At 63.4% G+C, this 457,539-nt stretch carries 437 protein-coding genes, 6 tRNA genes, 6 pseudogenes and 1 riboswitch (2 of these 450 only partly in view); of the genes and pseudogenes, 315 read left to right on the forward strand and 134 right to left on the reverse strand.

Annotated elements, in window-relative coordinates; translation table 11 throughout:
- On the reverse strand, positions 1-730 hold the 5' portion of the coding sequence (locus tag H2O75_RS01590) for a trimeric intracellular cation channel family protein (RefSeq protein ID WP_182172736.1). 92 nt of this gene lie to the left of the window's left edge; only the first 730 of its 822 coding nucleotides appear in the window; it begins with the start codon at positions 728-730; its stop codon lies beyond the left edge, outside the window.
- Positions 731-1,137: 407 nt separating this feature from the next.
- On the opposite strand from H2O75_RS01590, the gene H2O75_RS01595 reads away from it, so the two are divergent.
- The 8 genes from H2O75_RS01595 (at position 1,138) to H2O75_RS01630 (ending at position 9,272) form a co-directional block, all read left to right on the forward strand.
- Positions 1,138-2,202, forward strand: a complete 1,065-nt coding sequence (locus H2O75_RS01595) for a YeeE/YedE family protein (RefSeq protein ID WP_182172739.1) — start codon at positions 1,138-1,140, stop codon at positions 2,200-2,202.
- A 32-nt stretch (positions 2,203-2,234) separates the two neighbouring features.
- Positions 2,235-2,534, forward strand: a complete 300-nt coding sequence (locus H2O75_RS01600) for a sulfurtransferase TusA family protein (RefSeq protein ID WP_182172742.1) — start codon at positions 2,235-2,237, stop codon at positions 2,532-2,534.
- A 265-nt stretch (positions 2,535-2,799) separates the two neighbouring features.
- A complete protein-coding gene (gene mvk, locus H2O75_RS01605) occupies positions 2,800-3,879 on the forward strand; it encodes a mevalonate kinase (RefSeq protein WP_182172745.1) in 1,080 nt (359 codons plus the stop codon).
- The gene (gene mvaD, locus H2O75_RS01610) at positions 3,876-4,862 is read left to right on the forward strand and encodes a diphosphomevalonate decarboxylase (protein ID WP_182172748.1); all 987 of its coding nucleotides are present in this window, start codon (positions 3,876-3,878) and stop codon (positions 4,860-4,862) included. Before mvk ends, mvaD begins: the two co-directional genes overlap by 4 nt.
- Positions 4,859-5,941, forward strand: coding sequence for a phosphomevalonate kinase (locus tag H2O75_RS01615; RefSeq protein WP_259365278.1), 1,083 nt, complete (start codon positions 4,859-4,861; stop codon positions 5,939-5,941). The genes mvaD and H2O75_RS01615 overlap by 4 nt, the downstream gene beginning before the upstream one ends.
- On the forward strand, positions 5,938-7,035 hold the full coding sequence (gene fni / locus H2O75_RS01620; RefSeq protein WP_182172751.1) for a type 2 isopentenyl-diphosphate Delta-isomerase: 1,098 nt from the start codon (positions 5,938-5,940) through the stop codon (positions 7,033-7,035). The genes H2O75_RS01615 and fni overlap by 4 nt, the downstream gene beginning before the upstream one ends.
- Positions 7,032-8,087, forward strand: a complete 1,056-nt coding sequence (locus H2O75_RS01625) for a hydroxymethylglutaryl-coenzyme A reductase family protein (RefSeq protein ID WP_182172754.1) — start codon at positions 7,032-7,034, stop codon at positions 8,085-8,087. Before fni ends, H2O75_RS01625 begins: the two co-directional genes overlap by 4 nt.
- 36 nt (positions 8,088-8,123) lie before the next feature.
- Entirely contained in the window at positions 8,124-9,272 is a 1,149-nt protein-coding gene (locus tag H2O75_RS01630; RefSeq protein ID WP_182172757.1) for a hydroxymethylglutaryl-CoA synthase, read from the forward strand.
- A 63-nt stretch (positions 9,273-9,335) separates the two neighbouring features.
- On the opposite strand, the gene H2O75_RS01635 is transcribed toward H2O75_RS01630, so the two are convergent.
- Positions 9,336-10,298, reverse strand: coding sequence for an NAD-dependent epimerase/dehydratase family protein (locus tag H2O75_RS01635; protein WP_182172760.1), 963 nt, complete (start codon positions 10,296-10,298; stop codon positions 9,336-9,338).
- A gap of 364 nt (positions 10,299-10,662) precedes the next feature.
- Between H2O75_RS01635 and H2O75_RS01640 the strand changes: the two genes are divergently transcribed.
- Positions 10,663-11,544, forward strand: a complete 882-nt coding sequence (locus tag H2O75_RS01640) for an SDR family oxidoreductase (RefSeq protein ID WP_182172763.1) — start codon at positions 10,663-10,665, stop codon at positions 11,542-11,544.
- An 82-nt stretch (positions 11,545-11,626) separates the two neighbouring features.
- On the opposite strand, the gene H2O75_RS01645 is transcribed toward H2O75_RS01640, so the two are convergent.
- The 3 genes from H2O75_RS01645 to H2O75_RS01655 form a co-directional block, all read right to left on the reverse strand.
- On the reverse strand, positions 11,627-12,826 hold the full coding sequence (locus H2O75_RS01645) for an AI-2E family transporter (RefSeq protein ID WP_182172766.1): 1,200 nt from the start codon (positions 12,824-12,826) through the stop codon (positions 11,627-11,629).
- Between the two features lie 119 nt (positions 12,827-12,945).
- Positions 12,946-14,427, reverse strand: a complete 1,482-nt coding sequence (locus H2O75_RS01650; RefSeq protein WP_220462756.1) for a catalase — start codon at positions 14,425-14,427, stop codon at positions 12,946-12,948.
- 26 nt (positions 14,428-14,453) lie between these two features.
- Complete coding sequence (locus H2O75_RS01655; RefSeq protein WP_182172769.1) at positions 14,454-14,882, reverse strand: Fur family transcriptional regulator; 429 nt, start codon at positions 14,880-14,882, stop codon at positions 14,454-14,456.
- A gap of 231 nt (positions 14,883-15,113) precedes the next feature.
- Between H2O75_RS01655 and H2O75_RS01660 the strand changes: the two genes are divergently transcribed.
- From H2O75_RS01660 to H2O75_RS01690, 7 genes are all read left to right on the forward strand, one after another.
- On the forward strand, positions 15,114-16,034 hold the full coding sequence (locus H2O75_RS01660) for a VOC family protein (protein WP_182172772.1): 921 nt from the start codon (positions 15,114-15,116) through the stop codon (positions 16,032-16,034).
- Between the two features lie 315 nt (positions 16,035-16,349).
- Positions 16,350-17,573 carry an arginine deiminase gene (locus H2O75_RS01665; RefSeq protein ID WP_182172775.1) on the forward strand — a complete coding sequence of 408 codons (1,224 nt, stop codon included), beginning with the start codon at positions 16,350-16,352 and terminating at the stop codon, positions 17,571-17,573.
- Positions 17,574-17,605: 32 nt separating this feature from the next.
- On the forward strand, positions 17,606-18,607 hold the full coding sequence (gene argF / locus H2O75_RS01670) for an ornithine carbamoyltransferase (RefSeq protein ID WP_182172778.1): 1,002 nt from the start codon (positions 17,606-17,608) through the stop codon (positions 18,605-18,607).
- A gap of 2 nt (positions 18,608-18,609) precedes the next feature.
- Positions 18,610-19,578, forward strand: coding sequence for a carbamate kinase (gene arcC / locus H2O75_RS01675; RefSeq protein WP_182172781.1), 969 nt, complete (start codon positions 18,610-18,612; stop codon positions 19,576-19,578).
- A 96-nt stretch (positions 19,579-19,674) separates the two neighbouring features.
- Positions 19,675-20,802, forward strand: a complete 1,128-nt coding sequence (locus H2O75_RS01680; protein WP_182172784.1) for a serine/threonine protein kinase — start codon at positions 19,675-19,677, stop codon at positions 20,800-20,802.
- A gap of 137 nt (positions 20,803-20,939) precedes the next feature.
- Positions 20,940-21,986: a DMT family transporter gene (locus tag H2O75_RS01685; RefSeq protein WP_182172787.1), complete on the forward strand. Its 1,047-nt coding sequence runs from the start codon at positions 20,940-20,942 to the stop codon at positions 21,984-21,986.
- 33 nt (positions 21,987-22,019) lie between these two features.
- On the forward strand, positions 22,020-23,339 hold the full coding sequence (locus H2O75_RS01690) for an MFS transporter (protein WP_182172791.1): 1,320 nt from the start codon (positions 22,020-22,022) through the stop codon (positions 23,337-23,339).
- A 190-nt stretch (positions 23,340-23,529) separates the two neighbouring features.
- Here H2O75_RS01690 and H2O75_RS01695 read toward each other — a convergent pair whose 3' ends face one another.
- Genes H2O75_RS01695 through arc form a run of 4 tightly spaced genes read right to left on the reverse strand, consistent with a single transcriptional unit; the run spans position 23,530 to position 28,257 of the window.
- On the reverse strand, positions 23,530-24,930 hold the full coding sequence (locus tag H2O75_RS01695) for a proteasome accessory factor PafA2 family protein (RefSeq protein WP_182172794.1): 1,401 nt from the start codon (positions 24,928-24,930) through the stop codon (positions 23,530-23,532).
- On the reverse strand, positions 24,927-25,109 hold the full coding sequence (locus tag H2O75_RS01700; RefSeq protein ID WP_240161569.1) for a ubiquitin-like protein Pup: 183 nt from the start codon (positions 25,107-25,109) through the stop codon (positions 24,927-24,929). The genes H2O75_RS01695 and H2O75_RS01700 overlap by 4 nt, the downstream gene beginning before the upstream one ends.
- Entirely contained in the window at positions 25,109-26,668 is a 1,560-nt protein-coding gene (dop, locus tag H2O75_RS01705) for a depupylase/deamidase Dop (protein WP_220462757.1), read from the reverse strand. The genes H2O75_RS01700 and dop overlap by 1 nt, the downstream gene beginning before the upstream one ends.
- Positions 26,665-28,257, reverse strand: a complete 1,593-nt coding sequence (gene arc, locus H2O75_RS01710) for a proteasome ATPase (RefSeq protein ID WP_182172803.1) — start codon at positions 28,255-28,257, stop codon at positions 26,665-26,667. The genes dop and arc overlap by 4 nt, the downstream gene beginning before the upstream one ends.
- A 184-nt stretch (positions 28,258-28,441) precedes the next feature.
- Here arc and H2O75_RS01715 point away from each other — a divergent pair, with 184 nt between their 5' ends.
- Complete coding sequence (locus H2O75_RS01715) at positions 28,442-29,029, forward strand: TetR/AcrR family transcriptional regulator (protein WP_182172806.1); 588 nt, start codon at positions 28,442-28,444, stop codon at positions 29,027-29,029.
- 189 nt (positions 29,030-29,218) lie between these two features.
- On the opposite strand, the gene H2O75_RS01720 is transcribed toward H2O75_RS01715, so the two are convergent.
- On the reverse strand, positions 29,219-29,866 hold the full coding sequence (locus tag H2O75_RS01720) for an SDR family oxidoreductase (RefSeq protein ID WP_182172809.1): 648 nt from the start codon (positions 29,864-29,866) through the stop codon (positions 29,219-29,221).
- A 154-nt stretch (positions 29,867-30,020) separates the two neighbouring features.
- On the opposite strand from H2O75_RS01720, the gene H2O75_RS01725 reads away from it, so the two are divergent.
- Both H2O75_RS01725 and H2O75_RS01730 read left to right on the forward strand, forming a co-directional pair.
- Positions 30,021-31,256 (forward strand): glycosyltransferase, encoded by a 1,236-nt coding sequence (locus H2O75_RS01725; protein WP_182172812.1) that lies wholly within the window; start codon positions 30,021-30,023, stop codon positions 31,254-31,256.
- Positions 31,253-32,002, forward strand: a complete 750-nt coding sequence (locus H2O75_RS01730) for a PIG-L deacetylase family protein (protein ID WP_182172815.1) — start codon at positions 31,253-31,255, stop codon at positions 32,000-32,002. The genes H2O75_RS01725 and H2O75_RS01730 overlap by 4 nt, the downstream gene beginning before the upstream one ends.
- A 76-nt stretch (positions 32,003-32,078) precedes the next feature.
- Here the strand turns inward: H2O75_RS01730 and brnQ are convergent, their stop codons facing one another.
- From brnQ to H2O75_RS01745, 3 genes are all read right to left on the reverse strand, one after another.
- Positions 32,079-33,437 (reverse strand): branched-chain amino acid transport system II carrier protein, encoded by a 1,359-nt coding sequence (gene brnQ / locus H2O75_RS01735; RefSeq protein ID WP_182172818.1) that lies wholly within the window; start codon positions 33,435-33,437, stop codon positions 32,079-32,081.
- A gap of 69 nt (positions 33,438-33,506) precedes the next feature.
- Positions 33,507-34,625 carry a cytochrome P450 gene (locus tag H2O75_RS01740; RefSeq protein ID WP_182172821.1) on the reverse strand — a complete coding sequence of 373 codons (1,119 nt, stop codon included), beginning with the start codon at positions 34,623-34,625 and terminating at the stop codon, positions 33,507-33,509.
- Entirely contained in the window at positions 34,625-34,879 is a 255-nt protein-coding gene (locus H2O75_RS01745) for a DUF2249 domain-containing protein (protein ID WP_182172824.1), read from the reverse strand. The genes H2O75_RS01740 and H2O75_RS01745 overlap by 1 nt, the downstream gene beginning before the upstream one ends.
- A 141-nt stretch (positions 34,880-35,020) precedes the next feature.
- Here H2O75_RS01745 and H2O75_RS01750 point away from each other — a divergent pair, with 141 nt between their 5' ends.
- The 3 genes from H2O75_RS01750 to H2O75_RS01760 are packed head-to-tail and all read left to right on the forward strand — an operon-like array spanning position 35,021 to position 37,852.
- On the forward strand, positions 35,021-35,449 hold the full coding sequence (locus H2O75_RS01750; RefSeq protein ID WP_182172827.1) for a VOC family protein: 429 nt from the start codon (positions 35,021-35,023) through the stop codon (positions 35,447-35,449).
- A 31-nt stretch (positions 35,450-35,480) separates the two neighbouring features.
- Positions 35,481-37,019, forward strand: coding sequence for a succinic semialdehyde dehydrogenase (locus tag H2O75_RS01755; protein ID WP_182172830.1), 1,539 nt, complete (start codon positions 35,481-35,483; stop codon positions 37,017-37,019).
- The gene (locus H2O75_RS01760) at positions 37,019-37,852 is read left to right on the forward strand and encodes an SDR family oxidoreductase (RefSeq protein ID WP_182172833.1); all 834 of its coding nucleotides are present in this window, start codon (positions 37,019-37,021) and stop codon (positions 37,850-37,852) included. The genes H2O75_RS01755 and H2O75_RS01760 overlap by 1 nt, the downstream gene beginning before the upstream one ends.
- Here the strand turns inward: H2O75_RS01760 and H2O75_RS01765 are convergent.
- Positions 37,849-39,741 (reverse strand): dolichyl-phosphate-mannose--protein mannosyltransferase, encoded by a 1,893-nt coding sequence (locus H2O75_RS01765; protein WP_182172836.1) that lies wholly within the window; start codon positions 39,739-39,741, stop codon positions 37,849-37,851. The two genes, H2O75_RS01760 and H2O75_RS01765, sit on opposite strands and share 4 nt — an antisense overlap.
- A gap of 67 nt (positions 39,742-39,808) precedes the next feature.
- Here H2O75_RS01765 and rsmI point away from each other — a divergent pair, with 67 nt between their 5' ends.
- Positions 39,809-40,645 carry a 16S rRNA (cytidine(1402)-2'-O)-methyltransferase gene (rsmI, locus tag H2O75_RS01770; RefSeq protein ID WP_310650321.1) on the forward strand — a complete coding sequence of 279 codons (837 nt, stop codon included), beginning with the start codon at positions 39,809-39,811 and terminating at the stop codon, positions 40,643-40,645.
- Positions 40,646-40,868: 223 nt separating this feature from the next.
- Here the strand turns inward: rsmI and H2O75_RS01775 are convergent, their stop codons facing one another.
- A complete protein-coding gene (locus tag H2O75_RS01775) occupies positions 40,869-41,498 on the reverse strand; it encodes an isochorismatase family protein (RefSeq protein ID WP_182174819.1) in 630 nt (209 codons plus the stop codon).
- A 90-nt stretch (positions 41,499-41,588) separates the two neighbouring features.
- On the opposite strand from H2O75_RS01775, the gene metG reads away from it, so the two are divergent.
- The 8 genes from metG (at position 41,589) to H2O75_RS01815 (ending at position 50,588) form a co-directional block, all read left to right on the forward strand.
- Positions 41,589-43,379: a methionine--tRNA ligase gene (metG, locus tag H2O75_RS01780; RefSeq protein WP_182172842.1), complete on the forward strand. Its 1,791-nt coding sequence runs from the start codon at positions 41,589-41,591 to the stop codon at positions 43,377-43,379.
- The gene (locus tag H2O75_RS01785; protein WP_182172845.1) at positions 43,376-44,299 is read left to right on the forward strand and encodes a TatD family hydrolase; all 924 of its coding nucleotides are present in this window, start codon (positions 43,376-43,378) and stop codon (positions 44,297-44,299) included. Before metG ends, H2O75_RS01785 begins: the two co-directional genes overlap by 4 nt.
- 149 nt (positions 44,300-44,448) lie before the next feature.
- Positions 44,449-45,510 (forward strand): resuscitation-promoting factor, encoded by a 1,062-nt coding sequence (locus H2O75_RS01790; RefSeq protein ID WP_182172848.1) that lies wholly within the window; start codon positions 44,449-44,451, stop codon positions 45,508-45,510.
- On the forward strand, positions 45,497-46,357 hold the full coding sequence (gene rsmA / locus H2O75_RS01795) for a 16S rRNA (adenine(1518)-N(6)/adenine(1519)-N(6))-dimethyltransferase RsmA (protein ID WP_259365279.1): 861 nt from the start codon (positions 45,497-45,499) through the stop codon (positions 46,355-46,357). Before H2O75_RS01790 ends, rsmA begins: the two co-directional genes overlap by 14 nt.
- A gap of 60 nt (positions 46,358-46,417) precedes the next feature.
- Positions 46,418-47,302 carry a 4-(cytidine 5'-diphospho)-2-C-methyl-D-erythritol kinase gene (locus H2O75_RS01800; RefSeq protein ID WP_220462758.1) on the forward strand — a complete coding sequence of 295 codons (885 nt, stop codon included), beginning with the start codon at positions 46,418-46,420 and terminating at the stop codon, positions 47,300-47,302.
- Complete coding sequence (locus tag H2O75_RS01805; RefSeq protein WP_182172851.1) at positions 47,302-49,104, forward strand: ABC-F family ATP-binding cassette domain-containing protein; 1,803 nt, start codon at positions 47,302-47,304, stop codon at positions 49,102-49,104. Before H2O75_RS01800 ends, H2O75_RS01805 begins: the two co-directional genes overlap by 1 nt.
- 46 nt (positions 49,105-49,150) lie before the next feature.
- Positions 49,151-50,026 carry a GDSL-type esterase/lipase family protein gene (locus H2O75_RS01810; protein WP_182172854.1) on the forward strand — a complete coding sequence of 292 codons (876 nt, stop codon included), beginning with the start codon at positions 49,151-49,153 and terminating at the stop codon, positions 50,024-50,026.
- Positions 50,027-50,072: 46 nt separating this feature from the next.
- Positions 50,073-50,588 carry a MarR family winged helix-turn-helix transcriptional regulator gene (locus H2O75_RS01815; protein ID WP_182172857.1) on the forward strand — a complete coding sequence of 172 codons (516 nt, stop codon included), beginning with the start codon at positions 50,073-50,075 and terminating at the stop codon, positions 50,586-50,588.
- A 73-nt stretch (positions 50,589-50,661) separates the two neighbouring features.
- On the opposite strand, the gene H2O75_RS01820 is transcribed toward H2O75_RS01815, so the two are convergent.
- The 4 genes and pseudogenes from H2O75_RS01820 to H2O75_RS01835 form a co-directional block, all read right to left on the reverse strand.
- A complete protein-coding gene (locus H2O75_RS01820; RefSeq protein ID WP_182172860.1) occupies positions 50,662-51,828 on the reverse strand; it encodes an ABC transporter permease in 1,167 nt (388 codons plus the stop codon).
- On the reverse strand, positions 51,828-52,742 hold the full coding sequence (locus H2O75_RS01825) for an ABC transporter ATP-binding protein (protein ID WP_182172863.1): 915 nt from the start codon (positions 52,740-52,742) through the stop codon (positions 51,828-51,830). Before H2O75_RS01825 ends, H2O75_RS01820 begins: the two co-directional genes overlap by 1 nt.
- 91 nt (positions 52,743-52,833) lie before the next feature.
- Positions 52,834-53,049: pseudogene (locus H2O75_RS01830) on the reverse strand (integrase core domain-containing protein); the annotation flags it as partial.
- 148 nt (positions 53,050-53,197) lie between these two features.
- Complete coding sequence (locus H2O75_RS01835; protein ID WP_220462759.1) at positions 53,198-53,887, reverse strand: TetR/AcrR family transcriptional regulator; 690 nt, start codon at positions 53,885-53,887, stop codon at positions 53,198-53,200.
- Between the two features lie 78 nt (positions 53,888-53,965).
- On the opposite strand from H2O75_RS01835, the gene H2O75_RS01840 reads away from it, so the two are divergent.
- From H2O75_RS01840 to H2O75_RS01890, 11 genes are all read left to right on the forward strand, one after another.
- Positions 53,966-54,039, forward strand: a tRNA-Gln gene (locus H2O75_RS01840).
- Between the two features lie 57 nt (positions 54,040-54,096).
- Positions 54,097-55,119 carry an NTP transferase domain-containing protein gene (locus H2O75_RS01845; protein WP_182174827.1) on the forward strand — a complete coding sequence of 341 codons (1,023 nt, stop codon included), beginning with the start codon at positions 54,097-54,099 and terminating at the stop codon, positions 55,117-55,119.
- Positions 55,116-56,099 carry a ribose-phosphate diphosphokinase gene (locus H2O75_RS01850; protein ID WP_182172866.1) on the forward strand — a complete coding sequence of 328 codons (984 nt, stop codon included), beginning with the start codon at positions 55,116-55,118 and terminating at the stop codon, positions 56,097-56,099. Before H2O75_RS01845 ends, H2O75_RS01850 begins: the two co-directional genes overlap by 4 nt.
- Before the next feature lie 193 nt (positions 56,100-56,292).
- Positions 56,293-56,925, forward strand: coding sequence for a 50S ribosomal protein L25/general stress protein Ctc (locus H2O75_RS01855; RefSeq protein WP_182172870.1), 633 nt, complete (start codon positions 56,293-56,295; stop codon positions 56,923-56,925).
- Positions 56,926-56,976: 51 nt separating this feature from the next.
- Positions 56,977-57,555, forward strand: coding sequence for an aminoacyl-tRNA hydrolase (pth, locus tag H2O75_RS01860; protein ID WP_182172873.1), 579 nt, complete (start codon positions 56,977-56,979; stop codon positions 57,553-57,555).
- Positions 57,555-61,124 carry a transcription-repair coupling factor gene (gene mfd, locus H2O75_RS01865; RefSeq protein ID WP_182172876.1) on the forward strand — a complete coding sequence of 1,190 codons (3,570 nt, stop codon included), beginning with the start codon at positions 57,555-57,557 and terminating at the stop codon, positions 61,122-61,124. Before pth ends, mfd begins: the two co-directional genes overlap by 1 nt.
- Positions 61,125-61,164: 40 nt before the next feature.
- A complete protein-coding gene (locus tag H2O75_RS01870) occupies positions 61,165-61,668 on the forward strand; it encodes a hypothetical protein (RefSeq protein WP_182172879.1) in 504 nt (167 codons plus the stop codon).
- A gap of 161 nt (positions 61,669-61,829) precedes the next feature.
- Entirely contained in the window at positions 61,830-63,110 is a 1,281-nt protein-coding gene (eno, locus tag H2O75_RS01875) for a phosphopyruvate hydratase (RefSeq protein WP_182172882.1), read from the forward strand.
- 88 nt (positions 63,111-63,198) lie between these two features.
- On the forward strand, positions 63,199-63,798 hold the full coding sequence (locus H2O75_RS01880; protein ID WP_240161571.1) for an FtsB family cell division protein: 600 nt from the start codon (positions 63,199-63,201) through the stop codon (positions 63,796-63,798).
- Positions 63,795-64,286 carry a DUF501 domain-containing protein gene (locus H2O75_RS01885; RefSeq protein ID WP_182172885.1) on the forward strand — a complete coding sequence of 164 codons (492 nt, stop codon included), beginning with the start codon at positions 63,795-63,797 and terminating at the stop codon, positions 64,284-64,286. Before H2O75_RS01880 ends, H2O75_RS01885 begins: the two co-directional genes overlap by 4 nt.
- A 62-nt stretch (positions 64,287-64,348) precedes the next feature.
- A complete protein-coding gene (locus H2O75_RS01890; protein ID WP_310650322.1) occupies positions 64,349-65,290 on the forward strand; it encodes a Ppx/GppA phosphatase family protein in 942 nt (313 codons plus the stop codon).
- A 31-nt stretch (positions 65,291-65,321) separates the two neighbouring features.
- Here the strand turns inward: H2O75_RS01890 and nhaA are convergent, their stop codons facing one another.
- Positions 65,322-66,602 carry a Na+/H+ antiporter NhaA gene (gene nhaA / locus H2O75_RS01895; protein ID WP_259365280.1) on the reverse strand — a complete coding sequence of 427 codons (1,281 nt, stop codon included), beginning with the start codon at positions 66,600-66,602 and terminating at the stop codon, positions 65,322-65,324.
- Between the two features lie 120 nt (positions 66,603-66,722).
- On the opposite strand from nhaA, the gene H2O75_RS01900 reads away from it, so the two are divergent.
- From H2O75_RS01900 to H2O75_RS01930, 7 genes are all read left to right on the forward strand, one after another.
- Positions 66,723-66,799 (forward strand) — tRNA-Leu (locus H2O75_RS01900).
- Between the two features lie 197 nt (positions 66,800-66,996).
- The gene (mbhE, locus tag H2O75_RS01905; RefSeq protein ID WP_182172891.1) at positions 66,997-69,750 is read left to right on the forward strand and encodes a hydrogen gas-evolving membrane-bound hydrogenase subunit E; all 2,754 of its coding nucleotides are present in this window, start codon (positions 66,997-66,999) and stop codon (positions 69,748-69,750) included.
- Positions 69,747-70,100: a sodium:proton antiporter gene (locus H2O75_RS01910; RefSeq protein ID WP_182172894.1), complete on the forward strand. Its 354-nt coding sequence runs from the start codon at positions 69,747-69,749 to the stop codon at positions 70,098-70,100. Before mbhE ends, H2O75_RS01910 begins: the two co-directional genes overlap by 4 nt.
- The gene (locus H2O75_RS01915; RefSeq protein ID WP_182172897.1) at positions 70,097-71,608 is read left to right on the forward strand and encodes a monovalent cation/H+ antiporter subunit D family protein; all 1,512 of its coding nucleotides are present in this window, start codon (positions 70,097-70,099) and stop codon (positions 71,606-71,608) included. Before H2O75_RS01910 ends, H2O75_RS01915 begins: the two co-directional genes overlap by 4 nt.
- Positions 71,605-71,964 carry a Na+/H+ antiporter subunit E gene (locus H2O75_RS01920; RefSeq protein ID WP_259365281.1) on the forward strand — a complete coding sequence of 120 codons (360 nt, stop codon included), beginning with the start codon at positions 71,605-71,607 and terminating at the stop codon, positions 71,962-71,964. The genes H2O75_RS01915 and H2O75_RS01920 overlap by 4 nt, the downstream gene beginning before the upstream one ends.
- Positions 71,954-72,208, forward strand: a complete 255-nt coding sequence (locus H2O75_RS01925) for an MrpF/PhaF family protein (RefSeq protein WP_182172903.1) — start codon at positions 71,954-71,956, stop codon at positions 72,206-72,208. Before H2O75_RS01920 ends, H2O75_RS01925 begins: the two co-directional genes overlap by 11 nt.
- Positions 72,208-72,531 carry a cation:proton antiporter gene (locus H2O75_RS01930; RefSeq protein WP_182172906.1) on the forward strand — a complete coding sequence of 108 codons (324 nt, stop codon included), beginning with the start codon at positions 72,208-72,210 and terminating at the stop codon, positions 72,529-72,531. The genes H2O75_RS01925 and H2O75_RS01930 overlap by 1 nt, the downstream gene beginning before the upstream one ends.
- Here H2O75_RS01930 and H2O75_RS01935 read toward each other — a convergent pair.
- Positions 72,528-73,727, reverse strand: coding sequence for a Dyp-type peroxidase (locus tag H2O75_RS01935; protein ID WP_182172909.1), 1,200 nt, complete (start codon positions 73,725-73,727; stop codon positions 72,528-72,530). The genes H2O75_RS01930 and H2O75_RS01935 overlap by 4 nt on opposite strands.
- Positions 73,724-74,191: a copper chaperone PCu(A)C gene (locus H2O75_RS01940; RefSeq protein WP_182172912.1), complete on the reverse strand. Its 468-nt coding sequence runs from the start codon at positions 74,189-74,191 to the stop codon at positions 73,724-73,726. The genes H2O75_RS01935 and H2O75_RS01940 overlap by 4 nt, the downstream gene beginning before the upstream one ends.
- Before the next feature lie 290 nt (positions 74,192-74,481).
- On the opposite strand from H2O75_RS01940, the gene H2O75_RS01945 reads away from it, so the two are divergent.
- On the forward strand, positions 74,482-75,438 hold the full coding sequence (locus H2O75_RS01945; RefSeq protein ID WP_182172915.1) for a Bax inhibitor-1/YccA family protein: 957 nt from the start codon (positions 74,482-74,484) through the stop codon (positions 75,436-75,438).
- Positions 75,439-75,523: 85 nt separating this feature from the next.
- Here the strand turns inward: H2O75_RS01945 and H2O75_RS01950 are convergent, their stop codons facing one another.
- Complete coding sequence (locus H2O75_RS01950) at positions 75,524-75,928, reverse strand: FKBP-type peptidyl-prolyl cis-trans isomerase (RefSeq protein WP_182172918.1); 405 nt, start codon at positions 75,926-75,928, stop codon at positions 75,524-75,526.
- A 57-nt stretch (positions 75,929-75,985) separates the two neighbouring features.
- Positions 75,986-76,630 (reverse strand): peptide-methionine (S)-S-oxide reductase MsrA, encoded by a 645-nt coding sequence (gene msrA, locus H2O75_RS01955; RefSeq protein WP_182172921.1) that lies wholly within the window; start codon positions 76,628-76,630, stop codon positions 75,986-75,988.
- Positions 76,631-76,763: 133 nt separating this feature from the next.
- Here msrA and H2O75_RS01960 point away from each other — a divergent pair, with 133 nt between their 5' ends.
- Together H2O75_RS01960 and H2O75_RS01965 are read left to right on the forward strand one after the other, a co-directional pair.
- Positions 76,764-78,128, forward strand: a complete 1,365-nt coding sequence (locus tag H2O75_RS01960) for an AI-2E family transporter (protein WP_182172924.1) — start codon at positions 76,764-76,766, stop codon at positions 78,126-78,128.
- A gap of 6 nt (positions 78,129-78,134) precedes the next feature.
- Positions 78,135-79,067, forward strand: a complete 933-nt coding sequence (locus tag H2O75_RS01965) for a hypothetical protein (RefSeq protein ID WP_182172927.1) — start codon at positions 78,135-78,137, stop codon at positions 79,065-79,067.
- Here H2O75_RS01965 and H2O75_RS01970 read toward each other — a convergent pair.
- The 3 genes from H2O75_RS01970 to H2O75_RS01980 form a co-directional block, all read right to left on the reverse strand.
- Positions 79,048-79,362, reverse strand: coding sequence for a YqfO family protein (locus tag H2O75_RS01970; RefSeq protein ID WP_182172930.1), 315 nt, complete (start codon positions 79,360-79,362; stop codon positions 79,048-79,050). The genes H2O75_RS01965 and H2O75_RS01970 overlap by 20 nt on opposite strands.
- A 77-nt stretch (positions 79,363-79,439) precedes the next feature.
- A complete protein-coding gene (greA, locus tag H2O75_RS01975; protein WP_182172933.1) occupies positions 79,440-79,922 on the reverse strand; it encodes a transcription elongation factor GreA in 483 nt (160 codons plus the stop codon).
- Between the two features lie 84 nt (positions 79,923-80,006).
- A complete protein-coding gene (locus H2O75_RS01980; RefSeq protein WP_240161631.1) occupies positions 80,007-80,399 on the reverse strand; it encodes a DUF4307 domain-containing protein in 393 nt (130 codons plus the stop codon).
- A 96-nt stretch (positions 80,400-80,495) separates the two neighbouring features.
- Here H2O75_RS01980 and mca point away from each other — a divergent pair, with 96 nt between their 5' ends.
- Together mca and H2O75_RS01990 are read left to right on the forward strand one after the other, a co-directional pair.
- Positions 80,496-81,359 (forward strand): mycothiol conjugate amidase Mca, encoded by an 864-nt coding sequence (gene mca, locus H2O75_RS01985; RefSeq protein ID WP_259365282.1) that lies wholly within the window; start codon positions 80,496-80,498, stop codon positions 81,357-81,359.
- Entirely contained in the window at positions 81,359-81,646 is a 288-nt protein-coding gene (locus tag H2O75_RS01990; protein ID WP_182172939.1) for a hypothetical protein, read from the forward strand. Before mca ends, H2O75_RS01990 begins: the two co-directional genes overlap by 1 nt.
- A gap of 30 nt (positions 81,647-81,676) precedes the next feature.
- Here the strand turns inward: H2O75_RS01990 and H2O75_RS01995 are convergent, their stop codons facing one another.
- Both H2O75_RS01995 and trhA read right to left on the reverse strand, forming a co-directional pair.
- Positions 81,677-82,534 carry a PPK2 family polyphosphate kinase gene (locus H2O75_RS01995; protein WP_374971576.1) on the reverse strand — a complete coding sequence of 286 codons (858 nt, stop codon included), beginning with the start codon at positions 82,532-82,534 and terminating at the stop codon, positions 81,677-81,679.
- 267 nt (positions 82,535-82,801) lie between these two features.
- Entirely contained in the window at positions 82,802-83,512 is a 711-nt protein-coding gene (gene trhA, locus H2O75_RS02000) for a PAQR family membrane homeostasis protein TrhA (RefSeq protein WP_182172942.1), read from the reverse strand.
- Positions 83,513-83,578: 66 nt separating this feature from the next.
- On the opposite strand from trhA, the gene H2O75_RS02005 reads away from it, so the two are divergent.
- Complete coding sequence (locus H2O75_RS02005) at positions 83,579-84,340, forward strand: isoprenyl transferase (RefSeq protein WP_182172945.1); 762 nt, start codon at positions 83,579-83,581, stop codon at positions 84,338-84,340.
- A gap of 28 nt (positions 84,341-84,368) precedes the next feature.
- On the opposite strand, the gene H2O75_RS02010 is transcribed toward H2O75_RS02005, so the two are convergent.
- Genes H2O75_RS02010 through xseA form a run of 3 tightly spaced genes read right to left on the reverse strand, consistent with a single transcriptional unit; the run spans position 84,369 to position 86,795 of the window.
- The gene (locus H2O75_RS02010; RefSeq protein WP_182172948.1) at positions 84,369-85,325 is read right to left on the reverse strand and encodes a PfkB family carbohydrate kinase; all 957 of its coding nucleotides are present in this window, start codon (positions 85,323-85,325) and stop codon (positions 84,369-84,371) included.
- Positions 85,322-85,561 carry an exodeoxyribonuclease VII small subunit gene (locus tag H2O75_RS02015; RefSeq protein WP_182172951.1) on the reverse strand — a complete coding sequence of 80 codons (240 nt, stop codon included), beginning with the start codon at positions 85,559-85,561 and terminating at the stop codon, positions 85,322-85,324. Before H2O75_RS02015 ends, H2O75_RS02010 begins: the two co-directional genes overlap by 4 nt.
- On the reverse strand, positions 85,554-86,795 hold the full coding sequence (xseA, locus tag H2O75_RS02020; protein ID WP_259365283.1) for an exodeoxyribonuclease VII large subunit: 1,242 nt from the start codon (positions 86,793-86,795) through the stop codon (positions 85,554-85,556). Before xseA ends, H2O75_RS02015 begins: the two co-directional genes overlap by 8 nt.
- Before the next feature lie 178 nt (positions 86,796-86,973).
- Between xseA and H2O75_RS02025 the strand changes: the two genes are divergently transcribed.
- The gene (locus H2O75_RS02025) at positions 86,974-88,011 is read left to right on the forward strand and encodes a 4-hydroxy-3-methylbut-2-enyl diphosphate reductase (RefSeq protein WP_182174835.1); all 1,038 of its coding nucleotides are present in this window, start codon (positions 86,974-86,976) and stop codon (positions 88,009-88,011) included.
- On the opposite strand, the gene H2O75_RS02030 is transcribed toward H2O75_RS02025, so the two are convergent.
- The gene (locus H2O75_RS02030) at positions 88,008-89,165 is read right to left on the reverse strand and encodes a DNA recombination protein RmuC (protein ID WP_182172957.1); all 1,158 of its coding nucleotides are present in this window, start codon (positions 89,163-89,165) and stop codon (positions 88,008-88,010) included. The two genes, H2O75_RS02025 and H2O75_RS02030, sit on opposite strands and share 4 nt — an antisense overlap.
- A gap of 152 nt (positions 89,166-89,317) precedes the next feature.
- On the opposite strand from H2O75_RS02030, the gene ychF reads away from it, so the two are divergent.
- From ychF to H2O75_RS02085, 11 genes are all read left to right on the forward strand, one after another.
- A complete protein-coding gene (gene ychF / locus H2O75_RS02035; protein ID WP_182172960.1) occupies positions 89,318-90,397 on the forward strand; it encodes a redox-regulated ATPase YchF in 1,080 nt (359 codons plus the stop codon).
- 33 nt (positions 90,398-90,430) lie between these two features.
- Positions 90,431-90,715, forward strand: coding sequence for a type II toxin-antitoxin system RelE/ParE family toxin (locus H2O75_RS02040; protein WP_182172963.1), 285 nt, complete (start codon positions 90,431-90,433; stop codon positions 90,713-90,715).
- A 7-nt stretch (positions 90,716-90,722) separates the two neighbouring features.
- On the forward strand, positions 90,723-91,010 hold the full coding sequence (locus H2O75_RS02045) for a HigA family addiction module antitoxin (protein WP_204736250.1): 288 nt from the start codon (positions 90,723-90,725) through the stop codon (positions 91,008-91,010).
- Between the two features lie 34 nt (positions 91,011-91,044).
- Positions 91,045-91,179 (forward strand): hypothetical protein, encoded by a 135-nt coding sequence (locus tag H2O75_RS10880; protein WP_259365284.1) that lies wholly within the window; start codon positions 91,045-91,047, stop codon positions 91,177-91,179.
- A gap of 1,028 nt (positions 91,180-92,207) precedes the next feature.
- Positions 92,208-92,441, forward strand: a complete 234-nt coding sequence (locus tag H2O75_RS02055) for a FitA-like ribbon-helix-helix domain-containing protein (RefSeq protein WP_182172966.1) — start codon at positions 92,208-92,210, stop codon at positions 92,439-92,441.
- Positions 92,438-92,857 carry a type II toxin-antitoxin system VapC family toxin gene (locus tag H2O75_RS02060; RefSeq protein ID WP_182172969.1) on the forward strand — a complete coding sequence of 140 codons (420 nt, stop codon included), beginning with the start codon at positions 92,438-92,440 and terminating at the stop codon, positions 92,855-92,857. The genes H2O75_RS02055 and H2O75_RS02060 overlap by 4 nt, the downstream gene beginning before the upstream one ends.
- Before the next feature lie 469 nt (positions 92,858-93,326).
- Entirely contained in the window at positions 93,327-93,686 is a 360-nt protein-coding gene (locus H2O75_RS02065) for a VOC family protein (protein ID WP_182172972.1), read from the forward strand.
- Between the two features lie 63 nt (positions 93,687-93,749).
- Positions 93,750-94,229, forward strand: coding sequence for a DUF2975 domain-containing protein (locus tag H2O75_RS02070; RefSeq protein WP_182172975.1), 480 nt, complete (start codon positions 93,750-93,752; stop codon positions 94,227-94,229).
- Complete coding sequence (locus tag H2O75_RS02075; RefSeq protein ID WP_182172978.1) at positions 94,229-94,447, forward strand: helix-turn-helix domain-containing protein; 219 nt, start codon at positions 94,229-94,231, stop codon at positions 94,445-94,447. Before H2O75_RS02070 ends, H2O75_RS02075 begins: the two co-directional genes overlap by 1 nt.
- 161 nt (positions 94,448-94,608) lie before the next feature.
- A complete protein-coding gene (gene heR / locus H2O75_RS02080; protein ID WP_204736224.1) occupies positions 94,609-95,376 on the forward strand; it encodes a heliorhodopsin HeR in 768 nt (255 codons plus the stop codon).
- 85 nt (positions 95,377-95,461) lie between these two features.
- The gene (locus tag H2O75_RS02085; RefSeq protein ID WP_182172981.1) at positions 95,462-95,902 is read left to right on the forward strand and encodes a hypothetical protein; all 441 of its coding nucleotides are present in this window, start codon (positions 95,462-95,464) and stop codon (positions 95,900-95,902) included.
- 49 nt (positions 95,903-95,951) lie between these two features.
- Here the strand turns inward: H2O75_RS02085 and H2O75_RS02090 are convergent, their stop codons facing one another.
- The 3 genes from H2O75_RS02090 to H2O75_RS02100 all read right to left on the reverse strand — a co-directional run bounded on the left by H2O75_RS02090 (position 95,952) and on the right by H2O75_RS02100 (position 99,085).
- Positions 95,952-96,533 carry a PIG-L deacetylase family protein gene (locus tag H2O75_RS02090; protein ID WP_220462760.1) on the reverse strand — a complete coding sequence of 194 codons (582 nt, stop codon included), beginning with the start codon at positions 96,531-96,533 and terminating at the stop codon, positions 95,952-95,954.
- A gap of 46 nt (positions 96,534-96,579) precedes the next feature.
- Complete coding sequence (locus H2O75_RS02095) at positions 96,580-97,800, reverse strand: exonuclease domain-containing protein (protein WP_182172985.1); 1,221 nt, start codon at positions 97,798-97,800, stop codon at positions 96,580-96,582.
- Positions 97,801-97,861: 61 nt separating this feature from the next.
- Positions 97,862-99,085, reverse strand: coding sequence for an NAD(P)/FAD-dependent oxidoreductase (locus H2O75_RS02100; RefSeq protein ID WP_182172988.1), 1,224 nt, complete (start codon positions 99,083-99,085; stop codon positions 97,862-97,864).
- A gap of 129 nt (positions 99,086-99,214) precedes the next feature.
- Here H2O75_RS02100 and H2O75_RS02105 point away from each other — a divergent pair, with 129 nt between their 5' ends.
- The 4 genes from H2O75_RS02105 to H2O75_RS02120 are packed head-to-tail and all read left to right on the forward strand — an operon-like array spanning position 99,215 to position 102,659.
- Positions 99,215-99,961 (forward strand): CPBP family intramembrane glutamic endopeptidase, encoded by a 747-nt coding sequence (locus H2O75_RS02105; RefSeq protein WP_204736226.1) that lies wholly within the window; start codon positions 99,215-99,217, stop codon positions 99,959-99,961.
- A complete protein-coding gene (locus H2O75_RS02110; protein WP_220462761.1) occupies positions 99,958-101,373 on the forward strand; it encodes a tryptophan-rich sensory protein in 1,416 nt (471 codons plus the stop codon). The genes H2O75_RS02105 and H2O75_RS02110 overlap by 4 nt, the downstream gene beginning before the upstream one ends.
- Positions 101,370-101,687, forward strand: a complete 318-nt coding sequence (locus H2O75_RS02115; protein ID WP_259365285.1) for a YchJ family protein — start codon at positions 101,370-101,372, stop codon at positions 101,685-101,687. Before H2O75_RS02110 ends, H2O75_RS02115 begins: the two co-directional genes overlap by 4 nt.
- Before the next feature lie 48 nt (positions 101,688-101,735).
- Positions 101,736-102,659, forward strand: a complete 924-nt coding sequence (locus H2O75_RS02120; RefSeq protein WP_182172997.1) for a serine hydrolase domain-containing protein — start codon at positions 101,736-101,738, stop codon at positions 102,657-102,659.
- 59 nt (positions 102,660-102,718) lie between these two features.
- Here H2O75_RS02120 and H2O75_RS02125 read toward each other — a convergent pair whose 3' ends face one another.
- From H2O75_RS02125 to H2O75_RS02145, 4 genes and pseudogenes are all read right to left on the reverse strand, one after another.
- Positions 102,719-104,458 carry a BCCT family transporter gene (locus H2O75_RS02125; RefSeq protein WP_204736232.1) on the reverse strand — a complete coding sequence of 580 codons (1,740 nt, stop codon included), beginning with the start codon at positions 104,456-104,458 and terminating at the stop codon, positions 102,719-102,721.
- Positions 104,459-104,682: 224 nt separating this feature from the next.
- Positions 104,683-106,161, reverse strand: coding sequence for a Na+/H+ antiporter family protein (locus H2O75_RS02130; protein WP_182173004.1), 1,479 nt, complete (start codon positions 106,159-106,161; stop codon positions 104,683-104,685).
- Positions 106,162-106,272: 111 nt separating this feature from the next.
- Positions 106,273-106,865: pseudogene (locus H2O75_RS02140) on the reverse strand (NAD(P)-dependent oxidoreductase).
- A 46-nt stretch (positions 106,866-106,911) separates the two neighbouring features.
- Entirely contained in the window at positions 106,912-107,964 is a 1,053-nt protein-coding gene (locus tag H2O75_RS02145) for a tocopherol cyclase family protein (protein ID WP_182173013.1), read from the reverse strand.
- Positions 107,965-108,093: 129 nt separating this feature from the next.
- Here H2O75_RS02145 and H2O75_RS02150 point away from each other — a divergent pair, with 129 nt between their 5' ends.
- Positions 108,094-108,534, forward strand: coding sequence for an RpiB/LacA/LacB family sugar-phosphate isomerase (locus tag H2O75_RS02150; RefSeq protein WP_182173016.1), 441 nt, complete (start codon positions 108,094-108,096; stop codon positions 108,532-108,534).
- Positions 108,535-108,549: 15 nt separating this feature from the next.
- The gene (gene focA / locus H2O75_RS02155; protein WP_220462762.1) at positions 108,550-109,416 is read left to right on the forward strand and encodes a formate transporter FocA; all 867 of its coding nucleotides are present in this window, start codon (positions 108,550-108,552) and stop codon (positions 109,414-109,416) included.
- A 66-nt stretch (positions 109,417-109,482) separates the two neighbouring features.
- Here focA and H2O75_RS02160 read toward each other — a convergent pair whose 3' ends face one another.
- Positions 109,483-110,130, reverse strand: coding sequence for an NADPH-dependent F420 reductase (locus tag H2O75_RS02160; RefSeq protein WP_182173019.1), 648 nt, complete (start codon positions 110,128-110,130; stop codon positions 109,483-109,485).
- Positions 110,131-110,214: 84 nt separating this feature from the next.
- On the opposite strand from H2O75_RS02160, the gene H2O75_RS02165 reads away from it, so the two are divergent.
- The 6 genes from H2O75_RS02165 to H2O75_RS02190 all read left to right on the forward strand — a co-directional run bounded on the left by H2O75_RS02165 (position 110,215) and on the right by H2O75_RS02190 (position 116,341).
- On the forward strand, positions 110,215-110,676 hold the full coding sequence (locus tag H2O75_RS02165; RefSeq protein WP_182173022.1) for a MarR family winged helix-turn-helix transcriptional regulator: 462 nt from the start codon (positions 110,215-110,217) through the stop codon (positions 110,674-110,676).
- A 189-nt stretch (positions 110,677-110,865) separates the two neighbouring features.
- Entirely contained in the window at positions 110,866-112,218 is a 1,353-nt protein-coding gene (locus H2O75_RS02170) for a hemolysin family protein (RefSeq protein WP_182173025.1), read from the forward strand.
- Positions 112,215-113,249 carry a CNNM domain-containing protein gene (locus H2O75_RS02175; RefSeq protein WP_182173028.1) on the forward strand — a complete coding sequence of 345 codons (1,035 nt, stop codon included), beginning with the start codon at positions 112,215-112,217 and terminating at the stop codon, positions 113,247-113,249. The genes H2O75_RS02170 and H2O75_RS02175 overlap by 4 nt, the downstream gene beginning before the upstream one ends.
- A gap of 81 nt (positions 113,250-113,330) precedes the next feature.
- Complete coding sequence (locus H2O75_RS02180) at positions 113,331-114,731, forward strand: NAD-dependent malic enzyme (protein WP_182173031.1); 1,401 nt, start codon at positions 113,331-113,333, stop codon at positions 114,729-114,731.
- Positions 114,732-114,773: 42 nt separating this feature from the next.
- A complete protein-coding gene (locus H2O75_RS02185; RefSeq protein WP_182173034.1) occupies positions 114,774-115,760 on the forward strand; it encodes a serine hydrolase domain-containing protein in 987 nt (328 codons plus the stop codon).
- Positions 115,761-115,828: 68 nt separating this feature from the next.
- The gene (locus H2O75_RS02190) at positions 115,829-116,341 is read left to right on the forward strand and encodes a DinB family protein (RefSeq protein WP_182173037.1); all 513 of its coding nucleotides are present in this window, start codon (positions 115,829-115,831) and stop codon (positions 116,339-116,341) included.
- Positions 116,342-116,383: 42 nt separating this feature from the next.
- Here H2O75_RS02190 and H2O75_RS02195 read toward each other — a convergent pair whose 3' ends face one another.
- Positions 116,384-117,244 carry an aldo/keto reductase gene (locus H2O75_RS02195; protein WP_182173040.1) on the reverse strand — a complete coding sequence of 287 codons (861 nt, stop codon included), beginning with the start codon at positions 117,242-117,244 and terminating at the stop codon, positions 116,384-116,386.
- Between the two features lie 293 nt (positions 117,245-117,537).
- Here H2O75_RS02195 and nrdD point away from each other — a divergent pair, with 293 nt between their 5' ends.
- From nrdD to H2O75_RS02210, 3 genes are all read left to right on the forward strand, one after another.
- The gene (gene nrdD, locus H2O75_RS02200) at positions 117,538-119,688 is read left to right on the forward strand and encodes an anaerobic ribonucleoside-triphosphate reductase (protein WP_182173043.1); all 2,151 of its coding nucleotides are present in this window, start codon (positions 117,538-117,540) and stop codon (positions 119,686-119,688) included.
- Positions 119,689-119,690: 2 nt separating this feature from the next.
- Positions 119,691-120,323 (forward strand): anaerobic ribonucleoside-triphosphate reductase activating protein, encoded by a 633-nt coding sequence (nrdG, locus tag H2O75_RS02205; RefSeq protein ID WP_220462763.1) that lies wholly within the window; start codon positions 119,691-119,693, stop codon positions 120,321-120,323.
- Positions 120,324-120,406: 83 nt separating this feature from the next.
- Positions 120,407-121,105 carry a lysoplasmalogenase gene (locus tag H2O75_RS02210; protein WP_182173046.1) on the forward strand — a complete coding sequence of 233 codons (699 nt, stop codon included), beginning with the start codon at positions 120,407-120,409 and terminating at the stop codon, positions 121,103-121,105.
- Here the strand turns inward: H2O75_RS02210 and H2O75_RS02215 are convergent, their stop codons facing one another.
- The 3 genes from H2O75_RS02215 to H2O75_RS02225 all read right to left on the reverse strand — a co-directional run bounded on the left by H2O75_RS02215 (position 121,106) and on the right by H2O75_RS02225 (position 124,846).
- Complete coding sequence (locus H2O75_RS02215) at positions 121,106-123,016, reverse strand: heavy metal translocating P-type ATPase (protein ID WP_182173049.1); 1,911 nt, start codon at positions 123,014-123,016, stop codon at positions 121,106-121,108.
- Positions 123,017-123,295: 279 nt separating this feature from the next.
- On the reverse strand, positions 123,296-123,796 hold the full coding sequence (locus H2O75_RS02220; protein WP_182173052.1) for a phosphoribosyltransferase: 501 nt from the start codon (positions 123,794-123,796) through the stop codon (positions 123,296-123,298).
- A 90-nt stretch (positions 123,797-123,886) separates the two neighbouring features.
- On the reverse strand, positions 123,887-124,846 hold the full coding sequence (locus H2O75_RS02225; RefSeq protein ID WP_182173055.1) for a diaminopimelate dehydrogenase: 960 nt from the start codon (positions 124,844-124,846) through the stop codon (positions 123,887-123,889).
- A gap of 167 nt (positions 124,847-125,013) precedes the next feature.
- Between H2O75_RS02225 and H2O75_RS02230 the strand changes: the two genes are divergently transcribed.
- The 3 genes from H2O75_RS02230 to H2O75_RS02240 all read left to right on the forward strand — a co-directional run bounded on the left by H2O75_RS02230 (position 125,014) and on the right by H2O75_RS02240 (position 127,003).
- Positions 125,014-126,051 carry an LLM class flavin-dependent oxidoreductase gene (locus tag H2O75_RS02230; RefSeq protein WP_182173058.1) on the forward strand — a complete coding sequence of 346 codons (1,038 nt, stop codon included), beginning with the start codon at positions 125,014-125,016 and terminating at the stop codon, positions 126,049-126,051.
- Positions 126,052-126,128: 77 nt separating this feature from the next.
- Positions 126,129-126,728: a PepSY domain-containing protein gene (locus H2O75_RS02235; protein WP_182173061.1), complete on the forward strand. Its 600-nt coding sequence runs from the start codon at positions 126,129-126,131 to the stop codon at positions 126,726-126,728.
- Positions 126,728-127,003 (forward strand): GNAT family N-acetyltransferase, encoded by a 276-nt coding sequence (locus H2O75_RS02240; RefSeq protein ID WP_182173064.1) that lies wholly within the window; start codon positions 126,728-126,730, stop codon positions 127,001-127,003. Before H2O75_RS02235 ends, H2O75_RS02240 begins: the two co-directional genes overlap by 1 nt.
- A 4-nt stretch (positions 127,004-127,007) precedes the next feature.
- Here the strand turns inward: H2O75_RS02240 and H2O75_RS02245 are convergent, their stop codons facing one another.
- Both H2O75_RS02245 and gnd read right to left on the reverse strand, forming a co-directional pair.
- On the reverse strand, positions 127,008-127,625 hold the full coding sequence (locus H2O75_RS02245; protein WP_182173067.1) for a DNA-3-methyladenine glycosylase I: 618 nt from the start codon (positions 127,623-127,625) through the stop codon (positions 127,008-127,010).
- Positions 127,626-127,701: 76 nt separating this feature from the next.
- Positions 127,702-129,156 carry an NADP-dependent phosphogluconate dehydrogenase gene (gene gnd / locus H2O75_RS02250; RefSeq protein ID WP_220462764.1) on the reverse strand — a complete coding sequence of 485 codons (1,455 nt, stop codon included), beginning with the start codon at positions 129,154-129,156 and terminating at the stop codon, positions 127,702-127,704.
- 155 nt (positions 129,157-129,311) lie between these two features.
- On the opposite strand from gnd, the gene H2O75_RS02255 reads away from it, so the two are divergent.
- A complete protein-coding gene (locus H2O75_RS02255) occupies positions 129,312-129,983 on the forward strand; it encodes a hypothetical protein (protein WP_182173073.1) in 672 nt (223 codons plus the stop codon).
- Positions 129,984-130,030: 47 nt separating this feature from the next.
- Here the strand turns inward: H2O75_RS02255 and H2O75_RS02260 are convergent, their stop codons facing one another.
- From H2O75_RS02260 to H2O75_RS02285, 6 genes are all read right to left on the reverse strand, one after another.
- On the reverse strand, positions 130,031-132,247 hold the full coding sequence (locus H2O75_RS02260; RefSeq protein WP_182173076.1) for an NADP-dependent isocitrate dehydrogenase: 2,217 nt from the start codon (positions 132,245-132,247) through the stop codon (positions 130,031-130,033).
- A 95-nt stretch (positions 132,248-132,342) separates the two neighbouring features.
- Positions 132,343-133,362 (reverse strand): DUF808 domain-containing protein, encoded by a 1,020-nt coding sequence (locus H2O75_RS02265; protein ID WP_182173079.1) that lies wholly within the window; start codon positions 133,360-133,362, stop codon positions 132,343-132,345.
- Between the two features lie 99 nt (positions 133,363-133,461).
- Positions 133,462-134,346 carry a patatin-like phospholipase family protein gene (locus H2O75_RS02270; RefSeq protein WP_182173082.1) on the reverse strand — a complete coding sequence of 295 codons (885 nt, stop codon included), beginning with the start codon at positions 134,344-134,346 and terminating at the stop codon, positions 133,462-133,464.
- Between the two features lie 51 nt (positions 134,347-134,397).
- Entirely contained in the window at positions 134,398-135,222 is an 825-nt protein-coding gene (locus H2O75_RS02275; protein ID WP_182173085.1) for a pseudouridine synthase, read from the reverse strand.
- Entirely contained in the window at positions 135,209-137,794 is a 2,586-nt protein-coding gene (locus tag H2O75_RS02280) for an ATP-binding protein (protein WP_182173088.1), read from the reverse strand. Before H2O75_RS02280 ends, H2O75_RS02275 begins: the two co-directional genes overlap by 14 nt.
- On the reverse strand, positions 137,791-138,912 hold the full coding sequence (locus tag H2O75_RS02285) for a metallophosphoesterase family protein (RefSeq protein ID WP_182173091.1): 1,122 nt from the start codon (positions 138,910-138,912) through the stop codon (positions 137,791-137,793). The genes H2O75_RS02280 and H2O75_RS02285 overlap by 4 nt, the downstream gene beginning before the upstream one ends.
- A gap of 123 nt (positions 138,913-139,035) precedes the next feature.
- Here H2O75_RS02285 and H2O75_RS02290 point away from each other — a divergent pair, with 123 nt between their 5' ends.
- Positions 139,036-140,004, forward strand: a complete 969-nt coding sequence (locus H2O75_RS02290) for a patatin-like phospholipase family protein (RefSeq protein WP_204736235.1) — start codon at positions 139,036-139,038, stop codon at positions 140,002-140,004.
- Here H2O75_RS02290 and zupT read toward each other — a convergent pair.
- A complete protein-coding gene (zupT, locus tag H2O75_RS02295) occupies positions 140,001-140,804 on the reverse strand; it encodes a zinc transporter ZupT (RefSeq protein WP_182173094.1) in 804 nt (267 codons plus the stop codon). The two genes, H2O75_RS02290 and zupT, sit on opposite strands and share 4 nt — an antisense overlap.
- 203 nt (positions 140,805-141,007) lie before the next feature.
- On the opposite strand from zupT, the gene H2O75_RS02300 reads away from it, so the two are divergent.
- Positions 141,008-141,601 carry a GNAT family N-acetyltransferase gene (locus tag H2O75_RS02300; protein ID WP_182173097.1) on the forward strand — a complete coding sequence of 198 codons (594 nt, stop codon included), beginning with the start codon at positions 141,008-141,010 and terminating at the stop codon, positions 141,599-141,601.
- 59 nt (positions 141,602-141,660) lie between these two features.
- On the opposite strand, the gene H2O75_RS02305 is transcribed toward H2O75_RS02300, so the two are convergent.
- Entirely contained in the window at positions 141,661-142,203 is a 543-nt protein-coding gene (locus H2O75_RS02305) for a YceI family protein (protein ID WP_182173100.1), read from the reverse strand.
- 171 nt (positions 142,204-142,374) lie between these two features.
- Here H2O75_RS02305 and H2O75_RS02310 point away from each other — a divergent pair, with 171 nt between their 5' ends.
- The 5 genes from H2O75_RS02310 to H2O75_RS02330 all read left to right on the forward strand — a co-directional run bounded on the left by H2O75_RS02310 (position 142,375) and on the right by H2O75_RS02330 (position 150,416).
- Entirely contained in the window at positions 142,375-143,625 is a 1,251-nt protein-coding gene (locus H2O75_RS02310) for a M18 family aminopeptidase (protein WP_182173103.1), read from the forward strand.
- A 357-nt stretch (positions 143,626-143,982) separates the two neighbouring features.
- Positions 143,983-145,779: an ABC transporter substrate-binding protein gene (locus tag H2O75_RS02315; RefSeq protein WP_182173106.1), complete on the forward strand. Its 1,797-nt coding sequence runs from the start codon at positions 143,983-143,985 to the stop codon at positions 145,777-145,779.
- A 305-nt stretch (positions 145,780-146,084) separates the two neighbouring features.
- Positions 146,085-147,572, forward strand: coding sequence for an ABC transporter permease (locus H2O75_RS02320; RefSeq protein ID WP_259365286.1), 1,488 nt, complete (start codon positions 146,085-146,087; stop codon positions 147,570-147,572).
- Between the two features lie 43 nt (positions 147,573-147,615).
- The gene (locus H2O75_RS02325) at positions 147,616-148,641 is read left to right on the forward strand and encodes an ABC transporter permease (RefSeq protein ID WP_182173112.1); all 1,026 of its coding nucleotides are present in this window, start codon (positions 147,616-147,618) and stop codon (positions 148,639-148,641) included.
- On the forward strand, positions 148,638-150,416 hold the full coding sequence (locus tag H2O75_RS02330; protein WP_182173115.1) for an ABC transporter ATP-binding protein: 1,779 nt from the start codon (positions 148,638-148,640) through the stop codon (positions 150,414-150,416). Before H2O75_RS02325 ends, H2O75_RS02330 begins: the two co-directional genes overlap by 4 nt.
- 61 nt (positions 150,417-150,477) lie before the next feature.
- Here H2O75_RS02330 and H2O75_RS02335 read toward each other — a convergent pair whose 3' ends face one another.
- Positions 150,478-151,086 (reverse strand): hypothetical protein, encoded by a 609-nt coding sequence (locus H2O75_RS02335; protein WP_182173118.1) that lies wholly within the window; start codon positions 151,084-151,086, stop codon positions 150,478-150,480.
- A gap of 182 nt (positions 151,087-151,268) precedes the next feature.
- On the opposite strand from H2O75_RS02335, the gene typA reads away from it, so the two are divergent.
- The 5 genes from typA to dapC all read left to right on the forward strand — a co-directional run bounded on the left by typA (position 151,269) and on the right by dapC (position 156,903).
- On the forward strand, positions 151,269-153,197 hold the full coding sequence (gene typA, locus H2O75_RS02340) for a translational GTPase TypA (RefSeq protein ID WP_182173121.1): 1,929 nt from the start codon (positions 151,269-151,271) through the stop codon (positions 153,195-153,197).
- Positions 153,197-153,595 (forward strand): hypothetical protein, encoded by a 399-nt coding sequence (locus tag H2O75_RS02345; protein WP_182173124.1) that lies wholly within the window; start codon positions 153,197-153,199, stop codon positions 153,593-153,595. Before typA ends, H2O75_RS02345 begins: the two co-directional genes overlap by 1 nt.
- A 67-nt stretch (positions 153,596-153,662) precedes the next feature.
- A complete protein-coding gene (locus H2O75_RS02350) occupies positions 153,663-155,393 on the forward strand; it encodes a VanW family protein (RefSeq protein WP_182173127.1) in 1,731 nt (576 codons plus the stop codon).
- Between the two features lie 53 nt (positions 155,394-155,446).
- Positions 155,447-155,770, forward strand: a complete 324-nt coding sequence (gene fdxA, locus H2O75_RS02355; RefSeq protein WP_182173130.1) for a ferredoxin — start codon at positions 155,447-155,449, stop codon at positions 155,768-155,770.
- On the forward strand, positions 155,770-156,903 hold the full coding sequence (gene dapC / locus H2O75_RS02360) for a succinyldiaminopimelate transaminase (RefSeq protein ID WP_182173133.1): 1,134 nt from the start codon (positions 155,770-155,772) through the stop codon (positions 156,901-156,903). The genes fdxA and dapC overlap by 1 nt, the downstream gene beginning before the upstream one ends.
- Here dapC and H2O75_RS02365 read toward each other — a convergent pair.
- Genes H2O75_RS02365 through H2O75_RS02375 form a run of 3 tightly spaced genes read right to left on the reverse strand, consistent with a single transcriptional unit; the run spans position 156,900 to position 159,847 of the window.
- Positions 156,900-157,724: an NUDIX domain-containing protein gene (locus tag H2O75_RS02365; protein ID WP_182173136.1), complete on the reverse strand. Its 825-nt coding sequence runs from the start codon at positions 157,722-157,724 to the stop codon at positions 156,900-156,902. The two genes, dapC and H2O75_RS02365, sit on opposite strands and share 4 nt — an antisense overlap.
- The gene (locus H2O75_RS02370; protein ID WP_182173139.1) at positions 157,714-158,310 is read right to left on the reverse strand and encodes a Maf family protein; all 597 of its coding nucleotides are present in this window, start codon (positions 158,308-158,310) and stop codon (positions 157,714-157,716) included. Before H2O75_RS02370 ends, H2O75_RS02365 begins: the two co-directional genes overlap by 11 nt.
- Positions 158,291-159,847, reverse strand: coding sequence for a DUF885 domain-containing protein (locus H2O75_RS02375; protein WP_182173143.1), 1,557 nt, complete (start codon positions 159,845-159,847; stop codon positions 158,291-158,293). The genes H2O75_RS02370 and H2O75_RS02375 overlap by 20 nt, the downstream gene beginning before the upstream one ends.
- A gap of 73 nt (positions 159,848-159,920) precedes the next feature.
- On the opposite strand from H2O75_RS02375, the gene H2O75_RS02380 reads away from it, so the two are divergent.
- From H2O75_RS02380 to H2O75_RS02390, 3 genes are all read left to right on the forward strand, one after another.
- Complete coding sequence (locus tag H2O75_RS02380) at positions 159,921-160,952, forward strand: adenylate/guanylate cyclase domain-containing protein (RefSeq protein ID WP_259365287.1); 1,032 nt, start codon at positions 159,921-159,923, stop codon at positions 160,950-160,952.
- A gap of 104 nt (positions 160,953-161,056) precedes the next feature.
- On the forward strand, positions 161,057-161,734 hold the full coding sequence (locus H2O75_RS02385; protein WP_182173146.1) for a response regulator transcription factor: 678 nt from the start codon (positions 161,057-161,059) through the stop codon (positions 161,732-161,734).
- Positions 161,735-161,737: 3 nt separating this feature from the next.
- Positions 161,738-163,057, forward strand: a complete 1,320-nt coding sequence (locus tag H2O75_RS02390; RefSeq protein ID WP_182173149.1) for an ATP-binding protein — start codon at positions 161,738-161,740, stop codon at positions 163,055-163,057.
- Here H2O75_RS02390 and H2O75_RS02395 read toward each other — a convergent pair.
- On the reverse strand, positions 163,007-163,510 hold the full coding sequence (locus H2O75_RS02395) for a GtrA family protein (protein WP_182173152.1): 504 nt from the start codon (positions 163,508-163,510) through the stop codon (positions 163,007-163,009). The genes H2O75_RS02390 and H2O75_RS02395 overlap by 51 nt on opposite strands.
- Before the next feature lie 18 nt (positions 163,511-163,528).
- Between H2O75_RS02395 and H2O75_RS02400 the strand changes: the two genes are divergently transcribed.
- Positions 163,529-164,653: a 5-(carboxyamino)imidazole ribonucleotide synthase gene (locus tag H2O75_RS02400; protein ID WP_182173155.1), complete on the forward strand. Its 1,125-nt coding sequence runs from the start codon at positions 163,529-163,531 to the stop codon at positions 164,651-164,653.
- A gap of 1 nt (position 164,654) precedes the next feature.
- Positions 164,655-165,143, forward strand: coding sequence for a 5-(carboxyamino)imidazole ribonucleotide mutase (purE, locus tag H2O75_RS02405; RefSeq protein WP_182173159.1), 489 nt, complete (start codon positions 164,655-164,657; stop codon positions 165,141-165,143).
- Here purE and H2O75_RS02410 read toward each other — a convergent pair.
- Positions 165,109-166,026 (reverse strand): LCP family protein, encoded by a 918-nt coding sequence (locus H2O75_RS02410; RefSeq protein ID WP_182173162.1) that lies wholly within the window; start codon positions 166,024-166,026, stop codon positions 165,109-165,111. The genes purE and H2O75_RS02410 overlap by 35 nt on opposite strands.
- On the opposite strand from H2O75_RS02410, the gene H2O75_RS02415 reads away from it, so the two are divergent.
- Positions 166,025-166,327, forward strand: coding sequence for a hypothetical protein (locus tag H2O75_RS02415; RefSeq protein ID WP_182173165.1), 303 nt, complete (start codon positions 166,025-166,027; stop codon positions 166,325-166,327). The two genes, H2O75_RS02410 and H2O75_RS02415, sit on opposite strands and share 2 nt — an antisense overlap.
- Positions 166,328-166,340: 13 nt before the next feature.
- Here the strand turns inward: H2O75_RS02415 and H2O75_RS02420 are convergent, their stop codons facing one another.
- The gene (locus tag H2O75_RS02420; protein WP_220462766.1) at positions 166,341-167,414 is read right to left on the reverse strand and encodes an LCP family protein; all 1,074 of its coding nucleotides are present in this window, start codon (positions 167,412-167,414) and stop codon (positions 166,341-166,343) included.
- Between the two features lie 159 nt (positions 167,415-167,573).
- Between H2O75_RS02420 and H2O75_RS02425 the strand changes: the two genes are divergently transcribed.
- Positions 167,574-168,407: a glycosyltransferase family 2 protein gene (locus tag H2O75_RS02425; protein ID WP_259365288.1), complete on the forward strand. Its 834-nt coding sequence runs from the start codon at positions 167,574-167,576 to the stop codon at positions 168,405-168,407.
- A gap of 170 nt (positions 168,408-168,577) precedes the next feature.
- Here H2O75_RS02425 and H2O75_RS02430 read toward each other — a convergent pair whose 3' ends face one another.
- Positions 168,578-169,969: an IS1380 family transposase gene (locus H2O75_RS02430; RefSeq protein ID WP_182173174.1), complete on the reverse strand. Its 1,392-nt coding sequence runs from the start codon at positions 169,967-169,969 to the stop codon at positions 168,578-168,580.
- Positions 169,970-170,162: 193 nt separating this feature from the next.
- Positions 170,163-170,513: a hypothetical protein gene (locus H2O75_RS10970; RefSeq protein ID WP_182173177.1), complete on the reverse strand. Its 351-nt coding sequence runs from the start codon at positions 170,511-170,513 to the stop codon at positions 170,163-170,165.
- A 157-nt stretch (positions 170,514-170,670) separates the two neighbouring features.
- Here H2O75_RS10970 and H2O75_RS02440 point away from each other — a divergent pair, with 157 nt between their 5' ends.
- From H2O75_RS02440 to H2O75_RS02460, 5 genes are all read left to right on the forward strand, one after another.
- Positions 170,671-171,756 carry a peptidoglycan-binding domain-containing protein gene (locus H2O75_RS02440; RefSeq protein ID WP_182173180.1) on the forward strand — a complete coding sequence of 362 codons (1,086 nt, stop codon included), beginning with the start codon at positions 170,671-170,673 and terminating at the stop codon, positions 171,754-171,756.
- Between the two features lie 3 nt (positions 171,757-171,759).
- Positions 171,760-172,395: an ABC transporter ATP-binding protein gene (locus tag H2O75_RS02445; RefSeq protein WP_028705592.1), complete on the forward strand. Its 636-nt coding sequence runs from the start codon at positions 171,760-171,762 to the stop codon at positions 172,393-172,395.
- On the forward strand, positions 172,392-173,489 hold the full coding sequence (locus tag H2O75_RS02450) for an FtsX-like permease family protein (protein ID WP_051542976.1): 1,098 nt from the start codon (positions 172,392-172,394) through the stop codon (positions 173,487-173,489). Before H2O75_RS02445 ends, H2O75_RS02450 begins: the two co-directional genes overlap by 4 nt.
- A gap of 108 nt (positions 173,490-173,597) precedes the next feature.
- Positions 173,598-173,933 carry a hypothetical protein gene (locus H2O75_RS02455; RefSeq protein ID WP_155950459.1) on the forward strand — a complete coding sequence of 112 codons (336 nt, stop codon included), beginning with the start codon at positions 173,598-173,600 and terminating at the stop codon, positions 173,931-173,933.
- Between the two features lie 208 nt (positions 173,934-174,141).
- Positions 174,142-174,870, forward strand: a complete 729-nt coding sequence (locus H2O75_RS02460) for a hypothetical protein (RefSeq protein WP_155950458.1) — start codon at positions 174,142-174,144, stop codon at positions 174,868-174,870.
- 238 nt (positions 174,871-175,108) lie between these two features.
- Here H2O75_RS02460 and H2O75_RS02465 read toward each other — a convergent pair.
- From H2O75_RS02465 to H2O75_RS02485, 5 genes and pseudogenes are all read right to left on the reverse strand, one after another.
- Positions 175,109-176,496: pseudogene (locus H2O75_RS02465) on the reverse strand (IS1380 family transposase).
- Positions 176,497-176,626: 130 nt separating this feature from the next.
- The gene (rfbB, locus tag H2O75_RS02470) at positions 176,627-177,616 is read right to left on the reverse strand and encodes a dTDP-glucose 4,6-dehydratase (protein ID WP_182173183.1); all 990 of its coding nucleotides are present in this window, start codon (positions 177,614-177,616) and stop codon (positions 176,627-176,629) included.
- 10 nt (positions 177,617-177,626) lie between these two features.
- A complete protein-coding gene (locus H2O75_RS02475) occupies positions 177,627-178,937 on the reverse strand; it encodes a UDP-glucose dehydrogenase family protein (RefSeq protein WP_182173186.1) in 1,311 nt (436 codons plus the stop codon).
- Positions 178,938-179,017: 80 nt separating this feature from the next.
- On the reverse strand, positions 179,018-179,377 hold the full coding sequence (locus H2O75_RS02480; RefSeq protein ID WP_182173189.1) for a DUF2304 domain-containing protein: 360 nt from the start codon (positions 179,375-179,377) through the stop codon (positions 179,018-179,020).
- Positions 179,378-179,448: 71 nt separating this feature from the next.
- Positions 179,449-180,147 (reverse strand): glycosyltransferase family 2 protein, encoded by a 699-nt coding sequence (locus H2O75_RS02485; protein WP_182173192.1) that lies wholly within the window; start codon positions 180,145-180,147, stop codon positions 179,449-179,451.
- Between the two features lie 59 nt (positions 180,148-180,206).
- Here H2O75_RS02485 and H2O75_RS02490 point away from each other — a divergent pair, with 59 nt between their 5' ends.
- The 3 genes from H2O75_RS02490 to H2O75_RS02500 are packed head-to-tail and all read left to right on the forward strand — an operon-like array spanning position 180,207 to position 182,892.
- Positions 180,207-180,803 (forward strand): acyltransferase, encoded by a 597-nt coding sequence (locus H2O75_RS02490; RefSeq protein WP_182173195.1) that lies wholly within the window; start codon positions 180,207-180,209, stop codon positions 180,801-180,803.
- Positions 180,803-181,903: a DegT/DnrJ/EryC1/StrS family aminotransferase gene (locus tag H2O75_RS02495; protein WP_182173198.1), complete on the forward strand. Its 1,101-nt coding sequence runs from the start codon at positions 180,803-180,805 to the stop codon at positions 181,901-181,903. The genes H2O75_RS02490 and H2O75_RS02495 overlap by 1 nt, the downstream gene beginning before the upstream one ends.
- Positions 181,903-182,892 carry a Gfo/Idh/MocA family protein gene (locus H2O75_RS02500; protein WP_182174849.1) on the forward strand — a complete coding sequence of 330 codons (990 nt, stop codon included), beginning with the start codon at positions 181,903-181,905 and terminating at the stop codon, positions 182,890-182,892. Before H2O75_RS02495 ends, H2O75_RS02500 begins: the two co-directional genes overlap by 1 nt.
- Here the strand turns inward: H2O75_RS02500 and H2O75_RS02505 are convergent.
- Both H2O75_RS02505 and H2O75_RS02510 read right to left on the reverse strand, forming a co-directional pair.
- Positions 182,879-184,297 (reverse strand): LapA family protein, encoded by a 1,419-nt coding sequence (locus H2O75_RS02505; protein WP_182173201.1) that lies wholly within the window; start codon positions 184,295-184,297, stop codon positions 182,879-182,881. The two genes, H2O75_RS02500 and H2O75_RS02505, sit on opposite strands and share 14 nt — an antisense overlap.
- A gap of 41 nt (positions 184,298-184,338) precedes the next feature.
- Positions 184,339-185,481 carry a glycosyltransferase family 4 protein gene (locus H2O75_RS02510; protein WP_182173204.1) on the reverse strand — a complete coding sequence of 381 codons (1,143 nt, stop codon included), beginning with the start codon at positions 185,479-185,481 and terminating at the stop codon, positions 184,339-184,341.
- 149 nt (positions 185,482-185,630) lie between these two features.
- Here H2O75_RS02510 and H2O75_RS02515 point away from each other — a divergent pair, with 149 nt between their 5' ends.
- Both H2O75_RS02515 and H2O75_RS02520 read left to right on the forward strand, forming a co-directional pair.
- Entirely contained in the window at positions 185,631-187,460 is a 1,830-nt protein-coding gene (locus H2O75_RS02515) for an ABC transporter ATP-binding protein (protein WP_182173207.1), read from the forward strand.
- Positions 187,457-188,533: a glycosyltransferase family 2 protein gene (locus H2O75_RS02520; protein ID WP_182173210.1), complete on the forward strand. Its 1,077-nt coding sequence runs from the start codon at positions 187,457-187,459 to the stop codon at positions 188,531-188,533. The genes H2O75_RS02515 and H2O75_RS02520 overlap by 4 nt, the downstream gene beginning before the upstream one ends.
- Here the strand turns inward: H2O75_RS02520 and H2O75_RS02525 are convergent.
- The 3 genes from H2O75_RS02525 to H2O75_RS02535 are packed head-to-tail and all read right to left on the reverse strand — an operon-like array spanning position 188,530 to position 191,653.
- The gene (locus H2O75_RS02525) at positions 188,530-189,522 is read right to left on the reverse strand and encodes a glycosyltransferase family protein (RefSeq protein ID WP_182173214.1); all 993 of its coding nucleotides are present in this window, start codon (positions 189,520-189,522) and stop codon (positions 188,530-188,532) included. The two genes, H2O75_RS02520 and H2O75_RS02525, sit on opposite strands and share 4 nt — an antisense overlap.
- A 2-nt stretch (positions 189,523-189,524) precedes the next feature.
- Positions 189,525-190,577 carry a glycosyltransferase family 2 protein gene (locus H2O75_RS02530; protein ID WP_182173217.1) on the reverse strand — a complete coding sequence of 351 codons (1,053 nt, stop codon included), beginning with the start codon at positions 190,575-190,577 and terminating at the stop codon, positions 189,525-189,527.
- Complete coding sequence (locus H2O75_RS02535) at positions 190,574-191,653, reverse strand: glycosyltransferase family 4 protein (protein WP_182173220.1); 1,080 nt, start codon at positions 191,651-191,653, stop codon at positions 190,574-190,576. The genes H2O75_RS02530 and H2O75_RS02535 overlap by 4 nt, the downstream gene beginning before the upstream one ends.
- Before the next feature lie 168 nt (positions 191,654-191,821).
- Here H2O75_RS02535 and H2O75_RS02540 point away from each other — a divergent pair, with 168 nt between their 5' ends.
- From H2O75_RS02540 to H2O75_RS02570, 7 genes are all read left to right on the forward strand, one after another.
- Entirely contained in the window at positions 191,822-193,123 is a 1,302-nt protein-coding gene (locus H2O75_RS02540) for a nucleotide sugar dehydrogenase (protein WP_182173223.1), read from the forward strand.
- A gap of 3 nt (positions 193,124-193,126) precedes the next feature.
- Complete coding sequence (locus tag H2O75_RS02545) at positions 193,127-195,079, forward strand: DUF6541 family protein (protein ID WP_182173226.1); 1,953 nt, start codon at positions 193,127-193,129, stop codon at positions 195,077-195,079.
- A 24-nt stretch (positions 195,080-195,103) separates the two neighbouring features.
- Positions 195,104-196,138 carry a UDP-glucose 4-epimerase GalE gene (gene galE, locus H2O75_RS02550; protein WP_182173229.1) on the forward strand — a complete coding sequence of 345 codons (1,035 nt, stop codon included), beginning with the start codon at positions 195,104-195,106 and terminating at the stop codon, positions 196,136-196,138.
- 163 nt (positions 196,139-196,301) lie between these two features.
- Positions 196,302-198,215, forward strand: coding sequence for an N-acetylmuramoyl-L-alanine amidase (locus H2O75_RS02555; RefSeq protein ID WP_182173232.1), 1,914 nt, complete (start codon positions 196,302-196,304; stop codon positions 198,213-198,215).
- A 138-nt stretch (positions 198,216-198,353) separates the two neighbouring features.
- On the forward strand, positions 198,354-199,187 hold the full coding sequence (locus H2O75_RS02560) for an ABC transporter permease (protein ID WP_240161836.1): 834 nt from the start codon (positions 198,354-198,356) through the stop codon (positions 199,185-199,187).
- Positions 199,187-200,392 (forward strand): ABC transporter ATP-binding protein, encoded by a 1,206-nt coding sequence (locus tag H2O75_RS02565; protein WP_182173238.1) that lies wholly within the window; start codon positions 199,187-199,189, stop codon positions 200,390-200,392. The genes H2O75_RS02560 and H2O75_RS02565 overlap by 1 nt, the downstream gene beginning before the upstream one ends.
- Positions 200,389-201,717 (forward strand): glycosyltransferase family 4 protein, encoded by a 1,329-nt coding sequence (locus H2O75_RS02570; RefSeq protein ID WP_182173241.1) that lies wholly within the window; start codon positions 200,389-200,391, stop codon positions 201,715-201,717. Before H2O75_RS02565 ends, H2O75_RS02570 begins: the two co-directional genes overlap by 4 nt.
- On the opposite strand, the gene H2O75_RS02575 is transcribed toward H2O75_RS02570, so the two are convergent.
- Together H2O75_RS02575 and H2O75_RS02580 are read right to left on the reverse strand one after the other, a co-directional pair.
- On the reverse strand, positions 201,718-203,163 hold the full coding sequence (locus H2O75_RS02575) for a glycosyltransferase (protein ID WP_182173244.1): 1,446 nt from the start codon (positions 203,161-203,163) through the stop codon (positions 201,718-201,720).
- The gene (locus H2O75_RS02580) at positions 203,160-203,516 is read right to left on the reverse strand and encodes a hypothetical protein (RefSeq protein ID WP_182173247.1); all 357 of its coding nucleotides are present in this window, start codon (positions 203,514-203,516) and stop codon (positions 203,160-203,162) included. The genes H2O75_RS02575 and H2O75_RS02580 overlap by 4 nt, the downstream gene beginning before the upstream one ends.
- A gap of 53 nt (positions 203,517-203,569) precedes the next feature.
- Between H2O75_RS02580 and H2O75_RS02585 the strand changes: the two genes are divergently transcribed.
- Positions 203,570-206,068, forward strand: a complete 2,499-nt coding sequence (locus tag H2O75_RS02585; RefSeq protein ID WP_182173250.1) for a glycosyltransferase — start codon at positions 203,570-203,572, stop codon at positions 206,066-206,068.
- Positions 206,069-206,147: 79 nt separating this feature from the next.
- Here H2O75_RS02585 and H2O75_RS02590 read toward each other — a convergent pair whose 3' ends face one another.
- Positions 206,148-207,527 (reverse strand): hypothetical protein, encoded by a 1,380-nt coding sequence (locus H2O75_RS02590; RefSeq protein ID WP_182173253.1) that lies wholly within the window; start codon positions 207,525-207,527, stop codon positions 206,148-206,150.
- Positions 207,524-208,894 (reverse strand): glycosyltransferase family protein, encoded by a 1,371-nt coding sequence (locus H2O75_RS02595; RefSeq protein WP_182173256.1) that lies wholly within the window; start codon positions 208,892-208,894, stop codon positions 207,524-207,526. The genes H2O75_RS02590 and H2O75_RS02595 overlap by 4 nt, the downstream gene beginning before the upstream one ends.
- A 160-nt stretch (positions 208,895-209,054) precedes the next feature.
- Between H2O75_RS02595 and H2O75_RS02600 the strand changes: the two genes are divergently transcribed.
- The 10 genes from H2O75_RS02600 to H2O75_RS02645 all read left to right on the forward strand — a co-directional run bounded on the left by H2O75_RS02600 (position 209,055) and on the right by H2O75_RS02645 (position 222,065).
- Complete coding sequence (locus H2O75_RS02600; RefSeq protein ID WP_182173259.1) at positions 209,055-211,031, forward strand: alpha/beta hydrolase family protein; 1,977 nt, start codon at positions 209,055-209,057, stop codon at positions 211,029-211,031.
- A gap of 70 nt (positions 211,032-211,101) precedes the next feature.
- A complete protein-coding gene (locus H2O75_RS02605; protein WP_182173262.1) occupies positions 211,102-212,712 on the forward strand; it encodes a DUF2142 domain-containing protein in 1,611 nt (536 codons plus the stop codon).
- 234 nt (positions 212,713-212,946) lie between these two features.
- Positions 212,947-213,957 carry a glycosyltransferase family 2 protein gene (locus H2O75_RS02610; RefSeq protein WP_182173265.1) on the forward strand — a complete coding sequence of 337 codons (1,011 nt, stop codon included), beginning with the start codon at positions 212,947-212,949 and terminating at the stop codon, positions 213,955-213,957.
- Positions 213,954-215,123 (forward strand): glycosyltransferase family 4 protein, encoded by a 1,170-nt coding sequence (locus H2O75_RS02615; RefSeq protein WP_182173268.1) that lies wholly within the window; start codon positions 213,954-213,956, stop codon positions 215,121-215,123. The genes H2O75_RS02610 and H2O75_RS02615 overlap by 4 nt, the downstream gene beginning before the upstream one ends.
- Positions 215,120-215,959 (forward strand): NAD-dependent epimerase/dehydratase family protein, encoded by an 840-nt coding sequence (locus H2O75_RS02620; RefSeq protein ID WP_182173271.1) that lies wholly within the window; start codon positions 215,120-215,122, stop codon positions 215,957-215,959. Before H2O75_RS02615 ends, H2O75_RS02620 begins: the two co-directional genes overlap by 4 nt.
- Positions 215,956-217,038, forward strand: coding sequence for a glycosyltransferase (locus H2O75_RS02625; protein WP_182173274.1), 1,083 nt, complete (start codon positions 215,956-215,958; stop codon positions 217,036-217,038). Before H2O75_RS02620 ends, H2O75_RS02625 begins: the two co-directional genes overlap by 4 nt.
- Entirely contained in the window at positions 217,035-217,961 is a 927-nt protein-coding gene (locus tag H2O75_RS02630) for a lysylphosphatidylglycerol synthase transmembrane domain-containing protein (protein WP_259365289.1), read from the forward strand. The genes H2O75_RS02625 and H2O75_RS02630 overlap by 4 nt, the downstream gene beginning before the upstream one ends.
- Entirely contained in the window at positions 217,958-219,565 is a 1,608-nt protein-coding gene (locus tag H2O75_RS02635; protein ID WP_182173277.1) for a DUF2142 domain-containing protein, read from the forward strand. Before H2O75_RS02630 ends, H2O75_RS02635 begins: the two co-directional genes overlap by 4 nt.
- The gene (locus H2O75_RS02640) at positions 219,562-220,428 is read left to right on the forward strand and encodes a glycosyltransferase family 2 protein (RefSeq protein WP_182173280.1); all 867 of its coding nucleotides are present in this window, start codon (positions 219,562-219,564) and stop codon (positions 220,426-220,428) included. Before H2O75_RS02635 ends, H2O75_RS02640 begins: the two co-directional genes overlap by 4 nt.
- Positions 220,429-220,448: 20 nt before the next feature.
- Complete coding sequence (locus tag H2O75_RS02645; RefSeq protein ID WP_182173283.1) at positions 220,449-222,065, forward strand: DUF2142 domain-containing protein; 1,617 nt, start codon at positions 220,449-220,451, stop codon at positions 222,063-222,065.
- A 55-nt stretch (positions 222,066-222,120) separates the two neighbouring features.
- Here the strand turns inward: H2O75_RS02645 and H2O75_RS02650 are convergent, their stop codons facing one another.
- On the reverse strand, positions 222,121-222,735 hold the full coding sequence (locus H2O75_RS02650) for a dTDP-4-dehydrorhamnose 3,5-epimerase family protein (protein ID WP_182173286.1): 615 nt from the start codon (positions 222,733-222,735) through the stop codon (positions 222,121-222,123).
- A gap of 111 nt (positions 222,736-222,846) precedes the next feature.
- On the opposite strand from H2O75_RS02650, the gene rfbD reads away from it, so the two are divergent.
- The gene (gene rfbD, locus H2O75_RS02655; RefSeq protein ID WP_182173289.1) at positions 222,847-223,698 is read left to right on the forward strand and encodes a dTDP-4-dehydrorhamnose reductase; all 852 of its coding nucleotides are present in this window, start codon (positions 222,847-222,849) and stop codon (positions 223,696-223,698) included.
- A 49-nt stretch (positions 223,699-223,747) separates the two neighbouring features.
- Here the strand turns inward: rfbD and rfbA are convergent, their stop codons facing one another.
- The 3 genes from rfbA to H2O75_RS02670 all read right to left on the reverse strand — a co-directional run bounded on the left by rfbA (position 223,748) and on the right by H2O75_RS02670 (position 226,163).
- A complete protein-coding gene (gene rfbA, locus H2O75_RS02660; protein ID WP_182173293.1) occupies positions 223,748-224,617 on the reverse strand; it encodes a glucose-1-phosphate thymidylyltransferase RfbA in 870 nt (289 codons plus the stop codon).
- Positions 224,618-224,712: 95 nt separating this feature from the next.
- Positions 224,713-225,327: a TIGR03089 family protein gene (locus H2O75_RS02665; protein WP_182173296.1), complete on the reverse strand. Its 615-nt coding sequence runs from the start codon at positions 225,325-225,327 to the stop codon at positions 224,713-224,715.
- A complete protein-coding gene (locus H2O75_RS02670; RefSeq protein WP_182173299.1) occupies positions 225,324-226,163 on the reverse strand; it encodes an inositol monophosphatase family protein in 840 nt (279 codons plus the stop codon). Before H2O75_RS02670 ends, H2O75_RS02665 begins: the two co-directional genes overlap by 4 nt.
- A gap of 197 nt (positions 226,164-226,360) precedes the next feature.
- On the opposite strand from H2O75_RS02670, the gene H2O75_RS02675 reads away from it, so the two are divergent.
- The 3 genes from H2O75_RS02675 to H2O75_RS02685 are packed head-to-tail and all read left to right on the forward strand — an operon-like array spanning position 226,361 to position 231,009.
- Positions 226,361-226,726, forward strand: a complete 366-nt coding sequence (locus tag H2O75_RS02675; RefSeq protein WP_182173302.1) for a WhiB family transcriptional regulator — start codon at positions 226,361-226,363, stop codon at positions 226,724-226,726.
- A 6-nt stretch (positions 226,727-226,732) separates the two neighbouring features.
- The gene (locus H2O75_RS02680) at positions 226,733-229,636 is read left to right on the forward strand and encodes a glycosyltransferase family 2 protein (RefSeq protein WP_182173305.1); all 2,904 of its coding nucleotides are present in this window, start codon (positions 226,733-226,735) and stop codon (positions 229,634-229,636) included.
- Positions 229,633-231,009, forward strand: coding sequence for a DUF5719 family protein (locus H2O75_RS02685; protein ID WP_182173308.1), 1,377 nt, complete (start codon positions 229,633-229,635; stop codon positions 231,007-231,009). The genes H2O75_RS02680 and H2O75_RS02685 overlap by 4 nt, the downstream gene beginning before the upstream one ends.
- 67 nt (positions 231,010-231,076) lie before the next feature.
- Here H2O75_RS02685 and H2O75_RS02690 read toward each other — a convergent pair whose 3' ends face one another.
- Positions 231,077-231,526: a metallopeptidase family protein gene (locus H2O75_RS02690; RefSeq protein ID WP_259365290.1), complete on the reverse strand. Its 450-nt coding sequence runs from the start codon at positions 231,524-231,526 to the stop codon at positions 231,077-231,079.
- A 36-nt stretch (positions 231,527-231,562) separates the two neighbouring features.
- Between H2O75_RS02690 and H2O75_RS02695 the strand changes: the two genes are divergently transcribed.
- Both H2O75_RS02695 and H2O75_RS02700 read left to right on the forward strand, forming a co-directional pair.
- Positions 231,563-231,943 (forward strand): DUF3499 domain-containing protein, encoded by a 381-nt coding sequence (locus H2O75_RS02695; protein ID WP_259365291.1) that lies wholly within the window; start codon positions 231,563-231,565, stop codon positions 231,941-231,943.
- Complete coding sequence (locus H2O75_RS02700; RefSeq protein WP_182173315.1) at positions 231,936-232,103, forward strand: Trm112 family protein; 168 nt, start codon at positions 231,936-231,938, stop codon at positions 232,101-232,103. The genes H2O75_RS02695 and H2O75_RS02700 overlap by 8 nt, the downstream gene beginning before the upstream one ends.
- Here H2O75_RS02700 and H2O75_RS02705 read toward each other — a convergent pair.
- Positions 232,100-232,963: an RDD family protein gene (locus H2O75_RS02705; RefSeq protein ID WP_182173317.1), complete on the reverse strand. Its 864-nt coding sequence runs from the start codon at positions 232,961-232,963 to the stop codon at positions 232,100-232,102. The genes H2O75_RS02700 and H2O75_RS02705 overlap by 4 nt on opposite strands.
- A gap of 53 nt (positions 232,964-233,016) precedes the next feature.
- On the opposite strand from H2O75_RS02705, the gene H2O75_RS02710 reads away from it, so the two are divergent.
- Positions 233,017-234,003 (forward strand): stage II sporulation protein M, encoded by a 987-nt coding sequence (locus H2O75_RS02710; RefSeq protein WP_182173320.1) that lies wholly within the window; start codon positions 233,017-233,019, stop codon positions 234,001-234,003.
- Positions 234,004-234,067: 64 nt separating this feature from the next.
- Here the strand turns inward: H2O75_RS02710 and H2O75_RS02715 are convergent, their stop codons facing one another.
- The 5 genes from H2O75_RS02715 to H2O75_RS02735 are packed head-to-tail and all read right to left on the reverse strand — an operon-like array spanning position 234,068 to position 239,124.
- Complete coding sequence (locus tag H2O75_RS02715; RefSeq protein WP_182173323.1) at positions 234,068-235,339, reverse strand: DUF58 domain-containing protein; 1,272 nt, start codon at positions 235,337-235,339, stop codon at positions 234,068-234,070.
- Entirely contained in the window at positions 235,339-236,337 is a 999-nt protein-coding gene (locus H2O75_RS02720; protein WP_182173326.1) for an AAA family ATPase, read from the reverse strand. Before H2O75_RS02720 ends, H2O75_RS02715 begins: the two co-directional genes overlap by 1 nt.
- Positions 236,330-237,430 carry a DUF4350 domain-containing protein gene (locus H2O75_RS02725; protein WP_182173329.1) on the reverse strand — a complete coding sequence of 367 codons (1,101 nt, stop codon included), beginning with the start codon at positions 237,428-237,430 and terminating at the stop codon, positions 236,330-236,332. The genes H2O75_RS02720 and H2O75_RS02725 overlap by 8 nt, the downstream gene beginning before the upstream one ends.
- A complete protein-coding gene (locus H2O75_RS02730; protein WP_182173331.1) occupies positions 237,427-238,026 on the reverse strand; it encodes a DUF4129 domain-containing protein in 600 nt (199 codons plus the stop codon). The genes H2O75_RS02725 and H2O75_RS02730 overlap by 4 nt, the downstream gene beginning before the upstream one ends.
- 3 nt (positions 238,027-238,029) lie before the next feature.
- Positions 238,030-239,124: a glycerophosphoryl diester phosphodiesterase membrane domain-containing protein gene (locus H2O75_RS02735; RefSeq protein ID WP_182173334.1), complete on the reverse strand. Its 1,095-nt coding sequence runs from the start codon at positions 239,122-239,124 to the stop codon at positions 238,030-238,032.
- Positions 239,125-239,301: 177 nt separating this feature from the next.
- On the opposite strand from H2O75_RS02735, the gene mtrA reads away from it, so the two are divergent.
- The 8 genes from mtrA to htpX all read left to right on the forward strand — a co-directional run bounded on the left by mtrA (position 239,302) and on the right by htpX (position 248,203).
- Positions 239,302-239,982 carry an MtrAB system response regulator MtrA gene (gene mtrA, locus H2O75_RS02740; RefSeq protein ID WP_182173337.1) on the forward strand — a complete coding sequence of 227 codons (681 nt, stop codon included), beginning with the start codon at positions 239,302-239,304 and terminating at the stop codon, positions 239,980-239,982.
- Entirely contained in the window at positions 239,979-241,610 is a 1,632-nt protein-coding gene (mtrB, locus tag H2O75_RS02745; protein ID WP_182173340.1) for an MtrAB system histidine kinase MtrB, read from the forward strand. Before mtrA ends, mtrB begins: the two co-directional genes overlap by 4 nt.
- Positions 241,607-243,262: an LpqB family beta-propeller domain-containing protein gene (locus tag H2O75_RS02750; RefSeq protein ID WP_182173343.1), complete on the forward strand. Its 1,656-nt coding sequence runs from the start codon at positions 241,607-241,609 to the stop codon at positions 243,260-243,262. Before mtrB ends, H2O75_RS02750 begins: the two co-directional genes overlap by 4 nt.
- A gap of 54 nt (positions 243,263-243,316) precedes the next feature.
- Positions 243,317-244,024: a ComF family protein gene (locus H2O75_RS02755; protein ID WP_182173346.1), complete on the forward strand. Its 708-nt coding sequence runs from the start codon at positions 243,317-243,319 to the stop codon at positions 244,022-244,024.
- A 118-nt stretch (positions 244,025-244,142) separates the two neighbouring features.
- Positions 244,143-244,781 (forward strand): ribosome hibernation-promoting factor, HPF/YfiA family, encoded by a 639-nt coding sequence (gene hpf, locus H2O75_RS02760; protein ID WP_182173349.1) that lies wholly within the window; start codon positions 244,143-244,145, stop codon positions 244,779-244,781.
- A 78-nt stretch (positions 244,782-244,859) separates the two neighbouring features.
- Complete coding sequence (locus H2O75_RS02765) at positions 244,860-246,260, forward strand: FAD-dependent oxidoreductase (protein ID WP_259365292.1); 1,401 nt, start codon at positions 244,860-244,862, stop codon at positions 246,258-246,260.
- Entirely contained in the window at positions 246,260-247,309 is a 1,050-nt protein-coding gene (lplAB, locus tag H2O75_RS02770; protein WP_182173352.1) for a lipoate-protein ligase LplAB, read from the forward strand. Before H2O75_RS02765 ends, lplAB begins: the two co-directional genes overlap by 1 nt.
- Positions 247,310-247,330: 21 nt before the next feature.
- Positions 247,331-248,203: a zinc metalloprotease HtpX gene (gene htpX / locus H2O75_RS02775; protein ID WP_182173355.1), complete on the forward strand. Its 873-nt coding sequence runs from the start codon at positions 247,331-247,333 to the stop codon at positions 248,201-248,203.
- A gap of 52 nt (positions 248,204-248,255) precedes the next feature.
- Here the strand turns inward: htpX and H2O75_RS02780 are convergent, their stop codons facing one another.
- Complete coding sequence (locus tag H2O75_RS02780) at positions 248,256-248,750, reverse strand: YajQ family cyclic di-GMP-binding protein (RefSeq protein ID WP_182173360.1); 495 nt, start codon at positions 248,748-248,750, stop codon at positions 248,256-248,258.
- 119 nt (positions 248,751-248,869) lie between these two features.
- Between H2O75_RS02780 and H2O75_RS02785 the strand changes: the two genes are divergently transcribed.
- The 6 genes from H2O75_RS02785 (at position 248,870) to H2O75_RS02810 (ending at position 250,808) form a co-directional block, all read left to right on the forward strand.
- Positions 248,870-248,953 (forward strand) — tRNA-Tyr (locus H2O75_RS02785).
- Positions 248,954-249,050: 97 nt separating this feature from the next.
- A tRNA-Thr gene (locus H2O75_RS02790) sits at positions 249,051-249,126 on the forward strand.
- Positions 249,127-249,155: 29 nt separating this feature from the next.
- Positions 249,156-249,229, forward strand: a tRNA-Met gene (locus H2O75_RS02795).
- Positions 249,230-249,283: 54 nt separating this feature from the next.
- Entirely contained in the window at positions 249,284-249,454 is a 171-nt protein-coding gene (gene rpmG, locus H2O75_RS02800; RefSeq protein WP_054953237.1) for a 50S ribosomal protein L33, read from the forward strand.
- Positions 249,455-249,512: 58 nt separating this feature from the next.
- Positions 249,513-250,361 carry a phosphotransferase family protein gene (locus tag H2O75_RS02805; RefSeq protein ID WP_182173363.1) on the forward strand — a complete coding sequence of 283 codons (849 nt, stop codon included), beginning with the start codon at positions 249,513-249,515 and terminating at the stop codon, positions 250,359-250,361.
- Positions 250,362-250,601: 240 nt separating this feature from the next.
- Positions 250,602-250,808, forward strand: coding sequence for a cold-shock protein (locus H2O75_RS02810; protein ID WP_182173366.1), 207 nt, complete (start codon positions 250,602-250,604; stop codon positions 250,806-250,808).
- Positions 250,809-250,875: 67 nt separating this feature from the next.
- Here the strand turns inward: H2O75_RS02810 and H2O75_RS02815 are convergent, their stop codons facing one another.
- Positions 250,876-251,616, reverse strand: a complete 741-nt coding sequence (locus tag H2O75_RS02815; protein ID WP_182173369.1) for an META domain-containing protein — start codon at positions 251,614-251,616, stop codon at positions 250,876-250,878.
- A 118-nt stretch (positions 251,617-251,734) separates the two neighbouring features.
- Between H2O75_RS02815 and H2O75_RS02820 the strand changes: the two genes are divergently transcribed.
- Entirely contained in the window at positions 251,735-252,871 is a 1,137-nt protein-coding gene (locus H2O75_RS02820) for a UDP-N-acetylmuramate dehydrogenase (protein WP_182173372.1), read from the forward strand.
- 16 nt (positions 252,872-252,887) lie between these two features.
- Here the strand turns inward: H2O75_RS02820 and H2O75_RS02825 are convergent, their stop codons facing one another.
- Positions 252,888-254,822, reverse strand: a complete 1,935-nt coding sequence (locus H2O75_RS02825; protein WP_182173375.1) for an oxidoreductase — start codon at positions 254,820-254,822, stop codon at positions 252,888-252,890.
- Positions 254,823-254,897: 75 nt separating this feature from the next.
- Positions 254,898-255,914, reverse strand: a complete 1,017-nt coding sequence (locus tag H2O75_RS02830) for an adenosine deaminase (RefSeq protein WP_182173378.1) — start codon at positions 255,912-255,914, stop codon at positions 254,898-254,900.
- A gap of 80 nt (positions 255,915-255,994) precedes the next feature.
- Here H2O75_RS02830 and H2O75_RS02835 point away from each other — a divergent pair, with 80 nt between their 5' ends.
- A complete protein-coding gene (locus tag H2O75_RS02835) occupies positions 255,995-257,254 on the forward strand; it encodes a phosphotransferase family protein (protein ID WP_182173382.1) in 1,260 nt (419 codons plus the stop codon).
- An 8-nt stretch (positions 257,255-257,262) separates the two neighbouring features.
- Here the strand turns inward: H2O75_RS02835 and H2O75_RS02840 are convergent, their stop codons facing one another.
- From H2O75_RS02840 to H2O75_RS02860, 5 genes are all read right to left on the reverse strand, one after another.
- Entirely contained in the window at positions 257,263-259,080 is a 1,818-nt protein-coding gene (locus tag H2O75_RS02840) for an acyltransferase family protein (RefSeq protein ID WP_374971579.1), read from the reverse strand.
- Positions 259,049-259,363: a hypothetical protein gene (locus tag H2O75_RS02845; protein WP_182173387.1), complete on the reverse strand. Its 315-nt coding sequence runs from the start codon at positions 259,361-259,363 to the stop codon at positions 259,049-259,051. The genes H2O75_RS02840 and H2O75_RS02845 overlap by 32 nt, the downstream gene beginning before the upstream one ends.
- A gap of 29 nt (positions 259,364-259,392) precedes the next feature.
- Positions 259,393-260,082 carry a response regulator transcription factor gene (locus tag H2O75_RS02850; RefSeq protein WP_182173390.1) on the reverse strand — a complete coding sequence of 230 codons (690 nt, stop codon included), beginning with the start codon at positions 260,080-260,082 and terminating at the stop codon, positions 259,393-259,395.
- Complete coding sequence (locus H2O75_RS02855) at positions 260,067-261,485, reverse strand: sensor histidine kinase (protein WP_182173393.1); 1,419 nt, start codon at positions 261,483-261,485, stop codon at positions 260,067-260,069. Before H2O75_RS02855 ends, H2O75_RS02850 begins: the two co-directional genes overlap by 16 nt.
- 129 nt (positions 261,486-261,614) lie before the next feature.
- Positions 261,615-262,829, reverse strand: a complete 1,215-nt coding sequence (locus H2O75_RS02860) for a pyridoxal phosphate-dependent aminotransferase (RefSeq protein WP_220462818.1) — start codon at positions 262,827-262,829, stop codon at positions 261,615-261,617.
- A gap of 222 nt (positions 262,830-263,051) precedes the next feature.
- Here H2O75_RS02860 and H2O75_RS02865 point away from each other — a divergent pair.
- The 6 genes from H2O75_RS02865 (at position 263,052) to H2O75_RS02890 (ending at position 266,879) form a co-directional block, all read left to right on the forward strand.
- Positions 263,052-263,127: transfer RNA gene (locus tag H2O75_RS02865), tRNA-Trp, on the forward strand.
- Between the two features lie 54 nt (positions 263,128-263,181).
- Positions 263,182-263,433: a preprotein translocase subunit SecE gene (gene secE / locus H2O75_RS02870; RefSeq protein ID WP_259365294.1), complete on the forward strand. Its 252-nt coding sequence runs from the start codon at positions 263,182-263,184 to the stop codon at positions 263,431-263,433.
- A 14-nt stretch (positions 263,434-263,447) separates the two neighbouring features.
- Complete coding sequence (gene nusG, locus H2O75_RS02875) at positions 263,448-264,212, forward strand: transcription termination/antitermination protein NusG (protein WP_259365295.1); 765 nt, start codon at positions 263,448-263,450, stop codon at positions 264,210-264,212.
- 63 nt (positions 264,213-264,275) lie between these two features.
- Entirely contained in the window at positions 264,276-264,704 is a 429-nt protein-coding gene (gene rplK, locus H2O75_RS02880) for a 50S ribosomal protein L11 (RefSeq protein WP_182173399.1), read from the forward strand.
- A 91-nt stretch (positions 264,705-264,795) separates the two neighbouring features.
- Positions 264,796-265,503 carry a 50S ribosomal protein L1 gene (rplA, locus tag H2O75_RS02885; RefSeq protein ID WP_182173402.1) on the forward strand — a complete coding sequence of 236 codons (708 nt, stop codon included), beginning with the start codon at positions 264,796-264,798 and terminating at the stop codon, positions 265,501-265,503.
- Positions 265,504-265,556: 53 nt separating this feature from the next.
- A complete protein-coding gene (locus tag H2O75_RS02890) occupies positions 265,557-266,879 on the forward strand; it encodes a hypothetical protein (RefSeq protein WP_182173405.1) in 1,323 nt (440 codons plus the stop codon).
- Between the two features lie 28 nt (positions 266,880-266,907).
- Here the strand turns inward: H2O75_RS02890 and H2O75_RS02895 are convergent, their stop codons facing one another.
- The 5 genes from H2O75_RS02895 to H2O75_RS02915 are packed head-to-tail and all read right to left on the reverse strand — an operon-like array spanning position 266,908 to position 269,922.
- A complete protein-coding gene (locus H2O75_RS02895; RefSeq protein ID WP_182173408.1) occupies positions 266,908-267,657 on the reverse strand; it encodes an ABC transporter permease in 750 nt (249 codons plus the stop codon).
- Positions 267,654-268,556 carry an ABC transporter ATP-binding protein gene (locus H2O75_RS02900; protein WP_182173411.1) on the reverse strand — a complete coding sequence of 301 codons (903 nt, stop codon included), beginning with the start codon at positions 268,554-268,556 and terminating at the stop codon, positions 267,654-267,656. The genes H2O75_RS02895 and H2O75_RS02900 overlap by 4 nt, the downstream gene beginning before the upstream one ends.
- Positions 268,549-268,836: a hypothetical protein gene (locus H2O75_RS02905; protein ID WP_182173414.1), complete on the reverse strand. Its 288-nt coding sequence runs from the start codon at positions 268,834-268,836 to the stop codon at positions 268,549-268,551. Before H2O75_RS02905 ends, H2O75_RS02900 begins: the two co-directional genes overlap by 8 nt.
- Complete coding sequence (locus H2O75_RS02910) at positions 268,829-269,596, reverse strand: hypothetical protein (RefSeq protein WP_182173417.1); 768 nt, start codon at positions 269,594-269,596, stop codon at positions 268,829-268,831. Before H2O75_RS02910 ends, H2O75_RS02905 begins: the two co-directional genes overlap by 8 nt.
- Positions 269,593-269,922, reverse strand: coding sequence for a PadR family transcriptional regulator (locus tag H2O75_RS02915; protein WP_182173420.1), 330 nt, complete (start codon positions 269,920-269,922; stop codon positions 269,593-269,595). Before H2O75_RS02915 ends, H2O75_RS02910 begins: the two co-directional genes overlap by 4 nt.
- A gap of 339 nt (positions 269,923-270,261) precedes the next feature.
- Here H2O75_RS02915 and rplJ point away from each other — a divergent pair, with 339 nt between their 5' ends.
- Both rplJ and rplL read left to right on the forward strand, forming a co-directional pair.
- On the forward strand, positions 270,262-270,783 hold the full coding sequence (rplJ, locus tag H2O75_RS02920) for a 50S ribosomal protein L10 (protein ID WP_182173423.1): 522 nt from the start codon (positions 270,262-270,264) through the stop codon (positions 270,781-270,783).
- A gap of 51 nt (positions 270,784-270,834) precedes the next feature.
- On the forward strand, positions 270,835-271,221 hold the full coding sequence (gene rplL, locus H2O75_RS02925) for a 50S ribosomal protein L7/L12 (protein WP_182173426.1): 387 nt from the start codon (positions 270,835-270,837) through the stop codon (positions 271,219-271,221).
- Between the two features lie 265 nt (positions 271,222-271,486).
- Here rplL and H2O75_RS02930 read toward each other — a convergent pair.
- Positions 271,487-272,234: pseudogene (locus H2O75_RS02930) on the reverse strand (IS256 family transposase); the annotation flags it as partial.
- Between the two features lie 27 nt (positions 272,235-272,261).
- On the opposite strand from H2O75_RS02930, the gene H2O75_RS10975 reads away from it, so the two are divergent.
- The gene (locus H2O75_RS10975; RefSeq protein WP_259365327.1) at positions 272,262-272,525 is read left to right on the forward strand and encodes an acetylxylan esterase; all 264 of its coding nucleotides are present in this window, start codon (positions 272,262-272,264) and stop codon (positions 272,523-272,525) included.
- 267 nt (positions 272,526-272,792) lie between these two features.
- On the opposite strand, the pseudogene H2O75_RS10980 reads toward H2O75_RS10975, so the two are convergent.
- The 4 genes and pseudogenes from H2O75_RS10980 to H2O75_RS02955 all read right to left on the reverse strand — a co-directional run.
- Positions 272,793-273,753, reverse strand: a pseudogene (locus tag H2O75_RS10980) (IS481 family transposase); the annotation flags it as partial.
- A gap of 38 nt (positions 273,754-273,791) precedes the next feature.
- Entirely contained in the window at positions 273,792-274,280 is a 489-nt protein-coding gene (locus H2O75_RS02945; RefSeq protein WP_182173432.1) for a response regulator, read from the reverse strand.
- The gene (locus H2O75_RS02950) at positions 274,277-276,157 is read right to left on the reverse strand and encodes an ATP-binding protein (protein WP_182173435.1); all 1,881 of its coding nucleotides are present in this window, start codon (positions 276,155-276,157) and stop codon (positions 274,277-274,279) included. The genes H2O75_RS02945 and H2O75_RS02950 overlap by 4 nt, the downstream gene beginning before the upstream one ends.
- Entirely contained in the window at positions 276,154-277,584 is a 1,431-nt protein-coding gene (locus H2O75_RS02955; RefSeq protein WP_182173438.1) for an SLC13 family permease, read from the reverse strand. Before H2O75_RS02955 ends, H2O75_RS02950 begins: the two co-directional genes overlap by 4 nt.
- Before the next feature lie 565 nt (positions 277,585-278,149).
- On the opposite strand from H2O75_RS02955, the gene rpoB reads away from it, so the two are divergent.
- From rpoB to tuf, 6 genes are all read left to right on the forward strand, one after another.
- On the forward strand, positions 278,150-281,584 hold the full coding sequence (gene rpoB / locus H2O75_RS02960) for a DNA-directed RNA polymerase subunit beta (RefSeq protein WP_182174859.1): 3,435 nt from the start codon (positions 278,150-278,152) through the stop codon (positions 281,582-281,584).
- A 74-nt stretch (positions 281,585-281,658) separates the two neighbouring features.
- A complete protein-coding gene (locus H2O75_RS02965) occupies positions 281,659-285,552 on the forward strand; it encodes a DNA-directed RNA polymerase subunit beta' (protein WP_182173441.1) in 3,894 nt (1,297 codons plus the stop codon).
- Positions 285,553-285,802: 250 nt separating this feature from the next.
- On the forward strand, positions 285,803-286,177 hold the full coding sequence (rpsL, locus tag H2O75_RS02970) for a 30S ribosomal protein S12 (protein WP_182173444.1): 375 nt from the start codon (positions 285,803-285,805) through the stop codon (positions 286,175-286,177).
- Positions 286,177-286,647: a 30S ribosomal protein S7 gene (gene rpsG, locus H2O75_RS02975; RefSeq protein WP_182173446.1), complete on the forward strand. Its 471-nt coding sequence runs from the start codon at positions 286,177-286,179 to the stop codon at positions 286,645-286,647. The genes rpsL and rpsG overlap by 1 nt, the downstream gene beginning before the upstream one ends.
- 39 nt (positions 286,648-286,686) lie before the next feature.
- Complete coding sequence (gene fusA / locus H2O75_RS02980; RefSeq protein WP_182173450.1) at positions 286,687-288,807, forward strand: elongation factor G; 2,121 nt, start codon at positions 286,687-286,689, stop codon at positions 288,805-288,807.
- Positions 288,808-288,915: 108 nt separating this feature from the next.
- On the forward strand, positions 288,916-290,109 hold the full coding sequence (gene tuf, locus H2O75_RS02985; protein ID WP_182173453.1) for an elongation factor Tu: 1,194 nt from the start codon (positions 288,916-288,918) through the stop codon (positions 290,107-290,109).
- A 78-nt stretch (positions 290,110-290,187) separates the two neighbouring features.
- On the opposite strand, the gene H2O75_RS02990 is transcribed toward tuf, so the two are convergent.
- Positions 290,188-291,009 (reverse strand): MFS transporter, encoded by an 822-nt coding sequence (locus H2O75_RS02990; RefSeq protein ID WP_182173456.1) that lies wholly within the window; start codon positions 291,007-291,009, stop codon positions 290,188-290,190.
- A 258-nt stretch (positions 291,010-291,267) separates the two neighbouring features.
- Here H2O75_RS02990 and H2O75_RS02995 point away from each other — a divergent pair, with 258 nt between their 5' ends.
- From H2O75_RS02995 to H2O75_RS03020, 6 genes are all read left to right on the forward strand, one after another.
- The gene (locus tag H2O75_RS02995) at positions 291,268-291,753 is read left to right on the forward strand and encodes an ATP-binding cassette domain-containing protein (RefSeq protein ID WP_204736341.1); all 486 of its coding nucleotides are present in this window, start codon (positions 291,268-291,270) and stop codon (positions 291,751-291,753) included.
- Positions 291,754-292,073: 320 nt separating this feature from the next.
- Positions 292,074-292,715: an HAD family hydrolase gene (locus tag H2O75_RS03000; protein ID WP_182173459.1), complete on the forward strand. Its 642-nt coding sequence runs from the start codon at positions 292,074-292,076 to the stop codon at positions 292,713-292,715.
- A 117-nt stretch (positions 292,716-292,832) separates the two neighbouring features.
- On the forward strand, positions 292,833-293,642 hold the full coding sequence (locus tag H2O75_RS03005) for an aldo/keto reductase (protein WP_182173462.1): 810 nt from the start codon (positions 292,833-292,835) through the stop codon (positions 293,640-293,642).
- Between the two features lie 203 nt (positions 293,643-293,845).
- Positions 293,846-293,933: riboswitch (SAM riboswitch) on the forward strand.
- 5 nt (positions 293,934-293,938) lie between these two features.
- Positions 293,939-294,913, forward strand: coding sequence for a methionine ABC transporter ATP-binding protein (locus H2O75_RS03010; RefSeq protein WP_182173466.1), 975 nt, complete (start codon positions 293,939-293,941; stop codon positions 294,911-294,913).
- A complete protein-coding gene (locus tag H2O75_RS03015) occupies positions 294,910-295,596 on the forward strand; it encodes a methionine ABC transporter permease (RefSeq protein ID WP_182173469.1) in 687 nt (228 codons plus the stop codon). The genes H2O75_RS03010 and H2O75_RS03015 overlap by 4 nt, the downstream gene beginning before the upstream one ends.
- Before the next feature lie 60 nt (positions 295,597-295,656).
- Positions 295,657-296,490 (forward strand): MetQ/NlpA family ABC transporter substrate-binding protein, encoded by an 834-nt coding sequence (locus H2O75_RS03020; protein ID WP_182173472.1) that lies wholly within the window; start codon positions 295,657-295,659, stop codon positions 296,488-296,490.
- Positions 296,491-296,682: 192 nt separating this feature from the next.
- On the opposite strand, the gene H2O75_RS03025 is transcribed toward H2O75_RS03020, so the two are convergent.
- Positions 296,683-298,017, reverse strand: a complete 1,335-nt coding sequence (locus H2O75_RS03025; RefSeq protein ID WP_182173475.1) for a family 4 glycosyl hydrolase — start codon at positions 298,015-298,017, stop codon at positions 296,683-296,685.
- The gene (locus H2O75_RS03030; protein WP_182173478.1) at positions 298,014-298,754 is read right to left on the reverse strand and encodes a DeoR/GlpR family DNA-binding transcription regulator; all 741 of its coding nucleotides are present in this window, start codon (positions 298,752-298,754) and stop codon (positions 298,014-298,016) included. Before H2O75_RS03030 ends, H2O75_RS03025 begins: the two co-directional genes overlap by 4 nt.
- Before the next feature lie 89 nt (positions 298,755-298,843).
- Between H2O75_RS03030 and H2O75_RS03035 the strand changes: the two genes are divergently transcribed.
- The 11 genes from H2O75_RS03035 (at position 298,844) to H2O75_RS03085 (ending at position 314,748) form a co-directional block, all read left to right on the forward strand.
- Positions 298,844-299,836, forward strand: coding sequence for a carbohydrate kinase family protein (locus H2O75_RS03035; protein WP_182173480.1), 993 nt, complete (start codon positions 298,844-298,846; stop codon positions 299,834-299,836).
- A gap of 23 nt (positions 299,837-299,859) precedes the next feature.
- Positions 299,860-301,197, forward strand: coding sequence for an ABC transporter substrate-binding protein (locus tag H2O75_RS03040; RefSeq protein ID WP_182173483.1), 1,338 nt, complete (start codon positions 299,860-299,862; stop codon positions 301,195-301,197).
- Between the two features lie 2 nt (positions 301,198-301,199).
- On the forward strand, positions 301,200-302,129 hold the full coding sequence (locus H2O75_RS03045) for a carbohydrate ABC transporter permease (RefSeq protein ID WP_182173484.1): 930 nt from the start codon (positions 301,200-301,202) through the stop codon (positions 302,127-302,129).
- Positions 302,129-302,932 (forward strand): carbohydrate ABC transporter permease, encoded by an 804-nt coding sequence (locus H2O75_RS03050; protein WP_182173489.1) that lies wholly within the window; start codon positions 302,129-302,131, stop codon positions 302,930-302,932. The genes H2O75_RS03045 and H2O75_RS03050 overlap by 1 nt, the downstream gene beginning before the upstream one ends.
- Positions 302,933-303,107: 175 nt before the next feature.
- Positions 303,108-306,800: an NEW3 domain-containing protein gene (locus H2O75_RS03055; protein WP_182173494.1), complete on the forward strand. Its 3,693-nt coding sequence runs from the start codon at positions 303,108-303,110 to the stop codon at positions 306,798-306,800.
- Positions 306,801-306,988: 188 nt separating this feature from the next.
- Positions 306,989-308,023 carry a Gfo/Idh/MocA family oxidoreductase gene (locus tag H2O75_RS03060; RefSeq protein ID WP_182173497.1) on the forward strand — a complete coding sequence of 345 codons (1,035 nt, stop codon included), beginning with the start codon at positions 306,989-306,991 and terminating at the stop codon, positions 308,021-308,023.
- On the forward strand, positions 308,020-308,985 hold the full coding sequence (locus H2O75_RS03065; RefSeq protein ID WP_182173500.1) for a sugar phosphate isomerase/epimerase family protein: 966 nt from the start codon (positions 308,020-308,022) through the stop codon (positions 308,983-308,985). The genes H2O75_RS03060 and H2O75_RS03065 overlap by 4 nt, the downstream gene beginning before the upstream one ends.
- Before the next feature lie 335 nt (positions 308,986-309,320).
- Complete coding sequence (locus tag H2O75_RS03070) at positions 309,321-310,292, forward strand: sugar ABC transporter substrate-binding protein (RefSeq protein ID WP_182173503.1); 972 nt, start codon at positions 309,321-309,323, stop codon at positions 310,290-310,292.
- 82 nt (positions 310,293-310,374) lie between these two features.
- Entirely contained in the window at positions 310,375-311,883 is a 1,509-nt protein-coding gene (locus H2O75_RS03075; protein ID WP_220462767.1) for a sugar ABC transporter ATP-binding protein, read from the forward strand.
- Positions 311,880-312,881 carry an ABC transporter permease gene (locus tag H2O75_RS03080; protein ID WP_220462768.1) on the forward strand — a complete coding sequence of 334 codons (1,002 nt, stop codon included), beginning with the start codon at positions 311,880-311,882 and terminating at the stop codon, positions 312,879-312,881. The genes H2O75_RS03075 and H2O75_RS03080 overlap by 4 nt, the downstream gene beginning before the upstream one ends.
- 301 nt (positions 312,882-313,182) lie before the next feature.
- Positions 313,183-314,748, forward strand: coding sequence for a SulP family inorganic anion transporter (locus H2O75_RS03085; RefSeq protein WP_182173509.1), 1,566 nt, complete (start codon positions 313,183-313,185; stop codon positions 314,746-314,748).
- Between the two features lie 52 nt (positions 314,749-314,800).
- Here H2O75_RS03085 and H2O75_RS03090 read toward each other — a convergent pair whose 3' ends face one another.
- Positions 314,801-316,162: a uracil-xanthine permease family protein gene (locus H2O75_RS03090; RefSeq protein ID WP_182173512.1), complete on the reverse strand. Its 1,362-nt coding sequence runs from the start codon at positions 316,160-316,162 to the stop codon at positions 314,801-314,803.
- Positions 316,163-316,848: 686 nt separating this feature from the next.
- Here H2O75_RS03090 and rpsJ point away from each other — a divergent pair.
- The 31 genes from rpsJ (at position 316,849) to H2O75_RS03245 (ending at position 334,409) form a co-directional block, all read left to right on the forward strand.
- Positions 316,849-317,157: a 30S ribosomal protein S10 gene (gene rpsJ / locus H2O75_RS03095; RefSeq protein WP_126042150.1), complete on the forward strand. Its 309-nt coding sequence runs from the start codon at positions 316,849-316,851 to the stop codon at positions 317,155-317,157.
- An 8-nt stretch (positions 317,158-317,165) separates the two neighbouring features.
- Entirely contained in the window at positions 317,166-317,831 is a 666-nt protein-coding gene (gene rplC, locus H2O75_RS03100) for a 50S ribosomal protein L3 (protein WP_182173515.1), read from the forward strand.
- A 2-nt stretch (positions 317,832-317,833) separates the two neighbouring features.
- Complete coding sequence (gene rplD / locus H2O75_RS03105) at positions 317,834-318,478, forward strand: 50S ribosomal protein L4 (RefSeq protein WP_182173518.1); 645 nt, start codon at positions 317,834-317,836, stop codon at positions 318,476-318,478.
- Positions 318,475-318,774 (forward strand): 50S ribosomal protein L23, encoded by a 300-nt coding sequence (gene rplW / locus H2O75_RS03110; RefSeq protein ID WP_182173521.1) that lies wholly within the window; start codon positions 318,475-318,477, stop codon positions 318,772-318,774. Before rplD ends, rplW begins: the two co-directional genes overlap by 4 nt.
- A gap of 29 nt (positions 318,775-318,803) precedes the next feature.
- Positions 318,804-319,640, forward strand: a complete 837-nt coding sequence (gene rplB, locus H2O75_RS03115) for a 50S ribosomal protein L2 (protein ID WP_182173524.1) — start codon at positions 318,804-318,806, stop codon at positions 319,638-319,640.
- Positions 319,641-319,655: 15 nt separating this feature from the next.
- Positions 319,656-319,937, forward strand: coding sequence for a 30S ribosomal protein S19 (gene rpsS / locus H2O75_RS03120; RefSeq protein WP_182173528.1), 282 nt, complete (start codon positions 319,656-319,658; stop codon positions 319,935-319,937).
- A 34-nt stretch (positions 319,938-319,971) separates the two neighbouring features.
- Complete coding sequence (gene rplV, locus H2O75_RS03125; RefSeq protein WP_182173532.1) at positions 319,972-320,349, forward strand: 50S ribosomal protein L22; 378 nt, start codon at positions 319,972-319,974, stop codon at positions 320,347-320,349.
- The gene (gene rpsC / locus H2O75_RS03130; protein WP_182173535.1) at positions 320,349-321,131 is read left to right on the forward strand and encodes a 30S ribosomal protein S3; all 783 of its coding nucleotides are present in this window, start codon (positions 320,349-320,351) and stop codon (positions 321,129-321,131) included. Before rplV ends, rpsC begins: the two co-directional genes overlap by 1 nt.
- Positions 321,131-321,550, forward strand: a complete 420-nt coding sequence (gene rplP, locus H2O75_RS03135) for a 50S ribosomal protein L16 (RefSeq protein WP_182173538.1) — start codon at positions 321,131-321,133, stop codon at positions 321,548-321,550. Before rpsC ends, rplP begins: the two co-directional genes overlap by 1 nt.
- Entirely contained in the window at positions 321,550-321,789 is a 240-nt protein-coding gene (rpmC, locus tag H2O75_RS03140; RefSeq protein ID WP_182173541.1) for a 50S ribosomal protein L29, read from the forward strand. Before rplP ends, rpmC begins: the two co-directional genes overlap by 1 nt.
- 8 nt (positions 321,790-321,797) lie before the next feature.
- Complete coding sequence (rpsQ, locus tag H2O75_RS03145) at positions 321,798-322,079, forward strand: 30S ribosomal protein S17 (protein ID WP_316932749.1); 282 nt, start codon at positions 321,798-321,800, stop codon at positions 322,077-322,079.
- A 70-nt stretch (positions 322,080-322,149) separates the two neighbouring features.
- A complete protein-coding gene (gene rplN / locus H2O75_RS03150) occupies positions 322,150-322,521 on the forward strand; it encodes a 50S ribosomal protein L14 (protein WP_182173547.1) in 372 nt (123 codons plus the stop codon).
- The gene (gene rplX, locus H2O75_RS03155) at positions 322,522-322,863 is read left to right on the forward strand and encodes a 50S ribosomal protein L24 (protein WP_182173550.1); all 342 of its coding nucleotides are present in this window, start codon (positions 322,522-322,524) and stop codon (positions 322,861-322,863) included.
- On the forward strand, positions 322,860-323,429 hold the full coding sequence (gene rplE, locus H2O75_RS03160) for a 50S ribosomal protein L5 (RefSeq protein ID WP_182173553.1): 570 nt from the start codon (positions 322,860-322,862) through the stop codon (positions 323,427-323,429). The genes rplX and rplE overlap by 4 nt, the downstream gene beginning before the upstream one ends.
- A gap of 87 nt (positions 323,430-323,516) precedes the next feature.
- Positions 323,517-323,915, forward strand: a complete 399-nt coding sequence (gene rpsH / locus H2O75_RS03165; RefSeq protein ID WP_182173556.1) for a 30S ribosomal protein S8 — start codon at positions 323,517-323,519, stop codon at positions 323,913-323,915.
- A 16-nt stretch (positions 323,916-323,931) separates the two neighbouring features.
- Positions 323,932-324,468 (forward strand): 50S ribosomal protein L6, encoded by a 537-nt coding sequence (gene rplF, locus H2O75_RS03170; protein ID WP_182173559.1) that lies wholly within the window; start codon positions 323,932-323,934, stop codon positions 324,466-324,468.
- Positions 324,468-324,839 (forward strand): 50S ribosomal protein L18, encoded by a 372-nt coding sequence (gene rplR / locus H2O75_RS03175; protein WP_182174863.1) that lies wholly within the window; start codon positions 324,468-324,470, stop codon positions 324,837-324,839. The genes rplF and rplR overlap by 1 nt, the downstream gene beginning before the upstream one ends.
- 27 nt (positions 324,840-324,866) lie before the next feature.
- Positions 324,867-325,571 carry a 30S ribosomal protein S5 gene (gene rpsE, locus H2O75_RS03180; RefSeq protein ID WP_182173562.1) on the forward strand — a complete coding sequence of 235 codons (705 nt, stop codon included), beginning with the start codon at positions 324,867-324,869 and terminating at the stop codon, positions 325,569-325,571.
- Positions 325,571-325,744 (forward strand): 50S ribosomal protein L30, encoded by a 174-nt coding sequence (gene rpmD / locus H2O75_RS03185; protein ID WP_182173565.1) that lies wholly within the window; start codon positions 325,571-325,573, stop codon positions 325,742-325,744. Before rpsE ends, rpmD begins: the two co-directional genes overlap by 1 nt.
- Positions 325,744-326,202: a 50S ribosomal protein L15 gene (gene rplO / locus H2O75_RS03190; protein WP_182174865.1), complete on the forward strand. Its 459-nt coding sequence runs from the start codon at positions 325,744-325,746 to the stop codon at positions 326,200-326,202. The genes rpmD and rplO overlap by 1 nt, the downstream gene beginning before the upstream one ends.
- A 139-nt stretch (positions 326,203-326,341) precedes the next feature.
- Positions 326,342-327,628 carry a preprotein translocase subunit SecY gene (secY, locus tag H2O75_RS03195; RefSeq protein ID WP_182173568.1) on the forward strand — a complete coding sequence of 429 codons (1,287 nt, stop codon included), beginning with the start codon at positions 326,342-326,344 and terminating at the stop codon, positions 327,626-327,628.
- Positions 327,625-328,194 carry an adenylate kinase gene (locus H2O75_RS03200; RefSeq protein WP_182173571.1) on the forward strand — a complete coding sequence of 190 codons (570 nt, stop codon included), beginning with the start codon at positions 327,625-327,627 and terminating at the stop codon, positions 328,192-328,194. The genes secY and H2O75_RS03200 overlap by 4 nt, the downstream gene beginning before the upstream one ends.
- Complete coding sequence (gene map / locus H2O75_RS03205) at positions 328,194-329,021, forward strand: type I methionyl aminopeptidase (protein ID WP_220462769.1); 828 nt, start codon at positions 328,194-328,196, stop codon at positions 329,019-329,021. The genes H2O75_RS03200 and map overlap by 1 nt, the downstream gene beginning before the upstream one ends.
- 214 nt (positions 329,022-329,235) lie before the next feature.
- Positions 329,236-329,457 carry a translation initiation factor IF-1 gene (gene infA / locus H2O75_RS03210; protein ID WP_182173577.1) on the forward strand — a complete coding sequence of 74 codons (222 nt, stop codon included), beginning with the start codon at positions 329,236-329,238 and terminating at the stop codon, positions 329,455-329,457.
- Between the two features lie 48 nt (positions 329,458-329,505).
- Entirely contained in the window at positions 329,506-329,619 is a 114-nt protein-coding gene (rpmJ, locus tag H2O75_RS03215; protein WP_126042189.1) for a 50S ribosomal protein L36, read from the forward strand.
- A 121-nt stretch (positions 329,620-329,740) separates the two neighbouring features.
- Positions 329,741-330,109, forward strand: a complete 369-nt coding sequence (gene rpsM, locus H2O75_RS03220) for a 30S ribosomal protein S13 (RefSeq protein ID WP_182173580.1) — start codon at positions 329,741-329,743, stop codon at positions 330,107-330,109.
- A gap of 41 nt (positions 330,110-330,150) precedes the next feature.
- On the forward strand, positions 330,151-330,549 hold the full coding sequence (rpsK, locus tag H2O75_RS03225) for a 30S ribosomal protein S11 (protein ID WP_182173583.1): 399 nt from the start codon (positions 330,151-330,153) through the stop codon (positions 330,547-330,549).
- 77 nt (positions 330,550-330,626) lie between these two features.
- Positions 330,627-331,628, forward strand: coding sequence for a DNA-directed RNA polymerase subunit alpha (locus H2O75_RS03230; RefSeq protein ID WP_182173586.1), 1,002 nt, complete (start codon positions 330,627-330,629; stop codon positions 331,626-331,628).
- A 21-nt stretch (positions 331,629-331,649) separates the two neighbouring features.
- A complete protein-coding gene (gene rplQ / locus H2O75_RS03235; RefSeq protein ID WP_182173589.1) occupies positions 331,650-332,210 on the forward strand; it encodes a 50S ribosomal protein L17 in 561 nt (186 codons plus the stop codon).
- 100 nt (positions 332,211-332,310) lie between these two features.
- Positions 332,311-332,625 carry a cupin domain-containing protein gene (locus H2O75_RS03240; RefSeq protein WP_220462770.1) on the forward strand — a complete coding sequence of 105 codons (315 nt, stop codon included), beginning with the start codon at positions 332,311-332,313 and terminating at the stop codon, positions 332,623-332,625.
- 116 nt (positions 332,626-332,741) lie between these two features.
- Positions 332,742-334,409, forward strand: a complete 1,668-nt coding sequence (locus H2O75_RS03245; protein WP_182173593.1) for a hypothetical protein — start codon at positions 332,742-332,744, stop codon at positions 334,407-334,409.
- 47 nt (positions 334,410-334,456) lie between these two features.
- Here H2O75_RS03245 and H2O75_RS03250 read toward each other — a convergent pair whose 3' ends face one another.
- Positions 334,457-335,227 carry an ROK family protein gene (locus H2O75_RS03250; protein WP_182173596.1) on the reverse strand — a complete coding sequence of 257 codons (771 nt, stop codon included), beginning with the start codon at positions 335,225-335,227 and terminating at the stop codon, positions 334,457-334,459.
- 58 nt (positions 335,228-335,285) lie between these two features.
- On the opposite strand from H2O75_RS03250, the gene truA reads away from it, so the two are divergent.
- The 5 genes from truA (at position 335,286) to H2O75_RS03275 (ending at position 339,467) form a co-directional block, all read left to right on the forward strand.
- Positions 335,286-336,182: a tRNA pseudouridine(38-40) synthase TruA gene (gene truA, locus H2O75_RS03255; RefSeq protein WP_182173599.1), complete on the forward strand. Its 897-nt coding sequence runs from the start codon at positions 335,286-335,288 to the stop codon at positions 336,180-336,182.
- Between the two features lie 152 nt (positions 336,183-336,334).
- Positions 336,335-336,778 carry a 50S ribosomal protein L13 gene (gene rplM / locus H2O75_RS03260; protein WP_182173602.1) on the forward strand — a complete coding sequence of 148 codons (444 nt, stop codon included), beginning with the start codon at positions 336,335-336,337 and terminating at the stop codon, positions 336,776-336,778.
- 36 nt (positions 336,779-336,814) lie between these two features.
- Positions 336,815-337,303, forward strand: a complete 489-nt coding sequence (gene rpsI / locus H2O75_RS03265; RefSeq protein ID WP_182173605.1) for a 30S ribosomal protein S9 — start codon at positions 336,815-336,817, stop codon at positions 337,301-337,303.
- 124 nt (positions 337,304-337,427) lie between these two features.
- Positions 337,428-338,774, forward strand: coding sequence for a phosphoglucosamine mutase (gene glmM, locus H2O75_RS03270; protein ID WP_182173608.1), 1,347 nt, complete (start codon positions 337,428-337,430; stop codon positions 338,772-338,774).
- A gap of 9 nt (positions 338,775-338,783) precedes the next feature.
- A complete protein-coding gene (locus H2O75_RS03275) occupies positions 338,784-339,467 on the forward strand; it encodes a DedA family protein (protein ID WP_182173611.1) in 684 nt (227 codons plus the stop codon).
- Positions 339,468-339,496: 29 nt separating this feature from the next.
- Here the strand turns inward: H2O75_RS03275 and H2O75_RS03280 are convergent, their stop codons facing one another.
- Both H2O75_RS03280 and coaA read right to left on the reverse strand, forming a co-directional pair.
- The gene (locus tag H2O75_RS03280) at positions 339,497-340,375 is read right to left on the reverse strand and encodes an alpha/beta hydrolase fold domain-containing protein (protein WP_182173614.1); all 879 of its coding nucleotides are present in this window, start codon (positions 340,373-340,375) and stop codon (positions 339,497-339,499) included.
- 11 nt (positions 340,376-340,386) lie between these two features.
- Positions 340,387-341,340 (reverse strand): type I pantothenate kinase, encoded by a 954-nt coding sequence (coaA, locus tag H2O75_RS03285; RefSeq protein WP_182173617.1) that lies wholly within the window; start codon positions 341,338-341,340, stop codon positions 340,387-340,389.
- A 51-nt stretch (positions 341,341-341,391) separates the two neighbouring features.
- Here coaA and glmS point away from each other — a divergent pair, with 51 nt between their 5' ends.
- The 11 genes from glmS to tsaD all read left to right on the forward strand — a co-directional run bounded on the left by glmS (position 341,392) and on the right by tsaD (position 352,856).
- Positions 341,392-343,242 carry a glutamine--fructose-6-phosphate transaminase (isomerizing) gene (gene glmS, locus H2O75_RS03290; RefSeq protein WP_182173620.1) on the forward strand — a complete coding sequence of 617 codons (1,851 nt, stop codon included), beginning with the start codon at positions 341,392-341,394 and terminating at the stop codon, positions 343,240-343,242.
- A 2-nt stretch (positions 343,243-343,244) separates the two neighbouring features.
- Complete coding sequence (locus H2O75_RS03295; protein ID WP_182173623.1) at positions 343,245-344,732, forward strand: bifunctional ADP-dependent NAD(P)H-hydrate dehydratase/NAD(P)H-hydrate epimerase; 1,488 nt, start codon at positions 343,245-343,247, stop codon at positions 344,730-344,732.
- Positions 344,725-345,849 carry an alanine racemase gene (gene alr / locus H2O75_RS03300; protein ID WP_182173625.1) on the forward strand — a complete coding sequence of 375 codons (1,125 nt, stop codon included), beginning with the start codon at positions 344,725-344,727 and terminating at the stop codon, positions 345,847-345,849. Before H2O75_RS03295 ends, alr begins: the two co-directional genes overlap by 8 nt.
- Before the next feature lie 10 nt (positions 345,850-345,859).
- Positions 345,860-346,348 (forward strand): tRNA (adenosine(37)-N6)-threonylcarbamoyltransferase complex ATPase subunit type 1 TsaE, encoded by a 489-nt coding sequence (tsaE, locus tag H2O75_RS03305; protein ID WP_182173628.1) that lies wholly within the window; start codon positions 345,860-345,862, stop codon positions 346,346-346,348.
- Positions 346,345-347,085: a hypothetical protein gene (locus H2O75_RS03310; protein WP_182173631.1), complete on the forward strand. Its 741-nt coding sequence runs from the start codon at positions 346,345-346,347 to the stop codon at positions 347,083-347,085. Before tsaE ends, H2O75_RS03310 begins: the two co-directional genes overlap by 4 nt.
- Entirely contained in the window at positions 347,066-347,698 is a 633-nt protein-coding gene (tsaB, locus tag H2O75_RS03315) for a tRNA (adenosine(37)-N6)-threonylcarbamoyltransferase complex dimerization subunit type 1 TsaB (RefSeq protein WP_182173633.1), read from the forward strand. The genes H2O75_RS03310 and tsaB overlap by 20 nt, the downstream gene beginning before the upstream one ends.
- A complete protein-coding gene (locus tag H2O75_RS03320; RefSeq protein WP_182173636.1) occupies positions 347,695-348,129 on the forward strand; it encodes a GNAT family N-acetyltransferase in 435 nt (144 codons plus the stop codon). The genes tsaB and H2O75_RS03320 overlap by 4 nt, the downstream gene beginning before the upstream one ends.
- Before the next feature lie 185 nt (positions 348,130-348,314).
- A complete protein-coding gene (locus H2O75_RS03325; protein WP_182173639.1) occupies positions 348,315-349,037 on the forward strand; it encodes a succinate dehydrogenase cytochrome b subunit in 723 nt (240 codons plus the stop codon).
- Positions 349,038-349,048: 11 nt separating this feature from the next.
- Positions 349,049-351,013, forward strand: coding sequence for a fumarate reductase/succinate dehydrogenase flavoprotein subunit (locus H2O75_RS03330; RefSeq protein WP_182173642.1), 1,965 nt, complete (start codon positions 349,049-349,051; stop codon positions 351,011-351,013).
- Positions 351,010-351,744 (forward strand): succinate dehydrogenase/fumarate reductase iron-sulfur subunit, encoded by a 735-nt coding sequence (locus tag H2O75_RS03335; protein ID WP_259365296.1) that lies wholly within the window; start codon positions 351,010-351,012, stop codon positions 351,742-351,744. Before H2O75_RS03330 ends, H2O75_RS03335 begins: the two co-directional genes overlap by 4 nt.
- A 68-nt stretch (positions 351,745-351,812) precedes the next feature.
- A complete protein-coding gene (gene tsaD / locus H2O75_RS03340) occupies positions 351,813-352,856 on the forward strand; it encodes a tRNA (adenosine(37)-N6)-threonylcarbamoyltransferase complex transferase subunit TsaD (protein ID WP_182173648.1) in 1,044 nt (347 codons plus the stop codon).
- 251 nt (positions 352,857-353,107) lie between these two features.
- Here tsaD and H2O75_RS03345 read toward each other — a convergent pair whose 3' ends face one another.
- Entirely contained in the window at positions 353,108-354,256 is a 1,149-nt protein-coding gene (locus H2O75_RS03345) for a class I SAM-dependent methyltransferase (protein WP_182173651.1), read from the reverse strand.
- Positions 354,257-354,651: 395 nt separating this feature from the next.
- Between H2O75_RS03345 and groES the strand changes: the two genes are divergently transcribed.
- A complete protein-coding gene (groES, locus tag H2O75_RS03350; RefSeq protein WP_182173654.1) occupies positions 354,652-354,948 on the forward strand; it encodes a co-chaperone GroES in 297 nt (98 codons plus the stop codon).
- 62 nt (positions 354,949-355,010) lie between these two features.
- Here the strand turns inward: groES and H2O75_RS10790 are convergent, their stop codons facing one another.
- Positions 355,011-355,304 carry a WhiB family transcriptional regulator gene (locus H2O75_RS10790; RefSeq protein WP_187996898.1) on the reverse strand — a complete coding sequence of 98 codons (294 nt, stop codon included), beginning with the start codon at positions 355,302-355,304 and terminating at the stop codon, positions 355,011-355,013.
- A gap of 207 nt (positions 355,305-355,511) precedes the next feature.
- On the opposite strand from H2O75_RS10790, the gene guaB reads away from it, so the two are divergent.
- From guaB to H2O75_RS03370, 3 genes are all read left to right on the forward strand, one after another.
- Entirely contained in the window at positions 355,512-357,017 is a 1,506-nt protein-coding gene (guaB, locus tag H2O75_RS03360; protein ID WP_182173660.1) for an IMP dehydrogenase, read from the forward strand.
- 165 nt (positions 357,018-357,182) lie between these two features.
- The gene (dapF, locus tag H2O75_RS03365; RefSeq protein WP_259365329.1) at positions 357,183-358,049 is read left to right on the forward strand and encodes a diaminopimelate epimerase; all 867 of its coding nucleotides are present in this window, start codon (positions 357,183-357,185) and stop codon (positions 358,047-358,049) included.
- 4 nt (positions 358,050-358,053) lie between these two features.
- Positions 358,054-359,214: an LL-diaminopimelate aminotransferase gene (locus tag H2O75_RS03370; protein WP_182173663.1), complete on the forward strand. Its 1,161-nt coding sequence runs from the start codon at positions 358,054-358,056 to the stop codon at positions 359,212-359,214.
- On the opposite strand, the gene H2O75_RS03375 is transcribed toward H2O75_RS03370, so the two are convergent.
- Complete coding sequence (locus H2O75_RS03375; protein WP_182173666.1) at positions 359,211-359,957, reverse strand: exonuclease domain-containing protein; 747 nt, start codon at positions 359,955-359,957, stop codon at positions 359,211-359,213. The genes H2O75_RS03370 and H2O75_RS03375 overlap by 4 nt on opposite strands.
- Positions 359,958-360,016: 59 nt before the next feature.
- On the opposite strand from H2O75_RS03375, the gene H2O75_RS03380 reads away from it, so the two are divergent.
- The 4 genes from H2O75_RS03380 (at position 360,017) to H2O75_RS03395 (ending at position 363,818) form a co-directional block, all read left to right on the forward strand.
- Complete coding sequence (locus H2O75_RS03380; RefSeq protein ID WP_182173669.1) at positions 360,017-361,132, forward strand: GuaB3 family IMP dehydrogenase-related protein; 1,116 nt, start codon at positions 360,017-360,019, stop codon at positions 361,130-361,132.
- Positions 361,133-361,213: 81 nt separating this feature from the next.
- The gene (locus H2O75_RS03385) at positions 361,214-362,605 is read left to right on the forward strand and encodes a class II fumarate hydratase (protein ID WP_182173672.1); all 1,392 of its coding nucleotides are present in this window, start codon (positions 361,214-361,216) and stop codon (positions 362,603-362,605) included.
- Positions 362,606-362,762: 157 nt separating this feature from the next.
- The gene (locus tag H2O75_RS03390) at positions 362,763-363,263 is read left to right on the forward strand and encodes a hypothetical protein (RefSeq protein WP_182173675.1); all 501 of its coding nucleotides are present in this window, start codon (positions 362,763-362,765) and stop codon (positions 363,261-363,263) included.
- Between the two features lie 69 nt (positions 363,264-363,332).
- On the forward strand, positions 363,333-363,818 hold the full coding sequence (locus tag H2O75_RS03395) for a DUF456 domain-containing protein (RefSeq protein WP_182173678.1): 486 nt from the start codon (positions 363,333-363,335) through the stop codon (positions 363,816-363,818).
- 64 nt (positions 363,819-363,882) lie between these two features.
- Here the strand turns inward: H2O75_RS03395 and H2O75_RS03400 are convergent, their stop codons facing one another.
- On the reverse strand, positions 363,883-364,335 hold the full coding sequence (locus H2O75_RS03400) for a GNAT family N-acetyltransferase (RefSeq protein WP_182173681.1): 453 nt from the start codon (positions 364,333-364,335) through the stop codon (positions 363,883-363,885).
- A 246-nt stretch (positions 364,336-364,581) separates the two neighbouring features.
- Here H2O75_RS03400 and pyrH point away from each other — a divergent pair, with 246 nt between their 5' ends.
- The 11 genes from pyrH to H2O75_RS03455 all read left to right on the forward strand — a co-directional run bounded on the left by pyrH (position 364,582) and on the right by H2O75_RS03455 (position 375,430).
- Complete coding sequence (gene pyrH / locus H2O75_RS03405) at positions 364,582-365,361, forward strand: UMP kinase (protein ID WP_182173684.1); 780 nt, start codon at positions 364,582-364,584, stop codon at positions 365,359-365,361.
- Positions 365,358-365,915, forward strand: a complete 558-nt coding sequence (gene frr, locus H2O75_RS03410; protein ID WP_182173687.1) for a ribosome recycling factor — start codon at positions 365,358-365,360, stop codon at positions 365,913-365,915. The genes pyrH and frr overlap by 4 nt, the downstream gene beginning before the upstream one ends.
- The gene (locus H2O75_RS03415) at positions 365,915-366,790 is read left to right on the forward strand and encodes a phosphatidate cytidylyltransferase (RefSeq protein ID WP_240161827.1); all 876 of its coding nucleotides are present in this window, start codon (positions 365,915-365,917) and stop codon (positions 366,788-366,790) included. The genes frr and H2O75_RS03415 overlap by 1 nt, the downstream gene beginning before the upstream one ends.
- 83 nt (positions 366,791-366,873) lie before the next feature.
- Positions 366,874-368,016 (forward strand): dual-specificity RNA methyltransferase RlmN, encoded by a 1,143-nt coding sequence (rlmN, locus tag H2O75_RS03420; protein WP_182174874.1) that lies wholly within the window; start codon positions 366,874-366,876, stop codon positions 368,014-368,016.
- Entirely contained in the window at positions 368,016-368,564 is a 549-nt protein-coding gene (locus H2O75_RS03425) for a DivIVA domain-containing protein (RefSeq protein WP_182173690.1), read from the forward strand. The genes rlmN and H2O75_RS03425 overlap by 1 nt, the downstream gene beginning before the upstream one ends.
- Positions 368,561-369,745: a 1-deoxy-D-xylulose-5-phosphate reductoisomerase gene (dxr, locus tag H2O75_RS03430; protein ID WP_182173693.1), complete on the forward strand. Its 1,185-nt coding sequence runs from the start codon at positions 368,561-368,563 to the stop codon at positions 369,743-369,745. The genes H2O75_RS03425 and dxr overlap by 4 nt, the downstream gene beginning before the upstream one ends.
- Positions 369,742-371,037: a M50 family metallopeptidase gene (locus H2O75_RS03435; RefSeq protein ID WP_182173696.1), complete on the forward strand. Its 1,296-nt coding sequence runs from the start codon at positions 369,742-369,744 to the stop codon at positions 371,035-371,037. The genes dxr and H2O75_RS03435 overlap by 4 nt, the downstream gene beginning before the upstream one ends.
- Positions 371,038-371,101: 64 nt before the next feature.
- A complete protein-coding gene (locus H2O75_RS03440; RefSeq protein WP_182173699.1) occupies positions 371,102-371,452 on the forward strand; it encodes a YciI family protein in 351 nt (116 codons plus the stop codon).
- A gap of 155 nt (positions 371,453-371,607) precedes the next feature.
- Positions 371,608-372,744, forward strand: coding sequence for a flavodoxin-dependent (E)-4-hydroxy-3-methylbut-2-enyl-diphosphate synthase (gene ispG, locus H2O75_RS03445; protein ID WP_182174875.1), 1,137 nt, complete (start codon positions 371,608-371,610; stop codon positions 372,742-372,744).
- The gene (locus H2O75_RS03450; protein ID WP_182173702.1) at positions 372,744-373,586 is read left to right on the forward strand and encodes a GNAT family N-acetyltransferase; all 843 of its coding nucleotides are present in this window, start codon (positions 372,744-372,746) and stop codon (positions 373,584-373,586) included. Before ispG ends, H2O75_RS03450 begins: the two co-directional genes overlap by 1 nt.
- Before the next feature lie 47 nt (positions 373,587-373,633).
- Positions 373,634-375,430: a proline--tRNA ligase gene (locus tag H2O75_RS03455; protein ID WP_182174876.1), complete on the forward strand. Its 1,797-nt coding sequence runs from the start codon at positions 373,634-373,636 to the stop codon at positions 375,428-375,430.
- Between the two features lie 58 nt (positions 375,431-375,488).
- On the opposite strand, the gene H2O75_RS03460 is transcribed toward H2O75_RS03455, so the two are convergent.
- Positions 375,489-376,160 carry a GntR family transcriptional regulator gene (locus H2O75_RS03460; protein WP_182173705.1) on the reverse strand — a complete coding sequence of 224 codons (672 nt, stop codon included), beginning with the start codon at positions 376,158-376,160 and terminating at the stop codon, positions 375,489-375,491.
- A gap of 105 nt (positions 376,161-376,265) precedes the next feature.
- Between H2O75_RS03460 and H2O75_RS03465 the strand changes: the two genes are divergently transcribed.
- The 7 genes from H2O75_RS03465 (at position 376,266) to H2O75_RS03495 (ending at position 383,284) form a co-directional block, all read left to right on the forward strand.
- Positions 376,266-377,012, forward strand: a complete 747-nt coding sequence (locus tag H2O75_RS03465; protein ID WP_182173708.1) for an HpcH/HpaI aldolase family protein — start codon at positions 376,266-376,268, stop codon at positions 377,010-377,012.
- Positions 377,009-377,806, forward strand: a complete 798-nt coding sequence (locus tag H2O75_RS03470) for a carbon-nitrogen hydrolase family protein (RefSeq protein ID WP_182173711.1) — start codon at positions 377,009-377,011, stop codon at positions 377,804-377,806. The genes H2O75_RS03465 and H2O75_RS03470 overlap by 4 nt, the downstream gene beginning before the upstream one ends.
- Positions 377,799-378,872 (forward strand): TRAP transporter substrate-binding protein DctP, encoded by a 1,074-nt coding sequence (dctP, locus tag H2O75_RS03475; RefSeq protein WP_182173714.1) that lies wholly within the window; start codon positions 377,799-377,801, stop codon positions 378,870-378,872. The genes H2O75_RS03470 and dctP overlap by 8 nt, the downstream gene beginning before the upstream one ends.
- A complete protein-coding gene (locus H2O75_RS03480; RefSeq protein WP_220462771.1) occupies positions 378,869-379,453 on the forward strand; it encodes a TRAP transporter small permease subunit in 585 nt (194 codons plus the stop codon). The genes dctP and H2O75_RS03480 overlap by 4 nt, the downstream gene beginning before the upstream one ends.
- Positions 379,450-380,799 carry a TRAP transporter large permease gene (locus H2O75_RS03485; protein WP_182173720.1) on the forward strand — a complete coding sequence of 450 codons (1,350 nt, stop codon included), beginning with the start codon at positions 379,450-379,452 and terminating at the stop codon, positions 380,797-380,799. The genes H2O75_RS03480 and H2O75_RS03485 overlap by 4 nt, the downstream gene beginning before the upstream one ends.
- 10 nt (positions 380,800-380,809) lie before the next feature.
- Positions 380,810-381,472, forward strand: a complete 663-nt coding sequence (locus tag H2O75_RS03490) for an RraA family protein (protein WP_182173723.1) — start codon at positions 380,810-380,812, stop codon at positions 381,470-381,472.
- Positions 381,473-381,625: 153 nt separating this feature from the next.
- The gene (locus H2O75_RS03495; RefSeq protein ID WP_182173726.1) at positions 381,626-383,284 is read left to right on the forward strand and encodes an alpha/beta hydrolase; all 1,659 of its coding nucleotides are present in this window, start codon (positions 381,626-381,628) and stop codon (positions 383,282-383,284) included.
- A 42-nt stretch (positions 383,285-383,326) separates the two neighbouring features.
- Here the strand turns inward: H2O75_RS03495 and H2O75_RS03500 are convergent, their stop codons facing one another.
- Both H2O75_RS03500 and H2O75_RS03505 read right to left on the reverse strand, forming a co-directional pair.
- Positions 383,327-384,253, reverse strand: coding sequence for a nucleoside hydrolase (locus H2O75_RS03500; RefSeq protein ID WP_182173728.1), 927 nt, complete (start codon positions 384,251-384,253; stop codon positions 383,327-383,329).
- Positions 384,250-385,125, reverse strand: coding sequence for a hypothetical protein (locus H2O75_RS03505; protein WP_182173731.1), 876 nt, complete (start codon positions 385,123-385,125; stop codon positions 384,250-384,252). The genes H2O75_RS03500 and H2O75_RS03505 overlap by 4 nt, the downstream gene beginning before the upstream one ends.
- A 93-nt stretch (positions 385,126-385,218) precedes the next feature.
- On the opposite strand from H2O75_RS03505, the gene rimP reads away from it, so the two are divergent.
- From rimP to truB, 6 genes are all read left to right on the forward strand, one after another.
- Positions 385,219-385,668 (forward strand): ribosome maturation factor RimP, encoded by a 450-nt coding sequence (rimP, locus tag H2O75_RS03510; protein ID WP_182173734.1) that lies wholly within the window; start codon positions 385,219-385,221, stop codon positions 385,666-385,668.
- Positions 385,669-385,676: 8 nt separating this feature from the next.
- Positions 385,677-386,732: a transcription termination factor NusA gene (nusA, locus tag H2O75_RS03515; RefSeq protein WP_182173737.1), complete on the forward strand. Its 1,056-nt coding sequence runs from the start codon at positions 385,677-385,679 to the stop codon at positions 386,730-386,732.
- Positions 386,733-386,815: 83 nt separating this feature from the next.
- Positions 386,816-387,142 carry a YlxR family protein gene (locus H2O75_RS03520; protein ID WP_182173740.1) on the forward strand — a complete coding sequence of 109 codons (327 nt, stop codon included), beginning with the start codon at positions 386,816-386,818 and terminating at the stop codon, positions 387,140-387,142.
- Positions 387,143-387,212: 70 nt separating this feature from the next.
- Complete coding sequence (gene infB, locus H2O75_RS03525) at positions 387,213-390,107, forward strand: translation initiation factor IF-2 (protein WP_182173743.1); 2,895 nt, start codon at positions 387,213-387,215, stop codon at positions 390,105-390,107.
- 52 nt (positions 390,108-390,159) lie between these two features.
- Positions 390,160-390,591 carry a 30S ribosome-binding factor RbfA gene (rbfA, locus tag H2O75_RS03530; protein ID WP_182173747.1) on the forward strand — a complete coding sequence of 144 codons (432 nt, stop codon included), beginning with the start codon at positions 390,160-390,162 and terminating at the stop codon, positions 390,589-390,591.
- Complete coding sequence (gene truB, locus H2O75_RS03535; RefSeq protein ID WP_182173750.1) at positions 390,588-391,487, forward strand: tRNA pseudouridine(55) synthase TruB; 900 nt, start codon at positions 390,588-390,590, stop codon at positions 391,485-391,487. The genes rbfA and truB overlap by 4 nt, the downstream gene beginning before the upstream one ends.
- Here truB and H2O75_RS03540 read toward each other — a convergent pair.
- A complete protein-coding gene (locus H2O75_RS03540; RefSeq protein WP_182173753.1) occupies positions 391,484-392,596 on the reverse strand; it encodes a CdaR family transcriptional regulator in 1,113 nt (370 codons plus the stop codon). The two genes, truB and H2O75_RS03540, sit on opposite strands and share 4 nt — an antisense overlap.
- 139 nt (positions 392,597-392,735) lie before the next feature.
- Between H2O75_RS03540 and H2O75_RS03545 the strand changes: the two genes are divergently transcribed.
- From H2O75_RS03545 to dapB, 6 genes are all read left to right on the forward strand, one after another.
- Positions 392,736-394,136 (forward strand): GntP family permease, encoded by a 1,401-nt coding sequence (locus H2O75_RS03545; protein ID WP_182173756.1) that lies wholly within the window; start codon positions 392,736-392,738, stop codon positions 394,134-394,136.
- Positions 394,137-394,150: 14 nt separating this feature from the next.
- Positions 394,151-395,302 carry a glycerate kinase family protein gene (locus H2O75_RS03550; protein WP_182173759.1) on the forward strand — a complete coding sequence of 384 codons (1,152 nt, stop codon included), beginning with the start codon at positions 394,151-394,153 and terminating at the stop codon, positions 395,300-395,302.
- Between the two features lie 304 nt (positions 395,303-395,606).
- Complete coding sequence (locus H2O75_RS03555; protein WP_182173762.1) at positions 395,607-396,635, forward strand: bifunctional riboflavin kinase/FAD synthetase; 1,029 nt, start codon at positions 395,607-395,609, stop codon at positions 396,633-396,635.
- Between the two features lie 137 nt (positions 396,636-396,772).
- Positions 396,773-397,042: a 30S ribosomal protein S15 gene (gene rpsO / locus H2O75_RS03560; protein WP_182173765.1), complete on the forward strand. Its 270-nt coding sequence runs from the start codon at positions 396,773-396,775 to the stop codon at positions 397,040-397,042.
- Between the two features lie 185 nt (positions 397,043-397,227).
- The gene (locus H2O75_RS03565) at positions 397,228-399,549 is read left to right on the forward strand and encodes a polyribonucleotide nucleotidyltransferase (RefSeq protein WP_182173768.1); all 2,322 of its coding nucleotides are present in this window, start codon (positions 397,228-397,230) and stop codon (positions 399,547-399,549) included.
- A gap of 136 nt (positions 399,550-399,685) precedes the next feature.
- Positions 399,686-400,426: a 4-hydroxy-tetrahydrodipicolinate reductase gene (gene dapB, locus H2O75_RS03570; protein ID WP_182173770.1), complete on the forward strand. Its 741-nt coding sequence runs from the start codon at positions 399,686-399,688 to the stop codon at positions 400,424-400,426.
- A 221-nt stretch (positions 400,427-400,647) separates the two neighbouring features.
- Here the strand turns inward: dapB and H2O75_RS11030 are convergent, their stop codons facing one another.
- Together H2O75_RS11030 and H2O75_RS03580 are read right to left on the reverse strand one after the other, a co-directional pair.
- On the reverse strand, positions 400,648-403,980 hold the full coding sequence (locus tag H2O75_RS11030; RefSeq protein ID WP_182173773.1) for an exo-alpha-sialidase: 3,333 nt from the start codon (positions 403,978-403,980) through the stop codon (positions 400,648-400,650).
- Positions 403,981-404,252: 272 nt separating this feature from the next.
- Positions 404,253-404,837, reverse strand: coding sequence for a GNAT family N-acetyltransferase (locus H2O75_RS03580; RefSeq protein WP_182173775.1), 585 nt, complete (start codon positions 404,835-404,837; stop codon positions 404,253-404,255).
- 96 nt (positions 404,838-404,933) lie between these two features.
- Here H2O75_RS03580 and dapA point away from each other — a divergent pair, with 96 nt between their 5' ends.
- From dapA to H2O75_RS03605, 5 genes are all read left to right on the forward strand, one after another.
- Positions 404,934-405,833, forward strand: coding sequence for a 4-hydroxy-tetrahydrodipicolinate synthase (gene dapA, locus H2O75_RS03585; protein WP_182173778.1), 900 nt, complete (start codon positions 404,934-404,936; stop codon positions 405,831-405,833).
- A 122-nt stretch (positions 405,834-405,955) separates the two neighbouring features.
- On the forward strand, positions 405,956-407,641 hold the full coding sequence (locus H2O75_RS03590; protein ID WP_182173781.1) for a ribonuclease J: 1,686 nt from the start codon (positions 405,956-405,958) through the stop codon (positions 407,639-407,641).
- Between the two features lie 136 nt (positions 407,642-407,777).
- Positions 407,778-408,788 carry an ornithine cyclodeaminase gene (gene ocd, locus H2O75_RS03595; RefSeq protein ID WP_182173784.1) on the forward strand — a complete coding sequence of 337 codons (1,011 nt, stop codon included), beginning with the start codon at positions 407,778-407,780 and terminating at the stop codon, positions 408,786-408,788.
- A gap of 106 nt (positions 408,789-408,894) precedes the next feature.
- Positions 408,895-411,399: an FtsK/SpoIIIE family DNA translocase gene (locus H2O75_RS03600; protein WP_182173788.1), complete on the forward strand. Its 2,505-nt coding sequence runs from the start codon at positions 408,895-408,897 to the stop codon at positions 411,397-411,399.
- Between the two features lie 872 nt (positions 411,400-412,271).
- Positions 412,272-412,862, forward strand: a complete 591-nt coding sequence (locus H2O75_RS03605; RefSeq protein ID WP_182173791.1) for a hypothetical protein — start codon at positions 412,272-412,274, stop codon at positions 412,860-412,862.
- 112 nt (positions 412,863-412,974) lie between these two features.
- Here the strand turns inward: H2O75_RS03605 and H2O75_RS03610 are convergent, their stop codons facing one another.
- A complete protein-coding gene (locus tag H2O75_RS03610) occupies positions 412,975-414,279 on the reverse strand; it encodes a CapA family protein (RefSeq protein WP_182173794.1) in 1,305 nt (434 codons plus the stop codon).
- A gap of 46 nt (positions 414,280-414,325) precedes the next feature.
- Here H2O75_RS03610 and pgsA point away from each other — a divergent pair, with 46 nt between their 5' ends.
- The 11 genes from pgsA to H2O75_RS03665 all read left to right on the forward strand — a co-directional run bounded on the left by pgsA (position 414,326) and on the right by H2O75_RS03665 (position 422,292).
- On the forward strand, positions 414,326-414,904 hold the full coding sequence (gene pgsA / locus H2O75_RS03615) for a CDP-diacylglycerol--glycerol-3-phosphate 3-phosphatidyltransferase (protein ID WP_259365297.1): 579 nt from the start codon (positions 414,326-414,328) through the stop codon (positions 414,902-414,904).
- On the forward strand, positions 414,891-415,379 hold the full coding sequence (locus H2O75_RS03620) for a CinA family protein (RefSeq protein ID WP_182173797.1): 489 nt from the start codon (positions 414,891-414,893) through the stop codon (positions 415,377-415,379). Before pgsA ends, H2O75_RS03620 begins: the two co-directional genes overlap by 14 nt.
- A 68-nt stretch (positions 415,380-415,447) precedes the next feature.
- Positions 415,448-415,840, forward strand: coding sequence for a helix-turn-helix domain-containing protein (locus H2O75_RS03625; RefSeq protein ID WP_182173800.1), 393 nt, complete (start codon positions 415,448-415,450; stop codon positions 415,838-415,840).
- Positions 415,841-415,895: 55 nt separating this feature from the next.
- A complete protein-coding gene (locus H2O75_RS03630; RefSeq protein WP_182173803.1) occupies positions 415,896-416,120 on the forward strand; it encodes a DUF3046 domain-containing protein in 225 nt (74 codons plus the stop codon).
- Positions 416,121-416,317: 197 nt separating this feature from the next.
- The gene (recA, locus tag H2O75_RS03635) at positions 416,318-417,382 is read left to right on the forward strand and encodes a recombinase RecA (protein ID WP_182174878.1); all 1,065 of its coding nucleotides are present in this window, start codon (positions 416,318-416,320) and stop codon (positions 417,380-417,382) included.
- Positions 417,382-417,891 (forward strand): regulatory protein RecX, encoded by a 510-nt coding sequence (locus H2O75_RS03640; protein WP_182173806.1) that lies wholly within the window; start codon positions 417,382-417,384, stop codon positions 417,889-417,891. Before recA ends, H2O75_RS03640 begins: the two co-directional genes overlap by 1 nt.
- Before the next feature lie 38 nt (positions 417,892-417,929).
- Positions 417,930-418,511: a hypothetical protein gene (locus H2O75_RS03645; protein ID WP_182173809.1), complete on the forward strand. Its 582-nt coding sequence runs from the start codon at positions 417,930-417,932 to the stop codon at positions 418,509-418,511.
- 2 nt (positions 418,512-418,513) lie between these two features.
- Positions 418,514-418,900 (forward strand): hypothetical protein, encoded by a 387-nt coding sequence (locus H2O75_RS03650; protein WP_204736281.1) that lies wholly within the window; start codon positions 418,514-418,516, stop codon positions 418,898-418,900.
- A 34-nt stretch (positions 418,901-418,934) separates the two neighbouring features.
- Complete coding sequence (gene miaB / locus H2O75_RS03655; RefSeq protein WP_182173815.1) at positions 418,935-420,506, forward strand: tRNA (N6-isopentenyl adenosine(37)-C2)-methylthiotransferase MiaB; 1,572 nt, start codon at positions 418,935-418,937, stop codon at positions 420,504-420,506.
- Between the two features lie 2 nt (positions 420,507-420,508).
- Positions 420,509-421,426: a tRNA (adenosine(37)-N6)-dimethylallyltransferase MiaA gene (gene miaA, locus H2O75_RS03660; RefSeq protein WP_259365298.1), complete on the forward strand. Its 918-nt coding sequence runs from the start codon at positions 420,509-420,511 to the stop codon at positions 421,424-421,426.
- Entirely contained in the window at positions 421,423-422,292 is an 870-nt protein-coding gene (locus tag H2O75_RS03665) for a diaminopimelate epimerase (protein ID WP_182173818.1), read from the forward strand. The genes miaA and H2O75_RS03665 overlap by 4 nt, the downstream gene beginning before the upstream one ends.
- On the opposite strand, the gene H2O75_RS03670 is transcribed toward H2O75_RS03665, so the two are convergent.
- The gene (locus tag H2O75_RS03670) at positions 422,258-422,878 is read right to left on the reverse strand and encodes a class I SAM-dependent methyltransferase (RefSeq protein ID WP_182173821.1); all 621 of its coding nucleotides are present in this window, start codon (positions 422,876-422,878) and stop codon (positions 422,258-422,260) included. The genes H2O75_RS03665 and H2O75_RS03670 overlap by 35 nt on opposite strands.
- Before the next feature lie 29 nt (positions 422,879-422,907).
- On the opposite strand from H2O75_RS03670, the gene hflX reads away from it, so the two are divergent.
- Together hflX and H2O75_RS03680 are read left to right on the forward strand one after the other, a co-directional pair.
- On the forward strand, positions 422,908-424,383 hold the full coding sequence (hflX, locus tag H2O75_RS03675; protein ID WP_182173824.1) for a GTPase HflX: 1,476 nt from the start codon (positions 422,908-422,910) through the stop codon (positions 424,381-424,383).
- Positions 424,370-426,214: an ATP-dependent DNA helicase gene (locus tag H2O75_RS03680; protein WP_259365299.1), complete on the forward strand. Its 1,845-nt coding sequence runs from the start codon at positions 424,370-424,372 to the stop codon at positions 426,212-426,214. Before hflX ends, H2O75_RS03680 begins: the two co-directional genes overlap by 14 nt.
- Here H2O75_RS03680 and lexA read toward each other — a convergent pair.
- On the reverse strand, positions 426,198-426,836 hold the full coding sequence (gene lexA, locus H2O75_RS03685; protein WP_182173827.1) for a transcriptional repressor LexA: 639 nt from the start codon (positions 426,834-426,836) through the stop codon (positions 426,198-426,200). The genes H2O75_RS03680 and lexA overlap by 17 nt on opposite strands.
- A 177-nt stretch (positions 426,837-427,013) precedes the next feature.
- Between lexA and H2O75_RS03690 the strand changes: the two genes are divergently transcribed.
- Both H2O75_RS03690 and nrdR read left to right on the forward strand, forming a co-directional pair.
- A complete protein-coding gene (locus H2O75_RS03690) occupies positions 427,014-427,283 on the forward strand; it encodes a hypothetical protein (protein WP_182173830.1) in 270 nt (89 codons plus the stop codon).
- Between the two features lie 23 nt (positions 427,284-427,306).
- On the forward strand, positions 427,307-427,813 hold the full coding sequence (gene nrdR / locus H2O75_RS03695) for a transcriptional regulator NrdR (protein ID WP_182173832.1): 507 nt from the start codon (positions 427,307-427,309) through the stop codon (positions 427,811-427,813).
- A 252-nt stretch (positions 427,814-428,065) separates the two neighbouring features.
- On the opposite strand, the gene H2O75_RS03700 is transcribed toward nrdR, so the two are convergent.
- The 5 genes from H2O75_RS03700 to H2O75_RS03720 all read right to left on the reverse strand — a co-directional run bounded on the left by H2O75_RS03700 (position 428,066) and on the right by H2O75_RS03720 (position 435,132).
- Complete coding sequence (locus H2O75_RS03700; protein WP_182173834.1) at positions 428,066-428,968, reverse strand: cation diffusion facilitator family transporter; 903 nt, start codon at positions 428,966-428,968, stop codon at positions 428,066-428,068.
- A gap of 551 nt (positions 428,969-429,519) precedes the next feature.
- Positions 429,520-431,337 (reverse strand): AMP-binding protein, encoded by a 1,818-nt coding sequence (locus tag H2O75_RS03705; RefSeq protein ID WP_223147078.1) that lies wholly within the window; start codon positions 431,335-431,337, stop codon positions 429,520-429,522.
- 57 nt (positions 431,338-431,394) lie between these two features.
- A complete protein-coding gene (gene serA / locus H2O75_RS03710) occupies positions 431,395-432,603 on the reverse strand; it encodes a phosphoglycerate dehydrogenase (protein WP_182173837.1) in 1,209 nt (402 codons plus the stop codon).
- A gap of 58 nt (positions 432,604-432,661) precedes the next feature.
- Positions 432,662-433,063, reverse strand: coding sequence for a DUF3151 domain-containing protein (locus H2O75_RS03715; RefSeq protein ID WP_220462773.1), 402 nt, complete (start codon positions 433,061-433,063; stop codon positions 432,662-432,664).
- Positions 433,063-435,132, reverse strand: coding sequence for a HelD family protein (locus H2O75_RS03720; protein WP_259365300.1), 2,070 nt, complete (start codon positions 435,130-435,132; stop codon positions 433,063-433,065). The genes H2O75_RS03715 and H2O75_RS03720 overlap by 1 nt, the downstream gene beginning before the upstream one ends.
- A gap of 77 nt (positions 435,133-435,209) precedes the next feature.
- Between H2O75_RS03720 and H2O75_RS03725 the strand changes: the two genes are divergently transcribed.
- Both H2O75_RS03725 and H2O75_RS03730 read left to right on the forward strand, forming a co-directional pair.
- The gene (locus H2O75_RS03725) at positions 435,210-436,130 is read left to right on the forward strand and encodes a PAC2 family protein (RefSeq protein ID WP_182173843.1); all 921 of its coding nucleotides are present in this window, start codon (positions 435,210-435,212) and stop codon (positions 436,128-436,130) included.
- A gap of 3 nt (positions 436,131-436,133) precedes the next feature.
- Positions 436,134-437,495, forward strand: coding sequence for an MFS transporter (locus tag H2O75_RS03730; protein WP_182173846.1), 1,362 nt, complete (start codon positions 436,134-436,136; stop codon positions 437,493-437,495).
- A 67-nt stretch (positions 437,496-437,562) separates the two neighbouring features.
- Here H2O75_RS03730 and H2O75_RS10905 read toward each other — a convergent pair.
- Positions 437,563-438,216: pseudogene (locus H2O75_RS10905) on the reverse strand (spermidine synthase); the annotation flags it as partial.
- Between H2O75_RS10905 and dinB the strand changes: the two are divergent.
- The 20 genes from dinB to lspA all read left to right on the forward strand — a co-directional run.
- Positions 438,142-439,347, forward strand: coding sequence for a DNA polymerase IV (gene dinB, locus H2O75_RS03735; protein WP_182173849.1), 1,206 nt, complete (start codon positions 438,142-438,144; stop codon positions 439,345-439,347). The pseudogene H2O75_RS10905 and the gene dinB overlap by 75 nt on opposite strands.
- A 29-nt stretch (positions 439,348-439,376) precedes the next feature.
- Positions 439,377-439,748 (forward strand): SCO2097 family morphological protein, encoded by a 372-nt coding sequence (locus H2O75_RS03740; protein WP_182173852.1) that lies wholly within the window; start codon positions 439,377-439,379, stop codon positions 439,746-439,748.
- 194 nt (positions 439,749-439,942) lie between these two features.
- Entirely contained in the window at positions 439,943-440,374 is a 432-nt protein-coding gene (mraZ, locus tag H2O75_RS03745; RefSeq protein WP_182173855.1) for a division/cell wall cluster transcriptional repressor MraZ, read from the forward strand.
- Between the two features lie 104 nt (positions 440,375-440,478).
- Positions 440,479-441,423: a 16S rRNA (cytosine(1402)-N(4))-methyltransferase RsmH gene (rsmH, locus tag H2O75_RS03750; RefSeq protein WP_182173858.1), complete on the forward strand. Its 945-nt coding sequence runs from the start codon at positions 440,479-440,481 to the stop codon at positions 441,421-441,423.
- Positions 441,420-441,815: a cell division protein FtsL gene (gene ftsL / locus H2O75_RS03755; protein WP_182173861.1), complete on the forward strand. Its 396-nt coding sequence runs from the start codon at positions 441,420-441,422 to the stop codon at positions 441,813-441,815. The genes rsmH and ftsL overlap by 4 nt, the downstream gene beginning before the upstream one ends.
- Before the next feature lie 71 nt (positions 441,816-441,886).
- Positions 441,887-443,725: a peptidoglycan D,D-transpeptidase FtsI family protein gene (locus H2O75_RS03760; RefSeq protein ID WP_259365302.1), complete on the forward strand. Its 1,839-nt coding sequence runs from the start codon at positions 441,887-441,889 to the stop codon at positions 443,723-443,725.
- Positions 443,722-445,146, forward strand: a complete 1,425-nt coding sequence (locus tag H2O75_RS03765) for a UDP-N-acetylmuramoyl-L-alanyl-D-glutamate--2,6-diaminopimelate ligase (RefSeq protein ID WP_182173867.1) — start codon at positions 443,722-443,724, stop codon at positions 445,144-445,146. Before H2O75_RS03760 ends, H2O75_RS03765 begins: the two co-directional genes overlap by 4 nt.
- Positions 445,143-446,534, forward strand: a complete 1,392-nt coding sequence (locus tag H2O75_RS03770) for a UDP-N-acetylmuramoyl-tripeptide--D-alanyl-D-alanine ligase (RefSeq protein ID WP_182173869.1) — start codon at positions 445,143-445,145, stop codon at positions 446,532-446,534. The genes H2O75_RS03765 and H2O75_RS03770 overlap by 4 nt, the downstream gene beginning before the upstream one ends.
- On the forward strand, positions 446,528-447,613 hold the full coding sequence (gene mraY / locus H2O75_RS03775; RefSeq protein ID WP_182173872.1) for a phospho-N-acetylmuramoyl-pentapeptide-transferase: 1,086 nt from the start codon (positions 446,528-446,530) through the stop codon (positions 447,611-447,613). Before H2O75_RS03770 ends, mraY begins: the two co-directional genes overlap by 7 nt.
- Before the next feature lie 14 nt (positions 447,614-447,627).
- Entirely contained in the window at positions 447,628-449,022 is a 1,395-nt protein-coding gene (gene murD, locus H2O75_RS03780; protein ID WP_259365303.1) for a UDP-N-acetylmuramoyl-L-alanine--D-glutamate ligase, read from the forward strand.
- Positions 449,023-449,025: 3 nt separating this feature from the next.
- Entirely contained in the window at positions 449,026-450,249 is a 1,224-nt protein-coding gene (locus tag H2O75_RS03785; protein WP_182173875.1) for an FtsW/RodA/SpoVE family cell cycle protein, read from the forward strand.
- On the forward strand, positions 450,246-451,340 hold the full coding sequence (locus H2O75_RS03790; protein WP_182173878.1) for a UDP-N-acetylglucosamine--N-acetylmuramyl-(pentapeptide) pyrophosphoryl-undecaprenol N-acetylglucosamine transferase: 1,095 nt from the start codon (positions 450,246-450,248) through the stop codon (positions 451,338-451,340). Before H2O75_RS03785 ends, H2O75_RS03790 begins: the two co-directional genes overlap by 4 nt.
- Positions 451,337-452,686 carry a UDP-N-acetylmuramate--L-alanine ligase gene (gene murC, locus H2O75_RS03795; RefSeq protein WP_182173882.1) on the forward strand — a complete coding sequence of 450 codons (1,350 nt, stop codon included), beginning with the start codon at positions 451,337-451,339 and terminating at the stop codon, positions 452,684-452,686. The genes H2O75_RS03790 and murC overlap by 4 nt, the downstream gene beginning before the upstream one ends.
- Positions 452,683-453,729, forward strand: a complete 1,047-nt coding sequence (locus H2O75_RS03800; protein ID WP_182173885.1) for a cell division protein FtsQ/DivIB — start codon at positions 452,683-452,685, stop codon at positions 453,727-453,729. The genes murC and H2O75_RS03800 overlap by 4 nt, the downstream gene beginning before the upstream one ends.
- Positions 453,730-453,842: 113 nt before the next feature.
- Complete coding sequence (gene ftsZ, locus H2O75_RS03805) at positions 453,843-455,003, forward strand: cell division protein FtsZ (protein WP_182173888.1); 1,161 nt, start codon at positions 453,843-453,845, stop codon at positions 455,001-455,003.
- On the forward strand, positions 455,003-455,725 hold the full coding sequence (locus tag H2O75_RS03810; RefSeq protein ID WP_182173891.1) for a purine nucleoside phosphorylase YfiH/LACC1 family protein: 723 nt from the start codon (positions 455,003-455,005) through the stop codon (positions 455,723-455,725). Before ftsZ ends, H2O75_RS03810 begins: the two co-directional genes overlap by 1 nt.
- Positions 455,726-455,772: 47 nt before the next feature.
- Positions 455,773-456,186, forward strand: a complete 414-nt coding sequence (locus tag H2O75_RS03815) for a cell division protein SepF (RefSeq protein WP_182173894.1) — start codon at positions 455,773-455,775, stop codon at positions 456,184-456,186.
- Positions 456,186-456,482, forward strand: coding sequence for a YggT family protein (locus tag H2O75_RS03820; protein ID WP_182173897.1), 297 nt, complete (start codon positions 456,186-456,188; stop codon positions 456,480-456,482). The genes H2O75_RS03815 and H2O75_RS03820 overlap by 1 nt, the downstream gene beginning before the upstream one ends.
- 75 nt (positions 456,483-456,557) lie before the next feature.
- Positions 456,558-457,130, forward strand: coding sequence for a DivIVA domain-containing protein (locus H2O75_RS03825; protein WP_182173900.1), 573 nt, complete (start codon positions 456,558-456,560; stop codon positions 457,128-457,130).
- A 44-nt stretch (positions 457,131-457,174) separates the two neighbouring features.
- Positions 457,175-457,539, forward strand: the 5' portion of a protein-coding gene (gene lspA, locus H2O75_RS03830) for a signal peptidase II (RefSeq protein WP_220462774.1). It continues 127 nt past the right edge of the window; only the first 365 of its 492 coding nucleotides appear in the window; it begins with the start codon at positions 457,175-457,177; the stop codon falls past the right edge of the window.

The raw sequence follows: 457,539 nt of genomic DNA on the forward strand, positions 1-457,539 counted from the left end.
CACCCGACGGTGCTGAGCGTGAGAGCCGGCCGTACTTCTTCCAGTGGAAGCCGTAGGAGTGGCGGGTCGAGGTGCGCCGAGGGAAGTGCCACAGCTTGTTCCTCTCGAGGCGCGGGGCCTGCTTCTCCTGATAGTCGAAGACGGGAAGGCTGAGCTTGAAATAGATGGCGATGATGCGGAGGGTGAAGACGATGAGGAGGGAGGAGAGGACGGTGATGTCCTCGGAGACTCCGAGCTCGGTGAGGCCGTAGTAGACGATCACGCCGACGGGGACGATAGAGGCGTAGAGCTCCTTGTGGAAGACGAGCGGTATGCGGTTGCAGAGGATATCGCGGAGGATCCCGCCCATGACGCCCGTGATGAGGCCGGACACGAGGGCGATGATGAAGCCGTAGTCCATCTCCAGCGCAATCCGCACGCCGAAGATCGTGAACACGGCCAGGCCGACAGAATCCAGCACGAGAAAGAGGATGCGGAAGTACGTCATGAGGGATGACGTGAGGACAGTGATGATCGCGGCAACGGCGACGATGACCAGATAGTAGGGATGCTCAACCCAGGAGAGCGGGTAATGGCCCAGGAGCATGTCGCGGACAGAGCCGCCGCCGAGGGCGGTCACGCACGCCACCATCGTCACCCCGAACAGGTCCATCTTTTGCCGGCCCGCCGCCAGAGCGCCAGTCATGGCCTCAGCGGTGATACCGATGAGGAAAAGAACGGTGAGGAGCATGCACGATCCTTGCTAGCGCGGAAGAGACCGCTGCCGGTCCCTCTCGATTGTAGGAACGAAACCGCGGCCTTGCCAGAGACGCTAAGCACCCTCCGTCCGATATGAGACGTCCACCTTTGCTCTTGCGCGGTGACGGAAGTTGTTGATAGTTTCACGACATCGCATTTTCGCGATACATCGAACATGAGGACTGATCATGGTGTCTCACCTCCACACGCGCGCAGCTGCTGACGTTACGTCCGCGCGCATGTGTTGTTCGATGATGTGCCGAATGATCTGATCGACCGTTCGCGCTCCCACGGAGCGCTGTCCAGATCATCGGCCCACGCCCCGTGGGCTTACCGTACCCTCGTGGGCTAGCCGCGTCCTGGCAGCGCTCTCCTCTACCCACAACCAGAGAGAGAACTATGCTAATTTCCGGCCTTATCCTCGGCGTCGTCCTAGGATTCATCTTCCAACGGGGACGCTTCTGCGTCACCGGCGCGTTCCGCGACGTGTGGCTGAGCGGATCCACCCGCTGGCTCACGGCCTTCTTCATCGCCATCGCCATCCAGGCCGTTCTCGTGAACGCCATGATCGCGGGCGGACTCATCAACCCCGGTATCCCCACTCTCGCCCTCGGCGCTGTCGTCGGCGGATCCTTCCTCTTCGGCATCGGCATCGTCCTTGCCGGAGGCTGCGCCACCGGAACCTACTACCGGTCCGGGGAGGGCCTCATCGGATCGTGGGTCGCTCTCGCCTTCTACGCCTTCACCGCATCCGCCATGAAGTACGGCATCGGGGCTGATGTCACTGCCAGCCAGCGCAACGAGACGCAGGACGCGACGACGATCCAGGACACTCTCGGCATCTCCGTGTGGGTGCTTGTCGTCGGCTTCGCCCTCATTGTCGCCTCCCTGCTCGTCCGCCAGGCGCGCCGTATCAGCGCACCGCTTGCGACTCTCCCCGCCCAGAAGATCGGGATCGCCCATCTCCTGTTCGAGAAGAAGTGGACCCCGAATGTGACAGCGATCCTCCTCGGCCTGCTCGCGGCCCTGGCCTATCCACTGTCGCAGGCAACGGGACGCAATGCTGGCCTCGGAATCACGACGCCCTCAGCCAACATCGTCCAGTTCTTCACCACCGGCGACACGTCCTACATCGACTGGGGAGTCCTGTTCGTCCTCGGCCTGATTCCCGGTTCCTACATTGCCGCGAAGGCTTCGGGGGAGTTCCGGCTGCGGGCTCCCGATGCTGAGACGACGACGCGTGCGATCGCGGGCGGCACGCTCATGGGTGTCGGCGCTTCTATCGCAGGAGGCTGCACCATCGGCAACGCACTCGTCCAGACGGCGCTCTTCTCCTGGCAGGGCTGGATCGCCCTGCTCTTCACCTTCCTCGGTGTGGGGGCAGGCGTGCGACTGTTCGTCACCTCCCGCCGCCGTCCCGGAGCGGCACCCGTCGAGATCCCGTCCCTCACCGTCGGCTCCTAGCCGTTCGTCTACCGAAAGAAAAGAGAAGAACCATGGGTTTCCTCAACCTCATCACACCCCAGAAGAAGAACGTCGAACCGATTTCCGCACAGCAGCCGGGCCCGTCGAAGAAGTATCTCCTCGACACCCTCGGAGAAGTGTGCCCCTTCCCGCTCATCGAGGCGAAAAGAGCGATCGCACCGCTCAACAGCGGTGACGAGCTGCAGATCGACTTCGACTGCACGCAGGCCACGGACTCGATCCCGGCATGGGCGGCGCAGAACGGACATACCGTGACAGACTTCCGCCAGGTCGATGCCGCGTCATGGACCGTGACAGTGAAGAAGGCGTAGTCATGGCCCAGTCCATCGGGATGCGATAGTGGCGGCCTGTACGAAGCGGGGAGTTCAACTCCCCGCTTCTCGCTGTCACTTCTCCAGGGCGACGGAACGCTGTGAGGTCTCTCTCCTGCGTAGCGCATTACACCCGAGGATGGTGATGCTTCTGGTTGGACTAGGCTAAAGCGTGTAACTTTGAGTAGTTCCACGAAGCTTTAGTTCCGCGATAAAGAAGAGTGAGTCGGTGGGCCCAGGGCCGGCCGGATCACGTGAAGTGAGCATGCACCTATCTGATTCGAACGACACCAACGTCCAGACCCCACCGGAGGCGGAGCCCGCTGCCGGTATTCAGCCGACTCTCGGTCAGCCGCTTCGCGTGCACGGCGGCCTCGGCAGCGCCCACGGCAAGGCAATCCTCATGGGGGAGCATTCTGTCGTCTACGGTGCGCCCGCTGTTGCGCTGCCGCTCCTCGACCTTCAGACGGCAGCCTCTGTCCGGAAGGCCGACCACGGTTCGATCAGCTCCGACCTGTACACGGGCCCCCTTCATGCTGCCCCGCGCGAACTCAAGCCCGTGGTCACAGCGCTGCGGGCCACGGCGGAGCGGGTGGGACTGAACTCGGACAGCTTCGAGATCGTCATCTCCTCGACCGTGCCCCTCGAGCGGGGCTTGGGATCCTCCGCGGCCGTCGCCGCGGCCATGGTTCGCGCCGTCAGCAATGCCGTCGGAGTGGCGCTGACGCCCGAGGAAACGTTCGAGCTCGTCCAGATCGCCGAGAACGTCGCACACGGCACGTCCTCCGGACTCGATGCTCATGCCGTCCGTTCCCTGTCTCCGGTCCGCTTCCAATCCGGCCAACCCACACCCGTCACCGTCGCACGCTCCCTGACATTCGTCATCGCCGACACTGGCACGTCCGGCTCCACGTCCGCCGCCGTCAACGGCGTCCGCATGCTCCGCAAGGTCAACCCCTCCTTCGTCAACGGCATCATCGACACGCTGGCCGGACTGGCGGAGGACACGATCACGGCCCTCGGGGCGGGGGATGCCGCCGCTCTCGGGCAGCACATGAGTGCAGGCCACGAACAGCTCGCGAGGCTGGGTGTGTCCGCTCCGTCCCTCGATGCTCTCGTCACGGCCGCCCGCATGAGCGGAGCGCACGGAGCGAAGCTCACGGGTTCCGGGCTCGGCGGATGCGTTCTCGCGCTCGTCGATGGCGCGGACTCCGCTGATGGCGTTATCGACGCCATGAAGGCCGCGGGGGCAACCCAGGCATGGAAGACTTCTCTTGTCTCATCCCAGATCGCCGATGGTGTCGGCGCGAACGAGCGCGATGCGCTCCCGAAGGAGAATGCGTGACATCGGCAACCGCTCGTGCCTACCCCAACATTGCTCTCGTCAAGTATTGGGGGAAGGCGGATGAGAAGCTGATCGTGCCCGTCGCGGGCTCACTGTCGATGACTCTCGACGACTTCCCGACGACGACAACAGTCACACTCACCGACGGTGGGGACACGTTCAGGCTCAACGAAGTCGACCACGACGGTACGTCAGCGGACCGGGTCACGGTCTTCCTCGACCTCGTCCGGTCCCTGGCGGTCGATGCTGGGCTCGATACCGCCCACCTGTCGGCCCGGGTGGTATCGACCAACGAGGGCCCCACCGCGGCCGGCATGGCCTCATCCGCGTCCGGTTTCGCAGCCCTTGCCGTTGCGGCAGCCTCAGCCTACGGGCTGGATCTCGACACGAGGGAGCTCAGCAGGCTCGCTCGGCGCGGTTCGGGCTCCGCCAGCCGCTCCCTTATCGACCGCTTCGCCGTCTGGCACGCCGGTGATGACGAGAGCTCCTATGCGGAAGCGGTCTCCGCGCCTGACATGGCGATGGTGGCTGTGCCGGTTGCGACCGGCGAGAAGGCCGTATCCTCCCGGCAGGGCATGATCGCCACCGCCGAGACGTCACCCTTCTATCCGGCCTGGATCACGTCCACGCAGGAGACGCTGACCGAGATGATCGCGGCCTGTGAGCGCGGCGATGTCACGACCATCGGTGAGCTGACAGAGAACCATGCGATCCGCATGCATGCCCTCATCGCCTCCTGCCGCCCCTCGATCCGCTACCTCAACCCCACGTCGATCGCCGTGTTCGACGAGATCGCGGCCATGAGGCAGGAGGGTGTCGAGGCCTATGCGACGGCGGATGCTGGCCCGAACGTGTTCGCCCTGACCCGCCCCGAACTCGCACATATCGTGGCGGACCGTCTCGTGGGATTCACGAAGGACAACGAGGCGAAGATCCTCATGCCGGGCCAGGGGGCGCACCTGATCGACGGAGCATCAGCGTGACGATCACGACCCGTGCCCCGGGGAAGCTGTTCATCGCCGGCGAGTACGCGGTCGTTGACCCCGATCATCCGGCCCTCCTCGTCGCGGTCGACAAGTTCATGACAGTCTCCGTGACCGAGTCGGTCGATGTGGGACGAGTGCATTCCTCCGAGTACGGCAATCTCCCCATCGAGTGGCGCCGGGATCCTGAGACGGGGGACGTCGTCGTCGACCATCACCCCTACGACTATGTCACGCGCGCGATCGATGTCATGGAACGCCTGCGGGACGAGCGGGGGATAGCTCCGCGATACTTCAACCTCCACATCGAGTCGGAGCTTGATGATTCCCACGGCCAGAAGTTCGGGCTCGGATCCTCCGCCGCCGTTGTCGTGGCGACCATTGCCGCCATCGACACGTTCTATGATCTCGGGCTGTCTGCCATGGAGCGGTTCAAGATCGCACTGCTGGCCACGATCTCCGTGTCGCCTCGAGCCTCAGGCGGTGATATTGCGGCCTCGACGTTCGGCGGCTGGCTGTCCTACAGCGCCCCGGATCGGGCCGCCCTCCTCACGGCTCTCAGCACGGACACGATCGGTGATGTGATGGTGGGCAGCGGATGGGAGACGCTCCGGATTCGCTCCCTGCCGGCACCGGCGCTGTCCCTGTTGGTGGGATGGACGGGGTCACCGTCCTCGACGGAGGCCCTCGTCGGCTCCGTGACGAAGGCCAGCCCGAGCGACAGCCCCGACTACACGGCTTTCGTCGCCGCCTCGGATCGGATCGTCACGGCGTTGATAGAGGCTCTCGAAGCAGGGGATCCGGCCCTCGTCCAGGACCTGGTGCGGCAAGCCCGCCACAACCTGCTTCTCCTCCAGGCCAGCTCCGGGATCACCATCGAAACCGAGAAGCTCACGTTCCTGTGCGACAGTGCGGAACATTACGGGGGTGCCGCGAAACCGTCAGGTGCGGGCGGAGGCGACTGCGGGATCGTTCTCGCCGACCCGGAGATGGATACGGCGGCGCTGCTCGAGCAGTGGCGTGCCGCAGGGATACGCCCACTCGATCTTCACGTGTACGGGAAAGAGGTGGCCGCATGATTGTCAGCAGCCGTAAAGAAGACCACATTCGTCTCGCAGCCGAGCAGCAGGATCAGCCCGCCTCCTATCGAGGCTTCGACGATATCGAGATCCTGCACCATGCTCTTGCGGGAATAGACCGCGCCCAGGTGGACACGTCCGTGACCGTGGGGCCGTGGACGTGGCGGGCGCCCTTCTACGTGACGGGCATGACCGGCGGCACGGAGACGGCGATGACGATCAACCGGGCGCTGGCGAGAGCCACGGCAGCGACGGGGATACCCATGGCTTCTGGCTCCATCGGAATCGCTCTCGACTACCCGGAGACGAGCCCCAGCTTCACCGTGATCCGGGAGGAGAACCCGGACGGGATCGTGCTGGCCAATATCGGTGCCGGGCGCAGCCTGGACGACGCGAAGCGCGCCGTCGACCTGCTGTCGGCCGATGGTCTCCAGCTTCACCTCAACTCCGTCCAGGAGACGGTCATGCCGGAAGGCTCGCGTGACTTCTCCGCATGGCTTGGCCTCGTCGAACAGATCGCGAGCGGTCTCGACGTTCCCATCATCGTCAAGGAGGTCGGCTTCGGGCTGTCCGCGAAGACGTTGACCGAGCTCAAGAACGCCGGCGTCACGATTGCCGACGTGGCAGGTTCCGGAGGGACGGACTTCGCGAAGATCGAGAACGATCGCCGCTCTGGCGGACACGACGACTACTCCTATCTCAACGGTTTCGGCAGCTCTGCCGTGCAGTGTCTGCTCGATGCTCGACTCGGCCACCATGTCGGCCCGAATGCCGACCCGAACTTCACCGTTCTCGCCTCCGGGGGTGTTCGCCATCCCCTCGACGTGGTCAAGAGCGTGGCGATGGGGGCGCGCGCCGTCGGCGTGGCAGGCACCTTCCTCAAGGTGGCGTTGAGCGAGGGCGCTGATGCGATGACGGAGGTTTTGGAGATCTGGATGGAGAGGGTGGGCCAGCTGCAGGCGATGATGGGTGCCGCCACCCCGGGCGCTTTGGAATACACTGACATTCTTGTTCGAGGCCGTTCCCGGGAGTTCGCCGATCTGCGCGGACTCGACGTGAGGGCCCTTGCGAGGCGGAGCCAGGAGGCATCATGAGCAAGTCGACCTATTCGGAGACGACCTATACGGCGATCCCGACCCGCTGGGTCGGGCCGATCCGGTTCTCCGGCAATGCCGTCACCGGGGAGATCGATGTCCCTCTCGCAACCTACGAGACACCCCTGTGGCCCTCGGTCGGCCGCGGGGCCAAAGTGTCTCGCCTGGTCGAGGGCGGGATCGTGGCCACGGTTGTGGGCGAACGGATGACGCGGTCCGTGCTGTTCACGGCCACCGGTGCCTCCGCCGCTCATCGTGCCAGCACGATCATCTCCTCCCGGTTCGATGACCTCCAGGCCGTCGTATCCCGCGGCTCCCGGTTCGCCACGCTCGTCGAGATCCATCCCGAGATCGTCGGATCGCTCCTGTTCGTCCGCTTCGCGTTCACCACGGGGGACGCGTCCGGACACAACATGGTGACAGCGGCGTCGGATGCTCTCATGGCAGAGATCCTCTCCTGGGATCTGGGGCTCGGCTACGGCTCGATCTCCGGAAACTTCTGCACCGACAAGAAAGCCACCGGCATCAACGGCGCCCTCGGCCGGGGAAAGAACGTCCAGGCGGACATTCTCATCCCCCACGACATCGTCCACGGCACGCTCAAGACGTCAGCTGAGAAGGTGGCCGAGCTTGTTGTCCGCAAGAACTATGTGGGGTCGACGATCGCGGGCGCCCTCCGGTCGGCGAATGCTCACTTCGCGAACATGCTCCTCGCGTTCTACCTGGCCACGGGCCAGGACGCCGCGAATATCGTCGAAGGTTCCCAGGGCTTCACCTACGCAGAGAACCGTCCCGAGGGACTGTACTTCGCCTGCTCCCTGCCCCACCTGATCGTGGGGACTGTCGGCAACGGCAAACACCTCGATCACGTCGAGGAGGCCATGGTGCGCCTCGGCCTGCGTGAGGACCGTGCGCCGGGTGAGAACAGCCGCCGCCTCGCGGCACTGATCGCAGGCACGGTGCTCTGCGGCGAACTGTCCCTGCTGGCAGCACAGACAAACCCTGGCGAGCTCATGGCCGCCCACGTGTCCCTTGAGCGGGGCACCGACTAAACCAGCTCCACGAGGAGCCCGATCGAAGGAGACGTCGTGAACATTGGAATCCACGACCTGGATGTAGCCACCACGCATTTCGTGCTCGACCTGGACGAGATGGCGGAAGCTCTCGGCATCGACCCCGCGAAGTACGAGAAGGGCCTGGGCCAGGACGAGTTCTCGGTCCCTGCCCCCGACGAGGACATCGTGACCATGGCCGCGACAGCCGCGTCGCGCCTGCTCTCCCGGCACGACGCGTCGAAGATCCGCATGGTCCTGTTCGCGACCGAGTCGAGCATCGACCAGTCGAAGGCCGCGGGCGTGTTCGTGCACGGACTCCTCGGCCTGCCCCAGGCTGTGCGCACGGTCGAGTTCAAGCAGGCCTGCTACTCGGGCACGGCCGCCCTCCAGACCGCTGTCAACCACGTGGCCCGCTACCCGGAGGACCAGGTCCTCGTCATCGCGTCCGACGTGGCGCGATATGCGGTCGATTCCGGGGGTGAACCGACCCAGGGCGCCGGTGCGGTCGCGATGCTCATCTCCGCCGACCCCAACCTTGTCGTCATCGAGCCGGGCTCGGGCGTGTTCACGGCGGACGTCAACGACTTCTGGCGCCCCAACGATTCCTCGACCCCGTACGTGGAAGGAAAGCTGTCCCTCGACGCGTACATGAATGCGGCAACAGGCTCGTGGGATGATCTCGTGGCCCGCCGCGGCCTCGACATCACCGACATCGATCGATTCCTCCACCATCAGCCCTTCACGAAGATGGCACGGAAGGCGCATGCTCGTCTCGGCGAACACGTCGGTGCCGATCTCGGCCCCGAGCTGATCGAGGAATCGATGACGTACAACCGCCGCATCGGCAACTCGTACACGGCGTCCCTGTTCTTCGGTCTCGCCGCCCAGCTTCACGGCAACCCGGATCTTGCGGGCAAGCGCCTCGGACTGTTCTCGTACGGCTCAGGCTCTGTCGCCGAGTTCTTCACCGGCATCGTCCAAGACGGCTACACGGACCACATCCATCCGGAGACCGTGCGGGAGGCTCTCGACAGCAGGGTTCCCCTCACCTTCGCCCAGTACCGGGAGCTGCACGCCTCCTACATCGGTGCCTCCGACAATGTCGAGGTGCCGGCCGTGACGGCAGCACCGTTCCGCTTCACCGGCATCACCGACCACGTCCGCCACTACGAGGCGCGCTGACCGGTTCGAGGTGAGGATCGTGGCCGAGACTGAGTGTCGCGGCGGTCGAGGCTGTGGAGAAGGTCAGGGCTGAGAACCCGGAGTGATATGGCCCAGCTCGGCCAGGACGGCGAGTTCCTCAGCCCGGGTCAGTCCGCCCGCGGGCCCGCCCGCATGATGCCAGGGGAGAGTATCGCGTGCGGTCACGGCCAGCGGGCGGGTGCGCAATCCTGCACTCTCGGACGGTCGATGATCGCGCGCCATAAGCCCCGCCATCTCCGCCACCGGTATCCACAGCGGGATGGCGCGGTCTCCGGCCCAGAACGAGACCTCGTGGCGGGAGAGCTCTGCCGCGCTGAGCCAGACGGGGGTGGGATGAGCGATGGTCGAGAGCTCGATGAGGAACTCGTCACGCGTCACGGCGGGACCGACCGCATCGAATGTCCCGGTGATCGTGCTCCCCGCGAGAACAACACACCAGTCGGCCAGATCCCGAACATCGATCCACTGCACCCATTCATCCGGTTCCCCCGGCGCGATATAGGGCATACCATCGGCTGATGCCTGGTCGATCCGGGCGGGCCAATACGTGAAACGGCCGGTCGGATCACCCGGGCCGATGATGAGTCCGGGACGCACGATGACGTGGTTCGATGCCCTGACGAGGTTCTCGCAGGCAACCTTGAGCCTGCCGTAGTCACCGCTCGTCGCGGGCTCGCAGACTGGAGTCGTCTCGGGAGTGCCCGCGGGTTCCGTCACGACGGGGTATACGCTGATCGTCGAGATGTAGATCCACCGTGCGTCAGGGAACTGGCCGAGGGCACGGGCGACATGGTCAGGATTCGTCGCCACGTCGATCACCACATCGGGTGTGGGAATCTCGAGCGTGGTTCCCTCGTCTCGATCCCAGCGCACGAAGACCGCGCCCTCCGGCGGGGTACCGCTGACGCCGCGCGCAGCGCACGTGACATCGTGTCCTGTCCGCAGGAAGGATCGTGCCGTCTCGCGGGAGAGGAAGCCCGTCCCGCCAAGGATGAGTACCTTCATGTCGATATGGGTGTGTCCCGGACGTATGTGCCCGGGACACCCATTAGTTCTTTAGTCCTCGCGGTCTGCTTCAGCCTCGGAGGTGGTCTCGCCCTCTTCGGGCTCCTCCTGGGACGCTACCTTCTCGAGGTCGACGTCCTCTTGCTTGGCGTGCTTTCCACCCATGTGTCCTCCTTCTTCGACGGCGGTGCCGTCATGCTGTATCGGACAACGGTAAGCCCATCGCGGCCCGGTCACAAGTGCAGGCGGGCTGCGTCGCGTTCTTTCACGGACAGCGTAGTCGCGCGGAAAATGGACATGACAGGTTTCGTGCCAGACGTGACCTCTATAGGGTGGGTCACACAACCGACGAAAGAAGGTAGCCATGGCATTGAACGATCCGAGAACATATTTTCCAAAAGTTGATCCGCCGAAACAGATCCAGGAACACCCCGGCCTCGATCGGGACCTCGAACCGCAGGCCGATATCGGTCTCGAGACCTATGTGGGCCACGGCCGTCTCGAAGGCCGCAAGGCCCTCATCACCGGCGGTGATTCCGGCATCGGGGCAGCCGTCGCGATCGCCTACGCACGTGAGGGCGCTGACGTGGCGATCTCCTATCTCCCCGAGGAACAGGTTGACGCCGATCGTGTGATCGCCGCGATTGAAGCGGCCGGCAGGAAGGCGCTTGCACTGCCCGGCGACCTCATGGAACTCGAGCAGTGCCAGCATATCGTCGACGAGACGGTCGCGGCGTTCGGCGGGCTCGATATCCTTGTCAACAATGCGAGCCGGCAGATCTGGCACGACGGCATCGAAGAGATCTCCGACGAAGATTTCGACCTGACGATGAAGTCGAATATCTACAGCTCGTACCGCGTGACGAAGGCGGCCCTCAAGCACATGGTGGCCGGCTCCTCGATCATCTTCACCTCCTCCATCCAGGCCTATCAGCCCTCCGACGTCCTCCTCGACTACGCGATGACGAAGGCGGCGATGAACAACCTGTCGAAGGGTCTCGCGGAGCAGCTCGCCCCGAAGGGCATCCGGGTCAACTCCGTGATCCCGGGGCCGATATGGACGCCGCTGCAGCCGAGCCACGGGCAGCCGCAGGAGAAGGTCACAACCTTCGGACAGGACACGCCGCTCGGACGCGCGGGCCATCCTGTCGAACTCGCAGGGGCCTACGTCTTCCTCGCCTCCGACGAGGCCTCCTACATCGCTGGGGAATCTCTCGGCGTGACAGGCGGGCGAATCACGCCCTAGACGGGAACGGGCGAATCACGCCCTAGACGGGAAACAATCCAGCATCGAGTGGCGGCAATGCGCCGCCACTCGCATGTTCCTCTCACGACTCGAGGAGTTCCTCCCTGTCCACCGCTGGCAGCTCTGTGCGCGGCGGATCCTGGCGGCGCAGCACCTTGTAGACGGCCCAGATGACGGAGAGGATGGGGATGGAGATGATTGCCCCGAGAAGGCCGGCGAGATAGGTTCCGGCCGCGACCCCGAGAGCAATGACAAGGGGATGGAGGGACACCTGCTTGCCCATGATCAGCGGCTGGAAGAGGTCTCCTTCGAGCTGGCCGATGAGGGCGATGCCGAGGAGGACGACGAGGGCGATGATGGGGCCGTTCGCCGCGAAGGCGACGATCGTTGCGACAATCATGGCGGCTGGGGCTCCGAAGAGCGGGATAAACGTGCCGATGACGACGAGGACGGCCAGGGGAGCGGCGAGCGGGACGCCGAGGACGAGCAGGAGCAGGAATGCGAGGACTCCGTTGATGAGGGCGATGATGATCGTTCCCCTCGCATACCCCGAGAACGCGATCCAGCCCGCCATGGCGGCGCGATGAGTGATGTCGCGGCGGCGTTCGGGAAGTTCGTTGAGGAACCACAGCCACATCTGGGCCCCGGACATGAGGAAGAAGATCGTGGCGAGAAAAGCGATCGACAGGATCATGATGAGGACGCCGATCGTGCCGGCACTCGACATGATGGTGGACGAGATCTGGCCCGTGTTCTCCTGCAGCCATTCGATCCCGCTGTCGACAGTGTCCGATACCCACTGGTTGGCCTCCTCCGCAGTGACGCTCCACGGCAGGGAGTTGTTCTCGAGCAGGTCAAGGATCGAATCGAGACCTGTTGAGAACTCGGATGCGAGATTGTCCCATTCGCCGCGAACCGAGACGACGACGAAGGTGAGAAGGCCCCCGACGATGCCGAAGAGAAGAAGGAGAGAGGCGATCATCGCGACCACGCGCGGCACCCACCGGTCGAGGAAGTCCGTCATGGGGCGCAGGACGGAGGTCGCGACGAGGGCGAGGAAGATCGTGACAAAGATGAAGGAAACTGTCGCGGTCGCGAAGACGATCACCCAGACGATGATGAGGATCCCGATGAGATACCAGGAACCCATCCCCATCTTGGCGAGGAGGGGCGGGACCCCGCTATCCGCACCGGGAAGAGTGCTCCTGGGGGGCGGCTGGCTGGGCTCGGCAGGGCTGGCGGGGTTCGGTCGGTTCTCGGGTCGTCTCGAGAAGAGTGGCATGAATGGCCTCCTTCCCGCCATCATAACCAGTTGGCAGGCCACCCGCCTCGGGGAATGTCCCGAGGGCGGTGGGCCAGCCCGGACTGGCCCACCGCGCCTAGCGGTGCGTCTCGGTGGGTTTAGCCGCCGATCGGATCCCCGCCGGGTACCTGATCGCCGATGCTCCGGCGGTAGGCTTCCTCGATACGGTCACCGACTTCCTGGTCGATGTTCCTCCAGTACTGGAAGACGCGCGAGAGCACGGGCTCTCGAACATCGGGGAGGAGCGAACCGGTGACGGTCTCGATGAGTCGCTCACGCTCCTCTTCCGAATAGACGTCGCGAACGAGCGTATGCGCCTGGCTGAAGTCATCATCCTCGGCATGGAGGGAATAGGCCGCCCGGACGAGCGTCCCATCCGCCTCCCAGCCGTTCTCGACAGGACCCTGGGCGTCCTGGTAGCCGCGACCGTACGAGTTCGGCGCATACACCGGGGCGCTACCCGTGTGGTGGTACTGCATGTGCCCCTCCTTGGCGTAGGAGTTCACGGGCGTGACGGGGGCGTTGACCGGCAGCTGGTTGTAGTTGGTGCCGATACGGGCACGCTGCGCGTCAGGATAGGAGAAGACGCGGCCGAGCAGCATCTTGTCCGGTGACAGGCCGGTACCGGGAACGGTGTTGGCCGGGGAGAACGCCGCCTGCTCGATCTGCGCGAAATGGTTCGTCGGGTTCTCATTCAGCGTGAAGCGGCCGACCCGGTGCAACGGGTAGTCCTTCTTCGAGATCGTCTTCGTCAGATCGAACGGATTGAAGCGGTACGTTTTCGCATCCTCGTAGGGCATGATCTGAACCGACAGCGTCCACGACGGGAAGTCGCCGCGTTCGATGGCATCGAACAGGTCGCGGCGATGAACGTCGGCATCCGTGCCCGCCAGCTTCCCAGCCTCCTCATTCGACATGTTCTCCACACCCTGGTCGGAATGGAAATGGTAGACGACCCAGAACTTCTCACCGGCCTCGTTGACCCACATGTAGGTGTGAGAGGAGTAGCCGTTCATGTGACGCCACGTGCGGGGCAGGCCGCGGTCCCCCATAAGATAGGCAACCTGGTGGGCGGACTCGGGTGACTTCGTCCAGAAATCCCACTGCATGTTGCCCGAGCGTAAGCCCGAGTCGGGCAGTCGCTTCTGGGAATGGATGAAGTCGGGGAACTTCATCGGATCACGCACGAAGAACACCGGGGTATTGTTGCCCACCATGTCGAAGTTGCCCTCCTCGGTGTAGAACTTCAGCGAGAAGCCGCGAACATCGCGCCACGAATCCGGCGAACCAAGCTCGCCGGCAACCGTCGAGAAACGGGCAAGCACTCGGGTTGTCGTGCCCTTCTGGAGGAAATGAGCCTTCGTGTAGGCCGAGACATCCTCGAGCACCTCGAAGACGCCGAAAGCGCCGGAGCCTTTCGCGTGCGGATTGCGCTCGGGGACGCGCTCGCGGTTGAAGTGGGCAAGCTTCTCCACGAGGGCAACATCGTGCAGGAGGAGCGGCCCGTCTGCTCCAACGCTGAGCGAATGGGAATCAGATTCCCGGGGCGCGCCAGATTCTGTGGTGGATGGGTGGTTCACGTTCAGTCATCTCTTTCGGGTATGCGTTAGCTATCACTGGCATCCCGACAGGCCGGGCAGAGACCCATGAACAGAACCTCTGCAACCCCGATATCGAAACCGAGATGCTCCTCGGGTTCGAGGCACGGGGCCTCTCCCTTCACGCACGGCACGTTCTCGATCCGACCGCAGTTCGTGCACACCATGTGATGATGGTTGTCGTGCGTGTGGATCTCGAAACGAGCCTTGCGGCTGTCGATGGCGATTCTGCGGACGAGCCCCTTCTCGGTCAGCGCATGCAGCACGTCGTAGACGGCCTGCGTTGACACCGATCCGAGACGGCCTCGTACTTCCTGGGCGATGAATTCAGCATCGGAATGCTGGTGATCATCGACCACGGCGAGCGTTGCTAGCCGAGGAGCCGTGACGCGCAGGCCCGCCGAACGGAGGGCGCTGACGTATCTGTCGGAAGCCATAGCTTCACACTACCTTCTAAACTGGAATAGTTCTAATAAACGACAAACTGTAGATACTTGAGTGTTGAACGTGTCTCGAGTTCAGTGTAATGACGGGCGGGGTTCCGTGGGGAGGCGGTCCGGAACTCTCCATGGTCGGCACCACTCCCGCAGTGGTTGCGCTTTCAACTACTAGCCCATAGAATCTAGTTGAAACCGAAATCAACTATTGTGTGTTCCTGGGGGACGATCATGGCAGCGAATGAAACGATCGACGAGCGCGTCATCAGCGCGAAAGCGGGCATGGATGCCGTCACCCTCCGGGTCGGCGACCTCGAGCTCATGTCGTCCTACTACGAGAATGCACTTGCGCTGACGCCGATCGAGGAGAAGGCGCGCGGCACGGAAGTTCATCGCGTGCTCGGCCGCGCGAGCGTCCCCCTCGTCAAACTCGTATCGACTCCCGGCCTGCCCGGCGTTGACCCTCGCCAGGCCGGCCTGTTCCACACCGCCTTCCTCTTCGATACGCGAAGCGCACTTGCCGCGACTGTTTATCGGGCTGCTCAGGATGGTCGGGGCCAGTATGTCGGCTCCGGCGATCACCTCGTGTCTGAGGCCTTCTACTTCACCGATCCCGAAGGCAATGGAATCGAGCTCTACGTCGACCGGCCCCGCAGCGAGTGGACGTGGAGGAGCGGCCAGGTCGAGATGGCGACCCTGTACCTCGACCCGAATCGGTTCCTCCAGACCCACCTCGATCAGGATGCCCTCGACTCCGCGCCGACCACCTCCGGCATCGTCGGACACGTCCACCTCCAGGTCGGCGACATCGCCACGGCCCGCGACTTCTACGTCGATGCGATCGGCTTCGAGGCCACGTCCGCCCTCGGAGGGCAGGCGCTCTTCGCCTCTGCCGGGGGATATCACCATCACGTCGCGATGAATACGTGGAACAGTCTCGGCGCCGGGCCGCGGGCTGCGAGCCTTGGCCTCGGCAACGTGGCGATCACCGTGCCGGGCCGAGACGATCTCGATGCTCTCGTTGCTCGTCTCAAGCGCAAGAGCCTCTCGTTCTCGGACGGTGGAACCTCTGTCGTGACGCGCGACCCCTGGAATACTCAGGTGAGCGTCTCCCTCCCCGGTGTCACCGCCGACGAACTTCTTCTCGGATAGGCCGGCACCTTGACACGCCCCGCTGTATTTAATCTGGCGGGGCTCTGCTGTCCCGTCTCCTCGGTGGATAGAGCGTCTGCGTCTTCTGAGAAAAGGTGCGGGGATGCTTGGGTGATGGTGCGATCGCGTGTAGGTCGAGCTGGTGACTGCCGTGAAACCGTGATGTGACGGGCTTCTCTCTGGAGGATCTCCCGGGGCGTGAATGATGACAGCGCTCACATCTAGTACGCTGGTACTAAGGTCCCAGGTACGCGCGTACTACTTCTGTCAGACTCTTCTCATCGCAACTGAATCTCAACGATGAGAGGATCCCTGATGGCATTCCGTGTCGCATCAGAAGTAGGGAAATTGCGGCAGGTCATTGTTCACCGCCCCGGTCGGGAGATGGACCGCCTGACGCCCAGTAATAAAGACGAGCTGTTGTTCGACGACGTGCTCTGGACGCAGCAGGCTCAGGTCGAGCATGACGCATTCTCGTCGTCGATGCGCAACGAAGGCGTCGACGTCCTGTACGTGCAAGATCTGCTCGCCGAAACGCTAGAAATCTCGGAAGCCCGCCACTACGTCAGTGACGAAACATTCGAAGAGCGCTGGTATGGCGTCACCGGCACGCAGATCATGCGGGAATACGCCAACAGCCTGACCCCCGCCGAGCTGGCCGAACTGCTCATCGCCGGCATCTCCAAGACCGAGCTCGTCGCACTGACCGGCAAGGAGGACTCTGCCTACCTCGCGCGGGCAGAGAACGACTTCATGGTGCTCCGGTGCCTGCCCAACCATCTGTTCACCCGCGACACCTCATGCTGGGTGTTCGACGGCGTCTCGATCAACTCGATGCAGAAGGTCGCCCGCCAGCGGGAGACCATCAACTTCGAGGCGATCTACCGCTGGCATCCCCGCTTCCGCAACGAAGAGTTCAAGAAGTGGTCCGGCGGCATGTCCGACCGGGCGGCCACGATCGAGGGCGGTGACGTGGAGGTGATCGGCAACGGTGCCGTTCTCGTCGGCATCTCCGAACGCACCACCTCCGCCGGCTTCGAGCGCCTCGCCCGCAGCCTCCTGTGGAACGGAGAGGCAACCCGAGTGATCGGCCTGCTCATGAAGCAGGAGCGGGCCCAGATGCACCTGGATACGGTCATGACGATGGTCAACGAATCGACCTTCCTCAAGTACAAGCACCTCGGCATGCTGCCCTCGGTCACCGTCACCCGCGGAGACCGTCCCGGTGACATCGTCGTCGAAACAGCGCCGGGGGAGAAGATGCGCGACGTGCTCGCACATGCCCTCGGAATCCCCGAGGTCCGCATCCTCACCACGCCCGAGGACGACTTCGCCGCAGAGCGCGGCCAGTGGAACGATGCATGCAACGTTCTCGCCCTCGAACCCAACGTTGTCGTCGCCTACGACCGCAACGTCGAAGCCAACGAATATCTCGAGTCAGAGGGAGTGCGCGTCATCGCCGTTCCCGGTGCGGAGCTCGGTCGGGGTCGAGGTGGCCCCCGATGCATGAGCTGCCCCACCGTTCGCGACGAAATCTGACACATCAACCATCCATGAAAGGAACCCCCGTCATGACCGTCAACCTTCACGGCAGATCATTCCTCAAAGAAATCGACTTCACTCCAGAAGAGTGGCTCTATCTGCTCGATCTCGCGGCCGAACTCAAGGCGGCGAAGAAGAATGGCACGGAGAAGCAGTACCTCAAGGGCAAGAACATCGCCCTGATCTTCGAAAAGACCTCGACCCGGACACGGTGCTCGTTCGAGGTCGGAGCCTACGACCAGGGCGCCAACATCACCTACCTCGATCCGAGCGGTTCGCAGATGGGACACAAGGAGTCCGTCGAGGACACGGCCCGCGTTCTCGGCCGCATGTTCGACGGCATCGAATTCCGCGGACACAAGCAGGAGCACGTCGAGACACTGGCGAAACTGGCCGGCGTCCCGGTGTGGAACGGCCTGACCGACGACTGGCATCCCACCCAGGTTCTCGCCGACCAGCTGACCATGCATGAGGCATCGGGCAAGCCCTACAACGAGATCACCTTCGCGTTCGTCGGAGATACTCGCAACAACGTCGCCAACTCCCTCCTCGTCGGCGCCGCCCTCATCGGCATGAACGTCAAGATGGTGGGCCCGAAGGAACTCGAGACGATCCCCGAGGTGAAGGAGATGGCGGCGAAGCTTGCCGAGAAGTCCGGATCCACCATCACCTACTCGAACGATCCCAAGGAAGGTGTCAAGGACTGCGACTTCATCTACACCGATATCTGGGTCTCCATGGGTGAACCCGATGAGGTGTGGGATGCTCGCATCAAGCAGCTCAAGCCCTACCAGGTCAACGCCGAACTCATGGCCGCAACGGGCAAGGACGCGAAGTTCCTGCACTGCCTGCCTGCCTTCCATGACCGCAAGACGAAGGTCGGCGAAGACATCTTCCACAAGTCCGGCCTCGACGGCCTCGAAGTCACCAACGACGTGTTCGAATCGGATGCATCTCTCGTCTTCGACGAGGCGGAAAACCGCATGCACACGATCAAGGCCGTCATGGTGGCAACGCTCGGCGAGGAGTGACGATGAGAATCGTCGCGGCTCTCGGCGGCAACGCCCTTCTCGAACGCGGTCAGAAGCCAGACGCTGCCCCGCAGATCGAGAACGTCAAGAATGCGGTGGACTCCCTCGGCCTGCTGGCGGAGGACCACGACCTCGTGCTCACGCACGGCAACGGCCCCCAGGTGGGCGTTCTCGCCCTCCAATCCGCTAACGATCCGACCCTGTCCGAGCCCTACCCGTTCGACACGCTGGGTGCGATGACGCAGGGAATGATCGGGTATTGGATGCTGCAGGCACTCCAGAACAGGCTGCCCGATCGTCCCGTCGCCGCCATCGTCAACCAGACCCTCGTCCTTGCAGGCGATCCCGCCTTCAAGAACCCCACGAAGTTCGTGGGTGCCGTCTACACGGAGGACGAGGCGAAGAGGTTCGAGGTCGAACGGGGATGGGTCATGAAGGAGGACGGCAAGTACTGGCGTCGCGTCGTCCCCTCGCCCCAGCCCCAGCGCATCGTCGAGACCCGCGTCATTCGCACCCTCGTCGATTCGGGAGCTGTTGTCGTCTGCTCGGGCGGAGGCGGCATCCCCGTCGTCCGCGACGAGTTCGGCAACCGTACAGGTATCGAAGCCGTGATCGACAAGGACCTCACAGGTGCTGTCCTTGCCGAGGCGCTCGATGCAGACATGTTCATGATTCTTACGGATGTGCCGGCAGTCCTCGACGGCTACGGCACGCCGGATGAGGCAGAGATTCGCTTCGCGACTCCAGCGATGATGCGGGAGAAGGGATTCGCTGCCGGATCGATGGGCCCCAAGGTTGAGGCCGCATGCCGGTTCGTTGAACTGACCGGCAACGTGGCGGCAATCGGACGGCTCGAAGATTCAACAAAGATTATCGAAGGCAAAGCCGGGACCATCATCACGCCCGGCGGCTACTACGGCGGGATCGTGAACGGCCGACCCAACACGTTCGATTCCGCGCAGACTATTTAGTTGGCGTCAACTGGCCCGGGGGAACGTCTTCTAGGCCAGGCGGGGGCTCGTCCCTCGCAACCACTATCACCAATGGTGTTGAAGGAGAGAGAAACCATGACGAAGATCGTCAACTCTTGGAACGACTTTGATCCGCTCAAGCGGGTTATCGTCGGAAAGGCCGACTTCTCGGTCATCCCCGATGAGGAGCCGGCAACCTCGGAAAAGGTGCCCGTCGACTCAGAGATGCGCGGCATGTGGGGCCCGCGCCCCACCGAAACGGTTGAGAAGGCCAACGCCGCCCTCGACCGCCTCGCGAAAGAACTCGAGAGCCGCGGGGTCATCGTCGACCGCCCGACTCCGATCCAGTGGAACCAGGCCATGGGCACGCCCGACTTCCGGGTACCCTCGGGCATGACGCAGATGCCGCCGCGCGACATCCTCCTCACGATGGGCAACGAGATCATGGCATCCGCCAACTCGTTCCGCTGCCGCTACTTCGAATACCTCGCATACTGGCCCCTCATGAACCAGTACTTCGAGGAGGATCCCGAGTTCAAGTGGACGCAGGCTCCCCGCCCCCGTCTCACCGACAAGTCGTACAAGCACAACTACTACGATGAGCAGATCTCCCTCGAGGAGCGCCTCGAGCGCACCGCGAACCTCGACTTCGTGACGACGGAAGCGGAGCCCATGTGGGATGCTGCGGACGTCCTCCGTCTCGGCAAGGACCTCTTCATCCAGCATGGCCTCACGACCAACCGCAAGGCCATGGAATGGTTCAAGCGCTACTACCCCGAGCATCGCATCCACGCCGTCAACTTCCCCGGCGACCCCTACCCGATCCACATCGACGCGACCTTCGTGCCGCTGCGGCCGGGCCTCATCATCAACAACCCGGAGCGTCGTCTGCCCGAAGAGCAGCGCAAGATCTTCGAAGCGAACGATTGGCAGATCGTTGACGCGGCCCAGCCGTCGCACAGCGAGCCGCCGCCGCTCTGCTACTCCTCGGTCTGGCTCTCGATGAACTGCCTCGTCCTCGACCACAAGAACGTGATCATCGAGGCCTCGGAAGTTCACCAGGCCGAACAGATGGAGAAGCTCGGTATGAACCCGATTCCGGTTGACTTCCGCGACGCCTACGCATTCGGCGGTGGACTGCACTGCGCCACGGCAGACGTCTACCGCGAGGGCGACTGTGAAGACTACTTCCCGAACCAGGTTGAGGATCCGACTCTCATCTGACCGGTGTCTCGGTTGTCCGTGACATCCTGACGGTACGCCGGGACCGCATGCCTCTGATCGTGGGGCACGGTCCCGGCTCCCGTTCTCACCTCTACTAGCCGCCCGCAACGAAGCCGCGGCGTCCAAGGAAGTTGACTATGGAAACCCAAATACCAACGAAACAGACGGCTGCCGCGCCGAACAAGAAAGTCGGCTTTACCGCGATCCTTATCTCTGCGTCCGGCATGGGCCTGGTCGGCACGTTCAGCCGCCTTGCCACCCCCACAGATCCTGACACCGGCGCCAGCTATATCACGGGTGACTTCCTCGCCCTGGGCCGCATGGTCATCGGCGCACTCGGAATGCTCGCCATCATCGCCCTCGTCAAGAAGATGCCGGAGCTGCGCACCGCGAAACTGTCCTTCACGGTTGTCGCCGGCGGGCTCTGCATCGGGGCAAGCCTCGCGTTCTACGTGTCCGCCACCCTCATGACCACCATCTCGAACGCGGTGTTCCTCATCTACACGGGGCCGCTGTTCTCTGCCATCCTTGCCGCGATCTTCCTCAAAGAGAAGATCAACCTCAGCCACGCACTCTTCTTGACCCTGGTCTTCCTCGGCATGCTCATGACGGTCGGCCTCGTCCAATACACTCCTGACGCGGGACTCTCCTTCGGCATCGACCTGTCCGTCAACCCCGATCTGCCCAACAAGACGATGGGTGATCTCTTCGGCCTCGCATCCGGACTGTTCTATGGCCTCGCGCTCTTCTTCTACCGCTACCGACCCGACATCTCCTCCGAAGTCCGTTCCTTCTGGAACTTCACGTTCGGAATCATCGGCGCCGCCGCGGTCATGATCTACCGGATGGCAGCGATTGATCCGACCAACCCGATTGAGGTGATGGACGGTCGGAACTGGGCGTGGGCCTTCGTCCTGTTCTTCGTCTCCGGGCTTCTCGCGATCGGGCTTCTGCCCGCGGCGGGCAAGAACCTCCTCGCGGTCGAGCTCTCGACGGTAGCCTATTGGGAGTGCGTTGTTGCGCTCGTTCTCGGAGTCGTCGTCTGGAACGAGACGATGTCGCTCGTCGGCGGCCTCGGCGGCCTCCTCATCATCATCGGCGGTATCGGCCCGATCATTATCGAGCTCATGCGGAAGAAGGGAAAGGTTCCCGAAGAAGACTCGAGTTTGGCTATCGAACGGTAAATATCGGCGCAGCGTTGCGCCTGAGGAGAGACAATGTCACACGGCACTCGAGGTTCACAAGACCACCCCATCGAGAACGCACATCTTGCAGTCCGCAAGGCTGCCAAGGCGAGCTTTGTTGGCAACTTCGTCGAATGGTTCGACTACGCAACCTACGGTTATCTCGCCGCTGTCATCGCCAAAGTATTCTTCCCACCGGGAGATGACGTCGCGGCACTGCTGTACACGTTCGGAGTCTTCGCACTCTCCTTCCTCGTCCGTCCCATCGGCGGCCTCTTCTGGGGCAACTGGGGTGACAAGTATGGTCGCCGATGGGCACTGTCCTGGTCGATACTCATCATGTCCGGATCGACCTTCCTCATCGCCTTCCTGCCAGGCTACGGCGCGATCGGGCTGTGGGCCCCCGGCCTGCTCCTCGTCCTGCGCCTCATCCAAGGCTTCTCCGCCTCGGGGGAATATGCCGGCGCGTCCGCCTTCATGACCGAATACGCCCCGAAAGGGAAGCGGGGCCTGTATACGTCCGTCGTGCCCGCCAGCACCGCCACCGGTCTGCTGGCGGGCGCCGTCTTCATCTTCTTCCTCAACGCCATCCTCTCCGATGCTCAACTCGAATCGTGGGGCTGGCGCATCCCCTTCCTGCTCGCAGGCCCGCTCGGATGGATCGGCCGCTACATCCGCCTCCACCTCGAGGACTCTCCCGTCTACCGTGAACTCGCCGAAGGCGCCGACCACGAGCCCGTCGAGGCCCCGGTCCGCTACATCCTCCACCATCACAAGAAACAGATCATGGTGGGCCTCGGCGTCACCTGCCTCAATGCAGTCGCCTTCTATCTCCTCCTGTCCTACATGCCGACCTACCTGTCCCAGGAGATCGGCCTGGAGGCGGACATGGCGCTCCTGAGCTCGAGCATCGCACTCGCGGCCTATATCCTCATGATCTTCATGATGGGTCACATCTCCGACACGTTCGGGCGCAAGCGGATGCTCATCACCGCCTGCCTCCTCTTCATCGTCTTCGCCGTGCCCTCCTACTGGCTGTTGAGCACCGGAACCTTCTGGACGGCTCTCTTCGTTCAGCTCTTCCTCTGCGCCCTGCTCACCATGAACGACGGTACGCTGCCCACCTTCCTCTCCGAACTGTTCCCCACCCGAGTCCGCTACACCGGGTTCGCGTTGAGCTTCAACACGGCCAACGCTCTTTTCGGCGGCACCGCACCCTTTGTCGCGACCTGGCTCATCTCAACCTCCGGATCCCCGATCGCCCCCGGCTGGTATCTAGCATTCGTCGCGGTCCTCGCACTCGGTGCGATGCTGACGATCCACGAGACAGCCTTCGAACCCCTCGAGGACTGAGACCGCCACTCGGACCCTCAATCCCCCTCGAGGATCGCAGGGCAGTCAAACCTCCTCGAGGATCGCAGGGCAGTTCGCGATGATCGGCACCATCGTGCATGCGACGACGGAAAGGGGAAACGGCGATTCGATGATGAACCCTCGGGTCACGTGGCAGGGGCCGGGCGTGTGTCGATGGCGTCGCCGTTCGTCACGGCCGATTGGCAGGAGGCCCCTCGCCGGCGTGATGAAGGGGGCCGATGCCTGCCCGCAGGCGGGCCAGGCGAGACATGGGAGGGGCGGGCGTCGTGGCCATGACATCGATCAGGTCGGCAACGCGCGAATCGCTGCATTGCGAGGCATTGAGAAGGTCGATCTGCGGATGGGGTGGGCTGTCGAGCCGAATATGGGTCCACGATACCGAATAGGCACGTTCGAGCCGTGTTGCCTCCGCGATGAACCTGCCGCGAAGAGCGGCCCGAGTATCTGACGGCGGCGTCGACACCGCTCGCTCGACATCCTCGAGCGGGAGCGCTGACATCGCCCCGCTGGCGCGGAGCCGATCGGCCAAGCCCCGGCGGGGATCAAGGTCATGAAAGGCCAGATTGAGACGGGGTATGCGGGGATCGGACGAACCATACCGGTCGGCCGCTTCTGCGAGCAGCAGCTTCTTGCAGATCCAGTCGACGGACGGCGACAGCGTATCCTGTTCCCCGCCCTGAATCCGGTCGATCATGTCTCGAATGTCGAGGAGACTGTCGATGCCTGCCGCTTCGCACCGGCCGACGACAGTGTCGAGCAGGTCAATCGCACTGACGGCCCCGCCGGAACGCAGGGCAAGGATCGCAGCCGGACCGTGCCGGGAGCAGTCATGAAGCGACGCGATCGGGTCGGCGAGTGCGAGGTCGCAGAGCGAAACTCCGCCCTCGATCAAGTCGAGCACGGTGGAGGTGAGACGGAGCCTGATCTCCGTCGCCCTATCAGACATCGTGGAATCTCCGAACGTGACCTGCAGGCGGGCGAAGGCAGCCGGATCGGCGTGTGGTTCATCCCGGGTGCTGATCATGGGGCGAAGGCGGGTCGGATCCGCTGACTGGACGCGGTGAATGTGGAAGGCTCTCGGGGAGAGCACGTAGGCCCCGGACTTATCGAGCCCGCCACCAGCAGACAGAACCGTGCGGGCCACGAGAAACGCAACGAAACCCGGGTCGAGCGGGTCCAGCGTCTCCCGCTTCACCTGATAGTTCTCGTGGCATCCGAACGTCGCGTCCCCAGAATCCGTGTTGGTCTTCAGCAGGTGCAGGCGGTGGGAGTCGAGGCGCTCATTCGCAGCCTCCAGCATCTTCTGGAGCATGAGCTCCCCGGCCCTATCCTGCAGGGCAGCATCTCGAGCATTCGAGCATTCCGCCGTCGCATACTCCGGGTGCGAGCCGATATCGACATAGAGCCTGCCGCCATTGGGCAGGAACCTATTGTGGGACCTGTGCTGTGTCGCGGTGCCGCGGAAAAGCTCGGTGATGGCCTCGGCGGGTGCCATGGCGGGCGCGGCGGGGCCGTGGGGGAGCGCCATCAGCGCATACTCCGTTTCGAGGCCCACGATGCGAGGGGTCACTGACCGCCCTCTTGAATGAATCCCTGCACGAACGTGAGTGCGTTCTCTTCCAGAATGTCATCGATATCGTCGAGGATTGCCGTGAAATCCTGTGCCGCGGCGGAGGACACAATGGGCGGAGGATCGGGTTCGGGGCGGTCCGGGTCCCGTTTGCTGTAGGAGCTTTGACTGGTCATCATCAACCTTTCGCGAACATGTCAGATTCTGTCAGAGCGCTCTCGCCCAGCATCGCGATTACGTCGGCGATCGTCTCGCACCGGTCGAGCCCCTCCCTCATTCGGACCTCCGAACCGTCCTCAGGGCTCGTCATGGGAACCCGGACGAAACCGTCGGCGTCCTCGAGAACAACCGAATGCCAGGAGGCGGAATAGACCGATTCGGGGAAGCGGCGGATGAGTTCCCCGCGCAGCCACGCCCTCGTGCTTGCCGGGGGAACGAACTCGGCACGGTCGAGCCATTCATCGGGGGCGAGCGTTTCGAGGATGCCGCGCTGCATGAGCTGATGGGGGAGGGACTTGGTGGTGCGAATATCTGCCCACTGCACGTCCATCGCCGCGATCTCCGGAGCGTCCCAGCCGAGACCGTCGCGTGTCATGCGCGCCTCGAGGAGGGCTCGCTTCGTCGCCCACTCGACATCCCCGATGGTCAGCCGCCAGTCTGTCGTGAGCAGTCCGATCGTGTCCCGCCAACGGTCGAGGATATCCACCGTCTCCACGTCGGCCCTGCTCCCGATCATGGCGTAATGATGGTGGATGGTTCTGCTCGCGGTCGCCTGATAGGCCTGCTGGATCTCCAGGGCCGTCATCGTCCTCCCGTCAGCCAGCTCGAGGGTCGTGGAGAGGGTGAGATCGCGGGAAACCTCCCGGACGGCGTGGATCGGATCAGCCAAGGCAAGGTTCTCCCACTCGCTCGGCACACCGTCGCGCTCCAGGACCCACAGGACAAGGGCTGTCATCCCAAGCTTGAGCAGCGTATTCGACGGCACGCAGTTCGCATCGCCGTTGATGACGTGGAGGCGTCGGAACCGGTTCGGGTCTGCATGGGGCTCGTCCCGCGTGTTGACGATCGGCCGATCGTAGGTCGTATTGGGCCCCACGAGTTCATGGATGTAGTCCGCCCGCTGTGACAGCTGGAACCCCGGTGTGTCCGAGGCGGGGCCGAGGCCGACCCTCCCTGCCCCCACGAGAACCGGCCGGGTCACGAGGAAGGGGATGAGAGCAGTGACAAGATCATCGAACGGGACCTGCCGTTCAACGAGATAGTTCTCGTGGCATCCGTAGGCGGCACCCTTACCGTCGACATTGTTCTTGTACAGTGCGGGGCTCGATCCAGTCTCGGTCTCGAGCTGCGCCATGGCGCGTCGCAGGATGATCTCCCCGGCACGATCGTAGTGAACGGCTTGGCGGGGGCCGAGACACTCCGGCGTCGCATACTCCGGGTGGGCGTGATCGACATAGAATCGGGCCCCGTTGCGGAGCATCTTCGTCGTGCCGCGCTGCCATGCTCGCTCCTGAGCCGTCAACGAGGCGGGGCGATGGAGGAGGTGCGCCACGTCGGAGCCGAAGGTGAGCGGCACTTCCCCCGCCATGTCCCACGCCACGTCGTCGCAATAGCCCATGTTTTCAAGGGCTCGGCCGTAGGCGGCGATCATGGCCCGAGATTGTTCCTCTGACGTGAGCGTCGAGGCGTGGCAGATGCCATACTCGGTTTCGATCCCCATCACCCGGCGGACTGTCACGATGCTCCCAACCGTCGCACGCGGGTGATGCGCTGGCCGCGGCGACCATAGAGACGATCCCACTCCTCGAGCGAACCCGAATGGAGCCCGGCGTTCTCTCGGATCTCGGCGGATACCGCACTGGTGACGTGCAGACGGGACAGGCCCCCCGGCATTCCCGCCAGCTGGTCTTTGATGGAGAGCTTCTTCGCGCGGTCCACAATGTTGGCCAGCATCGCTCCGGACGCGAAGTCGTGAGCATGCAGCACCTCGATCTCGCCCGATTCGTGCGTCACCTCCACCTGTGCCGTGCTGTCGTCCCCCGCATAGAGCCTGTCGACGATCGTGTCGATGAGATCGGCTGCGGCAGCCTCGCGCGAGCCTGCCCTCTCCACCGCCATCGAGTCCAGCGGCAGATCGGGCGTCAGATATTTCGCGAGGATCTCGATCGCACTCTCCCTCGAAGGGCGGGACACTTTGATCTTCACATCGAGCCGGCCTGGCCGCACGAGAGCTGAATCGATCATGTCTTCACGGTTGGTGGCACCGATGATGATGACGTTGTCGAGAGACTCGACCCCATCGATCTCGGCCAGCAGCTGGGGAACGATTGTCGTCTCGACATCGGAGGATCGTCCCGTGCCCCGGGTGCGGAACAGGGAGTCCATTTCGTCGAAGAAGATGATGACCGGCATGCCGCCCTTGGCGCGCTGGCGTGCACGAGAGAAGATCTTGCGAATCTGGCGTTCTGTCTCGCCCACGAACTTCGTCAACAGTTCCGGGCCCTTGACGGAGATGAAGAAGGCTCGTGCCTCGACATCCCCACTCTTCTCGGCCGCGGACCGCGCGAGTGATGTGGCGACAGCCTTCGCGATCAGGGTCTTCCCACATCCCGGCGGGCCGTAGAGAAGGATGCCCTGGGGTGCGCGGAGCCGATGTGCGCGATAGTGATGGGGGAAGAGGAACGGCGTCTCGACAGCGTCCCTCATCGCCGCGATCTCCCGATCGAGGCCGCCGATATCTCCATAGTCGACGTCGGGGACTTCCTCCAGCATGAGCTCTTCCGTGTCATCCCGGTCGATCCGCTCGTAGGCGAAGCCCGTGCGCATGTCGGCGCGGACGATGTCGCCGGGACGCACCTTCGGCTTGCCGCTCGCACTGATGAGGATCTCCGCCAATCGGAGCACACGCTCCTCGTCGTCGCGTACGCGGACGGAGATGCGGTTGCTGGGGAGGAAGTCGGTCACCATGACGATATCGCCGACGTCATCGAATGATTCGCTCGACACGATGCAGAGCTGGTCGTTGACGAGGACGTCCCGCCCGGGATTGAGGCATGCGAGGGGCACCGTCTTCGCAACCGCGCACCGATGCTTTCGACCTCCGATGAGGACGTCGGCGACGCGCTTGTCGCGGTGCACCTCGGTGATGACACCGAAGGTCTGAGGAGAAGACGTGAGTTGGCGGATCTGCTCGTGTGACGCGGCGAGTTCCTGCTGTGCCGCGCGCAGAGCCGAGGCCAGCCGCTCGTTGTTCCGCACGAGCGTCTCGTAGTCGCTCGCGACGCGGGTGCCCGTTCCAACGTCGCCTTGTGAGGTCGTCGAATCCATATCAGATATCCCTTGACTCCATCGTCATGTCTAGCACTAGCGTACTATTAATTGTGTCGGTGGTTTAGGACTTTGGATATATGGGGCGATCTACGTGGTCAAAATCCCGGTATCCCAACGTCATTGCCCCGTGCGCTGTACTATCGGGCCGGGCGGAGCAGCCTGCATATCGTGAGGGGGAGAGATGGAAGACGTGACGGTCAAGCTGTCGAAAGGGGAGCAGCGCCGCCAGGCGATCGTCCAGGCCGCTGCAGAGATCCTTCGCGAGGAAGGCCCATCGGGCGTGACCCACCGCAAGGCCGCCACGCGCGCTTCCGCCTCACTATCGGCAACAACCTATTACTTCACGGGCCTCGATGATCTCCTCGGCCAGGCCGCCGCCCTCAACTTCGAGCTGTGGGTAGGGCGCGCCAGGGGCGTCGCGGCAGACATCGACCATACCCGGCAGCCGGAATCCCTCGATGATGCGATCAACGTGATCCTGCGCGCCTGCCTGCCTGACGATGCGAACCTGGAGAACCACTATGTCCAGCTCGTCGCCGCCACATCTTTCCCCACCGTGAACAGCGAATATCGCGACAGTCGGGGCCTGCTCAACGATGCGATCGGTGAGGTGCTTGCGTGGGCGCGCTGTCCCGTCTCGGCAGAGCTTGTCATGTCCGTCGTCGATGGTGGGGCGGTCCAGGCGATCTCCGAAGGTCGAGACGTGCGGGAGACTGCGCGCTCACGCGTGCGAGAACTCTTCCTCAGCCTAGGAGTCACGTTCGACTGACAGCGGCGGTCGAAGAGCAATTGAAGGTGATCGACATTCCCGCCGGGCATGGTGAGGGACTGATGGTGGGGCGGTACCCGCGAGCGGACCCGCTCCCCGCCATTGCGAAACGGGTCCTGCCTCTATGGTGCACAACACACTGAAGGATGTCCACTTGGTCCGCGAGAGCGCGGCGATTCTTCCCCTGTCTCAGATGATGGCGTCGATCGGAGTCTCGCCATCGGAGAAGCCGATGGTGGAGCCGCTCGTCGACGGCTGCCCGAGGACTGCCCGAATGACGAGCGCGACGTTTCCGCGCGATGTCTCTGCCGGCCCTGGAGTCTTCTCCTCGTGCACGGCGATCTTTCCCGATGCCTCATCGTTTGTCAGGCTTCCCGGCCCGAGGATCGTGTACTCAAGGCCGGAGGAGCGGAGATGGTCGTCTGCCATGGCCTTCGCCTGCGCGTAGGCGAAGAACGGTTCTGTCTCCGGAATGCCGTGATCGAGGCTGGCGTGCAGATAGGACACCATGACGTAGCGAGACACCCCTGCCAGGGTTGCCGCGTCCATGGAGCGTACCGCGGCAGAGTAATCGACTGCCATAGTCCGTGCCGGATTGCCCCCGCCCGCACCGGCGGACCAGACGATCGCGTCGTGGCCGCGGACAGCATGCGTGAGATCGTCGATCGTTGCGTCTTCAACGTCGAGGACGAGGGCTGTTGCGCCAGTATCCTCGACATCCCGCACATGATCGGGATTGCGGATGATGGAGGTGACGGAGTGTCCGTCTGTGACGAGCAGCCGTGACGCGAGCAGCGCGATCTTTCCGTGGCCGCCGATGATGAGATAGTTCGACATTGTTTCCCCTTTCGTGTGTGCTTCACCCTAGGGAAGAATGGTGCGTTTGCCGAGATATTCGCCGGGTAGTGAACGTGTCCGCTCCGCACCGGTCGGCGTGGAGCGCTGACGTTATAGTGGTGATGGTCGACGGCTCGCCGTTAGGCTGGTCTGCGTGAGCGAGCAAGGGGTCGGGATGCTGGATGAGACGAATGTTGTGGATACGGTCGATTCGCGTGCGCTCAGCATCGCACTCACCGTCCTCCACACGTCTCCTGTGCTCCAGCCCGGGATGGGAGAGGCCGGCGGCCTCAACGTCTACCTCCTGAACTCTGCCCATCGTCTCGCGGAATCCGGGCATGACATCACCCTCATCACCCGCCGGGATCGGCCCGGCCTGCCGGACGTCGATGAGCTCGGCCCCCGCCTCCGCATCGTCTATCTCGATGCCGGCCCCGATCATCCGATCGCGAAAGCGGATTCGGAGCAGCTGATCGCCCCGTTCCGGGATGCTCTTGATGACTGGTGGCCGGGCGGCATCGACCTCGTCCATTCCCACCACTGGTTCGCCGGTGTCGCCTCGATCCCCGTCGCGGCCAGGCATGGGGTGCCGCACCTGCAGAGCTATCATTCGGTGGCGGCCCCGGTCGGCTCCGACTGGGGTGCCGGCGAACAGCCGGAATCGCCGGGACGTCCCGCCGGGGAGCGTTTCATCGCTCACGAGTCCGACAGGATCGTCGCCGTCTCGGGGTTCGAACGGGACACGATCATCGCCCGCTATGGTGCAGACCCTGACCGTTTCTCCATCGTTCATCCCGGAGTCGATACGGAGACCTTCCGCCCGGGTGAACAGGGCACGGACCCGTATGTTGTGTTCGCGGCGCGGCTCCAGCCCCTCAAGGGCGTGGATCTGGCAATCAGGGCCCTGGCCGCCATCCCGCCAGCGCGCCGGCCCAAGCTTGTCATCGCGGGGGAGCCCGCCTCGGACTTCGCCGAATACACGGCTGAGGTGCATCGGCTCGTCGCCGATCTCGGTTTGGATGACTGCGTCGACTATCGCGGGTCCATGTCCCGCACCGACCTTGCTGAACTGCTGGCGGGAGCCCAGATGCTCCTCAATCCGAGTCATTCGGAAACGTTCGGGATCATCAACCTCGAGGCCGCTGCGTGTGCGATTCCCGTCATTGCCTCTCGGGTGGGCGGTATGGTTGATTCCGTGCACGATGGTGAGACTGGTTTCCTTCTGCCGTCGCGTGATCCACTCGTGTGGGCGGAAACGATCGAACGTGTTCTCGCCGATCCAGGCCTGCGCGAGCGGCTCGGCCGTTCGGCTCGCACGTTCGCCCTCGGGCGGGGATGGCGGGAAGTGGCCCGGGAACTGACAGACGTCTATCAAGGAGAAGTTGGATGAACCTGAGGGAGCTCCTGGGGGAACGAGTCCTGTTCGCCCACGCACATCCGGACGACGAAACCCTCCAGACCGGTGCCCTCATCGCGGCGTGCGTCAACCACGGCATCGAGACCCATGTCGTCACGTGCACGCGCGGCGAGCAGGGGGAGAGCGTCGCGGGAGTCGTCCCCTCGGGTTTCACAGCCGACGAGCTGTCGGCATTCCGCGAGCAGGAGCTGGCGCGAGCTGTCGAAGTGCTCGGAGTGACGGGACACTACTGGCTCGGTCAGGGCCCAGCACGGGCGGGCAATCGTCCCGAACGCCGCTACACGGACTCGGGCATGGTGTGGATCGAGGAGGGCGTGGCGGGGCCGGCCGAGACGTCCGATGAGTCGACGTTGACGTCGGCGAGTATCGATGAGGCGTCGGCCGATCTCGTCGAGCTGATACGAGCCATCAGGCCGTCCGCGCTGATCTCCTATGACGGGGCCGGCACCTACGGACATCCGGACCATGTGCGCACGCACGAGATCTCGAAACCTGCCGCCCGCGCAACCGATATTCCGTTCTTCGAGGTTGCCTCCGATCTCGACGATCCTGCCTTCGACCTGCTCGATCTTGGAGAATATCTTGACGTCGTCGTCGATGCTCTGAGCAAATACCGGAGCCAGCTCACCGTCTACCCCGATCACCTCGAGCACGTGGGCGGCCAGCGAGCAGAGTTCCAGACCGCCGTTCGGCTGAGGCGCTCACCCCTCGCAGGCTAGCGCGAGAACGCTCACGCTTCCAGCTTGAACGAGCCCTGTTCGACAGTCCTCATCCCAGGCGACTGGGGCTCAAACGTTAGCCGGTGACAGTCTCGAGAGTGTCACCGTCGCGGCGAAACAGTGACCCGCGAGAGACATCGAGGGTGAATCCGATGATCGCGGCCACGAGTGCGGGCACAACCCACCCCATGTTGACCGAGCCTGCGGGCAGGAGATCGAGCCAGTCGCGCAAACCCTCGAAAGCGGGCAGCTTCGTCGCCCACAGCGCCTCGGGAATAGCGACAACGCCCGCGGTCCATGCCGGCAGCCTGTACGTCCATCGCATATCCCCCGGCACGACGATGTCGAGCAGAGCAATCGCGATGACGCAGATCGCGACGGGGTAGAGGAGCTGGTTGACGGGAGTGACGATCTCGAGGATTGCCGCCAGTCCCAGATTGGCCAGCCCGAGAGCGACAAGGGTGTGGACGAGGACGAGAGTCCGATGGGAGAGTGACGGGATCAGCTTCCGGAAGTACTGTGACGAGGCTCCGATGAGGCCGATCGCAGTGGTCAAGCAGGCGAGAATGGCGACAGCGGAGAACACGGTCTGACCCACTGGGCCGAGGGCGACGGAGGCGGCATGGGCGAGCCCTGCCGCACCATCGGTGAAGCCCTGTCCCGCCACTCGAGTGCCTACGGCCGTGAGGCCGAGGTAGACGATGCAGAGGCCGATACCGGCAACGCAGGCGGCAAGAGTCGAACCCATGATGAGTTTCCCGCGCGTGTTGAAGCCATGATGGGCGAGGGCCGAGAGGATGACGCCGGAGAAGACGAGGGAAGCGATCGCGTCCATCGTGTAATAGCCCTGGAGGAGGCCCGCCGGGAGCGGGTTCTCCGCATATTCCGCAGCAGGCTCCACGCTCACCGGATCCATGGTGAGTACGACGGTGATGATGAGGACCGCGAGAACCGTCAGGAGGGCGGGGGTGAGGTAGGTGCCGAGACGGTCGATGAGACGGCCCGGATTGAGGGAAATAACCCCCACAACGGTGAAGAAGACAACCGTGTAGAGGAACAGATGAAGGGGATCGCTGCCGCCCGTCGCGGACAGGGGTGCCACCGCCATCTCATAGCTCACGGTCGCGACCCGGGGAATGGCATAGAGCATGCCGGTGGAGAGGAAGATGGCGACGGTGAAGACAAGGCCCGGATAGGTGCCGATGCGGGAGGCGATGCCATCCTGCTCGTCCTCGCGCTGCGTGGACGCCGCGATCATGCCGAGAACCGGAAGGGCCACTCCCGTGAGCAGGAAGCCGACGATGACGGGCACGAAGTTGTCGCCCCCTGTCATGCCGATCATGGCGGGGAAAATAAGGTTCCCGGCACCGAAATACATGGCGAAGAGTGCGAGTCCGGTGATGAGGATGGTGACTGGCTTCGATTGGTGTGGCATCGTGTCCTGCTCTAGACGGCTAACGAAGAGATGCTATCGTCCCATTGTCCGCAGGCGGCGTGCCGATGGCTAGAGTGAGACAGGACGAGGGGTCCTTCTCACTGGGACCTTCGCCCATCCTCCCACCGGAATCCTCTCCCGTTCGCACGCCCCCGTGAGTGCAAGGTCACCGCCTCGGAGCATGGCGACCAGCGCGCCCCTGAGCTCCAACGTCGACAGGGTGCGGCCCGGGCATGCGTGCGGGCCTGCCCCGTAGACGAGGTTTCGCGACTGATGTCCGCATGGGTCGTACCCATCCGGATATCCGAAGGCGCGAGGGTCGCGGTTGGCGCTCGTCCAATGAATGGTCACCCGGCTCCGGGCCGGGATCTCGCATCCGCCCAGTGAGGCGGAACGCGTCGTGATGCGGCGATTGGAGACGAACGGATCGTCGATGCGGAGCATCTCGTCGAGCGCCAGGTCGAGAGCCCGCGGGTTGTCGATCTGGTCCCGCAGCTCATCGGCAATCGACTGATGCGTGGCGAGGAAATGGGCGACGACGCCGATCGCGGAGGCGATCGAGCCCAGGTCGCCCGATGTCCAGTTGCGGAGGATTGACACGATCTCCTCCTCTGTCAGGGCGCGTTCGAACCCCGAGATTGTCACGGTGTCAGCCATGAGGGAAGAGGTGGGATCGTCTCTCCTATGGAGGCGATGATCAATGAGGATACGCCGAATGATGGCAGTGAAATCGGCGGCGACAGCTGCGGTGCGCCGCCTGTCCCCGGACCGAGTCGCGTCCCTGTTGGCCGTGATCCAGGCAAGGAGCTCCTCCTCGTACGACGGATCCCAGCCGAGCCAGGCGCTCTGGCAGCGTACGGCGACGATCCGCCCAAACTCATTGCCGTCGAACTCGTCCCCGAGCGAAGCGTAGGCGGTCTCCGCAATCCTCTCGAAGCTCGGATAGAGCGGAAGGATCACAGCGTCCGAGAGGTAGCGATCCACCACCTCCCGGAACTGTCCGTGCAGCTCCCCATCCATCCCATTCGGCACCGAGAGGTGTGCGGATACTCTGCTCGAGTAGGTCTCGGGATCTTCGGCGACCCTGCGTGCCTCCTCGTTGCCCCACACCGTCCACGACCCCTGATCGTGGGATACCGGGCAGTGGGAGAGAGCGCGATCGCCGATCTCCCGAGCATCTGCCGCCATCAGCCTTCTCTGCTGATGCGGACGAGCCACTCGCTCGGACCGTCCTGGACGACCTCGTGTGTGAAGGAGCCTTCGAGTGCCGCCACCTCGGCCAGCAGCGGGCTGGGCATATGGGGAGCTTTGAGGAGGATGCTGCCCAAGACTGGCAGGGCAGAGATCGCACCGAGGATCGCCGGGTGGCGGACCGAGTGGGGGATCGTCGTGACGTCCAGGGTTTCTTCGAGAAGATTGTTGTGATTGCACTGACAAGCCATTGGGGCTCCTATGTGAGAGATGCTGACACCCACTAATTTACACGATAAAAACAGTTTTAATTAATTGGTGGGTGACTCCGCGTCTGCAGTCAATGTTGTGTTTCTCTACCGATTTGCTCAGCTTGCCGATAGCGTGAAGCCATGAATATCCAGCTCTCTTTCGACGCTGTCGATCCTCGGCGTCTCGCCGACTTCTGGGCCTATGCCCTCCACTACCGCAGGGATGACCCGCCCGATGGATTCGCGTCGTGGCAGGACTACCTGGCGGCCGAGGGCATCCCCGAGGACGAGTGGAACAGCGGGGACGCGATCGTTCCGATCGGGGAGGAGGGCCCGAGGATCTACTTCCAGAGAGTTCCGGAGGAGAAGACGGCGAAGAACCGGCTCCACCTCGATATCGTCGCTGCTCCCGGTTTGCGCGGAGAGAAGCACATGGCGGTGTTGGAGGCCAGGGCTGACGAGCTGGAGTCCCGCGGCGCGATCCGCATCAAGCGCTTCGAGCCGAATGAATCCGGTCAGGGCTGGATTGTCATGGAAGACCCCGAAGGGAACGAATTCTGTGTCATCTGAGAATCGGTCGTCTAGAGACAAGAAGACGGGAATGGGCAGAGCCCAGCGCGCCATCGATCAGCTGATCGGTGATCCCGCGCAGTGGATCGCCGCCCCTGAGGAACGTCCCCACGAGGACGTGGTCTCGCCCCTCGACGGTGCGACCATCGCCTCCTATCCGATCTGTCGACCGGAGGACGTGGCGGCCGCGATCGGACGCGCACGCGCCGCGCAGGCCTCTTGGTCGCGAATCCCGGCCGGTGAGCGGGCCACAGTTCTCACACACCTGACCGCCCTCGTGTGGCGGAACGAGTCCGCCCTCCTCGACCTCATCCAGGCAGAGAACGGCAAAGCACGGTCCCATGCTTTCGAAGAGGTGAGCGATGTTGCGATGACGGCGGCACACTACGCCACGACAGGACCCCGGGCACTGCGGTCGCGTCGAGTGCCGGGTGCGCTCCCGCTCCTGTCGCACACGGAGGTCAACTATCACCCGGTTGGGGTCGTCGGAGTGATCTCGCCCTGGAACTATCCGTTCACCCTCGCGATCTCCGATGCTCTGGCGGCACTCATGGCAGGCAACGCCGTCGTCATCAAACCGGACTCGTCCACCGTGCTGTGTGCGCTCGCGGCGAAGGCGCTCCTTGTCGAAGCGGGATTGCCGAGCGACCTTGTCCAGGTCGTTGCGGGCCCCGGCGGGGTTCTCGGGAAGCCGCTTGTCGATGGATCGGACTATCTCATGTTCACGGGATCGACGAAGACCGGACGGATCCTCGGACAGCAGGCGGGGGAGCGCCTCATCGGCTACTCGGCCGAACTGGGAGGAAAGAATCCCCTGATCGTGCTCGATGATGCTCCGATGGGTCGTGCCGTTCGCGCCGCCGTCAAGGCTGTCACCTCGAACTCCGGCCAGCTCTGCATCTCCATCGAACGCATCTATGTGGAGGATTCCGCCTGGGATCGTTTCGTGCCGGCATTCGTCTCGGCCATGGCTGCGGTGAAGGTGCGGGGAGACTACTCGTGGTCGGCGGGCATGGGCCCCCTCATCTCAGCCCGCCAGCTCGAGACGGTCTCCGCGCACGTGGAGGATGCTCGGGGGAAGGGCGCGACAGTGCTGGCAGGCGGCCACGCCCTCCCGGAGATCGCCCCATATGCTTATGCGCCGACCGTCCTCACGGACGTCACGGAGGCCATGATGGTGTGCCGGGAGGAGACGTTCGGTCCCGTCGTCTCCCTCTACCGGGTTGCCGATGCTGGGGAAGCGATTGCCCGAGCAAACGACTCGGACTACGGGCTCAACGCCTCCATCTGGACCACACCGTCTCGCGGGCGCACTCTCGGCTCCGCCATCCAGGCCGGCACCGTCAACGTCAACGACGGCTATATCGCCGCCTGGGCGTCGATGCATGCGCCGATGGGAGGGATGAAGGGCTCGGGCCTGGGCCGCCGGCATGGTGAGAATGGGCTGCTGAAATATACGGAGCCGCAGACCGTGGCAACGTCCCGCATCCTTCCACTCCAGGCGCCCCCGTTCCTCAGCGAAAAGCTGTGGGCTCGGGTCATGAAAACGTATCTACGGTTAGGACGATAATGCGTGCACCTCTCGCTGGGGCGAAAGTTCTCATCACCGGAGGAGCCTCCGGCATCGGCAAAGCGCTGGCACTCGGGGCCGCGAACCGCGGAGCGGCCCGCATCATCCTGTGGGACATCGACGAGGAGGCAGGGGGCGCTGTCGTCGACGAGATCCGTTCATTCGGAGGCAGGGCGGAGTGCTGCCGTGTCGATCTGACAGATCCCGAGAGCGTCATCGAGGCCGGAGCGCAGACCCTGTCCGCGGGCCGCATCGACATCGTCATCAACAATGCTGGCATCGTCACCGGGAAGCGCTTCCTCGAGCTGAGCGAGGACGACATCGCCAGGACGTTCGATCTCAATGTCCTGTCTCTCTATCGCGTCGTCCGACAGTTCCTTCCCGGCATGATCGAACGGAAGAAGGGTTCGATCGTCACCGTCGCATCAGCCGCCGGTCTCGTCGGCGTGTCACGGCAGACCGACTATTCGGCCTCGAAGTTCGCCGCGATCGGATTCATGGAGTCCCTGCGTGCCGAACTGCGCCACGATGGGACACCGCTGCACACGCTGATCGTCCAGCCCTACTACGTCAACACAGGCATGTTCGACGGGGTGCGGACACGCTTCCCGCGCCTCCTCCCGATCCTCGATGTCGACGACGTGGCCGACAGCATTTTGGACAGCATGGAGGCGGGCCGCCAGTCTCTCGTCATGCCAGCCTTTGCTGCCGCGATCAAGCTCATGAAGGTTCTTCCAGTGCCCGTCCTCGACACGATCACCGACCTGTTCGGGGTCAACGGGACGATGGACGGGTTCGTGGGACGCGAAGGTGAGCGAAGGCAGGAATCCTAGGACCAGCCGGGCAGCCAGATATGGATCCGCCAGAAGTCGTAGGGGACGGTGAGACCGGTCCACAGCGGCCACCAGAAGACGCTGAGCAGGAGAACGATCCCAGCGGTCACTCCCAGCACCCAGGCGCCGCGTGAATCCGGTGCCAGGCGATAGGCGAGCGGGTCAGGATCATCGAAACGGGCAAGAGCCTCCTCGAGAGGATCGACCGGTTCCTGCACGGCGATCATCGCCGGCTCCGCAGCATCCGAACGGAGCCAACTGGATTCCGAGGATTCCGCGCTGGCGTGGGACGGGGCGACGTTCTCGCGTCTGCTCGTGTGGGGCTCCAGATCGAGAGTCCAATCATCCTCTCGCTTGACCGTCCGACGGTGGAGGGTGGGCTCGGGCAGCATGTCCGTCACCCAGCCGAGGGCGAAGACGAGCGCCAGGACAACATAGGGGAGGAAGGCGACCGAGTAGAACTGGTAGATGGTGCGGCCGATGTAGTTGAACCACGGCAGGTACATCGCCCCATAGCCGGCGAGTATCGCCCACGCCCTCCAATCGCCCCGGCGCAGAGCGAACCAGATGACGACGAGGAGTGAGGCCGCCGCCAGCCACCAGATGGCAGGGTTCCCGATCGACGAAATGGCCTGGACGCAGCGCTCCGCCCCGCAATCCTGGACGAGCTTCTCCCCGGGAGGCCAATAGAAGTTGACGGGACGGAGCTGTAGGATCCAATCCCACGGCTGGGACATGTACGTGTGTTCCGAGCTCAAACCGGTGTGGAAGTCCCACATCTGCCGATGGTAGGCAATGAACTCGGCAATCGAGTCGCCGAACTGGCTGAAGGGAACATCCTCTCCCAGGCTTCTCTGCTGCTCGGCCCAGCCCCTCTTGAAGCCCCGCGGGTCCAGGAACCAGGAGAGCCACGCGAACAGATAGGTGGGGATGGCGATGGGAATGAAGTTGACGAAGGCTGGCATGCCGCCCGTCAGGATCCCCGACGTGAACCAGCGGCGCACACCGAGCGTGCGCTTCGCGGACGTATCCCAGACGAAGACGAGTATTCCGAACACGGCGAGTGCGTAGACCGCGGACCATTTCACCCCGCAGCCGAGTCCGATGAAGATGCCGGCCGCGATCAGCCAGGGACGGAACAAGATGAGAGGACCGACAGCAGAACGCGGTGCCCCCGCCTCGTCGACGCTCCCGGACGCGACGCGCCGTGCCAGGCGGGCCCGCGTCCACTCTCGGTCCCGCAGGACAGCCCAGAATCCTGCCAAGACGAAGGCTGCCAGGAGGGAGTCGAGGATTCCCGTTCGGGATAACACAATGCCGACGCCGTCGAGCGCCATGAAGAACCCGGCGGCTGCCGCGAGAGGGACGGACCGGAAGAGCCGCAGAGCGATCCGGGTGACGAGAATGACGGAGAGGACCCCGGCAAGAGCTGTCGCGAACCGCCACCCAAACCCGTTGTCCGTGCCGAAAAGAGCCTGCCCGAAGCCGATGAGCCACTTTCCGAGCGGGGGATGGACGACGTAGTCGCCGACGATATCCGCCGCAGCATCGGAACCCTGGACGAACATTTCGTCCGCATTCTCGCCGACCCAATCCTTCTCATACCCGTAGGTGATGAGGGAATAGCCGGCTTTCACATAGTAGGTTTCGTCGAACACCATCTGGTGAGGGTGATTCAGGCCAGTGAAGCGAGTCAATGCGGCCAGGAGGCCTGCAAGGCCCGTCACGACCCAGCCCCAGATCCGGATCTGGGTGGGGAGGGTCGACCAGCCCAGGCCCAGACGGCCGCGCAGTTCCCTCTCCCAGGCACGCGATTCCAGGTCCGTCAGGACGCGGGCCGATGGGTGCCGGCCGGCCTCTCGGTGCACGTAAGGAGCCTCTTCAGTCACATGACGAGTGTACGGGGACTTTGCTCGCGGGGTGACGCGGAGGCGACCCATGAGGGATAGTTGTCGAGTGAGCGACGGAAAAATCTACCTGGCGGCAACACCCATCGGCGATGCTGGTGATGCGACGCCGAGACTGCGGGCACTCCTCGAATCGGCCGATCTCATCGCCGCCGAGGACACGCGGAGGCTCCTCAACCTGGCGGGACGGATGGAAGTGCCGCTATCGGGAAGGATTCTCGCCTTCCATGATCACAACGAGGCCGACAGATCAGGCGAACTCCTCGATGCTGCGAGGGCAGGGCAGACCGTCCTTGTCGTCTCGGACGCGGGAATGCCGACCGTCTCCGATCCCGGCTATCGGCTCGTGCGCAGAGCGCACGACGAAGGGGTCGCGGTCACCGTCGTCCCCGGGGCGTCCGCGGTCCTCACTGCCCTCGCAATCTCCGGACTCGCCACAGACAGGTTCAGCTTCGAAGGCTTCGCGCCCCGCAAGGACGGCGACAGGTCGCGTCTCTTCCATGCGCTCGCGGGGGAGCAGCGGACGATGGTGTTCTTCGATTCCCCACATCGCACGGGCGACACGCTCGCGGCCATGGCCGAACACTTCGGGGCGGATCGGGAGGCGGCCGTCTGCCGCGAGTTGACGAAGACCTACGAGGAAGTGAAGCGGGGGAGCCTGCTCGACCTTGCCCAGTGGGCGCAGCCGGGGCTGAAGGGAGAGGTGACGATTGTCGTCAGCGGAGCTCCGGATGCTGAGCTTCAGCCCGAGGATGTTGTCGCGGAGGTTCTGTTCCTCACGGATGCTGGCATGAGGTTGAAGGCGGCCGCGGCCTACATCGCCGAACGCACCGGAGTGCGGAAGAAGGATCTGTACGATGCCGCCCTGCGGGAGAGTCGTATCTAAAACCGGATAATCGAGACAAAATGCCGTTTCTGTGTTGAACCTTATACATCTATCGACGTGAAACGTAGCAGAAAGATCAGAGGTCAAAGGTTATCAAGCTATGCTTATGATTGCTTGATACGTCAAGTAGTTCCCTGGCCGGTGTGGCCCCTGTGCCAGGGAGCGCAGTGGGGAGCGCATATGCGCTCCCCACTGTCCTTCTCCCGAAGCAGCCTCTCAGGCCTCAGAGCCAGGCGTTCTTCGATTCGAGCTGGATGATTCCAGCGCCCTCCATGATCGTCCGGGCCTTGACGCCCAGCTCCTCTGTGACGGGGGCCGTCAGGTCGGAGAACACACGCACCTCCTCGACGAAGGACCGAGCATCCAATGCCGTGTCTTTGACGCAGTGGGACTCGGCGAGGCCGACGATGTCGACAGACGTGATCTCGGCATGTTTGAGAATGTCGGCCAGCGTTCGACCGTCATCCGTCTTCCCCTCGAAGCCCGAATAGGCGGCCGCGTACTGGCCCTTCTTGACCGACACATCCGGCAGGTGGGCAATGGCGGGATGAAGGTCCGCCTCCTCTGTTCCCGCCACGCCGTGCGGAGGCCACGTATCGACGAAGTCGGGTTGATCGGAGAAATGGTCACCCGGCTCGATATGCCAGTCCTGGGTGGACACGATCACCCCATAGTTATCCCGGTTCGTGTCGGTGAACTCCGCAATCCTCCGGGCGACAGCGTTGCCGCCCTCGACGGCCAGAGCACCGCCCTCGCAGAACGTCGGTTGGACATCGACAAGAATGAGAGCCCGGTGCGGCTTCACAAGGAGCTCAGCCAGGGTCTCCTCGTCGCTCGGCTCGGTGCCTTCCATGAATGTGTCGCTCATGCCCGCCATCCTAACCGAGCGTGATGTTCGCGGCTGGGATTCCGACTGCCGGGCGATAGGCATTAACCTAGAGGTATGTCTCGAGTACTCTCCGCAGTCGCATGGCCGTACGCAAACGGCCCCCGTCATATCGGCCATGTCGCCGGATTCGGGGTTCCCTCCGATGTCTTCTCCCGCTATATGCGGATGGTGGGCCACGATGTCCTCATGGTCTCGGGCACGGACGAGCACGGTACCCCGATCCTCGTCGCAGCGGAGCAGGAGGGGATCGACCCGAAGCATCTCGCGGATCGTAACAACAGGATCATCGTCGAGGACCTCGTCGCCCTCGGACTGTCCTACGACCTCTTCACCCGCACGACGACCCGCAACCACTATGCGGTCGTCCAATCCATGTTCGAGACGGTGCGCGACAACGGGTACATGCTTGTCGAGACCACGTCGGGCGCGGTGTCTCCCAGCACGGGACGCACCCTCCCGGACCGGTACATCGAGGGCACCTGCCCGCATTGCAACTACGACGGCGCGCGCGGCGATCAGTGCGACAACTGCGGCGTCCAGCTCGATCCCGTCGAGCTCATCAACCCGCGCTCCAAGGTCAACGGCGAGACCCCGGAATTCATCGAGACCGAGCACTACTTCCTCGACCTGCCCGCGCTCGCGGATGAGCTGGCACGCTGGCTCGATCAGCGCGAGGAGTCGGGCCTGTGGCGTCCCAACGTCATCAAGTTCTCGCAGCACCTCCTCGAGGAGATCAGACCCCGCGCCATGTCCCGCGACATCGACTGGGGCATCCCCGTCCCGGGATGGGAAGACAAGCCGAACAAGCGCCTGTACGTGTGGTTCGATGCGGTTGTCGGCTACCTCTCGGCATCGATCGAGTGGGCGCGCCGAGTCGGCGAGCCCGAGCGGTGGCGCGACTGGTGGACAGACCCGGAGGCGCTCTCCTACTACTTCATGGGCAAGGACAATATCGTCTTCCACAGCCAGATCTGGCCGGCCGAGATTCTCGGCTACAACGGTCGCGGCGACAAGGGCGGGAAGCCCGGCTCATTCGGCGAACTGAACCTGCCCACCCAGGTCGTCGCATCCGAGTTCTTGACGATGGAGGGGAAGAAGTTCTCCTCATCGAAGAAGATCGTCATCTACGTCCGGGACGTTCTCGCCCGCTACCAGCCGGATGCTCTGCGATACTTCATCTCGATCGCAGGCCCCGAAACCTCCGACTCGGACTTCACGTGGGCTGAGTTCGTCCGACGCAACAACTCCGAACTCGTCGCCGGTTGGGGGAACCTCGTCAACCGCACGGCAGCGATGATCGCGAAGAATTTCGGCGAGATCCCCACGTGCGGTGACCTGGAAGACGTCGACCGTGAGCTTCTCGCCGAGACCGGCGCAGGCTTCGAGAAGATCGGTTCCCTCATCGAGAACCATCAGCAGCGGTCCGCATTGGCCGAGCTCATGCGCATCGTCGGCGTCGCCAACTCGTACGTCTCCCGCACGGAGCCCTTCAAGCTCAAGGCCCCCGAGCAGCGTGAACGTCTCGGCACGATCCTGCACGTCCTCATCCAGGCCGTCTCCGATCTCAACACGATGATGTCCGTGTTCCTCCCGCACTCGTCGAACGCGATCGACCTCATCATCGGCGGCGACGGGGCCCTTGCCCCCATGCCCCACATCGTCGACGTCGACGACCTCGACGGTGGCGATCCGTATCCGATCATCACGGGCGACTACACGGATCTGAGGCCCTGGGCCTCCGTGCCGGTCGTGCCCGGCACTCCGATCGCCAAGCCGAGCCCCGTGTTCGTCAAGCTCGATCCCGAGGTGATCGACGAGGAGCTTGCGCGCCTGGGAGAGAAGTGAGCAAAAAAGGCCGGTCCCTCTTCCCTCCCATCCCCGAGCCGCTGCCGATACCGATCATCGATAACCACACGCACGTGGGTCAGGATCGGGAAGGCCAGGTCCAGGGCGTCGACGAGGATGGGAATCTCCGATATCCGCTCCTGGTCGAGGGGCAGATCGCGGCGATGATAAAGGCTGGGGTGTCTCATGCGATCACGGTCGGATGCGAGATCCCCGATCTCGTGGACGTTATCGAGCTCGCTCATGCATACCCCGAGTTCTCTGCCGCGATAGCGATCCACCCCAACGAGGCCGCCATGCACGCAGGGGTGCGCGAGATCGCCCCCGATGGTCTCGAGCCGAACGTAGCCGACCATCATCGTGAATACGATCTCGCGGATGCGATCAACCGTGTCGCGGAGCTGGCCCGGGACGTGGTGGCGATCGGGGAGACCGGCCTGGACTATTTCAGGACGGGAGAAGAAGGGAAGGGTGCTCAGCAGGAATCGTTCCGGGCGCACATCCGCCTCGCGAAAGAGCTCGGCCTGCCCCTTCAGATCCATGATCGCGACGCCCACGAAGACACCGTGCGCATCCTCCTCGACGAGGGAGCCCCCGAGAGAACCGTCTTCCACTGCTTCTCCGGCGACCGTCATCTCGCCGAGATCCTTGCCGTGCACGGCTGGTATGCATCATTCTCGGGGACGGTGACCTTCCCGAAGAATATCGAGCTGCGCGAGGCGCTGGAGATCCTGCCCAGCGAGCTCATCCTCGTCGAAACCGATGCCCCCTATCTCACTGCGCACCCCTATCGGGGACGCCCCAACGCTCCTTACCTCGCGACGCTGACGGCGAGAGCGATCTCAGAGATTCGGAATGTGCCTCTCGTCACTGTTTGCGAGCAGATTGTCGAGACGACGAATCGCGTCTATTTCAGTTAAATCCCAGGATGTTCGGCATGTCGTCCCGGTTTCCTGGCATCGCTGGCAGGTAAAATCCCCGAAGCCTAGATCACGTTTTGGTTACAATCGAGCAATTTTTGATTACACTCGGTGAAGTATTCAGAACATTACGACTGACGAGGTTTCTCATGGGACGACACTCCCTCCGACTGGACCAGGCTCCTGCCGTACCGCAGGCACCCGTCCACGACATGCTTCCCCAGGCGGCAGCATGGTCGCAGAGCGTCAAGCCTGCCGATCGCGTAAGCTCGCGCCGCTACGGAGCGGTTGCCGCACTTGCGGCCGCCACAGCTCTCTCCGCTGTCGCGGTGACAACTGATACGAACCCGGCGCCGGCCTATGCCGCCGCCAACGTTGCCGACCTCCCGCTGCAGATCGTCACGGAAGCCCCGGACCTCTCGAAGACCATCACGGTCGAGGTTGACGGTTCGGTCCAGGAGATCACGACACTCGAGACGACGTGGGGCAAGGCACTTGCCGCCGCCGGCATCGTCATCGGCCGAGACGACATCGTCAACGTCGATCTGGCCGCCGAGGTGGACGAGGAGACGCAGGTCGTCATCGATCGCGTCACCTACGAGTATGTCGTCGACGAACAGGTCGAAGAGTTCGAGACGATTCGCCAGGATGATCCCACCCTCGAGAAGGGCACCGAGAAGGTCACGACCGCGGGCCAGAACGGCGTCACCCGCATCACGCACCGTGTCACCCTCGTCGACGGCGAAGAGCAGTCCCGCGAGCAGACCATCGTCGTCCGCAAATCCGAACTCGTCAACGAAGTCATCTCCGTCGGCGCGAAGGAGCCGGTCGTCGAGGCTCCGCAGGCGGCTCCCGCCGTCGAGACCGAAGCGGCTGCCCCCGCGCCCGCCCAGCCCGTCATCGTCAATGCTGGCGGCTCGAAGGGCATCGCCCAGCAGATGGTTGCCAACAAGGGCTGGTCCTCATCCGAGTTCCAGTGCCTCGAAACCCTGTGGCAGCGCGAGTCGGGATGGAACCACCTTGCGGCGAACCCCTCTTCCGGCGCGTACGGCATCCCCCAGTCGCTGCCGGGTTCGAAGATGGCGTCCCACGGTGCGGACTGGCGCACCAACCCGGCCACCCAGATCGCCTGGGGCCTCGACTACATCCAGGGCCGCTACGGCACTCCCTGCGGCGCACTGAACCATTCGTATTCACGTGGCTGGTACTGAGCTACTCACGCCGGGTGATATCCGTGTTCTGAGCGCGAAGCTTGGTATCACACCGACGAAGACACTCGGCCAGAACTTTGTCGGCGATGGTGGGACGGTCCGGAAGATCGTCTCTCACGCCGGCGTCTCCGAGGACGATCACGTCCTCGAGATCGGCCCGGGGCTGGGTTCCCTCACCCTTGCCCTGCTCGAGACCGGCGCCTACGTGTCTGCGATCGAGATCGACAGGAAGCTCGCGGCCGCCCTTCCCGAGACAGTCGGGGAGAGGCATGATCGTCCCGAACGTTTCGCGGTAGCCGAGTTCGATGCTCTGAAGATCGCCGACCATGAACTAGCTGTGCCGCCCGCCCTTGAATCCTTCACACCGACGTATCTCGTCGCGAACCTGCCCTACAACGTGGCAGTCCCCGCCATCCTCACAGCCCTCGAGGCGCTCCCCACCCTCCGGGTGGTCGACGTCATGGTGCAGCTTGAGGTCGCCGAACGTCTCGCCGCCCCGCCAGGATCACGCACGTACGGAGTGCCATCCGTCAAGACGGCCTGGTATGCGGAGGCTACTCGCGGCCCCCTGATCTCCCGCTCCGTCTTCTGGCCCGTGCCGAACGTCGACTCGGCACTCGTCCGCTTCGAACGGCGCGACCAGCCCGACGCGGATAGGGCTGAGGTCTTCGCCGTCATCGATGCCGCGTTCTCCCAGCGCAGGAAGACCCTGCGCCAGGCACTCGCCGGGTGGGCTGGCAGTCCTGCGCGTGCGGAAGAGAAGCTGCGCGCCGCCGGAATCGACCCCTCCCAGCGGGGTGAGAAGCTGACGATCGAGGACTTCGTCGCGATAGCGAACGTCCGATAAAGCCTTTGTCGAACGTGAGGGGATAGGGCGCTGACGCGCCCAACCGCGTATCCTGACAGGGTGTTGAGTTCTGTCACCGTCCATGCCCCCGCCAAGATCAATATGGCTCTCCGCGTGGGCGGAGCCCGTCCCGATGGCTACCATCCGCTCACGACCGTGTTCTGTGCCCTGGATCTGGCCGATGAGATCGTCGTGGCACCCGCGGAGGGCCTCTCCTTGACGATCACGGGCAACGACCTCGTCGTCGATGACAACAATCTTGCCCTGCGTGCGGCACGGGCCCTTCATGACCACACCGGCATGGACTACGGGGCTACCATCACGATCGACAAGAAGATCCCCGTGGCTGGGGGGATGGCAGGCGGAAGCGCGGACGCCGCCGGCACCCTCGTGGCCCTCAACGAACTGTGGGAGCTCGGGCTGTCCCACGCCGACCTGCACGGCCTGGCTGCAGGGCTCGGCTCCGATGTGCCGTTCGGATTGGTGGGAGGCCTGGCGCTGGGAACGTGCCGCGGAGAAAACCTCCTCCCCATCTCCCCCCGAGCCTTCCAATCCTGGGTTCTTGTCACGGACAGTGACGGTCTTTCAACCCCAGACGTGTTCCGACACTACGACCTCCTTCATCCCGAGCCGCACGAACCGGCCGATGTCGACGATCTCACTGAAGCACTCGGCTCCGACAGCGTTGCCGAGGTGGCAGGCCTGCTCATCAACGATCTGGCAGAACCAGCATTCACGATCAGACCCGACCTGAGGGAGCTGTTCGAGCGGCTCGAGGGAGCAGGAATAGCGACCGTCCTGTCAGGTTCGGGGCCGACCATTGGGATTCTCTGCGAGAGCGACACGGCGGCTGACGCTCTCGCCGGAGTACTTCGACAGGAGGGTCTGTCGACGCTTCGCGCCGACGGCCCGGCCGCCGGTGCACACGTGGTGAGGAGCAGCTGATGGCGCATCTGTTGTCGATGGAGGGGGTTGGAGTCACCCTCGGTTCCCGGCCCATCCTCGGTGATCTCACGCTTGGCTTGGACGACGGGGCACGGATCGGTGTCGTGGGGCCCAACGGGGGCGGGAAATCCACTCTGCTGCGTCTCCTCACCGGTGACCTGGAGGCCCAGACGGGCCGCGTGACGAAGACTGGGGGCCTGAGGTTCGCAGTGCTGTCGCAGATGGACAGGCTGGCCGACACGACTGTGCGGGAAGCGATCCACGGGACAGCCTCCGAACACGAGTGGGCCTCGGAGAAAGCAGTGCGCGACCTTCACACCGGCCTGATCCCCGACGTGGACCTTGACCGGGGCGTCAATGAACTCTCGGGAGGCCAGCGCCGCAGGGTGGCACTCTGCTCGGTGCTGACCACCGACGCGGATGTGGTCATCCTCGATGAGCCGACCAACCACCTCGACGTCGACGGAGTCGACTATCTCCACCGCTACCTCAACGATCGTTTCTCCCGCGGCAAGGGCGCACTCGTGACCGTCACCCACGATCGCTGGTTCCTCGATGCCGTCTGCGATCGCATGTGGGAAGTTGTTCCCGGGCACGACGGTGCGGGAGGCAGGAACCCCCAACCGGGCCGGGTCGAACAGTACGAGGGCGGGTACGCGGCCTATATTCTCGCCAGAGCGGAGCGTGAGCGTCAGCGCAGCCAGACCGAGGCGAAGCGGAACAATCTTCTGCGCAAGGAGCTTGCCTGGCTGCGGCGGGGTGCCCCCGCCCGCACCTCGAAACCGAAGTTCCGCATCGATGCCGCGAACGACCTCATCGCGGACGAGCCGGCGCCCCGCGACCGTGTCGAACTCACGAAGATGGCGACGGCACGGCTCGGCAAGGATGTCATCGACCTTGAGGACGTTTCGTTCTCGTACGGGGATACGCACGTTCTCGAGACGACCACGCTCCGTCTCGCTCCAGGAGAACGCCTCGGCATCGTCGGCGCCAACGGGTCGGGCAAGTCCACCCTGCTCGGCCTGATCTCGGGCAGGCTCCAGCCCACGACAGGCAGAGTCAAGCGGGGAAAGACCGTCAAGCTTGCCGTGCTGTCCCAGCACACAACCGAACTCGACGACGTGGCACACATGAGGGTTGTCGAGTCCGTCTCCTCGATCGCGACAACGGTTGAGGTTGACGGGAAGGACATGACCGCCAGCCAGCTTGTTGAGCGTCTCGGCTTCACGAGGGAGCGAGCATGGACCGAGGTCGGCAGGCTCTCCGGAGGAGAGCGGCGCAGGCTCCAGCTCATCCGACTCCTCATGTCGAGCCCGAACGTGCTGCTCATGGACGAACCGACAAACGACCTCGACACGGACACCCTCTCCGCGATCGAAGATCTCCTCGACGGCTGGCCGGGCACCCTCATCGTCATCTCCCATGACCGGTACCTGCTCGAACGCGTGACCGACCGTCAGGTGGCGATCATGGACGGACGCGTCCGGGACCTCCCGGGCGGCGTCGATGAATATCTTGCCCTCCGAGGCGCGCAAGCGGCGGTCGAAGAGATCGTCGAGGACAATCCCGCCGCAACAGTCTCCGATGCTGCGATAGCACGCACGGCACGGAAGACGATGGCGCGAGTCGAACGTCAGCTCGCGAAAGAGCGAGAGAATCTTGCACGAGTCCAAGCCGAGCAGGTGGTGGCCGCACTCGACTTCGAGAAGCTCGCGAAGCTCAGCGAAGACGCCTCCCGCATCCAGACCCGCATCGACGAACTCGAAGAGGAATGGCTGTGGGCCGCGGAGCAGGCGGAATGAGGCGCGGACGGCCCACCCCGCCATCGCTCATCCTTAAAGGACGAAAATGAGTGTTGTGGCCGGTCTGCTCGCGGCGGGACTGCTCCTCGTCCAGGGGATCAATCTCAACCCGGTCATGCTCGGGGACTCGTATGCGTCGGGCGCTGGCGCGGGGGACTATAGCGATGACCCTTGCGGGCGCTCTTTCCAAGCTGCGATCGAAGATGTCGGGCGCTTCTTCGGAGTGGACGTCACCAACGCGGCATGCAGTGGTGCACTGGTCGAGGACCTCGAGGGAACACGGATCATCGACGAACGGCGTCTGGGCTCTGACTGTTCGACAGACATGGTCGGCGCTACGGCGGCAGTGACAGGTAACGCTTGCGTCATCACACTCCCGCCCCAGGTTGAATCCGTCTCTGGTGCGACCGATGTCTTCGTCACGATCGGCGGAAACAACGTCGGCTTCGTCCAGATCGCCGGCATCTGCCTCATCCAGAACAGCGAAACGCGGTGCGCCAACGCCCTCGAGGAAGCGGCCGAGACGGTCGGCGATGTCATCGACCAGCAGCGCGATGCTCTCCTCGAGATCCGCACCATCGCACCCGATGCTCGGATCCACATCGTGCCCTACCCGAGAATCTTGGATGTGGGGATCGACCGCACCATCGGCAGTCTCGACGTCACGGCAGAAGTCAACGATCTCCAGGAGGATTGGGAGAACGATCTCCGTCAGCTCGCGGATGAGCTGGACGACGAGATCGGCGGCGTCTTCTACGTCGAGACTCTCACCCCCATATGGGAGGGCCACGGACTGGGGAGCGATGACAGCTGGATCCTCACGAGCGGAAGGATCTCCGGCCTCCTCCATCCGAGCGAGGAGGGATGGCGGGCCACCGGCACCGCCTATATCGCCCACCTCGGACTCACGGCATCGAACTGACCGCGGCCGCTATCAAAGAAATCTCGATATCGAGTATTCTGTTGTGATGAATACCAGTGGTGGCCATAGCGATGAGGTTGATGAGATCGTTGCCGCGTGGAAGCGTGAACGCCAAGATCTCGACTCATCACCGCTCGAGATCTTTTCTCGCCTTCTGCGCCTCAACCGTCATCTCGACAAGTTCCGCCGACAGGCGTTCGCTGCTCACGGTTTGGACGTGTGGGAGTTCGAGATGCTGTCCCTCCTGCGCAGGCAGGGGGAGCCCTATCAGGCGCAGCCCTCCCAGTTCATGTCCGAGCTCCTTGTCGCCTCAGGCACCCTCACCCACCGGATCAATACGATGGTGGAGCGCGGCCATGCCATCCGCCACCAGGATTCTCGCGATCGCCGCATCAAGTACGTGCGGGCAACCCCCCTCGGCATCACCAAGTCCGACCGTGCGATGGAGGACCTGCTCCGCAGCGAAGCGGCGATGGTGCAGCACATCTCCGCCGAGGACCAGCACACCATGAGCCGTATTCTCCGCGACATGCTCGTGCCGTTCAGCGGCGAAACAGCATAGTCGACGCCCCTCGAGACATGGAGATGGGGACCGACCGTGACCGGTCGATCCCCAAGACAGCGCGGTGCGAGGCCTAGGCTGAGCGGAGCGCCTCCATGATCTTCATCCGGGTACCCGTGTGCAGGATCGATCGTTCGTAGATCTTCCCCGCCAGGGCCGCGAGGAGCGGAATGGTGACGAGGCACAGGCCGATGGCGATGATGAGATCGGTTGCGGGAAGGTCCGTGAATGCCGCTCTCACCGGCATGACGAACGGGCTGAAGAACGGAACGAAGCCGACGATCTGGGTGAGAGTCGAGTCAGGATTGTCCGGCACGTAGAACATCGCGAAATAGAACGGGACGATCGAGAGGAACACCATCGGCCCCGTGATCGCACCGATGTCCTCCTGGCGTGAGACGGTGGCCGCCAGGCCGCCCGTGATCGACGCGTAGATGATGTATCCGAGGAGAACCCACACGAGAAGCATGGGGATGTAGGTCGCAATGTTCACGTCCGGCAGGAGCCCGGCGATCGTGGCTGCGATGACGATCGCGGCGACGTAGACCGCCACCATCGACAGGATCGCGAGGCCGATGCCGAGGAACTTCCCCATGAGGAGAGTGCGGGGCCGGATTGTTGCCAACAGGATCTCGACCACCCGTGACGTCTTCTCCTCGACCACGCCCGTGGCCAGGATCGAGATGCCGAACACGATCATGCCGTAGACGAGGGAGACCGTCAGGAGGGCGACGAAGAACTGGACGGGATCGAAGTCGGAACTCCCGATGATCGTGGCCGCCAGGTTCTGCGCCTGGGATATGGCCTCGAGAGCCTCAGACGTTGCCTCATCGCCGAACTGCTCCGTGATGACATAGTCTGTCGCGGCAGTCTGGGTGATTGTCGTGATGAGATCGAGGTTCTCCGCGCCATCCAGCGCGAAGATGATGGGGTTGCCAGGCTCCGCGGTGATGAGAGCATCGAGACTCTCATCGCCCGCCAGGATGTCCTCCGGCGTGCCGGTGGCCTCGACCACGACGAGGCCCGATTCTTCTAGAGTGTCGGCGAGTGGCATGGCAGAGTCGGTCACGCCCACGGTTGCCGCGACGACCTCCGTCTCCGCATCGCGTTCGAGGAGGACCTTGCCGAGAACACCGGCGGCAATGATGAGGATCGCCATGACGATCGTGGAAACGATGAGGGATTTGGATCGGAGCTGCGCCTGGAACTCGCGGCGCGCGACGAGGTATACGGACTGCATCAGTTCTCCTTCTCGGTGCCGGGACCGGTCGAGACGACGTGGCGGAAGAGCTCTTCGAGGTGGGGACGGCGGCGGGAGAACTCATAGACAGGGCCGGCTGCCATGGCCGTGCGCAGGATCTGCTGCTCGTCATAGCCCGGGGGAGTGACGAACGTGCGGATCAGTGTCTCGCCGCGAGTCTCCTCGGCGCTGATCGTCACACCCTCGAACGTAGCCTGCGAGTCCGCGCGCGTGACGAGAACATACTCTGGGGTTTCGGTCTGGCGCAGGTCGTCGATCGCGCCGACGGTGACCATCGAGCCGGCGGAGACGATACCCACCCGGTCGCATAGCCTCTCGACAAGATCCAGCTGGTGGGAGGAGAAGATGACGGGAACGCCCTGGCGGGTCTTCTCCCGGAGCACCTCGGACATGACATCGACGGCGACGGGGTCAAGGCCGGAGAACGGCTCGTCGAGAACCATGATCTGGGGGTCCGAGACGAGGGCGGCGGCGAGCTGGACGCGCTGCTGGTTGCCGAGGGAGAGGGTCTGGACGAGATCGTTCCTGCGATGCTCGATACCGAGCTTCTCCGTCCACAGCTCCATGTCTGTGACAGCCTGGGCAGGGGAGACCCCGTGCAGCTGAGCGAGATAGACCAATTGGTCCCCGACTTTCATGCGGGGATAGAGTCCGCGCTCTTCCGGCATGTAGCCGATCTCGCGGCGGGTGCGATGGTCGAGCGGCTGGCCCTTCCACGTGACACGGCCGGAATCGGATGAGAGGACGCCGAGGATGATGCGCATGGCGGTTGTCTTGCCGGCACCATTCGAGCCCACGAATCCAAACATTTCTCCCGGATTGACGTGGAAAGATAGTCCATCCAGTGCTGTCACGGGGCCGTACGATTTGTACAGGTCCTCTATGGCAAGCATGAGGAGCTCCTTACGATGTGATGAGTTCTGTGCAGTCTCGAATCTACACGAGCCCGCCACGGACCTCTCGTCAGGAGCTAGTTGTACCCGGTCAGGACGTTGGTGGCAGTCGGCTAATGGGTGGCTTGCCTCCGAGTGCTGAGTGGCGTCGTTCATTGTTGTCGTACTCGAGCCAGGGTGCAAGTGCTGCGGTGCGGTGCTCGCTGCAGGTGAAGACGTGCCGGTATGCCCACTCGGTCTGCAGGGTCCGGTTGAAGCCTTCGACCTTTCCGTTCTGCCATGGGCAGTGCGGCTTGATGAACTTCTGACGGATGCTGTGCCCGGCGCAGAGCCGGGCATGACGATGGGACACGAGAACCTCCGTGGTTGTGAAGACGTCAGATATCTCCACTAAGCACGGAGGTTCCCCCTTTACGCAAACCGACCAACGCCACCAACCTCATGGCCGGGTACAGCTAGTCGGCGGCGCCTGGAGTCTCCCTGCCGTCGTTGCGCGTGACGGGCTGCGGATGGAGCTCGAGACGGTGCAGACCATTCCACAGCAGGTTGACCGTGTGATCGGCAATGTCCTGCTTCGATCGCGACTGGACCGGCTCACCCGCCGCCTCGGCCTCACGCTCCGCAATCCACCACATGCCGACCTGCGCGACAGCGCCCCCGAGGAGCTGCCCGTAGAGGGGGAGGATCGCCGGATCGAAGCCCTGCCGCTCGAACATGGCGGCCATGAGGCCCGTCAGGTGCTCCGTGACCTCACCGATCACCGGGGAGAACACCCCCGTCGACACGCCTGCGGGGGATTGGTGGGCGAGAAGACGATACCCATCCGGGTTCGATTCGAGGTAGTCGAGGAGCGCGAGGATCGTGTCCCCGAGAGCCTTGCGCGGGGTCGCGTCCTCCGGGAGGGACACGGCAAGGGTCGACATGAGAACGTTGATCTCCCTGTCCACGATGACCTGGTAGAGGCCTTCTTTGCCCCCGAAGTGTTCGTAGAGGACAGGTTTGGAGACACCGGCTGCGAGCGTGATCTCCTCGATCGACGTGGCATCGTAGCCGCGCTGCGAGAAGCTGGCGCGAGCGATCTCGATGAGCTGGAGACGGCGTTCGGACCGTGACATGCGAACTTTTCGTGCGGGAGCATCGTTCATGTGACCAGTATTCCAGAACATTCCGCGCCGATGCTTTGTCTCACCCCCGCACAACCTGGCAGACTGGAGCCTGTGCAATCCGCCCTGGTGTAATGGCAGCACAGAGGCCTTTGAAGCCTTTAGTTCAGGTTCGAACCCTGAGGGCGGAGCCACAAAGTCGAGGGAATAGGCGCACCAACGCCACTTTCCGTCGTAGGGTTGAGATCGTGATGAGAGAGTTGACCGTGACGAGCGAGCATCGCCCCACAGTAATCGTTCTGGCCGCTGGTGCCGGGACTCGAATGAAATCTTCGACCCCGAAAGTGCTCCACGACGTGTGCGGACGCTCCCTCGTGGGTCACGTCCTCCACGCCGCATCAGCAGTCGAACCTGAAAGGCTCGTCGTTGTCGTGCGCCACCAGAGAGACCTGGTAGCCGCCCACATCGCCGACATCGCCCCCGAGGCGATCATTGCCGACCAGGACGAGATTCCGGGCACCGGGCGGGCCGTCTGGTGCGGCCTCCAGGCACTCCCTGACGATCTCGAGGGGCCCGTCCTCGTGACGGCCGCGGATACTCCTCTGCTCGACGGGGACACCCTGGTGGGCCTCATGGCGGCACACGAGGGCAATGACATCACCGTCTTGACGACCCGGGTGCCGGACGCGACGGGCTACGGGCGTATCGTCCGCGACGAGGCCGGCATCATCTCCTCCATCGTCGAGCATCGGGACGCCACCCCCGAACAGCTTGAGATCGACGAGATCAACTCCTCCATGTACGTTTTCGATGCTGGGCTTCTCCGCACCATGCTCAACGGCCTGGGGACGGACAATGCGCAGGGCGAGATGTACCTGACCGACGTGATCTCCAACGCCTACAAGCAGGGCATCCCGATCGGCTCCTACCTGGGTGATCCGCTCTGCGTCGAGGGCGTCAACGACAGGGTTCAGCTTGCCGCGCTCCGTTCGATCATGAACCGCCGTCTCCTCGAGAAGGCCATGAGGGCGGGCGTCACGGTCGAAGATCCCTCCTCCACCTGGGTCGAGGTCGGGGTGACATTCGAGGAGGACACGCTCGTCCGCCCCGGAAGCTACCTGACTGGGTCAACCTCGATCTCCACGGGTGCCGCAGTCGGCCCCCACGTCTACCTCGACTCCGTCCATGTCGGACCCGGCGTCGATGTTTCGTTCGCACACCACTCCCACACCTCACTCAAGAACGACAGCTCGATTAAGGACGGACAGTCATGACCGGTATCCACTCCACCGGAGCTAAACACCTCGTGATCGCCAGCGGGCGGTCGCACCCGGGGCTGGCAGCCGAAGTTGCCGAATACCTTGACATCGATCTTCTCCCGAACACGATCTACGACTTCGCGAACGGCGAGATCTACGTCCGTTTCGATGAGTCCGTCCGCGGAGCAGACGCCTTCATCATCCAAACCCACACCCCTCCGGTCAACAAGTGGCTCATGGAGTCCCTCATCATGGTGGACGCCCTCAAGCGAGCATCCGCCAAGCGCATCACCGTCGTCGCACCCTTCTACCCCTACGCACGCCAGGACAAGAAGCATCGCGGCCGCGAGCCGATCTCCGCTCGTCTCATCTCCGACCTGTACAAGCAGGCCGGTGCGGACAGGATCATGAGCGTCGACCTGCACGCCGCCCAGGCGCAGGGCTTCTTCGACGGCCCCGTCGACCACCTGTGGGCCATGCCCACACTCGTGGAATACGTGCGCACCCGCATCGATCCCCAGAACACGGCAGTCGTCTCGCCGGATGCTGGCCGCATCCGCGTCGCCGAACAGTGGGCGGACCGCCTTGGCGGCACCCCGCTTGCCTTCGTCCACAAGACGCGTGACATCTCCCGCCCCAACCAGGCGGTTGCCAACCGTGTCGTCGGCGACGTCCAGGGCCGCACCTGTGTGCTCGTCGACGATCTCATCGACACTGGCGGCACGATCTGTGAGGCGGTGCGCGTCCTCCTCGAGGCAGGCGCCGCCGATGTCATCGTGGCGGCCACGCACGGCGTGCTGTCCGAGCCCGCAGTCAAGCGACTGTCCGAGTCCGGCGCTCGGGAAGTGATCGTGACAGACACTGTCCCGATCGAACGGGACAAGCGCTTCAAGGAGCTGACAGTCCTCCCCATCGCACCCGTTCTCGGCCGTGCGATCCACGAGGTCTTCGACGACGGTTCGGTCACGAGCCTCTTCGACGGAGCTCATTCCTAAGCCAGCCGCGAGACGTGAGGGGAGCCATAACGGCTCCCCTTCGCTCGTCAACCCCGGGTGCGTTACCATGTATGGGTTGCCTCGGCGAGGGAGGCGGATACGTCCGCACTCCGTTATCGACGCGGTCCCAGTGTCACCCGGCACATGGCCTACGAGGCTCATGCACACACGTGCCGAACTATAAGGAGACACCATGGTTGATTCCGTCAAGCTGACCAACACCACACGCGAAGACTTCGGCAAGGGCGCTGCTCGTCGCCTCCGCCGCGCAGGCCTCGTTCCCGCCGTCGTCTACGGCCACGGCGCCGAGACGATCCACATTGCTCTTGACGCCCACGAGACGTTCCTCGCCGTGCGCCACAACCAGAACGCCCTCGTCACCGTCCAGGTGGACGGCAAGGACCAGCTCGCACTCGTCCGTGACATCCAGCGTCACCCCATGACGTGGGACATCGAGCACGTCGACCTCATCGCGATTCGCGCTGGCGAGCAGGTTGAGGTCACCGTCCCCGTCACGATCGTCGGCGAGTCCGCTCCGGGCACCGCAGTCACGACCGATCTTCTCACCGTCACGATCATGGCGAACGCCACGGCAATCCCCGAGTCGATCGAGGTCAACGTCGAAGGCAAGCCTGCAGGCACGCAGTTCCGCATCGCCGATCTCGAGCTCGGCGAAGGCGCATCGACAGAGATGGATCCCGAGGATCTCGTCGTCTCCGTCATCGTCCCCCAGGGAGACGCCGCCCTCGAAGAGGCCGATGCTGCCGCTGCGTCCGCAGCGTCCGACGAGGCCGGCGCTGCTGCTGCGAATGCAGATTCTGAGTAATTGAACGATGAGCGCCCGGGCATGTCCCGGGCGCTCGTCATGGGAGCTGGTATGAAGGCAATAGTTGGTCTCGGCAATCCGGGACCGAAGTATGCGAATACGAGGCACAATGTCGGTCACATGGTGATCGACGAGCTGGTGCGTCGCACGGGCGGTAAGCTCTCGGCGCACCGCTCCCGCACATACATCATGACGGGCAGAGTGAACTCCGCCCCCTTGGGCGAAGGCAGCTTCGTCCTCGGCATCTGCGACAGCTACATGAACGTGTCCGGCGGGCCGGTGTCGGCGCTGCTCAAGTATTTCAAGATCGAACCGTCCGAGTTGCTTGTCATCCACGACGATCTGGACCTGCCAGCACACCAGCTGCGGTTGAAGGACGGCGGCGGGGAGGGCGGCCACAACGGCCTCAAGTCGATCTCGACCTCCATCGGTTCGAAGAACTATCAGCGGCTCCGGATCGGTGTCGGCAGGCCTCCCGGTTCACAGGACGCTGCCGATTTCGTGCTCAGCCCCCTCGTGGGCAAGGCACGGACGGAATATGACGTGACGGTGGCAAAGGCGGCGGATGCTGTTGAGGACGTCCTCAACATTGGTTTCGTCGCGGCCCAGGCCCGCCTGCATTCGCTCTGATGGATTTCACCGCACTCCTGCAGCGGCTGCGCCACGAGCCGACCCTGTCGTCACTGCCCGTCAGCCGCGACCCGCTCCTCAACGTGGGAATGCCGCTCGGCCTTATCCCCGGAGCGCTCTCACTGCTTGCGACCGATGGGGATCGCCCCACGATCGCTATCACACCGACAGGTCGCGACGGCGAAGAGCTCGTCGGTGCCCTCGCGGCCTACCTGCCGCGTGAGCAGGTCGATTTCCTGCCCTCGTGGGAGACGCTTCCCCATGAGCGCCTCTCGCCACGGGCTGACACTGTCGCGAAGCGACTGTCCGTCCTGCGCCGTCTCGCACATCCGGAGGAATTCGATAAGCTCTCCGTCCTCGTCGTCCCCATCAGGGCGCTCCTTCAGCCCGTCGTTGCGGGCCTGGGGGAGATGGCACCGGTTCGGGTGGCCACGGGAGACACGATCGAGCTGGAGTCCCTCGCGACAGCTCTCGTCAACGCCGCCTATGTTCGGGTCGACATGGTCGATTCGCGCGGACAGTTCGCGATCCGCGGCGGCATCCTCGACGTCTTCCCGCCGACCGAGCCGCATCCGCTCCGTATCGAGTTCTTCGGTGACGAGGTGGACGAGATCCGTTCCTTCGCGGTTGCCGACCAGAGGTCGCTCGACGTAGTCGAGAGCCTGTACGCACCGCCGTGCCGCGAGATCCTCATCGATGGAGACGTTCGTGAACGGGCCCGTCGTGCAGCGGATGATCTTCCCGGCGCACGCGACATGCTCGAGAAGATCGCCCAGGGTATCGCCGTCGAGGGCATGGAGTCCCTCGCCCCCATCCTTGCTGGCGGGATGCAGCCCGTCCATGAGCTGTTCGATCCGATGTCACGAGTCGTCGTCGTCCAGCCAGAGCGCGTGTTCTCCCGCAGCCAGGATCTTGTCGCGACGACAGAAGAGTTCCTTGCGGCCGCCTGGTCCTCCGCCGCCGCGGGCGGCGACGTTCCCATCACCGTCTCGGATGCGTCGTTCCTGACCATCGAGAACGTGCGCCGCGGTGTGCGTGAGCGCGGCATGGCATGGTGGACGTTCGGTGGTTTCACGGGCGATCCCGATGCGACGGTCGTCGATGCTCAGGAGCCCAAGACATTCCACGGGAACATGGACGGCGCCCTGAAAGACATGGGGCTGCTGGCCCAGCAGGGCTGGTGGCCCGTCATCGTGGTCGAGGGCGGAGGTCTCGGACGCCGTATCGCCTCCGAACTCAACGCGCACGACATCTCGGCAGAGTTCGTTCCCGAGCTCGTCGAGGAGATTCCTGGCGTCGTCACGGTCACCGCCGCACCCATCTCCACCGGTTTCCTCATCCCCAGCATCAAGCTTGCCGTCCTCGCCGCCTCTGACATGACGGGACGCGGGGGCTCCTCGACGAAGGATATGAGGAAGATGCCGTCGCGCAGGCGCGCGGGTGTCGACCCTCTCCAGTTGAGCCCAGGCGACTACATCGTCCACGACCATCACGGCGTCGGCAAGTTCCTGCGGATGGATGCTCGCGCGATCGACGGTACCGATGGTGCCAAGCGCGAATACCTCGTCGTCGAATATGCTCCGTCGAAGCGGGGCATGCCTGGCGACCAGCTGTGGATCCCCACGGATTCCCTCGATCTCGTCTCCCGATACTCCGGGTCCGAATCCCCCCAGGTGTCGAAGATGGGAGGGGCGGACTGGTCGAAGACGAAGGCGAAAGCCCGTAAGGCGACCGAGGCGATCGCAGGTGAGCTCGTCCGTCTCTACGCGACGCGCAAGGCCACGAAGGGCTACCAGTTCTCTCCCGATACGCCGTGGCAGCGGGAGCTCGAGGACGCGTTCGCCTACGTGGAGACTCCGGACCAGCTGGCGACGATTGAGGAAGTGAAGCGGGACATGGAGTCGCCGACTCCCATGGATCGTCTCATCTCCGGCGATGTCGGGTACGGCAAGACGGAGATCGCGATCCGCGCCGCCTTCAAAGCAGTCCAGGATTCGAAACAGGTGGCGGTCCTCGTCCCCACCACGCTTCTCGTCTCGCAACATTTGGAGACCTTCGAGGAGCGCTACGCGGGCTTCCCCGTCACCGTGGCCGGACTGTCGCGTTTCCAGTCGGAAGAGGAATCGGAGCGCGTCAAGCGCGGCATCGCCGATGGCACGATCGACGTCGTCGTCGGCACGCACCGCCTCCTCACCGGCTCCATCTCCTTCAAGGATCTCGGCCTCGTCATCATCGATGAGGAGCAGCGCTTCGGCGTCGAGCACAAGGAGACCCTGACTCAGCTGCGCGCCAATGTCGATGTGCTCTCCATGTCCGCGACACCGATCCCGCGAACGCTGGAGATGGCAGTCACCGGCATCCGCGAGATGTCGACACTCGCGACGCCACCAGAAGAGCGCCACCCCATCCTCACGTATGTCGGACCTGCCGAGGAGAAGCAGGTGACGGCCGCGATCCGCCGCGAACTCCTCCGCGACGGGCAGGTGTTCTACGTCCACAATCGGGTGCAGAGCATCCGGGCGCGAGCGAAGGCCATCGAAGAGCTCGTCCCCGAGGCTCGTGTCGGCGTCGCTCACGGGAAGATGAGCGAGAAACAGCTCGAGACCATCATCCAACAGTTCTGGGATCGCGAGATCGACGTCCTCGTCTGCACAACGATTATCGAGACAGGCCTCGACATCTCGAACGCCAACACCCTCATCGTCGATAACGCGGAGCGTCTGGGTCTGTCCCAACTCCATCAGCTGCGCGGGCGCGTCGGCCGCGGGCGCGAACGCGCCTACGCCTACTTCCTGTACCCGGTGGACAAGGCCATGACGGAGACCGCGGTCGCGAGACTCCGCACCATCGCCTCCCACACCCACCTCGGCTCCGGCATCCAGGTCGCGATGAAAGACCTCGAGATCCGCGGAGCGGGGAACCTGCTCGGCGGTGAACAGTCCGGGCACATCGCCGGAGTCGGATTCGACCTCTACGTGCGGATGATCTCCGAACAGGTCGAGGCCATGCAGGCCATGCTGTCAGGCGGGCGTCGAGACGAACCCGAACCTGCACCCATCAGACTCGATCTGCCGATCGAGGCGGCCGTGCCGACGACCTACGTGCCGCAGGAGAGCCTCCGCCTCGATATCTACTCGAAGGTGGCGAACGCGACAAGTGAGGCCGCCCGCGACGAGATCCGTGCCGAACTCCTCGACCGCTACGGGCCGATCCCGCCCGCGGTGGAGCGCATGTTCCTCGTGTCCCAGATCAGGGAGACGATGAGGGAAGCGAAGCTCGAGGACGCTGTCGTGCAGGGCGAGTACCTGAGAATGTACCCGGTAGCCCTCCCGGATTCGCGCCAGGCCAGGCTCAAGCGCCTCCATCCGCGCACCGTTCTCAAGCCTGCCGTACGATCGGTCCTTATTCCGCTCCCCGTCAAGGGGGCGGCCCGCCTCGGCTCAGCCCCGGAGCTCGTCATGAACGAGGAGTTCGGAGAATGGTTCACGGCACTCCTGCAATCGGTTTTCCTGCCGGATGCTGAGGGACGCGGCGGCAACAATCCCGATCAGACAGGGCAACGCCCGTGAAAAGGCATATCATGACAGCAGTCGATCCCTTGGAGGAACAGTGAAGAAGCTTGTTGCGCTTGTCGGCGCAGGCCTGCTCATGGCCGCATGCTCGGCCAACCCGTCGTCCGCGGCCCAGGTCAACGGTGAGACGATCACCATTGCTGAGCTTGCCCAGGTGCAGGCCGACTTCCAGGACAACGGCGTCAACTCGCTGGCGGACGGTGTCCTCAACATGATGATCAACGCTGAAGTGGCGAACGAGATCATCGCCGACGCGGGACTGTCCGTGCCGGAGGAGATGCGCCAGACGGTGTTCAGCCAGCTCGGCCTCAACCCGGACGGCGAATACTCCGCCGCCACCGACGAGATGATCGATTTCCTCGCGTTCACGCTCGTTGTCCAGCAGGGCCTGTACACGGTCGACGAGATCAACCCGGTCCTTACCGCTCTCGGGGAGGCCGATGTCGAGGTCAACCCGCGCTTCGGGACGTGGGATAGCGAGAATTTCGCGATCGCGCCCCTGGTCCGTGACTACGTGACGAGCGAACAGCCGAGTATCTGACCGCTCCCGAGATGTGAACCTTCGTCCGTGTTGGTGAACAATCGTTCACCAACCGGTGAATATCACAGGCCGGTCGCAAAGTCCCAGATACAAACGTCCCTTTCCAGACTAGACTGAGTGGTGGTTATACGACCGCATGTCTATCTTGTGAAGGAGTCCCAGTGGCCATTATTGAGGCACTGAACGCCCGTGAAATTCTTGATTCCCGTGGCAACCCGACCGTTGAAGTTGAGGTGCAGCTGGACGATGGTGCCTACGCCATCGCACAGGTTCCCTCGGGAGCTTCGACAGGCGCCTTCGAAGCCGTTGAACTCCGTGACGGTGACAAGGGTCGCTACCTGGGCAAGGGTGTCGAGCAGGCCGTCGACGCCGTCATCGAAATCATCGAGCCCGAGGTTGTCGGCCTGGAGGCCGACGAGCAGCGCGTCCTCGACCAGGTCCTCATCGACCTCGACGGCACGCCCAACAAGGCGAAGCTCGGCGCCAACGCCATTCTCGGCGTGTCTCTCGCCGTGGCGAAGGCAGCAGCAGAGTCCGCTGGCCTGCCCCTCTACCGCTACCTCGGCGGCCCGAACGCCCACGTTCTGCCCGTCCCGATGATGAACATCCTCAACGGCGGATCCCATGCGGACTCCAACGTTGACATCCAGGAGTTCATGATCGCTCCCGTCGGCGCTCCCACGTTCAAGGAGTCGGTCCGCTGGGGTGCAGAGGTCTACCACTCCCTCAAGTCGGTCCTCAAGGAGCGCGGCCTCAACACGGGTCTGGGCGATGAGGGCGGCTTCGCACCGAACCTCGACTCCAACGCGGCAGCGCTCGACCTCATCGTCGACGCCATCGTCAAGGCCGGCCTCGAGCCGGGCAAGGACATCGCCCTTGCTCTTGACGTCGCCTCGACCGAGTTCTTCAAGGACGGCGCGTACACGTTCGAAGGCGGCCAGAAGACCGCCGACGAGATGATCGCCTACTACGAGAAGCTCGTTGCCGACTACCCGCTCGTCTCCATCGAGGACCCGCTGTCCGAGGACGAGTGGGAGGACTGGGCATCCCTCACCGCACAGATCGGTGACCGCGTCCAGATCGTCGGCGACGACCTGTTCGTCACCAACCCCGAGCGTCTCGCCCGTGGTATCAAGGGCCGCTCCGCGAACGCCCTCCTCGTCAAGGTCAACCAGATCGGCACCCTCACGGAGACCCTCGACGCCGTCGAGGCAGCACACCGTGCAGGCTTCAAGTCGATGACGTCGCACCGCTCCGGCGAGACCGAGGACACGACGATCGCCGATCTCGCTGTGGCCACCAACTCCGGCCAGATCAAGACCGGTGCACCGGCCCGCGGCGAGCGCGTCAACAAGTACAACCAGCTGCTCCGCATCGAGTACGGTCTCGGTGACGCGGCGTCCTACGCGGGTCGCAACGCCTTCCCGCGTGCGTCCTTCTGAGCTGGTTCAGCGACACAGTCTGAGTTAGTTCAGCGACACAGAGTCGGCCCTGCGGGACATCCCGTGGGGCCGGCCCTAGTATGGGGACATGAATTCTCGTCGCCCAGGCTCCTCCCGCGGTCCCACCAGGCCGGGTGCACGGACGAAGACCGCCAGGGCGAGCGAAGCGAAGCAGACCGGCATGTCCGGTGAGCCGCGGCTCAAGGCCGGTTCGACCCGCCGGTCGCTCGTGTTCGGCGGGGCCTCCGGGAAACCGAAAACCCTCTCCCTGCGCGCCCTTGCGATCGCCCTCTCGATCATGGGCGCGATCATCCTCGTCGCTCCCACACTGTCGAGCTATCTCGATCAGCAGCAGCAGCTGCGCGACGTGAATGCGTCCGTCGACGAAGCCCAGGCCCGTATCCGAGCACTCGAATCAGAGGCGCTCCTGTGGAGCGATGACGAGTACGTGACAGCCCAGGCCAGGGAGCGTCTCGGGTACGTCAAGCCAGGACAGATCCTTTACATGGTCAACGATCCGGAGGCGGGCACCGCTGAGGATGAGAGGGAGGCTCTCGAGGTCGAACTCGAATACAATCGCAGGGCCGCAACACCATGGTTCACGACCATGTGGGATTCGGTGACGGTGGCAGGCTACAGCTCGGGCGAGGCAGACACGCCCGCGGATGAGAAAGAAGACAGCAAGTGACAGTTTCGTCAAAGGACCTGGCCTCCCTCGAACGGCAGCTCGAAAGGGTTCCGCGCGGTGTCAAGGCGATTGCCGCTCGCTGCCGGTGCGGGGAGCCGACCGTGGTCGAGACCGCACCGCGGCTCGAGGACGGAAGCCCATTCCCGACCCTGTTCTATCTCACCCACCCCCAGGTCGTGCTCGAAGTGTCACGGCTCGAAGGCAGCCACATCATGGCCGAGCTGACCGAGCGCCTGGCAACGGACGAGGAGCTCGCCGCACAGTACGCCGCCGCGCACGAGGACTATCTGGCACGCCGCCGCGAGCATGCCGTCGTGCCCGAGATCGACGGCGTCTCCGCGGGCGGCATGCCCACGCGCGTCAAATGCCTCCATGCACTCGTCGGCCACAGCCTCGCGGTCGGCCCCGGCATCAACCCCATCGGCGACCTCGCGCTCGACATGATCGACTGGTCGGTCGACACGTGCACGTGCATGGCGTCTGACTAGGCGACGAGAAGAATCACGATTTCCGGCTCGAAACGTTCCGTCGATCGTGGCACTCTTGAGTGGTGAAAGTTGCCGGTATTGATTGCGGAACAAACTCCATCCGCCTCCTCATCGCCACGGTAGAACCGGGCCAGCCGCTGCGCGACCTCGAACGGACGATGACAGTCGTCCGGCTCGGGCAGGGCGTCGACAAGACGGGCATGTTCGCCCACGATGCTCTCGAGCGCACGTTCGACGCCGCCGAACGGTACGCGGACCTGTGCCGCCAGCACGAAGTCGAAACCATCAAGTTCGTCGCGACATCGGCGACACGCGATGCTGGGAACCGTGCTCTGTTCGTGTCCGGCATCGAGGAGCGCCTCGGAGTCACCCCGGAAGTGATCTCGGGACAGCGCGAAGCCCAACTGTCCTTCTACGGGGCCGCCTCCGTCATCGACAGCCCCGAGCCCGTCGCCGTCGTCGACCTGGGCGGGGGATCGACCGAGATCGTCCTCGGGTCCGTCACGGATGGTGTGATCGGCTCTCATTCGATGAATGTGGGTTGTGTTCGCATGCACGAACGCCACCTCGTCTCGGACCCGCCCACCGAGGACGAGATCGCGGCTGCCCGGAGCGATGTTCGTGCGGCTCTCGATGAGGCCGCCTCCGTCGTGGACCTGTCGAGGGCTACGCGACTGGTGGGACTGGCAGGGACGGTGACGACAGTGACGGCACGCGCCCTTGGGCTGACGCACTACGATCCGGCACGGATCGATGGCGCGACACTCAGCGTCGATCGAGTCCTGGCCGCCTGCGAGTGGCTCATGACGGCGACACGCGAAGAACGTTCCGCCGAAGGATACATGCATCCGGGACGGGTCGATGTCATTCCCGCGGGCGCTCTCGTCTGGTCCGAGGTGATCCGCCGATGTGCTGCCGAGATGGTATCCCTCGACAGCGTGACAACGTCAGAGCACGACATCCTTGACGGCATCGCCCTCTGGGCGGCCGGCAGGCTTGCCTGATCGGAAATCAATCACGGGCGATCACACGTCGCTAGGCTCGATCGTCCGCGCCCTGTTCGTCGATATTGGGACGACCATCGAGACGAACATCGTCCGCCGTCGCATCGCCCTCCCCGGCCTCCGCGTGCCTCGTGCGGGCCCTCAGGCGCAGGGCGATCGCACCGAGGACGGATGCGAGGACGGAGCCGAGGATCACGGCCACCCGGGCGTAGCCCGAGTAGGGATCGTCGGGTGCGAACGACAGGGATGCGATCAGGAGGGAGACGGTGAATCCGACTCCCGCGACGAGAGACACTGCCGCAATATCGGCAAGGTGCAGGCCTTTGCCGAGGCGGAGCCTGAACACTGATGTCAGCAGGGCAGTGCCGCCCCAGATTCCGAGGAACTTTCCGAACGGCAGGGCGAGATAGATGGCGATCGCGACAGGGTTCGTCAGCATCGCACCGAAACCACCGCTGTCGATGACGTTCACCCCTGCCGCGAAGAACGCGAAGATGGGGAGGACGATTCCGGCTGACCAGAACTCGAACCGGCCGCCGAGAACCTCGGTCAGGGGCTTCTTCTCGACGCCCCGGGTGAGAGCAGGGACGGACAGTCCCATGAGAACGCCCGCGATCGTGGCGTGGACACCCGCCTCGTGCATAGCCGTCCAGGCGATCAGCGCGATCGGCCACAGGATCCACCAGTGGGTGATTCGCTTGTTGACGAGAACCGCGAAGACGGCGATCAGTGCGAAGGATGCTCCGAGCCAGAGGAACGAGATCTCGTCCGTGAAGAAGATGGCGATGACGGTGATGCCGAGCAGATCATCGACGACGGCGAGGGTGAGGAGGAAGGTGCGTGCCGCGAGCGGCAGGCCCTTCCCGAACAGGCCGAGGACGGCGAGCGCGAAGGCGATATCTGTCGCGACGGGGATCGCCCAACCGTCGTAGACTCCGGTACCGGAGGCTGCGACGACCGCGACGTAGACGAGGATGGGGCCTACCATGCCGCACACCGCGGCAAGCATGGGGACCAGGGCCTGCTTGATGTCGCGCAGGCTGCCCGTGACGAACTCGGTCTTCAGTTCGAGGCCGACGACGAAGAAGAAGATCGCGAGGAGCCCGTCCGCAGCCCACGTCCCGATCGTCAGATCGAGGTGCAGGGCTTCGGGGCCGATCACCGTATTCGACAGTGACGCGTACGCGTCCCGCCATGGAGAGTTCGCCCAGAAGAGTGCGATAGCGGCACCGAGGAGGAGCATGCCTCCCGCGAAGGTTTCCGAATGCAGTTTCTCTTTGTACCACGCAACCGGATTTTTGACGTTGTTCAATGGATGTCCATTTCAGAAAGCGAATGAAGACGAGATACGAGTGCCTTTAGTCTAGATCTCTTTGCCTGAAGCAGAGACTCGATTCAGGAAACGGGAGGGGAGTGGGCATAATAGTCCTGGGCCCCCGTAGCCCAATCGGCAGAGGCAGTCGACTTAAAATCGATGCAGTGTGGGTTCGAGTCCCACCGGGGGTACCACGGCGGCCACGATCACAATATCTCTGTTCGCCGACGGCGTGAGGCTCCATCCGCCGAAAAAAACCTGCTAAGTTTGCACCCAGTAATGGTGAGTCGGGAAGCCTGGTCGACATAGGTCCACTTTGAGGAGTACCCGAATGTCAATCTCGCCGCCCTGCCTTCCTGCCCTGCCTCTCGCTCATCTCGGGACGTAGAGCATGCCTCTCGTCGCAGCCGTCACGCTTGCCTGGGCCCTCGTTCTTCTGACCCCGCTCCTCGTCCGGCTGGCCGGCAGGTATGTCGGATGGTCTCTCGGCCTCGGACTGCTCGCCTCCTACGCCATCCTTGTGGGAGCGCGCGATGGAGGTGTGGTCTTCGAGGAGCTGCCGTGGGTGCCCGCACTCGATATTGCCCTGCGGCTGCGAATGGACGGGCTGTCGTTCCTGTTCGCCACCGTGGTCCTCGTCGTCGGCGCCATCGTCCTCATCTACTCCACGAGCTATCTCCGGGCTCGAGCATCGACCGGTTTCTACATGATGATGTCGGCCTTCGCGGCCGCCATGCTGACGCTCGTCCTCGCGGACGACATTGTCGTGCTCTTCATCGCCTGGGAGCTGACCACGATCTGTTCCTTCCTTCTCATCCTCCGGTCGGGACAGAACGCGAGAAAACCAGCGACCCGCACGCTCTTCATCACCGCGGGCGGCGGGCAGGCGCTTCTCGGTGCCGTCGTCCTCATGATCGCCACGACGGGCACAACCCAGCTCAGCGCGATCCTGGCGGATGATGTGTGGCGAGACGACCCCGTCATCACCAGTGTCGTGACCGTTCTCGTCGCGGTTGCCGCCATGACGAAATCGGCCCAGTTCCCGTTCCACTCGTGGCTGCCGGACGCGATGGTCGCTCCCGCCCCGGTCAGCGCCTACCTGCACGCCGCCGCGATGGTCAAGGCCGGCATCTTCCTCCTCATGCTCTTCGCCCCTGTCCTGGCCGAGACGACCCTCTGGCATGTCATCCTGATCCCCGTCGGTCTCGTCACGAACATCATGGGGGCTGTCTTCGCGATCCGAAGCAAAGACATCAAGCAGATCTTCGCGTACTCGACCGTCAGCCAGCTGGGCCTGCTCGTCGCAGTCATCGGCATCGGCACGCCGCTTGCGATGATGGCAGCCAGCGCCCACGTCATCGCCCACGCCCTGTTCAAAGCCTCGGGGTTCATGGCCGTCGGCGTCATCGAACGCCGCACCGGTACTCGGGATGTGCGAGAGCTTCGCGGACTGTGGCGGGGGATGCCGTGGCTGTCGCCAGCTATCGTCCTGGCGGTGGCATCGATGGCGGGAGTGCCGCCCCTCCTCGGCTTCGTGACGAAAGAACTCGTCATCGACACCTTCGCGTCCTCAGGGTCAAGCCTCGCGATCGGCTTGACCGTCACCATCGTCGGCGGTGCCGCCCTCACAGTCGCCTACAGTGTGCGCCTGCTCGTCCCGATCATGGTCGGCCCGCGCGCAGAGGTCGCACCCTGGCGCGACAGCGCCGTCATGTCAGGCTCCGTTGCTGTCACCGGGATTGCCGGGCTGGTTCTCGGAGTCGGCGTCGCGGGACTCACCGGTCTCGTGAGGCCAGCGGCGGCCGTGTCCTCCGGTAGTCCCGTGGCGGATCTGCCGACGCTCTACCTGTGGCACGGGTTCACCATCCCCCTGCTCGGATCCGTTGCCGCACTCGTCGCTGGCACAGCCCTTGCGCTCTTCTATCTGAAGAGCTCCCATGCAGTCGAAGACAACGTGCCGGGGACTCTCACCGCGACAGGGATCGTGCAGGCAACCCTTGACGGCATCATCTCCTCGGGGCATCGGGTGGGGAACCTGACGCGGCACGATTCCCCGGCCGCGAATCTCGCGGTGCCCATCGGCCTTGTCGCAGCGGCGGCGTTCGCACTGCCATCTTTGTGGCGGGGCATGCCGGAGCACGTCATGGGCTTCGACTATGTCGATGCTCTGCTGCTGGCCATGGTCGTCATCGGCACTGTCGTTGTCGTACGGGCACGGTCTCGTCTCACGGCCCTCATCATGCTCGCCGTCGTCGGCTTCGCCGCCGTCCTATGGTTCTTCGTGCTCGGTGCGTCCGATGTTGCTCTCACCCAGCTTCTCGTCGAGGTGCTGACCGTCGTCGTCCTGGTTCTCGTCCTCAACCGCATGCCCCGCATGTTCGACAAGGGAACCCGAGTGCGGAAATCTGTGACGGTACCCATCGCACTCCTCGCGGGCGTGACTGCCACGCTGGCCACGCTCACGTTCTCGGGCCACAGGGATCTGTCGGATGCCGGTGCCTTCTTCCTCTCCGAGGCGGAGGAGCTCACGGGTGGAACGAACGTCGTCAATACGATTCTCGTCGACTTCCGAGCCCTCGACACTCTCGGTGAGCTCGTGGTCCTCTCGATCACTGCCGTCTCTCTCACGGCACTGCTCGATGCTCGCAGGCTCTCCCGGACACGGCACGTCCCGGTGGCCCCCACAATCCTCCAGGACCCGGTCCGCAACGTCATCATTCTGAGAGACTCGGGCAGGTTCCTCATCCCGGTCATGATCGTCATCTCGCTCTATGCGCTCGTGCGCGGCCACGGAGCACCCGGAGGTGGCTTCATCGCCGCCCTCATCGGGGCGGCAGGCTTGGCCACCGTCTACCACGCCGCACCGACGAACCGTGTCGCGTCCCTCGACCGCTCCTACCTCGGCATCGCAGGCATCGGCATCATCGTCGCCGTGGTGACAGGCTTCCTCGGTTTCGCTGAGGGATCGTTCCTCCGCCCGCTGCACCTCGACATCGCAGGAATCCATGTCACGACAGCACTCATCTTTGACCTCGGCGTCTACTTCGCCGTTCTCGGCGTGATCCTCGCAGCGATCAACAGACTCGGCATGCCGCAGCCCATCCCGGCAGACGCCCCCACCCCGACTGAAGCGAGGACATCATGATCGTGGCCCTGACCGTCGGAGTCCTCATCGCGGGCGCGACCTACCTTCTGCTGCAGCGTGACCGGTTCAAGGTCATCATCGGTTTCATGTTCCTCTCCCACGGCGTCCATCTCGCCATCTTCACCTCGGGAGGGACGGACAGGCGCGATGAGCCGCTCGTCAGCAACCCGAATCTTGCGACAACGGCAGACCCGCTTCCGCAGGCCTTCGTCCTCACCGCCATCGTCATCTCCTTCGCCGTCACCATGTACATGGTTGTCCTCGCGGTCACGGGAGACGATGAAGAGTCTGACAGTGCCATCGAGACAGAGGCCGTGCCCTACGGCGCGATCGACGGGGAGGTCCGATGATCGAGTCCGCCCTGACACTCTTCCCAGCCGTTCCCCTTCTCGGCGCCGGCATCGCCGCGCTCGCGGCATCTCAAGTGACGCTCATGAGGCGTCTGCTCCTGATCGTCCTCACCGTGAACACTGCCGCCGCGGCATATCTCGTTGCCGCGACCGCTGACGGCTCCGTCTTCGCCCACCAGGTGGGGGATTGGCCCGCCGGGATATCGATCCCGTTCGTCCTCGACGCTTTCTCGGCTCTCATGATGCTGGTTGCCGGGGGACTGATCCTCGTCAGCGTCGTCTTCGCTCTCATCGCGGGCACCGGCCGCCATCGCCTATTCCCCGCCCTCATCCTCACGCTCCTGGCGGGCGTGAACGGCGCCCTCCTGACCGGAGACCTTTTCAATCTCTTCGTCTTCATCGAAGTCATGCTCATCCCCTCCTACGGGCTCCTCGTCCTGTCCTCACGGGGGGAGGGCACCGCACGGTCTGTGACGGGCTCGCGCATCTACATCACGTTCAACCTCTTCGTGTCCACCCTGTTTCTCGTCGGCGTCGGCTTCGTCTACGGCACGGCGGGTACGGTCAACATGGGAGAGTTGGCGGGCAGCGCCGCAGAGTCACCCCAGGTCGCCGCAGCTGTCGCGATCTGTCTCGCCGCGCTGGGGATGAAGGCGGCGGTCGTCCCCGTCCACGGATGGCTGGCACGGTCCTATCCCTCGACATCACCCGCGATCACGGCGCTCTTCTCCGCTCTCCACACGAAGGTCGCCATCTACGCCATCTACCGGATCTATGCCGTGGTCTTCGAGGGGGATCAACGCTACCTGTGGATCGGCGTGGTCCTCTTCAGTGCAACGATGCTCGTCGGCGTTCTCGGCGCCGTCGGCGAGGAGCGCATGCGCTCCATCCTCGCGTTCCACATGGTCAGCCAGATCGGATACATCCTTCTCGGGGTTGCACTCTTCACCCCGCTCGGCCTGGCAGCCGGAATCTTCTACCTCCTTCACCACATGATCGTCAAAGCCTCCCTCTTCCTCTCCGTCGGTGCCCTCGAGGAAAGGTTCGGTACTGATCGGCTCAGCGAGCTCAAGGGCAGGATCGGCGCGGATCCCCTCATCGCGTCAGCGTTCTGCTTCGCGGCGCTCTCCCTCGCGGGACTGCCGCCCTTCTCCGGGTTCTTCGCGAAGCTCACCCTCCTCACGGCCGCGGCCGACAAGGGAGAGTACGGCGCGATCATCGTCGCGCTGATCGTCTCCCTCATCACGCTCCTGTCGATGCTGAAGATCTTCAACGTCGTCGTCGCACCCTCGTTCACTCGGGAGGAGCCCGCCGAACCCGTCGGCGATGGTGGAGTCGCGGTGGATCAATACAAGCGGACAAGCCTGCGTCTCGCCGCTCCCGCACTCGTTCTCGCCGGTGTCACGCTCATGCTGGGTCTCGGCTCCCAGGTGTTGATGGAGCTTGCGATCACAGCGGCCGGCGGCCTGGTCGACACGACTGCCTACGTGGAGGTGTTGACCCGATGATTGCGACATTGCCTTTTCGGATGATTGCCTTCGCCGCGTGGTTCATTGCCGTGTTCGTCAAGAGCTCCGGCACTGTCCTTCTCGACATCCTCGTTCCCGGCTATCAGGCCACGCCGAGAATCGTCCGACTGCCGCTCGGCGACGTCAGCAGCTACCACGCGACAACCCTCTCAATCCTCATCACCCTGACCCCCGGGACCGTGGCCCTCGGGGTCACGGGAGATGACACTGAAGGGACGACGCTTCTCGTCCATTCCCTCCATCACGCGAGCTCGGACGAGGCCCGCGACTCTCTCCTCGACATGAACCGGCGCCTCGCGAGGGCCTATCGGATCGGAGGCCGGAATGATTCTTAACATTGCGCTCACGGCGTGCGTACTCAGCGCCGTCCTCTCCGTCATCCGCATCAAGACCGGCCCGACCCCCGCAGACCGTGTCGTCGCGGCCGACCTCCTCACCTTCAGCGTCGTCGGCATGCTTGCCATCATCGGCACCCGCATCGCACGGATCGGCACCTTTGACCTCATCGTCGTCGCGACGCTTGTCGCATTCCTCTCCGCGGTCGCACTCGCCCGCGTTCTCACCGGAGGTGACAGGTAGTGGACCTCGTCGGACAGCTCATCGCCCTCCTCGGAGCTCTCGTCTTCCTCACGGCCGGCATCGGCATCTTCCGCTACCGCGACGTGTACGGCCGCATGTCAGCCGTTGCCACAGCCTCCGGGGTTGGTATCGTCCTCGTCACCATCGGAGTTCTCCTCGTCAACTTCGAACCCGGCAACATTGTGAAAGGAATCGTGGCCATCATCCTGCAGCTCATGACGGCCTCGATCGCCTCCATCATCATCGCCAGATCCGCCATCAACTCCGACCATCCGTTCAGCGACGACACCGATACGGAGGAGATGAAGCCTACCCAGGGCTAGGCCAGGAGAGTATCTCCGATGAATCCACCCTCTGAGCAGCCGGGCGGGATCGCGAACACGGCGGAACCGATCGGCACAGTCCATTCGTTCAACAGATCGAGTTCGTCGAGGCGCTTCTGAAGCGGAATGTACTGGCGGTCAACCCTGGCCTGGAACGAGGCGAAGATCTGACCCGCATTCGACACCGTGCTGCTCGGCGGGGCGTCATCATAGTTGTAGGGCCTGCGGAAGATCTTCTCCTCCGGATTGTCGGACCGGGCCCGGCGAATATGGGCATAGTCGGCGATGATGGGGAAGCCGACCGCGTTGACAGCCTCGAAGTCGGGTTCGTCGTGCTCTTCCCCGCCCGTCAAAGGTGCGCCCGTGTCCTGCGTGCGGCCGATCGACTGCTCCCGGCCCGGACGATCGAGCTGATCCCACGTCTCAAGGTCCATGCGGATGCGGCGAAGAACGAGAGATGTGCCGCCCCTCAACCAGCCCTCATCAGACCACACAACCGAATCGAACTCGGCCGTGCCCGGTTCCGGGTTGACAGTGCCATCGAGCTGGCCGAACAGGTTCCTCATCGTCGCATTCGCAGGCTTTGATCCCGCCGCCCTGCGAAAACCCGTCTGCAGCCACCGAAGCGTTGCGAAGCTTCTCGTGTCCTTGAGGAGCATGCGGGCGGCATGCGAGACGGTGACAGGATCATCGGCGGCAACCTGGATGAGAAGATCGCCGTCGTTCCATGCCGGATCGAGATCATCGATCGTGAACGCGGGAAGGGGCGCCAGCCAGGCCGGGACAGCATCAGCGTCAGCCCGGCGGACGAAACCCGGCCCGAAGCCGAACGTGATCGTCAACCTGGCCGGAATAAGGGCAAGCTCCGGCTCAGAATCAGCGAGGGCGGGACGCCCCTGCGTGAGCCTGGCCGCGTCATCCGTCAAGATCACCATGAGCTTGCGCAGCCCGTCACGGTCGACGTCCGGGAGCAGGTCGAAGGAGTAGAACGAGGCGAAAGCCTGCGGCCGCGTCGCAATCCCGGACTGGTGCGTTCCGTAGAACGGTTCCACTGCCGAACCGTGCTCAGCCTCCCCAGCGGGGGGCGACAGTGCACGATCGATTCCGACCGCTGCAGCGGCCCCGAGGCCTGCCGCGCCGCCGAGAAAGAGCCCTCGCCGAGTCAGGCCCGCCGGTTCCGGCCGCTGCGGTGTCATTCGTCTGAGTCGTGGTAGCTTTCGTTCGCGCCATCGTAGTCCTTCGCGATGGCAGAGAACTCGAACGTGTCCCCGTCGTCGAGGGTGGCCGTGAACTCGATCTCGTCGCCCGCCTCGATCGGCTCGGTCACGCCCATGAGCATGAGGTGATTGCCGCCCGGCTCGAGCACGAGATCGCCCCCGGCCTCGATCGTGAAGCCGCCCGAGATCTCCTGCATCGACATCTCGCCGTCCGTACCCATGACGGTCTCGTGAAGCTCGACCCTTTCGGCCGCGGGAGACGTGACGGAGACGATGACGACCGGTTCGTCGCCATCGTAGGAGAGGGTGCCGAAAGCGCTCGTCATATGCTCATCGGATGCTTTCACCCACGTGTCGACGACGGATATCGTGGGGTCGCTCTCGCTTGAGCAGGCTCCGAGGATCAGCAGGCAGGCCGTCGCCGCAGACAGGCGTTTCAGCATCACGTTTCTTTCTGTTCACGGCCGTCGAGTCCCGGCCATCGCGAGTGGAGAGCACGGCACGTCCGTGCCGCCGCGAGACAGTATATCGGCTCGCAGTGGGGCGATGGCGGGGTTTGACCGAGAAGAGCAGGCATTTCCCCGCCTGCTGTGCCCCCGGTCACTCCCAAGCTTGACGTTGCCTGAGTTCGTGGGTTCGTCCCAGCGGGAAATGCGACGACTGATCTGGGCAGGGCCAAGCCCGTTGTATAGACTGCAGTTAGTGTCAAACGAGATCTTGGAGGAATTGCACAATGAGCAATCCGATTATGTCGCGCAACCCGTATTTCACGGAGCAGCGCACGCCCGCGGGATACCCGGCCATGCCGGGCTACCAGCCGGGCGAAGGACAGCAGCCCCCGCAGGGCTACACGCAGCAGGCCCCGCAAGGTTACCCACAGCAGGGGTACGCGCAGCAGGGCTACGCACAGCCTAACCAGCCGCGGTACAGCTACGATCAGGAGCCGACAGTCTTCGGCGGGCAGGATCGCGCGGCGAACGGCGAACCGGCACTGACGTATGAAGACATCATGATGAAGACCGGGATCCTTCTCGGTGTCACCATCATCACGGCCATCCTCTCCTGGATGCTCTTCGTTCCGGAGAACGGCGACTCGGCCGCCATGTCGACCGCGCTCGGCGTGGCTGTCATCAGCTCCCTCGCAGCGTTCGGCGTCGGCATGGTCATGGCGTTCAAGCGTCAGCTCGGCCCCGGCCTCACCATCGGCTACTCGGCACTGCAGGGCATCTCCCTCGGTACCCTGACCGGCGTTCTCGAAATCATGTACGAGGGCATCGCCATCCAGGCCGTTCTCGCAACAGCTTCCGTTGTGGCCGTGTGCTGGTTCCTGCACACGTCAGGCCTGGTCCGCACCACCCCGAAGGGCATGAAGGTCGTCTTGACCATCATGATCGCCGGAATCGTCTTCTCCCTCGCAAACCTCCTCCTGTCCTGGACCGGAGTCATCGACGCACCGTGGGGAATGCGCTCCGCTGAAGTCATGGGCATCCCCCTCGGCGTCATCCTCGGCGTCGTCATGATCGTCGTCGCCTCCTACATGCTGATCAACGACTTCGAGGTCGCCAAGATCGCTGTCGCAAACCGCGCCCCGCGCTCGTTCGCATGGACTGCGGCGGTCGGCATCGTCATGACGATCCTCTGGATCTACCTCGAGGTGCTGCGCCTGATCGCGATCCTCAACCAGGACTAACCGCACCACCGTCGACGACGGTGCGCAGAGAGGGGGCCCGGTTCATTCGAACCGGGCCCCCTCCGCGTCGTGATTATTCCACTCGCTACTTCACGCCGACGATATCGACGACGAAGACGAGGGTGTCGGTGCCGCCGATGCCGGCCTGGGGAACGCCGCGCGAGCCGTAGCCCTTCTCGGGCGGGATCGACACGAGAACGCGGGAACCGACCGTCTTGCCGACGAGGGATTCATCCCATCCGGCGATCACGGTGCCGACACCGATCGGGAAGCTTGTCGTGCTGCCGCGCTTGTAGGACGAGTCGAAGAGCCCGCCGTTCCAGATCTGGCCGTGGTAGTTCACCTCGATCTCACGACCGGCGTTGACGATCGGGCCCGTGCCCTCTTCGAGGACGACGACGTGAAGACCGGCCGGGGCCTGCTCGGTGGGGAACTCGAGGACGGGCTCGTCACCGAAAGAACCGGATGCTGAAGGTAGTTCGACTGCCATGGAGGCACCTTTCATGAAGAAGAAATTACTCGACTAGTGTCCCACACGGGGAGATCGTCACCGGGCGATGGGGCAGGGGAGTCCCGTCCGGGAATGACAGTTGTAGCCGGACGGATTCTTGTCCAGGTACTGCTGGTGATCATCTTCCGCAAAGTAGAAGACGCTGCCAGGTTCGTGGATCTCAGTGACGATCGTGCCCTTGCCTGCCGTGTCGAGGACATCCTGATAGAGGTCACGGACCCGTTTCGCCGTCTCAAACTGTTCCGCCGTCGTCGCGAAGATCGCGGACCGATACTGGGTGCCCCGATCGTTGCCCTGACGGTTGAGCGTCGTCGGATCGTGGGATTCGAAGAACGCCTGGAGGATCTCGGCATAGCTCACAGTGGCCGGATCGAAGACAACGCGCACGGTTTCGGTATGTCCGGTGAGTCCGGTGCACACCTCCATGTATGTCGGGTTCTTCGTGTAGCCGCCCATGAAGCCGACGGCCGTGGTCTCGGCCCCGAGCTCCCAGAAGATCTTCTCTGCACCCCAATAGCAGCCGAGCGCGAGATAAGTCTCCTCGTGGCCCTCCGCAGGCTGTGCATCAATCCTCGTCCCGAGCACAGTGTGCGGACGCGGGTTGGGAAGAACGGGAGTGTCGCGACCGGAGAGAGCGGTTTCGGCCGTCACGGACGGTGTAGTGAAATGAAGAAAACCCATGCCTGAATTGTCCACCTCGCCACCGGCATACTCAAGGCTTCTCGCTAGGAAAGGAATTTCCCGTCCTTCGGCTCGCCGTGTAGATTCGAGCATCGCGCTTTACACTGAAGGGCAGGACGATCGAGAGGACAACATGCCACTGTCAATGGATGATGAGAGGCGCACCATCAAGCAGCGCGCTCTCGACCGTCGCAAGCGGTTAGCACAGGGCCCGGTGCAGAGGACCGACAGCGCCTACCAGGCGCGCCAGCGCGAACGAGAGCAGAGCGGCGAACACACGGACTCGGCCGTGCCGTGGGCGCTCCGCACCGCTGCGAGCTGGTCGTGGCGCATACTCCTCATCGGCATCGCCGCCTTCTTCATCATGCGGTTCATGACGTTCTTCAGCACCATCCTGCTCGCGATCCTCATCGCCATGCTCCTGACCGTCCTGACTGAGCCGATCCTGCGTTTCTTCCGCTCGAAGGTGCGCATGCCGAGAACGCTGGCCGCCGCGGTTACCCTCGTGTCCTTCCTCCTTCTCGTCGGCGGACTCGTCGGTGGCGCGGGAGCATCGATCTTCAGCGGCTTCTCCGACCTTTCCGTCAAGGCGGCGGATGGCTTCGACCAGCTCCTCGAATGGTTGTCGGACAGCCCGCTCGGCATCGGCACCGACCAGCTTGAGGTCTACCTCAACGAGCTGCAGGGCCAGCTGTCCTCCAACGCGGGAAGTATCGCGGGCGGTGTCCTCAGCGCGACGGGCTCCCTCGTGTCCTTCTTCACCGGCCTGATCCTTGCCCTCTTCACCATGTTCTTCTTCCTCAAAGACGGGAGGAAGATGTGGTTCTTCATCGTCCGCATGTTCCCGGCAGCGGCCCGTGACGACGTCAACGAAGCCGGTATCCGAGCCTGGTACACGCTCGGTGCCTACACCCGCACCCAGATCCAGGTCGCGGCCATCGACGCCGTCGGCATTGCGGGAGTCGCCGCGGTTCTCGGCGTCTCCCTCTGGTTCCCGATCGGTGTCCTCGTCTTCGTCGGTTCTTTCGTTCCGATCGTCGGTGCCTTCGTCACCGGCGCGATCGCGACGCTTGTCGCCCTCGTCGATCAGGGTGTCGCGGACGCCATCTTCATGCTCATCGGCGTTCTCGCTGTCCAGCAGATCGAGGGCAACGTCCTCCAGCCCTACCTCCAGGGCAACAAGCTGTCCCTCCATCCCGTCGTCGTGGTCGTCGCCGTCGCGGCAGGCAGCATCGTCGCCGGCATCTTCGGTGCCCTGTTCGCGGTGCCCCTCGTCGCGGCCGTCAATGTCGTCGTCAACTATCTCGTGGGACGCGACATGTACCCCGAATTGAACTTCGATCCGAACCGTCCCGGCGGACCGCCCGAGGCGCTCGACGAGTACGTGCGGTCAAGCGACGAGAAGTTCGCGATCAGAGCGGAACGGGCACAGGCCAACAGCCGCTCGAAGGACCCCGGCATCGACGAGAGCGAGAACGACGCCCAGGACCATGCTTAGGGAATCGTGACCGGCAAAACCCGGCGGGCCCTGTGCGGGGCAAGCTTCCTCATCCTGCCATCCGCCCTCCTCATCGGCTGGCTGGTGTGGCAGGACACCCTGCCCCCGGTCCTGCCCACGCACTGGGAGGGAAGCGGAACCCCTGACGGGTTCACAACGACCACGTCGTACACGACCATCATCGGTGCTCTCCTCATCGGTGCCATGCTTGTCGGACAGGCTGCGTGCCTTCGCGGCGGGGAAGGTGCGCGCTGGTGGGCTGCGGGGGCTGGCATGGTGCAGGGGCTGATGACGTCCCTCTGGTTCGTGCCGGTACTCCTGACCCGTGCCTCGGGGGATCCGGCCACCGCGCGGCTCGATGCATGGATCGTCGTTCTTATCGCAAGTATCGGGTGGGGTTTCATCCCAGCAGTCCTCTACCCTGTTTCCCGTCTGACCGTCCAGACCACGCGGATAACGCCAATGTCGTCAGCCGCTCCCGAACCGTGGCAGCGGTCCGTGACGTCGCGTCTTTTCCTTGCCGTGTGGGCGATGATGATCGTCGTCGCGCTCGGCCTCGTCATCCTGAGCCTCAGCGAGGGAGTGGTGCCTGCGATCGTTGGAGGCCTCATCGTCCTCCTCAGCGTCCCAGTCGCCCTCATCTCCACCTATCGGGTCAGCATTGACGAGCGCGGGGTACGGGTCACGTCACGCGGAGTTCCGCTCGCCCGTCTCCCACTCGAGGACATTGCCGATTCCCGAGTGGAAGAGCTCGTGCCGATCGAATGGGGCGGCTGGGGTTGGCGGCTGCGGCCTGGCGGCTCCGCGATCATTACCCGGCGCGGGCCGGGACTCGCCATCATCCGCCTCTCCGGACGAATGTTCGCTGTCTCCGTGCCGGACGCTGAGTCAGGGCAGGCAGTGCTCGAGGCCTATATCGTCAAGCATCGTTGCGAATGATGTGGAAGCCTGGCTCCTCATAGGGGTGGGCGGCTTTCAAGGCGCGGATGACGTCAGCTTTGATCTCGCGCGGGAACGTGATCTCGACCCGGTTCTCCTCAACCTTCTCGAGTTCGCCCACGGATCCGATCGTCGGATCGGCACCGGAGAGGGGACGAAACTGGCCGATGCCGGGGGACACGAAGGCGCACTCGTCATAGTCGCCGATCTTTCCCGCCCCTGCCGCGCAGACAGCCTCGATCACGTCCTCGGTGTCATCAGCGGGAACGAAGAACACCAGAATATCGGTTGCCATGCGGCTCCTCTCGTTGCTCGTGCCGAAACGAGAAGGTGGGGCACACCTGACGGCACGCCCCACCCATTCACTGCTCTTTAGCGGAGCGCTTCCAGCTCCAGGATCTTGATCGTGATGTCCTTGCCGTTGGGAGCCTTGTACGAGCGCTCATCCCCGACCGTTGCACCCATGATCGCGGCGCCGAGAGGCGCAGCCTCCGGGTACACGTTGATGCTGAGATCCGCCGCCGCCTGGCGGGAGCCGAGAAGGAACTTCTGCTCCTGGCCGTTGATCTCGGCGGTCACGACGACGCCCGGGCCGACCTTCGACGTGTCGACATCGCCTTCGCCAACCTCTGCGTTGCGCAGGAGAAGGGTGAGCTCGACAATGCGCCCCTCCATCTTCGACTGCTCTTCGCGGGCCGCCTGATATCCGCCGTTCTCGCGGAGGTCGCCTTCAGAACGTGCCGCTTCGATACGTTCAGCAACTTCTTCGCGACCGCGCGTCTCGAGGTCGTGCAACTCCGCGGAGAGGCGGTCGAAGCTTTCCTGCGACAGCCACGTGGTCTGCGGTTCAGTCATAGTGGTCTCCTTGTGGATAAAAAAGATGCCGCTATGACGCGGCATGCCTAAGAGACGATGGTAACAGAGCGTGCGCGAGAATGACTAGGACACAGGCACGCAGTACTCGATCGAGCCGGAGGCGGCCCGTTCAGAGGTCGAGAGGGTCAGCTCGCGGCTCACCGAATCCTCCTCCATCACCCACGTCCACCGTTTCGCTCCGACTTCCGCGAAGTTGTCGTTGACGGCGGTCGCCGAGCACTCCAGCTCGACGCCGGCCTTCCCATGCACGGTGTAGGTGATGAGAACCTCCGAGTTCGACAGCGGCTTGTGCCCGGTGTTGATGAGCTGGATCGTGGGATCGCGGCCGATCAGCTGCGAGGCGAGGATCAGGGCTGCGATCAGGGCGGCCGCGACGGTGAGGAGATAGCCGATCTTCTTCGCGGGGTTGCGATCGAGACCGTAGCGGTCATGCAACTCGGGTGGGAGGTCTGCCATACTCACGGCTTACGCCTTTCGAGGAGAAGGTACAGGTGATATTGATTGTCTCAGTATTATCGTCGGAGAACATAATTTCTGAAGGGACGAGACGCAGTGCCTAGTGAACCCCGCCTCATGGCCATCCACGCACACCCTGACGACGAGTCGTCGAAGGGTGCGGCGACCATGGCGTATTACGCCACGATCGGCAGGGTCAAGGTCGTGACGTGCACCGGTGGAGAACGCGGCTCTATCCTCAACCCCCGCCTCGTCGGACGCTCCGACATCGAAGAGAACATGCACGAGGTGCGGCGGGGTGAAATGGCGGAAGCCGCGAAAGCGCTCGGGATCGAGCACTCGTGGCTCGGCTTCATCGACTCGGGCCTGCCCGAGGGCGACCCGCTGCCGCCCCTGCCTGAAGGTTCCTTCGCGGACGTGCCGCTCGAGGAGCCCGTCGCCAAGCTCGTGGCCGAGATCCGAGCATTCAAACCGCAGGTTCTCACCTGCTACAACGAGCATGGCGGGTACCCACATCCTGACCATATTCGTGTCCACGACGCAGCCATGGCGGCAGTGAAGGCCGCGGCGGACCCGAGCCAGTATGTCGATGCTGGTGAACCGTGGACCGTGTCGAAAGTCTACTACGATGTGTCGTTCACGCCCGCACGGGTCACGACAATCCATGAGGCACTGCTCGCCGAGGGGCTCGAGTCCCCCTTCGTCGAATGGATCGAGCACCGCGGGAAGGCTCCCGCACGCCGGGTCGATGCTCGTATCGAGGTCAGTGACTTCTTCCCGAACCGGGATCGGGCGCTCCTCGCCCACGCCACCCAGATCGACCCCGACGGATTCTTCATGGCAGTGCCGCGCGACATCGAGGCACGTGTGTGGCCGTGGGAAGAGTTCGAGCTCGCCCACTCGGAGGTCGGTTACCCTGACGATATTGAGACTGACCTTTTTGCACGGATCGAGGACTGATGTTTTTCACGACAACGCCAGGAGACATTCCAACGGAACCGTGGGAGGCAACCCCCGGCATCGAAGGCTTCCTTCTGGGTTTCTTCGCGATCGGGATCGCGCTCGCGTTCCTCATGTGGTCAATGAACCGCCACCTGAGAAAGATCAAGCACGCCGTCACGATCGAGCAGCAGAAGGCGGACGCCGCGAGGGCGGCGAAGACGACAGCAGCCTCGAAGGCCCCAAAGACCGTGACATCGGAGCTCTCAACATCGGAGTCCACGGTCGGGGCTGAGTCTTCCGACTGACCTGGTGGCGGCGGGCTTCCCGCCACCCACTCACGTCTTCTCGCGCTTTTTCTTCCCGCTCTTCTTCTTGCCGCTCTTCTTCGACTTCGCGGACTTCTTCTTTGTCTTCTTCTTTTTCTTTCCGGGTGAGGTGACACCGGCGAGCGACGCGTCCGCGCTCTCCTTGCGGGCCAGGAAGTCCCCGAGTTCCGCTTGCGCATCCTCCAGCTGTTTGCTGACGGCCGCGAGGAGTTCTTCCGCATGGTCCGGGTCGACGGTTGCGAGGAGCTTGCGGCGTTGCACGTCGACATGCCAGCGCGGTGTGGGCCATTGGGGGTCGATGTCGATCAGGGCTTGGGTGAGGAGCTCTGTCACCGCGAGCCTGGCAAACCATTTCTTGTCCGCGGGAATCACAAACCAGGGGGCGTGATCCGTTGACGTCAGCCGGAACACATCCTGGTAGGCCGCCTGGAAAGCATCCCACTTCGATCGTGTCTCCAGATCTCCGGGGCTGTGCTTCCACCTCTTGTCTGGGCGTTCGATGCGCTCGAGAATCCGGCCAGCCTGCTCCTCTTTCGAACACATGAGAGCAACCTTGATGATCGTGGTGCCGGAGTCGACAATGTCCCGCTCGAACCGGTTGATCTCGTCATAGCGTCCTCGCCAGACCTCTTCCTCCACAAGCTCATCCACGCGGGCAACGAGCACGTCCTCATAGTGGGAACGATCGAAGACACCAATCTTGCCGGGCTGGGGCAGCTTCTTCTCCACTCGCCACAGATAGTGGTGCGAGAGCTCCTCCTCGGTGGGAACGCCGAAATAGGCGAGGGAGACGCCCTGTGGATCGACCATTCCCATGACATGGCGGACGATCCCGCCCTTGCCGGCCGTATCGAGGCCCTGGATCACAAGCAGGACGGATCGGTTGCTGCCGTGCTTGGCGGACGCGAAGAGGCGAGAGGCGCTCCTGCAGATCGCTGAGAAGCTCGCCGCGTTCCTTCATGAGGCTGACGCCTTCGGCCTTCGCACCGGTGAAACCCGGGGTGCTTGAACGATCAAGGGCAGAGAGATCGAAGTCTGAACCTGCCCGCAGGGCGCTATGAGGCGGTGTCGTCCATGTCACGGTGCTCTCCCATCATCGGTTGGGGAGAGCATACGCGAAGGGCCCGATGTGGGCTACTGGGAGCTGTAGGCGAGGGCGATCGCCACAGCGTGGCAGGCATAAGCCAACACTGTGCACAGGTGGAAGAACTCGTGGAAACCGAAGTGCTTCGGCCACGGATTCGGCCACTTCGTGGCGTAGAAGACCGCCCCGATCGTATAGATCACGCCGCCCGCGATGATGAGCAGCACGATCGCGGGCGTGCCCGCGCGCCAAATATCGGGCAGATACCAGATGGCGACCCAGCCGACGGCGACGTAGAGCGATACGTAGAGCCACCGCGGGAAGTCCACCCACGACATGTGCATGGCGGAGCCGACGATCGCACCGCCCCAGACGATGCTCAAGCAGATCACGAGGGATCGCCCCTCGAGGAGGGACAGCGTGATCGGTGTATAGGTTCCCGCGATCAGCACAAAAATGTTCGCATGGTCGATCTTCCGCATAATCGACAGCACCCTGGGGGACCAGTTCCCCAAATGGTAGAGAGCGGAGAAACCGAACAGCAGGAGGGAGGCCGCGAGGAAGACGACAGCGCCGACAATCTCAGCCGTTGTCTCCGACTCGATGATGAGATAGATGCAGAAAGCAACCGCGAGCGGTGTGGCGACGAGATGAAGCACCCCGCGTCCAGCGGGCTTGCCCGACCGTTTCCGTTGCTCCTTGTATCCAATCCTGTTGGCTTTTTCGCGCAATTGCGCGCCCTGATCGTGAACCGGCGTCATAGTTGAAGCCTACTCGCAAATTTGAGCGGTAATCTATTGAGTAGTTTCCGAAGGGAGCACCCCGTCTTGTCAATCAGGAACGTTGTCTACCAGCTCTACGAGAACCGCGTCTCGAGATCCTTGGAGCGGAGCCGTCTGCCCCGGCATGTGGGTGTCATTCTGGACGGCAACCGCCGGTGGGCGAAGACGATCGGAGCATCGCCGGCCCACGGACACCGCAAGGGTGCGGACAAGATCAGCGAGTTCCTCACGTGGTGCGACGAGGCCGGTATCGAGCTCGTGACCCTCTGGCTGCTGTCGACAGAAAACATGTCTCGCGATGAGGCAGAGATCAAAGACCTCGTGGACATCATCGTCTCCACCGTCGAACAGCTGGCCCACGTCGGACATTGGCGCCTCCATCACGTCGGAGACCTCAAGGTCCTTGACGACGAACACCGCGACCGGCTCGTCAGGGCGATCGAGTTCACGCAGGACTGCGACGGGCCCCTCGTCAACGTTGCCGTGGGGTACAGCGGCAGATCCGAAATCACCGAAGCCGTGCGCGAGTTCATTCGCCACAAGGCCGCCGAAGGGCTCGATCCGATCGAGATCGCGCAATGCGTCTCAGACGAGGAGATCGAAGCACATCTCTACACGAGGGGACAACCAGACCCGGACCTTGTCATCCGGACGTCCGGTGAGCAGCGACTGTCCGGCTTCATGCCGTGGCAGACAGTCCACTCCGAGTACTACTTCTGTGAAGCGTACTGGCCCGACTTCCGCCGAACAGACTTCCTGCGTGCACTGCGCGCCTACGAGATCAGGGACCGCCGCCACGGCAAGTAACGGACCTCGAAGGCGCACAGCGCCACGATCATGACTCGACGACCGAGAACGACGAGACGAAGTTGAGCAGCTCATCGCGGGTGGGCGGAACCGCTCCACGGCGGGAGACTGCAACCGCGCCGCCAGCATTCGCATAGCCCGCGATCGAACGCAGCTGGCGTTCAGACAGCATCCGGCGCGACTCCTTCGAGTCGTCGCCGAGTGCGCTCGTCCGGCCGAGGGCGTCGATCAGGGCTGACATGAACGAATCTCCGGCACCCACCGTGTCGACCACGGTCACTTTCGGTGTGCGGGACCGGACGACGACGTTCTCTGTCGCGAGGATCGCCCCATCCTGACCCCCGGTCAGGGCGACAAGCTGAGGGCCCATGCGCAGCCAAGCCGCGATGACCTCATCTTCGGGAACACCCGGATACATGGCATCGATGTCGTCCCGTGACGCCTTGACAACGTCAGATAGGGAGATGAACTCTTCCGTCCGTGCGACGATCTCGTCGTGAGGGCCGATCCCTTCCCTGAAATTCGGGTCGTACGTGATCGTTGCAGTATCCGAGAGCGCGTCGATCCAGGCGCGGATCGCGGCGGGGGCGAGATGAACGGCGAGGGATCCCGTATGAAGGGCCTGGGGCGCCAAGGCGGCCAGGGCAGCCGCCTCAGGGGAGCCGGGTGCGGGCGGCAGGGGAGGGTTGAAGTGGAGTTCGAACTCGTACGTGGCTGAACCGTCGGGACCGATCGTGGCCTGCGCGGTCGATGTCGGCGACTGGCTCGTCGACCCCGGCCATAGCTTCGCACCGGATCCGCACAGGGTAGTCTCCAAAAGATCCGCCCGGCTGCCGCTGCCGAGGTCGGAGACGAAATGAACCCGGCGGCCGAGAAGGCCGAGACCGCGGGCCACATTGAACGTTGACCCGCCGGGTAGCTCGACCGGGCCATTGTCGGTATCGAAAATATCGACGAGAGCTTCGCCGATAACGAGACAAGTCATTGTTCCGTGTCCTCTTCTGTCACAGGCTTGAGCTGGGCAGCCTGCAACCTAATCCGCGCACCATCCAGCCACTGCTGGCATCGCTTCGCGAGAGCCTCACCGCGTTCCCATGCGGAAATGGATTCCTCAAGAGAGCCCGTTCCCTGCTCGAGACGTGCAACGATCTCGATGAGCTGTTGGCGTGCTTCCTCGTAGCTGAGTTCGACCACATCGTCGTTGATATTCTTCTTACTCATCGCCGCTCCTTGCTGCTATCACGTGAAGTTCGAGTCGGCCTGAAGCGAGTAGCGCCTCAATGGAGTCACCGACCGTGACGTCGTCTGGTGAGCGCACCACCGTACCGGGGGTGCGCAGGACCGCATAACCGCGATCAAGAATTGATTGGGGAGAAAGGGATCGGAGCTGCCGGCGCAGAGCATCGAGAGCGTTCTCAGCATCGACCACTCCTCGTTCGACGAGCTCGGACAGGCGTGCAGCCATGCGACCAAGGTCGTCCTCACGGGCAGTCACCAATGTATCGGGGTTCGCGATCACCGGTCGCGTGCGAATCGTGTCCAGATCGCTTTGGGCGAGCGTGAGGCGACGGTCGACTGCGAGACGCCCGCGCTTGAGACCCTCCTGAAGGATTCGCTTCTCCTCGGACACATCGGGAACGATCCGCTTTGCCGCGTCGGTCGGGGTCGAGGCACGATAGTCCGCTGCATCGTCCACGATCGGACGATCACCCTCGTGGCCGATCGCCGTGACAACCGGAGTCGTCGCGGCGACCACTGCGCGCACCAGAGCCTCGTCCGAGAACGGAAGAAGGTCCTCGACGGATCCGCCGCCGCGGGCGATGACAATGACATCGACCTCCGCCATCGCGTCAAGCTCAGCGAGAGCATCCATGACCTGCCCAGGACTCAACGGTCCCTGCACTTTCACTTCCCGGATCTCGAAGTCGACCTCGGGCCATCGTGCCCGCGCATTGACGATCACATCGTCCTTCGCCTTCGCATTCGAGCCGCAGATGAGACCGATCCTGCGGGGCAGGAACGGAAGTGGAAGTTTACGGCTCGGCGAGAACAGCCCCTCATCGGCCAGCTTCTTCCGCAGAAGCTCGAGACGTGCCAGGAGGTCACCGACGCCAGCGAATCTCACCTCCGCAACCTGAAGGGACAGGGAGCCGTTCCCGGTCCAATAGTCCGGCTTCACCCGCAGGACAACCCGCGATCCCTCGGCCAGCTCCTGCGGGACAACGTTCGTCCACGCCTTGCAGTTGATCGATACCTGTTCGTCGAGGTCTCGAAGGGTGAAGAACTGGACACGAGACGACGCGCGCGGAGTGTATTGCAGGACCTCCCCCTCAACCCAGAGGGGCGACATGCGATTGACGTACTCGGAGATCTTCTTCGAAAGCAGGCTCAACGGCCACGGCCTGTCCGCAGTCGTCTCAGCGGCAAGCTGTGGCAGATCCGGAGGAATGGTCACCTGCGAGCTCATGGACTGTAGTTTCCCACGCAAAAATGTACAAAATTCAAAATAGGTCCTATACCACGGGGCCAGCGCTGTTCATCGTCGCATTTGGGGCGGGTCATAGCCCAATGGTGAAGGCTCGCGTACCCTTGTGGGTGTGGACACGCCAACGACACCGATCTCTCTCGCCGGCATCTCAGCCTTCCCCGGCGACGTTCCGTCGACACCGACCGCGGACGGCAAGAAGGTTCTCCTGGCGGCACCCCGCGGCTATTGCGCCGGCGTGGATCGTGCCGTCGATGCTGTCGAGAAGGCCCTCGACCTGTACGGCGCGCCGGTCTACGTCCGGAAAGAGATCGTCCACAACAAGTTCGTCGTCGAGACGCTCAGCGCTCGCGGCGCGGTCTTCGTCAACGAAACAGACGAGGTTCCCGAAGGCGCTCGAGTCGTGTTCTCCGCACACGGAGTATCACCCGCCGTCCATGCCCAGGCGGCCGCGAGAAATCTGGCGACGATCGATGCGACATGTCCGCTCGTGACAAAAGTCCACAAAGAGGCGGTGCGTTTCGCGGCCGCCGACTACGACATCCTCCTCATCGGGCATGAGGGCCACGAAGAGGTTGAGGGCACGCAGGGTGAAGCTCCGAACCACATCCAGGTCGTCAACGGCCCCGAGGATGTGGCCAAACTCGAGGTTCGTGACCCTGACCGTCTCATCTGGCTCTCTCAGACCACGCTATCCGTCGACGAGACGATGGAGACCGTCCATCTGCTCCGTGAACGCTTCCCCAATCTTCAAGACCCCCCATCCGATGACATCTGCTACGCGACCCAGAATCGGCAGGCCGCGGTCAAGACGCTCGGGCCCCGATGCGATGTCGTCATCGTCGTCGGCTCAGGAAACTCGTCGAACTCGGTCAGGCTCGTCGAAGTGGCTCTCGAATACGGTGCGGGAGCCGCCTATCGTGTCGACAAGGCGGACGAAATCGATCCCGCGTGGATTGAAGACGCCCAGACCATCGGACTCACCTCCGGCGCCTCGGTCCCGGAGATCCTCGTCAGGGACGTTCTCCGGGTCCTTGCCGAACGCGGCTACACCGACGTCGAAACCATCCGGACCGCAACGGAGAACATCGCGTTCTCCCTCCCGAAGAATCTGCGAGGTGACCTCAAATCCGCCGGCCACATCGTCGACGTGCCCCGCACGCCCCGCCCGAGGCGTGACCGCTAATCGGTCAGCTCGCTGCGAGAGATCACGCGGACCTGTGTGGATTCACTGGGCAGCTCCGCAACCTCTAAATTGTCTCCTGAGAGGGACTCGAAGCCCCGGGCAGTGACGAGAAGTCGATTCTCGAGCGTGCCGATCGCCTTGTTGTAGGCCGTCACCGACCCCGACAGCCGCGAACCCAGAGTTGCCAGATGCTTGCTGAGATCGCCAAGCCGCTGAACCAGATCCTTGCCCAGCGCAAGCACTTCGCTTGCCTCCTCCGTCACCCGCGAGGACGACCAGGTGGCCGAGACGGCACGCAGCAGGGCGAGAAGAGATGACGGGGACGTGATGGCGATGCCGAGACGCGCCGCCTCGTCCAACAGGCCAGGGTTCGACCTCACGGCTTCGGACAACAGGGACTCGGTCGGCATGAACATGATCGTCAGGTTGGGGGAGTGGGCGAACTGTGCCGGGTAGTTGCGCTTCGCCAGCGCGAGCACGTGAGAACGGACGGCCTTCGCGTGCTCGTTCAGCAACTGGTCGCGGCGTGCACGCAGAGACGGATCGTCCGGTGATATCTCAACTGCCGCCATATACGCCGACAGGGGGACCTTCGAATCGACCGCGATCGTCCCATCACCCGGCAGGTAGACGAGCATGTCGGGGCGCTGGTGACCGCCATCGGCCGACCTCACCGTCGCCTGGGTGTCGAAGTGGACGTGGGGGAGCATTCCCGCCGCGGTGACAAGACGCTCCAGCTCGGCCTCGCCCCACGAGCCCCGAGCGCTCGTCGACGTGAGGGCGCTGCGCAGCGAGTTCGTGACCTCGAACAGGTCCCGCGATGCTTCGTGGCTGACCGTCAACTGCTGGGCGAGTTGGGCTGAAGCGGCGGCCTGGGACTTCTCCAGTTGGCTGACCTTCGACGTCATCGCAGTCAGATTCGCGGTGATCGGCGACAGCGCCTGCAGCAGATTCTGATCGCGAGAGGCGCGCTCGATCAGGCCGTTGTTCTCCTCCTCGAGCCTGTCCGTGCGGGCCTGCTGACGTGCCAATTCAAGCCGAATCTCGGACGAACGAGACTGCGTCCGAGACACGCCGACCACATAACCGAGGCCGATGCCGATGGCGAGAAACAGCAGAACGATGAGCAGAGCGAAAGGCAGTGAAATCTCCATGGAATCACTCTGTCAAAAGGCGCTGACAGAACAGGAGAGGAACTCGCTCTGGGAGGAAGAGTGGTGACACAGCACAATCGGGGCATCTGCGAACGCGACTGTGACTAGGGACGTGCGGTGCGGGGAGTGCGGATCAACTAGAATGATCAACCGTGGCCTTAACAATTGGAATCGCTGGACTCCCGAACGTCGGCAAGTCGACCCTGTTCAACGCGCTGACGCGCGCGACCGTCCTCGCGGCTAACTATCCCTTCGCAACGATCGAACCGAACGTGGGTGTCGTGCCGCTGCCGGACGAACGCCTCACCGTTCTCTCGGAGATCTTCAACGCACGCAAGATCATTCCCGCGACCGTGTCGTTCGTCGACATCGCCGGCATCGTCCGCGGCGCCTCCGAAGGCGAAGGTCTCGGCAACCAGTTCCTTGCCAACATCCGCGAAGCGGATGCGATCTGCCAGGTCACCCGAGCATTCTCCGACCCTGACGTCACCCACGTCGATGGTCGTGTCGACCCAGCATCCGACATCGAGACCATCACGACCGAGCTGCTCCTGGCTGACATGCAGACCCTTGAGAAGCAGATCCCCCGCCTAGAAAAAGAGGTCAAGGGGAAGAAAGCGCCGAAGGAACACCTCGACACGGCACGCGAGGCCCTCGCAGTCCTCGAAGAGGGCAAGACCATCAACTCCGTGATCGATCAGTTCGATCCCGAGATCATCAGAACGTTCCAGCTCATGACGGCCAAGCCCTTCATCTACGTGTTCAACACGGATGACGAGGGCCTTGCCGATGAGGGGATGCAAGAAGAGCTCCGTGCGCTTGTCGCCCCTGCCGAAGCGATCTTCCTCGATGCGAAGTTCGAATCCGAACTCGTCGAACTATCCGACGAAGAGGCGGCCGAAATGCTCGAATCAACCGGGCAGGAAGAATCGGGACTCGGAAAGCTGGCGCGCGTCGGCTTCGATACGCTCGGACTTCAGACCTACCTGACGGCAGGCGAGAAAGAAACACGCGCCTGGACCATCAAGAAGGGCTGGACCGCCCCCCAGGCGGCAGGCGTCATCCACACCGACTTCGAACGCGGCTTCATCAAGGCAGAAATCGTCTCCTTCGACGACCTCGTCGAATATGAGGGCATGCAGGGCGCGAAAGCCGCCGGCAAGGTCCGCATGGAGGGGAAGGACTATGTCATGCAGGACGGGGACGTCGTGGAGTTCCGGTTTAACGTCTAGCGTTATTGACGGAGTCCGTTATGCCATGGTCGCGTGACCAGATCGTTCGGCGACAAGGAGACCGAGCGCATCCGGTTTGAGAAGTACGTCAAGCACGTCGACCGAACGGTGCAACGAGCGACTCTGCGGAAGCTCGAGCTGATCCATGCGGCGAACGACGTCGAGAACCTGAGAATCCCGCCGGGGAACCGGCTGGAGCGGCTCGTCGGCGACCGTCGTGGACAGCACAGCATTCGCGTCAATACGCAGTGGTGTCTCTGCTTCATCTGGAGAGAAGGAGGCCCGGATAAAGTCGAACTCGTCGTCGACTACCACTGAGAGCGACCTGATTGAGCCGATCCATCCAGGGGAGATTCTGATGGAGGACTTCATCGAGGGCTTCGGGACTACGCAGAACAAGCTGGCGGTGTCGATCGGTGTGCCGCCGCGCCGGATCAACGAGATCGTGCACGGCAAGCGCGGGATCACAGCTGATACGGCGATCCGCCTGGCACGGTACTTCGGGACGTCCGAGGAGTTCTGGATGAACCTGCAGTCGAACTATGAGCTGCGGCTCGGACGCAGGGTGCTACGGGACAAGGTTGCCGCGCTCACGCCTCTGGCGGGCGCGTAAGTTGCGATACGTGGTCGCTGAGTCTGACCGGTAGGTGCCTGATGACGTCGTGCGGCTGCTCGCTACGGTTCCCGAGTGGTTCGGGCAGTGGGAATTCAACGCCGACTACGTCGAGGCTGCACGCTCCAAAGAGGCATGGACGGTTCGCGCCGCCAGGGTCAGGTCGTAGGCGTCGCGCTGATCGACCGCCACTTCCCGCAAGTTACTGAAGTGCACCTTGGCGTTGTTGATCGGGCGGTTCATGGTCCCGGGTTCGGCACGGCAATGCTCAGGGCCGTTGAGAACGGCTGTCCATCGCGGCTTCCATTTGCTGGAAGTGAAAACCCTTGGGAGCTCCCATCCGGATGTCGGATATGCGCGCACTCGTCACTTCGATGAGCGGTGGGGTTTTCTGCCGCTGGAGGAGACCGCGCTCTGGGGTGAAGGCTCCCCTGCTTTATCTTGGTGAAGGCGTTGCCTGCCCTTCCTGTAGCAGACAAGCCCTGACCATCTTTGCGAGGTCGAGGTTCAGCGGGACATCCGGGCACGGATGGGTGGACGCGTCATCCAAAGGTTGGTCTGTGCCGGAACGTGGTCGAATTCAGATTTGATGTCCGATCCGGTGGTTTACGAGCGATCACGGAATTTCAGAGTGGTGTAGTGAGCACCTCGGAAATGTCGAACCGGACCCGCCGGTAAGAAATCACTGACCTCCGCAGGAGGTTGAGAGTTTTCCAAGGTGTCATCGGCGTCACTGAGTTTGCGGACTACCCTCACAAGCAGGTCTAGGCATGGTGGCGGCCGGATGAGCGAGACCTTCGCGAGTGTGGCTCGTCATTGCTTGCTCGAGAGAACTACCTGGCGTTCGTCGGCAGCCACGAGGTGGGGTTCCGATATGAATCATGGTGAATCGACATGATGTTTGTGGAGCCGAGGTTCGTGCGAGAGGGGCTGGCGTGCGAGCTAGGGCGTCGCGACGCAGCTTTCCTCAAACGTGAGCACCACGGTCCGGCCGTCTTTCGAAGCATGTGGTTCACGGATCGAGACCGAGCAACATCCCGTGATAGGAGACATCGTCCTGACCAACGTTCAAATGACTAAGTAGCTTCGTTGAGGAGTATTGGGTCGTCGCGATGCGTTGGAGCTGGCAAACTGCGACTGGATGCCTCCCAACCCTAGTGATATCGTCGTTGATATCAAACGGAGGAGTTGGTTTTGATGGCCTCGATTGTTGTCCGCGGACTCGATGAGTCCGTGAAGAACCGTCTTGCCGCGCAGGCAAAAGAGCATGGTCGATCGATGGAAGCAGAGGTGCGCGAAATCCTGACGCGTGCTTCGTCCCCGCCGCATATCGGCATCGCGCTCATGGGCTTCGCCCGGGACGTGGGTGAGGTTGAAGAGCTGCAGATTCCTGCTCGGTCTGACACCGCGCGAGCGGTGGACTTCGAATGATCGTTCTCGACACAAGCGTCATTTCAGAAGTGTTCCGGCCCACTCCTGATCCTGGTGTGCTCGCGTGGCTTGAGTCCCTCACTGGTGATGTTGCGATCACAACGATCACGCTCGCCGAATTGCTCGCGGGTGTTCGGCGGTTGCCAGCCGGTCGGCGCAAGAGTGACTTGGAGTTGGCGCTCGATGCCGCACTCGAGCCATATCGGAACACGCGTTCGCTGCTCGCATTCGATGATGCGTCTGCTGCGGAGTACGCAGAGGTTCTGCTTGCTCGCGAACAGGCCGAGTTGCCGATCAGTACTCCTGACGCGCAGATCGCGGCGATCTGTCGAGCAAACGGCGCGATCTGCGCCACGCGTAACGAGAGAGATTTTGCCGAGACGGGTGTCCAGGTTCTGAGCCCTTGGACGAGATGAGGCCGTGACCAGGAAGGACGTGCCTGATGTTCCGCAAGCGACGGAGCATGATGAGTTTCTTTTTGCGCTTTAACTCCTGGCCGCGGCCGCTCCAAGACTGACGTCCGTTGCCTCACGTCTAGTTGATCCGCGTGATCGTATGGCCGTCTGACGTGCGATGTGACCGTCGTCGAAGGGCATGTTGTTGGCGAAGTTCAGACGTCCATCGACGACCTAGAGCCCGCGGACCTCATAGATTCCGAGGTGTGCCCTATGGGATGCCTAGCGTTAGCCACTTCAATGAACAGGCTGCGGATCGGGGTTTCTCGGGAGTCTGATGAGCGCGCGATATAGCGTGGGCCGAGGTGTAGTTTGAACAGGGGAGTCGCGCGATGCATGACGACCATGGATAGCAGCGGAATCCCTAGTCATAGTTCCGTAGCGTCGAGAGACGACGGGAATAAGAAGGTTCGATCACGGGAGATCTGCTATGCGACAGCCAGTGCACCATTCAATCAGCTACATCGAGATCCGCGTGACAGATCTTGCGGCGGCGCGATCCTTCTACGAGTCCGCTTTCGGATGGGAGTTCAACGATTACGGACCCACCTACTGCGGGATCAAGTCGGCCGACGGGGAGAGTGAGGTCGGTGGGCTCGATGCTGGCACTGCGCCTAGCGAGTACGGCCCCCTCGTCCTCCTCTGTTCGCACGATCTCGATGCGACAGTCGAGGCTGTCAAGGAGGCCGGCGGCACGATCGTGGGAACGCCCTACGACTATCCGGGCGGACGCCGGTTCGAGTTCCTCGACACAAGCGGAAACAGGCTCGGCGTCTTCACCGAGCAGTAGCAAGTTTGACTTTCGACGCCTCGTCCTATTGATTATCGATAGATAATAGGCGATGATCGATGCATGAATCATCGTGTCATTATTGACGGGCTTCGCATACTCCTGGTCGCTGCAGTCCTCGTCATCGCCTCGATCCAGCTGATCTTCCTGCCATGGCTCTCCGGAGAGGTGGCGCGAGACCTCCCCGCGGAGGCCTTTATGCGATGGCCGATATTGGGCCTGTCGATTGCAGGTCTCGCCTGCGTCCAAGTGGGCCTTGTGAGCATGTTCCGTCTGCTTGGTCTCACGAAAGCCGGTGATGTGTTCTCCAGCCGTGCTCTGCGCTGGGTTGATGCCATCATCGGAGCCGCCCTGGCGGCAAGCCTCGTCTGCGCGGCGACAATCGTCTACCAGTCCTTCACGGTCGGCGGCCCGCCGGTGTGGATGCTCCTCCTGTGGTGTGGTGTTCTCGCCGGTATCGGAATTGCTCTGCTCATGGTGGTGATGAGGGGGCTGCTGGTGCAGGCAACGACCTTGAGGTATGACATGGAGGCGGTGATCTAGTGCCGATCGTCATTCGTCTCGATGTGGAGCTGGCTAAGCGCAAGATGTCGGTCGGAGAATTCGCCGAACGAGTCGGGATCAGCCCCGCCAATGTTGCCGTACTCAAGAACGGGCGAGCGAAGGCTGTCCGGTTCAGCACCCTCGAAGCGATGTGCAGGGTGCTCGACTGTCAGCCCGGCGATCTGCTCGAGTGGGAACCCGATGCATCCGATGATTGATCCGAAAAGGTTCGGGTCCTTCTGGACGCTCCGCTGCTGCCCACGCGACAGCGAAGATCACGTGAATTGCTTTGATGGCAATGAAATGACGCATTTGTGCCAACGGGGGGGTTCACTGGCCATTATGCTGACAGAAAGGCCGACCCGCTGAATGGAGCATTGTGACTGAGACAGAGGTGGGGCGCTATAGCGGCCTACGGAAATACAACCTCATTGCCGCCGTCGTCCATGCGGCGCAGGCCGTTGCGGTGGTTCTCCTTGCAACGGACTTCACCCTCCCGATCACGGCAAGCTATCTGGCCGGGCCTCCAGGTTCTCCGCCTGGGGAGGCAGTCACCCTGTGGGACGTGTCGACACCGCTCGCCATTGCCGCCTTCCTTGTACTCTCGTCGATCTTCCACATCATCGTGGCCTCGCCCCCGTTCTTCGGGCGCTACCGGGCTGGACTGGCGAAGGGTCACAACTACTTCCGGTGGGTCGAGTACTCGCTGTCCAGCTCCCTCATGATCGTCATCATCGCCCAGCTCGTCGGCATCTCCGATGTCGTCGCTCTCGTTGCACTCTTCGGCGTCAACGCATCCATGATCCTGTTCGGATGGCTGCAGGAGCGCTACCACCAGCCGGGCGATGGGGGATGGCTGCCGTTTATCTTCGGCTGTTTCGCAGGAGTCGTGCCCTGGATCGGCATCGTGCTCTACACGGTCGCTCCGGGTTCGACGTCAGGCGCTGAGCCGCCCGGCTTCGTCTACGGGATCATTGTGTCCCTCTTCCTGTTCTTTAACGTCTTCGCTATCGTCCAGTGGCTTCAATACCGGCCGGTGGGCAGATTCCGTGACTATCTGGTCGGGGAACGCCTCTACATCACCCTGAGCCTGACCGCGAAGTCAGCCCTTGCGTGGCAGATCTTCGCGGGAACTCTCGCCGGCTAGATCACCTCAGCCTCGTTTCCTCGACGTAGATGCTGAGGATCTCTGTAGCCCAGCGGCTTTCGCCGCTGGGCTACACTCACCTCTCATGGAGAAGCCGGACGTTGATAGGGCGGACGATGGTCGATACATCATCGTCAGAGGACGCAGGTGGCGCGCCACGGACCCGAATATTCCGCCAGGTCTCAAAGATGAACTCGTCCGCGAGCTCATGAGTGCGCGCAGGGCGATCAAGGCCGGAGATTCGTCTGCCCGAGCCCGCGTCCATGCCGCGAAGACGGCACTGGGGGAGCGCGGTGAACCCTGGTGGGAGCGGACGGACGATGGGCAGGCAGCTCGCGCAGTCGCTGCGGCAACGACGCTGCTTCGGGCGCGTGATGGCGGTCCGATATCAGTCGACGACGTCTCGCAGATCGTGGGCGGCGAGGCGTGGCGGGAAGCGGTGCCTCTGGTCGAGAAGACTCTCCGTGCAGGGCATGATGATCACGCGTGGGTTTTCGATGGTGTCAACGTTCGCAGGATGCCGTGACCTGGCCTAGCGGCGGAGCCAGATGAGATGCTCCTCGTCTCCTTGGAGCTCAAGTCGTCGCCAGAGGACACTCCCCGGGACCGCCTGGCTGACGTGACCTGTCGACTGTCAGCACAATGTCGCTGCTGCTCCCGGCGAAGGGTGCGCCTGTCTCGGCCCGCAGGGTGCTGGCGATGTCCTCCGACAGCGTCCATGCGAGAACGGGAAGACCGCGTTCCTCGGCCACGTCGACGGCGACGCCTGTTGCGGTGACGTGATCGGGATGTCCGGTGATGCCGGTCCGGTCGAAGACGAGGAAGCCGTCGATCCCTCGGGCTTCGGATGCGACACGGGCGGCAAGCTCGTCCTGCGACGAGTCGGCCAGGCCGCCGTCAGGGAAGTTCAGGAGGACCGTGGATGCTGCGCCCAGTTCTCGAGCGGCAGCATCGAGCTCACGTGCCCTCGTCTCGGCCAGGTCCGGAGAGGCGCCAAGGGTTGAGGCCTCTCCTTTCGTCAGGCATAGCACCGTGACGGTCGAGCCTTGGCGCGTGAATGCATCGATGACCCCGCCCAAACCGAAAGACTCGTCATCTGGGTGTGCGATGACGGCAAGGACGTTCTTCCATGGCGGTAACTGCGTTGATGGGCTCATGACACCACAATACCCCCGGGGGTACTTGGTGGGGAAGGTTTCGGGGCTAGTCGAAGCTGAGGACGGACTCGACCGAACTCTCGCCGATGATGGGAATGCCGTACTGACGAGCCTTCCTCGCTTTCCCGGATTGAGAATCCGGATCGCCGGCGATGAGAACCTTCGTCGCCTTGGCTATTCCGGCCACCTGGACGTCGCGTGCGGAGAAGTAGCTGGCCCACGAGTCCTGTGCTCGTAGCACGGGGCCGGTGATGCTGACGCGATCGCCCGGCTTGAGCGAGATCGTCATGGACCGGGGGCGTACCGGTTCTCGCGCGGCGTCCACGGCTTTCGGGATCTGCCGAAGATCTACCCCGAGATAGGTTGAGACTGCACGCAGCATGGCATGCTCAGCGTCGGTGACGATACCGTCCGCCTCGGCCCCGCGGACGACAAGCTGAACGTACTCCGCGTGGAGGCGGGACAGAGCTGCCGGCGAAAGTCCATTGTCGTAAGCAAAAGCCAGAAGCTGCGTCTGTTCCGTCGTCGAAAGATAGCTGTCCAGGAGCGCGGCGTCCAACATGGCGAAGTACTGCGCTGTCATCCAATTGTCTGGGATATCGCGTCGCCCGATCGCACGGTCGATCCACCCACCGTTCGACAGCGTCTCCTGCGTAACCGCCACATCGCGCCGTGATCGCAGGTGATCGCGCGAGTGCTGTGTGTCGTGGACGGTGTAGCCGTCGAAATTCCGACTGGCGGCGGCAATGTCGTGCCAGTCCATGGCGGATCGGCGGATAAATGTTTGGAGTACCAGCGCTGTCGCCCGAGCATCGGACAGGGCGCTGTGAGCATTCTCGTTGCGGATGCCGAGGGCGGAGCAGACGTCCGCGAGCTTCCGTGACCGGAGGCTGAGAGTTCGTCTCGCGATCGCCATCGTATCGAGGACGGGGATGGGGCTGCCGTTGAGGCGCTGGCATGCTGTCAGCTCCCCGCGGGCAAAGGCTTCATCGAAAGCCGCGTTGTGCGCGACGAAGATGTTGCCGGTCAGGTCGGCTGCGAAAAGATCGGCGACCTCGGAGAATGTCGGTGCGCCCACCACATCTTTGGCGCAGATTCCATGAATATGGGTGGCGCCGACGTGCCTCATGGGGTTGACGAGAGTCTCCCACTCGTCAAGGATGTTCCCCTCAGTGTCGAGAGTGACGACTCCTATCTCCACCACACGGTCGCCCCGTGCGTGAGAGAAACCGGTTGTCTCGAAGTCGACGACTGTATAACCATTCACGCGATCACCAGATACTTCGAATACGACATGTCAACGATAGGCATTCGGATGCCGGCGTTCCTTAGCGCACCGACAGAACGTCGGATGCTGCTCGCGCCCCGGCGGACAGGGCGCCCTCGATCGAGGGTGTTGCGCGGTGATCGCCAGCCGCAAAGACTCGCTCCGACAGCCGTGTCGCTCTCACCGTTCCGGGGCGCTGCTCCGGCAACGAGTGGCGGATATCGTCTCGTGCGAGAAGAGTGAGATCCGCAGAGCTTATTCCCCAGATCGAGGCCGTATGGTCTGCGGCCTCTTGATCTGTGACGTGCCCGGTCGAGAGCAATGCTGAGGCTTGGATCAATGCCGTGCCGTCCGGGGAGTAGCTCGGAGCAACATTCGAGACAACAGCAGTATTGAGCACCGGGCCCGACCTGTCGCCGTCAAGGGCGATGAAACGCGAGCGGGACGGCGCCTCATCGCTTCGGAACCACCAGGTCGTCAAACCCAATGTCGGTACAGCTTCGCTACCCGTCAGCGGAGCGAGTGCCTCTGGCCCCACCGCGACAATGACATGATCGGCAGAGATCGTCTCCCCGGAAATCCTCACACCCTCGTCCGAGCATGAATCAACCGTGATGTTCGTGCGAATCTCTGCCCCGTGGCGGCGCGCCGTCGCTGCCATCTGATTGGGCAGCGCCTGGATGCCTCGAGAGGGCAGGCTGGGTTGCCCGAGGGCGAACATGCGGAAAAGGAACTGGACGTAGCTAGAGGACGTCGACAGGTCGTCGGTGGCAACGACTCCCGCGAGGAAGGGCTCGAGGACGCGGGCCCGCAGAGGTCCTGTCAGTCCGGCGCGATCCCACGCCTCCCCGATGGATACGGACTCGTCACGACCACGCACGGCGCTTGCCGTGGCCTTGCCGAACCAGGATGAGAAAGCCTTGATATCGGCGGCGGTCACAAGATCGTTCGACAGGGTCGACACCACATGGTGGGGGTGCCTGGCGGGGTGTGCGAGAAGGTGGAGTTCCCCCTTGTCCCGCACAAGCGCCCCGGAACCGAACGGATGCAGATCGAGGGCCGCAATGTCGACGAAGCGCTTCACGCTCGGATAGGACGGGTTGAGGAGCTGGAACCCGCGATCGATGAGGTAGCCGTCCACGTCTCTGGTCCGCTGGCGTCCGCCGACAGCGTCTTCCTTCTCGAGGACAAGGACGCTGCGACCAGCCTCGGCGAGCTGGCGGGCCGCGACAAGGCCCGAAATTCCTGCACCAACGATGATGACGTCATAGTCGCGACTGGCCATGGTACCTCCCGGTTACTAGCTGTCCTCGTATCTTACGTGTGCAACACCCTCGCACTGTGCTGTTTCTACGCCGATGGCGTGGAAGCCCTCCAATCGTCGAATCCGCTCTCGATAATGACAGCCGAATGAGTGAAGATTGACAATGTGCAACTAGCCAACGAACTCAGGGCGTTCTTCCGAGCATCACTCGTCGATCGAGTGAAGGAACGTCCCGTGGAGAGCCCGAGCCAGCGCCGCCGGCGCCGCATCGTCGTCTCCATCAGCTTCGTGCTCGGTGCGACTGCACTCGGGGCGGCGCTCAATGTCGAGCCGGGCCAGTCGCTCTTCTACATCGCCACCCTCGGGGTGGCGGTGATCTGGGCCGTCGGTGCCTTCGCCTCAGGTCCGCTGTCCCGGGGCCGGTCGCGGACACGGCAGGGCAAACGCAACGGTCTTGCCATGCTCCAAGGTTTCATCCTCGGAGGCAGCCTCCTTGCTGTCTTCCTTCTGGGGGCAATGGTCGTCGGTCAGGTCAGCGCCCTGCGCGGGCCCGTCGATGACCTGTTCGAGCACGTCCTGTTCGGCAATATCGCCATCGTGGCTGCGATCACCGCGATCAATGGTGTCTGCGAGGAACTGTTCTTTCGCGGAGCCGTCTACGCCGCCATGCCGCGCCGGTGGGAAATCGTCGGCTCTGCCCTGATCTACACCCTCTCGACAGCCCTCACCGGGGTGCCCCTCCTCAGTTTCGCCGCGCTCTGCCTCGGACTCCTGACGGGGGCTCAACGACGTGTCACCGGCGGGGTACTCGGCCCCATTGTGTCGCACTTAACATGGTCTCTCGGTATGCTGTTCCTTCTACCGCACGCCCTATCGATAGGAGATGTCCTGTGGTGAACGACAAGATTGGGGCGCGCCGCGCCCTCGTGACAGGTGCAAGCGGCTTCATCGGCGCCAGGCTCGTACCTGCCCTCATGGCAGAGGGATGGTCCGTACGAGTGTTGGCCCGGACGCCATCGAAGCTTGACCCGCGCTGGCGAGACGACGTCGAGATCTGTCAGGGCGACGCGACGAACGACAACGACCTTCACAGGGCACTCGCGGATGTCGATGTCGCCTACTATCTCCTCCATTCCATGGATGGCAAGGGCGATTTCATCGAAAGAGACAAGAAGCTGGCGCACGGTTTCGCGGCGGTCGCGAAAGAACTCGATGTCCCACGGATCATCTACATGGGTGGACTCCACGACGATGAGGCGGATCTCGCGCCCCACATGGCGTCACGAGCCGAGGTGGGACAGATCCTTGCCGAGAGCGGCGTGCCGACGACGATCCTGCAGGCAGGTGTCGTCCTTGGGGAGGGATCAGCCTCCTTCCAGATGCTGCGCCACCTCACGGAACGCCTGCCGGCGGCGATCGCGCCCAAGTGGGTCGCTAACCGGGTCCAGCCGATCGATATCGAGGATGTCGTCTACTACCTGGTCGAAGCCGCCAAGCTTCCGCCCGACGAGTCCGGGGCCCTCGACATCGGCATGGAGGAGATCTACACGTATCGAGACATGATGAAGCGGTATGCGGACGTGACGGGCCTGTCGAGCAGGTCGTTGACCACGGTTCCCGTCCTCACACCTGACCTGGCCAGCCACTGGGTCGGCCTTGTCACCCCGGTCGATGCAGGAGTGGCACGCCCGCTCGTCGGCAGCCTCATCGACGACGCGGTGAAAGGCATGGGACGTGCCAGAGACGTGCGCGATGTGATCCCAGACCCGCCTGGTGGGCTGACGGGCTTCGATGACTCCGTCCGAGCCAATACGACAGGCATCGACCCCGAGCGCTTCGGCCGCATCGCACGCCGTGTCGTCGGAGCCGTTGCGCTCACGAGCGTGATCGGAAGCATCCTGACGAAGCCCGACGGGACTTGGTATCGGAAGCTTGCAAAGCCGCCGTGGCAGCCACCGGCCGCCGCCTTCCCGGTCGTGTGGACCGGGCTGTACGCCACCATCGCAGGAGCCTCCACGATGGCTCTAGCTGAACGGATCGAGAACGGAGACCGGGATGGTGCACGGGACTACGCGATCGCACTCGGAGCGAACCTCACGCTCAACGCCAGCTGGTCGGGAGTGTTCTTCCGCAGCAAGTCGCTCGGACTGAGCGCGGCCACAGCGGGACTCCTCGCTGCCAGCAGCGCCGACTTGGCACGTCGAGGCTGGCAGACACGCCCGCAGATCGGCACCGTCCTCGTTCCCTACGCAGCATGGTGCGGATTCGCTGCCGCACTCAGCACGTCGATCGCGCGGAGGAACTCGTGACGCAGCCGCCCACCACGGCGGAGGCTCTCATGCGTTCGCGGTTCGACGCGTTCCGGAGCGGAGATGCTGAGTGGCTGCTGGCAACCTGGCATGAATCCACCCGGCCTGACGATCTCGACCTGTCTGATAATCCCCGGTGGCGGGGGCTACAGATCATCGACACGGTCGATGGTGGGGAAGACGATCTGACCGGTATTGTCGAGTTTCGTGCCACGTATATCGAGGGCTCAGGTATCGGTGTCCTCCACGAGCGCTCGCGCTTCCTCAAGGAGAATGACACGTGGTTCTATGTCGACGGTGATGTGAGCGGCTGAACGGGCCGGCAGGGGTCGTTCGCATCTGCGCGGCAGGTAAGGAGAAGCATGGAGTTCGATGGTCTCGTTGACCTGTTCGAGTCCGCAAGAGACCGCAACGGTGACCGTTTGGCGATGCACTACCTGGCCGTCAAACAGGGTGAGCGGGAGTTCTGCCATGCGTTCGGGGATCGCACCGAGCCCTCTGATATCCGCTCCATTTCCAAGACGGTCATGGCAATCCTTCTCGGCACGGTGAACGATTCCACCTTCACGGAAGACACTCCTCTATGGCCGATCCTCGAACCGCTCTGCGTCCTCTCAAACGAAGAGAATCGGGAGAGACTCTCCCGAGTGAAGGTCAAGCACCTGCTGAACCACACCATCGGCTTCGACAGGGCACTGATGATGAGAGACGACATCATCGACCTGGATCCGGCTGACTACATCAGCCACATCGTCAACACCCCGATCGTCCACGAACCCGGCACGCACTACCTCTATTCGAATGCTGGCTTCTATCTCTTGTCCGTGGTTCTCCAGGAGGTGCTCGGGGAAGACCTGAAGGAGTACGCGGACAGGGTGCTATTCCGTCCGCTCGGCATCGAGCAACCCGAGTGGGAGCGCTACGGCGACTACCTGGCGGGAGCGACACGGCTCTGGCTCTATCCGCGCGACCTCATCGCGATCGGAGAGGTTCTGCTGCACGGCGGGCGTGGGATCGTCTCTGCGGACTGGATCGAGCGGATGAAACAGTTCACGGCTTTCACGCCTTCCGCGGATACGCCGACGAACCCGTACTTTCGACGATGGGCGTACGGATCGAGCCTGTGGCTCGGAAAGAGAGACGGCATCTACTTCGGCCACGGTACGGACGGCCAGTCCCTCGTGATCGTTCCGCAGCGCCAGGCAATCATCGTCACTCTCGCACACCAGCGCGATGTGAGGCGCCTCGAAGAACTCGTCGATAAGGCGATCACGCTCCTCGACTAGCGCACCGTCACACGAGCGGGGACGAGAGGCGGGCAGGTCATTCCCTGCCCGCCACGTTTTTACTGCTTCGTGTCGTCCCCGTTTCCTTCCCAGGAATCATCGATATCCCCAGAGACGACGAGGTCGCCATCGACGCGGATATCGCCCTCGAGCGTCCACGTTCCGTCTTCGTGCTGCCACGTGGGCGGAGGAACGGGATTGCCATCCTCGTCGAAGCCGGGGGCCGGACGGTTCTCTGCTTCCTCGAGAGCCTCAGCATCGAACGTCCGTTCCCAGGCACGGGTGCGAACCGGAAGCTCCGCAGCACGGTCCTCATTCATGGCCTTCAGCAGAGCCCATGCCATGAAGAACTCGATGAGGAAGAAGGGGAGCGCGATGATGATGACGATCTCTTGGATGGCGGCGATGCCGGAGTCGGGGGCGAGGAGGAGCAGCGCCGCGGTGACGGCGCCGATGCCGACAGCCCACCCGATCCGGTAGATCGTCGGGGAGACGTTCTCCTCACCGGTGGCGAACATGTCCATGACGAGCGCCGACGAGTCGATCGATGTCACGAAGAAGACGACGATGATGATGAGGGCGATCGGGCCGACGATCGCATAGAACGGGTACTGCTCGAGGAGGCTGAAGAGAGCCACCTCTGTCCTCCCGTCCTCGACGACAGGGCCGGTCAGGACGCCGGGATTGCTCGTCTCCATCTCCATGGCGGCCCGGCCGAAGATGGAGAACCAGATGAGGACGAAAGAGGAGATGAGTCCGAGGACGCCGCCGATGAATCCTCGCACGGTGCGCCCACGGGAGATGCGGGCGATGAACATGCCGACGAAAGGTCCCCAACAGATAGTCCACGCCCAATAGAATGCCGTCCACGTCGAGAGGAAGCCGGGATTCTCGTTGAAGCTGTCGACCCAGAACATCATCTCGGGCAGAGCCGAGGTGTAGATGCCGAAAGACTCGACTGACTGTCGGATCAGTGTGAGAGTGGGGCCCGAGATGAGAACGAACAGCATGAGAGCGACGGCGAGCCCGATGTTGATGTTGGAGAGGAGCTTGATGCCCTTGTCGAGCCCGGTCGCGACGGAGATGCAGGCGGCGACGGTGATGAACAGGATGATCCCGAGATGGATCGATGAGGCGATCGGAACGCCCCACAGAATGTTCATCCCCGCATTGATCTGCAGGGTGCCCAGACCGACCGAGACGGCGATGCCGAAGGTGGTTCCGATGATGGCGAGAGAATCGATGAGCTTGCCCGGCCACTCATAGATCTTCGCACCGAGGAGCGGAGCGAACACGGAGGACAGCCGCTCCGGCATCTTCCTTTTGTAGATGAAGTATCCGAGGGCGAGCCCGGGCAGTGCGAATACGACCCACATGTGCGCAGCGAAGTGATAGTAGGTGAACTCGAAAGCCTGCGTGATGGCATCCTGGGACATCGGTTCCATGTCCCCGCGCGGAGGATTGTAGGCGTGGTGGAGAGGTTCAGCCGCTCCCCAGAACATGAGAGTCGCACCCAGGCCGGCCGCGAACAGCATCGCAAACCAGACGGGAGTGGAATACTCCGGCTCATCGTCGTCATCACCGATCTTCAGATTCCCGTAGCGGGAGACGAAGATGCCGATGAGGAAGACGAAGATGAAGGAGACGCCGCCGATATAGAGCCAGCTGAAATGGCCCATGAGGGTGCCCGAGACGTTGGCGTAAAGATTCCGGGCACCTTCGCCGAACGCGAGCGTCCCGGCGACAAAGATGAGAATGAATCCGGCTGCTGTGAAGAAAATGAGCGGATCAGTTTGCAACTTGAAGCGTCTTTCGCGCTTGCCTGTCGGTTGTCGGGGGCTGTCTGATTGGATGGGGCTGGAGGCCATATCTTCCTCAAGTCGGCAATATCAACCTCTCAACGGTAGATAAAACGTGTCCGAATTTCACCTATGTCACCAGATTGTGATGTGCGTGCAGGTGAGAACCGCCCCGGAGCAGACCGAGGTCTGTCGGGGCGGATACCGACGCATAGAGGGCGTTCTTACAGGAGGAGCGAGGCAACCCAGGCGAAAAGCAGCATGCCGACATTGCAGTGCAGGAACGTGGGAATGACGGTGTCTCTGATGTGGTTGTGCCGACCATCCGCATTGAGACCCGATGTGACGCCGAGAGAAATGGTCGAGGCCGGGGACCCTGCGTCGCCGAGCGCCGCGGAGGCGCCAAGCAGGCACATGGTTGCCAGGGGGCTGAAGCCGAGCTCAAGGGCAAGCGGGATGTAGATCGGTGCGAGGATCGGAACGGACGCGAACGAATCGCCGAACCCGATGGTGATGAAGAGCCCGATGAAGAGCATGAGGAACGCACCGAAAGCCATGTTGCCGCCGACGAAGTCGGCAGTAGCGGCGATGAGGGGCTCGATCTGGCCGGTTTGGGAGAGGAGGCCGGCAAAGCCGGAGGCGACGGTGATGATGATCGCGATCTGCGCCATCATCAACATGCCCTGCGTGAAGACATCGTCCTGATCGTTCCACCGGAAGATGCCGCCGATGCTGAGCAGGATGAAGCCGATCATCGCGCCGACGAGGAGCGAATCGAACGCGATCTGGAAGAAGAGCGCCGCCGCGAGGGCAAGCACAGTCATGATGAGAGGGAACGGGCGAATCGCTACGGCCTTGGATGGTGGTGCGGTTGCGAGAGTCGATGTCGGCGCGGGCTCCGGGTAGTCGCGCGGTGCGCGATAGGTGACGGTGACCGCGACGATCATGCCGGCGACGAGGCCCATGACTGGCCAGAACATGGCCTTCGGCGCCATATCTGCAGTTGCCGTCAGGTCGTAGGCCGCACCGAATTCGTTGACGTTCGCGAGCAGGATCTCGTTGAGATAGATCGCACCGAAACCGGTGGGAAGCAGGAGATAGGCCGCGCTCATCGAGCATGCGAGGACACAGGCCACAGCCCTGCGGTCCACATGGAGCCGGTTGAGGACGCTGAGGAGCGGGGGGATGAGGATGGGAATGAAGGCGATGTGGACGGGGATGAGGTTCTGGGACAGCAGCGATGCGACGACGAAGAGGCCGTACAGCGCCCACTTCACGCCCTTGTTCGTTGCCGTCTCGTCCGTTCCGACCCTGCGCGTCACCCACTGGGCGAAGACCTCGATGAGTCCCGATCGGGAGAGGGCGACAGCGAGTGCGCCCACCATGACGTAGGTGAGGCCGACCTGGGCTCCGACGAGCAGGTTGTCGTTGAAGGCCGCGAGGGATCCCTCCATGCCGAGGCCTGCTTGGAGGCCGCCGAGGAGGGCTGCGACGAGGAGGGCGATCGTGACCGGCACCTTGATGAGGCACAGGGCGACCATGGCGACGATGGCGAGGACGACCGCGTTGACTGAATGGCCCGTCAGCTCGACGATCCCGTACACGGCCGCGAGTGCGGCGACCGTGCCGACAGCATGTCGCGGGAAGACCTCTGCCCAGGTGATGGGATCGGACTGTGGTGTGGCTTCTGGCTGTGCGCTCATCGCTAGCCCCCTTTCGCACAGCAATCCTAAGCCCGACAAGCCGGGACTTTCGTGCGCGGCCACGTGCTGGATGTATCGGGGTGGTCACATCCGGTGCAAGCCTCCGCCGGTCTAGCCTCCGGCGATGCTGATTGCCCTCCCGAACGTGGACTCGTCTGTCAGGATCGACAGCATGTAGGCTGCAACATCCTGGCGGGGGATCGAGGCGCCCAACGATGCTGGTTGGAACTCCTCTGCCGTCTGCCAGGTTCCGTGCGCCCCCTTCGAGCTCAATCCGGACGGGCGGATGATTGTCCACTCGAGCTCTGAGCGTCGGACGATTCCCTCTTGGTCGTTGTGATCGGCCAGGGCGCGTGCGAGAACGGCTTGGGTGAACAGGGCAATGGCCTTGGGGAGGTGCTTGCGGGAGTCTCCTGCTCCGAGGGAGGACTGGACGATGAGCGCACTCCCTGCTCTGTCATGGCCTGCACGACGGCCTTGGTGACCTGTGCGCGATTGCGGGAGACGCCTTTCGCTCCGCCGACCGTGATGACGACAGCGTCCGCGCCGGAGATGATCGGCGCGATACTAGGCGGGTCCTTCGCATCAGCCTGAACCGTCCCGCCGCTGCGGGAGATCGTGGTCACCTCATGGCCGGCGTTCTGGGCAAGAGTCGCCAGCTCAGCTCCCGTTCCCCGGGAACCGCCGATAACCATCAGTTCCATTATTCTCCTGTTTCGCGGAGTCGAGGGAAGCTCACGTACGTGAAGACTAGCGGCGCTGAGGCGGGCCGTCGAACATCGGCCCCGCGTCCGTCATGTCCGGGTCGAGGCCGCGCCGGGCAAGCTCTGTACGGGCCCTCTCCAGGCCGCCGTGCTCGAGTGCGGCAAGGCGCGTGCTGCCGGTCCAGACGTGGCGTCCGAATCGTCGGACCGTCACAGTCAAGTCACCTGCGAGATGTTCGAGATCGCCGGGGGTGTTGCGGTGTTCGCTCGGCAGTGGGACGGGCAAGACGAAGGCGTGGTCGAGGGGAGCGGTTGCCGAGAGGTCGATCGTCCAACCGTATCCGCGGCCGTGCAGATCCCATCTCTCATCGCTCGTGCGGGTACGAACCGGGCTGACGGCGGGGTTGCCGAGACGGACGACGGTGCCGTCGGGGAGCCGGACGACGAGGGCGGTCACTTCAACGCGGAGCGGCCCGCTGGTGACGATGCCACCGGCGAATGCCACGCAGGCGCCCGGTTCGTCGAAACCCTGGGCCTGTCCCCACCACCACGCTTCGGGAAATCCCTCCTTGCCCCAGTTCTTCTCGCCATACACCTGAGCATTCGTGAACTCCCAGGTTTCCCCGCCGAGTGTCGCCGTGCCGGAAGCTCTGCCTCCGAGCATCCACGGATGCCAGTACTGGTTGAGCCCGGGCACCATCTGGAACACGCTCGAGCCACCGAGAGAACGGCGCGGCCACCTCTCGGCCTCGATCCGGAAGTCGAGGCGGTCCTGCCCGAGATTGACGCGGAGGGAGTGAGCATCACCCTCGAAGGCCGGCTCGAGCCCGCCCCGCACGCCGAGTCCGCGTGGGTCGGTGTGCGATCCCTCGAGGGCCTCTGTTCGGACGTACCCGCTCGGCCATGCGGCCACGCCCACTGTCGCCCATGGTCCGCGGGGTCCCCGGTTCGCGCCGCAGAGGGCGATGATGACGCGGCCCGTGTCTGGATCCGTGATCCGCCAGAAGTATCCTTCCATGGCGACGGTCGGATGAGAGCGGGTGGGATCTCCGAAGGGCAGATCGGCGCCTGTCGATCGGTAGCGCTGTACAAACTCCATATGCCAGTAGACCACGAGCTGATCGTCCGTGACCAGGGTCGGCAGGTCGAGAATCGATCAACCCTCCACGCTATTTAATACTAGATATTCCTGTATTATTGCGGTGGATTGGGAAAGAGGTGGTTGGGTATGCGTATCGTTATCGGTGCACCCGCGAATGGCGTGGTGCTCAAGGATGCCATCAGGACCTATGTGGAGGCCAGTGAACGCGTGTCGACGGTCGTGGATGTGTCGGATGCTGAGCTGTCCTACCCGGCGCTCTCGATTCGAGCGGCGCAGATGATCGTCGATGGAGAGGCTGATCGTGCAATCCTCGTCTGCGGGACGGGGCTCGGCACTGCCATCGCAGCCAACAAGGTCCGCGGTATCCGTGCCGTGACCGCCCACGATCTGGTCACGGCGCGGGGCGCGGTCGAGAACTATGATGCTCAGGTTCTCTGCATGGGGCAGAACGTGATCGCGCCTGCCTATGCGCTCCTCCTCGTCGATGCGTGGCTGGATGCTCGGCACGACCCTGCCGGTTCCTACGGCCCGAAGATTGACGAGATTCGAGACTATGAGGCGAGATAGCCGCAAGGAGAAAACGTGAGCGAGAAGAATGTGATCCTGACACCGGCGGAGATGGCGAGGGCCGCGGAGGATGCGGCGTTCGGGAAGGCGACCAGCAATCAGGCGAAGTCTTTCCTTCTCGCACTGACGGCCGGCGGCTACATCGCCCTCGGCTTCGTCTTCTATGTGACGAGCCAGGTCGGTGCCGGCGACATGCCCTACGGAGTTGCGAAAGTCTTGGGCGGGCTCGTGTTCTCGACAGGTCTCACCCTTGTCGTGTTGACCGGTGCGGAGCTCTTCACCTCATCGACGCTGACGCTCACGGCACGAGCCTCCGGCCGCATCACCACCTGGCAGCTCCTGCGCAACTGGATCATCGTCTACATCGGCAACCTCATCGGGGCGCTGACAATTGTCGGCCTCATCTACGGCGCGAAGACGTGGGAGCAGGCGAGCGGCGGCTGGGGAGCGGTCGTCCTCGACGTCTCCCTGAAGAAGGTCGGCCATGACTTCGGCACGGCCTTCGCTCTCGGAATCCTCTGCAATCTCATGGTCTGCCTGGCGATATGGGCGGCCTACGGAGGGCGCACCACCGTCGATAAAGTGGCGGCCGTGACGCTTCCGATCGCCCTCTTCGTCGCCTCCGGATTCGAGCACTCGGTTGCCAACATGTTCATGATCCCCCTCGGCATGCTCATCGTCACCTTCGCGGGGGATAGCTTCTGGTCGGCCTCGGGCCTCGACCCGGCCGCCTACGGGGACCTGACGTGGTCGAATTTCCTGACCGGCAACCTGCTTCCCGTCACTCTCGGCAACATTGTCGGAGGCGGCGTCATGATCGGCGTCCTCTACTGGACGATCTTCCACTTCCTCGACAAGCCCGCGGACACATCCACGGACTGAGGTCTCGCTCGGGCCGCTGCCAGGGGGGAGTCTCGGCGGGCGGGAGGTCTGGATCGGGGCGGCGTGTCAGCCGATGGTCGCGCACGCGGCTGAGAGGAGCCCTGTCATCTCGTCCGCGGTGTGAGAGCCCTTGAAGATCACGGTGCCGGGCTGGAAGGCGCGTCCGGCTGCCAGCCGATCTGCCACGACAGGGTCGTAGCCGAGACGGTCGATAAAGGATGCGACCGCGCGGGCCGCCTCCGCATCGTCGCTCGCAATCGCCAGCGCCCGGCGAGCAGGGTCGCCGGCGGGCCGCCCGTGGACCTCCATGTCCCGATAGCCGATGTGATTGAGGGACTTGACGAGACGCGCCCCGACAAGATGATCCTGGACGATCTCGCTGCTCGTACGCGGATCATTCTCGAAGTCGTCCAGTTCCCCGTCGATCGGGGCCCAATAGTTCATGACGTCGATGACGATCCGGCCCTCGAACAGGGAGGGATCGAGGCTGCGGTAGCGATGGAGGGGGATGGCGATGATGACGATGTCGGCCCGGGCCGCCTCGGCGGCCGTCGCGGGAGTCGCGCCAGGCACGATGATCTCGGTCATGAGCCGGATGCTCTCGACTGGCTTCGCCGTGGCGATCGTGACGGAGTAGCCGGCTGTGATGGCCTGGCGGGCTACGGCCGTTCCGACTCGGCCAGCGCCGAGAATGCCGATGGAAGCTGGTATCACGTCTCGTCCTCACACTCGATATATGCTGTCATGCAGACTATATTGAGAACAGAATAACGCGGATGAGACGGTTTGAGGAGCGACATGTCAGAGCACACACATGCCCCCGGTGATTTCGGATGGGCGGTCGCGACCATTCTCCGGGAGTATCAGCTGCGATTCGAGGAAGCAGTGGACTGTCTCGGGATCAGGCCCTTCCAGGTGCTGTCGACAGTCGCTCACCGGGATCCCGCCAACCAGCAGGCGCTCGGGATCCACCTCGGCATCGATCGAACCGTGTTGACGTATCTCCTTGATCGCCTCGCCGCCGACGGACTCGTCGAACGAGTCCCGATACCGACAGACCGGCGCGCGCGGAGGATCATCCTGACCGACGCTGGTCGAGACGCCCTCACTCGTGCCGAGAGCCGCGTCGCCGCCTTCGAAGCAGACATGTTGGCCAGCCTTGGAGCTGACGCGGCACAGGCGGCTGCCCTTGTCCAGGAGCTTGCCGCGGCGGTTCGCCGCCCGGGCCTGCGGGCGTGCGAGGCGATGGAGGAGCTATAGCGTCGATCCTGGGAACTGGCTGAGTTTCGAGAGCCGCTGGCTTTCGGGCGATAAGCGCTCCTTGTTACGATGTCGCATATTCGTGAAAGGGATCGATGTGACATCATCGGCTGGCTCGACACAATCGGAGCCTCCTAGTATCTGGCCGTCAACCGGCCTCCCCCTGTCAGCGCCTGAAGGACGGCGCTCATGACACCACTTCTCACACTCCTTATCGGCGTCATCGTCATCGCCCTCATCATTGCCGTCAACGGCTATTTCGTGGCGCAGGAGTTCGCCTACATGTCAGTCGACCGGGCACGCCTGGCCTCCCGGGCGGAGGCTGGCGATGCGAAGGCTGCGAAGGCGCTTCGTGTCACGTCGCGAACGTCATTCATGCTGTCCGGAGCCCAGCTCGGAATCACCGTGACGGGACTGCTCGTCGGCTATGTTGCCGAACCTCTCGTCGGCCAGTCCCTCGGCGCCCTCATGGGAGGGATCGGTGTCGAACCTGCCGTCAGCATCGCGGTCGGGACCGTGCTCGCTCTCGCCGTCTCGACCATTGTCCAGATGATCTTCGGCGAGCTCTACCCGAAAAACCTTGCGATCGCGAATCCCGAGCCCCTGGCGAAAGCCATGGCGCCCTCCACCCTTCTCTACCTCACCCTGTTCGGGTGTCTCATCTCCTTCTTCGACCATGCAGCCAACGCCCTGCTGCGGCTCTTCCGCATCGAACCGCTGGAGGACGTCGATCAGAGCGCGACGAGCAGGGATCTCGAACGCATCGTCGACGAGTCGCGGGCCACGGGTGACCTGTCACCCGACCTGTCTCTCATCCTCGATCGCATCCTCGACTTTCCTGGCCGCAATGTCGAGCACGCGATGGTGCCGCGAAACACTGTCGATGTCGTCGGCCCGTCGACGACGGCTGCTGAGGTGCGGAGGATGATGGCGGGCGCACACACCCGCTACCCGGTCGTCGACCGTGAACGTCCCATCGGCGTTGTCCACCTCATCGATATTCTTCCGCTCCCGCTGGACTCTGCCGTGACGGCAGGCGACATCATGCGCGACGCCACAGTCCTTCCCGCCCTCATGTCCCTGCCCTCGGCCCTGGAGAAACTGAGGGAATCGGGGGAGGAGTTGGCGTGCGTCGTCGATGAGCACGGCTCCTTCGACGGCATCGTCACGCTCGAGGATCTCGCGGAAGAGATCGCTGGTGAATTGACGGACGAGCATGATGACGAACTATCAGAGTCTATTGAACATGCCGGTTCGGGCTGGGAGATTTCTGGCGATGCTCATCTTGACGAGGTGGAGCGGGCGATCGGATATCGGTTGCCGCGAGGCGATTACGAAACCGTGTCCGGGCTCCTCATCGCAACCCTTGATGACCTTCCCGACGTCGGTCAGGTCGTGAGGATTGACCTCGACCCGTCTGGGCAGGACTTCCTCGAACCAGATCCGCCGACCCGCTGTCTCGAGTTCACCGTCAACTCACTCGAATGGCATGTGCCGTCGGCGACAACCGTTGTCCTGCGCGAAGGGGGAGATGCTCGATGAGCCCATGGATCACGGTGGCAGTCACGACTGCCCTGATCGTCCTCAGCGCTTTCTTCGTCGTCATCGAGTTCGCGCTCCTCGGAGCGCGGCGGCACAGGCTCGAAGAGGAGGCGCCTGCGAGTAGGCCAGCACGCGCTGCGCTGAGGGGAATGAACCAGCTGACTCTCATGCTCGCGGCAGCTCAGTTCGGCATCACTGCCTGCACGTTTGCTCTCGGTGCTGTGACAAAGCCGGCGATGGACGGGGCTCTCACACCGATCCTTGAAACGTGGGGTCTCCCCGCCAGCATCGCCGACGTCAGCTCCTTCCTCGTCTCCCTCTTCTTCGTCACCTTCCTTCACCTCGTGGTGGGTGAGATGGCACCGAAGTCATGGGCAATCGCCCACCCGGAGAAGGCTGCGAAGCTTATCGGGATCCCCGCCAACGCTCTCATCAACGTCCTTCGTCCCCTCCTCGTGTGGGGCAACTCCATCGCGAACAAACTGGTCAAGGCGAGTGGGGTCGAGCCCGTCGACCGGGCTGCGATCGGCGGTCGAGATGCTGACACGATCCACCAGCTCGTCGAACTGTCCGCCCGATCTGGAACCCTCGACAAGTCGTTCGCGGCTCCTATGACGGGAGCGCTCTCGTTCGAGTCGCGCACCCTCGGGGATATCATCGCGGGCAGGCCCGCACCGACAGGGGTGGCTGCGGATGCTCGAGTTCGAACCGTGCATGAAACCGTAATCGCCTCTGGCCACCTTCGCGTGCTGATCTCCCACGAGGACGGCGTTCATGTCATTCACGTTCGGGACACGCTCCTCGCGGACCCGGATGCTGCTGCCGCGCCGTTCGCGCAGGAGGCTCTCACGTTGGCATCATCGACGAAGCTGCACGATGCTCTTCTTGTGATGAAGAGACGCGGGCGGCAGATCTCTCTCGTCGCCGACGGCTCCGATATCGCGGGCGTCGTCACGATCGATGACCTCCTCGAACATATTCTGCCGACCGAGAGACTCACGGGGGAGAGTGATCGGGGCGTCACACTCTGAGAAGTGAGCCGTGTGGTGCATGGAGTGCCGCAAGCGGGCGTACGGTTGATGTGATCGATCCGTACTCAACGAGGAGTTAACGTGGCGCTACCCAGCCCAGGCCATTCAGTCACCTTTCGTGTGCACACACCGCCCTCCTTCAGTGCCACCTCGGACCTGGCGAGTGCTATCGCCAGCACCGGGGCCGCTATCACCGCCCTCGACATCGTCGAGTCGACCGGCGATCACATGTGCATCGACATTTCGGCCAACACGCGGGGACAGGATCATGTCGATGCGATCGAGGCAGTCATCAACCAACGTCCAGGCGCTCAGGTGCGCCGCATCTCCGACCGGACGTTTCTCATGCACATGGGCGGGAAGATCGAGACAACATCGAAAGTGCCGCTACGGAGCCGAGACGACCTCTCGAGGGCCTACACTCCCGGCGTTGCCAGGGTCTGTCTCGCGATAGCAAAGGATCCGGCGGAGGCGCGACGCTTCACGATCAAAGGAAACACGGTCGCGGTCGTCACGGATGGGACGGCCGTCCTCGGATTGGGCGACATCGGCCCCGAGGCCGCCATGCCCGTCATGGAAGGGAAGGCGATCCTCTTCAAACAGTTCGCCGATGTCAACGCCTGGCCGGTCGCTCTCGACACGAAAGACACCGAGGAGATCATCGCGATCTGCAAGGCTCTGGCACCTGCCTACGGCGGGATTAACCTGGAAGATATCTCGGCTCCCCGGTGTTTCGAGATCGAGGAGCGGCTCCGCGATGAGCTTGACATCCCCGTGTTCCACGACGATCAGCACGGCACCGCTATTGTCACGCAGGCGGCGCTCGTCAATGCTCTCAAGGTTGTCGGGAAGAGCATCGAGGATGTGAAGATCGTGATCTCGGGCGTCGGGGCCGCCGGCTTCGCCATCATCCGCCTGCTCATGGCGTCCGGTGCCCGCCACATCCGCGCCGCAGGGCGCGACGGCGTCATCGAACGCGGCACGGTCTATGCGGAAGAGCATCGGAACTGGATCGCTCATCACACGAACGAGGAAGCGTTCTCGGGCTCGTTGAAGCAAGCGCTAGCCGGGGCGGACGTCTTCATCGGAGTGTCAGCGCCCAATCTTCTCAGCGGGGACGACATTGCGACGATGAACGAGGACGCGATCGTGTTCGCCATGGCCAACCCGGATCCGGAGGTCGACCCTGACGAAGCCTCCGACCATGCTGCCATTGTGGCGACGGGACGGTCCGACTACCCGAACCAGATCAACAACGTGCTCGTCTTCCCCGGTTTCTTCCGCGGCCTGCTCGACTCGGCCGCGACGGGAGTGACCGACGGAATGATGCTGGCGGCAGCGGAAGCCATCGCCTCCTGCATCGACGACCATGAGCTACATCCGGGATATCTCATCCCCTCCGTCTTCGACCCTAAGGTCGCGGCCCGGGTCGCGGACGCCGTCTCCCGCGCCGCGCGTCAAGGCGGAGTCACACGCTCATAATCAGCTTTCGCTAGACTCTCACAAACAACGCAGGGGAGAGTCATGGACGAGATCGTCAACGCAGCGGCGGAGCAGTTCTCGGGAGTGGTCGCGGTCGATCGCGGGGGTGAACGCGTCTATCGCCTGGTGCGCGGCGACGCGCACCGCGCCCACCGCGTCCCGAACACGATCGAGACGGCATTCGGACTAGCGAGCGGGAGCAAAGGCTGGACGGCACTCGCGGTCCTCGCGCTCGTCGAGCAGGGGAAGGTGGCACTCGACGAACCGGTGCGGGGGATCGTCGGAGACGATCTTCCGAATCTTGACTCCCGCGTCACGCTCCGACACCTCCTCACCCACAGTGCGGGGATCGAGGACTACCTCGACGAGTCGGAGGACTGGGACGTCTCGGACTATGTGCTGCCCGTCCCAGTCCATACCCTCATCTCTGCGGAGGCCTTCGTGCCGCTCCTCGCGCCGCTCGCCCAACGCGACGAGCTGGGGGCGAGATTCGAGTACTCGAATGCTGGGTATGTCATCCTTGCCCTCATCATCGAACGGCTGACGGGCCAGCTCTTCCATGACGTCGTCGCGGACCTCGTGCTGGCGCCTGCCGGGATGACCCACTCCTCCTACATGAGGCTCGATGAGCTTCCCGCAGGGGCCGCTCTCGGATATCTCGCCGACGAGGGGGACCGCGTCAATACGCTGCATCTGCCCGTCCGGGGGAACGGGGATGGTGGCGCCTTCTCCACGGCCGGCGATCTTCGGAGCTTCTGGCGCGCCTTCGTCTCGGGAGACATCGTCTCGAGGGAGATGGTGGCCCAGATCGTGACGCCGCACTGGGATGTTCCCGAGGAGGGCATGCAGTACGGGATGGGGTTCTGGCTGGCAGGGACACGGATCGTCCTCGAGGGATACGACCCGGGGGTGTCTTTCCGCTCCAGCCACGACCCGCAGACAGACACAACCGTGACAGTGATCGCCAATACGTCGGATGGTGCATGGCCCATGATCGCCGCCGTGGAGGAGTCTCTCGGCTGGATTTAGTCCGTCCACGTCTCTCACCTGGGGTTTTGGGGGCTGACTCTGGATGCAGTGTTTGACAGGATGGGACAATGACTGAGACGCCACGAGACAGCAAGGATTGGACCGTCGTCATTGAGGACGGCTGTGACGAATGCGGCTACGTGCCGCACGACCCGGCATGGACGAGCGAGCGCCTGCTCGCCCTGCCGGAGCGATGGGAACGCGTTCTGCGCACGGACGACGTTCGCGAGCGCCCTGCAGACGGGGTGTGGTCGCCGCTGGAATATGCATGCCATTCCCGCGATATTGTTCGGCTGCTCCGTGACCGAGTTGCTCTGATCCTCAACGACCAGAAGACATTCGATGACTTCGACGGCGAACGCGAGGCCGTCGAGGGCCGCTACGCCGAGGCAGACCCTGAGATTGTCGTCGAGGAGCTCGCGGAACTCATCGAAAGCACTGTCGCGGTCTACGGTCGTGTCGGGGAAACTGACTGGGGCCGGGCGGGCTACCGTACGGATGGGAGAGCCTTGACGATCGCGGACCTCAGCCGATACCTGCTGCACGACCTCGAGCATCACCTCGCCGACGTCGAGGGATGAGGAAGCCGGGCCCGTCGGGCCCGGCCTCGTCTCGTCAAGGCTCTAGTTCACGGCATTCGGGTTCGGGCCGATCCTGCCGGATTCGCCCTGATCGAGGCCGTCGATCCGTGCAATCTGGTCTGCGCTGAGACGCAGCTCTGCAGAGGCGAAGTTCTCGGCGATACGAGCGGGGCTCGAGGCCTTTGGGATGATGATGCAGTCATGGGAGAGATGCCAGGAGAGGACAACCTGGGCGGGGGTTGCGCCGGTCTCTGACGCGATCTCGGCAATGACGGGGTTGTCGAGGACGGCTCCGCGGCCGAGCGGGGACCAGTTCTCGATCGCGATCCCGCGCTCCTGGCACCAGGCGCGCACCTCGACGTTGCCGAAGTGCGGATGTGCTTCGATCTGGTTGACGGCAGGAAGGACGCCCGTCTCTGCCTCGAGGCGTTCAAGGTGGTCGATCTGGAAGTTCGACACGCCCACGGCATGGGCCTTCCCGGAGTCGCGGAACTCGAGCATCGTCTTCCACGTCTCGACGTAGTCGTCGTGCTCTGGCATGGGCCAGTGGATGAGGAACAGATCGATGTAGTCCAGCTGGAGCTTCTCGAGGGTCACCTCGAACTCGCGCCGGGCGTCGTCGGGTGCATGGAACGTGTTGTTGAGCTTGCTCGTGATGAAGAGCTCGCTGCGATCCATGCCGGTCTCTGCAAGGAAGTCGGCAATCGCCTGCCCCACACCCTCCTCATTCTTGTACATCTGTGCGGTGTCGATGTGTCGGTAGCCTGCGCGGAGCGCCTCGCCGACGCGGGCCGCGGCGTCTTCCGGAGCGATGAGGAAGGTGCCGAATCCGAGGGTCGGGATGGTGGGCGAATCCACGTCCGCGATGGAGTTGGTCAATGTCAGTTCGTGCTTGTATGCCATGACTCAAACCCTAGCGCCACCACCCGCCCCACCCGCAAAGCGCGGGCAACACGCCGATAGCGGAACCTTAGACTCGGTCGGTCATTGGAAGGAATCCAGGCAGGGCGGGAGGCGCGCGGTCTCGACGGTTGTCAAAAGTGGACACCCGCCGCTGCCCGCATGATGTGAGGGGGAAGACAGTGTCGGATTCAGCGCCCCTGCCACCGGATTTGAGGAAATCAGCCCTGCCTTCCCAAGATTCTGCCCGGCGCCGAACTACAATATGTAGTGTTCATATTCAAAAGGAGCACAAGATGTCGTTATTGTCGGGAGTTTCCACGCTCGTGGTGAAGCGTGATGGTCGCACCGCTAAGTTCGATCCGGCAAAGATCTATCGCGCCATCAGCGCCGCCCTGCTCAGCCGCGGCATCGAGGATCATGACTTCACCGCGGCCGCGACAGCGGACGTCGTCGCATCCCTGAGCGGCGGTGAGCTGGACATCCCCACCATTCAGAAAGCGGTCGAGGATCGGCTCATGAAGTCCGAATATCCCGAAGTGGCTCGGGCCTACATCGAATACCGGCATGATCGGGATGTCGAACGTGAACGCGCCATGGACGTGCAGTACTCGGTGGGGCGGCTCCTGCGGCGGGACAAGACTGTCGTGAACGAGAACGCGAACAAGGACGCAACGGTTTTCAACACGCAGCGCGACCTGACGGCCGGCTCCGTCGCCAAAGCGTACGCATTGAAGGAACTCCTGCCCCCGCATGTCGCCAACGCCCACATCAAGGGTGACATCCACTTCCACGACCTCGATTACAACCCGTTCCAGCCGATGACGAACTGCTGCCTCATCGATATTCCCTCGATGCTGAGCGAAGGATTCCAGATCGGCAATGCTCGCGTGGAGTCTCCTCGATCGATCAACACTGCCACTGCACAGATCGCCCAGATCATCGCCAATGTTGCCTCCAGCCAGTATGGCGGGTGCTCCGTCGATCGCACGGATGAGGTGCTCGCGCCGTTCGCTCGCATCAACTACGACAAGCACATGGCGGATGCTGAAGTGTGGGTCGCCGAAGACAAGCGGGAAGAATACGCGATGGCGAAGACCCGCAAAGACATCTACGACGCCATGCAGTCACTCGAATACGAGATCAACACCCTCTACTCATCGAACGGGCAGACTCCGTTCGTCACGCTCGGATTCGGCCTCGGCGAAGGCGTGTTCGAGAGGGAGATCCAGAAGGCTATTCTCGCCGTCCGCATCGGCGGCATCGGCAAAGACCGCCACACCGCGATCTTCCCGAAGCTCGTCTTCGGTCTGCGCCGGGGAGTCAACCTCGAACCATCCGACCCGAATTACGACATCAAGCAGCTCGCTCTCGAATGTTCGACGAAGCGCATGTACCCCGACGTCATCTCCTATGACAAGCTGACCGAGATCGAGGGCGACTACAAGGTTCCCATGGGCTGCCGCTCCTTCCTTCCCAAGTGGATCGACCCGACAACGGGGGAGGCCGTCAACGCTGGCCGCAACAATCTCGGAGTCGTCACCCTCAACATCCCTCGCATCGCCATCGAAGCACGCGGAGACAAGGCCAAGTTCTGGAAGCTCGTGGGGGAGAGGATGGAGATCCTCAAGGATGCGCTCCTGTTCCGCATCCGCCGCTGCGAAGAGGCCGTCCCGGAGAATGCACCGATCCTCTACAAGCACGGCGCTCTCGGCCTCCGAGCAGAAGAAGGCGCCGACTCGGTCAAAGAGTTCTTCCGCGCGCACCGCGCCACCGCCTCAATCGGGTACATCGGGCTCTATGAGGCCGCAACCTGCTTCTATGGGCCGGAGTGGGAAACGGATCGCGAGGCCAAAGAGTTCACTCTCGACATCGTCCGCACGCTCAACCACTACGCGGAAGAATGGCGCGCAGAATACCCATACTGGTTCTCCGTCTACGCCACGCCCTCCGAGTCCCTCACCGACCGGTTCTGCCGACTCGATCGCGAGAAGTTCGGGGACGTCCCCGACGTGACCGACAAGGACTACTACACGAACTCCTATCATTACGACGTCCGCAAGAAGATCACCCCGTTCGAGAAGATCGACTTCGAATCCGAATACCCCCAGTATTCCAAGGGCGGCTTCATCCACTACTGCGAATACCCCAAGCTCACCCACAATACGAAGGCGCTCGAGACGGTGTGGGACTACGCCTACGACAGGGTGGCCTATCTCGGCACCAACACGCCGATCGACCGCTGCTACGAGTGCGGCTTCGAGGGAGAGTTCTCGCCGACAGCGGAAGGCTTCGCCTGCCCCGATTGCGGGAACGATGATCCCAAGACCTGCGACGTGGTCAAACGGACGTGCGGATACCTCGGCAACCCGCAGCGTCGCCCGATGGTGCACGGACGGCACACCGAGATCGCGAGCCGCGTCAAGCACATGGACGAGCAGGAGTAGACGTGCCGAGAGTAGACGCGGACGGCATCACGCAGCCGGGCAGTGGCGAGTGGGACGGTCTCGTCCTCTCGTCGCGCCGCGTCGCCGACTACAAGCCGTACACATTCGTCGACGGGGAGGGCGTCCGCTGCTCTCTCTACGTTGCGGGATGCCCATTCACGTGCCCGGGTTGCTACAACGAAGCAGCCCAATCCTTCCGCTACGGCACCCCTTACAGTCAAGAGCTGGAAGATCGCATCCTCACCGATCTCGCCAAGCCCTATGTGGCGGGACTATCCCTCCTCGGCGGCGAACCGATGCTGGCCACGCCGATCCTGCTCCCACTCGCGCAGAGGGTCTCGGCGGAGTTCGCGGGTGAAAAGACCATCTGGATCTGGTCCGGATATACGTACGAGCAGATCATGGCGGACACGGAGGACAAGATCGCCCTCCTCGACCTGTGCGACGTCCTGGTCGACGGCCCGTTTATCCAACGGCTCTACCACCACGATCTGGCTTTCCGCGGGTCGGCGAACCAGCGCATCATCGATCTTGCGGCTTCCCGCGCGCGCGGAACCGCTGTGCCGTGGCACAGCTCAGGGCCGGACAGAGAGGATTCCGTCCCCTTTCTCGCACCCGCCCCACCACCATCCTAAGAACCGGGCCGTTTCAGGGGCTTATTCCTGTACGCTTTCGGTTAATCCCACTCCCGAGATGCGGGAGGGGCGAGGAGAAGGCCATGGATCCTGAGACACGGACCGGGGTCCCAGCCCATATCGCGGCAACATCGGCACTCCTTGTTGTCGTCCTCGTGCACCTCATCGGACAGCTCTTCGTCCCCTCATCATTCGCCACGCAGGCGAGCCAGGTCCTCCTCATGCCCGCACTCGCGGGAGTGCTCTATGCCGCGACGAGCCGCCCGCGTCCCCTCCTCGTCAAACTGGGGTTGCTCGCGCTGTTCTTCTCCTGGCTGGGAGACACGGTGCCGCGCTTCCTGTCGGGTGATGCCGGGTTCTTGGCCATGGTGGGCGGCTTTCTCCTCGCCCAGGCTGTCTACGTGATTGCGCTGTGGCCCTACCGGTCCCGCTCGATCGCGGCGAAACCTCTCCTTGTCGCACCCTATGTCGCGGTCGCGATCGCTCTCCTCTCCCTGTGCGTGGGCAGTGCGGGAGCACTTGCGGTTCCTATCATCATCTATGCGGGCGTGATTGTGGCGATGGCGGTACTTGCCACGGGGCTGAGCTTCACGGCAGCGTGCGGCGGAGCGGTCTTTCTCCTGTCAGACTCACTGATCGCGCTCAACGCCTTCGCCGATATCACTCTCCCCGGCCACGGCTTCTGGGTCATGGTCACCTATGTCCTCGGCCAGAGTCTTCTCGTCCAGGCCATCATCCGGCAGAGCGAACAGGCGCAGGGCCTGCCTCTCGGCAGGCCCTGATCAGCGTCGGACAGTCTCGAGACGAGACTCCTCTGGCAGACGTTTCGTCACCCGGGGCGGCCTCTTTCTCAAGAGCCGCATTGCGTTGAGGATGACGATGAGGACGGAGAGTTCGTGGACGAGCATCCCGATCGTCATCGTCACACCTCCGGCAAAAACCCCTGCCAGGAGCGCCACGACTGTCACGAGCGCAATCACGATGTTCTGTTTCATGACAGCGACGGTCCGCTTCGCAAGATCGAGGGCCCTGGGGAGCTTCATGAGATCATCGGCGATGAGTGCGATGTCGGCGGTCTCGATCGCAACATCGGTTCCTCCCGCTCCCATCGCCACACCGATGTCGGCCACGGCAAGCGCCGGAGCGTCGTTCACACCATCTCCCACCATGGCAACGCGGTAGCCCTGGGCTTGGAGATCCTGGATCGCCTCGAGCTTGTCGTCTGGAAGGAGACCCGCACGGACGTCATCGATTCCCGTCTGAGCGGCGATAGCTCGTGCGACGAGTGCCGAGTCACCGGTGAGCATGACGACACGCGTGACACCTGCTCGATGCAGATCGGCCACCATCTGTCGCGCTTCGCTCCGAATCGTGTCGGCGACGGCGATCACACCGATGGTCTCACCGTCCACAGCGACGAGCATGGCGGTCTTCCCTGCGGCTGCTAGGCGCTCCGCATGACGATTCGCGTCGTCTATGAGAATGCCTTCGCGTTCGAGGAGTGCCGTGTTGCCGACAAGGATGCGGCGGCCACCCTCGGTGGCGATGATTCCCATACCTGTCACATTCTCGGTCGTGTCCGGGAATCCGGGCCCCAACAGTCCCTTCTCGGCGGCAGCGGAGACGATGGGTGCCGAGAGCGGATGCTCGGATCCGGACTCCGCAATCCCCGCCCATCCCACCACCTCATCAGCCGTGTGATCTCCGAGAGCGACAATATCCGTCAACGTGGGTCTTCCCTCAGTGAGGGTGCCCGTCTTATCGAGCGCGACAGCGGTGATCTTGGCGGCGTTCTCGACGTATTCCCCGCCCTTGATAAGAATCCCTTCGGTTGCGGCACGGCCGATCCCTGCGACGATGGCGACGGGAATGGAGATGACGAGCGCCCCCGGACATCCGATGACAAGCAGTGTCAGAGCGAGCGTGACGTTGCCGGTGATGAGCCCTCCCGCTATCGCGAGGATGATGATGCCGGGGGTGTACCACTGGGAGAAACGATCGATGAAGGCCTGCGTCTTCGCCTTCGCCTCGGCGGCCTCCTCGACGCGGGTGATGATCTTCGCCAGCGTCGTGTCGGCACCGACGCCTGTCGCCTTGACGGTGATGAGGCCCCCCGTCGACATCGTCCCCGCGAACACCAGATCGCCCTCCGTCTTCTCGGCGGGAATCGATTCGCCCGTGATGCTCGACTGGTCAAGGGTTCCCCGGCCGGTGACGACCATGCCATCGACGGGAGCCTTCGCGCCGTTCTTGATGACGACAGTCTCACCGATTCTCACGGTGTGCGCAGGTACCTCGACCTGCTCGCCGCCGCGCAGAACAATCGCTGTATCAGGAGCCACCTCGATGAGCTCGGAGAGAGCGGACCGAGTCTTGTTCATGGTCCGTGCCTCAAGGGCGTGACCGAAGGCGAAGAGGAAGGTGACCGCCGCTGCTTCCCAATAGTTTCCGATGACGATCGCGCCGATCGCGGCGATCGTGACGAGCAGATCGATCGCTATGGAACCGCGGCTCAAGGCTCGCACCGCCTGACGTGCGATGGGGAAGCCTGCCGCCACTGCGGCAGCGACCATGAGGATGCTTCCCCACAGGGTTGAGTCGAGGACGAATTCTGCCGTCCACGAGGAAAGGATGAAGAGGCCGGCGATCGCGGGAGTGGCCCACGGGCCGTTGAACCATAGTCGAAGTGTCATGAGTGTCCGTTCGTAGTGCTGACACTCATGAATCTAGGAGGGGCGGACGATTGACTCCATGACGGCGATCAATGAACGGCATGATGGCTGATGATCGCCGGACTGCGACGATCGCACCGCATTGGTGGCCTGGCAGGTGGGATGCGGCAGGCGCTCGGCCGCGACTCGAGGCTCAGGCCAACAGGACGGGCGCGCTCGATTCTGCGGTCTGCCGGCGCGAACCGGATAGGCGGGGCGCGAGCGGACCCTCTCGAGCCGGGGATACACCCCGGGCCCCGTTTAGCGCGCCGTGACGGGCGGTTCAGCGGACCACGGGAACACGATCCACTGGTCGGTGTGGCGCCACACGTAGTCCGGCTTCACGACAGATCGCGGCTTGCCATAGATGACGGCAGAGCGGACGTCCGCACCGTCCTTCGTCAGGAGGTCGATCACGAGGGCGAGAGTGCGTCCCGAATCCGCCACGTCATCGACAACGAGCAGGTTCTTGCCTGCGATGTTCTCCGTGTCGAGGAGAGGAGCGAGGAGGACGGGGTCCGGAAGAGTCTCTTCAACGTCCGTGTAGAACTCGACGTTGATCGCGTCGGAAAGCTTGACGCCGAGAGAGTAGGAGAGCGCTCCTGCCGGGAGCAGGCCGCCGCGTGCGACGGCGATGATGATCTCGGGCACGAAGCCTGAGTCTGCGATGGTCTGGGCGAGTTCCCGCGAAGCAGTTCCGAACCCTTCCCAGGTCAGAACCTCTTTAGAGTCCAGGTCGGTTGAATCCGCGTGGTAGGCCATCCTTCTCCTTCTCGTCGTGAGACAGATGCTACCCCGCCGCATATGCAACGGGGTAGCCGACTGGGTCCGATAGGCCTGTGACGTGCGCTCTTAGACGTCTCGCGTGAGCAACTCCTCAAGAGATTCCGGTGCGAGGAGGTAGGGCGGGACCTCGAGGACGCTGAAAGCCCCGGTCAGTCCAGCATCTTTCAGTCGGTAGGCGGCGCGACCATAGGCGACCTGCACGGCCGCGGTGAAGTCAGGATTCGATTCGAGGGCAAGGGAGAATTCGACGGCATTCGTCGTTCCGCCCAGCGTTCCCGAGGTGATGACGTGCCCGCCGTGGGGAAGCCCCTGATGATCGCGGGCGAAGTCCTCCTCGGAGATGAAATGGACTTCGACCTCGTAGCCGACGAAATAGTCGGGCATGGTGACGATCTCCTCGCGGATGCGATCCTGGTCCGACTCATCGGCCACCACCCAGCATTGGCGCAGGTGTGCGCCGTGCCCGGTGACGTCTGCGCCGTGGCCGCCCCGTGCCGCCTCGATCGCGTCTTCGCGCGGAATCGTGTACTGGACGGCCTTCTTCACGCCGTCGATTCTCCGCAGAGCATCCGAGTGTCCCTGCGACACTCCCTTGCCCCAGAACGTGTTCTGCTGCGAGGTGGGGAAGATTGACGAGGCGATCGTGCGGTTGAGCGAGAACAGGCCCGGATCCCAGCCGGTCGACACGATGGCGACGTTGCCGCTGTCTGCGGCAGCTTCATCCATGGCCTCGTAGTGGGCGGGGATCTTCTTATGGTTGTCGTAGGTGTCGACCGTGGAGAAGGAGGCGGCGAAAGCGGTGGCCTGCTCGGGGATATCGGTCGCGCTGCCCAGGCACAGGAACAACACATCGACGCTGTCGCGATACGAGTCGATGTCGGCCACGGGGTAGACCGGGGTGTCGGTGTCGAGTTCGGCCCTGCGTGAGAAGATGCCGACGAGCTCCATGTCCGGCTGGTTGCGGATATTCTCCTCAACGCTCCGCCCAAGATTCCCGTATCCCACGATCGCAGTTCTGATAGTCATGCTGGAGTCCTCCCCGAAATAGTCGTACGCCTAAGGCTAAGGCGCGGGGCGCCTGTCAGTCGACAGTAGCCGCGCGGCGGCCACGAGAGAAAAAACGCACACAACACCGGGAATATAGTTGCGATTTCAACTGTTGTAGGTGGTGGAATCTATAGGAAGAAGGACACATGGGTATGGTCGAGTTCGGCATCAACACATTCGGGGATATGACGACCGGTTCGGACGGCACACCCAAGAGTGCCGCGCAGGTAATACGTGACGTCATCGAGGAAGCCGTCCTTGCGGACTCCCTCGGCATCGATGCCATCGGGCTCGGCGAACACCACCGCGACGACTATGCGATCTCCGCGCCCGACATGATCCTCGGCGCCATCGCCTCCCGCACCGAACACATCAAGCTGGGAACGGCCGTCACCGTGCTCTCCTCCGATGACCCGCTGCGCGTCTTCGAACGCTTTGCCACGCTCGATGCGATCAGCCGGGGTCGCGCCGAAGTTGTCCTCGGGCGCGGCTCGTTCACCGAGTCCTTCCCACTGTTCGGCTACAAGCTGTCCGACTACAACGTGCTCTTCGATGAGAAGTTCGAGATCTTCAGCCAGGCATTGACAGAGAAGCCTATCCGCTGGTCGGGAACCCATCGTCTGCCGATCGAGGGTGCACTCCTCATGCCGCCGACAGAGAACGGCTTGTCGGCCTGGGTCGGTGTCGGCGGGTCCCCCGAATCCGTCATCCGCTCAGTCCAGCGCGGGATCCCGATGATGCTCGCCATTATCGGCGGAGCGCCCGGGAGGTTCCGCCCCTTCGTCGATCTCTACGAGCGGGCCCAGAAAGAGTTCGGCGTGACGAACCCGATGCCGCTCGGCATGCACTCCCCGGGGCATGTCGCAGAAACCGACGAGCAGGCCCGCGCAGAACTATGGGAACCTTTCCGGGAGAACAGGACCAGGATCGGACGCGAGCGGGGATGGGGCGACCCCACGTATGAGGACTTCATCGACGAGATCGAACACGGTGCGCTCTTCGTCGGATCACCCGCGACTGTCGCTCAGAAAATCTACGACACGATCCGCATTCTCGACGTCGACCGCTTCGACTTCAAATATGCGAACGGTCCCATGCCGCACGAACAGCTCATGACCTCTCTCGATCTGTACGGCGGCACCGTCGTCCCGCGCGTCAAGGAGATGCTGTCACGGGCCTCCTAACCTCCTTCTCATCTGACTCTCAGACTGCGCCGCTAGTATCGACGCAGTCATGGACATCCCGACGGAGGAAAACACACATGCGGACAACAACGATTGGCCTAGCGGCCGCCCTGGCCCTGACCCTTACGGCATGCTCCGACACGAGCGACGATGCCGACCTGCCTCAGGAGACCACCGTTCCAGCGGAGTCTGACGAACCCACATCGGAAGCCCCCGAGACTGACGCTGGCGCGTCACCCGACCGTTCGATCGACATTCGCGGCCACGAGTTCGCGGTGACCCTCGAGGAGGCTCTCGAGAAGAGCCGCGCCGAGACCGGCGAAGGAATCATCCACTCGGTCGGCATGGATTGGTGGCTGGACGGAACGGCGGGTGCGTGGGTGTGGGAAGTGGATACCATCGCGAACGGTGAGGAGTGGGAGCTCGACATCGATGCCACGTCCGGCGAGATTCGCCAAACCGAACGCTCCGCGACCGATGATGAGGAGAAGGCACTCGATTTCGAGGCGATCATCGACTACGAGGTTGCCATGGCGAGTGCGCAGGCGAGCGGACGAGTGACCGGATGGGACCTCGAATGGGATGACGGTCGTATGGTCTACTCCATCGAGTTCGAGGACGACATCGACGTCACGGTCGACGCCACGACTGGCGATGTGATCGAGGTCGATGAGTGATGGAGATCAGGAGACACCCGGACCGCTACGAGCTTGAGGTCGACGGAGACGTGATCGGTCACCTCGAGATCGTCATCGACGGCTCCACCCTGACGGCGACGAGCACCGTTGTCGATCCTGCCCATGGCGGGCAGGGATACGCGGGGATGTTGGTGAAGAGAATGCTGGACGATGCTCGGGAAGAGGGCCTGTCCGTCATCCCAGCCTGCTCGTACGTGGCCGCCTATATCGCTAAGCACGAGGAATACTCGGACCTGCTCGCGTCCTCGGACTAGCGTCTCACGTGGCGGCGCGGACAACATCCGCGACAGCGAGTGCCACCGGTTCGCGCCGCCACGAACCGGCCGGATGATCGTTGACGATGCCGATCGCCTGCATCATCGCATAGACGGTGACCGGCCCGAGGTGGCGGAAGCCTCTCGACTTGAGCTCCCGTGCGAGCGCCTGCGACTGTGGTGACTCGGCAGGCATGTCACGCTCCTCGTACAGCGGATGCTCTGCGGGGCGATACGACCAGACGAGAGCGGGAAGGCCCGACTCGATCGGTCCCCGCCCCCGGAGCTCGGGATCGCGGCGTAATTCCCGCACGGCTCGAGCATTCTCAATCGTCGCGACGATCTTTCGACGATTGCGGATGATCGTCTCATCTGCCACGAGCCCCGCCTCGTCATCCTCGGTGAACTCGCTGACCGCATCGGGATCGAAGCCGGCAAAGGCCACGCGGAAGGCCTCCCGGCGTGCAAGGATCGTCGTCCATGACAGCCCCGACTGAAACACCTCGAGGGACAGACGCTCGAAGACGCCCCGCTCCGACGTGACCGGCATGCCCCACTCGGTGTCGTAGTAGTCACGTTCGAGATCGCTTCGTTCCGCCCAAGCCGGCCGTTGATGTGTCATGGCTCAAGCCTAGGGCCCCCGAAAGAGCGCACGCCCGCTATCCACCTGTGGACGCGGGCGTGCGGATGGTTGCTGTCTAGCTCCAGCGGGACTCGCTGCGATCTGCCGACCATTCGGTGTGGTAGACGCCCTCACGGTCAACGCGCAGGTAGGTGTGGGCTCCGAAGAAGTCGCGCTGCCCCTGGATCAGGGCCGCGGGAAGACGATCAGCGCGAACACCGTCGAAGTAGGACAGGGACGAGGAGAAGGCCGGGAGGGGGATGCCGGCCAGGGCGCCCTGCGCCACGATCTGGCGAAGGGCAGGGATGCACTCGTTGATCTTGGGGGCGAACTTCTCGTCAGCCATGAGGAGCGGAAGATCGGGATTATCTGCGTACGCCTCGGTGATATCGCCGAGGAAGACAGCGCGGATAATGCAGCCAGCCCGCCAGATCTTCGCGAGATCGCCCTTGTTGATCTCCCAGCCGTACTCATCGGCACCGGCTTGGATGAGGTCAAAGCCCTGTGAATAGGCAACGATCTTCGACGCATACAGTGCTTGACGCACCTGTTCGATGAAAACCTCACGGTCAGCGACAGCGATCGGCGTGGCATGGCCTTCGAGCGGGCCGGAGGCCGAGCGCTGGGTCGGAGAGGAGGATAGTCCGCGGGCGAAGGTGGCCTCCCCGATTCCCGTCACCGGAACGCCGAGTTCGAGAGCGGTCTGGACCGTCCACGCTCCCGTGCCCTTCTGGCTCGCAGCGTCGACGATGACATCGACGAGAGCCTTGCCCGTCTCTGCATCATTCTGGCGCAGCACCTCGGACGTGATCTCGATGAGATAAGAGTTGAGCTCCGTACCCATCCAGCTCTCGAAGATATCCGCGATCTGAGCGGGCGAGTCACCCAACCCCTGCCTCAGCAGGTCATAGGCTTCTGCGATCAGCTGCATGTCAGCATATTCGATGCCGTTGTGCACCATTTTGACGAAGTGCCCGGCACCGTCGGTCGAAATATAGGCGCAGCACGGCTCCCCATCAACGTGGGCGGAGATCTGCTCGAGCATCGGGCCCAGACGAGCATAGGATTCGGCGGTGCCACCCGGCATGATCGACGGACCCTCAAGAGCGCCCTCTTCGCCGCCGGAAATACCGGCCCCGACGAAGTGCAGCCCGCGCGCCTGGCAGGCCTGCTCGCGGCGGATCGTGTCCTTGAAGTAGGCATTGCCGCAGTCGACGATGATGTCGCCCTCGTCCATGTGCTCCGCGAGCTGGTCGATGATGGCGTCGGTCGCTGAACCCGCCTGGACGAGGATGATGGCCACGCGAGGGCGGGAAAGCGAGGCGACGAAGTCGGCGATATCGGCGGACGGAACGAAGGTCCCCTCGTGGCCGTGCTCAGCGATCAGAGTCTCGGTACGACCGTAGCTTCGGTTGTAGACCGCCACCGAATACTTGTTGCGTGCCAGGTTGCGGGCAAGGTTTGCGCCCATGACCGCGAGCCCGACAACACCAATGTCGGCAGTTCCAGCGCGATTCTCGCTCATATCCATCTCCTTCTCCCCGCGGGGTGTCAGGTTCGATCTTCCCACTTCTGGGAGCGACCGTGAAATAGGGTCCCGTTCTGTTCACCATCCGAAAAACGGTGAGGCGGATAGAAATCACCAACACCGCGCGGCGGGGAGCAAGCCAGCCTAGGATGATGGGTGTGGAAGTCATCTGCGTACGAACACCGGGCTCCGTGCTGGCCGCACTGGAGATCAGGGAAGACTTCTCGATGATCGAACGGCGCGCCCAATCTCCGGGGCGCGGGCTCAGTCTCGCCGTCGCGTCAGCAGGATCCGACGTGCTTCTGTCCAACCGGATATCCGACGAAGCCGAAGCCACGATCCTCCTCGACGATGACTCGCGGATCCTCCACCTCGTCGGTGTGCCCTTCGCGGTAGGAACAGCCAGACTCACCGGATTGGAGATCGACGAGTTCGGACTCTGGGCCCGCCCCATCCAGCACGGCATCATCCAAACAGGAGATGTCGTCCGTGCAATCCCCCACGAGGCAGGAAACAAGAAGGGTCCCTTCCCTCGCATGCCAGACGGACTGCCCGATGCTCCCCACAACGGGGAAGAACGATTCAGCGCCCCCTACGAGAAGCGTGCCGAGCACCTCTGGGAGGCGATGATCGCCGCCGGCTGTCAGCCCTCGTTCGAATGGGCGGGGACTGAAGACGGCGAAGCCCTCGTCGGTCGTGACGGCAGCGACAGTGTTCTCCTCGTCATCGACCTCGAGGACCCGACACAGCAGAATGCCATCGACACTCTCATCGCCACGGGAGACCTCGCGTCGTGGATCACGGAAGAACTCCAAGGCAGAACGCACTAGGCGCCCACCAATCCTGGCGGGCGCCTAGTGCGTGCTCAGCGACGGAGCTACCCGCGCAGCGGGTCGATGATCGCGTTGAACGTGGCTGACGGTCGCATGACAGCCGCCGCCTTCGCGGGGTCGGGACGGTAGTAGCCGCCGAGATCCGCGGGGCTTCCCTGAATGCTTACCAGCTCTTCCGCAATAGCATCCGCATTCGCCTCAAGCGCCTCAGCCACCGGCGCGAACACGGCGGCCAGCGCCTCGTCCTCCGTCTGGTCGGCCAACGCCCGAGCCCAGTAGACAGCAAGGTAGAAGTGGCTGCCGCGATTGTCGATCTCACCGGTGCGGCGAGACGGAGACCGTCCCTCGTTGAGAAGCTTCTCCGTCGCCTCATCGAGGCCGTCGGCGAGAATCCGGGGGCGGTCAGAGCCGTCAACCCGGGCCTGATGCCGGAGCGATTCGGCCAGCGCGAGGAACTCGCCGAGAGAATCCCACCGAAGATGGTTCTCATCCGTCAGCTGCTGCACGTGCTTCGGTGCGGAGCCTCCCGCGCCGGTCTCGAACAGTCCGCCCCCGTTCATCAGCGGCACGACCGACAGCATCTTCGCCGACGTGCCGAGCTCGAGAATCGGGAAGAGATCCGTGAGATAGTCGCGAAGCACGTTGCCGGTGACAGAGATCGTGTCCTCCCCGCGGCGCAGCCGGTCAACGCTGAACCGGGTCGCCTCCACGGGGGAGAGGATCCTCAGGTCCAGACCATCCGTATCCTCGTCCTGAAGGTACGTGCGGACCTTCTCGATGAGGGCACGATCGTGCGAACGCTCCGGATCGAGCCAGAAGACCGCTGGCATGCCAGACAGGCGGGCGCGCCGAACAGCAAGAGACACCCAGTCCCTGATCGGAGCATCCTTCGCCTGGCAGGCGCGCACAATGTCGCCGGCCGCCACCGTGTGGCTCATCAGCACAGCCCCGTCCGCGCTTCGCACCTCGACGGTGCCGGCGGACGCGACCTCGAACGTCTTATCGTGCGACCCGTACTCTTCTGCCTTCTGCGCCATGAGGCCGACGTTCGGGACGGTACCCATCGTCGTCGGATCGAAAGCGCCGTTCTTCTTGCAATCCTCGATGACGGCGGCGTAAACCCCGGCATATGACGAGTCGGGGATAACGGCGAGAGTGTCGGCTTCGGCGCCGTCAGGGCCCCACATGTGACCGGAGGAGCGGATCATGGCCGGCATGGAGGCATCGACGATGACATCGGAAGGCACGTGAAGGTTCGTGATCCCGCGATCGGAGTTCACCATGGCAAGGGCAGGGCCCTCCGCCATCTCCTTCTCGAAGGAAGCCGCAATCGCTTCCCCGTTCTCAACCCGTGATAGTCCGTCGAGGATGCCGCCGAGGCCGTTCTCGGCCGTCAGGCCAGCCGCCTTCAGCTCTGCCCCGTAATCGGCAAAGGTGCGGGGGAAGAATGCTCGAACAACATGACCGAAGATGATCGGGTCAGAGACCTTCATCATCGTGGCCTTGAGGTGGACAGAGAACAGCACCCCCGCATGTTTCGCCGCATTGATCTGCTCGACGAGGAAACGATCGAGTGCGGCAGCAGACATGACCGTCGAATCGACGACCTCGCCCTCAAGAACCGGGATCGATTCGCGAAGAACAGTCTCAGTCCCATTGTCATCCACGTGGACGATAGAGAGGGTATCCGCCGCCGGCATGACAACCGTCTGCTCGTTCGCACGGAAATCATCACCTGACATCGTTGCGACGCGAGTCTTCGAGTCGGGCGACCAGGCGCCCATCGAATGAGGATGTCGGCGGGTGTAGTTCTTGATGACCTGGGGTGCCCTCCGATCGGAGTTGCCCTCACGCAGGACAGGGTTCACGGCCGAGCCCTTCACTCCGTCATAGCGGGACTTGATGTCCCTCTCCGTGTCATCAGCAGGCTGATCCGGATAGTCCGGTACAGGGATCCCCTGGGACTGGAGTTCGGCGATCGCGGCCTTCAGCTGAGGCATCGAGGCGGAGATGTTCGGGAGCTTGATGATATTCGCGTCCGGCGTCTTTGCCAGATCCCCCAGCTCAGACAGCGCATCCGGTTGGCGCTGATCCTCCGGGAGATAGTCGGATAGTGCGGCGATGATGCGGCCGGCCAGAGAGATATCCCTGGTCTCGACGTCGACATCCGCCTGTGAAGCGAACGCTTGGAGCACGGGCAGGAAAGACTCCGTGGCCAGCATCGGTGCTTCGTCGGTGTGCGTATATATAATGGGCGACATGCGCAGGCCCTCCTCGTTGAGAATGGTTCATCTCAACAATATCCAAGTCCGCGCCAATACTCGTAACCTGCACCACAGGGCGTGGGCTTGCAGCGCTACAGCCCTGTCGCGTTATCGTCCTTTGTCGTCGCAGTCGAACCCGGAGCGTCGGACGTGTTCTGCTTCGCTGTCTCCGTCTTCCCGTGGTGTCCGCGCTTGGCGAGGATCGGGTGGACGACGGCGAGGACGAGGAGGCCCCACGCGAGACCGATCACGAGAGAGATCGTCGTATCCACCAGCCAGGCGAGAAGGCCGCCGATAACGGCGACGTTCTCAACCGCCCCGGCGAGGGAGTGGATCAGGTCATGGATGGGGTCGAAGCCGAGTTCGTGAATGCCGTTGAGAATAATGTGCCCACCGACCCACAGCATCGCGAAGGTTCCGATGATCGTGATCGCATTCATGACCTTCGGCATCGCGCTGACGAGCCCAAGGCCAATCCTCTTCGAGGTCGGTGAAGGACGCTGCGCGAGACGAAGCCCCACGTCGTCCATCTTCACCAGCAGCGCGACCGCCCCGTACACGACGCCCGTGATCACCACGGCAACGACGACAAGGATCGCAGCGCGCACCCAGAACGTTTCATCGATGACCTGATCGAGTGAGATGACCATGATCTCGGCAGACAGCACGAAGTCGGTCGTGATCGCACTGCGGACGACCTTGTCCTCCGCCTCCGCGCCCTGCTGCACGGCAGGGACGGCCCTCTCGGCGTGCTTCCCGCGAAGCTTCTCATACACCTTCTCCGCGCCCTCGTAGCAGAGATAGGTGCCGCCGATCATGAGGATCGGCGTGAGCAGGCCCGGCAGGAACTCCGATAGGAGCAGCACCACCGGCAAGATGAAGAGCAGCTTGTTCCGTATCGAACCGATCGCGATCTTCTTAATGATCGGCAGCTCTCGATTCGGGTGTGCGCCATCGACATACTGGGGGGTGACCGCAGCATCGTCAATGACGACGCCGGCCGCCTTCGCACTCGCTTTCATGGCACCCGCAGCGACATCGTCGACAGACGCTGCTGCCATGCGAGCAAGGGCCGCTACATCGTCAAACAGGGCAACCAGTCCACCGGCCATCGAAAACCTCCTCCAGTCTCCCGGCAGTATTCCGGCAGATAGGGGATACTATCTCACGGCCACCGGTCCGACGCAGTGCCGACAACCTGTGTCGTGATGTCAGAGCCCGACGAATTCGCGCCAGTGCGGAAGCTCGCGCTGCGCCTGCTCGAGACCGGCAATGTACGAGGCCCTCAGTTTGGATATGTTCCGCTCCGTCGAGGAGACAGTCATATTCTCGGGAAAGAAGAGAACGGCTCGACCTTCCTCCTCCAACGCCAAGAGCCGCTCCTTCGTCTCGTTGTAGCGCTCCGCCCGCGTCAGGAGAGCCTCCGCAACCGCCGGATACTTCCGGAACGCGCGGTCGATGAAACGGGGGTTCCGCGGCGGCAGCTTCCAATAGTCGCGAGGGCGCGTGAGGATGACGAGGAAACGAGAATAGCCGTCGGCCTCGGCGGCCTCAAGAGCAACGCCTCCGGAGGAGCCGACCGCTCCATCCACCCACTGCTCACCGTCGATCGTGACGATCGGCATGAGGCCGGGCATCGTCGATGATGCCTGGACGCGGATCGTGATCTCGGGAGTCGTCCCCAGGTCGTCTCGACCCCAGTAAACAGTCTCTCCTGTCACGGCATTGAAACCGCCGATGCGGACCTGGGCAGGATTCGCGAGAAAGGTCTCCATGTCGAACGGCAGGGCCTGACCTGGTCCAGCCGTCTGCTGGTAGATGTACTCGGCGTTGAACAGTCCCTTGCCACGAATGAAGGTCCGCATACTGCCGAAATTCGGGTCAGCCGCGAAGTCCGTAAAGGACAGACGAGAGCGCCGCACATCGCGCGACACATAGTTCAGGGTGTTCGATGAGCCGGCAGAAATCCCGCCAACCCAATCCAGGTATATGTCATTGCGCAGGAGCGTGCTGACAACCGCTGACGTGTAGGACGCTCTCATTCCACCCCCTTCGAAGATCAGGGCGGTGTCGGTGACATTGTTGTGCAGGGTCATATCTCTCCTTCGGTCCTCAGCGTACTCGCCGACGTCAACGCTCGAGCTGTGTCAGGGGAATGACAATGTTTGGACTGTCGACACGGTGACGGCACTGCCGTCAACCGGATCGAGAAAGGATAAGTTTCGTGCCAGGAGTGCGATGCGATCCGGATAACCGGCGCCGGGACCGTAGAGGCAATCGCCGAGGATGGGGATCCCGAGGGCACTCGCATGCGCTCGGATCTGATGCCTCTGGCCGGTTAAAGGGCAGGCTTCGTAGCGAGACAGCTCCCCGCGTGTTTCGAGCAGCCTGAACCGCGTCGTCGCATTCGCTTCCCCTTCGACTTCTCGCGTCCTCCCGCGCTGTCCGGAAAGCCGAGATGAGTAGCTGGAGGGAATCGTCTCCCTTGTCTTCGCAATGAACTCATAGGTCTTGTGCACGAGTCGATGCTCGAATAGCGACTGATAGGCTCCCCGATAGTGGGGAGCAGTGATGAGGAGGAGCACACCTGTGGTGGCTCGATCAAGGCGATGTGCGCACACAACGTCATCCCCGAACTGTCTCCTCGCCTGGACAAGCACTGACCGGGCCACGTAGGAGCCCTTCGGGGTGGTGGCAATACCTGCAGGCTTGTCGATCACCACGTAACGGTCGGTCCGTGCAAGAACAGGCAGATCAATGTCGACCTCGTCGGGCACAGGACGGTGAATGGCCACTCGATCGGCGTCGACGAACCCAATATCGCCTCGAGAGACAGCATCCTCCACATCTGCACGCGTGACTGAGGCTCCCTTCTGTTCGAGTGCCGCAGCCACACGGTCGACGAGATTCGCGCCCGACCCCACCTGGAGGATGGTGGGGGAGACGCCGCGTCTGGGATCAGAGACTGACACGTCTCGCTCGCGACAGTCCCGCGAACCGGTCCTCATTCGCAGTGAAGATGATGATCTGGCTCGCGGTTTTCAGCGATCCAATGGCGTCGATGACGCGATGGAGCTTCAACCGATCGGAGTAGCCGAGAGTGTCATCGAGGAGGACAGGCACAGCATCGTCGGGGGACACGAGCGACGCGGTTGCGAGTCGGATAAGGATCGACATCTGTTCCCGGGCTCCCGTCGACAGGTCGTCGAATGGGATGAGGTCACCATCGAGAAATCGTCCCGAGACGCTGAGGTCGTCCGCGATCTCAACATCGAAGGTTGGATTCTGATAGGTGAGGCGGCCCAGCTTCTGCAGAGCCCCGCGGAACGGCTCGATGTACTTCCGTTGTGTCTCCGACTTGTGCTTCTTCAGAACATCCTCGAGGAGTTTCGCTGCCAATGCCCGCGATTGAAGCGAGTCACGTTCAGCAGTCGCGTATTCGACCTCGCTGAGTGCCCGGTCGAAGGCGAGCTGGATCGCGTCCCGCTGCAGGGTCTCGAGGACGTGCCTCTTCACGCGAACATCCGATGTCTTCTCGGAGAGGAGCGAGCGCAGGCCCTCGACGTGTTTCTTATGGAGTTCGTAGTCTGTGATCAGAGCGTGTCCGCCAGAACTCACCAGCTCAGCCTCAAGGCTTTCGACCTTGTCCTTGGCTTCCGTCAGCCTCATCGTGGCCGCCTTGAGGCTTTCGCCCAGGGCTTCGTCCGTTGCCGCCGCGCGCTCCGTCTCAAGGTCCGCCTGGGCCCTCGTGACAGCCAGGCGCTGATTCATCACTTGTCCTGTCGTGGCGGCCAGCTCGGTGCGCAATGACGAGATCCGGTTCTGCTGGTCGGACAGGATCTCTTCGACAGTCGCAATCTCCGCTTCGAGGCTCTTGTGTCGCTCGGTCAGTGCGTCGATATCACCCTCAACCGCTTCCTCTGGCTTGCTGAGGACGGCTTTCAACCGTACGAGATTGTCGCGGAGCTGCTCCGCAGACGACCCCTGCAGTTTATCGATTCTGCGCTCGCGCAGTCTCGACAGTTTCGCTGTTCCCTCCTCATACGCTGTGACCGCTGTCTTCAAGTCGGCCACGGAGGACGCACCTTCGGCGGCCAATGCTTGAGAGAGTTCGGCCCTCATGCGCTCCAGCTCGCGGCTGTTCGAGTCCGCATCCTGGTCTGGTACGACCGTCATGGACACCGTCCCCGGTATCTCGACAGTGAGTTCCTCGAGAACGGCACGATCAAGGCCATCGTCTCCGAGTGCCGTCTCCTCACCGTCTAGCACGATCGTGGGAGCGCCGAGGGACGTGATGCGGATCCTTGCCGCACCGGCAGAGGCGGCCGCCTCAGCGAGCGCGATGTCTCGTTCAAGGTCGACAACCCGTTCGAGGGATTCACTGCTGGCAGGGACGAGGGCGCCCTCAAGCTCGGCGATGTCGGTCGACAAGGTGTCGTAGTCGGAGAGGAGCGTTGTCACCCGGTCCAATTCGAGGCGCGCCGTGCTGCGCCGCTCGAACTCGCGCGCGGACTCGAGCGCCTTCTTGACCGCTGCAAGGTCGGACTTGAGGCCCGCTATCTTGTCCTGCGTGTCCGTCAGCGATGCCACGAGTGGAGCGAGCGCCTCACTTTGTGTCTTTTCCGTGCCGGATAGTTCTGTCAGCGCTTCTTCGGCTGTTGTGACCGCCTCCGCAAGATGTTCCCGTCGGGCCACCTTTTCCGAGGCGTCCGCGACGTCGCGCTCAATGGACTCGACCAGTTTCTGCGCATCCTCGCGGGCGGACTGCAAGGCCTGTGCCTTCTCCGCCTGCTCCGCAAGTTCCGCCAGGGTCGCTTCCTGATCTTCGAGGTTGGCTTTTCGATCGGCCGCATCGGCTTCCAGGCTAGCAAGCTCATCGATGAGAGCGGTGAGCTTGTCCTTCTCCGCTTGAGCGTTGGCCAGCTTCTCTTCCGCTGCCGTGACCCTCTTCCCCGCATCGACAAGGATCTTTCCGTCGTTTCGAGTCGGCGTATAGTACCGGTTGGCTTCGGCCGTCACTCGTTCCATGAGAGGACCGCTTGTCCCGTCCTCTGACGTGCCGCCCGCCTGCTCATCCAAAGCCCGCTGCAGGGCGGTCGATGCGCTGAGCGGGGATCGAGAAAGGGCGCTCCCCTGCATGAGCCGGGAGGCTTCCCACAGGTGGGTGTCGAGATTGCTCCAGAGCTCCTCGGCGGCCTCGTGTGCCTGGCCCGCCTTGAGCGTCGTCCCTCGACGCGGCCCCTCGACGAAGCTCAAGACGGTTTCGCGTGCGGAAATCCAGCGCTTGCGATAGGTGACGACCTCGGGCCCGATGCGAAAGGTTGCCTCGACTTCCGGGCCGACGTCCCTCCCCACGGGCTGGCAGTTGCGGATGATCTGCGAATTCGAGTTGTCCTTGAACTTCAGGAGATAGTCGAAAGCATCGATGAGGGATGACTTACCGATCTCATTGTGGCCGGACACGATCGTGACGCCGTCATCGAATGTCACCTCCTGCTTTGTGATACCGCGGAAGTTCTTGACGCGTAAGGACAGCAGTTTCATGAGGTCGCTCCCAACCGGTAGAGAAGAAGGAGTGCGTCGCTCGCGGTTTTGTCACCCTGTTGAGCGAGTTCGCGCAGTTCTGCCATGGCCTCTGCCGCGAACCCGGAAAGCCCGAGGAGGCTCTCATCAGCATCATCGGGGACCACGACCAGATCCGTGTGTCGTTCCCATTTGTACACTGACGCAAAAACGTGAGTCTGCGCCTCGAGGAGACGCTCGAGAGCCGCCGCCGCCGCCATCGAGAGAGTGCCCGTGAGAACTGTGCGGACGATCGCGCAATCCTTGTGGGTGATCGACGCAAAGTCAGACTCGAGCAGGGCGATGTCCTCCATCGACGACACGTGCCTATGGATATCGACGTGCAGCCAGCGCCCGATTTCATGCCGCGTTGTCGTGACAGTGGACCCGTCAAGGGTGACGGCGAGTGCCGTTCCTCGGGACTTCTCCCGAGGACCTGTCGACTCGTGTGTTCCGGAATAGTTGATGGCCCCAGTTTCGGGATCGGTCCAGCAGATATGGCGGTCACCGAGCGCGACATAGTCGACGAGACCATCCCGAACTGCGCCACGGAGCGCCGCCGTATCGACGAGGGTCTCGGATTGCTTGTCCGGGTCGAGGACGTCGAGCATGCCGTGCGCGACGAGAATCCGGGTCTTGTCCGTCGGCTTGAGGCTGGCCAGGATGCCGGTGACGGGATCGTGGCCGGGATGCTTCGTATACCAAGGGCATGCGACGATCTCGACGGATGGTGAAACATCGAAGGGGCCCTCGTGATCAAGGATCGTGACATTGTCGGGCCGCGACGAGTGGGCTTCTCCGGACCATATCGAGCCGGGGCCAAGTGGGTCATGGTTGCCCGGGAGGAGATAGATGGGAAGGCGCGTCTCCGCCATTGCCTCGTATGCTCGTACGACGTCGCGCGTGGATAGGTTGGCGTGCTCAAAGACATCGCCTGCGACGACGATGAACTGGGCGCCTTCACTGTGCGCGAGTTCCCCGATCGTGCGAATAGTGTCGACTCGGGCGCCCGTGTACCTGGCCTGAGCTTCGTCGCTCAGGTACTTCCTGGTCATGCCGAGCTGCCAGTCGGCGCTGTGAATGAAGGTTACTGAGGTCATGAAACCACTCTACGATGCGATTAGGGCGCTTCTGGCTTCGAAAGACGACAACAGTGGTCTGCGCGGTGTCGCGGGATATTCCGGCTCAGGGTAACGTTCGCAGGAGGGAGCGATGGGAGACTCATGAAGGTTGCATTGGTGCTCGGTTCCGGCGGCGCGAGAGGCTATGCGCACATCGGCGTTATCGAGGAGATCAAGAGACGCGGGCACGACATCGTGACGATCTCCGGAACGTCGATGGGCTCGATCATCGGCGGGATGGAGGCGGCAGGGCGACTGGAGGAGTTCACCGACTGGGCGACTGGACTGACCCAGCTCGACGTCCTCAGGCTTTACGACCTTGCACTCTCGCAGCCGGGAATCATCAAGGCCGATAAGATCTTCCAGGCGATCGGGACGATGATCGATCACGTCAATATCGAGGACCTGTCAATCCCCTTCACCGCGGTGGCGACAGATATCGTCAACTATCGCGAGGTCTGGTTCCAACGCGGATCACTGGAGATGGCGATGCGAGCATCGTGCGCGATCCCGACCTTCATCACCCCCGTCATGATCAATGGCAAGATCCTTGCCGACGGCGGGCTCATGAACCCGGTTCCCGTCGAACCGACAGCCGCTATTCCCTCTGACCTGACGATTGCGGTGTCACTCGCGGGGCGCCCGAACACCGTCCTCTCGGCCTCCGCTGTCAATGCCGGCCACGCTGACGATGTGGATGAGAACCGCCAGACACTCTCCGACCGGCTACGCAAGGGCGTTGCCGGTCTCATCGACGTCGGCCTGTTCCGCCGCGAGGACGACAGAGCGGTTGATGATGAGGGGACTGACGCGAGCCCTCAGGTCAAGACTGCCCCGCTCTATGAGGTCGGCAAACTTCCCTCGGATCTCAATACGATGGGCGTGGTCAACATGTCTCTCGAGACGATGCAGTCCCTGATCGCGCGCTATCGGGCCGCGGCGAACCCAGTAAATGTTCACATCGATGTCCCGGCGGCTGTCAGCGGCACGCTCGACTTCCATAAAGCCTCAGAAGTGATCGAGGTTGGGCGCCAGATGGCGATGACGGCCTTCGACGAGGCAGGAATCTAGTTGAGAAGCAGAAGCGAGAGCGCCATGACACCCATGCCCGCCACCATCGAATAGATGGCGACGTGATGTTTGCCGAACTCCTCTGCGGACGGAAGGAGCTCATCGACCGATATGAAGATCATGATCCCGGCGACCGCGGCGAGCGACATGCCCATGAGAGTGTCGGACACAAAGGTTGACAGGACGAGGAAGCCGACCAGAGCGCCGAGGGGTTCGGCAAGCCCGGATGCTGCGGACAGCCAGAAGGCCTTCGCGCGGCTACCTGTCGCATAGTAGATAGGCGCAGATACCGCGATTCCCTCGGGAATGTTGTGCAGGCCGATAGCGACGGCGATGGGGATGGCAACCTCGGGGTCATTGATCGCGGACAGGAACGTCGCGAACCCCTCGGGGAAGTTGTGGATGCCGATGGCGAATGCCGTCACCATGCCCATTCTCATGAGGCGGGCACGCTGCGCTGAGTCAATCCCGGAGATCGCGTTCGTGATCTCGTGCGGGTTCATCTCAGACGGCACCACTTTGTCGATGACGGCGATGAGGCCCATGCCCCCGAAGAATCCCAGAACGGTGGCCCACGGCCCCCACTGTTCCCCGAGATCGTTGGTCAGAGCGACTTCGGCCTTGGGGAAGATCTCGATCATCGACACATAGATCATGACGCCCGCCGAGAAGCCGAGCATCGACGACAAGAAGGCGGGCGATTGCTTCTTTGAGAGGAAAGCGATGAGGGAACCGATTGCGGTCGCTAGGCCGGCCGCCAGGGTGATGCCGAACGCGAAGAGCAGGTTACCTGACTCCATGACCACCCCCTATGTCTGCGGACAACCCCACCATAAAGTTTCGGTCCACCGAAATTATAGGACTAAAGGGGGCGCGGTGCGTGTCGAGGCGTCATTCCCGAACGTGGGAATGTCCTCGACTGATAACGCGTGATCGTGGGAAGTGAGATGCTAAAGAGGAACGATAGCTGCCGCCATGCGGCACACGAGAAATGAGGTGACCAGTGATCGTTGTACCCGCGACGAAGAACGACGTCGATGAGGTGGTCCGTAATCTGGGCCGGACATTCGCAGCAGACCCATCGCTGGGCTGGGTGCTGCGTAAGGCGTCGGATCCGGTCGGCATTTTCACCGCCTACTACGACATTATCGTGCGAGAAGCGCTAGAAATCGGCAATGTCGACGTGGCGAAAGAGGGGGATGATTTCCTCGGTACCGCCGTGTGGCTCCCGCCGGGCGTTCACTTCTCCACGCGATCATCGTTGAAAGCTCTGCCGCTCTTGAGACATACCGGCACGGCCGCCCCGACACTCCTGCGGTATCTGCGTGCCACAACGACAGTGAAGCTCCCGTTCCCCGCCTGGTACCTTGCGGTCATCTCCGTCGACGAGAAAGCCCGAGGAAAGGGCGTCGGCTCCGCGCTGCTCGATGCCGGCGTGGAGCGTTTCGGCGATGACGCGGCCATGCTCGAAGCCACCTCGGCCCGCGCGGCAGAGCTCTACGAATCTCGCGGGTTCTTCCCACTCGGTGAGCTCAAGACGCCCGCGCCAACCCCCGAGATCATCATGTGGCGCCCCGCGCGGTCAACCGCCTCATAGAAGCAGGGCCCCATACAGGTAGCCCCCGGCACATGCCGGGGACTACCTGTGTAAAAGACTTAGGCCGTCTTGATCGCGGAGATCTCGAACTCAAGCGTGATCTTCTCGGAGACGAGGAGGCCGCCGGTTGCGAGGGGGACGTCGAAGTCGATGTTCCAGTCCTTGCGGTTCACGACGACGGAGCCTTCGAGGCCCACGCGCTCGTTGCCGAACGGATCCTCGGCCACGCCCATGAAGTCGAAGTCGATGGTGACGGGCTTGGTGATGCCCTTGATGGTGAGATCGCCAGCGACAGACAGCGTATCGCCCGATGCGGTGATGTCGGTGGAGGCGAAAGTGATCTCGGGGTAGTTCTCGGAATCGAAGAACTCGGCGCTGCGGACGTGGTTGTCACGGTCCTCGTTGCGAGTATCGATCGAAGCTGACTTGATGACGATGTTGATCGACGCATCCTGCAGGTTCTCGCCGGTCGTGGCGGTGCCCTCGAAATCGGAGAAGCGGCCGCGGACCTTCGTGACCATGGCGTGACGTGCCACGAAGCCGAGCTGGGTATGCGAGGTGTCGAGGGTGTAGGTGCCGGAGAGTTCGTTGAGGTTGGCCATGTTGAGTCCTTCGTGTTGATGATCGTGGGCGGCTTCCACCGCGTCGTCAAACAGTCTGACAGAATATGATTGAAAGATCAACTGTTCAGAATTGAAAGAGTGAGTGACGCTCGACACGGGGTGCTCGTGCCTGGTCAGTCCGAGCAAACGGCGGTCCGGTACGGTTGACGCATGAATGCTCGTACGCACAGCGAAGATTTCGCTTCCTTCATCTCTGCCAGCCCATCTTCCTTCCATGCGGCCCACGAGGTCGCGCGGCGACTCGAACGGAACGGGTACACCCTCCACAGCGAGGTTGAAGCCTGGGATGCATCACCCGGCGGCCACGTTCTCGTCCGCGACGGCGCCGTCATGGCCTGGTGGGTTCCCGAGACATTGACTGACCTGTCGTTCTCGATCGTCGGCGTGCACACGGACTCGCCAACCTTCAAGGTCAAGCCCCACGCGCAGTCGAACGTCGAAGGGTATGGACAGGTCAACGTCGAAACATACGGCGGTCTCCTCTCGAACTCGTGGCTTAACCGCGACCTCGCGCTCGCGGGCCGCGTCTTCACGGCCGACGGACAGCACCTCGTGCGCACAGGGCCGCTCATGGTCATTCCCCAACTCGCCATCCACCTAGACAGGTCGGCCCGCGACGGGGTGACACTGAACAGCCAGCAGCACCTCCATCCCATCTTCACCGTGGGGGAGCGGAATCTCCTCGACCATGTGGCCGCGCTCGCGGGCGTCGGCGATATTCTCGGCTTCGACCTTGTCGCGTCCGATACGCAGGAGCCGCAGTGGCTCGGTGCTGACGGTGAGTTCTTTGCGGCGGGCAGGCAGGACAACCTGCTCTCCGTCCACGCCGCCGTCACTGCGATGGAACGTTTGGCGTCGACGAGCGGGTCGGTTGCCGTCATGGCGGCCTTCGATCATGAGGAGATCGGCTCGCGCACCGCCACGGGAGCCGCCGGCCCCATTCTCGAGACAGTCCTGCGGCGCACGGCCTTTGCTCTCGGTGCAGTGACCGAAGAGGACGTCCAGAGAGCCTTTGCCCGCTCCTCTTGCCTGAGCGCGGATTGCGGCCATGCCGTCCATCCGAACTACGGAGAGAAGCACGACCCCGCGCATCGTCCCATTCTCGGTGGAGGGCCGCTCCTCAAGCACAATGCGAATCAGGCATATACGACTGATGGATGGGGCACGGCGCTCTGGCGTTCCGTGTGTGATCGTGCCGGAATAGAGGCCCAGGACTTCGTGTCCCGCAACGATGTCCCGTGCGGTTCCACTATCGGGCCGTTGACTGCCGCCCGCCTCGGCATCCGGACCATCGACGTCGGCGCCCCGCTGCTGTCGATGCACTCGGTCCGAGAACTGAGCCACGTAGACGACGCTGAGGCGATGTCCCGCGCGATCGAATCCTACTGGTCCATGTCGTAGGGGCCTGCGAGGCGCGATGACGCCGAGCAAGGATTGCCCATAGCGTCCACATCGTGGGACGACGTGACCATGGGCAATCCTCGGTCGAGGAGGCTCGCACGGTCAGCGGTGACAAATAGTGTGGTTTTGTACGATTTGACCACCGTTTGGCGCACTCTCATCATTTGTAACAAACTGATAAAAGAATGGCGCGACTCGGACAATAGGTTCGACAGCCAGGGGCGCCTATGTATACTGCAGTGACTTAACACGACAGGGTCTCGGCCTTGTCGAATAAGCCAATCCGCATCACGCGGTTCCTCTCGGGGGCTCGGGTGCGGCGGAGTTAATCACTTAATCAAGATTAAAGGTGACACAGTGAAGCGTAGAAATTCATACTCGCTTGTCGCTGCGACAGCCGCTGTAGCATTGGTGCTCAGCGCTTGTTCCACGAGCAGCGATGAAGAAGAGACCACAGGCGCAACCGGCGGCGAAACGACCACCGGCGCGGACGAATCTGAAGGCTCGGACGGCCCCGACGGCGTCGTTTCCTTCACGACCGGTGCAGACGAGTACAACGGTTACAACGGTGTCCTCTCGAGCACCTACTCGACCGGCAACTCCGTCATCAACGACCGTATGGGCGTGGGCTTCGGCTACTTCAACGCGAACGGCGAATGGCAGAACGGCACGGATCTCGGCTCCTACGAGATGATTTCCGAGGATCCGCTGACGGTCGAATACACCATCAACGAAGAGGCCGTCTATCAGGGTGGCACCCCGATCACCTGTGAGGACTACTACTTCGACTGGATCTCCCAGAACCCGCAGTGGATCCAGGACGCGAACGGCGGCGAAATCCTCTTCGACCACGTGTCCGATCCCGGCTCCTACGCCCTCGGCGTGCCGGCTGGCCCCGAGTGTGAGGCTGGCGCGAAGTCCTTCACCATCGAATACAGCGCACCGAACCCCGACTGGGAACTCGTCGTTGCCGGCGCCCTCCCGTCGCACGTCATGGCTGAGAAGGTCGGCATGACGAAGGAAGAGCTCTTCGAAGCTCTCAAGAACGAAGACTTCGAGGTTGTCCAGGAAGTTGCTGACAACTGGAACAACTGGTACTCCCCGAACCCGGGCGAGCTCCAGCCGATCGAAGAGGTTCCCTCTTACGGTCCCTTCACCTACCTTGAAGGTGGCTGGGAGCCCGGCCAGTACATCACTCTCGTCCCGAACCCGGACTGGTGGGGCGAAGCCCCCGGCGTTGAGGAACTCGTGTTCCGTTTCATCGCCCCCGAAGGCCAGCTCCAGGCACTCGACAACCAGGACGTCAACGTCATCGAGCCACAGGGCACCCAGGACGCACTCGACACCCTCGAGGCCATGTCCGGCGTGACCGTCCTGACCGGCCCCACGCTGATCTGGGAGCACCTCGACTTCAACTTCGCTGAAGGCTCCGTCTTCTCCGACGCAAACGGCGGCCTCGAGCTCCGTGAAGCATTCGCGTACTGCGCACCCCGTGAAGAAATCGTTGAGAAGCTCGTTCGTCCCCTCGACGAGACCACTGAGGTCATGAACCTCCGCGAGTTCTTCCCGACCGATGCAGATTACGACACCGTTCTCGCCGAGGCCTACGACGGCCGCTACGACGAGGTCGACATCGAGAAGGCGACCGAGCTCGTCGCCGCTTCCGGCGTCGAGAACCCGACTGTCCGCATCGGCTACTCCGCACCGAACCAGCGTCGCGCTGACACGGTCGCCCTCATCCAGTCCTCCTGTGCACAGGCCGGCATCACCGTTGAAGACATCGGCTCCGCCGACTTCTTCGCACCGGGTGGCGCGCTTGACACCGGTAACTACGACGTTGCCCTCTTCGCATGGTCCGGCTCCGGCCAGGTCGTCTCGGGCCGCAACATCTACCACTCGGAAGGTCAGCAGAACTACCACGGCTGGTCGAACGAGACCGTCGACGCCGAATGGGACAAGATCCTCGGCTCCCTCGACCCCGAGGTCTGGCTTGAGTCCAAGACCATCATCGAGACCGAGATCTGGAACGACCTCTTCGGTCTGCCCATCTACGCCCACCCCGGCATTGTTGCCCACACCGAAGGACTCCAGAACGTTGAGCGCAACGTGACCCAGTCCGGTGTTGTGTGGAACGCCGAAAAGTGGACCTGGTAGGAACTCCGATTTCTGCTGAATCCAAGTAGGAGCCGCGTAGCGGCGGGAACGGTTTAACGCCGGACCCCCGCCGCTACGCGGTTTTCCATTGGACATCATCACCCGAGGCGGTGAGCGGTGCAGCGGCCGATAATTTCATGATTCGGGAAAACTGCACCTAGAATGCCTAATGTGTGCTCTGAGGCCACCCATCTCAACGTACTTGGCGCGGGCGGGCTAGCTGCCGAAAAGCTATAGGACACACCTTCCAGAAAGAAGTACGCGACGTGTTCAAATTTGTATTAAAAAGAATCGGCATATCCCTGATGATTCTTTTTTTCGCATCGTTCCTGGTCTACGGACTTACCGTCCACTCCGGCGACCCCCTGCAAGATCTGCGCGAACAGAATGATCAGAACCGCCAGAACCGCATCGACCAGCGCATCGCGCAGATGCGACTCAACGACCCGTGGATAGTCCGCTACTGGGACTGGCTCCGAGGCATCTTGGGATGTGCGCGCCTGCAGTGCGACTTCGGCTCGAACCGCTCCGGCCAGGACGTCAATAATCTTCTTGCGAATGCTGCCGAGTCCACGATTCGTCTCGTCCTTCTCGCAACGATTCTCGGCATTATCGTCGGCGTCTTCTTCGGCGTCATGGCAGCGATCCGCCAGTACTCCGGCTTCGACTACGCCGTGACGGCCATCGCCTTCGTCTTCTACTCGCTGCCCGCCTTCGTCTTCGCCGTTCTCCTCAAGGAGTTCGGTGCGATCCGATTCAACAACTGGTTAGCGGCTCCAACCTTTAACCTCATATTTATCGCCATAGTCGCAGGACTCTTCGCGCTCTTCTGTCAGGCGATCATCGCCGGAGAGGCACGCAAGCGGCTCATCGTTGCCGCCGCAGCGTTCCTCGGCTCCGCGGGACTTCTCCAGATCATCGACGTGACCGACTGGGCGCGCAACCCGATTGCCGGCCTGTGGATGGAAATCGTCATGGGCATCGCCGCCGCAGTGCTCTTCACTGCCCTCCTCGCGAGCCTGTCGAACAAGCGCGCAATCCTCAGCACCCTCGGTTCCGCTGCGGCCATGATCCTCCTCATCGTCGTCTTCTCGTCGCAGCTCGAGGATCCGACGTGGACCTTCCTCGGCCTGATGCTTCTCGCTGGCATCGTCCTCGCCGTTGCGATCAGCCTGACGTTTGGCGGCTACGCCAAGCGGTCGATCATGTGGGCAAGCGTGTGGACGGTCATATCGATCAACTTCGCCGTTCTCGTCGACTACCTTGCCCGTCACTGGGCGGATTACTACGAGCTGGTTCGCGGCCGTCCCATTTCGACGATCGGTTCGGTGTCACCGAACTTCCGCGGTGCCGATGACTTCTGGCTTTCGCTCATGGACACGACGACGCACCTCATACTGCCGACCCTGTCCCTGACGCTCATGTCGGTGGCCTCCTACACGCGGTACACCAGGTCGTCGATGCTCGAGGTTCTCGGTCAGGACTACGTTCGCACCGCTCGCGCCAAAGGCCTGCCCGAGCACACCGTGATGACACGTCACGCCTTCCGCAACGCGCTCCTCCCCATCACCACGATTGTTGCCTTCGACTTCGCCTCCCTCATCGGCGGCGCCGTGATCACCGAGAAGGTGTTCGGCTGGAAGGGCATGGGTGAGCTGTTCGAAACGGCTCTGAAGAACGTCGACCCAGACCCTGTCATGGCCTTCTTCATGGTGACGGGTGGTATTGCGGTGCTCATGAATATGCTTGCCGACATCATGTACGCGTACATCGACCCCAGGATCAGACGGTGAGTCGCACGATGCTATTTTTTGGATTTCAGAGGAGTGACTCGTAATGGATAACACTGATCCGAAGGCCCATATCGCGGCAGTGGGCGACTTCAACGTCGCTGAACTCGACGACGAGGTTTTGGACTCGACGACGAACAAGTCGTACTCGCAGGGTCAGCTCGTCCTGCGCCGCTTCCTCCGTCATCGCGCCGCGATGATCTCCCTCTTCGTCTTCTCCTTCATCATTCTCCTTGCCTTCACCTCGATCGGTGTCGGCCCCATCCCCGGATGGTGGAAGTACGGCTACGAGTCGACGCACCCGATCGTCAACGGCGGCGCACCCACCCTGGGCTGGTTCACTCTCGGTGAGCACCCCATGGGACAGGACACCGCAGGCAAGGACTACTTCGCGTTGATCATGCGGGGTACTCAGCGCTCGATCATCATCGCCTTTATCGTCGGCATCGTCTCGACTCTTCTGGGCACCATCATCGGTGCGCTCTCGGGCTACCTGCGCGGCTGGGTCGAGACGATCCTCATGCGTCTCACCGACCTCTTCATCGTCATCCCGCTGCTCCTCCTCGCCGCCGTTGTCGGCCAGCTCGCGAACGAGAGGCTCGGCGGCGGCATCATCATCCTCGCCCTCCTCCTCGGTCTGCTCTCCTGGACCGGTCTTGCCAGGCTCGTCCGCGGCGAAGTGCTGTCCCTGCGCGAACGCGAGTTCGTCTACTCGGCGCAGGCTCTCGGAGCGTCGACGCCCCGCATCATCATCAAGCACATTCTCCCGAACTGCCTCGGTACGATTATCGTCTCCGCGACACTCGCCATCGCCTCGGCGATCCTCCTCGAGACCTCGCTGTCGTTCCTCGGCTTCGGCGTGAAGTCCCCCGACACGTCTCTTGGTCTGCTGATCTCGCAGTACCAGCAGAAGTTCTCCAGCCAGCCGTGGCTGTTCTACTGGCCCGCAGGTTTCATCCTTGCGATCGCTCTCTCCGTCAACTTCATCGGCGACGGCCTCCGCGACGCCTTCGACCCCCGCCAGAAGGGCATGGGCAAGAAGATTAAGAAAGCTAAGAAGGTTCAGGCATGATCTTCGGTAAGAAGAAGTCCGACACGGACGTAACATCAACGAAGCCCACGGGTCGCAAGGACATTGTCAAGGTCCACGAGAAGACCGACGCCCCTGTGCTGTCCTTCAACGACCTCGACGTGCAGTTCCGCACGGAGTTCGGACGCGTCCACGCCGTTCGTGGCGTCGACATCGACATCCACCCCGGTGAAGTCGTCGCCCTCGTCGGCGAGTCAGGCTCGGGCAAGTCCGTCACCTCCATGTCAGCTCTCGGCCTGCTCCCCAACAACTCGAACGTTGAAGGCGAGATCACGGTCGCGGGCCACGCAGTCCGCTCGATGTCGGCCCGCGGTTGGCGTCGCCTGCGCGGCGGAGACATCGCCATGGTGTTCCAGGAGCCGATGACGGCGCTCAACCCGGTGCTGACGATCGGTATGCAGATCACGGAGGCGCTCGAGCTTCACGAGATCGCCTACGGCAGCGCCGCTGAGGCCCGTGCCGTGGAGCTGCTCCGCATGGTCGGCATCGACAACCCCGAGGAGCGCATCCACCAGTACCCGCACGAGCTGTCCGGTGGCCAGCGCCAGCGCGTCGTCATCGCGATCGCGATCTCCTGCAACCCTGCGGTGATCGTGGCCGACGAGCCCACGACGGCTCTCGATGTGACCGTCCAGGCCGATATCCTCGACCTGCTGCGGTCTCTCAAGGACAAGCTCAACACTGGCATCCTCCTCATCACTCACTCGATGGGCGTCGTGGCTGACATGGCGGACCGCGTCCATGTCATGTTCCGCGGCAACATCGTCGAGTCCGGCACTGTCTCCGAGGTCCTCAACGAGGCGAAGCATCCCTACACGCAGCGCCTGCTGAAGGCTGTTCCCCACCTCGGCCAGGGGCGTGCACAGTTCGGACTGAAGGAACTCTCCGGCAGCACCCTCGATATCTCCAAGACTGTCCTCGATGTCAAGGATCTCATCGTCGAGTACGAGGTGTGGGGCAAGGAACCGTTCCGGGCTGTCGACGTCGTCTCCTTCGATGTTGCCGAGCGTGAGATCGTCGGGCTTGTGGGCGAATCCGGCTCGGGCAAGTCGACGATCGGCAAGTGCATCCTCGGCCTCCAGCCCGCTGCGGGTGGCGAGGTGAAGCTGTTCGGCGAGAACATGATCGGCCGGAACAAGGAAGAGCAGAAGGCTGTCCGCAAGGATATCGGCGTGATCTTCCAGGACCCTGCCGCGTCATTGAACCCGCGCTTCCCCGTCGGCGACTGCATTGCCGAACCGCTCGTCGTCCACAAGGTCGGCTCCAAGAAGGAACAGCGGGACCGCGTCTACGAACTCCTCGACGCCGTCCAGCTGCCGCGATCGACCTATAACCGGTTCCCGCACGAGCTCTCGGGCGGCCAGCGTCAACGCGTGTGTATTGCACGCGCACTGGCACTCAACCCGTCGCTTCTCATCGCCGATGAGCCGACGTCGGCCCTCGACGTGTCCGTCCAGGCCACGGTGCTGCGCATGCTGGCCGAGCTTCAGGACGAGTTCGGGTTCGCCTGCCTCTTCATCTCCCACGATCTCGCTGTCGTCGACCTCATGGCGAACCGTGTGGTCGTGCTCCAGAACGGCAAGGTTGTGGAACAGGGCCTGTGTGCCGATGTGCTCCACGATCCGAAGGAAGAGTACACGAAGCGTCTCATCGCGGCCGCGCCGGTTCCCGAACCGGGCGAGCAGAAGCGTCGTCGCGAAGAGCGCCACGCGCTGCTGCGCGAGTTCGGCGAAGAGATCTCCGAGCTGAAGATCTGACAGCGTCACGATAGAGGGGGCATGGACCAACGGTCCATGCCCCCTCTATCGTTGTCTCGATCTAGATGATGGCCTGAATGCCGATGATGATGAGGGCGATGCCGATCAATGCGATGGCGACCCTCATCGGGTTCACGGTCTTCGTGCGGGGCCGGTGAGGAGAGGTTCGGGAGAACTCTTTCGCCATGCGGGTGATGAGAGAGCTTGCCTCGTTGAGTGATGGCTGAAGGTTGTACTGGCCGGACTCGTGGACGGGGATATAGGTCTGTTTCGGCTCGCTCCTGGCGAGCGGGGACGAGGTTGTGAGCATTTTGCGCCCCTGCGTCAGCCCACCGGTTCCCGGATAGCAGGTGACGGGATCGGATGCGTTCGCAGAGATGATGTTCATGCCGAACCTGGTGTCGAGCTTCTCGAAGTCTCGCCACGACAGCACACGGTCCATGAACCAGTTGTGGATGTGAAGACCATCGCGGTCCAGGTAGAGCGTGGGCAGGTAGAAGAAGACGTAGGCGACGAGACCGGCACCGAGGGCGATGATGATCGGCGGGAAGAAGCCGTCCGTGTTCGGATCGAGATAGAGCGAAAGCACGAAGAGCGCGATGAAGATGAGTGCGATCACAAACTTCACGTATTGGCCTGTGGATCGGAGTCGGTAGATCGGTTCAGTCATGGTCACCATTGTGTCAGGTTCACACCGCAGGGAAGAGCTGCGCCGTCTCACGGCTGGGAGTTTCCTTGGTGACCTGTCTCGCTCAACCCTGCCATCATTCGGTTTGGCGCGTACGATGTACCGGGACCTGTTTTCGGTCCTGCCCTCGCGCTTCGCGCCCAGAAAGGAACCGAGCAACGCCGGTGAAAGTAACTCGCTCAGATATTCGTAACGTAGCAATTGTGGCCCACGTCGACCACGGTAAGACCACACTCGTTGATGCCATGCTGTGGCAGTCCGACGTCTTCGACTCCCACGCCTCAGTTGAATCGACCGGTGAGCGTGTCATGGACTCAGGCGACCTGGAACGCGAGAAGGGCATCACCATTCTCGCGAAGAACACCGCCATCACCTACAAGGGTCCCGCAGCCGCCAAGCACGGCGAGCCCGACGGCATCATCATCAACGTCGTCGATACACCCGGCCACGCCGACTTCGGCGGCGAAGTCGAACGCGCACTCTCGATGGTCGATGGTGTCGTTCTTCTCGTCGACGCGTCAGAGGGCCCGCTTCCGCAGACACGTTTCGTGCTACGCAAGGCTCTCGCTGGCAGGCTCCCCGTCATCGTTGTCGTCAACAAGGTTGACCGTCCCGATTCCCGCATCGAGGCCGTCGTGTCCGAGACGACGGATCTGCTTCTCAATCTCGCCTCCGACTTGGAGGGCGATATCGATGAGACGGTTGACATCGACGCCATTCTCGACGTGCCGGTCATCTATGCCTCCGGCAAGGCCGGACTGGCCTCCGTCGAGCAGCCCGAGGACGGCACACTTCCGGATTCGAGCGACCTCGAACCGCTCTTCGACGCGATCCTCACGAACATCCCCGCCCCCACGTATGACGACGAGGCACCGGTTGCCGCCCAGGTGACGAACCTCGACGCATCCCCGTTCCTCGGCAGGCTTGCCCTCATCCGCGTCCATTCCGGCGTGATCCGCAAGGGCCAGACGCTGGGATGGCGGAAGATGGACGGGACGATGAAGTCGGCGAAGATCTCGGAGCTTCTCCGCACCGTCGGCCTTGAGCGCGTCCCTGACACTGAGGCGGGCCCGGGCGACATCGTCGCCATCGCCGGTATTCCCGACATCACGATCGGCGACTCGCTCGTCGACATGGAGAACCCGATCGACCTTCCCGAGATCCACGTCGATGAGCCCGCCATCTCCCTCACCATCGGTATCAACACGTCCCCTCTCGCAGGCAAGGTGAAGGGCCACAAGCTCACAGCCCGCCAGGTCAAGGACCGTCTCGATCGCGAGCTCGTCGGAAACGTGTCCCTCCGCATCCTCCCCACCGATCGTCCCGACGCGTGGGAGGTTCAGGGCAGGGGCGAGCTCGCGCTCGCCATCCTCGTCGAGCAGATGAGGCGCGAAGGATTCGAACTGACGGTCGGCAAGCCGCAGGTTGTGACGAAGCTGGACGAGAACGGCAAGGTTCTCGAGCCCTACGAGCACATGACGATCGACGTCCCCGAGGAGCATCTCGGCGCCGTCACGCAGCTCATGGCTGGTCGCAAGGGCCGCATGACGACGATGACGAACCACGGCACGGGCTGGGTGCGCATGGAGTACACGATCCCGTCCCGCGGCCTCATCGGCTTCCGCACGCACTTCCTCACGGAGACTCGCGGCACCGGCATCGGCTCCTCCCTGTTCGCAGGCTACGACGCGTGGGCAGGTGAGATCGAGTCCCGGATCACCGGTTCCCTCATCGCCGACCGTCAGGGCGCCGTCACCCCGTTCTCGCTCCTTCGCCTCGAGGACCGAGGCACCTTCTTCGTCGAGCCGACCCAGGAGGTCTATGAGGGCATGGTCGTGGGCGAGAACCCGCGCGCCGAAGACATGGAGGTGAACGTTGTCAGGGAGAAGGAGCTGACGAACATGCGTGCCGCATCGGCCGATACGTTCGAGACTCTCGTTCCGCCCCGCAAGCTCACCCTCGAGGAGTCTCTCGAGTTCATCGAAGATGACGAATGCGTCGAGGTCACTCCCGAGACCATCCGCATCCGCAAAGTCGTCCTCAACGCGCATGATCGTGTTCGCGCCAACCGCAAGCGGGCGCAGGGCAAGTAATGTCGCTGGCAAGATTCGTGCACGGTCCCGAGCAGTCACGCCGCTCGACCACCCTGATCGCCCTCGCGGGCCTGATCCTCGGTGGTCTGGCGGCGCTTCTCGGGACTGTGACACACTCGGGAGGCATCGACGGCGGACTCACCGGGATCATCGTTGCCCTCATGACGGTCGGTCTTGGCGCGGCAGCATTCGCCCTACTGGCCGGAATGATGGGATGGGTGGGGTTCAGCATCGGCTTCCTCGCGACTCTCGGACTGTCCTCCGCCTACTCGGAGGGTGATGCCATCGGCGCACTGTCCGAGAACCTCAGCATGTGGTGGTTCAACGGAACCCCGGCCGCGCTCATCATCGGCGGCTTCATCGCCTGGGTGGGATGCACACTGGTTGACCGCGAATAGCGCGCCCCGACACCTCGCGGTCAGCCCGACGGCTAGACTGGCTGAGTGTCAGTGAGAAGGATGTTTCATGTTTGATGATGATCGTACGAGTGAATGGGTTCCCTCGCGGGCCGTTGACGATGCTGAGTCGCCTCGAGCGCTCTGGCCCTTCGTCGCCGCCGCAATCGCCCTCGTCCTCGTCGTTGTCTATATCGGCATGGCATTCTTCTTCGCAGATCGCATCCCGACGAACACGACCATTGCGGGGGTCGATGTGGGCGGCATGTCCGAGGAAGCCGCCGCCGAGAAGCTTGAAGCTGACCTTGCCGGTGCCGTGAGCGATCCGGTACCGGTGACGGTTGCCGGCACCGATATCACGGCCGAAATCGATCCGACCGCCGCGTCTGTCGCGATCGATGGTGCGGCCACGGTCGAGGGACTGACGGGACTCTCCTTCAATCCGGCTCATCTCCTGCGCCATCTTTCCGGGAGCGATGATGTGGATCCCGTCGTCAGCTTCGACGAGGCTGCGCTCAGCGAGACGATCCGTTCGTTGAACGAGCAGCTCGGGACACGGCCTGTCGATGCGACGATCTCTTTTGCCGGATCGACGATCCAGACCACACACCAGGTCAATGGCACCGGCATCGATGCCGAGACTGCTGTCCGCATTCTTGGGCAGGGCTGGGTCTCCCAGACCAGGCCGATCGAGCTTGAACCCGTTGACCTTGAACCAGACGTGACAGATAAGGATGTCGAGAGGGTGCGCGCCGAGCAGGCGGAGCCGCTCGTCGCGTCCCCCCTGACTGTCTCAGTCGGGGAGCGCGACGTGGTCCTCGAGCCGCAGCGTCTCGCCGAGGCCGCATCGTTCACCGCCGACAACGGCGAACTCACGATGATCGTCGACACGGCCGCTCTCGTCGACCAGGTGATCGAGGGGGCGGGAGACGAGCTCGAGGATCCGAAGAACGCCGAGATCCTCATCGAAGACCATGCTGTCGGCCCGATCATCCGTCCCGGCCGAAGCGGAATGGTGATCAACACGGAGGCCACCGGAGAGGCCATCGGCGCCGTTGTCACCACATCCACGCGCACCGTCGAGGCGGTTGTCACCGAGGAGGAGCCGGAGTTCTCCACTGCCGATGCTGAAGCCCTCGGCATCGTCGAAGTCGTCTCTGAGATCTCCACGCCTCTGACGAACGATCCTGTGCGCACCCAGAACCTGATCGTCGGAACGAGCAAGACGAACAACACGCTCGTCCTGCCGGGGGAGGAGTTCTCTCTCCTGACGACCCTCGGTCCGATCACGGAAGAGAACGGTTTCGTGTCCTCCGGTGTTGTCGTGGACGGCTTCAACGCCGTCGCTCTGGGCGGGGGATTGTCGCAGCTGTCGACCAACACGTTCAACCTCGGCTATCGCGCCGGCATGGAAGACATCCAGCACCAGCCGCACTCCAAGTACTTCGATCGTTACCCCATGGGCGTCGAGGCGACACTGTGGGTGCCCTCGGTCGATATGCGGTGGCGGAACTCGAGCCCCTTCGGTGTGCTCGTCGAAACGTGGGTCGAGGGTGGACAGGTTCGCTCTCGACTCTGGTCGACAGCGTACTACGACGTCGATATCACGGTGTCGGATCCCTACAAATATGTTCAGCCGACGACAGAGGTCAACACGTCTCCCGATTGTGTCCCCTATGCTGCGGGAGGCCCCGGCTTCACGGTCGACGTCACTCGCATCGTCCGCCGCGAGGGAGAAATGATCTACAATAATTCGTACTCGTGGACATATCAGCCGGTCCACGCCGCGGTCTGCGGATGATCCCGATTTCTGCGGGATCGAAGCCGGACCGCATGATGAGAGGATTGTGAGTCGTGACGTACGTAATTGCACTTCCCTGTGTCGATATCAAGGACCGCGCGTGCGTGGACGAGTGTCCTGTCGACTGCATCTACGAGGGCGAACGCATGCTGTACATCCACCCCGATGAGTGCGTCGACTGCGGTGCCTGCGAGCCGGTGTGCCCTGTCGAGGCCATCTACTACGAAGACGACACTCCCGAGGAGTGGAGCGAGTACTACAAGGCGAACGTCGAGTTCTTCGACAAGATCGGGTCCCCGGGCGGTGCGGCGAAGATGGGAGTCATCGCCTATGATCACCCGATCGTCGCGGCTCTCCCGGCCGGAATCAACGACTGATGCCGCTCCTGGGGGAAGGTCTTCCGGACTTCCCGTGGGACACTCTGACGCCCTATAAGACAGTTGCCTATGCCTACCCGGGCGTGACTGCCGATCTCTCGATCGGAACGCCAGTCGATCCCACCCCTCGCATCGCCATCGAGGCATTGCGAGCCTCCGAGCAGTCGCCCGGGTACCCTCCCGCGTTGGGAACCCCCGAGTTGCGCTCTGCGATGGTGACCTGGTGGGCTCGCACGCGTGGAGCCACCGTCGGACTCGATGGGGTGCTGCCGACTATCGGCAGCAAAGAGATGGTTGCGCTCCTTCCATCCCTCCTCGGGATAACCGGAAATGTTCTCATCCCAGCCTGCTCATACCCGACGTACGATGTCGGCACGCGCCTGAGCGGAGCCACCCCCGTCCCCATCGATCCTGCCTCCGACCCGGAGACGTGGCCGTCAGCGGACCTCGTGTGGCTGAACTCCCCGGGCAACCCCCACGGCCACGTCCTGGATCGTGACCAGCTCCGGGCCATTGTCGCGTGGGGCCGCCGCACAGGAACAATCATCGCCTCTGACGAATGCTATGCGGCCCTGCCGTGGGCTGAGCCCTTCATCTCCGACGGCATCCCCTCCGTTCTCGGCGACGACATTTCTGGGCCGGACAAGGCAGGCCTCCTTGCGCTGTACTCAGCGTCCAAGCAATCGAATCTTGCCGGATACCGGGCCGCGATGATCGCAGGCGATCCCGCACTTCTCGCCCCCCTCATCGAAGTCCGCAAGCACATGGGATTCCTGATGCCGGGGCCCGTGCAGGCCGCGATGACAGCCGTGCTCGATGACGACGACCACGTGGCACAGCAGCGTTCTGTCTATGAGCGCAGGCGTGCGGTCCTCATGGAAGCGACCGGCAGGGCCGGTCTCGTCGCCGACCCTCTCACGCGTGCCGGACTGTATCTGTGGCTCGAAGATGGCAGCGGCAGGTTGGATGGGTGGGGGATCGTCAAAGCGCTCTCCGAGCGCGGCATCCTCGTCGCCCCCGGCACGTTCTACGGGGAGTCAAGCCGCATGAAGGTCCGGATGTCGCTGACAGCGACTGATGATGCGATCGACGCGGCAGCGGAACGCCTCTCCTCCGCACCCCTGGGCGCCTAGTCCGTCTGCGCGCGCTGCGGCTGCGAGATAATACCTCTGATGATCGAGGGGGCAATGGTGAGTCCATCCGCAGAGCCCCCGACCGTCACGACGCGGTCGTACGCGCCCATGTCGACAGCCTCCGCACCTTCTGTCCATCCCATAGTCGGTGCAATCGTCCCGGGGTAGGAAGCCGCCGTGAGGGGCCTCCCCGAGCCGCGGAGAGCGATGTCGGGGAAGAGCGTGACAGTACGATCGGGCCCCACGCGGTGATTGATCGCGTCCCGATACTCGGCGGGCAGAACGTCGGCCCCGATCCCTCGCATGCCGAGGAGGGGGAGTGCCTCCTCCCAGCCGGACTCGAGCTGTGACGGGTCGACGACAAGAAGCGTCCGCCCCAGGAGGGTGGACATGAGAGGGACGCTCTGCTCAAAGGCCGGCATGAGGACTCTGCCATCGAGGGCGTGCCAGGGAACCCACTCCATCGCATCCGATTCGTGGTCAGTCACGAGTGCCGCCTGATGTGGGGCGGCTTCCGCCACCACGGTCGTATAGGACCAGTCGGGATGGGTGAGAGTGGTGGCAGCCCACACGCGTGCAGGCTCAAGGCCCGCCTCTTCGTGTGCCTCGCGGATAGCGCCCTCAAGGGGAGTCTCATCGAATCCGATGGCGCCTCCGGGGATACCCCACGTCCCGCCAGACATCGACCATTCCGCCCGGAGCTGCAGGATAACCTCGGTCTCCCCACGGTCTCGCCACGCAAGTACGCCTGCGGCCCCAGCGCGGCCCCAATGCTTGCTGCCACAGGCGCAGTAGACGATGCCGTCGGCGCTAGATCCCATCCCACAGCTCCGTGATCGAACGCCCCGTGCGTGCGAGCAGTTCCCGCAGCAGCGGCAGCGACAGGCCGGTGACACCGTGAGGATCGCCCTCCAGGCGGTCGATGAAAGGCCCGCCGAAGCCGTCGATCGTGAAGGAACCGGCAACATGAAGCGGCTCTCCGGTGGCAATATAGGCGTCGATCTCGCGGGCAGACATGGGGGCGACATGGACGGTTGCTTCCGATACTCCACCGACGCCAGTCTCGGGTGCGATGAGCCAGTGCCCGGTGTAGAGAACCCCTGAGCGCCCCGCCATGGCAGTCAGGCGCTCACGGGCCACCTCGGGCGTGTGTGGCTTGCCGAGAATCTCTCCTCCCATCTCGAACATCGAGTCGCAGCCGATGATGAGGGAATGATCCGTCTGCTGGGCAACCGCCTCTGCCTTTGCCCGTGCCAATGCGAGAACGATGTCCCGTGCAGGCGCGCCGACCATGCCGGCCATGATGGCGTCCTCGTCCACCTCGGAGACGACAACCTCGGGGACTATTCCCGCCCCCGTCAGAACCTTGTAGCGGCCGGGAGAGGCGCTAGCGAGACAGAGCTTCATGGAGAACGTCCAATCCGACGGTGCCGAGAGACAGCGCGCGCGTATGGAAGTCCTTGAGCGACTCTCCGCGGGCTAGCGCCGCGTCCCGTTCGGACTCCCATAGACGCTGCCCAATCTTGTAGGACGGCGCCTGCCCCGGCCAACCCAGGTATCGGTCGAGTTCGAACGCCAGGAAGGAATGATCCATGGCAACGTTCGCCGTGAGGAAATCCCAGGCCTGCTCCGCGGTCCAGCCCTTGACGTGGACACCGATATCGACGCGGACGCGCGCCGCGCGCAGACGCTGGGAATCCAGCATTCCGAAATAGTCACCCGGGTCATCCAGGAAGCCGAGATCCGCCATGAGGCGCTCCGCATACAGCGCCCATCCCTCTCCGTGACCCGACACCCACGACGCGAGGCGGCGCCAGCTGTTGAGGTGGGGCGATGCGACAGTCGTGCCGATCTGGAGGTGATGTCCGGGGACACCCTCGTGGTAGACCGTGGTCTTCTCCAACCACGTATTGAACGTCTCCACGCCCTCGGGAACGGACCACCACATGGCGCCGGGCCGAGACAGATCATCGGACGGCTGCGTGTAGTAGATGCCGCCGGTACCGGGATAGAGGACCTTGGCGTCGATTCGACGGAGAGATTCGGGAATATCGAATTCGGAGAGCGTTCCCGCAACCGCATCATCAGCGGTCTTCTGCATCCATTCCCTCAAGTTCTCGCGCCCATGGATCTGACGGGCAGGATCGCTGTTGAGACGCTCGATCGTTTCGGCAATCGTCGTCCCCGGACCGTAGAGAACCGCTGCGGTCTTCTCCTGCTCGGAGATGATGCTGGCAAGCTCATGCTCCGCCCATTCGAACGTCTCATCGACATCAACGTCCGAGCCGAGGAAGTATTTGAGGTGCGCGGGGTAGCGGTCGCGTCCGATGCCATCGACGGACGTCTGCGGGAGAGACGAGAGGAACGCGGCCAGATCGGCGAACGATGCACGCGCCTCATCCGTGTCCATCCCGCGCTCCGTCAACTCGTCGAGGATGCCGCCGGTAGCGATCTGCTGAGCCTGCTGAACTCCCGCCGCGATTTGGCGGGCAGGGAAGGGAGCGCCCTTGTCGTGGCGCCAGGACAGTGCTTCACGGTACTGGCGCAGGGCGGTGGGGATGGCCTCGAGGCGCTCGCGGATCAGGTCCCAATCCTCGTCCGTCTCCCGATCCATGAGGTCGAAAGAGTCGCGGATGTCTTGGATGGGGGAGGCGATGACGTTGAGCGCGCCGATCTCGTCGGTGGCAATCGCGAGAGAGGACTCGAGGCGTTCGATCATCGCCGCCTTCGTCACCCAGTCGTTGTCCGATGTGGGCTCGGAGTTCCGAAGCTCTCGAAGGGTGGCCTGATCGAGGTCGATCCGCTCCTGAATCCCCTCGGGAGAGAAATCATCGAGGAGGCCCGTCTTGGCCATGCCGGTCGCCGACGCGAACAGGGGAGAGATCTTGCAGAGGGATGTGACATAGGAGTCTGCGATCTCGTCGATACGTGTACGTTCACTCATACCACTAGCCTACGGCACGACAGAATTCTCACGGTGTTGGGAGCAAGGCCGGACAACTGATAAACTTGTGCATGTGACGCGTGACACAGATCCTAGGAAAGCTCGCCTGACCGTCGAGACCAGGGCGAACTCTCTCCTCAATGGACAGCCGCAGTTCACTCTGATGGAGGTGGCCGACAGGCTCGAAGTCGAGCCGCGGACCATTCGACGCATGTGGACAGCCATGGGCTTCCCCGGAATCGAAGACGAAGAGAACGACCAGATCTTCACCGGTTACGACATCGAGATGATGAGACGACACCTCGACAAGCTGTCGGCCGGTCAGCTCGACGCCAATACGCTGAACTCACTTGTCCTCGCGCAGGGGCACATGGCGGACAGGCTGGTGCTCTGGCAGCACGAAGCTCTCGTCGAGTTCGCCGAGTCGACGTTCGAGATCGACGATATCGCCGCCCGGTATTGGGTGATCGACCATGTCGACGACTATCTCTCCCTCCTCGAGGACCAGATGAGGTACGTGTGGCGCCGGCACATGGCGGCCTTCCTCAGGCGCTCCGACCTTGAGCTGCGCAGGCGCGGCCCAGACCTCGACACGCCCGATATCATGCCGCTGCAGCGAGCCGTGGGTTTCATCGACCTCGTCGCCTTCACAAGCAAGTCGCGCGAATTGGGTTCGGCGCAGCTCGTAACATTTATCCGCGACTTCGAGTTCACGTGCCGAGAGATCATCACCCAGAACGGTGCCCGCCTCGTCAAGACGGTCGGCGATGCCGTGATCTTCATCGCCGATGATCTGACCATCGGCGCGAAGGTCGCAACCGAACTCGTCTACCAGCTCGGCAAGATCGAGGGCATGCTCCCCGTCAAGGCGTCACTCCTGTGGGGGCGGGTCGTGTCGTCCTTCGGCGATATCTTCGGCCCCACCGTCAATCTCGCGAGCAGGCTCGTCGACATTGCCGACGAGGGCTCGATCCTGATCGACCGCGCCACCTATACGGCCCTCGGGGATGCTGGCCGCGGCTCCTACATGGTTCTGCCCTACGGCCAACAGGATCTGGGCGGCACGGGTACGGTTGAGATCTTCGAACTGAAGAAGTTCCGCTGAATCTGATCGCCGCAAGCGGGCCGATTGGGTAAGTTTTCGGTAACGAAATCGATTTTACTCCCTGTTCATGTCCACTATTTCGGTTCTCCACCTATACTCATAGTGTGACTAAGGTATTACTTGTTGAAGACGATCTCGCGATCTCCGATCCCCTCGTTCGCGCACTCGGCCGTGAAGGCTACGAGGTGAGCCCCCACGGTACGGGGCGCAGCGCGCTCGAAGAGCTTGACGGCGCCACGGACCTCATCATCCTCGACCTCGGATTGCCGGATATGGATGGGCTCGATGTGGCCCGTTCGATCAGGTCCCAGGGTCTGACCGTCCCCATTCTCATCCTGACGGCGCGTGCCGACGAGGTGGACATGGTTGTCGGCTTGGATGCTGGTGCCGATGACTACGTGACGAAACCGTTCCGTCTCGCCGAGCTCATGGCCCGCGTGCGCGCCCTGCTCAGGCGGGGTTCCGGCGAAGAGAGCGAGCAGGACATTCTGTCTGCTCAGGACGTGAAAGTGGATGTCTCCGCTCATCGTGCGTGGGTGAATGGGAAGGAACTCCACCTGACCGGCAAGGAGTTCGATCTCCTCACCGTTCTCATCCGCGACGCAGGCTCGGTCGTGTCCCGTGAGGACCTCATGGAGCAGGTGTGGGGTTCCGACACTGCCTCATCCACGAAGAAGCTGGACATGCACGTGTCGTGGCTCCGCCGCAAGCTCGGCGATGACGCTGCGGAACCGAAGTACGTCTCCACTGTTCGTGGCATGGGATTCCGGTTCGAGAACTAGGCCATGCGTCGCCGTGCGCTGAGGATGACTCTGCTGGCGGTGCTGCTTGCAGTCCTTCTCCTCGGGTTGCCCATGTCGATCTTTGGTTCCACCATGCTGTGGAATCAAGAGATCTCCAACCTGCGAGTCCAGGCGTCCTCCCTTTCCTCGATCGTCGAACGGCGCATCGACCGAGGTGACGCTGTCACCCCAGAGCTGTTGAGCGGCTGGGGCGGGGATGCTGACCACCCCACCCACGTGACCGTCTTCCTCCCCAACGGGGAACGGATATCGGGTGGGGATGAGCTGCCGTCCTCCGTCATCACCGTTGTCGAAAGGACAGTGTCCGGGGCGGTGATACAGATCCAGACGGATCGCGGACACATCTACCGCTCGATAGCAGGATTCGTCTTCCTCGTCGTCGTCGCATCCACATGCGCTCTTATCGCGGGGGCGCTCATGGCGGCGCGTCAGTCGCGCAAGCTCTCCGCACCGCTCATCTACCTCGCAGCATCGGCGGAGCAGATCGGCACCGGCACCGTCCGCCCGCACCTTCGCAAGTCCGGCATCGAAGAGATCGACCTCGTCAACGAGGAACTGGTCCGCACAGCGGACCGCATGGCAGGGCGTCTTGCCGCCGAGAGGCAGTTCGCCGCAGATGCCTCCCACCAGCTCAGAACGCCCCTCACGGCGCTGTCGATGCGACTCGACGAGATCGAGATGATCACAGAGGACGAGGAGGTTCTCAACGAGGTGCACGCCTGCCAGGACCAGGTCGAGCGCCTCACGGGAGTCGTGACAGAACTCCTCAAGACCTCACGGTCCGATTCGGGCGGCACGACCGAAGCTGTCAGGCTCGACAAGATTATGGACCAGCAGCGCGACGAGTGGCGGAAAGTGTTCTCGAAGGCGAAACGAGACCTGGTCTTCGCGGTGGATGACGACATCACTGTTCTGGCGACGCCGGGCTCACTCGCCCAGATCATCGCCACTCTTATCGAGAACGCAGTCAAGTACGGTGCCGGGACGACAGTCGTTGCAGCCCGGTATACGGCCAACCGCAAGGGCGTTGTCATCTCGGTGTCCGATGAGGGAGAGGGCGTGCCCGAGGAGATCGGGGACAGTGTCTTCACCCCCGGAATATCGACGGGCGGTTCTACCGGTCTCGGCCTCCCGCTCGCGCTGAACCTTGCCAAGGCGGATGGTGGGAAGCTCGAGCTCGCGCAGAACAGACCTCCTGTCTTCACCTTGACGCTCAACGCCGTCCCGACATCCCTCGACCCCGAGAAGGTTCTACCGCAGGGCGCTCTCATCTCGATGGGATCCCGTCGCAGGCGCCGGTGACGCAAACACGAGATAGCGATAGCAGACATATCTGAAGGCCGTCCCGAGGACGAGCCCCACACCGTTCGCGGCAACATTGTCCGCGAACTGGGAGTCATAGTCGAGGATGAAGCGCGACACGCCGAGGCACCCGAGGGCGATCGCCATGCCGCCGAGGTTGACGAGGACGAACATCGTGAACTCTCGACGCCTATTGTTCTGGGCCTTCTCGCGGAAGGTCCACAGCCGGTTGCCGACCCAGGCGAAGACGATGGAGACAGACACCGAGATCGTTTTCGCGGTCATCGACTGATCGAAGGGCAGAGCAACGGGCCAGTGATAGGCCAACAGGTTGAATAGGCCGATGTCGACAACGTATGCACCGAGACCAATGGTGCAGAATCGGAGAAACTCGACCAGCCATTCCTTTAGGGTCTGTCCGCGGAGCAGCCGCCTAACGAAACGCGAGAACACTCGATTAGCATATAGGACATGGGACAGAAAGTAGTCGGTACAGGCGCACGTGCGGGCGCTCCAGTGGTGTGTGTCATCGGCGGGGGCCAACTGGCGCGGATGATGCAGGAGGCTGCGATAGCTCTCGGAGTGGAGCTCCGTGCGCTCGTCGAAGCCGACGATGGGTCAGCCGGCCAAGCGATCCGCTACTCGCAGGTCGGTGCGGCCGACGACAGGGCCACGATCGAGGAGTTCGTGGACGGTGAGATCGTCACGGTCGAGCATGAGCATATTCCCGATGACATTCTGCGTGCGATCGACTCCAGGCCATCGGCCGATGCCCTCGTTTTCGCCCAAGACAAGCTCGTCATGAGGGCTTCTCTCGATGCGCCACACCCCACCTGGTACGAGGCGGCAACAGCGGACGATATCGATGCCGCTGTTGAACGCCTCGGCGGCGTCGCCATCGCCAAGGCGCCTCGCGGCGGTTACGACGGCAAGGGCGTGGCAGTCATCCGCTCCCACACAGACATTCCGTGGACGTGGGAGGGGGACAGTATCCTCCTCGAAGAGAAGGTCCCGTTCGACATGGAGGTGTCCCAACTTGTGGCGCGACGGCCCTCGGGAGAGATGGTGGCGTGGCCGCTCGTCCAGTCGGTGCAGCGCGATGGGATCTGTTTCGAGGTCACGGCTCCAGCCCCCGTCCCGGATGATCTGCGCGAGCAGGCCGCCGCAATCGCCGCTCGTATCGCCGAACAGACGGGCGTTGTCGGTGTTCTCGCCGTCGAGATGTTCGTTGTGCGGGGTGCTCTCATTGTCAACGAACTGGCCATGCGGCCCCACAACACGGGGCATTGGACGATCGAGGGAGCGGTGACGAGCCAGTTCGAACAGCACCTGCGCGCCGTTCTCGACCTGCCGCTGGGAGACACGCGTGCCGTCGCACCCTGGTCGGTCATGGTCAACCTCCTCGATTCCGCCCTCAGCGACCCTCGTGAGGCTCTGAGAGACGTCTGGGAGGCAGACCCCGGGGTCAAGATCCACATGTATGGCAAGGAAGTGCGGCCAGGCCGGAAGATCGGCCACGTCACCGTGACAGGAACAGACCTTGATGACGTGCGTGCGAGAGCCCACGCCGCCATCGCAACCCTGGAAGGACGTTGATATGCGCGTCGGTGTCGTCATGGGATCAGACTCGGACTGGCCCGTCATGGAAGCCGCAACCATAGCTCTCGATGAGTTCGGGATCGAATGGGAAGCCGATGTGGTGTCAGCACATCGCATGGCGGACGAGATGATCGCCTACGGGACAACAGCCAAAGAGCGCGGCCTCAGTGTCATCATCGCCGGGGCAGGCGGGGCGGCCCACCTCCCCGGCATGCTGGCCTCAGTCACAACATTGCCCGTCATCGGCGTCCCCGTGCCGCTCGCACACCTCGACGGCATGGATTCCCTGCTGTCGATCGTCCAGATGCCGGCCGGGGTGCCGGTGGCAACCGTGTCGATCGGTGGGGCCCGGAATGCCGGGCTGCTCGCTGCCCGCATCCTCTCCGTCACCGATCCGGCGATCGCGGATGCGATGAAAGAATTCCAGGAGAGCCTGGCCGAGGCGGCTCGGGCTAAAGGAGATTCGCTGCGACGTCGGCTTGGGTGATCGATCCGTCTGCGACCTTCCCGAAGAACTCGTCGACCGTCTCCGGATTGAGCAGCACGGTCGATCCCACGCCTCCGGGCTGGTAGTTCAGATCGATGATCGGCGGTGTGCCGACGATGCCGTTCGGGCCCATGATGGTCCGCATGGGGAGGGCGATCCGCGCAAGGTCGAGCAGGTCCGTCTCCGTGTCCACGGTGAGAACCGTCGTGGCTGAACGAACCAGCTCTCTCTGTCTGAAGGGATTGAAGAGCGTTGCTGGGCTGATCGCCTTGTCCATGACTTGGCCGATGACCTGCCGTTGGCGGGCAGTGCGGCCAATATCCCCGAGGGGATCCGAGTACCGCATGCGGGTGAAGGCCAGAGCCTGGACACCATCCGAGTCGTGGCATCCGGCCTCCCACACGAGGCCGGACATCGGGTCGTTGACGTCGTAGTCGAGACAGAGCTCGACACCTCCGACAGAGTCGACAAGGGACGAGATTCCATCCATGCCGACTTCCACGTAGTGATCAACTGTCAAACCTGACAGGCCCTCCACCGTTGCGACGAGCAGCTCGGGCCCGCCGACAGAATAGGCGGTGTTGAGCTTGGCGTTCCCATACCCCGGGATCGACACATACGTGTCGCGGGGCAGGGAGATGAGTGAGGGGTTCCCGGATTCGGGGACGTGGACGAGCATGATCGAGTCGGACCGCTGTCCCTCCACCCCATCGTTGATGCCATCCTCGGACCGCTGATCGGTCCCCGCGAAGAGAACAGTCTTCCCAGGAGTGGCGGCCGCCCCGGAGAGAGCGCTGACATGCCGCAGATTCGAGTTCCCGTACGTGAAGAGATAGAGGGGCCACGCGACCATGGCAAAGATCAGGAGGAGGATCAGCGGCATGATGATCCTGCGTTTCTTCCGGCGCCTGCGAGGCGCCGCGGGCGCCGACAGAGGTGCCTGCACAGGAGACTGGGGCCCGGGCCGGTCGATGGGAAGCCCGAGGGGTTCTCTCTGCGCGGGGGAGGCAGCGCGTGTTCGCGGCGTGAACGATGGCGGTGCGATAGTCGGCGCAGCGGCGCGCTGTGCAGGCCGGGGTTTCGGCGCTTCGTCCGGACGCGGGGTCGACATCCGCTGGGTCCTGCCAGGGACCACTGTCGCTCCGAGCGCGCTCGGTCTCGTGCCAGGATTCTTCGGTCGATAGGAGGGTATGTCGCTCACGGGGTCACAGTCCCTGCTTGTGTGGTCGGATCGGCTGTCGGCTCCACCGGGAGGAGGCCGCCGTCTTCATCGAAGACTGTCGTTAGCGGGACGTCGGCAAGGAGGGACTCCCACAGGATGGCGGCGTCCGCGGACGGCAGGACGCGTGCACCGGCAGGATCCCACGGCATGGTCATGAGGAAGAAGTCCTCTGTCGAGACGGAACGAATCGAGTTCGCCAGCGAGGCGATCTTGTCGATGTTGCCCAGTTCGGAATCCGTCACGATCGACTGGGACACCGCGTCGACGAGCCGGTAGAGAGACGGCAGGTCGGTGAGCAGGTTGCGGCTGAGGGCCTCATCCGCGATCGCCATGACGAGGTCCTGCTGGCGCTGCATACGGCCGATATCTGACCCGTCACCGATACCCTTGCGGGCGCGTGCAAAAGCCAGAGCGGATTCGCCATCGAGAGTCTGGCATCCCGCGACAATGTCGAGACCCGCCGTGCTATCGGCCAGTGCCTCATCGAAGCACATCTCGACGCCGCCGAGAGCGTCGACGAACTGCTGGAAGGAAGCGAAGTCGACGACCACGAAACCGTCGATGTAGAGATCAGTCAGATCTTCGACGGTGCGGATCGTGCAGGCGGCGGCCGCGCCGACATCGCCGGTCTGCCCGCCGATGGAGAATGCCGAGTTGAAGATGGCAGACGTCCGCGCCTCCGTCCACGTGCCGTCGGGAAGCCGGCAGGAGGGAATGTCGACGAGGGTGTCCCGTGGAATCGACACGATCTCGACCCTGGACCGATCCGCGGAGATATGGGCCAACATGGTCGTATCTGACCGCATGCCGACCACCTGGCCTGCTTGGCCGGCGCCATCGATATCGGCCTCGCCCTCACGGACGTCCGAACCGAGGATGAGAATGTTGATATCATCACCGGGCTTGTAGGGCTCGATCTCGTCAGCCTCTTCACCGCGGTCGAGGTAGACGTTGATGTCCTGGGTCTGAATATTGCCGTCGAGCCGTGTGTATGCGAAGTAGATCGTGGACGCGAGGAATAGAATGATAGCCAGCAGTGCGCTCACCACGGGTATCACCCAGGGATACTGGCGCCCGGCAACTTCATGTCCGGGTGCCCTGGAAGCGCTGGAAGAGAACTGACTCACGCCTTAGATACTAGTGCCACTGATGCGTCACTAGCGACTGTTGGCCTAGTCTGTCTGTGTAAATCACACGGAGGAGAAGAAGTGGCCGGACCGAGCATTCACGTCGTGACCGTCGCATTCAACCCGGGAGAGGAGCTCGAGCGCATGCTCGCATCCCTCCGGGATGCGGCACCGGGTGCGGCATTGACGGTCGATATCGTCGACAACGGCACCGAGACCGAAGTCGTCGACAGGGCCGCCCGCAACGGCGGGGCCCGGATCATTCGTCCCGGGAAGAACCTCGGCTACGGCGCGGCCGCAGATCGAGCCCTGCGCGAATCGCAGGCCGACTGGTTCATGGTCGTCAACCCGGACACCGTGTTCACCCCCGACTCCATGTCAGAACTCGTTGCGGCATCGGAGCGGTGGCCTGCGGGCGGGGTGTTCGGGCCCCGGCTCGCCAACGTCGACGGAACGATCTACCCCTCTGCCCGGGAGCTCCCATCGCTCTCGATCGGTATCGGACATGCACTTCTCGTCTCGGTCTGGCCCGGGAACCCGTGGACGGCGCGCTACCACGGGATCACTGATCGGGAGCATGTGTGCGGATGGCTGTCAGGGGCGTGCCTGCTTCTCCGGCCTGAGGCATACCGCCAGATCGGCGGCTTCGACCCGAACTATTTCATGTTCTTCGAAGATGTCGACTTGGGCTTGAGGATGAGGGAGGCGGAATGGGAGTCAGTCTACGTTCCGTCCGCGACTGTCATCCACGACCAGGGAACATCCTGGAGAGACCGGCCCGCCCCCATGATCCGCGCACATCACGAATCCGCCATGAGGTACATTTCCCGTGCCTATCCGGGCAAGAGAAACGCCCCGCTGCGCGGGGCGATTCTTGCAGGACTGAAGCTCCGATCGCGCTGGATGACGCGCTAGCCTCGATCTTTCATGACGGCCCCGATCGGGGGTTGTCGGCGCCGGTGGTGTCGATGTTGGTCTGATTCTTGCAGGAGGGTGCGACAAGACGCCGCGTGACGTTCGCGGTGGGCGGGGTTCCAGGCCGAAGGGGTATTCCAGGATCGAGGCGGATGGTCGGGGCCGCGGGGTCAGGTCGCTGGGGCCGGGAGCCCTTGGAGCTTGGTGATGCCGGCGTGGATCAGCCCGGCCCATGGGGATCGGTCGCTGAGGTGGAGGTGGATGCGTCTGGCTCTTCGGGCGATGGTGGCGGGGATGCTGAACAGCCGGTAGCGGAGCCGTTTCGGTTCCCACCGGCGTGCTTCGTGTCCGGCCAGCGCGAGCAGCCCGGTCCAGGCCTGCAGCTCGGACGCGAGCGCGATGATCTGGCACCAGATCCTGTTCTGGTCGAACCCGTGGAGGGGGAGGTTCGCCAGCCCGGTGGTCTTCGCCTGCCTGATGCGGTCCTCGCAGCGGGCGCGGCGGCGGTGCCGGAGCTCGAGCTGTTGAAGGGTGGCGCCTCTGGTGTTGGTCGCGAACGCGGTCAGCCGGTAGCCGTCGACGTCGTCGAACCGTAGCTGCGCTCCGGGGTGGGGCCGTTCCCGGCGGACGATCACCCGCATCCCGTCGGGCCAGCCTGTCAGGTCGAGTAGTCCGGTGAGCTCGGCGAGATCGGCCCCGTCGCGGGCTTCACCATCCGCGTTGAGGGCCGGGAGCCACACCCATTCAGGGATCTGGTGGTAGAGCTCGGCGGTGTCCATGGGGAGGGTGAACCCGACCGAGTACGCGACCCGCCGCCCGGTCAGCCACTTCGTGAACTCCTTCGTGCCGCCGGCCCCGTCCGCGCGGACCAGCACCCTCCGCCCTGGGCGCGGGTTGCGGTCGGGGAGCTGCGCCAACGCGGCCTTGGTGACAGCGATGTGATCGCTGGCCTTGTTGGAGCCGGCGTTGCCCGGCCGCAGCAGGATCTCGAGTGCTTCGCCGGTTCCGTCCGCGCCGTGGTCGGCGAACGCCAACAGGGGGTGGAACCCGTACCCGCGTTTGAACGTCGGAGCAGCCTGCTGCTTCTCCGAATGCGCGGTGACCAGCGACGCATCCAAGTCGATAATCAGCGGCTGCTCAGCGGTAGCGCCGTGGTCGGGGGCATGGACACCGGCCACACCCCACACGGTGGCGCGGGCCTGCTGCCGCGCCGACGAGATCGCCTTGATCGCCTTGTCCGCATCGTCGGCCAGGGCCTTGATCAGCCGGGACACCGTCGGATCCGACGCCACCGACCCGTAGACCCCTGGTTCGGCGCGCAGGGTGGCGAGGTCGCTCAACGCATCACCGCCCAGCACCAGCGACACCGCTAGGTCGAGCAGGATCTTGCCTGGGTCATGGACCGCCAACGGCTTCCGCCACCCCGCCAACGCCTCCGACAGGCCCCGATCCAGGCCTGCGGCCCGGATCGTTTCGGTCAGCAGGACCCCGCCGGCCTGGGCGACCGCGGTCACCTTCGCGGTATCAACGTGAACCCTGGGATACAAGCCGGTAGTCTTCACCTCGAAGGTGCTCCTCATCTTGGTTGACGTGGTCTCTAGGCAAGTCACATCATCCCAAGTCAGGGGCACTTTCGCTATCTCAACCCGCTACCGTCCACCCACCGGCGTGAAAGCGCGAGGCTAGCCGACCCCCTCGTCCTTGAATGAAGAGTGACGCCTGTGATGACCTGGGATATGGTGGCTGCGGTCCCGTTCAGCCACTCCCCCCGCAAGCGTGCACCAAGGATGTCCATCTGTCTCCACCCAAAGCCGCATTCCCCACCTCCTCGACCCGGGGGGTCTGTCCATAGCCTAGGTGCTCGTTGAGTTGTTCGTCGAGGGCTGCTTCGACGACCTGAGCCGTCAATGCTCTCAGCAACCCGTCGGGGCCGGTCAGGGCGATACCCGCATCGCGGGCCTGGCGCACCATCTGCGCGATCGCTTCACGCTGGGCCTTGTCGAGCTCGGTCGGCTCCTCCGGGGATAGTGATAAATGGGTCACAGCTTCCAGTCTGGCCGACTCTACGGCCGACGAGCTGCTGCTGGTGGTTGTCTCGGTCATCATGACTCCTCCTGCCCTGACGGGCGATGGAGCCACTTACACCGTTTCTCTGACAGACCCTGGGGGAACGAGCCTGGAACAAACACCACACTGGGGGTAGGGTTGTGCGGATGGGTGGCGAATGCCGTGGTCAAAGTTGATTGCTATGGAGGTGTGTCGGGTGAAGCGGTTGTTGACGGGTGTTGTGGCGCTGCTGGTGGTCGGTTTCGCGGTGGCCGCTGGGTGGTGGGCGGCTCGGGCGACGTTGTCGTCATCGGCGCCGGTGGAGGTTGCCTCGGCTGAGCCGGTGTGGGGTGAGGCTGCCGAGGCCACTGTTGGACGCTCGCTGGGGTATGCGACGACGTTGCGGCAGCCAGCGGTAGTGGCCGCGTCGAACGCTTTGGCGGGGGTGGTCACGTCGGTTCATCCGGGCGAGGTCAATGTTGGCGATGTGCTGTACACGGTGGGCAACACGCCGGTGCGGGCGGTGCAGTCGGAGCGGCCGATGTGGCGTGACTTGGCGCGCCGCCAGTCTGGCGAAGATGTCGCGGCGCTGCAGCAGATGTTGGCTGGGTTGGGGCATTTCTCCGGCGAGGCCAACGGCACGTTCGGGCGGGACACGCAGCGCGCGGTGATTGCGTGGCAGAAGGCCGAGGGGCGTTCGCAGACCGGCACGGTCGCTCGCGGGGAACTCGTTGCGCTGCCGCGCTTTCCGATCACGGTCTCGTTGGGTGAGGACATCGCACTGGGGAAGGTGCTTGCCGGGGGCGAGGATGCAGTGTTGGCACCGACCGGGGCCAGAGAGTTCGTGCTGGTGTTGACCGATGATCAGGCACGGCTCGTGCCGGCCGAGGCGACGATCGAGGTGACGTTCGAGGACAAGGTGTGGCCGGCGGTGATCGCGGGATCGACACCGGATCAGGGCGGCACGGTGTCGTTCGAGTTGGTCGCGCCTGATGGGGGCGAGGTGTGCGGTGGCGATTGCGGCTCGTTGCCGCTCGATCCGCAGGTGACGCTGCGTTCGCAGGTGGTCGTGGTGCCCAGGGTCAGCGGTGTTGGGGTGCCGGCAGCAGCCGTGCGCTCCACCCCTGACGGTGCGACGTTCGTCATCACCGAATCCGGCCAATCGCCCGTGACCGTGCTCGGCTCTGGTCAAGGAATGGTGATCGTCGAGGGCATCGAGGTGGGCACCAAGGTCCAGATCTCCGACGGTTCCGCCGCCCCAGCGGCCGGGGAACCGTCAGCTGAACCGACCGAGGAGGGCTAGCCCGTGTTGGCGGTGGAGGGATTGTCGTTTGCCTACCGGCGCGGCGCCGAGGAGCTGTTCGACGGGCTCACCCACTCGTTCACCCCCGGCGTGATGACCGCGGTGACCGGTCCGTCGGGGCGTGGCAAGTCGACCCTGCTCTACGTGCTCGGCCTGATGTTGACCCCCACGAAGGGCCAAGTGCTGCTCGGCGGGGAACCGGTGTCAACCTGGTCGGATTGGCGCCGCTCTCAGGTTCGCGCCACGAAGATCGGGTTCGTGTTCCAGGATGCAGCCCTCGACCCGGCCCGCAAGGTGGTCGATTCAGTCATCGAGCCCGCCCTCTACGGCGGCGCCACCCCGCGCCAAGCCCGAGGCACAGCGCTGCAGCTGATGGAGCGGATGGGAGTGGCAGCCCGCGCCGATCACCGCCCCGGAGAAGTTTCTGGCGGCCAAGCCCAACGCCTCGCGGTCTGCCGCGCCTTGGTCACCGACCCCGCCGTCGTGCTCGCCGACGAACCCACCGGCAACCTCGACCGCGCCAACGCCGCCGAAGTCCTCGCCGCGCTCTCGGCAGCCGCCGACGGGAAGCGCACCGTCGTCATCGCCACGCACGACCCCTTCGTGCTCGACCACGCCGACGAGGTACTGGCGCTATGAAAACCTGGGTCACGCTCCGCGAAGGGCTCGCCACCACCTGGGCCAACAAGGTGCCCACCGCCCTGGTCGCGTTCCTCGTGGCCGTCATGGTTGCCGGCACGCTGGCCACCGTCGGCCGTACCGCCGCCGCTGAGGGGCAACTCGAGCAACGCATCGACGCAGCCGGCTCCCGCCAACTCGTCGTCATCGACGCCCGCAACCGTAGCCACCTCAACTCCACTATCGTCACGCAAACCGCCGGTCTCAGCACCGTTGAACGTGCCGTCGGGCTCCTGTCTGCCATCGACACCGTCTCCGGCCCCGTGGGCCAAGGCGGTGACCGGGTCGCCACCTGGGGCGTCATCGGCGACATCCAAGCCCTCGCCACCCTCACCGAAGGCCGCTGGCCCGCACCCGGCGAAGCCCTCGTCTCCGAGGCCGCCATGACCACCCTCGGCTTCACCCATCCCTTCGGTTGGGTCACCGAAGCCGCCACGCCCTCGACTCGCGAGTTCAGCGTCGTCGGATCCTTCACCCCGCGCGAGCCCTTCGGCGACTACGGCTCCGGCATCATCTACAACGCTGGCGACGCGACCGCCTCCAGCCTGTCTGTGATCCTCAACCACGCCAGCCACGCCGCCCACACCCAACAAGCAGTCCTCGGCCTCATCGCCGCCACCGACCCCAGCGATCTCAATGTCCAATCGCCCATCGGACTGGCAGAACTCCGCGATCAGGTGCTTGGCGACTTCACCGCCTTCGGCCGCACTCTCCTCCTCGGCGTGCTGGCAGCGGGATCGGTGCTGATCGCGATCGTGGTCTTGGCCGACGTCCTCGTCCGACGCGCCGACCTCGGCCGCCGTCGAGCCCTCGGCGCCACCAGAGGCACCATCATCGCGATCGTCACCACCCGCACCATCGCCCCCGCGATCATCGGCGCAGCCCTCGGCATCGCCGCAGGTCTCCTCATCGCCGAACGCAGCGGCGCCACCCCGCCCGCAGCCTTCACCGCGGGCGTGACCATCCTCGCCATCCTCGCCGCGGCCGCCAGCGCCATCCCCCCAGCACTCTTCGCAGCCACCAGAGACCCCGTCTCCGTCCTCCGCACACCGTAAGCACTCCCCGACACGCACTTTCACGGTTCCCCACACTCCCCGCAAAGGATCATCTAGGCTGCGCACAGGGGTTCGGCACCCCATTGTATGTATTCGAAGGAGAGTCCCATGAAGAAGCGAAATAGGTCAGTACTGTCGGTAGTGATGTTGGCAGCAGTGGCGACCGCTGTGACAGCGCCAGAGGCATCGGCCGACGCATGGGCGCGACAGCTCTCCTGCCCCCTTGGGGGTACAGCCACTATCAGCAGCAACTCCTCCGTCAACAAGCGTGTCGAACACTACTACGACGGCGTCCTCCGTGGAAGCAAGAACACGGGCGGTTCGTTCACCACGTCCAAGCCGAACGTGTCCGGCTACGTGATGGCTTCGATCACGGCATATGACAAGTTGTTTTCACAATCAGCCAACTGCTACTGCCCTCCCGGGGCCAACTGCGGAGGTTGACTCGGGCCTGCCTTCAAGAGGTCCCTAGTTCAAACGTCTTCCCCCGGCGTATGTTTGGGCGTTCCGGCATGCCTAGGCCCCAAACAGGGTTGTCTTCGACCGCTTGAACAACCAGCATCACCAAGGCCAGCTAGCACATGCGGTTGAAGACCTGACTGAGGGCTCCTGCGAACTCCATCCTCGATCTACTTCCACGGAGGCTCCAACAATGAACTCTCCCCGTCCAACGCTGTCGCTGGTCATCTCGGCACTGGTCACCTCACTGGGACTGGTGGGGTGTGCCGGACAGCCCCCGGCCAGCAGCGAGTCAGCGAGCAGCATCCCCGCTTCGCAGCCACCTGCAGCCCAAGCGCTGCCCGACACGTGGGACCAGGCTCTCCAAGGCAGGTCCATAGACCAGCTCATTGAGGAGACCCGTCAGCATGAAATGACCCTGGCCCGCGAAGGGGGCAGGATTTCTCCAGACCGTAAGTTGGACGTACCTCTGGTGAGAATCGTGGAGCCTCACGAGCATCCGTCTGTCATGGTTGATTGCATGAATGAGCAGGGATTCCACGCTGAGGCTCTAGCGGATGGCTCCCTTCAATTTGGGGATGTTCCTGCTCAGCAGGGAGAATCACTGAACTACGCCTTCTACACGTGTGTGATGTCCTACCCGATCAACCCATACTTTGGGTTGCCGTACCCGAAACAGGCAGCCGAAGAACTGTGGACCTACTGGACCGGTGAAGCGAGCGAATGCGTGAGAGAACATGGATTCGACCCCGGCCAGCCCCCGAGCAAAGAGGCTTGGATGGAGGGCATGGCTCAACAACGCGAACTATGGTCGCCATTTACCAACGCTGACACCGACATCGCGAACCCCGCCCGCGATGCACTGTTTACCAACTGCCCGAGACACCCTGCCAATTTCTTCCCGCACATCCCACAGCGATGACGCTGACGCAACATCCTGACTCTATAACTCTCTATACCCCTATATGTCCATATGTGGCATATATGGGTATAGCCTCGATATTTCATGACGGCCCTGTGTGGGGCTGGTCGGCGCCGGTGGCGTCGAAGTTGAGCTGATTCTTGCAGGTGGGTGCGACAAGACCCCGCGTGACGTCTGCGGTGCGGGTTTCCAGGCCGGGAGCTGCCAGATTCAGAGGGACATGTGGAGGAACGTAGGGTCAGGTGGCTGGTGCCGGGAGGTTTCGGAGTCGGCTGATGCTGTCGATGATCAGCTCGGCCCAGCGGGATCGGTCGCTGAAGTGGACGACGGTGCGGCGGGCTCTTCTGGCGAGGGTCGCGGGGATGGTGTAGAGCCGGTAGCGGAGCCGTTTCGGTTCCCAGCGGCGGGCTTCATGACCGGCCAGCGCCAGCATCGCGCTCCAGGCCTGCAACTCGGAGGCCAGGGCGACGATCTGGCACCAGATCCGATTCTGGTCGAACCCGTGCAACGGGAGGTTGGCCAGGCCTGTGTCTTTCGCGATCCGGATCCGGTCTTCGCAGCGGGCGCGGCGACGATGCCTGAGCTCCAGCTGCTGGAGGGTGCCGAGGGTGGTGTTGGTGGCGAAGGCGGTGAGTCGGTAGCCGTCGACGTCGTCGAACCGCAGCTGAGCGCCGGGGTGAGGGCGTTCGCGGCGGACGATCACCCGCATCCCGGCAGGCCAACCGTCGAGGTTCAGCAGTCCGGTGAAGTCAGCAAGATCGGCCCCCTCGCGAGCCTCGCCATCGCTGTTGAGGGCCGGCACCCAAACCGGCTCAGGGACCAGGTGGTAGAGGTCGGGGGTGTCCATGGGGAGGGTGAAACCGACCGAGTACGCCACCCTGCGCCCGGTCAGCCACTTGGTGAACTCCTTCGTGCCGCCGGCCCCGTCCGCGCGGATCAGCACGCGGCGTCCGGGCCGCGGGTTCCGGTCGGGGAGCTGCGCGAGAGCTTGTTTGGTGACGGTGATGTGATCGGCGGCGGTGTTCGAACCGGCGTTCCCGGGGCGTAGGTGGACCTCCAGGGCTTCGCCGGTTCCCTCGGGCCCGTGGTCGGCGAACGCCATCAACGGGCGGAACCCGAAGCCTCGTTTGCGTCGCAGCCGCGCTGCTTCTCCGAGTGGGCGGTGATCAGCGACGCGTCGAGATCGATCACCACCGGATCCTCGGCAGTCGACTCGTGGTCGGGGGCATGCTCACCGGCCAGCGACCAGACCCTGGCGCGGGCCTGCTGCCTGGCTCCGGCGATCGCCTTGATGGCCTTGTCTGCGTCCTCGGCCAGGGCCGCGATCAGGCGCGACACAGTCGGATCCGACGCCACCGGGCCATAGACCCCTGGTTCAGCGCGCAGGGTAGCGAGGTCACTCAACGCTTCACCGCCGAGCACCAGCGACACCGCCAGATCACAGATGATCTTGCCTGGGTCGTGGACCGCCAACGGTTTCCGCCACCGGGACAGCGCCTCCGACAGGGCCCGGTCCAGGCCGGCCGCGCGGATGGTTTCGGTCAGCAGGATCCCGCCAGCCTGCCCGACCGCGGTCACCTTCGCGGTATCGACATGAACCCTGGGATACGAGCCGGTACTCTTCACCTCGAAGGTGCTCCTCGCTTGTTGAATGATTGTGCTTCGCAAAACACATCATCCTAAGTCAGGGGCACTTTCGCCATCTCAGGCCACTACAGTCCACCCACCGTCATGAAAGCACGAGGCTAGCGAGCCATCACTGGCCGGTCTGGGCGTACTTCGCTTCGACGGCAGCCTTCTGGGCGCGCCACCAGTCCTCGTTGTCGCGATACCACTGGACGGTATCGGCGAGCCCGGAAGCGAAATCCTTGAACTCAGGCTCCCAGCCGAGCTCGAGCAGAGTCGTGTTGTCGATCGCATACCTCAGGTCGTGGCCCGGACGGTCGTTGACGTGCACGAAGTCGGACTTGTCGTAACCGAACTCCTCGAGGATCATCTGCACCACCTCGAGATTGTTCTTCTCACCATCCGCTCCGATGAGGTATGTCTCGCCGATCGTGCCACGATCGATGATCGCCCACACGGCAGTATTGTGATCGCGCACATGGATCCAGTCGCGGACGTTGAGCCCCGCACCGTAGAGACGGGGCTTCACCCCGTCGATCAGATTCGTCACGGTCCGGGGAATGAACTTCTCGATGTGCTGGTAGGGCCCATAGTTGTTGGAGCAGTTCGAGATCGTTGCCGCCACGCCGAACGAGCGGACCCAGGCGCGCACGAGATGGTCCGAGCCGGCCTTCGACGCCGAGTAGGGCGAGGATGGGTGGTAGGGAGTCGTGGGCGTGAACTTCGCCGGATCATCGAGCTCGAGGTCGCCATACACTTCGTCGGTCGAGATGTGATGGAAACGTACTCCATGTCGGCGCACTGCCTCAAGCAGAGTGAAAGTGCCGACAATGTTGGTGGTGATAAAAGGAGAGGGATCGTTGAGCGAGTTGTCGTTGTGTGACTCGGCCGCGAAGTGGACGACGAGGTCGGCGTCTTTGACGAGCGGATCAACGGTGTCCATGTCAGCGATATCGCCCTCGACGAGCGTGACCCGGTCGAGGCCCGCCAAAGATGCTGGATTGCCCGCATAGGTCAGCTTGTCCAGGACGACGACCTCGACATCTGGCTTCTCTTCGATGGTCGTGTGAACAAAGTTGGCGCCAATGAAGCCAGCGCCGCCGGTAACGAGAATCTTCATAGTGTTCTTTCTAGGAGCGGCCCATGCCGTGGTATGTCCATCCGGCATTTTTCCAGGTGGTGGGGTCGAGGGCGTTTCTGCCGTCGATCACGATGGGGCGGGCTGGTTCGAGTGTGGTGGGGTCGAGGTCGATGAAGTCTTTCCACTCGGTCAGGAGCAGGGTGATGTGGGAGTCCTTGACCGCCTCGTGGGCGGTGGCGACAACGGGGGCGTGGGGGTCACGTGCTGCCAGCACCGGGCCTGCGGCCGGGTCCGTGATGATGATGTCGGCTCCCAGGGCCTTCAGGCGGTAGGCGATATCGAGGGCGGGTGATTGCCGGATATCGTCCGTGTTGGGTTTGAACGCGGCACCGAGGATGGCGATTCGCTTGCCTGTCACGTCGCCGAGCTCAGCAACAGCTAGATCGACGGGGCGCTGGCGGCGACGTTCGTTGATGGCATTGATATCGGTGAGGAAATCGAGAGAGGACAGGCCCAGCTCTTCGGCGCGTGCTTGGAAGGCGAGAGTGTCCTTGGGCAGGCAGCCCCCGCCGTACCCGATTCCGGCGCGCAAGAACTTGTGCCCGATCCGGTCATCCTTGCCAATCGCCTGGGCAAGCTTTGTCACGTCGGCCCCTGTGGCGTCGCAGATCTCTGCCATGGCGTTGATGAAGGAGATCTTCATCGCGAGGAACGAGTTCGCTGAGACTTTCACGAGTTCAGCGGTGGGGAAGTCCATGGTCAGGCGCGGCGTGCCGGCTGCGATGATGTCGTGGTAGACCTCGTCGAGGACAGCGAGGGAGACCTCGGCGCGCTGCGGGTCCGAGGACAGGCCGTAGACGAGGCGGTCGGGGCGCAGGGTGTCTTGGACGGCGAAAGACTCTCGCAGGAATTCTGGGTTCCAGATGAGGATCGCGCCCGCATCGGTGACCCGGGGTTCGAGAGCATCCGCGGTGCCTACCGGGACAGTGGATTTGCCGACCACGACCGATGGCCCATCGGGATGGTGTCCCACGTGGGGGAGGAGGGCATCGACAGCGGCATTGACGTAGGTCATGTCCGCGCACTTGCCATCGCCTCGTTGGGGTGTTCCCACGCCGATGAAGTGGACCTGAGCATCGGCGGCCGCACGCATGTCGGTGGTGAAGGTCAAGCGCCCCCGGGCCACCTCGCGCTCAAGCATCTCAGCGAAGTCGGGCTCGTGGAATGGCGCGATGCCCTTGCTGAGCTGGTCGATCTTTGCCGGGTCCACATCAATGCCCACCACGTCATGGCCGAGCTCGGCCATCGACGCGGCGTGGACAGCACCAAGATAACCACAACCAATGACAGAAATTTTCATAGTAGACACGCTAGTCGACAATCGGGGTTTAGGTGAGAAATCGCTACGCCGCTCACATGTCACGAGCCGGCAGCGCTGCCCTACGCCTCGGTACCGGGGTCGTGCTGCTTCCTGGCAGGATCTGAGGTGGCAAGGGCAACCTCACGGGCAAGATCTGTGATTCGATTCTCCATTGCCGTCATCTTCCTGAACGACACGACGGAGTACGACAGGAAGGAGATGATGAGCATATAGAGAAGGAGGTCGGTGCCGCGGCCGACGCCGACGAACTGCGCCACCGTCGTCGTGATCTGGGGGAAGATAATCGAGACGATCCCGACAACGACGAAGAGGGCGAGCAGGAGCCGCCGCAGGGCAACGTTCTTATCCCGCGCCGTCGACCTGACGAGATAGTAGGCGCACACAAGCACAGTCGCGATGAGAACGACCTGAATCAGCATGGGACTCCCTTCCAGGGTCATGATAGTTGGGCACGTGGTCTGGTGTGCATCTGTGGGCCGCCCCCACGCTGCTAGACGCGTCCGAAGAAGCGATCGGTGAGGATATTGATCCCGTTGAGCAGGGACTGGCCCTTCGAGCGAGAATAGTCCGTGTAGTCGATGGTGACGGGATGCTCCGCCCAGCGCAATCCCGAGGCCGCGAGCTGGTCGATGATCTGTGAGGCGTGAGCCATGCGGTTCTGGGTGAGGTTGATCGCCTCGGCCGCGTCCCGGCGGAGAACGCGCAGCCCGTTGTGAGCATCGGTGAGCCTCATGCCCGTCTTGATCGATGAAACCTTCGCCACCGATGTGAGGACGATGCGTTTCATCAGGCCAGCCTGGACGTTACCGGCGAGAAAACGGGAACCGAGGACGAACGACAGGTCTTCCGCTTCGGCCCGTTCGATCATGGCGAGAGCGTCCGAGACTCGATGCTGGCCATCCGCGTCGAACGTGACGAGATAGCGGGCGTCCGTGTAGCGCAGCACCCAGTCGATCCCGGTCTGCAGTGCGGCTCCCTGTCCGAGATTGATCGGATGGCGGACAACGGTGGCGCCTGCCGCTTCAGCCAAGTCAGCCGAATGGTCCGAGGAGCCGTCGTCCACGCAGACAATGTTGGGGAAGCGCCTCAGTGTCGATCCGATGACGCCGGCGATCACTGTCGCCTCGTTGTACAGAGGGACGACAAGCCACGTTTCCGCTGTCACACCTAGACCTTTCGTACCGTCCATAGGGGGATTGTCTCATGTATTGTGGTTGGTAATGTCCTATCCATTCTGAAGAAGGTTGCATGGCGACGAGAATTGTTGACTCTGCGGACGTCTCCCCAGAGGCACAGATCGGCGATGGATCCTCGATCTGGCACTTGGCCCAGGTACGAGAGCACGCAGTGGTAGGCCGCAACTGCATCGTCGGACGCGGCGCCTACATCGGCGAAGGCGTGGAGATGGGCGACAACTGCAAAGTGCAGAACTACGCACTCGTCTACGAACCGGCGAAGCTTGCCGATGGTGTCTTCATCGGGCCCGCCGTCGTCCTCACCAACGACCACTACCCTCGCGCCATCAACGATGACGGTTCGATCAAGTCGGCTTCAGACTGGGAGCCAGTCGGCGTGACGATCGAGAAGGGTGCCGCGATCGGCGCCCGTTCCGTCTGCGTCGCGCCCGTGACAATCGGCGCATGGTCGATGGTGGCGGCCGGGGCCGTCGTCACGAAGGACGTCCCTCCGCACGCACTTGTCGCGGGGGTCCCTGCCCGACAGATCGGCTGGGTCGGCCATTCCGGCGCGAAGCTTGCGGACGAGGGGAACGGCCGCTGGGCGTGCCCTGTCACAGGAACAATCTACGAAGAAACCGAATCAACATTACGAGAGGTTGGGGCCTGATGGACCTTCCCATGATCCCCGCTGCTAAGCCGATTGTCGGCGAAGAAGAAGCGAATGCCGTCCACAGCGTCATCATGAGCGGCATGCTCGCCCAGGGCGCTGAAGTGAAGTCTTTCGAGGACGAGTTCGCCGCTCAGCTCACCCCCGGCACGGAGGCCATCGCCGTCAACTCCGGCACATCCGCCCTTCACCTGGGCCTGCTGGCCGCTGGAATCGGTGCCGGCGACGAGGTCATCGTCCCATCCTTCACGTTTGCCGCAACCGGCAACTCGGTTGCGCTCACGGGAGCGACCCCGGTGTTCGCCGACATCGAGCCGGATTACTTCTGCCTCGACCCGGAGTCGATCCGCGCATCGATCACGCCCAACACCAAGGGCATCATGCCCGTCCACCTCTACGGGCACCCGGCCAACATGGACGAGATCATGGCGATCGCCGAGGAGCACGGTCTCATGGTCTTCGAGGATACCGCCCAGGCTCACGGAGCAGCGCTCCACGGGAAGAACGTCGGTACGTTCGGCACATTCGCAGGATTCTCCCTCTACCCGACGAAGAACATGACGTCCGGCGAGGGCGGCATGGTGACGACCTCCGATGCCGAAGTGGCACGCCGCGTGCGCCTCCTGCGCAACCAGGGTATGGAGATCCAGTACCAGAATGAGCTCGTGGGACTCAACAACCGCATGACGAACATCCACGCTGCGATTGGGCGCGTGCAGCTGACAAAGGTCGGCGGCTGGACGACAACCCGCCAGGAGAATGCCGCGTTCCTCGACGCGAACCTCGAAGGTGTCGTCGTTCCTCCGGTTGCCGATGGTGCTGTTCACGTCTACCACCAGTACACGATCCGTGTCGCGGAGGATCGCGATGGTTTCGCCGATGCTCTGCGCAACGAATACAAAGTCGGCTGCGGAGTCTACTATCCGATTCCCAACCACCGCCTGCCCTCCCTTGAGCATTACGCCCCGGGCCTCGAGCTCCCCAAGACTGAGGAGGCCGCCCAGCAGGTTATCTCGCTCCCGGTACACCCCTCGCTCACCCAGTCAGATCTCGACCGCATCGTCGAGGCTGTCAACGCTGTCGCAAAGGCTGGTGCGTGATGTCAGTCCTGCGAGCAGGCCTTATCGGACTCGGAGCGATGGGACGCCACCACGCACGTGTTATCCGTGAGACCCCCGGCATGGATCTCGTGGCAGTAGCCGATCCGATGGGCGACAAGTTCGGTGTTGCGAAGGATCTCGAGGTTCTTCCCGATGTGGACGCGCTGATCGCCGCCGGTATCGATACGGCGCTTGTTGCCGTGCCGACCGTCTACCACGAGAAGATTGCGCTCAAACTCGCCGAGGCGGGCGTCCACACAATGGTGGAGAAGCCGATCGCCGCCACCGTCGAAGAGGGCAAGCGGGTGGCCGAGGCCTTCCAGGCAGCCGGTCTGACGGGAGCCGTCGGCTATGTCGAGCGGTGCAACCCAGCGATCATCGCGCTGCGCCAGCGGCTCGAGGCGGGCGATCTCGGTCAGGTCTACCAGATCCTGACGCGCAGGCAGGGACCCTTCCCTGCCAGGATCTCAGATGTGGGCGTCGTCAAGGATCTCGCGACCCACGATATCGACCTCACCTCGTATGTCGCCGGTTCGACCTACTCGTCGATCGCCGCGCACACGACCCACCGGTCCGGCCGAGAGTTCGAGGACATGGTTGTGGCCACGGGCCAGCTTGCCAACGGCATCATTGTCAACCATGTCGTCAACTGGCTCTCGCCCTTCAAGGAACGTCTCACTCTCGTGACGGGCGAACGTGGAGCATTCCTGGCGGACACGATGAACAACGATCTGACATTCTACGAGAACGGCACGATGCCGACCCAGTGGGATGCTGTCGCCGCGTTCCGGGGAGTGTCCGAAGGGGAAGTCACCCGCTACGCGATCGAGAAGCGAGAGCCGCTCCGCGTCGAACAGGAACGCTTCCGGGATGCTGTCAACGGCACCGGCACGGAGATCGTCACGATGACAGAAGGTGTGAAGACACTCGAGGTCATCGAAGCGATCCTCGAGTCCGCAGGCACACTCAAGACAGTTACTCTCTCCTGAAAACCTGTTGACTTGTCTGGGTCAGGATCCCTGACCCAGACAGACTATTGGGCGCACCTACCGTATCGAAACGGCCACGCGGCATATTCAGATGGTCTCTCATCCGGAAGTACCCGAATTCGTATAGGCAAGCGAACCACAAGACGGCGTGTGCGTGATTCGAGGCGAGTTTGAGATCGGGATGCTCGTGACACAGGAGCGTAATAAGCTCAGCATTCTCCGGATCGAAGCGAATGAACAAGAGCTTCTCGACTTCCCACGAATCCTGCGCAGCGCCGAGGCCTGCTTGAAGCTGGCTTCGGTCGACATCGAGGTGCGAGATGTACGAAAAACAGGGCTGGTAGCGCAGCTGGTCGAAGAAGAACCCGGTAGCTGCGAGATGCTTGACTTCTCCGATAGCTCTAGATTCTGTGGAGATGCCCAGTTCTTCGCGCAGAGCTCGGCGCGCCGACTTATCAGGGTTGATGCGACCTGTGATCCCTCGGTCCTCGGGGATCATCCCTTCTGCGACGATATGAACGGCCCTCCGGGGTTCCTCCGCCCCGAATTGGCCAGCTATTGCAGTTCTTCCCCGAACTCCTAAGACCAGATAGTTGTCAGACGTAATCGCTGCGGTGCCCACCCCGATCTTGGCCATATACGGTATCTCTCCCACTGACTCAATATCGACGGGTTCTTGCTCGAGTTCAGAACGGAGAGTGACCTGCTTGCCCTCTTTCTCGAATGGTCGGTCTAGATTGGCGGTCGAGCAGAGGAAATCGAAGTAGTACTCGACGGCGGGGGTGATCGTATATTTCGGGACGCGACGTCCGGAGGAGTTCTGGATGTATGAGATCGTTACGTCTCTCATATCGACGCATTCTCCGTTGGTCAACGATATCTTCTTCGACCGAGCATCCAGGAGGATACTGTCCAGCCACTGACTCTTTGTGAGCTCGACTAGCTCAGAGCCGGGAATGCCAGCACGAGACCCGCCCTGAAGTGTAGGTTGCCACTCCATCACTGCGCTCTCTGTCCACGGAGAGTGTTGACGGCACGAGATCACCACGACAATGTCGTCGATGGTCATCCCTCCGACTTTCAGGCTGCGTTTCGTCCACGAATCTCGGTCGACACGTTGAATCTTTTTGGCTTCCCGTCGTGAACGAAGCTGCTTTTGGAAGGCGACTAAAGCGACGGCAATCGCCCCAAGGATCGTGAGGAGCGACCCGATTGCGGCGACCACGATCTCTCGGAGGTACGTCCCCTCCTCGGTCTTGGGATAGAAGTAGATAGTCAGTGCGGACACGAGCACGAGAAACCAGAAGAGAAGCATCGGCTGCAGAAGCGGAGATAAACGTAGCCAGGAAGCGAATCTCTCCAGGCGCGTTCGATGAGAAGACACTGTGCGAAGGGTTTTGCTCATGTACATCATGCTACGTGCGGGCTGACGCGCAAGAGTGGTTTTTAACGACTGATGATCTCCGCGACCCGCGACGCGACCTCATCGATGGAGAGCCGGGTTCTCGCCCATGAAGATATTGCTTCGCGGCTAGCGTCCGACCGTGGATGGTCAAGGCAGGCCACCATGGCAGAGGCAACCTCGTCAGCAACCATGTCGACACCGATGCCAATCGGTTCCCCTTCCACCTCCTGCGTGACGAATGCTCGTCCGGGCCCGATGCCGGAGTAGATGAGGGGTGTCCCGCAGACGGCCGCACTATACATTTTTGTCGGGAATGCGAAGTCATAGCCGGCGTGCGGCTTCACGCTCGCAAGCGAGGCGGCCGCGGACATGATCGAGGGCGCTAGCCGGTTCGGTGGGACGACGGGCTCGAAGGTGACGGCGTGCTCGACCCCAAGGTTTCGCGCGAGCGTGCGGAGGTCTTGGATCTCTGACCCGCCGCCGATGAAGCGGATCGTGGCTTCGGGGTGGGATAGGTGGACGGACGGCAGCGCTTCGAGGAAGATGCCTGCACCGTGCCATTCAGATGCTGTTCCCGCATAGATGAACTCGCTGCCCGAGCATGGTCGCGACGCGGCCGTGAATGGCGTGATGTCGATACCGTTGCCGATGGTTGTGACCGGGGTCGTGATTCCCAGCTGGCGAACGCGTTCTGTCACACCCTCCGATACGGAGAGGAGGTGGCGGGCACCCCGCCATGCGAAGCTCTCCATCGCACGGACAGCTCTGACGACGATTGCAGGGCTGCCGGTCTGACCCGCCGCATCAGCCCACACGTCGGCGCAATAGTAGTAATAGGGCGTGGATCGCAGGGTTGTCGCCAGCCGAGTGACGAATCCGGTTGTCGGGGGCGGTTCGACGATGACGGCATCGTAGCTGCGACCGAAGGAGAGCAGCGCCCAGGCGGGAATGTCGAAACTCATGTAGGGGATGTATCCGCGAACGTATCCGCTGGAGTCGCGCAGGACGGGAACTCGGCGAATGCGGTAGGGGACGTCGATCTCGGCCGTGCCTGGAGGGAGTGACGCGGTGATGACATCTACGGAGTGTCCGTCCGAATGCAGGCGGGAAGCCAATGCCTGAAGGCGAAACGTTGCCGCGGAGGGCTCCGGTGCAAAGATTCTGCTCACGATGGCAATCCGCATGTGCCGCACCTTCTCCAAATCTCGCTCCTGTCCACCATGATACTCGGTCGTCCAACGTCACTCGGCCAGGTCGATGTCGGCTACGCGCCGTGGGCTACCATGGGCATGGTAGTGAGCGGATGCCTCGGAGACCCAAAAGAGAGTGAAGCATGAAAGACGGCTACAAGAATCTGATGCGTGCGATGCCATTCCTGCCGGATGGCGCATCCCGTTACATGGTCGTCTACATCATCGTCGCCTCTCTCCTGTCGATCATGGATATCGCAGCACTCATGGCGCTCGCCTTCTCGATGACGTCGATTCTCAGCAGCCAGGACATTGTCATCCCGGTGGTCGGATGGCGGTTCGGCCAGGATCAGTACGTGTGGGTCATTCTCGCGATCTCGGCTGTCATCCTCCTCAAGGCCGTCCTCTCCCTCGTCCAGCAGTGGTTCGCGACCCGGAGGTTCGCCGACTTCGAGATGGACTTGGGAAGGACCCTTTTCGACGCATATCTCGGTGCTCCCTGGGTCGACCGTCTCGGCAGGTCGACGTCGGAGCTGGTCCGCATGGCAGATGTGGGTGTCGCCGCCATCAACGCGGGCCTTATCCTCCCGCTCATGGGATTGCCCGCGATGCTTATCTCGTCCCTGACTGTCATCGCGATCCTCCTGGTCGCGCAGCCGGTCACGGCGATCGTCACGCTCTTCTATCTCGGCCTCATCGCCATGCTGATCTACTGGCTGCTGTCGCGCCGAACCCTCGAAGCGGGTCGCGTCAATCGCCGATACTCGTTCAAGGCCGCCGGCCTCATGACCGACATGGTGGGCGCGCTCAAGGAAGTGACGCTGCGCGACAAGTTCACCGAAGTGTCGAGTGTGGTCCAGGATGCTCGATTCCACGCGACGCGGGCTCGAGCCAACATCCAGTTCCTCGGTTCTGTCCCGAAGTTCGTCATGGACTTCGCACTCATCGGCGGGCTCATCATCATCGGTGCCGCATCGTTCCTCATCTCCGGCACGATGGATGCCGCGATCAACGCGGTAGTCCTCTTCACCGTCTCAGCCATTCGCCTCATCCCCGCACTCACCGGATTCCAGGGAACAGTGAACGTGCTGAACTCGAATGCGTCCCAGGTCCGTGCCATTCTCCGTGACATCGAGGAGGCGCAGACCTATATCGAGCGGCGCAAGGTGGCTGGGCGCCAACCGCTTGCACATGATCCGCGCGAGCTTGTCCTCGACAATGTGTCGTTCACGTATCCGAACAGGGTCGACCCCGCTATCCGGGATATTTCGATGACGATCAGGATGGGCACGTCTGTCGCCTTCGTCGGAGAGTCCGGCTCGGGCAAGTCGACCCTCGTCGATGTCATCCTCGGCCTTCTCGAACCGCAGCAGGGCACCATCCGAATCGATGGGCAGGATCTCGATGATGTTCTCGCCAACTGGCGGTCCCTCATCGGCTATGTGCCCCAGGACGTCTCGCTCTTCGATGGCACGATCGAACAGAACGTGGCATTGACATGGAAGGGTGAGATCGACCGCGAGAAGGTGATCGAATGCCTGAAGAAGGCCCAGATGTGGGAGACCACGCTGGAGCGGCCCGGCGGGCTCCAGGCCACCATCGGGGAGCGCGGCATCGGACTGTCGGGAGGCCAGCGCCAGCGCCTCGGCATCGCCCGCGCACTCTATGCCGATCCGCTGATCCTCATCCTCGACGAGGCGACATCCGCGCTTGACAGCGAGACCGAGGCCGAGGTGTCCAAAGCCATCCACAATCTGCGCGGAGAGGTCACGATGATCTCCATCGCCCACCGCCTGTCCACGGTGAAGGACTCCGATGTTCTCTTCTTCATGAAGGACGGCAGAGTGGTGACGAGCGGAACCTTCGCCGGGGTGATAGCCGCCGCACCCGATTTCGCCCGCCAGGCCGCGCTGTCCGGACTCGGTTCGAACGTGGAGGTTTCAGGCTCTGCGAGCAGCGAGGGCGAACGATGACAGTCATCGACACGGAGATCGTCATCCCGGTGCACGATGAGTCGCGCCCGGTTCGCAGGGCCGCCGAATCCGTGCTCAAAGACCCCCGCGCGCGCGTTCTCATCGTGGCGCACAACATCAGCCCGGATCTTCTCGATCTGCCGACCTCTGACAGGCTATCGATCCTGCCGCTCAATGAAGACCCTGGGATGCCGGGGGCGACGTTCGATGCGGGGATCAAGGCCGCGACAGCCCCCTGGGTGGGGATCATGGGCTCCGACGACTGGTATGCGGATGGCGCCATCGAGGCCATGCGCAGGAGAGCATCCCGAGATGATGCTGATGGAGTGATCGCGCCGCTGACTCACCAGCTCTCCCAGGTCAACAACATCAAACCGCTGACAGGCAGGTCGAAGAGGCTCGATGCAGTGCGGGATCGGATGTTCTTCCGCACCGCACCCCTCGGCATCTTCAAGCGGACGCTCCTCGACTCGGAAGAATACCGTTTCGGGAATGTCTTCCCGGCGGGCTCCGACATGCGAGTCACAGCACTCCTGTGGACCTCGGGAGCATCATTCTCCTACTACTGGGATGATCCGGCGTACGTCGTCGGGAAAGACGCGGTCCGCAGGGTGACCTTCACGCCGCGCCCGCTGGAGCGCACCGGGGCACCGTGGCTCTCGCTGCTCGACGAACCTCGGGTCCAAGCCTTTACTCGGAAACAGAAACACGCCCTGGGCTACAAGATGGCCCGCGTCCACGTCGCAGACGCGGCGCACCTGCGGCCCACCGCGGAAGCCTGGCTCGAGGGTGACTTCGACTGGCTCTCCAGCTTCACGAAGACGTTGAGAGAGTTCGATCCGACATTCGATGCGCCGCTGTCACGCCGTGACGGCAGGCTCGTGAGGGCTGTCGAGACAGGCGACTTCGAGGAGACTCTGCTGGCGGCCTCCGAATGGAAGCAGGCCGCGCTGACGGACCGAGCCCTCGCGAGTTCGCTTGTCACATCCCTGACCGATCGGGACGCCCCCATCGGCCTGGCGGCCTCCGGGGTGAGCGCACGCCTCGCATCGAGAATCCGGGGCCTGCGCTAGCGCGATAGCGCGCTGCGATATTCGGCCTGCAGCTTCTCCACATACGGTCCCGGGAGATGATGGTCGAGGACCCAGTCTTTCGCGTTGAGCGCGGCGGCATAGCCGGCCGGGTCATCGAGGCAGAGGACGATCTGCTCGACAACCTCGCTCAGCGTCCCCTCGAGGGCGGGTGGAACGCTGCCGTCGTCGGGGCGGGGGATGCGCGATCCGAGGACGGCTACGGGAAGGCCCGTCGCCATAGCCTCGAACTCTGAGACGCCGAGCATCGGATTGGCCTGTCCGATCCCGATAGTCCCGCTTGCCACCCACCTCGCGTAGTCGCCGTGGCTCATGCGAGGGAGGAGACGGACACCGGCGGCGCGAGCCTGCGGAGCATATCGGCCCCAGTCGAGTCCCTCGAGGGTGACATGGGGGAGAAGCCGAGTGAGCTCGGCCGCGAGCTCGATGTTTGCGGACGCGCCCTTGTTGTCTTCCCAGCGCGAGAGAAAGATGATGCGATTGCTTTGCTGCGACCAGGGTGCGAGTCGGGACGGATCGACAAAGGCAGGCATGTACTCAGCGTCAGCACGAGCGGTCTCGGCGTTCTCTCGCGTATCGAGGTTCGTGTAATACACCTTGATCGCGTCATCGATACAGGCCTGGACGGTGGGCCTCATGGCCGGATTTGCCCAGTGGGTGCGGATATCCGTGCCGTGCAGGGTGAGGAAATATGGTCTCTTGGGCATGTAGATGCTTCGGAGGATCGGAACCACCATGGCATAGTGCGCGTGGACGATCTCAGCGGCGGCAACGCGCCGATTGTTGCGCACAAGCGTTCTCGCTGTCAGCAGCTTCGAGGCGAGGGGATTGGCAGGGCGGATGGGGATGACATCCTGCGCGCTGAGATAATCCCAATCGAAGCCCTGGCGGCGAGACTCCGTGACGAGGGCAAGTCCCACGTCCGCGCAGTCGTGGTAATGGAGAACCCTGGGGTCGGTGGAATGTGGCATGTTTACCTCATGAGAGCGGACGCGACGGTGTAGCGGAAGGAGCCGATGGGGCTTGCCCAGGACAGTGGGTGTGTCCCCCCGATTGCGGCGGGGGAACGATACTTCTTGGCTGCGGCGACCCCTGCCGAGAAGTCCTCGACCCTCGAGTTCATCACTGCAGCGAGAAGGCGCGACTCGGCCAGCGACAGGAAGGGCGAGATGCCGATCCGGTGGAGGGCTGCCGCGATCTGGGCGAGAGTGCTGAGATCTTCAGCCGACCAGTCTTCGACACGGGGCCGCTTGATGATCGTGTCGACCACGGTGCGCCGGTACGCCTTGACGGCGAGTGCTCGGCGGGTGCGCTTCGTCTGCTCGGAGAACCAGGCTGACGAGAGGAGGCCTGTCAGGGGGGCCAGCTCTTCGGCGACAGGCTTGGCGACGTGGGTGACCCGATCATCTGCGTCCGCCATCTCCACATAGCCCGGGCCGCTCTTCTGGTATACGACGCGGCCACCCGACCATAGTCTGGATACGAATTCGAGATCGCCGCCGTTGCGCGCTCCCGGCGTCAGTTCAAGCTGGAGTGCTTCGAGGGCCGTCCTGCGGATCAATCCGAGCGGGGCAGACCGATAGGGGAGTCGATCCCTATACACGTCGAGAATGCCGCGCGCCCACGGGCGGGCCGCTGGGGAGCGGACCAGCGTCCGGGATTCCCCGCGTGTCAGGCGGGTGATGACGCTGTCAGCTGTGTAACGATCGGCGAGCTCGAGCCAGGCCGCCACCGCGCCCGGTTCGAGCTGGTCATCGGATCCCATGATCGAGACGTACTCCGCCTTCGACTGCCTCATGCCGAACATGAACGGCCCCGAGGGCGAGGGGATGCTGTCGTTCAGCTCGAGGAACGTGGTGCCCTCAACAAGGACGGGGTCGAGCTCGGCCGTGATCGACGAGATCGAGGTGTTATGGCACACCACGACGGCGCGCGCCTCCGGGTTGCCGTTGACAATGGACGAAACCGCGCGGTCGATACGACGCTGCGGGTTGTGGGCGGCGATCACGATATCGACGCGTTTCATAGGATCTCCCCATAGACGGCATTCCAGCGGGTTCTGAATGCCTGATGCCCGAGAAGTTCGGCCAGGCCCCCGGCATATGACTCGAACCCGTCGCTGCGGCGGTTCGAATAGGCCTGTTCGACGGCATGGGCGAAAGCGGCGGGCGTCCGATCCGTCGGAAAGGTGCAGTAGGGCTCCGAGACGAAGTCTCGGTGTCCGCCCGTGTCCTGGATGACGAGCGGTCTGCCAGCGCACAGCGCCTCGGCCGCGACGATGCAGAATGTCTCGTCGGACGACGTGTGGAGGACCACGTCCGCCTCCGCGTATCGCGCTGCAAGAAGAGCCGGCGGAACATGCCCCAGGAGTTCGATGCGGTCAGAGATCTGCAGCTTCCGCGCGTGGTCTCTCACCTCGTCCGCGAGGGGCCCCTGCCCTGCCCACCAGAGCGAGACGTCGAATCCTCGATCTGCGAGTTCGGCGACGGTGTCCACCGCGAGCAGCGGGTGCTTCCCGGCGACGAGGTTGCCCACCGATAGGAGCCGGAGGGTTCCGTCGCTCTCTCGGGGAGGTGAATAGGGGGGAGGGGTGACGATATTGGGAATGACGGTCACTGCTCGGCCCGTCACGACCTCCAGCGCGCTCCCCAAGTAGCTCGAGACAGCGCACACGGCTCGCGGACGGCGGAAGAGGGCCTTGAGCAGTGGAATCTTCAGCCCTGCCATGCGGGACGAGGGCGTTCGGAGGATTCCTGACCAGTGCTCCGTGTGGACGACAGGGGTGCGGCTGCGGCTGAGGGCGAACTTGATGAGGGATGGACATGCCATCGTGTGGACGATGTCGGCGCCGTCGAAGACCGGACGCAGCCCTCTCATCGTCGCAGCGGCCGCACATGGTCGGCCCCATGGCATGGGCCTGCGGAGGACTCGAACGTCTCCCAGCCGGAAGTCGCGCCATCCGTCGTCCAGTTTCGGGTCGACGAGATGGACGACGATCACCTCGTGATCCTCGCTCAACGCCGCGGCGTCGTTGGCCACGAAGTTCCCAGCGCCCGGATGAATGTCGGAGGGAAACCAGGCCGTGACGACGCAGATCTTCATGCCGTCATCTTAACAGCCGGGCTTTCGGCGTTCGGCTGACCGCCTCCGGAGGACGCACTGTCTGCGGCGTCGCCGCCGGGGTGTGACACCGGTCCCGGGTCTTGCCTTTCGTCGGTGCAACATTTCATATCTACCGTATGATTTAGGCGAGATCACCGAAGGAGAACCATGCGTATTGCAGTCGTTGCTATGGGTAAGATTGGTCTGCCGCTGGCCGTCCAGTTTGCTGATGCTGGCCACGAGGTCATCGGCGTCGATGTAAACGACGAGACCGTCCGCCTCATCAACGAAGGGATCGAGCCGTTCCCCGGGGAGGCATTCCTCCAGGAGAAGCTCACTGCCCTCGTTCCGGCCGGCCGCCTGCGCGCGACCACGGACTATGCGGATGCGATCCCCGGCGCCGATGCTGTTGTCCTTGTCGTCCCGCTTTTCGTCAACGACGAGACGTGGGAGCCCGACTTCGGCTGGATGGATGCCGCGACTCGTTCTCTCGCTGAGCACCTCACGCCGGGCACGCTCGTCTCGTACGAGACGACCCTGCCGGTCGGCACGACGCGTGGCCGCTGGAAGCCGATGATCGAGGAGATCTCCGGGCTGACGGAAGGCGCCGATTTCCATCTCGTCTTCTCTCCCGAGCGCGTCCTCACAGGTCGCGTCTTCGAGGACCTGCGCCGCTACCCGAAGCTTGTCGGCGGGTTGAGCGAGGCAGGGACCGCGAAGGCGATCGAGTTCTACTCGGCCGTGCTGTCGTTCGATGAGCGGCCGGATCTTGACCAGCCGAACGGCGTGTGGGATATGGGCAACGCTGAGGCGGCAGAAATGGCGAAGCTTGCCGAAACCACCTACCGCGATGTCAACATCGGTCTCGCCAACCAGTTCGCGGTCTACGCGGACAAGGTGGGGATCGACGTGCAGCGTGTCATCGATGCCTGCAACTCCCAGCCCTACTCGCACATCCACCGCCCAGGTATCGCCGTCGGTGGTCACTGCATTCCCGTCTACCCGAGGCTCTACCTGTCAACAGATCCTCATGCCTCGATCGTGCGCACCGCACGGTCCTTCAATGCGCAGATGCCGGGCTATGTCGTCGGCCGTGTCGAAGAGCTCATGGGCAGCCTCGAAGGGCTGACGGTCGTCGTTCTCGGCGCGTCCTACCGCGGAAAGGTCAAGGAGACAGCCTTCTCCGGAGTCTTCTCGACAGTTGACGAGCTGACGAGACGCGGCGCGACAGTCCTGGTCCACGATCCCATGTACTCGACCGAGGAGCTCGCGGCGTTCGGTTGGGCGGCTTACTCCCTCGGAGATCCGGCCGATGTGGCGATCGTCCAGGCCGATCATCCCGAGTATGCGTCGCTGGCAGCCTCCGACATTCCCGGTATCCGGCTTCTCGCTGACGGCCGCCGCATCACCGATCCGGCGCTGTGGACTGGTGTGGCCAGGGTCGTCATTGGTGATTCCATCGGTCGCTGAACCGTGGTTCTTCCCGCGATGCTGCTCGTCCTCGCGACACTGGCCGGCCTCTCCCTTCCCGGCTACCTGATCCTCAGGGGACTGCGCATCCCGCCCGTCGTCGCACTGTCCGCCGCCCCCGCCATCCTTGCAGGAGTCCTCGCGGCCCTGTCAGTCATCCTGCCGGGCTCTCTCACGACGGGACAGGACTGGGCGACGACAGCGTGGATCGCGGCCGGCGTGCTGTCCGCTGTCGGCGTTCTCCTCTGGTTGCTGTCGCCGCGTCTGGCGCCGGACAGGAGGGAGCCTTCTCGGCTCTTCATCGGCATCGCCCTTGGCGCGGCGGCTCTCGCCTGCATCATTACCGTCCACCAGGTCCTTGAGGGCATGGGCGCGCTGGACGTGCCCCTTCAGCGGCGGGATTCGGTCTTCCACTACAACGCGATCGCAGGCATCCTCAACGGCTGGGGCAACGCCAACCCACTGGAACTCCAGGGATGGATGCTCGGATCTGCCGGAACGTCGTCCTTCTACCCGTCGACGTTCCACGCAGTCGCCGCGACCATCCCCGTCGCCCACGGAGTCGTCGCCGGCAACCTGCTGGCGGTCGTGTGCTGTCTCGTGTGGGTGATTGGGCTTACTGGCCTGGCACGTGTTGCCTTCCCGTCCTTTCCGGGGGCGTGGGCAGCCGCCCCTCTGCTATCCCTGGTCGCCATATCCTTCCCCTTGATCCCGTTGTTCCGCCAGGGGCAATGGCCGTTCGGCCTGTCCCTCGCGCTCACCCCGGGCCTGCTCGCACTTCTCATGTTCAGTGCCCGGACGCGGTCGATTCCGGGACTGCTTGCGTTCTGCGTGGGGCTGGCCGGGTCTGTCGGAGCTCATCCGAGCGGCATCGCGGTCTTCGCGCTCGTGGCCCTCGGTGCGGCGATGCTCGAGATCGGAGAACGAGCGCTGGCGGCTGTTCGCCGGGAAGACCGCGCGGAGGCGCGGATGCCGCTTCCGTTGGCCATCGTTCTCGCTTTCGGTGCGGCCGGGGCTTACGTTGTGCTGGACAGGTCCGAGACGATCCTGCGGATGGGGACGTTCGCCCGCCCCCAGACCCCCGCGCCCGAGCTTGTCCAATCCCTGCTCACGTTCTCGCACGTCAGCGTCAACGAACCTTTCGGGATAGCGCCGGCGATCGGCATGATTCCGCTCCTCATCGCGGGAACAGCACTCATGGTCATCTACCGGCCCTCCCGCCCCCTCTTCGTGGCAGCCTCCATGCTTCTTGCCACGCTTCTGCTGACGCCGACCAACCTGCGTGTGGCGCACGTGACGGGCGCTCTCTGGTACGGCGATCCGGAGCGGATACTCGGCGTTCTCACGCTCTTCACCCTTCTGGCGGCGGCCCTGGGCGTCGGATGGTTGGCGGAGAAGATCGCCCCGCGAGTCCGCGGCGACCGGGACACTGTTCGCATGGGAGTCAGTCTTCTCATCGTCGCGCTGGCACTCTCGATCACGTGGATCGATCGATCCCAGGTCCGGAGCGACATCATCGTGGCCGGAAACTATCATCCGAGCGAGACCTCTCCCCACTTTGTCGGCGGTCCGGCGTGGACCGCGGATGACAGCCGCTTCTGGGAGAGTGCGGCCGAGCTCGTCGGCACCGACGGCGTCATGACAGACTCCGCCTCTGGGGGTGTCTTCCTTCCGGCAATGGTGAATGTCCGGGCAGTCCCCGCCATCACCACGCTCGATTCGCTGCCGGGGCCGGGGAGGGAGGCCGCGTGGGGCCTGCGGGATACTCAACCGCTCGGGGAGACCGCGTGCCTGTTCCTCGAAGACAACACGATTCGGTGGGTCTATCTTGAGAAGGCCACCAATACACGGTTCGCCGGCTCGCATTTCCGTTCAGACCTCATGGCGCCGCACGGGGAGCTTGTGGTGAAGGATGGTCCGCGGGAGCTCTGGCGGATCGATGACTGCCGAAACTAGCCCATAGCTGAGAGAGAAGTGACAATGCGCGTGCTTATTACCGGCGGTGCCGGATATATCGGCTCGCACACCGCTGTCCAGCTGGTGCGCGCGGGCCACGATCCCATCATCGTCGACAGCTACGTGAACTCGACACCCGCGGTCCTGCCGCGGATCGAGCGGGTGACGGGCCGTCGAATCACTGCTTACCAGCTCGATCTCGTCGATGAGGCGGCAACCCGTGCGCTCTTCGACGAGGCCCGGCCGGATGCTGTCATCCACTTCGCCGCACTCAAGGCAGTCAGCGAATCGGTCGACGATCCATTCTCGTACTACAGGAACAACCTGCAATCGGCTCTATCAGTCGTCGGTGCCATGCTCGATGTCGGCTGCCGCACGATGATCTTCTCCTCCTCCGCCACGGTCTATGGTGACGGCGCCGCACCGTCGACGGAGGAGCAGGACCACCTCTCGTCGGGCACCCCGTATGGGCGTACGAAGGTGATGATCGAGCAGATCCTCACCGATGTCGCTCGAGCATCCGATCTGCGGGTCGCTGTTCTGCGGTATTTCAATCCTGTCGGTGCTCACCCCTCGGGACTCCTGGGCGAGTCGCCCGCTGGGGAGCCGAGCAACCTCATGCCCTATATCGCGCAGGTCGCCGCCGGAAAGCGGGAGAGGCTGACCGTGTTCGGGGGCGACTATCCCACGCCGGACGGTACGTGCCTGCGCGACTACCTCCACGTTCTCGACCTTGCCGATGGTCATGTCGCAGCCCTCGAGAAGATCGCCGAGGGAAGTATCGACGTACGGGCTTGGAATTTGGGTCGGGGAACTCCCGTCTCCGTCCTCGAGCTCATCCACGCGTTCGAGCAGGCATCGGGACGGCCGGTGCCCTACGTGGTCGGTCCCCGCAGAGCGGGTGACCTGCCGGCCGTGTGGGCGGATACGGCTCGGGCGCGCAGCGAGCTCGGATGGTCGGCAGAGCGCAGCGTCGAGGAGATGTGCGCAGACACGTGGCGGTGGCAGTGCGCCAACCCTGACGGCTACGATTCCGGCATCGCCACTGCTCACGGGTGAGCACTGTTAACTTGAACACAGATTTCTGTGTCTTTGGTCGACGTGAATGATCGTAGGTCGACTTCTGTTTCGCGCTGTCGAATAGCTCGATCTTCACACCGTCCCCACCTGTCACAGTGAGATACATTCGTTATGTAGTGGCAGGCTCATACGGGAGAATCACATGAAAATCCGCGCAGCGGTTCTTGGCGCCCTCATCACGTTGTCACCGACGGTCGCGATCGCCGATTCGCCGGACGGCTCCGTCTTGATCAACCTTCTTGACGTCGCGGAACCCCGAGCCGATGCCTCGCTCCTCGCGCCGCAATCCCAGCGAAGCACAGGGGGCTACAGCCTCCTCACCGCACCTCTGGAGACGGATGAGTTCTTCGTCGCCGGGGTGACATGGGAGGGTCCTGCGCCGACAGCGGTCGACATCCGGGTCCTCGAGCATGGTCAATGGGGCGCGTGGTACGCGCTCGAGATCGAGACGGGAGAGGGCGGCAGAGACGGCACGGAGCCGTTCATCGCCGGCGGAGCCGAAGGCATCCAGGTCCGCATCTCGGGCGATGCCATCCCGGAGGATCTCGATCTTGCCCTCCTCGATGGTCACGGGGCGGACAATGTCCGTGAAGAAGCGCCGAGCGAAGCCTCAACGGTGCCGATGCCGGGAACCGAATCCGCACGTGCGATCAACGCTGACGAGCCAGCATCAGAGCCGCTCCTGGAGACAGGCGGCGCAGGTGCGGCAGAGCCGCTCACCCAGGCTGATGTCCAGGCGCTCGCCGCCGTGGACGCCCCGCGCGTCATCGCCCGTGCAGGATGGGGGGAAACACGTGTCCCCCCGGCATGGAAGCCCTCCTATGCGAATCTCGGCAGCGCCGTGATCCACCACACTGCCGGGAGCAACACCTATACGGCGAGCCAGGCGCCATCCGTGGTGCGAAGCATCCACGACTATCACACGTACAGCTGGGGACGCGGCTGGGACGATATCGGCTACAACTTCCTCGTCGACAGGTTCGGCACGATCTATGAAGGCCGCTACGGCACGCTGGCGTCCGCGAAGGGGAAGATGGTCGTCGGCGGCCACGCCGCGCCTGCCAACACCGGTTCCGTCGGCATCTCCGTCATGGGAACATACACGGGTTCGGTCCAGCCCTCCGCCTCCTCCATCACCGCCATCGAAGACATCATCGCGTGGCAGTTCTCTGCGGCAGGCCTCGACCCGGAGGGAACGTGGACGTTCTACAACTCCAATCTCGGCAGATACTCGACGGTGCCCGCCGTCCTGGGACATCGTGATGTCTCCTCGACCGTGTGTCCCGGCAACATCTATCCGCTCCTGCCATCGCTGCGCCGCTCTGTCGCCGCGAAGATCGACAGCGCCGGCGAGCCTGTTCGCGGGGACAATGACCTCGCGATCTACAAGACGAACGATTTCGGCCCCGTCGCCAACAGCATCCAGTATTTCGGCAAGACGGGCGACGAACTCTATGTCGGCAACATTCTCGGCAACGGCGACCTGCCCTTCATTCGCCGCGGAAACACCTTCATCCTGGCGGAGGGGCCGGGCTCGCCGACGTCGACCCGCACCTACACGTTAGGGACGGCCGGCCAGGAGGTCTACACCGGTGATATTCGCGGGTCCGGGAAGGAGGCGATCATCCTCCGCTCGGGCAACCGCTTCGACATCTATGAAGATCCGTCGACCAACCGCCCCACCTCGTCGATCAACTTCGGGCGCGCCGGCGATGAAGTGTTCGTCTTCGACTGGGACGGGGACGGCATGGACGAGATCGCGGTCCGGCGCGGAAACACCTTCTATCTGAAGTGGATGGTGACCTCCGGAAACGCCGATCGGGAGATCAACTACGGGCGCCGCGGCGACGAGGTCTATGTGGGGTCCTGGTCATCCAATGCCGTCGAGACCATCACGGTGCGTCGAGGAAACACGTATTACATGAACTACACGAACTCGTCAGGCGTGGCCGATAAGCAGTTCAACTATGGGAAGGTCTCTGACAGGGTTGTCGTCGGGGACTGGGACCGCGATGGCCGAGACGGCCTGGGAGTCGTCCGAGACCTCTCGAAGTAGTCCCGCTCCCGCTATCGCATCAGCCCGAGTGACGGGAATTACGCCATGCCGGGCCGGGGTGGAGGCGCCCGGGTGCCCCGGATCGCTAGACTAGGCGAAGTCCGGGCACCCGGGCGAATGGACGATAGGGGAGACACCTTGTCAGTATTCTCCGACCTCAAGGGGTCGCGCGAGCTCCTCCACAATCTGACGATGAGGGAGATCAAGGGCAAGTACAAGAGGACTGCTCTCGGCCAGCTGTGGTCGTTGGCGAATCCGCTGGCCCTCATGGTCGTCTACTCTTTCGTCTTCGCGATTGTCATTCGCGTGCAGCCCGCCCCCGGCGACCCGTCGGGCCTCGACCTCTTCGTGCTGTGGCTCATGTGCGCACTCCTGCCCTGGACGTTCTTCTCCGGCATCGTCAACGGCTCGATGGGGACGATCGTCGGGAACGAGAACCTCATCAAGAAGGTGTATTTCCCCCGTTCCACCCTGATCTTCGCCAACACGCTCTCCGCGCTCTATCAGCATCTCTGGGAGATGCTCATCCTCGTCGTCGCGGTCCTGGTGCTCGGCAGCAACGTCCTCATCTACATCCCTCTCGTCGCCGTGACCATGGTTCTCCTTGCCCTCTTCGCGACGGGGCTCGGGATGATCTTCGCCGTCGCCAACGTCTACTTCCGGGACGTCCAGCATTTCTCCGGGATCCTCTTCCAGCTCTGGTTCTATGCCAGCCCGATCGTCTACCCTGCCGAGCTGGTGAAGGAGCAGTCGGAGAGCTTCGGGCCGATCGCCTTCGGCATCACGATCGACAACCTCTACCAGCTCAACCCGTTCATCCACTTCGCCGAGATCTTCAGGAATCTGCTCTATGACGCACGCTGGCCAGACTGGTCGACCTTCGGTCTCGTGGCCGCCGGCTCCATCGCCGTCTTCTTCATCGGGTGGAAGATCTTCGACCGCCACCAGGACCACCTTGCGGAGGTGCTGTGATGACTGAGACAGCAGTGACAGTCGACCATGTCTCGAAGAGCTTCAAAATATACAAGGAGCTCAACAGGACCCTCAAGTCCGCACTCCTGCGCAGGCGGCGCTCCGTCTCGGAGGACTTCCCCGCTCTGAACGACGTGAGTTTCGAGATCCCCCAGGGATCGACCTTCGCCCTGGTCGGGGATAACGGATCGGGCAAGTCGACCCTCCTCAAGTGCATGGCGAAGATCCTCGTGCCCAACACCGGTTCGATCACGACGCATGGTCGCATGGCGGCGATGCTGGAGGTCGGCTCCGGCTTCCACCCCGAACTCTCCGGCCGCGAGAACATCTACCTCAACGGCTCGATCCTCGGCATGACGCATCAGGAGCTGGATAGTCGCTTCGACGAGATCGTCGCCTTCTCCGGCGTGGAGGAGTTCATCGACCAGCCCGTCAAGAACTATTCGTCCGGCATGTACGTCCGTCTCGGCTTCTCGGTCGCAATCCACACGGAGCCCGATATCCTCCTCGTCGACGAGATCCTCGCGGTAGGCGACGCGTCCTTCCAGGACAAGTGTTCGAAGAAGTTCGCGGACCTGCGCAACGACGGGAAGACAGTCGTCGTCGTGTCCCATTCCGTGCCCCAGCTGCGGGCGATGGCGGACCAGGCCGCGTGGCTCGAGAACGGCAGGCTCGTCGAGGTGGGACCTGCCCGGACCGTCATCGAGCGCTACGGCGACTCGACCAAGACCGGCGTCCGGATCGACAGCGACGGGAAGGTCCGGTGGGGATCGGGCGAAGCCACGGTCGAACGCGTCGAGGTGCTCGATGCCGAGGGGCAGCCTGCCGACTATCTCGTCGCAACGGGAGACCGGATCACGCTGAGGCTCCACTACTCGGCCAAGAACCGAATCGAGAAGCCCGTGTTCGGGTTCAGCATGGAATCGATCGACGGCACCTACCTGTGGGGCAACAACACCCGAGACCTCGAATACCACGTCGACCACATCGAGGGCACCGGCGCGATCGACCTGACGATCCCGCGGCTCAACCTGCAGCCCGGCCAATTCATCTTCCACGGCTCGATCGTGAATACGACAACCGAACACGTCTACGACTATGTTCGCGAAGCGGCCGGGATCGGGGTCAAGAGGGGCACTCCGTTCGAATCGGGCGGTTACGTCATCCTCGACGGACGCTGGTCGACACCGGGAGGCGCACGATGAAGATCTCCATCGTCACGCTCGATACGTTCTCGGCGAAGATGGCAGGACCGGCGATCCGCGTGTGGGAGATGGCGGGGCTGCTTGCGCGCGAGCACGAGGTCACCGTCCTCACCTTCGCATCCGCCGACAGACCATCGGACGCATTCACGCTGAAAGCGACCCGAGTGGCCGACTTCGAGCGGGATCTCGCACAGCCCGACGTCGTCATCATCCAGGGATATCTCGCCCAGACCTTCCCCTGGCTGGGGGAGCGGGACTTCCGCCTCGTCATCGACCTCTACGACCCCTTCCATCTCGAGTCCCTCGGCGTGGAGAAGCATCGCCCGATGCCGGACAGGGACTATGCGCTCCACCATTCAGTGACGGAGCTGTCCGCGCAGATCCGCATGGGCGACTTCTTCCTCTGCGCGAGCGAGGCGCAGCGCAATCTGTGGATCGGGCACCTCGCCGCCCTCGGGCGGGTCAACCCGCGAACCTACGATTCCGATGGGTCTCTCCGCAACCTCATCGATGTCGCGCCCTTCGGCATCGCGGGCCCCCGGCCCAGCCAGGACAGGCACGGCATCAAGGGCAACATTCCCGGGATCGCCCCCGACGACAAGGTCATCATCTGGGGCGGCGGCATCTACAACTGGTTCGACCCTCTCACTGTCATCGGCGCCGTCGGCCGAGCATCCCAGACCGATCCCTCGATCCGGCTCGTCTTCCTCGGCGCGAAGCATCCCAACCCGGACGTGCCGCAGATGGCGATGGCGGTAGAGGCGCGCAGGAGGGCCGCCGAGCTCGGGCTTGCCGACCGGCATGTGTTCTTCCTCGAAGACTGGGTCGAATACTCGGATCGGCACAACTATCTCCTCGATGCCGACCTGGGCATAACCGCACATTTCGCCGATATCGAGACCCATTTCAGCTTCCGCACCCGCGTCCTCGACTATCTCTGGACGGGACTGCCGATCGTCACCTCCGAGGGTGACTTCTTCGGTGGCCTCGTGGAGGAACGAGACCTCGGCCGAGTCGTTCCCGTCGAGGACGAAGAAGCGATGGCTCACGCCATCCTCGACGTCCTGGCGGACCCTGCACCGTTCAGCGACAGGGTCCTCGACGCGGCCGAGCACTTCTCCTGGGACAAGACGCTGGCGCCCCTCGTCGAATACTGTCGGGAGCCGTCTTTCGCAGCGGATCGTCTCGACCGCAGCCCGGCGCCCGAAGCCGTCGCCGCACCGAGGAGAACGCTCCGCTCACTCCTCTCCAAGACGAAGGAATCAGTGCGCTCCTCCGGCATCCGGCACACGGTCCGGCGTGTCCTGCGATATCGGGGACGCTGATCAGGACCAGGCGTACCAGTAGGGATCGTCCTGGACCACGCCCCGCCACATCTCCATGGCCCGCTGCTCCTCGGGGGCGATGGTCGGTATTCGGCTCGTCGACTCGCGGTGGATGAGAGTCACGGGATTGCAGGACACCGAGGACTTGCCAGCAGCCTTCAGCTTGAGGCACAGGTCGACGTCGTTATAGTTGACGGGCAGGCCAAGCGAGAAGCCGCCCACAGACTCGAAGTCGGCGCGCGAGACGAGGAGGCATGCCCCCGTCACCGCGAGGAACTCGGAGCATTCCCGGGCAGACGGGTCGCTGACGTCCCGCGGAGCGAGACCATAGTAGAGATGGTTGGGTTCGCACGTATCCGGCCGGACGGTGATACCGCAATGCTGCAGCCTTCCGTCAGGGAAGAGAAGCCGCGCACCGACCGCACCGACACCCGGGCGTACTGCGAGCCCGGCCATCGCCTCGAGCCAACCGTCCGTTACAGCCTCAACGTCGTCGTTGAGGAAGAGCAGATGCGAGGCGGTGGACTGGGCCGCGCCGAGATTGCACGACGCGGAGAAGTTGAATACGCCCTCGATGTGGACGACGGTCAGGAGGGGCCCGGCGAGCTGACGGGCCGCTTCGACAACGGCTGGCGGCATGCGCTCCCCAGCGACGATGACGATCTGCTCGATCAGCGACGTGCCCCGGGCAAGGATCGATTCCAGGCAGGCGACAAGCGCGGGCTGCTCAACACCCTCGAAGTCTGCCGGGGAGCCGATGGACGGGATGATGATGCTGATCGACTCATCGGTCAGCGTCTCGCGCGGGATGACATGCCGACCATCGGCCGACAGCATCCCGCCAGGATGGGTGGGGTTGATGAGGGCCGCCAGCGCCCGCGCAGTCAGGGGCGGGTGGGCCCGGCCTGCGTCGAGGACAACCGGGATGTGTTCGACAGCAGTGGCGGCATCGACCGCGGCCATGAGCGCCTCGTGCCACGAGCGCGGCGCGGAGGAGCGGGAATCGAGCATGCGCTGGACCGCAGAACCACGGAGAACACACGAGTCACCCAGATCCCCCGTGGAAAGGGCCCGGATACGACCATAGCGCGGACGTGTCCGCACGCCCACACCGTCGACCATCGAGTCGCCATAGGCGAGCTCAACATCCCTGTGCTCGAACCAGTGGTCGATCACCGCGAGCGAACCGGCCTCCGGCGTGCGGCCGTCTCGGAGGATCCACGCGATCTCAGACTCGGCAGCCAGGCGAAGGGCGCTCTCAATGGGAGAATCCGTAGCCGTGATCGACGATGCACTCGCGGCACGTCGACGAGCCTCCGCATCGGGGCCGTTCTCGCGGGGCAGGATGACGGAGAGCTCCCACGACTGCGACCGTTGAGCCTCCCATGCGCATGTGAGCGCCTCGACGTCCGAGACCGTGCGGCACAGCGCGATGACGCGTCTCAACTCGCCACCCGGTCGACGACCCGGCGGAGGACCCGTCGGCCGCGCCGTGCAGCGGCGGCACCGATCCGGGCGACGCGCCGCAGGGGAGTGAGGGAAGACGAAATCGCGCTTGCCGGGTTCGGCGTCGAGCGTGCCTGCGCGAGCTTCGCCGACAGGTCGGTGATCCTCGCGGACTGGCTCCGGATGATGGCGTCGCGCAGGGAGTTGCCCTCCGCGGCCGCTATCAGCCGAGCCTGCAGCTCCGCCACCGACAGATCACCGACGTGATCGGCGGAGACGGGGGCGATGGAGGCACGGAACTCTTCATCGCGCGCGGCCAGGGAATCGAGCCAGGAGGCAGCATTCTCAGTCATGCCGACATCATAGTGGCACACGGGCGGACCATGATTGTTGGTAGTGTGACGACATGCGGATTGTGCAGGTATCAGCCCATTTCCCACCCGATTTCGTGTCCGGTGGAACCCTCATGCCACAGCGCTGCGCCACGATGATGGCGGAGGGGGGTCATGATTCGTACGTGTTCGCGGGAGACCTCAATTCGCTGGGCCCCCTCGAAGAGAAGGACACGATCGAGAACGGCATACCGGTCCATTGGATCGGCATCTCCCCCTTTCTCAGCTGGGCCGACACGAAGAACTTCGACAATCCCGAGGTGGCGCGCGCCTTCTCCGCCTATCTCGCCAAGGTCCGGCCAGACGTCGTCCACTTCCACTCGATACAGACTCTCGGCGGCGGTCTGCTCGATGCGGCACGGAAGGCCGGCGCCTCGATCGTCGTGACGATGCACGACTTCTGGTGGATCTGCTCGCGGCAGTTCCTCGTCAACCAGGACTTCGAGCCCTGCTCCATCGTCCGCGACTGTGGAGAGTGCCCTTGCGCCATCAACGAAGCATGGTTGTCGAAGAGAAACGCGTGGCTGGCCAAGCGCCTGGCACAGGCGGACCTGATCCTCGTTCCATCCGCCGCCATGGGGCAGGCTGTCATCGCCAACGGTGTGCCCTCCCGGCTCGTGCGAGTCAACGAGAACGGTGTCGAGCTGAGCCCGGTGCGCTCCAAGAATCGCTCCGGGGCGGTGCGCTTCCTCTATGCTGGCGGCGATGATCGCCTGAAGGGGTTCGATGTCCTGCGCGATGCGGCGAGAACCGCTACCGTGGAGCCGGGCACCAGCCTCGACATCTATGGGGCCCGTCTCGACGATGCTCCGAGATGGGTGCACTGCCATCCAGCGTTCGATCCGACTGAGCTCGATTCGATCCTTGCCGATCACGATGTCCTCCTGCTCCCGTCCCTCGCGCGGGAATCGCACTCGATACTGACGAGAGAGGCATTGAGTGCGGGACTTGCCGTCGTGACCTCGAATACTCCGGGCCCCTCGGAGGCTGTCCGGGACGGGTTCAATGGTCGAGTCATCGGCGCGGGCTCCGTCGACCAGCTGAGGGCCGCGATCGAGGAGCTCTCGGACGAGCGGAGGGCCGCCGCGCTCATGGGGAGGGGATCGGTGTCCGAAACCGTCACTCCGGACGATCAGATGGCGGAGCTGGAGGGCTACTATCGGTCTCTCGTCGCGGGCCGAGACGCGAGCCTCGGTACGACGGGAGAAGCGATCGGACAGCTCATCCGTGACGTCGTCTACGTCATCGGCATCCAGGGCGCCCCCGCGCGCTACCGCGCACATCTCCCAGCCGAGGCGCTCGCAACGCGGGGAATCCGAACATCGGTCTATTTCTACCGCGATCCCGTTCTCCCCGGCCGCGTTCTCGAGGCCGATGCGGTTGTCTTCTATCGGGTGCCGGCCACCCCGCAGATACTCGCCCTCATGGAATCCATTCGCTCCGCAGAGCGGACCATCCCGATCCTTGGGGATGTCGATGACCTCATCTTCGACCCCGAGATCGAGCCGCTTCTCGACAACCTGTCGAGTCTCAGCGACGAGGAGCGAGACCTGTGGCGGGAAGGCATCCACCGGTACAGGACGACGCTCGAGTACTGCGACTACTTCATCGGTTCCACAGCCACGGTCAGCCACGAGGCCGAACGCCTCATCGGGATCCCGTCCCACACGCTGCACAACGGCGTCTCCGCGCTGCTCGCGAAGGTCTCGGAACGGGAGCTCTCGCGCGAACGGCGGGAAGGGCAGATACGGATCGGCTTCTTCTCGGGAACGAAGACGCACGATGCCGACTGGGCGTCGATCGAGCCCGCCATCGCCGAGGTGCTCAGCGCCCGCCCCGACGTCGAACTCTGGCTCGGCGGGCTTGTCGTCCCGACAGCGATACTCGACCCATTCGCGGACCGGATCGTTCGACTGCCGCTCGTGCCCTGGTACGAGCTCCCGGGCTATCTCCGAGACGTCGACATCTCGCTCGCACCGCTGACCGGAGGATCGATCTTCAACGAAGCGAAATCTGCGATCAAATGGCTGGAGGCGGCACTCGTCGAGACACCAACCGTCGCATCTCCCACCCAGCCGTTCCGCGAGGCCATCAGAAACGGTGAGACGGGCTTCCTCGCGGAGACCGTCGACGAGTGGAAGGCACACATCCTTGCCCTCGTGGACGATGCCGGGCTGCGGAGCAGGATCGGATCGACCGCGCGCCAGGAAGCGCTCCTCACCCGGTCCCCGGCGATCCAGGGAGAGGAAGCAGAGGCGATCCTTCGGGAGGCATGGGTCCATGTCGGTCAGCACGGTCATCGTGCCCATTCGACCTTCCCTCCGGTGACGAGGGACGAGCCGTTCACCCCGCTCGCGGCCGAGGTGGAGCCCTATCGGCTCGAGAGCGGCCCCGGATCCGTGCGTGCGAAGCGGGCGCTTCGCCAGGTCGTCGCCTCCGTCCGCCATGACGGCCCGCGTGTCACAGCGGCCAAGATCGCCAGACGGCTCCGGGCGGCATCGGCGCGGCTCTGATGGGGCCTGGACGGCCTGTGGTCTCCCGTCCCTGCTCGATGATGGGAGGGGCGTCTGACGTGCCGCGGCACGGCGCCGGCTAGACCGTGAAGATCCCGTTGATGGAGCCGAGCCCGAGGATCATCGCGAGACCTGCAAGCACCCACATCGCCGGGGCACCCCACGAGCGGCGGGCCGCGACGATCGCCATGCAGGCGATGGCGAGGGGAACGAGAGAGATCGAGTAGCGGGGCGCCACATTCGCGAAGTACTCCCCGCGTGTCAGCAGCTCCCTGACCTGGATGAGGATGGGAACCGTCAGGGTGCCCGCGATGAGGGAGAGCCCGAGGACGAAGTCGCGGCTCTTCACCGGGGACGTCCACATGAGGACGAACGGGCTGGCGATGATGAGCAGCACGATGAGGCGCGAGAACACCGCCCACTCCGGGGAGTTGAGTTCTGCCGGCATCCAATACGGGTTGACGAGACCCGCGTGGGTTGCGAAGGAATCGACAACGGGCCTGAGAGGGCTGCCGCCCAGCTCGAGAGTCGACAGGCCGGCGGCGGGATTGTCGACGACGGGGGAGCCCGCCGATCGGGTGAGAGCGGTAGCCGCCGCGTATGACAGCCCCGTGCCGAGGAGGGCGCCGGCGAACGGGCCGGACCATCTGCGGAACTCCGGGCCCCGGACGTTGCGGACATGCGCGAGCGAGTAGAGGAGACCCACGCTCACGACCGACAGGATCGCGACAATGGAGAGGAGCTTCGTGCCTGCGACGAGGAACGTCAGCACCGTGCTGAAGAGGAAGGCAGGTCTCCCCTCGACCATGCGAAGGACGATCGCCAGAGCGGCCGCTCCCGCGAGGGGCGCCGCCGCGTCCGGGCTGATCGTGAAGCCGAAGAGCGTGATGGCGGGGAGCGAGACGAGGAGGAGGGAAGCGCTCAGGGCCAAGCCGGGAGCACCCAACCATCTCTTGAGGATGAGATAGAAGGCGGATATACCGGCGGCCAGCCACAGACCGGACATGATGCGCATCGCGCCGAAGAGGGAGATCTCGACGACGGGGCCCGCGAGCGCTGAGAGTGCCTGCGCGCCCCAGCCGGTGATGGCATAGTAGCCGACCGGATGGAACCCGTTGTAGTTCACCCCATCGACAGGGAACTCGTAGCGCGTCGACTGGCGGTCCTCCGTCCGCTCGCACAAATCGGAAGAATCATCGACCCAGTCGCTGTCCCGGCAGGCCCACACCTCGAGGGACGCATCCGAGAGCGGTTCGACCGACCGGGGAATGGAGTTCTCGACTGTGAGCTTGTAGGCGTAGTCGAAGTGCGTGATCTCGTCATAGAGCGACACCCCGTCGAAGCGGAATGCCGCCGGAACGCAGAGCACAAGCGTGTAGAGGAAGATGCCCGCAATGGCTGCGGCTGTCCCCCAGCGCGACAGCGGCGGCTGTTCGGTATCGGAACGATCGATCGTCATGGCAGCACTCCCGCCGTCGATGCCGCGGCAACGACCACAGTGAACCCGGCGCCGGCCCACGCGACAGCCGGGCCCCAGGAGCGCTGGGCGAGAAGCAGGCCGATACAGGCGAACGCGAGAGGAATGATCGTGATCGAGTAACGAGCCGCCACCCCCGCGAAATAGTCATTGTTGATGAGGATCTGTCGAATCTGGATCACAATCGGTACGGAGAGCGCTCCCGCCAGCGTGGAGAGAGCGACGGTGAACTCGCCCTCGAGGGGACGATGGACGGTGAGGAGAATGGCGACGGCCGCTATGAGGAGCATCCCCGTGAGGCGTGCCGCCATCTGCCAGATCGCGGAGTCCAGCTCCTGGGGGAGCCAGTACACGCTCACCAGATCGGCGTTGATGGCCAGTGTGTCGATGAGGGGGCGGGTGAACGGTCCCGTCAGCTCAGATGTCGACAGGCCGATGATGGGGTTGTCCTGTGTCGGCGGCCCCGCCATGCGGGTCAGAATTTCAGACAGGACATAGGACAGGCCCGTGCCGAGCAGTGCCCCACCGAAGGGCCCCGCCCACAGCAGGGTCGTGTCTCGGCTGTCTGTGCGGATCCGTATGATCGCGCGCAGCAGGGCGACCGTGACCACGGAGAAGATAGCGACGACGGCAAGGAGTTTCGTGGATGCGACGAGGAAGGCCAGGATCGCGGCGGCGAGAACGGAGGGCTTCCCGTGGACGACGCGCCATGCGAGATAGAGGGCGGCCGTGCCGGCAAGGACCGCGGCCGCGTCCGGATTGACCTGCATGCCGAACGAGGCGATGGCTGGTGTGCTCGCGAGTGCGAGTGTGATCGCGAGGCTGAGGGGCCGCCGCTTCACCCACAGCCGCAGGACGCCGTAGAAGGCGATGAGACCGGCGCTCAACCAGACGGTCGACATGATGCGCATCGCCACGAACAGCGAGATGTTCGACCCTGTCAGGGCAGTGATCGCCCGGGCGCCCCAGCCGGTCAGTGCATAGTAGAGGGGCGGATGGAAACCGTTGTAGTTGGTCCCCTCGGCGGGGAACTGCCCCGGTTCGGCCTCTCTGGCCTCGGCCAGGAGGCAGAGCGAATCGTCAAGATTCCATTCCGTGGGCCTGCAGGCCCATTCCTCCAGGATCGGGCCCGCGAGGGGCTCCACGGCTCGGGGCACACGGTTCTCGAACGCGATCCTGTACGCGTAGTCGGCGTGGGTCATCTCGTCATACAGCGAGACACCGGCGAAGCGGGCTATCCCCGGCAGACAGATCAGAGCTGTGACAGCGGCGATGATGAGAGCGGCCAGAAGGTCTGGCAGGAGAGGACGGAGCCGCTGCCTGGTCGGCAGGGATATCTTGGCGGGCACACAGTCAATATAGCGGGCGGACAGGCGGGGGAGAGAGAATCATGGTCATTCGCACCCCTCCCGTCTCAAGCGCGCCAACGGTTCTCGACACGGGCCGACCTGGCGCAGTGAATCGCATCGGGCATCGCCGTGCCGATAGCATGAGGGTATGAGCGGTTCTATGACACAGCACAATATCTTCTCCTCACTCGACGATTTCGTCTCCACTCCCCGTATCACGGGCATGCAGACCCGGCACGGCAGGACGGTCGCGACGGTTGCGACGATCTCGAAGAAACTCGATGCCTACGCGGGCAGTCTCGTCGAGGTGGGGGCCGAGCCTCGGACACTGACACGGGCCTTGAAGGGAGACACGCTGACCGCGATCGGGGAACGCGGAGAAATCTATTTCACCTCGAAGAGGACTGACGATCGCGCCGAGAACGAGGAGGAGCAGGCGCTCTGGATGCTTCCCCCGCACGGCGAGGCACGTGTCATCCTCCGTCGGCCCGGCGGCATCAGCTCGCTCGTGAGCGCGGGCGGGAAGCTGTTCATCATCGCCCCGACTCTCCAGTCCGCAAAGACGGAGGACGACAACTCTGCCGTCAGCAAGGAGCGCAGGGACCGCGGCGTCACCGCGATTCTCCACGAAGCCTTCCCGGTGCGCTACTGGGACCACGATCTCGGCCCTGCCTACCCGAGGCTGTACTCGGCTGAGCTTCCCGAGTTCGAATCAGAGGAGCAGATGACGCTGACTCCCATTGCCCTGCCGGAGGGGAAGCTCGGCGGCATCGAGGTCTCCGAGGATGGTGCGACGATACTCGTGACGATGGAGGAGATGACTGGAGGCACGTCCCAGTGGCGCTCCACCTATCGTCTGGCGGGTGGAGACGCGACTCCCGTAGCGATCGCGCCAGCAGTATCGGGCGAGGAGGGCGATGCTCTCGCGTCCTACAGCGCGGGCACCATCTCACCGGCAGGCAATCGCGCACTGCTCCATGTCAGCACCGGCAACCGTGACGGTCATCCGCTCCGCTCCAGCCTCGAGATCGTCGACCTCGAGACGAACGATCGGCGTCCCGTGAGCCCTTCGTTCGACGACTGGCCAGGAGAGGCCGTGTGGCTCGACGAGTCGACAATCATCCTGAGCGCTGATCGCCGCGGACGCGTCTCGCTCTATCGAGTCGATGTCGAGAGCGGGGCGTATGCTCTCCTGACTGATGACAACCTGTCCTATCACGACATCGGCGTGCGCGATGGCTCCATCTGCTGCCTGGTCTCCGCGATCGATCAGCCTTCGACACCGGTGACGGTCGACCCCGCGTCCGGCCACGTCACGTACCTGCCGCGCCTCACGCCGGAGATCGACAAGGTCGGCACTCTCACCGAGGTGACGGCGACGGCCGAGGACGGCACCGCGATACGAGCCTGGCTGGCTCTGCCGGACTCACCGGATCCCGCACCATTGGCGGTGTTCGTCCACGGGGGCCCCTGGGGATCGTGGAACGACTGGACGTGGCGGTGGAATCCCGGGCCGTTCGTCGCGAAGGGCTACGCGGTTCTCATGCCTGACCCCGCCATTTCGACCGGCTACGGGCAGGCCATGATCGATCGTGGCAACGACGAGCTCGGCGGAGCGCCCTTCACCGATATCCTCGCACTGGTCGACGCGGCAGAAGCCAGGGAGGATATCGACGGAACGCGGACTGCGCTCCTTGGCGGATCCTACGGGGGATACATGGCGAACTGGATGGCAGGCCATACGGGAGACCGGTTCTCCTGCATCGTCACCCATGCGTCGCTGTGGAACATCGACATGATGGGGCGCACGACGGACAACGGAACGTGGCACGAATGGATGAACCCGACCCAGGCCAGCATCTACTCCCCGCATGCGTCAGCGGATCAGATCGAGGTCCCGATGCTCGTCATCCACGGCGATAAGGACTACCGTGTCCCCGTCTCGCAGAGCCACGCCCTGTGGCATGCTCTGCTGCGGGATTCGAAGGCGCACGGACACAAGTTCCTCTACTACCCGGATGAGAACCACTGGATCCTCAAGCCCTCAAACTCGGCGATCTGGTACGAAACAGTCCTTGCTTTCCTCAACACCCACGTCCGCGGGGAGGAGTGGAAGCGGCCTGCGCTTCTCGGCTGAGCGAAGCGTGTTGCGCCACTCTCCAACTGGTACTGTGACCAGCGGTGGAAGCGACTGAAAGGCGGCGCCCGTGAGGTGGCAGCGCGATAGGCAACGGTTGATCGGTGCAGGGGCACTCCTCACCGTCGTCTATCTTGCCTTCCTCATCGCCTGGGCCTATGCCACGCCGGCCTTCCGGTCCCCGGATGCTCCGATGCACTACAACTCGGTCATGCGGGTCATGGAAGGCGGCGGGTGGCCGGAGCCCGGCGAAGCGGACATCGATCCCGCGGTCCTCACAGTCGCGATCGAGGGCGGTCTCGTCGCGGCGGGAGCGCCGGATCTCAGCTGGGGCCATTTCTATCGTCTCAACGGCGGCCTCATCGTCGGCACCGGCCAGTACCTCGCGGATACTGATCCGCTCCCCGAAGCGCAGCGCTCGATACCGCAGTTCACGGGGGAGGGCTCTGTCGGAGTCGATCAGATGACTCAGCATCCGCCCCTCTACTATGGGATCGCCGCCGGCTTCCTCACCATGCTCGGTGCAGATAGCTGGCAGTGGGACGGTCAGCTGCTCGCGCTGAGCATCCTGTCGGCCCTCATGGTGATGTGGGTTGTTCCGTGCACGATCTATACGGCGCGACGGCTCGGGCTCAACCGGCGCCTGTCGCTCCTTGCAGGAGCATCGATTCTCGCGGTTCCCCAGCTTGCCCACATCGGTTCCGCCGTGACCAACGATTCCCTCTACATCCTCATGGGGTCGCTCCTCATCGCGGCCTGCGCGAAAGTCCTCACGACGACACCGACGCGGCGCGACGTCATCATGGTCGGCGCACTCCTCGGCCTCGGACTGTGGACCAAGGGAACCTTTGTCGGCTTCGGGCTGGTGGCGGGCCTGTCTTTCCTTGCCAGCCGAGGGGAGCTGCCGTGGACGCGGAAACTAAAATACGGGGTCTCTGCCGGGCTCCTCGGCGTGCTCGTCGGGGGCTACTGGTGGGTGCGCAACCTCGTCCTCTATGGGGTGCTCCAGCCCTCCGGTTTCCCGAATGAGGCGGCGGACTGGGCGGGAGTCGAACCGAGGTTCTCCGATTTCCTCGCGTTGGCGTGGACGGATCTCATGGAATCGTTCTGGGGGAAGTTCGGCTGGCTCGAGCTGCCCCTGCCGTCAGCCCTGATCATCGCCCTCACCCTGATCGCGCTGATCATGTCGGCCTGCGGTCTCGCCGCCGCGCGCGAATATCGCATCCCGCTCCTCGTCCTCGTCCTCTTCGTCCCCCTGACGATTGCGGTTCTCACCATCCAGGGTTGGCTGAACTATCAGCACACGGGTGAGGTGAGCGGCATGCAGGGGAGATACCCGTTCCCCGGCATCGTTGCCCTCGCTGTCCTCGTCTCCTGGGGTCACGTGTGGCTCCGCAGGGTCGGCGGTCCGCGACTCGCCCAGGCCAGCGAATCCATCTTCGCCATCGGGTCTCCTCTTGTCGGCCTCATCGGACTGTGGGCGATGCTTCGTGCCGCCTACAGCTCCGATTCCCTGCTGGGGTTCAGCTGGATGACGTGGGATGCATGGTCGATCGCGACAGGCGCAACGCTGAAGCTCAGCGTTATCGTCTGCGTGCTCGGTGCCGCGATCATCATCGTGGGCGGGCTGCGACTCGCCGCGATGGGAGCGAAAGCACCGGCGGAGTCCCACCGGCGCTGAGGGGAGGTCGCGCTGGCGGGAGCGCCGTGAGAGCGCGGATTTCTGACAGTGCGGAGGCGGGTTTCTGTCGCGTCGATTGCACCTTCCGATTGTGGGCTGCTGGAACGGGTAAGCTCGTCAGTGGTGTGCCGCCGGTGATGTTCGATCGCTTACACATCGGTGAGCAGGGTGCACAATCGTCAGATCGGTACCTAGAATCCCGATAGTGAAACGGCCCGAGATGAGGAAGAGCTTATGAAGGTATTTGTGCAGGTTCCGTGCCTGAACGAGGAGAAGACTCTGCCACTCGTGCTCGAGTCCATCCCCACCGCCATTCCAGGTGTCGACTCGATCGAGATCCTTATCGTGGATGATGGTTCGACAGACCGCACGATCGAGGTCGCCAAAGAACATGGCGTGACCCACTTCGTCCGGCACGCACGGAACATGGGTCTGGCCAGGTCGTTCCGGGACGGCGTGGACTATGCCCTCGCGCACGGTGCAGATATCGTCGTCAACACGGACGGCGACAACCAGTATCCGCAGGACCGCATCGGAGACCTCGTGGCCCCGATCGTGGCAGGCCGAGCCGATATCGTCATCGCCGACCGTCAGACATCGAAGATCGCCCACTTTTCGCCATTCAAAAAGTTGATGCAGAACGTGGGATCGAAAGTCGTTAACCTTGCTGCGGAAACGAAGCTCCCAGACGCCGCATCGGGCTTCCGTGCCTACTCGAAGGCGGCCTTGTACCGGCTCAATATTGTCACGCAGTTCTCGTACTGCATGGAGACAATCATCCAGGCGGGAAACAAGCGGCTGCGTATCGAGTCCGTGCCCGTCACCACGAATGCGAAGACTCGCGAATCCCGCCTGTTCAAGAACATCTGGCAGCACATGTTCAAGTCCGGTCTCGCCATCACACGCTCCTTCCTCATGTTCAAGCCCTATGTCATCCTCGGCTGGCTGGGCGCGATCATGCTCCTCGCGGGCCTCATCCCGTTCCTGAGATTCTTCATCTTCTGGGTCCAGGGCGAAGGCGCAGGGCACATCCAGTCGCTCATCCTCGGCTCGGCCATGCTCGTGGGCGGACTGCTGTGCCTCGCGCTCCTCGTCATCGCGGACCTGCTCCGGACCAACAGGGTCCTCATCGAGGACCAGCTCGAGAGGATCAAGGAGATCCAATATGGGACGGACCCGATGACGGCCGACACGCAGAGCCCGAATGAGATGACGGAACGCGAGCAGACACAAGGGCTGACGTGACGCCACGCCGCCGAGTCCTCCTCCTCGCCTCGACGTTCCCCGCAGCGTCGGGGGATGGCACGCCCGAGTTCGTCGGCGATCTCGCTGTCGAGCTTGCCAAGACCATGGATGTGAGAGTTCTCGTGCCGGCAGTGCCCGGGGCCCCGCTCCGCACATCCTACCGGGGTGTCGAGGTGGAGCGCTTCAGGTTCTTCCCGCGGAAGTGGGAGGACCTGGCCGATGGTGCAATCCTCGAGAACATTCGAGGCAAGAAGGTCCGGGCCCTCCAGATCGTGCCCTTCTTCCTCTCCGAGACCTTCCATATCGCGCGCGCGATCCGGTCCTTCAAACCGGATGTCCTCCATGTCTTCTGGATCATCCCGCAGGGACTGTCCGCCCTCATCGCCAACCGCAGGATCCCTGTCCTCATCACCACTCTCGGGGGAGACCTGTACGCACTCGTGGATACCCCCGCACGGAGCATCGTCCGCGCTGTCGTCACGCGAGCAGACCACACGACAGTGATGAACGATGAGATGAAGGGGCAGGTCGAGGGGCTCGGGGTCGACCCATCGAGAGTGAGCGTCGAACCCATGGGGGCCGACCTCACCGGCATCGTTCCCCACACCGTGCGGGACACGACCACGTTCGAGCTCCTCTTCGTCGGCAGGCTCGTCGAGAAGAAGGGGCTCCGACATCTCATCTCCGCGCTCGCGCGTGTCGAGATCGACTGGCATCTCACCGTGATCGGGGACGGCCCGCTCGAGAAGGACCTGCGGAAGCTGGGGGACGGGCTTCCGATCGACTTCGTCGGAGCCAAGCCGAAGGCGGAGCTGCGCGCCCAGTACGCGAAGGCGGACATGATCGTGCTCCCCTCCGTACGGGCGGCGTCGGGAGACCAGGACGGACTGCCCGTCGTCCTGCTCGAGGCACTCGCGTCAGGCCTTCCCGTGATCGCCTCGAACCTGCCCGGCATCGACTCCGCGATCATCCACGAACAGACGGGACTTCTCGTCGAACCGGGCGATGACGATGCGCTGGCGGACGCGATCGTGCGGCTCGCGAACGATCGCGAACTGCGCACACGACTGTCCGAGGCGGCCAGGGGGCGTGCAGGCGAACACGGGGTCGACGCGGTCGGGCGGCGGTATGCACGCCTGCTCGAGAGTCTCGTGGGGCAATCATGAGAATCGGCGTCATCGGGGCCCACGGCTTCATCGGATCGCAGCTGACGGCCGCGCTGATCGCCGCCGGGCATGAGCCTGTCCCGTTCACGATCGAGAACCCTGTCACGAGCGAGCAGGGTCTGAGGATGGCCAAGAATCTCGATGGTCTCCTCTGGGCGGCTTCCTCGAGCACGCCAGCGACCGTGGGCCAGGCCCTCGATGAATGCGACGTGTTCCGTTCCTCGCTTCTGCTCCTCCAGGACAGCGGCATCAAGCGTTTCCTCTTCATGTCCTCTGGCGGCACAGTGTACGGAAACGGTCCCGCACCCCACGGGGAGGAGGACGAACTGAAGCCGGTCAGCGACTACGGCAAGCTCAAGGCGGCGATGGAGGGGGTGGCTCGAGACCTCTGGCCATCGGCCACGATTCTGCGCCCCTCCAACGTGTACGGTCCAGGGCAACTCGCCAAGGGCGGGCAGGGTGTCTTGGGGCATTGGCTTCAGGCGATCGTCGACGGCGAACCTCCCATCCTGTACGGCGACCCCGCGGTTGCACGCGACTATGTCTATATCGACGACTGCGTGCGAGCCATTATCGCGGCGTTCGAGCGGGACGATGCTGCGGGGCAGACGATCAATATCGGGTCCGGCTCTCCCACCTCCCTGGACGAGCTGCTCCAGATCGTCTGCCGGGTGACGGGACGCAGGATCGACCCGCGCTACGAGAAGGGCAGACCGTATGACAATCAGTCCACCTGGCTGCGGATCGACCGGGCCAGAGACATCCTCGGCTGGACCCCAGAAACAGATCTTGATGACGGCATAGCGGCCATGTGGGCGTGGAAGGAGGGCCGATGAGAATATTGGCATTTGGAACATACAACACGGCAGTCCATCCGCGCGTTGGAATCCTCGTGGAGGGCCTGCGCGACGCCGGCCATACAGTGTCCGAGCTCAACGAGCCGCTGCGGGTCAGCACCGAGAATCGGGTGGCGGCACTCTCGTCCCCCTCGGCGGCGCTGTCCTTCTTCGGCAGCCTTGCCGCGAACTGGTCCCGTCTCGTCTCGGGGAGCTTCTCCTACCGGGGGACGTCGAAGCCCGATGCGATTGTCGTCGGCTATCTCGGACATTTCGACGTGCTCCTCGCACGGCTTCTCTTTCCGCGCGCCACGATCATCCTCGACCATCTCATCTACGCCTCCGACACGGCGGCAGACCGGGGTGCGAAAGGCGGTCTGCTGCGGCGCGTCCTCACGGGCCTCGACAGGCTGGCGCTGTCGGCCGCAACCATCGTCGTCTACGACACGCCTGCACACGCCGCGCTAGCCCCGGCTTCGTTGCGTCATAAGGGTGTTGTTGTCCCGGTGGGGGCCCCTGATGAGTGGTTCGATGCTCGGGAGACGAACCCGGTGAACGGCGTCGTCTTCTACGGTCTCTACACGCCCCTCCAGGGCTCCCCGACGATTGCCAGAGCCCTGCGCATTCTCGCCGATCGCGGCGATCTTCCTCCGGTGACGATGGTCGGCACGGGCCAGGACTATGACGAGGTGCGGCGACTTGCGGGCGATGCCGAGGTCACGTGGGTTGATTGGGTGGACCCAGCTGACCTTCCCGCCGTTGTCGCCCACCACAGCATCGGGCTCGGCATCGTCGGCACGACAGAGAAGGCACAGCGGGTCGTCCCGAACAAGGTGTACCAGTCGATGGCAGCCGGGTGTGCCATCATCACCTCCGATACGGTGCCCCAGCGCGAAGTCCTCGGAGACGCGGCGACCTACGTCCCGGCTGGGGACGCCGAGGCATTGGCCGATGCGATCCGCGACCTTATCGGCGATCCTGAGCGGAGACAGGCCATGAGGGCACGGGCGGCAGAACTCGCGGACCATGCCTTCACCCACCAAGCCGTCGTGGCACCGCTCGTGGAGCGTCTGTCGTGAACATCGTCTCCGTCCTCCGCTCACCGGGATTCCGCACCTTCTTCATGCTTGCCGCTGTTGCCGCCGCCGTGTGGGCAGTAGTCGGCAACTGGGCCGAAGTCTCCGACGCGATGAGCCGGCTGAGCTGGTGGCAGGTCGCTCTCTCCCTCACCGTCTCCATCGTCTTCGTGTGGTTGACGATGCTGGCATGGCGGGTCATTCTCAACGATGCTGGGGATCCTGTCCCAGGAGCGTCTGCCCGCCGCATCTTCTTCGTCTCCCAGGTCGCCAAATATCTCCCCGGTGGGGTGTGGAACTTCGTTGCCGCCGCGGAGATGGGAACGGATTTCAATATTTCGCGCCGCAGGTCGGTGACCGTCCTCCTCATGTCGATGCTCGTCTCGGTTCTCACGGGCCTTGCGGTAGCGTCGATCGCGCTTCTCTTCGGCCCGGCCAATCTCATCGAGAAATACTGGTGGGTTCTGCTCGTCATCCCCGCACTCCTGGTCGTGCTCTATCCGCCCGTGCTCAACACGGTCGTGCACCGGGGCCTGACATTCCTGAAGCGCGACGGCATCGAGAAGCCCTTCTCCGGGCGCGCGATTGCGACCGCCGCCTTCTGGTCGACAGGCAGCTGGATTCTCGCCGGTGGCCAGGTGTGGCTCATCCTGACAGGCCTGGGCAACGAAGCGACAGTCGAGACCTATCTCTTGACGGCGGGCGGATATGCTCTCGCGTGGGTGGTCGGTTTCCTCGTCTTCTTCATCCCCGCCGGTGTCGGCGTCCGCGAGGTCGTTCTCGCCGCCTCGCTTGCGGGGCTCGTCCCCGCAGGGGACGTGGTCGTCGTCGTCCTCCTCAGCCGAATCCTCTTCACCGTCGCCGATCTCCTGCTGGGGCTCGGGGCGTCGTTCTCTATCCGCCGAGATGCGAAGGGCGCGCTATGAGCCGGAAGTCCTTCATCCGGGCAAGCGCCGGGCTGACATTCCTCATCATCGTCCTCCAGTCGGTGTGGGCGATGTCGATGCCAGCGTTCCGCGGGCCCGACGAACCCCATCACGTGAACTCGATCATGCGGATCGTCAGCGGTGACGGGTGGCCCGAGCCTGGCGACGCGATGGTGGACCCTGTCATCGTCCAGGCAGGGCACGAGTCCGGCATCATCACTCCGGGCGCCACGCATTTCACCTCGACATATCGGACGAGGCTCCTCCATTCCCGGCCCATCAACCCGTATTTCGCCGACATGGTGATCACGCCGCACGATTCCCGGTCCCCTCTCTACCCCGTGTCGAAGGCGGACCCGGCAGCCCACGAGGTCGACCAGATGACCCAGCACCCGCCGCTGTACTACGCGGGGGGAGCGGCGATCGTCCAGGCTTTCGACTTGCAGGACGCACCCTGGGATCGTCTCATCCAGGCCCTGCGCCTCTATGGCATCGCCCTCACGATCCCCCTGGTGCCGGCGACGATCTACACCGCTCGGCGGCTGGGGGCCAGCAGGCACTGGTCACTCCTGGCGGGCCTCGTGCCGCTCGCCATCCCGCAAGTCTTCGGCATCACGGCCGTCGTCACGAACGACACTCTTGCCATCGGCACGGGTGCCCTCGTTGTCGCGGCCCTGGCGAAAGCGGGAACCGAGCGCATCACCTGGAAGACCGTTCTCCTCGTCGGCGGAGCCCTGGGCCTGGCCCTCTGGAGCAAGGGCCTCCTCCTCGCCTTCGGCCTCCCTCTCGTTCTCGTCTTCCTCTTCGCACGGCATGACACGTGGAAGAGACGCCTGACGGCGGCTCTCGCCTCGGGCACGATCGCGCTCACGATCGGCTTCTGGTGGGTGCTCAACCTCGTGCGCTACGGGGTGGTGCAGCCGGCGGGATACAGCAGGCCGGTACCGGAATCGTGGGATCCTGCGAACGCGTCGTTCACGCACTACTTCTCGACGGCCTTCCGGACGTTCACGACATCGTTCTTCTCCTCGTTCGGATGGCTGGAAGCGGACTTCCCGTCGGCCGTCACATGGGGCCTGCTCATCCTCTTCGCCGCCGCGATCGTGTGGAGCGTCATCCAAGCCGGCCGAGCACGCACCACCTATCTCATCCTCCTGTCGCCCTTCGTCGGCCTCATCGTGCTGCTCTACGCACAGGGCTGGTTCAACTACCTGTCCACCTCGGTCGTCGCGGGCGTCCAGGGCCGCTACCTGTACCCGTGCCTCGCAGCCTTCGGCGGAATCGTTCTCGGCCTGCGCAGGTGGGGCCCGCGCGGCTACCGAGCGTTCGGACTCTTCGCCATCGCCACCGGCATGTTCGGCTTCGTGTGGCTCCTGCGCAGCTGCTACCCGGGGCCTGCCGTCATCGACTTCGCCCGCTACGCCGACGTCGTCGGAGTCCCTGTCTCCGCCATCATCGTCATGCTGGCGGCCTATCTTCTCGCCACGATCACCCTCGTCTCGTTGGTCGTGAGATGGTCTCGGGGCGCCGCCATGCCCTCCGAATATCAGGCCACCCTGGTGGAGGAGGATGCAGGCGCGGGCGATGGCAGGAACGAGCCATGATAGTCCACGCTGTCGCCGTCACCTACCGACCCGGCCCCGTAGCGCCACTGCTCGAGGCATTGCGCGATCAGTGCGATGCTGTGACCGTCGTCGACAACACCCCGGGAGGGGATGAGGCACTTGCCGAGACGTGCGCCGGCCTCAGCATCGACCTCGTCACCCTCGGGGACAACATGGGCATCGCAACCGCCCACAATATTGGTATCGATATCGCGCTCGCGGCAGGAGCGGACGCCGTGCTCCTGTCCGACCAGGATTCGACCATCCCCGATGGCATGGTCGAGGAGCTCAGCGATCATCTCGTCCGTGGCGTGGCCGCCGTGGGTCCCGTCCCGGTCGAGGGCGATGACGTTCTCGTCTACACCGACCATCGGTACGGCCCGAAGCGAGCCCCGATCCGGCAGGGCGCGACAGAGATCGAGGTGTCGTTCCTCCTCGCCTCCGGCTGTCTGATCAGCCGCGACGCCCTCGAGAATGTGGGAGGAATGGCGGACAGTCTCTTCATCGACCACGTCGATCTGGAGTGGGGGATGAGAGCGCGAAAGGCAGGCTATCGGCTCCTTGCGATACCCTCCACGATTTTGGTCCACAGCCTGGGAGACTCCGTCGTCAAGGTACCGGGGCGTGAACAGGCCGTTCATATCCACAGTCCGATCCGCAACTATTATCTTGTCCGGAACACGATCGCCCTCACGAGAACAGATCTGCTGCCGTGGAGGTGGCGTCTGCGATACGTTTACTGGATCGTCCGCTTCGCTCTCTTCAACCTGGCGGTCAACAGCGACAGGGTGACGCGCTCACGCTATCTGCTGCGCGGCTTCGTCGATGGTTTGGCGGGCCGCATGGGACGGTACGGCCAGTAGTGCGCACGGGAAGGGCTACGATGACGACTCGGTTCTTCGTCAGAGCGTCCGCATTGATCACGCTCCTCGTCATCGCGTGCCAGGCCGTCTGGGCGGTATCGATGCCGGGCTTCCGGGGGCCCGATGAACCGCATCACGTCAACTCGATCCTGCGGCTCGCCGATGGTGGGGGATGGCCGGCACCGGGAGATGCCACGATCGATCCCGGCATCATCGCCCTCGGGCGCGAATCGGGCACCATCGTGTCGAAAGCGGAGACCTTCTCCGGCATTGCACTCACCAAACTGGCCAACAACAGGATCCCTCCGCGGACCGAACCGCCTTTCCCCACGAGCTTCCGTAATATGGCGGTCGTGCCGCACGACGAACGCTCCAGCATCCGCACAGTCCAGCGTCCCGCTGTCGAGGCCGCCGAAGTCGATCAGATGAGCCAGCATCCTCCCGTCTACTACGCTGGCGGCGCCGCCATCGCCACAGTCTTCAACCTTGACGAACAGCCGTGGGATCGGATGCTGCTCGGCTTGCGCCTCTACGGGATCCTGCTGACCGTCCCCCTTGTCCCCGCACTCATCTACTCCGCACGCAGGCTCGGTGCACGTAGGCCGTGGGCGCTCGCGGCAGGATTCCTCCCTTTCGGGATCCCCCAATACTTCGCCATCACAGCCGGTGTCACGAACGATACGCTCGCCATCGGCGCGGGCGCGCTCGTCGTCATGGCTCTCGTGAAGGCAGGCACCGAACCGATCTCGCGGAAGACCGTTGCCCTTGTCGGAGGCACCCTCGGTTTCGCGCTCTGGAGCAAGGGCCTGCTCCTCGCTTTCGGTCTCGCCCTGATCCTTGTCTTCGCCGTCAAGACGGAGGAGCCCTGGAAGACCCGTATCCTGGCGATCCTCTCATCGGGCGTGGCGGCCCTGGCAATCGGCTGGTGGTGGGTGCTCAACATCCTCCGCTACGGTGTGATCCAGCCGTCGGGGTTCGTGAGGGAGGTTCCCGAAGGCTGGGATCGCGCGAGTGCGGACTTCTCGCACTTCATCGGTCTCGCCGCGAAATCCCTTGCAACGTCGTTCTTCTCCGCGTTCGGCTGGCTGGAAGCTGACTTCACCGGCGCGTTGACGTGGCTGTTGACAGGCCTTCTCGTGGTCGCGCTCGTGTGGGCGACATTCTCGCTTGGTCGCAACCGGCGCACGTTCCTCGCCATCATCTCGCCGATGATCGGAGTTCTTCTCCTGCTTCTCGCCGAGTCGTGGAGCACGTACGTCGGATTCGGAATCGTCGCGGGCGTCCAGGGACGCTACCTTTTCCCGTTTATCGCCATCCTCGGCGCCCTCGTCATCGGGCTGCAGCGTTTCCGCGGCAACGCGCTCGTTCTTTTTGCCTCGTGGAATCTCGCCGTCGGAGCCTACGGATATATCTTCTTCCTCAACTCGAGCTATCCCGGATATCCATGGGTTGATTTCCCGCGATTCGCGCTCGTGTCAGGCCTCTCCCACGGTGTCCTCACGGTGATCCTGATCGTCCTTGTCGCAGTCTTTCTCGCGGCTTTCGCGACCGCGACATGGTTCGGCATCATCGACTCTCGTAACGTCGGCCACGAACGCGTCGAGGATCCAAGAAGGCGTGACGCCCGCCGGCACTGATACCGGAAATCGCTGACGCACTGGGGCCCCACGTGCTCGGGGGCCCGTCAGCAGGCTACTTCTGTCCTGCGACGAAGCCTTCCGCGAGTGCGAGGGTGGGTAGGAGTCCCTGCTCCTGAGCTGCGAGCAGCCCGGGAGCATCCCTGTCCTTGTCGGAGAGAATGGGTGTGATCGGGTTTCCGCCGCGGTCCGTTGTCGGCCACTCGATCCCGATCGTCTTGCACAGCGGATTGATGCCGTGCTCGCGGGTGGGAGAGTACGGGGTCGAGCACAGGTAGGTCGCGACAGAGCCGTCCTCGAGCGAGATGAAGGCGTGGCCGAGACCCTCGGAGATGAAGATAGCGTTCCGCTCAACATCATCGAGGAGGACCGTGTCGTATTGGCCGAACGTGGGGGAGCCGGTCCGGATATCGATGACGACATCGAGGATCGCGCCCTTCGTGCAGAACACGTACTTCGCCTGCGATGGTGGCACGTCGGCGAAATGGATGCCGCGGATCGTGCCCGCCGCCGATACCGAGGTGTTGACCTGCGCCACACTCAGGCTCCGGCCCGTTGCCTCTTTGAAGGTGGGCTGGTGGAACGCCTCGAGGAACGTCCCCCGATTGTCAGCGAACTGGCGGGATTGTACGTGCCATGCGCCGCTAATTGAGAGTGGTGTGATGTCCAACGGAGCCTCCAGAAGCCGGTTTCATTGTTCGGTTCCACACTAGCACCTGGCCTGTTCTCTCAGCCGGGCACGCTAGTCTGGACCCATATTCAACAAAGGGAAGGACTGCCGATGAGGTGGATGGTCGTTGGCGCCAAGGGCATGCTGGGAACAGATCTCGTGTCGAGGCTCGTCGAAGCCGGTCATGATGTGCTCGCCATGGACAAGGACGAGGTCGATATCACGAATGAAGCCTCTGTCGATCATGCGATCGACAGTGCCGACGTGGTCGTCAACGTTGCCGCGTTCACCGCGGTCGATGCTGCGGAGGAGCGGGAGGCGGATGCTTTCCTCGTCAACGCTGTCGGCCCGCAGTACCTGGCGCGCAGATGCAAGAAGATCGGGGCCCGGCTCGTCCACATCTCGACCGATTATGTCTTCAACGGGTCGAGCTCCACGCCTTACCTCGAGAACGGTGCCGTGGCCCCGGCGGGCGCCTACGGGCGGACGAAAGCCGCCGGTGAATGGGCAGTCCAATCCAGCACGGATGATTACATCATCGTTCGGACCGCATGGCTGTACGGGGCGAACGGTGCGTGTTTCCCCAAGACGATGGCGAGACTCTCCGAGAAGATGGAGAAACTCTCGGTCGTGACGGATGAGGTTGGCCAGCCCACCTGGACTGCGGACCTTGCCGACCTCATTCTCCGTCTCGTCGAGGCCACAGTGCCATCCGGCATCTATCACGGGACGTCCTCCGGCCGAACGAACTGGCATGCGTTCACGCAGGCCATCATGACATCGATGGGCAAAGATCCCGCGATCGTCACGGAGACGACAGCGGCAGCATTCCAGAGGCCGGCCCCCCGCCCCTCGTTCTCTGTCCTCAGCCACAACCAGCTGGTCGCGGCTGGCATCGAACCGATCGGGAACTGGCTCGAGCGGTGGAACGAGGCGGCTCCCGCAATCCTCGCCGACTACTAGGACGACCAGCAGTGCTCTCCCGGGTACCGTTCGTACCCGGGAGAGGTCTCTACTTCGTGCGTCCGATCAGGGAGAGCAGGTAGGCGCCATACCCCGACTTGACGAGCGGCTCGGCCCGTTCAATGAGTTCCTCATCGGTGAGGAATCCCATCCGCCAGGCGACCTCTTCGGGCGCGCCGATCTTCAGGCCCTGCCGGGCTTCGACGGTGCGGACGAAACTCGTCGCATCCGCCAGCGAATCGAAAGTGCCAGTATCGAGCCATGCGGTTCCCCGCGGGAGAACCTCGACCGACAGCCTGCCTTCGCGCAGGTAGTGGGCGTTGACATCGGTGATCTCGTATTCTCCGCGCGCCGAAGGTTCGAGATTCTTCGCGATCTCGACGACGTCGTTGTCGTAGAAGTACAGGCCGGGAACGGCATAATTGGACTTCGGCCTTGCGGGCTTCTCCTCGATCGAGAGCGCCTTGAAGTTCTCATCGAACTCGACCACCCCGTATCGTTCCGGGTCATTGACGTGATAGGCGAAGACGGCGCCGCCGTCAGGATCGACGTGCCTGCGGAGCTTCGTCCCCATGCCCTGGCCGTAGAAGATATTATCGCCGAGGACGAGGGCCGCAGACTCGCCGCCGATGAAGTCCGCGCCGAGGACGAAGGCCTGCGCGAGGCCGTTGGGCACCTCCTGCACCTGATAGGACAGGTTGACGCCGAGCTGGGAGCCGTCCCCGAGGAGGCGGTGGAAAGATTCAGCATCGTGGGGTGTGGTGATGATGAGGATGTCGTTGATGCCGGCCAGCATCAGAGTGGACATGGGGTAATAGATCATCGGCTTGTCATAGACCGGGACCAGCTGCTTCGATACACCCAGGGTGATGGGGTGGAGCCTGGTGCCGGAGCCGCCAGCCAGAATAATGCCACGCATGGCTAACCTTCCGTAAGAGGACGTCTTTCCGCCATTATCGCCCGGATCGTCTGCTCGTGCACCTCTCAGCCCCAGTCCGATCATCCAGCTGACGGCTACAGGCCCTCGAGCCGCCTCGCCTGCTCAGCATTCGCCCGGTCGCTGAGGACCAGGGTCGTACCGGACACCGCGGCGTGGAGGAACAGGCCGATCAGATCCGTCTGGTCAGGGTCGACGACGAGGAGCCGGGGCCCGGCGGCAAGGTCAGGACGAGCGAAAGCCGACGCATTGGAGGCCTCGGCGAGCGACGCATCGAGCAGAGCATCCGCCTGTCCGAGCAGTTCAGCATTCCCATCGATCACTCCGGCGGGAAGGTCTCCCGGCCACGACATGTCGAGCGCGCCGAGAGACACGGCAACGACATCGGCGGCGGCCGGGGCGGGACGCGACGTCACGACAGTGTCACCATCGGGGGCGAGATGTGCACCGGCGAGCAGCCCGCCCAGCGCCCACGTCAGCAGCCGCCAATGGACGGGAAGGTCAAGGGTGAGGCGGGAGCCCGGTTCGAGCATGAGATCGTCCGCGAGGAAGTTCGCGGCCTTGGCCGCATGATTGGCGACAACCTTGCCGGACAGTTCCAGTCGCGGTGCCCCCGCAGGAGCCCCGTACAGTGTGAGAGCAGGGTCCGAGCCGCGTTCGATGAGCGCGCGATATGTGTCGAGCGGGTTCACAGGCCCAACGCTTCCCGGCATACGTCACGGCAGGGGGCTGATGCTGCCGCGATATACGTCGGACCGTCCCACAGCGGGTGTGCCTCACCATCATCCCCATAGGCCTCATAGAGCGCGCCGGCGCGCTCAAGAATGTGTATCCCGGCAGCGACGTCCCACGAATGCGTTCCTGTCGAGAATGATGCGAGGGCCCGCCCGTCGGCGACGAAGCACAGATCGAGAGCGGTCGACCCGGTGCGGCGCATGGACCGGAACTGCGATGCGGCGACGCGCCACCCGCCCAGCGGATCATCCCACCCCTGGGAGGCCCGCACGGACGGATACTCGCTCGTGCACAGGCCATGGCGGGGCTCGGCCGCGCTATCGACGCGCAGCGTGCGCGTCTCACAGCCGGGCTCATCGAGGTAGGAGCCATCCTCATCGGCCGACCAGGTTCTGCCGGTCAGCGGCTGATGGATGGCGGAGGCGTAGAGCTCGCCGCGGTAGACGGAGGCGATCGAGATGCACCAATGGTCCCAGCCTGCCGCAAAGTTCGATGTGCCATCGATGGGGTCCACGATCCACTGCAGCTCATGACCATCCGTGCCTGCCGGGCGGCCCTCAGCAGTCGACCAGCCCGTCTCCTCTCCCAGAACGATCGATTCCGGGTAGGCGGCGAAGACAGCGTCCCGGATAGCCTTTTCCGTCGCCTGGTCGTGAACTGTCACGACATCGTGAAAGCTCGACTTGGTCGTTGTGGCCCCGCCATGACGGCTGGCCAGGAGGAGATCGGGCCCGAGCTGGGCCACGAGGTCGAGGAGGAATAGTCGAATATCGTGAGAACGCGGTGCAGACACCACTCCATGCTGACACGCCGACACGCAACACGCCAACCAGGATTGTGAGGTGGATCTAACGCACTTCTGCGGTTTGTGGTGTGTCTTCCTCGCTTTTTTCTTCCCGGAGGCGATAATTTGTCCTTTTCACCTTGACTCGCCCCGTCTTACATGGTTGTAATTTAACCAGTGACCGAAAGAGAAGGGGGTTCGATCGGATGTGGAATCTGACCGGCAACGAGGCGTCCGCCGGGCGTCTTGATAACCGGGGGGCGACTGTGACGTCCCTCCCCACGAGCACCTCGACACTGTTCCATAGCCTGTGGGGCCTCGGCTACGACGATGGTGAACTCGGCTGGTTGGATCGTGCACTGTGCGCCGAAACCGATCCTGACATCTTCTTTCCCGAAAAGGGAGGCTCCACGGCTCCTGCGACGAGTGTGTGTCAGAACTGCGACGTTCGGGGAGAGTGTCTTGAGTATGCTCTCGCCAACGATATCCGCCACGGCATCTGGGGCGGCATGTCCGACAACGATCGCAGGCGGGCGTCGCGCCAGCGCAGGCGGGCCGCGGGAGAGCGTTAAATATCGGTGAGAACTAAGCATCTGGCCGACGGCATTCATGCGATTGTCGTCGGCCGTTCCACGTCCAAGCATCTGCCCGTCACCCTCGCGGCAGTGGCCTCAGGTACCCGTCTTCCGGGAACCCTGACGCTCGTCCTCCTCGATGATGGCGAGATTGACACGACCGCGCTGGTACACGCCGGCATCGCCGTGTCGACGGTGCGATGTGAGGCGGGGACGACGGGAGAGGCCTTCCATGCGGGTCTCGGCGAGGGGGAGTGGACGTGGCTCCTCCACGACGATTCGGCCCCGGAGGCGGACTGCCTCGAATCCCTCCACCGTTCCTGCGAAGCATCCCTTGCGATCGCCGCGGCAGGCCCGAAACAGGTCGGATGGGACGATCCTCGAACGCTGCTCGAAGTTGGTATCCGTGCCACTCGGTCAGGGCGCCGAGTTCCCGAGCTCGACCCGGACGAGAAGGATCAGGGACAGTTCGATTCCCGCGAGGACGTGCTCGGCGTGGGTACCGCAGGCATGCTGCTCCGCACCTCAGCCCTGATCGAGGCTGGAGGTTTCGATCCGGCACTCGGCCCCTTCGGCGATGGTCTTGAACTGTCGCGCAGGCTCCGGGCGCAGGGGCGCAGGGTTGTCGTCGTCCCCGCCGCGATCGTGCGCCATGCTCGATCATCCTTCGCGCAGACACCGGAGTCTTTCGGCCGGCGCCGGCGCTCCCAGATGTATACAGCCCTGCAGAGGGCACCGTTCCTGGTCGCCCCTTTCCTGTTCCTCCTGTACGTCGCGCTGTCACCGGCGCGTGCCCTTGCCCGTCTTGCCATCAAGGACACGACACGGGCGAGAGGCGAACTGTGGGCGGGGATGAGCCTCCTCGGGCAGGCAGCTGCCATCCTCCGTGCCAGGCGGCGGCTGCGAGCGGCCACAGTGACGCGCTCCTATCGCGGCCTCGAGGCAACCCACCGCGATGTGACGGAGAGCCGCTCCGATATTCGAAAGGCCCGGCGGGAAGCAGAGAGGCTTCGCAGGCTCCCGCCTGCCGATGAGCGGAGGGAGGCGGCCGAGCGGCGGGCACGGACCCGGGCCAGCGCCTGGCTCCTCGCCATCATCACACTGGCCGCTGGAATCATCGCCGTCCTGCCGAGCATGTCCGCCTTCGGCCTGACGGGAGGCGGCCTGCTGCCAGACGATTCGAGTGCGGGCGATCTCGTGGCGGCCGCGACCTCGAGTTGGGTGCCTGCTGGAGATGGTCATCCGGGCTATCTCGAGCCGCTCTGGATTCTCGCCATTCCAGGGGTCTATGTCGCCGAGCTGTTCGGCGGCTCGTTGACCGAGGTCGTTTTCGTCTTCTTCCTCCTCTCACCCATGCTCTCCGGGCTGGCGGCGTTCCGGGCCTCCGGCCTCGTCACGAACTCCCCAGCGGTCCGCTTCATGGTCGGAGCCCTCTGGGCCTCCGCCGCACCCCTCCTCTCCTCCCTGTCAGCCGGTGAGGCTGGTGCCGTCCTCTTCCACATCGCACTCCCTCTCCTCCTTTCCAGCCTGACCCGTGCAGCGACCCGCCGCGGGTCCTCCCACCTGGGGGCCAGCGCCTGGTGGGCACTCGTTGTCGGCGCCTCCTATCCCGCATCCCTTCTCCTCATCGCCTGCGCCGCGATCGTGCTCGCTCTCGTTCAGCGCCGCGTCGGATGGCTGTGGGTGCCGATCCCGGGGATGTCACTCGCGGCACCAGCCCTCTGGTGGCTGGCCAAGTCCCTCCCCGAGTCATTCGCGTGGCTTCCCGGCGCAACCTTCTCCTGGGATCAGGGGCAGCGGTGGGAGATCGTCGCGGGATGGCCGATGGGGATCGAGATCGCGGCTCCCATCGTCCTGGCAGCCTCCGTTCTCGTCGTTCTCGCGGCAGCGATCGCGTTGGCGAGACCGCGCCGCCGCGGCGCTGTCATGCTCGGCTGGGGCATGGTCGGGATCGGCGGAGCACTCGTTGCGATCGCGCTCGCGACGACGGTCGGCATCGACCATCGGACGTTCACGACGGCTGTGGGTTGGCCGGGGCCGGGCCTCAGCCTGATCGTCGGCGGGCTCGTGCTCGCCGCCGCGGGCGGAGCCCACGGCCTGCGAGCAGATCTGTCCTCCTCGACGCTCTCGGTCCGTCACGTCGTGGCAGGGGTCTGCGCTGTCGGCCTCGTCGCGGCACCACTGGTCTCGACCGCGGTGTGGCTGACGTCGATCTATACGGACTCGCCCCGTCATGTCGTATCGGAGGCCCCCGGCACCCGCATTCCGGCCCTGGCCGCGAAGAACGCGGCCGATCCTGAACGGGGACGGACGCTCGTCCTGACACCGGGCGACGATGGATACCTGGTCGAACTGTGGCGCGGGAACGGCCCCCAGCTCACGCATCAAGGCCACTTCGCCGCGACGGGAGAGGCTCTCGCGCAGAGCGTTGCCCGCCTCGGAGAGGACGATTTCGCCGAGATCCTTGCCGAACATGCGATCACGGTGATCCTCGTGCCGGGGGAGGACTCGGCGGCGAATGGTCTCGCGACCATGCTCGATTCGACCGATTCGATCACCCGTGTCACCACGTCCGAGATCGGCACGTTCTGGCGTGTCGACGTACCCTCCGGGCGCGTCATGCTCGATGGCGTCGTCCTCCCGTCCGGCGTTGTCGATGCCACCGTCGACGCCGACGAGGGCGTCCTCTATCTCTCGGAGCGCTTCGATCCGCAATGGGTCGCTACTCAGGATGGCCGTGAACTCGATCCTGTCGAGGACTCTTGGCGCGCCGCCTGGGAGGTTCCCCAGGCGGGTACCGTCCACATCTCCCACGAGGGAGGGTTCGGACAGTGGTGGGTGAGTCTCGGCAGGCTCCTCATCATCGCCGGCAACATCACCGTGAGTCTGCCATGGAGGGCCCGATGAGAATTCTCCGCATCATGTCCGGTCTCTCTGCCATCGCACTGGGCGGGGGCGGGCTTGCTATCGCCCTGCTCGGCCCGGGGGCCGAGGTGACAGCGTCCCCCGCGATTCGGGCCGCCGGGACTGCACGGGAGATCTCACTCGCGTGCCCGCCGGATTTCGAGGAGACCATGGGGGAGACGGTCGGCCTCGACGGGGAGGAGAGCGATCCGCGCCTGCGCACCCGCGCGATCGTCGTCGGCGGCGGCGATGCCGCCCTCGATGATCGGGCCCTCCCTGCCGGCGAGTCGCGCACGTTTTTCGAGGCCGGGGCGTTTCCCGGCGAGTTGACGGTCGAGCCCCTCGACACGCCAGTTCTTGCCGCGGCCTCAACCCAACGGTTCCAGGACAGCGGGGAACTGGCAGGCCTCGCACTCACCCCCTGCATCCCGCCCGTGAACGTTCAATATCTGGTGGGCGGATCGACATCCGCATCGTCCTCAGCCCAGCTCGTCCTGACAAACGTCACCGGCAGCCCCGCGACCGTCACGGTCACTGTGCACACGTCGACCGGCACGGCCGACACATCTGTCCTGTCGACTGTGGCCGTGGATGCTCACTCCTCTCACAGCATGATTCTCGAGGCCGGAGTGCGCGATGATCGGATCGCGGTCGAGATAGCGTCGACTGGTGGGCAGATCGCCTCGCACCTCTTCGTCCACGAGATCGACGGCATCTCCGGGGCCGGCATCGAGTCCGTCACGCCGGGCGCCGAACCGGCGACCACGACTATCGTGCCCGGCGCAGACCTGTCGGGCGAGAACGGTTCCGTGGAGCTGCGGGTCGCGAATCCGGGCAGCGAACGAGCCACTGTCTCCATCTCCGCCATCACGGCAGAGGGGATCGAGGATGTTCCCGGTGCCCAGGACGTCGTTCTCGCGCCGGGAACGGTCCTCGACTTGTCGATGGACGGGCTGGCAGGAGCATGGTCAGCACTTCGCGTCGAAGCAGACGTGCCCGTTCTCGCCGGTGCCCGCATCACATCCGAGGGGGACTACGGGTGGCTTGCCTCCAGCAGCGCCTCGACGCGTTCAGCCGTCTCGGTCCCCGAAAGCGTCTCCCACCTCACCCTCTACAGCGATGAGCCGACGACCGCGCTCGTCACCTCTCTCGACCGCGAGGGCAACGTGCTGGAATCGGAGACGGTAACGGTGAGCCCCATCGCCGCCATCACCAGCCCAGACGACACGAGCTTCATCACGATCGAATCCGAGACCCCCATCCATGCCGGCATTCTGGCCCTCAAAGATCTCGACACCATGATCGGCATTGCCGGCCTCAGCACGACCGTGCCACCGGCGGCCTCCAACGATCTCGTCCTGCGCGTCATCGACTGACACGGACGATCGAGCTCAGGCCGGCGCGAGATCGAGTGCTGAGCCGACGTGCGATTGAGTGATAAGGCTACGAATGGTTGTGGTAGTCGATATCCTCCGGGAAACGGCCGAGGAATGAGGCGAGCTGCTGGGTGACGACCATGTGGACGAGGACAGACAGCGTCCCCGGGGTCGGTGCCATCTGCTCCATGGGGCGACGATAGAAGACAATCCTGCCCTCGACTCCCGTGCCCGGCTCCATCGGGAAGAAACGGGCTTGCGGGATGCCATCCTCCCACGGTGTCGGATCCGATTCCGGCACATCGAGCACCGCATAGTCGAGCCGGTCGACAACATCACCCAAATGTTTGCGATAGGTCGCGACCTCCATGGACACCATGTCGTCGAAGCGTTCGGCACGGGTCCGCCAGGCGGGCACGGTGGGAGGCATGATCGGCCCCCGCAGGCCGCGGCCGTGCCGGTCCCTGCGCAGCATCGGCGAAGGGGACGGAAAAGAGTCTTGGGGTAATGGGCTCACTCGACCAGCCTACCGTGCGTGCTACGGTTAGTAGCTGTGGTAAGGCAATGCTCGAGGACTCGATGCGCGGGGCGTGCAGTCGTGACGATGACATACAACTATGGTGAGGCGACCGCTGTCGTCGGGCCACTATCACCCGTCGCCCAGAAGGGCGCCCTCGACCTGTGCGAGGATCACGCCCAATCCGTGACAGTCCCGAGAGGATGGTCGATGGTGCGTCTCGTCACCGAGTTCGAACCCGCCCCGCCCTCGGACAACGACCTCATGGCGCTCGCGAACGCCATCAAAGAGGCCAGCCAGCGTCGCGCCCCAGAACCCAAGCCGGCACGCCGCGAAGTGCGTCGCACCTCTGACGTGCCGGGCCAGATCGGGCCCACCCTGCGGGCCGTACCCAACCCGGGAGAACACCATGACTGACTGGATCGAGAATGCTTTGCGATGCCCGAAGACGGGCACGGAGCTGACACGGGAGGGCGAGTTCTATGTCTCGGCATCGAGCCCCGCCTGGCGTTACCGCATCGACAACGGCGTGCCGATCCTCCTCCCCACCGAGGCCGAACAGGTCAACCCCAGCTAGTCCTGCCCCATCCCATACGGGAGGGCAGAGAGCTTCCCCTCCGTCCTCGCATGGTCGGTCATGCGTGCTCTCTCCCGCTGGAAGTCGAGGCGTTCACGCAGCGCCAGCACCGTCGTCATGAAAGCGTCCGGGTCGGTCCCGAGGGGCGGGGGCGGTGCCACACATGCTTCGATCGCGGACGCGAGATCGCGGGCCCTCCCCGTCCGAGCCTCCGCCGTCATCGTCCCCCGTGCCCGCACATAATCCCGTGCGGCAATGGCAAGCGGGCCCGGCAGCGGCCGCACGGTTGCGACGCGAGCCCATTCCGCAAGAGCAGGATCGATCGTGAACGGCTGGGATCGTCGAGAGGCTCTCGACCATCGCACCACGATCGTGCCGGCGAGTAGATCGCCCGTCCGTTGGCCGCGCCGCGTCACCGCAATGGTCACCGCACCGAGCGCTCCGAGTGTGAACAGACCATCGAAGAGCCCTGCGACCGACCGTGTCGCTGCGTGCCTCATCGCGATCGTGCCGCCGTCCTCCCGAACCGTGCGGGTGCCCGTCGCGAGACGGCCGGGAGACGAACCCCGTGTCACGTACTGCACGAGGAAGGGCAGGCCGACCGCCCACAGGAGGAGCAGCGTCGTCACCCACGTCATCTCCTGGGCGGCGTTCGAGGGCTGCCATGTGCGTTCGACGACGTACCAGGCGGCCGAACCGAGGAGAACATAGATCGTCCAGTCGATTGCGGCGCTCAAGACTCGCGAACCGAACGACACGGTGGGCAGGACGAGGCCGACCCCCTCGCCGGTGACGATGTCGGACCGGACCGTGTCGACCGCCGCCCCTGCCGCCCTGTAGCGGCCCCCAGTATCCGTCATGACTCCACAGTAGCGAGTCGACCGCATGTGCGGGACCGTGGAAGACTGGTGGCATGGATGCTCACGCCTTCGCCCTCGCACACCAGCCGGAATGGGACCGGTTGAGAGAGCTTGCAAGGAAGCGCTCCCTGAGCGGGAACGAGGTCGATGAGTTCATCCGTCTCTACCAGCGCACCGCCACGCATCTCGCAGCGATCCGCACGGCCAGCCCCGACCCGCACGTCATCCTGCGGCTATCACAGCTCCTGTCCCTGTCGAGGGCAAGGCTGAGCGGCGAGCGGCGCATCACCCGACACACCGTGACGACGTTCTTCCGTGTGACCCTGCCCCTCGCGTTCTATCGAGTGCGCTGGTGGACCGCCGGAGCGGCGGCCTTCTTCCTCCTCATCGCCGTTGCCACCGCAGTGAACATTGCGCTCAACCCACCGGTGCTGGCCTCTCTCGGAACAGAGGACCAGCTTCGCGAATATGCGGGGGAGGCCTTCGCGGCCTACTATTCCGAATATCCATCGGCAGATTTCGCGGGCCAGGTCTGGTCAAATAATGCTCGGATCGCAGTCCAGTCCATCGCTGGCGGCATCACCGGCATCATCCCCGCTATCGTGCTCTACCAGAATGCGGTGGCCGTGGGCAGCTCCGCGGCGATCATGCACAGCCAGGACGGGCTCGATGTCTTCTTCAGGCTGATCCTTCCGCACGGGCAACTCGAACTCACCGCGATCTTCATTGCGGTCGGCGCCGGACTGTCTCTCTTCTGGGCACTGATCGCACCGGGACGGAGAACACGCTCCCAGGTGCTCGCACAGGAGGGACGGATAACAGTCCTTATCGCCGGCGGTCTCGTCCTCGTTCTCGCCGTGGCCGGCATCATCGAAGGATTCGTCACCCCGTCCGCGCTGCCGTGGCCCCTCAAGATCCTCATCGGAACAGTCGCGGTGGCCTGCTATTGGACGTACACGATCAGGGGTGGGCGTGCCGCTCTCGGGATCTCCCCGGACCTGGCTGAGGACGAGGCAGGGTACATGCCACCTGCTGCCTGATACTGCGCATGCTCAGCGGAGTCTCCAGGAACGCAAAGATCATGTCACTTTCAGCCGCGTGCGACTAGAGCCTGCCGGCCTCTTTCAGGTCGAGATAGGCGTCGGCCACGGCGGCCGGGAGCCTGTCGGGCGGGGCAATGACAACACGCGCACCGAGCCGTCTCAGATGTTCGGCGAGAGCCTTCTCCTCGAGCAGCGTACGGTGTGCGGCGGCCGCCTCATAGGCGGAGTGGACGGTGCCGTCCACGCGAGTCATATGCTCGAGCGTGGGATCGGATGAGACGGCGATGAGGAGGGTGTGGCGGTTCATGAGGGGGATCGCCTCGAGGAGGCCACCCGGAATCACTCCCGAATCCAGGCCTGTCGAGATGACGACGAGCGCCTTCGACGGGGAGATCGATCGCACGGCCGCCGCAACAGCAACCCAGTCCGTCTGGGTGAGACTCGGCGTCAGATCGCCGAGTTTCGCCGCCACCCCGAACATGGTGTCTCCCGGATCGATCCGAACGCGTTGTGCACTGTCATGGGCGAGTACGTGGAGGCGGTCCCCAGCCTTCTGGGAGAGGGCAGCAAGGAGCAGGGTCGCGTCGATGCTCGAATCGATCCTCGGGGCGGAGCCGATCCGTGATGCGGCGGAACGACCGCAGTCGATGACGGAGATGATGCGGCGGTCTCGCTCAGGGCGCCACGTGCGGACAAGGGTTTCACCCCGCCTCGCGGTCGACCGCCAGTCGATAGCGCGAACGTCATCGCCCCTGACATATTCCCGCAGGGAGTCGAACTCTGTACCCTCGCCGGAGACGAGGAGGAGACTGCGCCCTGTCAGTTCACGCAGCCGTGTCAGCCGGCTGGGCAGGAAGCGCCGGGACTGGAACTCGGGCAGGATGCGAAGCGTCGTCTCGGCATGAGTCTCGTGCTGTCTGCCGGCAAGGCCGAGCGGGCCGCACGTCCGAACGGTGACAGGGCCGCCCGCCAGGGTGCCGCGACGGCTGGGCTCGATTGTCGAAACGTGCCGGATATCAGCGCCGGGCCCGAGACGGAACTCGACGACAGGATCCGTGACGGCCACCGAGGGCGGCCATCCGTTCCTGACAGTGCCGCGCCGAATCCTCGTGTCCTCGTTGCGGATCACCAGCACAGACGACGCGGATGTTCCCAGCCTCATCGTCACGTCCGGCCTCGTGACGGTGAGGAGGCGCGGATTGCCCGCCAGGAGCCAATCCGCCCCGCAGGCCGCGACAGTGATCGCCAAGACACCGACGGGCCAGTGCCAGCCGGCGATGCCGAGAGGGATGCCGAGGGCGAGGAGGATCGCGGAGCGCGGGGTGACGAACATCAGCGCGGGACGGGGACTTGGGCCAGCACGGTGTCGATCACCCGACGGGGAGTGAGCCCATCCAGCTCTGCCTCCGCACGGAGCCTGACGCGATGGACGAGAGCCGGGACGGCAAGAGCCTTGACATCATCCGGGGTGGCGTAGGTGCGCCCTGACAGCCACGCCCACGCCTGCGCGGTGCGCAGGAGAGCCGTGGCGCCACGCGGCGATACCCCGATCTCGACCGGGGGTGCCGACCGTGTCGCGCGCACGAGGTCGACGATGTAGGCGGTGATGGCGGGATGGACGGAGATGGTGCGGATCTGGGATCTCGCGGCAGTGATATCGGCAGCACCCGCAACGGGGGCCACTCGAGCCGTCTCGAGGTCGTTCGGGTCGAAATAGTCGGCGTGCCGCCTGACGATGTCGAGCTCGTCCTCGCGGGAGGGCAGATCCATCGTCACTTTCAGGAGGAAACGATCGAGCTGAGCTTCCGGCAGCGGATATGTGCCGTCGTATTCGATGGGATTCTGTGTTGCGACGACCATGAACGGATCGGGGAGGGGGCGCGGCTCGCCATCGACCGTCACGCGATGCTCCGCCATGGCCTCGAGCAGTGCTGCCTGCGTCTTCGGGGGAGTCCTATTGATCTCGTCGGCGAGAAGCAGATTCGTGAAGACGGGACCGGGCCGGAAATCGAACTGACCGGACCGGTAGACGAGGGAGCCCGTCAGATCCCCCGGCATAAGATCCGGGGTGAACTGGATCCTCGAATTGTCGAGCGTCAGGGCCGCAGACAGAGAGCGGACGAGGAGCGTCTTCGCGGTTCCCGGCACACCCTCGAGGAGGACATGGCCGCCGGAGAGCAGACCCACGAGAAGGCCGGCAACCGCCTCGTCCTGGCCGACGACAGCCTTGTGGATCTCCGCAGCGAGACCCGCGAACGAACGCTGCGCGTCACTCGCGTCGGGCACGGGGGAGGGGATCGTGAGGGGAGGACGGAACGACGGACTAGTCATGGTGCAGCTCCTTCGACAGGTTTTCGAGTCCGAGGGCAAGTTCAACAAGCTCACGATCGTTCGTGGGCGGCGGGCCATACAGCAGACGGTAGACGTCAGCCTCGGGCAGGGGACAGGCGCGGCAGATCGCGGCAACAACCTCAGGCGCCCCCGCATCAGACCCGAGGCCCAGCCTGCCGGCATGGTGGGCGACAGTGCCCGCGCGCAGAGCCCTCCCCGCATGAGACGCATGAGAACCGCGCTCGTACAACCGTGCCCGCCCGCGCGTCGCCTCCACGGCGGGGACGACGACGGGGAGAGGCTCTGGGATGAGGGGACCGAACGGCCGTGCGACAAGCAGCCCGTACCACAGGGCGGTCATGATGAAGCCCGCGAGGGCACCCGTGAGAGCAGGCGGGACCACGGAGGGGCTTGGCGCGGATGGGAGGGACTGTTCGGGAATCAGCCACGAGACTGTACCGCTGCCGCTCAGCATGCGAATCGCAACAGCGGCATTGTCCGCCACATCGAGGAATTGGTTTGTGAAGATCTCGGGGGAGGCCACGTAGACGAGGTTGTCGCGGACGACGATGTGGTGCCCTTCCCCGATGGGGAAACATCCGTCGGCGGTGACGCCTGCCGTCACACCCGCAATTGTATCGATGCCATCGAGCCAGTCGACGTCACACGATGGCCTGATGGGGCCGCTGAGGGGAACGGTTGACACCCCGGCTGTGCCCAGCCACCGGGAGGCGTCCCGCCCGCCGTCCGATACGACGACGATGCGGCGGGACGAGGCCAATAGCTGCTCCCGCTCTGCCCTGTTGAGGAGCAGCTGCGGATCCCACACGAGGATAGTTCCCTGCCCGTCGAGAGCATCGTCCACAGCCGTCATGGGGGTGATGGAAATGCCCTGGTCCGCCATGATCGCGGACAGCGCCCCCGCCCCGAAAGGAGAGACGGAGTCGGGATGCATGGTCTCGCGATTGTGCCGCAGGCTCGATGTCGCAAGGGCAAGAACCCCGATGATGACGATGGCGACTATCGCGAGCGCGGCTCTGCGCCAGCCCGGACGCAGGCGCGGCGGTGTGCGGAAGCGGGGATCGACGCTCACACTCGTATCCCGTCCGAGCATCGGGACAGCAGATCCGCCATCGCGTCCGCGTCCGCGCGCGCGGCACTGCCGCCGCCGTACATGATCGAATCGAAGAGCTTCGCTCCCGGCTCGAACGGAATCCCTGTCCGAGCCGTGGCCCACGACGCTGCCTCTGTCGCTGTCATCGCAGGGGTTGCGGCGATGATGCCAGCCTGATCGAGTTCCCGGATGCTGGCACGGAAGTAGTCGACGCATGCCGCCGCGTAGTCACCTGATCGGTATGCTCGTTCAGCATCTCGAACGAGGACTGATGCGGGTCGATGATCATCGAGGATGAGTCCCGCGGCGGTGACGGTGCCGCCGCCTTTCAGGCGGCTGAGATAGAAGCCCGCAGCGGCAAGGGCGACGATGAGGATGACGACGGCGATCGACCCGGTTCGCGGTGCATCCGTCGTGAAGCTGATCCGTTCGAGCAGCTCGACAAGCCAGGTCCCGACTCGTTCGAGGAGAGATGGCCCCTGCTCCGCATATTTTCCCTTGCCGAGTTCCTCCTCAGCCCACCGCCGAGCCTCGTCCCCCTCGGGACTGAGCGCGGCGGCGAGACGACGGAGCATTGGCTACGAGTTCCGGATGCTGTAGTGGAAGTTCTCTCGAATCATGCGGAGGTTGATGTAGATGACGTTGGAGACGGCCTGCCCGAACGCGACGACGAGAGCGGACAGGAGCGCGCCCGTGATCGTCGAGTAGATGACGATGGCCGTTGATGCTCCGAACGTGAAGATCGAACCGATGCCGATGACGATCGAGACGACGATCGTCATGAACAGGATGAGGATGATCGAGAGAATCAAGGTGGCGAGAATATGCCAGAACCGTCCCTTTGTCAGTTCGAACGATCGGGCGATCGACGCGATCGGGCCCTTCTGCTCCGCGACGAGGACGGGGATGACGCAGGAGAAGCGCACTGCGAGATAGATGCTGGCCGCGAAGAAGACGAGGAACAGGATGCTGTTACCCGCGACGCCGATATCCCCCACGAGGGGGGCCACCGCGAAACCGAGAACGGCGGTGACGACCGCGAAGATGATCGCGTACACGAGGTAGGCGAGAGCGAGCCTGCCAGAGTCACCCGCAGACATCGAGACAGCCTGCCCCATCGAGATCTTGCGGCCGTACAGCGCACTCATCGCCGCGTTCACAGCGGTCGTATAGATGAAGAGACCGGCGATAAAAGAGATGAGTGTCGTGATCAGGCTCGTGACGACGAACGCTGTCGAGGTCGCAGTGTCGGCGACATCGAAAATGTCGACGTAGGTGAGTGAAGATTCGCCGCCGACGAGAACGACCGCTGTCGACAGGAGCCCGACGAGGAGGTAGACGATGAGCGGGAGGACGATCAGGACCTTGGGGTTGTATCTGACGAGCCGGATAGCGGCGTCGATCTGCTCCACAGGCGAGAGGGGATGGAGCGGGAAGGGGGAGGAGTCGTATCCGCTGTAGGGCGCGGACTGATAGTCCCCGGAAGGCTGACCGAATTGGCCGTAGTTCGAGTACTCCCCGTATTGAGGGTAGGACGGGCCCTGGGCGGGCCGATCGAAATATCCGAACGTGGGAGGCTGCGGAGGCGACCCCGGTTCCGGCAGATCCGAACGTGGGGGCTGATTGGAGTTCGGCTCCCATTCTTCGCCCTGCCACCTGTTGTCATTGGACATGATTGTCTCCTTCGCCGACTGATACCAATCTTCGCACAGTCACCGGCGGCTGGAGGATAGCAATCCACGAACAGTGTCGGCACGAAGGCCAGGCATAGCCGCAGGGATTGTCCACAGTTTGGACCGACTGGGCGAGTGTTCGCGGACAAACGTGGCCGTTCGTGGGAAACTAGGGCCATGAAGTCCCGCATTCTTGTCGTCGATGATGATCCGTCGATCTCGGAGATGGTCGCCATACTCCTCGAATCGGAGGGGTTCGGTGTGACGATCTGCCCCGACGGTCTCTCCGTGCTGCCGCTCTATCGAGCCGAACGGCCAGACCTTGTCCTCCTCGACGTCATGCTGCCCGGCATGAACGGCGTGCAGGTGTGCCAGGCGCTCCGCGACGAATCAGACGTCCCGATCATCATGATGAGTGCCCTGACGGACTCGGTCGATGTCATCGCGGGCCTCGAGGCGGGCGCCGATGACTATGTGACGAAGCCTTTCGAGAACTCCGTCCTCATGGCCCGGATCAAGGCGCGGATGAGGAGGCAGGAGCTCGAGCCCGAAATCCTCAAGGTCGCAGATCTGACCATCGATATCACCGGGCACACCGTCATGCGCGACGATGAGAATCTCTCCCTCACCCCGCTGGAGTTCGATCTCCTCGTCGCCCTCGCACGCAAGCCCCGTCAGGTGTTCTCCCGCGAGGAGCTTCTCGAGCTCGTGTGGGGATACCGGCATAGCGCCGATACTCGTCTCGTCAACGTCCACGTCCAGAGGCTGCGCGCGAAGGTGGAGAAAGATCCGGACAATCCGGAAGTTGTTCTCACCGTCCGCGGCGTCGGCTACCGGGCGGGTGCGGCACGCGAGTGACGGAGCAGTCCCCCGAGGCGGGGGCACCCAGCAGGGGCCGACTGCTTGCAGATAGGCTGGCCGACCTTGTCAAGTTCTTCAGCCAGCGTCTTCAAGTCAGGGTCATTGCCACCCTCCTCACCATTGTGACCGTCTCCGTGTCCGTCACGTTCGGCATCGCCCTCTGGCAGATCCGCAACCAGGTCTTCGAGGACCGTATCGACGCGATCGTCGAAGAGTTCGGCGTCGATGCTCGGGCGGCGGAGCAGAGCTTCACGGCAACGATCGGCTCCAACCCCGGAAACGTCCAGAACACTGTGAAGTCGATCGTCAACTCGATGTACGACCCGTCGTCGTCCGTCGTCGGTGTCATGCTCATGCGGTCCGAGGGCCAGCCCGCGAGCGGCATCCAGATCCTCGAGCCGAGCAATGGTCCGACAGCTCTGCGCGAAATCGTGACGGATGAGATCCGATCCCAGACGGCCAACTCGGAGGCACTGCACTGGCAGTCTGTTTCGATCCCCAACGGCGACCGGGGTGACATTCCCGGCGTCGTCATCGGTGTCGCCGTCACCGTCCCCGGGGCCGGCAACTACGAACTGTATTCCGTGTTCTCGCTCCAGGCCGAGCAGGACCTGCTGAGCCTCGTGACAACCGTCCAGGTCGCGGCGGCGGGACTGCTCCTCATCCTTCTCGTCGCGCTCGCCATCGTTCTCGTCCGAATGGTTCTCGGCCCGATCCGCGAGGCATCCCGCAACGCCCGCAGGATCGCCGATGGTGCCTTCGAGGTGCGCATGGATGAGCACGGCGATGACGAACTTGCGCAACTGGCATCATCCTTCAACCAGATGGCGTCGTCGCTCGACGAACAGTTCACGAGACTGCAGAAACTCTCCAAAGTCCAACAGGACTTCGTCTCGGCAGTGTCCCACGAGCTCCGCTCCCCGGTGACGACGATCCGGATGGCGGGGCAGCTGATCTACGACAAGCGGGCAGAGCTCCCCTCGACACTGCAGCGTTCCGCCGAACTCATGCAGCGCCAGCTCGTCAACCTCGACGCGATGCTGGCCGACCTGCTGGAGATCTCCCGATTCGATGCTGGTGCGATGGCGCTCAACTCCCAGCCCGCCGATCTTGCCGACCTCGTCGAGAACGTGGTGGAGATGGCGGGGCCGCTCGCTCGCGAGGACGGCGTCACGGTGACGATCGAACGCTCCGGAGACACGTTCGCGACCGTGGAGCATCGCCGGGTCGAGAGAATTGTCCGCAACCTCCTCGTCAACGCGATCGAGCACGCGGACGGAGGCACCGTCAGACTCGATGTCGTCGGAAACGAGACCGCCGTCGCCGTACGCGTCGTCGATAACGGTGTCGGGATGAGCCAGGAACAGGCCGACCATGTGTTCGACAGGTTCTGGCGCGCTGACGCGGCCAGGGTCCGCAAGGCCGGCGGTACCGGCCTCGGCCTGACGATCGCACGCGAGGATGCGATCCTGCACGGCGGGGAGATCCGCGTGTGGGGCGTCCTCGGTGAAGGGTCGAGTTTCCTCCTCATCCTGCCGCGAGAGCCGGGCGCACCATACGTCGCGCCCGTGGATGTCGAAGTAGACTTTGACCTCCTGCTACCGGAGGAGGCGAAAGAGCAATGAAGAGACTCTGTGCCGTGCTGTGTGCCGTGACTCTGCTGTCTGCCTGTACGTCCCTGCCGACGGAGGGCCCCGTCAACGCGACCCGCGCGCCGGACGGAACGAACCAGACGGTGGGCTTCTACGCGAACGGGCCACGAGAGGGATCAACGCCCGAAGAGATTGTGTACGGCTTCCTCACCGCCTCGGCCGCAGGCCTCTCCGATGATTTCGAAGTCGCCCGCCAGTTCCTCTCCCCTCAGGCCTCGGAGGAATGGCGGCCCCTCGAAGAGGTCCGCATCTATGCGGATGCTCGCGTGCCCGTCACGACGCGGACCGAAACCCAGGCGGTCCGGCTCAGTCTCGGCGCGGAGGGATCGATCGATCCCAGCGGCCGGTTCATGATGTCGAGCTCGGACGCCGTCATCACCACCGACTTCTCGCTCGCGAGGAATGCTGACGGGGAGTGGCGGATCATCGATCTCGACAACGGGCTTCTCATCTCGGCGACCCTGTTCGAATCGCAGTACTCGAAGTCGGAACTCCACTTCCTCACGGCGGACTCGCAGTATCTTGTCGCCGACCTGCGATGGTTCCCGCGCACAACGTATGCGTCTGCCGCAACTAGGGAACTCTTCGAGGGTCCCTCCGAATGGTTGTCAGACGCCGTGCGCACCGCTGTGCCGCCGGGCACCACCATCGGCAGTCGGGGAATCTCGACGACCAGCGGCACCGCCACCGTATCGCTGAGCGACGAAGCGCTATCGGTCTCGGGATATCAGCGTGCGCTCTTCATGGCGCAGATCGAAGAAACCCTCACCATGCTCTCGAGCATCCAGAATGTGGAGCTGACCGTTGACGGCGTTCCGTGGGAGGTCAACCAGAGCATCAGCCTGTCCTCGTATCCGTTCACCGAGTCGACGATGCTGGTCAACGTCGACGGCAGGCCATCCCTCTACGAGAACGGCAGCGCCGTCTCTCTGTCGATGACAGATGTGCCGACAGACCTGGAGGCTCTGACGATCGGCTACGGCGACAACCCTCCCATGGTCGCTATCGCCGACGGATCGCGGCTCGTGACCCTTCCGAACAATGGGAGCGCACCCGTCACACTCCTCGAGGGCGACACCATCGGAACACCCTCCATCGACATCTACGATTGGATCTGGGCCGGCTCCGGCGACACGATCGTCGCCTTCACCGCGGAGGGAGATCGCGTGCCGCTGTCTGCCTCCTGGCTCGATGGTGGGACGGTGGATTCCATCCACGTCTCCCGCGAGGGCGCCCGCGCCGTCGTCGTCTGGCACAACGAGACCAACACGTACATGACTACGACCGCGATCATCCGCGACGGCAACGGCGAACCCGTAGCACTCGATGGTGCGCTGGAGCTGGGCGCCGGAGTGGACGAGGTCCTCGACGTCGCCTGGATCGATGAGACGACCGTTGCCGCGCTGGCCACGCTTCCGGGCGGCAGCAACCCCGGCATCTACGCCGTGCCGATCGGCGGGCCCATCACCGCGATCACCGAAGTCAACGGGGCAACATCGATCACGGCAGGATCGGGCCAGGGCTCCCTCGTGCTCGCGACCGAGAACGGGCAGATCCTCGAACGCTCCGGGGGCGGATGGCGCCTGCTCCTGACAGACGGCAGCTCACCGGCATTGCCTGGCTGAGTCCCCATCCACAGCACGAGCGGAACAACTCCCGAATCCTGGCACGATCAGGCCATGAGCCTCCTCGACGTCATCTTCCCGATCCAATGCCCAGGATGCGGCCAATGGGACACTCCGCTGTGCGATGCGTGCGGCGAGAACATCGGCCCGCCAGTCGACGTCTCCGCGTCACTGCCGCACCTTTCGCGCGTCCAATCGGACGGCACTGAAATATCGCTCTTCCCCGTGTGGGCACTGTCCTCCTACGAGGACACGAGAGAGATCATCCGCGCCTGGAAGAACCAGCCGTCGGATGCTCTCGACGCGGCTATCGGCACGCGGGTGGCGAGAGCAGTCGCAGGCACCGCGGACACTCTCGCCTCCCGCACGCTCGACGTGGTGCCGGTCCCGTCCCGTCCCGCACGCTATCGGCGAGACACCTACATTGCAGGGACGATCGCTGACAGTGTCGCCCGCGGCATCGCAGCCGGCGCGGCAGCTCCGCTCACGGTCAGATCCCGCGACCTGTTCATGCCGCGGCGCGGGCGCCAGCGGGGACGGTCGCGGAGGGAACGCCGTCAGCGAGACGCCGTCCACACCTACCCGTCTCCGTCCGGACTGTCGATCCTGCTCGTCGATGACGTCGCAACGACGGGCGCGACGCTCGAGGCCTGCTGGCGGGCGCTCGCGGACCACGAGGTTCTGGGAGCCGTCTGTGTGTCCGCTGTTATTCCCTCGTCCGAATTTGCGGACCTGCGTTCACGGCCATTGAACCTGGAGTAAAGTGAGGTAAGCGATATTCACAGGAAGTCGTGAAGGTGAAGGAGGTGGTCTGTTTCACTCGCCATCGAGGCGAATTTGCCATTCTTTCGGGTTGATACCCTTTCATGAGGAGATAATCGTGGAAATCATCGTACAAGGTCGTAATGCAGAGATTTCGGATCGGTTTAGGGAGCATGTCGCTGACAAGCTCGCCAAGGTTGAACAGTTTGCCCCTCGTGCCCAACGCGTCGAGGTAGAAGTTACCCACGAAGCGCACCTGGCCCAGACTGATGTGACGGAGAAGATCGAGATCACGGTCGTCGATAAAGGCCCGGTCATCCGGGCAGAGGCCTCCGCCTCCGACCGTGGTGCAGCACTCGATCTCGCCACCACAAAACTGATCGAGAGGCTGCGTCGGGTCCGCGATCGCAAGAAGGACCACCGTCGTGGTTCCAACGGCCAAGAACCGTCCGAGCTCAACATCGACTTGAAGGAGCTCAACGCCGACCTCGTGGCAGAGCAGCCGCGGGAAGAGACCGTGCCGACGGAGCCGGGACAGGCCGTTGAACAGCAGCTCGGCGATTCTCCCGTGATCGTCCGGCAGAAGCTTCATGAGGCGTCGCCCATGAGCGTGGACCAGGCCCTGTACGAGATGGAGTTGGTGGGTCACCCCTTCTTCCTCTTCATCGATGAGGATACGAAGCAGCCATGCGTCGTCTACCATCGCCACGGTTGGACCTATGGCGTCATACGCCTCGACACGACTGTCACCGACTGAGAACGCAGAAGCCCACGGGGAAACCCGTGGGTTTCTGCTTGTCAGCCGCACCGGTAGAATAGGGGAGGTTTATCCGCTGTGAGTATCGAGGTGCATGTGAGCGATCGTCCGCTATCAGTTGCCGTTATCGGCGCAGGCCCGGCTGGAATCTATGCCGCCGACATCCTGTCGAAGTCCGAGATCGAGACATCGATCGACCTGTACGAGCGGCTGCCGGCCCCCTTCGGTCTCGTCCGCTACGGTGTCGCCCCAGACCACCCCCGTATCAAGCAGATCATCGTGGCGCTCTACAAGATTCTGCAGCGCGGCGACATCCGCCTCATCGGCAATGTGACGGTGGGGCGTGACATCACGATCGACGAGATGAGAGCCCATTACGACGCGATCATTGTCGCGACGGGCTCCGACCGGGATGCCCCGCTCGACATTCCCGGCATCGACCTCGAAGGGTCGTACGGCGCGGCAGACTTCGTGTCCTGGTACGACGGGCACCCCGACTATCCGAGGGAATGGCCCCTCGAGGCGAAAGAGGTCGCCGTTCTCGGCGTCGGAAACGTCGCCCTCGATGTGGCCCGTATTCTCGCCAAGCATCCTGACGATCTCATGGTGACAGAGATACCAGAGAACGTTGAGAAGGGCCTGCGCGCCAACCCGATCACCGACGTCCATGTCTTCGGACGCCGCGGGCCCGCCCAGGTCAAGTTCACTCCGCTCGAGCTGCGAGAGCTCGGGAAGGTCCCTGATGTGGATGTCATCGTCTACGAAGAGGATTTCGATTTCGATGAGGGCTCGCAGGAGGCGATCAACTCCTCCAACCAGACGAAACAGGTCGTCAACACCCTGACAGACTGGGTCATGAGGGACTCGGAGCCGACAGCATCACGGCGCATCCACCTCCACATGCTCCAAGCACCGGTCGAGATCCTGGGCACGGACCGTGTCGAGGGCGTTCGGATGGAGAGGACGGAGCTCACCGGAGACGGCTCCGTCAAGGGCACCGGCACGTTCATCGACTATCCGGTCCAGGCCGTCTATCGGGCGGTCGGATACTTCTCCTCCCCGGTCGAGGGCCTTCCCTTCGACGATATCCACGGAGTCATCCCCAACATCGAGGGCCGTGTGATCCAGCCCGGCGGGGACCACATCCCCGGGGTTTATGCGACAGGGTGGGTCAAGCGTGGCCCTGTCGGTCTCATCGGCTCGACCAAGTCCGATGCTCGCGAAACCATCACCCACCTCGTCGAGGATGCTGAGGCGGGAAAGCTCGACCGGCTTGCAGATCGCACCGATGGGGAGCCCGTGACAGCTCTTCTCGACGATCGGGGCGTCAAGTACACGACATGGCAGGGCTGGGAGATCCTCGAGGAGTTCGAGAAGGCACTCGGAGAGGCCCAGGGCAGGGAGCGCGTCAAGGTCGTGGAGCGGGCGACGATGACGGCGATCTCGCGGGGCGAAGAACATGACGGGAAGCTGTACTGATGCACGGGGAATACAAGGAACCCGGCCACAAGCTCGTCGTCGTCGATCTCGATGTCGCCGACAATGAGCTGAGGAACGTGCGCCTCGCGGGAGACTTCTTCCTCGAACCGGATGATGCTCTCGACCGGATCACCCAGGCGATCGACGGGCTGCCTGCCGACTCGCCGGCGGCAGACATCGCACATGCCGTCACCGTCGTGCTCAAGCCGGGCGACGAGCTCTTCGGGTTGAGCCCCCACGGTATCGCCACCGCCGTCAGGCGCGCCCTCGGCCACTCCGTGGACTGGGATGACATCGAGTTCGAGGTGATCCACGGCCCCGTCGTGTCCCCGATGGTGAACGTCGCACTCGACGAGACCCTGATCGAGGATGTTGCGTCCGGGAGGCGGAAGCCTTTCATGCGGATCTGGGAGTGGGATTCTCCCTGCGTCGTCATCGGCTCCTTCCAATCCGTCGAGAATGAGATCGACTGGAACGGCATGACTGAGCACGGGGTGACGCTGTGCCGTCGCGTGACGGGCGGCGGGGCGATGTTCATGGAGCCCGGGAACTGCATCACCTACTCCCTCGTCATCCCCACGACACTCGTCGACGGCATGAGTTTCAAGGACTCCTACCCATTCCTCGACGAATGGGTCATGGAAGCCCTCGAGAAGGTCGGCGTCAAGGCAACCTACGTGCCGCTCAACGACATCACGTCCGAGAAGGGCAAGATCGGCGGCGCGGCACAGAAGCACTTCGCCTCCGGCGTCATGGTCCACCACGTCACGATGTCTTACGACATCGATGCGGAAAAGATGCTCGACTGCATCCGGATCGGCAAGGAAAAGGTTCGGGACAAGGGGCTCCGTTCCGCGGTGAAGCGCGTCGATCCGATGAAGTCCCAGACAGGCATGGCGCGCGAGGACATCATCGCCGTCTTCCTCGACCACTTCGCCGCGAAATACAACGCGCAACCAGGTGCGCTCACCGACAGCGACATTGCTCGCGCCCAGCAGCGGTGCGAGACGAAGTTCAACACGGACGAATGGACGTTCCGCTTGCCCTGAGTCCGGAATCGAAAGGACATCATGAACCGTTCCACTCTCAACGGCGTCAAGACGGCTGTGCTCCTCGGCGTGCTCTGGGCGATCCTGCTCGCCATCGGCGGCCTCCTCTCCGCAGGATCCGGCAGCTCCAGCTTCATCGTCGTCTTCGCACTCATCGGGCTCGGCAGCACCGCCTACACGTATTGGAACTCGGACAAGCTGGCGATACGCGCTATGCGGGCCCGGGAGGTGAGCGAGGCAGAGTTCCCGTGGTACCACCAGACGGTGCGAGAGCTTGCCGTGAAGGCCGGCCAGCCCATGCCGCGACTGTTCGTGGCACCCACGTCCTCACCGAATGCTTTCGCCACGGGACGCAACCCGAAGAACGCGGCCGTGTGCGTCACGGACGGGATCCTTGACCTGTTGAACGAGCGCGAACTCCGCGCCGTTCTCGGGCATGAGCTCATGCACGTCTACAACCGTGACATCCTCACGTCCTCGATCGCCGCCGGACTGGCAGGGATCATCTCCTCTCTTGCCCAGTTCTTCATGTTCTTCGGCATGAGAGGCGACCGCAACAATTCGAGCCCGTTCGGCTTCATCGGTGTTCTCCTCATGGCGCTGCTGGCACCGCTTGCGGCAAGCCTCATTCAGCTCGCCGTCTCACGCACGCGGGAATACGATGCGGACCACGACGGGGCGGAGCTGACGGAGGATCCGCTCGGCCTCGCATCTGCCCTCAACAAGATCGCGGGAGGCACAGTCCGCACTCCCATGACGGAGACGCCGCAGATGGACAGCGTGTCGCACATGATGATTGCGAACCCGTTCGCGGGCAAGGGCCGTGCGCTCTTCTCAACCCACCCTCCGATGGAGGACCGGATCCGCCGCCTGGAGAAGATGGCGGGATACTGACGCTCCGGACAGCAGTGTGGGGCACGCCCTTGGCGTGCCCCACGCGTGCTTCTCAGCGGTAGTTCTGGAACGACACGGCGAAGTCGAAGTCCGCTCCCTTGAGGAGAGCGATCGTGTCCTGCAGGTCATCGCGCGACTTGGATGTGACGCGAATCTCGTCGCCCTGGATCTGTGTCTTGACGGACTTCGGCCCCTCATCGCGAATCAGCTTCGTGATCTTCTTCGCGTTCTCCTGGGAGATGCCCTCCTTGAGGGCCCCGGCGAGACGGTACTCCTTGCCAGACTGGGCTGGTACTCCTTCGCCCACATCGACACACTTGAGGGAGACGCCGCGTCGGACGAGCTTCGTCTGGAGCACGTCGTAGACGGCCAGGCACCGCTCCTCAGAGTTGGCCTTCATGAGGATGGTTTCCCCCTTGAGCTCGATCGATGCATCGACGCCCTTGAAGTCGTAGCGCTGGTTGATCTCCTTCGCCGTCTGGTTGACCGCGTTATCAACCTCCTGCATGTCATACGTGGAAACGACATCAAAAGAAGAGTCGGCCATGGTCCATCCTTTCGCGTTCACTAGGCGCTCGACGTGAGGTCGAGCACTGGTACGTCTACCAGTTTGACATGACCCAGATGGAACTTGGTAGTCTCCCTAGTGCACCCCTTGGGGTGGACGGCGGGTTGACCGAGCGGCCAATGGTATCTGACTGTAAATCAGACGCGAGAGCTACGGGGGTTCGAATCCCTCACCCGCCACCACGTGATTCGTCACGTAAACGCGTGAGTGACCTCACCGCTTCCGAAGCCCCACCAGGTTTGGTGTGGAACCGGGAGCGCTGATAAGCTCGTTCGCGTTGCCCCGATAGCTCAGACGGCAGAGCGTCTCCATGGTAAGGAGAAGGTCCAGGGTTCAATTCCCTGTCGGGGCTCCATTTTGCGGAGCCGGTCCGTAGGATGTTGCGGCGGGGTAGCTCAGCTGGTCAGAGCGCACGACTCATAATCGTGAGGTCGCGGGTTCAAGCCCCGCCCCCGCTACAGGTAAGAGAGATCGCGGAATCGCCGTATCTCGCAGAACGAAGTGAGGAAACCGTGGCATCAAAGTCTGCCGACGTTCGCCCCAAGATCACCCTCGCCTGCGAGGTGTGCAAGGAGCGCAACTACATCACGAAGAAGAACCGTCGTAACAACCCAGATCGTCTCGAGATGAAGAAGTACTGCGCACGCTGCAACGCTTCGACAACGCACCGCGAGACCCGCTAGAGTCTGTTCGATTAACCCGCCTGGTCCTCCAGGCGGGTTTTCTTATCCCAGGAGTGCCATGACAGGTCTCGATCGCCGCCAGGCCGGGCTTGTGCAGGCATGGTTCCCGGGCGCGCGGCTCGTCGCCGACATGTCCTGGGGTCTCGTCGACTCGACAGTCCTCCATCTCGCCACTGTCGATGAGGAGATCGTCGTCAAGGCCGGCGGACCCCGCAACGCACATATCGCCCGAGACATCACCGCCCACGAAACCGTCGTGCCGCGCCTGGCCGCCAGGGGTCTCGCACCGCGCCTCCTGCGGGCCGACCGGGATGCTCGGATCCTTGTGCACAGCTACGTACCGGGAGACCTGGTCGACGATGGTCCCTCGGAATCCGACCCCGACGTCATTCAAGAGGCTGGGGAGATCCTCTCACTCCTGCATAGCCTGGGCGGTTATGTGGATGACACGATCGAGGCGCAGCTCATATCCGCTGGCCTCAAATGGCTGCGCAAGCCCACGCGGATACCGGCCGCACAGTCTGCCCTCGCGCAGGACTATCTCGCGGGCCACAGACCGAGGCCGGTGTGGGTTGTGCCCAGCCACGGGGACTACAGCGGGCGCAACTGGGTGAGGACGGAGAGCGGAATCGCCGTCATCGATTTCGGCCGTTTCGGATACCGTCCCAGGCGCCAGGACTTTCTGCGCATGTTCTTCCGCCGCTGGCACGATCATCCCGCCGAACGCGAACTGTTCCTGGCCGGCTACGGAGAAGAGGCCGAGGCGGACGGCGTTGACTGGTGGATCGATGTGCTTCGCGAGGCCGTATCGACGGCAGGGTGGGCGCACAAGGTGGGGGATGAGCCGTTCGAGCGGCTGGGCCTGCGCTACGTCGAGATCGCACTCGATGCACTCGGGAGCCCGTAGCGTACGGTGCTGGGTGCAGTGATACAAGAGCCTGCACGACTTCTCAGTGTGACGACTGTCGCGGCTTTCCGTTCGCCATTTCCGCGAGATCGGCGTAAGGTCGTAACTACCGCACAGAAGGTGTTGTACGGTATTCACGACAGATTAAACTGGAACTTTGTTCCTTCTGCACTGAGTGACGAACTAGCACCACCGGGACGATCGAACGTCGATCGCCCCACGCCAGAAGGGATAAGTATTATGGCTACAGGTATTGTTAAATGGTTCAACGGAGACAAGGGCTTCGGCTTCATCGAGGCTGACGACAAGTCGGCAGATGTTTTCGTTCACTACTCCGCGATCCAGACCAAGGGTTTCCGTACTCTCGATGAGGGTGCGAAGGTCGAATACGATGTCGAGCAGGGCCCCAAGGGTCCCCAGGCCTCGAACCTCTCGGTAATCGGCTGATCTATCTGAGATAAAGGGCCGCTGTCTTTATGACAGCGGCCCTTTGCTATGCCTAGAAGGGGCGAGTCTAGCGGCTCGTCATCGTCAGAACGATAACGTCATCGGCGTCCCAGAGGGTGAGCGTATGTCCCTCGACGCTGTAGCCGCGAGCGGCCGCCAGCGCCTCGACAATGCCTGCCTCCTGCTCCATGAGCCCGTCCGGCTTCTCGCAGTACATCTCGGTCATCCCAAGCCCTGACGAGGCGAAGACGCCAGCATCTGCCTCGTAGGTGCCGCTGATCGTATTGCACCCAGCATTCGCCCGCAACGTGCCGTCCTCTGCCAGCTCGAGCATGGTATCGACATCCGACAGCACGGACGTCCGCCCCGATTCCGTCAGGTAGTCGATGACAGACCAGGAGGTGCCCGACAGGTCTTGGCTGACCTCATCGAACCGGATGACGGGTTCCTCCTCGGTGAAGAACGTGAGGACACCATCCTCAACTCGATACGAGTCGACGCCGGCAAGGAGTTCCAGGTAGCGCGACTCCATGAGCATCACCGGCTCGTCGCATGCCATGAGTGTCGTCATGAAAGCCTGGGGGAACGAGATCGTGGAATCGTGCGCTTCGTAGGCGCCGTTGTAGCGGTTGCAGCCGCCGCTGCCCGACAGCGTGTCGTCTGAGAAGACCGCGGTGATCGTGTGGTCAACATCGTCACCTGCGATGGTGGAGGCCGCCCACGACGTACCTGAAAGATCCATGGTGTCCTCCGTCTGTCCGCACCCGGCCATCAGTGCCAGGGCCAGGATCACGCCGATGCGCTTCATGATGAGAGCCTTCCCCACAGCGCACAGGGGCGCCAATGTATTCCTATGATAGGCCCGGGCGGGCTGACATGTGCCCGCCTGTCTCCACGTCTCCCGATCGCCGGTCTAAGCTGGTGCCATGAGCTGTACCATCATCGAACCGAACGACAATGTCGACCCTGGACCGACCGTGCCCTCGACACGGCGCACAGGCGACGAGGCTTTTGCCGGTCTGACAACGATCGCGACCGGCGGTCCCGTCGGCGAGCTCGTCCGCGCATACTCCGAAGACGATATCGTCGAGGCGGTGCGGGAAGCTGATGAAGAAGGGCGTGCTGTCCTGATGCTGGGAGGGGGATCGAACCTCCTTGCCTCCGATCAAGGCTTCGACGGCAGGGTCGTGATCGACATGCGGAGCGAGATCGACCAGGTCCAGGTCTCCAGCTGCGGGGGAGCGATCCTGCGCGGAACCGCGGGCACTCCGTGGGACGAGTTCGTGGCGGTGGCGATCGCGAACGGCTGGCATGGTATCGAAGCGCTCTCGGGCATTCCCGGCTCCCTTGGCGCCACCCCTGTGCAGAACGTCGGAGCATACGGCCAGGAGATCGCTGACACGCTCTATTCTGTCCGCGTCTACGACCGTGAGGCGAAGAAGCGCACCGATCTGGCACCGTCGGAGATCGGCCTGTCCTATCGGAACTCGCGGCTCAAGGAGTCGACGGCCCAATGGGGCGCAACGGGACGGTGGATCGTCCTGTCCGTCACCTACCAGCTGGGACTGGGAACCCTGTCCACTCCGATCGCATACAGCCAGCTGGCGCAGGCACTCGGCGTCGATGTGGGGGAGCGGGTGCCCAGCACCGACCTTCGTGCCGCTGTCCTGGAGCTTCGCCGGTCGAAGGGCATGGTCCTCGATGACAGCGATCGAGACACGTATTCGCTCGGCTCGTTCTTCACCAACCCGATTGTCCCAGCCCAGTCCATCCCCGACGGTGCGCCGTCGTTCCCGCACGGTGATCTCGTCAAGACATCAGCGGCCTGGCTGATCGATCATGCGGGATGTGGGAAGGGCTACGGTGCGGAGGCGACGGGAGGCCGGGCGTCCCTGTCGACCAAACACACCCTTGCCATCACCAATCGTGGAGGAGCATCGACCGAGGACATTCTCACGGTCGCCAGGAGCGTGAGAGAACGGGTCGCAGACACGTACGGTATCACCCTCGTCAACGAGCCCGTCCTCCTTGGAACGGGCCTGGGGGACGCTCCTACGAGGTAACGTCCCCCAGGGGTTCCTACACGGTCAACGCGAGCTCGTAGGCGTCGTTGACGGCGTCCCCCACCTTGCGCGGGGAGACGCAGTCGCCGACTGTCAGCACGGTGCCGAGAGCCTGACCCAGCTCTGTTGCGGATGTCAGGCCGAACGCCGTGATCACGGTGTCAGCCTCGAGCTCGGCGGTGCCCTCCGGTCCGGCCACGGTCACGCCGCGGGGATGGATGGTGGTCACCGTCGTCGACGTGAGGATCGTGACGTTGTGGGCTGCAAGCTCCCGGAGCAGAGATGTGCGGTTCAGCATGAGCATGTCGCGGGCAATCTCCTCCGCCATCTCCACAACCGTCACCTCGTGGCCGTTCTGTGCGAGCTCGAGGGCAGCATCCGCACCGGATAGGCCGCCACCGCAGACGATGACGCGGCGGCCGACGGGCGCACCCTCGTGGAAGGCCAGAACATCGACGCCATGATCGCTGCCGGCAACGGAGGCTGGGATGAACGGGTGCGACCCGGTGGCGGCGACGATGACATCAGCGCCGTCCAGTTCACGATCGCCAGCGTTGATCTCGTGGCCGAGGTGGATCGTCACATTCTCGATCGCGGCGAGCTGGCGCTCCCACCACGAGATCATGCGGAAGAGCTCTCGCTTGAACTCGGGTGTTGCGGCGGGCAGGAGGACGCCGCCCACGCGATCGGCCCGATCGTAGACATGGACGCGGTGCCCCCTCAGGCCGGCAACACGAGCGAACTCGAGACCTGCTGGGCCTGCACCGATAACAGCAATGGTCTTCGGCTCATCCGTGGGGCTGATGATTCTCTCCGCCTCGTAGCCGACTTCGGGGTTGACGGCGCACCCGATAGCCTTCCCGAAGAATGCGTTGCCCGTGCACAGCTGGTTGCATCGGATGCAGGGGCGGATATCCCCGGGGCGTCCCTCCTTCAGCTTGACGACGATATCGGGGTCGGCGATCAGGCCGCGGCCGATGACGATGAGGTCGGCTTCGTCACGGGCGAGGATCTGTTCCCCCGATTCGGGCGTGATGTTGCCGCAGGCTCCCACGGGGATCGACACGGCTTCCTTGACCTGGCGCGCGGCGGAGGCCATGCAGTTGTCGCCGAGATAGTAGGGCGGGAACACGTAGTCCATCGCCTCATACGAGCCGTTGTCGCACAGGATCATGTCAAGGCCGCCCGCCTCGAGACACTGCACGAGAGTCTTCGTCTCCTCCCAGGTGCGGCCGCCCTCGAAGAGGTGGTCGACGGAGATGCGGAAGGACACGACGACGCCCGGAGCGTTCTCCTTGATCGACTGGATGCATTCGACTGCGAAGCGCGCACGGTTCTCCGCACTGCCGCCGTACCTGTCCGTCCGCCTGTTCCACACGGCGGACATGAACTGGTCGACAAGATATCCCGTGTGTCCGTGGAGATCGATGACGTCGAAGCCTGCCTCGTATGCTCGGCGGGCCGCCTCCCCTGTTCGCTGCACGATGAGAGCGATCTCGTCCGTCTCAAGCGGCCTGCAGGCGCGGGACGGGTCGAAGAAATACGGGTTGTCGGAGGATGACACGGGCTCCATGCCCATCGCGTCATAGTACTGATTGTTGCGCCCCAGGCCGGGCGTGAGCTGGAGGCCAGCCTTTCCGCCGCCAGCGTGGATCGCGGCCGCGATATCGGCCAAGCCCTTCGTGTACTCATCGGAGTCTGCCCTGGCAAGGCCGGGCGCGATCGGCTCGAGGTCGGATTGGACGAAGTTGATGCCGGTGATGACGAGGCCGGTGCCGCCGCGAGCCCGCGCGCCATAATAGGCGGCTTCGCGAGGTGTCGACCTGCCGTCGGGGAGCCCCATCTCCGTGCCCATCGGTGCGAGAACGACGCGGTTCGGCAGGGTGAGCCCCTGGACGGTGAGGGGTGAAAGCATGCGATCGAATGTCGGCGTGGTGCTGAGAGTAGTCATGGAACCTTCCTAGATGAACGTTCCACCATCGTCCCTGACAGGTGCGGGCTCCGATCTAGGCTCGGCTGTCGATCACTAGGGTGCAGCGAGCCACGCATCGACGTCGGCCCGCCACGCACGCTTAGCGGCGGGGGAGGCGAGGGATGCGTCGATAGAGGACGCCGCCATCTGCGCCAGCTGCCGATCGCTCGCGCCGAGATCTCGTGCGATCTGGTACTGATCGGTGAGGCGGGACAGGAAGAGAAGCGGATCGTCGGCCGAGAGGGCGATCTTTGCCCCCGAGTCGAAGAGCGTCTGGAGGGGGACGGACTTCTCGTCCGGGTACACGCCGAGCGACACGTTCGAGGCGGGGCACACTTCGAGGGCGATGCCGGCATCGACGATCTTGGCCAGCAGCTCGGGATCCTCCGCGGCCCGTACCCCGTGCCCGATTCGGGTCGGTTTGAGGTGTGCGACAACCTCTCGAAGATGATCCGGGCCGAGCAGCTCCCCACCGTGGGGCATGGCCTCGAGCCCGCCCCTGCGGGCGATATTGAAGGCCGCCGCCCATTCGGACGTCGTACCGCGGCGCTCGTCGTTCGAGAGGCCGAAACCGATGACATCACCGGGTTGGTCGCCTGCCATGGACACGGCGAGACGCGCGAGGGTTCGAGCGTCGAGCGGGTGCTTCATGCGGGACGCGGCCACGATGACACCGACCTCGACCCCGGTGTCCCTGCTCGCCTGGCGTGCCTCGTCGACGACGATCTCCAGGGCTGGGGTCAGCCCTCCGACGAACGGCGCGTACGATGTCGGATCAACCTGGATCTCGAGCCGCCGGGATCCTTCTCTCGCATCGTCTTCGGCGGCCTCCCGGATGATGCGCCGCATGGCGGCCTCGCTCGAGACGACCTTGCGGGCGGCATCGTAGGAGCGTTGGAATCGGAACCATCCACGCTGATCGGCAGGGACCGAGAGGGCCACGTTGTCGACAAGGTTGGAGGGCAGACGGATGCCCTGCTCGTCCGCCATCTCGCGCAGGGTCGAAACCCGCATCGAACCGGTAAAGTGGAGGTGCAGGTGCACTTTCGGTAGTTTGTCCAGGTCGCGCACAAACTCAATCTGCCAAACGTTCGCCGTTCACGCAAACAACGTGACCTTGTTCGCGCCCGAGAGTAGGGAACAATAACTGTATGAGCATCACCGATCAGGCCCTGCGGGAAGCCCGGGAGGTCGACCTGCTGACCGGCGCCGAAGCCGGGGACATGCTGGGCGCCGCCTTGACGAGCATGGGAACCGTCCGTTCGTGGACAGTCCACTCCGTCCATCACCGGCCCGGGGCTGGTGTCACTGTCGGCTACACAGTGCAGGTCGAGGCGCCCGGCTACGGCAGCGTGAGCGATGAATACATCTGTGCGACCACGGGCCGCGTCTCGCAGGGACCGTCAGAGAACCTCGTCCGCATCGATGGCCCTGATGGGATCGTCGTCCACGTGTGGCGTCATCCGCACGATCCGGAGCTCCCCGCGCTCTCGCTTGCCTGCGAATCCGGGTCGATGAGCCGTTTCCTCGGCCAACGCGTCAAACTGGAACTCCTGTCCTATCGGCCGACCCGGCGGGGAGTGCTGCGGGTCAACTACAGCGATGGTTCGCGCGCGTTCGCGAAAGTGGTCCGACCAGCCCACGCCCACTCGCTCGTCAAACGACACACCATGCTCGTCGACGCTGGCATACCGGCACCCAGGGTCCTGCGGAACACCCCGGATGGTCTGATCCTCATCAGCGCCGGCCACGGCGAACCCCTCGCGAACCTGCTCTCGCGAGGCATGGGGCAGTCAACCGATCAGGTGCTCGACAGCCTGCTGTCCGTGCTCAATCGGCTTCCCCAGCAAGCGACAGGCCTGACGCGCCGGCCTGCGTGGTCCGAGCGCGCAGACCACTATGCGAACGCGGCAACGACCGTGATCCCCCAGCATCGCACCCGTATCGAAATGCTTGCCTTCGGCGTCAACCATCTGATGGCGAACTCTGACCCGGGCCCCGTCGTGGCAACCCACGGCGACTTCTACGAGGCGAACGTCCTCATGGATCCGCAGACCTCGACCGTCTCGGCCCTGATCGACGTCGATTCCCTCGGCCCCGGGCACCGGGTCGACGATCTGGGATGCCTGCTCGGACACATCTCCGTCCTGCCCTACCTGGCACCCCGGTCATACCCCCACGTCCACACCGAACTGCTGCGATGGACGGAGCTGTGCGAACAGGTCGTCGACCCGGTTGCCCTCATGGCACGCTGTGCCGGAGTGACCCTGTCCCTTATCGCAGGCGCCCGCCGCGAAGGCGGAGGCGAATGGTTGAGCGATGCTGAGGGGCGCCTCGCCGCCGCCGAGCAGTGGCTCGCGCGCGGCTACGGTCATCTCGCCCGACGAACACGTCAGGCCAGCGGACACTAGACACTGCGTCAGCGAGACAACGACTGCACGAGAGTATCGTCACCGCCGGCGAACAGGTGCGGGACGAGTTCGCGGAGATCTGACTCGATGAACGATCGGGCGGAGGACGCGAATGTCGCGGTGATGTGGTTGTCGTCCCGCAGCACGCGAACGTTCCCGACCTGCGCGAAGCAGGACGTCTCGTCGCACAGGTACTTCGACGTGTCGAACAGGCGCGTCGCGTCAGTGCCATGCGGCGTGCCGTAGGTGTCGATCTCGTCGCTGTAGAAGCGGTCTCGCGGTGACGCGCACTGCGTATGAGAGGTGGTGGCACCGCTCTCCAGGCACGAAACCCATTCGTCAGTTCGGTATGGGTTCTCCCGGAACAGGAACACGGGGATACCGAGGCCTGTCACATGGTCGACCGCTTCGACCATGCCCACGGTCGTCGTCTCGGGTTCCGTCCCGAGACGGGTTGTTCCCGTGGTCAGGACAAGATCGGGTTGCCTCTCCTCGATCACCTCGAGCATGAGCTCATTCCAAGCCTGGCAGGCAGGAGTGATGCTGACTCCAGCGTCGTTGTCCTCCCGATCGGTTGTGAACAGACAGCCCGCCTTCTCATACACCTCGAGATCCCACCCCTGCTCGACAGCCATGTCCCCGATCGGCTGGGACCACTGACCGGTGTGAGAGCTGCCCACCATGAGCACGAGCGGGCCCGTCGTCGCCTCGGGATGCTGACAGGATGTTGGCTCAGAACCCTCGAAACGTTGGATGCAGGGCTCATTCTTGTTGAGCGTCGCATACCATCCCGCATCGCGCCGCACGAGATCATCACTGGGCACCGGGTTCCGTGCCTCGATCGTCACCCACTCGGGTGCCACCATCGCACCCGCACCGGGATAGTCCGTCGCGACGACCATCGACTCGTAGGCCGCAACCTCGTTCTCGAACCTCTCGCTGACGGCCGCATAACCGCCCGAGGCGGCGATGAACGCGAAGACTGTCACCGTTGCCCCCACCGCCATGGCGCGCCGGGGATTGGGGAATGCGACACGCCAGTTCGCGACACGGTCCTCGAAAACGTATTTGCCGATCGTGCCAGCCACAAGTGACAGGGCAAGGACGATCGCGGCCGTCGTCATGTCAGCCGATTCCCGTCCTGTGATGAGAAGAGCGAAGATGAGGATCGGCCAATGCCACAGGTAGAGCGAGAACGATATGTCGCCGACACGCTGGAAGGGCCACGTCACCATGAGATTGTCAGCGCCCCACCGCGTCCGAGTATCGCCGGCGGCGAGGAAGAGGCAGATCCCGAGAACGGGCCACAGGGCTTGTGGCCCGGGGAAACTGTCAGCGCCTTCGAGGACGAAGCCGCACGAGACGATGAGGGCAATGCCGATCCACGACATGATCGCGCGCACTGCGGGACGCAGCCGAATCGAGGCGACGCATAGACCGAGGATCCCGGGGAGGGTCAATTCCCACGCCCTGGAGAACGTGGAGAAGTAGGCGGCCGCCTGATCGGTCGTCGTATCGTAGACGGCCCAGCTGAACGATGCGGCGGTGACGAGGCCGAGAGCGGCGATAAGAGCAGTGCGGGCGGATACTCGCGCCTTCAGGGCAAGCCATGCCACGATCATGACGAAGAAGGTCATGGCGACATGGAACTGGCCTTGGATGGAGGTGGACCAGATGTGTTGGAGCGGTGATGTTGCCGGCCCGGCCGCGTCGTAGGTCAGCTGCGACGAGACGAGATGCCAGTTCTCGTAGAAGAAGACCGATGCTCTGATCTCGCTGAACAGCTGAGGCTGCTCAGATATCGGAAAAAGGACATAACCGGCGATTCCGACCCGCGAGGAGCACGGGAAGAAGCGGAATGAGGAGGCGGCGAATCAGGCCCGAGAAGCGTGCCGCGAGATCGATCCGCCATCCGTCAGTACGGCGAAGCAGGCTGGGTACCGCCAGGAAGCCTGTGATGGCGAGGAAGACGTCGATACCGCCGGAGACCCGACCATCGGCGAAGATGTGGAAGGCGACAACGAGGAAGATTGCGAGACCGCGAACCCCGTGCAGTTCAGGGCGAAACGTTCGAACATCCCGCACGGACGAAGACGATGGCGTGGTCACGGGACAAGAATACCTGCGGGGGCTCAGGCTTAGCGCCGCCGGGGCTCGTTGCGTGGCTCACTGAGCCGATATCCCATGTTCCGCACCGTCGTGATCCACTCGTTGCCGATCTTGCGCCTGAGATAGCGGACATAGACATCGACAACGTTCGAACCCGGATCGAAATCGTATCCCCACACCCGGTCGAGGAGCTGCTCCCGGGAGAGCACCTGATCCTCGTGGGACATGAAGGCCTCCAAGAGCGAAAATTCTCGAGCCGACAGGTCGACAGGTGCACCCGAGAGCGTCACCCGATGCTTGGGGAGATCCATGACCAGGTCCCCGACACGGATATGCGTGGTTGCGGACACCGAAGCCACATCCGATCGAAGCCGCAGCCTCACGCGGGCAAGCAGCTCCTCGAAGCGGAACGGCTTCGCCATATAGTCATCGGCCCCCGAATCCAGTCCCTGGACCGTGTCTCCGACCGAGGAGCGGGCCGTCAGGATGATGACTGGCGTGGCCACACCCTGCCCCCTCATCCGCTCCAGAACCACGAACCCATCCATGTCGGGCAAGCCGATGTCGAGGATGATGAGGTCGTACCCGCCCGTCAGGGCGTGCGATAGTCCGTCCTCACCCGTGGCCACCGCCGTCGGCAGATGACCCGCAGACTTCAATCCTTTGGAGACGAACGAGGCGATGCCGGGCTCGTCCTCGACGATCAGAATGTTTGCCATGATTCTCCTTCGTGCGGAATGACAATCGTGAAGGTCGATCCGTGCCCTGGCCGAGACGACACGTCGACGCGTCCCCCATGAGCGGAGGCGATGGCGGCCACGATCGGCAAACCCAAGCCCGCCCCGTCAACCGTACTGTCTGCCCGGCCGAATCGCTCGAAAATCAGGTCGACCTTGTCAGGTGCGATACCGATCCCCGCGTCCGCGACCCACAGTCTCGCCTCACCATCCACTGCCACGCCCAGCCTGATGGTGGAACCCGCGGGAGAGAACTTGGCGGCATTCGCCGCCAGCTGCAGCATGGCCTGCGTCATCCGCTGCTCGTCCATGACGATGATGTCCTCTACGCTGGACTCGATCTCCCACTCGTGGCTGCCGACGCCCTGAACGAGAGTGAGGAGCCGATCGATGAACGGCCCGCTGTCGACAGGGTGGAGGGACACGAAGTCGGGGCGCTCCGCCTTCGCGAGGAGCACGAGGTCGTCCGCGAGCCGGTGCATGCGATCCAGTTCGTTGATCGACAGGTCACGGACAGCCTCGACATCCGCGGCGTCTTGGCTGTCCATGAGCTCGAGATGTCCGCGAATGATGGTGATCGGGGTCCGCAGCTCGTGCCCAGCATCGTCGAGGAGCTGCAGCTGGGATGCGAACGTGCCCTGGATACGGTCCAGCATCGAATTGAAGGTCGATGCCATCTCGCCCAGATCGTCGTGCGTCTCGACCTCGATCCGAGCATCGAGGTCCGATTCACTGATCTTTGAGGCCGTCTTCTGCAGCTCCCGAACCGGTTTGAGGAGCTCGCCAGCGATCAGCCAGGACAGGACGGCCAGGACAGCGAGACAGATCACAGCCGCGATGACGAAGACGCGGAACGTGTCGACAAGCTGGGTCTGTTCCGCCTCATAGTCGTAGGCCAGAGCGTAGGCGCCCGTACCGAGATCGTCGAGCGTGATCGGCATGAGGGCATAGCGATACGTCGATTCCGGGGTGGTCAGCGTGCCCAGTTCGCTGGACTGCGAGGCCGTCACTGCTTCGACCCGCTCTCCGAGCTGAATCATGAGATCCGCATCGGCAACCATGTCGAGTCCGCCGGGCTGGGTCCAGGCGGGCCGCAACCCCACATAGCCGATCATGCCCTCCGAATCCTCGGGTACACGATGGCTCAAGACATCGCGCAGCAGCGCATCCAGCGTCGAGAACTGCCCGGACTCGTACGCCGAGACGGCCTCCGTCGCGAACTCCTCCATCTCCCGTCCCAACTGCTGATTGATCCGGTCGCTGATGTCGTTCTTCTGCACGGTGTAGAACGCCAGGCCGACGACGGTGAGCGCGAGAACAGTCAACGTCAGTACGGCGGCAACGATCCGCGTGCGGACCGACCATCTCGGAGTTCGTCGTCGCATAGGCATCCCTTCCGCGCCTGATTATGCAGGACAAAGATGAGGGGAACATGAGAAATGCTCCCGATGATGACTGTGCAGAGACGATGAAGGGCGGATGGCACGACAGCCACCCGCCCTCCACATCCTCAGCTAGTTGAGGAGAGCCTGGATGCGTCCGACGCCCTCGAGGATGTCATCGTCCGCCATCGCGTACGACAGGCGCAGGTAGCCGGAGGGGCCGAAGGCCTCGCCGGGAACGACCGCGACCTCGGCCTCTTCGAGGATGATGGTGGCCAGCTCCGATGAGGTTGTCGCCACGCGGCCTGCGATCTCTCGGCCGAGAACACCCTCGACCGAGGGGTAGGCGTAGAACGCTCCCTGCGGGGTGGGGACCTCGAAGCCGTTCACCTTGCGGAGCTCGGCGACGATGAGCTGACGGCGACGGTCGAAAGCCTCGCGGAACTCGACAATGCTCGACTGGTCACCCGTCAGCGCCTGCAGTGCCGCGGCCTGGGACACGTTGGCGACGTTGGATGTCATGTGGGACTGCATGTTCGTGGCGGCCTTGATGATGTCGGCCGGGCCGTACATCCAGCCCACGCGCCAACCCGTCATGGCGTATGTCTTCGCCACGCCGTTGAGGACGAGAGTCTGGTCCGCCAGGTCCGGGACCTCGGCAAGCATGTAGGGGTTGGGGACGCCGTCGTACGTCAGGTGCTCGTAGATCTCGTCCGTGATCACCCACACGCCGTGCTCGAGTGCCCACTCGCCAATCTCCTTCGTCTGTTCGCGCGAGTACACGGCGCCAGTCGGGTTGGAGGGGGAGCAGAACAGGAGGACCTTCGTGCGGTCGGTCCGTGCCGCCTCGAGCTGGTCGACGCTCACCTTGTATTCCTGGTCGGCGCCCGCGAAGACCTCGACGGGCACGCCGCCGGCAAGACGGATCGCCTCCGGGTACGTCGTCCAGTAGGGGGCGGGGAGGATAACCTCGTCCCCGTCGTCGAGAAGCGAGGCGAATGCCTGGAACACTGCCTGCTTGCCGCCGTTGGTGACAAGAATATTGTTGGGATCCACGGCCGTGCCGGAATCCGCGAGAGTCTTCTCGGCGATGGCGGAGCGCAGGGCTGGCTGGCCCTTCGCCGGAGAATACCGGTGGTTCTTCGGATCCCGCGCCGCCGCGATAGCGGCCTCGACGATGTGGTCCGGGGTGGGGAAGTCCGGTTCCCCGGCACCGAAGCCGATGACTGGCCGGCCGGCTGCCTTCAGGGCCTTGGCCTTGGCGTCGACGGCGAGGGTTGCTGATTCCTGGAGTGCGCCAAGCCGCTGTGATACGCGGCGGGCTGGGGTATTAGTGCTCACGATCATCATCTTTCCACGCTGGGGGCCGAAAAGGCAGAGTATTTCTCATCCTGGTCATCGCCGATTCCGTGACGTCGATCATCGCCGCCTCGACAGTGACTCCTGCCACGGTCATCCCCTCGGGTTCGACTTCGCGGCCGATGGGTATTAATGTTAGTCGAGGCGTGAGAACGTTCACTGGCTATATGATGCTGGAATAGGCATAATAGACAAGGCTTTCTCATTCGTAGGGCAGTGGCGCAATTGGTAGCGCATCGGTCTCCAAAACCGACGGTTGTGGGTTCGAGTCCCGCCTGCCCTGCCAGAGAAGGCGGTTCTTCGGAACCGCTTTCTTTATCTACCAAGGAAGGACAAGCGCGTGAGCGACGCACCAACGACAGCCGGAGACGGCTCGCGCTCGCCCAAGGCCGAGAACAAGATGGGCCTGTGGGCGCGCATCAAGCTGTTCTTCCGCCAGATCATCGGCGAGCTGAAGAAGGTCGTCAGGCCGACCCGTAAAGAACTAGGCAACCTGTTCGTCACGGTTGTTGTATTTGTCGTGATCATCATGGCGATCGTCGCTCTGCTGGACGTTCTGTTCGGAGAGCTCGCCTTCGTGATCTTCGGCTAGGAAAGTAGGAAATCGTGTCGCAGGATGAGTCCTTTGAGATGAACGAGACCGAGGGTGCGCCCGACAATGCCGAGGAGACCTCGGCTGAGCAGGAGACCCCCGTCCACGACGACGCTGAGACCGACGCTCCCGCCGCTGATGTTCCTCCGGTCGAGGATCCCACCTCTCCCGAAGCTATTCGCAGGCGCCTCAAGGGCCTGCCCGGTCGCTGGTACGTTCTCCACACCTATGCCGGTTACGAGAAGCGCGTCAAGCAGAACCTCGAAATCCGCATGAAGTCCATGAACATGGAGGACTACATCTTCCAGGTCGAGGTACCCATGGAAGAGGTGTTCGAGGTCAAGCGCGGCGAACGCAAGCTCGTCAACCGCGTCCGCATGCCAGGCTATGCCCTGGTGCGCATGGACATGGAGGACGAAGCGTGGCGCACCGTGCAGGAGACGCAGGGTGTGACTGGCTTCGTCGGCAACGGCCGCGACCCGGTCGCGCTGACAGAGCCCGAAGTGATCAAGATGCTGACGCCCGTCGTCGAGCTCGAGGTCGCGAAGGAGCTCCGTTCGCAGGGCCGCCCCGCACGCCCGGGCACAGAGCCTGCGGTCGTCTCCGTCGAGTTCGAGGTCGGCGAGAACGTCATCCTCACTCTCGAGCCGTGGGTCGGCATGCCGGCCACGATCGATGCCGTCGACGCGGCACAGCAGCGCCTCACGGTGCTCATGACACTTGTCGGCCAGGAAACCCCGGTCGACCTATCCTTCAGCCAGGTCAAGAAGGCCGACTAGAAGGACACCAGGGCATCATCCTCTGCCATTGGATGATGCCAACTTCAAGAAATAAGGATCATCATGCCTCCCAAGAAGAAGGTTAGTGGCCTGATCAAGCTCCAGATTCAGGCTGGCGCTGCGACTCCGGCCCCGCCTATCGGCCCGGCCCTCGGTCAGCACGGCGTCAACATCATGGAGTTCTGCAAGGCCTACAACGCCGCCACAGAATCCCAGCGCGGAAACGTCATCCCCGTTGAGATCACCGTGTACGAGGATCGCTCGTTCACGTTCATCACCAAGACTCCGCCCGCAGCTGAGCTCATCAAGAAGGCTGCCGGTGTGAAGAAGGCTTCCGCCACTCCGCACACCGTCAAGGTCGGCAAGCTGACGCAGGAGCAGGTCCGCGAGATCGCTCAGACCAAGCTGCCCGACCTCAACGCCAACGACATTGATGCCGCCTCGGCCATCATCGCCGGCACCGCTCGTTCCATGGGCATCACCGTCGAGTAGTCTCGGCACCCATCATCAATAGCCGCCCCGGCGGCATGTGGAAGGGCCTGCGCAGGTCCGTCAACCACAACTGCTAAGGAGAAAAGCAGCAATGGCAAAGCGCTCAAAGAATTACAGGAAGTCAGCTGAGAAGATTCACGCCGGCGAAGTCTACGCACCGCGTCAGGCCATGGAGCTCGCCAAGGAGACGTCGTCCGTGAAGTTCGACGCCACCGTCGAGGTCATGTTCCGTCTCGGCGTCGACCCCCGCAAGGCCGATCAGATGGTCCGCGGCACGGTCAACCTGCCCCACGGCACGGGTAAGACCGCTCGCGTCATCGTCTTCGCAGTCGGCGACCGCGCTCAGCAGGCTATCGACGCCGGTGCTGACGAGGTCGGCGGCGACGAGCTCATCGAGAAGGTTGCAGCCGGCTGGACCGACTTCGACTCGGCCGTGGCTACCCCGGACCTCATGGGCAAGGTCGGCCGTCTCGGCCGCGTGCTCGGTCCCCGTGGCCTCATGCCCAACCCGAAGACCGGCACCGTGACGATGGATGTTGCCAAGGCAGTGTCCGACATCAAGGGCGGCCGTATCGAGTTCCGTGTCGACAAGCACGGCAACCTCGCCTTCATCGTCGGCAAGACGTCCTTCACGACGGAACAGCTCGTCGAGAACTACGCGGCAGCGCAGGAGGAGATCCTCCGCCTCAAGCCTTCCTCCTCGAAGGGCCGTTACATCACGAAGGCCACGGTCTCCACGACCATGGGCCCCGGCATCCCCCTCGATGCCACGAAGACCAAGTCACTCCTCGAGGACTGACTCTGTCTCGCTCCACGGTTTCCGCCCCCGACCATCCGGTCGGGGGCGCCCGTTTGCCCGACTGGGGGATCGCCCTCCTCCTCGCGCTGGCGTCCCTCCTGTGGTCTGCTCTCGCCATCTCAGCCTCTCCGGGGCTGTCCCGATACGACGAGTGGACATATATCGACTACTCCTATCGGATCTCCAACGGGGAGCTTCCCATCCAGGGGGATGAACTGTCGGAGTATGCTCGACAGTCGTGGAGCTGCCGGGGCATGGAGGGGGATATCCGCGGCGTGGTGCCGCCCCCGTGCTCAGAAGCAGCCGACCATCCAGCGTCCTCCTGGCCGTTCGAGGGGGAGAACTACAACGCCTTCCACCCGCCCCTCTACTTCATGCTCGCGGGAGCCACGGGCACGATCGCCCATAGTCTCGGCGGTGATTTCACAGACGGCGCGAGGGCAGGGTCTGCCCTCCTGGCGGCGGCGGGAGCGGCCGCGCTCTTCCTCGCGATCCGCACCTGGAAGGTGTCGAGACTGAACGCCGCCGGCGGAACCCTGATCGCTATGAGCGTCCCGGCTCTCGCCCAATCGGCCGCTATTGTCCACAATGACGCGATATCGATGCTTGCGGGAGCGGCGGCCGTGTGGCTCGCAGCCAGGTTCTTCCTGCACCGCAACGACGCCTGGTTCGTCCCCTTTGCTGTGACGGCCCTGATCTCGGCCACGCGGACGATGTCGGTCGTGGCCATATTGACGGTTGGAATTCTTGCCTTCATGGTCGCGCTGGGATCGCGCCAGTGGACTCGCCTGAAGCCGAGTATCGCCATCGCAGCGGGCACCATGGTGCCGTATATTGCCTGGACCGCATTCCAGAACTCCCGCAGGCCCGCCGACTACATTCCGTCGATTACGGGCCTGTCGACTGAACCGTTCGACGCCGGTGATACTCTCGCTGTCATCAACACCCTGATCGGCGGCGGGGCGCCCTGGGGGCTGACATCCCCTGCGGGTGACTGGTACCTTCACCCCGACCTCAACTCGACGCTCCTCGAAGGCTGGAGCTGGCTGCTCTACGCGACTTTCCTTCTCCTGCTCCCGCTGAGCCTTATCGTCATCGTGCGGGGCAAGGGCCCCATACGATACCTCGCAGGCCTCGTCATCCTCCTGCCAGTGGTGACAGCGCTGGTCGTCCAGTCGCGCGAGATCCTGTCCAACGACGCCTACTTCAGGGCTGTCTCGGGACGCTATGCCATCACGGCTGTCCCGATGTATGTCGCCTTCATCGCCGTGGCGGCGCACGCGCTGTGGGAACGATCCGCCGCATGGTTCCGCTGGGTCGTACCCGGCGCAGGGGCCGCCGGGTACGCCATCCTCATGCTGTCACCGGTCCTCTAGGCGATCACCTGCGGGTTGGCCTGACCCGTCAGCTGTGCGGACTGCTGGTGAGAGGGAGCTTCTCGAAAGCGCGGGCGGACGCTGCACATCCGAGCGCGACGAGGACGATGCTGGTGGACGCAGCCCACCACCAGGTGTTCCCTCCCTCGAGGGCGAACAGACCGGCTGGGGAGTAGTCGCGCAGCGGGGGCAGGGCGGACAGGAGTGCAAGGCCGAAGTATGTGCCGAGACCGGTGCCTGCCGCTCCCATCGTCGATCCCAGGCGTGCCGCGCCGAAGGCGACGGCCACGAGAAGGACTGACATGAGCACGAGCCAGCGCAGCGCCATCTCAACCGGCTCGATCCCACCATCGCCAAACAGCACGATCGTCATGGCGCTATTGGCGAGAGCTCCCGCCAGGACGGCACCGGCGATGACGATCGCGTTGGCGGTTGCGCCAGCGAAAAGCAGAGAGCTTCTCGGCACCGGGCGGGCGAGGAGGAGGGCGGCGCTCCCGCTCGTGAGTGGTTGGGCGAGAGATACTGCCGAGACCATGATGGCGAGAAGCGGAATGATCTGCGACAGGTCGCTTGCCCACTGGACGCCCGCGTCCTGCCATGTGGGCTCTCCGCTGATGATCTCGAAGCCGCCCGCCATGGACAGGATTTCGGGCATGAACTTCGTTGTGATCGGGCCGATGAGAGCGAGGGCGAGAACCACGCCAGCCACCACGCCTGCACGCCACGTGCGTGTCAGTCCGCGTAGTTCGTGTCGGGTGAGGATCCAATACTGTGTCATCGGGAGCCGCCTGTCAGGTCGAGGAAAATATCGGCTAGTCCGCGCGGATTGAGAGAATGCAGGACAACGCCGGAGGACGCGATGAGACCGGGGAGTTCCCGCTGTGCCGTCTCCAGGTCCGCCACGCGCAGGCTCAGCGTCTGCCTCGTCGCACCGGAGCGGTCGAGGGCGCTGACCCAGGGAACTCTGCCCAGGAGATCGACGAGCCGATCGACGGGACCGGACACATCGAGGAATAGTCCCTGTCCTTCCCGGATGAGATTGTCCATGGAAGACTGCCGGACGAGCCTGCCCGCATTGACGATGATGGCGGAATCGCACACCTGTTCCGCCTCCCCCAGGGAATGAGTCGAGTACAGCACCGTGGCACGTCCGCGGAGTGAACGGACAAGGTCATGGAACAGCCGTTGACCCGCAGGATCAAGCGCGGAGGTTGGTTCATCGAGGATGAGGAGACGAGGGGAGGAGACGAGCGCTTGAGCGAGACCCAGCCGCTGCTTCATCCCCCGCGAGAACATCCGTACCGGCCGCCGATTTCCCGCCAACCCGACAGCCTCGAGGAGGGGATCGACGACGTCATCGCCGCCGGAGAGACGACGGGACAGGTGGAGAACCTCATCGGCCCTCATCCACCCCGGAAAGGATGGTACATCTGGCAAGTACCCGATGTGCTTCCGAGCGGCAATGCTGCCCGCCTCATCGCCGAAGATCGTGGCCCGGCCGCTATCGCCCGCTATGAGTCCGAGAAGAATGCTGATGAGAGTCGTCTTCCCGGCCCCGTTCGGGCCGACAAGAGCACACGCAGCACCATCCTCGAGCGACACGCTGAGACCGTCGAGTGCGAGCTTCTCCCCATAACTTTTCGTCAGCTCGGTGACGACCAGCGCGCGCTCAGCCATAGAGCGTGTCGATGATCGAGGTGCCACCCGCGAGGCTCTGCTGCTCCTCGGCGGAGGCGAGCTTCCGTTCGCGCCTGCGAAGGATGAAGAACGCAGCCGGCCCGACGAACTGGATGACACAGATGGCAAGCCAGGCTGGACGGGGCAGACCCCCAGGGAGGTGCTCCACCGGCGTCCGGGCAACGGCAACGACGCCAGCCAGGAAAAGAGAGATCGATACGAATGAGAGAAGCCCGACCGTGATGAGCAGGGGAGTCGACAGGTTCGCGAGATCAGCCATGCAGACCAGCCTCCTTCCATGTGGCGCGCAGACCCTGGCGGATCGGCACGAGGCCCGCGACCAGGCTCGCGGCAGTGGGAGCAACAACAAGACAGACCACGCCGAGACCCGGCTGTGCCAGCTCGCCCCGGTACGTCGAACGAGCGGTCAGAACTGACACTCCAGCGCCGAGAAACGATAGTGAGGAGGCGTAGACGCCGCGGGACAGTCGATCGCCGCGGTCGGTGAAGCGGCTCGCCCACAGGGCAGAACCCACCGACATTCCAACCCCCGGAGCGAGGGCACGGACGCGTCCCGTGTATCGGTCAGGGCGGAAACCAATATCCCAGCCGCTCGGCAACCGACCATCAGAGCGCACGGCTGCGACTGCACTCGCGGCGACGGCGATACCGGCCCCGAGGAGGGGAAGGGCGGTCGTGACTCTCATGGCGCTCTCCGGCGCAGCGTCGAGGACGTCGGCGTCGAGATCGTCTGGTCTCATCCAGCCGAGTTTGACGGCAATCGCCGCGAGGTTCGCGTCCCATCCGATCCCGACGACACGGCGCACGAAGATGTTCGGATTCGTCGGATCCCACACCCGTCCGTATGCGGAGGAGCGCGGAATGTCAGTGTCGGAGACCATGGCCGCATAGTCGGCAGGGTCGCCGAGGTCTTCCGGGCGTAGACCGCTGTCGAGAAGGTCGCGAAGATCGACCAGCGCCTGAGGATTGCGTCCGCGAAGATGGTCGCGAACCGCTGTATAGAAGTCGTCGGAATTCATGCTGTTCCCTCAATCAGTTCGTTCATCGACATGACGAGAGTCCGCCACGTCTGTTGCTGCTCGGCAAGCTGTGCGCTGCCGGCGCGTGTAAGCCGGTAATACTTTCGGGGTGGGCCGCTCGGTGATTCTTCCCAGAAGGTGTCGACATAGCCTGCGGTTCCGAGCCGAGTGAGAAGGGGGTAGACCGTTCCCGGCCCCGCCTCCAGCCCGTCTCGTCCCGCCAGGTCATCGACGATCTCCCCGCCATATTTCTCGCCTCTCCCGAGGAGCGCGAGGATCGCGAGCTCGAGCACGCCCCGTCGCAGCTGAGACACTGTCTTCGCCATAGTCACTTTCCTTACCTAGTACTATCCGGTAGATAGTACCTGGTTGTGCCGACTTTGTCGAGATGGTGTGCAGGCTGGAATCTCGGCCCTCCGAGGAGATGCGGCAGGAACTGTGGGATTCGGTGAGTTGTCCCGCACACTTCTCATGCCCTACTTGGCAACACCGCGGTCTTCTCGTAGTCTGGTACATGCCGAAGACCGCCGGTCACCCGTGAGCCAGACGGGGTGAAATTCGTAAGAAGCCAGCGCAGGTGAGTATTGAGCTTTATGCCCCGTGCCACCTGCACGGGGCATTCTTATTGAATTTTTGATGTGGCGGCACTATTGGAAGGAGGCCCTATGGCAAGGCCGAATAAGAGCGAAGCAATCGCTGAACTTGTGGACCTGTTCCGCGAGTCAAGCGGCGCGCTTCTGACCGAGTACCGCGGTCTGACCGTTGAGCAGCTGAAGGAACTTCGCCGCGCAATGGGAGACAACGCAGAGTACAAGGTTGCGAAGAATACTCTTGCGAAGATTGCCGCGAAGGAAGCCGGCGTTGAGGGCCTCGACGAAGAACTCGTCGGACCGACAGCGATCGCTTTCGTCAAGGGCGATGTTGCCGTTGTGGCAAAGTCGCTCCGCGATTTCGCCAAGACCAACGACAAACTGGTCATCAAGTCCGGTGTTCTCGAAGGGGCATTGCTCCCCGCCGCGGACGTCGCCAAGCTTGCTGATCTTGAGTCGCGCGAAGTACTGCTTGCCAAGGCTGCAGGCGTCCTCAAGGCGTCCATGTTCAAGGCTGCTTACGTTCTCCAGGCGCCGGTCTCCAAGACCGTGCGCACCGTCGATGCCCTGCGCGAGAAGCAGGAAAACGCTGCCTAAAGGCGGCACAAACAAAGTCTGCTCGCGTAGCAGTAAGGAAGGATGCCTACTATGGCTAAGCTCACCCCCGAAGAGCTCATCGAAGCTTTCAAGGAGCTCACCCTCGTCGAGCTCTCCGACTTCGTCAAGAAGTTCGAAGAGGAATTTGACGTCACCGCTGCCGCTCCGGTCGCAGCTGTTGCAGCCGGCCCCGCCGCAGGCGGCGAAGCCGCTGCTGAGGAAGAGAAGTCGGACTTCGACGTCGTCCTCGCAGCAATCGGCGACAAGAAGGTCCAGGTCATCAAGGAGGTCCGCGCCCTCACGTCGCTCGGACTGAAGGAAGCCAAGGACCTCGTCGACTCCGCTCCCAAGGCTGTCCTTGAGGGTGTCGACAAGGAGACCGCCGACAAGGCCAAGGAGGCCCTCGAGGCCGCCGGCGCCACCGTCGAGCTCAAGTAACACTCGCTCGCAAGAGCTTGAGGGCGAAGGCCCTGACTGGTGAGGGGATGCATTCCGGATTATTCCGGGATTCATCCCCTCATTCGTATGGTGAAGTCGACGGACATAGGAATGAGTGTTAATACGCAGATTGTGGGTCTTATGGCGGCGTGTCGCGGTCTGATGTGATCGTCCTGCCCAGCCTTTGCGGATGTGGAGTCCGTCTTGCCAGGGTGCTTGTTGGTGGGTGTGTCCGATCAATGGTGTGTGGGGTCCGGCAATTCCATCAGTGGGTGGTTCTTTCGAACCGTGCGGCGAAGGTGATTGCGAACGCGCTCAGTGCGGGCTTCCACCTCATCACCCAGCGTGTTCTCCCGCCGCCGGTCGGGTCAAGCGACCGGCGGCGGGAGGTAGAGGCGCTTGAGAGCCGCGGCCTCGTTCAAGAAATGACCGCGGGCGCGAACTGCTCGACGATACCTCGCGTTGATCGACTCGATCGCGTTGGTCGTGCAGATCACGCGGCGGATCTTGACGTCGTACTCCAGGAACGCCACGAACTCCGCCCAGGAGTTGTGCCAGAGCTGCACGATCGCCGGATACCGTTCGCCCCACTCGGCCGCGAACTCCTCGAACCGATCTTTCCCTGCCTGCTCGGATAGAGCCGTATAGACCGGCTTGAGCGCTTTCACGATGCCGTCGCGATGCTGGCGCCCGGCGTCACGGAACGAGTTGCGGATCAGGTGGGCGATGCACTGCGGCACGACCGTCTGCTCCCACGTGGTGTTGATCGCCTCCGGGAGGCCCTTCAACCGGACCGTGATGAGCATGTCCTCGATGCCCCGGTTCTTTATCTCGGTGAACACCTGCAACAAGAACCTCGCGCCTTCCGCGCCATCCCCGGCCCAAATCCCGAGGATGTGACGCTCGCCGGCGGTGGTCACCCCCATGACGACAGAGAACGGGGTGTTCCGCACCTGCCCGTCGCGGACCTTCACCACGATCGCGTCGGGTCGGGAGGCCCACTCGGCGAGCTCGCCATCGTCTCGGCGGCGCTCACGGCGATGAGGGGGAGGCCGACAGCCGCAACCCTTGCTGACGTTCCGTTCCTATCGAACTTCGAGCGTGCCATCGGACTTACCGATCAGTATCCGTACGCGGAGATCACGGACTATCTCGCTGTCAAGCGGACTATGGAGAAGCAGGTCTTTGAGACCCTGCCCTATTTCGATGTCGTGAACTTCTCGGAAAGAGCGCACGGCACGGCCCTGTTCTCGACGGGGCTGATGGATACGGTCGCCCCGCCATCAACCGTCTTTGCGACCTAAAACTGGTTCGGCGGCAGTGCTGAGATCGAGGTCTACCGCCTCAACGGGCACATCGGCGGCGGAATCGCCCACACCTCGGCCGCGATTCAGTGGCTCCAGAATACTCTCGGAGTGACCAGCTGAACGAGGGTCCCGGCCTTCCTCTGGGGCAGGAGAGCCCGTGGATCCTGCTGACCAGTGTGCCGCGCCGACTGGCCGCACAGGTCGAGGGCGGCTAGGTGTAGTTCCCAACGAGGTCGTGAACGCTGTCTGAGGGAGTCTGCCCTGTCCACCGATGCCGGTGTGCGGTCTGTGATGATTGTAGTGGTGGAGCCAGGTGTGGTAGGTCGCGGTTCTGGCTTGATCACTGTCGTATGCGATGGCGTATGCCCACTCCTGGGCGAGGGTTCGGTTAGATCGTTCGACTTTCCCGTTGGTTTGGGGCCGGTAGGGGCTGCGCCTCGCGATCGTGGCGTGGATCGAGGGAAAGTATCACCGCAAGCGCAGGCAGCGAAGGCTTGGGAAGCTGACACCGGTCGAATTCGAGGCCATGATGATGGATGTCGTCGGTCTGGCGGCATAAACCCCGGACTCAACGAAACCTTCAGCAGACCCTCCATTCGCGAGGATCTGGGAATATGCGAGCCGGGAGTGATCATCGACGGCGTGATACAGATACCGGTAGCCGCGCGACGGGGATGCTCCTGCCCTGGCAGCTCGGTCTGATGCTGCCTGGGCACGTCGGTGAGGCACCGAGCCGCGGCCATGGAATTGCCAGCTTCCGCCGTCGGGAATGATGCCGAGCTTCTTGATGTCAACATGTACGAGGTCGCCTGGGCGTGCACGCTCGTATCTGATTGGTGGAGGCTTGCGGACAGGGAGCCCGGTTGCTTGATCGAGGTGGGCGAGCTTGGGCAGCCGGTAGCGGGTGATGACGCGTGCGATTGTCGACCGTGGGATGCCCAGGTGGTAGCTGAGGCGGTGTGGCCCCCACTGGCGGGTAAGACCGGAGGCTGTTGATGCGATGCTCGGGTCGCTTGGACAATCGTGTGGGCGAGTGGTGAGGGCGCGAGGAGCGGTCGTCCAACGATTCACCCAAACGATAGCGTGATGCTCATTTCGAAGCTGTCGCGGGCGAGACTTGGAATCGCTCAGCGGCACGCCTGATCGGCCATCCCTGATCGACGATCGGCACGGAAAGACGGCGTCTTCCAATAGGTGTCAATGGTGCGTCACCGGAGGTCTTCAACCTATCGCCACCGTTCACAACGTCCCGAGGAACTACAGCTAGGCGAGATCTCCGCGATCCCTGATGATCGTCATGGCTCGAACCCGATCGATCACCGCCATGTAAGGGAGCGGATCCAATCCCTGGACCTCGATGTAGTCGGTGAGGCAATCACTCACCACGCGATGCAGTTCTCGCTCCGTCCACGGCTTCGCAATGTAGTAGTCGAGATCGGCCGCGTTGACGGCCGTGATCGTGTCCGAGAGGTCCGCCTGCCCCGTCACGAGCACCTTCCGCGTCTTCACCGTCCGCTTGTCGCCCATCATTTCGACGAGGAATTCGACGCCCGTTGTGCCCGGCATGCGGTGGTCGCAGAGAGCGACCGCCAGCTCGTCGCCATCGCGGTCGATCTCGTCGATGACGGCCCATGCATCGGCCACGTCTTCAGCGACCTCGATGCGGATCGTGGTACCGAGGTCGATGAGATCGCGTTCGAGTGCGTCACGCACCTCGGGTTCGTCATCGAGAATAAGAAGTGCCAGTGTCATGATGCCTCCATCGGTAGGTCGACCGTGGCGACGGTGCCATCAGTCATAGATTCAAGTCGGATCGAACCGCCGTGGCGTTCGACGATCGTCTTGCTGATCGTCAGACCCAAGCCCATGCCATAGTGCACGCGGCCGGACTTGGTCGTGAACCGTGGCTCGAAGATGTGGTCGAGGAGTTCGGGGGAGATGCCGGGGCCGCGATCGGCCACCGTCACCCTCACCCACCCTGGTTCGGGGGTTGAGGTGGTCACCGTCAGCACCTTCTCGGGAGCGTCCTGCAGGGCGTCCGCAGCATTGACGATGAGGTTGGTCCACACTTGGGACAGCTGTGCCGGGTGGCAGGTGATCGGGGGGATGCTGTCGTATTCGCGCACCACGTCGATGTCGCGAAGCCGATGGGACAGCAGCCGGATTGTGTCCTCGATCGTCTCCCGAATATCGATGTCGGCCAGCGGGTCTCCGTCCGGGCGGGCATAGGAGCGGAGCGAGTCGACGAGGGAGTTGATCCGCGATGCTGCCGACCGCAGGTTGCGCAGCCCGGACCCGATCGATGCGGATCTCTCCAACTGTGCGAGCAGTCGTGTCCGTTCCTCCCCTGCGATCTCCGTGGGCATGATGTCAGCGAGCAAGGGCGCGGTCACCCCGGCCAGGATAAGGCGCCGCGACAGGGTTGCGTCTCCCGTCAGATCAGTCAGGCGGCGGCGTTCTTCACGCGCCTGGCGGGTCGAGAGCGGGGCCGAGGCAAGAGCCGCTTGCAGTGCGGCCTGGGACACCCTGCTCGAGATCGAGGTGCTCTGCTCCAACGAGGCCACAATGTCGTCCAGCAGGTGATCGGTGCTGCGCATGATCGCCCCGATCGGATTATTGACTTCGTGTGCGACGCCGGAGGCGAGTTCGCCCAGTGTTGCGAACCTGGCCTGGCTCATGAGCTCTGCACGTGCAGCCTCGAGCTGGCGATAGGTCCGGCGCAGCTCCTCCTGCTCCTGCTCCAGCTGTGCCGTCAGCTCGACCTTCTCAATCTGGATATCTTCCGCGCGCCGCAAGCGCCGGTCGAGCGAACGGATGAGGAGCACCGCGATGAGGAGCGCGGTCTCCGGTCTTGTCCGGATGACGTGATTGAGCTGCTCGAACGTGAGCCGCACACCCGTCACCTCGGTTGTCGTGCGGGACGTGAAGAAGGCCTCCCGCCTGTCTGTCAGCGACAGGAGGCCGATGATGCGGCCGGTGCTCTCGTGGTGCATGAGCACGTTTCCCGCGTGAGACTCGCGTTCAAGCGCAACCTGGCCGTGCAGGCAGAGCATCGCCTCCTCTGCTTCTTCGCCTTCGATCGTGAGGCGCACACCGGCCGGCAGAGTCACCCTCGGCTGATATCCGAGGCAGTCGTCGATGCCGGCAACGATCGTTGCCATGATCTCGTCATCGGACTGAGGAGTGGAGAAGATGAACGTCTCTTTGGTCGAGGTGCTTTGCGGCAGCGGAATTCCGGCACTGTCGGTGAACCTCCGGATCTGATCCGACAGGTCCTGGAGGAAACGGGGTGAGAGGAGCTGGGATTCGTGAACGACGAGATCGACCTTCCTCCGATCTGCCAGTGCCGCGACCCCCGTCAGCGTGTCTTCCCGGGTCGAGACTATGGCACGCGCTTTCGGGTAGCGCCCGATGATCGGAAGAAAAACGTCATCAGGGTCTCCCTCGGGAGAGGGGAAGAGTGCGAGCACGCAGGCCAGGCGGTCCGAACCCAGCGTGTCGAGCCAGGCGTGGGCGGAGGCGGCAGTATCGCAGCGGTGGATACGGCACGTCGGCATCGCTGATCGCAGGTGGCGTGTCACGTCCTCCGCGACAGCGCCAGCCCCGATCACCAGCCCCCAGACGGTCATACCATCCCCAAGAATTCCCAGAGCGGCGGCATGACGAACAGAAGCAGGAACGTTCCCGCGAGGCCGACGATGACGCCGACCGTGGCCATGTTCTTCACGGACACTTCGCCCGTCGAGTAGGCGATGGCATTGGGCGGGGTGGAGATCGGCAGCGACATGCCGAAGGATGTCGAGATCGCGACGACGGCCGCGACAACGATGACGTTGATGCCGTCGAGGGAGACCGCGAGCGAGACGGCGAGCGGTACGAGCAGGTTGGCAGCGGCGGAGTGGGAGATGACGTTGGCCATGCCCAGGCCGATCATGCCGAACACGAACAGGAGGAGCAGCGGGGAGAAGCTTGCCCACGGAATCGATTCGACGAGCCACACGTCCAGGCCCGTCGCGCCGACACCGGTGCCGAGCGCGATACCACCCGATACGAGCCACAGAACTGGCCAGTCGAGCCTCTTGAGATCGGCGCCCTCCATGACTTTCATGCAGAGAAGAGCCACGACGGGGAAGAAGCCGACAATGTTCGATGAGACCCCGTGGAGCGGTTCCGTCATCCACAGGAGAATGGTCAGACCCGTCACGGCATAGAAGAGCTTGGCGTTGCGGGACGTATCCCAGTCCTTGCCGAGATCCACCTCCATCGTCCCCTCGGTCGGCAGGAAGAGCACGCACAGCAGGAGCCAGGATCCGATGAGGACGACAAGCATGAGCGGCATCGCCATGACCATCCAGTCGACGAACGAGACGTGGATGCCGCGCTCCTCGAGCGCTCCCAGCGCAATCGCATTCGGGGGAGTGCCCACGGGGGTGCCGATACCGCCGACGTTCGCCGCCAGCGGGATCGCGATCGCGAGACCGGCACGCGACTTCGTGTCTTTCAGGCTGGCGATGATGGGCATGATGACCGCGAACATGGTGGCCGTTGTGGCCGTGTTGGACATGAACATCGACAGCAGGGCCGTGATGATCATGAGCCCGAGAACAGTGATCCTGATCGAACCGGCGAACGGTTTCAGCAGGACAGCAGCGATATTGCGGTCCAGCCGATATTTCTCTGCTCCTTCCGCGATCATGAAGCCGCCGAGGAACAGAATGATGACGGGATTGGCAAGAGCCGCGAAATAGTCGGCCGCAGGGAGTGCTTCCGCGGCGCCGCTGGGTGCGATGATCGCGCCCGTCGACACCATGAGCACTTCGAGGAAGATGACGAGGACCGCAGTTGCGACCAGTGGAATCGCCTCCGTGATCCAGAAGACGATGGCGAGAAGGAAGATGGCGAGCATCCGCTCGCCAGGCTCCTCGAGACCGGGAATGTCATAGAGAAGGGGGAACAGGAACACGAGGAGACCGAGGACCAGCCCGATCCGCTTGGTCAAGGAGGGCTCGCGTGTCCGGCGAGTGCTGGTGGCCGCGGCATTGGATGGCTTCTTCATAATGACCCCATCGTAGATGTGACGTATAGGACAATGTGGGACCTAGGGCTACGGCGGACACTACCGTCGAGGAACGCCCGGCGTGAGCGATTCCACGAGGGAGACCGACCCGTGGACAGCACCGGGGAGGCGCCGATATTCGGGGCGCGCCTGATGCCGATGCTGAGAAACAGCACGCACGACGCTGAGAGTACCGCGGTGCGGGAGACCAGGTCATGCCCACAGAACGAGGCGGCTGCGGGCGTGCCCACTAGCATTCCGGGCCGGGAGCGTGTAGTTTCCAGGTAGCGATTCGCTCGCGGTGACCACACGGCCGCCGGGCTACTCGTCTTGGCATACCGAACCCAGTCCAGATATCCTGGTCTCGGTCGCGTGACCCCTTACACAGGCGTGAGGGCTGGACCCGTCTGGCTTGACGGTGTACATTTATTATTTGCGCTTACTTGTGTGGGGTGACGTGTATCCTCCGGGGGATTAGTACGGAAGTGACGACGTTCCAACTCTGCACGAGTGCGTTTACGCCTTACCATCTCCAGGGAAGGGATCCCACTTGGCTGCTTCGCCTATTTCGACAGCATCCGCTTCGCAGAGCCGAAAGGCACGCGTTTCTTTCGCCAAAATTAAAGAGCCCATGCAGGCTCCGGACCTACTCGGTCTCCAGACCGATAGCTTCAATTGGCTGATTGGGTCCGCCGCATGGCGGGCCGGTGCAGACCCATCCGAGAAGTCAGGATTGGAAGAGGTCTTTGAAGAGGTCTCGCCGATCGTCAACTCGGCAAACACGATGACTCTGTCCTTCTACGAGCCGAAGCTCGAACCCCCGAAGTACACGGTCGAAATGTGCAAGGAGAAGGATCTCACCTACTCCGCACCGCTTTACGTCAAGGCGGATTACCACTACAAGGAAACCGGCGAGATCAAGTCTCAGACCACGTTCCTCGGTGACTTCCCGCTCATGACCCCGGGCGGCACCTTCATCATCAACGGCACCGAGCGTGTCGTCGTGTCTCAGCTCGTCCGTTCCCCCGGCGTGTACTTCGAGAGCGAGCGCGACAAGACCTCCGACAAGCTCATCTACACGTCGAAGTTCATCCCTTCCCGCGGTGCCTGGCTCGAGTTCGAGATCGACAAGCGTGACGCTGTCGGCGTCCGAGTCGACCGCAAGCGCAAGCAGTCCGTGACCCACTTCCTCAAGGCGTGGGGCATGACAGAGGAGGAGATCCGGGAAGAGTTCGCTGACTACCCGATCCTCATCGACACCCTCGAGAAGGACACCGTCCACACCAAGGAAGAGGCCCTCACCGACGTCTACCGCAAGCTCCGCCCGGGCGAGCCGCCCTCGGCCCGCGCCGGCGAGAACCTGCTGACGAACCTCTACCTGTCGGACAAGCGCTACGACCTCGCGAAGGTCGGCCGCTACAAGATCAACAAGAAGCTTGGACTCGATCCGGAGAACAAGGTTCGCCAGCTCACCCTCGAAGACATTGTCGGGTCGATCCACTACATTCTCGCCCTGCACGCCGATAAGGCGGAAGCGAACTGCGGCGGCCCCCACGATGTCGCCATCGAGTTCGATGACATCGACCACTTCGGCAACCGTCGCATCCGCGCCGTGGGCGAGCTGATCCAGAACCAGGTCCGCACCGGCCTGTCCCGCCTCGACCGCATGGTCCGCGAACGGATGACGACACAGGAAGCCGCGGCGATCACGCCGTCCTCCCTCATCAACATCCGCCCCATCGTCGCCGCGATCAAGGAGTTCTTCGGAACATCCCAGCTGTCGCAGTTCATGGACCAGAACAACCCGCTGTCGGGCTTGACGCACAAGCGCCGCCTGTCCGCACTCGGCCCGGGCGGTCTCGCCCGTGACCGTGCGGGCATGGAAGTTCGAGACGTCCACCCGTCCCACTACGGACGCATGTGCCCCATCGAGACCCCTGAAGGCCCGAACATCGGCCTGATCGGCTCCCTGGCGACGTTTGCTCGCGTGAACTCTTTCGGGTTCCTCGAGACTCCGTACCGCAAGGTCGTGAACGGCGTCGTCACGGACGAGATCGTCTACCTGACGGCTGATGATGAGGATCGGTCCCGCATCGCGCAGGCCACCGATCGCCTCAACGATGACGGCACATTCATGGATGACGAGGCGCTCTGTCGTGAAGCAGGCGGCGAACCCGCTCTGCTCGCGATCGAAGACATCGATTACATGGACGTCTCGGCGCGCCAGATGGTGTCGGTCGGCACGGCCATGATTCCGTTCCTCGAGCACGACGATGCTCACCGCGCCCTCATGGGTGCCAACATGCAGCGCCAGGCCGTCCCGCTTCTCCGCACGGACGCCCCGCTCGTCGGCACCGGCATGGAGGCCCGTGCGGCCGCTGACGCCGGCGAGGTTCTCCAGTCCGACGTGGCCGGCGTGGTCGAGGAAGCATCTGCTGACCTCGTCCGCATCGCAACCGACGACGGCGACTACCGCTCCTACCGGATCACGAAGTTCGAGCGCTCCAACCAGGGCAACTGCTACAACCAGAAGGTTGTCGTGTCCGAGGGCGATCGCGTCGAGGTCGGCACCGTCCTGGCGGACGGCCCCGCAACCGAAGACGGCGAGCTCGCACTCGGCCGTAACCTGCTCGTGGCGTTCATGTCATGGGAGGGCTACAACTTCGAGGACGCGATCATCCTCTCGCAGCGTGTCGTCACGGAGGACATGCTGACCTCGATCCACATCGAGGAGCACGAGGTCGATGCTCGTGACACGAAGCTCGGCCCCGAGGAGATCACCCGCGACATCCCGAACGTCTCGGAAGAGGTTCTCGGCAATCTGGACGAGCGCGGCATCATCCGCATCGGTGCAGAGGTCAACGCCGGCGACATCCTCGTCGGCAAGATCACGCCGAAGGGCGAGACCGAGCTGACCTCCGAAGAGCGCCTCCTGCGCGCGATCTTCGGCGAGAAGGCGAAGGAAGTCCGCGACACGTCCCTGCGCGTCCCGCACGGCGAGTCCGGCATCGTCATCGGTGTCCGCGAGTTCTCGGCAGAGAACGATGATGAGCTGGCGGCAGATGTTCGCCAGACCGTCCGCGTCTACGTCGCGACCCGCCGCAAGATCACCATCGGTGACAAGATGGCAGGCCGTCACGGCAACAAGGGCGTCATCTCCCGCATCCTCCCCGTCGAGGACATGCCGTTCCTTCCGGATGGCACGCCGGTCGATATCATCCTCAACCCGCTCGGCGTCCCGGGCCGTATGAACCTCGGCCAGGTCTTCGAGCTGCACCTCGGCTGGATCGCCGCGAACGGGTGGGATGCTACCCAGGCACGCATGGATGGCGAGGAGTGGGCCCTGCGCCTGCCCGAGTCCGCCATCACCGGCGCTCCCGGCCAGACGGTCGCCACCCCGGTCTTCGACGGCGTCGAGCCCGACGAGATCGAGGGCCTCCTCGGTGCGACTCTCCCGAACCGCGATGGTTTCCAGATGGTGGGCCAGGACGGCAAGGCGAAGCTGTTCGACGGACGCTCGGGCGAACCGTTCCCCGAGGAGATCTCGGTCGGCTACATGTACATGCTCAAGCTGCACCACCTTGTCGATGACAAGATCCACGCGCGCTCCACGGGCCCCTACTCGATGGTCACCCAGCAGCCCCTCGGCGGTAAGGCCCAGTTCGGCGGCCAGCGTCTGGGCGAGATGGAGGTGTGGGCACTGGAAGCATACGGTGCTGCACACACCCTCCAGGAGATGCTGACGATCAAGTCGGATGACACCGTCGGACGCGTCAAGGTCTACGAGGCGATCGTGAAGGGCGACAACATTCCCGAGCCGGGAATCCCCGAGTCCTTCCGCGTCCTCATCCAGGAAATGCGCTCCCTCTGCCTGAACGTCGAGGCTCTCGACGCGAGCGGCAACACAATTGACCTGCAGGATACCGAAGACGACTTCAGGTCGCGTGAGAAGCCACAGCTTTCCACCGGCCTCGAAGACTTCGGTGCAATGGAATTCTGATCTCGGAGCAGAGGCTGGGTCTTGCGCCCACCCAGCCCTCTCCGTGGCAGGGTGCATAAGGAAGAAGTAGAATCTTGCTCGACGTTAATCTCTTCGATGAGCTCCATATCTCGCTCGCGACCTCACAGGATGTTCACTCCTGGTCGCACGGCGAGGTGAGGAAGCCTGAAACCATCAACTACCGCACGCTCAAGGCAGAGAAGGACGGTCTGTTCTGCGAACGGATCTTCGGCCCCACACGGGACTGGGAATGCGCCTGCGGTAAGTACAAGCGTCCCCGCTACAAGGGGATCGAATGTGAACGCTGCGGCGTTGAAGTGACCCGCGCGAAGGTTCGCCGTGAGCGCATGGGCCACATCGAGCTCGCCGCTCCCGTCACCCACATCTGGTACTTCAAGGGCGTCCCCTCGCGCCTTGGATACCTGCTCGATATTGCACCGAAGGACCTCGAAAAGGTCATCTACTTCGCCGCCTACATGGTGACGGATGTCGATGAAGAGGGCCGTTCGGAAGCCATGCCCGAGCTTCGCGGCGAAGTGGACCTGGAACTCAAGGAGATTGAGAACCAGATGCACGTCGAAATCGAGAAGTGCGCCCAGCAGATGGAGCGCGATCTCGAGGAAGCGGAAGCCGGCAACGCGACCGCTCGTGAACGCAAGGCGATCCAGGAAGCGGGAGAGAAGGAACAGGCCCGCATCCGCAAGAACGCCGAGGTCGAGCGCGACCGCCTCGAAGAGGTCTGGGACCGCTTCATGAAGCTCAAGGTCGGAGACCTTGAGGGCGACGAGGACCTCTACCGCGAGATGTACGGCCGTTGGGGCATGTACTTCGAGGCGTCCCGTGGTGCGGAAGCCATCCAGGCCCGCCTGCGCACCTTCGATCTCGAGGCTGAGGCTGAAATCCTCAAGGAGACGATCTCGACCGGTACTGCGCAGCGGAAGACGCGTGCGCTGAAGCGGCTCAAGGTTGTCAACGCATTCCGGACGACCGGCACGAAGCCAGAATCAATGGTTCTCGACGTGCTCCCCGTCATTCCGCCCGACCTGCGCCCCATGGTGCAGCTCGACGGCGGCCGTTTCGCGACCTCGGATCTCAACGATCTCTACCGCCGCGTCATCAACCGCAACAACCGCCTCAAGCGCATGCTCGACCTCGATGCTCCCGAGATCATGGTGAACAACGAGAAGCGCATGCTGCAGGAGTCTGTCGACGCGCTCTTCGACAACGGCCGTCGTGGCCGCCCCGTCCAGGGTGCCGGCAACCGTCCGCTCAAGTCGCTCTCTGACATGCTCAAGGGCAAGCAGGGTCGTTTCCGCCAGAACCTTCTCGGCAAGCGCGTCGACTACTCCGGCCGTTCGGTCATCGTCGTCGGCCCCACGCTCAAGCTGCATCAGTGCGGCCTGCCGAAGGCCATGGCGCTCGAACTGTTCAAGCCTTTCGTCCAGAAGCGTCTCGTCGACCAGCAGGTTGCGAAGAACATCAAGGCGGCGAAGCGTCTCATCGAGCGCCAGCGCTCCGAAGTGTGGGACATCCTCGAAGAGGTCATCACCGATCATCCCGTGCTGCTGAACCGTGCACCCACCCTGCACCGCCTCGGCATCCAGGCGTTCGAGCCGCAGCTCGTCGAGGGCAAGGCCATCCAGCTTCACCCGCTCGTCTGTGCGGCCTTCAACGCCGACTTCGACGGTGACCAGATGGCAGTGCACCTGCCGCTGTCGGCAGAGGCGCAGGCCGAGGCCCGCATCCTCATGCTGTCCGCCAACAACATTCTCAAGCCGTCTGATGGTCGCCCGGTCACCATGCCCTCCCAGGACATGATCATCGGCCTCTTCCACCTGACGAGCGAGAACCCCATCACCGGAAACGACCGTCGTCGCTTCTCGGCCGTGGGTGAGGCTCAGATGGCGTTCGACAACGGCGAGATCGGCCTGAACGACACCGTCTTCATCCGCTTCCCGCAGCTCGTTCCGCCCCGCGGCTGGGTTGCTCCCGAAGGTTGGACCGACGGTGACCCGATCCTGCTCGAGACCACTCTCGGTCGCGCGCTCTTCAACGACGCTCTCCCCGTGCAGTTCCCGTACGTCAACGAGGTTGTCGACAAGAAGCGTCTCGGCGCGATTGTCAACGAGCTGGCTGAGCGCTACCCGAAGGTTGATGTCGGCGCATCGCTCGATGCTCTGAAGTCCACCGGTTTCTACTGGGCTGGTCGTTCCGGCATCTCCATCTCCCTTGCCGACATCGAGGTTCCCGACACGAAGGCCGGGATCCTGGAAGAGGCTGAGGAGCAGGCCGCGAAGATCGAGGAACTGTTCGAGAACGGTATGATCCAGGACGCCGACCGTCGTCGCGACCTGTCAGACCTGTGGACAGACGTGACCGAGAACGTTGCCCAGGAGATGAGGAACAACTTCACGGAGCGCAACTCGGTGAACCGCATGGTCACCTCCGGTGCTCGTGGTAACTGGACCCAGGTCCGCCAGCTGGCCGGCATGCGTGGCCTCGTGGCCAACCCGAAGGGCGAGATCATCTCCCGCCCGATCAAGTCGAACTACTTCGAGGGCCTCTCGGTTCTCGAGTACTTCTCGGCAACGCACGGCGCCCGTAAGGGAACCGCCGATACGGCTCTTCGTACCGCGGACTCCGGCTACCTCACCCGTCGTCTTGTCGACGTGGCCCAGGATGTCATCATCCGCGAGCACGACTGCGGCACCACCAAGGGTCTGACGAACAGCATCTCGTACGTCGACGAGACCGGCGTTCGCCGCCTCGATCCGACGGTCCCCACCTCGGTGTACGCACGGACTCTCGCTGCTGATGTCACCGACGCGGACGGCAACGTCATCGTCGCGGCAGGCACGGATCTCGGCGATGTCGAGATCGAGAAGCTGTTCAACGCGGACCTCGACGAAGTGACGGTGCGTTCCGTTCTCACGTGCAACTCGCGCTCCGGCGCCTGCGCCATGTGCTACGGACGTTCGCTGGCCACCGGCCTCCTGGTCGATATCGGTGAAGCCATCGGCATCGTCTCCGCGCAGTCCATCGGCGAACCCGGCACGCAGCTGACGATGCGTACGTTCCACACCGGCGGCGTGGCCTCGGCCGACGACATCACCCAGGGTCTGCCCCGTGTCCAGGAGCTCTTCGAGGCTCGTACCCCGAAGGGTGAGGCTCCCATCACGGAAGCAGCCGGCACGGTTGCGATCGAGGACGGTGAACGTTCGCGCCAGATCGTCATCAAGCGCGACGACGGCGGGGAAGACCTCTCCTACCAGGTGTCGCGTTCGTCGCGCCTCCTGGTCGAGAACGGCGCCCACGTGGGTGTCGGCGAGCAGCTGACGGAAGGCTCGGTGGACCCGAAGAAGGTTCTCCGCATCTCCAACCGTCGCCGCGCACAGCTCTACCTGGTTGAACAGGTGCAGGCCGTGTACCGCTCGCAGGGCGTGGAGATCCACGACAAGCACATCGAGGTCATCGTCCGCCAGATGCTGCGCCGCGTCACCGTCATCGAGTCCGGCGATACGAAGCTTCTCCCCGGAGAGCTCGCAGACGTCAAGGACTACGAGTCGGCGAACCGTGAGGCAGTGTCCCGCGGCGGCAAGCCGGCAACGGCCCGCCCGGAGCTCATGGGCATCACCAAGGCCTCCCTTGCGACCGATTCGTGGCTGTCTGCCGCATCGTTCCAGGAGACGACCAAGGTGTTGACCGAGGCCGCTCTCAACGCGAAGCGCGATCCGCTGAACGGTCTCAAGGAGAACGTCATCCTCGGTAAGCTCATCCCGGCCGGTACCGGCCTGGAGAAGCTCCGCGGCGTCACAGCCGAGCCGACCACGGAAGCACGTCTCGAGTTCGAGAAGATGACCGGCTTCATCCGCCAGGATCTTGACCCCTACGATTCGGGTCTTGACCTCGGGTCGGGCCTGTACGGCACCGGCTACTCGGGATATGGACCGGCTTTCACCGGTAACTGAGATCGATTATCCTAGATAGGGAATTGGCCTGTGTCGAGCACCACCGCTCGATACAGGCCAAACCTTTGACGTTCCGAGTCGTATCCGGCTAATCTGATAAACGGTGTTCGTTTCGGCGGACATTCCTCGCGCGCGGGAGTTGCACCCGCAGACGAGGAGATAGCTCGGCGTTGCTGCGATTGACCGGACTGTCACGGACTCGGATTCTTCCGTGTCCATCACCCATCAATTTTACTGAGCAGGAGATAGAGTGCCCACTATTCAGCAGCTGATCCGCAAGGGTCGGTCTACGAAGCCAGGCGCCTCCAAGACGCCGGCGCTCCAGGGTAGCCCGCAGCGTCGTGGGGTGTGCACCCGCGTATACACCACTACCCCCAAGAAGCCGAACTCGGCCCTTCGCAAGGTCGCACGTGTGCGCCTTTCGACCGGCATCGAGGTCACCGCATACATCCCCGGCGAGGGCCACAACCTCCAGGAGCACTCGATCGTGCTCGTGCGCGGCGGTCGTGTGAAAGACCTCCCCGGTGTCCGTTACAAGATCGTCCGCGGTTCCCTCGATACTCAGGGTGTCAAGAACCGTAAGCAGGCTCGTTCCCGCTACGGCGCGAAGAAGGAGAACAAGTAATGCCTCGTAAAGGCCCAGCTCCGAAGCGCCCCATTGTCGCTGATCCCGTTTACGGCCAGGAGATCGTCACCCAGCTCGTGAACCGCGTCCTCCGCGACGGCAAGAAGTCGACCGCTCAGGCGATCGTTTACGGCGCCCTGACCGGCGTCGCAGAGAAGTCCGGCCAGGATCCCGTTGAGGTTCTCAAGCGTGCGATGGAAAACATCAAGCCGGCTCTCGAGGTCCGTTCCCGCCGTGTCGGCGGTGCGACCTACCAGGTCCCGGTTGAGGTCAAGCCCGGCCGTTCCACGACCCTCGCTCTGCGCTGGCTCGTCGATTTCTCCCGCCAGCGTCGCGAGAACACGATGACCGACCGCCTCATGAACGAGATTCTCGATGCCTCCAACGGCCTTGGTGCCGCTGTGAAGCGCCGTGAAGACACGCACCGTATGGCAGAGGCAAACAAGGCCTTTGCTCACTACCGCTGGTAAGCGGCCGTCCGACTACCTCGAACCGAAGAGAGCTAAACAGTGGCACAGGAAGTGCTTTCCGACCTGACAAAGGTCCGCAATATCGGCATCATGGCCCACATCGATGCCGGCAAGACCACAACCACCGAGCGTATTCTGTTCTACACCGGTATCAACTACAAGATCGGTGAAACGCACGACGGCGCTTCGACGACGGACTGGATGGAAGACGAGAAGAATCGTGGCATCACGATCACCTCGGCTGCCGTGACCGCATTCTGGAAGAACAACCAGATCAACGTCATCGACACCCCCGGCCACGTCGACTTCACCGTTGAGGTGGAGCGTTCGCTCCGCGTCCTCGACGGCGCAGTCGCAGTGTTCGACGGCAAGGAGGGCGTTGAGCCCCAGTCGGAGACTGTTTGGCGTCAGGCGGACAAGTACAACGTGCCCCGCATCTGCTTCGTCAACAAGATGGACAAGCTGGGCGCGAGCTTCGAGTTCACGGTCGGCACGATCCGCGACCGCCTCAAGGCAACGCCCCTGATCGTCACCCTCCCCATCGGCTCAGAGGCTGAGCTTGCGGGCGTCGTGGACGTCATCCGTCGCGTCGCCTACCGCTTCCCCTCGGAAGACGAGAACGGTGAGAAGACCTACGGCACGCTCGTTGTCGAAGAAGAGGTTCCGGCCGACATGGTCGACGCAGTCGAGGCGGCTCGTAACGAGCTGCTCGAGTCCGTCGCCGAGACCGACGAGAACCTCCTCGACAAGTACCTCGGCGGCGAAGAGCTGACCGAGGCCGAGATCAAGGGCGCTATCCGCAAGCTCACGATCGCCGGCGAGGCCTACCCGGTCTTCTGTGGTTCCGCCTACAAGAACATCGGCGTCCAGCCGATGCTCGACGGAGTCATCGACTACCTTCCCTCCCCGCTTGACGTCCCCGCCATCGAAGGCCACGCCGTCAACAACGAGGAAGAGATCGTTGTTCGTCACGCCAACGAAGAAGATCCCTTCGCAGCACTTGCCTTCAAGGTTGCTGTGCACCCGTTCTTCGGCAAGCTCACCTACATTCGCGTGTACTCCGGTACCCTCGAGGCGGGCTCGCCCATCCAGAACTCGACGAAGGGCCAGAAGGAGCGCATCTCCCGTATCTTCCAGATGCACTCCAACAAGGAGAACCCGGTCGATGCGGCTCATGCGGGCCACATCTACGCCGTCATCGGTCTGAAGAACACGACCACGGGCGACACGCTGTGCGATGCGCAGAAGCCTGTCATCCTCGAGTCGATGACGTTCCCGGAGCCCGTGATCCACGTGGCGATCGAGCCGAAGTCGAAGGGCGACCAGGAGAAGCTGGGCACCGCTATTCAGCGCCTTGCTGAAGAGGACCCCACGTTCTCTGTGCGCCTGGACGACGAGACCGGCCAGACCGTTATCGGCGGCATGGGCGAGCTCCACCTCGATATTCTCGTGACGCGTATGCGCCGCGAGTTCAAGGTCGACGCTAACGTCGGCGCCCCCCAGGTTGCTTACCGCGAGACCATCCGCCGCAAGGTGGACAAGGTCGACTACACGCACAAGAAGCAGACGGGCGGCTCCGGCCAGTTCGCGAAGGTGCAGGTTTCCTTCGAACCTATGGCACCGACCGAAGACGGAGAAACCTACGAGTTCGTCGACGCCGTCACCGGCGGACGCGTTCCTCGTGAGTACATCCCCTCTGTCGATCAGGGCATCAGGGCAGCCATGGAGAACGGTATCCTCGCCGGATACCCGATGGTGGGCGTCAAGGCCACCCTCCTCGATGGCGCATACCACGATGTCGACTCCTCGGAGATGGCGTTCAAGATCGCCGGCCAAGGCGCATTCCGTGAGGGCATCAAGCAGGCGGATCCCGTCCTGCTCGAGCCGATCATGGACGTCGAGGTTCGTACTCCCGAAGAGTACATGGGTGATGTCATCGGCGATCTCAACTCTCGCCGCGGCATGATCCAGTCCATGGAGGATGCGACCGGTATCAAGATCGTTCGCGCCCAGGTCCCGCTGTCCGAAATGTTCGGCTACGTCGGTGACCTTCGCTCCAAGACGCAGGGACGCGCGGTTTACACCATGCAGTTCTCGACGTACGCGGAAGTTCCGAGGAATGTCTCCGAGGAAATCATCAAGAAGACCCGGGGCGAGTGAGCCTAGGTCGTTTGTAAGTAAAATAACCGACAGTAGAACGCTCGGCCCCGAGGATGCTCCTGTATCCTTTTAAGCGCAGAGAAACTACCCGAGTCCCCAGGAGGACAAGTGGCCAAGGCCAAGTACGACAAGTCCAAGCCGCATATGAACATCGGCACCATCGGTCACGTCGACCACGGTAAGACGACGACCACAGCTGCCATCTCGAAGGTTCTTGCTGACAAGTACCCGGATCTGAACGAGTTCACCCCGTTCGACCAGGTCGACAACGCTCCCGAGGAGCGTCAGCGCGGCATCACCATCAACGTCTCGCACGTCGAGTACCAGACCGAGAAGCGTCACTACGCACACGTTGACGCCCCCGGTCACGCTGACTACATCAAGAACATGATCACCGGTGCTGCTCAGATGGACGGCGCGATTCTCGTTGTCGCCGCCACCGACGGCCCGATGGCTCAGACCCGTGAGCACGTTCTTCTCGCCCGCCAGGTTGGCGTTCCGCAGCTCATCGTTGCGCTGAACAAGTCCGACATGGTCGACGACGAGGAGATCCTCGAGCTCGTCGAGATGGAGGTCCGTGACCTTCTCTCCTCGCAGGGCTTCGACGGCGACGAGGCTCCCGTCATGCAGATCTCCGCACTCAAGGCTCTTGAGGGCGACGAGAAGTGGGTTGCTTCGGTCGAGGCTCTCATGGATCAGGTCGACACCTACTTCGTGGACCCCGTCCGCGAGCTCGACAAGCCGTTCCTCATGCCCATCGAGGACGTCTTCACGATCACCGGTCGCGGCACTGTCGTCACCGGTCGTGTCGAGCGTGGCCAGCTGCAGATCAACTCCGATGTCGAGATCCTCGGCATCAAGGAGAAGGCAATGACCACGACCGTCACCGGTATCGAGATGTTCCACAAGCAGATGGATCACGCCGATGCAGGCGAGAACTGTGGCCTCCTCATCCGCGGCATCAAGCGCGAAGAGGTTGAGCGCGGCCAGGTCGTGTGCAAGCCCGGCACGATCACCCCGCACACCAAGTTCGAGGCGCAGACCTACGTGCTCAAGAAGGAAGAGGGCGGCCGTCACAACCCGTTCTTCTCCAACTACCGCCCGCAGTTCTACTTCCGTACGACGGACGTCACCGGCGTCATCACGCTGCCCGAGGGCACCGAGATGGTTATGCCCGGCGACAACACTGAGATGACCGTTGAGCTCATCCAGCCCATCGCCATGGAAGAGGGCCTCGGCTTCGCTATCCGCGAGGGTGGCCACACCGTTGGTTCAGGCAAGGTCACCAAGATCATCGCCTGATCTGAAGATCTCATAGGGCACAAGCCCTGACATACTCCCCGGGAGCTTCTGCTCCCGGGGAGTATTGTTTTCTTCGGATCAGAACTGGTCCAGCTCCGATACCCGCAGGAGGGGGAGGGCGGCCGCCACGGCGAGGCCCGCCCACACCCAGATCATCGCTGTCGTGCCCGTATAAGCTCCGACCGCTCCGCCGATGAGGGCGGAGATCGGCATGATCCCGAGCGTGATCGTCCGTTGAGCGGCACCGACAGAGGCGAGACGATGTCGGGGTGCAACGCGCGGAAGAACATCGGCGCCAGCAACGGACGAGATCGACACAAGCAGGTTCCACAAGAATGCCTGAAGCATGAGCCAGATGACCTCATGGCCGGGTAGCTGCCGGCAGTAGACAGCGAACAGGACGGCCGGGCCCGCGATGAGGGCGGAGCAGATGCGGAGGCGGCGAAGCCCGAACCGGGTGCTGAGGAGTGGAGCGACAGCAGAGCCGAGGACCGCACCGATCGATGCGACGACGCCCATGATCGCGAACACCGCTGGAGGGATCTCCAGATCTCGGAGTACCAGCACGGGCAGCATGGTGTTGCCGAGCATAACCCCTGCATTCGTCAATGCTGCCGAAACGGTCAATGCTCGTAGAGCCCTGCTAGCGAAGAGTATCTGGAAACCCTCGCGTGCGGGTATCGCTTGCGTCGTCTTTCTGGTCGGCTCGCTATCGACGACGATCTTCCGCTGGAACACGAGCGAAGCAGTGTACGAAACGATCGCGGTCATCATCATTCCGAGCACGCCGACGATGCTGAGAAGGAGGGATCCCACAAGGGAGGCCGCGGTCGTCGCTGATTGGCTCGTGACAGCAAGGCGTGAGTATGCAGTCTTCAACTGGGTCTCTGGGACGAGCACGGGGACGACTGTGCTCTCCGCGGTCGTCCGGCATACTCGGTTGCGCTGGCACCCCTCGCCGTGGAGATGAGCATCCTGGCGGTGGCGACGATTGCAACCATTCTCCTTTCGTTTGCAGTACTTCGCATTGGCAGTCACCTTCTATTCGCCGCCCTCGTAGCGCTGGTGCTTTGTTTCGTATCTGCCGTCGTCCTTGCCTACCTGCGCAGTATCGCGTCGTCGCTGCAGCAGTCGATTCATCGTAGAAACTGAGGGTTCATGATTATTGCGAATGCTGTTGGCTTTGACGTTGGTGACCATGTCATTCTTAATGAGTTCACGATAAGGGCAGATGAAGGGCGAATCACTGCACTGATTGGGCCCTCAGGAGCCGGAAAGACCACCGCTCTCAACATCCTTGGACTCCTCTTGCCACCGTCAGCCGGCTGGGTCGAGATCAGCGGTGAGAACGCCACCGAGTGGTCGCGGCATGAGAGACGGCTGTTCTGGCGTGATCGGGCAGCGTTCGTCTACCAGGACTCGGGAGTGATCGATGATCGGACCGTTGCCTTTAACGTGACACTCGAGCGCCCGCGACGCAGTCGGCGCGCTGAATCCGAGGCGCGCGTCAACCGCGTCCTCCACGAGGTTGGTCTGTCCGGTCGAGCCGCAGACAAGGCTGGAGTCCTCTCGGGAGGGGAGAAACAGCGGCTCGGTATTGCGCGCGCTCTCTACAAAGAAGCGCGGTGGGGTCTTTGCCGATGAGCCGACCGCGTCGCTCGACGATGCTAATAAGAGCTTGGTGATGGACCTGTTCACGATGCTTGCTGAGAACGGCACAGGCGTCATAGCCGCCACGCACGATCAGACGGTCATGACGCACGCCCACGACATCGTCGAGATATAGGGTTCCTTGCACCAGTCATCCGGTATGTTGCGCCAATTCGCCTGGGAGCGTTTCCACGATCACCTGGGTTGACCGCCGTAGAGAATCAGCTGATCTGTTCGCTGGGCTGAGGTGGGGAGACTCATCAAGGGTTCTCATGCTGGTCGATATGTGAATGGTGGTCGCGTACCCTGGCTCTATGAGCCTTGTTGACGTTTACCGCGCCTGCGGACTCGATTCAGAACCCGCTGCCATCCTCTGGGACATGGACGGGACGATCACGGACACAGAATCCCGGTGGGTTGATTACTCCCGTCACGTCGTTGAAGGGCGCGGCGGGACCTGGACGCAGGACGATGAGGCCGCTCTGCACGGCTCATCGACCGAAGACCATGCCGTGCATCTCCAATACATTCTGCGCCGCGATGGCGGGCAAGAAGCGGATCCGATGGTGCTCTTCGACGAGGTGGCCGGGCTTATGGCCGAACATGTCTATTCGGATCCAGATATCATGCCGGGCGCAATCGAGCTCCTTGACGCATTTGCGGCAGCGGGGATCCCTCAAGCACTCGTCACTGCCACTCCGATTGACCTGGTCGGACCCGCGATCGAGAGCCTGCCGAAACAGTACTTCGCTGCCCGCGTCACAGGTGACGAGCCCTTCCCCGGCAAACCCGATCCGGCGCCCTATGCGGCGGCGATGAGAAGACTCGGTGTGGCACCGGAGCACTGCCTCGCCTTCGAGGACTCTATCCCCGGCGCGACCTCCGCTGCCCGCGCCGGTGCCGCAGTTGTCAACGTCCTCAAAACTGAACTATCGGTTCTCGCCGCTCTGCTCTGATCCGCTGGTTGGAGCCTGACGCCACGGTGGGAAAAGGTGAGTGTCTGTCGTGCGGGAGATTCCGCTTGCGGCCATGAGCCCTCGCGGTGGGCCGAGGCTGGTTGATAGCCTCAAGGCGTGAATACGCAGATAGATTTTGAGTCCATCGACATTGGGTTCGGCACCTCCCCGCTCAAGGGAGACGAGGCCGCGTCGGCTGTAACGGCAGCGATCGAGGTTGGCTATACCCTGATCGACACCGCCTCCCGCTACGAGAACGAAGAAGCGGTCGGTCAGGGAATCCGTGACAGCGGCATCGCCCGGGATGACGTCATCATCCAAACGAAGCTGCGCGGACGCGACCATGGCAATGTGCGCGGAGCTCTCGAGCAGAGCCTGACAAAACTCGGAGTCGACTACATCGACGTGTGGATGATCCACTGGCCCCTCCCCATGCTCGGGCTCTACGCCCAGGCGTACGAGGAGATGGCCAAACTGCAGGAAGAGGGACTTGTCCGCGCCCTTGGCGTCTCGAACTTCCTGCCGGAGCATCTCGACGAGGTCGAGTCACGGACCGGTCTTGTCCCGGTCGTCAACCAGATCCAGATCGATCCTGGTATCCACCGCTCCGACCTCCGCCACGAGCTGACCCGCCGCGGCATCGCAATCCAGGCGTGGTCACCGTTATCCAAGGGAGGGGAACTTTTCGACGCCGAACCCGTCAAAGCAGCGGCAAATGCTCACGGAATCACGCCGTCGCAGGCGATACTCGCCTGGCATCGCGCCATCGGGACGATCCCGATCGTCCGCTCGACGAACGAGGAGCGCAGGAAGCAGAATCTTCATGCAGTGCAGGTGACGCTCTCTCCTGAGGAGGTTCGAGCGATCTCCGCTCTGCCGCAGCGTCCTCTCGGAGAGTGGGATCCCGCCACGCACGACGAGCGATAGAGGAAGACTGCCGGTCGATCGGAGTGATCGGACGAGGTAATGAGAGTATTCGCTCTGCACCTGCCTGGTTGCATGTGAGGGTTGGGTCATAGCCGTGCGGGCACTGGTCGCCTACACTGGTGACTTCTTGATGCTCAACAGCCCCGCGCGGTCCGACAGGTGAGACAGTTGGCGGTGCGGGCCAGCATCGATGTTTAATGAGACAACCATCCAGAGCAGCTGAGAGACCTGGGCTCGACGAAGCTGCAGCAACCGAGGAGAACTCGGTGCTACCGCCCGGACCGATGGAGGAATTCATGATCACCTTGGACGGCGTTCGCAAGGTATACCCGGGGCCGGTCGTTGCCCTCGACGGTATCGATCTGACGATCCCCGCGGGGGAGATCCACGGGATCGTCGGGGAATCGGGCGCAGGTAAGTCCACGTTGATCCGCTGCCTCACCGCGCTTGAGAGGCCGACCGAGGGACACGTGTGGGTCGATGGCGAGGACCTGTCCGCTCTCAATCCCACCGAGCTGCGTGCAGCCCGCCGCTCGATCGGCATGGTCTTCCAGGGCGGAAACCTGCTCGATGCTCGAACGGCAGGCCAGAACATCGCCTACCCGTTGAAAGTCGCGGGCCTTGATCGGGGCAAGCGTCGCGATCGAGTCCAGGAACTGCTCGACCTCGTCGGTCTCGGCGATCGCGGGAACTCCTATCCGTCCCAGCTCTCCGGCGGCCAGAGACAGCGAATCGCTATCGCCCGAGCACTTGCCGCACGTCCCGCCGTGCTGCTGTGTGACGAACCGACGTCGGCACTCGACACTCAGACCACGGACCAGATTCTCACTCTGATCAAGAGCGTGCGGGACCAGACGGGTGTCACCGTCGTCATCATCACGCATGAGATGGCGGTGGTGCGGGATACGTGTGACAGTGTGTCTCTGCTCGAGGGGGGCCGTGTCGTCCAGTCGGGGCGCGTCGGCGACATCGTGGCGGACACGTCGTCGCGTCTTGGCCGCGCCATCGTGCCACCGCCGAGCGTTGACAGCCCACCCCCGGGCAGGAGCCTCATCGATCTCGCCTTCACGTCTCGTCCGGGTGAGCCGGCCAGCTCCCACGTGCTCGCTGTTGTCGCTGAGCTGGGTGCTGACGTGACAGCAGGAACCTTCGAAACACATGGCGATTCTCAGATTGCCCGTCTCGTCATCTCGATCGAGTCGGAGAAGGCAGGCCACACGGTTGCGACATTGACCGATCGCGGCATCGATGCATCGGAGCGTGCAGCATGACATTCGCACTCGATGGGCTTCTCTGGCTAGACCAGCCTGTGATCCAGAATTCTCTATGGGATGCGACGGCTGAGACATTGTTGATGGTCGGCTGGTCGACTCTGGCCACGGTGCTGATCGGTCTCCCGCTCGGCCTGCTCCTTGTCACGACAGCCAAGACCGGCATCAGGCCCGCCCCGATCGTCAACCAGATCCTCTCCGTCATCGTCAATATCGGGCGCTCGATCCCCTTCATCATCCTCCTCATCCTGCTTCTGCCGGTGACGGATTGGATCATGCAGACGAACATCGGATGGCGGGGCATGGTCTTCCCGCTTGCCGTCGGCTCGATACCGTTCTTCGCGCGCCTAGTCGAAACAAACCTTCTTGCGGTCGATACGGGGAAGGTTGAGGCCGCTCAGATGATGGGGGCGACGCGGACACGGATCATGGCAGATGTCATGCTGCGTGAAGCCCTGCCCGGCATCATCCAGTCCATCACCGTCCTCATCATCATGATTATCGGCTTCTCGGCTATGGGTGGGGCTGTTGGCGGCGGCGGCCTCGGTGCGCTCGCCTACAACTACGGCTACCAGCGCTACCTCCTCGACGTCCTTGTCATCACCGTCATCATCATCACCGCCATCGTGCAGATCGTGCAGATGTTCGGAGACATGCTCAGCCGGTACGTGGACCACCGCTGAGTCCCCGCGTACCGGGCTGACCGAACTCGCACCATATTGAACACAATCAAAGGAACACCTATGCGTCGCTCACTACTTGCTCTTGCCACAACCGCTGCTCTGACCCTGGCCGCCTGCTCCTCCGATGAGGAAGCCGCCGAGGAGACCACCACCGAAGGCTCAGGCGAAATCGTCACCCTGACCGTGGGGGCCTCTCCCGTGCCCCACGCCGATATCCTCGCCTTCATCGACGAGAACCTTGCTGAAGAGGCTGGAATCGATCTCGAGATCGTCGAATACTCGGATTACGTGCTTCCCAACCGCAACCTCGACTCCGGAGAACTGGACGCGAACTTCTTCCAGCACGTGCCCTACTTCAACGTCCAGGTCGAAGAGAACGGCTACGATTTCGAGCACGGCGAGGGCGTCCACATCGAGCCCTACGCCGTCTACTCGGACACGCTGACGTCGCTCGATGAGCTCGAGGACGGTGCGAAGGTCTCGATCGTCAACGATCCGTCGAACCAGGCACGAGCGCTCTGGCTCCTCGAGGACAACGGCATCATCACCCTCGATGAGTCGGTCGAGAACCCGACAATCTTCGATGTCGTCGACAACCCGAAGAACATCGAGTTCGTCGAGCTGGAGGCGCCGAACCTGCCCCGTACTCTCGACCAGGTCTCCATCTCGATCATCAACGGCAACTTCGCACTCGAAGGCGGCCTCGTCCCGTCCGAGGATGCCATCGCGATCGAATCGGGCGAGGGCAACCCCTACGCCAACGTCCTCGCATGGAAGGCGGGCTCGGACAAGGCTGACGCGATCCAGATCCTCGACGGACTGCTCCGCACCCAGGAAGTTGCCGACTTCATCACCGAAACCTACCCGGACGGTGAAGTCATCCCGGCTTTCTAGAGCACAAGCGAGAGGGGGCGACATGGTCGCCCCCTCTGCTGTCCCTGCACGGTAAGGTCATGCTCGATCGGGATGCCGGCGCGTCACGAGGCCACGTCGACAATGCAGGCGGCGAATAACAGGCCGCAGCCGATTCTCGAGCGCTGAGAAGGTATGGGGCCCGCAGATCACTGCGGGCCCCATAGCATCAGCTCAGCTGAAGGTCTTCGCTACATCCGGATTCTTGTCGATGTAGGCGTCGAGGACATCCTTGGCCACGGCGATCGAGTCGACGAGCGGATGGGAGGCCAATGCCCGCCATGCCAGCGTCTTCTCGCCTGTGAGTGCGGCGTCGATGACGAGCTCCTCGCATGCCTTGACGGACGTGACGAGGCCGAGCTCCGGGCCCGTGAGCGGAGCTTGGGGGAGGGGGCGGATGCCGTTGCCGTCGACGGTGCAGGGCACTTCGATGACGGCGTCGTCTCTGAGCTGGGGCACGATGAGCTGCCCAGCATCGTTGTTTGCGACTCCGAGGATCATCCGTGCCGGGATTCCCGATGCGAGCGCGGTCATGAGTTCGAGGGCAACATGCTCATATCCGCCGCCCATGTCTTCGTCGCGGCGCGCTTCACCCTCCTCGCGGGACTCCGCCATGTAGGTTGCTTCGCGTTCGTTGTGGGTTCGCAGCCAGTGTTCGCCAGCCCTGTCCGGTTCGGCCGCTGCCCTCTCATAGAAATCGCCCTGCTGGTGAAGCAGGAACTCTCCGCGCGTCTGACCGCTGGCGATGGCGGCGACTGATTCGCGGTTGTAATAGTAGTAGTAGAGGTATTCGTTCGGGATCATGCCGAGGCTTCGAACCCAGTCGAAACCAACGGTGCGGGCCTCTTCGAGGTGTTCGAGCTTGGCGTCATCGGCGATGATACTCGGCAGTAGATCCGTTCCTTCGTGGGTGAGTGAACGGAGCCAGCCGAGGTGGTTGAGGCCAACATAGTCGTAGCTGATGTCGGCTTCCGCGTGCCCGGCCACGTTCGCGGCCCGGCGGACGAGACCGATGGGGGTGTCGCAGATGCCGACGACGCGGGGGTGGACGGTGCGCATGGCCTGGGTGATGATGCCGGCAGGGTTCGTGAAGTTGATGACCCAGGCGTCGGGTGCGTGCGTCTTGACGGTTTCCGCAAGCCTCATCGCCTCCGGGATCGTTCGGAACGCATAGGCGTAGCCGCCCGCACCGACAGTCTCCTGGCCGAGGATGCCGCGTGCGAGAGCCTCCCGTTCATCCACCACTCGTCCGCACGTGCCGCCGATCCTCATCGCCGAGAAGATGAAGTCCGATCCCTTGACCGCAGCGACCATATCGGTCGTTGTCGAGATGGTGGGAAGGTTCGCGTAGCCCAGCTGCGTCACCACGTTCTTCATGACGGAGACCCGAGCATCGGACACGTCGTAGAGGCAGACCTCCGTGATGTTGATGGGCAGGTCTGGGTCCGCCAGCACGCTGAGGACCTGGGGAACGCGGAAGCCGCCGCCGCCGACAAGAAGCAATTTCATGGATGGATCACCTGTACGCCTGAGGAGCTGATGGAATCGATAATGGGTCCCGTTGCCGTGGTGATGACACCGTCGAACTCCGAGACCGAACAGATCTGAAGAATGCCGGAACCGGGAAACTTGTCTGCACTGGCAACAAGATACGCCGACGTCGAGTTCTTCAGAATGGAATGCTTGATGGGAACCTCGGTGCCGGTGGAGTCCATGACGACGAGATCGTCGCGCACTCCGGAGGTTCCGAGGAAGGCGATATCGGCGCGGAGCTGACTGAGAGCATGCGACGTGAGGGAACCGACCATGGACAGGTAGGAGTTGCGGACAACGCCGCCAAGCACGATCAGTTCGGTGCCGGGAGAGTCCCGCAGGATGTCGATGACGGCGAGCGACGCCGTGAGAACGGTGACGTGGCGGCCGTAGAGAGCCTGTGCCACCGCTGCCGTGGTCGTCCCGATATCGATGAGGACGATGTCTCCGTCCTCCACCAGTGTCGCCGCCTCATGGCCGATCTTCGACTTCTCGTCAGCAGCTTTCGTGACGACTTGAGCGTAGGGGCGCGGATCTGCGTCGATCGTTCCGCCCCGAACACGTTGGAGCATTCCCTGGCTGTCGAGGAGATTCAGATCTCTCCGGATCGTCGACTTTGACACTCCGTAAGCTTCGGAGAGGGAGACGACGTCGAGTCCTCCGGTTTGGCGCACCTCGTCAAGGATGCGCTTCCTACGTTCGGCTGGGAGCATGGTCTCAGCATAGTGAATCAACCCTGCGTGCACAAGCGAGCAGGATCTGTCACTTGCATTCAGTGCGGGTCCACCTCTAGGCTTCGAGCATGGGTCACGTCACACGCCGCCGCGGTCGGCCAACCGTCTATGTTGCCGGGTCGCTCTTCCTCGATATCGTCATGTGCGGTCTCGAGCATGCTCCCCGTCCGGGCGAAGAGCAATGGATCGGGGGCAGCGGGGTGATGCCGGGCGGAGTGGCCAATCAGGCTGTCGCCTGTGCCAGGCTTGGCCTGAACTCGGCCGTCATCACCTACCTGGGGCAGGATCGGCCCGGCTCATGGGTGCGCGAGATGCTGGCGGATGAACTCGTCGACATGTCTTACGCCGAATACACCCCGCATCAGAACATCACGGTCTCCCTCGTCATGGAGGGGGATCGTGCGCTGACGACGCACGGCAAGGACGAGGTGCCGATCCCGCGGGACGATCTCCCGGCCCCGGACGTCTTCCTTGTCTCCCTGCCCTACCTCGTTCGTGCGCAGGACAGGATCGCGCAGTGGCGCGAGCAGGGCACCATCGTCATCGCTGACGCTGGGTGGGATGCGACGGGGGAGTGGCCGCGCGAACATCTCGAGGCTCTCGCCGCCGCAGACGTCTTCGTTCCCAACTGTTCGGAAGCCATGCACTACACCCGGACGCTGACGATCCCGGAGGCCGCGGAGGCGCTGACGTCTTTCGTGCCGACCGTTGTCGTCACGTGTGGGGCGCAGGGCGTCCATATCGCCCATCGCTCGGAAGGATCTCCGACTGCCGTGGTCGTGCCCGCACTCGAGGTCGATGCGATCGATACGACCGGGGCGGGAGACGCGTTCAGCGCGGGTCTCGCGACCGGTCTCGCGACCGGCGCGCCGTTGACGGATGCTGTTCATCTCGGGCAGTGCGCGGCCGCATGGACGGTGTGCAGGATCGGCGGATCATCCGCCGCACCCCACATGGGGGAGCTCGGGGAGTGGGTGGCGCAGGATCCGCGGATCGATGCGCTGGCTGGTCAGTCCGTGCGAAACATACAAGCCAAACTCGATAGTGTCACAGCGCTGTGAGGCGCACTACGAAAGGAAATTTCATGAGAACGAGCGCAAAGTTCGTGGGACTCGGGGCGGCAGCGCTCCTCGTGCTCACGGCGTGCAACCCGTCAGCTGAGGACGAGGAGACGACAGACAACGGCGACGCTGCCGAGGTCTCGACCGATATCTCCGATGCTCCCGAGCAGACGCTGATCGTGTGGGATCAGGAAGTCCGCGGCGGCCAGAACGAGCAGATGGAGCGCCTCAACGAGGCGTTCATGGACAAGTACCCGAACATCACGATCGAGCGCAATTCGCAGTCGTTCGACGACCTGCAGACAACGCTGCGCCTCGCGCTGACGGGGTCGGATGCTCCGGACGTGGTCCAGGCCAACAACTCGCGCTCGATGATGGGCCAGTTCGTGTCGTCCAAGCAGATCCAATGCCTTGACGACTACTCGGAGGCGTACGGCTGGGAGGATCGTTTCGGCGATATCCTGGCCTATTCCTCCTACTCGGAAGATGCGTCAGTGTTCGGCGAAGGCTGTGTCTACGGCTTGCCGCAGGTCGGAGAGACCGTCGGCATCTACTACTCCGAGTCGAAGCTTGCCGAACTCGGCCTCGAGTTCCCCGAAACTTGGGAAGACCTGGAAGCACAGCTGCCGGAGATCGCCGACGCGGGAGAGGTTCCCCTCGTCCTCGGCAACATCGACAAGTGGCCCGCCATCCACGTCTTCGGTGCCATCCAGGGACAGTACACTCCTGCGGAAGAGATCCGCACGCTCGGCTTCGGCAATGAGGGAGCATCGTGGGAGACCGACGAGAACGTCGCGGCGGCCGCGCAGTTCCAGGAGTGGGTCTCCGAGGGCTACTTCAACGATGGTGTCAACGGCGCCGACTACGACCAGGTGTGGCAGGACTTCGCCAACGGCGAGGGCGTCTACCTCATCGCAGGCTCGTGGCTTGCCGCCGACCTCAACGAGGCCATGGGCGACGACGTGCGCTTCATGCTTCCCCCGAGCGACGGGCCGACCACGACCGGTGGAACAGGCCTGCCGTTCGCGATCACGTCCGCAGCTGAAGACATGAACGTGGCGGCTGCTTACATTCACTTCATCACCTCGGACGAGGCGATGGCAGTGCTGGCCGAGACGGGGAACGTTCCCGTCCTCAACGCCAGCGACTTCGCGGGCGACGCCGATCAGGTCGTCGGCGATGTCATGACGGCCTTCGACACGCTCGTCTCCGACGGCAACATCGTTCCCTACCTGGACTGGGCGACGCCCACGATGGACCAGGTGATGGGGGATGCTCTGCAGAACCTCATCGCGGGCAACTCGACGCCGGAAGACTTCGTCGCGACGCTCGAAGCGGCCTACACCGAGGCGCAGAACTAACGATGGTTGCAGTACCTGGGGTTGCCGGCGCCAATGGCGCCGGCCCCCGGCGTAAGACGAGTTCCAAGCGCCGCAGCCGTGCCATCACGACTGTCACTCTTCTGGCGCTGCCGGTCCTCGTCTACGGCGCCTTCATCATCTACCCACTGATCCGCGTCGTCGGCCTCTCCTTCTGGCATTGGGATGGTCTTGGTCCGGCAACCTGGGCTGGATTCGAGAACTATACGGCGATCTACGAGGACGACCGCCTCCGTGCGGCCTTCCTCCACGGTCTCGCCCTCATCTTCTTCTTCGCCATCCTTCCCATCCTCATCGGACTCCCGCTCGCCTCGATGCTCATCCGCTCCCGGGCCCCCGGATTGGGGTTCTTCCGCACCGTGGTCTTCCTGCCGCAGGTGATTGCGATGGTGGTGCTCGCTGTCGCGTGGCGAGACATCTATGCCCTCAACGGTCCGATCAACACGGTTCTGGGCTGGTTCGGCATGAGAATGACGGAGCCGTTCCTGGGGAGCTTCACGTGGGCTCTGCCCGCAGTGGGCTTCATCGGCACATGGGTGTCGACCGGTCTCGTGACAGTGCTCCTCATGTCGGGCATGGCAAGAATCTCCGAGTCATACTATGAGGCCGCAACCCTCGACGGGGTCGGTCCCATCGGCAAGTTCTGGTACATCACCCTGCCTGCGGTGCGCGCAGAGATCCTCGTCTGTGTCACGCTGACGACGATCAACGCTCTTAAAACGTTCGATCTCGTGTACATGACGACGTCCGGAGGACCGGGAACGTCGACGACAGTGCCCGCCTATGAGGTGTACTACCAGGCGTTCCGTGCAGGCAGCGTCGGTACGGCGGCCGCGCTCGCGGTCGTCCTTACACTGCTGATCTTCACCATTAACCTCGTCGTGAACATTGTGGGCGAGAGGGAGAAAAAGTAATGGCTCATCGCGAGCGGCTCTGGTCATTCCTCATCCTCTGCATCTTCGCAATATCGTCCCTCTACCCGATCCTGTCTGTCTTCCTCCGGTCGCTCGATTCGACGGTGGCCACGGATCACTCGTGGGGTCATGTCGAGAACTATGCGACTGCCTGGGACGACGGGAACTTCTCCCTCTACATGAAGAACTCGGTCATGATCGCCGTGCTCGTCGTCAGCACGGCCCTCATCCTCTCCATCATGACCGGCTACGTCCTCGGTGTGATCCGCCCCAAGGGCGGAAACATCATCTTCTTCATCTTCCTGGCGGGCATGATGGTGCCGTCCGAGGCTATTGTCATCCCGCTCTTCTTCGATCTCAACGCGCTCGGGCTGACGGATACGATATGGGCGGTCGCGTTCCCGCAGATCGCCCAGTCGCTTGCGTTCGGCACGTTCTGGATGAGGGCGTACTTCCGCAACGTCAGCCCATCGATCGTCGATGCTGCGCGGATGGATGGCGCATCGGAATGGCAGGTCCTGTGGAAGGTCCTCATCCCCATGGGCAGGCCCGCGATCGTCACCCAGATCATGATCACGTTCATGTGGACGTGGAACGACTTCCTCATTCCCCTCGTCATGTCCCCCACCGGTAAGTTCCGCACCGCCCCCATGAGCCTGGCGTTCTTCGAAACGAACCACACTTCCTCAGCGGTCCTCATGGCCGCGGCAGCCGTCCTGGTGGCCGCTCCCATGATCATCCTCTACGTCTTCCTGCAGAAGTACTTCATCGCAGGCATGACCGAAGGCGCCGTCAAGGAGTAAGACACGTCCAACAGCCCGATTGCATGCTCACAAGTGATCGAATGTGGTTACAACGTGCACGAATTGTCCGATTCTCTTCCATTTGCGAGCAACTCCGCCTAGGCTGGCACCACGCCGCCGTGTGAGACAGCAGCCGACGTCTGGTCGGTGGGCGGAAACGCTTCAAGGAGGAAGTATGAAACGCACAATCGGACTGGCGATGCTTGCCATCGCTGGCCTGCTAGCCCCCACGGCCGCACTCGCGGACGAGGGGGCTAGTGTCGAAGAACGACTGGTTATCGAGGACGGGACGCGGTCGTCCGATGTCCCTGCGACAAAGCTCGACGTGCTCGGCGTCTGGTCTCATCCGGACGACGACGCGGGAATCATTGCTCCCTGCGGCGTGTGGGGGCAGGAGGCCGACATCGACTGCGGCATTATGCTCACCACGCGCGGGGAGGGCGGCTCGAACTCCGTCGGGCCGGAAGCCGGTCCCGATCTGGGTTTGCGGCGCGAGAACGAAGATCGAGCATCCCACGTGCGGGCCGGCACGGTCGATATGTACTATCTCGACCGGGTCGACTTCTTCTACAACACCTCCGCGCCCCTGACGGCGCAGGCGTGGGATGAGGAAGACGTCCTGCGACGCGCGACGCGGGTGATCCGCGAGACCCAGCCAGAGATCCTCGTCTCCTGGACGGCCTCGATCAACGCGGGGCACGGCAATCACCAGTATGCGTCTCGGCTGGCCTTCGATGCCGCTGAGGCGGCCGCCGATCCGACGATGTTCCCCGAACAGCTCGACGGGGCAGACGCGGCAAGCGTGTGGCAGGTGAAGAAGGTTGTGCAGCAGCAGTGGCGTGCCCCCGCGGGCACGGGTCAGACGAACACTCAGCACTGTCTCGCGAACTTCTCCCCGGCCGATCCCAACGGATATACGGTCCACGGCACGTGGACCGGCTATGACTCTCCCTACGAGTGGGTCGAAGGCAACACGGCAGGTGTCCCGGCAGGCACGAAGAAGACGTGGGCCCAGGTGGGCCGCGAGGACGGCCAGCTCCACGCCACGCAGGCGCGGACGATGGTCAAGAACACGGTCGACCCGTCCTGCGTCACCTACCTCGTGCCCAAGTCCTGGGTTCCCATGCAGGAGCTCGGAACCGAGGCCGCTGGGAATGACCTGGCCGTCCACTACGGATCCTCGATCCAGGATCCGGGCGGGCTCCCGCTCGGCACGCTCTATGCCGTCGACACGCCCGACTACTTCGTCGCCCCCGGAGAAAGCGCAACGGTGACGCTCTCGATGAGTGCCGGTGACGAATCGACCCCAGCGGGCACCGCCTCGATCGACGCTCCTGCGGGATGGTCGGTGGATGGATCCCACGACATTCCTGCTCTCGCACCGGGGGAGAGCTCGGCCGTGGATTTCACCGTCACCGCACCGCAGGATGCGGCACCGGGCGCAGTGCGCTTCCCGGTCCGCTTCGCCAGCGGCTCGGTGAGCGCCTACAACGAAGCCCACCTGCGTGTAACGGCCCCGATCGACGGGCGGTTCGTGCGCTGGGGCAATTTCTCCGAGTACGAGGAGTGGGTGGCAGCATCCGGTGACTGGGCCGATGGTCTAGCACCCGCCGTCAACCAGATCGGTGCGGGAGAAACCGTCAGCCTCGATGTCGAGGTCGCCAACCGAACATCCGCCCCGGCCTCGGGCCAGGTCGAGTTCACGATCCCCGACGGCTTCGTGATCTCCGAGCAGACAGTGCCCTTCGAGCTTCCAGCGGGTGACACGACAACGGTCACAGTCAGCCTCACGCACACGGATCCCGCAGCTGCGGGCGGCACGGTCGAGACCGTCACTGCCACGACAACATCGGGGTCCTCCGTGGCACGAGAAGATCTCAGCCTCTATGTCGTCCCCTCCGTCCTCATCCCCGAGCTCGAGAGCGCTCCCACCATCGACGGCGTGGGAGATGAGTACTCCACGAGCATCGATGTCTCCCAGCGCTGGGAAGGCCCGGAGTGTGTCGACGGCGTCGACTGCGGCGCGGACTCATCGACCCGTCTCGGATGGTACGAGGACGCTCTCTACATGTGGATCGACGTCGTGGACGACAAGGCCTCCGGCGCAGTTCCTCCCGAGCGCTGCTTCGGGCACTGGCTCGTCGATTCCGTCGAGGTCCAGCTCGACCCGAGAGGGAACTCCCTCGACACATCGAGCACCTTCAAGCTCGGCATCTTCCCGTTCACGGACGATGCTGGCAACGAGGCAGGAAACGGCGTCGACGGTCCCTGCTGGACGAGGGATGCCGACCATCATCAGGGCTTCTCCTCAGGACCTCTCGCCGATACAGTCGTCGGCGGTCCCAACGCCGAGGGCGTCGAGGTGTCCGTTGCGCTCGAGCGCGGCGACGACAACTCCTACGTGGGCGGCAGATACCAGATCGAGGTCAAGATCCCGTTGGATGTCCTGCCGTCAGCGGCAGGCGCAACCTCTCCCGCCCCGACCGGCGATCCCGCCTCGAATACGATCGATCCGACGTATGTCGGCATGAACGTATCGCCCTACGATACGGACCGCCAGGACTTCGTGGGGGAGACTCGACTCGCATGGTCACCCTTCGGCTCGCAGCAGTCCGAACCCTACCGCTGGGGACATGCCTACCTCGACGGCTACGAGCCGCCGGCCGATAGGCCCATCGAGCCGGGCATGCCCATCATCCCCGAGACAGCACTCCAGGGCGCGCAGTCGCCGCAGACGATCCACCAGTCGGCCACGCATGGCGACACGATCGGCGGTCTCCAGCCGAACAGCGACGTGATCATCGCCCCGCAGCTCTCCGGCAACAGTCTCGTGATCGATGCGGACAATGCAGGTGACGGAACTGTCAGGGCCTTCCTCTGGGCGGGAGATCCCCAGTACGTGCCGGTGTGGACGAGCTCGTGCGCGGACTCCGAATACGGCAACGATGCGTGTTCGCCCGAGGATGGTCAGGCACGCCCGTGGGCCCCGGACATGGGAGGGCGTGTGCTTGCAAGCGCGGAGGCTGTCAATGCCTCGTCACCGCTCGTCATCGACCTCACCGATGTCACGATCGACACCGAAGCCTACCTTCTCGTCTCCTACGCCGGCGAGAACGATGTCGAAGCCTGGTCCTATCCCATCTCGACCAAGCCGGAAGAGCCCGCCACACCCGTCAGCGGGAATCTCTTCTTCGTGTCGAATACGTGGGACTCGACAGTTGCCGATCAGGTTGTCGCCTTCGGCCGCCAGGGCGACGAGGTGCTCGTCGGCGACTGGGACGGCGACGGTCGCGACACCCTCGGTGTGCGTCGAGGCTCGACCTTCTATCTCGACAACGCCATCACCTCCGGCCCCGCCGATATCAGCTTCGCCTACGGCAAGGCCACCGATGAGGTCCTCATCGGCGACTGGAACGGAGACGGGTCCGACACGATCGCGGTGCGGCGCGGCTCGACCTATTTCGTCAACAACTCTCTGACGGGAGGGAATGCTGAGCTCGCCTTCAACTTCGGACGCAAGAGCGACGAAGCCTACGCGGGAGATTTCGATGGAGACGGCACCGATTCCTTCGCCGTGAGGCGCGGAACCGACTTCTTCATCATGAACTCCCTCGTCGGCGGATCGGCCGACCGCGTCATCAGCTACGGGCGCCTCGGCGACGAGGTCTTCGTGGGAGACTACGACGGTGACGGTCAGGACACCATCGCCATCCGACGCGGCAATAAGTTCCACGTCAAGAACAGCCTCGTGGGCGGGCCCGCCGATATCGTCATCGGCTACGGCCGCGCCACCGACAGCGCGTTCGTCGGCGACTGGAACGCGGACGGCATCGACACCCCGGTCGTCAACCGGTACGTCAGGGGCTAGGCCACACTGAGGATAGGGCGGGCTCCCGTGGGAGTCCGCCCTATCTTTCCCTCCATTTCCACTTCTGTTTCCATTTTTATCCATATCCCGCTCCCTATCCGCCTCATTTGTCAGATCCATGTTTGGTCAGCCCTCCGATAAAGGCTTAACATTTGGACAGGCGGGTGCCGCCGATCATTCAAGGAGGAATGTTGAACGAATTGCGAGTTGGGATCGTCGGACTCGGCGTCATGGGAAGCGACCATGCACGGAACCTTGCGGCAGGGGTACGCGGAGCCGCGCTCGTCGCGGTGAGCGACGCGGACAGGCCCAGGGCAGAGAGCATCGCAGCGGAGCTCGGTGCTGCCCATGTCTTCGACAACGGGCTCGACATGATCGGATCCGGCGAGATCGATGCCCTCATCATCGCAACACCCGATGACACCCATGCGAGTCTCGTCCGCGCAGCACTCGGCGCAGGTCTCGCCATCCTGTGCGAGAAGCCGCTCGCCCCAACCGCCGAAGAGGCCGTCGAGATCGTGGCGCTCGCGGAATCCCTCCCCGCTCACCGGCTGTCGATGGGCTTCATGAGACGCTTCGATCAGGGCTACCGCGCTCTCAAGGACCGTATCGATGCCGGGGCTGATGGCAGGCTGCTCATGACGCATTCCGTGCACCGGAACGTGTCCGCCTACCCGGGCCAGGACTCTGCCGCAACGATCACGAACTCGGCAGTCCATGAGTTCGACATTCTGCCCTGGCTCTCGGGCTCTCGCCTGGTCCGTGCGCAGTGGACCGCCGGCCGTCCGAGCTCTCTCATCGAGACGCGCCACGACCCGCAGTTCGTCATCCTGCACGACGAGTCCGGAGTCCTGCACACTATTCAGCTCCAGGTCCATGCCCGCTATGGGTACGACGTGCGGTGCGAGGTGGTCTGCGAAGAGGGCAGTGCAGAGCTTGCCCCGGTGCCGGCTCTCGTCGAGCAGGAGCCGATCGTCACCCACTCCAACCTTGCCAGGAGCACCGCCTACCCCGCGGACTGGCGTCCCAGGTTCGCCGATGCCTACCGGCGCGAGCTCCAGGCATGGGTCATCTCGTCGCTCGCGGGCACGGTGCCGGCCGAGGCGACAACGCCGCGCGAAGCACTCGAGTCGGCCCTTGTTGCCCGGGCGGTCGTCCAATCGATGTCATCGCAGTCCGCGATCGTCGACATTCCAACCGTTGACGAATGGTTGGCGCGATGAAACTGGGACTGGTCACCGACTCTCTCGGGCACCTCTCCTTCGAGGAGATGCTCGATGCGTGCGTCGCTCTAGACATCCCGCACGTCGAGTTCCCGACGGGAGGCTGGTCGAACGCGCCGCACTGCAGTATCCGAGCGCTGCTCGACGATTCTGTCGAACGTGCCCGCTTCCAGGCGGCTCTCGCCGATCGCGGCATCACCATCTCCGCGCTCAATGCCAACGGCAACCAGCTCCATCCCGTCATCGGAGCCGATGTCGACCGCCTCCTGCGGGACACGGTCGATCTCGCCCACATGCTCGAGATTCCCACTGTCGTCTGCATGTCCGGCCTTCCCGGAGGAGCGGCGGGTGATTCGATGCCGAACTGGATAACGTCCAGCTGGCCGCCGGAGACGCAGGACATTCTCGACTATCAGTGGAACGATGTGGCGCTTCCCTATTGGGAAGGGATGGCAGAGTACGGCAGGGAGCGGGGCGTGCGCTTCGCGGTGGAGATGCACGGGAACCAGCTCGTCTACTCCGCCTCGACGCTGCTCAGGCTGCGCGCCGCTGTCGGCCCCCAGGTGGGGGCAAACCTCGATCCCTCGCATCCGATGTGGATGGGGGCGGATCCGAGGGCTCTCGCTCGAGAGCTCGACGGGGCGATCTACAACGTCCACGTGAAAGACGTCCGCATCCAGCCTCACATCAGCGACGCGAACGGCGTTCTCGATACCCAGCCGCCCAGCGAGTACCGAACCCGCGCATGGAACTATGTCACCCTCGGGTTGGGCTATCCGGGAGGAGCGCAGTTCTGGGGCCAGCTCCTGGCAGATATTCGCGCGTCCGGGTATGACGGCGTCCTTTCGATCGAGCACGAAGACGTCGGGCGCGATGCGTATGACGGGCTCGCCCACTCGGTATCGCTCCTCACGACGGTCCTGCCGGTGGGTGCTCCCAGTTGGAAGCCGGCCGAGATTTAGATACGTTCTGTGGTGGGGCCGCATTGCGGCCCCACCACATTGCTGACGTGCGACTTCGCGGCCGCTCTCGGACATGGGGTCACCGTCGAAGCCTCAACGATGCTTCGCAAAAGTAAGGACAAAGCCGTCATCTATCACGCATTGTTGTCGCAGTTTCCGTGAGAATTTTCCCGCGATGGCGATAATGTGGCGAAATACCGGCATTTACATAGCAAATCAGGGTGCTGTCACTTGTATTGACAAGGTGTGTGTCACAGGATACATTCGAGAATGTGCTCGCTGGTGTACCACATCAAGGACGATGAGGCGGCGACACCCCGACAAGGGAGAGATGAATGAAGAAAACTCTTTTAGCGACGATCGGCGCGATGTCACTCGTGCTTTCTGCTTGCGGTACGGGAACCAGCGAGACCGAATCTGACGGCTCCGGTAACTCCGGCGGCGACGAAACGATCAAGGTCGGCGTGGTTCTCAAGACGCTCTCGAGCGAATACTGGAGCTACGTGGGCGCCGGCGTCGAAGCCGCCGCCGAAGATCTCGGTGTCGAGGTTCAGCTCCTCGGCCCCGCCTCCGAAACCGCCTACGACGAGCAGAACAACATGCTCGAAACGATGCTGGCCGACGACGCGATGGATGCCATCGTGATCGCACCGCTGCAGCCCGACTCGGTCGTCTCCGTCCTCGGCGGAACCGAGAAGCCGATCCTCTTCGTCGATACGGACGCACCCTTCGAGAACAAGGTGAGCTACATCGGCACCGGCAACGAGGAAGCAGCCCGGACAGGCGGCGAAGCGGCGGCAGAGATCGCTGGCGAAGGCGCGGAGGCTGCCTGGATCGGCGGCGTGCAGGGCAACACGACGAGCGATCAGCGTGAAGCCGGCTTCATCGCAGGCCTCGAGGCCGGCGGCGTCACCGTTGTCGCCAAGCAGTACGCCGAGGGCCTTGCCGACAAGGCTGCCTCGACGATGGAGAACATCCTGACCTCGAACCCGAACCTCACCGTTGTCGTCACGAACAACGACGAGATGGCTGCGGGCGCGGCACGTGCGGCCGACGCGGCTGGCCGTGAGCTCGTCATCTTCGGCTTCGACGGCATTCAGGCCGGCGTCCAGAACGTCATCGATGGCACCGTGACCGGTACTGTCGCCCAGGATCCCTACGGCATGGGCTACAAGTCGGTCGAAGCCGCTGTGGCAGCGATCAAGGGTGAGACGGTCGAGGAGTTCATCGACACCGGCTCGAAGATCATCACGTCCGAGAACGCTGAGGACTACCTTGCCACGCTCCGCGAGCAGCTCGGCGAGTAGCTAGTACCCGATGCCAGGAGGGCACGTGGTCACCTGCGTGCCCTCCGTCATCTCAAGACCACTGTGGAATAGGTAAGAGTTGATGACCTCTGTAGTTGAGCTCAAACACGTAACAAAGAAGTTTCCAGGTGTTGTAGCCCTGCGGGACATGGGAATCGAAATCAAGCCCGGCGAAGTGCACGGTCTCATCGGCGAGAACGGGGCGGGAAAGTCGTCCCTGATCAAAGTTCTCACCGGAGTGTACAAGCCTGAAGAGGGAGAGATCTTCGTCGACGGGGAGATGCAGCACCTCACCTCCGCGCAGGATGCTCAGAACGCCGGTATCGCCTGTGTCTACCAAGAACTGAACATCATCCGCCAGGTGTCGCTGACCGACAACATTTTCCTGCGTCACCCGATCAAGAACAAGTTCGGCCTCCTCGACTACGCGACGATGAATGCACAGGCGACGAAGACTCTCGCCGACATGGGCATCACCGCCGACGTCACAAAGCCTGCCGCACTGTTCGGCATGGGAGTGCTCCAGATGGTCGAGATCGCGAGGGCGCTGCTGCGCGACGCGAAGCTCATCATCATGGACGAGCCGACCTCCTCCCTCGGTGAGACCGAGGTGAAGCAGCTCATGCGGGTCGTCCGCGAGCTGCGCGACCGCGGGGTCGCCATCCTCTTCGTGTCCCACAAGCTGGAAGAGCTGTTCGAGCTGTGCGATCGCGTGACTGTCATGCGGGACGGCGAGCACATCCTCACCGAGCCCATGAGCGAGATGACGAACGACAAGCTCATCAGGGCCATGGTCGGACGCAGCGTCGAGAACCAGTTCCCCGATCATGAGGCGGTCCCCGGTGAGGTCGCCATCAAGTTCGATGGAGTGACGTCCGTGGGCACGCTGAAGAACGTCAGCTTCGAAGCCCGATACGGCGAGATTCTCGGCTTTGCCGGTCTCGTCGGTGCCGGGCGCACGGAGACCATGCGCGCGATCTTCGGCGATCTCCCCATCGATTCGGGGGAGGTGTTCCTCAACGGGAAGGCCGTGAAAATCAAGTCACCGCAGGCGGCGGTCCGGCGCGGCATCGCCCTCGTGACGGAAGACAGGAAGGGGCAGGGTCTCGTTCTCAACCAGAGCGTGGCCGACAACCTCATCCTGTCCTCGTTCGGGAAAGTCTCGTCCAAGGGCTGGCTGCCGCCAGCGCGGGTGACAGACGTGGCGGAGAAGTACATCAGCCAGCTTCGGATCAAGACTCCGGATGCGAAGAATCAGGTGGGCAAGCTCAGCGGTGGCAACCAGCAGAAGGTTGTCATCGGCAAGTGGATGAACTCCGACTCCGATATTTTCCTCTTCGACGAACCCACCCGCGGCATTGACGTCGGTGCGAAAGTCGAGGTCTACAACATCATGAACGCCCTCGTCTCTCAGGGCAAGTGCGTCATCATGGTCTCCTCCGAGCTGCCAGAGGTTCTCGGGATGAGCGACCGCGTGATCGTCATGCGCGGAGGCGAGGTCATGGCAAGCATGAACCGCGGCGACGATGACTTCAACGAAGACGACATTATGAAAGCCGCCTGGGGCCAGAAGAAAGAAGAAGTACTGTGAACAAAAAACGACTTGCTGCAGTTCTGAGGCCCCTGGCCCCACTCGTAGCACTCGCGCTCCTCGTGATCGTCATGAGCGTCATGAACTCGGAGTTCGCCACCGTCAACAACTCGATGAACATCCTTCGACAGACCGCTGTCAACGGGTTCCTCGCGGCAGGCATGCTCCTCACGCTCATCACCGCCGGCATCGACCTCTCGGTCGGCACGAACGCGATCCTGTCGGCGGCCGCGATGGCCTACATCATGATCACGTTCGATGTCACGAACCCGATCGTTCTGTTGACGATGGCGCTCCTCGCGGGAACGACAGTCGGCCTCGTCAACGGCCTGCTCCTCACGAAGCTCAAGCTGCCCCACCCCTTCGTGTCGACGCTCGGTATGAAGTACGTGCTGGCCGGCCTCGCTCTCTTCCTCCTCGCGACCCGCACCGTCGGCGGCTTCCCCGAGGGCGTCATGTTCCTCGGCTCCGCTGATCTCGCGAAGGGGAATGGGTTCAACGGCTTCCCCGTCTCCTTCATCGCGATGCTCATCCTGTTCGTCGCCGTGCACCTCCTCCTCAACCGCACCTCCCTCGGTCGGTCGATCTACGCGGTCGGCGGCAACCCTGAAGCGACGCGCCTGTCAGGCATCAACACGGATCGCGTGCTCATCTTCGTCTACGCGGCCGCCGGCTTCTGCGCGGCAATCGCAGGCATCATCATCGTGGGCCGCTCGGGCGTGGCCAACCCCTCGGCCGGCATGTCCGGCAACTACGAGACCGATGCTATCGCCGCCTGCATCATCGGCGGTGCCTCCTTCACCGGCGGTAAGGGCAACATCTGGGGCACCCTCATCGGTGCGCTCATGATCTCGGTGATCAGGAACGGACTGACGCTCATGAACGCACAGTCCGACGTCCAGTTCATGGTGATCGGTGCTGTCATCATCATCGCGGTTGCCATCGACGTTCGTCGCAACGCATCCGAAGAGAAGCGACGACGGCTCGCCGCAGTCTAGATTCCTCCCTTGGTGCCCGGGCGTTCACGATGATCGCCCGGGCACTGCCCTGTGCCATGGCAGGAGTTCACGAACGTTGACGATGCGATTCCCGACGGGGCTCTCTGCGTCCGACTGTCTGCCGCGTCACAGAAGCGCGCTATGCATAATCGGGCACCAAAGTCCCGAAAAGTTGTGGATAAAGCAGATATAATAGCGATGTCCTGCGGCTTGTCGAGCCGTTAGCTTTCCACAAAGGCACCCGTTGAACCCCCGCACTCATCTTCTGTCACTCCTGCCGCGACCCCAAGACTTCACGATCATGAGACGTTATTGGAAGGGCGACATTGCGGCTGGACTGACCGTCGGCGTCGTGGCGCTCCCGCTGGCGCTGGCCTTCGGCGTCTCGGCAGGCGTCGGGGCGGCGGCAGGGCTGGTCACCGCCATCATCGCCGGTCTCGTCGCCACGATCTTCGGCGGCTCCAACCTCCAGGTCTCGGGACCCACGGGTGCGATGGTCGTCATCATCGCACCCCTTGTCGCAACACACGGAGGCGGGGTCGTCCCCACCCTCTCAATTCTTGCCGGCGTCATCGTCATCGTGGCTGGAGCTGCTGGCATGGGTCGAGCGATCTCCCTCATCCCGTGGCCCGTGATCGAGGGATTCACCCTCGGCATCGCATCGATCATTGCAATGCAGCAGATTCCGAACGCGCTCGGCATCGCAGCCCCTGACGAGTCGAACACTCTGAAAGCCACAGTCCAGTCGTTCGCGGCAGCACAGTGGCCGGAAGTCGTTGCACCGCTCACGCTGACGGTCGGAACGATCCTCATCATCATCCTCATGTCACGGTTCCTGCCATCCTGGCCAGCATCGCTTGTCGCCGTCGTCGCAGTAACAGCAGTCGTTGCCATCTTCGGCACGAATGTGCCCCTGATCGGTGCCCTCCCCGATAGTCTCCCGGCGCCCACAGTTCCCGATATCAGCCCCGATCTTCTCAGCCAGCTCCTTCCCGGGGCCGTTGCTATCGCCATTCTCGCCGGCATCGAATCTCTCCTGTCGGCACGCGTTGCCGCCGGCATGGTGAAGGGGGAGAGATACCACCCCGACCGTGAGCTCGTCGGCCAGGGGCTGGCCTCTGTCGCGTCAGGCATGTTCGGCGGAATGCCAGCCACGGGAGCCATGGCGCGCACAGCTGTCAACATCCGTGCAGGCGGCAGGACGCGGCTCGCCGTCATCATCCACTCCGTCTTCCTCTTGGCCGTGGTCTACCTTGCCTCCACCGTCGTATCGACGATCCCGCTGGCGGCATTGGCCGGTGTCCTCCTCGTCACGGCCTTCAACATGATCTCCTTCTCGACGGCCCGGACCATCCTCTTCACGACACGCTCAGATGCTCTCGTCTTCTGCCTGACGGCGGCAACAACGGTTGTTCTCGACCTTATTTGGGCCATCGGCGTCGGCGTGGCCGTCACGGGCGTCCTCGTCCTTCGCCACCTCGCGAGACAGTCCGGTGTCTACCGCGAGGACACCGCCGAGCATCGCAGGATCGCCATCCTCCGCATCGACGGAGCCATGTTCTTCGGCGTCTCCGACCGGATCGAATCGCAGATCCCTAAACTGGAATCGACCGATGTCGTGATCCTCCGACTCTCGCGTGTGGGGGTCATGGACGCGACGGGGGCGAAAGCTCTGGCAGATATCGCCCTGACGCTGCGCGAAGCGGGGATCGAGGTCCTCATCAAGGGCATCGATATCTCTCTCGTCGCACTCATCGAGGAGGTCGGTGTCATCGAGACCATCGGCGGGCGCGATCATCTCTTCACCAGCCTCGACGAGGCGCTGCGGGAGGCGGAGGCGATTGTCGAACGTCGCGCCACAGCATGAAAATGCTCCCTGGAAGGACCACTCGGTCCAGCCAGGGAGCACCTCGATAGAGCTAGGGTTCTCGACGCAGCGCACCGGGCTCGAGTTCCGCCCCACCGGGAACAGATGCGGGGGAGGGCGCCTCGACGGAGGTGCCGCGCCAGCGGCTCACCCACCTCATCGCGTGGTAGATGCCGATCGCGGCGAAGGACCCGAGTGCAATGCCTTCGAAGACCATGTCGCCCAGATGCCACGTGTAGTTCGCGATTGCGAGAACCATGGCAACGGCCGCCGTATTGAGGTTGACGGGGTCAGAGAAATCAACCTTGTTCTGCACCCAGATGCGGACGCCGAGCATGCCGATCATGCCGTAGAGAACCGTCGCGGCGCCGCCAAGCACTCCCGGGGGGATGGTGGCGATAAGCTGGCCGAACTTGGGGAACATGGAGAGTCCGAGGGCACAGATCGCCGCAACCACGTAGGCGGCTGTGGAGTACACGCGGGTGGCTGCCATGACGCCGATGTTCTCCGCGTACGTTGTGGTACCGGAGCCGCCTCCGGAACCGGCGAGAGCCGTGGCCAGACCATCGGCCATGAGGGCGCGTCCCGTCACGTCATCAAGATCCTTCCCTGTCATCGCAGAGACTGATTTGACGTGACCGACATTCTCGGCGACAAGCACGAGGACGACCGGGATGAAGAGGCCCATGAGGCTGAGGTCGAATGCGGGTGCACGGAACTCCGGTACGCCCACCCAGTCGGCGGAGGTGATGGCGTTGAAGTCCACCTCCCCCTGAACAACGGCCGCGATGTAGCCGGCGATGACGCCGAGCAGGATCGAGAGTCTGCCGATGATGCCGCGGAAGAAGACGGTGATGAAGAGAATGGCGGCGATGGTCACGACGGCGGTGACGGGAGCCTGCGCAACGTTGTTCCAGGCCGCCGGTGCAAGGTTGAAGCCGATGAGGGCAACGATCGATCCGGTGACGATGGGAGGCATGAGGCGGTCGATCCAGCGTGCGCCGGCAATGTGGACGATGAGGCCGACGACCGCGAGCGACAGGCCTGTCGCGATGACGCCGCCCTGCGCGAGAGCCGCGAGACCCTCGTCGAGCGGCTTGCCCCCGTTCGCCACATAGCCCGTCACGGCACCGATGGGGGCGAGGAGTGCGAAGGATGACCCGAGGTAGCTGGGAAGCCGGCCTGCGGTGATGAGGAGGAACAGAATAGTTCCGACGCCTGTGAAGAAGAGAGTCGTGGCGGGATCGAAGCCCGTGAGAAGCGGCACGAGGAATGTCGCGCCGAACATGGCGACAACATGCTGTGCGCCGATCCCTACCGTCTGGGGCCACGCGAGCCGCTCATCGGGCTGGACCACCTCTCCCGGGGCGATGCTCGTTCCGTCACCGTGCAGTTTCCAGCCTAATCGGGCCATGATGTCCTCCTTGTAGTGATCCGAGAGAAGCCTACGACCGGAGTCCGATAAGACCATTGCCGGTCCATGTGATCTTCGTCCGCACAGAAGCATTCGGCTCCCGGGGATCCACGGCGCCGCAGGCCCAGATCCGCAGGCACCGAACGGGGCAGGGCAACTGGATCTTCGTCCTGCACCGAGCCCGCCACCTGAGGAAACACGGTGATGACCGGAGCGTTCCCCAGGCCCGGATCGCCCGGTGCTGACAGGCGGCACGAGGCGGACGGGTGCGGAGGATGCGACGCGGATCACGCTCCCATCGGGGCACGGGCCGCATCGGGAGCGCCCTCGTTCTGGGGGATGGAGAGCTGCGGTGAGAATATGTCTCGTCTCACGGCGGCGGCTATGTCGCGGGGGAGGCGGATGCGAGTAATATAGAGAGAGCCGTCAACAACACGTGCATCGAGCAGGACTGTTAACCACGGCGCACTTTCTTCGGATTGTTGCGCAGGTGGGAGCATTTCTGCCAGACTAGGACGGTTGCTCGAGAGAGCGTGAAGACGTATGGCAGTCCCCAAGGGCTGTCTAGTAAATAAAATGGTTCACTTAAACCAACATAGGGCTGATTGTCGCGGGTCTTCCGCGGTGAGACACTCCCGGATGCGGGTACAAGTGAACACTGCGGTTAAAGAGAGGTAGACGACGCCATGGCGGGACAGAAAATCCGCATCCGGCTCAAGTCATATGACCATGAGGTCATTGATAGCGCGGCGAAGAAGCTCGTCGACGAAGTGACTCGTACCGGTGCACAGGTAGTCGGCCCGGTGCCGCTGCCCACCGAGAAGAACGTATTCTGCGTAATCCGTTCTCCTCATAAGTACAAGGACAGCCGCGACCACTTCGAGATGCGTACGCACAAGCGGCTGATCGACATTATCGATCCCACGCCGAAGACCATCGATTCGCTCCAGCAGATCGACTTTTCCGGTGACGTTAGCGTCGAAATCAAGCTCTGAGGTTCATCATGTCCAATAAAACTGAAGTGGTAGCCGCCGCGCCCAAGGCGCTGCTCGGCACCAAACTCGGCATGACTCAGGTCTGGGACGAGGCAGGTCGCCTGGTTCCAGTCACGGTCGTGCGAGTAGGCACCAACGTTGTTACGCAGGTGCGCACACCCGAAGTCGACGGCTACTCAGCCATCCAGCTCGCCGTCGGCGAACGGACGCCGAAGAACGTCACGAAGCCGATGCAGGGGCACTTCGCCGCTGCCGGCACCACCCCGAAGCGTCATCTCGCTGAGATCCGTACATCGGCCGCCTCTGAATTCCAGGCCGGCCAGGAGCTCACCGCTGACGTCTTCTCGGCTGGCGATTCCGTCGACGTTGTCGGCACGACCAAGGGTAAGGGCACCGCTGGTGTCATGAAGCGTCACGGCTTTGCCGGTGTCGGCGCATCCCACGGTTCGCACCGCAACCACCGCAAGCCCGGTTCGATCGGTGGAGCTTCGACTCCGTCGCGCGTGTTCCGTGGTTTGCGCATGGCCGGTCGCATGGGCAACGCCCGCACCACCGTCCAGAACCTGACCATCCAGTCCGTTGATCTCGAGAACGGCCTGCTCCTCGTAGCCGGCGCCGTCCCGGGCAACAAGGGTGGCCTGGTCGTAGTCCGCACCGCCACGAAGGGAGCCTGATCATGGCAAACCTCACCGTCGACATCCTCGACGCCGCTGGCGCGAAGTCCGGTTCGTTCGAACTCCCCGCGGAGATTTTCGATGTCGAGCTGAACATTCCCCTGATCCACCAGGTCGTTGTCGCACAGCAGGCAGCAGCCCGCCGCGGCACAGCCGCAACGAAGAACCGCGCAGCAGTGCGCGGCGGCGGCAGGAAGCCCTTCAAACAGAAGGGCACCGGCCGTGCCCGTCAGGGTTCGATTCGCGCTCCGCAGTTCACCGGAGGCGGCGTGGTCCACGGACCGCAGCCCCGCTCCTACGAACAGCGCACCCCCAAGAAGATGAAGGCAGCTGCTCTTCGTTCGGCACTGTCCGATCGTGCACGCGCTGGCCGCATCCATGTCGTCTCGGCTTTCGTCGAGGGTGACACACCGTCCACCAAGGCAGCCCTCGGTCTCCTGCAGACCGCGACCTCGAACCGCAAGGCCCTCATCGTTGTCTCGCACAACGACGTCGTGTCGACGAAGTCGGTTCGCAACCTTGCTGAGGCACACGTCCTCACCGTGGAACAGCTCAACACCTATGACGTCATGGTCGCTGACGATGTCGTCTTCACCGAGTCCGCTATCACGAGCTTCGTGGGTAACGGCCAGGAGGAGGAGAAGTGACTCTGGTACGCAAGGATCCGCGCGACATCATCATTCGCCCGATCGTCACCGAAAAGTCTTACAGGCTTGAGGAAGAGGGCAAGTACGTTTTCGAGGTTGCGCCCACGTCCAACAAGACGGAAATCAAGATCGCGATCGAGAAGATCTTCAATGTGAAGGTCGATTCGGTCAACACGATGAACCGCAAGGGCAAAACCCGCCGCACCCGCAACGGCATCGGCAAGCGCAAGGACACCAAGCGCGCCATTGTTTCGCTGCGCGAGGGTTCCATCGAACTTTACGGGCAGATCGGCTGAGGCCGGCAGGAAGATTGAGGATTTAACTCATGGGTATCCGCAAGTACAAGCCGACGACACCGGGTCGCCGCGGCTCGTCCGTGGCTGACTTCGTCGAGGTGACCCGCTCCGAGCCGGAGAAGTCACTCGTCCGTCCGCTGCACAAGACCGGCGGTCGTAACAACACTGGTCGTATCACCACCCGTCACAAGGGTGGCGGCCACAAGCGTCAGTACCGCGTCATCGACTTCCGTCGTCACGACAAGGACGGCATCCCCGCGACGGTCGCTCACATCGAGTACGACCCGAACCGTACCGCTCGCATCGCACTCCTGCACTACGCGGATGGCGAGAAGCGCTACATCATCGCACCGAACCGCCTCAAGCAGGGCGACCGCATCGAGCAGGGCGCTGGCGCCGACATCAAGCCCGGCAACAACCTGCCGCTGCGCAACATCCCCGTCGGCACCGTCATCCACGCTGTGGAGATGCGTCCCGGTGGCGGTGCGAAGATCGCACGTTCGGCCGGTGTCTCCGTCCAGCTGGTCGCGAAGGAAGGCAAGAACGCTCAGCTGCGTATGCCGTCCGGCGAGATCCGCAACGTTGATGCTCGCTGCCGCGCCTCGATCGGTGAAGTTGGCAATGCTGAGCAGTCCAACATCAACTGGGGCAAGGCTGGCCGCATGCGCTGGAAGGGCGTCCGCCCCTCCGTCCGCGGTGTTGTCATGAACCCGTTCGACCACCCGCACGGTGGCGGCGAGGGCAAGACTTCCGGTGGTCGTCATCCTGTGTCCCCCTGGGGCCAGAAGGAAGGCCGCACCCGCCACGCGAACAAGGCCAGCGATAAGCAGATCGTTCGCCGTCGCAAGTCCGGCAAGAACCGATAGGAGAGGGTTAACGATATGCCACGCAGTTTGAAGAAGGGCCCCTTCGTCGACGGACACCTTCAGAAGAAGGTCGACGCGCAGAACGAAAAGGGCAGCAAGAACGTCATCAAGACGTGGTCCCGCCGTTCGGTCATCACGCCGGACTTCCTGGGACACACGTTCGCAGTCCACGACGGCCGCAAGCATGTTCCGGTGTTCGTCACCGAATCCATGGTCGGTCACAAGCTCGGAGAGTTTGCTCCGACCAAGACCTTCCGAGGTCACGAAAAGGACGACCGCAAGGGACGCCGCCGCTAAGGCGCGCCGCGAGCCAGAAGAAAGTTAGGAACACATGGAAGCCAAGGCACAGGCGAAATACGTGCGTATTACGCCCATGAAGGCACGCCGTGTCGTGGACCACGTCCGCGGAATGCGTGCTGTCGACGCCGTCGACGTGCTGCGATACGCTCCCCAGGCTGCAGCGGAGAATGTCCGCAAGCTGCTGGAGTCGGCGATGGCAAACGCGCGCCAGGCTGCAGACAAGGCCGGCGAACGTTTCGACATCGAAGATCTGCACATCGTAGAAGCCTACGTTGACGAAGGTCCCACGATGAAGAGGATCCAGCCCCGTGCGCAGGGTAGGGCCAACCAAATCCTTAAGCGTACGAGCCACATCACGATCATTGTCGGCGACGAAGTCGCCGCATCGAAGAAGGGGAGGACCCGCTAGTGGGACAAAAGGTCAACCCGACCGGGTTCCGACTCGGCATTACCACCGAACATCGTTCGCGCTGGTTCGCTGATTCGACCGTCAAGGGACAGCGCTACCAGGACTTCGTCGCTGAAGACATCGCCATCCGTAACCTCATGGAGGTGGGACTTGAGCGCGCGGGCATCTCTCGCGTCAACATCTCCCGTAAGTCGGGTCGCGTCGAAGTCGACATCCACACTGCTCGCCCGGGCATCGTCATCGGCCGCCGCGGCGCCGAGGCCGACCGCCTCAAGCAGCAGCTCGAGAAGCTGACCGGCCGTGCCGTGCAGCTCAACATCCTCGAGGTCAAGAACCCTGAAGCAGACGCACAGCTCGTCGCGCAGGGAATCGCGGAGCAGCTTGCTTCCCGTGTTTCCTTCCGCCGCGCTATGCGCAAGGGCGTTCAGTCCGCTCTCCGTTCCGGCGCCAAGGGCATCCGTGTCCAGTGCGCAGGCCGTCTCGGCGGCGCCGAGATGTCCCGCTCGGAGTTCTACCGCGAAGGCCGTGTGCCCCTGCACACGCTCCGCGCCAACATCGATTACGGCTTCCACGAGGCCAAGACGACCTTCGGTCGCATCGGTGTCAAGGTCTGGATCTACAAGGGTGACATCACCGAGGCCGAGTACCAGCGTCAGCTGAACGAGGCTCCCCGTGGCCGTGGCCGCACCGGCGAACGTCGTGGAGGTGGCGCTCGTCGTCCCCGCCCGTCGACCAGGCCGGCAGGCGATCAGGCTCCCTCGACCAGCGAATCGGAGGCATAATGCTGATCCCTCGCAGGACTAAGTTCCGCAAGCAGCACCGTCCCACCCGTTCGGGTTACTCCAAGGGCGGCAACCAGATCGCGTTCGGTGACTACGCTATCCAGGCTCTCGAGCCGGCGTACCTCACCAACCGTCAGATCGAGGCTGCTCGTATTGCTATGACTCGTCACGTGAAGCGTGGTGGCAAGGTGTGGATCAACATCTTCCCGGACCGCCCGCTCACGAAGAAGCCTGCCGAAGTCCGCATGGGCTCCGGTAAGGGTTCGGTCGAGTTCTGGATCGCCAACATCAAGCCGGGCAGGATCCTGTTCGAGCTCTCCGGTGTTGACGAGAACCTTGCTCGTGAGGCCATGTCTCGCGCGCAGCACAAGCTCCCGATGAAGACTCGTTTCGTTATGCGTGAAGGCGGTGACAACTGATGGCAGTAGGAACCAAGGGACTCTTCCCCGAAGATCTCGACCAGATGTCCGACAAGGAGCTGGCAGAGCGTCTCTCGGAGTGCAAGACTGAACTCTTCAACCTGCGCTTCTCCGCAGCGACGGGGCAGCTCGAGGACCACGGTCGACTCAGGGCAGTTCGTCGCGACATTGCGCGCATCTACACGATCGCTCGCGAGCGTGAACTGAATATCCGTACCGCTCCGGCAGAGAAGGAATGAGGCAGACAGTGTCTGAATCGCAGAACACCGAGACTGTCGAGCGCAACTACCGCAAGACCGCACGCGGCTACGTCGTGTCCGACAAGATGGACAAGACCGTTGTCGTCGAGGTCGAGGAGCAGGTGAAGCACGCCATGTACGGCAAGGTGATCCGCCGCTCCAAGAAGGTTAAGGCGCACGACGAGAACAACGAAGTGCGCGTGGGAGACCTCGTGCGCATCATGGAGACCCGCCCGCTGTCTGCTACCAAGCATTACCGCGTTGTCGAGGTCATCGAGAAGGCCAAGTAGCCTTCTCCCCACCAACCCATCCGTTCGGCCAGGCTCGCAAGAGAACCGGCACGACGACAGGAGATAGTACATGATCCAGCAAGAGTCGCGGCTCAAGGTCGCCGACAACACCGGTGCGAAGGAAATCCTCTGCATCAAGGTGCTCGGCGGCTCTGGCCGGCGCTACGCCGGAATCGGCGACATCATCGTCGCCACCGTCAAGGACGCGATCCCTGGCGGAAACGTCAAGAAGGGCGAGGTCGTCAAGGCCGTCATCGTCCGTACCAGCAAGGAACGCCGTCGTCCCGACGGCTCGTACATCCGCTTCGACGAGAATGCAGCCGTGATCCTCAAGGCAGACAGCCAGGATCCCCGCGGTACCCGCATTTTCGGCCCAGTGGGTCGCGAGCTGCGTGACAACCAGTTCATGCGCATTGTTTCGCTCGCTCCGGAGGTGCTCTAAATGGCGAAGATCAAGAAGGGCGATCTCGTCCAGGTGATCGCAGGCCGCGATAAGGGTCTCCAAGGCCGCGTGCTGCAGGTCGACACCAATCGTGATCGTGTGATTGTTGAAGGCGTTATGCGCGTCAAGAAGCACACGAAGGCCGGCCAGCCCGGCTCGAGCACGAGCGGCGGCATCGAGACCGTCGAGGCCCCCATCCATATCTCCAATGTTGCCCTCGTCGGCCCGGACAAGAAGCCGGTCCGCGTTGGTTACAAGGAGGTCGAGGTCGAGCGTGACGGTCGCGTCCGCAAGACCCGCGTCCGCATCGGCCGCCGCGCCGGAGAGGAGATCGAGCTGTGAGCGAAGCAACCGCAGACAAGGTAACCCCTCGTCTCAAGACCAAGTACCGCGAGGAGATCGTTCCCGCGCTTGTCGAGCAGTTCTCAATCCAGAACATCAACCAGGTTGCGAAGCTTGAGAAGATCGTCGTGAACATGGGCGTCGGAGACGCAGCCCGTGACTCGAAGGTCATCGAAGGCGCCATCGCCGACCTGACAGCGATCACCGGCCAGAAGCCGCAGGTCACGAAGGCCCGCAAGTCCATCGCACAGTTCAAGCTGCGCGAAGGACAGGCCATCGGTGCACACGTCACCCTCCGCGGTGACCGCATGTGGGAGTTCCTCGACAGGCTTCTCTCGCTCGCGCTGCCCCGTATCCGCGACTTCCGCGGCCTCTCGCCGAAGCAGTTCGACGGACACGGCAACTACACCTTCGGTCTGACCGAGCAGTCAATGTTCCACGAGATCGATCTGGACAAGATCGATCGTGTGCGCGGCATGGACATCACGGTCGTGACCACCGCTGACAACGATGAACAGGGCCGTGCCCTGCTCCGCAGCCTCGGCTTCCCGTTCAAGGAAAACTGAGAACGCTTTGAATAGTATTCACCCGCTGGTAATTCCATCTACGTCGCAGGTCCTAAGGAAACCGCGACGGGAAGGGGCGCAGGCCCGATGACAATGACAGACCCTATCGCAGACATGCTAACGCGTCTGCGTAACGCCAACTCGGCGTACCACGAGACGGTTTCCATGCCGTACTCGAAGCTCAAGGGAGCTATCTCCGAGATCCTCGTTCGCGAGGGCTACGTTGAGAGCTTTGACGTTGACGATGCAGAGGTCGGCAAGACTCTGACGATCAACCTGAAATTCGGCCCGAACCGTGAGCGTTCGCTTGCTGGCCTTCGTCGTATCTCGAAGCCCGGCCTGCGCGTTTACGCGAAGTCGACCAAACTGCCCACCGTCCTCGGTGGCCTCGGCGTGGCGATCCTCTCCACGTCCTCAGGGCTGCTGACCGACCGCGAGGCCAAGGATAAGGGTGTGGGCGGAGAAGTCCTCGCCTACATCTGGTAAGGGAGGTACACAGAAAATGTCACGTATTGGCAAGCAGCCTGTCACCATCCCCGCCGGTGTCGATGTCACCATCGATGGTTCGACCGTCACGGTGAAGGGCCCCAAGGGCACCCTCTCCTACGTCGTCCCCGCACCGATCACCGTCGCCCAGGAAGACGGCGCCATCATGGTGTCCCGTCCCAACGACGAGCGTGTTTCGCGTTCGCTCCACGGCCTGGTTCGCACACTCATCTTCAACAACGTTGTCGGCGTGACCGAGGGCTTCGCGAAGAAGCTTGAGATTGTCGGCACCGGTTACCGCGCGATCGCCAAGGGTTCCGACCTGGAGCTGTCGCTCGGCTACTCACACACGATCATGGTGGAGGCGCCGGAAGGCATCTCCTTCCAGCTCGAAGGCAACAACAAGATCACCGTGTCCGGTATCGATAAGCAGCTGGTCGGCGAGACTGCGGCGAAGATCCGCAAGCTCCGCAAGCCTGAACCGTACAAGGGCAAGGGCGTTCGCTACGCCGGCGAGCAGGTTCGCCGCAAGGCCGGAAAGGCTGGTAAGTGATGGCTTTCTCTATCAAGGGCAAGGGCAAGTACGTCGCTCGCAAGCGTCGTCATCTCCGCCTCCGCAAGAAGATCACCGGTACGACTGCGCGTCCGCGCCTGGTTGTCACCCGATCCAATCGCCACATTGTCGCTCAGGTTATCGACGACACCGTGGGCCACACCCTGGCCTCGGCGTCAACCCTCGAGGTCGACATGCGAGCAGACAGCGGCGACAAGACCGCGAAGGCACGCAAGGTTGGCGAGCTCGTCGCTGAGCGCGCCAAGGCTGCAGGCATCGAGGCTGTCGTGTTCGACCGCGGCGGGAACCAGTACCACGGTCGCGTTGCGGCAGTGGCAGAAGGCGCCCGCGAGTCCGGGCTGACCCTGTAGTTGACGGAACGAGAGTAGAGGAAAACTATGGCTGCATCGCAGCGTCGGACCACTGGTCCGGAAGGCGACGGCGAGCGCAACGAGCGTTCCGGTTCCGACCGTCCGAAGGGACGCCGGAACAACAACGACCGTCGTAACGAACAGAAAGACGCCTACATCGAGCGCGTCGTCGCGATCAACCGCGTGTCCAAGGTTGTGAAGGGTGGCCGTCGCTTCTCCTTCACCGCTCTGGTCGTCGTCGGTGATGGCAACGGCACTGTCGGTGTCGGCTACGGCAAGGCCAAGGAGGTGCCCCAGGCAATCTCCAAGGGCACCGAGGAGGCGAAGAAGAATTTCTTCCGCGTCCCCCTTATCGGCCGCACCATCCCGCACGTGTCACAGGGTGAGGATGCCGCTGGCGTCGTCTTCCTGCGTCCCGCCGCCCCAGGTACCGGCGTTATCGCCGGCGGCCCGGTCCGTGCAGTCATGGAAGCCGCTGGCATCCACGACATCCTGACCAAGTCGCTGGGTTCGTCCAACGCGATCAACATCGTGCGCGCTGCCGTCCAGGCACTGCGTCAGCTCGAGCAGCCCGAGGCTGTTGCGGCTCGCCGCGGCAAGTCCCTCGAGCAGGTCGCTCCCGCATCGATGCTTCGTCAGCGTGCGGCATTCGATGCTCAGCAGCGTGACCAGAAGGCCGCCGCTGCTGCCAACGATGAGAACGAGGCTGCTGCAGCCGGAGTTGGTGCGTGATGCTGAAAATTACACAGACAAAGTCCACCATCGGTGGAACCAAAAAGCAGAGGGACACGATGCTCTCGCTCGGACTGCGCAAAATCGGCCAGTCCGTCGAGCGTGAGGACCGTCCCGAGGTCCGCGGAATGATCCAGGTCGTTGCGCACCTCGTTGCCGTAGAGGAGGCATGATGTCGGAAAACACGAACGATGTCACTAAGCTCCACGATCTCGCTCCCGCAGCCGGCGCACACAAGTCGAAGACTCGTGTCGGTCGTGGTGAGGGCTCAAAGGGTAAGACCGCAGGCCGTGGTACCAAGGGAACGAAGGCTCGTTACCAGGTGCCGGTCGGCTTCGAGGGTGGGCAGATGCCTTTGCATATGCGCATGCCGAAGCTCCGCGGCTTCAAGAACCCGTTCCGCGTCGAGTACCAGGTCGTCAACCTCGACCGCATCTCGTCGCTGTTCCCCGAGGGTGGAGACATCACCGTCGAGGACCTCATCGAGAAGGGTGCCGTCCGCAAGGGCCACCTGGTGAAGGTGCTCGGCTCGGGCAGCATTTCGGTCAAGGTGAACGTGGTTGCCGACAAGTGGTCGTCTTCCGCTCAGCAGAAGATCGAAGCCGCCGGCGGATCCATTTCCGCTCGATGAAATAGACAGTAGCGAACGAGGCGGGCCATCAGGCCCGCCTCGTTGCACACTCACAGACGTTAACAATGGTCAAAGTCCGGCGTTGATCGCTGTACACTGACTTGTGGCCCGCACGGGGCCGCACCACCAAGGAGGAAGTTTGCTTTCCGCATTCGTCTCGGCCTTCCGCACACCGGACCTGCGCCGCAAGCTGCTGTTTACGCTCGGCATCATCGTCATTTTCCGTCTCGGCACGTTCCTGCCCGCTCCTGGCGTCAGCTACCGCAACGTTCAGCAGTGTCTCAGTGAGGCCGGTTCCGCTGACCTTCTGTCGATGCTCAACATGTTCTCCGGCGGAGCCATGTTCCAGCTGTCAGTCTTCGCGCTCGGCATCATGCCGTACATTACGGCGTCGATCATCGTCCAGCTGTTGCGCGTGGTGATTCCCCGTTTCGAGGAGCTCCATAAGGAGGGCCAGTCGGGCACCGCGAAGCTGACACAGTACACGCGCTACCTCACCATCGGTCTTGCGATCATGCAGTCCGCCGTGGTCATCACGGTCGCGAACTCGAGCCTGTTCTTGGGATGTACGGTGGATCCGTTCCCGGACACGTCGGCAGGCATGGTCCTCATGGCGATCTTGACGATGACAGCGGGCACCGGCCTCATCATGTGGATGGGTGAGCAGATCACGGAGCGCGGCGTCGGCAACGGCATGTCGATTCTTATCTTCTCCGGCATCTGTGCCTCTTTCCCGCCCGCCATGGGCCAGGTTCTGCGTTCGAACAATGGTGTCCAGAACTTCATCTTCATCGTCGCGCTGTTCCTCGCGATCACCGTCGTGGTCGTCTTCGTCGAGCAGTCGCAGCGTCGCATCCCCGTCCAGTACGCCAAGCGTGTCATCGGCCGTCGGACGTACGGCGGTTCGACCACGTACATCCCGATCAAGATCAACATGGCGAACGTGATCCCCGTGATCTTCGCGTCCTCGCTCCTGTCGCTGCCGACCATGGCGATCCAGTTCGGGGATCCGAACGCCGGCTGGGTGCAGTGGCTGTCGCAGAACTACAACCCGAACTCGGCGCTGTATTTGACGACCTTCGCGATTCTCATCATCTTCTTCGCGTTCTTCTACACGTCGATCACGTTCAACCCGGACGAGGTCGCCGACAATATGAAGCGCTACGGCGGCTTCATTCCGGGCATCCGAGCCGGAGCCCCGACAGCTCGATACCTGAAGAACGTCATCACTCGTATTACGTGGGTCGGGTCGTTCTATCTCGCGACGATCGCTCTCATCCCGACTGTGATCTTCAGCGAAATGGGCATCACGATGATGGCGTTCGGCGGCACATCGATCATCATTATTGTGGGCGTGGGCCTTCAGACGGTGAAGGACATCGACGCTCAGCTCCAGCAACGACACTACGAAGGTTTCCTCCGATGACCCGAATGATTATCCTCGGCGCTCCAGGCGCGGGCAAAGGCACGCAGGCCGAAATGCTGTGCGAGAAGCTCGGCATTCCCCAGATCTCCACCGGCGCGATCTTCCGTGCCAACGTGGCGGAGGGAACCGAGCTCGGCCAGCTCGCCCAGGGCTACATCAACCAGGGCAAGTTCGTTCCGGATGAGATTACCGATGCTCTTGTCAAGGATCGCCTTCATCAGGATGACACCCAGAAGGGCTTCCTGCTCGACGGTTACCCGCGGACGCTTGCCCAGGTCGGTGCTCTCGACGAGATCCTGCTCGAGCAGGGGCACACTCTCGACATCGTGATCGAGCTCGTGACCGACAAGGATGCTCTCGTCGAGCGCCTTCTCAAGCGCGCTGAGATCGAGGGACGTGCAGACGACACTGCGGAGGTCATCAGCCACCGCATGGACGTGTATGCCGAGCAGACCATGCCGCTGTCGCGCGTGTACGAGCAGCGCGGCGTGCTCGTCCGTGTGGACGGCATGGGCACAATCGACGAAGTCCAGTCCCGCATCCAGGACGCGGTGCAGGCTCTGTGATGTTCGGGCGAGAGGCGATCGAGTACAAGAGCGACGAGCAGATTCGCAAGATTCGTCGAGCCGCTCTTGTCGTCGCCGACATCCACGACGCTCTCCGTGAGGCTGTCCGGCCCGGGGTGACGACGGGGGAGCTCGATCTTGTCGCCGGCCGAGTCCTCGAGGCAGCGGGCGCGAAGTCCAACTTCCTCGGCTACTACGGCTACCCAGCGAATGCCTGTATCTCCGTCAACGAGACGATCGTCCACGGAATCCCGGGAGACAGGGTTCTCACTGATTCGGATATCGTGTCCTTCGACTGCGGCGCCGTTGTCGACGGCTGGCATGGGGATGCGTGTTTCACGGTCTGCATGCCGAACGCCTCCGAGGAGGATCGCCGCCTGTCGGATATGACAGAGAAGGCCATGTGGACCGGTATCGCCGCCCTCGCATCGGCGAAGCATGTCGGTGAAGTCGGCGGCGCCATCGAGGACTATGTCGACTCGATTCCGGAAGACCATCGTCCCGGACTCGTCGAAGAGTACATGGGGCACGGCATCGGTTCGTCCATGCACCAGCCTCCCGATGTGCTCAACTACCGGGCCAAGAATAAGGGCGCGAAGATCAAGCCCGGGATGGTGCTGTGCGTCGAACCGATGTTGACGCTCGGCAGCCCGGACAGCAAGGTTCTCGAGGACGAGTGGACGGTTGTGACTCTCGATGGTCGTAACGCCTGCCACTGGGAGCACGAGGTCGCCATCCACCGCCGCGGCATCTGGGTGCTGACGGCACGCGATGGGGGAGCGGAAGGCCTTGCGCCGTACGGCGTCACTCCGGTTCCACTGGACTAGGAGATAAGGGATGGATTCGGGTTGGCCCGCTTCCATCCCTCACTCTTTTCTGAGAGGCCTGCGAGGGCGGGCTGTGCGCCGATGCACAGCTGTTCCGCCTACTCAATTCGTCATCTTTGCCTTAAACTGAATAGTCGGTGCCTTGTACCACGCGTACAGGTAACCTGCGGCTATCAAATCGATAGCGAAGAAGATAACTGCGTTAGCGGGGGTTATGGCGAAGAAAGACGGCGTCATCGAGGTTGAGGGCAGTGTCGTTGAGGCACTACCGAATGCGATGTTCCGTGTAGAGCTGAGCAACGGGCACGTTGTGCTCGCCCACATTTCGGGCAAGATGCGCCAGCACTACATCAAGATTCTGCCCGAGGATCGGGTTGTTGTGGAGTTGACTCCTTACGACCTGAACCGTGGGCGAATCGTCTACCGCTACAAGTAAGCCCCGCCCTACACCGAGCCCGGGATCTGGGCTTAAAGAAGGTTGGACATGAAGGTCAAGCCAAGCGTGAAGCGCATCTGTGACAGCTGCAAGGTGATTCGTCGCCACGGCAGGGTCATGGTCATCTGCACGAACCCGCGGCATAAGCAGCGCCAGGGCTGAATCCCTGGAAGTGGGCACACGCCCGCGATCAACGCTACGGATGTACCCGAGGCCCGGAGGCCTCGGACCAGGAACTGGACGGTAGCGTTCCACACCTCCGGCCTACCAACAGGAGTTAACGTTGGCACGTATTTCAGGTGTTGACCTCCCCCGCGAGAAGCGGGTAGAGGTCGCACTCACTTACATTTATGGAATCGGGCGCACGCGCGCCCAGGAAATCCTCGACGGCACGGGCGTTTCGCCTGACGTCCGAGTCAAGGATCTGACCGAAGAAGACCAGGTCAAGATTCGTACGTTCATCGACGAGAATTACGAGGTTGAGGGCGACCTCCGCCGCGAGGTTCAGGCTGACATTCGCCGCAAGATCGAGATCGGCTGCTACCAGGGTATCCGTCACCGCCGTGGACTCCCCGTCCACGGTCAGCGCACCAAGACCAACGCACGTACCCGCAAGGGCCCGAAGCGTACGGTCGCCGGTAAGAAGAAGTAGTTCGCGCTAGCGAACCGATGATCTCAAGGAGAATCTAAAGAATGCCACCTAAGTCACGTACTGCCGCCCGCCCGCGCCGGGCGATGCGGAAGAATATCGTCAATGGCCAGGTCCACATCAAGTCGACCTTCAACAACACCATCGTCACCATCACGGACCCGACCGGCGCAGTGATCGCCACCGCGTCGTCCGGCATGATGGGCTTCAAGGGCTCGCGCAAGTCGACCCCTTACGCTGCCCAGCTCGCCGCAGAGGCCGCTGCTCGTCGCGCCATGGAATCCGGCCTCAAGAAGGTCGACGTCTTCGTCAAGGGACCCGGTTCGGGCCGCGAAACCGCGATTCGTACCCTGACCGCCAACGGCCTCGAGGTGACCTCCATCCAGGACGTCACTCCCCAGGCCCACAACGGCTGCCGTCCCCCGAAGCGCCGCCGCGTTTGATCGTTTAACCCGGGCCATCCGGCACCGGTTCCCACCTGCAATGTCATATAGCGGTCATTGCTGAAAGGAATTACATCGTGCAGATCGCACAGCGTCCCGTCCTCTCCGAGGAAGTCGTCTCCGACAATCGTGCGCGGTTCATTCTTGAACCGCTCGAGCCTGGCTTCGGCTACACCCTGGGCAACTCTCTTCGCCGCACGCTGCTCTCATCCATTCCGGGTGCCGCAGTGACCTCGATCAAGATCGACTCGGTTCTTCACGAGTTCACGACCATCGAGGGTGTCAAGGAGGATGTTTCAGAGATCATTCTGAACATCAAGGAGCTCGTCGTCTCCTCCGAGAACGATGAGCCCGTCCAGATGTACCTGCGCAAGCAGGGCCCCGGTGTTGTCACCGCGGCCGACATCAACCCGCCGGCCGGCGTGGAAATCCACAACACGGATCTCGTGATTGCCACTCTCAACGAGAAGGGCAAGATTGAGATCGATCTTATTGTCGAGCGCGGCCGCGGCTACGTGTCCGCCGCGCAGAACAAGGATCCCGAGGCCGAGATCGGTCGTATCCCGATCGACTCGATCTACTCGCCCGTGCTGCAGGTGTCCTACAAGGTTGAGGCGACTCGTGTCGAGCAGCGGACCGACTTCGACAAGCTTATCGTCGATGTCGAGACGAAGGCTTCGATGAATCCCCGCGATGCTTTCGCATCCGCTGGCAAGACGCTGGTCGAGCTGTTCGGCTTGGCAGCCGATCTGAACCTTGAGGCTGAGGGCATTGAGCTCGGCGAAGCCCCGGTGGAAGAGACGCAGTCATCCGACCTGCAGCGCCCGATCACCATTCTCAATCTTCCCGCTCGTTCGCAGAACTGCCTGCAGCGCGAGGGGATCGAAACTATTGGCCAGCTCATCCTGCGCTCTGAGGCAGATCTGCTGGATATTCGCAACTTCGGTGCTAAGTCAATCGAGGACGTCAAGGACGAGCTCGCAAAGCTCGACCTTTCGCTCAAGGATTCTCCGGCCAACTTCATGGGTGGCTACGACGATTCCTACGGCTCGTCCATGTTCAGCGACGACACGCACTGACAATCATTTCAAGGAGACATCATGCCTCAGCCCTCTAAGGGTCCCCGTCTTGGGGGAAGCGCCGCACACGAAAAGGCCATGCTGGCCAATCTCGCGAAGGCACTGTTCGAGCACGGCTCGATCACGACCACCGAGAAGCGTGCACAGCGCCTCCGTCCGTACGCGGAACGCATCATCACCAAGGCGAAGAAGGGCACGACCGCTGCACGTCGTGACGTCCTCAAGGACATCACTGACCGCTCCGCTGTCGCCATCCTCTTCGAGGAAATCGCCCCCACCTTCGCTGACCGTCAGGGTGGCTACACCCGTATCGTCAAGGTCGGCAACCGCAAGGGCGACAACGCCCCCATGGCTGTCATCTCGCTCGTGACCGAGCCGGTTTCGCCGAAGCAGGCCGTCGTGGCCGAGGCCGAGAGGGCCGCCGAGAAGGCCGCTGCCGAGTCGCCGGAGTCCGCTGACTCTGTCGAGTCCGCAGCATCTGCTGAGTCCGCACCGTCGGCTGAGTCCGCCGAGTCGGCTGAATCCGCAGCCTCGGCACCGTCCGCCGCTTCTGCTGAGGACACGGTCGAAGAGACGAAGTAGCATCGCTACGAGGAGGGGCCGGGGATTTTCCCCGGCCCCTCCTGTCTGTGCGGGCACGCATCGCACCCCTTCGGCTACGATGAACGAGGGAGGGGAAGCGATGATGATCGATATCGAAGATCTGTTGACGCGGGCGCGTGCCGCGAAGAACGGACGTCTCGCGGAGGCCGTCGTCCACGATGGTCCGCTGCGTCAGACAGTGGTCGCGCTGGCGGCAGGAACCGAGCTGGCTCCCCATAATGCTCCGATCGCGGAGTCGATCCTCGTGCTCGCCGGCAGTCTTGAGGTCGTGGGATCGGAACTGCTCCCTGCGTCAGCCGTGGAACTCGTCTCCCTCGCCCACGAGCGCCACGGCGTCCGAGCATCCGAAGATTGCGTCTTTCTATTGACGACGGTGGCACGCGATTCGATGTAGACGACGAACACAATCGTCCGTTTTTCGCTTGATTTCTTGATACAGTCCCATGAGAACCGCTCAATTGTTATAAAATTGAGATATTGGTGCTGTCTCAAGCAAAACGGAGGAAAGCCTTGACCCTCGTCAAGCGAACAGTCGGAACGCTGTGCGTCGTGCTCATGACGCTTGCCGCACTCATCATCGGACCGTCTGCCGCAGGCGCGGGGGATCCCGGCCTCGGCACACATCCAGGCAGCGGGTCTCTCGTCCATGCGGACCTCCCGGTCAACCAGACGCAGATGCGGACGGCTTCTCTCGCGGCGCTGTCCTCCATTCGGGCCCAGATGTACGACGATGCGGCTGTGGTCTTCGACGGCAAACCGCTCAAGCAGGTTGTGAGCGATGCTGGTTTGACGAGGTCGCAGTACGTCAACGGCGTCACCTGGGATACTGACCTCGAGCGTTCAGCACTCCAGCGCGCCTACGAGCAGAACCTTCTCTGGGGCCATGTCCGTCCGGATGGAGGGTCGTACGCGAACGCGTCAGTGGGAGTCCGCTGGCCCGGCGAGATCATTACGACGCAGGCAGATATCTCGACCGCTATCTCCGATGTCAAGAACGGCACGTGGGCGGGTGAGCGGGATGCTCTGATCAATGCCAACGGTGCCTTCAACAACGACACTGGCCACCTGTACAACCTCATCAACCCGAAGTACACGGCCTACGCGTTCGCTCGCGTGGGAGGTGTCAGCGTCGGGTGGATGAGCGGCACGCGGACAGGAACGTCGGCGGGAACACAGCTCAACGGCACATACCGGTTCTCGGCCGCAGTCTCCGACAGCGTCCTCACCAAAGTCAACGGACGCTTGACGGTACCGAGTTCGATGGACCCCGGCCAGACGGCGGTCGCGTCCGTGACAGGGACTGCCCGAGCACAGTCGTGGGCATCGAGTATCCCCGTGACAGTCGCGGCGACCATCACGTCATCGAACCCACGCGTCGTCTCCGTATCATCGAACGGCACTCTGACTGCCGTGAGCGGAGGGACGGCGGCGATCACGGCGCGAACAGCCACCGGCAAGACATTCACAGCAAATGTCTCGGTGACCGGGCCAGTTGCGTCCAGCGTCGTCTCCCTGTCGAACAGCTGGTCGACGCTTGCCGCGGACGTCGAGTTCGCCTTCGGCGCGATCGGCGATGAGGTGATCGTCGGCGACTGGAACGGTGATGGCGTGGACACGGTCGGCATCCGGCGCGGCACCACCTTCTCCCTGTACGACTCGTTCGGGGGCACACCGACCTACCAGTTCAACTATGGTCGCCTCGGCGATGAGGTCGTCATCGGCGACTGGAACGGCGATGGTGCCGACACGCTTGGCGTCAGACGCGGCAACACGTTCTATCTCAATGACGTTCTGCGAGGAGGGACCGCCGAGCATCAGTTCGACTTTGGTCGAGTCGCCGACGAAGTCCTCATCGGCAACTGGGATGGCGTGGGGGCTGACACGATCAGTGTGCGGCGCGAGACGACGTTCTACATCAACAATCGGCTGATCGGCGGATATGCGGAACGCGAATTCCGTTACGGCAGACTGGGCGACGAAGCGATCGTGGGGGACTTCAACGGAGACCGGATGGACACGGTGACACTGCGACGCTCCAACGTCCTCCACATCAACAACCAGCACGCCGGAGGGAACGCTGAACGATCAGTCGCCTACGGCATCGCCGGTGAGCCGATACTGATCGGGGACTGGAACGGCGACGGTATCGACACACCAGGTCTGTTCCGGGTCAAGTAGGCGGGTTCACAGGTGTTCCACCGCCCGGCATGGTCAGCAGCGGTGGACTATCGGCCTTGGAGCGACCACGCGTCCACCCCGGAGGACATGCCAGCCGTGTTCGGTACGAACGTGACACCTTCGAGCCGTGCCTGGACGGAGGGGGAGATCCGGGAGGAATTGCCGCCGCCGATGTAGAGAGTGTCCCAACGGATCACGGGGAAGAGGAGTTCGATGGCGCGCAGGACGCGCCGCGACCACGCCGAATCCCCGAGCCTGCGTCGCTCGTGCTCCCCGAGGACGTCATCGAATGTGAGCCCCCACCGCATGGGAGCGTGGGATATCTCGAGGTGCGGCGAGAGTACTCCGTTGTCGATAAGAGCCGTCCCCAGTCCAGTGCCGAGCGTCATGAAGAACTCGAGCCCCTGCCCGCTGACGATCCCGGCAGCGGCGACCTCAGCATCGTTCAGGACAAGAGCCGGAACCCCGAAGGACTGCTCGAGAGACTGCGCCATCGGGAAGTTGCGCCACTGGTCGGCCAGCTCCGGAACGGGTTTCGTTCTCGGCCCCGACCGACAGACGTAGTGCGGTGTGTGGACGACGACTCCGTGCCGGATCATTCCCGGCATCCCGAGCGTGATCCGATCCGCGGGAGGCAGCTGCGCCGACATGTCCTCGACGAGGGAGATGAGCTTCTGTGGGGGGAGGGGGTAGGGCACCGGCTCCCTGAGGGCGGGTGCAAGCTGATTGGAATCCGCGTCAAGCACGGTTGCTTTGATACCTCCGCCTCCGCAGTCGACTCCGAGCGTACGAGGGCCCGGGTGAGAAATCTTTTCCATGGGATTGACGCTAGCACCCCAATCGTCTCGGTTCGTGCGGGTGTGCCAAACTTGAGCCATGAAGCGCATCCGACTCGATCTCTCTTACGAGGGCACGTCATTCCACGGGTGGGCGGCCCAACCGGGCCTGCGCACCGTTGAAGGCACGCTCACGTCCGCTCTGGAGACGATACTCCGCCGGGACGTGAAGCTGACAGTGGCGGGGCGGACCGATGCCGGTGTCCATGCGGCGGCCCAGACAGCGCATGTCGATATGGATGACCTCGTGTGGGAGGCGCTCCCCGGTCGTTCGAGCCGCACACCCGGGGAGGCTCTCGTCAGCAGGGTGACGGGGGTGCTCTCCCACGGCCACGCAGTCCGCGGCGTATCAGACATCGTTGTCGCCAGCGCCCGCGAGGTGAGCCCTGAGTTCGATGCCAGGTTCTCTGCCATCGGGCGGGCGTACCGCTACAGGATCGACGATCGGGAGATCCCTGACGTGTTCACGCGCCACCGCGCACTGCGGACGGATCCCCTGGATGAGGGGCTGATGCAGGGGGGTGGGGCGAGTCTGTTGGGCGAGAACGATTTCCTGTCCTATTGCAAGCCGCGCGAGGGTGCCACGACGATCAGAACGCTGCGCAAGCTCGAGGTGCACAGGCCGGGGATCGGCCCGGACGCTGGGCTCCTCGTCGTCGACCTCGAGGCTGATGCGTTCTGCCATTCGATGGTCCGTTCCATTGTCGGCACCCTTATCGAGGTGGGTCGCGGACGTCGCGCAATCGAGTGGCCAGCCGAGCGCCTCGCAGAGCAGCGGAGGGACAAGGGCGTGATCCTCGCTCCCGCCCATGGTCTGACTCTCGAACGGGTGGACTATCCGCCTGCCGATCAAGTGGGCGCCCAGGCACGTCGCGCCCGGCGAGTTCGTGAGAACCCACTCACAGACAGCTCCACTCGCATTGACCCAGTCCGTTAGGGCGATTACAGTTGTAAAAGTTGTGTTATGCGTATCTGCGCCCCACTCGCGTTACGCCGAAAACAACGACAAGATTTATTCATTCACATGGGTGAAGACTGAACGTAAGCCATGCAAACAGTTTTCCCCAGACAGAGACGAAGGCATAGCCCGTGCGTACGTATACACCTAAGCCCGGCGACGTTGAATCCAAGTGGTTTGTCATTGACGCCACCGACGTTGTGCTCGGCCGACTGGCATCTCAGGTTGCCATCCTGCTCCGTGGGAAGCATAAGCCGAACTTTGCTCCCAACGCCGACCTTGGTGACCATGTCATCATCATTAATGCTGAGAAGGTTCGCCTCACAGGCAACAAGCGTCAGCAGAAGTTCGCTTACCATCACTCGGGTTACCCGGGTGGTATGCGCGCCGTTTCGTACGAGGAGCTTCTGACGAAGTTCCCCGAGCGCGCCGTGGAGAAGGCTGTCAAGGGAATGCTCCCGCACAACCGTCTCGCCGCCCAGCAGATCAAAAAGCTCAAGGTCTATGCAGGTGCAGAGCACCCGCATCAGGCCCAGAACCCCACGGTTCTTGAGCTCACCCAGGTGACTCAGTAGCAGTCCCGCACGGACCAGGAACTTTTAAGGAGAACTGTGGCAGACACGACCGCAGCAGACGTTGAGCTTGAGGAAATCCCAAGCTCGTACACAGTGAGCAGCGATGCTCCCGAGACAGGTCAGGGCCAGTCCCTCACCGCACCAGGACAGGCCCTCGGCCGCCGCAAGCAGGCAATCGCCCGCGTTCGCCTCGTGCCCGGCACGGGCGTGTGGAAGATCAACGGCCGTGAGCTGGAAGACTACTTCCCGAACAAGATCCACCAGCAGCTGGTGCGTTCGCCGTTCGCGCTCCTCGATATCGAGGGCCGCTTCGACGTGATCGCTCGCATCGATGGTGGCGGCGTTTCCGGCCAGGCCGGCGCCCTGCGCCACGGCATCTCCCGTGCGCTGAACAACATCGACCGCGACCACAACCGTCCGGCACTGAAGAAGGCCGGCTTCCTGACGCGCGATGCTCGCGCAGTCGAACGGAAGAAGGCTGGTCTCAAGAAGGCTCGCAAGGCTTCGCAGTTCTCGAAGCGCTGAGTCTACTCAGATCCTCCTCACCCCCGCATGGTATGCGGGGGTGAGTTGTTTCTCCCCGAAACACACCAAGATGGTCTACTAGGGTAGATTAGGGACAGAAATTATGTCCGGTGAAGGGATGAATGTGGGCCGTTTATTTGGTACCGATGGTGTACGTGGACTTGCCAATCGTGATGTCACGGCCGATTTGGCCCTCAATCTTGGATCGACGACCGCACGGGTCCTCTTGAACAATCGTGAGATCACCGGCCGCCCGACAGCGATCGTCGGTCGCGACACGAGACAGTCCGGTGCGATGCTGGCGCAGGCAGTCGCCGCGGGTCTCGCCTCCGCCGGGGTCGACACGACCCACGTGGATGTCGTGTCCACACCTGCCATCGCTTATCTCACGCAGGAGCGCGGCTATGACCTTGGCGTCATGATCTCCGCGTCCCACAATGCGATGCCGGATAACGGCATCAAGTTCTTTGCCCACACCGGCTACAAGCTGGCTGACGCGACGGAGGCAGAGGTCGAGGCCAGCCTTGGTGATGACTGGGAGCGTCCTGTCGGCGAACACGTCGGGAGGATCACCGACGACTACGAGGTTGCGACCCGTGAATATCTCGATCACCTGTCGACTGCGATCTCGGTCGATCTGTCGGGCCTGAGGATCGCGGTGGACTGCGCCAACGGTGCCGCAAGCGAACTCGGCCCCGAGGCTCTGCGCCGAGCCGGAGCGGACGTTGTCGTCATCAATGCTGCGCCTGACGGAAAGAATATCAACGACGCCTGCGGTTCGACCCATCCCGAGCAGCTCATTGCGCTCACCGTGGCGTCCGAGGCTGACTTCGGTGTCGCTTTCGACGGTGACGCGGACCGGTGCCTAGCAGTGGACCATACGGGAGAACTGGTCGATGGGGACCAGATCCTCGGTGTGCTCGCCGCTGGCATGCAGGACGCTGGAACGCTTGTCGACAACACACTCGTCGTGACCGTCATGTCGAATCTCGGGCTCCTTATCGCCATGCGTGAGCGCGGCATCAAGACCCTTGAGACTGCTGTCGGTGACCGTTACGTCCTCGAGGCGATGCTGGCTGGCGGATATACCCTGGGCGGAGAGCAGTCCGGCCATGTCATCGCGTCCCAGTATGCGACGACGGGAGATGGGGTGCTGACGGCGCTTCTTCTCGCGGAGCAGGTTGCCAAATCGGGGCGCAACCTGCGCGAGCTTGCAAGCTTCATCCACCGCCTGCCGCAGACCCTTGTCAATGTTGGCGGCGTCGACAAGGCACGCGCCCACACAGATCCTGTCCTGTCAGATGCTGTCCGCGAAGCGGAGGCGGAGCTTGGTGAGACGGGACGCGTCCTGCTCCGCCCCTCCGGCACGGAACCGCTCGTGCGCGTCATGGTCGAGGCGGCAACCCAGGATGAGGCGGACAGGGTCGCAGCGTCTCTCGCGGACGTGGTCAAGCGTCAGCTTTCGCTCTAACGAGGCCGATTGGATCTTTTCAACGCGATCCAGGACTGGGTCATCGCCGCGGGGGCTTCTCCGTGGGCACTGGTCGCGACGTTCGTCCTCTGTCTCGTCGACGGCTTCTTCCCGCCCCTGCCCTCCGAGTCGATCGTCATCGCGCTGGCGGCTCTCACCGTGTCGTCAGACGGCCCGCACCTCGCAGTCCTGTGGGCCGTGGCCGCGGCGGGCGCCTTCGTCGGGGATCAGATCGCATACTCGATCGGGCAGCGCATCCCCATCGAACGAGTACCGTTCCTCAACCGGGGTCGGGGTGCGCGAGCTTATGCGCGGGGAGGGATACTCCTCCTCACCCACGGCCCCGTCTTCATCATGGCGGCACGGTTCGTCCCGATCGGCCGGATCGCGGTGAACATGGGGGCGGGAGCTATCGGATATCCCCGTCTCACCTTCACCGTGGTCGATGCGCTATCGGCGATGCTCTGGTCCGCCTACTCGATCGCGATCGGTGTCAGTGTAGCCCACATCCTCGATGGTCATCCGCTCCTCGCGATGATCATCGGCATCATCGGAGGCGTCCTCATCGGTGCCCTCGTGTCCCGCGTCGTCACTGCAGTGCAGCGCACCTTCTTCCCGGAACGATATGCGGCTGCGGAGCGAGCCGCCGAGGAATGGGCCCGCACCCACGCGCACGACACACCGGAGGCGTAGAAGCATCCCGCAAGGGGCAGCGGTCTGAGCTATCGGTAGAGGCCGGTGATGAAGCGGCTTTGCTCGGTCAAGGCCTCCGCCCTCACGTCAGCCTCCCCGCGGACCGTCAGGTGATGACCTGCAGGATAGTGCGTGAGAGTGTGAGGCTTGTGGGCCCGCACCAGGCGCGCCGCCAAGTCCTCGCCGTCACCAGCCAGCCAGTCCTCCGAACCGACCTGGATCAGGGCCGGCGGGAGTTTCTTCACGAGCGCCAGATCGAACGATGGGCTTGCGAGCGGTTGGAAGCGCGTCAGCGTATCAGGGACATAGGCGTCGGCGATGAACTCGAGGAGTCTCGGACCCCACCGGGGCTTCTCGCGGTCGGTCTCCCGATCGTTGTGCGTCAGGTCGAGAAGGGGAGAGCTGAGAACGACCCCCGCAAGAGGTATGCCCTGGTCGTAGGCCTGCTGGGCGACATTGACCGCGAGTTTGGCACCCGTGCTGCCGCCACCCACGGTGATCCGACCGTCCCACCCGTGGACGTCCGCGGAGTCGAGAGCCCACCGGAGCGCGTCGAAGCATTCGTGCTCCGCGACGGGAAAGGTGACCTGCGGGGCTGCATGGTAGTGCAGGGAGAGGACGGTGCACCCCGTCTCGGCGGCATGGAAGCGGCACACGTGCTCATCTTCGCGGATGCCGCGGCCGATGAGACCGCCGCCGTGGATCTGGATATGGAGGGGCCTGGTACGGCCGCGATCCCGCTCCGGCGAGTCATAGATCAGAGCCGACATCTGGCCATACCTCGTGGGGATGGTGACCTGCGACGTGAGCGTGGGACCGGTGGGGTCGGCGATCCCTCCCGTCATCCGGGTAGCGGTTTGGGCGAGCCAGGCAAGAATCCATCGATCAGGCCGGCGTGCGATAGTCATCTCGTCCTTTCCTAACTCTTGCGCACGTGGACCGACTCCATGCGATGATCGCCACCCTTGTGCAGGATGACCGTGGCACGTGACTTGGTCGGCTCGATATTGTCAACGAGATTCGGGGCGTTCACGCTCGCCCAAATGGTGCCGGCAATGTCTCGAGCCTGGTCCTCCGTGAGGTCCGCATACCGCGCGAAATAGGAGTTCGGGTCATTGAATGCGGTCGACTGAAGCTTGATGAAACGTCGGATGTACCATTCGCGAATGTTGTCCGCGTCGGCATCGACATAGATCGACATGTCGAAGTAGTCCGACACCGCGGAGAGTTGCCCTCCGCCGCCCAGACGGGGAGGTTGGAGGACATTGAGGCCCTCGACGATCAGAATGTCGCATTCGCGCACGACCTGTTTCTCACCCGGCACGATGTCGTAGACGACGTGATCGTAGACGGGCAGGTCGTTGGGGCTGAAACCGGCCTTGATGGAACGCATGAAACGGATGAAGGCCTTGCGATCGTAGGAGTCGGGGAAGCCTTTCCGGTGCATGATGCCGCGCTCTTCGAGGACGGCATTGGGGAGCAGGAAACCATCCGTGGTCACGAGCTCGACCCTGGGGGTTGACGGCCATCGCTCCAGCAGGACCTGCAGCAGGCGTGCCGTGGAGGACTTGCCGACGGCGACGGACCCGGCGATGGCGATGACGAACGGCGTGTGCGGTTCTGTCGTCTTCATGAAATCCGTGACATTCTCGTGTCGGCGGAGCGCGGCCTCGACATGAAGCTGGATGAGGGCTGAGAGCGGCCGGTACACAGTATCGACCTCTTCCAAATCAATCGGGTCACCGAGAGAGGAAAGACGTGCAACTTCCTCAGTCTGGAGGGGAAGCGGTGTGCTTTGTGCCAGGGAATCCCAGTGTTCGCGGGTAAGATGAAGAAACGGATCCAGCGGTGTCGTAGCCGGGTGAAGGGTCATGTCTTATAGTCTGACATCCCCAACGCAAAATCATGAACGAGGAGCTCAAAAATGTGCGGAATTATTGGATATGCGGGCGGTGAAATTTCGACCAGGGCGGTTGATGTCGTCCTCGAGAGCCTGTCGCGTCTCGAATATCGAGGCTATGACTCGGCCGGGGTGGCCGTTGTCAGCGACACGCTCGCCCAGGCTAAGAAGGCCGGCAAGCTGGAGGGTCTCCTCGCTGAACTACGCACGAATCCGCTGCCAGCATCGTCGACGGCGATCGGCCACACCCGATGGGCCACCCACGGAAGCCCGACAGACGAGAACGCCCACCCGCACATGTCGTTCGACGGCAAGGTCACCCTCGTCCACAACGGCATCATCGAGAACTTTGCCGAACTGACGAAAGAACTGCGGGATCTGGGAATCGTCCCCGTGACCGAGACAGACTCGGAGATCGTCTCCCATCATCTCGCCCTGGCGCTTGCAGAGCGGGATGACCTCACGGCGGCGATGAGGGACACGGTCGCCAAGCTCGACGGCTCGTTCACGCTCGTCGCCATCGCCGCCAACACCCCGGGGACCGTGGTCGCGGCCCGTCGCAACTCCCCGCTCGTCGTCGGTATCGGGGAGGGCGAGAACTTTGTCGGCTCAGACGTGGCGGCTTTTGTCAGCCAGACCCGGACTGCGATCGAGATGGGACAGGACGAGATCGTCACCATCACCCCGGACTCGGTCCACATCCAGACCTTCGAAGGGGACACGGTCGAACGTGAGCCATTCACCGTCGACTGGGACGCGGACGCCGCCGTGAAGGGCGGTTTCGCCACGTTCATGGAGAAGGAAATCCATGACCAGCCAGCTGCGGTGCGTGACACTCTGCTGGGACGCATGAGCCCCACCGGGTCCCTCCAGCTGGACGAGCTCCGCATCGACGAGTCGATCCTGCGCAGGGTCGACAAGATCGTTGTCGTCGCGTGCGGTACGGCCGCCTATGCCGGCCACGTCGCCAAGTACGCGATCGAGCATTGGTGCAGGATCCCCGTCGAGGTGGAGCTCGCGCACGAGTTCCGCTACCGCGACCCTGTCGTCTCCGAGAAGACACTCGTCGTCGCCATCACCCAGTCCGGGGAGACCATGGATACGCTCATGGCAGTCCGGCATGCACGGGAACAGGGCGCGAAGGTTCTCGCGATCGTCAACACCCACGGTTCGACCATCGCCCGGGAATCCGACGCGGTGCTCTATACGCATGCCGGTCCGGAGGTCGCCGTCGCCTCGACGAAGGCCTTCGTCGCACAGATCACGGCCACCTATCTGCTCGGGCTCTACCTCGCACAGCTGCGCGGCAATAAGTATTCCGACGAGGTCGTCACGTATCTCGACGAACTGATGAAGATGCCGGACAAGATCGCCGAGGTGATCGCGCGCGAAGACGACATCAAGGACCTTGCCCACCGGATGAAGGACGTCACGTCCGTTCTCTTCCTCGGTCGTCACGTCGGCTTCCCGGTCGCACTCGAGGGTGCTCTCAAGCTCAAGGAGCTGGCCTACATCCATGCCGAGGGCTTTGCCGCCGGAGAGCTCAAGCACGGCCCCATCGCGCTCGTCGAAGAAGGGCAGCCCGTCTTCTTCATCGTCCCGACTCCCCGCAGGCCCCTCCTCCACGCGAAAGTCATGTCGAACGTCCGTGAGGTCAACGCCCGCGGGGCGCGTGTCCTCTGCATCGCAGAAGAAGGCGATACGGCCGTCAATGAGTTCGCGGCTGACGTCATCCGGATCCCGGAGACACCGACGCTCCTCCATCCTCTCGTGTCCGTCATCCCCCTGCAGATCTTTGCCTGCGCTCTTGCGGCCGAGAAGGGCCTCGATGTCGATCAGCCCCGCAACCTCGCCAAGTCAGTCACCGTGGAGTAATCATGTTGAGAGCGTATCGATCGTCTGAGGTTGCGGCGGCGGAACGTCCCCTCATCGAGGCAGGAGTGCCGCTCATGGAGAGGGCGTCTTTCGCGGTCTCGACTGCGGTGGCGCGGGAGCTCAAGGCGCGCGGACACCACGTGGCAGGCTCACGCATCCTCGTCCTCGCAGGGGGCGGGAACAACGGCGGCGACGCCCTGTACGCGGGAGCCTATCTCGCCAGACGAGGCGCCATCGTCGACGTGGCATGCCCGGCGGGAAACGTCCACGAAGGCGGTTACGCGGCGGCCATCGATGCTGGGTGCCGGACGGTCGCTGACAACGAGCTGGCGACCGCCGCTCGAGCGGCAGGAGCGTGGATCGATGGTCTGGCCGGTATCGGCCTTCGTCCGCCTCTGAGAGATCCCCTCGCCTCGGTCGTCGCCATGCTCGAGACCGAGCGCGCCACGTCACCCGACGAGCCCATTGTTGTCGCAGTGGATTGCCCCACCGGGATCGGGGTCGATGACGGCGGAGCATCGGGCCCAGTCCTGCGGGCCACCGTGACAGTGGCACTGGCGGTAGCGAAGCCAGGGCTCCTCGCACCGCCCGCCTCGAGGTTTTGCGGCAGGGTCGAGGTCGTCGACATCGGCTTGAGCGTTCCCGGCCTCCCCGCCGTTGCCGCTCTCGGCGGGAGCGACGTGGCGGACGTCCTGCGCGTCCCGGACGCCACCGACCACAAATACACGCGGGGGGTCGTCCTTCTCGGAACCGGATCGGCTGAGTATCCGGGGGCGGCTGTCCTCACGGCGGGTGGAGCCCTTGGTGGGGGAGCCGGCATGGTCCGTCTCGATTCACCGGACGTGGCGAGTCTCGTCCTGCGCACCTATCCCGAAGTGGTGACGGGCATGGGACGAGCCCAGGCAACGGTGATCGGCTCCGGGGTCCCGGCAACGGACGTGGACCGTCTGCGCGGCCCACTCGACCGCGCCTTGGCGGAGAACTATCCCGTGGTGGTCGATGCTGGAGCGCTCTCGCTTCTCAAAGACGGCTATGAGGATCTGCCGTCGACAGCCGTTCTCACTCCGCACGCGGGAGAGCTCGCGGAGCTCCTGTCTGCACGAGGGGAGGGGCTGACTCGGTCCGATATTGAAGCCGCCCCCATCCGTGCCGTCCGATTGGCCGCCACCGTGACGGGCGCAACCATCGTCCTCAAGGGTGGAACAGACGTGATCGCTGGCCCCGATGGTCCTGTCTACGCTCAACCGGCCAGGTCGCACTGGCGGGCCACCGCGGGGGCGGGTGATGTCTATGCCGGGCTCCTCGGAGCTCTGCTGGCAGGCGCTGGAGAAGACCTCGCGAGGGCTGGGCGCGGCTACGGCCAGCCCGCACTCCTGGCAGCAGCAGCGTCGTGGCTCCATGCGGAGGCCGCTCATTCCGATGGTCCGATCCGGGCCGGGCAGATAGCGGAGCGCCTCCCTGCGGCGATTGCGCAGGCGCTGCATGGATAGTTTCGTCGGGCGGATCACGGTCGATACGGATGCGCTGCGGCACAACGCCGCGACCTTCCGGGGAATGACACAGGCGAAGATCTGCGCCGTTGTCAAGGCGAACGGATACGGGCACGGCCTCGTCCCTGCGAGTAGAGCCTTCGTCGCGGCCGGGGTCGACTATCTTGGGGTGGCACAGCTCGAGGAAGCACGTGAGCTTCGTCAACACATTCCCGGCGTGCCGATCCTGACCTGGATATTCGATCCTTCCGCGAATCTCGAGGAGGCAGTGCAGTCCGGGCTCGATATCTCGGTGGGAGCCCCATGGGCGCTCGACAGGCTCCTCACTGCGGCCCAACACTGCGCCAGCCCCGCCCGCCTCCACATCGAGGTCGATACCGGGATGTCGAGAGGAGGATTCGCCCCCGAGATGCTCCTCGAGGTCGCCCACCGCATCGCGAAAGCGGAGCGAGACGGGATCGTCGATGTCATCGGCCTGTGGTCTCATCTCGCGAGAGCGGACGAGCCGGACTCGGGCGAGACGGAGCGCCAGCTCGATCGTTTCGAGACCGCAACGCGAGCTCTGCGCGATGTCGGAGTGCATCCGCGGCTTCGCCATCTCGCGAATACGGCGGGAACCCTCTGGCATCCCCGCACCCATCTCGACATGGTCAGGCCAGGCATCGGACTGTACGGGATCAGCCCCGAGCCCGCCGTCGCGACCGCGCAGGATCTCGGCTTGCAGCCAGCCATGACATTATCGTCCCGGATCATCGCAGTCCGGGAGGTTCCCGCCGGTACCGGCATCTCCTACGGCCATACCGAGACAGCGGCAGACGCTCTTGCTCTCGGCACTGTCCCCCTCGGCTACGCGGACGGCATCCCTCGAGCAGCATCATCGCGGGGGCCCGTCATGGTCAACGGACACCGCTCACGAATCATGGGCCGCGTCTGCATGGACCAGGTGGTGATAGCCCTCCCGAAGGGCGCCACCATCGGCGACGAGGTCGTCTTCTTCGGAAGTGAGGGCCCCACGGTCGATGAGTGGGCGGACGCAGCGGGCACGATCGGTTATGAGATCACGACGAGACTTGGTAGACATGTGCCTCGGCACTATCGCGGTACAGTTGGACTCTGAGGAGGGAACCATGAAGCTTCATGCGGCCAGCGCCGATGACACTCGAGACATCGGCAGGCGTCTAGCCGGCCACGTTCGGGCTGGCGATCTCATCATGCTCGCAGGCCCGCTCGGTGCAGGCAAGACCACCTTCGTCCAGGGCTTGGCCGACGGTCTCGGCGTCAGCGGCAGAGTGACGTCACCGACGTTCGTCATCTCCCACGTCCACCGAGGAAATCCCGATCTTGTCCACGTCGACGCCTATCGGCTCGACAGTCTTGACGATGTGGATGCTCTCGACCTCGACACGTCACTCGAGGATTCGGTGACCGTTGTCGAATGGGGGAGGGGGAAGGCGGATTCCCTCTCGGCAGACAGGCTCGAGATCGACATCGAACGCCCCATCGGATCCCAGGTGGGGGATAATCCCGATGACCTCATGGAGGATCTGCCGCGGACGATCATTCTGCGTGCCACCGGCCCACGCTCCTCCGCTATCATCGAGGCGCTCTCCTCGTGAGACACATCCTCATCCTCCTGCTGTTCCTCGGGTCGCTGCTCGGCGCGGGCCCAGCAGCGGCGAACGCGCCGGAGGACTGGTTCACCGACGAAGGGGAAGCAACCCTGCAGTCGTATGCGTCGACGGTCTTCCCGGACCTGAGCGAAGAGGACCGTGCCGCGTTGACAATCGGAGACCCATCTCCCGTCATTGAAGCCACAGCCCCAGATAGTCGTCTCGGCGATCAAGAGCCTGCCAGTTATATCGCACCCGTCTACTCTGGCGACACGGCCGTGGGAGTCATCGGCCATCCGGCCGACGAGACCGGTGACACGGACGCCCTCGTCATCGCGGATGCCTTCCTCGCGGAACAGCTGACGAAGCTCGGCGACTCAGACATTCTTCTCCACGACCCGGAAATGGGCGGGCACTACATCGTCCGGGGGGATGAGGTCTTTCCCGCCAGCGAAGAGGCACTCGACCAGCTTGCGGGTTCAACAAGCCTGGAATCCTTCATGGAGCTGCGGAGCTCCATGATCTCAGACAGCGTCGGCACGGTCGAGGCCACACCCCACCGGGATACTCGCCCCGTCGTCGTCACGGTTGCAGTTCTTGCTCTCTTCCTGCTCTTCACCATCGTTCTCACCTGGTTGAGACGCACGCCGGACACACCGACCGTGCACGACCCGGTTCACCGCCACATCAGGCAAGCACGCTTCTATCGCCGAGGAGGCCACCGTGTACACTCTGACGATTGACACATCCACCGTTTCCGTCATCTCCCTGATCGGCGAGACATCCATCGTCCGACGCAGTGCAGACGCTCGACACCACGCGGAAACACTTGCCCCGATTATCGAGGAGCTCGTCGCAGAGGCCGGTATCCCCGACCTGATCGTCGCAGGAACCGGCCCCGCGGCCTTCACCGGCCTGCGTGCAGGCCTCGTGACCGCACGTGTCCTGGCACGTGCCTGGAACGTGCCGCTCGTCGGCATCGGTTCACTCGAGATCCTGGGCCGGGCGGCGCTCGATTCCGGAGACGGGCCCGTGTGCGCAGTGGGGGATGCGAGACGCAAGGAAGTCTATGCGGCAGGTATTGCCGCCCGTGGAGCGGACGACGTCGACGTGACATGGGGGCCAGAGGTTCTCACGCCCCAGGCGCTCGCGGACCGGCACCCCGGAGCCCGATTCATCGGGCCAGGTGCTGCCCTCTACGCGGACGCCCTCCCCGGGGGAGTGGACTGTCCCATCGATCCGCACGTCATGGTCCGACTCGCACACTCTCGGCTTGCTCGGGCAGCGGAGGGTGAAGACCTCGATCTCGGCACGGAGCCGCGCTACCTGCGCAGACCGGATATCCACGGGCAATGAGACGCCTCGGGAGGGTTGATGCGGGGGTTTTCGCACAGCTGGACCGCGACGTGTTCGGCGCCGAGGCGTGGCCCCAGTCCGTGATCGAGGATCAGCTCGGCCACGATCGCATCGTTGCCCTCGGCGTTGACGGAGACAGTGGGCTCGATGCCGCCGGCATGCTCGGCTTGGGGGTCGAGGCGGAACTCTTGACGATCTCGGTGCGCCCGGCTAGGCGCCGGCAGGGCCTGGCCCGCACGATCATCCTCGGGCTTCTCGAGGCCGCGGAGGGCGCGGAAGCCTGCTTCCTCGAGGTCCGTTCCCGCGATGATGGGGCACGCGCACTCTACGAGGGTCTCGGCTTCTACGAGGTGGGCAGGCGCCAGCACTACTACCGAGACGATGACGCGATCGTCATGAGGCGTGATTTTGGCAACGACTTCATCCCCTAAAGCGTTGCTCACAGATGGTGGGCCCTGCGGGTGGCGCAAACCCGGTCAAAACGGCTGTTTGGCGGGTGAATCCGGCATTTTCCAAGGTCTGTGACGTATGTGGCGGCAGGGTTGGTCAATCTCGTTAGGGCGATTCGGGCCCAATGTCGCATTATTTGATGTGAGCCACGGTTAACATGTGATTTATGGCAACCTCAACTCAGGCATCGCCAAAGAAGGTCGGAAAACTGTCAACATCCGTGGGTCTGAAGATCCAGATGGCGGTCAGCGGGCTCTTCTTTGTGCTGTTTATTCTCATGCACATGTACGGCAACTTGAAAATGTTCAACGGGCCGGACGCCTACAACGGATATGCGCAGTTCCTGCGAGATGTCGGTTACCCGATCGTCCCGCATGAGGGGGTCCTGTGGATCCTCCGCATTCTGCTTGTCGTCGCAGTGATCGCGCACGCGCGCGCTGCTTTCATTCTGTGGAACCGCGGCAAGATCGCTCGCGGCCCCAACCAGTACAAGGTGAAGAGGGGGAAGAAGAATCAGCAGACCTACGCGTCACGGACGATGCGATGGGGCGGCGTCATCATTCTTCTCTTCATCGTCTACCACTTGCTGCAGTTCACGACGCTCACCATCTCCGTGGGTGCCGAGAACTACTCGGAGATGACGCCCTACGATCGGATGATCGCGGGCTTCCAGCCTGAGGTGTGGTGGAGCTACGCGTTCTACGCCGTCACCCTCCTCGCGCTGAGCATGCACATCCGGCACGGCGCATGGTCGGCACTGCAGACGATCGGCCTGTCGAACCGCCGCCGTGAAGTGGCATTCAATGCGATTGCGATCGCCATCGGAGCCGTCGTCTTCATTGGATTCATGGCACCCCCGACCGCCATCATGTTCGGCCTCATCCCGTGATTGGACACACCATGACAGAACTCATCAACGGCCTCTACCGCGAGGGCGAACCGATCGCGGACACCAAGGCACCGGCAGGCCCACTCGAGCAGAAGTGGGAGAAGCGCAAGTTCGAAGCGAAGCTCGTCAACCCCACGAACCGACGGAAGATGCACGTCATCATCGTCGGCACCGGCCTGGCCGGAGCATCGGCCGCAGCATCGCTGGGGGAGATGGGCTACAAGGTGAGCGCCTTCTTCTACCAGGATTCCGCACGCCGAGCCCACTCCATCGCTGCCCAGGGCGGCATCAACGCGGCAAAGAACTACCGCAACGACAACGACTCGACGTTCCGCCTCTTCTACGACACCGTCAAGGGCGGCGACTACCGTGCACGCGAGTCGAACGTCTACCGTCTCGCCGAGGTCTCTGCCGCCATCATCGACCAGTGTGTTGCGCAGGGCGTCCCGTTCGCTCGCGAATACGGCGGCCTTCTCGATAACAGGTCGTTCGGCGGCGTCCAGGTGGCTCGAACGTTCTACGCTCGTGGCCAGACGGGCCAGCAGCTCCTCATCGGCGCCTACCAGGCCCTCGAACGCCAGGTCGCGGCAGGCACGGTGACGAGCTACGCCCGCCACGAAATGGTCGAGCTCGTCCTTGTCGACGGCAAGGCTCGCGGGATCATTGCGCGCGACATGGTGACCGGCAAGGTTGAGACACATCTCGCTGATGCTGTGGTGCTCGCATCGGGCGGCTACGGCAACGTGTTCTTCCTGTCGACGAACGCCATGGGCTGCAACGCGACGGCGATCTGGCGTGCACATCGCAAGGGCGCGTACTTCGCGAACCCCTGCTACACGCAGATCCACCCCACCTGTATCCCGCAGGCCGGCGAATACCAGTCGAAGCTGACACTCATGTCGGAGTCGCTGCGCAACGACGGCCGGATCTGGGTTCCGAAGAAGGCAGAGGACTGCGACAAGGATCCGCGTCAGATCCCAGAAGAGGATCGTGACTACTACCTGGAGCGGATCTATCCCGCCTTCGGCAACCTCGTCCCGCGCGACATCGCGTCGCGCCAGGCGAAGAACATGTGCGATGAGGGCCGCGGCGTCGGCCCGAAGGTCGATGGCGAACGTCGCGGCGTCTACCTGGACTTCAGCGAAGCGATCGGCCGTCTCGGACAGGCCGCCGTTGCGGAGAAGTACGGCAACCTGTTCGACATGTACAAGCAGATCACGGGTGAGAACCCCTACGAGGTTCCCATGCGCATCTACCCTGCCGTGCATTACACGATGGGAGGGCTGTGGGTCGACTACGACCTTCAGTCGACGATCCCTGGCCTGTTCGTCACGGGTGAGGCGAACTTCTCCGATCACGGCGCGAACCGTCTCGGCGCGTCTGCACTCATGCAGGGCCTTGCGGATGGCTACTTCGTCCTCCCCAACACGATCAACGACTACCTGGCCGCAGGTCCCTTCGAGGACGTCTCCAGCGCCCCCGAGGTTGCGCAAGCGCAGAAGGAAGTCACCGATCGCATCGAGACGCTCATGTCGATCAACGGTGAACGCTCCGTCGACTCCTTCCACAAGGAACTGGGAAACATCATGTGGGAGAAGTGCGGCATGGAACGCACTGAGGAAGGGCTGAAGGAGGCCATCGCCGAGATCCGGGCGCTCCGTGAGGAGTTCTGGAAGAACGTGAAGGTTCCCGGCTCGGCCGCCGACCTCAACCAGTCCCTCGAGAAGGCCGGCCGTGTTGCCGACTTCCTCGAACTGGGTGAGCTCATGTGCATCGACGCCCTCCACCGCAGGGAATCCTGTGGTGGTCACTTCCGGGCGGAATCACGAACCGAGGAAGGCGAGGCTCTCCGTCACGACGACGAGTTCGCCTACGTCGGTGCATGGGAATGGGGCGGCGACGATCAGGCGCCCGTCCTCCACAAGGAAGATCTCGTTTACGAGTTCGTCGAGATGAAGCAGCGGAGCTACAAGTGAGAATTACACTCGAATACTGGCGGCAAAACGGACCCAGCGACCCCGGTCACTTTGAGACCCGGCAGGTCACTGTCGATGAGCATTCATCCTTCCTTGAGATGCTGGATGTTCTCAACGAAGAGCTGTTCGCGGAAGGCGTCGAGCCTGTCGCGTTCGACTCGGACTGCCGCGAAGGCATCTGCGGCCAGTGCGGCCTCGTCATCAACGGCGACCCGCACGGCCCTGAACGCACGACGACCTGCCAGCTGCACATGCGCAGCTTCAAGGACGGCGACACGATCACGATCGAACCCTGGCGTTCGACCGGTTTCCCCGTCCTCAAGGACCTCATCGTCGACCGTTCCGCATTCGATCGCATCATCCAGGCAGGCGGATACATCTCCGTCAACACGGGTGCGGCGCCGGATGCTCACGCCCAGCCGGTCCCGAAGGCGAATGCGGATCTCGCGTTCGAGGCCGCGGCCTGCATCGGCTGCGGTGCATGCGTCGCAGCCTGCCCCAACGGCTCCGGCATGCTCTTCACGTCCGCGAAGGTCGTCCACCTCGGACTGCTGCCGCAGGGACAGCCGGAACGTGACTCTCGTGCACTGAACATGATCCGCCAGCATGACGCTGAAGGATTCGGCGGCTGCACGAACATCGGTGAATGCGAGGCGGCATGCCCGAAGGGCATCCCGATCGAGTTCATCTCGATGCTCAACCGCGACGTCCTCATGGGGGCCTCGAAGTAGGCACCACGCGTATGGAGTGAGCGGCGACCCTCGGTCGCCGCTTTCTTCATGTATTAGACTGATCGCTTGTGAGCGAACCATTGATCCTTGGCATTGAAACCTCCTGCGACGAGACTGGCATCGCGCTTGTGCGCGGACGCGAGCTTCTCGCGGACGTCGTCGCATCCTCGATGGACGAGCATGCTCGCTACGGCGGCATCATTCCCGAGATCGCCTCCCGCGCTCATCTCGAATCATTCGTGCCGACCCTTGATGCGACTCTCGAGAAGGCTGACGTCGATCTGTCGGAGATCGATGCGATTGCCGTGACGGCGGGCCCCGGCCTCGTGGGGTCACTGACGGTGGGTGTCTCTGCCGCGAAGGCTCTCGCGCTGGCACTTGGCAAGCCCCTGTACGGCGTCAACCACATCATCGGCCACATTGCCGTGGATGAGCTCGTGAACGGCGCGATCCCAGAGAACTCGATCGGTCTTGTCGTGTCCGGCGGGCATTCGTCCCTCCTCCGTATCGGGAACATAGCAACGGATGTGAGCGAACTGGGCTCAACCCTTGATGACGCGGCCGGCGAGGCCTTCGACAAGGTCGGACGTATTCTCGGCCTGCCCTACCCTGGCGGCCCACACATCGATCGTCTCTCGAAGATGGGAGACAAGACGGCGATCCGATTCCCGCGGGGTCTCGCCGGGGGGCGCCACAAGGAGAAGCATCAGTACGATTTCTCGTTCTCGGGGCTCAAGACTGCCGTGGCGCGCTATATCGAAGGCCTCGAGGCCGAAGGGATCGAGCTTCCCATCGAAGACATCGCGGCCGGCTTCTCGGAGTCCGTTGCCGATGTCCTATCCGCCAAGGCCATCGCCGCCTGCCGAACGCAGGGCACAGACACCCTGGTGATCGGCGGAGGATTCTCTGCCAACTCGCGTCTGCGCGAACTCGTGACCGAGCGAGCTGCCAAGGCTGGCGTCACGGTCCGGATCCCTCCCATCCGCTACTGCACGGACAACGGCGCTATGATCGCGGCTCTCGGCTCCGCACTCGTCCGCGCCGGAGTTTCCCCGTCCAGCCTCGACATCACGGTCGATACGGGAATGCCGATGAACGTCATCAGGGCGTGAGTCGTCGAGTATCGCGGTGACGGATCAGACCGTCGATTGAGAAGGTCCGCGACCAGTGTGATAGCGAAAGCCGACTCATGAAGCACGCCGTCACCTCGAAGCACCAAGGCGGCTAGCTTCAAACCGTGGTGGCATGCAGCCGCGGTCCGGGCACGACAACTTGGCGAGTGGTGCTTGCGGTCCCCCTGCGGCTGCATCTCCTCCACCACATTGCTTGACGACAGTCGAGGGGATGACTGGAATAGGGCATGTCAGACCCGGCGCGCGAGGACCGCTCTGCGACCAGTGAGCAGGGGTGTGAGGATCAGTACTGCTGACTGGCTGCCACTGAGCTTGAGCTTCGTCCTCAACACCTCTGGCGCGACATCGACTCCACGTTTCTTGATCTCGAGCGCTCCGATATCCAATCTTCTCAGCTCGCGGGCGAGCTTCTTCTCCTGCATCGGCAGAACCGCCTCAACGGCGAACCGGTGAAGGAAGGGGGACTCAATGAGCGTGTCACCGGTCAGGTAGGCGATGCCGGGGGCGACGGGGGCGAGATCATGGTCGGCGCAGAGCTGAGCGATCCCGCCGGCACGGATGACAGCAGGATCGGGCTCGTACATGTAGGACCCGAGCTCACGGGGATCGACCATGGCTGATGGCTCGCTCGGGTCACCTGGCACCGTCAAGGTCCCATGCCCGAGGAGGACCGCTCGGCGCCCGGACGGGCCGAGGCCGAGCCAGATGATCGCCTCGACAAGATCCCCTCCCGACGACAGCCATTCGACCGTCGCATCGGGAGGCAGGGTGGAGTGATCGATGCCGGGAGCGGCTTTGATGCCAGAGACCCTGACCTGTCGCGCAGCGTGGAGAATGGTCGAGAGGGGAGGACCCCACTCCTCGGGGTCAGCGAGCCGGCCCTTTGCCCCGCGCCGCGCAGGATCGGCCCACAGGGCAGGCTCAGTGATGTCAGCCAGACCATCTGCCAGCTCGACCCGTACGTGCGGGAACTCGGCAAGGTTGTGTCTCGCAATGTCGACACGGTCCGGTTCGAGCTCACGGGCAGTCACCGATAGTCCTGCTTGAGCGAACGCGAGAGTGTCCGCGCCGATCCCGCACCCAACCTCCCTCAGGGAACTGATGCCAGCACTGCGGAAGACTGCGGCATGATGCCGAGCAGCATCGGGTCTGCTGGCCTGCTCGAGGCCGTCAGCCGTGAAGAGCATGGTCTCTGCCCGATCTGCGAACTTCCTGCAGGCCTGCTGCCTAAGCCGTGCCTGGGTGAGAGCGGCCGAGATGATCTCGGGACTGTGTCCGTCATCCCGCAGCTTGGAGCTCACCGAGAAGACCTCGTCCTCCCGATAGTCGGGAAGCGAAGAGAGGAGGGTGAGGATGCGGGGGTCTGTCGGTGAGAGCACGGGACAATACTGCCAGACAGCACACCCCCGCGGACGAGACTCAGCGACGGAGCAATCGCGCATGGCTTGCGAAGCTCAGATCCGGCCCTTGCTCAGAGCGGGATACGGATCTGATTCGTCCACGCCAGGCCGCTGATGGGATGGGCAGGGGCCTGGGGCATTCCCGGCAGGGCCGGAGCCTCGATTCACTCAGCACAGGCTCGGTGTGACCCTGTGAGGGGGCTTGCGGAACCTTCTCCCGCTCACCGCGAACAATTGGCACTCGAGTTGACCGAGTGCTAATTTCGCCTTACTCTAAAGAACAGACGTGGTTCGCCACGCTGACGTTGAGTTCGACCCCCGCGACGGCGGACGAAGCGTTATCCAACCCGATTTTACGAAAAGGAGGGGTCCGCGTGTCGGTCTCCATTAAGCCTCTCGAGGATCGCATCGTCATTACTCAGCTCGAAGCTGAGACGACGACGGCCTCGGGTCTCGTTATCCCTGATACTGCCAAGGAAAAGCCGCAAGAGGGCAAGGTCGTGGCCGTTGGGCCGGGCCGTGTCGACGATAAGGGCACCCGCATTCCGGTTGACGTCGCCGTCGGCGATGTCGTCATCTACTCGAAGTACGGTGGCACCGAAGTCAAGTACGGCGGCGAGGAGTTCCTCATCCTGTCCGCTCGCGACGTCCTCGCAGTAGTCGAGAAGTAACTCGCAAGAGAAAGAGGGGCGATCCGATAGGATCGCCCCTTTTGCTGTCCCCGCGAACGGTTCTACGACACGCGCTTGATGCGCTTCGAGGCCAGCATCGCGTGACGCTCCTCCTCGCTCAGGCCACCCCAGACTCCGTACGGCTCCTGCGTCTCCAATGCGTGCTGGCGGCAGATGTCGAGCACCGGACACTGGGCGCAGATCTTCTTCGCTGCCTCGGCACGCCTTCGCCGGGGCCCGCCCCGCTCACCTTCAGGATGGAAGAACTGGTTCGAGTCCATGTCTCGACACAATCCGTCGAGTTGCCACTCCCAGTTGTCTGAGAGGGGCCTCGGTAATCTGTGGATGTCTGCCACGTAAGCTGCACCCCTTCCTGGCTGATGCTCTGACGCGCACGGACACTCGATCCCGCTTGCTGTCAACGATTTCTGTACGTCATCATCTTTTCCCTGGTCACGGGCTAAGTCAACGAAATCGGCGGGGAGCGGGTGGGGAGTGCTTCCCAGATGATTCTCACATCTTCGAACGTCGATAGTTCGCCGGGGAGGACTTAAGGTTGGGGTGTGAGCACACATGATGACCCCTTTGGTTTTGTCGGACTGACCTACGACGACGTCCTTCTCCTCCCGGGAGAGACAGACGTCATCCCCTCCGAGGTCGATACGTCGTCGCGCCTGACGAAGAACATCACGCTGAAGATCCCGCTTGCCTCGGCAGCGATGGATACGGTCACCGAGGCGCGGATGGCGATTGCGATGGCACGCAATGGAGGCATCGGTATCCTTCATCGCAACCTCTCGATCGAGGATCAGGCTCATCAGGTGGGCCTCGTGAAGAGGACCCAGACCGGGCGCATCACCAACCCTGTCACGATCGGCCCCGATGCGACGCTGGATGAACTCGATGCGATCTGCGGCCAGTTCCGCGTCTCGGGACTGCCCGTCGTCGATCCCGCCGGTAAGCTCCTCGGAATCTGCACGAACAGGGACCTCCGTTTCACCCCGGTTGCTGAATGGGGGACGACCCTCGTCCGCGATGTCATGACATCGGAAGGGATCGTCACCGGCCCCACGGATATCAGCCATGAGGAGGCGACACGCCTCCTGCGCAAGTACAAGCGCGAACGTCTGCCGCTCGTCGACGAGACCGGCGTCCTCACGGGCCTGATCACGGTCAAGGACTTTGTCCGCTCGGAGCAGTTCCCCGACGCGTCCAAGGACTCCCAGGGCCGCCTCCTCGTGGGCGCTGGAGTGGGCTACTTCGGGGATGCGTTCCAGCGCGCCGAAGCGCTCGCGGAGGCAGGAGTTGACGTTCTCGTCGTCGACACGGCGAACGGTCAGGCCAAGCTGGCGCTCGACATGATCCGCTCCCTCAAGGCCGACTCGACTTTCGATAATGTCCAGATCATCGGCGGAAACGTCGCCACCTACGAGGGTGCGAAGGCACTCGCGGAGGCGGGAGCGGACGCCGTGAAGGTGGGCGTCGGTCCGGGCTCGATCTGCACGACCCGCGTCGTCGCCGGCGTCGGTGTCCCCCAGATCACCGCCATCTACGAGGCCGCCAAGGCGTGCAAGCCGCTCGGCGTCCCCGTGATCGGCGATGGTGGCCTCCAGTACTCGGGAGACATCGCGAAGGCTCTCGTTGCGGGCGCGGACACGGTGATGATCGGTTCCCTCCTGGCGGGATGTGAGGAGTCTCCCGGCCAGCTTGTCCTCATCAACGGCAAGCAGTACAAGGCCTACCGCGGCATGGGGTCGCTCGGGGCGATGGCGTCGCGGGGCAAGAAGTCTTTCTCGAAGGACCGTTACTTCCAGGCCGATGTCTCTTCCGACGACAAGATCGTCCCCGAGGGGATCGAGGGCAAAGTGTCCTACAAGGGCAGCCTCGGAACCGTCACGCACCAGCTGGTCGGCGGACTCCACCAATCCATGTTCTATGTGGGGGCGCGCTCGGTCGAGGAGCTGAAGGCGAAGGGGAAGTTCATTCGCATCACTCCCGCGGGCCTCAAGGAATCGCATCCGCATGACATCACTGCTGTTGCTGAGGCGCCGAATTACACGGTGAACTGAGAACGAGAATCGATGCCCTCCCGCCAGCCAAGGCGGGAGGGTTTCTCATTTCTGGCATACGTCGTGTTTATCATGTGAGAAAGACTGTTCACTGGGTCGATCGTGAGTAAAAATAGAGCGTTACCCAAAAGAACGGTGAGACATATGGCGTATTCCTTCACGAAAATGCATGGGCTTGGCAATGATTTCATTGTTATTGATGGCATGACATCTCCCATCGACCTGTCGAGCGATGACGTCTCCGCCATGTGCGATCGCCATCGCGGGATCGGGGCGGATGGCGTGATCATCGTCCGTCCCGGGGAAGAGGACGGGTTCATGGACTACCGGAACGCGGACGGCAGCCTGGCCCAGATGTGCGGGAACGGCGTCCGGGTGACCGCAAAGTTCCTTGTCGATCGGGGTTACCTACCCCCTGGCAGGGACAGCCTTCGCATCGGCACCCGGGCAGGGCTGAAAGAGGTGCGTTTCGAGACGGCAGGAGGGAGGCTCAGCCGTGCCACGGTCACCATGGGGCAACCGATCCTCGACCCCGCCGCTATCCCCGTCCACGCCCCGGTCGATAGCGACCATGGCGGCGTGCCCTACGTCGGAGCGCTGATGATCCCCACGCCCTGGTGCCCCGCGACAGTGACCTGCGTGTCGATGGGCAACCCTCATGCTGTCTGGTTCGTCGACCTGGAGAGCATGCCCGACGAGCTCGTCCGGGGCGACCGCCTGGACAGCCTTGATCTGTCCGCCATCGGCCCCTACCTCGAATCGCATACCGTGTTCCCCGAGAAGGCCAACATCGAGTTCGTGACGGTCGAACCCGATGGGCTTCACATGAGGGTGTATGAACGCGGGGTGGGAGAGACACTCGCCTGCGGCACGGGGGCGTGTGCCGTTCTCGTCGCCGCATATCTGACCGGGCGGACGGGACCCTCCTCGGCGGTTCACCTGCCAGGCGGCACCCTTCACATCGACTATCGGGAGGACGGCGTCCACATGACAGGGCCAGCCTCAACAGTTTTCCACGGAACATGGGAGTAGATCCATGCACGAAGCTCACGCACTCAGCGGAATCAAGCCCTATCTTTTCGCCGACATCGACCGCAAGCGGGCCGCGCTAGTCGAGAGAGGCATCGACGTCATCTCGCTCGGCATCGGGGATCCTGACATGCCGACGCCGGAACGGATCGTGGAGGCCATGGTCGAGGCTGTCCGCAACCCCGCCAACCATCAGTATCCTGACTACGCCGGCTCTTTGGCCTTCAGGACGGCAGCAGCCTCGTACATGAGTCGCCGTTTCGGAGTCGAGGTCGATCCCGCCACCGAGGTTCTCACTCTGATCGGCTCGAAAGAGGGAATCGCCCACCTGCACACCGCCTTCGTCGACCCCGGCGATTATGTCCTCGTCCCATCGATCGGATATCCCGTCTACGTGACGGGCGCAGTCCTGCAGAATGCTCAGACGTGGGCGATGCCGATGACGGCAGACAACGGATTCCTGGCGGACTTCACCGCCGTTCCGGACGAGGTGGCGAAGAAAGCCAAGATCATGTTCCTCGGATACCCGAACAACCCGACGGGTGCGATCGCGACCCCCGAATACTTCGATGCTGCGATCAACTTCTGCCGACAACACGACATCCTCCTCGCCCACGACAACGCATACTCCGACCTCACATTCGACGGCTACGTCGCGCCCTCGATCCTCGAACGTCCAGGGGCCCGCGATGTCTGCATCGAGTTCTTCAGCCTGTCGAAACCGTTCAACATGACGGGCTGGCGCCTCGGCTTTGCGTGCGGCAGCGCTCGCGCAATCGCGGCCCTAGGAAAAGTGAAGAACAATCTCGACTCGGGACAGTTCACTGCCGTCCAGGAGGCAGGAATCGTTGCGCTGACCGACTGCCAGGACGACGTGACCGCAATGTGCGGGGTGTATGCGCGGCGGAGAGACCTGCTCGTGGACGCGCTCCACGCCATCGGAGTCGAATGCGACAGCCCCAAGGCGACCATCTATGTCTGGGCGAAAGTACCGGCCGGCGAAACGTCCGAGTCTTTTGCGACCACACTGCTCGAGAAAGCCCACGTCGTCGTCACGCCCGGCAGCGGCTATGGCGCTGACGGTGAGGGCTACATCCGCCTCTCCCTGACAACACCCGACGATCAGCTGCGAGAAGCCGTGCGGCGTATGAAGGGGGCGATGGCCTAGCTGTCGAGACCCGGGGGCACGTCTCCGTCTGGCCCCGGCAGCGGCATCAGGGGCCAATGTCCGTCGACATTGGCGGGCCTGCCCTGATCGACGAGGTAACGGTTGAAGGATTCCGCCCACTTCTGGTGAGTCGATGCCTGCAGCTCGTAGAGCTTCCGCAGGGATGATGCTCGGAGCATGGCGTGGTCTTTCACCATGGCGCGCAGCAGCTTCAGCGTCGCGACGACATCGTTCTCCGCGTCGTGGAAGCCCGTCGCGTCAAGACGGTACAGGCTGATGAGAGTCTCGAGGCGACGCGGTCCCTTCCGATATGGGTCGAGCATGCGATCGAGGACCAGCGGGTCGAGGACGGGGAAGGGCTCCCGGCCGAGCAGCGCCGACATCGTGTCGAGACCGTAGCGGGTCAGCTCCGCCTCGAGCAGCGTCAAGTCGAACGGCGCATTGAACGCGACGACCGGATAGCCCGCCTTCATCCCAGCCACGAGTACGTCGCGAATCTCGGCGAGAGCGAAGAGCGGATCCGCTCCTTCGGCGCGGGCGCGGGCCGTCGATATCCCGTGCACATCGACCGCCGCACTCGGAATCTCGACGCCCGGGTCCAGGATCCAGTTATGGATGGTCGGCTCCTCACCCGTCACGACGATGGAGGCGGTGACGATGCGCGAATGAAGGGGCGACACACCGGTGGTCTCGGTATCGAAACCGAGGAGCGGACCGCTCGACCAGGACAGATGAGGTGACATGGCCCAATCCTACGCGGGCACGCGGACACATGTGTGGCGCGCCTCGTTACACTGGGGGAATGGTACAAGAGGTAGAGATCGGCCGAGGCAAACGAGCCCGCGTGGCATACACACTCGACAAGGTGGCGGTGGTGCCGTCCCGGCGCACCCGCGACGCAACGGACGTGTCGACCGGATGGCAGGTCGATGCCTACTATCTCGACATTCCCATCATGTCTGCCCCCATGGACTCCGTGACGTCCCCGCAGACGGCGATTGCGATGGGAAGGTTCGGGGGAGTGGGCGTGCTCGACCTCGAGGGGCTGTGGACCCGGTACGAGGATCCCACGGTTATTCTCGAGGAGCTCGCGAACCTTCCCGTCGAGGCGGCCGGGGTCCGCATGCAGGAGGTGTATCGCGAGCCCATCAAGCCTGACCTCATCTCCGCGCGACTGTCGGAGATCCGCGACGCTGGCGTCACGGTCGCGGCAGCCCTGTCTCCCCAGCGGACGCAGGAGCATTGGCGGACCGTCGTCGAGGCGGGTGTCGACCTGTTCTTCATCCGGGGCACGACCGTGTCGGCAGAGCACGTGTCATCGAATCGGGAGCCGCTCAACCTCAAGCGCTTCATCTACGAACTTGACGTTCCCGTCATCGTGGGCGGAGCCGTCACCTACACGGCTGCCCTTCATCTCATGCGCACCGGCGCCGCCGGTGTGCTGGCCGGATACGGCGGGGGAGCATCCTCCGCGAATCGCCGCACCATCGGGGTCGCTTCCCCCATGGCGACCATCGTCGCCGACATCGCCGCGGCACGCCGCGACTACCTCGACGAGTCCTCCGGCCGTTACGTCCACGTCATCGCGGACGGGTCCGTCTCATCCTCCGGAGACATCGTCAAGGCACTGGCGTGCGGGGCGGACGGTGTCATGCTGGGCACCGCGCTGGCGCGCGCGGATGAGGCTCCCGGCAGGGGCTGGCATTGGGGGGCTGAAGCCCGCCATCCCAACCTCCCGAGAGGCGAACGCGTGTGGGTGGGCAACGAGGGGCCTCTCGAGTCGATCCTTTTCGGGCCCGCACACAACGCTCGCGGCGTCCTCAATCTCGTCGGAGCGCTCAAGCACGCCATGGCATCGTCCGGCTATTCGGACCTCAAAGAGTTCCAGCGGGTGGAGATCGTCGTCCAACCTGATTAAACGGGACCAATTTCCGATGTTTCCGCCACGGACGTGGGGGACAATGGAGGAACGAACTCATGGCATCAAAGGAGAAATGAAGTGAGTGCAAAGTTTCGCATAGAACACGACACGATGGGCGACGTGCAGGTCCCGATCGACGCCCTCTACCGGGCGCAGACCCAGCGCGCCGTTGAGAACTTCCCCATCTCGGGCAAGACTCTCACCTCCCATCACATCAGTGCACTCGGGCAGGTGAAGCGCGCCGCCGCTCTCGCCAACGCCGAGCTTGGAGTGATCTCCGAGGATAAGGCGAATGCGATCGTTGCCGCCGCCGACCAGGTCATCGCGGGCCAGCACGATGGCGAGTTCCCGATCGACGTCTTCCAGACGGGTTCCGGCACCTCCTCGAACATGAACACGAACGAGGTCATCTCGACGATCGCCACCCGTGATTCCGGAATCGAGATCCACCCCAACGATCACGTCAACGCGTCGCAGTCATCCAATGACGTCTTCCCCTCCTCCATCCACATCGCAGCGACCGAGGCGGCCGTCCGCGTTGTCATCCCCAAGCTCACGGTTCTCGCAGAATCCCTGGAGAGGAAAGCCGAAGAGTTCAAGGATGTCGTCAAGGCGGGACGTACGCACCTCATGGATGCGACGCCGATCATGCTCGGGCAGGAGTTCTCCGGGTATGCGCAGCAAATCCGCAACGGCATCACCCGTGTCGAGGCGACCATCCCGCACCTTGCCGAGCTTCCCCTGGGCGGCACCGCTGTCGGCACCGGCATCAACACCCCGGCAGGTTTCTCAGCCAGGGTCATCGAGCTCATCGCGGAGAACATGGACCTGCCGTTCGTTGAGGCACCCAACCACTTCGAGGCGCAGGCCGCACAGGATTCCCTTGTCGAGGCCTCCGGTGCACTCCGTGTCGTCGCTGTGTCCCTCGTGAAGATCGCCAACGATCTGCGCTGGGCAGGCTCGGGACCCCGCGCCGGTATCGGCGAGATCAACCTCCCCGACCTCCAGCCGGGTTCGTCGATCATGCCGGGCAAGGTCAACCCGGTTCTCCCCGAGGCCACCGTCCAGGTCGCAGCCCAGGTCATCGGTAACGATGCCGCGATCGCCTTCGCGGGTGCCCAGGGCAACTTCGATCTTCTCGTCATGCTTCCCGTGATGGCGCAGAACCTGCTCGAGTCGATGACGATTCTCGCCAACGTCTCCGAGACGCTTGCCGTGCGCTGCGTCGACGGCATCACCGCGAATGTCGAGCGGGCCAAGGAACTGGCCGAGTCGTCGCCGTCGATCGTCACGCCTCTCAACCGAATCATCGGCTACGAGAATGCCGCGAAGATCGCGAAGCACTCGGTCAAGGAGAACATGACGGTCCGCCAGGCCGTCATCGATCTCGGATTCGTCGAGCGCGGCGAGATCACAGAGGAGCAGCTCGACACTGCTCTCGACGTGGCTTCCATGACGCGCCCGTCCTGATCGATCACCGTCAGGGCCCCCGCACCAGGATCTCTGGGTGGGGGCCCTGACGCATGAGTGTTTTCTCATGGTGTGCTCCTCCTGGGTTCATCTCTTCCGCATTCAATGGAGACACAACGGGAAGCCGAAGGGCTTCACAGAAGTTAAGGAGCACATCATGGCACGCACATTGTGGATCGCAACCGGCACTCTCGGTGCCGTCACCATCGTCGCGGGAGTGGCGGGGCTTGCATCGGCAGACACGATGAACGATCGGGAATATGGTCCTGAGGCTCCCTCGGGGACCGTCAACGTGATCTCGACACCGACAGCCGTCTCCACGGTCTCAGCCACCACGACCGTGAGCGCGGTATCGACAACCTCACCCGTCACCGCACAGTCGACGGTTTCTCCTATGACGCCGCAATCCGCTGTCACTGCCATTTCGGCAGTGTCGGCACCCGGCACCGTCACAGCGCCCGCAGCAACGCAGACACCTCAGCAGGCGCCAGCCGTCAACAAGCAGGCACCCTCCCCGGTGTCCGCGCCCAGCCCGGTGTCTGCGCCCAGCCCAGTGTCCGCGCCTAGCCCGGTGTCTGCGCCCTCACCCGTGTCCGCACCGAGCCCCGTCTCTGCGCCTTCTCCGGTGTCGTCTCCCTCGGCGCCGTCCGCCGACTGAGAGCAGGCCGGGCCGTAGCCCGACGTTCTTGACCTGCGGTTTACTGCCGGGCACCAGTAGTCTGTGGGGGTGGAACTTCCCGGACTCATTCTCGTCGGCCTCGCGATCGCGGCCGGCATCATCGGCACCATCATCCAGCTCTACCCCGGTCTGCCGATCATTCTGATCGCGATCGGGGTGTGGGCTGGGTTCACCGGTACAGCGACCGCTTGGCTGATCTTCGCCGCGGTCGCTGCCGTCGTCGTCCTGGCCTATGTTCTGAGCTTCCTCCTGCCGGCCCGGATGATGAGGGACGAGGGAACTCCTTGGAGCGCGTTGACGGCCGGTATCGTTCTCGCTTTCATCGGCTTCTTCGTCATCCCCGTGATCGGTATGCCGATCGGCTTCGTCGTCGGTGTCTATCTTGCCGAACTCGTTCGGTTGAAGAACCCGGCCGCTGCGTGGCGCCAGACGATGATCGCACTCAAGGGTGTTCTGCTCTCTGTCATCATCGAGCTTGCCGCGGGCGCCATCTGCGCTGGACTGTGGGTCCTCGGATTGATTCTCACCTCATAGGGTGGGACTGATCCTCGCCCCATAGACGAACGATCCCCGCGGACTGCCGCGAGGCGCGGATGCGTCAGATCGAGTCGATGACCTGGGCCTCTTTGTACCGGTAGACGTTGGTCTCCCGCTTATCGAAACCGCAGCGGACGTAGAGCCGGTTCGCGGATTCCCGGTTGGGGCGGGAGGTGAGATCGACAGACTTGGCACCCATCTTCCCGGCAAAGGCCACGGCCTCGTCGACGAGGGCCTTCCCGGCTCCCTGGCCGCGTGCTGCTGTCGAAACGACGACGTCCTCGATCCAGGCGCGCAGACCTGTCGGGATGCGGAAGGTGGCAAGGCTGAGCATGCCGGTGATCTCGTTGGTGCCCTCGCTGCGGAACATGAAGAGATAGACGTTGTCCTGGCTGAGGAAGACATCGATCTCCTCCTCACTCAGGGTCGAGGCCGAGGAGGAGAGCTGCGGCAGAAGCGTGTTGATCGCTTCGACAACCTCCGGAGTTGCATCGTTGACGAGTTCTACAGGCATAGTGTTCCTTCCGATACGTACCGTAACAGTGTGCCACCATCGAGGCGGCCGTGTGAGGTTTCTTTGCGGTGCGCGTCTGAGAAGCGGCCGGCTCACGTGCACATCGTGCCGTCAGTGGGACGATCGCCTCTCTTCACCCCAAGGGTCAAAGGTGGGGGAATTCGCGCCAGGGGAGGCGACTAAAGGACGCTCAGTCGGATAGGCTGAAAGACGGATAATTCCTAGCGGGAGGGACCCTCGAGAACCATGTCCGACACACACTCACATACGGCGCCAATTCTTGGCGATTACAACAATGACCAGACCCGTCGAGTCCTACTCAAACTCTCGGGTGAAATGTTCGGTGGTGGGGCGGTCGGTCTCGACGTTCACATCCTCACCCGTGTCGCAGCCGAGATCAAGGAAGCCGTGCACAGGGGCGTCCAGGTAGCCATCGTCGTGGGCGGCGGGAACTTCTTCCGCGGAGTCGAGCTCCAGAACGCTGGCATGGACAGGGCGCGGGCCGACTACATGGGCATGCTCGGCACCGTGATCAATGCCGTGGCGCTTCAGGACTTCCTCGAACACGCCGGCGTGCCGTCGCGCGTCCAGACCGCCATCAACATGACCCAGGTGGCGGAACCCTATATTCCGCTGCGTGCCATCCGGCACCTGGAAAAGGGCCGGGTCGTGATCTTCGGCGCCGGCGCCGGCATGCCCTACTTCTCCACCGACACGGTCTCTGCCCAGCGTGCACTCGAACTGCGCTGCGACGAGATCCTTGTCGGAAAGAACGGGGTCGATGGCGTGTACACGGCGGACCCGAACGTTGATCCGTCAGCGAAGAAGCTCGACTTCGTCACCTACCAGGAAGCCCTTGCCCAGAACCTTCGCGTGGTCGATGCGGCGGCGTTCTCCATGTGTATGGACAACAACATGAACATGCGGGTGTTCGGCATGGGAGAAGATGGTGCCGTCACACGTGCGCTTCTCGGCGAAAATATCGGTACCGTAGTCTCAACAACACCAGAACAGGACAACTCATGATCGATGAGACGCTGCTCGAAGCAGAAGAAAAAATGGAGCGTGCGATTGAGGTCGCCCAGAACGACTTCAGCCACATTCGTTCCGGGCGTGCGAACGCCGGAATGTTCAACCAGATCCTCGTGGACTACTATGGCGCGGCAACGCCCCTCCAGCAGCTCGCCACGGTGGCCGTGCCGGAGGCGCGGACCGTCACGATCGCGCCCTACGATCGCAGCTCCATCAGCGCGATCGATAAGGCGCTGCGAGAGTCGGACCTGGGTGTGAACCCGACCGACGATGGTCAGTTCCTGCGCATCAACCTGCCCCCGTTGACGGAAGAGCGTCGCCGCGACTACGTGAAGCTTGCTCGTACGAAGTCGGAAGATGCTCGCATCTCCATCAGAGCCGTCCGCCGCAAGGCCAAGGAAGAGCTCGACCGCATCAAGAAGGACGGCGAAGCGGGAGAGGACGACGTCGAGCGCGCCGAGAAGGAGCTCGAGGCGATCACGAAGCGTCACACGGACCTGATCGACCAGCTCCTCGAAGCGAAGGAAAAGGACCTCCTCGAGGTCTGATGATCATGGGTGACGTGTGGTTGGGGAGGCTCGCGCCGCGGCCTCCCACACCGCCGCCCCCTGCCGAATCGAAGGCGGGGCGCAATCTTCCCGCCGCGATCGCGACGGCTCTCGGCCTCCTCGCGGTCGTGGCATTGTCACTGTTCGTGTGGATCGATCTCTTCATGCTCGTCGTCATCGCCTTCATGGTGGTGGGACTGTGGGAGGCAGCCGGCGCGTTCTCCACGCGCGGGTTCTACCTGCCGATCGCACCGCTGTGGACGGCCGCTGTAGCGATCGTCTTGGCAACCAGGTTCTATGGCGAACTCGGCCTCCTCGTCTCCTTCTTCTACGGATCCCTCCTGGTGATCGCGTGGAGGTTCCGAGCGGGCGGGCAGTGGGCTGCGAGAGACTGCGCGGCCGCGCTCTTCGCCCTCGCATGGATCGGCCTGCTCGGCGGTTTCGCGACCCTCCTCGCAGGGCTCGACAACGGGGCATGGGCCGTGATCACCTTCGTTCTCCTGCCGGTCGCCTCCGATACTGGCGGGTATTTCTCCGGCGTCCTGCTGGGCAAGCACCCCATGGCGCCCACGATCTCGCCGAAGAAGTCGTGGGAGGGTTTTGGTGGATCGATCGCTCTTTCCACGCTCGCGGGAATCGTCTGCGCACAGTTCGCCCTCGACATCACGTGGTGGTGGGGGATCATCCTCGGGGTTGCCTGCACGATTGCCGGCACTGCGGGGGACCTGTCGGAATCGCTGCTCAAGCGCGACCTGGGCGTGAAAGACATGGGATCGATCTTCCCCGGGCACGGGGGCGTGCTCGACAGGGTCGATTCGATTCTCGTATGTGCTCCGGTCGTCTATATCCTCCTCCTCGCGGCCACGGGGACGTGACCTATCCTGCTCAACTTCGGGTGTTAACTCCCAGCCTCATTTGAGAGACTTGGGCGGTGAGTACTTCGAAGCCCCGCCAGGTCATGCCCGTCGTCGAATCAGGGCCCCGCCCGGTCCTGACGTTCACCGCGCAGCGCCGAGGCAAGCCGCCCCGCCACTTCGCCGACCTCTCGGTCGAGGAGCGCAAAGAGCTCGCAGCCGAGCTCGATATTCCGGGCTTTCGGATGGACCAGATTGCCCGCCAGTACTTCGTACACCGGAACGCGGACACGTCGCAGATGTCAGACCTGCCAGCATCCGACAGGGAGCGGTTGGGCGAGACACTGTTCCCGCCGCTCCTCGAGAAGGTCCGCGATCTCGAAGCAGACGGCGGCTCGACGATCAAGACACTGTGGAAGCTGTACGACGGCGCCATGGTCGAATCGGTTCTCATGCGCTACCCGGACAGGGCTACGCTCTGCGTCTCCTCCCAGGCCGGGTGCGGCATGGCATGCCCATTCTGCGCCACAGGCCAACAGGGTTTCACCCGTAACCTGTCGACAGCCGAGATCATCGAGCAGATCCGCCACGCCCACCTGGCGTGCGAGCGCGGGGATCTCGGCGAACCCGTCCGCCTGACAAACATCGTCTTCATGGGCATGGGGGAGCCTCTCGTCAACTTCAAGGCAGTATTCGCCTCTCTTCACAGGATGTGCGACCCCGCCCCGGCAGGGTTCGGCATGTCCGCCCGGGGAGTGACCGTCTCAACGGTCGGCCTCGTTCCCGGCATCGACAAGCTGGGCGATCTGGGCCTGCCCGTGACGCTGGCAGTCTCCCTCCATGCCCCCGATGATGGTCTGCGCGACGAACTCATCCCCATCAACTCCCGCTTCAAAGTCGCCGAGCTGCTCGATGCTGCGAGACGCTACTTCGTCAAGACGGGCCGCCGCGTGTCGATCGAATACGCCCTGATCAAGGACATGAACGACCACGAATGGCGGGCGAAGGCGCTCGCGGATGAGCTGAACCGCCGCGGACACGGCTGGGCCCACGTCAATCCGATCCCGCTCAACCCCACCCCGGGTTCTGTATGGACGTCGTCGACACGCCGCTCCCAGGACGTCTTCGTCAAGACTCTGCGAGACAATGGCATCCAGACGACGATTCGGGACACTCGAGGTTCCGATATCGATGGTGCGTGTGGTCAGCTGGCTGCTGAGCTGGTGGCCCAGAAAGGTCGAGGATAGTGTCTGCCTTCACGAGGAGCGGAGCCCTGCGGCGCGGCTACCGGGTCGCCGACGTCGATGAGTTCTTCAGCCATGCGAGAGAGCTCTATCAGAAGGACGAGCTGCCGGATGAACTCAACGCGGAACGCGTCCGCACCGTCGCATTCCCACTCACCCGCAATGGCTACAGCACGGTCGAGGTCGATCAGGCGCTCGAACGGCTCGAGCGGGCCTGCTGGCAGCGTAAGAGAGCCTCAGTCGTGACCACGTCGGGGACGGATGCGTGGCTGATGGAGGCCTACGAGTCCGCGTCGACGCTCTACCCGCGTCTCAACCGTCCCCGGGGGGAACGATTCCGGGCCCCCGTCCGCGGGCGGGGCTACAGTCGAGTCGAGGTCGATGACCTCCTCGATCGGCTCGCGAAATACTTCGACGGCGGGCATGAGCTCGTCGCACGCGACATCCTCAGTGCGTCGTTCACGATGAAGGGGAAGTCCCGCGCCTACGACGTCAACGTTGTCGATGCGTACCTCGATCGGGCGCTGTCCGTCCTCCAGGCAGTCGAATGAGGCGCGTCGTCGTCCTCGGGTCGACCGGATCGATCGGCACGCAGGCACTCGACCTGGCACGCAGCCACGACCTGTCGATCGTCGGTTTAACCGCTGGAGGCGGCCACGTCGAGCTGCTCGCGCAGCAGGCCGCAGAGTTCCGCGTCCCCACCATCGGCATCGCCGACCCGGCACGCGTGGATGACCTGGACAGAGCGTGCCAGAGCCTCGGAGTCACCCCGACGATCATCTCCGGGCCCGATGCGAATGTTGAGATCGCACGCCTCGTCCCGGACGGTACGGTCCTCAATGGCATCACCGGTTCTATTGGGCTTCCCGCCACACTGTCAGCACTCCAGTCGGGTGCAACGCTTGCCCTTGCGAACAAGGAGTCCCTTGTTGCCGGTGGGGCGCTGGTGCGTGAAGCGATGGTGAGACCTGGCCAGATCGTCCCCGTCGATTCGGAGCATTCCGCCATTGCGCAGGCTCTTCGGGGAGGACGGCACGAGAAGGGCTTGACTTCGCCCGTCGTGAGCGGGCGTTCCGATGTCGCGAAGCTGATCCTCACAGCATCCGGTGGGCCCTTCCGGGGGAAGAAGCGTGCAGAACTCGAGAGAGTCACCGCGTCCGCGGCCCTCAACCATCCGACGTGGTCCATGGGGCCGGTCGTCACGATCAACTCATCCACGCTCATGAACAAGGGACTGGAGCTCATCGAAGCGTCGCTCCTGTTCGACATTGCGCCCGCGTCGATCGTGCCCGTCGTCCACCCGCAGTCCGTCATCCACTCGATGGTCGAGTTCGTCGACGGGTCAACCCTGGCGCAAGCCTCCCCACCTGACATGAAGCTTCCGATCGCGCTGGGATTGACCTGGCCCGAGCGTCTTCCCTCGGTTGCGGCACCATGCTCATGGGATAGCCCAGTCGAGTGGACCTTCGAACCCGTTGACCATGACACCTTCCCCGCTTTGCGCCTTGCCAGAGCGGCGCTCGAGGCCGGTCCCCTTCATCCCGCCGTCTTGAATGCGGCCAATGAAGAGGTTGTGGCCGCGTTCCTCGGCGGAGCGCTCGGATATCTCGCTATGGGGGACGTCGTCCGTCAGGTCGTGGAAGAGTTCGATTCGCCTCCGTCGTTGACAGTCGACGCCGTCGGCGAGGCGGAAGAGTGGGCGCGTCGCCGTGCCCGGGAGATAGCCTCGTGAGCATCGCCGGATTGTTTGTCCTTGTCATCGGCGTCATCCTCGCGATCGCGCTGCACGAGATCGGCCACCTTGTGCCCGCCAAGCTCTTCGGCGTCAAGGTGCCGAAGTATTTCATCGGCTTCGGGCCGACACTGTTCTCGCGGACATTCCGCGGGACCGAGTATGGGGTCAAGGCAATCCCGCTGGGCGGATTCGTGCAGCTGAGCGGAATGTATGCCCCGGCGAAAGACGGTGTTGTCCTGACCAACAGGAAGGGCCAGCTGACTCTCGCAGAGGAGGCTAGGAGAGTCTCCGCAGAGCAGATCGAGCCGGGCGAGGAGGAGCATGCGTTCTACCGCCTGTCGGTTCCGAAGAAGCTGGCGGTCATGTTCGGCGGGCCCTTCGTCAACCTCCTCATCGCACTCGCCCTATCAGTCGTTCTCCTCGTCGGCATCGGAGCACCCGCACTTCTCAACCAGGTGGGTGCCATACCGGCCTGCGTGAGCGCCTCGGAGTGTTCGGATGCTGATCCCGTGACTCCCGCTGAGACGGCAGGTCTGCGCCCGGGAGACACGATCCTGTCCTGGGGTGGAACTCCCACCCAGTCGTGGACCGATGTTCAGCAGGCAATATCATCCGGGACAGCCTCCCCGACAGAGGTCACGGTCGATCGAGATGGTGACACGATCTCGTTGACGGTCACGCCGGTGATGCTCGAGCGTCCCGTTGTCGACGAGGACGGCCAGGTCGTTCTCGAGAACGGTGAGGAGCTCACCCAGGTCGTGCCCTACGTCGGCATCGCCCCCGCGATCGGTTTGGAGCGGCAGAGCATCACGGCCGTGCCAGGCTATATCGGCGACATGCTGTGGCGCACCGCGGGAGTGATCGTACGTCTTCCCCAACAGCTGTGGAGCTTGACCACAGATTTCGTCACGGGTCAGGAACGCGACCAGTCCTCGATCGTCGGCATCATCGGAGTCGCCCAGGTTGCGGGGCAGATCACGGGCGCCGATATCGATGGCTATTCCGCGACCGAGAAGACCGCGGATCTCATCAACCTGCTGATCGCACTCAACGTGTCACTCTTCGCCTTCAACATGCTGCCTCTTCTGCCGCTCGACGGCGGTCACATCACGGGGGCGCTCTATGAGGGGGCACGTCGCAGGTGGGCGGCGATGAGAGGCCGGCCCGATCCGGGCCCCGCCGACACGGCAAGACTCATGCCGCTGAGCTACGCAGTCGCGGGTGCCTTCATCCTCATGACGGTGATTCTCATCGTCGTCGACATCTTCAACCCCATCACCCTGTACTAGGTGGGCCCTTCCACCGGCCGCTGATCGCGACTACCCTCGGAGAGAACTCGCCTCGGAGGTGGATATGCCAACGTTCATGATCTCATTCCCGAAGAACGCTATGCCGACGGATGATGTGGCGGCGGCATCGACCGATTCCCATGCGGTTGTGGCGGACGCGAAGGCCTCGGGTGTGTGGCTGTGCGGGGGAGCCCTCTCTCATGACACCCCGCCCATCCTCGTCGAGGCCGACGGTGCCATCACCCGCGGAAACTATCCCGAGACGGAACACATCGAAGGCGGGTTCGCCCTCCTGTCGCTTCCCTCTTTCGATGAGGCTGTGTCATGGGCGGCGCGATTCGCGGCGGCGTGTCGATGTGCGCAGGAGGTCCGCGTCTTCGCGGAGGATCCGCATGCCTCCCCGGGGGCCGACTGAGTCCCTGAGGACATGGTTGGCGCAGTCTTTTCCCGGATTCGAGCCGATTCGCGGCTGTGGCGGTGTCTCATTCCTTTTTTGGGCGGGACTATTCGGGGGAATCTCGTGGCATGCAGTGCCATAATGATCATGTGACTGAACCCATTTCGCTTGGAATGCCCGGTATCCATGAAGAGCCGGCTGTGCTTGCCCCGCGCAAGAAGACCCGCAAGATCAAGGTGGGTGACGTCTATGTGGGAGGCGACGCGCCGATCTCAGTGCAGTCGATGACGACAACGAAGACCCACGACATCGGTGCGACATTGCAGCAGATCGCGGAGCTCACGGCCTCGGGTTGCGACATCGTCCGGGTTGCCTGCCCGACAGACAAGGATGCCGACGCGCTGAAGATCATCGCCCAGCAGTCGACTATCCCCGTCGTCGCAGATATTCACTTCCAGCCGCGCTACGTGTTCGCCGCGATCGAGGCTGGCATGGGAGTGCGGGTCAACCCCGGCAATATCAAGCGTTTCGATGATCAGATCCCGGAGATCGCGGCCGCGGCGAATGCTCATGGCACCGCCATGCGCATCGGCGTCAATGCGGGATCGCTCGATCCTCGTCTGCTCAAGAAATATGGTAAGGCCACTCCCGAAGCCATGGTGGAATCTGCCGTCATGGAGGCTCGTCTTTTCGAGGATGCTGGCTTCTACGATTTCGCGATTTCGGTGAAGCACCACGATCCGGTCGTCATGGTGCGCGCCTACCAGCTCCTGTCCGAGGAGGGCGATTGGCCGCTCCACCTCGGGGTGACAGAGGCAGGTCCTGCCTTCCAGGGGACGATCAAGTCAGCTGTCGCTTTCGGGGCGCTCCTCTCCCAGGGCATCGGAGACACGATCCGCGTCTCGCTCTCGGCACCGCCGGTGGAGGAGATCAAGGTCGGTGAACAGATTCTTCGTTCTCTCGGCCTGCGTCCCAAGCAACTCGAGATCGTGTCGTGCCCCTCGTGCGGCAGGGCGCAGGTCGATGTCTACGACCTTGCGGAACGCGTCACCGAGGGCTTGAAAGACGTGACGTTCCCCCTTCGTGTTGCCGTCATGGGGTGTGTCGTCAACGGCCCGGGGGAGGCCCGAGAAGCAGACCTGGGTGTCGCCTCCGGCAACGGCAAGGGACAGATCTTCGTCAAGGGCAAGGTTGTCGACACCGTCCCGGAGTCGGAGATCGTTGCCACGCTCGTCGCGAGAGCGCGTGCGGTTGCGGAGGAGATGGGTCTGGAAGCGACCGAGGGCGTCACACCTGACGTCATCGTGTAATGTTCTGGCCCTCGTCGGGGCCGCGTGTCACGCGGCTCTCGGGGCGCCACAGGAATGCGGTTCGTGAGCAGTTCCTTGACGACCCCGTCTCATCTATTCTCGCCGCCGTCCACGTGGACTCGATGGGTCTCGGCTCGTCCCGCATGCTCGGCGTTCTCGAGGCTGGAGAGCTTCATTCCGCCGTATGGTACGGGGCGAACATGGTTCCCGTCGGCACGGACCATGCTGATCGAGTCCTCTATGCGGACTATGTGCTCGGCCGGCCCCGTGAATGCTCCTCGGTCGTCGGGCGGTCGGAGGAGGTTCTCGATCTGTGGGAGATGCTCCGCCACGATTGGGGCGAAGCCGAAGTGCGCGCCAGCCAGCCCTCCCTGGTCGCCGGCGAGTCGAGCATCGCCCCGGACCCGCGGGTGCGGCCTGCCACGATCGATGATGCTGGGCTTGTCACTCCCGCCGCGATCGCGATGTTCACGGAAGAGGTCGGCTACGATCCGACGACGTACGGCCCGGGATACATCTCGCGAGTCTACGAGCTGTGCAGGCAGGGGCACACCTTCCTCCGCACGGGGATCGGCCCCGACGGGAAGGTGCGGGTCGAGTTCAAGGCCGACATCGGCGCACTGTGGGGCGGGGTGGCCCAGATCCAGGGCGTGTGGACGGCCCCAGACCTGCGCGGGCAGGGTATCGGCACGGCGGCGATGTCGGCCGTGGTCGAGCATGTTCGTTCGCGTATCGCGCCCACCGTGTCCCTCTACGTCAACTCCTACAACCATGCGGCTCTCAGGATGTACGACAGGGTGGGTTTCCGCCAGGTGGGTGAATTCGCGACCGTTCTCCTCTGAGTCGCTGTGGCACGGCAAAGGTTAGGTAAGCTGAGTCCGTGCTGAAAATGTCGAATCTCTTTGTCCGGACCCTTCGGGAGAACCCGGCAGATGCTGAAGTCCCCTCCCACCAGCTCCTGGTCCGTGCCGGCTACATTCGCCGTGCCGCCCCGGGCGTCTATACGTGGCTCCCTCTCGGCCTCAAGGTCGTCCGCAAAGTCGAGCGGATCGTGCGGGAAGAAATGGACGCCACGGGCGCCCAGGAAGTCCACTTCCCGGCCCTGCTGCCGCGCGAGCCCTACGAGGCGACGAACCGGTGGACCGAGTACGGCCCGAACCTGTTCCGCCTCAAGGACCGCCGCGACAACGACTACCTCCTCGCGCCCACGCACGAGGAGATGTTCACCCTCCTGGTGAAGGACCTGTACTCCTCGTACAAGGACCTCCCGCTCATGCTCTACCAGATCCAGACGAAGTACCGCGATGAGGCACGGCCCCGCGCCGGCCTGATCCGGGGCCGCGAATTCATCATGAAGGACGCCTATTCCTTCGACGTGGCCGACGAGGGCCTGGACGTCCAGTACCAGTGCATGCGGGACACGTACGAAAAGATCTTCGCGCGTCTCGGCCTCGACTACGTCATCTGCTCCGCCATGTCCGGTGCGATGGGAGGATCGCGGTCAGAGGAGTTCCTCCACCCCACACCGATCGGGGAGGACACGTTCGTCCGTGCAGCATCGGGCTATGCCGCGAATGCGGAGGCGGTGACCACGCCGCAGGCACCGGAGCTCGACTGCTCAGATGTTCCCGCCGCAGAGGTTCTCGACACTCCCGAATCGACGACGATCGATACTCTCGTGGCGGTTGCGAACGAGCTCAAGCCGAAGGCCGAACCGTGGGGTGCGGCCGACACGTTGAAGAACGTCGTCCTCGCCCTCGGACATCCCGACGGCACCCGCGAGGTCATCGTCGTGGGCGTCCCGGGAGACAGGGATGTCGACCTCAAGCGCGTCGAGGCGGCATTGTCCCCCGCCGAGGTGGAGGTGGCGACCGCGGAGGATCTCAAGAAGCATCCCGAGCTCGTCCCCGGCTACATCGGCCCCATGGCCATCGGCCCCAATTCGCCGAGCCGCGTCACCGAGGACGGCGTGATCTCAGGATCTGTCCGCTACCTCCTCGACCCCCGCGTGGCCCGCGGATCAGCCTGGATCACGGGTGCCAACGAGAACGCGAAGCATGTCTTCAACCTCGTGTACGGCCGCGACTTCGAGGCGGACGGCACGATCGAAGCTGTCGAGATTCGTGCGGGTGATCCGTCTCCCGACGGTTCGGGCCCGCTCGAGCTCGCCCGCGGCATCGAGGTCGGCCACATCTTCCAGCTGGGACGGAAGTACGCAGAGAACCTTGGCTTGACTGTCCTGGACGAGAACGGCAAGTCCCGCGTCGTCACCATGGGCTCCTACGGTCTCGGCGTCTCGCGCGTGCTCGCCGCGCTCGCGGAGAAGAACCATGACGAGTTCGGTCTCGTGTGGCCCATCAACATCGCACCCGCCCACGTTCACGTGCTGGCAACCGGGAAGGGCGCGGAGATCTTCGATAAGGCTGAGGAAATCGCCGCAGAGCTCACCGATGCCGGCTTCGAGGTCGTCTACGATGATCGGGTCAAGGTTTCTGCCGGTGTGAAGTTCAAGGACTATGAACTTCTCGGCATTCCCTACGGGCTCGTCGTCGGACGCGGTCTCGCCGATGGGACCGTGGAGATCCGCAACCGCGTGACCGGTGAATCGATCGAGACGCCCGTCGCCGACGCTGTCGCACACCTTTCTGAGCTGCTGCGGGCCGATCTGGCCGCACACGGCGAATAGTGCGGGTGCGGGGGAGTCTTCCTCCGCACCCCACGCGGGGCAGTGGCGTTCAGGACGTTCAGGAGAATGTCCTCATGAGGGACGGGATCCTGTCAAGATGCTTCTTCAGCGTTGCGACTGCCGACTCGAGGTTGCCCGTCGATAGGTGCTCGATGAGTGCCAGGTGTTCGCCGTGGATGATGTCGAGACGATCCGGGGCAGTCGAAATGGTGCGGACCGAGAGTCTCACCTGGCGCGGCTGGAGCGAGTCATACAGTTCGCTCATGACTGCGTTTCCCGCGTGGGAGACGAAGAGGGAATGGAGGCGCTGGTCGAGCTGGGCGACGTCGTTCCAGCGCTCCTTCGTGCCCGCCTCGTAGAGCTCTTCGGCGATCTCGGTAGCACGGCGGGGGAGGGCATGACCCTGGGAGACGATTTCGTCGAAAGCATGCGATTCGAGGACGAATCGTGTCGCATAGACCTCTTCGAGCTCGCGGGCGCTGATCATGCGCACCTGTGCTCCTCGCCTGGGAAGAATATCGATGAAACGCTCTGCCTGGAGGCGGTGCAGTGCCTCTCGGACGGGTGTCCGTGAGGTGTTGACCTCGTGAGAGAGGGCGACCTCGTCGAGGAATTCGCCTTCTCGGAACACCCCTGTGAGGATCGCGTTCCTGATCCATTCGTAGGCGCGGTCGCTTGCTGAGAGCGTGCGAGTCTTCCGGGGACTTTCACCCGTCATGCCGTTGTCCATGGTCCGAGTGTAGACGATGCGCTTTACAACCTGTACATGTCATGTATACATTACGTCTACATAATGTGGTCCGGGCAACGATGCTCGGGTGGACAAAGGAGAGCAATGACGTTTCCTTCCCTGAGCGTATGGTTGACGGAGCCGTCGACGGCCGCCGTCGAGATGGCACACCTGGCCGGGTACGACGCTGTCGTCCTCGACGTCGAACACGGCCTCTTCGACCTCGCGGCACTCGACTGGCTCATTCCCCAGATCAGAGCGCGCGGCATGAGAGCAATCGTCAAAGTCCTCGGACCGGAGCGTGGCCCCATCCAGCAGGCACTCGATTTCGGTGCTGATGCGGTTGCGATCCCGCACATCGAATCGGCCGATCATGCACGGACCGTCTGCGGATTCGCCAAGTTCCCCCCGCTCGGAGATCGGAGCTTCGCAGGCGGACGCACGTCCGGCTATCGCGGCTTCACCGACGACTGGGTGGCCCGGCAGGACCGGGAGACAGCCTGCTACCCGATGATCGAAGACGCGAGCGCCTTCGATGATATCGACGCCATTCTCGCGCTGCCCACCGTCGATGGCATCTTCGTCGGACCATCCGACCTCAGCCTGCGGCGCGGCCGGGGAGCATATGCCGTGACAGACGCCGATCTCGACGACATCCGGCACCTGGCACGAGCCGCCAAGGCTGCTGGCAAACCCTGGATTTTACCCGCATGGAGCGAGGCGGAACAGAAACTCGCACACGACGAGGGCGCATCGACCATCGTCCTCGCAATGCAGTACGGTGCGATCCTGGCAGGATTCACCCAGACGCTGACAAACTTCAAGGCCATGGCCGAAAGGAACCCCCGATGATCACGAGCGCTGTCCTCCAGTACGCTCCGACCGCCGATAAGGCGGCCAACCTTCGCACGATCGAAGCAATGCTGCGAGACGCGGCGGCGGGCGGAGCCCGTCTCGCCGTCCTCCCCGAATATGCGATCTATACGGTCGCGTCAATGGACAACAGTTTCGTCGAGACCGCAGAAGACCTCGACGGCCCCGCAGTGACCCGCTTGAGGGAGCTCTCCGCCGAGCTCGGGATCGCGATCGTCGCGGGCATCAACGAAGCCGCGACCGATGATCGGATCTACAACACCCTCGTCGGCATCGACGCCGGCGAACTCCGTGCGATCTACCGAAAAGTCCATCTCTACGATGCTTTCGGATATAAGGAATCAGATCGTGTCATCGCGGCCGAGCCGGGAAACGGCGGCGTCTTCGCCGTCGACGGCTTCACGATCGGTCTGCAGACCTGCTACGACCTCCGGTTCCCCGAGACGTCGCGCATGCTCGTTGATGCCGGGGCCACCGTCATCGCGCTGCCCGCCGAATGGGTGCCGGGTCCCCTCAAGGAATACCACTGGAACACGCTGATCCGGGCTCGAGCGATCGAGAACACCGTGTACGTGCTCGCGGCCGACCAGTGTGCGCCGACCGGCGCTGGACAGAGCGCGATCATCGACCCCATGGGCATCGCACTCGCCCAGGTCGGCGAGACCGCCGGCATCGGCTTCGCAACACTCACCCAGGCGCGTCTCGACGCGGTACGGGCAACGAACCCTGCGCTCGCGCTGCGCCGCTACCGGGTGGGGATCGCAGATGATTAGGAACCGATGGAGCGCGGCTCTCGCCATGTCTGTCGTCCTCGGATCGGCGGCGGCATGCTCGGATGATGGGGCCGACTACGTCCTCCACTACACCACCTATTCCAGCGCGACCTCGGACCAGTCGCGTTCCGCGCAGCGATGGGCGGAGGAGGTGGAACGTCTCACCCATGGCGGGGTGAGCGTCGTCTTCCACTATTCGCAGAGCCTTGTCGGCGCCGACGAAGCCGTGCAGGCAACATTGGACGGTCGGGCAGACCTCGCTCAGGTCGGTTCGATCTATGCAGCCTCCGATCTGTCGATGTTCACCGTCATCGAGCTGCCGTTCGAGACGAAGAACCCGCAGGCGCACATGAACACGATCCTCCGCCTCTACGAGGAGAGCCCCGTCTACCGGGAGGACTTCGACCGGCAGGGTGTCCGGCTGCTGTTTCCCCTGCCGCTGGGCACGATCGCGATGGGACTGAACGAGCCGGCACAGACGCCGGACGATCTCGCAGGCCGCTCCATCCGATCCGGCGGCCTCGCGTCCGAAGTGCTCCTCACCAGCAGGGTGAACCCTGTCGCCATGACGGCGACAGACATCTACGAATCCATGGAGCGCGGCATCGTCGACGGCTATACGGCTCTCGCTCTCGCCAACCTGTCGACTTTCGGCCTGACGAAAGCCAGCCCGTACGTGGTCGATCCCGGCATCGGAGCCTACTCAAGCTCGATTGTCGTCATCAACGAAGACCTCTACCAGTCGATGCCGGAAGAGTACCAGCGCGCACTCGACGAAGCCTCCCGGAAGGGAATCGAATTCGGCCTGGAAGAGATGGAATCAGCCGGCCGCATCGCCTGCGAAGAACTGACGGCGGCAGGCACCGAGTTCTCGTCCTTCTCGGACGCGGACGTCGCGGCATGGGCGGAGAAGTCCACGATCGCCGATGAATGGGTTGACCGATATGCGGAGCGCGGCTACGACGCCGCCTCCGTCCTCGACGACTATCGGGCCATCATCGCCGACGAGGAGTCGGCATCCGACTATGAGGATCCGCTCGTGGCATGCATGGAGGGAACACTGTGAGAACACTGCCAGGGCCGCTGCGAGCACTATCGCAGACACTCGTCATCATCGCCGGAATCCTCCTCATCCTCCTCACGCTGCTCACGGTCGCTGACGTGGTGGGAAGAAACCTGTGGGACCAGTCCATCCTCGGAGCGGTCGATATCTCCACACTCGCACTCGTCGCCATCGCCTTCCTCGGCCTCGCCGCCGCGGAAATCGACGGCAGGCACGTGTCCGTCGATCTTCTCGAGATGAATCTCCCCACCCGTGAGAGGACCACCCTCGCCCTCATCCGCACACTGCTCCTCCTGATCGTGGGAGCCGTCCTCTCGTGGGGAATCCTCGGAACGGTCGTCTCCGCCTTCGAACGATCCGAGACGACGAACGGCATCCTGAGACTGGCGACATGGCCCGTCAAGAGCGCTCTCCTCGCGGCCTTCGTCCTCTTCTTCGTCGTCGCGATCTGGAACTCACTCAACGAATACCTGGACATGAGAGACGGCAAGCGCCTCGACGACGAGTCGCACATCGTCCACCAGGCTCAGGCCGAAGCCCAGCTCATCACCCACACCGTCATCGACCGGGAGGAGAAGAAATGACCGGCGCAGCCATCGGTGCCCTCCTCACCGTCATCATCACGTTCATCGTCCTCATCGCCATCCGCTTCCACGTCGGCCTCTCGCTCATGCTCGCAGGGCTGGTCGGTGTCGTCATGCTCCGCTCCACCGGCGCCGCGATCTCCACGGGAGCGAACGCCCCCTTCTCATCATCCGCCGACTACGGCCTCGTCATCATCCCGCTCTTCATCCTCATGGGAATCTTCGCCGTCAAGGCGGGCCTCGCGCAGGCGGGATTCGACATCGCATCCCGGATCCTCCGTCGCCTGCCGGGCGGCTCAGCTCTCGCGTCCCTCGCGGGCTCGGGCCTCTTCGCGGCAGTCACCGGATCCTCGGTCGCCACAGTCGCAACACTCGCACGGGTGTCGACCGATGCGATCGTGAAAGCGGGACACAGTGTCAAGCTGGCAGCCGGTGTCGTGTGTGCGGGCGGCACCCTCGGTGTCCTCATCCCACCGTCGATCGTGCTCGTCCTCTACGGGGTCGTGACGGAAGAGTCGATCGGGCAGCTCCTCCTCGCCGGCATCGGCCCCGGACTGCTCACGATCCTCGCGTATGCAGCGACGATCATGATCCTCGTCGTGCGTACGCGTCGAGCAACCGCGGGAACGGAGGACTCCCTCCTCGAGCGCGAGCGGGCAGCGGCTGATGATGCGAGTCGGCTGCAGATGGACTGGCTGGGAGGAGCATTCCTCGGAGTGATCTTCGCCGTCTCCATCGGCACCATCTACCTCGGCATCGCAACCCCCACGGAGGCAGCATCCTTCGGTGCGCTCGCGGCCCTCATCATCCTCATCGTGCGAACGAAGATGAGCCAGCTGCTCGGCGCCGTCAAAGAGTCCCTCGTGGAAGCGATCGGGTTGACCGCCATGACCTTCCTGCTCCTCGCAGGAGCGGGTGTCTTCACCTACTTCCTCGCACTCTCGGGAGCATCGACCGCCCTCGTCGACGCGGTGATCTCGGCAGAGCTGCCCGCCTACCTCGTTCTCATCCTCTGTCTCGCCATCCTGCTGCCGCTCGGCATGTTCCTCGACGGGATCTCCATGATCCTCATCGCAGCCCCGCTGCTCCACCCCATCCTCACCGGGTACGGGTTCGACGCGATCTGGCTCGGAGTCCTCATCGTCAAGGTCGCAGAGATGGCGCTGATCACCCCGCCCGTGGGCATGAACGTTTTCGTCTATTCGGGAACGGTGAAAGAAGTCGGCCTGGGAACCGCGTTCCGCGGGGTCGTGCCCTTTATCGTCGCCGATATCGTCGTGGTCGCGATCCTCATCCTCGTTCCGCAGATCGTCACCTTCATCCCCAATCTCTCAGGAACCAGCTAAAGGAGCCCCCATGTTCATCAACAATCCCATGCCGGACCAGATCGACCCGGCGCTTGTCGACGAACTCCGCGGCGTCTGCGTGTCCACTCTCGGGCACCTGCGCGACGACGGGTTCGCGAAGGGCCTCGTGCCGAACCGGAGGCCCGTGAAGTTCGTCGGCACGGCCGTCACCGTGCGCATACCACACCTGGATTCGACTGCCGTGCACGTCGCGGCCGATCTGCTTCGACCGGGTGACGTGCTCGTCATCGACCACAGCGGGGACAGGGAGCGTTCCTCCTTCGGAGGTCTCGTCTCCTTCACCGCGAAGGCTCGCGGAGCGGTCGGTGCTGTCATCGACGGTTCGATCAATGACCACGACGAGACTCTGGCCTACGATTTCCCGGTCTTCTCGAGGGGCTTCAGCCCGATCACGACACGGATACTCGGGCTCGAGGGTGCCATCAACGTGCCCGTCTCTGTGTGCGGAGTCGTGGTCCGGCCGGGAGACGTCGTGTTCGCCGACTCCGACGGTGTCGCCTTCCTCCAGCCCCACGAGGCTGTCGGCCTCGGGGCCCTCCTCTCCTCGAAGGAGCAGGCGGAAGCACCCGCGCGAGATGCTATTGCCGCCGGCGGCTCCATCGCCGAGTTCTCCGGCGCGCGAGCAGCGTTCGAGGCGAAGCTCCAGCGCTAGCCGGAGACGGTGGATGGGGAGGCACGGTATCGGCCGCGCCTCCCCGTTCCGTTATCGGCGGATCAGGGCCGTTGTCGTCTCGCGGGTGCGATGATTCGGAGTCCTGGGGTTTATGATCACAGAAATGATTCCATTGCCAGAACGGACGACATCGTGGATCACACGCCCCCAGCCTCCACCACACGGTATGCGAACCGTTGGATCCCCGACGCGACGGGGTCAGCGCTCGGCTTCATCGCCGCAGTCCTCTCCGTCACCCCGTCGCTGCTGCCACGCCCGGCCGTCTTCCAAGGCATCATCGTCGTCCTCTCCTTCGCGTTCGGATACCTTGCCGGTGTCCTGATCGCGAAAGGTGTGCGGCGCATGCGAGGCAAGGAGGCTCCCCGGTCTATCAGCCGGCGCTGGTTCTACGGCTATGTCGCCGCCTGGATTGCCGCCCTTATCGTCCTCCCGGGCGCGGCCGTTGCCTGGCAGAACGATGTTCGCAGGCTCGTCAGCATGCCGCCTCTCGACGGCACCCACCTCGGGGCATTCTTCCTCGGCTTCCTCATCACGGGAGCCCTCGTGGTGGCGATCACGCTCGGGGTGCGCCGCCTCTACTCCAGGTTTCGTAAGAATGGTTCATGGGGCAGGGCCACGGCCCTGACGGTGGCCGTCATCGCCGCTATCATTGCGGCTCTCGCACTGACGGTGGTCTTCGGAGCGGACCGCTTCTACCGCGACCGCAATGCTCTTCCCGACTCCGACCTGGTCGAACCAGACTCCCAGTATCGTTCAGCAGGGAGCGAGTCCATCATCTCGTGGGACAGCCTGGGCAGGCATGGGGCCGATTTCGTCGGTGGCGGGCCGAGCATGGCAGAGATCGAGGCGCTCACGGGTGAGGAGGCGATGGAGCCGATCCGCGTCTATGCCGGCCTCGCTTCCGCACCCACCATGGAGGAGCGGGCGGATCTCGTCGTCGCCGAACTGGAGAGGACGGGAGCTTTCGACCGGGAGGTTCTCGCTGTCGCGATTCCCACCGGCTCCGGCTGGCTCGAGCCGCAGACTGTCGATGCTCTGGAGTACGTGCACGGGGGAGACACGGCGATCGCCTCCATGCAATACGCCTACACGCCCAGCTGGGTTTCTTACATCTTTGATCCCGATGCCCCCATGAAAGCCGCAGGAGCGCTGTTCGATGCCGTCGAGGAACGCTGGTCCGAGCTGCCGGAGGATGATCGCCCACATCTCGTCATCTACGGACTGAGCCTCGGAGCATACGGCGGCCAGTCCGTGTTCACCGACGTGGACGATCTTCGCGCCCGCACCGACGGTGCCCTGTTCGTCGGCAGTCCGCACAGCTCCGAACTCTGGAAGAGCCTGCAATCGTCCCGCGATCCGGGAAGTCCCGCCTGGCAGCCCGTGCTGGATGATGGGCGGGAAGTGCGATGGATGTCGCGTGACGGGGACGAGAACAAGCTGACCGGCCCGTGGCTCGAGCCGCGCGTCCTCTACCTCCAGCATGCGACAGATCCCGTCACGTGGCTCGCCCCCGATGTCTACTGGCGGGCCCCCGACTGGCTCAAGCCAGATCAGAGGAGCCCGGAACTCAGCACGTCGATGAGGTGGATACCAGTCGTGACGGGCCTCCAGGTCACGCTCGACATGCTTGTCGCTGAGGCAGTCCCGGCCGCCTACGGGCACAACTATGGCGATGTCGTCGTCGACGCATGGCGTCACGTCACTCCTGAGACGGGATTGGGAGATGAGGCCCTCACTCGGATCCAGGCCGAGATCGCAACCTACGCGGCCATTCCCCGCTACGACTGGTAGCCGAAAGCCCCAGCCTGTCGGACTCCGCACCGGCAGGCCGGGCTAGCGGAGGCGGCCGATCGAGGAGATGACGAGATCCCAGAAACGCTCGACATCGAGCTTCAGCGCGGCGCGAGAGCGAGAGTCATAGCTCATCCAGGGCCTGCGGTCGACGATGGTCATACCGGTCGTGTGGGCACCGCTCGTCTCGACGACGATCGGGCTGGCCAGGTAGGACATGAGAGATGGATCGATGACCTGGGCGACAGCCACCGGATCGTGGACCGGCGGGGAGGCGAAGGCCTGCTCGGATTCGTTCGACTCGGTGAAGAACGCCATGAGGTCGACAACGAACTGACCCACCGGGGTGCCCAAGCTGCGGAACCTGTCGACAACGTCGGGCGTTGCCTGCGCCTCGTGGGTGACATCGAGTCCCACCATCGTGACCGGCCACGGGGCAGACACGACTGCGGCGGCGGCCTCGGGATCGACAAGGATGTTGAACTCCGCGACGGGGGAATAGTTCCCGACCCCGACGCCCCCGCCCATGAAGGTCACCCCCGCGACACGGGAAGCGATCTCGGGCTCCTTGCGCAGTGCCATCGCAACATTCGTCAGCGGCCCGGTGGGAACGAGGGTGATCGTGCCGGGCTCCGACTCCATGATCGTGTCGATCATCAGGTCGACGCCATGGCGCTGATCGAGATCCATGGCAGGAGGAGGCAGCGTCACCCCATCCAGGCCGCTCTCACCGTGAATCTCGGCAGACGTCAAGAGATCGCGGACGAGGGGACGATCGCAACCCGCCGCGATCGGGGCGGTGATGTTCGCGAGAGTGGCGATGCCGAGAGCGTTGCGCGTCACCTTCTCCAGGGTCTGGTTGCCGCCCACGGTCGTGATCGCGGCAATCTCGATGTCGGGATGACCGGCGGCGAGAAGCATCGCAACCGCATCATCATGTCCGGGATCGCAGTCCAGAATGATGTTCATTGCACCTCGATCAGGGGGAAATCGGTGACCGTCGACGCCGCCACATAGCGATGGAGAGCGGACACGATCTGGAGATCGACAGTCGGATCGGACGTGGGAATGTAGCTGAACAGCTCGGCCGCGATCAGCATCTTGGCCTCGGCCTCGAGCTGCGCCGCAGTCTCCGGGGACGGGTCGGCCAGGAACCACGAGGGGAGGGGCGCGACAGCGAGACGGCTGTCTGCCATCCCGCTCGACAGGATCGCGCTCGTCATCGTATCGACCTCGGCAATACTGTCGACTGCGGATTCGTTCGGGTCGAGATGAGCGGCGGCGGTCTCCAGCCACTGCCGCGCCGTGTCAAGGGTGAGCAGCGTCTGCTCTGTCGCGAACTCGGCCAGACCGACAAGCGGCTCCGCCGCGATCGCTTCCTCCTCGGTCAGAGCATCGAGCGCGATCTGCTGCCGAAGCAGGATGGAGGCGAACAGGGGGGCGTCCGCGGGATCGACGGTCTGCACAGCATGCTCGGTGGCCTCGACGGCCCGTTCGAGAAGGATCATGACATCGGCCGTATCGGACTGTGGGGCGGGCGGGTTCGTCGCACCCTCAGGTGCGCCCTCGGGCCAGGGTACCCATACCCCTCCGACAGCCTCCTCGTGGGCGCGTGCCATCGACGCAACGTCCGGGTTCGCACCCTCGGCCGCCTCCGCGAGGAGCGCATAGGCCGTCGCGGCATCCTGGCGTGCCTCCTCGGAGACACTGGCAGGCTCCGGCTGGGGAGGCCCCGAGTCGAGCCTGACACCGATGACGACCATCGCGAGGACGAAGATGGCGATGCCGATCGCGACAGAGAGGAGGAAAGCTGCGGGTGAGAGCCCAGCGCGGCGAGTCATACGTCAATAGTGCCACAGGGCCTTCTTCTCCCGTGGCGAAGACCTCCCGGCGGCAGTATCGGCACGGGCGGACATGCAGGTACGCTGGAAGGCATGAAGGATGCTGATAAACTGAACGATGCACTTGTCTCGGTCGTGGCCGGGGCCGGTCTCTATCTCGAGCAGGTCGAGCTGAAGCCCGCCGGGAAGCGAACCCTGCTGCGGGTCACGGTGGACCTGGAAGATGGTCCGGGCGGAGTGGGATCGGATCAGCTGGCCGACGTGTCTCGCAAGATCTCGGCATTCCTCGACGAAAGCCCTGCCGCACCGTCCGGCCAGTACGTGCTCGAGGTGTCCACACCCGGGGCCACGAGAACCCTGACAGAGCCCCGACACTTCCGCCGTGCGCAGGGACGCAAGGTCGTCCTCGCCACCGCAGGCGGCGACATCACGGGACGTCTCGACTCAGTCGAAGGCGATACACTGTCCCTCAGCAATGGCGGGCAGGCGCGCGAGATCTCACTCTCCGACGTGCTGAGCGCCCGCATGGACGTCGAACTTTAGGAGCCCCCGTGGATATTCAGATGAGCGAGCTGCGGATCGTTGAAGCAGAGCTCGGAATCAGTGTCGACGTTCTTGTCGGAGCAATCGAAGACGCGCTCCTGCATGCCTACCACCGCGTGCCGGGTGCGATCCACCAGGCCAGAGTCGAACTCGACCGCGACACGGGCAAGGCGACCGTGTGGGCCGTCGAACTCGACGATGACGGCAACCCCGCCGGGGAGTTCGATGACACGCCGAGCGACTTCGGCCGCATCGCAACCTCGACAGCACGCAGCATCATCGCGCAGCGCCTGCGGGACGCTGAAGCGGACCGCGTGCTCGGCTCGTTCAAGGGCAAGCAGGGCACCGTCGTGTCCGGCGTCGTCCAAGCCAACCCGCCCCGGACGAACCCGGACGACATCTTCATCAACGTCGGAGAGCACGAGGCCCTCCTCCGCAAGGACGAGCAGGTTCCGACCGAGCGTTTCCGCCACGGAGACCGGGTGCGCGCCTATGTCCTCGACGTATCCGTCGGGCACCGCGGCGCAACCGTGCGACTGTCCCGCTCCCACCCTGACTTCGTGCGCCGCCTCTTCGAGACAGAGGTGCCGGAGATCGAGGGTGGGGACGTGGAGATCGTTGCGCTTGCCCGAGAAGCCGGTCATCGCACCAAGCTCGCCGTGTGGAGCCCCGACCAGTCCATCAACGCCAAAGGCGCCTGCATCGGGCACAACGGCCAGCGTGTTCGCGCCGTCATGGAGGAACTCGGCGGGGAGAAGATCGACATCGTCGACTACGATGACGAGCCCGCCGCCTTCATCGCCGCCGCACTCTCCCCGGCTCGTGTCACCCAGGTCGACGTGTTGAGCATGGATAACCGTCAGGCACGCGCCGTCGTGCCCGACGATCAGGCCTCCCTCGCCATCGGCAAGGATGCGCAGAACGTGCGCCTCGCGGCGAAGCTCACCGGCTGGTCGATCGACATCCGCAAAGAGTCGGAAATGGCGGCGGCAGGTGCCGAAGCTGAAGCCAGAAAAGCCGCCGCTGCAGAGGATAATGTCGCAGACGACGAGTCGGACGACTGAGAGATCACACACCCGCCCGCGTAATGCTGGTGGTTTGTGAGGGAGAGTTGATAGAATCATAGATGGTTTACGCCGCTTAACAGATGGATGACGTGTTGACTCATATACCTCAGCGCACATGCATCGGTTGCCGACAGCGTGAACCGCGGTCCGCCCTGGTCCGGCTCGTGGCGCAGCAACACACCGTTGCTGTCGACGCGGACCGAGTTCTCCCGGGGCGAGGCGCGTGGCTGCATCGTCGCCGCGACTGCCTGAACCGTGCGCTCGCCTCCCGAGCCTGTTCCCGTCATCTGCGCACAGCGATCACGGACACCTCGGGACTTGAGGAATGGTTTGACCTCGGCTCATCCGGAGCCGTACTAGAAGAAGCGACGAAGAAAGCGGGTAGGAAGCCGATGGGCGCCCAATGAGTACCCAGCGATGAGCTGCCAGCAGTAAAGGGTCTGTCGCACCTGCGCGGACCCCACAAGAAGGAGAAATGTGGCAAAAGTCCGCGTCCACCAACTAGCGAAAGAGTTTGGTATTCCGAGCAAGGAACTGCTCACCTACCTCTCTGACGCCGGTGAATTTATCAAGTCCGCGTCATCGACGCTCGAGCCCCCCGTCGAACGGAAGGCCCGTCAGCATTTCGAGTCGCTAGCATCCTCCGGTAAGCCGGAGAAGGCCGCCGCGCCCACGGCGCAGTCGGCACGTCCCGCTCCGAAGCCGGGACCCCAGAAGGCTGACAAGCCTGCACAAGAGCCCGCCGCGCAGGCGGATGACACTCCCACGGTCGAGAAGACGTCGGCCCCCGAGGCGCCCAAGCCCGGCCCCCAGGCTCCCAAGCCGGGACCGAAGCCTGTCGTCAAGGAAACCGTTGTCGAGACCCCCGCCGTCGAGGCTCCTGCCGCGACCCCGGAACCCCAGGCGGCACCCGCCGTCGAGGAGACGACAGAGGCGGCAACCCCGGCTCCGAAGCCGGGACCCGCAGCATCTGCACGCCCGGGCCCCCCGCCCGCAGCGAAGCCCGCCCCGAAGCCGGGCGGCCAGCGCGGCGGACGCGGCTCCGGTTCCGGCAAGGGCAACCCCCGTCCCGGCAACAATCCGTTCGCGCCCGCTCAGGGCATGCCCCGCCCCGGCGGCGGCAAGGGCGGACCGCGACCCGGCAATAACCCGTTCGCGCCCGCTCAGGGCATGCCCCGCCCCGGCGGCGGCAAGAAGACTGAAGGGCAGGGCGCTGCGCGTCCCCGCCCCGGCGCATCGAAGGGCGGTCCCCGTCCTTCTCCCGCGATGATGCCGAACCATTCGGCTCTTGCTGATCAGACGAAGGCCGGCGGCCGTGGTGGTCGCGGCGGTGCACGTCCCGGACAGGGTCGTGGCGCCGGTGCGGGTGCCGGAGCCGGTGCCGGTGCAGGAGCACCGGGTGGCGGCGCACCCAACAGGGGCCGTCCGCTGCGCGGCGGCACCGCCGGTGCGTTCGGACGTGGCGGCGGCCGTGCAGGCCGCGGCCGCAAGTCGAAGCGTGCGAAGCGTCAAGAGTACGAGCAGCAGCATGCGCCCATGGTGGGCGGCGTCCGCGTTCCGCGCGGCGACGGCTCCACCGTGGTCCGTATCCGTGCGGGCGCGTCCCTCGCGGACTTCGCCGAGAAGATCCAGGTCGATCCCGCGGCATTGGTGACAGTCATGATCACGCTCGGCGAGATGGTGACAGCGAACCAGTCCCTCGACGAGGACACGTTCAAGCTTCTCGGAGCTGAGCTCGGCTACGACATCCAGATCCTGTCGCCCGAAGATGAGGATCGTGAGATCCTCGAGGCCTTCAATATCGATCTCGAAGCCGAAGAGGCTGCCGAGACCGATGAGGATCTCGTGGCTCGTCCGCCGGTCGTCACGGTCATGGGTCACGTCGACCACGGCAAGACGAAGCTCCTCGACGCTATCCGCAGCGATGACGTCGCCGGCGGCGAAGCGGGCGGCATCACCCAGCGCATCGGCGCCTACCAGGTGACGGTCCAGCACGACGGCAACGATCGTGCGATCACGTTCATCGATACGCCCGGCCATGAAGCGTTCACGCAGATGCGTGCCCGCGGCGCCGAGGTGACCGATATTGCGATCCTCGTGGTCGCCGCGAACGACGGCGTCATGCCGCAGACGATCGAGGCTCTCAACCACGCGCAGGCCGCCAACGTTCCCATCGTTGTCGCCGTCAACAAGATCGATGTCGAGGGAGCATCCCCGGACAAGGTCCGCGGTCAGCTCACCGAATACGGTCTCGTTGCGGAGGAGTACGGTGGCGACACGATGTTCGTCGACGTCTCCGCGAAGGAGCGCATCAACATCGATGAGCTGCTGGAAGCCGTGCTCCTCACGGCCGACGCTGCCCTCGAGTTGACTGCGAACCCGAACAAGAGCGCCCGCGGCGTCGCCATCGAGTCCAAGCTCGATCCGGGACGCGGCTCCGTCATCACGGCTCTCGTCGAATCCGGTACCCTCCGGGTCGGCGATGCTCTCGTGGCTGGTTCCGCTCACGGCACCGTTCGCGCACTGTTCGATGATCACGGCAACCCCGTGGACGAGGCAGGCCCGTCCTTCCCCGTCCAGGTCCTCGGACTGTCCTCCGTCCCGAGCGCCGGCGACGGCTTCCTCGTGGCTGAGGATACGAGGCAGGCCAGGCAGATCGCTGACAAGCGTGAAGCCGCGAAGCGTGCCGCGACTCTGGCGAAGCGCCGCAAGCGCATCTCCCTCGAGGACTTCAACGAGGCTCTCAAGGCTGGTCAGGTCGAGACCCTCAACCTCATCATCAAGGGCGACTCCTCGGGTACCGTCGAGGCACTCGAATCGTCCCTGCTGGAGCTGGAGGTCTCGGAAGAGGTCGCGCTCAACATCATCCACCGCGGCGTCGGTGCGATCACCCAGAACGACGTCAACCTGGCGACGGTCGACTCGGCCATCATCATCGGGTTCAACGTCCGCCCGGCAGAGCGTGTCACCGACTACGCCGACGCCGAGGGTGTGGAGATGAAGTTCTACTCCGTCATCTACGACGCCATCGACGATGTCGAAGCAGCCCTCAAGGGCATGCTCAAGCCGATCTACGAAGAGGTTGAACTGGGCCGGGCTGAGATCCGCCAGATCTTCCGCTCCGGCAAGTTCGGCAACATCGCCGGCTCGATGGTCCTGTCCGGCACGATCAAGCGCGGCGTCAGCGCCCGCCTGGTCCGCAACGGGGTCGTCATCACGCCCAAACTCGAGATCGTCTCTCTCCGCCGCGAGAAGGACGACGTCACGGAGGTCCGCGAAGGCTTCGAGTGTGGCATCACGCTCGGCCACAAGGACATCGCCGAGGGCGACATCATCGAGACGTTCGAGATGCGGGAGAAGCCCCGCGACTAATCACCGGTGAGCGGGCCCTGAGGGGCCCGCTTCTGGGGAAGAGGAAGATTCCATGGCTGAAAACCCCCGCGCCCGCAAGGTCGCCGATCGGATTCACGAGATCGTGGCCATCATGATCGACCGGAAGCTGAAAGATCCGCGACTCGGCATGGTGACGGTGACAGATGTTCGCGTCACCGGCGATCTGCAGAACGCAACAATCTTCTACACGGTGCTCGGCGACGAGACCGAGCGTCAGGCCTCCGGTGCGGCTCTCGAGTCCGCCAAGGGCATGATCCGCTCCGAAGTGGGCAAGCAGCTCGGCCTGCGCCTCACGCCCACGATCGCTTTCGTCGCCGACGCCCTCCCGGTGGCGGCGCGCTCGATCGAGGATGCTCTCATCGCGGCACGCATGAGGGATTCCGAGCTTGCTCGCCTGCGCGAGTCGGCGGAACCGGCTGGTGACGCAGACCCGTACAAGAAGCCTGCCGAAGACGACGAATGATCGAAACACCGCGCGGTATATCCCCAGCAGCGTCGGGAATCCTTGTGGTCGACAAACCCGCCGCCGTCACGTCTCACGATGTGGTGGCGGCGGTTCGTCGTCTCGCCTGCACGAAGAAGGTCGGCCATGCCGGCACTCTCGACCCTGCCGCGACGGGGGTGCTCGTCCTCGGGATCGGTGCGGGAACGAAGCTCCTCACCTACCTGTCCGGGGCGGACAAGGACTACGTCTCCCGGTTCAGGCTCGGGCAGGAGACCGATACTGAAGACCTTGAGGGCAGGATCGTCTCGACTCCGGGAATCGACGCGAGCGACGACGAGATCGACGCCGCACTCGCATCCTTGACGGGGACAATCTCCCAGGTTCCGTCCGCTTATTCGGCGAAGAAGATCGACGGGAAGAGAGCCTACGACCTGGCGAGAGCCGGCGAGAAGGTCGACCTGAAGGCCGTCGAGGTGACGGTCAGCCGTCTCGTCCGGACCTCACCCATCGTGCGCCGCGACGGGCTGGCAGATTTCGATGTCGAGGTCACCTGTTCATCCGGCACCTATGTTCGTGCCCTTGCCCGCCAGACCGGCCAAGCACTCGGGTCGATCGGCCACATCACCGCGCTGCGCCGCACCCGGGTGGGAGGGTTCACGGAGGCACGCTCCGTGGCAGACATGGTGGAGCAGGTTGGTCACGAACCGCTCTCGGTGATCCCCCTCGCGGAGGCTGCCCGCCGGGCACTGCCGTGGGCCGAGATCACGGACAGCCAGGAGCAGGCCCTGCGGTACGGCCAGTTCATCGACCTCGATGCGTCGACACCCGTGGCCCTCGTGCGGGGCGACACGCTTGTCGCCATCGGAAAGAAGCGCGGGAGCCAGATCGGCCCCGCCGTCGTATTCGCGCACTAGTCGAGCTGGAGGGCGAGCCACAGCACGGCGGCATCACCCGTGCTCCGGGGATCCAAGCCGGTCGTTTCGGCGATGCGATGAAGGCGCCCGCTGAGAGTGTTCTTGTGGACGTGGAGAACCTCAGCTGCTCGCGTCAGCGACCCGTCAGCATCGAAGTAGGCGCGCAAGGACTTCAGCAGCTCCCCGCGCACCTGTGGCGGCATGCCGGAGAAGATTCGTGTCGTGAAGGCATGCCGTTCCCGCTGGGGGATCGCGGACAGGAGGACATCGACCGTGACCTCGTCGTAGCGCTGCACGTCGATGGTCGAATGGAGGGCGCGTCGCAGTGCCCTCATGGACTGTTCTGCGGCCTCCGGCGCTGACACGCCCAGGCATGACACGCCTGCCGCGAGTCGCAGGTTGGATGATGCTCGGACGCGACGCGCGAGCTGGTCAAGCCACTCAACAGTCGGCGTCAGCCCATTCGTCGATTCCCGATCGAGCGGGAAGAGGATCACGATTCGGCTGGCGATCTGAGCGGTGATGGCGCCGCGCGACCGGGCGGCATGAACGACCGTCTCGGTCACGCGATCGATGTCGAGCTGGCGCGGATGATCGGACCGAGCCACGGCCTGCGCTGTGACGACGAGGTACTGGGCCGATACGTCGATGCCGAAATCACGGCCCTCCGCGATCAGGCTCGGGCTGAGCTCACGAGCGCCGGAAAGCCATGATTCGAGGAAACGCGTATAGGAACGTGTGTGCCGCTCCGCGGTCTCCCGGCTCCGGGTTTCTCGAAGCAGGATCTCTGTCATCTTCTGGAGGACGTGGGCGGGGGTTGTGAAGGTGGCGGGATCGCCGGTGATGCCGAGAACGCCCGTGATCTCGCCGTCCGCCCAGATCGGCAGGTTGAGCCCGGGACGCACTCCCGGCATGTCAGGATCGGTGATGATGAGTCGATCGAGCTGATCGGCGATGATCCGGGCAGCCCCCTGATGGTGCTGTCCCACACGTGCCGGGTCGGTGCTGGCGATGATGACGGCACCCTGGTCGATGAGGTTGACGTCCGCACCCAGCACGGAACTGATCTCGGACACGATGCGCTGCGCATTGTCCAGAGAAATATCCATTCCACCCCCGTCCTCGTATCGCCACCCATCGTACGTGGTCTGTGGCACATGTGTGGGGCGAAAGAGTGGTCTGGGGACCATCGTTGGCGGGACGTGGGCGCGACTATGGTCAACTCCAAGTCATCGCAAAGGAGCTGACATGACTGGCATCCCACTCATCATCGTTTTCGCCCTCGCCATCGTCCTCATGATCATCATGATCTCGAAGTGGCGGATCCACCCCTTCATCTCGATCATGCTGGTCGCGCTCGGTCTCGGCCTGATCGGCGGTATCCCGCTTGTCAACAAGACCGACGAGGCGGGAGAGACGATCAACGGCCTTGCGACTGTCATCGGTCTCGGATTCTCGGGAACCTTCACCTCCATCGGTATCGTCATCATCCTCGGTGCGCTGATCGGGCTCATCCTCGAGAAGACGGGCGCGGCCTTCCAGATCGCGGATGCTCTCGTCCGCGTTATCGGGAAGAAGCGGCCCGTGCTGGCAACCCAGCTCATGGGATGGGTCGTCTCCATCCCCGTCTTCTGCGACTCCGGCTTCGTCATCCTCAACCCGATCAGGCGGGCTCTCGCACGGCGCACGGGCGCATCATCGGTGGCGATGACAGTCGCCCTTTCGGCAGGTCTCTACACCTCCCATGTCTTCATCCCGCCCACCCCCGGCCCCATCGCGGCCGCCAACACCCTCGGTATCGGCGACAACATCCTCATCGTCATCGGCATCGGAACCCTCGTCTCCATTCCCGCGCTCGTCGTGTCCTATTTCTATGCTCAGTGGATCGGCAAGAGGATCACGGCGAACGATGAGGACGAAGAGCTCGATGATGCGACCCTCGAGAACCTCTATGAGGAGCTCCGCGCCTCGTACGGCAGACTGCCCGGCGTCGGCGCTTCCTTCCTTCCCATCCTCGTCCCCATTCTCGCCATGGCGCTCGGCTCCATCGGATCGCTTTTCGAATGGGATGGAGTCCTCGGGGACGTCGTCGGCTTCATCGGCACGCCGATCATCGCTCTCGCCATCGGCGTCGTCTTCGCCGTTCTCGTCCTCGGGAGCGTGGGCAGGATGACGGACTTCTACGACATCACGGACGAGACCCTCCGTGTTGTCGGGCCGATCCTCTTCATCACCGCCGCCGGCGGGGTTCTCGGCCGCGTCATCGCCTCCACGGACCTCGTCGCCTTCATCGAGGAGAACGCCACGACGTTCGCCTCTGTCGGACTGTTCTTCCCGTTCATCATCGCCGCGATCCTCAAGACCGCTCAGGGCTCCTCGACCGTCGCGCTCGTGACAACCGCCGGCATCGTCGCCCCGCTCCTGCCGGCCCTCGGACTCGAGACCCCCGTCCAGATCGCGCTCGCCGTCATGGCGATCGCGGCCGGTGCGATGACCGTGTCGCACGCCAACGATTCCTACTTCTGGGTCGTGACAAACTTTGGTGGGCTCACGCCCCAGGAGGGCTACAAGACGCAGACGATGGTGACGCTGATCATGGGTGTCACATCGATCATCGTCATCTGGCTCCTCGGGCTGATCTTCGTCTGACCGTCAGGAGCATCATGCACATCGTCATCGTCTCGGATTCGTTCAAGGGCGCCATCACCTCGCGGGAGGCGCACGACGCCATCGCCCTCGGCGTGCGGCGGGCCGTCCCGCAGGCGCGGATCACCGCGATTCCGGTCGCTGACGGCGGGGAGGGCACCGTGGACGCCATGCTGGCGGCCGGCGGAGGCGATAGCGCCGTCGCCGAGGTGTGCGGAGTGTTCCCAGGGGAGCGTGTCCATGCCCGCTATGGTCGCCTCGATTCGACGACAGCGATTGTCGAGATGGCGGAGTGCGCGGGACTCCCGCTCGCGGACGGACGCCGGCAGACGGAGGAGGCGACAACCTACGGCGTGGGAGAGCTGATCCGTGAAGCCGTCGAGACAGGCTGCCATCACGTCATCGTGGGAGCGGGCGGCAGCGCGACGACGGATCTGGGATGTGGGGCGGCCGCCGCTCTCGGAGTCGTCTTCCGCGATGACGAGGGGGAGGAGTTCGTCCCCGTCGGACGGACGCTGTCGAACGTTGCCAGTATCGACACGAGCGGGGCGAGACGACTCCTCGAGAACGTGACTCTCACCGTCATGTGCGATATCGATAACCCGCTCGCGGGAACGACGGGTGCGGCCCACGTCTTCGCCCCGCAGAAGGGTGCGGACAATGCGACCGTGCAGATCCTCGATCAGGGGCTCTCACACGTCGCCTCCCTCATGGCGCGAGACCACGGGATCGACATTGCGGACATCCCGGGAGCAGGAGCGGCGGGAGGTCTCGCCGGTGGCCTCATGGCGTTCTGCGGGGCCACGCTCAAGCCCGGCATCGACGCCGTTCTCGAGGCCGCGGACTTTGCCGCTGTCATAGCAGATGCTGATCTCATCATCACAGGTGAAGGCCGCATCGACGGCCAGTCCCTCTCCGGCAAGGTCCCCGTCGGGGTGGCGCGATGGGCGAAGAGGTACCGCGACGATCTGCCCGTCGTCGTCCTCGCGGGCTCGATCGGTCCAGATATCGATGAGGTGTATGGGGAGGGAATCACGGCAGTGTTCCCGATCGGACGTGCCCCAGAGCCCCTTCACGACGCGATCGAGCACACGGAGGAGAACCTGGCGGCCAGCGCGCACAGCCTTGTTCGTCTCTGCTCCACCATCGCACAGTCAGCCTCTTCTTAGCCGAGACGACTCGTTGGCGGCAATCGGGAGCAACCGGATTCTTCGTTGACAGATGCTGTCGGTCGGAGGCGGGTGGCTTGGTGGCCGCTTCGAATGTCCCGGTCTCCGTCCCCTAGACTGGCATCATGAGTTCACCATGTGCATGTGGCAAGCAAGGATCCAAGTGTGGGTGCGGAGGCCAAGGCCGCCGCGGCGGCTGCGGGAATGGCGGAGGATGCGGATGTGGGGGAGGCGGTTCGGCCGCCCCAGCCGTCCGGGATCTCTCCGAGGGACGCCCACAGCTCGGCCTGCGGTCAGGTATCTGATGGAGGTGTGGCGCTCTTCTGCCGACATCCCCTCCGACCTGGCAGGATCAGTCGTCACCATCGGCGTCTTCGACGGCGTCCACAAGGGCCACCGTGCCGTCATCAGCGAAGCGGTCCGGCAGGCTGGCGCTCTCGGACTTCCCTGCATCGTCCTCACCTTCGACCCTCATCCGGGCACAGTCCACAATCCAGAGAGCGAGATCCCCCTCGTCATCTCGCTCGACGATCGGCTGCGCCTCCTCGAAGCGCTCGGAGTCGACGTCACGTTCGTCCAGCACTACACACTGGACTATGCGATGGCGAGCGCGCAGGAATTCATCGGTCACCAGGTTGTCGGCGATCTCAAGGCTCGAGCAGTCGTCGTCGGTGAGGACGCGCGGTTCGGCCGCGGCAACGAGGGGGACGGCAAGCTCCTGCAGTCTCTCGGCGAGTCGCTCGGCTTCACGGTGACACTCGTGCGCGACCTCGAGGATTCGACGAGCGGACGCCGCTGGTCCTCCACGTGGCTGCGCGAACTGCTGGATGAAGGAAACGTCAAGGGAGCGACGAAGGTTCTCGGGCGGCTCCACCGGCTCCAGGGCACCGTCGTCCACGGGCACAAGAGAGGCCGCGAACTCGGTTTCCCGACCGCCAATCTTCAAGCATCCTCAGCGGGGGTCGTGCCGCAGGACGGGGTGTATGCCGGATGGTTGGTTCGCACGGTTCCGGGCACGTCGGCCGTCGAGAACCTCCCGGCAGCGATCTCTGTCGGCACGAACCCCCAGTTCGATGGCGAGAAGAGGACAGTGGAGGCACACGTGCTGGGCCGAACGGATCTCGATCTCTACGGCGAGGAGATCTCCATCGACCTCGTCGCCTATCTGCGTCCCATGTGGGCCTTCGACACTCTCGACGAACTGCTGGGGCAGATGGACGAGGACTTGCGCCAGTCCGCGCTCGCGCTCGGGGTTCCCGTCAGCGGGCGCGTCGACCCGCGCCGCGTCACGGCAGGAACAGAGGTTTCCGCAGAACAGAATCTCACCTGGTAGTGAACGTCACCGTTTCCGACGATTCTTTGCCCCTCGCGGCGTGTTAGCCTGGTGAAGCCGTCTTATCGGCCACGGATGCGTCATGCCCGGGAGAACAGGCCCCGGAGCTCTGTGCAACGGAAAGAAATTGGAGAATCATGGCTCTCTCACCTGAGAAAAAGCAGCAGATCATCAAAGAGTACGCTACTCATGAGGGCGACACCGGCTCGCCGGAGGTGCAGGTAGCCCTGCTCTCTGAACGGATCAGTCAGCTGACCGAGCATTTCCGCTCGCACAAGCACGACCACCACTCCCGCCGCGGCCTCATGCTTCTGATTGGTCAGCGCAAGCGCCTTCTGAAGTACCTCGCTGCGGAAGACATCGAGCGTTACCGCTCACTGATCGCACGTCTCGGACTGCGTCGCTAGAACTCACGGCCCGGGCCCTCAGTGGCCCGGGCTTCCAGTTGCTCGACGTGGCCGTCGAGACAACACACTGAAGTACAACGAAGAAAATGGGGAGCAGGCAACCGGTCCTCGGTTGTGTGTTACGGGGCATGGTCCCGTGATGAGCAATCGATGGCCGTGGCTGGCTCCCAGAAAGTAGAGGAACCATGGAAGGTCCCGACGTTAAATTCGCTGAAGCAATCATTGATAATGGTTCATTCGGCACCCGCACTATCCGTTTCGAAACCGGGCTTCTCGCCCGCCAGGCCGCCGGCTCGACAATGGCCTACCTCGATGGCGAAACCGCCATCCTCTCCGCGACCGCGGTCTCGAAAGCACCGAAGGATCACTTCGATTTCTTCCCGCTGACCGTCGATGTCGAGGAGCGTGCCTACGCTGCCGGCCGCATCCCCGGATCGTTCTTCCGTCGTGAAGCACGCCCCGGCACGGACGCCATCCTGGCCTGCCGTCTCATCGACCGCCCGCTGCGCCCCGCCTTCGCGAAGGGCTTGCGCAACGAGGTCCAGGTCGTTGCGACCATCATGTCCGTCCATCCTGACGATGCGTACGACGTGCTCGCGATCAACGCGGCATCAATGTCGACCACGCTGTCCCCGCTGCCCTTCTCCGGTCCGATCGGCGGCGTCCGCGTTGCCCTCATCGACAACCAGTGGGTTGCGTTCCCCCGTTACTCCGAGCTCAACCGCGCCTCGTTCACCATGGTTGTGGCCGGCCGCATCGTCGAAGACGATGTTGCTGTCATGATGGTGGAAGCAGAAGCCGGCGAGTACGCCTGGGATCTGATCCAGGCCGGCGCGCAGGCTCCCACCGAGGAGACCGTCGCTGAAGGCCTCGAAGCCGCGAAGAGCTTCATCCGGGTTCTCTGCGAAGCACAGCAGCAGCTCGTCGACGAAGCGGGCAAGGAAACCCAGGACTACCCGGTGTTCCTGCCCTACACGGACGAGCAGTTCGCCCGCGTGGAGAAGCAGATCGGCGATCGCCTCCAGCCCATCCTCCAGCTCGTCGGCAAGGCAGAACGCGACGACGCTCTGAACGAGCTCACCACGCACGTGGTAGCCGAGCTCTCCACCGACTACCCGGAGGGTGCCGGCGAACTCGCGGCCGCCGTGAACTCGGTGTTCAAGAAGCAGATGCGCCACCGCGTCCTCACCGAGGGTGTCCGCATGGACGGCCGTCAGCCTGCCGAGATCCGCTCGATCACGGCCGAGACGAACGTTCTGCCCCGCGTGCACGGCTCCGCCCTGTTCCAGCGCGGCGAGACCCAGATCATGGGCGTCACGACGCTCAACATGCTGAAGATGGAGCAGCAGCTCGACAACCTCTCCCCGGAGAAGTCGAAGCGCTACATGCACCACTACAACTTCCCGCCCTACTCGACCGGTGAGACCGGCCGAGTCGGTTCCCCGAAGCGCCGCGAGATCGGACACGGCATGCTCGCAGAGCGCGCCCTCGTCCCGGTCCTGCCCGCCCGCGAAGACTTCCCGTACGCGATCCGTCAGGTATCCGAGGCTCTCGGCTCCAACGGCTCGACGTCGATGGGCTCCGTCTGCGCATCGACCCTGTCGCTCCTCAACGCCGGCGTGCCGCTGCGCGCCTCCGTCGCCGGTATCGCCATGGGCCTCATGAGCGAGGTTATCGATGGGGAGCACCGCTTTGTTGCTCTGACCGATATCCTCGGCGCTGAAGATGCTCTGGGCGACATGGACTTCAAGGTTGCCGGTACACGCGAGTTCGTGACAGCTATCCAGCTCGACACGAAGCTTGATGGCCTCCCGGCCCAGGTGCTCGCAGCCGCCCTCGGGCAGGCCCGCGATGCTCGTCTTGCGATCCTCGACATCCTCGACGACGCCATCTCCGTGCCCGATGAGATGAACGACACCGCCCCCCGGATCATCACGGTCAAGATCCCTGTCGACAAGATCGGCGAGGTCATCGGCCCCAAGGGCAAGATGATCAACCAGATCCAGGAGGACACCGGCGCTGACATCTCGATCGAAGATGACGGATCCGTGTTCATCGGAGCGACGACCGGTTCAGCTGCTGACGCGGCACGCCAGGCCATCAACTCCATCGCCAACCCGACCATGCCAGAGGTTGGTGAACGGTTCGTGGGCACAGTCGTCAAGACGACGTCCTTCGGCGCGTTCGTCTCGCTCTCGCCCGGCAAGGATGGCCTCCTCCACATCACCCAGATCCGCCGCATGGTCGGTGGCAAGCGTGTCGAGAGCGTCGAAGACGTCCTCAACGTGGGTGACAAGGTTCAGGTCGAGCTCGCAGAGATCGATCAGCGCGGCAAGCTCTCCCTCCACGCCATCGTCGAAGGCGAAGAGAACGAGCAGGCCGACGAGGTCGCCAACGACGTCGAGACCGACGAGAACGGCACAGAGGAGAACGGCACGGAGGAGCGCGGCGAGCGCAAGCCCCGCAACCGTCAGCGTCGCCGTACCCGCAAGTCCGACGAAGACTAGCAGCGATCGGCTTCTGCCGATGTAGCTACAGTGGGCCGATCAATCGATCGGCCCACACTCGTCTCTCCCGGCACGGTCTGTGACTGATTGTGAACGCACACGTCTGCGGGCGAACGTGACCGGTAGAGTGGCACGCATGAAGGTAGCAGTTATTGGAGCACAGGGCCGCATGGGGACCGCCATGTCCGCCGGAGTTCAAGCAACAGAGGGGCTCGACCTCGTGGCGTCACTCGATGCGGGTGACGAGATCACGGTGGGCTCGCTCAACGGGGCAGAGGCAGCGATCGAGTTCACGAGGCCGGACTCGACCGTGGCGAACGTGCTCGCGTTGATCGACGCGGGCGTCCACTGCGTGGTCGGCACGACGGGATGGATGGGGGAGAGCCTCGACCTCGTCAAGGAGAAGCTCGAGCAGAACCCCTCCATCGGCGTTCTCATCGCACCCAACTATGCACTCTCAGCGGTGCTGGCGATGGCGTTCGCGAAGAAGGCCGCCGCCTATTTCGAATCTGCCGAAGTCATCGAGCTCCATCACCCCGGCAAGGTCGACGCGCCGTCTGGCACGGCGCTGACCACCGCCCAGCACATTGCGCAGGCACGCAGGGAGGCCGGTCTGGGGGAGATGCCGGACGCGACGGAGACGGATCCGCACGGTGCCCGCGGTGCCGTCATCGAGGGAGTCCACGTCCATGCCGTCCGTCTTCGCGGTTTGACCGCACATGAAGAGGTGGTGTTCGGGAATCCTGGGGAACAGTTGACGATCCGCACAGACTCCTTCGACAGGGAATCTTTCTTCCCGGGGGTCCTTCTGGGCCTGCGCGAGGTTGGAAAGCGGCCTGGCTTGACGTATGGACTGGATCAGCTGATGGAGCTGTGAATATCCGAATCTTGCTCATGGCGTGGCTCTGGATCCCTCGGCGATCCGCAGAGTGTGAGGCTTCGTCCCGAACCACTCATCGATAGTCCGCATTGAGAAGACCGTGATGGGGCCGCAGCATGTGCTGCGGCCCCATCACGTCGGGAACCAGTAGGAGAGGAAGTCCCCGAGCAGGTGGGCAGCTCCTTGAATGGTGACTGCGGAGCTGCCCACCGTTGGTTCTAGTAGGTCCGGTTCAGTGTCTGGGTGTCGACGCCGTCGCCATCCCAGTCACCGATGAGGATCGTGTCGCTGGCCCGACCATAACCGATGGTCCAGTCAGCAGCCCCGCCCGCGAGAGCGTTGTTGATGTGGAAGACATTGCCACGACGCAGGGAGACAGTGTCAACACCATCACCATCGAAGTCACCAGCAAACGCCTCATCACTCACCCGGCCGTAGTTGAACACGGAATCCGCATCCCCACCACCGAGAGTGTTGTTGATGTAGAACGCATTCCCACGACGCACAGCAAGCGTGTCGACGTCATCGCCATCCCAGTCACCAACGAGAACCTCATCACCGGCGCGACCGTAGTTGAACTCAACATCGGCGTTACCACCGGCAAGGGTGTTGTTCAGGTAGAACGTGTTGCCACGGCGAACACCGAACGTATCGGCGCCATCGCCATCCCAGTCACCGACGAGAACCTCATCGCCGACCCGGCCGAACTTGAACTCAGCAGCAGCGTTACCACCCGTGAGCGTGTTGTTGCCATAGAACGTGTTCCCACGACGCACAGCGAGTGTATCGAAACCATCGCCGTCCCAGTCACCGACAAAGACCTCATCACCGCGACGCCCGAAAGCGAACACGACATCAGCCTCGGTCGAGGTCCAGTCATTGGCAACGAAGAACACATTGCCCTTCAACGGAGCCACCGGACCCGGAGCGACATAGGTGAACGTCCACTGAGCAACAGCATCCTCAGCAAGGACATAGCCCTCGACCGCACGTGCGGTCACGGTCGTGTCAGCCGTGATATCGACATCGCCGGTCACGACCGCGCCATCAATCACGTACTCGACACCCTCAACTACTGGAATTGAGACCGTGTTGCCATCCTGGACAGGAGCCTCGGGCGTGACGGTCACGATCGGAGCAGTGTAGGTGAACGTCCACTGAGCAACAGCACCCTCAGCAAGGACATAGCCCTCGATCGCACGCGCCGTCACAACAGCGTCCTTCGTGATATCGACATCGCCAGTCACGACCGCGCCATCAATCACGTACTCGACACCCTCAACTACTGGAATCGAGACCGTATTGCCGGTCTGGAGCGGAGCCTCTGTCGTGACAGTCACGGTGGGATCGACATCGAGCTCGACCACGAGGGTTTCAGCTGTAGCCTCCACCGTGAGCTCGCCGTTGCGTGCCGTTGCGGCAACGTCGCCGATGGTGAGAGCGCCCTCTGTGATGTCGTCGGCGGTGAGCACGTGTGTGGTGCGTGAGGAGAAGGAGTCGCCGGTGGCGAGTTCCTCGGTGACAACCGATCCATCGATGTCGGTCAAGCGAACATTTCCGGTGTTGGAGACGGTGGTCTGGACGGTCACGATGTCGCCAGCGGAGTCGTAGCCGTCATTGTCGACATCTTCGATATCGAACACGGTCGTTTCGAGACCGATCGCGGGGGTGCGTTCCCGCAGGGAGACATGGTCGTTGACGACGTCGAGAAGAACGCGCTCGAGATTGTTGCCGCTCACATCTTCCAGAGCCCACGTCGAGGTCGGCAGGAAGAATCCATCTTCGATCTCTGCCTCGGTCACCGTGTGATAAGGGGTGGTGCAGTTGTAGGCATCCCCAGCCTTGAGGTTGCGCCAACGGCAGTTCCCTGCAGCTTCGGGGATAAAGGGCTGGAAGTCGCCCGCGACCGGATAGATCGTCTGCGAGACGTTCGACCGAGAGGTGACACGGAAGTGGTAGTTCATCCGCTCACCGGCCACGTAGGGTTTGGTCACGACGTCTCGAGACGCATCTGCGGGTGCGCCGGTGATGCGGGCGCCGAGTGTCGGTGCCGCGCCCTCGAGCACGCGAACGGTTGCGTCGCCGCGCAGCGAGTAGTCGCCCGCTTCGATCTTGACATCGCCGTAGGCGGTCGAGTTGGCTCCCGCGATCACGGGAACGGTGACGGGGATGAGGAGTTCGGTCGATTCTCCGGGCGCGAGGGCTGGTGTTTCGACCGTGCCTGCTTCCCACTCGCCCTGCATGGTGACCGTTGCGGTACCCGCGGGGAGCGGCTCGGAATCGTTGTTCGTCAGCGTGAACGTGAAGTCCACGGTGTCGCCGGCATCGGCCTCGACAACATCGCCATCGAAGTCGGCGCAGAACGGCTTCAGCCATTCGTCGTCGAAGGAACCGTAGATCTGCTCAGAATTGGCTCCTTCGTAGAACACCCCGTACGTTCCATCGTCGAGTGCGACGAGGTCGGAGTAGGAGTGGGCTCCGGGAGCGTATGTCTTGACGACGGGCCATGTCTCACCGTTATCGCACGAGTATCGGATCGAGCCGTTCGAGCGCGAGGTCGCTGCCGAGTTCGAGAACAGCAGCTCCTGTGCTTCGCGGGTGCCCTCGGCCGCGTCGGGGTTCTTCTGGATGATCGACGCGTTGTTGCGCGGGTCGACGAGAGTCCGATCCAGCTCGGGATCCGACCACGTCTCACCACCGTTCGTCGAGTAGGAGACCCACCGCGCGGTGTGTGTGTTGTGGGCGCGAGAGTTCATCATGAGTGTGCCGTCGGACAGCTCGACGACCTTGTTCTCGTCCATGAGGGTCCCGACAGGCTCTCCCATCTGCCACGTCTCGCCGTGATCGTCGGAGTAGACGGAGTAGGCGCTGACCGCACCGCTCTGGAGACGCCCGACGTACTGCTGGACGAGGCGGCCCGCGTACTCGCCACGGGTGATCTGAATACCGTGTCCGGACGTGGCGAAGGCCGCGATGACGTTGTCAGGCTTGGCAACGGACGTGACGGAGCGGTGCTCCCACGTGACGCCGTTGTCTTTCGAGACAGCGACCCAGGCGCTCATGACCCGCCGGTCCTCGTCATCGCTTCCGATGGCGCTGTTCCAGAAACCGGTGTCCTTCGAATAGACATGGAAGTTGAACAGCGTGTTGGTCTCAGCGTCGTAGACGTACGACGGGTCGGAGTAGCCCTTGATCGGGGCGTCCGTCTTGCCCTGGGAGACGACGGTGGTCTCACCCCAGGTCTTGCCGCCGTCAGTGGAGCGTCGCTGCAGGATCGAGTTGGGGCCCGGCGAGTCGGTGCCAGTCGGCCGCCCGTCGTACGACAGGAGGATATCTCCGTTGTTGAGCTGGATCACGGCGGGAATGCGATAGTTCGGGAAAGCTCCATCACCGCCGAGTGCGATTCGTTGAGTGGTGAATTCTCCGGTGTCTCCGTCGTTTGGTTGAGCAGTTGCGGGAACCGCGGCAAGGGTTGAAGCAACGAGAGCGAATCCGGCAGTGATGCCGAATGTCTTCCGTCGCCACGACCCTGTCGTGTTGTCGTGTCCCACTGGTACCTCCTTGTAGAAGCGGGTGGCCAGTACCGGCACATGCCAATACTTCAGATGTCAGACATCTCCCGTGTACTGTAGTTGGCTCCGTCACTGTGATCAAGCGCATGCGCGAATGCGTCATCTGTGATGAAAGGACAGTTCGAATAAGATGACTGTAGATATAGTGTGTGGCCGATTCGTTCGCTGTGGCGTCATTTGGTGACGTCCAGGGATCCGGTTGAGGGCAAAGAAAAGCGCGGGCATCAGCCCGCGCCTCATCATGTGGTGGACTAGACCGATTCCGGCTCGGCATCGCCCATGATCGTGTACCAGCACTGTTCTGTCACGCGCTCGGCCCCGAGTTCGAGACTGCGTTGGATGCCTCGCGGCGCGAAGCCCGCACTGTCGAAGAACCGAGTCTTGGCCTCGTCGCCGACAACGATCCACACCTGCATCTCCGCCACGCGGTCCTGTTCGGCCTGGTCGGCAATCGCGGCCAGCATGCGCGAGCCGTGTCCCTTCCGGCCGTGGCGCGGCGGCACCTCGAGGGCGAGAATCTCCAGGATCCCGGTGCTGTCATCCGCTTCGCCTGCCAGGGCCTGATCGGCCGGTGCCATGGCAGCGAATCCGACGATCGCGGCTCCCTCGACGGCAGTGAGGATGCGGTACGCGGGGGAGGGAGGTGCCGTGACGGACTCGGACCAGTTCTTGGCGAGATTGTCTCCGGTCACGTGCTGGGCGACGTCTGCGGGCAGGGCATGTCCGAGAGCAGCCTCGAGAGTGGAGGTCATCGTCGTTTCGTGAATCTCCCCGATCGTGGGCACGTCGGAGACGATCGCGGGGCGGACAAAAGAATCAGGTAGGGCTGAAGTCACCCGCTAACACTATCTCGCCATGCAAGACCGGTCCACATAGTTGATATATCCGGATGGTCCCACCGGTGGATGGGTGGAAAGCGTTAGGGTGTGCTCATGGGTAGAACACCGTCACGTACTTTCGGCTCCGTTGGAGTGGCTATGGCAACGCCATTCGCCCCCGACGGCTCGCTCGACATTCCTGCAGCTCGTCAACTTGCTGCTCATCTGGTGGAAGAAGGAGCCGACTGCCTGATCCTGTCAGGCACCACCGGCGAATCGCCGACCACTCATCAGCCCGAGAAGGATGCACTCGTCAGGGAAGTCGTTGCCGAAATCGGTGACAGGGCGATGATCGTTGCGGGTGCCGGGTCGAACGACACCGCACACGGCGTTCGGATCGCCGCTGGGGCCGCCAAGTCGGGGGCGCAAGGCCTCCTCATCGTCTCCCCCTACTATTCGAAGCCTTCCCAGGAGGGCATCTATCAGCACATCTCGGCCATCGCCTCCGCGACCGATCTGCCGGTCATGGTCTATGACATTCCCGGCCGCACCGGCGTGAAGATCTCCGATGAGACATTCGACCGGTTGGCGGAGAACCCCCAGATCAAGGCGGTCAAGGATGCTGCCGGTGACCTGCCCCGCGGCATCGCCACCTCGCGGCGCACAGGCCTCGAGTTCTACTCGGGCGATGATGGCCTGAACCTGCCGTGGCTGACGATCGGCGCCTCCGGCATCGTTTCCGTCGTCGGCCACGTCGCTGCGCGCCGCTACCGTGCGATGGTCGACGCCGTCGACGCACACGATCTCGAGTCCGCCCAGCAGATCGACAACGACCTGCATGTGCTCGTCGACGCGATCATGGGAGGCGGCCAGGGTGCCGTCATGGCGAAAGAAGCGCTCGCCATGCTCGGCGTGTTGCCCAGTCCGACGGTCCGCCTGCCACTCGTGGGAGCAAGCCAGGCAGAGCTCGATTCCCTGCGACGGGCGCTGACCCAGCGCGGATACCTGTCGTAGGACCATGCACCGTGACGTGGACGGGGCCCCGGGTGGGCCCCGTTCGTGCACCCGCCGGGTGATCATCAGCCCATCGAGCCCCGCGTCTGCCGAAATCGGCGCGATCGTGGGACAATGGCGGAGTGAACTATGCTCAAACTGATCTGCGCAAACCTGCCCCTCTGAAGAAGAACTGCCTGAGGATTGTCGCTCTGGGTGGTCTCGGCGAGGTCGGTCGCAATATGACCGTGTTCGAGATCAACGGCAAGATCCTCATCGTCGACTGCGGCGTCCTCTTCCCCGAAGAGGCTCAGCCCGGTGTCGACCTCATCCTGCCCGACTTCGAGTACATCGAGGATCGTCTCGATGATGTTGTGGGGATCGTCCTCACCCACGGGCACGAGGACCATATCGGTGCGGTTCCCTATCTGCTCCGCCTGAAGAACGATATCCCGATCATCGGCTCCCAGCTGACGCTGGCCTTTATCGAGGCGAAGCTGCAAGAGCACCGCATCAGCCCCTACACCCTTCAGGTGACGGAGGGCGACATCGAGACGTTCGGTCCGTTCGAGCTCGAGTTCGTCGCGGTCAACCACTCCATCCCCGATGCTCTGGCAGCCATGATTCGGACCGTTGCCGGAAACGTCCTCATCACGGGCGATTTCAAGATGGACCAGCTGCCCCTCGATCGCCGCATTACCGACCTGCGATCCTTCGCTCGTTTCGGCGAAGAAGGAGTCGACCTGTTCATGGTCGACTCGACGAATGCTGAAGTTCCGGGCTTCACAACGTCCGAAGTTGAGATCGGCCCCGTCCTCACGCAGGCGTTCTCCCGCGTGACGGGGCAGATCGTCGTGGCCTCGTTCGCCTCTCACGTGCACCGCGTCCAACAGATCCTCGATGCTGCGGCCGCGAACAACCGCGTCGTCGCTTTCGTCGGCCGCTCGATGGTCCGCAACATGGGCATCGCAGCCGATCTCGGATACCTCGATGTTCCCGATGGTGTGCTCGTCGACCTGAAGAAGATGAACGACTATCCGGAATCGAAGCGCGTCTACATGTCGACCGGTTCCCAGGGCGAGCCGATGGCGGTCCTGTCTCGGATCGCGAACGAAAACCATCAGAGCATCTCGGTCGGCCCCGGCGACACCGTGATCTTCGCTTCCTCGCTGATTCCCGGCAACGAGAACTCGGTGTTCAAGCTCATCAACGGGCTCATGCGACTCGGCGCGAAGGTCATCCATCAGGCCAATGCCCGCGTCCACGTCTCCGGCCACGCGTCAGCCGGTGAACTGCTCTACTGCTACAACATCGTCCAGCCCTCCGCAGTCATGCCCATCCATGGCGAGATCCGCCATCTCGTCGCGAACGGCGCCCTGGCCGTCAAGACCGGCGTCCCCGCAGAGAACATCATGCTCGCCGAAGACGGCTCCGTCATCGACATCGTCGATGGTCAAGCCGCTATCGTCGGCACAGTGCCCTGCGGCTATGTCTATGTCGACGGCTCCTCCGTCGGCGACATCACCGAGGCCGAACTCAAGGACAGGAGAATCCTCTCCGAAGAGGGCTTCGTCGCGATCTTCGCAGTCGTGGACACGGCCGCGAAGGAGATCGTCTCCGGGCCGCACGTCCAGGCTCGTGCCATGGCAGAGGACGATGAAGTCTTCGAGAAGGTTCTCCCCGAACTGACGAAGGCCCTCCAGGATGGTCTCGACAACGGCGACGACACGTATCAGATGCAGCAGGCGATGAGGCGCTCGATCGGCAGGTGGGTCTCCCGCAGGCTCCGCCGCAGGCCGATGATCGTCCCGACCGTCATCGAGGTCTGACCACGAGAATGGGCCACCCGCGAGGGCGGCCCATTCTCATCTCCAACTGACATCCGTGCTCCCGGGATCTTAGGATGAGAGGAAGCCGCCCGGCTGCGCAACGACGCGCGGCGGCGGCGCGAAGAAGGGAGCTGCCATGACGCAATTCGTCGGTGTGAAAGACATGACTCGATGGATCACGAGGGATGGTGCACCAGCGATTATTCGGCAAATCGCGTCGGTCATCGAAAACGATCTCGCACGGTGGGAATCATTCGACAAGATTCCCCGGGTCGCGTCACACACACCCGGCGGCGTCATCGAGCTCATGCCGATCTCCGATAACGACGACTATTCCTTCAAATACGTCAACGGTCATCCCACGAACCCGGCACGGGGCTTCCAAACCGTCGTCGCCTTCGGCGTCCTCTCCGACGTCGCCACCGGCTACCCGGTCTTCATGTCCGAGATGACACTCCTGACAGCCCTGCGCACCGCCGCCATGTCAGCCGTCGCAGCGCAGCATCTCGCGCCCGCCGGCGCCATCCGCATGGCGATGATCGGAGCCGGATCCCAGGCCGAGTTCCAGGCCCTCGGGATGAGGGAGCTCGTTGGAATCCAGGAACTCTTCATCTACGACACTGATGCTCGGGCGGTGAAGAAGCTCCGCAACAACCTCGAACCGCTCGGGTTCCGCATCAAGGACGCGGACTCCGTCGAGGATGCTCTCGAGGGAGCCGACATCATCACGACGTGCACGGCAGACAAGCAGCGTGCCCACGTCCTGACGACAGCACAGGTCGGTCCCGGCGTCCACATCAACGCGATCGGAGGGGACTGCCCTGGAAAGACGGAGCTCGACGCCGATATCCTCCACAGGTCGCGAGTCTTCGTCGAGTTCGAGGAACAGACCCGCATCGAAGGCGAGCTCCAGCAGGTTCCGCACGACTTCCCTGTGACGGAGCTCTGGGAGGTTGTGACAGGCAGGGCGCACGGCCGGCGATCTGGAGACGAGATCACCGTCTTCGACTCGGTCGGATTCGCACTCGCGGACTTCTGCGCACTCAAAGTGTGCCGCGAGGCGACTGCGGGAACCGATCTTCAGGTCGACATCGACCTGGTCGCAGAACCCGCGGACCCGAAGGATCTCTACTCTCTCCTCTCCTGACACGCGCAGCCCGCGGGCCCTTCCGCAGACGTGAGATTGTCCGCTGCGGGAGCGTCTTCGGCGCGTGGGTAGGAAACTAGCTGGTGGGGGAACTATTCTCGAAGGTGTGAATAAGTCAGAGCCAAGGAAGACCGGTAGGAAGGCGTCCCAGGAGACGAGCGGACGCGCCCGCGGACAGCGCACGCCTGCCAAAACGGAAATCCAGCCCGAACCCATCGTCGAACCCTCTCCGGCCAGGCGCGATGGTCTTGTCCTCGCACTCGTCGGCGTCGCCATCATCGTGGCGCTGCGGGAGTGGTTCCAGCTGTCGGGTGCGCTCGGTTCAGTGATCCACCACATCACGGCGGGTCCCTTTGGGCTGCTCTCTGTCTTCGCTCCCATCGTGCTGCTGTTCTTCGCGATCCGGCTGTTCCGTGCGTCAACGCGTGATGCGAATAGGAACCTTCTCATCGGCACGGGTCTCCTTATTCTTGCCATCACCGGCATCCTCCACATCGCCATGAACGCACAGAGCCCGCTCGACGACATCGCCTCTGTCGAACAGGCCGGCGGGATCATCGGCTGGCTCGTCGGTGGGGGATTGGCGTATCTCCTCTCCCCGTGGGGAGCGATCCCGATCCTTGTCCTCCTCGGCGTCTATGCCATTCTGTTTGCCACGTCGAGTTCGATACGGGACATCGTCGACCGTTTCACGCCAGACCCGGCGGAGAATGATCAGGCGGGTCACGACCGGCCTGTGCGAGACAGGCCCACCCTCGGCGAACGACTGCGGCGCCGCCGCGAAGAAGCCCTCGAAGCGGAGGACGAGCCGTACGAGGAGCCCTACGAGATCGATACTGCGCCGGACCTGCCATCGCCGGTGGCAACACCGCGCAGACGCAAGAAGCCGGTGCCGGTGGAAGCGCCGACCGTCGCCGCGTCCGTCGATCTTCCTGCCCCTGAGAGCGTCGATGACGAACCGGTCGAGAAGACCGTGTTCGAGCAGCCTGAACTGTCGCCAAGCCTGGCCTACGAGCTTCCGGACATGGGAATGCTGGCCGCAGGCCTGCCGCACAAGGAGCGGTCCGAGGCGAACGACGCCGTTGTCGCCGCTCTGACGAGCGTCTTCGAGGAGTTCTCAGTCGATGCTCGGGTCACGGGCTTCTCGCGGGGTCCGACAGTCACCCAGTACGAGGTTGAGCTCGGTCCCGGCACCAGGGTGGAGAAGATCACCCAGCTCTCGAAGAACATCGCCTACGTCGTGGCTTCGGCGGATGTTCGGATCCTATCTCCGATCCCCGGCAAGCAGGCTGTCGGCATCGAGATCCCGAACTCCGACCGGGAGACTGTCGTCCTCGGTGACGTCCTGCGGTCCACGGTGGCGAAGAAGCAGACGCACCCCCTTGTCGTCGGTCTCGGGAAGTCGGTCCAGGGCAACTATGTTGTCGCGAACCTGTCGAAGATGCCGCACCTGCTCGTGGCCGGCGCAACGGGTTCTGGTAAGTCCTCGTTCATCAACTCAATGATCACGTCGATCCTCATGAGGGCGACGCCGGATCAGGTGCGCCTCATCCTTGTCGACCCCAAGAGGGTCGAACTCACCGTCTATGCCGGTATTCCCCACCTCATCACCCCGATCATCACCAACCCGAAGAAGGCCGCGGAGGCTCTCGAGTGGGTCGTGGAGGAGATGGACCGGCGCTACGACGACCTCTCCGCCTTCGGCTACCGCCACGTCGACCAGTTCAATGAAGCGGTCGCGGCCGGGCGCCTCAAGCCGCTGCCGGGGTCCGAGCGGGAGATGAAGCCGTACCCGTACCTGGTCGTCGTGGTCGATGAGCTTGCCGACCTCATGCTGGTCGCGCCCAGGGATGTCGAATCCTCGATCCAGCGGATCACTCAGCTTGCCAGGGCCGCCGGCATCCATCTCGTCCTTGCCACCCAGCGGCCCTCTGTCGATGTGGTGACGGGTCTGATCAAAGCCAATGTGCCGTCGAGGCTGGCGTTCTCGACATCCTCGCTCGCTGACTCACGCGTCATCCTCGACCAGCAGGGCGCAGAGAAGCTCATCGGGCAGGGCGATGCCCTCTTCATGCCGTCCGGTGCGTCGAAGCCGATCCGTGTCCAGGGTGCCTGGGTCGGCGAGTCCGAAGTCGAGAAAGTCGTCGAGTACGTCAAGGAGAAGATGACTCCCGAGTACCGGGAGGATGTCACCGCCAAGCCGGAAGCGAAGAAGCAGGTCGATGACGATATCGGAGACGACCTCGATATCCTTCTCCAGGCCGCCGAACTTGTCGTCTCGACAGACTTCGGGTCGACCTCGATGCTCCAGAGGAAGCTCCGCATCGGCTTCGCGAAGGCGGGGCGGATGATGGACTTGCTGGAGTCTCGCGATATCGTCGGCCCGTCGGAGGGTTCGAAGGCTCGCGAGGTCCTCGTCAAGCCCGAACAGCTCCCCGAGGTGTTGGCGATGCTCCGCGGAGAGGAGCCGCCCGAGGGTGCGTACGACAGTCCCGTGGACGATGGTGCGGTTGATGGGACTCAGGTGCTTCCGGCTGTCTCTGACGCCGAGGACTATTGGGATGACGATGACGATGAGTCTGAGGACGCCTGGCAGCTAACCGGACGCTGACTGGAAGAGCTGATATCAGCGGGCACGGTCTTAAGACTGAGGCGCACGCTCTCATTGAGGCTGTGGAGTGTTGCCCTCATGCTTTGAGCAGGACAGTGCAGGCACTGGGCTCATGGTGTCGCGGCAGCTGCCGGACGCTGCTGTTGAACCTGGCCTAGACGACGCGATGGTCGGACGCTCCTGCGGAGGAGCCGGGGAAGCGCAAACGATCTGGCCTGAATGTACTGAAGGGTGGGGGCGGACGACGATGCTGACGAATACTTGGGGGGTCCCATCGTCAGTCGATCGGTGGCGAAGAGCTTCTGCGCTACGAGTGTCACCCGAGTCGACGTCACTGTTTAACGGTGTACGAGGCCCAGGTGGATCGATCACGTACTTCTGAAGGACCTGGAAAGCTCCAAACTCGCCACGATGGTGCCCCAACGATTTCTGCAGGTGTGCGGTGCGCTCGAGTCGGAAAACTGTAACCTTTGCGAACTAGTCATTATCACCCGAGAATGCCCGAGGGTATGGGCATGTGGATGGTCTGCGAGTAGTGTGTGTCACATGTTCGGCTAGTGATCACGGTTCTTGCTGGCTGACTAGGGTTGCTGCGCGCGTTCCTGGTCCTGCCCTCATTGAGTCGTCACTCCGTAATCACGAGCTGAATAGTGCGGGACGTTCGAGAGATCATCCTCGTTTGGTTCCTATCACTTGCTCATACACGCACGGGCCCGCGGAGGCCCCGAAGCTCCCTGATCTTGCACGCCTACGGGAACACGTATCTGCTGGATGCAGAATTATGCGGTCCGACATCGGTGACCGATTGATGACGATTCCGCAGAGCGACGACATTAATGGCGTCAAAGCTATCTATTGGTGGGAGGAAAGCTATGAGAAAGAATCTACTCATTGGACTGGGTTTGTTTGCTCTCTCGGCTACCGTCGTCGCAGGGGTGACATGGCCTTGGGGTGACGAGACAGACCGTTCTGGCTACAGGACGGAGGCAGCCCCCGTCATTTATCGCTCTTTTGAGGACGCGCAGAATCAGCACGATGCAACACTCGTCGTGACGGTGGTCTCGCGTGACGGGACGTATGTTGATGATGGGGGAGATGGCAAGCCGGACTTCCCAGGTGATCCCGGGCTTTCCATGGAGTACCTGACAGTGGTAGTCGACGATGTACTGAAAGGTGATGAGCTTCTCGTTGGTGCCGAACTGACCGTTGTTCAGTCCGAGCGCGGCACGATGAGTGAAACGACGGCGGAGGAACACATGGTCCCGGGAAACGCGTACGTCATCATCGCTTCGGAGTATGAGTCGAATCCCGGAACCCTCGAAGGCAAGGCCTGGGCAACACCGCTAGCAGGCCAAGGTGTCTTCCCACTTATCGATGGCGATGTCGTTCCCACGCGTTCGGATGTCTTCCCTGAAACTTTCAACCATGGGTCCATACCTCTCGCAGCACTTGACCAGGACTAGAGCCGGCTTGGCCAACGCGTGAACGGTGGGGCCAACGGTCACCCCGCCACGTTCCGGCACGGTGTCCCAACCGCTCCACCCAGAAGTGGGTTGAGCTGCTGGCCATTGGCAACTACCGCCACGGCGTCACGGATTCAACCTGTCGGACAGGTGCGTCGGTCCGCTCGGAGCTGCCATTGCCCTCCATGACCGGGTAGGTGACGTCGCCGCGTGCTTGGAGCTCGGCCTGTCCAATTGTCAGAGCCGCAGGCCTGTCGACCATGACCTCATTGAGCACATAGAGCCTGTTCCCGCCCGGTGCGTCCTGGGTGATGACAGTCCAGTCGAGGCTGGAAACCGTTGCCGGTCCCTCTGCTGGAACGTCAACTGTTGCGGTGCCGAGGTAACCAGTCGTCACACGGTAGCCGTGGTTGGCGATCGTCTGGCCGGAGATGAGGTTGCCCATCGACCATGCAACCCACATGCCCTCGCCGCGGGGGCCGCCCTCAAGCTCGGTGACCGGCTCGGGGACATGGGAATGGTTGCCATAGACGAGATCGACCTGGCCGGATTCGGCAAGCTCGTCAGCAATGATCAGCTGCTCATCAATCGGCTCTGACACGTACTCGGTGCCCCAGTGCATGGAGACAACGACAAGGTCTGCGCCCTGCTCGCGAGCATCCGCCGCCATATCAACGACATCGGATGTGTCGTAGGGGCCGAGCTCGCCGATGACGAACCAGGACCACGGCTGTTCGGCGCGGATTGGAATGCCGTTCGTCAGGGTCGTTGCGGAGATGTGGGCAACGGTGACGGTCCTATCCTCAACCTCAAGGTCGTAGAACTGGACCTGCTCTGATTCCTCTTCGGTGCGCGCCCCGCCGTGGAAACCCATCCCGTTCTCCTCGAGAACGGTGTTGGTTCGTTCCACGCCGGCGAATCCTCTATCCATCGTGTGGTTCGTCGCCGTCGCACAGCCGTCGAAGCCCACCTCCTTGAGCGAAGGAATGAGGTCAGCGGGCGCGCCGAACATCGGATAACCGGAATACTCGGTGCCCTCGGGTGCGATCGGGACCTCGAGGGCGCACAAGGAAAGATCCGCACCGTCGATCCAGTGCTTGATCTGCTCGAACTGGTACGTGAAATCGAAGGAATCAGCCCCGACACGTGCCGACTCGTAGATCGAGGGATGAAGGAGGATGTCCCCGCCCGACACGATCGTCAGCTCTGCAATCGGCTCGGTGCTCGGAGCCTCCGTCGTGGCATCGTCCGACCCATCGTCACCCCCCGCGGGCGGAGCTGCCGACTCGACCGGAGGTGCGCTCGCCGAACCGGAACCGTCCAAGGTTGAAGCGGAATCGTCAGGGATGGCGTTCGAACACGACGCGGCGAGAAGCGCCATAAGAAAGGCAGAGGCTGTGAGTTTACGGGCCGACATGCCATAAGCATAGGGGAGGGGAGTGGAATCGTCGTAGGCTATAGGGGTGAACTCTCAACCATCCGACTGGAATATCGCGAACGCGGTCACGATCGTCAGGCTCCTGCTGATCCCGCTCTTCGTGTGGGCGCTGTGGGACATCGACAACATGGCGATGCGCTACACGGCGACCGGCATCTTCTTCGTGGCCGTCCTGACCGATAAGCTCGACGGCTATCTCGCCCGCTCGCGAAACCTCATCACGGACTTCGGGAAGCTAGCCGACTCGATCGCCGACAAGGCGCTCATCGGTGCCGCACTCATCATGCTGTCCTGGCACGGGGTGCTGTGGTGGTGGGTCACCATCGTCATGCTGCTGCGCGAGATCGGTATCACCGTCATGCGCATGTACATGAAGAAGAAGGCTGTCATGGCGGCCGGCAAGGGAGGAAAGCTCAAGATGGTCCTCCAATCCCTCTTCATCGGCGGCCTTCTCATGCCCTGGCGGGACTTCATGCCGGACTGGATGGCGACGACGATGGAGTGGGCAACATGGGTCCTTGTCGCGGCCGCTCTCGTCGTGTCTCTCGTGTCGGCAGCCCAATACGTCCAGGACGCGAAGAGGATCAATCGTGAAGCCAGCTGATGTCCTCCTCGAGCGCGGGGACACCATCGCCACGGCCGAGTCCCTGACCGGAGGAGCGGTCTGCGTCGAGCTCGTCGAGACGGAGGGCATCTCTGCCATCCTCCTCGGCGCTGCGGTCTGCTACACGAACGACATGAAGGCACGCATCCTCGATGTCGATAGCGCACTGCTCGACGCCAAGGGCCCCGTATGTGCAGAGGTGGCGGTCCAGATGGCACGCGGCGCCGCACGTCTCACCGGGGCTGAGCACACCGTGTCGACGACAGGAGTAGCGGGACCGGGCCCATCCGATGGTCACGAGCAGGGCACCGTATGGATAGGTCGAGAAGACGGTCGAGCCTTCGGCTTCCTCTTTCGAGGCACACGCCCCGAGGTGAGCCGCCTCAGCGTCATCGCGGCAGTCCACATCCTTGCCGACCTTGACCTTCCCGACGAGGTCTCCGCCTATCACTTCGCGTCAGAAACCTGGAAATAGTCTGTGGGAGTCATCTCTGGGATGAAAGTTCGGGAACAAATCATGGGAATAGCCCGTTGAGGACTGTGATGACAACGGAAACACGAACCGGCGTATCCCGGAAGAACCACGCAGACATTATCCGTCCCCGCGAGGCGGCCTCCAAGTCGTCCGAACCCGTCCTCCTTCGCCGCGAGCTTGGTGACGTCCTCCGGGCCTACCGCCAGCGCCAAGGCCGCACCCTGCGCGAGGTGTCCTCGGATGCCCGCGTATCCCTCGGGTATCTGTCCGAGGTTGAGCGCGGACAGAAGGAAGCCTCCTCCGAGCTCCTCCTCTCCATCACGCAGGCGCTCAACGTGCCTCTCAGCCACGTGCTCCGCCTCGTGGCCGACCGCATCGACCTCTCCGAAGGCCGCATCCCGCCCAGCTTCCGTGTTCCCGACACCGTCCAGGAAGCTCTCGCCGAAGCCGGCATGAACTGATCGTGAGCTGAGGGTCGCGGCGATGCCGCGGCCCTCAGCATCATGTCACGCACGCATGAACCATTCAGAATTCTGGACAGTCCTCGATGACGTCTTCGGTTCCGCCTACGGGCAGGCGCTCGCGAAGAACCTGGCGCTGCCAGAGCTCGGCCATCGCACGGCCGACGAGCTGCTCGAGGCGGGCGAGCCCCCTCTGGCGGTGTGGGGTGCTCTCTGCCGTGAGATGAATGTCGAAGACAAGGTCTTCCACCACCGGGTGAATCCGAAAGAGCGCTCGTAGCCGCGTGCCCACAATTATCGAACGAATGTTCTGGTAGTGTGTTCTTCGGAGCTGCAGAACCTCCACTTTCCACAGCGTGGGATTTTGGAGGTTCTTTTGGTCAAAGGCGTGACCTACCGTAGCTCCTAGGTTGCCGCTCGGAGAGGGCGGGTTCCCGACAGAACGCCTGCTCTATTCGCACCTATCAAGGAGAAATGATGGCCGCAAAGCCCGCAGACCGCCAGAAGGCGCTCGACACCGCACTTGCCCAGATCGACCGCCAGTTCGGCAAGGGGTCGATCATGCGCCTCGGCGACCAGGCGGCACAGAAGGTCAAGGTCATCCCGACCGGATCGGTCGCCCTTGATGTTGCGCTCGGCATCGGAGGGCTGCCCCGCGGCCGCGTCGTCGAGATCTACGGCCCGGAATCGTCGGGTAAGACGACCGTAGCCCTGCACGCGGTTGCCCAGGCTCAGAAGGCTGGCGGGATCGCCGGCTTCATCGACGCCGAGCACGCTCTCGACCCGGCCTACGCCCGCAAGCTCGGGGTCGATACTGATGCCCTGATCGTCTCCCAGCCAGACACTGGCGAGCAGGCCCTCGAGATCATGGACATGCTGATCCGTTCCGGTGCTCTCGATATCGTCGTCATCGACTCCGTTGCCGCACTCGTTCCGAAGGCAGAGATCGAGGGTGAGATGGGAGACTCTCACGTCGGCCTCCAAGCCCGCCTCATGTCCCAGGCGCTGCGGAAGATCACCGGTGCGCTGTCGGCCTCGGGAACGACTGCGATCTTCATCAACCAGCTGCGCGAAAAGATCGGCGTCTTCTTCGGTTCGCCCGAGACCACGACGGGCGGCAAGGCCCTCAAGTTCTACTCGTCGGTCCGCCTCGACGTGCGCCGCATCGAAACCCTGAAGGAAGCCGGCGTGCCGATCGGCAACCGGACCCGCATCAAGGTCGTCAAGAACAAGATGGCGCCGCCTTTCAAGCAGGCGGAGTTCGACATCATGTACGGCATCGGCATCTCTAAAGAGGGAAGCCTCATCGATATGGGTGTCGACAACGGCATCGTCCGCAAGTCCGGTGCGTGGTTCACCTACGAGGGCGAACAGCTCGGGCAGGGCAAGGAGAAGGCGCGAGCCTACCTCCTCGAGAACAAGGACACTGCTGAGGAGATCGAACAGAAGATTCTCCAGAAGCTCGGCATCGGCGAATATGCGGACGTTCCGAGCGCTGACAGTCCCGAGCTCGCTGACGATGCGGTGCCAGCCGACTTCTGATGAAGGTCACGGGTGAGGAGACTCCCGACGAGTTCCGAGAGAAGGCGCGGGCGATCGTCTTGAGGCAGCTGGCGATGGTCGATCGATCGCGCCAGCAGCTCCTCGACGCGCAGACGTCTCGCGGTATTCCCGAGGAGATCGCGCTCGAGATCGTCGACCGGTTCGAAGAGGTCGGTCTCGTGAACGACGAGAAGTTCGCCGAGCTTCTCGTCCGTTCCCGGATGGCAGAGCGTCCCATGTCTCGTGTCGGCCTGTCTCGCGAGCTTTCGCGCAAGGGTATCGACCGGGACGTGGCAGAGGCCGCTCTCGACAGCGTCAGCGTTGAGGACGAGATGTCGGCGGCCTTGTCGTTGGCGCGGAAGAAGGCGCGCGCGACGGAGGGTCTGGACCCTGTCGTCCGCCGCCGTCGCATGTACGGGACCCTTGCAAGGCGGGGATTCAACCCGGAGCAGATCATGCGTGCCGTCACCATTGTTCTTGACGACGACATCGAAGACACAAGCCTGTAAGCTTGAAGGACATTGATCAAGTCTGACGACTTGGAGGCATGATGTTTGTTCTCACCCTCGACCAGATCGGGTCTCGCACTGGGGGAGACCTCGTGCCCGAGATCCTCGAGCGCTACGACCATTCTTCGTTCGTCCGTGCTCTCGAACGCACGGCCGGTGACGAGGTGCAGTGCGTCATCGACGATCCGGCAACTGTCCGGTCAATCATCGTCGATCTCCTGCGGGATGGTCGCTGGCATATCGGAATTGGTGCGGGCGCCGTCGAAATCGGCGATACGGCGCGCTCCGGTTCAGGGCCCGCCTACCTTCATGCCCGTGAGGCAGTGGAAGCAGCGAAAGCGCTGACGCGGTTCACACCCTCCGTGGCGATACGCGGGGACCACGAGTCTGCTCGCGATGCCGAGTCGCTCGCGAGACTGCTCGGGACCCTCATCGGTTCCCGTACGTCCGCTCAATGGGAGGCGATCGATGCGCTGAGAGCGGGGGAGACCCCGGCGCAGATCGCGCACCGTCTCGCCATCAGCGTGGAGGCCGTGTCCCAGCGGCGCGGGCACGGCGCCCAGGTTGTCGAAGAAGCATGCTGGCCGCTCTTGGACCGGCTCCTCGGCGAAGCGGGTTAGTCGTGGACGTTCTGATCGCCGTACTCGCCCTCCTCATCTCCGCAGCCTGTGGATGGCCGGTCGTTGAAGGCATCCTTGCCCTGGCGCGGATTGTCCCAGAAGACACCGGCACGCGCGACGATCTGCTCATCGAACCAAAAGCACCCCCTGAACGGCATGTGCTGCGCGGCGGAGCAGTGATCGGGGTCCTGGAGCGTGTGGCCACGACTGGCCTCGTTCTCGTCGGACAGGCAGGCCTGATCGCAGCAGTTATCGCCGTGAAGTCGCTCGGACGCTGGTCCGAGCTCCGCGACGATCCCGCCGTCAGCGAGCGCTTCATCATCGGCTCCCTCGCGAGCTACCTGTGGGCTGGGACCTGCGGTTTCGTCGGCCTGCTCCTCATCACATAACAGGGTTCTCCGCTCGGCGGGCTCGGTGTCTACAATGGGGTCGATGACTGAGACAACTCTTCCCCGCACCTACGCCATCCGCACCCTCGGGTGCCAGATGAACGTCCACGACTCCGAACGCCTCGCGGGCCTTCTCGAGGACGCCGGCTATCGCCATGTCAATACCGTCCCGGAGGCGGCGATGAGGGCGACGGACGCGGGGGACGCTGGCGCCGACATCATCGTGCTCAATACGTGCTCGGTGCGCGAGAACGCCGCCAACAAGCTGTTCGGCAATCTCGGCCAGCTTGCCGCGGTGAAGCGCGAACGCCCCGGCATGCAGATCGCCGTCGGCGGGTGCCTCGCTCAGCAGATGAGGGACGGGATCGTCGCCCGTGCGCCCTGGGTCGATGTCGTTCTCGGCACCCACAATCTCGACGTCCTCCCCACGCTTCTCGAACGGGCCCGTCACAACGAGGAAGCCGCCGTCGAGATCGAAGAGTCTCTCAAGGTCTTCCCCTCCACACTCCCCACAAAGCGGGAATCTGCCTACGCCGCCTGGGTATCGATCTCGGTCGGATGCAACAACACATGCACCTTCTGCATCGTTCCCCAATTGCGCGGCAAAGAACGCGACCGCAGGCCGGGGGAGATCTTGGCGGAGGTCGAGGCCGTGGTCGCGGACGGTGCCATCGAAGTGACGCTTCTCGGACAGAACGTCAACTCCTACGGTGTGGGCTTCGGTCAGAAGGGTGCCTTTGCGGATCTGCTCCGCGCCTGCGGTGAGATCGAGGGCCTGGAACGGGTCAGGTTCACCTCCCCACATCCCGCCGCGTTCACCGATGATGTCATCGATGCGATGGCGGAGACACCGAACGTCATGCCGTCGCTCCACATGCCGCTCCAGTCGGGATCGGATGCTATCCTGCGTGCGATGCGGCGCTCCTACCGTTCACAGAAATTCCTCGGGATTCTCGACCGTGTCAGGGACCGGATTCCGCACGCCGCGATCACGACCGACATCATCGTCGGCTTCCCCGGCGAGACGGAGGAGGACTTCCAGGCAACCCTCGATGTCGTCGAGCAGTCCCGATTCTCGTCCGCCTTCACTTTTCTCTACTCGCCACGCCCCGGCACCCCGGCGGCAGATATGGAGAACCAGGTTCCGGCCGAGGTCGCGAGCGAGCGCTACAACAGGCTCCTTGCGCTGCAGAATCGGATCTCGACAGAGGAGAACGAAGCGATGGTGGGCCGCACCGTGAATATCCTCATCGCCGAAGGCGAAGGGCGCAAGGATTCCGACACGGCACGGCTGACGGGACGCGCCGAGGATAATCGTCTCGTCCACGTGGCACTGCCGGAGAACCTGCGCCCCTACGCCGACACCTTCTCGAGCAGGGACCATGCCGGTGAGCTTCCCAGGCCGGGAGACATGGTTCGAGCGGTTGTCACCCATGGCGCACCCCACCATCTCCTCGCCGATTCGGCACGAGACGGCGGACTGTTCGAGATTCGTCGCACCCGGGCAGGGGATGCCTGGCAGAAGGCCCAGACACGGGTCGCTGAGCTCGATGCTGAGGCTGCCGGTCCCGTCACCCTCGGTATTCCCACGCTCCGAGTCCGATAGTCGTGGCCGTTCTCGCCATCGTCGGTCCAACCGCGGTCGGCAAGTCGGCTGCGGCGCTCAGCATCGCCCACACCCTGGGGGGTTCGCAGGCGTGGGAGATCATCGGCGCGGACGCGATGCAGCTCTATCGGGGGATGGATATCGGAACCGCGAAGGTCACTCTTGACGAGCGGGCCGGCATTCCCCACCACCAGATCGACGTCCTCGACATCAGCGAGGACGCATCCGTCGCGGCATATCAGCGCCATGCTCGCGAGGACCTTGATGGGATCGTCTCACGCGGCCGCATGCCTCTCCTCGTGGGCGGTTCGGGACTCTACATCTCCGCAGTACTCGACCGGATCGACTTCCCCGGCTTCGATCTCGACGTGAGAGCTCGGCTGGAACAGGAGTGCGAACGCGACGGTGCGGAGGCGATGCATGCTCGTCTCCGACGGATCGATCCCAGATCCGCCGAAGTCATCGATCCGCGCAACGTGCGCCGCGTCATTCGAGCACTCGAGGTCAACGAAGTCAGCGGACATTCCTTCCAGCCCGTGTTCCCCCGCCACACCTCCCACTATCCTGACACGGTGGTCGTGGGGCTGGAGATGTCGATGGAGGAACTTCATGCTCGCATCGAGGCCCGTACGCGGCTCATGATGTCGGGCGGGCTTCTCGAGGAGACCCAGGCCCTGCGCGAGAGGGGGCTGGATGATGCTCCGACGGCGCGGATGGCGACGGGATATCGGGAGGCGCTTGCGGTTCTCGACGGCACGATGACGACGAGTGAGGCCGAGGCAGCGATCTCTGCCGCGACACGCAGGCTGGTGAAGAAGCAATACACGTGGTTCAGGCGCGATCCCCGTATTCAATGGATCCCTGCCGGAGACGGTGTCGAGGAACGTCTGGGCGAGTTGGTCAGTAGAATAGTGGAATGATTATCCCTGTTCTCGAAGGCCTCACTCTCACCAAGGGCACCGTTGGCGGCAGTGACGCCATCATCTTCCCCGACCTCGACGCGACAAAGGACGTGGCAGCGGAGCAGGTTGCCCTTCTGTGCGACCGCCGGAGGGGCATCGGCGCTGACGCGCTCATGAGGATCGTTCGCACCCCCAACCCGTCTGAGTGGCGCCTCGACGTCTGGGATGCTGACGGCCATCGGACGGAACCCGGCGTGCTGATCTGGCTCGCCGCCCACTACCTGCGGGTTTCGGGCTTGGTCGCGCTCGACGACGGTGATTCCCTTGCCTTCGGATCCTCCTGGGTGACCCGGTCAGGTTCGGCCTATGCGACGGTTCTTCCGGGATCGGGGCCGAGCAGCAGCGACGGAGCCGAGCAGGGCTTCGACGTGGCCGTGACTCTCGACGGCGTCGAGGGAATGAAGGGCGGGCTCACGATCGGTCGTGAGTCAGTCGTCGTCGCGGTTGAACACGAGGACGAGTTCCGTGCCGCGACGGGGAGTGCGAAGTTCGATCCGGTTCCGGCCGCCCAGACGGTCGTCCTCCTTCATCCCGACGGTGACACGACCATCCTCGACTTCGATGGCGTGGAACGCCCCGTCACGGCCGTCCAGGTTCGGGCCTTCGCCCGCGGGCGGGAGCTCTACTCCCATCTCACCTCCGCGCGGGATGCTGTCGTCGCGCTCCACGGGTGGGCCGGCGAGACCGCAACCGGGATCTACCACGTCGATAATCACGGCTATCGCATCGAGGTGAGAATGATCGGGAATGAATGCGAGATGTCGGGAACGGCGGAGATCGTGGCCGAGTTTATGCTGACGGGGATTGCCGGCGAGGGCCGGTAACGCCAAGAACCCGGAATCCTCCCGACGATCCGATTCTCGTGACGTCGAAAGACTGATGGTCCAGCCAGGATGCGAGTGAGTCCGCCCCCAGGTTCTTGGAGATGACGATGCTGGCCTCACCGTCGAGGTGCTCGAACCAGTCGAGCAGAAGCTGCTGGAGAGCGGGCTTCCCGATGCGGACGGGAGGGTTCGACCAGATCGCGTCCACACCGCGCTCCGCCGCCATCGCGAGACCCTCCTCAGGGGTTGCGACGATGACGTTGGTCAGGCCTGCACGCTGCGCATTGGCCTCGGTCAGCTCACGGGCCCGAGCGTTGACATCGACGGCAAGGACCGTCGCGTTCGGAGATGCTGTGGCTAGCGCGAGAGTGATGGGCCCCCACCCGCAGCCGACGTCGACGAGCAGCCCTTCTGCCGGCGGATCGTCAACATACTTGAGGAGGACCTGGGTGCCCTTGTCGATCCGGTCGTGAGAGAAGACGCCGCCGGCTGTCGCGACCGTGAACTGATCGCCTCGGATCGTGAACGTATAGTCGCGACGAATGCCGGGCTTTGTGGGCTCTGGGGAGAAATAGTGGTCAGACACAGGTCTAAACTACCGCAGGACGTAGGCTCGTGAGACAATGGTTCGACGAAAAGGAGAGTCTCATTACCCAACGCGACATCAATTCCCGCGAGGGAACAGCCCTGCAGGCAGACGCCGACTACCAGGCCGACTATGCTGGCGACAGCTTCGATAGAGAACAGCGGTCGGCACTGAAGCGAGTACCGAACCTCACAACCGAGCTCGACGACATTACCGAGATCGAATACCGTCAGCTTCGGCTCGAGAATGTCGTGCTCGTCGGTGTGTGGACATCCGGAACGCTTGAGGATGCCGAGGTGTCGCTGAGAGAGCTTGCCGCTCTCGCGGAGACCGCGGGTTCCGCCGTTCTCGGCGGGGTCCTCCAGCGCAGAGACAAGCCTGACAACGCCACCTATCTCGGATCCGGCAAAGCGAAAGAGCTGGCGGAGCTCGTGGCGGAGACCGGGGCAGATACGGTGATCGTCGATACCGAGCTGTCTCCGAATCAGCGTCGAAACCTCGAAGACGTGGCAAAGGCGAAAGTCATTGATCGGACAACCCTGATTCTCGACATCTTTGCCCAGCACGCGAAGTCTCGGGAGGGTAAAGCGCAGGTGGAGCTGGCCCAGCTCGAATACCTGCTTCCCCGTCTGCGCGGGTGGGGTGAATCCATGTCCCGGCAGGCTGGCGGTCGCGTCGGAGCCGGCGACGGCATCGGCTCCCGCGGCCCGGGTGAAACGCAGATCGAGCTCGATCGCCGGCGTATCCACCAGCGCATGGCGAAACTCAAGAGAGACATTGCGGCAATGGAGCCGGCGAGGCGCACGCAGCGTTCCAACAGGCGCCGACACGCTCTGCCATCCGTCGTTGTCGTCGGCTACACGAACGCGGGCAAGTCATCCCTGATGAATAGGTTGACCCACGCGGGCGTTCTTGTCGAGAACGCTCTCTTCGCGACACTCGATCCGACTGTGCGCCGCAGCGCGACGGAGGATGGTCGCGTCTACACGATCTCCGACACGGTGGGCTTTGTGCGTTCCCTGCCGACCCAGCTCGTGGAAGCCTTCCGCTCCACCCTCGAGGAGGCGGCGGAAGCCGACGTGCTCCTGCACGTCGTCGACGCCTCCCATCCTGACCCGGTCGGCCAGGTGAATGCCGTCCATGACGTGCTGGCCGATGTCGAGGGGGTCGAGAACGTTCGAGAGCTCATCGTCCTGTCAAAGGCAGATTTGGCGGATCCTGTCGATCTCGCGGCGCTTCGATCCCGCTACCAGGATTCGGTCGTCGTCTCTGCGAAGACGGGCGAAGGCCTGGACGAGCTCCGTTCCAGGATTGCCGAGTGGCTGCCTCGTCCCACTGTCTCCGTGTCGGTGACGATCCCCTTCGACCGCGGCGATCTTATCTCGCGCGTCCATACCGATGGCGAGATCCTGTCCGAGGAGTACAGCGAAGATGGCACCGTCATCTCCGCTCTTGTCGACCCAGAGCTAGCTGCCGACCTCCGCGCCAACAGTGTCGGTCGGTGAGGTCCTCGACGCCGTTGTCACCAGTATCGGGGGGAAGCGGCGCGAGGGTCAGGTTGAGATGGCGGAGGCCGTCTACGACGCGCTGACGGATGGCGGGCACCTCCTCGTCCAGGCAGGTACCGGCACGGGCAAGTCCATGGGTTATCTCGTTCCCACTGCCCTCTGGGTTGCGAGAACGGGAGGCCGTGCCATCGTGTCGACCGCGACGCTGGCACTCCAGCGGCAGATCACCCACGATGATGCTCCACGCGTGCTGGAAGCCGTGAAGGAGAAGACTGGGGTTGTCGTCTCGACGGCCCTGCTCAAGGGCTGGCAGAACTACGCCTGCCTCAAACGTGTCAACCAAGACGCCCAGGCGGCACTCTTCGCGGAGGGCGAGGCGACGGCCCTCGGCGAGCAGGTCGTGCGGGCGAGAGAGTGGGCGCTCACGTCCGACACGGGAGATCGGGATGCTCTCGTTCCGGGCGTTCCCGATCTCGTCTGGCGTCAGCTCTCGGTTTCGAAGCAGGAATGCGACGGCAAGGACTGTCCTCTGTTCAACGAGTGTTTTCCGGAGAAGGCGCGCCAGGCGGCGATGGAGGCGGACATCGTCATCACCAACCACGCGATGCTCGGTGTGCAGTCCGCCGGCATCGAAGTCCTCCCGCAGGCGGGTGCCGTCATCATCGATGAGGCGCACGATCTCGTGGGCCGCGTGACGAACCAGCTGACTGTCAGGATCGGCCCCGCCGACATATCTCGTGTCGCGCGCATGATGAGGTCCCTCGGGAAACTCGATGCCGAGTTCGTCCGGCACGGGGACAGCCTCGCGGATGCTCTGAAAGATGTGGATGGCAGGATTCGGCTGATCCCGGACATGGTCCGTGAGGCGCTGGGCGCGATGGCGCGAACGGTGAAGGAGGCGTGCGAGTCGGAGCAGTGGGCGAAGGCCTTCATCAAAGACATCGACGACATTCTGTCCGATGACGGCCGCTATGTCGTCTGGGCATCCGAGGGCACCATCTATGGTGCTCCCCTCGATGTTGCAGGACCGATTGCGAAAGAGATCTTCTCTGAGCGCGCGGCCGTTCTCACGTCGGCGACGCTCGAGGTCGGCGGCTCCTTCAACCCGATGGCCTACCAGGTGGGGCTGGCTTTCCCCGACCAGGGGCCGTGGGAAGGCATCGACGTCGGTTCCCCGTTCGACTATCCCAAGCAGGGAATCCTCTATATCGGATCCGATCTTCCCGCCCCCAGCAGGGAGGCGGACAATACGGTCGTCCATGAGCGGATGGTCGAGCTCATCCGAGCATCCGACGGGGGAGCGCTCGGGCTGTTCTCATCCCGTCGCGCCGCAGAAGAGGCCGCTGACTACCTTCGTGACCATCTTGATGTTCCCATCCTGTGCCAGGGCGACGATCAGCTCTCGACACTCGTCGAGGAGTTCAAGAACGACGACAGGGCGTGCCTCGTGGGTACCCTGTCCCTCTGGCAGGGGATCGACGTGCCGGGCCGCGCCTGCCGCCTTGTCCTCATCGACAAGATTCCGTTCCCGAGACCGGATGATCCTGTCTCACAGGCCAGGACCGAGCAGGTCGGCAAGCGCGGCGGCAACGGGTTCATGCAGGTCTCTGCCACGCACGCGGCAGTCCTTCTCGCCCAAGCATCGGGCAGGCTTCTGCGTCGCACCGACGACCGCGGGGTTGTGGCGGTGTTTGATTCTCGCATTGTCACGAAGGCATACGGTGGCTTCCTCCGTGCTGGTATGCCACCCATGTGGCCCACCGCTGACCTCGAGATCACGAAAGAATCTCTGAAGCGGCTCTCGGGAGCTGTCAGAGTGAGCGAATAACCGTGACGACTCGTCCGAGGATCGTCGAACGATCACCCGGAATCGGGGCGTAGGCGGAGTTCTGGGGAAGCAGCCACACGTGACCATCGCGCCGGTCGAAAGTCTTCACGGTCGCTTCATCGTCGATCAGGGCGGCCACGATATCGCCCTTGTCGGCGACCTGTTGACGTCGGACAACAACCCAGTCACCGTCAAAGATCCCGGCGTCGATCATCGAATCGCCGGCCACTTCGAGCATGAACATGTCTCCCGTGCCCGTCATGTGTCGGGGCAGGGAGAAGACCTCTTCGACCATCTGATCGGCGAGGATGGGGGAGCCGGCTGCGATACGGCCGACAAGTGGAACATCAACAGAATCTGCTCGTTCAGAGGGAACCGCTGTGAGCTCGGGAGCGGAATCTCGTGCCTGCGAGGTGAGCATCAGCGTGCGGGGGCGGCGCGGATCGCGTTCGATGAGCCCCTTCTTCTCCAGTGCATCGAAATGATATTTGACTGACGAGGGGCTGGCGAGGCCGGTTCCGGCGCAGGTCTCTCGAACGGTCGGTGCGTAGCCGTTCTCGGCGATGAACTCTTTCAAGAACTCAAGAATCGTGAGCTGCCTACCGGAAAGCTTGTCAACCATGCTCACTCCTGGATGTTGATCATTTGTTCGAAAAAGTGTCCGACCTCGTTCGTACCTTGTGTACAGGATATGCGGTTGCCGGGCCGACAATCAAACACTTGTTCTAATCGGCATGTCGTGTATAGAATGCAAACAGATGTTCGAGAACAAACGTTCGAGGAAAGAAGGAGGCAGGCCATGAGCGCACTGCTCGCACCCCAGCCGAAGACTGGAACTCTGACACCCGTCGAACTGCCGCGCCTGCGCGCAGTCTCCACGAGGACTCCTATCGACATCCCCAATCTCAAGCCAACGGTCCTTCACGCGGTTCCCGCCGCTTCTGACACGCACTCGATCGCTGTCGAGGACGCACATGCTGACCGTCTTCTCGGGATGCTGAAAGCAGGTGTCGTGATCGCTGCGAGCACGGCGTTCGCATTCGGATTGGAGCTCTGGCTCAGCTTCTGATGTGCACGGTGTAACATGACGTCGTGCACTGTCCTTTTTGTCACAACACAGATTCCCGAGTCATCGACTCCCGCTCCCTCGATGAGGGGCAGGCGATCCGACGGCGCAGGGAGTGTCCCGCGTGTAAACGGCGCTTCACCACGACGGAGACCGCCTCCCTCGTCGTCGTGAAACGTTCTGGTGCAACCGAGCCGTTCTCCCGGGAGAAAATCATCGATGGCGTATGGAAGGCCTGCCAGGGCAGGCCCGTATCGCGCGACGATCTCGCTGTCCTAGCCAGTCAAGTCGAAGAGGCGGTTCGCACCTCGGGTGCCGCCCATATCAACTCGGACGATATCGGCCGTGTCATTCTTGGCCCGCTCCGCGATCTCGACCAGATCGCCTACCTGAGATTCGCCTCGGTCTACTCAAACTTTGAAGACCTTGACGACTTCCAGCGAGCAATCGAGGAGCTTCGTCGAGGTGCGGGGAATGCTAGCCCTTCTGAGGCGCAGTCGACTCCGGGGACGGAATCGAAGGCGGACAAGTAGGGATCGTCTCCCGAAGCGACTGATGCTTCCCTGCCATGCGCAGGCTCGACCCGTGTCTGCCCAAGCGACCGGACGGTGTGTGCCAGTGGCCCAAGTGGCGATTCGTCGTGAGAGTGCGATCGTCGCCAGCGTGAAGCAAGAGAAATGGTGTGATAGCCATTTCCAGCTTCGCCACGCGGAATCGATGTCACCGCTCGGACCAGATCATGCGCGAGATCGAAAGACCGAATCGAGCTGCCGCAGCCTCATCGACTATCGGCCGCGCTGCTGTTGTGTCGCGGGTTCCACATGGATAAACACTTCTGCGCCGGGGAAGACGGCATTGGTATCTTCCTCCAGGCGATCGGCAACCTCATGGGCTTGCGCCACTGACCAATCCTGCGGCACCTCCATGACGACATAGATCTGACGATGACGACCGGATTCGACAGTCCGAGGTGGCGAAAAGACGACGCCATGATGCGAGCTGAAGGCTCTGAGAACTTCATCGAGTTGAACCAGTTCGTCCTCGGGCAGTGACGCGCTCAGTAGGTTCTTTAAAGCATCCCGGAGGAGGCGGTACCCAGTCCACAAGATGTTGGCGCCAACGGCGAGCGCGATGACGGGGTCAAGCCAGTTCCAGCCGGTGAGGGACACGGCGGCAACTCCGACAAGCACGCCTAGTGTTGTCCACACATCGGTCAAGAGATGGTGACCGTCAGCGGAGAGAGTAGCCGACCGATACCGCTTACCTGCCCGCAGGAGGGCAAGTCCCACCAAGAGATTCAATATCGACGCGGCCGTCGTCAGAACGAGCCCGATTCCCAACTGTTCCAGCGGTTCGGGTGAGATGAGGCGTTGGATCGATGTGTAGATGATCAGTGCGGCGGCGACGAAGATCAAGGCGCCTTCAACGAGGGCCGACACGTATTCTGCCTTGCCGTGACCGAAGTGATGATTCTTGTCGGCTGGGCGGGCGGCGATGCGCAGGGCGATAAGGCCGACAACAGCCGCTACGAGGTTCACCCCGGATTCAAGAGCATCGGATAGGAACCCCACCGAACCGGTCAAGACCGCGGCGTAGGATTTTAGTCCGATTGTCACGAACGCAGTGATGATCGACAACATCATGAAGTGTTCGAGAAGTCGCTGTTCCGAATGTGAAGGAGATGACATGTAAGCAACCTTGTGCGTCAGGCGCCGGCGAGCACACGGTAGGGAGCTCGGCCGACACGGGAGTGTGGACCGAAGGTCTCGCTAACTAGCCGAACTCGAGGCCAACCTCGGTGCTAGCTGGTGGCCGGGCGGTTACCCGCCAGTATGTCGACCGTCCATCTCCGCTTCATCGAAGCAGGGCAAGCTACTCCCCTTCGCCACGTACTCTACCAGGAGAGTCGCATGCCCCAAGAGTCTGTCGAACGAGAGAGACGTCCCATCGCGGGGCTCGCGCTAGTGCCGGCGAGTCTCGCCCTGGTGTGCGGCCGGTCAGCGTCGAGGTCGTCGGGGAGCGATCTACCCGGGCGAAGCGATGGTGCCTCGCCGTGATTGTCGCTCGGCAGATGGTCCGCAGCTCGTCGTTCCGACGATCTGAGATCCGCCATGGGAAAACTCTGGGGCCAAGGCCGTCGTGTCTTGTGTATCTCAACGACACGTCCGGTCGTTGATGCTAGGCGCGGAGAGAAGCGTCCTGCCCGGGCCCGAGGATGTCCCCGGGCCCGGGCAAGGCCTTACTTCTCCTGCGCGGACTCCTCGTCCGGTGTGGTGTCAGTCTCCGGTTCGGAGGGAGTCGATCGCTCCATGCCGGCTTCGATTCGATCGCGGAGCTCCGTCGCACGTTCGCGCAGATCATCCCCGGTCGCTGAGAGCTTCTGCTTCCACACCCCGGCCTGGAGTTCCAGATCCTGGAGCTGATCGCGGACGGAGCGCCTCATGACCTTGCCCAGCTGGGAGCGCGGGAGCTCATCCATGATCGCGATTGAACGCGGCATCGAATAGTGGGATAGTTTGTCCTGCGTCCACTTGCGGACGTTCTCGAGGTCGATCGTGGCGCCGGGCTCGAGAACGAGTGCGGCGACCACTGCTTCTCCTCGCGTGCCGTCGGGCATGCCGACCACCGCGACGTCTCGGATTCCCGGCATGGAGCGGACCGCCTCCTCAACCTGGGAGGGATAGACGTTGAAGCCGGAGTTGATGATGAGCTCCTTGCGACGGTCCGCCATGACGAGAAAGCCATCGTCCCAGGTCACGAGGTCGCCGGTGCGGAGCCATTCCCCATCGATCAGCGTCTGGGCAGTCTCTTCTGGCTGGTTGAGGTAGCCGATAAACACGTTCGGTCCGCGCACGAGGAGTTCGCCGATCTCGCCCTCGGCTACGTCGTTGTCGATGTTCTCGGGATCGACGACGCGCACCTCAACCGACGGGAAGGGGAGTCCGAGTGTGGACGGGCGACGGTCTGCGGAGACGGGAGAGCCGGCGATGACGGGGGAGCCCTCCGTCATGCCGTAGCCCTCGATGAGGAGAGAATCTGTCGCCTCTTCCCAACGCTTGGCCAACTCGGGATCGAGCGGCATGGCGCCCGATACGGAGTAGCGGAGCTTCGTGAAAGGATTCGGGCCGTCGAAGGCTGCGATCAGGCGGTCGTACATGGGGGGAACGCCGCCGAAGAACGTGATGGGGTGGCGCTTGTTCGCGGCGATGAGCATGTCCGGATCGAAGCTGGGAAGAATGTCCTGCGTTGCGGCGAGGCCGACCGAGAGGACGAGCGATAGCACCATGCCGAACGCATGGAAGAACGGAAGGACAGAACCGATGGTCTCGTCTCCGCGCTTGAGCTCGCACAGCCATGCCGCGACCTGTTCGTAGTTCGACATGATGTTGAAGTGCGTGAGGCAGACCGCCTTCGGGGAGCCGGTCGTGCCGCCCGTGTGCAGGTAGACGGCGACATCGTGGATGTCCGGGCCTTCGGCGACAAAGCTCGAGGGGGCGGACGCGACCATCTTCTCGAACGAGTAGACGTGTGCGGGGACGCGGCCTCTCATCTTGTTCCGCTGCGCGCGTGCAGCCTTGATAGGTAGCTTGAGGAGCATCTGCGACCTCTTGGGCAGCGCGGCCGTGAGGTTGACTGCCATGATGGTCTTGCCGGGCAGGAGATCGGCGAGATCGGTCAGCGTCTTCTCCCACCCCACGACGACGGTGCCGCCGTGGTTCTCGATCTGGGCGACGAGTTCCTTGGCCGGGGCCAGTGGATTGTGCTCGGCGAGAATCGCACCGATCGACCACGTGGCGTAGGCCAGGGCGACGTGCTGGGTGCAGTTCGGGAGGATGGCGGCGACAACATCGCCGCGCTTGACGCCCGCGAGCGTGAGCATGGAGGCGGTCTTCTGCACGAGTTCGCCCAGCTCCGCATACGACGTCTTCTGTCCGATGAAGTCGATAGCGTGGCGGTTCGGAAAGTCGGCTACGGCCCTCGTCAACAAGTCGGGCAGCGGTGCCGTTGGCAGCTCGATCTCGTCGGGTACTCCTGCTGCGTAGTGCTGTCGCACCATGGTGATCTCCTCACGCGTTAAATTGGACTGCACTCCATTTTGCCACGTTTCGGTGATCTAGTCCCGCGAAAGGACCCTCAGCCTAATCGTGGCCTCCGCACGAGCAAGCTCGGCGATGGCGTCCTCTGGAATATTCGATGAAATGTCGGTGACCACGTAGCCGATCTGGCCCTGGGTCGCGAGTTGCTGAGCGTCAATGTTAGCGCCGGACTCCGCGAATACTCGGTTGACCATCGCGAGGGCACCCGGCATGTTCGAGTGCACCCAGGCTATCCGGTAGCGCGAGGATTTGGCAGGGGAATCGACGATCTGCGGCATATTGATCGACATGTCAGTGGCACCCTTGCGGAAATATCCCACCATCTTCTCAGAGACGAAGAGGCCGATGGCGCGCTGCGCCTCCTCCGTCGATCCGCCGACGTGAGGCGTGAGGATGACGTTCGGCATTCCCGTGAGGACGGACTCGAAGGGGTCTCCATTCGCACGCGGCTCCGTGGGGAAGACGTCGATTCCGGCACCGGCGACCGTGCCATCGGTCAGGCGTGCCGCCAAGGCATCGATATCGACGAGGAAACCGCGGGACAGGTTGAGGAAGATCGCGCCCGGCTTCATCATCGCGAACTCGCGCTCGCCGAAGAAGTTCTTGTTCGATGCTCGACCGTCGACGTGGATGGAGACGATGTCGGCGACCTCGAGGAGCTCCTCCATCGAGTTCATTCGACGAGCATTGCCGATGACGAGCTTCTCAGCGGTGTCGTAGAAGACGACTCTCATCCCGAGTGCTTCCGCCACGACGGACAGCTGCATGCCGATGTTGCCGAAGCCGATGATCCCGAGCGTGCGGCCGCGCACCTCGTGCGCTCCCGTCGCCGACTTGTCCCAGATTCCCTGATGAAGGGCCTTGTCCTGGACGGGCAGGCGCCGGGAGAGCGAAATGATCTCGCCGATCGCCAGCTCGACGACCGAGCGGGTGTTCGAGTATGGGGCGTTGAAAACTGCGACCCCTCGATCCGTTGCCGCATCGAGATTGATCTGGTTCGTGCCGATCGAGAACGTGCCGATCGCCAGCAGATTCGGATGTGCCTCGATCACCTTGCTGGTCACTTCGGTCTTGGACCGGATGCCAAGCATGTCGAAACCATCCAGGGCCGCAATGAGGTCGTCTTCATCGAGTGCGCCGCGATGACGAACGACCTCGATACCGGCGCGAGCGAAGGCTGCGTCGGCGTTGGAATGGGGATTCTCGAGGAGGAGAGCGCGTGTCATTACACCATCTTGTCTGTCGTGGCAGGAAAACGGCAAATACGATTCACCTGCTGAGAAACTATCCTTCGATCTGCTCGCGGGCCGTGGGATCGCACGCGTCGAGGAACTCGGAGATGCGATCGACTTCCGCAGTCTCGCCGATAGCCTGAGCAGCTCTTCCGAGGCTATAGAGGGCTTCGAGGAAGCCCCGATTCGGCTCATGCGAGTACGGGACCGCTCCCTTGCCCCGCCAGCCTGCTCGGCGGAGCGAGTCGAGGCCGCGATGGTATCCGACGCGCGCATAAGCATAGGAGTCGAGCTCGCGGCCTTCCGACCAGGCGACCTGGGCGAGACGCGCCCAGGCGAGAGAGGACTCGGGGTGACGCTTGACGACGGCGTCCGGCGTCTCGGCGGCAAGCCCGGCCATGACCTCCGGCTCCTCGGGGAGGCGGGTGGCTTCTGGTCCGATCGAAATATGCACTAGATATCCGTTCCTGGGGTGAGTATGAGGTGCTGGGTCGGCCGTGTCATCGCGACATACAGATCGCCCGGCTCCTTGATTGTCCCATCGATGATGACGGAATCGAACTCGAGACCTTTCGCTTCGCGCGGAGTCATCGTGCGAACCTGCGGATGATCAACCGTGGGAGGGTTCTCGGAGATGATGGCGATGAGACCCTGACCCTCCCCGTACTCGCTGCGAAGGAAGGCGAGTTCCGCATCCAGGGCCGTGTCGAGGTTTTCGATACGGAGTGAGCCCTCAACCTCGCGCACGGCGGTGACCGGATGACGCAGGCTCATGCCGCGGCGCTTCATCGCTTCCTCCGCCTCGCGCAGGACAGTTGCGGGAGTGCGATAGGAGATCGTCAAGACTTCCTCCCGCAGGTGGCTTGCCAGCGGGCCGAGGAGTCCGCGCCAGCCGCCCTCCGGAGCGCCGGATGGTCGCTGATCGAGATCGCCCACGATCGTGAGAGATCTGGAGGGTACTCGACGCGCCACCATCCGCCACGCCAAGGGCGACAGCTCTTGCGCCTCGTCGACGACCACGTGGCCGTAGACCCACGTGCGGTCGTGAATGGCACGTTCAGCCAACGGCAAGCGCCGCGTCTCTTGACGGTTGCGGTCGGCCAGCATCTTTCCGGTCACGATCCCTCCGCCCAGGTTCATGCTTGCCAGCGTGGCACTCGCGTAGCCCTCGAGATTCTCATCGGATGTCTCAGGGGCGGGAATGTCTCCCAGGAGCTCGGCCATCTCATCAAGGATCGGAATGTCGGCAGCTGTGAAACCGGATCCTTTGGGACGGCGCAGCAGAGCCCGCTCCTCCGCGCTCAGCTCCGGGGCCACCTGCGCGAGGAGGGTGGGATGAGCGAAGAGATGCTCGAGAAGCCACGTCGGAGAAGCCGGGAGCCAGCACAGATTGACGGCACGCCGCACATCCTTATCCGAGGCGATGTCAGCGACCAGCCAGTCCTGATTCTCGGTATCGGACGCCTCCAGGTACTTCTTGACCAGTTCGTCCACGACAGCGCGGGCATAGATCTGACGCGCCTCGTTGTGCGGCTTATCGCTGCGGCGGGCACGGGACTGGCCGATGGCGATGACGTCCGGCGTCATGTCGATGTTGTAGGAGTTGATCCTCAGCGTCGTGGGCGTCCGGAGCGGCCGGCGAAGATGGTCAACCGCTCTCTGAGCGATCGCTGCCCACACGGTGCGGCCCTTGATCTCCTCGACGCGCGGGGTGTCGACCTGCGTGACCGTGACGCCCGGCAGGAGGTCGGCAACGGTCGAGGACACGACATCGGACTCGCCGAGAGAGGGGAGGACCCGTGAAATGTAGGAAAGGAAGGAGGGGGAGGGGCCCAGAATGAGGACACCCGAGTTTGAGAGCCTGTTGCGGTGCGCATACAGGAGGTAGGCGGCGCGGTGCAGGGCAACGGCTGTCTTGCCGGTCCCGGGACCGCCCTGCACGACGAGGACGCCGGTGGAGTCCGCCCTGATGATCCGGTCCTGCTCAACCTGGATGGTGGCGACAATGTCGCTCATGTGACCCTGCCGTGCGGATCCGAGGGATGCCATGAGAGCGCCCTCCCCGGCAAGGGTGAGATGTGCCGTCGCATCGCTGTCGGAGGTCAAGAGCTCGTCCTCCACCGACACGACCTTGCGCAGGCGAGACTGGATGTGCCGCCTGCGAACCATGCCCTGCGGGTTCAAAGCCGTCGCCTGATAGAAGGGTTCAGCCTGGGGCGCGCGCCAGTCGAGAAGAATCACATTGCGATCCTCGTCACGCAAACCGATGCGCCCGATATGCTCGACGTCACCGTTTTCGGTATCCAATCTGCCGAGAACGAGCTGATGCTCGACGTGCGAGAGCCGGGCAAGATGGTCCTCATAGTCGGCCGCGAAGGAGTCCCTCTGGAACAGTTCTTCGGGGTTTCCGCGTCCGCCCTCCTTGCGGATTTCTGCTAGTTTTCGGGAATAGCCTGCGGCTAAGGAGTCGAGCCTCGCATATGCTTCGTCGAGGTAGCCCTGCTCCTCAGATATCGCGTCCATTGATTCTCCATCGCTCATGAGACATACAATTATCCAAGACCGACATCTACTTGTCATCATCGAAGCGGAGGTGGACCATGACGGACCTGCTGGAATTCACGTCAGATCCCGACGAAACCCCGCAGCAGATTTCCACACTCATCTGCGCGGTCGGGGGCGGCCCGTTTGACGCGGGCGGGATTTCCGGGTCGATCGCGCAGACGATCGGGGAGGGCGAGCTTATCGCTTCCTTCGACCCGGACCTCATTTTCGACTTCCGCTCTGAGCGTCCTATGATCACGTTCGAGAACGGTGCCATGACCCGGATGTCGGACCCGCGACTTGATGTCTATGTCGTCGAGGACATCGAGGGGCAGAAGATGCTCGTCCTGCGGGGGAACGAACCGGATCTCCGGTGGCATTCGCTCGCGGAGGGAATCCTGCAGCTCGCAACCCAGTTCGGGGTGGAGCGGTTCTATGCCATCGGCGGGCTGCCCTCGGGGATTCCGCACACGCGTCCCGTCGACCTGCTCGTGCGCGGCTACAAGAAGACCCAGCCGGAACAGGACGCGACCTACATCCAGTCCGTGAACTTCTCAGAATTCCTCGTCTACACGCTCGGCACCTCCGGGATCGAGACCTCCTCCGTTCTCGCTCGCGTCCCGTTCTACCTCGTCAACTCGGTCTATGCCGCCGCCGCAGGCGCGGTCGCCACGTTTGTCGCCGACGATTCGGGCCTTGCCCTGCCCGTCGGCGATCTCGAGCGCATCGCACAGACCGAGACGGACCAGATCGAGGCAGTCTACGGCCAGCAGGAAGACTTCCGTTCGCTCGTCTCCTCCCTCGAGGAGGACTACGACACTGAAGGTCCCACCTCCGGTTTCGTGATCCCCAACGACCAGATCTCGGAGATTCCCACAGCGGATGAGATCGGTGCCGCAGCCGAACAGTTCCTCGCCCGCCGCACGGACAAGCCGAAGCGTCGGCGCGGGCGCCACGCGCGACGGGACGACGAGTAGCGCATGCGGATATGGCTGGCCGGCATGGCCGTGTACATCATGGCCATCGCCGCACGAACCAGCTTCGGTGTCGCATCTCTCGATGCCCTGGAGCGCTTCGACATCTCGGCCGCGGAGCTGTCGATGTTCACCGTCATCCAGCTCGGCGTCTACGCCGTGTGCCAGATCCCGCTCGGCCTTCTCCTCGACCGCTTCGGTTCACGGCCCATCATCGTCGCGGGTGCGATCATTCTCGGCGCTGGCCAGATCTGGCTCGCACTGGCCGGCACGTATCCTTCGGCTCTTGCCGCCCGCATCCTCATCGGCATGGGAGACGCGACCGCCTTCACCTCCGTGCTTCGGCTCATCCCCCAATGGTTCCCGCCCCGCAAAGTCCCGCTGTATACCCAGCTCACCGGCCTGCTCGGCCAGGCTGGCCAGGTCATTTCCTCGATCCCGTTCGCGATGGCATTGGCGCACGTCGGCTGGGAGAGAGCCTTCCTGGGAATGGGAGTGACGGGGGCCGTCGTCGGCCTTGTCGCCGCGTTCTTCATACGGGAGCGAACGTCTTTCGTGACGGCGACAACGAAACCTTCGGGAAAGACTCTCACCCACCCGGGGGTGTGGCAGGGCTTCTGGGCCCACTTCACGCTGGGCTTCCCCGTGCACGTGTTCCTCCTGCTGTGGGGCGTCCCGTTCATGGTGGTCAACGGTATCCCCCAGACAACCGCCTCAGCCCTTCTCATCGTCTGCTCGGCCGCCGGGATCGTCACCGGCCCGCTCGTCGCCTCGGTCACCGCACGTCACCCGCTGCGCAGGCCGATGCCGGTCATCGCCATCACCGCGCTCCTCGTCGGGACTTGGGCCTATATCCTCCTGCTCGAGCGCCCCGTCGAGGTGTGGGAGTTCACCGTCCTCCTCATCGTTCTGGCGCTCGCGGGCCCTGGCTCATCGATCGGATTCGACTTCGCCCGGACCGCGGTGCCGGTCTCCCGTCTCGGTACCGCAAACGGTCTGGTCAACCAGGGCGGATTCACGGCGGCCCTCATCTCAGCTTTCCTCATCGGTGTTGTCCTCGATACTCGTGCGCCCGACGGTGACTACACGCGGACCGACTTCAGGCTTGCCATGGCATCGCAGGCGATCATCGTCGCCGTCGGCATCATCGGTTTCCTCGCCGTCGGCCCCGCCGCGCGGCGCCGCTTCGAGAAGGACAAGGGCCTTCGCATCGAACCGGCCAGGGTCGCGATCGAGCGGATTATGCGGGAACGTCGTGCAGAGGCGAGGCTGAGGGCGTCAGATCGGAATAGATCCGGGCAGGCAGGGGAAGGCGATACACCTCCCGGTGCATCTCCGGCCACGGGACCATCGACGCCCCCACGGTGATGTTCCCGTAGCGCTTGCCCGACCACACGGCAGGATCGGTGATCGCGACGACATGGTCGAAGACGGACATGATCGTTGCGAGTTCCGGCTTGTAATGGCGGGACAGGTTGAGGAGATAGGCTCCGTCAGGCGCGAGTGCGTTCTTCGCATCGACCGCCGCCTCGTACGTCATGAGCTGGTAGGGGACGGTGCCCTGCGAGAAGGCGTCCCGCACGATGATGTCCCAGCCTCGATTCGCCTGGCCGGCAAGGACAGATCGGCCTTCCGCGACCCTGATCTTGAGCTGTGGGGAGCGGGGGAGGGGAAACCATTCCCTCACCTTGTCGGCCAGAATCGCATCGATTTCGACCGCCATCTGATGCGACTGGGGGTGTGAGGAGGCGAAGGCTCGCGCGAGGGCGCACCCGGCGCCGCCGATATGCATGGCCCTCATCTTGCTTCCCCGGGGGCGCGCCGCCTCCGCCAGGATCCGCATGTGCTGCATGTACTCGAATTCGAGGTATTCCGGGTCGTCCATGTCGATCGCCGACGATGGCACGCCATCCAGATAGAGTATGTGAAGCGAGGGGCGGTCGGGGTCGACCTCGATACGGGCCGTACCCATCGTCGTCATTTCTTCCATGTCGCTAAGCCTACGGGAGGGACCATGTCTCGTGCTCCGCGTTCCCAGTCGGCCCGCCGTGCGTTGGGAACGGACGACTCGGAAACCCCCATCCTCCATGTGGACATGGACGCGTTCTTTGTCGAGGTGGAACTCCTTCAGCGCCCCCATCTGCGCGGGCTCCCCGTCGCCGTGGGAGGTGCTGAACGCGGAGTCGTCACATCCGCCTCGTACGAAGCGAGAGCATTCGGCGTGACGTCGGCGATGCCGGTGGGGCAGGCCAAGCGGCTCTGTCCTCACCTCATCATGATTCCGGTCAGCCACGGCGCCTACTCGACGGTCTCGCGCAGAGTCATGGACATCCTCGGCTCTTTCACGCCCGTCCTCGAGCAGGTCTCGGTCGACGAAGCCTTCCTCGACGTGTCGGGGGATCGACACCGCACCCCAACCCAGATCGCGTCCGAGATCCGTACCGCTATCCGTGCGGGCGAGGGGGTCCCTGCCTCTGTCGGCATTGCCGCCACGAAGCACGTGGCGAAGATCGCCTCCGCCCACGCCAAGCCGGACGGCATGCTCCTCGTCCCCAAGGAAGAGACCGCCACGTTCTTGGCGGATCTGCCGATCGGTGCGATCTGGGGCGTGGGGGATGCGACGCGGAAGCGTCTCGAGCAGCGCGGGATCTCCTCGGTGCGCGATGTTCGCCAGCTGCGCCGCGAGGATCTCGAACGGATGCTCGGCAAGCACGGCGGGTCGCTGTGGGATCTGGCGCACGGCAGCGATCCGCGCCCTGTCGTCACGACCCGGGTCGAGAAGTCCATTGGCAAGGAGGAGACCTATTTCGAGGTGCTGCGCGATCCTGCCGTTGTTCGTGCCAGAATGCTCGACCAGGCCCACGAATGTGCGCGGCGTCTGCGTGATCGCTCCCTCGTGGCGTGGCGGGTCAGCATCAAAGTGCGGGACGCGTCATTCACGACGATCTCCCGCTCCCATACTCTCGGTCAGCCGACCAATGTCGCCCAGGAAATCTATCGGGTCGCATCATCGCTGATGGTGATGCCGCCGGGCGGGGTGCGCCTCATCGGTGTGCGGGTCGAGAATCTGGAGCGGGGGGAGTCCTCTCAAGCGACGCTGGAGGACGATGGTCGAGCCGAACAAGCTGAAAGAGCGCTGGATACAATCAGGAAACGGTTCGGGTCCGGGGTGGCCGGACCAGCCACACTGCTACCGTCGAAGCCCGAGGACGGGCTATGATGATGAGGTACGACGACTAGGAGGTTGCCATGGCGCTGTCAGAATATGAGCAGAAGATGCTCGAACAGCTTGAGGCACAGCTGCGGGACGAAGATCCGAAGCTCGCTGAATCCTTCCAGCCCGTTCGGCAGGTCTCCCTCAAGAGGATCGTTGTCGGCATCTTCATCGTCGTCGCAGGTCTTGGCCTGCTCGTGGCGGCAGTCGCCACGGAGATGAGTTGGATCGGAATCATCGGTTTCGTCGTCATGCTCGGCGGCGCGATGTACATGCTGTCCGGACCGATCGGATCGCTCGGCAGCGGCGCGGGCCGACCCCGCCAGCCGCAGGGCTCCGCGAAAGAGTCCTTCATGTCCAAGCAGGAAGAACTGTGGGAGCGTAGGCGCGACAAGGACGGCCGCTAAACCACACCATCGACAGACCCGGCTTCGGCCGGGTTTTTCGTGCCTGGAAACCCCCTGGATGACGTGATCTTCCTCCACCGTGTTTTTCGTTGAAATAGCGGGGAAAGGATTGCACTCCCCAGCGGTTTTCGGGTTGCATGTGGTGGGAAGTGGGGTAAAGTGGGGTCAGCTGATGACTGGGGGAGGTGTGTCAGATGTTCCTAGGAACGTACGAGCCGAAGCTCGACGAGAAGGGGCGCCTGATTCTGCCTGCCAAGTACCGCGACCAGCTCGCGGGCGGACTGGTCATCACGCGTGGCCAGGAGCACTGTCTCTATGTGTTCCCGGCCGAGGACTTCATGCAGATGCAGGAGGAGGCGCGTCGAGCGCCGCTGTCGAACAAGGAGGCCCGCAACTACCTGCGTGTCTTCCTGTCGGGAGCCGTCGATCAGGAGCCTGACCGCCAGGGTCGGATCTCGATCCCGGCCAACCTGCGGACGTATGCGGGCCTGGAGCGCGATCTCGCCGTGATCGGCGCGGGCAACCGTGTCGAGATCTGGAATCTCGAGTCGTGGAACGACTTCCTCGAAGAACAGGAAGCCGCTTTCGCGGATCGTGACGACGAGATCATTCCCGGAGTCTTGTAACAGGCTTGGCGGCGGCCCTCTCCCGTGGTTCTGGCACTATTCCCCATTGCCAGAGATACGGGAGGGGACCACCGTCCAGCGTCAACCGATAAAGAGGAGGTGCCATGAGCGCAGCGGATCTGCACATACCGGTGCTCGTCGATACGTGCATGGAGCTCCTGGCTCCCGCTCTTCATGGACCCGCGATTCTCTTCGATGCGACGCTCGGCATGGGAGGCCACACGGAGGCCGCGCTGCAGCGCTTCCCCGAGCTCACCGTCGTCGGTATCGATCGTGACCCGGCCGCGATCCGTCTCGCCTCGGAGCGTCTCGCGCCCTTCGGCGACCGTTTCCGTGCCGAACACGCAGAGTACGACGCGATGGACGACATCGCGAAGAAGCATGGTCGTCCGAACGGGATCCTCATGGACCTCGGCGTGTCATCGCTCCAGCTCGATGATGCGAGCCGCGGTTTCGCCTACTCGCAGGAAGCCCCGCTGGACATGCGGATGGACACATCCCAGGGACGCACAGCGGCGGACCTCATCGCGCAGTCCACGCACGGCGAACTGGCCCGCATCATCTCCCTCTACGGGGAGGAGAAGTTTGCTGGTCGCATTGCCACGAAGATTGTTCACAATCCGGATCGGGCCGCGATTACGACGGCTGAGCTGGCTGAACTCGTCAAGAGTGCGATCCCCGCGGCAGCCCGGCGCACCGGCGGGAACCCGGCCAAGCGGACGTTCCAGGCGCTCCGCATCGCCGTCAACGACGAGCTCGGAATCCTTGAACGTGCCATACCGCGTGCGATGGAGGTGCTCGAGGTCGGCGGCAGGCTCGTCGTCGAGTCCTATCATTCGCTCGAGGATCGCATCGTGAAGAGGGCCATGCAGGGAAGCTCCACGTCGACGACTCCGATGGGGGTGCCTGTACAGATGGATTCCCCGCCGTTCACTCTTATCAACAAGCGTGCGATCCAGGCTGATGAGGCCGAAATCGCAGCAAACCCACGATCAGCTTCGGTGCGGGTCCGTGCCTGCGAGAAACAACACGAAGGACGACGACTTTGAGCGCAACAGCCCACGCATCTGTCCGCCCGGCACGCCGCCCCGTCGTTTCCGGCCTGCCCACCATCCAGGTCGTTCCGAGCCCAGCTCCCGTTCGCGGCTTTGTCGCCACCGTGATCGCCTGCGCTCTTATCTTCTGCGCCGGCCTCGCAATCGTCTTCGCTCTCAACACGGCCATGGTCGAGGGCGCCTACCAGATCCGCGAACAGCAGGTCCTTCTCAACGACCTTGCCGACACCCGCAATATCCTCGATGAGGAGATCGCGCAGGCGTCCACGGCTGTTGCTCTGCGTGCCCGCGCGGAAGAGCTTGGGCTGGAGCCTGCGACGGATATCCGTCACGTCGACCTCGGTCAAGGTGTCGTCAGCGGGGGCAGCTCGGACAGCACGGAATAATGGCAGACGTGAGCACCACGTCCCAAGCCAGATGGCGCTCCTTTCTCGCGAGGCAGCGAGATCGGCTGCGCGTGAGCAACGATATTGTCGGGCGTCTGCGCGTCGTCGTCATCGTCTTCGCCGTCGGTGTGGCGCTGCTTGGCGTCAGGCTCGTGGACCTGCAGATCGTCCGCGCTGACAGACTGTCCGAGACCGCTATCCAGTTCAGGTCGAGAACCTACGCGATTCCGGCCGAACGGGGCCAGATCCTCGACGCGAACGGGAGTGTCCTTGCCGTCTCGCGAGAACGATACAACATTGCCGTCAACCAGAACCTCATCGACTCCTATCGCCGCTACGACGAGAACGGCGACCTCATCGGGTGGGGCGCAACGGCGGCGGCCAATGTTCTGGCACCGATCCTCGATGTCGAGGAAGCCCGCCTTGCCGGGCTCCTGTATGGCGGAGAGACGAAACGGTCGTGGGTGTATCTCGTCAAGGATGTTTCCCCCGAAGTGTGGCGACAGGTGAACTCCTACGGAATCCCCGGCATCGAACCGGAGCAGTTCATGCGCAGGGAATACCCGAACGGCCGCGTCGGGGCGTCGATCCTCGGCTTCCTCGGTGAAGGCGACGACGGGGAGACCGGCGGGCAGGCAGGCATCGAACGGAGCATGGACGAGGCGCTGACCGGCGTCGACGGCTCGCTGACTGTCGAGATATCGCGCTCCGGCGCTGTCATTCCGACCGGTCGCACGCTCGAGACACCTGCCGAGCATGGCAGCAGTGTCACGCTGACAACAGACGTGGACCTGCAGTTCGCGCTCGATGAGGCCCTGCAGAACTCGGTCACCGCGCAGAATGCGGACTGGGGTTCAGCTATCGCGATCGAAGTCGGCACGGGCAGAGTGCTGGCCATGTCGGACACGAACACGTATGACCCGGCGAATCCGGGTGACGGCGGCACGATCGGCTCCCGCGCCATCCAGTCACCGGTCGAGCCCGGCTCGTCCGGCAAGCTCATGACATTCTCGGCAGCGATCGATCAGGGCACCGTCGACGCGGTATCCATCTTCCCCACCGCGTCGACCCTGACAATGCCGAACGGCGAGACCATCCGCGACAATGAGCCGCACGCGAGCGAGAACCTGACCGTTGCAGGGATCCTCGCGAAGTCCTACAACACGGGACTCATCCAGATCGGTGACACGATCCCTGACGATGTGCGATTCTCCTACATGCAGAGCTTCGGCGTGGGAGAGCGGACCGGTATCGAACTCCCCGCCGAGTCACCCGGAATCCTAGCCGACTACACGACCTGGGGTGCGCGACAGCGCTACACGACGATGTTCGGGCAGGGCTATGCGCTGACGACCGCGCAGCTCGGCCAGATGGTGGCCACGATCGCGAACGGCGGTGTGCGCACCGATCTTCATATCGTCGACAGCATCACCCATCCCGATGGCACGGTCGAACCCACGGTCGTGGATGAGCCGGTGCGGGTGATCGAGGAGGAGACGGCTGACGAGATGCTGTCGATCATGCAGGCTGTCACAGAGCAGGGCTCGACTGGATATTACGCACGGATCGATGGCTATAACGTGGCGGGAAAGACGGGCACGGCTCAGATGCCGGACGCGAGCGGCGCGCTCAACGACCGCGTCGGAACCTTCGTCGGTGTGGTGCCGGCTGAAGACCCCCAGATCGCCGTCGCCGTCGTCGTCTACAATGGCGAATCTCCCGGGTATGGTTCTGAGACGGCAGCTCCCGTGTTCGGCGAGTTCGGTGCTTTCGCCGTGCGTCACATCGGTATCCCGCCCTCGACGACGCCTCTCGTCCAATACCCCTGGTCGGAGGCAGAGCTGAACGACGCGAGAGCCAACAGCCTCCTCAACGAGTACGGTGCCTTTAGAGAAACGAAGAACCGATGAAGCTACACACGCTCAGTGCCCTTGGCCTGACGGTCGCGGGCGATGCCGAGATCACCGGTGTATCGGCCGACAATAGGGACGTGCGCGCCGGAGACCTGTTCGTCGGGGTGCCAGGAGATCACGTCCACGGCGCGAGATTCGCCTCCGATGCTCAAGCGAGGGGGGCGGTCGCCGTCCTGACAGACCCCGCCGGTGCGCAGTTCGTCCCCGACGGGATGCCAGTCGCGATAGCCTCCGATGTTGCGGCAGTCCTCGGACGCGTCGCATCCGACATCTACGGAAACCCATCAGAGAGGCTGCGGAGCTTCGCCGTCACGGGAACGAACGGCAAGACGACGACGGCCTACATGATCGACCACATCCTCACGCGCTGCGGGGCGGTGACGGGACTCGTCGGGACGGTTGCGCTGAGCATCGCAGGACGAGAGATCCCCGCCCGCCTCACAACGCCCCAACCGGCCGATCTGCAGCGCTTCCTGCACGAGCTGCTCCAAGCAGGCGGAACCGATCTCGTCATGGAGGTGTCCTCACACGCTCTCGCCCAGCGCAGGACCGACCCCATTGTCTACTCCGTCGCAGGATTCACGAACCTCACGCAGGATCACCTGGACTATCACGACACGCTCGACGACTACTTCGAAGCCAAAGCTCTCCTCTTCGAAGACACGAAATCCGACGCCGCCGTCATCTGGACCGATGACGACTACGGCTACCGCCTCTACGAGAGGCTCAGCAACGCCGTGTGGGTGGGGCGGATCCCACGAGAGGGCCGGGGCTGGCTCGTCGAGGGAGATGCGGCATTCACGCTGACGGGTGAGAGCCAGCACGTGTGCCACACGGGCCTGCCCGGAGAGTTCAACGTGGCCAATGCGGCACTCGCGGCCGCCATGGTCCTCGAAGCGAACGTGCCTGGGGCGGATGACGCCATCGCCGACATCACACCCGTTGTCCCGGGCCGCATGGAAGTCCTATCGGAGCGTCCCCGCGTTGTCGTCGACTTCGCGCACAATGCTGATGCTCTCGAGAAGGCGATCACGTCGCTGCGCCACGACACGGTCGGAAGGCTCGTCACGCTGACTGGTTCTGCGGGCGATCGAGACGCACTGAAACGCCCCATCATGGGGAGGGTCGTCGCCGAGCATTCGGACATCTTCTATCTCACCGACGATGATCCGCACAGCGAAGACCCGGAGAAGATTCGGGCCGAGATCCGTGCCGGCGCGGAAGGGCTCGTCGAGATCCGTGAAATCGGGGACAGGGCCTCCGCCATCACCGCAGCGATCCTCGACGCAGATGCGGACGACACGATCCTCCTTGCCGGGCGGGGACATGAGACCATTCAGGATGTTGACGGACAGCTCATCGAGCTCGACGATCGGGTAGTGGCGAGGGATGCTCTCGCACGAAGGGACAGGCCATGATTCCATCCACACTCAGGCAGGCCGCACAGGACGCGAACGGTGTCCTCCTGGCCGAAGGCAGCGGTGACCATCTCCTGACAGCCGTGACGATCGATTCCCGCTCTATTGACGGCGGGGAGCTCTTCGTCGCGATCCCCGGTGAACGCGTCAACGGCCACGACTATGCGAAAGCGGCCCTCGACTCGGGGGCAGGAGCCGTCCTCATCGACGACGTGGAGCGGGCCCTAGCGACCGGCGCCGATCCCACCCGCCTCATTCACGTCGCCTCCACCCAGGACAGTCTCGGCCTGCTCGCGAAAGCGAACCTTGTCCGCGTGAGAGAACGCGGCAATCCGCTCGTCGTCGGAGTGACAGGATCTGTCGGGAAGACGACCACGAAAGACCTCCTGGCAACCATCCTCTCGAGCAGAGGCCCCATCATCGCGCCCCCGGGATCGTTCAACAATGAGCTCGGCCTGCCGTTGACGGTGCTGCGTGCCGACGAGAACACGGCAACGCTCGTGCTGGAGATGGGAGCAGACAGGATCGGCAATCTCGAACACCTGACCACGATTGCGCCGCTGGACATCGGCGTCGTCCTTGCCGTGGCACGCGCCCATCTGGGCGAGTTCGGCGGCATCGAGAACGTTGCTCGAGCGAAATCCGAGCTGGTTGCCGGCATACGACCCCACGGCACGGCCATCCTCAACGCCGACGATCACCGCGTTGCCGCCATGGCCGCCATGGCGGACACGGTCGTGACCTTCTCCCGGAACGGCAACGGCGACGTCTACGCCTCCGACATCTCCCTGACGGACGAGGGGAAGCCAACCTTCACCCTCCACAGCGGGGACGAGACGGCCCGAGTGGATCTCGGCCTCGTCGGCGAACACCACGTCGCCAATGCTCTCGCAGCCGCCACCGTCGGCCTCGTGGCGGGCCTTCCCATCGACCAGATCGCGGCCAGCATGGCGAACCTCGGTGCGGCGTCCCCACATCGCATGGACGTGTGGCGGGCCGGCCGGCTCACCGTGATCGACGACTCCTACAACGCTAATCCTGATTCGATGAGGGCAGGCCTCGATGCTCTCTCCCGAATGGCGAATGGTGGGCCCTCGCTCGCGGTGCTCGGAGCCATGCTCGAACTCGGGGAGGATTCCGATCGGGAGCATCGTGCGATCGGAGAATCGATGGCAGCGCTCGGCATCGACAGACTGATGAGCATCAGTGCACCGGCGCTCGCGGAGGGTGCCCGGCGCGTCGGGGTGGAGACGATCGAGCTCGAGTCGATCGATGATGCATGGCACGTCCTTCGCGATGAGGAGCTGACTGGCACTATCCTGTTGAAAGGCTCGAACGGTTCACGGATCTGGCAGCTTGCCGATCGTTTGAAGGAGGATCTGTGCTAGGCATCATGGTGGCCATGGGAGTGGCCATGATTATCTCCCTTCTCGGCACACCCCTCTTCATCAGAGTCCTGGTCAAGAAGCAGTACGGCCAGTTCATCCGCCAGGACGGTCCGACCTCCCATCTGACGAAGCGCGGCACGCCCACCATGGGCGGCGTCGTCATCATCCTCTCGACCGTGCTTGCCTATGCCATCGCCAATATCGTTGCCGGCCGCATGCCCGGAGCATCGGGCTGGCTTCTCATCTTCCTCATGGTCGGTATGGGAGCGATCGGCTTCGCCGACGACTACATCAAGATTTCGAACCAGCGATCCCTGGGCTTGAGTCCGCTCGGCAAGTTCGTGGGGCAGGCGCTGATCGGTGTCCTGTTCGCCGTTCTCGCGCTCCAGTTCCGCAACGACGACTACCGCACGCCGGCATCGATGCGGATCTCTTTCGTGCGCGACACGGATCTGTCCCTTGCCTTCTGGGGTGCGGGAATCGGTCTCGTCCTGTTCGTCCTGTGGGCGAATTTCCTCATCACGGCGTGGTCGAATGCCGTGAACCTGACGGATGGTCTCGATGGTCTGGCAACCGGCGCATCGATGATCGCTTTCGGCGCTTACACGATCATCACGATCTGGCAGTCGAATCAGTCCTGCCTCTCCATCCTCGATCCCTCGACAGGCTGCTATGAGGTGCGCGATCCGCGTGACCTCGCGATGATCTCCGCAGCCATCGTCGGAGCCTGTTTCGGCTTCCTCTGGTGGAATGCGTCCCCGGCCCAGATCTTCATGGGAGACACGGGATCGCTCGCGCTCGGCGCGGCCTTCGCCGGCCTCTCCATTCTTTCCCGCACCGAGTTCCTCGCGATCCTGCTCGGCGGGCTCTTCGTCATCATCGTCATCTCCGACGTCATCCAGATCGGCGTCTTCAAGCTGACGAAGAAACGCGTGTTCAGGATGGCGCCGCTCCATCACCACTTCGAGCTGAAAGGCTGGGGCGAAGTGACGATCGTGATCCGATTCTGGATCATCGCCGCCCTGTTCGCCACGCTCGGCGGCGGGCTCTTCTACACGGAATGGCTGGCGCTCCAATGAGATACACGGAGCGCGTGACCGAATTGGATGGGGCACGGATAGCCGTCGTCGGCATGGGGGTGTCCGGCCAGGCCGCTGCTGCGGCCCTCGAATCGTACGCCGATGCGACCGTCTCGACGTGGGACGGCAGGGGAGACGATGCTGGCGCGAGACTGCTGACACCGGAAGCCCTGCTCGACTGGTACCCGGATATCGTCGTCGTCTCGCCCGGCCTGCCGGCCGTGGGCGATGTTCACGAAGCCCTGCACGCCAGATCGATCCCAGCATGGTCAGAGGTCGAGCTGGCGTGGCGCATGAGGTCGCGCGACGAGGCAGGGCAGGCCGCTCCCTGGCTTGCCATCACCGGCACGAACGGGAAGACCACGACCGTCAACATGGTGGCTGCCATGGCCGCGGAGGCCGGTGTGTCCGCCGCCGCGGTCGGCAACGTCGGCGACCCGATCGTGACGGCCGTGACCCGCGAGGATGGTCCCGACCTGCTTGCGGTCGAGCTATCGTCTTTCCAGCTCTACTCGACCTCCTCGATGTCGCCTCTCGCATCCGGCTGTCTCAACATCGCTGACGACCATCTGGATTGGCACGGCTCCCCGGAGTCATACCGGGATGCGAAGGCTCGCGTCTACGACAACACTCGTGTCGCCTGTCTCTACCCGTTGGACGATCCCATTGTCGCCGCCATGGTCGAGAACGCTGACGTGGTGGAGGGTGCTCGCGCAATCGGATTGACCCGCGGCGTGCCCGCCCCGGGCCAGATCGGCCTCGTCGAGGACATGATCGTGGAGCGTGCTTTCGGACCGGAGCGCTTCACCTCCGCGAATGAACTGTTCCAGGTGTCAGACCTGGAGCACCTCGCGCACGGGGATCTGCCCGTGCACCTGTTGAGCGATGCGATGATGGCGGCGGGTCTCGTGCGCGCCGCAGGAGTCCAGCCCGAGTCCATCCGTTCCGCCCTACGATCCTTCGGTTTGGGGGCCCACCGTATCGAGACCGTTGCCGTCCGCGATGGTGTCACGTGGATCGATGATTCGAAGGCCACGAACGCTCATGCAGCCCGAGCTTCGATCCGCGCCCAGGAAGACGGCTCCGTCGTGTGGATCGCCGGCGGCGTCAGCAAGGGAGCATCGTTCGACTCGCTGGTTGCCGACATTTCCTCGAAGCTCAAAGGTGTGGTCGTCATCGGAGTCGAGCAGGAGGGACTGCTTCGTGCATTGTCTTCGCAGGCCCCGGGCGTGCCCGTCACCGTGATCCCGCCCGCCTCCGCTACAGTCATGCAGGACGCGGTCAGGGCGGCCGGCCATCTCGCGGGATCCGCCGCGGTTGTCATGCTTGCACCCGCCTGTGCCTCGTGGGACCAGTTCTCGTCCTATGCGGACCGCGGCCAGCAGTTCGCCCACGCAATCCTGGAGTAGAAGATGAACGTCACCCTCACGGCCGCGGACGAGCGGGCGAGAGACGCCGTTCGCCAGGCCATCATTCTCATCATCACCGCCACTCTCGTCCTCACAATCCTCGGTGTCGTCATGGTCTTCTCGGCCACGTCCGTCACGTCGATCTCGATGGCGGTCACCTATGACGATCCGAGTGCACGTTTCGCGGTCGCGCAGCGCCAACTCATTTTCGCTCTCGTGGGGCTCGTCTTCCTCCCGATCGCGGCACTGATCCCAGGCTCGTTCTACAAGAGAGCCGTCTGGCCGATCTATGGTCTCGGCATCGTCCTGCAGCTCCTTGTCCTCACCCCGCTCAGCCTGTCCGGCGGCGGAAACACGAACTGGATCTCGCTCGGCGGGGTCGTGCTGCAGCCGTCGGAATTTCTCAAGCTTGCCTCCGCTCTCTGGCTCGGCGTCATGCTGGGCCGTCTGAGCCGCGAAGACATGGCCAATCCGCGCACCGTGCTCGTCCCGGCGGGTGCCGGCGCATTCGCCTCCCTGGCGGCCGTCCTCCTCGGACAGGACATGGGTACGGCGATCATCTACGTCGTCATGTTCGCGGTGGCCTTCTACCTGGCGGGAATGCCCGGGAAATGGTTCGCCATGGTGGCTCTTGCCGTCGGCGTCGTCGGTTCCATCCTCATCGTGTCCCAACGGTCGCGCCTCAACCGTGTCATCGACTATGTCGAGAACATTTTCATCACCCCGGACGCAGTCGATCCGACTCAGTCCGAGTACGCCATGTGGGCCTTCGGCACCGGCGGCATCGGGGGAGTCGGCCTTGGCGCCTCCCGGGAGAAGTGGAATTATCTGCCGGAGGCGCACAACGACTTCATCTTCGCTGTTGTCGGCGAAGAGCTCGGGTTCTTCGGTGCCCTTGCCGTCATCCTGCTCTACCTCGTGCTCGGCTACGGCTTCTACCGCATTGTCGCCAATCACAGCGAGACATGGGTGCGCTACGTCGTCGCAATGATCGCGATGTGGCTCGTCGGCCAGGCGGTGCTCAATATGATGGTCGTGACGGGAGTCCTCCCCGTCTTCGGTGTTCCCCTGCCCTTCATCTCCCAGGGCGGCTCCGCCCTCATCGCCTGCCTGCTCGCGGTCGGTGTGGTCATCTCCCTGGCCCTGCGCCAGCCCGGGGTCGCTCGGTCGATGAGACCGTCTCGCATGTCCTACAAGTCCACTGCTTCGCTGAGGAGTACGCGATGAGAATCCTAGCCGCCGCAGGTGGCACTGCCGGCCACGTCAATCCCATGCTGGCCACCGCCGACCAGCTCATCGCCCGTGGACACGAGGTGATCGCGCTGGGGACAGCAGTCGGCCTCGAGGCTGACCTTGTTCCGGCCGCAGGCCTTGAACTTGTCACGATCGACAAGGTTCCCCTGCCCCGCAGGCCATCACTCGATCTCCTGCGCCTGCCAACGCGGCTGGCCCGCACTGTCGGCACTGTCCGCACTCTCATCCGGGATCGCGAGATCGACGCGGTTCTCGGGTTCGGCGGATATGTCTCAGCCCCTGCCTATCTCGCGGCACGACAGGCCGACATCCCAGTCATCATCCAAGAGCAGAACGCTCGTCCCGGCATCGCGAACCGGCTGGGGGCGCGATGGGCGAAGGGCGTCTCGCTGACGTTCGCATCGACGCCGCTGGCCGCCAAGCACGGCATGACCCGCGTGACGGGGCTGCCGCTGCGTGCCGAGATCAGTGGGCTTGCCGCGGACAGGACGGATGAGGCTCGGAAGAGGTTCAGGCGGGAACGTGCCGCGGAGCGGTTCGGCCTCGATCCGGACGACATGATCATCGTCCTCACCGGAGGCTCCTCCGGCGCGCAGCAGCTCAATCGGGCGTTCGCCGGAGCGGCGGATGTCCTCACCTCTCGCGCCCAGGTGCTCCACGTGACGGGACGCGGCAAGGAAGCCGACGCGGCCGGAGCGGCGGGTGACCGCTATCGAGTGCTCGACTATGTGCGTGAGATGGAGGAGGTGTATGCGATGGCGGACCTGGTCGTGACGAGAGCGGGCGCCGGAATGGTGGCGGAGCTGGCTGCTCTTGCGATTCCCGCCGTCGTCGTACCGTTAGCGATCGGAAATGGGGAGCAGTACCTCAACGCGAAGTCCGCCATCGATTCCGGCGGGTTCCTCCACATCGCCAATGATGCTTTCACGCCTGACGCGGTGCGAGAACAGGTTGTCCCGCTGCTCGACCGGCAAGAGCTCGACAGACGATCGGCGATCCTCAGAGCCGCAGGAGTATCGGATGGTGCCGGAGCGGTAGCAGACCTTGTGGAGGGCGTACTATGACATTCCATTTCATCGGAGTCGGCGGCGTGGGCATGGCGGCCGTGGCCGAGCTGCTCGCAGCACGCGGTCTGAGCGTCACCGGCTCGGATCGGGCAGCATCCCCCAATACGGCGCGTCTCGAACAGGCAGGCGTCACGGTCTATGTCGGGCACGATGCTGGGCATGTCGCCCCTGAGGCGACGATCGTCGTCTCCTCCGCCATCAAAGACTCCAACCCGGAGCTTGCGATTGCCCGGGCGCGCGGCCAGCGTATCCTCCATCGGTCCGAGGCTCTCGCCTTGGCCGCAACGGGCCTCGACTTCGTCGCAGTCGCCGGTGCACACGGCAAGACCACGACATCGGGAATGCTGGCGGTTGCGCTCACGTGGGCGGGGGAGGATCCGTCCTACGCCGTCGGATCGACGCTTCCCGGCGGCGCCTCCGGTGCCCGGCTCGGTGACGGGAACGCCTTTATCGCCGAAGCAGACGAATCCGATGGTTCGTTCCTCAACTACACTCCCAGCATCGAGATCGTCACGAATGTCGAACCTGACCATCTCGATCATTACGGGGATGTCGAGGCGTTCGAACAGGCTTTTGTCGAGTTCGCGGAGCGCAGGGTTCCCGGTGGGCTCCTCATCGCCTGCGGTGACGATGATGGTGCTCGTCGACTGGTCTCGGCCGCTGGAGGACGGACATGGTCGTACGGGACGGACGGCCTCGTTCCGGGAGTCGAGGCGCACGTGGCAGTCACGATCACGGGCCCCGCCTCGGCCACACTCGTGCTGGTGAGGGACGGTCGAGACATGGCACGCGCTGACCTGAGTCTGGCCGTGTCGGGGGAGCACATGCTGCGCAACGCGGCGGCCGCATGGGCGGCGGGGCTGGAGCTCGGTGTCGATCCTGGCCTCATGGCGCAGGCTCTCGGTACGTTCACCGGCACGGGCCGGCGGTTCGAACACAAGGGCACGATCGGCGGCGTCGAGGTGATCGACGACTATGCGCACCACCCGACAGAGGTTGCGGCAACCCTCCGTGCTGCGCGCGAGGAGGTCGACGGCAGGGTCCTCGTCATCTTCCAACCACATCTCTACTCCCGGACGAAGAACTTCGCGGAGCAGTTCGCCAAGGCTCTCGATCTTGCTGACAGCGTGGTCGTCACGGGCGTCTACGGTGCACGTGAGGAGCCGATGCCGGGAGTCGATGGGGATCTGATCGCTGACCGGATGGTGCGCGGACAGTTCGTGGCGGACATGCACGAGGCGGCCGCCATGATCAGTGCTGAAGCCCGCCCGGGTGATCTCATCATGACGATGGGTGCCGGCAGTGTGACCACGTTGACGTCGGAGATCCTGGCGGCTCTGTGAGACCACCCAAACCGCCCAGGCGCACCACGGCCTCTCCCCGGCTCACCGGGGAGGGCGAGGTGCGCCCAGACGCGCCGTTGGGCAAGCCAGCCCGTGAGCCTGCCTCGCGCGATCTCCCCGCCCGAGATCTGCCCGAGAACCGGGCGGCCAGGGTGTCGAGACCCGTCCGCGATCAGAAGCCCGAGAGCACGCCCCCAGCATCGGACACTCCCGGTGCTCCGGCCCGAGCGTCGGTGGCGAAGCGGCGCCGCGAACGTGTGCGGAAGGATCCGCCGCGTCCCCCCGTCGCCCCGAACAGGAAGAAATCCTCGGATCCCTATCCGCTCAGCGACCGCATCGAGATTCGGCGCAAGGCACGGCGCAGAGCCCTCCTCATCCGTCTCGGTGTCGCCTGCGGCGCTGTCGCCGCCCTGGCATCAGTCGTGTGGCTGCTGTTCTTCTCGACGGTCTTCGCGATCACGGCGGAGAACATCACACTCTCGATCTCCGACCCGGCTGACATTGTCGATGACACACAGGTCGCCTCGATCCTTGCCGCGACGGAGGGGACGCCGGTCCTCAGGATTCGTGCCGGCGATATCGAGTCGCAGATCGCCGACATCCCCGAGGTCGAATCGGTCACGGTCGAGAGCTCTTTCCCGCATGGCATCACAGCCACGATTGTCGCGCGCGAGCCTGTCGCCTGTGTCGGGGAAGGGGAGGCGTGCGAGGGCGTGGCTGCTGATGCGACACGGCTGCGAGTGGGCGATGAGCTTCGCGCGAGCCTGCCCAAGGTCTCGATGGATCTGGACTCCGAGCGCGCGGTCGAGCAGCTGCAGGATCTTCTCGACGCCATTGCCGCGCTGCCGCAGGATGTTCGTGCACGCGTGCAGGCGGCGTCGATCAACCCCAGCGGTCTCATCGAGTTCTCTCTCGATTCCGCGACGATCAAGTGGGGAACCTCGACGGAGAACGAGGCGAAGGCGCGGATTATCACCGTTCTTCTGACTCAGCCCGCGACGACGTACGACGTGACCGTCCCGGGCGCCCCCGTGACGTATTAGCAAGTTTTGCGATCTGGCGTGTCGGTCGTTGATCGAGAGCGCTTTACTCCGTAACTTTTGCGCGAGGTTGGAGCCAAGAAACCTCAACCACGACTTGAGGTCCCGGAGGAAATATGTCGACGATCAATAATTCTGCAAATATCAAGGTCATTGGAGTGGGCGGTGCAGGCGTCAATGCCGTCGACCGCATGATCCAAGATGGTCTGTCCGGGGTCGAGTTCATCGCCGTGAATACCGACGGCCAGTCGCTCGTCAAGTCGGAGGCCGAGACGAAGCTTGATATCGGGCGCTCCGTCTCCAACGGTCTCGGAGCCGGTGCGGACCCCTCGATCGGCCGCAAGGCGGCGGAAGAGAATGTCGACATCATCCGCGCCGCACTCGAGGGTGCTGACATGGTCTTCGTGACCGCGGGTGAGGGAGGCGGCACCGGCACCGGTGCGGCCCCGATCGTGGCTAATGCCGCGCGGGATCTCGGCGCCCTCACGGTCGGCGTCGTGACCCGACCCTTCGACTTCGAAGGCCGCCAGCGCGCGAACAATGCGTCGGCCGGGATCAAGGAGCTCCGTCAGGCGGTCGATACGCTGATCGTCATTCCGAACGACCGTCTCCTCGAGATCGCCGAGAAGGAGCTGTCCGTTCTTGAGGCCTACCATATGGCAGACGAGGTGCTCCGCTCGGGTGTCAAGGGTATCTCCGACCTCATCACGATTCCCGGCCTGGTCAACCTCGACTTCGCGGACGTCAAGGCTGTCATGAAGGATGCCGGTACGGCGATCATGGGTATCGGCTCCGCCTCCGGCGAGGATCGTGCGATGAGGGCGACGGAGAACGCGATCTCCTCCCCGCTGCTCGAAGCCCGTATCGACGGTGCGCACGGCGTCCTCCTGTCGTTCCAGGCAGGTGCGGACTTCTCGATGCAGGAGCTCGCCCGAGCATCCCAGCTCGTCAAGGAATCTGTCGATCCCAACGCGAACATCATCGTCGGCCAGATCATCGAAGACTCCCTTGGCGACGTCGTCAACGTGACCGTGATCGCGGCAGGCTTCGACGAGACGGACGACCATATCGTGCACGGTCGCGTGCCCCAGCAGGTCCCCGCCGGTGTTCCCGCGAGCCCGGCTCAGGCGCCAGTCCAGCCCGTCCAGGCAGCCGACCAGACGGAGCCCGGCCACCTCGTCTCTCCCTCCGCTCCCGTTGCGCCCCAGCAGCCCGTGGCGGACGAGAAGTCCCGGTCGGACCTCGACATCCCGTCATTCCTCTTCAACGAAGACTGATGCTCCTCCGCGCCGACCTGCCTGGGGTATGCGCGGGCTTCACCACTCGCGCCAACGGTGGTGACTTCGCGGGGAATCTTGCCTACCACGTGGGCGACCGAGCCGAGAACGTCGACCACTGGCGCGCGGAGCTCGAGCGGCAGGTCGGCCCTCTGTCGTGGATGACGCAGGTCCATGGAACGACCGTCATCGATGCTGGGAGCGATACTCCTGAAGCGGATGGTCTCGTCGTACGCCGGGGGCAGGGAGGCGCTGTCATGGTCGCCGACTGCGCTCCTCTGCTCCTTCTCGGAGCAGCGGGCGCTGAGGTCACCGCTGGCGCGGTGGTCCACGTCGGGAGGGCCGGGCTCCTCGGCGGCATCGCCCACCGGGCCGTCGCAGCGCTCCGCGATGCTGGGGCGGACACTGTTTCGGCTGTCATCGGCCCCGCTATCTGCGGGTCCTGCTACGAGGTGGGCGAGACGATGGCAGCGGAAGCCGAACGAACCTTGCCCGGGAGCTCGTGCGTGACGCGCTGGGGCACCCCCGGGATCGACATCCCGGCCTCGCTCGCACGCCAGCTCCGGGAGAGCGGAGTCGACGTCGACGTGTGGGACATGTGCACGATGGAGGACGAGAGGTTCTTCTCCCATCGCAGGCAGGCGGGACAAGCTGGACGTTTCGCGGGCTTCCTGGTGCTGAATCGCGACACTCCGGACCGCCTGGACCTCGACGTTTTATAACTGATCTACCTTGAACATGGCATGCCAATACTGGAAGGGGGAGCGCCATGGGAATGTTTGAGCGCTTCATGGAGAAAGCGACGCTGTCCGACGAGAACGAGGAGTTCTTCGAGGGCGATGACTACGAGTACGAGGACGACTATGTCGGGGAGGCCCCAGTGAGCAATATCCGGCCCGTGTCGTCCGCGGAAGAGGTGTCGCGCATTGCGACGTGCTGGCCTCGGACGTTCACCGACGTGGCGACGTTCGCCGATGAGTTCCGGAAGGATCTCCCGGTGATCCTCAACCTGTCGGCGGCGGACGATTCTGCGCGCCAGCGGATTGCGGACTTCGCTCTGGGCGTGTGCTACGGTCGCGGTGGCAATCTCAACCAGATCTCGGATGACGTCCTGCTCATGACCCCGCACTCGGTGCGCATGGAAGAGCACCGTTCTGACGGGAACAACCGACTCGGACGGTAATGACCCTCATTCTTACGCTCCTCTTCTGGGCGCTGTGGCTGTACACATTCGTCCTGTTTGGACGTGTCGTCATCGACCTCATGTCCGTCCTGTCCAGAGACTGGCGGCCCACCGGCCCCATTCTTATCGCCGCGAACCTCATCTACCGGCTCACTGATCCGCCGCTGAGGTTCATCAACCGTTATGTCCCGCCCCTCAGGCTCGGCCCGGTGGCCCTGGACATCGGTTTTATCGTGCTGTTCTTCGGAGTCAGCATTGCTCAATGGATTATCCAGCGGATAATCCTCAGCCTGTAGGCCGTTTTTCGTGGTTTACCTGGTGTAGTCTTAAGATCGATCCAGAACTGATACATCAACACATGAGGTGAAGATATGGCGCTGCTCACTGAAGAGGATGTCGTGAACAAGACATTCGCGGAAACTCGCTATCGCGAAGAGGGTTACAACCAGGATGAGGTTGACGACTTCCTCGACGAAGTAGCAGAGACCATCAAGCAGCTCTCCGCGGAGCGCGACGCTCTGCGCGAAGAGCTCGCCGCGTCGAAGGCCCGCGTCGGAGAGCTGGAGGCAGGCGACAACGCTCCCGCCCCGCAGCAGGCAGCGGCACCCGTCGCGACGACGGCAGAGACCGGCGACCTGGCCGCCCCCGCGGCAGGAGTCCTCGCACTGGCTCAGCAGCTCCATGATCAGTACGTTGACGAGGGCCGCCTCGAAGGTGAGCGCATCCGCGCCGAAGCCAGCGCCGAGTCCGCCCGTATCATCAAGGAAGCTGAAGACCAGCACAACCGCACGTTGACGAAGCTCGAGCAGGAACGCGGCCTCCTCGAGCGCAAGATCTCCGAGCTTCGCGATTTCGAGCGGGATTACCGTTCGCGCATGAAGTCGTACCTGGAGTCGCTCCTGTCGAACGTCGAGTCGGGTAACACCGGCAGCGGCAACCTGTAGATAGAGGGAGTGCGATGGCGGCCTGCGGGCCGCCATCGTCACGTATGTATCGATACGCACTGCCACTGGGCTTCCTTGTTATCCTTCTCGACCAGGTCACGAAGTTCTGGGCTGAGAGCGCCCTCGCGAACGGCGAACGGATCCCCGTCATCGGGGATTTCCTCAGTTTCGTCCTCGTCTACAACCCTGGGGCGGCTTTCTCTCTCGGCACGAACAGCACCTGGGTGTTCACCGTCTTCTCCGTCATCGTCATCGGGGTCATCCTCTGGGTCCTGAAGGAATGCCGGTCGACGGCATGGGCGATCACCCTCGGCGTCATCGCCGGCGGAGCGGCGGGCAATCTTATCGACAGGCTGGTTCGCGAACCGTCCTTCGGCCAGGGACATGTTGTCGACTTCATCAACTACAA

The organism is Flaviflexus equikiangi, assembly GCF_014069875.1.
Classification (GTDB): Bacteria; Actinomycetota; Actinomycetes; order Actinomycetales; family Actinomycetaceae; genus Flaviflexus; species Flaviflexus equikiangi.

Excerpts from the sequence above, each read along its gene's own strand:
- H2O75_RS03705 (WP_223147078.1), bottom strand. The coding sequence starts at position 431,337 with ATGGTGCGACAGCACTACGCAGCAGGAGTACCCGACGAGATCGAGCTG.
- ispG (WP_182174875.1), top strand. The coding sequence starts at position 371,608 with ATGCCCGGTATCCATGAAGAGCCGGCTGTGCTTGCCCCGCGCAAGAAG.
- H2O75_RS03040 (WP_182173483.1), top strand. The coding sequence starts at position 299,860 with ATGAGAACGAGCGCAAAGTTCGTGGGACTCGGGGCGGCAGCGCTCCTC.
- H2O75_RS01980 (WP_240161631.1), bottom strand. The coding sequence starts at position 80,399 with ATGGCAGACCTCCCACCCGAGTTGCATGACCGCTACGGTCTCGATCGC.
- rpsK (WP_182173583.1), top strand. The coding sequence starts at position 330,151 with ATGCCACCTAAGTCACGTACTGCCGCCCGCCCGCGCCGGGCGATGCGG.
- H2O75_RS03700 (WP_182173834.1), bottom strand. The coding sequence starts at position 428,968 with ATGTCATCTCCTTCACATTCGGAACAGCGACTTCTCGAACACTTCATG.
- H2O75_RS02570 (WP_182173241.1), top strand. The coding sequence starts at position 200,389 with ATGAAGATCTCCATCGTCACGCTCGATACGTTCTCGGCGAAGATGGCA.
- rpmC (WP_182173541.1), top strand. The coding sequence starts at position 321,550 with ATGGCAGTAGGAACCAAGGGACTCTTCCCCGAAGATCTCGACCAGATG.
- H2O75_RS02635 (WP_182173277.1), top strand. The coding sequence starts at position 217,958 with ATGAGCCGGAAGTCCTTCATCCGGGCAAGCGCCGGGCTGACATTCCTC.
- H2O75_RS02860 (WP_220462818.1), bottom strand. The coding sequence starts at position 262,829 with ATGATCGTGAGCACTAATACCCCAGCCCGCCGCGTATCACAGCGGCTT.
- frr (WP_182173687.1), top strand. The coding sequence starts at position 365,358 with ATGATCGATGAGACGCTGCTCGAAGCAGAAGAAAAAATGGAGCGTGCG.
- H2O75_RS03055 (WP_182173494.1), top strand. The coding sequence starts at position 303,108 with ATGAAACGCACAATCGGACTGGCGATGCTTGCCATCGCTGGCCTGCTA.
- pth (WP_182172873.1), top strand. The coding sequence starts at position 56,977 with ATGAAGGCAATAGTTGGTCTCGGCAATCCGGGACCGAAGTATGCGAAT.
- H2O75_RS02480 (WP_182173189.1), bottom strand. The coding sequence starts at position 179,377 with ATGCTGATTCAGGTCGTTCTCATCGCGACTGTGCTTGTGTGCGCCTAC.
- H2O75_RS02185 (WP_182173034.1), top strand. The coding sequence starts at position 114,774 with ATGGACGAGATCGTCAACGCAGCGGCGGAGCAGTTCTCGGGAGTGGTC.
- H2O75_RS03280 (WP_182173614.1), bottom strand. The coding sequence starts at position 340,375 with ATGACTATCGCACGCCGGCCTGATCGATGGATTCTTGCCTGGCTCGCC.
- rpsO (WP_182173765.1), top strand. The coding sequence starts at position 396,773 with ATGGCTCTCTCACCTGAGAAAAAGCAGCAGATCATCAAAGAGTACGCT.
- H2O75_RS01680 (WP_182172784.1), top strand. The coding sequence starts at position 19,675 with ATGACGAAGATCGTCAACTCTTGGAACGACTTTGATCCGCTCAAGCGG.
- rplP (WP_182173538.1), top strand. The coding sequence starts at position 321,131 with ATGCTGATCCCTCGCAGGACTAAGTTCCGCAAGCAGCACCGTCCCACC.
- H2O75_RS03690 (WP_182173830.1), top strand. The coding sequence starts at position 427,014 with ATGAGCGCACTGCTCGCACCCCAGCCGAAGACTGGAACTCTGACACCC.
- dapA (WP_182173778.1), top strand. The coding sequence starts at position 404,934 with ATGGGTAGAACACCGTCACGTACTTTCGGCTCCGTTGGAGTGGCTATG.
- H2O75_RS02540 (WP_182173223.1), top strand. The coding sequence starts at position 191,822 with ATGCGTATTGCAGTCGTTGCTATGGGTAAGATTGGTCTGCCGCTGGCC.
- rfbD (WP_182173289.1), top strand. The coding sequence starts at position 222,847 with ATGAGGTGGATGGTCGTTGGCGCCAAGGGCATGCTGGGAACAGATCTC.
- H2O75_RS02825 (WP_182173375.1), bottom strand. The coding sequence starts at position 254,822 with ATGACTACTCTCAGCACCACGCCGACATTCGATCGCATGCTTTCACCC.
- H2O75_RS02500 (WP_182174849.1), top strand. The coding sequence starts at position 181,903 with ATGTCAGTCCTGCGAGCAGGCCTTATCGGACTCGGAGCGATGGGACGC.
- H2O75_RS03440 (WP_182173699.1), top strand. The coding sequence starts at position 371,102 with ATGCCAACGTTCATGATCTCATTCCCGAAGAACGCTATGCCGACGGAT.
- H2O75_RS03050 (WP_182173489.1), top strand. The coding sequence starts at position 302,129 with ATGGCTCATCGCGAGCGGCTCTGGTCATTCCTCATCCTCTGCATCTTC.
- H2O75_RS01910 (WP_182172894.1), top strand. The coding sequence starts at position 69,747 with ATGATCGTGGCCCTGACCGTCGGAGTCCTCATCGCGGGCGCGACCTAC.
- H2O75_RS02995 (WP_204736341.1), top strand. The coding sequence starts at position 291,268 with ATGATTATTGCGAATGCTGTTGGCTTTGACGTTGGTGACCATGTCATT.
- H2O75_RS01960 (WP_182172924.1), top strand. The coding sequence starts at position 76,764 with ATGCCACTGTCAATGGATGATGAGAGGCGCACCATCAAGCAGCGCGCT.
- H2O75_RS01815 (WP_182172857.1), top strand. The coding sequence starts at position 50,073 with ATGAATACCAGTGGTGGCCATAGCGATGAGGTTGATGAGATCGTTGCC.
- rplK (WP_182173399.1), top strand. The coding sequence starts at position 264,276 with ATGCCTCCCAAGAAGAAGGTTAGTGGCCTGATCAAGCTCCAGATTCAG.
- H2O75_RS02365 (WP_182173136.1), bottom strand. The coding sequence starts at position 157,724 with ATGGGATCTAGCGCCGACGGCATCGTCTACTGCGCCTGTGGCAGCAAG.
- H2O75_RS02735 (WP_182173334.1), bottom strand. The coding sequence starts at position 239,124 with ATGTCCAATGACAACAGGTGGCAGGGCGAAGAATGGGAGCCGAACTCC.
- H2O75_RS03370 (WP_182173663.1), top strand. The coding sequence starts at position 358,054 with ATGCACGAAGCTCACGCACTCAGCGGAATCAAGCCCTATCTTTTCGCC.
- H2O75_RS02850 (WP_182173390.1), bottom strand. The coding sequence starts at position 260,082 with ATGGCAAACATTCTGATCGTCGAGGACGAGCCCGGCATCGCCTCGTTC.
- rplQ (WP_182173589.1), top strand. The coding sequence starts at position 331,650 with ATGCCTCAGCCCTCTAAGGGTCCCCGTCTTGGGGGAAGCGCCGCACAC.
- H2O75_RS02325 (WP_182173112.1), top strand. The coding sequence starts at position 147,616 with ATGGATAACACTGATCCGAAGGCCCATATCGCGGCAGTGGGCGACTTC.
- H2O75_RS01970 (WP_182172930.1), bottom strand. The coding sequence starts at position 79,362 with ATGGCAACCGATATTCTGGTGTTCTTCGTTCCCGCTGATGACACCGAG.
- H2O75_RS01750 (WP_182172827.1), top strand. The coding sequence starts at position 35,021 with ATGAATATCCAGCTCTCTTTCGACGCTGTCGATCCTCGGCGTCTCGCC.
- H2O75_RS02450 (WP_051542976.1), top strand. The coding sequence starts at position 172,392 with ATGAAAACCTGGGTCACGCTCCGCGAAGGGCTCGCCACCACCTGGGCC.
- H2O75_RS02755 (WP_182173346.1), top strand. The coding sequence starts at position 243,317 with ATGAGCCTCCTCGACGTCATCTTCCCGATCCAATGCCCAGGATGCGGC.
- H2O75_RS01950 (WP_182172918.1), bottom strand. The coding sequence starts at position 75,928 with ATGGCAGTCGAACTACCTTCAGCATCCGGTTCTTTCGGTGACGAGCCC.
- H2O75_RS03090 (WP_182173512.1), bottom strand. The coding sequence starts at position 316,162 with ATGGCCCGATTAGGCTGGAAACTGCACGGTGACGGAACGAGCATCGCC.
- H2O75_RS02510 (WP_182173204.1), bottom strand. The coding sequence starts at position 185,481 with ATGCGGATTGCCATCGTGAGCAGAATCTTTGCACCGGAGCCCTCCGCG.
- truB (WP_182173750.1), top strand. The coding sequence starts at position 390,588 with ATGATCGAAACACCGCGCGGTATATCCCCAGCAGCGTCGGGAATCCTT.
- H2O75_RS02530 (WP_182173217.1), bottom strand. The coding sequence starts at position 190,577 with ATGAAACGCGTCGATATCGTGATCGCCGCCCACAACCCGCAGCGTCGT.
- rplX (WP_182173550.1), top strand. The coding sequence starts at position 322,522 with ATGGCGAAGATCAAGAAGGGCGATCTCGTCCAGGTGATCGCAGGCCGC.
- dapC (WP_182173133.1), top strand. The coding sequence starts at position 155,770 with ATGCCGCTCCTGGGGGAAGGTCTTCCGGACTTCCCGTGGGACACTCTG.
- lexA (WP_182173827.1), bottom strand. The coding sequence starts at position 426,836 with ATGGTTGACAAGCTTTCCGGTAGGCAGCTCACGATTCTTGAGTTCTTG.
- arc (WP_182172803.1), bottom strand. The coding sequence starts at position 28,257 with ATGGATTCGACGACCTCACAAGGCGACGTTGGAACGGGCACCCGCGTC.
- H2O75_RS02495 (WP_182173198.1), top strand. The coding sequence starts at position 180,803 with ATGGACCTTCCCATGATCCCCGCTGCTAAGCCGATTGTCGGCGAAGAA.
- H2O75_RS01655 (WP_182172769.1), bottom strand. The coding sequence starts at position 14,882 with ATGGCTTCCGACAGATACGTCAGCGCCCTCCGTTCGGCGGGCCTGCGC.
- rplB (WP_182173524.1), top strand. The coding sequence starts at position 318,804 with ATGGGTATCCGCAAGTACAAGCCGACGACACCGGGTCGCCGCGGCTCG.
- H2O75_RS01845 (WP_182174827.1), top strand. The coding sequence starts at position 54,097 with ATGAGAGAGTTGACCGTGACGAGCGAGCATCGCCCCACAGTAATCGTT.
- H2O75_RS03375 (WP_182173666.1), bottom strand. The coding sequence starts at position 359,957 with ATGTCACCTCATCTGTCCTGGTCGAGCGGTCCGCTCCTCGGTTTCGAT.
- H2O75_RS02705 (WP_182173317.1), bottom strand. The coding sequence starts at position 232,963 with ATGACGGATACTGGGGGCCGCTACAGGGCGGCAGGGGCGGCGGTCGAC.
- H2O75_RS02535 (WP_182173220.1), bottom strand. The coding sequence starts at position 191,653 with ATGAAGATCTGCGTCGTCACGGCCTGGTTTCCCTCCGACATTCATCCG.
- H2O75_RS02190 (WP_182173037.1), top strand. The coding sequence starts at position 115,829 with ATGACTGAGACGCCACGAGACAGCAAGGATTGGACCGTCGTCATTGAG.
- H2O75_RS02750 (WP_182173343.1), top strand. The coding sequence starts at position 241,607 with ATGAAGAGACTCTGTGCCGTGCTGTGTGCCGTGACTCTGCTGTCTGCC.
- H2O75_RS01915 (WP_182172897.1), top strand. The coding sequence starts at position 70,097 with ATGATCGAGTCCGCCCTGACACTCTTCCCAGCCGTTCCCCTTCTCGGC.
- rpmD (WP_182173565.1), top strand. The coding sequence starts at position 325,571 with ATGCTGAAAATTACACAGACAAAGTCCACCATCGGTGGAACCAAAAAG.
- H2O75_RS03000 (WP_182173459.1), top strand. The coding sequence starts at position 292,074 with ATGAGCCTTGTTGACGTTTACCGCGCCTGCGGACTCGATTCAGAACCC.
- mvk (WP_182172745.1), top strand. The coding sequence starts at position 2,800 with ATGCACCTATCTGATTCGAACGACACCAACGTCCAGACCCCACCGGAG.
- dapF (WP_259365329.1), top strand. The coding sequence starts at position 357,183 with ATGCATGGGCTTGGCAATGATTTCATTGTTATTGATGGCATGACATCT.
- H2O75_RS03030 (WP_182173478.1), bottom strand. The coding sequence starts at position 298,754 with ATGCTCCCAGCCGAACGTAGGAAGCGCATCCTTGACGAGGTGCGCCAA.
- rlmN (WP_182174874.1), top strand. The coding sequence starts at position 366,874 with ATGCCCGTCGTCGAATCAGGGCCCCGCCCGGTCCTGACGTTCACCGCG.
- H2O75_RS03770 (WP_182173869.1), top strand. The coding sequence starts at position 445,143 with ATGATTCCATCCACACTCAGGCAGGCCGCACAGGACGCGAACGGTGTC.
- H2O75_RS02145 (WP_182173013.1), bottom strand. The coding sequence starts at position 107,964 with ATGGAGTTTGTACAGCGCTACCGATCGACAGGCGCCGATCTGCCCTTC.
- rpsS (WP_182173528.1), top strand. The coding sequence starts at position 319,656 with ATGCCACGCAGTTTGAAGAAGGGCCCCTTCGTCGACGGACACCTTCAG.
- greA (WP_182172933.1), bottom strand. The coding sequence starts at position 79,922 with ATGACTGAACCGCAGACCACGTGGCTGTCGCAGGAAAGCTTCGACCGC.
- rplF (WP_182173559.1), top strand. The coding sequence starts at position 323,932 with ATGTCACGTATTGGCAAGCAGCCTGTCACCATCCCCGCCGGTGTCGAT.
- H2O75_RS03505 (WP_182173731.1), bottom strand. The coding sequence starts at position 385,125 with ATGACTCGCCGCGCTGGGCTCTCACCCGCAGCTTTCCTCCTCTCTGTC.
- H2O75_RS03010 (WP_182173466.1), top strand. The coding sequence starts at position 293,939 with ATGATCACCTTGGACGGCGTTCGCAAGGTATACCCGGGGCCGGTCGTT.
- H2O75_RS02910 (WP_182173417.1), bottom strand. The coding sequence starts at position 269,596 with ATGAATTCCGACGACTTCTATACAGCGGTTCGCGACCATCTTCGCGGA.
- H2O75_RS03820 (WP_182173897.1), top strand. The coding sequence starts at position 456,186 with ATGACCCTCATTCTTACGCTCCTCTTCTGGGCGCTGTGGCTGTACACA.
- H2O75_RS02895 (WP_182173408.1), bottom strand. The coding sequence starts at position 267,657 with ATGACACAGTATTGGATCCTCACCCGACACGAACTACGCGGACTGACA.
- H2O75_RS10970 (WP_182173177.1), bottom strand. The coding sequence starts at position 170,513 with ATGATGACCGAGACAACCACCAGCAGCAGCTCGTCGGCCGTAGAGTCG.
- rpmJ (WP_126042189.1), top strand. The coding sequence starts at position 329,506 with ATGAAGGTCAAGCCAAGCGTGAAGCGCATCTGTGACAGCTGCAAGGTG.
- H2O75_RS03470 (WP_182173711.1), top strand. The coding sequence starts at position 377,009 with ATGATCACGAGCGCTGTCCTCCAGTACGCTCCGACCGCCGATAAGGCG.
- H2O75_RS03460 (WP_182173705.1), bottom strand. The coding sequence starts at position 376,160 with ATGGACAACGGCATGACGGGTGAAAGTCCCCGGAAGACTCGCACGCTC.
- recA (WP_182174878.1), top strand. The coding sequence starts at position 416,318 with ATGGCCGCAAAGCCCGCAGACCGCCAGAAGGCGCTCGACACCGCACTT.
- tsaE (WP_182173628.1), top strand. The coding sequence starts at position 345,860 with ATGAAGCTTCATGCGGCCAGCGCCGATGACACTCGAGACATCGGCAGG.
- H2O75_RS02305 (WP_182173100.1), bottom strand. The coding sequence starts at position 142,203 with ATGGCCAACCTCAACGAACTCTCCGGCACCTACACCCTCGACACCTCG.
- H2O75_RS01810 (WP_182172854.1), top strand. The coding sequence starts at position 49,151 with ATGAGTGTTGTGGCCGGTCTGCTCGCGGCGGGACTGCTCCTCGTCCAG.
- H2O75_RS02370 (WP_182173139.1), bottom strand. The coding sequence starts at position 158,310 with ATGAAGCTCTGTCTCGCTAGCGCCTCTCCCGGCCGCTACAAGGTTCTG.
- H2O75_RS01940 (WP_182172912.1), bottom strand. The coding sequence starts at position 74,191 with ATGCTGAAACGCCTGTCTGCGGCGACGGCCTGCCTGCTGATCCTCGGA.
- H2O75_RS02350 (WP_182173127.1), top strand. The coding sequence starts at position 153,663 with ATGTTTGATGATGATCGTACGAGTGAATGGGTTCCCTCGCGGGCCGTT.
- H2O75_RS02290 (WP_204736235.1), top strand. The coding sequence starts at position 139,036 with ATGAAGGTTGCATTGGTGCTCGGTTCCGGCGGCGCGAGAGGCTATGCG.
- H2O75_RS03610 (WP_182173794.1), bottom strand. The coding sequence starts at position 414,279 with ATGTCGGCCCGTAAACTCACAGCCTCTGCCTTTCTTATGGCGCTTCTC.
- H2O75_RS03485 (WP_182173720.1), top strand. The coding sequence starts at position 379,450 with ATGACCGGCGCAGCCATCGGTGCCCTCCTCACCGTCATCATCACGTTC.
- H2O75_RS03200 (WP_182173571.1), top strand. The coding sequence starts at position 327,625 with ATGACCCGAATGATTATCCTCGGCGCTCCAGGCGCGGGCAAAGGCACG.
- H2O75_RS02460 (WP_155950458.1), top strand. The coding sequence starts at position 174,142 with ATGAACTCTCCCCGTCCAACGCTGTCGCTGGTCATCTCGGCACTGGTC.
- rpsG (WP_182173446.1), top strand. The coding sequence starts at position 286,177 with ATGCCTCGTAAAGGCCCAGCTCCGAAGCGCCCCATTGTCGCTGATCCC.
- H2O75_RS02610 (WP_182173265.1), top strand. The coding sequence starts at position 212,947 with ATGAAGGTATTTGTGCAGGTTCCGTGCCTGAACGAGGAGAAGACTCTG.
- rimP (WP_182173734.1), top strand. The coding sequence starts at position 385,219 with ATGAAGGATGCTGATAAACTGAACGATGCACTTGTCTCGGTCGTGGCC.
- H2O75_RS02805 (WP_182173363.1), top strand. The coding sequence starts at position 249,513 with ATGACAGGTCTCGATCGCCGCCAGGCCGGGCTTGTGCAGGCATGGTTC.
- H2O75_RS02245 (WP_182173067.1), bottom strand. The coding sequence starts at position 127,625 with ATGACACATCAACGGCCGGCTTGGGCGGAACGAAGCGATCTCGAACGT.
- H2O75_RS02070 (WP_182172975.1), top strand. The coding sequence starts at position 93,750 with ATGAATCATCGTGTCATTATTGACGGGCTTCGCATACTCCTGGTCGCT.
- H2O75_RS03815 (WP_182173894.1), top strand. The coding sequence starts at position 455,773 with ATGGGAATGTTTGAGCGCTTCATGGAGAAAGCGACGCTGTCCGACGAG.
- H2O75_RS01760 (WP_182172833.1), top strand. The coding sequence starts at position 37,019 with ATGCGTGCACCTCTCGCTGGGGCGAAAGTTCTCATCACCGGAGGAGCC.
- H2O75_RS10975 (WP_259365327.1), top strand. The coding sequence starts at position 272,262 with ATGAGGGGGAGGCCGACAGCCGCAACCCTTGCTGACGTTCCGTTCCTA.
- H2O75_RS03645 (WP_182173809.1), top strand. The coding sequence starts at position 417,930 with ATGATGTTTGTTCTCACCCTCGACCAGATCGGGTCTCGCACTGGGGGA.
- purE (WP_182173159.1), top strand. The coding sequence starts at position 164,655 with ATGCGCGTCGGTGTCGTCATGGGATCAGACTCGGACTGGCCCGTCATG.
- H2O75_RS02955 (WP_182173438.1), bottom strand. The coding sequence starts at position 277,584 with ATGAAGAAGCCATCCAATGCCGCGGCCACCAGCACTCGCCGGACACGC.
- H2O75_RS02715 (WP_182173323.1), bottom strand. The coding sequence starts at position 235,339 with ATGTTCGTCACCCCGCGCTCCGCGATCCTCCTCGCCCTCGGCATCCCT.
- H2O75_RS02065 (WP_182172972.1), top strand. The coding sequence starts at position 93,327 with ATGCGACAGCCAGTGCACCATTCAATCAGCTACATCGAGATCCGCGTG.
- rbfA (WP_182173747.1), top strand. The coding sequence starts at position 390,160 with ATGGCTGAAAACCCCCGCGCCCGCAAGGTCGCCGATCGGATTCACGAG.
- nrdD (WP_182173043.1), top strand. The coding sequence starts at position 117,538 with ATGTCGTTATTGTCGGGAGTTTCCACGCTCGTGGTGAAGCGTGATGGT.
- rplD (WP_182173518.1), top strand. The coding sequence starts at position 317,834 with ATGGCAAACCTCACCGTCGACATCCTCGACGCCGCTGGCGCGAAGTCC.
- ocd (WP_182173784.1), top strand. The coding sequence starts at position 407,778 with ATGACGCAATTCGTCGGTGTGAAAGACATGACTCGATGGATCACGAGG.
- H2O75_RS02580 (WP_182173247.1), bottom strand. The coding sequence starts at position 203,516 with ATGACTGAGAATGCTGCCTCCTGGCTCGATTCCCTGGCCGCGCGCGAT.
- H2O75_RS01775 (WP_182174819.1), bottom strand. The coding sequence starts at position 41,498 with ATGGAAGGCACCGAGCCGAGCGACGAGGAGACCCTGGCTGAGCTCCTT.
- rplL (WP_182173426.1), top strand. The coding sequence starts at position 270,835 with ATGGCTAAGCTCACCCCCGAAGAGCTCATCGAAGCTTTCAAGGAGCTC.
- H2O75_RS02085 (WP_182172981.1), top strand. The coding sequence starts at position 95,462 with ATGGAGAAGCCGGACGTTGATAGGGCGGACGATGGTCGATACATCATC.
- H2O75_RS03605 (WP_182173791.1), top strand. The coding sequence starts at position 412,272 with ATGAGAAAGAATCTACTCATTGGACTGGGTTTGTTTGCTCTCTCGGCT.
- H2O75_RS02100 (WP_182172988.1), bottom strand. The coding sequence starts at position 99,085 with ATGGCCAGTCGCGACTATGACGTCATCATCGTTGGTGCAGGAATTTCG.
- rplA (WP_182173402.1), top strand. The coding sequence starts at position 264,796 with ATGGCAAAGCGCTCAAAGAATTACAGGAAGTCAGCTGAGAAGATTCAC.
- H2O75_RS03320 (WP_182173636.1), top strand. The coding sequence starts at position 347,695 with ATGAGACGCCTCGGGAGGGTTGATGCGGGGGTTTTCGCACAGCTGGAC.
- coaA (WP_182173617.1), bottom strand. The coding sequence starts at position 341,340 with ATGACCCTTCACCCGGCTACGACACCGCTGGATCCGTTTCTTCATCTT.
- rplR (WP_182174863.1), top strand. The coding sequence starts at position 324,468 with ATGGCTTTCTCTATCAAGGGCAAGGGCAAGTACGTCGCTCGCAAGCGT.
- H2O75_RS02240 (WP_182173064.1), top strand. The coding sequence starts at position 126,728 with ATGGAGATCAGGAGACACCCGGACCGCTACGAGCTTGAGGTCGACGGA.
- H2O75_RS03455 (WP_182174876.1), top strand. The coding sequence starts at position 373,634 with ATGTCGAATCTCTTTGTCCGGACCCTTCGGGAGAACCCGGCAGATGCT.
- H2O75_RS03325 (WP_182173639.1), top strand. The coding sequence starts at position 348,315 with ATGGCAACCTCAACTCAGGCATCGCCAAAGAAGGTCGGAAAACTGTCA.
- H2O75_RS02720 (WP_182173326.1), bottom strand. The coding sequence starts at position 236,337 with ATGACTAGTCCGTCGTTCCGTCCTCCCCTCACGATCCCCTCCCCCGTG.
- H2O75_RS02565 (WP_182173238.1), top strand. The coding sequence starts at position 199,187 with ATGACTGAGACAGCAGTGACAGTCGACCATGTCTCGAAGAGCTTCAAA.
- H2O75_RS02590 (WP_182173253.1), bottom strand. The coding sequence starts at position 207,527 with ATGACGATCGATCGTTCCGATACCGAACAGCCGCCGCTGTCGCGCTGG.
- H2O75_RS02520 (WP_182173210.1), top strand. The coding sequence starts at position 187,457 with ATGACAGTCATCGACACGGAGATCGTCATCCCGGTGCACGATGAGTCG.
- H2O75_RS02505 (WP_182173201.1), bottom strand. The coding sequence starts at position 184,297 with ATGAGCAAAACCCTTCGCACAGTGTCTTCTCATCGAACGCGCCTGGAG.
- H2O75_RS03295 (WP_182173623.1), top strand. The coding sequence starts at position 343,245 with ATGTTGAGAGCGTATCGATCGTCTGAGGTTGCGGCGGCGGAACGTCCC.
- H2O75_RS03070 (WP_182173503.1), top strand. The coding sequence starts at position 309,321 with ATGAAGAAAACTCTTTTAGCGACGATCGGCGCGATGTCACTCGTGCTT.
- H2O75_RS01625 (WP_182172754.1), top strand. The coding sequence starts at position 7,032 with ATGAGCAAGTCGACCTATTCGGAGACGACCTATACGGCGATCCCGACC.
- rplJ (WP_182173423.1), top strand. The coding sequence starts at position 270,262 with ATGGCAAGGCCGAATAAGAGCGAAGCAATCGCTGAACTTGTGGACCTG.
- rpsE (WP_182173562.1), top strand. The coding sequence starts at position 324,867 with ATGGCTGCATCGCAGCGTCGGACCACTGGTCCGGAAGGCGACGGCGAG.
- H2O75_RS03765 (WP_182173867.1), top strand. The coding sequence starts at position 443,722 with ATGAAGCTACACACGCTCAGTGCCCTTGGCCTGACGGTCGCGGGCGAT.
- H2O75_RS02010 (WP_182172948.1), bottom strand. The coding sequence starts at position 85,325 with ATGACTTGTCTCGTTATCGGCGAAGCTCTCGTCGATATTTTCGATACC.
- H2O75_RS03555 (WP_182173762.1), top strand. The coding sequence starts at position 395,607 with ATGGAGGTGTGGCGCTCTTCTGCCGACATCCCCTCCGACCTGGCAGGA.
- alr (WP_182173625.1), top strand. The coding sequence starts at position 344,725 with ATGGATAGTTTCGTCGGGCGGATCACGGTCGATACGGATGCGCTGCGG.
- H2O75_RS03250 (WP_182173596.1), bottom strand. The coding sequence starts at position 335,227 with ATGGAAAAGATTTCTCACCCGGGCCCTCGTACGCTCGGAGTCGACTGC.
- H2O75_RS03565 (WP_182173768.1), top strand. The coding sequence starts at position 397,228 with ATGGAAGGTCCCGACGTTAAATTCGCTGAAGCAATCATTGATAATGGT.
- mraZ (WP_182173855.1), top strand. The coding sequence starts at position 439,943 with ATGTTCCTAGGAACGTACGAGCCGAAGCTCGACGAGAAGGGGCGCCTG.
- H2O75_RS03640 (WP_182173806.1), top strand. The coding sequence starts at position 417,382 with ATGAAGGTCACGGGTGAGGAGACTCCCGACGAGTTCCGAGAGAAGGCG.
- truA (WP_182173599.1), top strand. The coding sequence starts at position 335,286 with ATGAAGCGCATCCGACTCGATCTCTCTTACGAGGGCACGTCATTCCAC.
- metG (WP_182172842.1), top strand. The coding sequence starts at position 41,589 with ATGTCTCGAGTACTCTCCGCAGTCGCATGGCCGTACGCAAACGGCCCC.
- map (WP_220462769.1), top strand. The coding sequence starts at position 328,194 with ATGTTCGGGCGAGAGGCGATCGAGTACAAGAGCGACGAGCAGATTCGC.
- lplAB (WP_182173352.1), top strand. The coding sequence starts at position 246,260 with ATGCACGGGGAATACAAGGAACCCGGCCACAAGCTCGTCGTCGTCGAT.
- infA (WP_182173577.1), top strand. The coding sequence starts at position 329,236 with ATGGCGAAGAAAGACGGCGTCATCGAGGTTGAGGGCAGTGTCGTTGAG.
- H2O75_RS02410 (WP_182173162.1), bottom strand. The coding sequence starts at position 166,026 with ATGCCGCTGATCCTCCTCCTGATCTTTGCCATGGTCGCGTGGCCCCTC.
- H2O75_RS02235 (WP_182173061.1), top strand. The coding sequence starts at position 126,129 with ATGCGGACAACAACGATTGGCCTAGCGGCCGCCCTGGCCCTGACCCTT.
- H2O75_RS03625 (WP_182173800.1), top strand. The coding sequence starts at position 415,448 with ATGACAACGGAAACACGAACCGGCGTATCCCGGAAGAACCACGCAGAC.
- H2O75_RS01645 (WP_182172766.1), bottom strand. The coding sequence starts at position 12,826 with ATGCCACTCTTCTCGAGACGACCCGAGAACCGACCGAACCCCGCCAGC.
- H2O75_RS02900 (WP_182173411.1), bottom strand. The coding sequence starts at position 268,556 with ATGGCTGAGCGCGCGCTGGTCGTCACCGAGCTGACGAAAAGTTATGGG.
- rfbB (WP_182173183.1), bottom strand. The coding sequence starts at position 177,616 with ATGAAGATTCTCGTTACCGGCGGCGCTGGCTTCATTGGCGCCAACTTT.
- H2O75_RS02700 (WP_182173315.1), top strand. The coding sequence starts at position 231,936 with ATGACTGACTGGATCGAGAATGCTTTGCGATGCCCGAAGACGGGCACG.
- dapB (WP_182173770.1), top strand. The coding sequence starts at position 399,686 with ATGAAGGTAGCAGTTATTGGAGCACAGGGCCGCATGGGGACCGCCATG.
- rplC (WP_182173515.1), top strand. The coding sequence starts at position 317,166 with ATGTCCAATAAAACTGAAGTGGTAGCCGCCGCGCCCAAGGCGCTGCTC.
- H2O75_RS01920 (WP_259365281.1), top strand. The coding sequence starts at position 71,605 with ATGATTGCGACATTGCCTTTTCGGATGATTGCCTTCGCCGCGTGGTTC.
- H2O75_RS01805 (WP_182172851.1), top strand. The coding sequence starts at position 47,302 with ATGGCGCATCTGTTGTCGATGGAGGGGGTTGGAGTCACCCTCGGTTCC.
- H2O75_RS03740 (WP_182173852.1), top strand. The coding sequence starts at position 439,377 with ATGGCGCTGTCAGAATATGAGCAGAAGATGCTCGAACAGCTTGAGGCA.
- rplN (WP_182173547.1), top strand. The coding sequence starts at position 322,150 with ATGATCCAGCAAGAGTCGCGGCTCAAGGTCGCCGACAACACCGGTGCG.
- H2O75_RS02230 (WP_182173058.1), top strand. The coding sequence starts at position 125,014 with ATGGGTATGGTCGAGTTCGGCATCAACACATTCGGGGATATGACGACC.
- H2O75_RS01690 (WP_182172791.1), top strand. The coding sequence starts at position 22,020 with ATGTCACACGGCACTCGAGGTTCACAAGACCACCCCATCGAGAACGCA.
- miaB (WP_182173815.1), top strand. The coding sequence starts at position 418,935 with ATGGGGTCGATGACTGAGACAACTCTTCCCCGCACCTACGCCATCCGC.
- H2O75_RS02055 (WP_182172966.1), top strand. The coding sequence starts at position 92,208 with ATGGCCTCGATTGTTGTCCGCGGACTCGATGAGTCCGTGAAGAACCGT.
- H2O75_RS02815 (WP_182173369.1), bottom strand. The coding sequence starts at position 251,616 with ATGAAGCGCATCGGCGTGATCCTGGCCCTGGCACTGATGGCCGGGTGC.
- H2O75_RS01945 (WP_182172915.1), top strand. The coding sequence starts at position 74,482 with ATGAGCAATCCGATTATGTCGCGCAACCCGTATTTCACGGAGCAGCGC.
- H2O75_RS02090 (WP_220462760.1), bottom strand. The coding sequence starts at position 96,533 with ATGAGCCCATCAACGCAGTTACCGCCATGGAAGAACGTCCTTGCCGTC.
- H2O75_RS03450 (WP_182173702.1), top strand. The coding sequence starts at position 372,744 with ATGTTCTGGCCCTCGTCGGGGCCGCGTGTCACGCGGCTCTCGGGGCGC.
- H2O75_RS02310 (WP_182173103.1), top strand. The coding sequence starts at position 142,375 with ATGAATGCTCGTACGCACAGCGAAGATTTCGCTTCCTTCATCTCTGCC.
- H2O75_RS01745 (WP_182172824.1), bottom strand. The coding sequence starts at position 34,879 with ATGGCTTGTCAGTGCAATCACAACAATCTTCTCGAAGAAACCCTGGAC.
- H2O75_RS02215 (WP_182173049.1), bottom strand. The coding sequence starts at position 123,016 with ATGACACTTCGACTATGGTTCAACGGCCCGTGGGCCACTCCCGCGATC.
- H2O75_RS02165 (WP_182173022.1), top strand. The coding sequence starts at position 110,215 with ATGTCAGAGCACACACATGCCCCCGGTGATTTCGGATGGGCGGTCGCG.
- H2O75_RS02415 (WP_182173165.1), top strand. The coding sequence starts at position 166,025 with ATGATGATCCTGCGTTTCTTCCGGCGCCTGCGAGGCGCCGCGGGCGCC.
- H2O75_RS03520 (WP_182173740.1), top strand. The coding sequence starts at position 386,816 with ATGGATGACGTGTTGACTCATATACCTCAGCGCACATGCATCGGTTGC.
- H2O75_RS01660 (WP_182172772.1), top strand. The coding sequence starts at position 15,114 with ATGGCAGCGAATGAAACGATCGACGAGCGCGTCATCAGCGCGAAAGCG.
- H2O75_RS02810 (WP_182173366.1), top strand. The coding sequence starts at position 250,602 with ATGGCTACAGGTATTGTTAAATGGTTCAACGGAGACAAGGGCTTCGGC.
- H2O75_RS03785 (WP_182173875.1), top strand. The coding sequence starts at position 449,026 with ATGAACGTCACCCTCACGGCCGCGGACGAGCGGGCGAGAGACGCCGTT.
- H2O75_RS02780 (WP_182173360.1), bottom strand. The coding sequence starts at position 248,750 with ATGGCCGACTCTTCTTTTGATGTCGTTTCCACGTATGACATGCAGGAG.
- mbhE (WP_182172891.1), top strand. The coding sequence starts at position 66,997 with ATGCCTCTCGTCGCAGCCGTCACGCTTGCCTGGGCCCTCGTTCTTCTG.
- H2O75_RS03720 (WP_259365300.1), bottom strand. The coding sequence starts at position 435,132 with ATGGACGCGATATCTGAGGAGCAGGGCTACCTCGACGAAGCATATGCG.
- H2O75_RS02220 (WP_182173052.1), bottom strand. The coding sequence starts at position 123,796 with ATGGCCTACCACGCGGATTCAACCGACCTGGACTCTAAAGAGGTTCTG.
- H2O75_RS03085 (WP_182173509.1), top strand. The coding sequence starts at position 313,183 with ATGAGACGTTATTGGAAGGGCGACATTGCGGCTGGACTGACCGTCGGC.
- H2O75_RS03240 (WP_220462770.1), top strand. The coding sequence starts at position 332,311 with ATGATGATCGATATCGAAGATCTGTTGACGCGGGCGCGTGCCGCGAAG.
- rpsH (WP_182173556.1), top strand. The coding sequence starts at position 323,517 with ATGACAATGACAGACCCTATCGCAGACATGCTAACGCGTCTGCGTAAC.
- H2O75_RS02490 (WP_182173195.1), top strand. The coding sequence starts at position 180,207 with ATGGCGACGAGAATTGTTGACTCTGCGGACGTCTCCCCAGAGGCACAG.
- H2O75_RS02950 (WP_182173435.1), bottom strand. The coding sequence starts at position 276,157 with ATGACCGTCTGGGGGCTGGTGATCGGGGCTGGCGCTGTCGCGGAGGAC.
- H2O75_RS02685 (WP_182173308.1), top strand. The coding sequence starts at position 229,633 with ATGAGAATTCTCCGCATCATGTCCGGTCTCTCTGCCATCGCACTGGGC.
- rplO (WP_182174865.1), top strand. The coding sequence starts at position 325,744 with ATGTCGGAAAACACGAACGATGTCACTAAGCTCCACGATCTCGCTCCC.
- H2O75_RS02905 (WP_182173414.1), bottom strand. The coding sequence starts at position 268,836 with ATGGCTGATCTCGCGAACCTGTCGACTCCCCTGCTCATCACGGTCGGG.
- murC (WP_182173882.1), top strand. The coding sequence starts at position 451,337 with ATGACATTCCATTTCATCGGAGTCGGCGGCGTGGGCATGGCGGCCGTG.
- H2O75_RS02270 (WP_182173082.1), bottom strand. The coding sequence starts at position 134,346 with ATGACCCTGCACAACAATGTCACCGACACCGCCCTGATCTTCGAAGGG.
- H2O75_RS01990 (WP_182172939.1), top strand. The coding sequence starts at position 81,359 with ATGTTTTTCACGACAACGCCAGGAGACATTCCAACGGAACCGTGGGAG.
- H2O75_RS01730 (WP_182172815.1), top strand. The coding sequence starts at position 31,253 with ATGAACCTGAGGGAGCTCCTGGGGGAACGAGTCCTGTTCGCCCACGCA.
- H2O75_RS01935 (WP_182172909.1), bottom strand. The coding sequence starts at position 73,727 with ATGACACCGCAGCGGCCGGAACCGGCGGGCCTGACTCGGCGAGGGCTC.
- rplV (WP_182173532.1), top strand. The coding sequence starts at position 319,972 with ATGGAAGCCAAGGCACAGGCGAAATACGTGCGTATTACGCCCATGAAG.
- H2O75_RS03025 (WP_182173475.1), bottom strand. The coding sequence starts at position 298,017 with ATGAAATTGCTTCTTGTCGGCGGCGGCGGCTTCCGCGTTCCCCAGGTC.
- mfd (WP_182172876.1), top strand. The coding sequence starts at position 57,555 with ATGGATTTCACCGCACTCCTGCAGCGGCTGCGCCACGAGCCGACCCTG.
- H2O75_RS01755 (WP_182172830.1), top strand. The coding sequence starts at position 35,481 with ATGGGCAGAGCCCAGCGCGCCATCGATCAGCTGATCGGTGATCCCGCG.
- msrA (WP_182172921.1), bottom strand. The coding sequence starts at position 76,630 with ATGGGTTTTCTTCATTTCACTACACCGTCCGTGACGGCCGAAACCGCT.
- H2O75_RS03725 (WP_182173843.1), top strand. The coding sequence starts at position 435,210 with ATGACGGACCTGCTGGAATTCACGTCAGATCCCGACGAAACCCCGCAG.
- H2O75_RS02375 (WP_182173143.1), bottom strand. The coding sequence starts at position 159,847 with ATGAGTGAACGTACACGTATCGACGAGATCGCAGACTCCTATGTCACA.
- trhA (WP_182172942.1), bottom strand. The coding sequence starts at position 83,512 with ATGACGCCGGTTCACGATCAGGGCGCGCAATTGCGCGAAAAAGCCAAC.
- H2O75_RS02175 (WP_182173028.1), top strand. The coding sequence starts at position 112,215 with ATGAGCCCATGGATCACGGTGGCAGTCACGACTGCCCTGATCGTCCTC.
- H2O75_RS02640 (WP_182173280.1), top strand. The coding sequence starts at position 219,562 with ATGATAGTCCACGCTGTCGCCGTCACCTACCGACCCGGCCCCGTAGCG.
- rpsJ (WP_126042150.1), top strand. The coding sequence starts at position 316,849 with ATGGCGGGACAGAAAATCCGCATCCGGCTCAAGTCATATGACCATGAG.
- H2O75_RS01665 (WP_182172775.1), top strand. The coding sequence starts at position 16,350 with ATGGCATTCCGTGTCGCATCAGAAGTAGGGAAATTGCGGCAGGTCATT.
- H2O75_RS02225 (WP_182173055.1), bottom strand. The coding sequence starts at position 124,846 with ATGACTATCAGAACTGCGATCGTGGGATACGGGAATCTTGGGCGGAGC.
- H2O75_RS02120 (WP_182172997.1), top strand. The coding sequence starts at position 101,736 with ATGGAGTTCGATGGTCTCGTTGACCTGTTCGAGTCCGCAAGAGACCGC.
- H2O75_RS03415 (WP_240161827.1), top strand. The coding sequence starts at position 365,915 with ATGATCATGGGTGACGTGTGGTTGGGGAGGCTCGCGCCGCGGCCTCCC.
- H2O75_RS03550 (WP_182173759.1), top strand. The coding sequence starts at position 394,151 with ATGCACATCGTCATCGTCTCGGATTCGTTCAAGGGCGCCATCACCTCG.
- pyrH (WP_182173684.1), top strand. The coding sequence starts at position 364,582 with ATGTCCGACACACACTCACATACGGCGCCAATTCTTGGCGATTACAAC.
- H2O75_RS02945 (WP_182173432.1), bottom strand. The coding sequence starts at position 274,280 with ATGACACTGGCACTTCTTATTCTCGATGACGAACCCGAGGTGCGTGAC.
- H2O75_RS02260 (WP_182173076.1), bottom strand. The coding sequence starts at position 132,247 with ATGTCGCCCATTATATATACGCACACCGACGAAGCACCGATGCTGGCC.
- H2O75_RS03630 (WP_182173803.1), top strand. The coding sequence starts at position 415,896 with ATGAACCATTCAGAATTCTGGACAGTCCTCGATGACGTCTTCGGTTCC.
- H2O75_RS03035 (WP_182173480.1), top strand. The coding sequence starts at position 298,844 with ATGGGTCACGTCACACGCCGCCGCGGTCGGCCAACCGTCTATGTTGCC.
- H2O75_RS01855 (WP_182172870.1), top strand. The coding sequence starts at position 56,293 with ATGGTTGATTCCGTCAAGCTGACCAACACCACACGCGAAGACTTCGGC.
- H2O75_RS01880 (WP_240161571.1), top strand. The coding sequence starts at position 63,199 with ATGAATTCTCGTCGCCCAGGCTCCTCCCGCGGTCCCACCAGGCCGGGT.
- H2O75_RS02265 (WP_182173079.1), bottom strand. The coding sequence starts at position 133,362 with ATGGCCGGTGGACTGGTTGCCCTGTTTGACGATGTAGCGGCCCTTGCT.
- fni (WP_182172751.1), top strand. The coding sequence starts at position 5,938 with ATGATTGTCAGCAGCCGTAAAGAAGACCACATTCGTCTCGCAGCCGAG.
- H2O75_RS02335 (WP_182173118.1), bottom strand. The coding sequence starts at position 151,086 with ATGACTGAACCGATCTACCGACTCCGATCCACAGGCCAATACGTGAAG.
- H2O75_RS02835 (WP_182173382.1), top strand. The coding sequence starts at position 255,995 with ATGAGCATCACCGATCAGGCCCTGCGGGAAGCCCGGGAGGTCGACCTG.
- dinB (WP_182173849.1), top strand. The coding sequence starts at position 438,142 with ATGTCTCGTGCTCCGCGTTCCCAGTCGGCCCGCCGTGCGTTGGGAACG.
- H2O75_RS02485 (WP_182173192.1), bottom strand. The coding sequence starts at position 180,147 with ATGGACGGTACGAAAGGTCTAGGTGTGACAGCGGAAACGTGGCTTGTC.
- arcC (WP_182172781.1), top strand. The coding sequence starts at position 18,610 with ATGAGAATCGTCGCGGCTCTCGGCGGCAACGCCCTTCTCGAACGCGGT.
- H2O75_RS02555 (WP_182173232.1), top strand. The coding sequence starts at position 196,302 with ATGAAAATCCGCGCAGCGGTTCTTGGCGCCCTCATCACGTTGTCACCG.
- H2O75_RS03465 (WP_182173708.1), top strand. The coding sequence starts at position 376,266 with ATGACGTTTCCTTCCCTGAGCGTATGGTTGACGGAGCCGTCGACGGCC.
- zupT (WP_182173094.1), bottom strand. The coding sequence starts at position 140,804 with ATGGAGTCAGGTAACCTGCTCTTCGCGTTCGGCATCACCCTGGCGGCC.
- H2O75_RS02525 (WP_182173214.1), bottom strand. The coding sequence starts at position 189,522 with ATGCCACATTCCACCGACCCCAGGGTTCTCCATTACCACGACTGCGCG.
- H2O75_RS01700 (WP_240161569.1), bottom strand. The coding sequence starts at position 25,109 with ATGATGACCAGTCAAAGCTCCTACAGCAAACGGGACCCGGACCGCCCC.
- H2O75_RS01715 (WP_182172806.1), top strand. The coding sequence starts at position 28,442 with ATGGAAGACGTGACGGTCAAGCTGTCGAAAGGGGAGCAGCGCCGCCAG.
- H2O75_RS02515 (WP_182173207.1), top strand. The coding sequence starts at position 185,631 with ATGAAAGACGGCTACAAGAATCTGATGCGTGCGATGCCATTCCTGCCG.
- H2O75_RS02285 (WP_182173091.1), bottom strand. The coding sequence starts at position 138,912 with ATGACCTCAGTAACCTTCATTCACAGCGCCGACTGGCAGCTCGGCATG.
- H2O75_RS02855 (WP_182173393.1), bottom strand. The coding sequence starts at position 261,485 with ATGCGACGACGAACTCCGAGATGGTCGGTCCGCACGCGGATCGTTGCC.
- H2O75_RS02400 (WP_182173155.1), top strand. The coding sequence starts at position 163,529 with ATGGGACAGAAAGTAGTCGGTACAGGCGCACGTGCGGGCGCTCCAGTG.
- H2O75_RS02915 (WP_182173420.1), bottom strand. The coding sequence starts at position 269,922 with ATGGCGAAGACAGTGTCTCAGCTGCGACGGGGCGTGCTCGAGCTCGCG.
- brnQ (WP_182172818.1), bottom strand. The coding sequence starts at position 33,437 with ATGCCACACCAATCGAAGCCAGTCACCATCCTCATCACCGGACTCGCA.
- H2O75_RS02130 (WP_182173004.1), bottom strand. The coding sequence starts at position 106,161 with ATGAGCGCACAGCCAGAAGCCACACCACAGTCCGATCCCATCACCTGG.
- serA (WP_182173837.1), bottom strand. The coding sequence starts at position 432,603 with ATGACACGCGCTCTCCTCCTCGAGAATCCCCATTCCAACGCCGACGCA.
- H2O75_RS03390 (WP_182173675.1), top strand. The coding sequence starts at position 362,763 with ATGGCACGCACATTGTGGATCGCAACCGGCACTCTCGGTGCCGTCACC.
- H2O75_RS03730 (WP_182173846.1), top strand. The coding sequence starts at position 436,134 with ATGCGGATATGGCTGGCCGGCATGGCCGTGTACATCATGGCCATCGCC.
- dxr (WP_182173693.1), top strand. The coding sequence starts at position 368,561 with ATGAGGCGCGTCGTCGTCCTCGGGTCGACCGGATCGATCGGCACGCAG.
- H2O75_RS01640 (WP_182172763.1), top strand. The coding sequence starts at position 10,663 with ATGGCATTGAACGATCCGAGAACATATTTTCCAAAAGTTGATCCGCCG.
- H2O75_RS01820 (WP_182172860.1), bottom strand. The coding sequence starts at position 51,828 with ATGCAGTCCGTATACCTCGTCGCGCGCCGCGAGTTCCAGGCGCAGCTC.
- H2O75_RS03665 (WP_182173818.1), top strand. The coding sequence starts at position 421,423 with ATGATTATCCCTGTTCTCGAAGGCCTCACTCTCACCAAGGGCACCGTT.
- H2O75_RS02675 (WP_182173302.1), top strand. The coding sequence starts at position 226,361 with ATGTGGAATCTGACCGGCAACGAGGCGTCCGCCGGGCGTCTTGATAAC.
- H2O75_RS03065 (WP_182173500.1), top strand. The coding sequence starts at position 308,020 with ATGAAACTGGGACTGGTCACCGACTCTCTCGGGCACCTCTCCTTCGAG.
- H2O75_RS01635 (WP_182172760.1), bottom strand. The coding sequence starts at position 10,298 with ATGAAGGTACTCATCCTTGGCGGGACGGGCTTCCTCTCCCGCGAGACG.
- H2O75_RS03045 (WP_182173484.1), top strand. The coding sequence starts at position 301,200 with ATGGTTGCAGTACCTGGGGTTGCCGGCGCCAATGGCGCCGGCCCCCGG.
- htpX (WP_182173355.1), top strand. The coding sequence starts at position 247,331 with ATGAACCGTTCCACTCTCAACGGCGTCAAGACGGCTGTGCTCCTCGGC.
- H2O75_RS02345 (WP_182173124.1), top strand. The coding sequence starts at position 153,197 with ATGTCGCTGGCAAGATTCGTGCACGGTCCCGAGCAGTCACGCCGCTCG.
- H2O75_RS01925 (WP_182172903.1), top strand. The coding sequence starts at position 71,954 with ATGATTCTTAACATTGCGCTCACGGCGTGCGTACTCAGCGCCGTCCTC.
- H2O75_RS01600 (WP_182172742.1), top strand. The coding sequence starts at position 2,235 with ATGGGTTTCCTCAACCTCATCACACCCCAGAAGAAGAACGTCGAACCG.
- H2O75_RS03825 (WP_182173900.1), top strand. The coding sequence starts at position 456,558 with ATGGCGCTGCTCACTGAAGAGGATGTCGTGAACAAGACATTCGCGGAA.
- H2O75_RS02320 (WP_259365286.1), top strand. The coding sequence starts at position 146,085 with ATGATTCTTTTTTTCGCATCGTTCCTGGTCTACGGACTTACCGTCCAC.
- H2O75_RS02015 (WP_182172951.1), bottom strand. The coding sequence starts at position 85,561 with ATGAGTAAGAAGAATATCAACGACGATGTGGTCGAACTCAGCTACGAG.
- H2O75_RS02030 (WP_182172957.1), bottom strand. The coding sequence starts at position 89,165 with ATGGAGATTTCACTGCCTTTCGCTCTGCTCATCGTTCTGCTGTTTCTC.
- mtrA (WP_182173337.1), top strand. The coding sequence starts at position 239,302 with ATGAAGTCCCGCATTCTTGTCGTCGATGATGATCCGTCGATCTCGGAG.
- H2O75_RS02645 (WP_182173283.1), top strand. The coding sequence starts at position 220,449 with ATGACGACTCGGTTCTTCGTCAGAGCGTCCGCATTGATCACGCTCCTC.
- H2O75_RS03075 (WP_220462767.1), top strand. The coding sequence starts at position 310,375 with ATGACCTCTGTAGTTGAGCTCAAACACGTAACAAAGAAGTTTCCAGGT.
- H2O75_RS03015 (WP_182173469.1), top strand. The coding sequence starts at position 294,910 with ATGACATTCGCACTCGATGGGCTTCTCTGGCTAGACCAGCCTGTGATC.
- H2O75_RS01835 (WP_220462759.1), bottom strand. The coding sequence starts at position 53,887 with ATGAACGATGCTCCCGCACGAAAAGTTCGCATGTCACGGTCCGAACGC.
- H2O75_RS02195 (WP_182173040.1), bottom strand. The coding sequence starts at position 117,244 with ATGGCATACAAGCACGAACTGACATTGACCAACTCCATCGCGGACGTG.
- H2O75_RS03540 (WP_182173753.1), bottom strand. The coding sequence starts at position 392,596 with ATGGATATTTCTCTGGACAATGCGCAGCGCATCGTGTCCGAGATCAGT.
- H2O75_RS02475 (WP_182173186.1), bottom strand. The coding sequence starts at position 178,937 with ATGAAAATTTCTGTCATTGGTTGTGGTTATCTTGGTGCTGTCCACGCC.
- H2O75_RS02730 (WP_182173331.1), bottom strand. The coding sequence starts at position 238,026 with ATGCTCCGTCGTCTCGCCGCCGCGCTCAGTCCCGAGGGGGACGAGGCT.
- H2O75_RS03545 (WP_182173756.1), top strand. The coding sequence starts at position 392,736 with ATGACTGGCATCCCACTCATCATCGTTTTCGCCCTCGCCATCGTCCTC.
- H2O75_RS03380 (WP_182173669.1), top strand. The coding sequence starts at position 360,017 with ATGGTACAAGAGGTAGAGATCGGCCGAGGCAAACGAGCCCGCGTGGCA.
- H2O75_RS03810 (WP_182173891.1), top strand. The coding sequence starts at position 455,003 with ATGCTCCTCCGCGCCGACCTGCCTGGGGTATGCGCGGGCTTCACCACT.
- H2O75_RS02330 (WP_182173115.1), top strand. The coding sequence starts at position 148,638 with ATGATCTTCGGTAAGAAGAAGTCCGACACGGACGTAACATCAACGAAG.
- H2O75_RS02620 (WP_182173271.1), top strand. The coding sequence starts at position 215,120 with ATGAGAATCGGCGTCATCGGGGCCCACGGCTTCATCGGATCGCAGCTG.
- argF (WP_182172778.1), top strand. The coding sequence starts at position 17,606 with ATGACCGTCAACCTTCACGGCAGATCATTCCTCAAAGAAATCGACTTC.
- H2O75_RS01685 (WP_182172787.1), top strand. The coding sequence starts at position 20,940 with ATGGAAACCCAAATACCAACGAAACAGACGGCTGCCGCGCCGAACAAG.
- H2O75_RS02280 (WP_182173088.1), bottom strand. The coding sequence starts at position 137,794 with ATGAAACTGCTGTCCTTACGCGTCAAGAACTTCCGCGGTATCACAAAG.
- H2O75_RS03790 (WP_182173878.1), top strand. The coding sequence starts at position 450,246 with ATGAGAATCCTAGCCGCCGCAGGTGGCACTGCCGGCCACGTCAATCCC.
- H2O75_RS01720 (WP_182172809.1), bottom strand. The coding sequence starts at position 29,866 with ATGTCGAACTATCTCATCATCGGCGGCCACGGAAAGATCGCGCTGCTC.
- H2O75_RS02170 (WP_182173025.1), top strand. The coding sequence starts at position 110,866 with ATGACACCACTTCTCACACTCCTTATCGGCGTCATCGTCATCGCCCTC.
- H2O75_RS02150 (WP_182173016.1), top strand. The coding sequence starts at position 108,094 with ATGCGTATCGTTATCGGTGCACCCGCGAATGGCGTGGTGCTCAAGGAT.
- glmS (WP_182173620.1), top strand. The coding sequence starts at position 341,392 with ATGTGCGGAATTATTGGATATGCGGGCGGTGAAATTTCGACCAGGGCG.
- H2O75_RS02600 (WP_182173259.1), top strand. The coding sequence starts at position 209,055 with ATGACACAGCACAATATCTTCTCCTCACTCGACGATTTCGTCTCCACT.
- H2O75_RS02390 (WP_182173149.1), top strand. The coding sequence starts at position 161,738 with ATGCGTCGCCGTGCGCTGAGGATGACTCTGCTGGCGGTGCTGCTTGCA.
- H2O75_RS02585 (WP_182173250.1), top strand. The coding sequence starts at position 203,570 with ATGCGGATTGTGCAGGTATCAGCCCATTTCCCACCCGATTTCGTGTCC.
- H2O75_RS01595 (WP_182172739.1), top strand. The coding sequence starts at position 1,138 with ATGCTAATTTCCGGCCTTATCCTCGGCGTCGTCCTAGGATTCATCTTC.
- H2O75_RS01790 (WP_182172848.1), top strand. The coding sequence starts at position 44,449 with ATGGGACGACACTCCCTCCGACTGGACCAGGCTCCTGCCGTACCGCAG.
- H2O75_RS03490 (WP_182173723.1), top strand. The coding sequence starts at position 380,810 with ATGTTCATCAACAATCCCATGCCGGACCAGATCGACCCGGCGCTTGTC.
- H2O75_RS03060 (WP_182173497.1), top strand. The coding sequence starts at position 306,989 with ATGTTGAACGAATTGCGAGTTGGGATCGTCGGACTCGGCGTCATGGGA.
- H2O75_RS01850 (WP_182172866.1), top strand. The coding sequence starts at position 55,116 with ATGACCGGTATCCACTCCACCGGAGCTAAACACCTCGTGATCGCCAGC.
- H2O75_RS02625 (WP_182173274.1), top strand. The coding sequence starts at position 215,956 with ATGAGAATATTGGCATTTGGAACATACAACACGGCAGTCCATCCGCGC.
- H2O75_RS03500 (WP_182173728.1), bottom strand. The coding sequence starts at position 384,253 with ATGAACATCATTCTGGACTGCGATCCCGGACATGATGATGCGGTTGCG.
- H2O75_RS02455 (WP_155950459.1), top strand. The coding sequence starts at position 173,598 with ATGAAGAAGCGAAATAGGTCAGTACTGTCGGTAGTGATGTTGGCAGCA.
- H2O75_RS03330 (WP_182173642.1), top strand. The coding sequence starts at position 349,049 with ATGACAGAACTCATCAACGGCCTCTACCGCGAGGGCGAACCGATCGCG.
- gnd (WP_220462764.1), bottom strand. The coding sequence starts at position 129,156 with ATGGATATGAGCGAGAATCGCGCTGGAACTGCCGACATTGGTGTTGTC.
- galE (WP_182173229.1), top strand. The coding sequence starts at position 195,104 with ATGCGCGTGCTTATTACCGGCGGTGCCGGATATATCGGCTCGCACACC.
- ftsZ (WP_182173888.1), top strand. The coding sequence starts at position 453,843 with ATGTCGACGATCAATAATTCTGCAAATATCAAGGTCATTGGAGTGGGC.
- H2O75_RS02210 (WP_182173046.1), top strand. The coding sequence starts at position 120,407 with ATGGATCCTGAGACACGGACCGGGGTCCCAGCCCATATCGCGGCAACA.
- H2O75_RS02820 (WP_182173372.1), top strand. The coding sequence starts at position 251,735 with ATGAGCTGTACCATCATCGAACCGAACGACAATGTCGACCCTGGACCG.
- rsmH (WP_182173858.1), top strand. The coding sequence starts at position 440,479 with ATGAGCGCAGCGGATCTGCACATACCGGTGCTCGTCGATACGTGCATG.
- H2O75_RS01740 (WP_182172821.1), bottom strand. The coding sequence starts at position 34,625 with ATGGCGGCAGATGCTCGGGAGATCGGCGATCGCGCTCTCTCCCACTGC.
- H2O75_RS03400 (WP_182173681.1), bottom strand. The coding sequence starts at position 364,335 with ATGCCTGTAGAACTCGTCAACGATGCAACTCCGGAGGTTGTCGAAGCG.
- dctP (WP_182173714.1), top strand. The coding sequence starts at position 377,799 with ATGATTAGGAACCGATGGAGCGCGGCTCTCGCCATGTCTGTCGTCCTC.
- H2O75_RS01825 (WP_182172863.1), bottom strand. The coding sequence starts at position 52,742 with ATGCTTGCCATAGAGGACCTGTACAAATCGTACGGCCCCGTGACAGCA.
- H2O75_RS02060 (WP_182172969.1), top strand. The coding sequence starts at position 92,438 with ATGATCGTTCTCGACACAAGCGTCATTTCAGAAGTGTTCCGGCCCACT.
- rfbA (WP_182173293.1), bottom strand. The coding sequence starts at position 224,617 with ATGCGTGGCATTATTCTGGCTGGCGGCTCCGGCACCAGGCTCCACCCC.
- H2O75_RS02710 (WP_182173320.1), top strand. The coding sequence starts at position 233,017 with ATGGATGCTCACGCCTTCGCCCTCGCACACCAGCCGGAATGGGACCGG.
- H2O75_RS03020 (WP_182173472.1), top strand. The coding sequence starts at position 295,657 with ATGCGTCGCTCACTACTTGCTCTTGCCACAACCGCTGCTCTGACCCTG.